The organism is Arthrobacter sp. CJL-S3 (assembly GCF_056711635.1).
The window spans coordinates 1,135,818-1,597,190 of the sequence record NZ_CM160046.1; the positions used below are offsets into that span (position 1 = coordinate 1,135,818).

Genomic DNA, 461,373 nt, shown 5'->3' on the forward strand with positions numbered 1-461,373 from the left:
CACGTGCTGCCCGTGCCGCTGATGAACATCCTCAACGGCGGATCGCACGCCGATTCCGACGTCGACATCCAGGAATTCATGGTTGTCCCGCTGGGTGCCGAGACCTTCTCGGAAGGCCTGCGCTGGGGCGTCGAGGTCTACCACGCGCTCAAGGCGGTCCTGCAGGCCAAGGGCCTGTCCACTGGCCTGGGCGACGAAGGCGGCTTCGCGCCGAACCTGCCGTCCAACCGCGCAGCCCTGGACCTCATCCAGGAAGCCATCCGGAACGCCGGCTACACCCCGGGACAGGACATCGCCCTCGCCCTGGACGTTGCCTCTTCCGAGTTCTTCAAGGACGGCGCCTACCAGTTCGAAGGCAAGTCACTCAGCTCCACCGAGATGAGCGCCTACTACGCCGAGCTCGTTGCCGACTACCCGCTGGTGTCCATCGAGGACCCGCTGGACGAGAACGACTGGGAGGGCTGGAAGACCCTCACCGACGCCATCGGCGACAAGGTCCAGATCGTGGGCGACGATCTCTTCGTCACGAACCCGGAGCGGCTGCAGACCGGCATCGATTCGCGGACCGCCAACTCGCTGTTGGTCAAGGTCAACCAGATCGGTTCCCTGACCGAAACCCTGGACGCCGTCTCCCTCGCCCAGCGCGCGGGTTACACCACCATCACCTCGCACCGCTCCGGCGAAACCGAGGACACCACGATCGCTGACATCGCCGTTGCCACCAACGCCGGCCAGATCAAGACCGGTGCCCCGGCCCGTTCCGAGCGCGTGGCCAAGTACAACCAGCTGCTGCGCATCGAAGAGGAACTCGACGACGCCGCACGCTACGCCGGCCGGAGCGCCTTCCCGCGTTTCAAGGGCTAGTAACCGCACGAACTGCGAACCGGTGGCTATGGTTGAAAGACCATGGCCACCGGTTCCTTTTTGGCACGTCCTTCTTGGGCACGTCCTTTTTGGCACCGTTAGTGGCGCCGCGCCGCCGGCTCCAGGTCGGTGCCCGGTCCAGGCCACGGGATCAGCACTGAACGCAGCAAGCCAGCCGGGGGAGAACCTGGCATTACAGGAGTGACATGGCTACCCGCCGACCCAAGGTTCCCCGGGCCACGCCTGCGGCCCCGAAGTCTCCGGACACCGGCGACGGCGGCGACGTCATCCAGGCGGATTTCGGCGGATCCCGCGGCTCCCAGACCCACCCTGCCGGCAACTCCGCCCCCGGCCCGCGGACTCCCGTCAGGGCAGCCGGCCAGCACGGCGGCACCGCCGGCTCCGCCCGGACTAGCGGTGCTGCGTCCGCCTCCGCTCCGAAGAACGCAGCCACTCCGAACGGCGCCACCGCGAAAAACGCAGCCCAGCCCAACGCCGCAAAGTCAGCCACGGGCACACACGGGACGGCCAAGCACGGGACGGCCAAGCACGGCACGGCCAAACCGTCCAAGGACGGCACCGCGCCGGCGGCAGAGAACCTCGACCCGGTCCCGGCCAAGGCCTTCTCCGGCCGCATGCTGGCGCTGCTCGTCGTCATGATTGCCATCACCATCATGCTGGCGCCCACGGTCAAGATTTTCTTCGAAAAGCGGGCGGAAATCGCCGCGCTCCAGGCGGACATTTCCGCCAAACAGGCCCAGCAAGACGAGCTGAGGCGCCAGGTCTCCCGGTGGCAGGATCCGAACTACGTGAAACAACAGGCCCGGGACCGCATTAACATGGTTATGCCCGGCGAGACGGGCTACTGGGTCTTCGGCAGCGATCTTCCTGCCGGTTCCACCAGTGGCGCGGCCGGGGCAGGATCAGCACAAGACCCGGCCGAGCTGCCCTGGGTTGACTCCCTCTGGGACTCCATCCGGCGCTCGGCAACAGACTAGAAGCGGCGCCCGCCGCAGGATTGTCCGCCGGACAACCAGACAGGGCAGGAAGGTGCCGCCCCCGTGGACCAGAACCAAGTGGACGAGACCCCCACGGCAGTCAACCCGAGCGCGGAAAACCCGGAAACCCCGGAACCGGCCCGCTCCTTGGCGGAATCCCGCCGGCCCTCGCCGCACGACCTGGATGTCCTGAGCCGGCAACTGGGGCGGCCCGTGCGTGACGTCGTGGAAATCCCGGCCCGCTGCGTCTGCGGCAACCCGCTGGTGGCGGCCACCTCCCCGCGGCTGAGCAACGGCACCCCCTTCCCCACCACCTTTTACCTCACGCACCCCGTCATCACCTCCGCGGTGTCCCGGCTCGAAGCGGCCGGCCTGATGAACGAGATGAACGAACGGCTCGGCGGCGACGAGGCCCTGGCGGCGGACTACCGCGCCGCCCACGAGGCCTACCTGGCGTCCCGCGCGGAGATCGGCGCCAGATCCGGGATCGGCGCCGTGCCCGAAATCGACGGCATCTCCGCCGGCGGAATGCCCACCCGCGTCAAGTGCCTGCACGTCCTGGTCGGCCATTCACTGGCCGCCGGACCGGGTGTCAACCCGCTCGGCGACGAAGCCCTCGCCGCCATCGGCGAATGGTGGACCACGGACCGCTGCTACTGCGACGGCGCCTGGGACACCGGCGGCGAGACCCCCTCGCAGGACCTCAGCAGGCACGGGCCGCAGGGACTTCCGGAGATCGTGGGACGGCCGGCCCCGGTCCGGAAGCCGCGCACCGAACCCACAGGTTCCGCCGGCACCGTCGCAGCCGGACCGGACGGACCCGCAAACTCCGCCGGACCCACAGGTTCCGCCGGCATCGACGGGGCCGGCCAGTGACCCGCGTGGCCGCCGTGGACTGCGGCACCAACTCTATCCGCCTGCTCATCGCCGACCTGGACGTGGACGGCGCGGCGCCCCGGCTGAAGGACGTAGTGCGCGAAATGCGCGTCGTCCGGCTCGGCCAGGGCGTGGACGCCACCGGCGAACTCGCCCCGGACGCCCTGGACCGGACCTTTGCCGCCACGGCGGACTACGCGCGGCAGATCCATGACCACGGGGCCACCAAGGTGCGTTTCGTCGCGACCTCCGCAACCCGCGACGCCAACAACCGGCAGATCTTCGTGGACGGCATCCGCGAACTCCTCGGCGTCGAACCCGAGGTCATCACCGGGGACGAGGAAGCCGCCCTGTCCTTCGCCGGCGCCAGCAGCGTCCTGCCATCCCGTGGCGCGGACCCCGTGCTCGTGGTGGACCTCGGCGGCGGCAGCACGGAGTTCGTGCTCGGCAATGCCGCCGGCGTCATTGCCGCCAAATCCGTCGACATCGGCTGCGTCCGGATGACCGAACGGCACCTGCGCAGCGACCCGCCCACGGCGGAGCAGATCGCCGCTGCGGAGGCCGACGTCGACGCCGCCCTCGAAGTGGCGGCCCGGACGGTTCCGCTGGACCGCAGCGCCGCCGTCGTCGGGGTCGCCGGCTCCATCACCACCATCACGGCCCACGCGCTCGCGCTGCCGGAGTACTCCGCCGCGGCCATCCACGGCACTGAACTGCCGCTGGACGCCGTGCGACGCGCCTGCACGGAACTGCTGGAGATGACCCACGCCGAACGGGCCGCCCTGCCCTACATGCACCCGGGCCGGGTGGACGTGATCGGAGCGGGCGCCCTCGTCTGGCGGCGCGTCCTTGAACGGCTGGCCGAGGTGACCGACCACAGGGTCGAATCGGCCGTCACCAGCGAACACGATATTCTTGACGGAATTGCCTTGAGCATCGGCTAGGCCGCAGGCCACCGGACGGTGGGTCCGCCGGACGCCCGGCCGGCGGCGCCCGGTCCGCACATCCCCGCACAATTCCCTCCCGGCGTTTCCCAGCGCCACCACAACCCAGCCGCCACCGCAGCCCAGCCGCCACCGCAGCCCCACCGACACCGAAGCCACAGCGCCACCAGCTGTCCCGCCGATAGGACCCGAATGACCAGAGCAACAGCCCGGCGCCGCCGGACCGCCTCCGCGTTGGTGGCCCTGGCCCTTGCGGGCAGCACGCTGACGGCCGCCCTGACCGCAGCCCCCGCCGCGCACGCCGACGCCTGGCGCGACAAGGAGTACTGGCTCGCCGAATCCGGCATCACCAAGGCCTGGGAGGTTTCCCGGGGCGCCAATGTCAAGGTCGCCGTGATCGACAGCGGCGTGGACGGCAAGCACCCGGACCTGGCCGGCGTCCTGGCCGGCGGCGTCGACGTCTCCGGCGCGGGGAGCCCGGACGGGCAGAAGAGCATCGGTGCGAAGCCCGAGCACGGGACCCTGGTCGCGACCATGCTGGCCGGCCGCGGGCACCAGCCCGCCGACGCCACGGCCTCGCCCAGCCCCAGCGCGGGCCCGTCCGTCGCGCCGGACGGAATTGTCGGGGTGGCCCCCGAAGCGCAGCTGCTGTCCGTCTCCACCTGGCTCGGATCCCCGAACCCCGGCGGCAAGAGCGACCAGGACCAGATACCCCAGGCCGTCCGCTGGGCTGTCGACAACGGAGCCCGCGTCATCAACATCTCGCTGGGCAGCACGTCGCCGGAATGGCCGCAAAGCTGGGATGCGGCCTTCCTGTACGCCGAGCAGAAGGACGTCGTGATCGTCGCCGCCGCGGGCAACCGCGGGGGAGGCAACGTCCAGGTCGGGGCCCCGGCCACCATCCCCGGCGTGCTGACCGTCGCCGGGCTGGACCGCCAGGGAACCGCCAGCATCGATTCCTCCTCCCAAGGCATCAGCATCGGCGTCGCGGCCCCGGCAGAGAACCTGATCGGTGGCCTGCCCGGCGGCGGCTACGCGGAATGGGCCGGCACCTCGGGCGCCACGCCCATCGTGGCCGGTGTGGCGGCCCTGATCCGCTCCAAATGGCCGGAAATGTCGGCCAACCAGGTCATCAACCGGATCGTCAGCACCGCGAAGGACGCCGGCGCCAAGGGGAAGGACCCGCTGTACGGGTTCGGGATCCTCGACGCCGAGGCGGCCCTGAAGGCCGACGTTCCGGAATCCCGGGTCAATCCGCTGGGTTCGATCTCCGACTGGATCCGGGTCCACCGGCGGGGCAACCTGGCCACCGCGTCAGCGGCGCCCTCAGCGGTCCCCTCCAGCGCGGTCCCCACCCTTCCGGAGGCCACCGTCCCGGTCGCGGAGGCCCCGTCACAGCTGGACGGCGCCGTGCCGGCCCTGGTGGTGCTGGGATTCGGCGGGCTGCTCCTCTGCATCGTGGGGGCCGCCGTGTTCCAGCTCCGGCGTGCCGTGCGGCCCGCGCCACGTGGAGGCCCCGGCGGCCCGGCAACGCCGGACACCGGAGCGCTGGATTCCGCGGATTCCAGCGGAAAACCGTAGTTAGTGAAGTTTTTCACAAACTACGGTATTCTTGGGGAATGGCATCCTCCCCTCAGCTCCAGGACCGTCCCAGGGTACTCGTCGTCGGCGGCGGGTACGTCGGCCTGTACGTAGCCCTCAAACTGCAGAAGAAGATCGCGAATGCCGGTGGCATCGTCACCGTCGTTGATCCTCTGCCCTACATGACCTACCAGCCCTTCCTTCCCGAAGTTGCCGGCGGCAACATCGAGGCACGCCACGCCGTCGTCTCGCACCGCCAGCACCTCAAGCAGACCGAGCTCATCCAGGGCCGCGTCACCTCGATCGACCACGCCAACCGCACCGCAGTGGTGGCCCCGGCCGATGGCGGCGAGAACTTCGAGGTCCCGTACTTCGACGTCGTAGTGGCCGCCGGCGCCATCACCCGCACCTTCCCGATCAAGGGCCTCGCGGACAAGGGCATCGGCCTCAAGACCATCGAGGAGGCCGTGGCCCTGCGCAACAAGGTCCTCGACCGGATCGAAGCCGGTTCGCTCATGACGGATCCGGCCGAACGCGCCCGCGCCCTGACCTTCGTTGTGGTCGGCGGCGGCTTCGCCGGCATCGAGTGCATCACCGAAATGGAAGATCTCGCCCGCGCCGCGGTCAAGAACAACCCCCGCGTCAAGCAGGAGGAAGTCCGCTTCGTCCTGGTGGAGGCCATGGGACGCATCATGCCCGAGGTGACCGCCAGCCAGGCCGAGTGGGTCGTCGAGCACCTGCGCAGCCGCGGCATCGAGGTTCTGCTCAACACCTCGCTGGACAGCGCCGAGGGCTCCCTGAAGCTCATCAACCTTCCGGACAAGTCGGCGGCCCAGGAATTCCAGGCCGACACCCTGGTCTGGACTGCCGGTGTGCAGGCGAACCCGATGGTCCGTTCCACCGATTTCCCGCTCGAGCCGCGCGGCCGCGTCCGTGTCCTCGCGGACCTGCGCATCGCCGGCGACGAAGGCATCATCGACAACGCCTGGTCTGCCGGCGACGTTGCGGCAGTTCCGGACCTCACGGGCAGCGGCCTGCCGGACGGCACCTGCGTCCCCAACGCCCAGCACGCGCTGCGCCAGGCGAAGCTCCTCGCCAAGAACCTGTGGGCCTCCCGCTGGGACAAGCCGCTCAAGGACTACAAGCACAAGAATCTGGGTGCCGTGGCCGGCTTCGGTGAGTGGAAGGGTGTGGCGAACATCAACCTTCTGGGCCGCATCGGCCTCAAGGGCCCGCTGGCCTGGCTGGCGCACCGCGGCTACCACGGTATGGCCATGCCGACCGTGGAACGCAAGATCCGGGTCATCTTCGGCTGGATCCTGGCCTTCTTCATGGGCCGCGACACCACCCAGCTGATCGACCTGGACAACCCGCGTGGCGCTTTCGTCGCCGCGGCGGCGCCGGCTCCCAAGCCGGCCGCGGCACCCGCCGCCCCCGCCGCGGAGAAGCCGGCGGCCGCTGCCGGCAAGCCTGCGAACAAGGAAGCTGTTTCGGCCGACTCCAAGTAGCCTGCAGCAGCCTTCGACGGCGGCCGTTCCCTTGCGGGGGAGCGGCCGCCGTCGTCGTTAACCCCGACGCCGTCCCCGGCAGCCTGCCGGGGACGGGCCGGGGCCGCGCCTAGACTGGGCTCCATGACCGCTGAAAAGGACCTTCACACCCTGCTGGCCACCATGCACCCGGAAGTCCGGGACGGCGAGTTCGTCTACGTCCTCTGGCCGCACGGCCGTCCCCTTGCCGGGGCGATCGCGGCCGCCGTGCGTGAAGCGGAGGGCCTGACGGTTGTCCTGCCGCGGGCCGAAGCCGACAGCCTCGGGCTGTCCTACGACTTCGTCGGCGCCTGGATCACCCTCCAGGTGCACTCCTCGCTCGAGGCCATTGGCCTGACCGCCGCCGTCAGCGCCGCCCTGACCGAGGCCAAGATCAGCTGCAACGTCCTGGCCGGCTTCCACCATGACCACCTCCTGGTCCCGGTCGCGGACGCTGACCGGGCGCTTGAGGTGCTGCACGAACTGGTGGAGGCCAGCGGGGAGCACAAGCCCGCCCCGGAGCTGGTGCTGCGCAGTGAGCAGCCCGCGGACCGGCCCGCCATCCTGGCCCTTACCGCCGCTGCCTTTGCGGTCTCCCCGGTCACCGGCCTGCCCGTCGAGGGCGAGCCCGAAGAGGTGCAGCTCCTGGCGGCGCTCTTCGACGGCGAGGAATACCTGCCGGAGTTCAGCATCGTCGCGGAGCTCGACGGCGGGATCGTCGGCCATGTGATCAGCACCCGCGGCTGGGTGGGGGAGCTGGAGCTCCTGGGCCTGGGCCCGATCGGGGTGGTCCCGCGGCTGCAGCGCCACGGAATCGGCACCAAGCTCATGAAGGAAACGATTCTCCGGGCTAACGCGGCAGGGGAGCGGGGCATCGCGCTGCTGGGCGACCCGGAGTACTACTCGCGCTTCGGCTTCGTGGCGTCGACCTCGCTAGGCGTCGATGCCCCCGACCCGGCCTGGGGCGGGCACTTCCAGCTGCTGCCGCTGGCCGTCTGGCCGGGCGGCGTCAGCGGGACTTTCCGCTACGCCAAAGCGTTCGGCATCGCCTAGCCGGGCCCCTTGACGGGATACCATGGACCGGGCGCCCCAGTAGCCCAATTGGCAGAGGCAGCGGACTTAAAATCCGCGTGTTGTGGGTTCGAGTCCCACCTGGGGCACATTTTGTGGCGCGCGCCGATCCGGCCGGCAGATTTCCTCTATGCAACGAGTGTTATAAGGATGTGACCGTAGTCACTTTGGATCGGGCCGGAATTGCACTAGCTTGAAGTAAATCAGGAACACCTGATCATTCGCATCAAAGGCCGTTCGCACCTTTAGATCGAGGAGATTGTAAATGACTTCACTCCCCCAGGTGGCGCCCCGCATCGCTAAGCTCACAGCGCTTAGCATCGGCGTCGCCCTTCTGGCTACGGCCTGTGGTGGCACGTCCACCCCGACGGCGACTGGAACCGGATCCGCTTCCGCCAACGCCGCAGGCATCGCATGCCCGGCTCCCAGCGCTGGAGCTGGAGCCGGCACCTCGGCCGCAACCAATGGCGGCACTGTTCCCGCTTCCACCGGCACCACCGACACCCCCCTGAAGATCGGCTCGCTCCTGCCGACCACCGGGTCGCTGGCCTTCCTCGGCCCGCCCGAAATCGCGGGTGTCAACCTTGGCATCAAGGAAATCAACGATGCCGGCGGCGTGCTGGGCAAGCCTGTAGAGGTTATCCACCGCGACTCCGGTGACACCAAGACGGATATTGCCACGCAGTCCACCACGGCGTTGCTGGGCCAGGGCGTCGGCGCCATCATCGGTGCCGCATCCTCCGGCGTTTCCAAGACCGTGATCAACCAGATCACCGGCGCGGGCGTCATCCAGTTCTCCCCGGCCAACACCTCGCCGGACTTCACCGACTGGGACGACAAGGGCCTCTACTGGCGCACTGCCCCCTCGGACGTGCTCCAGGGCAAGGTCCTCGGCAACTACATGGCCACGTGTGGCGCCCAGACCGTTGGCATGATCGTCCTGAACGACGCTTACGGAACCGGCCTTGCGAAGAACGTGAAGGCCGCGTTTGAGTCCGCAGGCGGCAAGGTTGTTGCAGAGGAACTCTTCAACGAAGGCGATTCCCAGTTCAGCAGCCAGGTCGACAAGGTCATCGCCGCCAAGCCGGATGCCATCGCCCTGATCACCTTCGACCAGGCCAAGAGCATCGTTCCGCTGATGACGGGCAAGGGCATCAAGCCCACCCAGCTCTTCATGGTGGACGGCAACATGTCCGACTACAGCAAGGACTTCCAGGCAGGCACCCTGAAGGGCGCCCAGGGCACCATCCCGGGCACCTTCGCGAAGGAAGACTTCAAGAAGAAGCTCCTCGCCATCGATCCCGCGCTGAAGGACTACAGCTACGCAGGCGAGTCCTACGACGCCGCCAACCTGATCGCACTGGCTTCCGAAGCCGCCAAGAGCACCAAGGGCGTCGACATCGCCGCTCAGCTCAAGGCAGTCTCTGAGGTCGGCGAAAAGTGCAGTGACTTCCCGTCCTGCGTCACCCTGCTCCGCAACGGCAAGGACATCGACTACGACGGCCAGTCCGGCCCCGTAACGTTCTCCGAAGCCGGTGACCCGACGGAAGCCTACGTCGGCATCTACGAGTTCCAGGATGACAACACCTACAAGGCATCCAAGGAAGAGTTCGGCAAGCTGTAAGCTCGCCCTTCCCTAGCCACCAAGAAACCCCCGTCCCTCCGGACGGGGGTTTCTTGCGTGCGGGGCGGGCGGCAGGCCGGGGGTGACGCGTCACGCACGGCAGGCTTTAGGGCGGCGCTGGAGCGCCCGACGGCGGGAATCCGGCCCTGCGCCCCGGCGGCCGGTATGAAACCCTGCGCTGCGTGACGCCGTCGTCCTGCCGGGCCCTGCCGAGAGAGTCGCCAGCCTGGCCGAAGCCGTGCGCCGCGTGGCCGCCGTCGTCGTCCTGCGGGGGACCGGCGGTCGGGGGAGGGCTGCCGACGCGTCACGCGCGGCAGGCTTTAGGGCGGCGCTGGAGTACACGACGGCGGGGATCCGGCCCAGCGCCCCGGCGGCCGGGATGAATCCCTGCGCTGCGTGACGCCGCCGTCGTCCTGCGGGGGACCCGGGCGGGGAGAACCGGGGCTGCTGCACCGCGGGCGCGCAGAAGGGCCGCCACCGGCTGGTGACGGCCCTTCTGCTACTGCGGTGTTGCCGGGGAACTATTCGACGGTGTCGGCGAGGGTGCCCAGGTACAGCTGGATGACCTTGGGGTCCTTCATGAGCTCCCGGCCGGTGCCGGTGTACGCGTCCTTGCCCTGGTCCAGGACGTAGCCGCGGTCACAGATCTGCAGGCAGCGGCGGGCGTTCTGCTCCACCATGATGACCGACACGCCTGCGCGGTTGATCTCGTGGACCCGGAGGAAGGTCTCGTCCTGCTTGACCGGGGAGAGGCCAGCGGAGGGCTCGTCGAGGAGCAGCACGGCCGGGTCCATCATGAGGGCCCGTCCCATCGCCACCATCTGGCGTTCACCGCCGGAGAGCGAGCCCGCGCGCTGGGCGCGGCGCTTGCCGAGTTCCGGGAACAGGCCCGTGACGAAGTCGAAGCGCTCGGCGAAGTCCTTGGGCCGCTGGAACATGCCCATCTGGAGGTTCTCCTCGATGGTCAGCGCCGCGAACACGTTGTTGTTCTGCGGCACAAAGCCGATGCCCTTGCTGACGAGCTTGTTCGCCTTGAGCCCGGTGATGTCCTGGCCGCGGACCACCACAGAACCCGAGTGGACCTTGACCAGACCGAACATCGCCTTCAGCAGCGTCGACTTGCCGGCGCCGTTCGGGCCGATGATGCCGATCAGTTCGCCCTTGCGGGCCTCGATGCTGCAGCCGTTGAGGATGTTGACGCCGGGGATGTAGCCGGCCACCAGATCGGTGACCTTGACGACCGAATCCTCATCATGCACGGGTTTTGCGGCGGGAGCCGCGCTGGTGGCGCTCATTCTGTGTCCTTCGCTGTGCTGGGCGGCTGCTCGCCGCGGGTCGGCTCCTCGGCGCTGCGCCGGCCGCGCACCGGACTGCTGCCCGGGCCCTTCGGCTCATCCGTTTCCGCGGCGACGACGTCGAGCGAGATGATCCCGGCGTTTTCGGTGCCGACAATCGATTCCTCGTCGGCGACCAGTTCGGCGGCCAGCTCTTTGATGCCCTCCGAGTCACCGAGGTCCACGTCGTGGTGGGCGCCCAGGTAGGCGTCGATCACGGCGGGGTTCTTCATGACCTCGGCCGGCGGGCCCTCGGCGACGATCTTGCCCTCGGCCATGACCACCACCCAGTCGGCGATGTGGCGGACCATGTGCATGTCGTGCTCGACGAACAGCACGGTCATGCCCTCGGCCTTGAGGTTCTTGATGTGGTCCAGCAGCGACTGCGTCAGGGCCGGGTTGACGCCGGCCATCGGCTCGTCGAGCATGACCAGCTTGGGCTGGACCATGAGCGAGCGGGCCATTTCCAGCAGCTTCCTCTGGCCGCCCGAGAGGGACGCCGCGTAGTCGTCCTTCTTGGCGTCCAGCTTGAACTTCGCCAGCAGGACGTTGGCTTCCTCGGTGATCTTCTTTTCCTGGCCGCCCCAGATGCCCTTGAAGAGGGCCTTCGAGAGCCGCTCGCCGGACTGGTGGGAGGCGCCAAGACGCATGTTCTCCATCACGGTGAGCTTGCCCATGACCTTGGTCAGCTGGAAGGTGCGGACCATGCCCATCCGGGCCACCTTGTACGAGGACACCCCGGCCAGGCTGTTGCCTTCGAACTGCCACTTGCCCGAGTTCGGCGTGTCAAAGCCCGTGAGCAGGTTGAACAGGGTGGTCTTGCCGGCGCCGTTGGGGCCGATCAGCGCGGTGATCTTGTGCCGCGGGATCTCAAGGTACTCGACGTCGACGGCGTTGATGCCGCCGAAGCTGCGGGTGACGTTTTCCGCCACCACGATCGGATCGCGCTTCTTGCAGCCGGGGGCAATCTCCCCGGCGGCAATCGGACGCGTGTCCGTCATGTAGTCAATTTTTTCAGATGTGCGGGGTTCTTCGCTATGCGTGCTCATGCGAACGCCAGCTCCTTCTTATTGCCGAGGACACCCTGTGGCCTGAAGATCATCAGCAGCATCAGCGCGACACCCACCAGGATGTAACGCAGCTGGCCGGCCTGGACAGTGTTCAGCCAGGTGATGGCGCCGGATTCGATGAGGCCGTAGAGGATGCCTTGTGTGAGGGACAGCACGACCCAGAAGATCATGGCACCGACGACCGGCCCCAGCACCGTGCCCAGACCGCCGAGCAGCAGGCAGGTGTAGAGGAAGAACGTCAGCTCGGTGCCATAGTTCGCAGGCTGGACCGCGCCGCGGGGGAGGGTAAAGATCATGCCCGCCAGTGCGCCGAGCACACCACCGATGATCAGGGCCTGCATCTTGTAGGCGTACACGTTCTTGCCGAGCGAGCGGACGGCGTTTTCGTCCTCGCGGATGCCCTTGAGGACACGCCCCCACGGGCTGCGCATCAGCAGCCACACCAGGGTGCAGAACAGGGCCACGACAGCCCAGGCGACGATCCGGATGAAGAAGTCGCGGTTGTTCATGCCCATGTAGGAACCGGGAGGGAAGGGGTTCATTGCGTAGAAATCACCCTCGAACGCGGCGAGGCCGTTGGCCGAACCGGTGATGGCGGTCAGCTGGTTGGTGGTGACGATGTAGCGCACGATTTCCGCCGCCGCGATCGTGACGATAGCCAGATAGTCGGCCCGCAGCCGGAGGGTGGGGATACCCAGCAGCAACGCAAAGATGGCCGAGCAGACGACGGCGATCAGCAGTCCGACGAAGAACGGAACGCCGAACGTCAGGGTGGAGATGGCGAAGCCGTAGGCCCCCACCGCCATGAAACCGGCCTGGCCGAAGTTCAGCAGGCCGGCGTAGCCGAAGTGAACCGCGAGGCCGAGGGTGGCCAGTGCATAGGCAGCCGTTGTGGGGCTGAACAGTTCACCGGCAGCGCTGGAAAAAATGAATCCGAAGTCCATGTCTGTCTCCTAACCCACGCGCTCGCGCCGGCCCAAGATACCTTGGGGCCGGATCAGAAGGACAATAATCATGATGAACAGTGCTCCCACGTACTTGAGGTCTGCGGCGAGGCCGAACACGGTGGTCAGCTCCACGAAGATACCGACGATGATGGATCCGATCAGAGCGCCCCATACTGTGCCGAGGCCGCCCAGGGTGACGCCGGCGAAGATGAGCAGCAGGATCTGCGAACCCATGTCGAAGGTGACGCCGGGCCGGTAGTACGCCCACAGGATGCCGCCGAGGGAGGCGAGCATGCCGCCGGTGACCCAGACAATCCGGATGACGGAGTCGACGTCGATGCCGGAGGCCGCGGCCAGCGCCGGGTTGTCGGCGACCGCGCGGGTGGCTTTGCCGAGCCGGGTCTTGAGCAGGACGATCCCGAGGATGGCAATGACCACCGCGCTGATCACGAGGGACCAGAGGTTGTTGGGCGAAATGGAGATCAGGCCGAGCTGGATTTCCGAGCTCTGGGCGTACGGCAGCTGCTGCGTGGCGCCGCCGAAGAAGAACTGGATGACGTAGCGGACGGCCAGGGCCAGGCCGATGCTAACGATCATCATTGGCACCAGGCCGGTGCCGCGGCGCCGGAGCGGCTTCCACAAGCCGGCATCCTGGACGTAGCCGAATAGACCGCCGCCGAGCAGTGCGAGCACGATCGCCAGCCAGAACGGGAGGTTCATGGCGTTGAAGGCGAAGACCAGGACGGCGCCGAGGGTGACCATCTCACCGTGGGCGAAGTTCGTCAGCCCGGTGGTGCCGAAGATCAGCGAGAGACCCACGGAGGCGAGGGCCAGCAGAAGACCGAAGCTGAGGCCCGCCACGAGGCGGTTGATCAGGTTCTGGCCGAAATCCTGCTGCTGGACGACGATGCCTTCACCGAAGGCGAAGATCACAGAGAGGTTCGAGGTCTGGCTGAAGGTGACCTCACGGGGGTTTTCCTGGCCCTCGGCGAGTTTGATGCCCTCCGGAAGCGTGGATTCATCCAGCTCGACGACGTAGGTCCCCTGGGTGGGCACCCCGATGGTCCAGGAGCCGTTGGCGCTCGACTTGGCCGTACCGGTGAAGTCGTCCTTCTTGGCCGTGATGGTGACGTCAGCGATCGGCGCGCGGTCGTCGCCGCGCAGGAAGCCGCTGATGCTGTTTTGGAACGTGGTTGCCGACGGGGATGGTGTCGGCGAGGGGCTCGTGGCCTGGGATGCTGGCGCGACGATGAGCAGTAGCGCGGCCACGGCGGCAAAAACAGCCCCCACAACTTTCAGCAGTCTGCCGCGCCGTCTCTGCGACAGGCCTCTCGGTGTGCTTCTCAAAATGAAACCTCCACATGGGGGTGGTGTGGGTTGCGCCGTTGCAACCGCTGCGAACAGTCAGGGTGACGGGGGTGGTGCCTGGTGCGATGCGGTGGAGCAGTAGGGCTTGTGATATCCGTCACCCTATTTGGCCCATGTTACAGCCCGTTCGGGGCAATGAATGCCGTCGCGAGCAGGCTTAACGTCGCGATCGGGTAACAACCGTGAAGCCGTGGCGACTATGCGGTTTACCTGTTCTTAAGTAAACTTTTGTTGATCCTGAGTATGCCTAAACAGTCGGTATCCCTGTTCGGGAAACGAGGTTCCCGAACAGGGCGAGAGGTCACGGTTGGGTTGCGGGAAGGACCTGCCGGGAACTAACAGTGCCCGTCGGCTGTTGGAATTGGTAGCGTGTTGTAACCACGCACTAAAAGTTCACTACCGGATCATCATTCACCCCCTTATTTGGAGGACACCCGCAATGGCACTTGGCGGAAACCCAGTCTTCAACGGAAAGAACTTCCGTGGAGCAACCCAGGCACCGCCTGCCCCGCAGGCTTACGGACAGGGCCCCTACGGCCAGAACGGCTATGGCCAGGCCCAGTACGGCCAGACCCAGACCGGTTGGAACCCTGCCCAGCAGGGCATGACCCAGGGCCAGCTCCAGGACATGTACAACCGGCCCGCTGCCGGCCCCGCCGACACCGGCCGCATGACGTATGACGACGTCATCATGAAGACCGCTGCCTGCCTTGGCGCCGTCCTCGCCGGCGCGGCCGTCACCCTCGTGGTGGCAGAGGGCCTGGCCTACATGCTGATGATCGTCGGTGCGCTGGGCGGTTTCGTCCTCGCCCTCGTCAACACGTTCAAGAAGCAGCCCTCGCCGGCATTGATCCTGGCCTACGCGGCCCTCGAGGGCCTGTTCCTCGGCGGTCTGACGCGGATCCTCGACGGCATCTACCCGGGCGTCGGCCTGCAGGCTGTGATCGGCACGCTCTCCGTATTCGCCGTGACCCTGGTGCTCTTCAAGAACGGCAAGGTCCGGGCGACCCCGAAGGCCATCCGGTTCTTTATGATCGCAACCATCGGCTACGCCGTCTTCGCGCTCGTCAACATGGTCATGATGTGGACCGGCGCCGTCGATTCCCCCTTCGGCCTGCGCACCGAGTTCGAGATCTTCGGCATCCCGCTGGGCGTCTTCATCGGCGTCCTGGCGATCGGCCTCGCAGCCTTCGCCCTGATCATGGACTTCACCAGCATCGAAGCCGGCGTCCGCAGCGGCGCCCCGCAGCGCTTCTCCTGGACCGCGGCCTTCGGCCTGACCGTGACGCTGGTGTGGCTCTACGTGGAGATCATCCGGCTGCTCGCCATCCTTCGCGGCGACGAGTAACAGCGACAATTAACAGCGCCGGCGTCAAGCCGGCAGCGCACGTCCAAGAAGGGGAGTCCCGCCGGATGGCGGGGCTCCCCTTCTTGGTGTGACCTCAGGCGGGGGCCTCAGATGAGCCGCTCCAGCACCACGGCCATGCCCTGGCCGCCGCCCACACACAGTGTCGCCAGCCCCAGTGTCGCGTCCCGTTCCCGGAGGCCGTTGAGCAGGGTGGTGGTCATCCGGGCGCCGGTCATCCCGAAGGGGTGCCCCAGCGCGATGGCGCCGCCGTGGACGTTGAGCTTGTTATGGTCGATCCCGAGTTCCCTGGCGCTGGCGATAACCTGGACCGCGAAGGCCTCGTTGAGCTCCACGAGGTCGATGTCCTCCATCCCCAGCCCGGCCAGGGCCAGCGCCCGCCGGCTCGCCTCGACCGGACCCATGCCCATGAGTTCGGGGGAGAGGGCGCTGACGGCGGTGGAGACCACCCGTGCCAGCGGCTCGAGTCCGAGTTCGCGCGCCCGCGTATCGCTCATCACGACGACGGCGGCCGCGCCGTCGTTCAGCGGGCAGGCATTGCCGGCGGTCACGGTGCCTTCGGCGCGGAAGACCGGCTGCAGGGCGGTGACCGCCTCGAGGGTGACGCCGGCCCGCGGGGAGTCGTCCCGGTCGATCACGGTGCCGTCCCTGCGGGTGTAGGGCGTGATCTCGCGGGCATAGAAGCCGGAGGCGATGGCGGCTTCGGCGCGGTTCTGGCTGAGCACCGCCCAGGCGTCCTGGTCCGCCCGGCCGATGCCGAAGCTGGTCGCGACGTTTTCCGCGGCCTGGCCCATGGCGATATAGATATCCGGCATCCGGCCGCCCATCCGCGGGTCCGTCCACGGAGTGTTGGACGCGGCCCGGGCGGCGGTCCGCTGGCGGGCGGCGTCAAAAAGCGGGTTGTGCGTGCTGGCGTCCGTCTCTCCGGCGCCGGCCCAGTCGCGGTACCGGGACACGGCCTCCACCCCTGCCGAGATGAACGCGTGTCCCTCGCAGGCCTTGATGGCGTGGAAGGCCATCCGGAGGGTCTGCAGGCTCGAGGCGCAGAAGCGGTTGATAGTGGCGCCCGGGACGGTGTCCAGCCCGGCGAGGATGGTGACCACCCTGGCCATATTGGAGCCGGCCTCGCCGCTGGGCTCGGCGCAGCCCAGGTACAGGTCGTCCAGGCCGCGGCCGGCGGTGTCCGCCGCGTCGAAGGACGGAATCCGGGCCAGGGCGGCGGCCACCATGGCCGCCGCGAGGTCGTCGGGCCGTTCGTCCTTCAGCGAGCCTTTAAAGGCGCGTCCGATCGGGCTTCTGGCAGCGGAAACGATGACGGCATCGGGCATGCGCCCAGCCTACGCTCCGGCTATGCCAGGCGCATCGCCCCTGCAGCGGGCCGGACGCCGAAGATTTCCGGTGCCGCGTATCCGGCGCCGGCGAAGGCACGTTCGACGGCGGCGCGCACCTGCTGCTCGGCCGCCACCGGGGTGAGCGCGATCGCCGAGCCGCCGAAGCCGCCCCCGGTCATCCGGGCACCGACCGCGCCGGCAGCACGGGCGGCCCCGACAGCGAGGTCCAGTTCGGGGCAGGAGATCTCGAAGTCGTCCCGCATGGAGGCATGGGACGCATCCAGCAGCGGTCCGATCGCCGCGGGCCCGGCGCTGGCGAGAAGCTCGACCACCTGCAGGACCCGGTCATTCTCGGTGACCACATGCCGCACGCGGCGGAACGTCTCAGGATCCAGCAGGCCGCTGGCTTCCTCCAGGTCATCGAGCCCGACGTCGCGCAGGGCCTTCACGCCGAGCACCTCGGCCCCCAGCTCGCAGGAGGCCCGCCGGGAGGCGTAGCCGCCGCCGGCGTGCGAGTGAGACACCTTCGTGTCAATCACGAGCAGCACCAGTCCGGCGGCTTCGGCGTCGAACGGGACCAACCGGAAGCTCTGGTCGCGGCAGTCCAGGAACAGGGCGTGCCCGGCCGCACCGCGCAGCGACGCGGACTGGTCCATGATGCCGGTGGGCGCGCCGACAAAGTCATTCTCGGCACGCTGGGTGGCCAGGACCATGTCCCGGTCGTCCAGGCCCGCCGCGGTGAGCTCGTTGACGGCGGAGATGACGGCACACTCGATCGCGTGGGATGAGGACAGGCCGGCGCCGCGGGGAACATCGGAGTCCAGCAGCAGGTCCAAGCCGGGCACCGGAAGCCCGTGCTGCTGGAGCGCCCACACGACACCCAGCGGGTACTTGGTCCACCCCTTTGCCGTGCCGCGCTCCAGAGACCCGGCATCCGCCGTCGTCAGTCCCTGGTTGCCGAAGGTGGACAGCAGCCGGATCTCGGAGTCCGGACGCCCGGCGGACCGCCACCCTGGCGGTCCGGTCGATCGCGAACGGCAGCACGAAGCCTTCGTTGTAGTCGGTATGCTCGCCGATCAGGTTGACACGCCCGGGTGCCTGCCACACGCCGTCGGGCGCCGTGCCGAAGACGGCAGCGAAGCGGTCTGCCAGTTGCCGGGCGTCAAGGGGGACGGTCATGCGGTGCTGCCGGCGGGGGCGGTCCTGGAAATGCGGGTCATGGATCCACGGTATACGCCGTGGCCTGCGGCTAGGTACGGTGGTGACCATGAACCTGCCGCGCCCCGCCTCCCCGGATTCCCCTGCCAGCGAGAGACTCAGCGAGGGCCCGGGCCCGGACGCGTCCGCTCGGCGCTATGCCACGGGCCGGCAGTACGAGCTGCGGCGCGGCGATGCCCTGGCCGTCGTGACCGAACTGGCCGCCGGGCTGAGGCTGTACAGCCGCGGCGGCACGCAGCTGACGGAAAGCTACGGTGACGCGGAGATCTCCCCGGGTGCCGCCGGCATCACGCTGGCCCCGTGGGCGAACCGCGTGGAGGACGGTGTCTGGTACCTGAACGGCAAGAAGCAGCAGCTGGACATCACTGAGGTGTCCCGCAACAACGCCAGCCACGGGCTGCTGCGCAACTCCGCTTACGAACTCGTGGACGAATCCGAGTTCTCGGTCACCCTGGAAGCGGCGGTGTTCCCGCAGCACGGCTATCCCTTCCTCCTGCGCCACCGCGTGCGCTACGAACTGGCCGGGGACCTGGGCCTGGTGGTCCGGCAGTCGCTGATCAACGACTCCCAGGAGTCGGCCCCGTTTGTCCTCGGCGCGCACCCGTACCTCCGGCTGGGGGAGGTGCCCAGCGAGGAGCTGACGGTCACCGTGCACGCCGGCACCCGGCTCGTGACGGACGAACGCCTGATCCCGCGCCGGACCGAACCGGTGGGCGGCGACTTCGATCTCCGCGCCGGGCGGACGGTGGGCGACCTGGACCTCGATTCGGCCTACACCGACCTGGAGTTCGACGCCGGCATCGCCCGGCACACGCTGAGCGCCCCGGACGGCCGGAGCGTGAGCCTCTGGCAGGACGAAAACTGCGGCTACGTCCACGTCTTTGTCACTACCCAGTTCCCGGGCCGCACCAAGGCGGTGGCGATCGAGCCGATGACCGGACCGGCCAACGCCTTCAACACCGGAGACGGCCTCCGCTGGCTGGATCCGGGGGAGCGGTTCGCCATGACGTGGGGCATCAGCGCGTTCCTGGGGCGCTGAGCCGGCGAACGGTTTCCTATCCGGTCGGCGCTGGTGAATCATTGGGCTATGACGCCAGTTGACGATGCCGCCCCGCGAGACCACACTGCCGCAGCCCAGCCCGCCGCCAGCGCCTCCGCCGGAGTTCCCGCGCAGGTGCGGACGGTCACGGACCGGGAAATCGACCAGGACATCCCGTACGGCGTGCGGATCGCCGCGTCCTGGTCCTGGCGCCTTGGACTGATCATCCTGATGGCCGGCGCTCTCGTGTGGCTGCTCAGCAGGGTCAGCTTCCTGCTGATTCCCGTAATGGTCGCCGCGCTGCTGGCCGGGCTGCTGACGCCGGTGAAGAACTGGCTCAGGAAGAACCGAACGCCCAACGGGCTCGCCGTCGCCATCACCGTCCTGGGCTTCATCGGCCTGGTTGGCGGGGCCCTGGCCCTCGTGGGCCGGCAGCTCGTGTCCGGCTTCGCCGAGCTGTGGAGCGAGGCGCTGACCGGAATCCAGAAAATCCAGGTCTGGCTCGCGGACGGCCCCCTGCACCTCACCGCGGCCCAGATCGACCAGTACCTGAAAGAGGGCACCGAGGCGCTGCAGAACAACAGCAGCAGCATCCTCAGCGGTGCGCTGTCCTTCGGCAGCACCGCCGGGCACTTCGCCGCCGGCATGATCCTGGCGCTGTTTATCCTCATCTTCTTCCTGCTGGAAGGCGAACGCATCTGGTCCTTCCTCGTGCGGCTGCTGCCCCGGAAGGCCCGCACCGCGGCGGACGGGGCCGGCCGGGTGGGCTGGGCCTCGATGGTGAGCTACGCCCGGGTCCAGATGCTCGTCGCCTTCGTGGACGCGGTCGGCATCGGGGTGGGGGCGGCAATCCTCGGCGTGCCCCTGGCGCTTCCGCTGGCGGTCCTGGTCTTCCTCGGTTCGTTCATCCCGATCGTCGGCGCCCTGGTGACCGGCGCCGTCGCGGTGCTGCTGGCCCTCGTCGCCAACGGCTGGGTGAACGCCCTGATCATGCTGGGGGTGGTGCTGCTGGTCCAGCAACTGGAAAGCCACATCCTCCAGCCGCTGATCATGGGCAAGGCAGTTAAGCTGCACCCGGTCGCCGTCATCCTGGCCGTCGCCGCCGGTTCCTACCTCGCCGGAATCCCCGGGGCCCTGTTCTCCGTGCCCATCCTGGCCGTAGCAAACTCGTCGATTCGCTACATTGCCGGCAGAACGTGGGAACATGAAAGTGCGCTGGAGACCGCGGGGCCGGACGTTCCGGCCGGAGCCGCCGGCCACTCCGGGAGGGCCGCCCGCCTGCCGGGTGCCGGATCCACACCCTGATCCACACCGCGCCGAAGACTGATCCGACAAAGGAGACTCGTTCGTGAACACCCTTGAGAGCCTGCCCGTCACGCTGGACAATGTCCTGGAGGCGCAGAAGCTGCTCGACGGGATTATTACGCGGACGCCGGTTGAATCCTCCCGCGCCCTGGGCAGCATGATCGGCGGCGAGGTCTTCCTCAAGTGCGAGAACCTGCAGCGGGCCGGTTCCTTCAAGGTCCGCGGAGCCTACGTCCGGATGGCCAAGCTGTCCCCCGAGGAGAAGAAACGCGGCGTTGTGGCCGCCTCGGCCGGCAACCACGCCCAGGGCGTGGCCGTCGCGGCCAAGAGCCTGGGCATCAAAGCCCGGATCTACATGCCGCTGGGTGTTGCCCTGCCCAAACTGGCCGCCACCCGCAGCCACGGCGCCGAAGTGGTCCTGCACGGCCACAACGTCGATGAGGCCCTCGCCGAGGCGAAGCGCTACGCGGACGAGAGCGGGGCCGTCTTTGTCCACCCCTTCGACGACGTCGACGTCGTCGCCGGCCAGGGCACCGTCGGACTGGAAATCCTGGAGCAGGTCCCCGACGTCGACACCATCCTGATGGGCGTCGGCGGCGGCGGACTCCTCGCCGGCGTCGCCGTGGCCGTGAAGGCCCGGGCGAAGGAACTGGGCCGGGAGATCAGGATCATCGGCGTCCAGGCCGAAAACGCGGCCGCCTACCCGCCCTCCCTCGCCGCGGATGCCCTCGTGCCGCTCAAGCGCGTCTCCACCATGGCCGACGGCATCGCCGTGGGCCGGCCCGGCCAGCTGCCCTTCAGCATCATCCGGGAGCTCGTCGACGACGTCGTCACCGTCAGCGAGGACGCCCTGGCCCGGGCGCTCATCTTCCTGCTGGAGCGCGCCAAAATGGTCGTCGAGCCCGCCGGCGCGGTCGGCGTCGCGGCGCTGATGGAAGGCAAGATCGAAAACCCCGGCACCGTCGCGGTGGTGCTCTCCGGCGGCAACATCGACCCGATGCTGATGCTCAAGGTCATCCAGCGCGGCCTGTCCGCCGCGGGCCGGTACATGACCGTGCGGATGATGCTGGACGACCGTCCCGGCTCGCTGGCCACGATCGCCCGGATCATCGCCGAGAACGACGCCAACGTGACGGGCCTGGATCACACCCGGGTGGGCGGATCGATCAGCATGGGCGATGTGTCCATCACCGTGAACCTGGAGACCAAGGGCCACGAACACTGCGAGCAGGTCCTCGCGGCGCTCCGGGCCGAGGGCTTCCAGCCAATCGTTGTGCACTAGGGGACCGTGATGCTTGACTCCACCCGGAACGGCAGGCCGCGCACCGGCGACACCGCGGCGGCACGCGCCCGCAAGGGACTGCTGGTGGTGGGGCTGTTCGTGCTGGTGCTGTACGTCATCGAGGTCATCAACACCCTCATGCTGCGGTCGCTCAACGGCACGTTCGGCCTGCGCCCGCGCACCCCGGACGGGATCCTGGACATCCTGACGTTCCCGCTGCTGCACGCCAACCTGGCGCACCTGTTCTCCAACACGCTGCCGCTGATCATTTTCGGCTTCCTGGTGCTGCTCTCCGGGCGGCGGGTGTTCTTCACCACCCTGGCCCTGAGCTGGCTCGTCTCGGGGGCGGTGGTGTGGCTGATCGGCGGCTTCAACATCACGGTCGGGGCCTCCGGCCTGGTCTTTGGCCTCTTCGCGTTCCTGCTGGTGCGCGGCTTCTTCAACCGCAACTGGTGGCAGATCCTGCTCTCGGTGGTGCTGTTCCTGACGTACGGGGGGATTCTGTTCGGCATCCTGCCCACGGTCGCAGGCTACGTGTCCTGGCAGGCGCACCTCGGCGGGGCCATCGGCGGAGTGATCGCAGCCCTGCTGCTCAGCGCGCCGCGGGCCGGAACGCTGCGCAGCAGGCAGTAACACACGGCGACGCCGGCAGGCAGCAAAACGACGCCGGCCCTCCCGCTGGGGAGGGCCGGCGTCGTGCCTTGCGTTGCGTTGGGCCGGGTGTTAGCCGACGTACGGCTTCGCGGACAGGATCTCCACCTGGATGTCCTTGCCGTTCGGGGCGGTGTAGCTGAGCTTGTCGCCTGCCTTGTGGCCGACGATGGCGGCGCCCAGCGGTGACTTCTCGCTGAAGACGTCCAGATCCGAGTCTCCGGCAATTTCCCGGGAGCCGAGCAGGAAGGTTTCCTCATCGCCGGCGATCTTGGCGACGACGATCATGCCGGGCTCGACAATTCCGTCGTCGGCCGGGGACTCGCCCACGTGGGCGTCCCGGAGCAGGGCGGTCAGCTGGCGGATGCGGGCCTCGATCTTGCCCTGCTCCTCTTTGGCCGCGTGGTAGCCGCCGTTCTCCTTGAGGTCGCCTTCCTGGCGCGCCGCCTCGATCTTCTGGACGATTTCCGCCCGGCCGGGGCCGGAGAGGTGGTCCAGCTCTGCCTTCAGGCGGTCAAAAGCTTCCTGGGTAAGCCAAGCTGCAGTTGCGCTGTTGGTGGTAGACACGGACTTCTCCTTTGTGGTCAAACAAGCAAAGACCCCGCCACGGTGGCCACTTTTAGGACTCAGCAACCAGCTCAGCGGGGGAAAGGTATTGATCCATTGTAGTCAATCCTGTGGATATACCAAAGAAGGCTGCGGCGTGGATCACACCGTGGTGCCGGGGGTGCTATTTGCCGGCGTCGGGAATCCAGCAGCTGTCGACGACGCCGGACACGGCCGCGGACTCGGTGCGCACGGTCGCCCGGTGGGCAGTGGTGCGCCCGCCGTCCGAGCCGGCGTCGGCGGCGTTGGGCGCGATGTCCACGACCTTCCAGCCGACGACGGCGAACTTGGAATCAAGCGCCTTGACAGAGCATTTGACGGCGGTGGCCGGTTCCTTGGTGACCTGGAAATCGATCTCGGCCAGGGTGGCGTCCGGGGTGCTGTAGCCGATGTCCTTGAAGGTGACGCTTTCCGTCGCGTTCGACGTTGAGATCCAGGCCATAAAGCCCATCCCGGCCACGAGGGCAAGGACTAGGATGGTGCGTTTGGCTTTGCCGCTGAGCGTCCGCTTTTGACCGCCGTAACGATTGGCTAGGCTGGGAGCTGCAGGCGCGGGCGCGGCAGGCTGATCCTTGGAAGTCACCAGTCCAGTTTAGTGTGGATCGGGACGGGTATGTGCCGCGCCGCCGATCCGGCCGCTGCGCCTGCCAAGAGTTTTGTACCTGTAGATGAAATCTGTACCTGTAGATGAAAGAGGAGCCGTCCCACGATGACAGCGTCCACCAGCCCGTCAGCGCCGCTTCGGCTGTTGGCTGTCCATGCTCATCCCGACGATGAATCCAGCAAGGGCGCCGCCACGATGGCCATGTACGCCGCGTCCGGCGTCGACGTCCTCGTGGCCACCTGCACCGACGGGTCCCGCGGGGACATCCAGAACCCCGCCGTGGAGGGCGAGCCGCACCCCAAACGCGACATGGCCGGCGCGCGCCGGCTGGAGATGGAGCACGCCGCCAAGGTCCTGGGCGTCCGCCAGCGCTGGCTGGGCTTCGTCGATTCGGGGCTGCCCGAAGGCGATCCGCTGCCGCCGCTGCCGGCAGGTTCCTTCGCCACGCTGCCCCTGGAACGGGCCGCCGCCCCGCTGGTCCGGCTGGTCCGCGAGTTCAAGCCCCAGGTCATCCTGAGCTACGACGAGAACGGCGGGTATCCGCACCCGGACCACATCATGGCGCACCGCGTCGCCGTCGAGGCCTTCGATGCCGCCGGGGACCCGGACCGCTACCCCGGAACCGGCGAGGCCTGGGCGCCGGACAAGCTCTACTACGACCGCGCCTTCAGCCCCGAACGGTTCCGTGCCCTGCACTTCGCGCTGGAGGAATCGGGTCTCCGCTCGCCGTATGCCGAACGCCTCGCGGCCTGGCTGGAAGCCGACGCCGAGGGCCACACACCGCCCGCGCCGACCCACCCGACCACCACCCAGATCGAGTGCGGGGACTTCTTCGAAGCACGCGATGACGCACTGCGGGCACACCGCACCCAGGTGGACCCGGAAGGCTTCTTCTTCGCCGTCTCCCCGGCGATGCAACGCCGCGTCTGGCCCTGGGAGGACTACTCGCTGATCCAGGCCAGGGTCCCGGTCGAACTGCCTGAAAAGGACTTCTTCGCCGGGCTAAGATAGACCCAACAGGCCATTTCTATGACGCGTAGAAGACGTTGTGGAATCAGTTCGACGCAGCTCTGCGGCTAGCCCCCGCCGGGCCGCCATCCAGCCCCATAGAAGGTTCCAAACCGTGCATTCCTTGCTCCTCGCCCTGGCAACCACCCCGGCGCCCACCCCCACGCCGTCGCTGCGCCCCGGACTGTCCCAGGACCAGGTGACGCCCGGCCTGCTGGGTTTCCTCCTGACCGCCTTCATCGTGGTGCTGACGGCGCTACTGATTGTGGACATGGTCCGGCGCATCCGCCGCGTCCGGTACCGCGCCCAGGTGGAGGAGGAGCGCGCGGCCGCCGCCGAGGCAGCCTCCCTCGAGGGTGATTCCGGGACCGCCGGGACCGGGACGGGGACCGCCCGGGCCCAGGACCCCGCCGGTCAGCCCGCCACCCGCCCGGAAGCCAACGGTGATGCAGGACCCGGAAGCCGCTGACCGCGGCACCCACCAGTCCTTCCCCGAGGCCGCCAACGCCCTCGGCGGAGAACCCTCTGCCTACCTCCGGCAGCACGCCGGAAACCCCGTGCACTGGCGGCCGTTCGGTGACGAGGCCTTTGCCTTCGCGGCCGCCCGCGACGTGCCGGTCTTCCTCTCGATCGGCTATGCGGCCTGCCACTGGTGCCACGTCATGGCCCGGGAATCGTTTGAGGACCGGGACACCGCGGACTTCCTGAACGCCAACTTCGTGGCCGTGAAGGTGGACCGCGAGGAGCGCCCCGACGTCGACTCCGTCTACATGGCCGCGACCCAGGCGATCAGCGGTGAAGGCGGCTGGCCCATGTCCGTCTTCCTGCTCCCCGACGGGCGGGCCTTCCATGCCGGGACCTACTATCCGCCCCGGCCGCTGCCCGGCAGGCCCTCCTTCCGCCAAGTGCTGGAGGCCGTGGCCGACGCCTGGCGGGAGCGGCGCGAGGCCGTGGAACAGAACGCCGAGACCCTGGCCCGCGGCCTTGGCGCCTCGCAGCTCAGCGCCGCCGTGCGGCTCGGCGGTGCGCCGGAGCCGCTCGACCCGTCCCTGCCAGCGCAGGCCGTCCAGGCGCTGGCGGCCGACGAAGACCCCACCGGCGGCGGCTTCGGCACCGCGCCGAAGTTCCCGCCCTCGGCGGTCCTGGAATTCCTGATCCGGCACGCCGCCGTCCCCGCACCGGCCGCCGCACCTGCCTCCGCACCGGACGCGGGGGCGCAGGACGCGGCGCTGGACGCGGCGTCGCAGGACGCCGGAGCCGACACCGCGGCGCTGGCCCGCGGCCTGGCGGGCCGGACGCTCGCCGCGATGTCCCGCTCGGCCCTGTTTGACCAGCTCGACGGCGGCTTCGCCCGCTACTCCGTGACGCGCGACTGGTCCGTGCCGCACTTCGAAAAGATGCTCTACGACAACGCCCAGCTGCTGCGCGTCTACGTCCACTGGGTCCGGCTCGGCGGCTCGCCCGAATACCCCGCCGCGGAAGCAGCCGACGTCGCCGGACGCACGGCCGGCTGGCTGCTCGCCTCGCTGGGGCTCGGCTCGGACGAAACCGGCCACACGACCCCTACCGGAGCGGTGCACGGGCAGCTTCCCGAGGCGCTGGCATCGTCCCTCGACGCCGACACCGTCGTGGACGGCGTCCACGCCGAGGGCGCCAGCTACCTGTGGACCCCCGCAGCGCTGGAGGCCGCCCTGGGACCGGGCGACGGCGCCGCCGTCGCCCGGCTCATGAACATCCGGGCCCGCGGCACCGTCTCCGCGGACGGATCCCCGCTGCACCCCGGCCGGGCACCCGGCGCCGGCGAGGCGGACCTGTGGCAGCGGGTGAGGCCGGTGCTGCTCACCGAGCGTTCCCGCCGCCCCCAGCCGGCCCGGGACGACAAGGTGGTGGCGGGCTGGAACGGGCTGGCCGTCGCAGCCCTGGCCGAGGCCGGCGCGGTACTCGAGCAGCCCCGGCTGGTGGCCGCTGCAGGGCGGATCGCCGCGTACCTCGAACGGGTGCACTGGCGGCCGGGTGCCGCCGGTGAACCCGGCACCCTCCTCCGGGTTTCCCATGCCGGCACCGCACGGGGGATCGGCGGGCTGCTGGAGGATTACGCTTTCTGCGTCGAGGGCCTGATCGCCCTCTATGCCGTCACCGGCCGGACACACTGGTACCGGCTGGCGGAGGGTATCCTGGCCGCAGCCCGTGCACAGTTCACCACCGACGGCGCGCTCCGGGACACCGCGGGGGAGTCGGACCAAGTCGCCAACGCCCAGGGCGGACGCGCGCCGCTGGAGCTGTTCGACGGTGCCACGCCGAGCGGGGCGGCCGCCTTCGCCGGCGTGCTGCTGTCCTGCTCTGCGCTCTCCGGCTCCCAGGAATACCGCGCCCTCGCTGGCAACATCCTGTCGCTGCTGCCGCCGCTGGCCTCCCGCGCGCCGCGGGTGGCCGGCTGGCTGCTCGCCACGGCGCAGGCGGCGCTGGCCGGCCCGGTGGAGGCCGCCGTCGTCGGGCCGGACACCCCGGAGCGAGCGGCACTGCACCGCGAGCTGCTGCTCTCGCCGAGCCCCGGGCTGGTGATCGCCCTGCAGGAGGCCGGGGACAACGCCGTGCCGGACCACCCGGTGCCTGCCCTCGACGGGGTCGACGACGCCGTGGTGCCCCTGCTGCGCGGGCGCGCGGCTGCCCCCGACGGCGCGCCCCTGGTCTACCTGTGCCGCGGCATGGTCTGCGGGCTTCCGGTGCGTTCTCCCGGCGAGCTGCGGGAGCGCCTGGCTAGCATGGCGGAATGACTTCTCACGGTTTCGAGCTTGTGGTTTTCGACTGCGACGGCGTCCTGGCCGAGTCGAGGCCGGACGGCACTGACAGGCGGGCCCTGACGCCGGAAATTCCCCACCTTTGAAGTCGGCGTCCGGTGTGTCGGGCAGAAGTGCTGGTGAGTCGCGGCGACGCTGTCCCAAAGGTGGGGAGAATCGGCGCAGGAAGGCAGGAAGGCAGCTGGTCCCGGCGGAAATTCAGCTCAGGACGGCGATGGCAATCGCGATGTAGTGCGCGGCGAAGGCAAAGACCGTGAGCGCGTGGAACAGCTCATGGAAGCCGAAGTGTGAGTAGCTGATGTTCGGCTTCTTCAACGCGTAGAACACGGCGCCGGTGATGTAGAGGGCACCTCCCACGCAGATCAGGACGGCGGAGGCGACATTCGCGGCAAAGAATTCCGGCAGATAGAACAGCGCGCCGCAGCCCAGGGCGATGTAGATCGGCACGTACAGCCAGCGCGGGGCGTCGGTCCACAGCAGCCGGAACAGCACGCCGAGGATGGCCCCGGACCAGATCACCCACAGCAGCAGTTCGGCCTTGTCCCGGTCCAGGAGGGCCCAGGCCAGGGGCGTGTAGCTTCCGGCGATCACCAGCATGATGTTCGTGTGGTCCAGCCGCTTCAGCACGATCTTCACTCCCGGGGACCAGTTGCCCCGGTGGTAGATGGCGCTGATGCCGAAGAGCAGGACCCCGGTGAAGGCGTAAATGGCGCAGGCGATCTTCAGGTCCGGCGTCGGGGCCAGGATCACCAGCACCAGCCCGGCGGCCAGCGCCAGTGGAGCCGTCACCGTGTGGATCCAGCCGCGCCATTTCGGCTTGATCATCAGGAGCTCCGCCAGCCGGATAGCGGCGTCGTCCATCGGGCCGGTCCTACGGTCCGCAGGCTGCTCCGGCCGGGGCTCGTGGGTGTTGCTTTCCATGCCGCCATAATATCCTACGGTCCAGTAAGTTACCTGCGGGTAACATGGCTGGCGGGCGAAATCGCAACGTCCCTGCGCCCCGGCCGGGGCTCCGGCGGGTAGCCTAGGATGTGCACTGCAGTCGTACAAGGAAGCCAGGTGAATCTCCGGATGGAAATGCCCGGGTTCCTCTATGGCTTCTACGAGCGCAAACTCCAGCGGTCCCTGGACCCGGAACGCATTCCCCGGCACATCGGCGTGATGGTGGACGGCAACCGCCGCTGGGCGCGGCAGTTCAACGCCCCGACCAGCCAGGGGCACCAGGCCGGGGCCGACAAGATCCACGAATTCCTCGGCTGGTGCCAGGAACTCGGCGTCAAAGTCGTCACCCTCTACATGCTCTCCACGGACAACATGAACCGCTCGGGCGAGGAACTCGACCTGCTCATGGGGATCATCGCCAACACGCTGGACCGGCTGGACGAGGACGCCGAAATCTCGGTCCACGCCATGGGCGCCCCGGAACTGCTGCCTGACTACCTCGCCGCCCGGCTCAACCGGCTCACGGCCCGCACCCCGGCGCGCGAGAAACTCCACGTCAACGTCGCCGTCGGCTACGGCGGACGCCGCGAAATCGTCGACGCCGTCCGCGAACTGCTGCACGACGCCGTCACCCGCGGCACGGACATCGGGAAACTGGCCGACGAGCTGAGCGTCGATGACATCTCGCGCTTCCTCTACACCCGCGGCCAGCCCGACCCGGATCTCGTGATCCGCACCTCCGGGGAGCAGCGGCTCTCCGGTTTCCTGATGTGGCAGAGCGCCTACAGCGAGTTCTATTTCTGCGAGGCCCTGTGGCCTGCCTTCCGGAAAGTGGACTTCCTCCGGGCCCTACGCGACTACGCCGGCAGGCAGCGCCGCTACGGCTCCTGACGCGACATCCGGTGTTCACACGATGGCAACAAGAATCGCCGAAAAATTGGCGCTGAAACGTCGCACCCCGGACGTACGTTAATCCCATCAGCAGGCAAACCGCCGGCTGATCGGGGAGGCCAGTACATGGAGCGGAAGTTCGCACCGGGTGTATGGGAGGCCGCGTCCGGCCTCCAGGCCGAGCCGCCTCACCAATAACAATTCCGGGCATGCGCCCCGGGGCTGGAGTCGATGTGGCTATTTCTGAACAACTGCCCGACGTCGTGACCGACCAGGGACAGAAAGCTACCTCTCGCGCCAAGCGAGCCACCTCAAAGACCGGTGCAGCGGAGATTGACGCTGCAGCCGGTTTTGCTGTTTCCGGGGAAGGGACAGCAAACAGGGAACCGGCCCGGAGCTTCGTGATCGACACCTCGGTGCTGCTCTCGGACCCGCGGGCCCTGCTGCGCTTCGCGGAGCACGAGGTGATCCTGCCGATCGTCGTCATCACCGAACTCGAAGGCAAGCGGCACGATCCCGAGCTCGGCTATTTCGCCCGCAAGGCGCTCAGGCTCCTCGATGACCTGAGGGTGGAGCACAACGGGCTCGACCGCCCCATCCCGCTCGGGCACGACGGCGGCACCCTCATGGTGGAGCTGAACCACATCTCCGCCGACGTGCTCCCCGCCGGCTTCCGCGGCGGGGACAACGACAGCCGCATCCTCGCCGTCGCCAAGAACCTCGCCAACGCGGGCCGCGACGTCACGGTGGTGTCCAAGGACCTGCCGATGCGCGTCAAGGCCTCGGCCATGGGGCTGCAGGCCGACGAGTACCGCAATGAACTCGTCAAGGACTCGGGCTGGACCGGCGTCGCGGAGATCGACGCGAGCGAGGAGGAAGTCTCAACCCTCTACGGCCACGAGCCGGTCTTCATCCCGGAGGCGGCCGAGATGCCGACAAACACCGGCCTGGTGATCCTCTCCCAGCGGGGATCCGCCCTAGGCCGGGTGGGCGCCGACAAGCAGGTCCGGCTCGTCAAAGGCGACCGGGACGTGTTCGGGCTGCACGGGCGGTCGGCCGAGCAGCGGCTGGCGATCGACCTGCTGATGGACCCCTCCGTGGGGATCGTGTCCCTCGGCGGGCGGGCCGGCACGGGCAAGTCCGCGCTGGCCCTGTGCGCCGGCCTGGAGGCCGTGCTGGAGCGGCGGGAGCACCGCAAGGTGATTGTCTTCCGGCCGCTCTACGCCGTGGGCGGGCAGGAGCTCGGCTACCTCCCCGGTTCCGAGGCGGAGAAAATGAACCCGTGGGCGCAGGCCGTCTTCGACACGCTCGGGGCCCTGGTCAGCCAGGAGGTCGTGGAGGAGGTGATGGACCGCGGCATGCTCGAGGTGATGCCGCTGACGCACATCCGGGGTCGCTCCCTGCATGACGCGTTCGTGATCGTGGACGAGGCCCAGTCGCTGGAGAAGAACGTGCTGCTCACCGTGATGAGCCGGATCGGGCAGAACTCCAAGATCGTCCTGACCCACGACGTTGCCCAGCGCGACAACCTCCGGGTCGGCCGGCACGACGGCGTTGCCGCCGTCGTCGAGACCCTCAAGGGACATCCGCTCTTCGGCCACGTCACCCTCACGCGTTCGGAGCGCTCGCCGATCGCTGCGCTTGTTACGGAGTTGCTGGAGGGGGCAGAGATTTAGGTCTTCTGTCTTTGGCTCGCCTGTGCGGGGGCCGTGGCTGGGTTCGCCGGGCCGCGGCCCTTCGCCGTCGCTTAGACACGGCGCAGCCGGCCCGCTTCGGTCGCTGGGCGACCTACGGGGCCCGCTGCGCCGCGATGCGCTCCTTTGCGAAGGGCCCCGTCGCGGCGGGTGCGCTGGTCACGTTCCTGAAGGTCCGCGTCGCGGCGGGTGGGTACGTCACCTCGTCCGGTTACTTTCCCAGGACGGTGCCGTGAATTGCTGCGGCGGGGATGGGGCCGAAGTCCCGGGAGTCTATGGAGTTCTCGCGGTTGTCGCCGAGGACGAAGAGGTGGCCGGGCGGGACGGTCACGGTGCCGAAGTAGACGCCGTCGATGGTGCGTCGGTTGACGTAGGCTTCCCTGGCTTCGGTCCCGTCCACAATGAGGACCCCGTCCCGGATGGCGACGGTCTGCCCTCCGGTGGCGACGACGCGTTTGAGCAGCACGGCCTGGTTGGGCATCTCGTCGTCGTCCGGACCGGTGAACACGACCAGCTGGCCGGTCCGGACGCCGGCGAGGCGGGGTCCCGCCTTGTCCAGCCAGACGATACTGCCGGCCGCTACGGTCGGCTCCATGCTGTCCGAGCTGACCGTGATCGGCTCCACCACCCAGAGCCGGAGCGCCAGCAGGCCGCCCAGGCAGAGGGCGGCGCCGGCCGCCGTCCGCCACTGCACCGGGCTCAGCCCCGGACGGGATCCCAGACGGCCGGGGCCGCCTTGATCGGATCGTTCGGGTCCGCCTCGTCCGCGCCCAGCCCCACCCGGAACTGCAGCATCATGGCATGATCCTCGTGGGTCAGGTTGTGGCAATGGAGCATGTAGCGTCCCCGGTGCGGCCCGAAGTGGACGAGCACGCGCACCGTTTCCCGCTCGCCGACGTAGACCACGTCCTTGGGGCCCTTTTCGTACGCGAACGGGGGCTGGCCGTTCCGGCTGAGGACCTGGAAGTCGACAAGGTGCATGTGCATGGGATGGAACCAGCCGTCCGAGCTGTTTTCGAACTCCCAGATTTCCACGGCGTCCAGGGCGGGATCGGCCATCACCCGCTTGAAGCCGCTCGCGATGACTTCCTCCCAGGTCAGGTCGTCGATGGTCCAGATATTGGTGACATCGTCATGTTTGATCCTGACCCTGCGGGTTTTCGTGGAACTGGCTGCCGTCAGGTCCATGGGGTGGCTGGACACCAGCGTCGTGGGGATGGCATTCCAAGTGGGGTCGGCGGTGTTGACGGCGGTGCCGACGACGTCGAAGGCCATGATCTTCCCGGTGTTGTCAAAGTCGCGGTTGTTGTCGTTCGACGAATTGCGCAGCTCGACCCGGGCGCCGGTGGCGTACTTGCGGAAATCGATCAGGATTTCGTAGCGCTCGGCACTGCCGTGCCGCCAGGATCCGACCGTCTGGGCCACCGGCATCAGGCCCGCATCGGTGGCCACGACGGTGACCGGGTCCCCGGTGCTGAGCTTGAAGTTGTAGGACCGGGACACCGAAGCGTTGAGGATCCGGAAACGGTACACGCGCTTCTGTACCTGCATGACCGGCCAGGGCTTCCCGTTGACCAGGATGACGTCGCCCCACAGGCCCGAGTGCTCACGGTCGTCGAAGCCCAGCGCGCCGTTGGCGGCGAACATGGCGTCGCTGATGGTGAGCGGGACGTCGAAGCTGCCCTGCGGGAGCAGGCCCTTCTCGACCGGGTCGCTGATCAGGTACTGGCCGGCCAGCCCCGAATACACGTTCTGCGCCGTGAAGTGCACCGCATGGTCGTGGTACCAGAGCGACCTCGCCGGCTGGTTGTTCGGAAAGTGGTAGTCCTTGTAGAAACCGGGCAGGGTGAGGTCGTTGGCGTAGCCGTCATATTGCGGCAGGGACGCGGAGCCGTGCAGATGCGTCGAGGTGGGCAGGGCATATCCGAGCGTCGGGTGTTTGGCCGGCAGCTGGTTCCGGACGCGCACCACGGACCGGGTTCCCTTGGTGATCCGGATGGTGGGGCCGGGAAAGATCCCGTTGTAGCCCAGGATCGGAGTGCTCAGCCGGGACAGGATCTTGGCGCTGGCCAGCCGCTGGGTCAGGGTGTAATGGCGGGTCGTGACGCCGTCGGCCCCGACGGTTGTCTGGTACGCCAGCGGCGGGGGAATGGTGAGCGCTGTCCGGTAGGGACGCGGCATGTCACTGTCGCTGAGCTTGCTGGCGGATTTCGCATTGACGCCGGAGATCGGGACTGTCACGATGCCCGCCCCGACCACTCCGACGCCGCCGAGGATGAGCGCCTGCCTCCGCGTAAGGGACATGTTGACCAGCTTCCTTTCACCATCGGTGCTTTTTCCGTCAGGGTGGGCCAAGGAGCTTGGAAAAACCTGCGGATCGGCCTCCCGGCGGGGGCGGCCCACGGGGCGGCCCCCGGGGCTGCGCCGGGGCCGGAGCCGGCCGGGCGGGTTAGCCGGTGTGGTGCGACAGCCCCAGGGACAACCGGGAGTTGCCCGGGCCGTCGAGGACCAGGGCGACCGCCCTGTCCGGAACCTCAAAGACCAGCGTCGCCCCGATGGACTGTCCTTGCTCCAGCTCCGCGACCGACGGCGATTCCCAGACCGGCCGAAAGCGTTGGCTGCCGAGACCGGAGATGCTGAAATCCCCGGCATCCAGCCGCATCCCGCCCGGTTCCAGTGCCGTGATCCGGACCAGGAGCCGCACCCGGTGGCTGCCTGCCGCGGGGGCGCCGTCCAGGGCGTCGTCGTTGTCCTCCGGTTCCCATCCGTCGTCTTCAACCGGCATGATCTCGGAGATGCTGGCCATGCCGCCCGGAATGGAGGCCGACGCGCCCAGCGGAACGCTCGGTTCGGGTCGCCCCGTCAGGAACAGGTAGGCCAGGGCCAGCCCGATGATGCCCAGCAGGGCGGAAGGAATCAGCATCAGCCGGCGGCGGCTGGCGCCGTGTGCAGGATTGCCTGCAAGCTCGGTCGCGGACATGCGGCCATTCAAGCCGTCCGCGCTTGGGAAAAACCGGTGCCGGTGCCTAGACGTCGATCCCCAGGTACCGCGCCGTGGCTTCGTGGCCTTCCACGTTAAGTTGCCAGTCGGGGCGGTTGAAGGTGGCGGGGGTGAGCCGGACTCGTTGGGCTTCGTGGAGCTTGCCGCCCCAGTTGACGCGGGTGATGCCGTTGAGCTGGTAGCCGAGGGAACGGGAGACGCCGAGGGACCGCTGGTTCCAGGCGGCCGCCTCGGATTCCGCGACCTCCGCGCCGAGCCAGTCGAAGGCGTAGAGGGCGACGGCGGCGCGCATCTCCGTGCCGAGTCCCCGGCCGTGCACGCTTTGCCTGAGCCAGGAGCCCGTGCTGACCGTCTTCAGCGTGGCAAAGTCCTTCGCCTCGATGTCCTGGCAGCCGATGAACTCGCCCTCGTGCCAGATGCCGAGCAGCAGTGTCCATTCCTGCGGCGACATGGTCCCACGGCACCGCCAGTACCACTGCGCCATGTTCGGGCCGAGCTCCGCGGCCGGTGCCTCCGCCCACGGCCTGCTGAAAGGGCTGCGGCCGGGTTCGTGGATGCCGCTCAGGGCCGCCTCCGCCGCCGCGGGGATCTCCTCGTCGCGGATCGGCCGCAGCACCAGGCGGGGCGTGGTCAGGGTCAGGCCAAAGGGCGGCCAGAGGCGGGCGAGCTCAGTCATCCGGGAAGCCTAGCGGCGCGGGCCGCGCCCGGCCAGTTCCACGCGCCGTCAGCCGGCCGGGAGTTCCCAGCTGATGTGCCGGCGGACGTCCGTGAGGTTCATGGATTCGGCGAGGAACAGGTCATCGAGCATGTACTCGTCCACGCCCAGGATCCGGAGCCAGTGCCCGTATTCTTCCGGCCCGGAACCGTCCCTTGCATCCCCTTCCCCCGCGGGGACTGCGTGGCCACCCTCAAGCCAGCGGCTGGACACGCACACTCCCGTGCCGGCGTCGACCCTCACCAGCGTGCGGCCCGGGCGGCACAGCGGCGCGCCCGGGTGGCTGGGGCGGTAGCCGGGGTTCGGGGTGACGGTGGCCTCCAGGGCCGGGCGGCCCTCGTGCATCACTTCGGTGATGCCGTCCAGTTCCACGGCATTGGCGTTGGGGAATTCGAGCGGCACGGGGGCGCTGCCGGCTAGTTCCACCGGGTCCAGCGCGGCGGCGAAGCGGCCGTTGCCGAAACCGGGCTCGCCGTAGGCCGCTTCGGGGCGGCGCCGGACCAGGCCGCGGTCGTCATAGACCGGGGTGACGAGGTGGGGCGGCAGCAGCCAGGTCTTCCTGGTGGAGCGGACATAAAACACGTCTCGGGAATCATTGATGCCGGTGGTGCTCTGCAGGACCAGCCCGTCCGCGGTCTCCAGCCGCAGGGCGCCGGGGCGGCGCAGCCACGCGCGGACCAGATCCGGAGGCGGCGCTGTTTCAGTGCCGCCGGGATCAGCGGCGAGGGGCCGGTCCAGATATTCAAAGCGCAGCGACTGCCACTTCCACGGCGAGGAACGGCACAGGTGCCGGAAAGCGGCCGCCTGTTCCGCGGCGCCCCCGGGCGTGCCCGGCCCGCGCGGGTTCGAGCGCGGATTCGAGGTGTCCCATGCGGCCATATCCACAGTTTACGCGCGGGCCCGGCCCTGGCCGCCGGAAATTCCAGTAGCATCCGAGGGTGATCCAACGACTCGGCGGACTGGGCGAAGTGACCCCGCTGGCCTACTGGCTGGTGCTTCTGGCATGCGCGTACCTGGCGGTTGCGGCCGTCCGGCTCACGGTCATCGATGTCCGGCACCATCTGCTGCCGGACCGGATCGTCTTTCCGGCCTACGCCGTCGCCGGGGTGCTGCTGCTCGGTGCGGTGGCGGTCCACGCGGTGTCGGGAGCCCCGGCCGCGGCGGCGGTGCCCGACGGCGGGGCCGGGCTTTTCGGGGTGCCCGGACTCCGTGTGGTGGCCGGGGGAGCGGCCCTGTGGCTGTTCTACTTCCTGCTGCGGGCGGTCTATCCGCCGGGAATGGGCTTCGGCGACGTCAAGCTGGCCGGGGTGCTCGGCATGTACCTGGGGTTCCTCGGCTGGCCGCACGTGTTCGCCGGGACCTTCGCGGCTTTCCTCTTTGGCGGATTGTGGAGCCTGGCCCTGCTGGTGTCGCGGCAGGGCACTCTGACCTCGAGCATCCCCTTCGGGCCGTTCATGCTGGCCGGCACGGCCGCGGCCATGGTGCTCCTGCCGGCCTGACGGGCCCTTGCGCGCCGTTGCCTGGGACCCCGAACACGTCCGCCGACGCGGCCTGCGCGCTTTTTGTCGGTGCCCCGCCGTAGCCTGCTCCTGTCCAGCCAGCCGCTGGGAAGGTTGGTCCGGGTGCGCCCGGACCGGAAATGGGGAAACATGACGGATTCAGCTCTGACGCACGTGTACGTCCTCCTGGACCGCTCCGGATCCATGAGTGCCATTGCCGACGACACCGTGGGCGGATTTGCCGCGTTTGTCCGGGAGCAGCAGTCGGTGCCGGGCCGCTGCCGGTTGTCCCTGGCGCAGTTCGACGACGTCTACGACCGGGTCTACGCCGCCGTGGACATCCGGGATGTACCGCCGCTGGACCTGCAGCCGCGCGGCTCCACCGCCCTGCACGACGCCATGATCCGGCTGATCGGGGAGGCCGGGGAAGAACTGGCCGCCCTCCCGGAAGAGCAGCGCCCGGGCACGGTGCTGGTGGCAGTGCTGACCGACGGGCACGAGAACGCCTCGAGGGAGGCGACCGGCCCCATGGTGAAAGCCCTGGTGGAGCAGCAGCAGAGTCAGTGGGGCTGGCAGTTCACCTACCTGGGCGCCAACCAGGACGCCGTGCTGACGGCGGAAGGGCTCGGCATCCGGGCCGAGGACGCGCTGACGTACGCCGCCGGCAATGTGGACGCGGCCTTTTCCGGGCAGTCAGCCAAGACCCGCAGGCTGCGGGAGGCCCGGATGGCCGGTGCCAGCATGGCGGACGCCGCCGCCGCGGCGGCCTACACCGCCGACGAGCGGCGGGCCGCCGGGGGAGGCGTTCCACTGCGGTAGGCCGGTCCGGGCGGCAGACACAACGGCGGCCGGCGCCTTTCGCTGGAAAGGTGCCGGCCGCCGTCGGACGCCGCCGCGGCCCGGGGGCGCGGCGGCTGGACCGGGGTGTTAGGCCTTGTGCGGCGGACGGGTCATGGACATAACGTCCAGGGCCGTGTCCAGCTGCTCCTCGGTCAGTTCGCCGCGTTCGAGGAAGCCCATCGCTACGACGGTTTCGCGGATGGTGAGGCCCTCGGCCACGGCCTTCTTGGCGATCTTGGCGGCGTTCTCGTAGCCGATGAACTTGTTCAGCGGCGTGACGATCGACGGGGAAGCCTCGGCCAGGTAGCGGGCGCGCTCGACGTTGGCGGTGATGCCGTCGATCATCTTGTCGGCCATGACGCGGCTGGTGTTGGCCAGCAGGCGCACGGATTCGAGCAGGTTGGCGGCCATCACGGGGATGCCGACGTTGAGCTCGAAGGCGCCGTTCGTGCCGGACCAGGCGATGGCGGTGTCGTTGCCGATGACCTGGGCGCAGACCATGATGGACGCCTCGCAGATCACCGGGTTGACCTTGCCGGGCATGATGGAGGAGCCCGGCTGCAGGTCCGGGATCGCGATCTCGCCGAGGCCGGTGTTGGGGCCGGAGCCCATCCAGCGCAGGTCGTTGTTGATCTTCATGAAGGAGATCGCGATGTTGCGGAGCTGGCTCGAGGCCTCGATCAGGCCGTCGCGGTTGGCCTGGGCCTCGAAGTGGTCGCGGGCCTCGGTCAGCGGCAGCCCGGTGTCGGCGGCGAGCAGTTCGATGACGCGTTCCGGGAAGCCGGCGGGGGTGTTGATGCCGGTGCCGACGGCGGTGCCGCCGAGCGGAACCTCAGCGACACGGGGAAGGGAGGCGTTGATGCGCTCGACGCCGTAGCGGACCTGCGCGGCGTAGCCGCCGAACTCCTGGCCCAGCGTCACCGGGGTGGCATCCATGAGGTGGGTGCGGCCGGACTTCACGACGTCCTTGAACTCGACGGCCTTGCGCTCCAGGGACTCCGCGAGGTAGCCCAGCGCCGGGATCAGGTCGTTGATCAGCGCGGACGTGGCGGCCACGTGGACCGAGGTGGGAAAAACGTCGTTGGAGGACTGCGAGGCGTTGACGTGGTCATTGGGGTGGACCACCTTGTCGCTGCCGGCGGCCTTGAGCGCGCGGGTTGCCAGTTCGGCGAGGACCTCGTTGGTGTTCATGTTGGACGAGGTGCCCGAGCCGGTCTGGAAAACGTCGATCGGGAAGTCGCCGTCGTACTTGCCCGTGGCGACCTCATCGGCAGCATCCGCGATCGCCTGGGCGAGCTCGCCGTCGAGCACTCCCAGTTCCGCGTTGGCCTGCGCGGCGGCCTTCTTGACCCGGGCGAGGGCTTCGATGTGGGCGCGCTCCAGGGTTTTGCCGGAGATCGGGAAGTTTTCGACGGCACGCTGCGTCTGGGCGCGGTACAGGGCGTTCACGGGGACCCGGACCTCGCCCATCGTGTCGTGTTCAATGCGGAACTCTTCGGTGTTCAACTCTTCTGTGGAAGTCATGGGGCTAGCTTATTGGGCGGAGGCGTCCCATCGAAAACCGTGAAGTGCGTGCTACCGGGCTGCGGCAGGAACCTAGAGCTCGCCGATTCCGGAAACAAGGTCCGCCCTGCCGTCGGCGAGGCTGTAGGCGAGGCCGATCACGGCCGCCCGGCCGCCCTCGACGGCATCGGAAATCACCCGCGAGCTGTCCACCAGCCGCTGCGACGTCTGTTTGACGTTCTCCACGACCATGTCGTTGACGTCGTTCTGGTTGTTGCGCAGCGAGGTCAATACCGAGGGGGTGATGCGCTCGACGAGGCTGCGCATGAAGCCCACGGGCATCTGTCCGGTCTCCACGGCCTTTTTGGTCGCGGTGACCGCGCCGCAGCTATCGTGCCCGAGGACCACGATCAGCGGCACGCCCAGGACGCTGACGCTGTATTCGAGCGAGCCGAGGACGGCGTCGTCGATCACCTGGCCGGCGGTGCGGACCACAAAGGCGTCGCCGAGGCCCAGATCGAAGATGATCTCAGCGGCCAGCCGGGAATCCGAGCAGCCGAAGATCACCGCGAAGGGGTGCTGGTTCTCCACGAGGGAGGAGCGGCGGGACGCGTCCTGGTTGGGATGGGACGATTTGCCGGAAACGAAGCGCTCGTTGCCTTCGCGGAGACGGCGCCAGGCAAGGGCGGGGGTGAGATAGGTGGCCACGGGAGTACCTTACGGCGAAGGGGCGGGGGAGGGCGAAACTGTTGCGCCCGGGGTGCTCCCCGGTGACACAGTGCCGGACTTGCTTTCGAGGTCCTTGACCACCGCTGCGGCCAGCACCGTGAATTCGTCCAGCTGGGCGGATCCGGTCAGGATCACGGTGGTGCCGCCGGCGTCGGCTAGCACCATGCTTTTCTCGCCCTTGCCGGTGTCTCGGAGCTCCCAGTCGCGTCCGCCGGCGCTGCGTGTGCCGGTCACGGGCGCGCTCTTCACCTGCTGCAGCAGCCAGGTGGGATTGGACTGCCGCGCCTGCACCAGGCCGATGAAGGATTCCTTGGGGGTGAGGTAGCCGACCTCCCACGTCGGGACGCCGCTGCCGGCTCCGGATTCCCAGCGGGCGTAATTTGCGCGGAATGTGTCGCCCGTATCGGGGGCGGCCGGTGTGAATCCCGCCACATCGGCGGCGTTCTGCGCCACCGCGCTGACGTTGATGTTTGGCCGGTAGCCGTCGGTCTTGGGCGAGGGGTTCATCAGGACGATGGGCAGGAAGGCGGCGATGCTCAGGACCAGCGCAATGACCATGCCGATCACCGAGGCGTTCGCACGCTTCGCCGCTCCGGCGCTCAATACGGGCTTGACGGGCGGCTGGCCGGCGGCGCCGGGTGCTTCCCGGCCGGCGGTGCCGGCGGGGGAAGCTGGGGCTGCGGGGGGCGTTTCCTGCAATTCACTCACCCCTCTATAGTCGCCCATTCCGGGCCGATCTCACATTCGGCGGTGCCGGGCGGGCCGGGGGCGGGCCGTTCACGGAATGGTCAATCCAAGACGCGGGTTTGCTCCCCGACTATGATCAGTATCAGACGAGATCACAAACTAAGAATCACCGCGACGGATCGATCCTGTCCGCACGGTTTCAATGATCGCCACTCGAAGAAGAGGTTAACGTGACACCACCGCCAATGACCCAGAAGTACTCCACACTTTCCCCGTCTCTCGCCGTGGGAATTGACGAGCCGGACCGCAACCTTGCTCTGGAACTGGTCCGCGTCACCGAAGCCGCCGCCATCGCCGGCGGCCACTGGGTTGGGTTCGGGGACAAGAACAAGGCCGACGGCGCCGCCGTCGACGCCATGCGTTCCTTCCTCCAGACCGTCCACTTCAACGGTGTTGTTGTGATCGGCGAAGGCGAAAAAGACGAAGCCCCGATGCTCTTCAACGGCGAGAATGTTGGTGACGGCACCGGCCCCGAGTGCGATGTCGCCGTCGACCCGATCGACGGAACCCGCCTCGCTGCCCTCGGCATCAACAACGCCCTCGCGGTCCTCGCCGTCGCGGAACGCGGTTCCATGTTCGACCCCTCCGCAGTGTTCTACATGGAGAAGCTCGTCACCGGTCCGGAAGCCGCCGACATGGTTGACCTCCGCCTGCCCGTCAAGCAGAACCTGCACCTGATCGCCAAGGCCAAGGGCGTCAAGGTCAACCAGCTCAACGTGATGATCCTGGACCGGGACCGCCACCGCGGGCTCGTTGAAGAGATCCGCGAGGCGGGTGCGCGGACCAAGTTCATCATGGACGGTGACGTCGCCGGCGCCATCGCCGCGGCCCGCGCGGGCACCGGCGTCGACGCCCTGATGGGCATCGGCGGAACGCCGGAAGGCATCGTCACGGCCTGCGCCATCAAGTCCCTCGGCGGTGTCATCCAGGGCCGCCTGTGGCCCACCAGCGACGACGAGAAGCAGAAGGCCATCGACGCCGGCCACGACCTGGACCGGGTGCTGTCGACCAACGACCTCGTCTCCAGCGACAACTGCTATTTCGCCGCCACGGGCATCACCGACGGCGACCTGCTCAAGGGTGTGCGGTACTCCAAGGACAAGGTCCTTACCCAGTCCATCGTGATGCGTTCCAAGTCCGGGACCATCCGCTTTGTGGACGGCGAGCACCAGGCCAGCAAGTGGGAAGGCTACGCCCGCAAGGGTTAGCAGCTGCCCAAACCAGGACACCCGGATCCCGGGGCGCGTTTCGCGCCCCGGGATCCGCCGTTTCCAAGCGGTTGGGCCTGCGCGGCATTGGGTAGGGTGGAACCATGACATGGCTCGTAACAGGTGGCGCAGGATATATCGGCTCTCACGTGGTTTCCGCTTTGCGCGGCGCCGGGATGCAGGCGGTGGTGGTTGATTCACTCTCCAGCGGGCACCGCGAGTTCGTCCCGGACGACGTGCCGTTCGTGCACGGCACCATCCTCGACTCGGAACTCGTGGCCCGCACCATGCTCGACCACGGCGTGACGGGCGTGATCCACCTCGCCGGCTTCAAGTACGCCGGCGTTTCGGTCCAGGAGCCGCTGCTCACGTACGAGCAGAACGTCACCGGCACGGCAGAACTGCTCAAGGCCATGGAACTCGCAGAGGTCGACAAGCTGGTCTTCTCCTCCTCCGCCGCGACGTACGGCACGCCCACCGGGGACATCGTCACGGAAGAAACCCCGACCCAGCCGGAATCCCCCTACGGCGAGAGCAAACTGATCGGCGAATGGCTGATCCGCGACCAGGGCCGGGCGCGGGGCCTGAAGCACACCTCGCTGCGCTACTTCAACGTCGTCGGCTCCGGCTCGCCCGAACTCTACGACACGAGCCCGCACAACCTCTTCCCGATCGTGCTCCGCGCACTGACCGCAGGGAAGACCCCCCGCATCAACGGCACCGACTACAACACCGCCGACGGTACCTGTGTGCGCGACTACGTGCATGTGGCCGATCTGGCGACCTCCCACGTCGCGGCCGCCCGGGCCCTCGCCGCCGGCACGCCGCTGGAACGCGTCTACAACCTCGGGTCCGGCGACGGGCTCTCCGTCCGACAGATCATGACGGCTATGGCCACGGTCACCGGCATCGACTTCGAACCGGAGATCGGGCCCCGCCGGGCGGGAGATCCGGACCGGATCGTGGCCGACGGGTCCCTGGCCGCACGTGACCTGGACTGGAAGATGCGGCACTCCGTCGAGGACATGGTCGCCAGCGCGTACGAGGCCCAGAAGAAAGCCGCCGCCGCCGGGCACTAGCCCCCCGAGGGACATGCCCAGCGTTGAGGCCCAGGAATGGACACAGTGGGCCTATGTCCACGCGCCGAGGCTGACGCGGAGAATGTCCAGCGGTGTGGCATGGGGTTGCGCTGACACCGCGTAGCATGTCCAGTGCCCGGGCCCAGGAGCGGACATAGTGGGTCTATGTCCACTCGCCGGGGCTGACGTGGGGCATGTCCCGTGGTGGTGATGCATGGGGCTGCGCTGCCACCGCGGAGCATGTCCAGTGCCCGGGCCCAGGAACGGACATAGTGGGTCTATGTCCACCCGCCGGGGCTGACGTGGGGCATGTCCCGTGGTGGTGATGCATGCGGCTGCGCTGCCACCGCGGAGCATGTCCAGTGCCCACGCCCAGGAACGGACATAGTGGGTCCATGTCCACCCGCCGGGGCTGGCGTGGGGCATGTCCGGTGGGGGAGAGGGCTAACGGCGGAGCGCGCCGCGCAGCCGGACGGGCAGCGTCCGGGCCGCCGTAAGGCCGCGGCGGGCGGCCTGCGCGCCCTTCCTGGCCAGCTGGTATCCGTTGTAGCGCACCGTCCGGACCGGCAGGTCCCAGGTCCCGGGATACGCGACCTCGCGCCCGCCGAAGGACTTTTTGAAGGACGTGAACCCGGCCCACTTGTGGTCGGGGTCGTCCGCGGGGGCCACGCCCCAGAGATCCACGTGCTTCAGGCCCTTGTCCTTGGCGTCGGCCATCAGGGTGACCAGCAGCGGAATCCCGGCGCTGAGCTTGCGGTGCGCGTCATCCAGCGCGGCGTGGGCATAGGTGCGGGTGTCCGCCGAGTCGTACGCGAGGGCGGCGGCAATCGGCTCGCCCTCAAGTTCGGCGATGAAGAGTGTCGCGGCACCGGACGGCATCAGGGAGCGGGCGACCTGGGCGAGATAGTCGTCGCTCTGCGGCTTGAATCCGCTGCGCGCCGCCGTCAGGTGCAGGAATCCGAGCAGGACCGAGATCTCCTCCGGATCCTGGCTGGAACGGAACGTCACGCCCTTCTTGTGGATGTTCCGGTACAGGTTGCGGTTCACTGGCTTCATCTCCGCCAGGACGTCCTTGAAATCCCGGTCCAGGTCCACGACCCAGGTGAGTTCCGGCTGTTGGTTCGCCGGGGCGGGCCGGAGGCCGCGCGTGCGCAGGACAGCACCGGCGTCGGCGGCCGCGAAGCCGGCGTCGACCGGTTCAATACGGACAAACACGGCACCGCAGCTGCGGGCCAGCTCCGTCAGGGCCGCCAGGGCGGCGTCGAACGCGGCCAGGGAAGCGGCCACCGGTCCGTAGGGTGCGTAGAGCAGTTTCCCCGCCGGGTTGCTTTCCTCGATGGCCAGGAAGCTCCAGCCGGGGCCTGAGCGCTCATGCACGGTCCGCCCTAGGGCGCGTTGGAAGCCTGCCCACGCGGGGCTCTGCAGGAAGTGGTCCACGGTCTCAGGCTTTCAGGGCGGTGGTGACGGCAAAGGCGAGGGCGGTCCCGGTGGCGTCGGCGGCGGCGTGGGCGTTGACCGGCGCCTCGGCCGCGGGCAGGAAGGCGCTCGCGCCGCGTTCCAGCCGCAGTTCACCCTTGGGGGAATCCAGGAGGACGGAACCGGAGACCACAAGGATGACCGCCGCCCCCGACTGCGCCAGCGGAACGGGTCCCGCGCCGGGTTGAAGTTCGACGCGCTGCAGCTGGAACTCCCGGAACGGCGGACGGAAGACCTCCTGCCCCAGCATCGTCGTCTCGGGGCCGAGCATCGGCACGCCGACAGCCTCGAAGGAAACGGTGCGGAGCAGTTCCGGCACGTCCACGAACTTCGGGGTCAGCCCGCCGCGCAGCACGTTGTCCGAGGAGGCCATGACCTCAACGCCCAGGCCGTGCAGGTAGGCGTGGACATTGCCGGCCGGCAGGTAGACAGCCTCGCCCGGCGCCAGCGAGATCCGGTTGAGCAGCAGTGAAATCAGCACGCCCGGATCGCCCGGGTACTGCGCGTTGAGCGTGACGACGGTGGACAGCTCCGCCTGGTAGGGGGCCGTCGGGGCGCCGGAGATGAGGGCCGCCACAATCGCGGCCGTCGCCTCCGCGACCTCCTCGCCGCCGGAGATCAGCCGTTTGAAGGCCGAGCGGAGGGCCGCGGGCTCATCCTGCTGCGCCAGGTCCTCGAGCAGCAGCGGGACGAGGGGCGGCAGTTCCAGGCCGGCGAGCTCGAAATCGGCCACCAGCACCTGGAAAACGGCACGGGACTCCGCCGCCGGCCGGAAGCCGCACAGCGCCTCGAACGGTGTCAGCGCGAGGATCATCTCTGGCTTGTGGTTGTCATCCTTATAGCTGCGTTCCGCAGCCGCGCGGTCGACTCCGGCGGCCTCCTCGCGGGCGAACCCGGCCCGGGCCTGCTCGAGGGTCGGGTGCACTTGGAGGGAGAGGGGGCTCTCGGCGGCCAGGACCTTGAGCAGGAAAGGAAGCCGGGGGCCGAATTCGGCCACGCTGTCGCTGCCCAGATGGTGCTCCGGATCCTCCGCGATCAGCGCATCCAGGGCACGCCGGCCGCCGTCGTCCGCCACCGCGGCGTGAGCGCCCGTGGATCCGGCGCCGGCCGGACTGAGTGCCACCGAGGGGGAGTCCGGGTGCGCGCCGATCCACAGCTCCGCCTCCGGCCCGCCGGACGCCGCCCGGCCAAGGAGCCCGGCGATGGCTGTGGTGGAACCCCAGGCATACGGCCGGAGGACATTCTCGAGTTCGTACACTGCCGGGTGTCCCTATCTGTTACGGAAGGCTGCTGGAAAGTCTGGTCGGAAGGAACTACAGCGGCGCGCACTGGCCGTTCGTGGCCACCAGGTTCCGGATCGACTGTTCGTCGCCGTTGCGCTTGAACTGGTTGAGCATCTCCACGGTGATCGGCTCGCCGTCCGGCGTCGTGGTCACCGGGGTGAAGTCCGACGGCGACGGCGCGGGCTGGGTGCCGGGCCGTGCGCGGGGCAGCGCACCGGCAGCGGACAGCGGTCCGGGTGCTGCGTCCTCCGGGAGGATGCCGTCCTCGGCGGCGCCCGCCTCAGGGGCGGGGCCGAGGAGGGCATCGACCTTCTGGTGGATCTGGTCGAAGTCCGGAACCGTTGAGAAGGACGCGTCGAAGTCGGGCGGTCCGATGGTCAGCCGGCTCATTTCCTGGCCCTTGGCCTTCATCGCGAGGTCCACGAAGCTGCCGAGCTGGCCGGCGGAGACGTTGGAGTCCACGACCTTGGTCCCGGCGCTGGCGATGTCCTCGAACTTGGAAAGCAGGGTGGCCGGATCCAGCTGCTTCAGCATGGCCTGCTGGACACACTGCTGACGCTGGATGCGGGCGTAGTCGTCGACGAACTCGCGCGAGCGGCCGTACCAGAGGGCGTGGTAGCCGTCGAGCGTCTGTTCGCCGGCGCGGATCCAGCCGAGCGGCATGCCGTGGATGCCGTTGGCCTCGTCCACCATGTTGCCGCTGAGCGGGACCCAGCCGCCGGCCTTGATCCGGATGCCGCCCATGGCATCAATGAGTTTGGCGAAGCCCTCCATGTCCACCAGCACATAGGCCTGGACCTTGATGCCCAGGGTGCCGGACACGGCCTCCATCGTGGCCTGCGCGCCCGGGTCGGCAACGCCGGGGTAGAGGTCCTGGTGTTCGTTGGTGACCTCGGTGTTGATGGCGTTGATGAGGCACTCATTGCCGCAGTCGTAGCCGTCAGGGTAAAGCCCGCGCATCGGGGAGTCCTCGCTGAACTGCGCGTTCTGCAGGTTGCGGGGCACCGAGATGATCGCGGTTTTGCCGGTCTTGGCATCGACGCTGATGACCGAAAGGCTGTCCGGCCGTCGGCCGGTACGGTCCGCCCCGGCGTCGCCGCCCATCATCAGGAAGTTGTACCGGCCCTCCGAGGGCTCCATCGTCGGCCCGTTGGAGAAGATGTTGCCGATGGCGTCGCGGCTGACGTTGAGCAGGTAGGCGGCGTAGCCCAGCGAGCCGCTGCTGAGGATCATTGCCAGCACGAGGGCCACCACGACGGCGGGGCGCACGCCGGGCGCCAGCAGCACCGGACGGATCAGCCGCAGGGTGTTGATGAAGAGCGCCGCCCAGCCGATCGCCAGTGCCGCCATGCCCAGGACCAGGAGCAGTGAGGTGACCGGGTTGGTGATCAGGTTGATCAGCGTCGACCGGGATACCAGGAGGAGTACTGCGGCGAGGATGACCAGCGCCCAGACGGTCAGGGTGGCACGCAGCGCCATCCGTCCCAGCCGCCGGTCGCCGGCGACAATCTGGGCGCTGCCGGGGACCAGCAGGGTCATCAGGACCAGCAGGAAGGCGCGCTTGGTCAGCACCGGCGCGGCTGCCCCCGAGGGGTAGCGGACAGGATCCGTGCGGGACGGCGGAGCCGTTTGGCTCCGCGGCGACGGCTGGCGGGACGGGGCGTAACTGTTGGTCATCTGGCGATCCTTAACGGCTGCCCCGGGTGACGACGTTCGCGTCCGCAAAGACTTCGCTCACCTTGCGCCGCAGGTTTGCGCCCTTCCGGGTGGCGACGTCATTGAGTTCCTGGGCGAAGTCGACCAGTTCGGCGCGGAGCCGGGCGGCCAGCGGGTCCGTGCCGGAGGCCAGCATGCGCACGGCCAGCAGACCGGCGTTCCGGGCACCGCCGATGGACACGGTCGCGACCGGAACCCCGGCGGGCATCTGGACGATGGAGAGCAGGGAATCCATGCCGTCGAGGGTCTTGAGCGGCACCGGGACGCCGATGACCGGCAGCGGCGTGACCGAGGCGAGCATGCCCGGCAGGTGGGCGGCGCCGCCGGCGCCGGCGATGAGGACACGCAGCCCGCGCTCATGGGCCGTCTGGCCGTAACGGATCATTTCCAGGGGCATACGGTGGGCCGAGACAACATCGGCCTCAAAGGGGATGCCGAATTCGGCGAGGGCCTCGGCGGCAGCCTCCATCACGGGCCAGTCGGAGTCCGAGCCCATAACGAGCCCGACGATCGGGGCATCGGCCCCGGCGTCCGCGGCAGCCGGGAACCGGGCGTCGGCGGACTGGGCGGTGCTGCCGCTAGTGCTGCTGCTCATGCGTTCTCCTCGTGTGCTCCCGCTGCGGTTCGGGACTGGGCCCGCCCGTTCCGGATGATGTTGGCGACCGTGGTGGCGCGTTCGCGCACCGAGTCGACGTCGGCCACCGAGCCGCCGACGAGGTTGACGTGGCCGATCTTGCGGCCCGGCCGGACGGCCTTGCCGTAGCAGTGGACCTTCGCCGCGGGTTCGCTGCCAAGGGCTGCGGGATAGGCGGAGAACAGATTCTGGTTCTCGCCGCCCAGGAAGTTTTTCATCACGACGACGGGTCCCAGCAGGTCCGTGGCGCCCAGCGGCAGATTGAGGATGGCCCGGAGGTGCTGTTCGAACTGGCTGGTCACCGAGCCGTCCTGGGTCCAGTGGCCGGTGTTGTGCGGACGCATGGCGAGCTCGTTGATCAGGAAGCCTGCTCCGACGCCGGGGGTTTCGAACAGCTCGACGGCCATTACGCCGGTGACGCCGAGTTCGCTGGCGATGCGGAGGGCGGCGTTTTCGGCCGCCGCAGCAACCTCCAGCGGGACGTCCAGCGCCGGGGCGATGACTTCGTCGCAGACGCCGTCGACCTGGATGGTGTGCACCACGGGCCAGGCCCTCGACTCACCGTCCGGTGTCCGTGCCACCAGGGCCGAGAGCTCGCGGCTGAATTCCACCTTGGCCTCCGCGAGCAGCGGCGACATCGCCGCGAACCAGTCCGCGGTGTCCTCGGCATCGGCCGCGGAGTCCACGATCCGCACGCCCTTGCCGTCGTAGCCCCCGCGCGGGGTCTTGAGGACGACCGGCCAGCCAATGTCCTCGCCGAATGCGACCAGCCCGGCGACGTCGTCGACCGCGGCCCAGCGCGGATTGGGCAGTTCGAGCCGGTCGATGGCCGCCCGCATCACCAGCTTGTCCTGGGCGTTGACCAGCGCGTCCGGTCCGGGATGGACGTTCACGCCGGCCCGCTGCAGCGAACGGAGGTGTTCGGTGGGGACGTGCTCGTGGTCGAACGTCAGGACGTCCAGGCCGCGGGAAAACTCAAGGAGGTGGTCCAGATCGGTGTAATCACCGACCGGGGCATTGGCCACGGCTGAGACGGCTGAGACGTCCTCACCTTCGGCAAGGACGCGGAGCTCGAAGCCCAGGGCGGTGGCCGCGGGGGCCATCATTCGGGCGAGCTGGCCGCCGCCAACTACACCGATCACAGGAAAAGTCACAAGTCCCAGCCTACCGAAAACCTCGCGATATCCCGGCTTTTGGACGTCCCGGTGCGGGTTCCGGGCGGCCACGGACCCCTGTCCGGCGGGGTTGGCGCGGGCCGATCCCGGCATTTTGGCCGGCGGCGGGGCGGCTTCCGGGCGGGCGCCGTTGGGGCCGGCGGACCGGCCTCCGGGGCGAGCCCCGGGCAATCGGCGCTAAAATGGGCCCTTGGCCCAATGGCCGACAGTTCAAGACGGCCACGGAGGGTCATGATTACTACACTCAGCGAGCGCTTACGCGGGCTCGCCTCGCTCTTCTGGCGCGAAGTGGCCAAATTCGGTGCGGTGGGCGGAGTCGCGTTCATCATTGACAACGGACTCACGTACTACCTGATGCACGGCCCGATGACCGACAGCGAGGCCAAGGCCCGCTTTGTCGGCGCCAGCATCGCCACGATCTTCTCCTGGATTGCGAACCGGTTCTGGACCTTCCGCCACCGCCGCCAGGACAACGTGCTCCGCGAGTTCGGGATGTTCATCCTGATCAACGGCATCGGCATCGGCATCTCCACCGGTTTCACCGCCCTCGCCAAGTACGCCTTCGGGGTCACGGACAAGAACATGCTCTTCGCCGCCGGGATCGTTGGCATCCTGGTCGCCACGGTGGTGCGCTTCTTCGCCTACCGCTTCCTGGTGTTCAACAAGGAACTCGACGAAGAGCCGGAGTTCTCGCACGACCACGAAATCATCGAGCGGCACCCGCACCCGCACCCGCACCCGCACCCCAGCGCCGCCGTCGAGAACGGCCCTGCCGTCCAGGGCCGTGCCGTCAAGGACCCCGCCGTCACGACCCGTGCCGTCAAGGACCCGGAGCTGCCGGGCCCGCCGGCCTAGTGTGAGCCGGCAGGTTCCCCGCCCGACGCATCCGGACCCGGCTCAGCTGCCGTTGATGCGCTCGTCTGCGAGCAGCTTCTCCGTCACCGTGACGTCGGGGTGCACCAGCACCACCGACCCGTCGCTCTTCCAGGCGCCCAGGCACTGGGCCAGGGCAGGCTCCAGGCCGTCACCGGCGGTCACCAGCAGCCGGACGCCCTCGTCGTGCGCTGCCGCGAAGCCGTCCAGCAGACCACCGTGGGTGTGTTCCGCCCCCGCGGCGGCCACAACGGCCCGCCGCGACGCTTCCGGATCCACGTGCGGCATAAAGACGTCGCCGTGGGAGCGCACCTCGGCGGCGTAGTCCACGACGCCGGTGGGCAGCTCGCCCTGCCACCGCATCGCCAGCGCCGGGAGCGCCACTGCCAGGACGGCGTCGAATGCCCCCTGCGCCGCACCGGGTCCCGGATCGCCGGTGGCCAGCAGTTCGGCCTCGGCATCGTCGAACACGACCTCCATGCCAAGCTGCCAGGCGGCCAGGGCGAGGATCACGGACTTCCAGTGGGCCGGCAGGTCCAGCCGCAGCCGCGTCCCGGGCTCGGCGTCGAGTTCGTCCTGCAGGAGATTGCTGGTCTTCGCCACCCAGTTGTCCAGCACCCGTCCGGAGAGCTCCACCCGCTCGGATTCGGGCCCGTACCAGGTGAGCCGGGGGGAGGTGGACTGGCCGGAACGCAGGGCTGTCATCAGGTCGATTGCCGGGATAGTCATGGTTTCATCTTGCCACGGCGGCCGCGGGTGTGATCTCCGTCATAGGCCTCCCGGTGCCCGCCGGCCGGCGTCCGGTGCCGCGCCGGGAAGTTCCCTGTAAATTCAGGAAAAATTTCTCCGAAGTGCTCAGCACCCTGATTATTCCGCGCATTCTCCGGGGTGTGGCGCAAAAATCCCGGGCGTGGCGTGCCCCCGCTTTGAGCCCCGGGTTGATTATTATCTCCGCCGTGGCTTGACGGAAGATACTTACACACGTGTAATTAGGTATCGAAGGCCGATGTGCGGAAACCGGAACTCAACCGAGTGTCACCGGGTCAGGCAAAGGCCGCAAAATCAGAGAGGAAACGCCAATGGGGCTAGCAGAGCGTATCCATGAAGAGGCCGTCGTTGCTGGGCAGGCCACGGCCAAATACCGTTCACGCGGAGTGCCGAGCGACTGGTACGTCGATCCGGCAGATCCGGACGCGGCAGACCGCTTCAACGAGCACACCAACGACAAGCTGCAGGACCAGGCGACCGCCTTCCTCGCGGCGCACGACGAACTTCTGTCCGGTCCGGACCAGGACAACGATCTTCACGATCCGCCGATGGAGCTCCAGACCCTCCACGCGGGCACCACCACGCAGCCGGTGTGGATCGGGCTGCCTTCCCAGCAGGACTTCGACGATGAAGGCGAACTGGGCTGGCAGACGGACGCGCTCTGCGCGCAGACCGACCCGGAGGCATTCTTCCCCGAGAAGGGTGGCTCCACCCGCGACGCCAAGAAGGTCTGCGGGGCGTGCAACGTCCGCTCGCAGTGCCTGGAATACGCCCTGTCCAACGATGAGCGTTTCGGCATCTGGGGCGGCCTCTCCGAGCGCGAGCGGCGCCGGCTTAGGAAGCGAGCGATCTAATTCTTCAAGAAGTACGAGTCACCGCCGTCGTGGTTTCCCACGACGGCGGTGACTTTCTCCCCAGGACCCTCGCGGCGCTGGCGGCTCAGAGCCGGCCCGCGAACACCTGCATCGGGGTTGATACCGGTTCCCGCGACCATTCGGCGGCCCTCCTCGCGGAGGCATTCGGCGCCGCCAACGTCACCGTCTTCGAGCAGGCCCGCAGCGGCATGGGCGCAGCCGTGCAGGCGGGCCTCAGCGCCCTCGCGGCCCGGGCCGACGCCGGCACGTCCGGCACCGGGACACCCGGCCGCCCCGCGGCCGAATGGATCTGGCTGCTGCACGACGACGCAGCCCCCGCGCCCGAGGCCCTCGCCGAACTGCTCCGTGCCGTCGAACGCGCGCCCTCGGTCACGGTGGCGGGCTGCAAGCAGCTGGACTGGCACTCCGAACGCCGGCTGATCGACGTCGGGCTCTCCACCAGCCGCTGGGCCGAGCGGCTGACCCTCATCGAAGCCGACGAGCTGGACCAGGGGCAGTACGACGCACGCAGCGACACCTTCGCGGTCAACTCCGCCGGCATGCTGATCCGCCGCGACGTCTGGGAGGACCTGAACGGCTTCGACCCGGCACTGCCGGGCAGCGGCGACGACGTCGACTTCTGCTGGCGGAACCGGCTGGCCGGACACCGTGTGGTGGTGGTCCCCAGCGCAAGAATGTTCCACGTCTCGCACCGCCCGCACGCCCTGGGCAACGCGGCCGCGGCCCGCAAGGCCCAGGTGCATTTGCGGCTCAAACACGCCCCGGCCTGGAAAGTGCCGCTGCACGCGGCCGGAGCCCTGCTGGGCAGCATCTTCAAGCTGGTCCTGAGCATCGCGGTCAAAGACCCGGGACACGGTTTCTCACAGCTCCTGGCCACCTTCGGCGCACTGTCACGGCCCGCGGCCGTGGCCCGGGGCCGGCGCAACGCCGCCCGGACCCGCCGCATCCGGCGTTCGGTCATCAAGGGGCTGCAGACCCCGCGGCGTGAAGTCTGGGCGCACCGCCGATCGCTCATGGAAGCCCTCGGGGCGGACGACTCCGGGGACAACCCCGGCGGAAACGACCCGCTGGCCGAACAGCCCACCGGCGACTCCGAGGACGACTTCGCCGCCCTGACCACCTCCGAGCGGGGCTGGGTGGGCAACGGCGCGCTGCTCGCCGTCCTGCTCACCACCGCGGCGTCCCTGATCGGACTGCTGAGCCTGTTCCGGGCCGAAGCCGTCGCCGGCGGCGCGAGCATTCCGCTCCCGCTGCGGTTGGGCGAGATCTGGGACCACGCCTCCGGCTGGTGGATCACGCTCGGGGCGGGACTTCCCGGCCACGGCGACCCCTTCGGCTACGTGCTGTGGGCCCTGGGCGCGGTCGGCGGCGGCAACGCCAACACCGCCCTCGCCGGGCTGCTCATCCTGGCCATGCCGCTCTCCGCCCTCGGCGCCTGGTTCGCCGCCGGCGCGCTGACGCAGCGCCGCCGGCTCCGGCTGGCCGCCGCCCTCCTCTGGGCCGCTGCGCCGGCCCTGCAGGTGGCGCTCAACCAGGGCCGCGCCGGCGCCCTCGTCGCCCACGTCATGATGCCGCTGCTGGTGCTGGCCCTGCTGCGGGCCACCGGCACCGCCGCCGGACGCGGCCGCTACGCCGTGCCGGCCCCCGGGGAGCGGCGCTTCACCGAGGCGCCCCCGGTGAAACCCGGCATCAACGGCACCCCCTCCTGGACCGCCGCCGCCGCGGCCGGACTGGCCCTGGCCGTCGTGACCGCGGCCGCCCCCTCGCTGCTGCTGCCCGGCGTCGTGCTCGTGGCCCTGTGCGGCACGCTCCTTGGCCGTCGCGGCCGCACCGTGTGGTGGGCGCTGCTGCCCACCCTGGCGCTGTTCGTGCCATTCCTGGCCTCCACCATTGACCGTCCCCGCGCCCTGCTCGCGGACCCCGGCCTGCCGCTGGGCTTTGACGCCGCACCGCTGTGGCAGCAAGCCCTGGGCCAGCCGCTGCGCTTCGCGGCCGGCGGCGGCCTCACCGGCCTTCCGGTGTTCGGCGCCGACTCCGCCGTGCCGTGGGCGCTCCTGCTCGCCCTGCTGATCGGACTGCCCGTCCTGCTCCTGGCCGTGGCTGCCCTGTTCCTGCCGGGCCGGCCGCCGCGGACTGCCCGCGCCCTCTGGACCGCGGCCCTGCTGCTGCTGGCCGGCGGCTGGCTCAGCGGCCAGGTCGCCACCGGAGTCAGCGCCGACGTGCTGGTCACTCCCTTCACCGGACCGGCCGTGTCGGCCGCGGCCTTTGCCCTTCTCGGGGCGTCCCTGATCGGGGCGACCGGCCTGCTGGACTCCGCCGACCGGGCCGCCGCCGCAACCACGGGCCGCAAGATCCTGACCCGCGGCACGGCGGTCACCGCCATGATCCTGCTGCTGGCCGGCCCGGTGGCCGGCCTGACGGTGTGGGCGGCGCAAAACGTCCTGCCGCCGGCCACGCCGGCTGCCGGAGCGGCCGGCGCCGGTTCCCTGGGCGCCACGAGGCTGGTGCAGCCGGCCGAACCCAGGACGCTCCCCGCCACGGCCATCGACCGCGGCGAAGGACCCGAACAGTCCCGCACCCTCATCATCTCCACCGGGGAAAACGGAACCTTCGACGCCGCGCTCATGCGCGGCGCCGGCACCACACTCGACTCGCTGTCCACGATTGCCGCCGCCCGCCCGATCATGGGCGAGCCTGGCCAGGAGACCGTCCGTGACGACGACGCCGTCGTCGCTTCGCTGCGCAACGTCGTGGCCACGATCGTGGCCGGCCAGGGCGTCGATCCCCGCGCCGAGCTGGAGCAGCTCGGCGTCGGCTTCGTGGTCCTGCGGTCCGCGGACACCGCGGCGCAGCTGACCGCCAGCCGGATGGACGCCGTCCCCGGCCTCGTCGCCGTCGGCAAGACCGACGTCGGCTGGCTCTGGCGGATCAGCCCCCTGAACCAGCCCGTCATCGCGGCGGCCGACATCGCCCACCGCGTACGGATCGTCGACGGCGCGGGCGCCACCGTCGGGCTGGTCCCGTCCCGGACGGTGTCCGCCGACGCCGCGGTGCCGGCCGGGCCGGAAGGACGGCTCGTGGTGCTGGCCGAACGCGCCGATCCGGGCTGGAGCGCCTGGCTCGACGGCCGACGCCTGACCGCCACCACCTCCGGCTGGGCGCAGGCCTTCACCCTGCCCGCCGAGGGCGGGCAATTCAGTCTCCGCTACGAAGCACCCTGGGCCATCTGGACCGGCGCTGCGCAGGCCGTCATCATTGGCCTGACCGTCCTGCTGGCCATCCCCATGCCTGCCCGCCGGCCGAACACCGGCCTCTCCAGGGACGAAGGCTCCCTGCGTAAGGAACATCAACATGCCTAGGGACGACATCCACGACATCCCCGACATCCCCGACAAATCCGACACCAACGACACCGCCGACACCGGGGTCGACGCCACGGAGCCTACGGAGCCCGCGGCGCCAGCGGCGCGTCCGCGCGCCCGCCGGCTGGGCGGCGTCCTCGCCGCCGTCGTCCTCGTCGCTGCCGGCGGCGGACTTGTTTCCGCCACGGCGCTGACGCCGCAGGGTCCCGGCAGCAGCCGGCCCGTCGCGGCACCGCTGGCGGCGGTCCCTGCCGGCAGCAGTGTGGGCGTCTGCCCCGGACCGGCCCGGCTACTGGAAGGTGCCACCGTGGGCATCGACCCGCAGTTCAGCCCGGAGTCCGCCACCGCCCGGAGCAACGTCAACGCCGTGGTGCTGGGCTCCGGTTCCGGTGTCCTGCCCGGCAGCAGGCTCGCCTCGCTGACCGGCAGCACCCTGGTGGAAGTGGCCAAGGCCGCACCGGTGTCCGAAGGTCCGTCCGCGACCCGGCCCGCGGCCGCCGCGCCGCTGGCTGGCGTCGTGGCCCAGCAGGGGGTCGACGACGTGACCGTCCTGAGTGCCGACGCCCAGGCCGACCGCCAGCCCTCCGCCGGAGCCGTCATGCGCTACACCGCAGAGGACGGCGACCTCCGCGGTTCGGCGGCCGCAGCCTGCCAGCAGCCCGGCAACGACCTCTGGCTGGTCGGGGCGAACACCGCGCTCGGCCGGACCGCCGTGCTGAAGCTCAGCAACGCCTCCAGCAGTCCCGCCACCGTCAGCCTCGAACTTTTCGGCGCCGAAGGCCTCATCCAGGCCCCGGGCAGCCGGGGACTGCTCGTCGCGCCGGGCACCACCCGCTCCGTGATCCTGGCCGGGCTCGCCCCGGGGCAGGAGCGGCTCAGCGTGCGGGTGCGCAGCGCCGGCGGGCCTGTGGCCGCTCACATCCAGCAAAGCGTGCTGCGGGGACTGACGCCCGGCGGCGTCGAGTTCATCGCTCCGGCCGCTGCGCCGGCCCTCCGCCAGGTCATCACCGGTGTCGACATCCAGGACCCCGCCGGTCTGGCGGGGCTAACGAGCCGGTCCGGCTTCGCGGATGCCGGACCGGCCCTGCAGCTGGCGGTGCCGGGTTCCGCTGACGCCGTCATCGCGATCAAGGTCTTCGGACGGGACGGCCAGAAGGCGCTGCCCGGCGGCGGAGTGGTGACGGCGAAGGCCGGATCCGTCACCGGGGTCTCCCTCGCCGGCGTGCCGGCCGGGCCCTACACGGTGTCCGTCAGCTCGGACGTTTCCTTCACCGCGGCGGCGCGCGCCACCAGGGGACTGACGGCCGAGGATGCCTCCGACTTCGCATGGTCACCGGCCTCGGCGAGGCTGGGAAGCCAACACATTGTTCCGGTCCCCGGCCCGGGAGAGCGGTTTCTGATCTTCGGCGCTCCCGAAGGCCGGGCCACCATTTCCTATACCCCGGTCACGGCGGACGGCAAGGTCCACGCGGCCGCGGCCGCCGACATCGCCGGGGGCACCACCGCGTCCATCCAGGTCCCGGCCGACGTCGATGGCTCGCAGCTCGTGGGCTACCTCGTGTCCTCCGCGGGGGATCCCGCCTACGGCGCGGTCCTGCTGCAGCAGGACGGCAGGCAGGACATCTCAACGATCGCCGTTGCCCCCGGGGCGGCGGGCCAGGAGCAGGTGCCGGTCACACTCGGCTACTGACCGGCCCTAGTAGCGGCGGCGGTAGACCGGATCGAGGGACTCCGGCGGCACGCCCAGCATCTCGGCGGTGTACTCCACCACGACGTCATGGACCAGGTCCTGCAGTTCCTCGCGGCTGCCGCAGGCCTGCTCGACCACCCGGCGGTACAGGGTGATCACCGGTCCCTCCTCCGCCGTGGCGGGGGAGTAGGAGCCCATCGGGGCGACGGCGCGGTCCGCCACGAGCTGTTCGAGCCCCGGCGGAATTTCGTCGACGGCGAACCGGACCCCGTCCAGCGGTTTGCCCCAGATGTCGTGGAGCCGCTCAGCCGAGTCCAGGACAAAGTCGTCGAAACGGTCCGAGCGGGTGCGGTAACCGGGCAGCGTGGGCAGCATCAGCTCGCCGCGGAGCCCGCGGCCGTGCCGGTTCCTGCGCCGCTGGCGGAAGCCCCTCGGCGCCGTGGCCCGGCCGGAACCGCCCGCGGCGGAGGCGCCGTCGAGACGGCCGGCGTCGGTTTCAGCCAAGCGGACCGTAAAACCCGGATCTTGGTGCGATGACTGCATATCTCGACTCTAAACCCGGCGGATGGTTTACGCGATACGGGCCGTCCGACCCGCCGTCAGCGTGCCGCCCGGCGTCCGGCGGCCCGGGGGAGTAGTCTGTGATGTCGTGGGTGCCATTCGTCTTTGTTCCAGGTCAGCCTGCCGCAACTCGGCGGTGGCCACTTTGACGTACGTCTATGCCGACTCCACCGCCGTTCTGGGGCCGCTGGCAACCTACGCCGAGCCGCACTGCTATGACCTGTGCGAACAGCACGCCGGGTCCCTGACCGTCCCGCGCGGCTGGGAGGTGCTGCGGCTGGCCATGCCGGCTACCCCCGCGGGTCCCGGCCCCGATGACCTCCTCGCCCTGGCCAATGCCGTCCGGGAGGCGGCCTCACGGCCCGCCGCGCCGGAAGCCGGCCAGGGCCAGCGCAGCGCCCACCCCGCCCTGGAAGCCCCGGCCGCAACCGAGGGCGCCCGCCGGGGGCATCTGCGCGTCCTGCGCGAACCTTCGTAAGCCGCAACTGGCGGTAGGCTGGGAACTGCAAAATCCGTAAGCCACCGGCGCCTGCAGCGGCGTCCACCAGGGAGCGTTCACCATGCCGAAGATCAGTCCCGAACTCTTGTCTGTCCTCAGATGCCCCGTGACCGGGTCCCCGTTGGTGCAGGACGGCGAGGAACTCGTCACCACCGCGGCCGGCCCCGCCGGCGTGAAACTGCGGTACTCGATCGAGGACGGCATCCCCCTGCTGCTTCCGCCGGAACTGCTCCCCGCCGCCGCAGCGGCCCCCGCCTCCCAGCACGACGCCGGCCAGCCCGGCCAGCCCGGCCAGCCCGACGCCGGCCAGCCGAGCCAGCCGGATTCGGGCCAGCCCGACGCCGCTTCCCGGCACACCGCCGGCTAGTCAGCCGGCCCATCGCTGCGCCGTTCGGCTCCGAAGTACTCTCCAGCCACTGATCAGCCCCTCTACGTTCGTCACAGGCAGCCAGGTCACGGACCTGCCCGCCGGCCCACAGCAAAGGATTCATATGACTCTCGATTACAAGATTGCGGACATCTCCCTGGCCGAAGCAGGCCGGCACCAGATCCGCCTCGCCGAGCATGAAATGCCCGGGCTGATGTCCCTGCGCGAGGAGTTTGGCGCCAGCCAGCCGCTCAAGGGTGCCCGGATCGCCGGATCCCTGCACATGACGGTGCAGACCGCCGTGCTGATCGAGACGCTGACGGCCCTTGGCGCCGAGGTCCGCTGGGCCTCCTGCAACATCTTCTCCACCCAGGATGAAGCCGCCGCGGCCGTGGTGGTCGGCAGCGGAACGGTCGACAACCCCCAGGGCGTCCCGGTCTTCGCCTGGAAGGGCGAGACGCTGGAGGAATACTGGTGGACCGCGGAGCAGATCCTGACCTGGCCCGGGGCGGACAGCAACCCGGACCTCGGCCCGAACATGATCCTCGACGACGGCGGCGACGCCACCATGCTCGTCCACAAGGGCGTCGACTTCGAGGCCCTCGGTGCCGTCCCGGCCACCGCCGACGACGAGTCCGAGGAAGGACGGGTCTTCCTTGACGTGCTGCGCGCCTCGCTGCAGGCGGACCCGCAGAAGTGGACCCGGATCGGCTCCCGCCTGCTGGGCGTCACCGAGGAAACCACCACCGGCGTGCACCGCCTCTACCAGCTCGCGGAGCAGGGCAAGCTGCTGTTCCCGGCCATCAACGTCAACGACTCCGTGACCAAGAGCAAGTTCGACAACAAGTACGGCATCCGCCACTCCCTGCCAGACGGCATTAACCGCGCCACCGACGTCCTGATGGGCGGCAAGGTCGCCGTCGTCTGCGGCTACGGCGACGTCGGCAAGGGCGCAGCGGAGGCCTTCCGCGGGCAGGGCTCACGCGTCATCGTCACCGAAATCGATCCCATCTGCGCCCTCCAGGCCGCGATGGACGGCTACCAGGTCGCGAAGCTGGAATCCGTCCTCAGCGAGGGCCACATCTTCATCACCACGACCGGCAACAAGGACGTCATCATGGCCGAGCACATGGCCGGGATGCGTGACAAGGCGATCGTGGGCAACATCGGCCACTTCGACAACGAGATCGACATGGCCGGGCTGGCGCGGATTCCCGGCATCACGAAGGTCGAAATCAAGCCCCAGGTGCATGAGTGGGTCTTCGCAGAAGATCCCGCCACGGGAGAGGGCAGCCGCTCCATCATCGTGCTGTCCGAGGGCCGCCTGCTGAACCTCGGCAACGCCACCGGCCACCCGTCCTTCGTGATGAGCAACTCCTTCGCCAACCAGACGATCGCGCAGATCGAGCTGTTCACCAAGCGTGACCAGCCGGAAGGGGAGCGGGAGTATGACAAGCAGGTCTACGTGCTGCCGAAGATCCTGGACGAGAAGGTTGCCCGTCTGCACCTTGACGCCCTCGGCGTCGAACTGACCGAGCTGTCCAAGGAGCAGGCCGATTACCTGGACCTGGAGGTATCCGGCCCGTACAAGCCGGACCACTACCGCTACTAGGAAGCTTCGGGGCAGCGGCCCAGGCTGCCCGAAGTTCCCGCAATTCCCGCAGCTCAGGGGCCCCGGACCAGGCGTCCGGGGCCCCGTTTGTGACCTGATCGTGGCGCTGCCGTGGCCGGCGCGGCGGGCCGCTTCGCTTATGCTGGCATCAGGAGATCGTGCGCCCAGAGGTGGGCTCGAAGGCAAACGCAGTGGGGGAACACAGAAAGTGGCCATGACTGAAGAGAGCGGGCGTCGACGTCGGCAGCCGGGACGCCGTCCCCGCAACACCGGGAAAATGCTGGCCGTCCTCGCCATCTGCGCAGCTGTCGGGGCGGGTGGCATTGGCGTCGCCACGTCACCGGGCTGGGCCCATGCCGACATGCCCTCCGAAGCCTCGGCGCCGATGCGGAGCGTGTCTGGCCTCGCCGCCCCCGTCGTGAAGCTCGTGGAGCTCGGAGTGACCCCGACCGACGGCGCCAAGGGCGTCAACCCCGCCGCCGCCCCCTCAGTCAAGGCAGTCAACGGCGTCGTGAAGGATGTCGTGCTGGTCCCGGCCGCCGGCGGAGAGCCCGTGCCCGGCACCACCAGCCCGGACGGCTCCACCTGGACCGCGGCGGATCCGCTGGAGTTCGACACGAAGTACAAGTACGGCTTCACCATCGTCGACCAGGCCGGACGTGAGACAAAGAAGGCCCAGACCTTCGCCACCGTGGCCACAGCCAACGAGGCGGACGCCGCCGTCTATCCGGTCAACGGCACCACGGTCGGGGCCGGACAGCCCATCGAAATCGTCTTCAGCGAACCCGTCCTGAACAAGGAGGCCATGGAGAAGGCCGTCACCGTCACGGCGTCCTCCGGCCAGGCCGTGGCGTGGCGCTGGTATTCGGACCGGCGGGTCCGGATCCGCCCCGAAGCGTTCTGGGCCTCCAACAGCGAAATCACCGTGGACCTGAAACTCTTCGGCGTCGACTTCGGCAACAAGATGATCGGCAACTCCGACACCAAGATCTCCTTCAAGGTCGGACCGCAGCGCCTGGCCGTAGTTGATGACATCACCAAGACCATGAACGTCTACTTCGACGGCCAACTCGTCAAGACCGCTCCGGTCACGCTGGGCGACGCTGACTGGCTCTCCCCGACCGGCTACGCCGTCATCATGGAGCAGGAACGCCACTCCGACTTCAACGCCGGCAGCATCGGGCTCAAGCCCGGCGACAAGGGCTACTACCCGCCCCTGACCGTGGAGTACGCCAACCGCCTGACCAGCTCCGGCGTGTACGTCCACCAGGCCCTCGAATCGGCATGGCGTGCGGTGGGCAGGTCCAACGTCTCGCACGGCTGCGTCGGCCTGCTCCCGGCGGACGCGGCCTGGTTCTTCAACAACATGAAGACCGGCGACGTCGTCCAGACCCTCAACACCGGGGCCCCGGCCGTGGAACCGCTCGAAGGTTTCGGCGACTGGAACATCCCCTGGGCGCAGTACGCCAAGCGCTGACCCCAGCCGGCGGCCGGCGGCACCGAAGACTGCGCCGGCTCCGCCTGAGTCACCGCCGGTGAACCCGCGTCCTGAATCTCCTTCCCTGCGGGGTGGCATCTCGCCCACGCCGAGGCTCTGGCGGTAGGCTCGGAGGCAGATATGTAGCGTTGCCGGGCCCCGGCCGGCGGCGCGGACACCTACGGAAGCGAAGCTGCAGTGACTGACTCAAGTCCCACCCCACCGAACCGGCAGGATCCGCAGCTGGATCCGGCCGGTGACGCTGACGAGCCCGCATTCGACTGGATGAAGCCGAAATCCCCGGAGCAGCGTTCCGCCGCCTCCGACAGCACCGCCTCCGACAGCACCGCCTCCGGCGGCACCGCCCCGGGCAGCACAGAGCGGGGCAGTACAGCCCCGGGCAGCACCGCCTCCGGCCACGAATCCTCGGACCGCACGGCGTCCGACCACAAAGCCTCACGCAGCACAGCCGCACCGGCAGCCGGCGGCACTCCGGAGCCCCTGTCGCGCGCCGACCGCAAGGCGGCCGAAGCCGCCGTCGAACCGGCGCCCCGGCACAACGGCACCCACTTCACCGAGCCGCTTCCCACCGCCGCCTTGCAGGTCCGGCCCCCGGAGGAGGAAGTGCAGCGCCGCTACGCGGAACGTGAACACGCCCTGAACGCCAAACCGGTGGCCCCGCGCGTGATGCAGGTTCTGCTCGCCGTGTGCTTCCCGGTGATCCTGCTGGTGCTGGCCGTCCGGGCCGTCGCCAGCCCGCTGTTCCTCTGGGTGGAGTACAACCGGCCCGGCTTCCCGGGCGACGGCTACGGATTCAGCACCGACGACCGCATGACTTACGGCTCCTACGCCGTGGACTACCTCAGCAACTGGGCGGGACCGCGGTATCTGGGTGAACTGGTCGACCGCAGCGGCGACCGGCTGTTCGAGGGCGGTGAAGTCAGCCATATGGCCGACGTCAAACTCGTTATCCTCTCCGCCTTCGGTGCCGGAGTCCTGCTCATCCTGCTGAGCCTGATCGCCGTGCTCTACCTGCGGCGCCGCAGCCCCGGGGGAGTGCGGCGCGGCCTGTTCGCCGGGTCGATCATCACCCTCGTTATCATCATCAGCCTCGGCGTGCTGGCGGTGCTGGGCTGGGAGCAGTTCTTCGCCCAGTTCCACAGCGTCTTCTTCGCCAGCGGCACCTGGACCTTCTCCCTGCAGGACACCCTGATCCGGCTCTTCCCGGCCCAGTTCTGGGTCGACGGCGGGATTGTGATCGCCGGCCTGGTGCTGCTCGCCTCAGTTGTCACGCTGATCCTCACCTGGCCGACGCGCAAGCGCCGCGGACTGCCGAAGCGCGGCGCAGCGGTCCAGGACCCGGCCGGGGACAAGGCCGCCGACGCTCACCCCGCCGAAACTGGCCCCGGCCAGGCTGCACCCACGGAAGCTGCCCCCGAGGAGGCTGCCCCCACCGAGGATGCCCCCGCGAAGCGGTCGCTGTTCCGGCGGGGCAGGTCCGGCAAAGCCAGCGAGGCAACTGCCGCGGCGGCATCGGCCACGGCCGCGACTGCCGCAGCCGATCCAGCCGGCGGACGCTCGGCCAGCGGGCCCGCGGGCGCCGGCGCCGGAGGAGCAAACACCGGCGACACGGGGACAAACGATACTCCCGCGCGGGGACACTCCAGCGCCGTCTAGAGTCGCTGAACCCGGCGGACGACAGACACGCAGAAGCGGCCGGCACCATGGTGCCGGCCGCTTCTGCGTGTTCCCTGCGACGCCGCGGCGTCAGCCGTAGATCCGGTTGATCTGCGCCTCGAAGTCACGCACGACGGCGGCGCGCTTGAGCTTGAGCGACGGCGTCAGGTGCCCGGATTCCACCGTGAAGTCGGCGTCCAGCACCACGAAGCTGCGGATCGACTCGGCCTGGGACACGAGGGCGTTCGCATCGTCCACCGCGCGCTGCAGGGCTGCGCGGACCTGGTCGTTACCGCGGGCCTCGGCCGGACTCATGGCGGGAACCTTGTGGACGGCGCACCAGTTCTCCAGACCCTCCGGGTCCAGGTTGATCAGGGCGGACACGAACGGCTTGCCGTCCCCGACCACCACGGCCTGCAGGACCAGTTCGTGCTCGCGGATCTTCTCCTCCAGCGGTCCGGGGGCGACGTTCTTGCCGCCGGCAGTGACCAGCAGGTCCTTCTTGCGGCCGGTGATCGTCAGGAAGCCCTCCGCGTCGAGGGACCCGAGGTCGCCGGTGCGGAAGAACCCGTCGACGAACGCCTCCGCGTTCGCCGCCGCGTTGTTGTGGTACCCCTTGAAGACGCCGATGCCCTTGACCAGGATCTCCCCGTCCTCGGCGACGCGGACGGTGGTGCCGGGCACCGGGATGCCGACCGTCCCCACCTTGGTCCGCGTCGGGGTGTTGGCCGTGCACGGGGCCGTGGTTTCGGTGAGGCCGTAGCCTTCGAGGACGGGGATCCCCGCGCCGCGGAAAAAGTGCGCGTCGTGGGAGCTGAGCGGGCTGGCCCCCGAAACGGCGTAGCCCAGCTGGCCGCCGAAGGCCTGCCGCAGCTTGGGGTACAGCACCCGGTCGAAGAGGGCGTGCTGGGCGCGGGTGACCCATCCGGGGCCGGGACCGGTGCCCCGGGCTGCGGCGTCGAGGGCCCTGGAGTAGTCGATGGCGACGGCGGCGGCCGACTCGAACAGGCGTTCCTTCCCGGCGAGGGCAGCCTTGTGGGCGGCGCCGGCGTAGACCTTCTCGAAGATCCGGGGCACCACCAGCAGGAAGGTGGGTTTGAAGCTGGCCAGGTCCTCCAGCAGCTCCTTGGCGCCGGCGGTGTGGCCCAGGGTGGTTCCGGCGCTGAGGCAGATCACCTGGACGGCACGGGCGAGGACATGGGCCAGCGGGAGGAACATCAGCGTCCGGGTCCGGGGCTGCCTGAGGATCTCAGGCAGGAACAGCACGATGTTCCTGGCGACCAGGGCGAAGTTCCCGTGCGTGATCTCGCAGCCCTTGGGCCTGCCGGTGGTGCCGGAGGTGTAGACGAGGGAGGCAACGTCCGCGAGCCCGGCCGCGGACCGGTGCCGCTCCAGTTCGGCGTCGCCGACTCCGGTCCCCGCCGCGGCCAGGCTGGCGAGGTTGGGTGCGGCGCCGTCGTAGTCCATCCGCACCACCGGGAGCACGGTGCCGCCGAGCAGGCCGGAGCTGTCCAGGACCTGGCGGACCAGCCCCGCCTTGGCCTCGTCCTCCGCGAAGATGCGCCGGGCCCCGGAGTCATGCAGGATCCATTCGATCTGGCTGGCGGAGGACGTCTCATAGACGGGAACGGGGACGCCGCCGGCGAACCAGATGGCAAAGTCCACGACGGTCCACTCGTAGCGGGTGCCGGACATCACCGCCACCGTTTCCCCGGGCGTGATGCCGCCGGCGATCAGGCCCTTGGCCAGCGCCCGGACCTGGTCCAGGAACTGCTGTGCGGAGACGTCGGCCCAGCCGGCCGGTCCCTTGCGGGAGTACAGCGCATGTACGGGATCCTTGGCGTGCTGCTCCAGCAGAAGGTCCGTCACGTTGCTGCCCGGATCGAGCTCGACGAGCAGTCCGGTGCTTGCTTCTCTCACAGCCGTTTCTCCGTTCCGGGTCCGCCTGGTGCCGGTGGACGTCCCCTGCAATCCTGCCCTAGATCCAGGACGGCATCCACATCCGGAACCGCCAATCCTGGTAGGTGATGGTCTCGGCGGTCCAGACCGGATAGAAGAAGGCCGAGACGACGACGGCGGTGACCACAAAGAGCGTCACGAGGTAGAGCCCGGAGCGCCGCCGCCACGGCGGATCCGTGCGCTGGCCCAGGACGAGGCCCAGGCAGTACACCAGGGCCAGCACCAGGAAGGGTTCGAAGGAGACGGCGTAGAAGAAGAACATGGTCCGTTCGGGGTACAGGAACCAGGGGAGGTACCCGGCCGCCACGGCCGCGAGGATGGCCCCGGCACGCCAGTCGCGCCGCCCGGCCCACCAGAAGAGCAGCACGCCCAGGCACACGGCGGCGCCCCACCAGATCAGCGGGTTGCCCACGGAGAGGATCGCCGTGGTGCAGCTGGCGGTGTCGCACCCCGGGCTGCCCTGCTTGGGGGACTCATAGAAAAAGGACGTGGGCCGGCCGAGCACCAGCCAGCTCCAGGCGCTGGCCTCGTACGGATGTTCCGCGCTCAGCCCCTGGTGGAACTTGTAGGCCTCCAGATGGTAGTGCGCCAGGGACCGGACGGGGTCCGGCAGCCAGCCCCACTCCGCCGAGGGGACGGTCCCGGCCCAGTTCCGGAAGTACGCGTCCGTGGACCGGAACCAGCCGGTCCAGGAGGCGGCGTAGACGAGGGCGGCCACCGGGACGATGCTGAGGAACGCGGGAATGCCGTCCTTGAGGATCCCGCCGCTGATCCAGCCGTGGATTCCGGCGATCCGGCGCGCGCTCAGGTCCCAGAAGACCGTCAGCAGCCCGAAGCCGGCCAGGAAGAACAGGGCGGACCACTTCGTGCCGACCGCCAGGCCCAGGCACACCCCGGCGGCGAGCCGCCACCAGCGGATTCCGAGCCAGGGCCCGGACGCCAGCTGGAGCAGGCTGGGACGCCCGTCCGGGGCGGCGGCGGCCTGCCGGCCGAGCCGCCGGGCGAGCCGGCGGCGGCCGTCGTCGCGGTCCATCAGCAGCGCCCCGAATGCGGCGAGGATCCAGAACATCAGGAAGATATCCAGCAGGGAGGTCCGGGACATCACCAGATGGTGTCCGTCCACCGCCAGCAGCACACCGGCCACGGCCCCGAGGGTCAGCGAGCGGAAGAGCTTCTGGGCGATGAGGGCCAGCAGGAAAATGGACAGCGTGCCCGTCAGGGCCGCCCCGAACCGCCAGCCGAAGGCATTGTCCGGGCCGAAGAGCCACATTCCGCCGGCGATCATCCACTTCCCGACCGGCGGGTGGACGACATATTCGGGGCTGTCCAGCAGCACCCCGGGGTTGCCGGCGATGAACGCATCATTGGCCTTGTCCGGCCACGCCCGTTCGTAGCCGCTGACCAGGAAGGAATAGCCGTCCTTGACGTAGTAGGTCTCGTCAAAGACGAGGGTCCGGGGTGTATCCAGCCGGACGAAGCGCAGGACGCCGCCCAGGGCCGCGGTGATGGCCGGGATGAGCCAGAACCATAGCCGGAGCGAGGGCGGGTAGTCCCGCCAGCTCCGGATGCTGCCGATCAGGCGGTCCGTGAGGGCGTCAGGGGTGAACGCCTCCGCCGGGCGGCTGACCCACCGGTGCCCCTCGAGGTTGCGTCCGCGGCGGGGGGCTGGGGGCGCCGATCCGGGGGAACCGGCTTCGGCGGGCCGCGTGGGGGTCTGCGTCACGATGCCCATGCTACCTTTTGCGGCTGTGGTCCCCGGCCTTGCGCGCCGGTCCCGCCCCCGGCAGGGCCCGGCCAGGTCCCGGCAGGGCCCGGCCCGGTCCGTCGGTCCGAGCCCCCAGCAGTAGGCTGGTCCTGTGGACCCTAAACTCAGCACCTCCCCGAATCTTGCCGGCGACGAGACGGACCTGGCGGAGGGCCTCGAGGACGGCACCCGTCCCGGACCCGGCGGCACCCCCGACACGGAGCCGGAGACGGCACCTGTGCCCGAAAGCGGCGGACCCGGCCGGATCGTGCTGGCGGCCACCCCGATCGGCAACGCCGGAGACGCCACCTACCGGCTCGTCGAACTGCTGACGACGGCGGACATCGTCGCCGCCGAGGACACGCGGCGGCTGCACCGGCTGGTCCAGAACCTGGGCGTCACCGTCGCCGGCCGGATCATCAGCTACCACGAGCACAATGAGGCCGCCAAGACCGGCGAGCTCCTGGACCAGGTCCGGTCCGGGAAGACCCTCGTGATGGTGACCGACGCCGGCATGCCGTCCGTCTCGGACCCCGGCTTCCGCCTGGTCGAGGGGGCCGTGGCCGCCGGCCTGACCGTCACCGCCGCCCCCGGACCGTCCGCGGTGCTGACCGCACTCGCGCTCTCCGGCCTGCCCACCGACCGTTTCTGCTTCGAGGGGTTCCTGCCCCGCAAGGCCGGGGAACGCGCCTCCCGCCTCGCGGACCTCGACGCCGAGCGGCGCACCATGATCTTCTTCGAGGCCCCGCACCGGCTGGAACCGATGCTCCGTGCGCTGCGTGAGCGGTTCGGCGCGGACCGCCGCGCCGCCGTCTGCCGGGAGCTGACGAAGACGTATGAGGAAGTCATCCGGGGCACCCTGCGCGAACTGCTGGAATGGGCCGAGACCAACGAGGTGCGCGGGGAGATCGCCGTCGTCGTCGGCGGCGCCCCGGAGCGGGCGCCCGGGACGCCGGAGGACCACGTGGCCGCCGTCAACGCGCTCATCGCGCAGGGAATCCGGCTCAAGGAGGCCGTCGCGGCCGTGGCGGAGGATGCCAGGATCAGCAAGCGGGAACTGTATTCCGCGGTACTCGCAGCCCGTTAGGCCGGGTGGTCTCCAAGGCTGGCCCGTCGCTGTGCAGGTGCACAGCGAACCCCGCTTGACGTAGTGCGGACATGCGTAGACAGTGCCAGAGCGCGGCAGTACCGTGGCAGTAAATCCAGTGCGGTCCCAACGTCTGTGGAACCGCGCTGAACCCGATCCAATCCACCCCGAATCGCTGACGAGGGAGTCAACCGTGACTGTAACTGCCCAGCCCATTGTTACCGCGGAGCGCGAGAGCGCCCTGCTGGCCTCTGTTCCCACCGGTCTGCTAATCGGTGGCCAGTGGCGCCCGGCCGCGTCCGGGAAGACCTTTGACGTGGAGGACCCCTCGACCGGCAAGGTCCTGCTGAGCATCGCCGACGCCGGGCCCGAGGACGGGGCGGCCGCCCTGGACGCGGCGGCTGCCGCGCAGGAGTCCTGGGCGAAGGTCCCGGCCCGTGAGCGCGGGGAGATCCTGCGCCGGGCCTTCGAGCTGGTCACGGCCCGCGCGGACGACTTCGCGCTGCTGATGACCCTGGAGATGGGCAAGCCGCTGGCCGAGGCCCGCGGCGAGGTCACCTACGGTGCTGAGTTCCTGCGCTGGTTCTCCGAGGAGGCCGTGCGGGCCTTCGGGCGCTACTCGGTCTCCCCGGACGGGAAGTCCCGGCTGCTGGTGACGAAGAAGCCGGTGGGCCCGTGCCTGCTGATCACGCCGTGGAACTTCCCGCTGGCCATGGCGACCCGCAAGGTCGCCCCCGCCGTCGCCGCGGGCTGCACCATGGTGCTGAAGTCCGCGAACCTGACGCCGCTGACCTCCCAGCTGTTCGCCGCCGTGATGATGGAGGCCGGGCTGCCGGCCGGGGTGCTGAACGTCATCCCGACGTCCACGGCCGGTGCCACGACGGGGCCGCTGATCAAGGACTCGCGGCTGCGCAAGCTCTCCTTCACCGGGTCCACCGAGGTCGGCCGCCGGCTGCTCGCGGACGCGTCCGAGAACGTGCTGCGGACCTCGATGGAGCTCGGCGGGAACGCCCCGTTCGTGGTCTTCGAGGACGCCGACGTCGACGCCGCCGTCGCCGGGGCCATGCTGGCGAAGCTGCGGAACATGGGCGAGGCCTGCACGGCCGCGAACCGGTTCATCGTGCACGAGTCCGTCGCGGACGAGTTCGCGGAGAAATTCGCCGCGAAGATGAAGGACATGACCACGGCCCGCGGCACCGAGGCCGAGTCCAAGGTCGGCCCGCTGATCGATGCGAAGAGCCGGGACAAGGTCCACGAACTGGTCTCCGATGCGGTGTCCGCCGGCGCGGTCGCGGTGATCGGCGGGGCCGCCGTCGAGGGCCCGGGCTATTTCTACCAGCCCACCATCCTCAAGGGCGTCACCGAGGGCACCCGGATCCTGTCCGAGGAAATCTTCGGGCCCGTCGCGCCCATCATCACCTTCGACACCGAGGACGAGGCCATCCGGCTGGCGAACAACACCGAGTACGGCCTGGTCGCGTATGTCTTCACCCGGGACTTGAACCGGGGCATCCGGATGGGCGAACGCCTGGAGACCGGCATGCTGGGCCTGAACGCCGGCGTGGTCTCCAACGCCGCCGCGCCGTTCGGCGGGGTCAAGCAGTCCGGCCTGGGCCGTGAAGGCGGCCTCGAGGGCATCGAGGAATACCTCTACACCCAGTACATCGGCATCGCCGACCCGTACGCCGGCTAGAACCACCCCGGCCGCGCCGGAGCTGACTCAGCTCCGGCGCAGCCGCCGCTCCCGGCGCACCCGCCGCAGCGCCCCGCGGACCCTTGACCGGGCACCGGCGAGGCCGTGCCGGGTGCGCTGTGCTGTGCGGCGTGCGGCGCGGAACGGCGCCGCGGCCGCCCGCCGCCAGCCGGCCAGGGTCGACGGCGGCAGCCACTCCGCGCGGAACCGCACGAGCGGCCCGGCATGGGCGCGCAGCGAACTGCGGACCGCCGCGATCAGGGGCCCGGCCGACGCTTCGGTGCTGCCGTCTCCCGCGGCACTCCCGGCACTCACGGCACTCCCCGTACTCACGGCGGACGTGCCGGAGCCGGGCCGGGCGCCGGACGGGACGCCGTCGACCCCGGGCACGGACGGAGGCCGGCCGTACTGCCGGCGCTCGAAGTCCGCGGTCAGGGACCTGACAGCCCGGTGGCCGTCCGCGTCCAGCCCCTGCGGCTCCCCGAGGGCGCCCGCATGGCGGAGCCGTTCGGAGAAGTGGCGCGGCGTCTCACTGGTCCGCGGCGCAACGCCGTAATCCGTGGCGAGGTCGCGCAGTTCCGCCCAGGCCTGCGACGCCGCCGCGCTGCCGGCCCCGGAACCGCCCAGCCGGCGGCGGCGGAGCGCACCGCGGGCCAGATGCGGTGACGCCACCAGCAGCCCGAGGAACAGCACCGCACCGGCCCCGTACAGCACGGGCCGCAGGACGCTGACCCCAGCCGGCTCGGCGGCGGCGCCCGGGAGCGGCAGCGGCGCCACGCTGGGCGTCGGCGTGGGGACCGCGGCGTTGCTCGGAATGAGCCCGTCGTTGTTTTCGTTCGTGCTGGCGCCGCTGGGAGCCTGGCCCTCGGTGGCATAGGAGGGAACCACGCCGCGGGAGGGGGTTGGCTCGAACGGCACCCAGCCCAGGCCCTGGAAGTACAGCTCCGGCCAGGCGTGGGCGTCCCGGGCATCGACCTCAAATTCCGGCAGGGCCCCCTGGCCGCCGATCGAGACCGTCGCGCCGGTGGCCCGGCCCGGGGCGTAGCCGACGGCAATGCGGCTGGGGATTCCTTCCAGCCGCGCCATCACTGCCATGGCCGAGGCGAAATGGATGCAGTAGCCGCTCTTCTGGTTCAGGAAGTCGGCCAGGACGGACAGGCCGTTGCCGTCGTAGCCTCCCTGCACCGGGGACTGCAGCGAGTAGGTGAATTCGACGGAGCGCAGGTACCGCTGGATGGCCATGGCCCGTGCGTAGGGGGTGGTGCTTCCCTCGGTCACGGCCCGGGCGGTGCTGCGCACGATCTCGGGGACGTTGTCCGGTGTCCGGATGAACTGGTCGGGGACATCCTGCACCGGCCCGGCGGCCTGGGCCAGCACCTCCGGGGTGAGTTGGGGGGCGGCCGAGAGCACCACGTACTGCTGGTTGCGGGAATTGGCGTCGACCCCCTTGATGCTCAGCGTGGCAGGGTCCCAGCTCCAGCGGCCGGTGAGGCCGTTGACGGCCTCCGGCGCGTAGGGCACCGGCAGGTAGGGGCTGGTGAACTGGCCGGTGTTGATGGCGGTGACCACACGGACTTCGGGGGCGGCGGACTCGAAGCCCGGATCCATCCTCCCGGTGCCCAGCCGGCGGGTGCCGTCGCGGTCATCCGGCGCCCAGTTGTCCCCGTTAAAACTGTCCACGGTGACGGAACGAAGGTAGGGGGTGCTGGTTGCGTTGGTGGCGAAGGTGATCCGGCCGTCACCGGTGGGGCTCCGCAGGCTGTTGCCGAGGCTGATCATCGGGTTGAGCCCCGAGGCCGAGCCGAACGGATTCAGCCGGGAGCCCTGCGGGAACGTTCCCTGCTCGAAGCCCGGGACCACGAGCTGGAGCAGCAGGGTGAGGGTCAGCGCCACGGCCCCGGTCAGGGCCCCGCGCCGGAACTGGCCCGGGTTGCGTGCGGTGTCCGCCCCGGTCCGCGGGTCCGGCGCGAACCAGTGGCTGCAGCCGAGGATCAGGAGGTAGCCCGCGGTGGCCGCCGCGAAGCCCAGCACGCCGACGCTCTGCGGCTTGATCATGGCGGGGACGATGAGGATGGCGAGGATCCCGAGCCCGCTCGTCGCCGGCAGGGCCAGGGGATAGGCGAGGGCATCGACCAGGATCACCAGCAGCCCCAGGGCGGCGCAGACCAGCAGCACGATGCCGGCGTTGGGGGCCACGGGGGCGCTTTCGGCGAGGACCGTCTCACTGGCCCGGCGCAGGTACCGGCCCAACTGCGTCATGGTGGCCCCGGAAGGAATGAAGCCCAGGATGCTGTTCGGGCGGAAAAAAGTGAACGTCAGGATCAGCACGAGCGCTGCCAGCGCACCGGCCGTGACGAAGACGCTGCGCCACCGCAGCGCGCGAAGTCCTGCCATGGTGAAGGCCACGGTGAGGACCGTCGAGAGGACGGGGGAGTACCACGCCCATCCCCGCAGCACACCGTTGAGGCTCAGGGCCGCACCGGCGACGGCGACTGCCACCGCGAGGGCCATCAGCCACGGCTGGGCGCCGGTCTTTTTCCGGGCCTTCGGCGTCCCCGGGGATTCCGGGCCGCGGGGGCCCGGCCCGGACTCCCCGGCAGCGCCGGACCGTCCGGCGCGCGTGCCGGCGCTTCGCTGCGGTGCCAGTGTCATCGCCGGACCCCCGCTCCGCGCCGCACATCGTCGGCGGCCGCCAGCGGCGCGGCCACGCCGTCGTCGAAGGCCGTCCACGCTGCGGGCAGCGGCGTCGACGGGGAGGCGGCGACGGCCCGCCAGCCGCCGAGCCGGAGGGCTGTGAGCACCTCATCGGCGTCCCCAGTCCGCTCCGTGACAACGAGGGCAAACGCGTTTGCCGCAAAGCCGGCGGCCGGGGACAGCGCCCGCGCCTCGGCCCGCGTGAGGTTTCCCAGGATGGCCAGCACGGGGCCCCGCATCCGGTGGGCGGCCAGCTTGTCCATCAGCCGGTCGTCGAACGGCTGCGGTCCGGACTCCGCGCCTGAGGGGTGCCGCCGGCCATGTGTCCCGGCGGTGACCGGCTCCCTGGTGTCCCAGCGGTTGTGGTGGTGCCCGGTGAGCTGGATCGCGGCCAGGCTCTCGGCGACGGACTGCAGCCCGGACGCCCCGATGTACTCGTCGGCCTCCGGCTCGGGGGCGGACGGCGAATGCCGGAACGCGGGCTCGCCGGAGGCGTCGAGGAAGCGCAGCGCGTAGTTGCGCTCGGCGAGGTGCGCACCGATGGACATCGCGGCCGTGACCGCCCATTCGAAGGTGTCGCTGGTCAGGAGTTCGTGGCCGTCCGCAACGGGGGCGCCGCGGTGGTCGGTTCCGGTGCCGAAGGGGCGCCGGGCGGGCGACGCGGAGCCGGCAGAAAAGGCGCCGCGCGTGAAGGCCGGGAACCGCTGGTCCAGGATGATGGTCGCCTCCGGAGTGGTGACGGACTCCTCCTGGCGGACCATCAGTTCCCCGTGCCGCGCCGTCGCCGCCCAGTGCACGCGGCGCATCGGATCACCGTGGCGGTATTCCCGTGTCATGACGTCGTCGTCGCTGGGGTTGGCCCGGATGCGCGTGGCGGTGACGCCGTCGTGCCCCCGGGCGCCGGCCAGGCCGGTGGCGGGAAGTTCGACGGCGGCGGGCGTCACGGTGAGGACGTCGCCGCCGTCGATGGCGTGGCGGTGCAGGGACAGCCCGAAGGGATCGCTGAACTCGGCCGTGACCGGGCCGATCAGGAACTGGCCGCGTTTTCCGGAACGCAGATGGTATTCGTAGCGGCTGGTCCCGCCCACGGCCGAGCGCGACGGGAAGCGGAAGACGGGGGATTCCCCGAACCGGGACGGCAGACGCTCCTCCATCAGCGCGTGGCCGGAGCCGGTACCGGTGCGGGCGACCCCCAGCCGGACCGTCGTCGTCGCCCCCGTTTCGACGCTGGCCGGGCTGAACTCCCGGTAGACGCTGAAGTTCGGCTTGAGCACACGGGTCCCGGCCAGCGAGAGCAGCGGCAGGACAACCAGCAGCAGGGCCAGCGCCAGCAGGTCCCGGCGCCCCATCACCTGAGCTGCCAGCAGGAACGCCGCTCCCGCGGCCAGCAGGCCCCAGCCGCGGGTCGTGAAGATGTGCCTCGGGAACCGATCGGTCAGCGCCACGCCCGGGCCACCCCTAGCGGCGATTCGGCAGTGCGGCCGCCGGGGCGGCCGCCAGGTCCGGGCTGACCGGGATCTTCGCCAGGACGGCGCGGACCACACTCTGGGCGGTCTCGCCCGCGCTCGCGGCTTTGCGGTCCAGGATGATCCGGTGGGCCAAGACGGACTCGGCCACACTGACGACGTCGTCCGGGAGCACAAAGTCCCGGCCGTCCAGGGCCGCTGTGGCCTTGGCCGCGCGCAGCAGCTGGAGCATCGACCGGGGGCTCGCCCCGAGCCGGAGCATCCCGCTTTCCCGCGTGGCGCGGCCCAGCGACACGGTGTATTCCTTGATCGACTGGGAGACGTAGACCTGGCGCACCGTGGCGATCATGGACGCGACCTCCCCGGCGGTGACGACGGGGGTGACCTTTGCCAGCGGGGACGTGGCCTGATGGGTTTCCAGCATTTCCATCTCGGCCTCCTTGTCCGGGTAGCCCATGGAGATCCGCGCCATAAAACGGTCCCGCTGCGCCTCCGGCAGGGGATAGGTCCCCTCCATTTCGATCGGGTTCTGCGTGGCCACCACCATAAACGGCTCGTCGAGCCGGTAGGACGTGCCGTCCACCGTGACCTGGTGCTCCTCCATGCATTCCAGCAGGGCCGACTGGGTCTTGGCCGACGCGCGGTTGATTTCATCGCCGATGACGATGTTGGCGAACACCGCACCGGGCCGGAACTCGAAGGACCTCGACGCCTGGTTGTAAATGGACACTCCGGTGACATCGGAGGGGAGCAAGTCGGGTGTGAACTGAATGCGGCTCACCGAACAGTCGATGGTGCGGGCCAGGGTCTTCGCCAGCAGCGTCTTGCCGACCCCGGGGACGTCCTCGAGGAGCAGGTGGCCCTGGGCCAGGAGCACGGTCAGGGCCAGCTTCGCCGCCTCGGCTTTGCCGTCGATCACCGTGTTGATGGCGGTCAGGATGCGCTCGCTGGCGGACCGGAACGCCTCCGCGTCCATGGCCGCGGGCGGCTGGGCCGGACGGCGGGTCAGCGGGAGCCCGGCCACGGCGGAATCTTCCCTGCGGTCCTGCCCCTCGGGAAGGGACTCGTCTAGGGAGATGCGGTGGTAGTCCATCGGTAGCCTTTCAGCCCTGGTGGTTGCCCGGGACGGATCGGCAGGGAGCCTGCCGGGCCACTCGTCGGGTGGATGCCTGTATTCCTGACCGTTTATTCCTAGCCGTCTGTTGCTGGCCGTCTGTTTCTGGCCGGTGGTGATTTCCTTGTCCTAAAGCCAGTCTTTACAACAGAGTACTAACACAACTGCCGGGCCTGACAGAGAGTTCCGGGGAAATCTCGGGCGCTCTTGCGGACCGGAGCCCGCCGCTCTTGCGGACCGGAGATAGCGCGGTCATGTTAACTCGCGGGCCGGGCCGGTTCCTGCGGCCGCGGCGGCGCCGATAAGGTTGGAAGATGATCACCCCCCTGACGCCCCTCCCGTTCCGCGCGCCCGGCAGTGATGGCACCGGCAGGCAGGGATATCCGCCGGCTCCGGAACCCCTTCCGGTGCCGGTCATGGACAACCACACCCACCTTGATTTTCCCAACGCGGACGTTACGGTCAGTGTCGCCGAGGCACTGGATGCCGCCGAAGCCGTGGGGGTCCAGGGGGCCGTGCAGGTGGGGTGCGACCTGGCATCGTCCCGGTTCACCGTGCAGGCGGTCGAGCTGGATAAGCGGCTGCTGGGCGCCGTCGCCCTCCACCCCAATGACGCGCCTGCCTACGCCGCCCGCGGCGAACTGGAGGCGGCGCTGGCCGAGATCGAGGCCCTCGCGGCGCACCCGCGGATCCGTGCCATCGGCGAGACCGGCCTGGATTTCTTCCGCACCGAGGGCGAGGGCCTGGCCCATCAGCGCTATTCCTTCCGGCGCCACATCGATATCGCCAAACGCCTCGGGCTGACACTGCAGATCCACGACCGTGACGCCCACGACGACGTCGTGCAGGTGCTGCGGGAGGAAGGCGCCCCCGATCGGGTGGTGTTCCATTGCTTCTCCGGCGGGGAGGAGCTGGCCCGGATCTGCAACAGCGAGGGCTGGTACATGTCCTTCGCCGGGACGCTGACGTTCAAGAACGCCGCCAATCTGCGGGCCGCCCTCGCCATCGCGGAGCCGGAGCGGATCCTGGTTGAAACCGACGCCCCGTTCCTCACCCCGCACCCGCACCGCGGCCGCCCCAACGCGAGCTACATGGTCCCCTACACCGTCCGGGCCATGGCCGAATTGACTGGATGGGAGCTCTCGGAAATGTGCTCCCGGATCGCCGGAAATACCGTGCAGGCATACGGATCCTGGGACTAAAGACCCCAAAATACGCCCGCCGCGATAGCTACCCGGTATGCACAATTTGTTGGCTGCTTTATAACGCTCCGGTTACAGTGGACAACTATTAGCCGGGGTCGGGGAAGGCCTTCGGAAAATTTCACTCCTGCAGGGCGCGCATCGTGGCGAACGAACCATATGCGCGCTCTCGTTTGTGACTATGGCAGTGCACACAGCTTCCGCTGACAAAACGCACCCCTGCGGTGCGGCCTTCGGGGTGTCCGCGGCGGGTGGAGCTGTGCACTTTTCCCCGTGCCCGGATGGTCCAAAAGATATGGGCAATCGTGGTCAAGTTCTTTACATCGGATGGCAAGTTCAGCTTCGTCAAGGTCGGCACGCAACTCGTGGTGCTCGTGGCCCTGGTGCTGGGGCTCGTCGCCTTCGTCGGCAACAACAAGACAGTCACCCTCAACGTCGACGGCAAAGTGAGTTCAGTCCAGACCTTCGGCGGCACTGTCGGCCAGGTCGTGAAGGGCGCCAACCTTGAACTCCAGTCCTCCGACCGGATCACGCCGGCTGCTGATTCCCACGTCCGGGACGGTTCCGTCATCAACGTCAATCTCGCGAAGGCCGTCAAGGTCAGCCTGGACGGCGCGGAGCGGACCATCAGCACCACCTCGCCCACGGTGGAGGGACTCGTGACCGAGCTCGGCGTCGCCAGCGCCTCCGAGCTGTCCGTTCCGAAGGACGCGCAGCTCGCCGTCTCCGGTTCCTTCGTGTCCATCTCGACGCCGAAGTCCGTGAGCATCGTCGCTGACGGCAAAGCCGACAAGACCACCACGACAGCCGCCAACGTCGGCCAGCTGCTCGCCGACGCCGGCATCACGCTGGGGGCCAGCGACCGACTCTCGCAGCCGGGCAACGCCCCGGTCGTCAACGACATGGTGATCAAGGTGTCCCGCGTGGACGTCAGCCAGACGGCAGAAGCCGCCGAAGCCGTGCCCTTCGAAACCCTCACCACGGAGGACGCCGAACTGACCACGGGCGAAAAGAAGGTCACCCAGGCAGGAGTGGCCGGCACCATCAACAAGAGCTTCAAGCTCGTCCTCGTCGACGGCCGCGAAGCCTCCCGCACGCTGGTGTCCCAGTCCGTCAGCGCGCAGCCGGTCACCGAAAAGATCACCGTCGGCACCAAGCCGAAGCCGAAGCCGGCAGCCCAGGCCGGCGCCAACACCGGCGCCGGAGCCCCCGCCATGATGAACGAAGCCATGTGGGACAAAATCGCGCAGTGCGAGTCCACCGGCAACTGGTCCGTCAACAACGGCAACGGCTACTACGGCGGACTGCAGTTCGACATCCGCACCTGGCTCGGCGCCGGCGGCGGCACGTACGCCCCGAACGCCAGCCTGGCCACCAAGGCCCAGCAGATCGACATCGCCAACCGCGTCTACGCCCAGCGCGGCCTGCAGCCCTGGGGCTGCGGCTGGGCCGCCTCAAGCTAGGGGAGCTACCAGCGAGGGGAGCTACCAGCTAAGGGAGCCACCCCGGCCGAGGGTGATGTGACGAGGATATGAAATCGTAGGGTTTCCGCAGCGGCTGACCACGGCAGCGGATGCCCGGCCAGGGCCGGGTCCGGTTTTCGGACCCGGCCTTCGCCATGCCCGGGCTGGCCAGCGGGATAGGATACCTAGGTGACTGAACCGACCCCCTCCGCGCCAGGCAGTGCCCCCAGCAGTCCGCCGGCCAGCGCGCCCCCGCCCCTGATGGGGGCCTCCGACATCCGCAGGCTCGCCGAGGAGATCGGCGTCCGTCCCACGAAGACCCTCGGCCAGAACTTCGTCATCGACGGCAACACCATCCGCCGGATAGTCGCCGCCGCGGACATCCACCCGGACGAGACGGTCCTGGAGGTCGGGCCCGGGCTGGGGTCCCTGACCCTGGGCCTGCTCGACGCCGCCCGCTCGGTCGTCGCCGTCGAAATCGATCCGGTGCTCGCCGGCAAACTTCCCGCCACCGTCGCCGAATGGCGCCCGGACGCCGTCGAAAACTTCCACCTGGTCCTCGCCGACGCCATGCGCGTCACCGAACTCCCCGTCGAGCCGACCGCGCTCGTGGCGAATCTTCCGTACAACGTCGCCGTGCCGGTGGTCCTGCACCTGCTGCAGCGCTTCCCGAGCCTCCGCCACGGCCTGGTCATGGTCCAGGACGAAGTGGCCGACCGGCTCGCCGCCGGGCCGGGGTCCAAGACCTACGGCGTCCCCTCGGTCAAGGCCGCCTGGTATAGCAGCATGCGCAAGGCCGGAGTCATCGGCATGAACGTGTTCTGGCCCGCGCCCAAGATCCACTCCGGCCTCGTCGCGTTCACCCGCCGGGAACCGCCCGTCACCACGGCCAGCCGCGAACAGGTTTTCGCCGTCATCGATGCGGCCTTCGCGCAGCGCCGCAAGACCCTTCGCGCCGCCCTGGCCGGCTGGGCCGGGAGCGCTGCGGAGGCAGAACGGTGCCTGCGGGCCGCCGGCATCGATCCCACCGCCCGCGGCGAGGTCATCGACATCGCGGCGTTTTCCCGGATCGCCGAAGCCCACGCGCGGCCGGCTCCCTGACACTGGCGGCAGCCGCGAAACGGTGAGGCCGGTCCGGTGCCGTGCTTGGAGCCTGACCCCGCCATGCCATAGCGTGGAGCCATGAACGCAGTGAGAGGGCGCTTTGCCGCGAGGACTGTCCGGGTCAAGGCCCCCGGCAAGGTTAACGTCTCACTCGATGTCGGGCCCCTGCGCGCCGACGGCTACCATTCGGTCGCCAGCGTCTACCTCGCGGTGTCCCTCTACGAAGAAGTCGCCGCCACCAGCACGGACACCGGGGACATAACCGTCAGCATCAGCCCGGCGAGCACCCTCGACCTCGACGGCATCGACATTCCCCTGGATGAACGCAACCTGGCCTACAAAGCCGCCGCGATCATGGCTGATGTCTCGGAACACTCCACCGGCGTCCACCTCGAAATCACGAAACGCGTGCCCGTGGCCGGAGGGATGGGCGGCGGCTCGGCGGACGCAGCAGCGACCCTGCTGGCCTGCGACGCGCTGTGGAACAGCGGGCTGTCACGCGAGGAGCTCGCGCACCTGGCCGCGGAACTTGGCGCCGACGTGCCGTTCTCCCTGCTGGGCGGCACCGCCGTCGGGCTCGGTCTCGGCGACGAACTCTCGCCAGCCCTCGTCAAGGCCCAGACCGACTGGGTCCTGGTGGCCGCGGACTTCGGCCTGCCCACCCCCGATGTCTACCGGACCCTGGACCGGCTCCGCGCCGCAGAGGAAGCGGTGATCGAGGAACCCACGGCGGTGGACCCGATGGTCCTGCAGGCCCTGCGGGCGGGCGACGCCGATGCCTTGAGCCGGGTGCTGGTCAACGACCTCCAGCGCGCCTCGATAGAACTCGCACCGAGCCTCCGGGACACTCTCGGCCTCGGTGAGTCCCTGGGGGCGATCGCCGGGATCGTGTCCGGTTCCGGACCCACGGTCGCGCTGCTGGCGCACAGCCCGGCGGCCGCCGAGGGACTGGCCGAGGACCTCCGGCACCATGGCCTGGATGCCATGGCGGTGCACGGCCCGGTTCACGGGGCGCGCATCATCTCCGATACGCTCCTTTAATAGGATTGTCGTGATCAGCACGACGTCAGCGGGCTTGGGCCGATCAAGCCTGGGCACATTTGCACGTCATAATTTTTTTCTCTAGGAAAGCAGTTCCCAGTGGCACACCTGCTCGGCGGCGAGAACCTCACGGTCTCGTATGCAACCCGTACCGTCCTTAACGGCGTCACCGTTGGGCTCGAAGAAGGCGACCGGATCGGCATGGTCGGCCGCAACGGCGACGGCAAGTCGACGCTGATGCGCCTGCTGGCAATGCGCGCCACCCCGGACTCCGGCCGGGTGACCAAGCGCAGCGAGGTCAACATCGGCTACCTGGACCAGAGCGACGTGCTCGACGGCGACCTTACCGTCGGCGCCGCGATCGTCGGTGACCAGGCCGACTACGAATGGGCCCGGAATCCCCAGATCCGCGAAGTGATGGGCGGACTCGTGTCCGACGTCGACTGGCACGCCAACGTCCACGCCCTCTCCGGCGGGCAGAAGCGGCGCGTGGCGCTGGCCAAGCTGCTGATCGAGGACCACGACGTCATCATGCTCGACGAGCCCACCAACCACCTCGACGTCGAAGGCGTCGCGTGGCTGTCCCGGCACCTGAAGACCCGGTGGCGGGCCAACCAGGGCGCCTTCCTCGTCGTCACTCACGACCGTTGGTTCCTCGACGAGGTCTGTACCAAGACCTGGGAAATCCACGACGGCATCATGGACCCGTTCGACGGCGGTTACGCCGCCTATGTGCTGGCCCGCGCCGAACGTGACCGCTCCGCGTCCGTGGTGGAAAGCAAGCGCCAGATGCTCGTGAAGAAGGAGCTCGCCTGGCTCCGGCGCGGCGCCCCCGCCCGTACCGCCAAGCCCAAGTTCCGGATCGAGGCGGCTAACGCGCTGATCGCGGATGTCCCGGAGCCGCGCGACTCGACGGCCTTGAGCAAGATGGCCACCGCCCGCCTCGGCAAGGACGTGCTGGACCTGGAGAACGTCTCCCTCGACTTCCTCGGCGGCGAGCCCGGGCAGAAACTCTTTGACAACATCACCCTGCGGCTCGCCCCCGGTGAACGGCTGGGCCTGGTCGGCGTCAACGGCGCCGGCAAAACCACGCTGCTGAAGCTCCTCAACGGCGAGATCCAGCCCAGCTCCGGGAAGGTCAAGCGCGGCAAGACGGTTGTCACCGCGGTCCTCTCCCAGGAGGTCAAGGAACTCGATGACGTCTCGGACCTGCGCGTGATCGAAGTGATCGAGCGCGAAAAGCGCTCCTTCAACGTCGGCGGCAAGGAATTCACCGCGGGCCAGCTCGTCGAGCAGCTGGGCTTCACCAACGAGAAGCAGTGGACACCGGTCAGGGACCTCTCCGGTGGTGAACGCCGGCGCCTGCAGCTCCTGCGCCTGCTGGTGGGGGAGCCCAACGTGCTGATGCTCGATGAGCCCACCAACGACCTCGACACCGACACCCTGGCCGCCGTCGAGGACGTGCTGGACGGCTGGCCGGGCACGCTCGTCGTCGTCAGCCACGACCGCTACCTGCTGGAACGCGTCACGGACCACCAGATGGCGCTCCTGGGCGACGGCAAGATCCGTGCCCTGCCGCGCGGTGTGGACCAGTACCTGGAACTGCGCGAAGCGGCGCTGGCCGGGTCCACCATCACCGGCGGCGGCAACCCGGTCACGGCCGCCAGCGGCCCGTCCGCTCCCGCCGCGGCCGGAGCGTCGGAAGCCGAGAAGCGGGACGCCCGCAAGGCCAAAAACCGGATCGACCGCCAGCTGGGCAAGCTCAAGCAGCAGGAGGACAAGATCCACGCCCAGATGACCGCGGCGGCCGCCGACCCGTCCGCCGTCGGCGACCTCGCCGGGCTCAACAAGAAGCTCAAGGACCTCGCCGTCGAACGCGAAGCCCTCGAACTCGAATGGCTGGGAGCCCTCGAAGTCCTCGGCGAGTAGCAGCCGCGTCCGCCCGGGCCTGCCCGGGGGGACATGCCCAGCGTGTTGCGGCACGGCTGGACATGTCCCCCGGGCGACTCATATCCCTCAGGACATGTCCCTTGGCGCGCGCGACGGTTGGACATAGGGGTGTTATGTCCAGTCCTTGGGACCAGGGGAGGGCATGTCCCGCGGGGCGCCCAGTTACTTATCCGCCGGGCGGGGCTCGTCATGTTTCCAGGGTCCGAGCATGGACGGACATGTCCCCCGGGCGACTCATATCCCGCAGGACATGTCCCCCGGGCGACTCATATCCCGCAGGACATGTCCCTTGGGGCGCGCGGTGGTTGGACATAGGGGGTTATGTCCAGTCCTTGGGACCAGGGGAGGGCATGTCCCGCGGGGGCCGCCCGACGGGGGTACTAGTCGTCGCTGCGGAGTTCGGGGTCCTTTTGGAGGCCGGTGAGGCCGTTCCAGGCGAGGTTGACCAGGTGGGCGGCGACTTCGCGCTTGTCCGGGCTCCGGCTGTCCTGCCACCACTGGCCCGTCATCGCCACCATTCCCACCAGCATCTGCGCGTACATGGCGCCGTCGGCCGAGGTGAAGCCGCGGCGGGCGAACTCGTCGGCCAGGATGTACTCCACACGGGCCGTGACATGGGAGAGCAGGGTGGAGAGGGCGCCTTCGGGCTGCGTCGGCGGGGCGTCACGCATGAGGATGCGGAAGCCCTCGGCGCGGTCCTCGATGTAACTCAGCAGGGCCAGCGCCGCCCGCTCGACCAGGACGCGCGGCTTCGCCTCCTCGGACAGCGCGTCGCTGATCGAGCCCAGCAGGATCCGGAACTCGCAGTCCACGACCTGCGTGTACAGGCCCTCCTTGGAGCCGAAGTGCTCGTAGATCACCGGTTTGGACACGCCTGCGGCGGCGGCGATCTCCTCGATCGTGGTCCCGTCCAGCCCGCGGAGGGCGAAGAGCCCCCGGCCGATGCCGATGAGCTGGTTGCGGCGCTGGGGCCCCGTCATCCGGACCCGGGGTACATAGCCGGCGGACCGTAACGGCCTGCCGCGGCTGCTCTCCGCCCCTCCGGGCGCCCCTGTGCTGTTGCTCACAGCTCCATCATGCCCCACATCATCCGCCGGGAGGCCTGCCGCCGGGCCCTGTCCGCGGCGCCAGCACGGGGCGGCAACGCAGTGTGGCAGAATTGACTCTCGTGCCACAGGCTCAGCGCCTTGGCATGGTCCGCCCTGGTGTAATGGCAGCACCCCGGCCTTTGGAGCCGTGGAGTATAGGTTCGAGTCCTATGGGCGGAACTGCCGTGCGTCGCGGAGGCCGGGAAACGGCACCCGCCGGGCGCGGCCCGGTGTGAGTCCAGTAGGATGAGTCCGGTGCCGTGACCGAAGTCCGGCCCGCCCAAACCGTGCGGATCCGGCAACCGAGGTGCACCAGCTTGCCTCAGCCGCCGGCCACCCAGATCCACCAAGCAGTCGCATGCGTTAAGCCACTGAGCAAGGAGAGCCCGTACGTGAGCCCCGAGAAGACCGGCCCAGCCGCCGTCATCGTCCTAGCTGCAGGTGCCGGTACCCGGATGAAGTCCCGTACCCCCAAAATCCTCCACGAGATCGGCGGTCGGTCCCTCGTCGGCCACGCGCTGCACGCCGCCCGCACCATCCGGCCGCAGGAGCTGGCCCTCGTCGTCCGGCATGAGCGCGACCTCGTTGCCGCCCACATCGCCGCCATCGACCCGGCCGCCCTGATCGTCGACCAGGACGAGGTGCCCGGCACCGGCCGTGCCGTCGAGGCCGCCCTCGAGGCCCTGGACGCGCTGCACCCCCAGCGGAAGCTCAGCGGAACCGTCGTCGTCACCTACGGTGACGTCCCGCTGCTCACCGGCGGGCTGCTCGCCGAGCTCGTCGCCAGCCACGAAGCCGGGCACAACGCCGTCACGGTCCTGACCGCCGTCCTGTCCGACGCCACCGGCTACGGCCGCATCCTGCGCGCTGCGGACGGAACGGTCACCGGCATCCGGGAACACAAGGACGCCACCGACGCCGAACGCGACATCCGGGAGGTCAACTCCGGCATCTATGCCTTCGACGCCGCCGTGCTCCGCGATTCGCTGGCCCACGTCACCACCGACAACGCCCAGGGCGAGAAGTACCTCACGGATGTGCTGGCCCTGGCCCGTGCCGCCGGAGGCCGCGTCGCCGCCGTCGTGACCGAAGACCGCTGGCAGGTCGAGGGCGCCAACGACCGGGTCCAGCTCTCGGCCCTCGGCGCGGAACTGAACCGGCGCACCGTCGAGGCCTGGATGCGGGCCGGTGTCACCGTCGTCGACCCGGCCACCACCTGGATCGACGCCACCGTCACCCTCGACGAGGACGTCCGGCTGCTGCCCAACACCCAGCTCCACGGCGCCACCACGGTGGCGCGCGACGCCGTCGTCGGCCCCGACACCACGCTCACCGACGTCCAGGTGGGGGAGGGCGCGAAGGTGATCCGCACGCACGGTTCCGGCTCCACGATCGGCGCCAAGGCGAGCGTCGGCCCGTTCACCTACCTGCGCCCCGGCACCGTCCTCGGCGAGACCGGCAAGATCGGCGCCTTCTACGAGACCAAGAACGTCACCATCGGCCGCGGCTCCAAACTGTCCCATCTCGGCTACGCCGGAGACGCCGAGATCGGTGAGGACACGAACATCGGCTGCGGCAACATCACCGCGAACTACGACGGCGAGAAGAAGCACCGCACGGTCATCGGCTCCGGCGTCCGCACCGGATCCAACACCGTGTTCGTTGCTCCCGTCCAGGTCGGTGACGGCGCCTACAGCGGCGCCGGCGCGGTGATCCGCCGCGACGTGCCGCCCGGCGCCCTCGTTCTTTCCCTGGCCCAGCAGCAGAACACCGAAGGCTGGGTCCTGGCGAACCGCCCGGATTCGATTTCCGCGTCCCTGGCCGCGGCCGCCGGCGCCACCACGACTTCCTCCAGTACTCCGGCATCTACAGAAGAGGGCTAGCAACAATGAGCGAAATTACGGCACGCGGCGAGAAGAAGCTGGTGCTTGCCGCTGGGCGCGCGCATCCTGAGCTGGCGAGGGAAATCGCCAAGGAGCTTGGCACCGAGCTGCTGCCCCTGGATGCCTACGACTTCGCCAACGGCGAGATCTACGTCCGGGCCGGGGAGAGCGTCCGCGGCACCGATGCCTTCGTCATCCAGGCGCACCCCGCCCCGCTGAACAACTGGCTGATGGAACAGCTCATCATGATCGATTCGCTCAAGCGGGCCTCCGCCAAGCGCATCACCGTCGTGTCGCCGTTCTACCCGTACGCCCGGCAGGATAAGAAGGGCCGCGGCCGCGAGCCGATTTCCGCCCGACTGATCGCCGATCTGTACAAGACCGCCGGCGCCGACCGCATCATGAGCGTGGACCTGCACACCTCGCAGATCCAGGGCTTCTTCGACGGCCCCGTCGACCACCTCATGGCCATCCCGCTGCTGGCGGACTACATCCGCACCCGCGTCGGCGCGGACGACATCACGGTGGTCTCCCCGGACACCGGCCGCGTCCGCGTTGCCGAGCAGTGGGCCGAGCGCCTCGGCGGCGCGCCGCTGGCGTTCGTGCACAAGAGCCGCGACCTGACCGTCCCGAACCAGGCCGTGTCCAAGACGGTCGTGGGCCAGATCGAGGGCCGCACCTGCGTGCTGATCGACGACATGATCGACACCGGAGGCACCATTTCCGGAGCGGTCCAGGTGCTCAAGAACGCCGGGGCCAAGGACGTCATCATCGCGGCCACGCACGCCGTCTTCTCCGATCCCGCGGCCCAGCGGCTGTCCGAGTCCGGCGCCCGCGAGGTCGTCGTCACCAACACCCTCCCGATTGACGCCAGCAAGCGCTTCCCGCAGCTCACCGTGCTCTCCATCGCGCCGCTGATCGCCCGCGCCATCCGCGAAGTGTTCGACGACGGCTCCGTCACCAGCCTGTTCGACGGCAACGCCTGACCCCCGCCGGGCCCTGCCCGGCCGGCCGCCCGTGCGGGCACGTTTTCCTGAAACCGTGCCCGCGCTGGTAGCCTTGTACCGAAACCTTGGCGAGGGAGAGCGCCGGTAAGCCGTGATCACGGCTCACCGGACTGCTGGTCTCCGTTATCGACTGGGTCTGAATCTCCCTTCGGAAGGGCGGCCTCACGGCCACCCGGCGTTGAAGGTCGCAAACAGACCTCCGCCCTTGCTAACCACCGCTAGTCCATTAGGAGATGCCCATGGCTGAGCAGAAGCTCGCAGCAGAAGTACGCACCGAATTCGGCAAGGGCTTCGCCCGCCGCGCCCGCATGGAGGGCCTGATCCCGGCCGTCATCTACGGCCACGGCGCAGAGCCCATCCACATCACCCTGCCGTCGAAGTCCACCACCCTGGCCGTCCGCCGTGCCAACGCACTGCTGACCCTGGACATCAACGGTGAAAAGCACCTGGCCCTGGTCAAGGACATCCAGCGCGACCCGATCAAGCAGATCATCGAGCACCTTGACCTCCTGACCGTCCGTACCGGCGAAAAGGTCACCGTCGACGTTCCCGTCCACGTCAGCGGCGAGCTGGCTCCGGGCAACGTGTACAACCAGGAAATGAACACCGTCTCCCTCGAGGCCGAGGCAACCCACCTGCCGACCGCCGTCGAGGTCAGCATTGAGGGCCGCACGGCCGGCGAGCACATCCACGCTTCCGACCTGGTCCTGCCGAAGGGCTCCGTCCTGCTGGCCGACGCCGAGGCCCTCGTCGTGCACATCTCCGAAGCCACCGAGGTCTCCGAGGAAGAAGCCTCCGCCGACACCACCGAAGGTTCTTCGGTCGCAGAAGCAGCCGAGTAGTTCCGGCGATTTCCGGTGGCCGGGTCCCTTTGGGGCCCGGCCGCCGTCGTCTGCGCCGCCTGACCGCCTGCCGCCCCGCCCGGACTGCCCCACCAAAGGACTGATCCATGACTGACACCTGGCTGATCGTAGGCCTCGGGAACCCCGGAGCCGAGTATGCCCACAACCGGCACAACGTCGGACAGATGGTCCTCGACGAACTCGCTTCCCGGATCGGGAGCGGCTTCAAGTCGCACAAGTCCCGGGCCCAGGTCCTGGAAGGCCGCCTTGGCATCGGCGGCCCGCGTGTCGTGCTGGCCAAGCCGCTGAGCTACATGAATGTCTCCGGCGGCCCGGTCTCGGCGCTTTGCAAGTTCTACGACATCGAGCCCGGCCACGTCATCGCCGTGCACGACGAAATCGACATTCCCTTTAATACGGTCAAGCTGAAGCTGGGGGGCGGCGAAGGGGGCCACAACGGGCTGCGCGACATCTCCAAGGCCCTCGCCACCAAGGACTACCTGCGGGTCCGGGTCGGCGTGGGACGCCCGCCGGGCAGGATGGACACCGCAGACTATGTGCTGAGGGACTTTTCCGGCTCCGAGAAGAAGGAACTGCCGTTCCTGATCGAGACCGCGGCGGACGCCGCGGAAGCCCTGGTCCGCGAGGGCCTGCTGGCGGCGCAGCAGCAGTTCCACCCGGCGAAGACGCCGTAGCCGGACAAACCCCGGGAGCTCTCACCGCGGCGGACCGCGTCACGCCCCGCCGCAGACCCTCGAATTTCTTCCAAGCTTCCGGAAATGCCGATATGATCGCTCTACTCTCATGTCGGGGGATAGGGATACGCTACTTCTAAGCGGACGGTCTCAGGTTTGCTGTCCGCAAAGCGGTACGAAGGAAACAAGATGTCGAGGGATTCACTGGGCTGGGGGAATGTTTCCACTACATTGGCACCCGCCGAAGAAGGCACTGTAGCCGGTCCGCTGGACCGGCACAGATGGTCAGGCCTCGCGCGCAGCGCCGACGCCGACCGGGTTCGCAGTGCCCTGCTCGCGGAGGACCGCGTGGGTGTGGTCATCACCGGTGACCGCGGGGTCGGTAAAACCCAGGTGGGACGTGCCGCCGTCGCGGGCTTCGGACCCGACGTCTATACCCTCCAGCTCCGCAGTTCCGGGCCGGGCTCGGCCACGCCCTATGGGTGCCTGGCCTTCACGCTCGCCCGACTGCCGCAAAGCTCGCTGGGCTCGCCGACAGCCATCCTGCACGGCATCACGTCCCTGATCCGCGACGACGCCGCCGGACGCAAGTGCGTCATTCTGCTGGACAACGCCGGAGCCCTGGACGAGCTGAGTACCGGAGTGCTGCTCAACCTGGTGCAGACCCGGACCGCGAGGCTCGTTGCCACCGTCCAGCGCACCACGGATCTCCCGCCGGACTTCTACTGGCTCATCACCTCCGGACAGCTGGCCGAGGTCCGACTCGCCAACCTCACGGAAGTCGAAACCCTCGAGGTGCTCCAGGCCGCGCTGGGGCACAGGGTCTCCAGTGCCCTGGCCAGCCAGCTGCACAATCTGGTGGGCGGCAGCCCCACCCTGCTGCAGGCTGTGGTCTCGGAGCAGATAGAACGGGGCAACCTCGTGCTCTCAGGATCCGTCTGGACCCTGGTGGATGAGGTGGTCCTCGACGGGCGCACCGCACTGGAAGACATCGTCCGGGCCCGGTACGCCCGCGAAACACCGGTGGCGCGGGAACTCATCGAGGTCCTGTCCTGTGCCCGCACCCTGCCGCTGGCTCGGCTCGCCCGGATGTACAGCCCCGGCGTCATCGCCGACATGGAGGATGCCGGTCAGATCGTTGTCGACCGGACGGGCCGGCACCTCGTTTCGCTCGGGGACCGCTACCTGGGCGACATCGTCCGCAACTGGCTCAGCGTGGAGCGCAGGCTGGAGCTGCGGGACAAGGTGCCGGGGCACCAGCAGGACGAGCTCAACGAGCTGACCGTGGAGGACCTGCTGGCCTACGCCGCCTGGACCCACGACTGCGATGCGCCCCTTGCGCCCGCCCACGCCGTGGCCGCCGCCGGAGCCGCCGTCAAACTCTTTGACCCGAAGTTCGCGCTCAAATGCGCCGGAAGCCTGAGTCCGAAGGATCCGGAATGGACCGAGGGCCAGCTGCAGAAGTCCGCAGCCTACCTCCAGCTGGGGCTTCCCCTGCAGGCCATGGCGGCCCTGGACGACGTGTCCGAGGCGCAGCTCGGCGCCCTCGGCGCCGAGGCCTACGCGGAACTGATCGCCGCGAAGGCGGACTGCATGGCCTGGCTCCAGGACCGGACCGGTGAGGTCCCCGAGCTGCTCCGGCAGGCCCGGTTGCGGCTCGAGCTCGCGGGGGAGCTGCCGGCGGAGTCACCGCAAGGGCTGACCCGGGCCCGGCTGTGCCTGGACCTCTGCGAATTCAACTACCTTTCCTTCGTCGGCGACTACGCGCCCATGATGGACCGGCTCAGTGCCGCGGCCACCTCGGACATGGACGACGTCGATCCGGTGCACCGGCTGAGGTCCGGCATCATCCTGATGGAAGCCCTCTGCATGACGGGCAAGGAGGTCGACGCCCGCAGGCTGATGCGCGAAATCGGCGGACAGCTGGGGGAATGGTCCAACGTCCCGCGGATCCGGGAAAATTACGCATGGCGGTCCTTCAACGTGCTGCTCCTGTCCGGATACTGGCGCCAGAGCATCGACATGCTCAAGGACGCCAGCGGCCGGGCCGGCCACGGGCTGCATTCCGGCAGCGCGCCCACCGATCTGGCGGTCGGTCTCGCCTATGTGTACGCGGGCCGCGGCTACATGGCCCTGGACCCGCTCCTGGCCGCGATCGCGCAGCTCGAAGTGCGGGCCAGCCTGCACTCGCTGCGGCAGGCCTACGCAGCCACCGCCTTTGCCTACGCCCAGACCGGGAACTCCGTGCAGGCCACGGTCTACCTGGACCGGGCCCGGTCAGCGGACGGCCCCGCGCGCTTCGCGGTCCGAAGCTCCGCGGACTTCTGCATGGACATGGCCTCGCGCTGGCTGGGCGATCCGGAGGCGAAGGACCGGCTGGTGCACGCGGCCGAGGAACATTACCGGGCGGGCCGGTACACCCTGGCCGGCATCTTCATGCTCGGCGCGACGGTCAACGGCACCACCAAGGACTTCCAGTTCCTGGAGGACATCGCGGCGTTGCGGCAGGGGCCCCTCGCGGAGCTGTCACGGACCATCGCCGTGGGCAGCCGCAAGAAGGACGCCACCGTGATGCTTGAGGCCGCCAGCCAGGCCGCGGCGATGGAACTCGACGCCGTCCAGGCCAGATGCGCCGCCCTGGCCTTCGACTTCGCCAAGGCCGCGGGGCTGAGCGGGAAGGCCAGCGCCGCCCACGCCATCCTCGAGGGCCTCGCGGATTCGCTGCCGGCGCTGCCGATCATCCCCCGGAACAAGGGGCCGCTGCTGACGGACAGGGAGCGGCAGATCGCCACCCTCGCCGGCAACGGGGTGTCCAACAAGGACATTGCCCTGGCCATCGGCATCTCGGTGCGGACGGTGGAAGGCCACCTGTACCAGGTGTTCACCAAGCTGGGAGTTTCTTCGCGAAGTGATCTGCTTGGACTCATCTAGGAACCGCGCGGCCGCCCCCGAGCCGGCGGAGGCACCCAAGGCGCTGACCGGGCGGGCGGAGGACCTGCGGTCGGCCGTGGAGGCGATCCAGGGGAGTACCCACGTTGCCGTCCTGCTGCTCGGCGACAGCGGGATCGGCAAATCGACCCTCCTGGACGCTGTGGTGGCCGAACTGCAGTCGGCCGTGACGCCCGTCCGAATCCACGGCAGCCCTTCGCTGGCGAATGTGCCCTACGGCGTGCTGGGTCCCTTTATTGTCGGGCTGCCCGTGCAGGAGGCCACCTCGCAACTGGCGGTGCTCAGGACTTTCTGGTCGCGGCTCGAGGAGGAGCGCCGCGCTTCCCAGAAGCCACTGCTGCTGGTCGTCGACGACGCCCATGACCTTGACGAGTCGACCGCCGGAATCCTGGTGGAACTCGCCGCTGCCGGCTGGGCGAAACTGCTCGTTGCCTCGGCCACCAGGCCGGGGTTGCCGGAACCGCTGCTACAGCTGTGGTTTGAGGGGATAGCGGAACGCCTTGACCTCCGTCCCCTGACCCAGCAGCAGACCTACGACATCCTCGAGCACACACTGGGATCCCAGATCCTGCCGAGTGTTGCCGAAATCCTCTGGGAGGCTTCCGAGGGCAACCCGCTGCTGCTCAGCGGCCTCATTGACGACGCGAAGAGCGACGGCACGCTGCTGCAACGCAACGGAGTATGGCTGCTCGCCCGTCCGCTCAACAGCCACGGCGACCGCTTGACCGACGTCGTGCGCCGGCAGCTGCTCCGGCGTTCCCCGAAGGAGCGCCAGGCACTGAACCTGATTGCCCTGGCGGAGCCGGTGTCCCGCGACTTGATTGAGGCCACGGTGGGCGAAGACCCGGTGGCGGCCCTCATCGAACACGAGATGATCCGGGTGACACCGGCACCGCACCCGCAACTGAGGCTCTGGCACTCCATCTACGGCGACACGCTGCGCAACCTGATTTCACCGGCCCGCAGCCTCCAGCTCCGGCAGAGCCTCCTGAAGCTCATGGACAACGAACCGACGTCGGCAGAAGGCCTCTTGCGCCAGGTGAGCTGGTCGATTGAATGCGGCGCGGAGGTTGAGGACCGGCAGCTGCTGCGGGCGGCCGTCCTGGCCAGCCGGCTCCACGAGGATGAACTGGCACGCAAAGCCGCCGCCCTGGTCAAGGACCCCGAATTGCAGGTGGCTGCGCGGGCCGTGATAGCACGGACTTACTTCAACACCTCCGACTACGCGTCCGCCCGGGACATCCTCGACGCCGACTTCGGCAAGGGCCTCAGCGTTGCTGTCCTCCTCACGGGAACGATGATGTGGGCCGCGGTGCAGGCTGCCCTCGGCCAGGCGCCTGCCGACATCATGGACCGTGCCGGGGTCCTCCTGGAAGCAGGGGAGCAGCTGGCCCGGGATAACCCGGAAGATGCCGAGGGAATCCTCGCCGCAACCCGGGAACGCTATGCGACCATTCACGCCATGGTGTTCGCGCTGGCGGGGGAATACCCGGCCAGTGCCGGCACGGAAGCCGAAACGGAATCCGGGGCACAGCCGCCTCCCGGCAACTCCCTGGAGGCCGCGTTCCGGCTGGCGCTGACCTCGGAGCGGCTGCTCGTGCAGGGCAAAGCGGTCCAGTCGTTCGCTGCGGTGTCCGAGGCTCTGGAAAGCGCGGGCGCCGGCTACGACGAACTGTATTACCTCGCCGAATTCCTCGTAGCGAGGGCGGCAGCGGCCGTGATCCACGGCGGCGACTGGGAAGCCGCCGAAAACCTCCTGGCCGGTGTGGCCGCCGGACCGGGACCCAACCTCATCTCGTTCGGCGGCGGAGTCCACGCCGCGCACGGCATCATCCTGCTGTACCAGGGCAGGGCCGCCCAGGCCGTGAACACCCTCAGCGCGGCCTTGGAGTCGCTGCGGCTCGCGGATCCCCAGCAGCTCTTCGCCTTCACCTCATCGATGGCCTTCGCAGCCGCCGCCGAAGTGGGCGACAAGGACAAGGCTGCGGCATTCCTCTCCGACTACGAGGCCGCTCCGCGCGCCGTGTCACGGTACCTGCGCATCCTCTCGCAGATGGCAGTCACGTACGGCAAGGCCCGCCTGGGCAACTATCCGGGCGCCGTCGATGAGTTGCGGGCGCTGGGTCGGCCCAATGGCGACGATTCCACGGCAGGCCTGGAGTTCGACTCGCTTGCCTTCTGCCTGGCGCTGGGAGACCGGGACGCGGCCACCCGCCTGCTGGAACTGCAACCGGAACTGGAAGGCCGCAGGGCCGCCGCGATCTGCCACTATGCGGCGGCGGTCAGCACCGACCTGCCCGCCGACTATCTGGAGGCCGGCAAGAGCTGCGAAGACGCGGAGCTGTGGGGCTTCGCGGCACTCGCCTATGACGCCGCTGCGATCGGTTACCGGGCAGCCGGCGACACCCTGCGCGAACGCATGGCGATGTCCCAGCGGAAGCGGTGCCTGGACAGGGCAGACAGCATCGCCGGCCAGGAACAGGAAGCCGAAGCCGACGCCCTTGGCCTGCTGACGCGCCGGGAACGCGACATCGTGGCGCTGGCAGTTCGCGGCCTGAGCGACCGCCAGATTGCCGCGGAGCTACAGGTATCCATCCGAACAGTCGAAGGCCACCTGTACCGCAGCTACGCCAAGCTCAATGTCAAAGGCAGGGACCAGCTCCCGGGAGTATCCTCCTCCTAGCCAGCTGGCTAGCTGGCTAGGAGAGCAGTCTCCGGCCCGGCCGTTTTCCGGGTCCCCGCCCTGCTGCCCGCAACGGCCCGGCAGGGTCAACAGCCACCAGTTCCTATCCTTTCCGCCGTGCGTAGCTCCGGGGCGACGGCAAGTAGGTATCGGACTGCCCGGGTATGGTGACCGCGTAGCCGGACTGCACAAGCGCCGCGAGCCGGCCGCCGTGGCAAGTACCCTCGACCACCGGTCCGAACCGAACCCGCCGCGAATTCGAGTACGGACTACCGGTGCGCGGTTGGCGTCCGGTTCGCTAGATTGTATTCAGGCACCAGGAACCACCCAAAAAACCACCCGACAAAGGACTTGAACGTGGAGCCATCAACGCGGAAGTGGCCCGGGCAGATCGATGAAGCTGCCAGGACCGCCGGCGTGGGGAACGATGGTCCGCACTGGTGCAACAGACACAACAAACGCTCCGAATAGGTCTCCCGAATGGTTCCCGCCACGTGCGTGAACCCCTTTGACGGAGCCGACGGCGTCGGAACCTTCTGAGACCGAGGTTCCTCCCCCCAGCCGCCGTCGGCTCCCTAAGTTTTCAGTGCCCCAGTCCTGGCTCGGCCGCCCGCAGGCCGGGCGGCCGTGCCAGAGCTGTGACGGGACGAACAGGCGCCGTGGCGCGGCAGCCCTCCCACGGCCCGCCGCGACGCTTAGACCTCCGCGGCAGGGCCCCGCATGACGCGGCTGCGGGCCGGATCCGACTACTTGGTTTGGAGCACTTTCCGGCGCGCACCTCCTGAGTACATCCACGTAGTCCAGGTTCCGCCCCCGCGTCGGTAATCGAGTAGCACATACGCATCCGCAAATTTCCCGCTGTCAATAAGTTGGACTTATCGGTAGTCATAACTTTGATTGCGAAGGTCTCTCTCATGTTTCAGCAAGAAGCCGGCCTGCCTGCGGGCATCGGCAGAACAGATGTGATGTCAGCCGCCCAACGTCCGGGGAAGGGGCGGCCCGAGAAGCACTACACACGGCACAAAACAGTGGAAGACGTGGTGGCGGCGCTGACATCGGGGTCGGGCTGCGGGGCTGTCATCGTGGGGGAACACGGGGCTGGAAAGTCCTTTATTGCCCAGCGGGCCCTCGAACTGCTGGGGGATGACTACCTGGTCGTCCAGGTCCGGGGCAGTTCCATTTCGTCCAAACTCCCTTACGGTGCCTTGAGCGTCCTGCTCAACGAGCTCGATGCCTCCCACCTGGAACACCCGCTGATGGTGTTGCGGGGTTTGACGCAGCTGCTTCATACCCGGGCCCAGGGCCGCAGCGTCGTCCTCTTTGTCGATAACGCCCATGACCTGGATGAGCTCTCCACCATGATGGTCGCCCAGCTCTGCGCCGGCGGACACGTCCTGCTGCTTGCAGCGTGCGTTGACCTGCCCAACCTGGGCAGCGACATCATGGGACTCTGGAAGGACGATCTGCTGCGCAGGGTGGACCTTGGCCCCTTCGATTTCCGCGAAACGGCCGACAGCCTTTCCCAGGAGTACGGCGGGCACTTCTCCCACACCGCGGCACGTGCCCTCTGGAACGCCAGCGGCGGCAACCCGCTCTTCCTGCACTCCCTGGCACGGGAGCAGATTAAGCTCGGAATAATCGTCCGCCACGAGGATTCCTGGGTCTTGGGGGACAAGCCGGTGGCTCTGGCCGGTGAGATCCGGGATGTGCTCAAGGCCCGTCTGAACCGGCTCAGCCCCGGCCAGCGCGATGTGTTTGAGCTCTTGTCGCTCGCCGGAGCGTTGCCCCTGCAGACCCTGATGAGCGTGTCCCGGGCGCAGGACATTGACACGCTGCAGGAGCGGGCGCTGATCCGCGTCAGCCATGAGCACCCGCCCATGGTGAGCATCGCCAATCCGGTCACGGCCGGAATCGTGGCCAGCGTGGTGCCGCCCGGCCGCAGCGCCGAGCTTCGGCGCCGGCTGGGAGCTGTACTTCAGGATCAGGATCTCGACGCATTCACGGGCTCCACGGCGGTCGCGTGGGCACTGGACTGCGGGGAAGAGGTTGACCCCAGACTGGCGCTGGCGGCGGCCCGCGCCGCGAATAAGACATCCGACCCGCAGTCGGCCCTGAGGTTCGCCCGCGAAATCGCGGGCGGGGAGAAACTGGCGGAAGTGGCCGTCGAATCCGCCCGGGCGTTCATCTCCCTGCACAATGACGACGCCGCCCGCCGCATCCTGGCCGAGGTTGAACAGCGGGCCGGTGAGGGGCTGCCGCTGGATGAGTGGGCCTCGCTGCAGCTGCTGTGGGCTGAACTGGACAGGCGCAGCCCAGCAGCGCCGGCCAGTGCACTGGCACGGCTGCAGGAGATTGAACTGCGGCTTACGGTGTCCGGGGACGACGGGGCTGCGCCGGGACCGCTGGCCGAGCGTGTGCGCCTGGCCTATGCCGAGCTGGCCGCCTTCGAAGGCCGGTACGGCGATGTTCTGCAAATGTTCGAGGACGCGGGTTCCACCGACCTCGGCAGTGAGGCGAAGATCATCGCCGCGAGCCTGCTGTGTGAGGCTAAGGCTGTCACCGGCGACGTCCTGGGAGCGGTGGGGCTCGGCAGGCAAGTCATTCTCGCCGCGGGCGCCCTCGACCTGTCCGACACATCGATGCGGGAAATCCGCGGGCGGTTCCTGCTGCTCCTGCTGTTGTCCGCGAAGTTCCGTGAGGCGGCAGACTTCCTCGCCGACACTTCCGAATCGTGGGACCAGCAAGCCCGGCTGGGCGGCATGTTCGAAATCGGCCAGGGGATCGTGGATCTCCATCGTGGCCATCTCACCGGTGCTGTCCAGCGGCTGCAGTCCGGGGTCTGGCAGCTCAGCGTGCACGATCCGGACGCTGTTGCCGGGCTCGCAACCGCAGCCTGTGCGTACGCCTTCGCGCTTCAGGGCGATGAGGACAAAGCCGGCGCCCTGCTGGTGGATGTCGAGGAGCAGCAGCCCCGGGCAACGTGGCTCGTGAACCGCATCACCCGGTACTTTGAGCTGTCCGCGAAGGCGGAAATCGGCCAGAAGACCGAGGCCCTCCGCGCGCTGAAGCTGGAAGCTGACATTGACACGGACGCGTCGGCGCTGGCTACCGGCCTGCAGTTCCTCTCGGCAGTGGCCCGGCTGGGAGACCGCCAGGCCAGCCAGAAACTCAGCGACCTTGCGGACCAGGTCACCGGGCACTTCGCCGGTCTGTGCTCGCGGCTTGCGGAAGGCCTGGCGGATGCCGATAGCGAGGAGTTGCTGGCGACGTCCAAGGACGCCGACGCTGCAGGCCACGCGGTCTTCGCCAGGGACGTGACCCGGAAGGCGGTCAGCTGTGCCAACGACGCCGGGAACCGCATCTCCCTCCGGATGGCCCAGCGCACGCAGCAGTCCCTGGAAGACCGGTTCGGGAACCCCCGGAACGGCGTGCTCTCATTGCTGACCTCCACGTTGACGGCCCGGGAATCTGAGGTGGCGGTCAGGGCGGCCGCGGGTACGTCCAACCGGAAGATCGCCGACGAGATGCACGTCTCGGTCCGCACCGTTGAGGGGCACCTCTACCAGGTGTATGCGAAACTCCACGTTGCGAGCAGGTCGGAACTCAAAGATGTCATCTCCGGACCAGTGGAACACGCCCGCCTGGGCTGACCGACCCGGCGCCCCCACGTCCGGGCGGTCCGGGCGGGCCCGGCGCCCACGACTCCGGTCGGTCCGGAAGCCCACGCGCGACCGCAGGGGGGCAACGGGTGGAGAGCCTGACTGAGTCCGCCACCCTGGTGGGCCGGGCCGGCGTCGTCAAGGACATCGTCAGATGCCTGCGCGACGGCGGGACCTCCGGTGCGCTCATCGTCGGCAACCCGGGCACCGGGAAGACCGCAGTGTCCCGGGCCGTCATCCGGGAACTCCGGCCCCACACCGCCGTCATCCGGCTCGCAGCAACGTCGGCGCTGTCTGCCGTGCCCTTCGGCGCGCTTTCGCCCTACCTCGGCGAACTGCCCGCCCACGATCTGGATTCCTTTGCCGCCGTCGTCAAGGCCGTGACGGACAGCATCAAGTCCCAGCCCAGCAAGCCGCTCTTCGTGATCGATGACGCCCAGTGCCTGGACCGCGGGACGACGCAGCTTGTTGCGCAGGCGGTCGCGACCGGTGCTGCCAGCATGCTGGCAACGTGCCGGCCGGGTTTGCTGATTCCGGAGGAATTCCTGGCCCTCTGGGATGACGGCATCGTCGCGAAGTTTGACCTCGAGCCGCTCACCCGGACCGAAGTGCACCAGCTCTGCGAGCAGGTGCTCCGCGCCGACGTCTCGCCGTGGGCCAGCGCGCTGTTCGCCGATGCTTCCGCGGGAAACCCGTTCATGCTCCTGTCCCTGATCGAACACGCCCGGGACACCGGGGCCCTGGAACTGCGCCACGGCATCTGGTTCCTCATCTCTACCCCCGGCCTGGCCGATATTCCCGTAGCTGACCTGATCGGCCACGAACTCCGGTCGATGTCACCCGAGGAAAGGACAGCCGCCGCGATAGTGGCCCTGGCGGGACCGCTGCCGCTGGGCCAGTTATTGGGCTTTGGCGGCCCGAAGGCTGTCGACGCGCTGGAACGGGCCGGGATCATCAGCGTCTCACGAGGCGCCGACCGGACGGTCCGTCCCGCCAGTCCGCTGATCGGAGAGATCATTCGCCGCTGGGTTCCGGCCGGGAAAAGCGCCGGACTGCGTGCCAGCTTCGTCTCGCTCCCTCCGGGAGGGCCGGTGCCCCCGGACGCCTTCCTGAACCGGGTTCGGTGGGCGCTGGACTGCGGAGCCGTTGTGCCGCCGGACGAGCTCCTCAAAGCGGCGTGCACCGCCAACGCCGCCCTCGACGCCCGGGCCGCGATGCGGACCGCGGAGGCCATTTCCGATGATGCGAAGCTGCCCGAGGCCCGGTTGCAGATGGCCTACGCGCGATACCTGCTGGGCGACCGCCAGCAGTCCGCAAAATTTCTGCAGCTCGCGGAGCCCATGCCGAACGGCAACGCCCGCTATCTGGCCGCCCTGCTCTCGGCCCGGCTGACGGGGCGGACGACGCCGGGGACCGGCGCGGCACCCGAGCGGAGCGGTATTCCCGCCGGAACAGGCCCTGCCGGAGCAGAGCCCGCCGCAACACCCGCCGGACCGGCAGGCTCCGGGCGTCCGAGCAACGGCCAATGGGTCTTCCGCAGCGACGCCGGGGCGGGGCCGTCGTGGCTGGATCTGGCCGCGATCGCCGTGGCGGCGGGGACAGCCCCGGGCAGCCAGCCCGCCGCGGGCCAACCTGGCGGCGGCCAGGAGGACCGGGAGGGCGGGCTGAACCGGCTGGTGGTGGCCGCCGGGGACCGGCAGGAGATCAAGATCCCGGCTGAGTCGCTGCTCGCCGAATTGCTCTGCGCCAAGGGCCGGGTCGTGGACGGCCTGGGGCTGGCCCGCGAGGCCTGGCAGGAGGCGCGAAGCGCCAGCGCGGCGCTGCCCCTCGTGTATGAAGACCTTCTGGTGCGCTACAGCCTGAGCCTGAATTGGGCCGGGGAATGGGAAGCTCTCGCCGCGGCCCTCGATGAGTACGAGGCCGACTATCCCTCGCGGCTGCTGCTCAGCGGAGGCATCCTGCACCTGATGCGGGGCCTCGCCCGCGTCCGCCAGGGGCGCATGCCGGAGGGAATTGCCGAACTCGTTCTCGGCGTCGAGGATCTTACGATTGCCGATCCCTGGGAATTGCTGCCCTTCGCCCATTCGGTCGCAGCGTACGCCGCCTCCGTGGTGGGCCACACGCGGGACGCCGAGGAGCACGCGGCCGCTTTCCGGCTGTCCCGGTACCGCGGGCCGGGGGCACTGCCGTTGCTCGCGGAGGCGTACTCGACCGCGGCCGGCGGAGCACCGGGCGGTGTTGCCGAGGTCAGCAAGAGGCTCGGCGGACTGGCCGAGGAGGCCAGGCGGCAGGGTCTGCGGGGGATTGAGACGGACATCAGGCGACTGGCCGTGCGCCGCGGGGACACTGCGGCCGCGGACGGTCTCGCCCGGAGCAGCCTCGCGGTTGAGGGGCGGGAGGCCGGCATGCTGCACGACTACGCGCTCGCGGTGCAACATGCTGACGACGCCGAACTCGTCAGGATCAGTGACAAGGCGCTGCGTGCCGGCTATGTGCTCCTGGCACTCGAAGCGGCGCAACAGGCGGAACGATGCCTCGCCGAAAGCACCGACAAACGGAAACTGCTCGCTGTCCAGCGCAAGATCCAGAACCGGATGACTGCTGCCGGCATGGCCGCCCACATTGACCTGGTCCGTCCTGAACAGGATGCCGAACTCACCGCCCGGGAAACCGAAATCCTGGACCTCGTGTCCGGCGGAGCGAGCAACGCGGAGATAGCCCGGCGGCTCTGCGTGTCCCAGCGGACCGTGGAAGGACACCTCTACCGGGTGTTCGCCAAACTGGGCGTCAGCCGGCGGGTCGACCTCATCGACACCGGCGGCGACTCACACCGGCCCTGAGGCCTCCCGGGGACAACGCTGAGGGACAACCCTGGACAACACGGGGCACGCCAGAACCACGGCAGAATCGGGGGCACCGTTCCGTGGGATGATGGAAAGTAGTCCATTTAACCCGATCCGAGGAGGCCAGCGTGGCTTTTGTGCCGACGTCAGAGTCCCGGGCCCTGCTCTCGCCTGCCCTGACTGACGACGAGGTGTTGCGGATCCGCAATGACTTCCCCATCCTCTCCCGGCCCATGGGCGGCCACCCCCTGATCTACCTCGACTCCGGGGCGACCTCGCAGAACCCCATCAGCGTCATCGAGGCCGAGCAGGAGTTCTATGAGCAGCGGAACGCCGCCGTTCACCGCGGCGCGCACCTGCTCGCCGTGGAAGCCACGGAGTCCTTCGAGGACGCCCGCGAGACCCTGGCCGCCTTTGTGGGCGCCGGCGCCGACGAGATCATCTGGACCTCCAACGCCACCGAGGGACTGAACCTCCTCAGCTACGCGTTCCTGAACTCGTCTCTGCCGGGGGCCGCCGGGCCGGCGGCACGCTTCGCCCTGGGAGCCGGCGACGAGATTGTCGTCACCGAGATGGAGCACCACGCGAACCTCATCCCGTGGCAGCAGCTCGCGGAGCGGACCGGTGCGACCCTTCGCTTCATCCCGGTCAACGATGCCGGGGCGCTGGACCTCGACGCCGCCGCCGGCATTGTCGGCCCGGCCACCAGGGTCCTGGCCTTCAGCCACGCCTCGAATGTCCTGGGCACCATCAACCCGGTCAAGACCCTGGTGGCGATGGCCCGCCGGGTCGGTGCCCTGACCGTGCTGGATGCCTGCCAGTCCGCGCCGCACCTGCCCCTGGACGTCAAGGACCTGGGCGTGGACTTCGCGGTCCTCTCGGGCCACAAGATGCTGGGGCCCACCGGCATCGGCGTGCTGTACGGCCGGTCCGAACTGCTGAACGCGCTGCCGCCGTTCCTCACCGGCGGATCGATGATCACTACGGTGACGATGGAGCGCGCCGCCTTCCTGCCCGCCCCGCAGCGCTTCGAAGCAGGGACCCAGAAGGTTTCCCAGGCCATCGCGCTCGCCGCTGCGGCGAACTACCTCACCGAGACAGGCATGGACCGCGTCCACGCCTGGGAATCCCTGCTCGGGCAGCGCCTCGTCGAAGGCCTCTCATCCATTCCCGGCATCCGCGTCCTCGGACCGGCCCCCGGAGAGGAGCGGATCGGCCTCGCTTCCTTCGACGTCGCCGGTGTGCACGCGCACGACGTCGGTCAGTTCCTGGACAGCAAGGGAATTGCCGTCCGGGTGGGCCACCACTGCGCGCAGCCGCTTCACCGGCGCCTGGGCCTGACGGCCAGCACGAGGGCCAGCACCTACCTGTACAACACAACGTCTGACGTGGACGCCTTCCTCGCGGCTGTCGCCGGGGTCCGAGCCTACTTTGGAGCCTAAGGACTTTTCCGCATGAGCCTTGAACAGCTGTACCAGCAGATCATCCTGGAACACGCGAAACTGCGTGCCGGCAGCGGGCTGGCGGAGACGCCGGTTCCCGCAGGGGCGTCGTCCGGGCAGTCCCACCAGCTCAATCCTGTCTGCGGGGATGAGATCACCGTCCGCGTGGCGGTGTCCGACGGGAAGGTCGCCCAGCTGCGCTGGGACGGCGAGGGCTGTTCGATCTCCATGGCCTCGGCCTCGGTGCTCGCCGAGCTTGCCGAAGGGATGGACGTCGGCAGCTTCACAGCGGTGATCGGCAACTTCCGGGACGTCCTGCGGTCCCGCGGGAAACTCGCCGCCGATCCCGAAATCCTCGGCGACGCTTCAGCCTTTGAAGGTGTTTCGAAATACGCCGCCCGGGTGAAGTGCGCCATGATCTCCTGGGTTGCAGCCGAAGACGCCCTGGCCCAGGCGATGACGTCCAGCACCGCGGCACCGTAGACCTGTCGGGTAGAACCTGGCCGGTGCCTGCGGCCCGGGCCGGGCGGCGTGGCCGCGCCCTTAGCTGAGCAGGCCGGCAATCCCGATGGCCGCCGTCGCCGCCCCGAGCAGCATGGAGATGCTGACCAGGACGATGTGGACCGTGAGGAAGCGGGTGGCTTTGCCGTTCGCGTCGCGGGACCTCGGATCCTTCATGACCCGGCGCAGGAACTGCGGCCAGACAACAAGGGACCAGACGCCGGCCACGATCAGGACGACGGCCAGAATTGCCGGCAGCTCCATATGCTAGTGGCTTTCGAGCCAGGCCTGGGCCTGGGTGGACTGGATGTTCAGGGCCTTGCCCACCATCGGCTCGGCCGCTTCGGCAATCTTGCCGCCCAGGAACGGCACCGAGGACGTCACGGTGCCCTCGAGCTCGATCCGGGTGCTGCCGCCGTCGGAGACGAGGCGCTGGACGGCGTTGACGTCCAGCGGCGCGCCGGAGACTTTCAGGGTGATGTTGCTCAGCCGCGAGCCGTCGGCAGCGGGCGCGTCCCAGCTCTCGAGCTGCGTCACCTTCAGGCTTTCGCCGACGAACTTCCTCGCAATGTCCGGCATCCGGTTGGTCGGGATGGTCCGCACGGTCGTGGTGCTGAAGGCGCCGGCCGTGTCGCCGTCGACGGAGAAGGATTCGAGGGTGCCGCCGACGAGTTCGCTCGTGTGGCGCAGGAAGTCCTCATTGACGAATACGGCGGTGACGCGGTCAACGTGGTGCGGAAGGTTGGTGGATGCACTCAATGCCATGGGGGTCCTCCGTGGGGGTGGAACTGGTCGTTTCGGGCTCCAAACATCCTACGCGGTGTGCCCGGCCGGCTCCGATTCCTCGTCCTGGAGGGCCTTCGCCGCGGCCGTGATGTTCCGCGACATGGCCGGGAAGATCAGGCTGTGGAACGGCAGCACCGCCAGCCAGTACAGGCGCCCGCTGAGACCCTTCGGGAAGAAGATGGCCCGCTGGCGGTAACGGCTGCCCGTTCCCTCCGGCTCCACCGACAGCTCCAGCCAGGCCCGGCCCGGCGCCCGCATTTCGGCGCGCAGCCGCAGCAGCCGGCCGCGTTCGATCCGTTCCGCCCGCCACCAGTCCACCACTTCGCCTTCGGCCAGCAGGTGCGGGTGCCGGCGGCCGCGCAGCAGCCCGGCCCCGCCGGTGAGCTTGTCCAGCAGACCGCGGATGCGCCAGGCCAGCGGCATGGAGTACCAGCCGTTCTGCCCCCCGATCCCTTCGATGATGGTCCAGACGTGCTTGGGATCGACGTCGCTGGAGTAGCTGCGCTCATCCAGGTAGACAAGGTGCCCGGCCCACTCGGGGTCGGAGGGGAGCGGGTCCGCGTCGGCGCCGGCGCTGGCCCACGTGGTCTGCACCTGGCCGTCGCGCTCCTTGCCCAGGGCGAGGGCCACGGCCCGGCGGTACGGGGTGAGTCCGCCTTCCGGCGGGGGGATGTACGCGTCGATGTCATGTTCCCGGGAGACGGCGTCGTGCTGGAGGGACTCCACGAGGGGCAGGGACATCGAGAGCGGGATCGGCGTGGTCAGCGCGACCCACACGCCGGCCAGCTTCGGCGCGGGAATGGGGAGCGCCAGGACCACGCGGTGCGGGAGCCCGGCCTCCGCGGCGTATTCCTGCATCATGCCCGCGTAGCTGAGGACCTGGCGGCAGCCGATGTCGAAGGTGCGGTTGATCGGGCCGTCCAGCGCCGCGGCGCCGACGAGGTAGTGCAGGACATCGCGCACGGCGATTGCCTCGATCTTGTTGCGCACCCAGCTGGGGGCGGGCATCAGGGGCAGCGTCTCGGACAGGTGGCGGATCATTTCGAACGACGCCGAACCGGAGCCGATCACGACGCCTGCCTGGAAAACGATGGCGTCGACGGGACTGTCGAGGAAGACCTTGCCCACGGCTTCGCGGGACCGCATGTGGGTGGAGAGTTCGGCGTCGGCGGGGTGCAGGCCGCCCAGGTAGACGATCCGGTCCACGCCGGCGTCCGCCGCGGCCCGCGCCGCGGTCTCGGCCATCGCCTTTTCCTTGGCTTCGAAGCCCGATCCGGCCGCCATCGAATGGACCAGGTAGTAGAGCACATCGACGCCGTCCAGGGCCGCGCGCAGGGCATCGCCGTCGTCGAGGCTGCTCTGGACGACCTCGACGTCGGCTAGCCACGGCACGCCGGCGATCTTGGCCGGCGTCCGGACCAGGACCTTCACGGTGTGCCCGGCTTCGAGCAGGCGGGGGACCAGCCGGCCGCCGATGTAGCCGGTGGCGCCGGTGACGAGCACCGTTCGTGGTTTGCCGTTCTTTGCGGGCGGGGTGTGTGCGGATTCGGGGGTGCCGGTCATGGTGACTCCTTGTCGTCTATGAAGCATTCGGAGCGCCAGGCCGTTCGGACGGCCCTGTCTCCTGCCAGCCTAGTCCGGCCGCCGCGTGGGCCGGCAGGTCCGTGACCCGTCGGCAGCACCTTCCTGACCCTCCTGCTCCTCCTGCATCTTCCGGCCCAGCAGTCCCAAGAATTTTCCAAGGCCCCACGAGGAGACTGACGCCATCCAGTGAACCGAGCGACCACGTTGAGGGGGGAGCCGGTGCGACTCGATGGAGGAACAATCATGGCGAAACATCGCAAGACCCGGGGGAGGGACGGCGGCCCCCTGGCTCGAGGGAAGTCACCAGGCGTTACGCGCAAAGTTGCGGCCGGTGCGCTCGCTCTCCTGCTCAGTGCCGGGGTCGTCCCGTCCGTGCTGGCGCCGGCGGTTTCCGCGGCGCCGACCGGTCAGGGATTCACGCTCAACGCAGGCGACATGCGGTTCATTCTGAAGCAGATCAAGATCGCCGAAAACCACGCCACCAAGGAGGACGCCCAGGGCAACGATGTTCCGGGCCAGCCGCTCATGGGCCTCGGCCCCAACCAGATCGCCAACCCGCTGCTGCCCTACGGTCTCCGCACGGTGGACGGCACGGAAAACAACCTGGTGGAAGGCCAGAACGATTTCGGGTCCGCCAGCCGGGTGTTCCCGCGCCTCTCGGATCCTGAATGGCGTACCTCGACCGGCGGACAGAGCTACCAGTCGGTGAATTCCAACGTCACTGACAGCAATCCGCGCTTCGTCAGCAACGTGATCGTGGACCAGACCGCCAGCAACCCGGCGGCCGTGGCCGCCGCGGGGCAGGCACACCGGACGGTCAATGACAGCCCGACCGCGGTGCCCTGCGATGGCGCGGGGCTGCCGGAAAACTGCGTGCCCGAGGGCGCCACCCTGGACATCCCGAACGTCACGACCGACTTCGGGCTCTCCCCGCCGTACAACGGCATGTTCGCGTTGTTCGGACAGTTCTTCGATCACGGCGTGGATTTCACCAAGAAGACGAAGAACGTCGTGATGATGCCGCTCGCGGAGGACGATCCGCTGTACGTTCCGGGCGGGCGCACCAATTTCATGCTGCTCAGCCGGGCGGAGAACCAGGCCGGCCCCGACGGCGAACTCGGCACCGATGACGATATCCAGGACGCCACCAACACCGATTCGCCCTGGGTGGACCAGAGCCAGACGTACGCGTCCCATCCCGCGCACCAGGTGTTCCTGCGCGAATACACGCTGAACGAGAACGGCGATCCCGTTGCCAGCGGCGAGCTGATCGAGGGCGAACCGGGCGGCATGGCCACGTGGGCGCACGTCAAGGAGCAGGCCCGGGACCTTCTTGGCCTGGAACTGTCGGACTATGACGTCGCCGACATCCCGAAGATCGCAACCGACCAGTACGGCCGTTTCCTGCGCGGGCCCAACGGACTCCCGCAGTACGAGACCGAAACCGGCCGGGTTGAAGGCAACCTGGCCGACCCGGTCGCGCCGCCGGCCGACGTCGAGCGCATCGGCATCGCCTTCCTGGACGACATCGCGCACAACGCGGCGCCGTTCAGCTCCCAGACCGGGCTGGCGCTGAACGCCGACGGCGACGGCGACCTCAACCCGGTCACCCAGCCCCTCGCAACGCCTGGAACCTACGACGACGAACAGCTCGCCGCGCACTTCGTCGCCGGCGACGGACGGGTCAACGAAAACATCGGCCTGACGGCCATCCACCAGGTGTTCCACTCGGAGCACAACCGGCTGGTCGGCTACATGCAGGGCCTTGTCACGGAGCAGAACATCGACCTGAACGAATGGAAGCTCCCGAACGGCCAGTGGAACGGTGAACGCCTGTTCCAGGCCGCACGGTACGTCACGGAGATGGAATACCAGCACATCGTCTTCGAGGACTTTGCCCGCAAGATCCAGCCCGGTATCAACGGCTTCAACGTGTTCACGCAGTCGGACACCGGCATCGACCCCGCGATCAAGGCGGAGTTCGCCCACGCCACCTACCGGTTCGGGCACTCCATGCTGACCGAGACGATTGACCGGAAGACCAACAACGGCACCGACATCGGCATGCCGCTGCTGGACGCCTTCCTCAATCCCACGGCCTACTACGAAAGCACGGCGGGCACCCTGAACCCGAAGCAGGCCGCCGGTGCCATCGCCATGGGCATGACGGACCAGGTCGGATCCGAACTCGACGAGTTCGTCACCGACACCCTGCGGAACAACGTCCTGGGCCTGCCCCTGGACCTGGCCTCGCTGAACCTGGCCCGCGGCCGGGACACCGGTGTCCCGTCGCTGAACAACTTCCGCTCCCAGCTCTACAACAGCACCGGCGAGTCCTCGCTGAAGCCGTACACCAGCTGGGTGGATTTTGGCCAGAACCTCAAGCACCCGGATTCCGTGGTGAACTTCATGGCTGCCTACGGCACACACCCGACCATCACGGCCGCCACGTCGATCCTTGACAAGCGGGCGGCCGCCCAGCGGCTGTTCGACATGGACACCGCGGATGCGCTGACTCCGACGGACTCCTTCGAGTTCGTCAACAGCACGGGCACCTGGGCGGATGGGGCCACCGGCCTCGGCAACATCGACCTGTGGGTGGGCGGCCTGGCCGAGTACCAGAACCTCTTCGGCGGCCTGCTCGGCTCGACGTTCAACTACATCTTTGAACGGCAGATGACGGACCTGCAGGACGGGGACCGCCTCTACTACCTCTCCCGCACCTCGGGCCTGAACCTGCGGACCCAGCTGGAAGGCAACTCCCTGTCCGAGCTCATCATGCGCAACACCGACGCCGCGGCCCTCAAGGCTGACGTGTTCGGCGTCGCAGACTGCGAGTTCGAGATGAAGAACATTGTCGCCACCACCGGCAACTCGGTTGCCGATGATCCGGCCTCGTCCTGCGACGAAGCTGCACTCCTCATGCGGATGGCGGACGGCACCATCCGGTACCGCGTCAGCAACACCGTCGACCGTCCCGGGCTCAACGCCCAGTCCACGTTCAACGGCCTGGACAACGCGAACCCCGACCTCGCAGTCGACAGGATCTGGGGCGGCATCGACAACGACACCATCTGGGGCAACAACGGCGACGACATTGTCGAAGGCAATGATGGCGCCGACGTCGTCCTCGGCGGCGACGGAAACGATCGCGTCACTGATTCACACGGTGACGACGTCATCAAGGGCGGACCCGGCAACGACGCGATCGACGCCGGACCTGGCCTGGACATCATCATGTCCGGTGAGGGCGACGACTTCTCCAACGGCGGCCTCAACGGCAACGAAACGTTCGCGGGCGAAGGCAACGACCTGGTCCTCTCCGGCGACGGCCCGGACGCCGTGTTCGGCGGCGGCGGCGATGACTGGCAGGAGGGCGGAAACTCCAACGACCTGCTGCAGGGTGACAGCGGCGCACCGTTCTTCGACGACATCAACGCTCCGGGCCATGACGTCCTGATCGGCGACTCGGGCGAAGACGACTATGACGCGGAAGGCGGCGACGACGTGATGGTCGCCGGCCCCGGCATCGAGCGCAACCACGGTGTCTTCGGCTTCGACTGGGTCACCCACGCCCGCTCGATCGAACCGGGCGATTCCGACATGCGCCAGATCATCGTCGACGGGCCCAATGCCCTCAAGGACCGCTTCCTCCTGGTTGAGGCCCTCTCCGGCTGGGACAAGGACGACGTGCTCCGCGGCGACGACGAGGTGCCGTCGGTGCCCAACACCGAAGTCAACGTCGAAGGGCTCACCAACGAGCTCGACGCGGCCGGCATCGCACGGATCAGCGGCCTCGCGGCCCTGCTGCCGGACGGTGCCACCACCTTCGGTGCCGGCAACATCATCATCGGCGGCTCCGGCAGCGACGAGATCTGGGGCAACGGCGCCGATGACATCATCGACGGCGACAAGTGGCTCAACGTCCGGCTCAGCGTGGTCAACGGCCAGGGTGAGGAAACCCGGACCGCCACGACCCTGACGGAACTCCAGGCCGACATCATGGCCGGCAACATCGATCCGGGGAACGTGAAAATCGTCCGGGAGATCCTCTCCACTCCGGGCGGGGCTGACATCGACACAGCTGCCTTCTCCGGGAACCTGGACGAATACGACATCAGCACCGTCGACGGAGTCACCACCGTGACCCACGTCGGCGGCCGGGCAGAAGACGGCACGGACCGGATCACCAACGTCGAACGGCTGCGGTTCTTGGACCAGACCATCAATGTTGTCCCGGACGCTATCGTGGCGCCCGCTGCCCCGGCTGCCCCCACGGCCGTTGGAGGCAATACGACAGCGACCGTGAGCTTCGAAGCACCCGAGGGTGCCGACACGCTCAACCTCGTGGTCCGCACCGGCGGCACCGACTTCAACATCATCGAAGGCATCGCCGCTACGGAGACAAGCCTCGTGGTGGTCGGGCTGACCAACGGCACCGCCTACAACTTCCAGGTTGAGGCAGTCAACGCCGGAGGCACCAGCCCGCGGTCCGCGGCATCGAACGAGGTGACTCCCGCGGTTCCGGCGTCGTCGATGAGGTTGAACGACTTCAACGGTGACGGCTTCACGGACGTTATCTCCCGCGACGCCTCCGGGGAGCTGTGGCTGTACCCCGGCACGGGGACCGGTGACTGGTTCACCCGGCAGAGTCTCGGCGGAGGCTGGAACGTGATGTCGTCGATCGTCAGCGCCGGAGATTTCAACGGCGACGGCGACGCGGACGTGATCGCCCGGGACACCAACGGTGAGCTGTGGCTCTACCGGGGCGACGGGGCCGGCGACTGGCTCCAGCGCCAGAACCTGGGCGGCGGCTGGAACGTGATGACCTCCATCGTGGCCCCGGGGGATTTCAACGGCGACAACCGGCCGGACCTGATCGCCCGGGACAGCAGCGGCGAGCTGTGGCTGTACCCGAACGACGGGGCCGGCGACTGGTCCACCCGCGTTGACCTGGGCGGCGGGTGGAACATCATGAGCTCCATCGTCGCTCCCGGTGACTTCAACGCCGACGGCAAAGTGGACCTGATTGCCCGCGACAGCAGCGGTGAACTGTGGCTCTACCCGGGCAACGGGCAGAACGAATGGTTCACACGTGAGAGTCTCGGGTCGGGCTGGAACACGTTGAACGCGATCACTGCTCCCGGGGATATGAACTCCGACGGCAGGCCTGACGTGATCGCCCGTGACCTTGCGGGCCGGCTCTGGCTCTACCCGAACGACGGTGCCGGTGACTGGCTCACCCGCGTCGACCTGGGCGGGGGCTGGAGCACCATGTCGGCGATCCTGTAACGGTCAGCTCCGCAAGGAAGGTCCTCCGCGTCCCGTCAGGGAGGCGGGGGACCTTCCGTGTGCCCGCCGGGTCCTGCGGGGACCCTGCGGACCCGCCTCCGGGCTGCGCGGTAGGCTTGGGGTACCCGGGATTCTCACGAATTTCGGCTATTCGTGTTGCCTGCATTCCCGTGATCCCTTCAGGAGCAACAGCTATGAGCCTCAACGGCCCCTCTCTCACCGGTCTGCGCCGTGTCCTCGCCGAAGACCGGAACTACGCCCGCGTCCGGGCCGAAGCCGCCCGCGGTTTCGCTGCCCGCAGCGAGGACTACCAGATCAGCGCCCCCGCCGGGCTGCGCTCGGCGCTGCTCGCGGAAATGGCTGACGGGCTAGCTGCGCTAGCGGACAACACAGCGGACGCGACGGCGACGGCGGGCGGCAGCAGCCTCGCTCCGGTCGTCCTGGCCATCACCGCCACCGGCCGTGAGGCCGAAGACCTCACCGAGGCGCTGCGCGCCTTCCTGCCGGCCGACGCCGTCGCAGAGTTCCCCAGCTGGGAAACGCTCCCGCACGAACGGCTCTCCCCGCGCTCGGACACCGTGGGCCGGCGACTGTCGGTGCTGCGCCGGCTCGCGCACCCCGAAACCTCCGCGAGCGGCGCGTTGCGCATTGTCGTGGCCCCGGTGCGCGCCGTCGTGCAGCCGATCGTGGCGGGACTGGGCGAACTGGTCCCGGTCACCCTGACGGTGGGCCAGGACGCACCGTTCAGCGATGTTGTCCGGAGCCTCGCCGACGCCGCCTACGCCCGGGTGGACATGGTGACCCGGCGCGGCGAGTTCGCCGTCCGCGGCGGCATGCTGGATGTCTTCCCGCCCACCGAGGACCACCCCATCCGGGTGGAGTTCTTCGGCGACGAAGTGGACCAGATGCGCTGGTTCGCCGTCGCCGACCAGCGCTCGCTGTCCGCGCCCGGGGTGCACCACCCCACCGAACTGCACGCCCCGCCGTGCCGCGAGATCCTGATCACGCCCTCCGTCATGTCCCGCGCCGCGACGCTGAAATCCCAGCTGCCCGCCGCCGCGGACATGCTGGAGAAGATCGCCGGGGGCATCGCCGTGGAAGGCATGGAATCCCTGGCCCCGGTGCTGGTGGACGCCATGGTGCCGTTCCTGGACCAGTTCCCGGCCGGTTCGATGGCGGTGGTGATCGAACCCGAGAAGGTCCGGACCCGCGCCCATGACCTCGCCGCCACCAACGAGGAATTCCTCGAGGCGGCCTGGTCGACGGCGTCCGACGGGGGCACCGCGCCTCTTGATTTGACCTCCGCGGCCTCGGAGGCCCTCCATTCGGCCAGCTTCCGCTCCCTCACCGAAACCCGCTCCGCGGCCCTCGCGCACGAGGTGTCCTGGTGGTCGATTACCTCCCTGGCCACCGACGAGGAGCTGCTGCCCGACGTCGACGTCCTGAACCTGCACGCCCGCGAACCCCGCGGCTACCAGGGTGACGTCGCCGAAATGATGGCCTTCATCGGCTCGCACGTGCGCGAACAGTGGCGCATCGTCGTCGTCACCGAGGGCCCCGGCCCGGCCCAGCGGCTCGCCGAACTCTTCCACGACAACGACATCCCCTGCGCCCGGGTCGACTCCCTCGACGAGGACCCGCAGGCCGGGCTGATTGAGGTGACGACGGCCGCCGTCGGACGCGGTTTTGTCCTGGAGCCGCTCAAGCTCGCCCTGCTGACCGAGGCTGACCTGCTGGGACGGACCTCCGCCGGCTCCACGAAGGACATGCGCCGGATGCCGTCAAAGCGGCGGAACGCCGTGGACCCGCTGCAGCTCGTGGCCGGCGACTCCGTGGTGCACGAACAGCACGGCATCGGCCGGTTCGTGGAACTGATCCAGCGCCGCGTCGCGGGTGGCGGGGACGGGGTGCGCGAATACCTTGTGCTGGAGTACGCGCCGTCCAAGCGCGGCGCCCCGGGCGACCGGCTCTTTGTCCCGACGGACCAGCTGGACCAGGTCACCCGCTATGTCGGCGGGGACACCCCCGCGCTGAGCAAGATGGGCGGCGCGGACTGGGCCAGCACCAAGTCCCGGGCCCGCAAGGCCGTCAAGGAAATCGCCGGCGAGCTGATCCGGCTCTACTCGGCCCGGATGGCCTCCCGCGGCTACGCCTTCGGCCCCGACACGCCGTGGCAGCGCGAACTCGAGGAAGCCTTCCCGTATGTGGAAACCCCGGACCAGCTGACCACCATCAACGAGGTCAAGGCGGACATGGAGCGGGAGATCCCGATGGACCGGCTGATCTCCGGCGACGTCGGCTACGGCAAGACCGAGATCGCGGTCCGGGCTGCGTTCAAAGCCGTCCAGGACGGCAAGCAGGTCGCCGTGCTGGTGCCCACCACGCTGCTCGCGCAGCAGCACTACGAGACCTTCACCGAACGGTTCTCCGGCTTCCCGCTCGTGGTCAAGCCGCTGTCCCGTTTCCAGGGCGGCAAGGAGGCCAAGGAGACCGCCGAAGGAGTCAAGGCCGGTTCCGTGGACGTCGTGATCGGCACCCACCGGCTGCTGTCCAAGGACTTCGCGTTCAAGGACCTCGGCCTCGTGATCGTGGACGAGGAACAGCGCTTCGGCGTCGAGCACAAGGAGGCGCTCAAGAAGATGCGCACCAACGTGGACGTCCTGGCGATGAGCGCCACCCCGATTCCCCGGACCCTGGAAATGTCACTCACCGGCATCCGCGAGACCTCCACCCTGGCCACCCCGCCGGAGGAACGCCACCCGGTGCTGACCTACGTGGGCCCGTACACGGACAAGCAGACCTCCGCGGCGATCCGCCGCGAACTCATGCGCGAGGGCCAGGTCTTCTTCGTGCACAACCGGGTGTCCACGATCGACCGCACCGCGGCCAAGATCCGCGAACTGGTCCCGGAGGCCCGGGTGGAGGTGGCGCACGGGCAGATGTCCGAGAGCCGGCTGGAGCAGATCATCGTGGACTTCTGGGAGAAGCGCTTCGACGTGCTGGTCTGCACCACCATCATTGAGACCGGCCTGGACATCTCCAACGCCAACACGCTGATCGTGGACGGGGCGGACAAGTACGGCCTGTCCCAGCTGCACCAGCTGCGCGGCCGCGTGGGCCGCGGCCGCGAACGAGCCTACGCGTACTTCCTCTACCCCTCGGAAAAGCCGCTGGGCGAGGTGGCGCTGGAACGGCTCAAAGCCGTCGCCACCCACAACGAGCTCGGCGCCGGCATGCAGCTGGCCATGAAGGACCTCGAGATCCGCGGCGCCGGCAACCTGCTCGGCGGGGAACAGTCCGGCCACATCCAGGGCGTCGGCTTCGACCTCTACATCCGCCTGGTCGGCGAGGCCGTCGCGGAGTACCGGGGCGAGGCCGAGGAGAAGGCCGCGGAGATGAAGATCGAGCTGCCGGTCAACGCGCACCTGCCGCACGACTACGTGCCGGGCGAACGGCTGCGCCTCGAGGCGTACCGCAAGCTCGCCTCGGCCATCACCTACGAGGCGATCGACGAGGTGCTCGCGGAGCTCGTGGACCGCTACGGGGAACTGCCGCTGCCCGCGAAGAACCTGATCGACGTCGCCCGCTTCCGGGTGGGTGCCCGCGAAGCCGGGCTCAGCGACGTCGCCCTGCAGGGGAACTTCATCAAGTTCTCCCCGGCGCAGCTGCCGGAGTCCAAGCTCATGCGGCTCACCCGGATGTACCCCGGTGCGCAGTCGAAGCCGGCCCTGGACGCGGTGCTCATCCCCAAGCCCAAGACCGCCCGGATCGGCGGCCGGGACCTGCAGGATGCCGAGATCCTCGAGTGGGCCAACGGTGTCATCCGCAACATCTTCTCCGACTCGCCTGTATCCGCTGCACCGGCGGTGAAATAAAGCGTGATGGGCGGACACCACGCCGCCTCGGGGGCCGCGGCGTGGGTGGCTATTGCCTCGACGGGGCCGTACGCGCTGGGCTGGTATCCGCTGGACGCAACGGGGATTGTGATCGGCGGGATGGCGACGGCGGGCACCGCCTTGGTCTGCGACTGGGACCACCGCTCCAGCACGGTGGCGCATTCGCTGCCGCCGCTGTCGAACGTGATCGCCGTCGGCATCGAAAACGTCTCCGGCGGGCACCGGCAGGGCACCCATTCCCTGCTCGGCGCGGCGTTCTTTGTGCTGCTCGCGGCGCTGGCCGGACAGTTCCAGCTGCAGACGGACTGGGGGCTGCTGTCGGTGGGCGCCGGTCTGCTGTGCATGTTTATGATCAACATCGCCGCCAAAGCGCTCAAACTCTTCCCGAAGTACGGCTGGATCAGCAACTGGGTCTTCGCCCTCACCATGGCCGGGCTGGTGACCTGGTTCGCGCCGCACCAGTGGACCTGGCTGCCGGTGTCGATGCTGACCGGGGTGCTGGTCCACATCGTCGGGGACATGATCACCACCGGGGGAGTGCCGCTGCTCTGGCCGATCGTGATCAAGCCGCCGAAGCTCCTGCGGAAACTGCCGCTGCTCAGGAACGTCTGGAGGTCCAACGGGGCGTTCTCCATCCCCCTGCTGGGCCGTGCCGGGTCGCGGCGGGAATGGTTCGTGCTGATTCCGGTCAGCGCCTACGCCATGATCGGCCTGTTCGGGGCCGTCCTGGCCCTCGCCCGGCTGCACTGGCCGGACGCCGTCGCGCTGGGGACCGGGCTGATCCAGAGCCTCGTCGGGGTGCTCGCGTCCGCGTAGGATCACCGCTTAAACGGCTGAAGATCCTTAAACGACTGAAGCCCCGGAAATCCGGGGCTTCAGTTATTTAAGAACAGGGGTCCTTAGAATTCGCCCGCGGAATCCGAGCGGCCGGTGACCGTCTGCGGAATCCAGAAGGCCAGGGCGAACAGGATGAGGCAAGCGGCCATCGGCCACGGGTTGCCCAGCGTCAGGAAGCTCAGCGAGTACAGGGACGCGAAGAAGAGGACCATCATCACGGCGAACAGGATGATACTGGAGCCGAGGCTGTTCTCGTTCTGGGGCGTCGTCCTGGCCGTCTCGTTCTGCGACGTCGTGGCTGTAGTGGTCTTGCTGGACATTCGTTCCTCCTCGGCCCCGTGGGGCTCAATACTGTGGCGGCTTCGGTTGTTATCGGATAGCAGTCAGTACGCGGAGGAACCCTGTTCACCCTTGACGATCGCGATGCCGGAGCTGGCGCCAATACGTGTTGCACCTGCAGCAATCATAGCCTGCGCGTCGGCGAGCGAACGCACCCCGCCGGAGGCCTTGACGCCCAGATCCGGGCCCACTGTGCGGCGCATCAGCGCGACGTCCTCGGCGGTGGCCCCGCCTCCGTTGAATCCGGTGGACGTCTTCACGAAGTCGGCGCCCGCCGCGACGGCCGCCTCGCAGGCCAGCACCTTCTGGGCGTCGTCCAGCAGCGCCGTTTCGATGATGACCTTCAGGATGGCGCCGCCGTCGTGCACGGCCTCGGCGACGGCCGTGATGTCATCGACCAGGGCGCCCTTGTCGTTGGCCCGGGCCGCGGCAATGTTGATCACCATGTCGACTTCTTCGGCGCCGTCCAGCACCGCGCCGCGGGCTTCGAAGGCCTTGACGTCGCTGGGCGTGGCGCCCAGCGGGAAACCGACGACAGAACACGTCAGCACGCCGGAGCCCTTCAGCGCCTTCTTGACCGTCTTGACCCACACCGGGTTGACGCACACGGACTTGAACCGGTACTCGGCGGCCTCGGCACAGACCTTGAGGATCTCGGCCTCGCTTGCCTCCGGCTTGAGCAGGGTGTGGTCAATGTAGGAGGCAATGTTAGCGGAGGTGGTGCTTCCGGCGGTCGCGGCGGCTTCGTTGCTCATGGGGTCCCTTCGTGGCTTCTCAGGTGTCCATCTTGCCACAACGGGACGCCCTCCGGAGGGCGTCCCGTTGTGGCCAGGCAGCAGTTCAGGCGGCAGTTCAGGCGGCGCTGGCGAATGGCTCGGCCAGGCCTGCGCGGAGCAGCTGGGAGGCGCAGACCGAGGCGGCGGAGGAGGCGGCCACGAGCAGTCCCAGCCGGACGCCGTCGAACACGGCGGCATCCCCGATGGCCCAGATCCCCGGGACGGAGGTACGGAAATCACGGCCGATGACAATCCCGCCCTGGCGCGCCGTCTTCAGGCCGGCGCTGACCGCGAGGGCGTCGCGGGCAATCGGTTCCTCGGCCAGGACCACCAGGTCCCCGGCCATGCTGGAGCCGTCCTCGAACACAATCCCGGCGGCAGCGAGCGTCGAACCGGCCAGGGTGGGAACGACGGAGGCCGGCCGCTGCGTGGTGCGGATCGGGCTGACGCCGCGGGCGCGCAGCACGGCCTCGGCCTGGCCCGCGGCCGTTCCGGTGCCGACGAGGATGCCCAGCGGCCGGCGGCCCAGGACGCGGGTGACGTCCTTGACGGCCTCGCCCAGCCGGGCGGCGTCATCGATGGTGGAGTAGTTCAGGCACCGGCCTTCCCCTGCCAGCGGCGCGCCGGCGGGGGAGGAACCGGTCGCGATGACCAGCTGGTCGTAGTTGAATTCCAGGCCGTCCGACGTGGTGACGTAGCGGCTGTCCGGGTCGATGTAGCTCGCAGGCTGGCCGAAGCGGACAGAGACCTGGGGGAGGGCGGCGAGTTCCAGCAGCTCCTCGGGGGCGTCATCCCGGTTGCTGAGCACCGTGATCCCGCCGGCGAACGGGGTCCGGGTGAGCTCGCGGACGAGGGCCTGCGCGGCAGGGCCGGCCCCGGCGACGACGATCCGGGGCCGGGTCTGGGAATCGGCGGAAACGGTGGGGGTGGCGGACATGGTGAGGCCCTTTCGCTGGTGGCCCGTGGTGTGGCCTGACTGCTTGATGAACCCAGCGTAGGCGGGTGATCTTTCCGGCGTGTTTCCCCGGTGTTGCAGGATTTTCGCCGCCCGTTCGCCAATGTTTACCGGCCAGTAATGCCGTGGGTCACACCCGGATCCGGTAACCGCGCTTCACCACGGTCTCCACCAGCCGGCCGTCCGGCAGGGCGGAGCGCAGCCGGCTCACCGTCATGTCCAGGGCATGGACCGAACCGCGGAGTTCCAGCAGTTCGGACAGCGACTCACGGGACAGCACCGCGCCGCTGGCGCCCAGGAGCGCCCGCAGCAGCAGGAGCGGGGCGGGAGCCAGCTCCACGGCCTCGCCGTCGATCCGCAGCGACCGGCCGCGGAGCTCCACGCGGCCCGAGACGGTGTCCAGGCGGCGGACGTGGTTGAGGGCAAGATGCTCCACGACGAGCCTGATCAGGGCGCCCATCCGGAAGCGGTCCGGGACCAGCGGCTGCAGTCCGGCATCGATGAGCGGCTGCGCCGTGACCGGGCCGACGACGGCGGTCGCCACGGTGGTCTTCAGGCTCTCGACGAGCTGCTTGTACAGGCCCATCTCGTGCGCGGTGCTCCACATGGCATCCACTGCCGGGGCGCTGGTGAAGGTCAGCACGTCCAGGTTGCCGCTGCACGCGGCCTCGATCAGCCGCGGCAGCCGGTCCGCGCCGTCGGGCTTGACCCAGCGGTACGGGGTCACGGTGAGGACGGTTGCGCCGGACATCCGGAGGCGTTCGAGCTGGCGGACATCCGTGTAGCCGTGCAGCTGCACCGCGACGGTCTTGCCGCGGACCCCCTCGGCAAGGAGCATGTCCACCAGTGTGGCCGTGGTTTCGTCGCTGCTGATCCCGACGTCGGCCAGGCCGGCCGCGCGGACCGCGCCGCGGGCTTTGGGTCCGCGGACGAACATCCGGGTGGCGCCGAGGGTTTCCAGCAGCTGCTCGCCGATCCCGAAGGTGTCCGCGGCCTCGCACCAGCGCCGCATGCCGTAGGCGGTGGTGGCGATGCAGAGTTCGGGGCGTGCGGCGATGATGGCCCGGGTGTCCTCGATCAGGTTCACGTCTTCCTGTACCGGGGCGATCTTCAGCGCCGGCGCATGCAGCACCTCGGCGCCGCGCCGCTCCAGGGCCTCGATCAGGTCCTGGGACCGGCGGTGCGAGGTCACGCCGATCCGGAAGCCCTCCAGCGGCAGCTCCACGGTTTCCGCGACAGTCCCCGGTGCTGCCTCCGCCACGGCGGCCGGCGCAGTGCCGGGGCCGGCCCGGGCGGGGCGATGGCGTTGAGCGCGCTCACGGTCCTCACGCTCCCATCAGGGACGCGGCGAGGCGGTCCAGGTCGGCTTCGGCTTCCGCGCAGCCCCGGTTGGCTTCGGCCACCCGGACGACGTCGCCGATCACCAGCACGGCGGGGTTGCTGCATTCCGCAGCCGCCGTCGTGATGGTGCCCAGCTCGGCGATGGTGGTCCGCTGTCCGGGGCGGTAGCCGCGCTCGACGACGGCCATCGGCATGTCCGCGCGCATCCCCGCCCGGCGCAGCCCGGCGGCGAGCTGGTGCAGGGTCCCGATGCCCATCAGCACCACGATGGTCCCGCCGAGTCCGGCGAGGTGCATGTGCTCCTTCTCGGTCAGCGGGGCGTGGCCGGAAACCACGGTGAACATGTGGCTGACCTCGCGGTGCGTGACCGGGATCCCGGCCGCGGCCGGGACCGAAATGGCGCTCGTCACGCCGGAGATCACCCGGACGGGCACCCCGGCCTTCACGCAGGAGGCCACTTCCTCGCCGCCGCGGCCGAACACGTACGGGTCCCCGCCCTTGAGCCGCACGACGTTCTTCCCGGCCAGGGCGGCCTCCACCATGAGGTCCTCGATGTCGGACTGGCTGACCTTGTGGTGGCCGGGGCGCTTGCCCACGTCCACCAGCTCGGCCGTGCTCAGCGCGGGCAGTTCCTGGTACGGGGCGAGCCGGTCGTAGAAGACAACGTCGGCGTCCCGCAGGGCCTTGACCGCGGCGACGGTCAGCAGCTCGGTGGTGCCGGGTCCGCCGCCCACCAGGGTGACGTGGCCGGCGGGGCCGGCGGCCGGCTCCGCCGCGACCGGGATGCCGTTTTCGCGGCAGCGGTCCAGCAGCGCCTCCCAGCCGGGCTGGCCGTCGTCGACCGCGGCGACCAGGAAAGGACGCTCCGGCAGCGGGCCGTCGTGGCGGGCACCGCCCGGGCTGCTCAGCCGGGAGACGACGGCGCCGGCCGCCCGGTAGCGGCGGACGGCCTGGCGTGCGGCGGTGTCCGAGCCGGTGACAAGGACTTCGCGTCCGCTGAGATCGATGCTGAGCTGCATGGTTATACCTCGTTCTTGTCGCTGGCACGTACCGGGATGGAAGCACCGATCACTACCGGTTGCTGGGCGGCGAGGGCTTTTTCCTCCGCTGTGGCGGGGCGCATCTGGCCGCGCTCGTCGGAGACGAAGGTGATGGAATCGTCCTTCTGGTCCGGGGCGTTGACGAAGGAGCGGAAGCGGCGGAGGCGCTCGGGATCCTTCAGCGTGTCGGCCCACTCGTCCACGTAGGTGTCGACGTGCCTGGCCATGGCGGCCTCGAGGTCCGCAGCGATGCCCAGGGTGTCATGGACCACCACGTCCTCGACGTGCTTGATGCCGCCGGCGAGCTCCTCCTGCCACCGCGCCGTGCGCTGCAGGCGGTCGGCGGTGCGGATGTAGTACATGAAGTAGCGGTCGATGTACTTCAGCAGGGTTTCGTCGTCGAGGTCCTTGGCCAGGAGCTGGGCGTGCGCCGGGGTGGCGCCGCCGTTGCCGCCGACGTAAAGGTTCCAGCCGTCCGCGGTGGCGATGACGCCGACGTCCTTGCCGCGGGCCTCGGCGCATTCCCGGGCGCAGCCGGAGACACCCATTTTCAGCTTGTGCGGGCTGCGGAGGCCGCGGTAGCGCAGCTCCAGCTGGATGGCCATGGCCACCGAGTCCTGGACCCCGAAGCGGCACCAGGTGGAACCGACGCAGGACTTCACCGTGCGCAGGCTCTTGCCGTACGCCTGGCCGGACTCGAACCCGGCGTCGACCAGTTCCTTCCAGATTTCCGGGAGCTGCTCGAGCCGGGCGCCGAACATGTCGATCCGCTGGCCGCCGGTGATCTTGGTGTAGAGGTTGTACTTCTCGGCCACGGCGGCGATGACGCCGAGCTTCTTCGGGGTGATCTCGCCGCCGGCGATGCGCGGCACCACCGAGTAGGTGCCGTCCTTCTGCATGTTTGCCAGGGCGCGGTCGTTGGTGTCCTGCAGGGTGCCGCGGCCCGCGTCCAGGACGTAGGCGCTGTTCTGGCTGGCCAGGATGTTGGCGATGGTCGGCTTGCAGATGTCGCAGCCGTCGCCGGTGCCGTACTTGGCCATAACCTCCTCGAAGGAGGTCAGCTCCAGGACCCGGATGGTCTCGAAGAGTTCCTGGCGGGACAGCTCGATGTGCTCGCAGAGGGCCTTGGAGACCTCGACGCCGGACTTGGTCAGTTCGGTTTCGAGCAGCTTCTTGAGCATCGGCACACAGGAACCGCAGCTGGTCCCGGCGCGGGTGCAGCCCTTGAGCTCGCCGAGCTCCTGGACGGGGGCGTTGCCGTCGCAGGCGCCGCAGCCGTTGACGGTGTCGCGGATGGTTCCGGCGGACACGTTGTTGCAGGAACACAGGATGGCGTCGTCCGGGAGTTCCGTTTCAGGGGCGTCGCCGCCGCCGGCCGCGGTGAGGTAGGCGCCGGGTTCGGCGGCCAGTTCGCGGCCCAGCATGGGGCGCAGGGACGTGTACGGGGTGGCGTCCCCGACGAAGATGCCGCCCAGCAGGGTCTTGGCATCGTCGGTGGTGACGATCTTTTGGTAGACGCCGCGGGCCGGGTCGGCGTAGACGATTTCCAGCGCGTGCTCGGTCCGGGCGAAGGCGTCGCCGAAGCTCGCGACGTCGACGCCGGAGAGCTTGAGCTTGGTGGCGGTGTCGAAGCCCGGGAACGTCGCGTCGCCGCCGTGCAGCCGGTCCGCGACGATCTCCGCCATGGTGTTGGCCGGAGCCACCAGGCCCAGGCACATGCCGCCGAAGTTTGCGACCTCGCCGATCGCCCAGATGCCGGGGACCTGCGTTTCGCAGCTGTCGGAGATCACGACGCCGCCGCGCGGGCCGAGGTCGAACAGCGGCGCGGTGCCCTCGCCTTCTGTGCCTGCTGCCGCTGTTCCTGCGGCCGCCGGGCCGTTGGCGTTACGGAACAGCTCGTCGCGGGGTTTGACGCCGATCGCGACGATCACGAGGTCGGCGTCGATGATGCGGCCGTCGGCCATCAGCACGCCGGTGACCTGGCCGTCGTCGTCGGACAGGACCTCGGAGGGGAACACGCCGCCGTGGACGGTGAAGCCCTTGGCTTCGATCAGGCGGCCCAGGGCCTGCCCGGCGCCCTGGTCCAGCTGGGTGTTCATCAGCCAGGGGGAGCCGTTGATGACGATCGGGATGGCGCCGAGCTGCTCGGTGCCGGCGGCGGATTCCAGGCCCAGCAGCCCGCCGCCGATGGTGACAGCGGTGACCTGGCGGCCCAGCTTCTCCGTCAGTTCCGCGATGGCCTTGTTGATGGCCCAGACATCTTCCAGCGTGCGGTAGACGTGGGTGAGTTCGGATCCCGGGATCGGCAGGCGGGCGGCGTCGGAGCCGGTCGCGACGACCAGTTCGTCGTACGGGTACACGGTGCCGGCCGCGGTGGTCACGGTCTTGCCCGCGGTGTCGATGCCGGTCACGCGCTCGCCGGTCTGCAGCGTCAGGGCCTCGTGGTCCCACATCGCGGCGCTGCCCAGGGTGAGGTCGACGTCGGCGTCGGTGAGGGCCTTGCTCAGCGCGACGCGGTCATAGGGGAGGTGGGCTTCCTCGGTGAGGACGGTGACATTCCAGCCGTCCAGGCCCCGGGCGTGCATGGCGTCGGCGAAACGGTGGGCGGCAGGGCCGCCGCCGGCAACCACAACGCGGCGCGGTGCTGTGGCGCGCTCTGCGCCCTGGTTCTGGGGGCTTGAAGTCTGTCCGGTCACGGTGGGCCTTTCGCATGGGCCGCAGTCGGTGCATTGCGGCCTTCTCAATCGAGGTGTCCATCCAGACTAGGCAACCGCAGTTTCGCTTCAGTTTCCCTTATGTTTCGTGATCTTAACTTCTGCATCACGGACACGTTTCCGGCAGGGTGAGGTCTCTTTTACCCGCCGGACACATTCACTGCATTCAGCCGAAACACCCGGGACCTAGCTTGGGTATGTGGCCGCAGGAGCGGCTGAGCCCGCGAGAGATGTATCAGAGAGGGGCCGAAATGACTGCCGTACTTGAGAGCGCAGCACAAAGCTTTGTCCAACACCCCAGCTACGGGACCGGCTGGCACCGGGTGTGCGCCGTGGAGGACCTGGAGCCCGCCTGGGGCGAGGCCGCCCTGATCGCGGGGCGCCAGGTGGCGTTGTTCCGCACCGTGTCCGGTGAGGTTTACGCCGTCGGCCAGGAGGATCCGGCCACCGGCGCGTACGTCATGGCCCGCGGCATCACGGGCTCCCGCGGCGCGCGCCCGACCGTCGCCTCGCCGCTGCACAAGGAGGTCTACGACCTCCGCACGGGGGAGTGCCTGGGCACGCCGGAACTGCGGCTCCCGACCTTCGGTACCCGGATTGTGGGCGGGTACATTGAGGTCGAGCTATAGCGGCTGACCCCGGGCGTTAGAGCCCCAGCGCCTCGCGGACGTCCGCCAGGACGGCGTCGAGCGCCACGCGTGCCTCGTGCCGCGCCTCCGGCAGTTCGGCGGCCGAGTCGACGTTGCGGATGACCTCCAGGTAGCACTTGAGCTTGGGCTCGGTCCCGCTGGGGCGGATGATGATGCGGCTGAGATCCTTCGTCAGGTACAGCAGGCCGTCGGTGGGCGGCAGGTGGGCGCTGCCCTCGGCGAGGTCCGTGACGGTTTCGACGGCGGAGCCGCCGAAGGACGCCGGCGGGCTGACGCGCAGCCGGTTCATCATGGCGTCCAGGAGGCCCAGGTCCGCTACCCGGATGCTGAGCTGGTCGCTCGCATGCAGCCCGTGCACCAGGTACAGCTCGTCAAGCGTATCGAAGATGGACTTGCCGTCGGCCTTCGCCGCCGCGGCGAATTCCGCGATCAGCACGGCCGCGGAGATCCCGTCCTTGTCCCGGACCAGGGAAGGCGCGACGCAGTAACCCAGCGCCTCCTCGTAGCCGTACAGCAGCCCGGGGACACGGGCAATCCACTTGAAGCCGGTGAGGGTTTCCTCATGCGCGTAGCCAGCCGCGGCGGCAATCCGCGCGAGCAGCCGCGAGGACACAATCGAATTCGCGAACACCCCCGCCGGGGTTTCGCCGCTGCCCCTGCCGGCGGCCAGCCGCGCCACGATGTGCGCGCCGAGCAGGGCGCCGACCTCGTCGCCGCGCAGCATCCGCCAGGCGCCGGTGTCCGGATCCTTCGCGGCCACCGCGGCGCGGTCCGCGTCGGGGTCGTTGGCGATCACGAGGTCCGCGTCCACCCGGGCCGCGGTTTCGAGGGCCAGGTCCAGGGCGCCGGGTTCTTCGGGGTTGGGGAAGTTCACGGTGGGGAAGTCGGGGTCCGGTTTGGCCTGCTCGCTGACCAGGGTGACGTCGGTGAAACCGGCCGTGTGCAGCACCGCCACGGCGGTTGCGCCGCCCACACCGTGCATCGGCGTCAGGACGATCTTGAGCTCGCGGGCCGGGAAGTGCTCCGGCCTGGCCAGCGCGGCGACGGCGGCCTCGTAGTCGGCGGCGACGGACGGATCCAGCACGGTCCAGCCCTCCGTGGCCAGGGCGACGCCGGAGAGCTCACCGACGGCGTTGATTTCCGCCGCGATCAGGGCATCGTAGGGCGCCACGATCTGCGCCCCGCGTCCGCTCTCCTCAACGGCGTGGCGGCCCAGGTACACCTTGTAGCCGTTGTCCTGCGGCGGGTTGTGGCTGGCGGTGACCATCACGCCGCCGTCGCACTCCAGGGCCCGCACCGCATAGGCGAGCAGCGGAGTGGGCAGCGGGGAAGGCATTAGGAAGGTCTCGACGCCCGCGGCGGTGAGGACCGCCGCGGTCTCTTCCGCGAAGATGTCCGAGTTGTGCCGGGCGTCGTAGCCGACGACGGCGCGCGGCCGGGTGCCGGGGGCGGCCTGGGCGACGGCGCCGGTTAGGAAGGCGGTGAATCCCGCGGCGGCGCGGCGCACCACAACGCGGTTCATCCGGTTCGGGCCGGGGCCCAGGGCTGCCCGCAGCCCTGCGGTGCCGAACTGCAGGGTGCCGCTGAAACTGTCGGCGAGCTCCTGACGGGCCGCCGCGGCACCGTCGTCGGCGAGCCGGACCAGTTCGGTCAGGGCGGCGGCGGTGGCGGGATCCGGGTCCTGGGCGGCCCAGGTCCGGGCGTCGCCCAACAGGCGGGTGAGTTCGGCATCAGAAGACGTCATAGGAACCAAACTAGCGTCATTCGCCGCGGATGCCTCCCCGACAAGCGAGAGTCCGCCCGACAGATCAATCACAGCAGTCCTGGTCCCCAGCCCTTGACAGCCAATTTTCCGGACACGTAGCGTCTGGAATATGAAGATGGGCCGAGGGGTGGAGTGGGCCATACACAGTTGCGTCAACATGGCGTGGACACCGGCCGGTGAGGCGGTTAACAGCGCCCGGCTGGCGGAGTATTACAAGCTCCCGGGCGCCTATCTGAACAAACAGCTCCAGGCGCTGGTCCGCGCCGGGATCCTCGGCTCCGTCTCGGGCCCGCGCGGCGGTTTCCACCTGGCCCGCCGGCCCGAGAACGTCACCATCCTGGACATCGTCCTGGCCCTGGAAGGCCCCGATCCGGTGTTCCGCTGCGAAGGCATCCTGGCCAACGTCCCGGACGCCGACTCGGAGCAGAACTACGTCCGGACCTGCCTGATCTCCCAGACCATGCGCCAGGCCGAACTCGCTTGGCGCCAGGCGCTGGCGCGGCAGACGATCGCCGGGATCGCGGACTCAATGGAACGGCGGTTCCCGCAGGACAAGGCAAAGGCGCTCCTCTACCTGTCCCCGGGGGGCTAGGACATCACAGCTTCGCGATGATCTCCGCCAGCAGTTTGGAGATGCGCGGGCCCGCGGCGTGGCCGGCTTCGAGGACTTCCTCGTGGCTCAGCGGCACCGGGCTGATGCCGGCGGCGAGGTTGGTCACGAGCGAAATGCCGAAGACCTCCATGCCCGCGTGGCGGCCGGCGATGGCCTCCAGCGCGGTGGACATGCCCACCAGGTTCGCGCCGATCCGCTTGGCGTACTGCACCTCGGCCGGGGTTTCGTAGTGCGGGCCGGTGAACTGCGCGTAGATGCCTTCGTCCAGGCTGGGATCGACCTCGCGGGCCAGGCCGCGGATCCGTGCGGAGTACAGGTCGGTGAGGTCCACGAAAGTGGCGCCTTCCAGCGGTGACGTCGCGGTGAGGTTAATGTGGTCGCTGATCAGCACGGGCGTCCCGGGCGTCCAGTCCTCGTTGAGGCCGCCGCACCCGTTGGTCAGGACGAGGGTCTTGCAGCCGGCCGCGGCCGCGGTGCGGACCCCGTGGACGACGGCGCGGACGCCTTTGCCCTCGTAGTAGTGGGTGCGGGCGCCCAGCACCAAGGCGCGCTTGCCCTCTTTGGTCAGCACGGAGCGGATGGTGCCGACGTGGCCCACCACCGAGGGGGAGGAGAAGCCCGGGACCTCGTCCGCGGAGAGGGTGGCGGTGGTCTCGCCGATCAGTTCGGCCGCGTCCCCCCAGCCCGAGCCGAGCACCAGGGCGACGTCGTGCGCGTCGATCCCCGTCTCCTCGGCGATGTAGTCGGCGGCGGCGCGGGCGGCGTCGAAGGGGTCCGTGTTCAGGAATTCTGTTGTACTCACCGGTACAAGTTATCCTGCCGGCGGCGTGCTGCCCAGCAACCCGTCCCGGCCCCGATTCTTGGTGGTGCCGGTCCGGATGGTGGACAATGGCTGATTGTGACTACGCATCCCGATTTCAGCTCACCCCGCATCGCAATCCTGGGCGGAGGGCCCGGCGGCTACGAAGCTGCCATGGTCGCCGCCTCCCTGGGCGCGAAGGTCACCATCATCGAACGGGCGGGGCTCGGCGGCTCCGCGGTGCTGACCGACGTCGTGCCGTCCAAGACCCTGATCGCGACGGCGGACCTGATGACCCGGGTCGGCGAGGCCGGCGAGCTCGGCGTCAAGTTCGACCTCGACGGCGGCGACTGCACCCCGACGATGCGCGCGGACCTCAAGCACATCAACGACCGCCTGCTCCGGCTGGCCCGGCAGCAGTCCACGGACATCCAGAAGGGCCTCGAGAACCAGGAAGTCCGGATCATGCTCGGCTCCGGCAAAATGCTGGACAGCCACACCATTGAGGTCCTCACCGCCGACGGCACCGAAATCATCGAGGCGGACGCGATCCTGCTGGCCGTCGGTGCCCACCCGCGCGAGCTGCCCACCGCCCGCCCGGACGGCGTCCGGATCCTCAACTGGGCGCAGATCTACAACATGGACGAACTCCCCGAGGACCTGATCGTGGTCGGCTCCGGTGTGACCGGCGCCGAGTTCGCCTCCGCCTACAACGGCCTCGGATCCAGGGTCACCCTGATTTCCAGCCGCGACCGCGTGCTGCCCGGCTCGGACGCCGACGCCGCCGAGGTCCTCGAGGGCGTCTTCGAACGCCGCGGCGTCAAGGTGCTCTCCCGCGCCCGTGCCGAGACCGTGGAACGTACCGAGGACGGGGTCATCGTCACCCTCGGCGACGGCTCCAAGGTCACCGGCAGCCACTGCCTGGTCGCAGTCGGCTCCATCCCGAACACCGCCGGGATCGGCCTCGAGGAGGCCGGCGTGGCGCTCACCGAGAGCGGCCACATCAAGGTCGACGGCGTCTCCCGCACCACCGTGCCGAACATCTACGCCGCGGGCGACTGCACCGGCGTGCTGGCCCTTGCGTCCGTGGCCGCCATGCAGGGCCGGATCGCGATCGCGCACTTCCTGGGCGACAGCGTGACCCCGCTCAAACTGCACCAGGTCGCGTCCAACATCTTCACCTCGCCCGAGATCGCGAACGTGGGCGTCTCCGAGGCCGAGATCGAATCCGGCAAATACCAGGCCGACGTCGTGAAGCTCTCGCTGCGCAGCAACGCCCGGGCCAAGATGCGCAACCACAAGGACGGCTTCATCAAGATCTTCGCCCGCAAGGGCTCGGGCACCGTGATCGGCGGTGTGGTGGTGGGTCCGAACGCGTCCGAGCTGATCTTCGCGATCTCCCTCGCGGTGACCCAGAAGCTGCACGTCGACGACGTCGCAAGCACCTTCACCGTGTACCCCTCGCTGAGCGGGTCCATCTCCGAAGCGGCCCGGCGCCTGCACGTCCACATGTAGCAACATCCGCAGCACAACGGAGGCCGGATCCATGCAGAGTCCCCGCACCATGGTTGAGTCCGTGGAACGCGACCCCGTGCTGCCCGCCGGCCCGGAAGAACGCTTTGCCGGCTACGGCGTGATGGGCGTACCGTTCAGCTCCGGCTACATCCTGGCCCTGCGGCATTTTCCCGCCTCCTCCGTCGGCCCGGGCTACAACTCGGTCTGGATCCGCGATCCTGCCGGCGTCTGGACGATGCACAGCACCGCCGCCCCCGGGTCCTCCTGTCCCCGCTACTTCGGCAGCGCCCTCGGATCGGCGTCGACAGGCGGGATCTCCATCCGGTGGCGTGACGACTACTCCTTCAGCGTGGAGGTCGGCGACGGGGTGGACCTGAGCTGGGACGTGACGCTGGCCGCAACCCCGATCACCCGGCTCATGTCGGCGGTGGCAGGGTCGGTCCCGGAGCGGCTGTGGCGCAACCGGACGTTCCTGCGCGCCATGGGCGCTGTCGCAGGCCCGGTGCTGGGAGCAGGACACATCGGGCTGACGGGCAGGGTGCCCAACGGCCAGACCTTTGGCGCGCGCCCCCGGCAGCTGTGGCTTGTCCGCGGGAGCACGGCGCACCTGCAGGGGCACAATCTGGGACGGGCGTCGGCGCTGCCCGTCCAGGACAGGCTCGGGGACTTCTGGATCCCGCAGCGCGGCATCTTTATGATCGGCTCGTCAGTGTTCGAGCCCTACGACCCCGCCACCCATCGCGCCGCGGAGCACTGAACCGCACAAGGAAGGACCCGGCGGCAGCCGCCGCCGGGTCCTTCCTTGCTGTTTCCGGTGAGGCCGGGACCTAGAACGGGTACGGGGCGATGTCCGGCCGGACCGTGAGCCACTGGATTTCGGTGAAGGACTCCATGTTGGCGTGGTGTCCGCCGATCCGGGAGCCGTTGCCCGAGTTCTTCATCCCGCCGAACGGGGAGTTCGCCTCGTCGGAGACCGTCTGCTCGTTGATGTGCACCTTGCCCGAGTCCAGCTGGTCCGCAATGGTCATCGCCAGGCCCACATCGCCCAGGATGCCGATCGAGAGCCCGTATTCGTTGCCGTTGGCCAGGGCCACCGCTTCCTCCACGGTGGAGAACTTCATCACCGGGGCCACAGGGCCGAAGATCTCGTCCTTCCACGCCGGGCTGGCGACGTCGAGGTCGGCGAGGACGGTGGGCCGGTAGAACCTGCCGTCGTGCGTGCCGCCGGCGGCCAGCCGGGCGCCGCCCTGCACCGCGTCCTGGACGATCGTGTCGATCCGGTGCAGCTGTTTGTCGTCGATGATCGGGCCCAGGGCCACGGTCCCGCTCGTCGGGTCCCCGACGGGAAGATGGCCGGCCTTCTCCGCGAGGGCGCTGACGTAGTCGTCGTAGATGTCCTCGTGGACGATGTGGCGCCCGGCGGCCATGCAGATCTGCCCCTGGTGCATAAACGAGCCGAACGCCGCGGCGGAGGCGGCCTTGGGCAGGTCCGCGCCCGGCAGCACGATCAGCGCGTTGTTGCCGCCGAGTTCCAGGTGCGCGCGCTTGAGCAGCCGCCCGGCGGTCTCGCCGATCTTCCGCCCGGCCGCCGTCGAGCCGGTAAAGGCGATGACGCTGACCTCGGGAGCCTCGACGACGGCGGCGCCGATCTCGGCCCCGCCGTGCAGCAGCGCCAGGAGCCCGGGCGGCAGCCCGGCCTCCTCGAAGATCCGCATCAGCGTGACCCCGCCGCAGACCGCCGTGCGGGGGTCGGGCTTGAGCAGCACGGCGTTGCCGAGGGCCAGCGCGGGGGCGACCGCGCGGATGGAGAGGATCAGCGGGAAGTTGAACGGCGCAATCACGGACACGACGCCGACCGGACGCCGGCGCGCGAAGGACCAGCGGTTCTCGTTCGAGGTCAGCACATCCCCGGCGGGGAGGGAGGGCAGCGCCGAGGCGTCGTAGCATTCGTTGGCCGCGATGTGCGTTTCCAGGCCGGCCTTGGGCGGGATGCCGCCGGACTCGCGCACGATCCAGCCCTGGATCTCGGCGGCGTGCTCCTCCCAGAGCATGCCCGCGCGGCGCAGCACGGCGGCGCGGTCCTCGGGGTTGAGTTTCGCCCAGTCCTTCTGGGCGGCCGCCGCCGTTGTGGCGGCTTCACGGACATCGTCCGCGGAGGCGAGGCCATAGCTGCCGAGCGTCGCGCCGGTGGCCGGCTCGACGGCGTCGGCTGTCCCGCCGCCTCCCGGGCGCCAGCCGTTGAGGTAGATCTTGCCCTCCCAGTGGGAGGCGTCGAGCAGGGACATGTCCTGTCCTTTCGTGGGGGATACGTCGTACCGCACCGGCCGGCCGGCCGTGGACCGGACCGGAGCCTTTGTACATCACATGCCGCGGGGCGGCCGCCGTCAAGGGTGCGGTGCGCTTTCGAGACGACGGTGACGTTCGGCCCTACTTCTTCGCCGCGGTGCGCGGGCACAGTGGAGCATGGCCAACATCTATGTCCCCTACGGGAGCGTTGAAGGACAGACAGCCCAGATCGCCGAGTACATCGTAGAGCTGATCCGGGCCCACGGGCACCAGGCTGAGGCGGCGGACCTCAAGCACGCCGGGGACACCCTCCCGGGCGGCTACGACGCCGTCATCGTGGCGGCGTCGGTGCATATGGGCAAACACGAGGGGTTCGTGACCGACTTCGTGAAGAAGAACCGCTCAGAGCTCGAAAGCCTGCCGTCAGCCCTGGTTTCGGTCAGCCTGGCCGCCCACGGAGACGAGCAGAGCGCGGAGGGCTACGTGGAGAAGTTCGAGGAGGAAACTGGGTGGCGGCCCGCGCACGTCGGGTTGTTCGCCGGCGCCCTGCTCTACACCCACTACAACTTCCTCAAGAAGCACATCATGAAGAAGATCGCCTCCGACAAGGGGTCCCCGGACCTGGACACCACCCGCGACTACGTCTACACCGAATGGGACGGCGTCCAGCGGTTCACCGAGGACTTCCTGGCCGGTCTGGCTTCAACGCCACGTTAGCAGCGGGCAGGTCTTGGGGTCGGACCCAGGGCTCAGGAGCAGGCGTACGGCGGAATCCTGTCCCAGGCGTTGTAGGGCTTGAACCAGTGCTCGAAGCCCAGCCGGTCGGCGTCGTCCTCAAGAACGTCGAGGCTGTCCGAGAACAGCGCTTCGCTGTCCGCGTCCTCCAGCAGGACCTCCTCCACCTGCGCCCGCCAGTCCTCCGGGAGGTCGAGTTCGTAGATGTCCTCGGTGATTTCCGCCTGATCGAGCAGGCAGCGGACGGCGAGTTCGGCGGCGAGGCAACCGGGAGCGGTCCAGCCGCGGACCAGGGACGCCGTAACGTCGGCGGCGACCACGATGAACTTCTGGGTGAATTTCGCGTCGTAGCTGGCGGCGAACTGCGGCGGCAGCGAGGACAGCACCGACGTTCCGGCGATGTCCGCTGGGGTGCCGGTGTCGAGTTTGCTGAGGGTGCCCAGATCGCGGAAGAGCTGGTCGATGAGAATGCTCGACGAGTTCCACAGCAGGCCCGCCAACAGGCGCGTCCGGCGCACGGAATCCTGACGGTCCTCCGCCGGGACGGCCGCCATTTCCTCCAGATCCTCCGGGTCGAACAGGAGCCGCTGCTCCGGCGTCATGTCATCCGGATGCGGGTCTAGCCCCAGGAGCTCGAGGCTCAGCCCCGTCAGCCTGTCGGCTTCGGTCAGGAGTTCTTCGGTGATGTCGTCGTCGTCGGCGCTCATGGCCCCGATGCTACCCGCCATCCGTTCCCCACCCGATTCCTGTTACGCGGCGGAGTGGGGCCCTCGTCAGGCGGCAGCTGCGCGTGGAGTGCCCGACGTCTGGCTGCCACTCGCCATCCTGACGGATACGAGATAGACGATCCCGCAGATCAGGGGAACCACGCTCGCAGCCGTCAGCGACGCGACCGGGCCCGACCTGCCGATGATTGTAATCAGCAGCGGCAGCACGCCCAGGGCGACGAGCAGCCAGCCGGCCAGCGCGGTCCGTTTCAGGCCGAGCACGGCGGCCGGGAACGACAGGGCGACGACGCTGACGGCGATCACCGGCCCGTTTTCGCTGATGAATGCACGCAGGGCGGCGGGGTCGAAGGCGAGCCACACACACGCCGCGATGAAGGAGGACGCAAGCGCGAGCAACAGGGGAGCGGTCGGGGCCGGCCAGAACCAGGCTCCGACGGCGAGGATCAGCATCGGCAGCACCCAGGCGAGCGTGATCAGCAGCCCGGTATTGCCGCCGGGATCCTGCATGGCGTAGCCGCCGATGAAGATCCCCGCGAGGACTGTGAACACCGCCATGACCGCCGCGCCGGTGCGTTGCAGTGCCGTGGCCCGCCGCTGCGGATCCTTTTCTCGTGCGAAGACAATGCCCAGCACGACGGCGACCACCACGATCGCGCCGAGGGCCAGGATGATGGGGACGTCCATGGGGTGCCTCCTGCGGATGAACCGAACCTAGCTTCAGTACACGCCGGCGGGGCGGGCTGGCCAAGGGGAAAAAGGCCCGCTTCGGGGCGGGGCATGCGTTGATTGCACCCATGTCCGGGCTACCTGGTAAGTAGACAATTTTGGGGCGTGAACCGCAGCCGGAACGGGGCTGGAAAGTGCCTCCGCACTAGGGGCCTATCGGATTGGTGCTGTTAATGGTGCAGTTCAAATATGTCACCAGGAGCCCGACGTGTCTGGGGTCAGTCCTCAACACCAGTCTCCGAAGAAGTGCAGCGGAGATTCAGCCACCTCACTCGCTACATGATGGTCTTCACGCCGGTCATGGTGATCCTGACCCTTCTGCCGATAGATACCGAACCGTGGGTGTGGATCAAAGTGGCCATCCTCGCTACTGGAACCATCATTCTGACCGTGTGGGCAACTCGGTTTTCGTTGTGGCAACGGGACGAATACTGGAGGGAACGCGGCAAGGACCCCAAGCATCCCGAGCGCCTGCCGAACCATCCCGCTGACTGAATTGGAGCAGTGCTGCCGCCGACAAGGCCGCTGCCGATAAGGCCGCAGCTGAGAAGGCGTCCCGGTACGTGCCACCCGCTCCCGTCGCGCCGGCAGTTCCCGCGGCTCCGGCTGCTGCGCCTTTTGCGAACTGCACCGCCGCTAGAGCCGCGGGTGCTGCTCCCGTCTACCGGGGCACGCCCGGGTACGGTACTCACCTCGACCGCGACAAGGACGGCATCGGCTGCGATAAGTAAGTGCTGAAGAGAGGGGCCGCCTGCTGGGTGGCCCCTCTGTTGTGTTCGGGAGCCCAGGTCCCGCCAGGAACCCAAGGAAAACCAAAGCAGGCTGGACGAGAATGCGAGCCACGGCCTGCGCATGGCCCTGAGGTGATACGAGGTACGGGAAGAGAGGGCAACGTGAAAAGCATCAGAATCACAATGACTCTTCTGGCTTTGGCATTCGGCAAGGTGCCAAGGCCGTCCGCCGCGTCGCCGTGGCGATCACAGAAGAACCTTTCCGGGGACGACTATCCAGAGCGTGGAGAGGCGAAGACGTGGGTGATCATCGCACTGGTTTCGGCGGCTTTGATCGCGGTACTTTTGGCGGTCTCCGGCCCGACACTGGCGCTCCTGTGGAGTCAGGTATTGGACCGATTCGGGTAGGGGAAAAAGACCCTATCTCCGGGCAGGTCGCATATGCCATCGTGTCGCCATGTGGATCGTCGTGCTGCTCGCCATCGGGGTAGTGGTCGCACTCTGGCAGGTCATTCTGGCCGGGCTCGTCCTTTGGGCGCTTGTGGCCTGCATCAGGTGGTGGATGGCGGCCTTCGCTGTAGCGGGGCCGAGGCCGAGCCACCCCCGAAAGCCTGTCCAGTCCAGGCCTGTGGCCAGACCAATTCAGACCCGTCCGGTGGCCAAGCCTATCCAGACCCGGACTGAGCCCAAGCCCAGGAAGCCCGAGCCCGTCCGTGAGCCGCCCTCGCCCGACTACCTGCCCAGGTGGACTGCCAGCCGGCGGCTGGATACCGGCCTTGAGCATGCCCAGTGGCAGAAGAGCTTCGACGACGCGGGGCAGTAAGACCGCACGCCGTGTTCGAAAGGGACCCGGGCTGATGGTTATGAACGCACGAGCGCCCGCGGCAACTGCCGCGGGCGCCCCTGCGTTTGTCGGAAGTTACGGGGCCAGCAACGCGCAGACGTCCGTCACGGTTCCCTTGCCGGAGAACAATTCCTTTTCCGATCCGTCGGAGTTGAGCTTCCAGGACATGGTGCCCCTCGTGAAGAACAGCCCGGCGGAGTGCCCTTCCACGACGTCAGTGGTGGCGGGATCGTCGGGAACGTAGGGAACGATGATGATGTTCGACCCCGTTGCGGTGACATCAAAGCTGCCGTCGGAAAGGGTTGTTACGTGCGTCGCCCCGGTGATGACGTAGCTAACGGTCTTCCCTGAGGGACCCGTCAGAGTAACCCTCAGGTTCGGACCGGTAAAGACCGTGCGGTCTCCCGGCAACCGGAGTTCCCCTGTCTTGCCCGAAAGCTGGACCTCGGCGTCGAAGTCTTGGCAATCTAAGTAGAAGGGCTCTTCGTTGACCGGTACGGGGACGGCCAGGTTGTCGGTGGGCGCGGCGACGGCCGGGCCGACGCTTGCGCCTGCTGCCAGTCCGGCAGCGAGTGCGAGAGTGAGTGGGGCGAGCCAGCTTTTCATGAAGATCCTCCTGGATAGCTTGCGAAAGTCCCCCCGGACAAAACGGGACGAGTCCCTAACGGCAAAGCCCTTGCATGCTAACCCCGTCCACGCGGCCCGCCTGCGAGTGTTCACTACTCGCATCTGGAGTGCCCACTACCTGCGAAGCTCCCCGTTCCCGTTTCACGCCTTCGCGAGGGCGCTGGTGCGCAGGCAGGTCGTTGCCCGGAAGGCGATGGAAGCAATGGCGGCCGGGGCTAAGACAGCGGCGGTCCGGTGTCAGGCCACGGCCCCCTGAAAGTGCTTTTCGATGAGTCCCTTGATGTCGTCATGGCAGCCGCCGCACCCTGTCCCGGCGCGGGTGGCGCCCGAGACTTCGGCTACCGTCCCGCAGCCGCCGGTCACCGCAGCGGCGATCTTGGTCCCGCTGACCCCGGCGCACCGGCACACGGTGCGCTCCGGGTCGGCAGCGCCGGCAGCGGCCGCCTGGTCCGGCCCGTCGAGGCGCAGCAGCAGCGACCGGTCCGCCGGGAGCTCGGCGCCGCGTTCGAAGAGCTGCACCAGCTCGGCCCCGGTGCGGGGCATACCCACTGCCACCAGGCCCTCGAGGACACCGGCGCGCGTGGTCATCTTCACGTAGCGGCCGTGCTCGGGATCCGCCCACTGCGCGATCTGCAGCCTGGCCCGGCCGTTCACGGCACCGGCCGTCAGAGCTTCCTCGTCCCACGGGTCGGCGGACACATCCCCGGCCACCGCCATGTTCATGCCCCGAGCCTTGAGCACCACCACACCCGGCAGCTCCGGCGGAAGCGCCGGCAGCTTCTCGGCGTCGGCAGCCCCGGACGCCAGCAGCGTTAGGTACTGGGCGAGCCATTCGGCCTGGCGCCAGCCCGGGCCCACCAGCCCGGACGGGCCGCGGGCCGTCCGGCATTCCGTGCAGTCGGGCTCGGGGCAGCGGACCTCGGCGCAGTCTCCGATCGCAAATATGTGCGGCTCGTGGTGTGCCCGGAGCTTGTGGTCCACCAGGATCCCTGCGCCGGTGGAGAGCCCGCAGCCTTCGGCGAGTTCAGTCCGCGGGCGCACGCCGCAGGAGAGAACCAGCAGGTCGCCGTCGATCGCGGACCCGTCGTCGAGCAGCAGCGCCGAAAAGCCGCCGTCGGGAGCGTTGTGTTCCACTCCGGTGGACCGGGCGTTGCCGGCCACCCGCACGCCGCAGTTCCGCAGCGAAGCCGCGAGCACGGCGCCGCCGCCGCGGTCGATGTTGCGGCCCAGCGGATGCGGGCCGTTGTGCACCACGGTCACCGTGGCGCCTTCCTCGGCTGCGGCGAGGGCCGTCTCCAGGCCCAGCACGCCGCCGCCCAGCACCACCACGCGCTTGCCGCCGGCCACCGCCGCCTGCAGCACCGAAGCGTCGCGCAGGTCCCGCAGCGCGGTGACGCCGGCCGGCAGGACCGGCGCGGCCGGGTCCGGGTTGAGCCCGGTGAGGTTGGGGATCACCGGGCGGGAGCCGGTGGCGAAGACCAACCGGTCGTAACCGGGGGATGTGCCGTCGCTGAGGACCAGCTGCTGCCGGGCGCGGTCCACGCGGCGGACCCGGACACCCAGCCGGACGTCGACGCCGTCGGCAATCAGCGCAGCGGCGTCGGAGAGCGCCAGGGCCGACGCCGTGGTCCGCCCGACGCCGAGATCCGCCACGAGCACGCGGTTGTACGCGGCCTCTGCCTCCTCGCCGATCACCGTCAGGTGCGCGAGTCCGCTTTGGACCGCCGGGAGCAGCTCGTCGACCAGCCGCGCGGCCACCGGCCCGAAGCCCACAACAACAATGCGCTCAGTCATGACGCACCTTCCTTCTGCAGTTCATTCGCGCGGAGATTGGCGGCGCCGGGCCTGACCCAGACGTGGCTGTTCTTGAACTCCGGCATTCCGGAGATCGGATCCGTGGCCGCCTCCGTGAGGCGGTTGGCGCTCTCCAGTTCCGGAAAGTGGAACGGCAGGAACACCGTTTCTGGCCGGATGTCCGTGCTCAGCTCGGCGCGGCAGGCCACCTCGCCGCGCCCGTTGGAAATCGAAACGACGTCGCCCTCGGCGATGCCCTGAGCGGCGGCGGCCGACGGATGGATCTGCAGCCGCGCTTCCGGTTGGGCCGCGGCCAGCGCGGCCACCCGCCGGGTCTGCGCGCCGGACTGGTAATGCTCCATCAGCCGCCCGGTGATCAGCGTCATCGGCTTGCCCACCTGAAAACTGCCGGCCCGGTCCGCGGCGTCGGCAGCATCCGAAGCCGAAGCCGCACGACGGCGGGGCGTCACCGGAGTGAACACGGCCCGCCCGTCCGCGTGGGCAAAGGAGTCCAGGAACAGCCGCGGGGTGCCGTTGCTGCCGGCGGGGTAGGGCCAGTAGGCGGCCTCGCCGCGGTCCAGCATGGCGTAGTCGATCCCGGAGTAATCGGCCAGGCCGCCGGAGGACGCGAGCCGGAGTTCCTCAAAGACGGTTTCCGGATCCTCGCTGAACATCGACGGGGCGTCCAGGGCCTCGGCCAGCCGGGTCATGATCCACAGCTCGCTGCGCACCCCGGGCGGGGGAGCGAGGGCCCGGCGGCGGCGGAGCACCCGGCCCTCAAGGTTGGTCAGGGTGCCTTCCTCCTCGGCCCACTGGGTGACCGGAAGGATCAGGTCCGCCTCCGCGGCGGTCTCGGAGAGGAAGAAATCGCAGACCACCAGGAAGTCCAGGCTCCGCAGTCCGGCGATCACGGCGTTGACGTCCGGGGCGGACACCGCCACGTTGGCGCCGTGCACGAAGAGGCAGCGGACGCCGTCGGGCTGTCCGAGGGACTTCAGGAGCTGCACGGCGGGCAGGCCGGGGCCGGGAATGAGCCCTTCCGGCACGCCCCAGACCTCGGCCATGTGGGCGCGGGCGGCGGGGTCGGTGATCTTGCGGTAGCCGGGGAGCTGGTCCGCCTTCTGGCCGTGTTCGCGGCCGCCCTGGCCGTTGCCCTGGCCGGTGAGTGTGCCGTAGCCGCTGCGCGTGGAGCCGGGCAGGCCCAGCAGCAGGGAGAGGTTGATGGCCGCGGTGGCGGTGTCCGTGCCGTCGACGTGCTGTTCCACGCCGCGGCCGGTGAGGATGTAGCTGCCGCCGCGGCGCGAGCCGTCGGCGAGCCGGCGGGCGGTGTCGCGGATCAGCCCCGCCGGGACGCCTGTGAGGGACTGCACGCGCTCGGGCCAGTAGGAGGCGACACTGCGGACGACGGCGTCGTACCCGGCGGTGCGGGCCGCGATGTAGCCGGCGTCGGCCAGGCCCTCGTGGATCACGACGTGGGCAAGGCCCAGCAGCAGGGCGAGGTCGGTGCCGGGCAGCGGCTGCAGGTGCAGGCCGCCGCCGTCGGAGGTGAACGCCGCGGTGGCGGAACGTCGGGGGTCCACCACGATCAGGCCGCCGGCGTCGCGGGCGCCCTGCAGGTGCTGCACGAACGGGGGCATGGTCTCGGCGACGTTGGAGCCGAGCATCAGGATGGTGCTGGCGGCATCGAGGTCCTCCAGCGGGAAGGGCAGGCCGCGGTCAAGGCCGAAGGCGCGCATCCCGGCCGCGGCGGCGGAGGACATGCAGAACCGGCCGTTGTAGTCGATCCGTGAGGTGCCCAGGGCCAGCCGGGCGAACTTGCCCAGCTGGTAGGCCTTCTCGTTGGTGAGCCCACCGCCGCCGAAGACGCCGACGGCGTCCGCCCCGTGGCGGGCGCGGGTGGACTTCACCGCAGCGGTGATGCGCTCCAGCGCCTCGTCCCAGCCGATCGGGCGGTGGACGCCGTCGGCGCCCTTAAGCAGCGGTTCGGTGACACGGCCGGGGTGGTTCAGCAGCGACGCCGAGGTCCAGCCCTTGCGGCACAGCCCGCCCCGGTTCGTGGGGAAATCCCGTCCGGCCACGTCCAGGAGGGCGGCGGCGGGCTGCTCCGGCACGGGGACTGACCCCGGCTGGGAGGCCGGGGTCAGCGCCGCTGGTGTGGTGAGCGTCATGGCGCACTGCAGAGCGCAGTAGGGGCAGTGCGTGTCGGCGCCGTTGGTCATGTTAGACGTGTCCCATCGCGTTTCGGTTGGCGTTGCGGATGTAGCAGAACCAGCAGACGACCAGCATCAGGACATAGGCCCCGACGAAGCCGTAGAACGCGGGGGTGTAGGAGCCGCTGGCGCTGTTGGAGGCGTTGAGCACCTGCGGGATGACGAAGCCGCCGTAGGCGCCGATGGCCGAGATCAGGCCAAGGGCCGAGGAGGCGAGGCGCTGGGTGGTGACCGTGCTGGCGCCGGCCTTGGCTGCCCGGCTGGAGGTGGCGAAGATGATCGGGATCATCCGGTACGTTGCGCCGTTGCCGAAGCCGCTGGCGGTGAAGAGCAGCAGGAACAGGCCCAGGAAGAGCCAGAAGTTCTTCAGCGGCAGGGTCCAGATCATGGTCAGGGTGATGACGGCCATCGCGGCGAACGCTGCGACGGTCATCCGGGCGCCGCCCATGCGGTCCGCCATGCGTCCGCCGTAGGGGCGGGCCAGCGAGCCGACCAGCGGGCCCAGGAAGGCGAGGGACAGGGCAACAGTGCCGACTCCGATGGAGGAGAATGCCGGGAAGTAGTCCTTGATGAGCTTGGGGAACACACCGGCGAAGCCGATGAAGGAGCCGAAGGTGCCGATGTACAGCAGCGCCATGATCCACAGGTGCGGTTCCTTGAGCGCGGCGAGCGAACCCGCGACGTCGCCCTTGGCGCTGGTGAGGTTGTCCATGTACTTCCAGGCGCCGAACGCGGCGATCAGGATGAAGGGGACCCACATCCAGCCGGCCATGGGCAGGTTCACGGTGCCGGCGGCCAGCAGGGTGATCGCAATCGGGACGGCAAGCTGTGCGACGGCGGCACCGAGGTTTCCGCCGGCGGCGTTCAGGCCCAGCGCCCAGCCCTTCTCGCGGGCCGGGTAGAAGAAGGTGATGTTCGCCATCGAGCTGGCGAAGTTGCCGCCGCCGAAGCCGGCGAGGGCGGCCACGAACAGCATGGTGCCGAACGGGGTCTCCGGGTTGGAGACGCACAGGGCCAGGCCGATCGAGGGGATCAGCAGCAGCAGGGCCGAGACGATGGTCCAGTTGCGGCCCCCGAAGCGGGGGACCATAAAGGTGTAGGGGATCCGGAGGGTGGCGCCGACCAGGCTCGGCATCGAGATGAGCCAGAAGATTTCCGAGGTGGTGAAGGTGAAGCCGGCGGCGGGCAGCTGGACCACCACGATCGACCAGAGCTGCCAGACGACGAAGCCGAGGAACTCGGCGAAGATGGACCAGTTCAGATTGCGGCGGGCAATGGTGCGTCCCTGGGACTCCCACTGTTCCTTGTTCTCGGCATCCCAGTTGGCAATCCAGCGGCCGGGGCGGTATTCAAGGGCGGGACCGCCGAGGGTGGTGCCGGTGTTAAGAGTGGGGGAAATGCCGGTTGGGGCATCTGCAGTGCGTTCAGCAGTCACGGGGACCTCCTTGGGGGATGTTGTCCTTCCAAGGTAGGTAATCCGCGTTTCCGGGAGCCTCGCCGTTTGTTAACGTGCTGTGACGTTTGCCTATCGGCGCGTTTGTGGCGGGGTGAGGGTCTCCGTTAGGCGTAGTGTGATGACCACCACGTGAGACAAATCCCGGCGTCCAAATAGTGGAACATTTGTCCATTGACTGGACGCCGGAAACTATTATGTAAGCATACGTATCCTCTTCCGGGCGGCCTCCTGCAGGCCCAGCCCGGTCTTCACGAAAGCGCTACTACATGTCATCCACTGCCACCTCCGCGGAGCATGGGTCCGCCCAACCGGTGAACTCGCGCGGCCGCGTTATCGTCGCCAGCCTGGTTGGCACCACCGTTGAGTTCTACGACTTCTACGTGTACGCCACCGCCGCTGTGCTCGTTTTCCCGCGGCTGTTCTTCCCCGGCCAGAACGAGACCACCCAGCTGCTGAGCTCGTTCGCCGTGTTCGGCGTCGCGTTCATCGCCCGTCCGCTCGGGTCCATCATTTTCGGGCACTTCGGTGACAAGTTCGGCCGCAAGGGCACCCTCGTGGCGTCGCTGCTGACCATGGGTATTGCCACCTTCCTCATCGGCTGCCTCCCGACGGCGCTTGTTCCGGGCTGGGAGTTCTGGGCGCCGGCACTGCTCGTCGTCATGCGCTTCGCCCAGGGCCTTGCCCTCGGCGGCGAATGGAGCGGGGCCGCCCTGCTGGCCACCGAGAACGCCCCGGCGAACAAGCGTGCCATCTACGGCACGTTCCCGCAGCTGGGTGCGCCCATCGGCTTCATCATCGCCAACGTGATCTTCCTGGTCTTCAGCTACGCCCTGTCACCCGAGGCCTTCATGGCATGGGGCTGGCGTGTGCCGTTCCTGCTCAGTGCCGTCATGGTCATCATCGGGCTCTACGTCCGGCTCAAGCTGATCGAGACCCCGGCCTTCACCAAGGTTCTGGAGTCCAATGAGGTCGCCAAGCTGCCGCTGGCCCGGGTCTTCAACACCAGCTGGCGCAAGCTGATCCTGGGCACGTTCATCATGCTCGCCACCTACGTGCTGTTCTACCTGATGACCACGTTCACGCTGACCTATGGCACCCGCGCCTCCAGCCTGGACGCCGCGAAGGCCGCAGCGGAGAAAGCCGGCAAGCCGATGACCGAGGCCGCGGCCGCTGCGTTCGTCCCCGGCCTGGGCTACACCCGCAACGACTTCCTCTGGATGCTGATTGCCGGCGTCGTGTTCTTCGGTATCTTCACCCTGGTCTCCGGCCCGCTGGCCGAGAAGTACGGCCGCCGCAAGATGCTGATCGCCGTGACCCTCGGCATCATCGCGTTCGGCCTGCTCTTCGTTCCGCTGTTCAGCGCCGGTTTCGTCGGCACGATGGCCCTGCTGATCATCGGATTCTCCCTGATGGGGCTGACCTTCGGGCCCATGGGTGCGCTGCTCCCGGAGCTGTTCCCGACAAACGTCCGCTATACCGGCTCCGCCATCAGCTACAACTTCTCCAGCATCCTCGGTGCGGCCGTGGCGCCGTTCATCGCCGTCTGGCTCTGGGAAGTGGGCAAGGGCAGCCCGATGCTGGTCGGCGTCTACCTCGCCTCCATGGCGGTGCTGACGCTGATCGCCCTGTTCGTCAGCAAGGAAACCCGCGACCTGGAATACACCAACAACGTCGCCTGACCCCGGTTCCCGGGCTGGGGCTGACGCTCCCGCCCGGTTACCGACAGAAATGCCCGGCGTGTTCACTGAACACGCCGGGCATTTCCGTGTCGGCGGGAGGGGCCGGGGAAAGTAACAGGGCAGGAACGCCCGGAACGCGGACCGGAAGACTGGGCAGGAACGCCGGACAGCGGACCGGAAGACCGTGCCTAGCGCGCGTAGAGTTCCACGAAGTTCCGCAGGATCTTCATGGGTTCCGTGGCCGTGAACCGCCGGGCATCCTCCATCAGCATTTCGGCCGATTCCGGCGGGAAATAACCGGCATGGCGGTAGATGTCGATCCTGGTGACCAAGCCCTGCGCATCGAGTTCGGGGTGGAACTGTGTGGCGTACAGGTTGGTTTTGATCCTGAACATGTGCACCGGGCAGGCGGCGGAGCTGGCCAGCAGCACGGCGTGGGAGGGGAGCAGGGTGCAGGCTTCCTTATGGCCGGTGAAGGCCGTGAAGCTGTCCGGCAGCCCGCGCAGCAGGGGGTCCGCCAGCCCTTCTTCCGTCAGCTTGATGGTCACACCGCCGAGGCCCTCGCCGTAGGTCCGATCGATCACGGCGCCCTGGTGCCGGCCCAGCGTGCCGACCCCGTAGCAGGCGCCCAGGAAGGGGAAGTCCTCGGGCACGATCCGGTCCAGCAGGGCCGCGAGCTCATGCTCCACCCGGTGCTGGACGTCGCTCTTTTCCTCGGCGGGGTCGCTGGAGGTGAAGGGACTGCCGCCCACGATCACCCCGGAGTACTCGGAGAGATCCAGCCGGGGCAGCGGCGCGGCTTCCAGCCGGATCCGCCGCAGCTGCGAGGGTTCGAGCCCTCCGTAGCGCAGGTAGGCTTCGTATTCGTCCTCGGCGGCGGCGTCCTCGGCCCGGGAGGCCAGGAGCAGAAATGGTTTCACAGACCAAGTCTGCACGGGCGGGACGCGGGGGCGCCAGAGGCGCGCCTGCGTCCCGCCGTCTGACGGCTACTCGGCGGCGTCGTCCTCGATCAGCGCGATGATGGCGCCAGCCGAGACGGTCTCGCCGGCCGTGGCGGACAGCCCGATCACGATTCCGGCGCGGTGCGCGGTGAGCGGCTGCTCCATCTTCATGGCCTCGAGCACCACCACCAGGTCGCCCTCGGCAACGAGGGCGCCCTCGACGACGGCCACCTTGACGATGGTGCCCTGCATCGGTGAGGTCAGGGCGTTGCCGCTGGCGGCCGCGACGGCGCCGCCGGTGCGGGACCGCTTCTTGGCCTTGGCCGGCTTGACGGCCCCTGAGCCGCCTCCGGTGCCCAGCGACGCCGGGAGGACGACCTCAAGGCGCTTGCCGCCGACCTCGACGACGACGCGCTGGCGTTCGCCGGCGTCGGGCGTTTCAGCCTCGGTGCCGGTTGGCGTCCAGGCGGGGATGTCGTTGACGAAGGCCGTTTCGATCCAGCGGGTGTGGATCTTGAACGGGCCCTCGGCGGGGGCGAAATCGGGGTTGGTGACGACGGCGAGGTCGAACGGGATGACGGTGGGGATGCCCTCCACCACCATCTCCTCGAGGGCGCGGCGGGCTCGCTGCAGGGCCTGCGGGCGGGTGGCGCCGGTGACGATCAGCTTGGAGAGCATCGAGTCGAAATTGCCGCTGATGATGTCGCCCTGCTCCACGCCGGAGTCGATCCGGACGCCGGGCCCGGTCGGGTTCTTGAGCAGGGTGATGGTGCCGGGGGCGGGCATGAAGTTCCGGCCCGGGTCCTCGCCGGTGATGCGGAATTCGATGGAGTGGCCGCGGACTTCCGGGTCCCCGTAGCCGAGTTCCTCGCCGCGGGCCAGCCGGAACTGCTCGCGGACGAGGTCGATTCCGGTGACCTCCTCGGAGACGCAGTGCTCCACCTGGAGGCGGGTGTTGACCTCGAGGAAGGAGATGGTGCCGTCCTGGCCCACGAGGAACTCGCAGGTGCCGGCGCCGAGGTAGCCGGCTTCCTTCAGGATGGCCTTGGAGGATTCGTAGAGCCGGCGGTTCTGCTCCTCGGTGAGGAACGGGGCCGGTGCTTCCTCGACGAGCTTCTGGTTGCGGCGCTGCAGCGAGCAGTCGCGCGTGGAGACCACCACGACGTTGCCGTAGGCGTCGGCGAGGCACTGGGTCTCGACGTGGCGCGGGGCGTCCAGGAAGCGCTCGATGAAGCACTCGCCGCGGCCGAAGGCGGCGACGGCTTCACGGACGGCGGATTCGAACAGTTCGGGGATTTCCTCGCGGGTGCGGGCCACCTTGATGCCGCGGCCGCCGCCGCCGAAGGCTGCCTTGATGGCGACCGGCAGGCCGAACTTGTCGACGAACTCGAGGATTTCCTCGGCGGATTCGACCGGGTCGGCGGTGCCGGGAACCTGGGGGGCGCCGACCTTTTCGGCGATGTGGCGAGCCTGGACTTTGTCGCCCAGGGCGGAGATCGCGGCGGGGGAGGGGCCGATCCAGGTGATGCCGGCGTCGATCACTTTGGCGGCGAACTCGGCGTTCTCGGCCAGGAAGCCGTAGCCGGGGTGGATGGCGTCGGCACCGGAGCGGTGGGCCACCTCAATCAGCTTGTCCATCACGAGGTAGGACTCGGCGGCGGTGTTGCCGCCCAGGGCGTAGGCCTCGTCGGCGAGCTTGACGTGCAGCGCGTCGCGGTCCGGGTCCGCGTAGACCGCCACGGAGGCGATGCCCTCATCGCGGGCGGCGCGGATGATGCGCACGGCGATTTCGCCGCGGTTGGCGATCAGCACCTTGCTCAGCGGATGGGTGGCTGCGGCGGTGCCTTCTGGGGCTGATCGCTGCACGGGGGTTGCGGACTGCTCCGAATTTGCTGACAAGGCGTCTCCTTCTTTCCTTCAGGGAGCCTAGCGCGGTTTTGTGGGTTCCGCCGATATTACTTGCGGATTCCGCGGTCAAAGGGCCCCACCTTTGTAGGGTTGCTACAAAGCTCTGCGAATTAGCTCACTCGGCCCGGAGCAGTGCGGGATCCGCGGCGCCGGTGGTCCACAGTTCCGTGATGCCCACCTGCGCCTGGTTCAGCAGTCCGCGGAGGGTGGAAATGGACAGCCCGACGACGGCGTGCGGGTCGCCGTCGACCTTGCGGATGAAGGCTCCGCCGTAGCCGTCGATCGTAAAGCTGCCGGCACACTGCAGGGGCTCACCGGTGGCGATGTACGCGTCGATTTCCTCGACGCTCATCTCCATGAAGTGGACCTCGGCGGAGGTGACGTGCCCGAGGGTTGCGCCGGAGCCGGCAGCCCCGGATTCATCGGTCTCCTCGGTGTCGCGGCAGTCGACGAGCCAGTGTCCGGTGTGCAGCACGCCCTTGCTGCCGCTCATCCGGAGCATCCGCTCCCTGGCGACCTCGGCCGTGTAGGGCTTGCCGTGCGCCTCGCCGTCGAACTCGAAGACCGAATCGCAGCCGATCACCAGGGCGCCGTCGGCCTCGGGCAGGGAGGCCACGGCTTCGGCTTTGGCCCGGGCCAGCAGCAGGGCGGTGTCGTGCGGGTCGGTGACGCCGTAGCGGGCCTGGACGGCGTCCTCGTCGACATCCGAAACGAGGATCTCGTGCCGGATGCCGGCGTCGGTGAGCAGCTTGGTGCGGGCGGGGGACTGGGAGGCAAGAATAAGGCGGGTCACCGCTCCAGCCTAGTTCCTAGGGCTCGTCGTCGCCGTGCCCTTTTTTGTCAGAGGTCGATGAGAGCGTTGGTTCATGGACGGGAACCACGGACCGCAAGACGAACTCCTCAGCGCGATAGCGATGTGCGGCCGCGCGTTTGAAGAGGTTACTTTGCCTAAGAGCAATGCAGGACGGATTGAATTGTGGCGGCGGTTGGAGGAGCTGAGCTCCGCGATGGCCACGGTCAGGACGCGCCTTGAAGTGGCACTGGTCCTAAGCCGTGTGCCGATAGCGTCCGGTGTGGGGACCTCCCCAATGGCCTCCGAAGCGGTTGACCGGCTTCTGTTGGCCGTCAATAATGTCATAGCTTTCCGGGACACTTGAGCCATGGACGGTACTCAGTCAGCCGCGGGGGCTCTGGCAGCAGAGGGGTGCAGCTGCGCCTGTAGTTGCGGGAACAGGCCGGCAACCGAAGATGCAGGCACAGCGCTGTGCGGCGGTGTGCCTGGGCTGGACGGTGAGCGTTTGATTGCTGAAATCCGGGCCCTGGAAGACGAAAAGTCTGCCCTGGCTGCCCGCCAGGCCCGGCTGTCCGTCGCCTTCGACCTGCTCCAGCGCCGCGAACAGCGGGACCGTGGGATACCGGCCGCGGAGCTGGGCTCCGGGGTCGGCGCGCAGATCGCCCTGGCCCGGCGGGAATCCCCGGCCCGCGGCGGCCGGCTCCTAGGCCTGGCGAAAGCCCTCGTCACCGAAATGCCCCACACCCTCGCGGCCCTGGAGACCGGGCAGCTCAACGAATGGCGCGCCACCCTGCTCGTGCGTGAAACCGCGTGCCTGTCCGCGGAGGAACGGGCCGCCGTCGACGAGGAGCTCGCGGCCGACGCCGGGACCTTCGACGGCGCCGGGGACCGGGGAATCATCGCCGCAGCCCGCACCGCGGCCTACCGGCGGGACCCGCGCTCGGTCACCCAGCGCGCCAGCCACGCCAGCACCGAACGGCACGTCAGCCTCCGCCCGGCCCCGGACACCATGTGCTACCTCACCGCCCTGCTCCCCGTCGCCGCCGGGGTCGCCGTCTACGCCGGCCTCACCCGGCACGCCGACACCCTCCGTTCCGCCGGGGACCCCCGCACCCGCGGGCAGCTCATGGCCGACACCCTCATCGAACGCACCACCGGAACGGCCGGCGGGATCAGCGGGATCGAAATCCAGCTCGTCATGACCGACCGCACCCTCTTCCAGGGCGACAGCGAACCCGCCCGCCTCCCCGGCTACGGCATCGTCCCCGCCGGCTGGGCCCGCGACCTCCTCACCAACGCCGGGGACGCCGGAACCGGTACCCGGACCCGGGACTCCGCCTCGGACAGCCGCGGAGACAGCAGCGGAGACAAGGCCATGAACGTCTGGCTCCGCCGGCTCTACACCGCACCCGGCACCGGCGAGCTCACCGCCCTCGACTCCCGCGCCCGGCTCTTCCCGCCAGGACTCCGCCGCTTCCTCACCGCCCGCGACGACACCTGCCGCACCCCCTTCTGCGACGCCCCCATCAGACACTTCGACCACATCATCCCCTGGCACCGTGACGGCACCACCACCCAGGACAACGGCGCCGGGCTCTGCGAGGCCTGCAACCACACCAAAGAAACCCCCGGCTGGTCCTCCAGACCACGCCCCGGACCCCGACACACCCTCGACGTCACCACCCCCACCGGCCACACCTACCACTCCACCGCACCGCCCCTCCCGGGAACCCCTCTCCGCCACGCCGAACCGAACGCGGACCTGGCCGTGGCACGGAGCCCGGACCACCGCCGCCAACGCCACCAAAGGGCCAACGACCTGCACCGCACCCGCAGGCAAAGCCAAATCGCAGCCTGAATGAACAACAGTGGAGCGCCGCAGCCTGAACAAACAACCGGCATCCTGAACAAACAACCGGCTGCCTGCAAAAGCAGCCTGCACCGCGGCCGGCCTGCCTGGATGGTGCCGCCGTCGGACGCCGCCCAGCCGGCGGCGGTGCCGTCGGCGTCGTCGTCGTCGTCGGACGCCAGTCTCGCCGAACGCGGCGACAACAAAGCCGCCCGCCGATCGCAATGATCGGCGGGCGGCTCGTGGAACCTACAAGGCGGCCGGATGCAGCCAGAGGGCTACCGGACGGAGGCCTCTTCAGGTTCAGTAACGGGACCCGGGACGGCAGCCGCGGGCTTGCGCAGCTTGGCGCCTTCGACGTCCACGTCCGGCAGGATGCGGTCCAGCCAGCGCGGCAGCCACCAGGCCTTTTCGCCGAGCAGGTACATCACGGCGGGGACGATCGTCATCCGGACCACAAAGGCGTCAATCAGCACGCCGAAGGCCATGGCGAAGCCGAGCGGCCGGACCATGTTCAGGTGGGAGAAAATGAAGCCCGAGAACACGCTGACCATGATGATCGCGGCCGCGGTGACCACGGCAGCGGCGTGGCTGAACCCCGAGCGGACCGCGTGTTTGGCCGATTCACCGTGCATGTACGACTCGCGCATGCCGGAGGCAATGAACACCTGATAATCCATGGCCAGGCCGAACAGCACGCCAATGAGGATGATCGGCAGGAAGCTCAGCACGGCGCCCGGATTCTCGACGCCGAAGATGGGCCCAAGCCAGCCCCACTGGTAGACGGCGACGACGGCACCGAAGGCGGCAGCGAGCGAGAGCAGGAATCCGCCGGTGGCAAGCAGCGGGACCCAGATGGAGCGGAAGACCAGCAGCAGCAGGATCAGCGAGAGGCCGACCACGATCGCCAGGTACGGCGGCAGGGCGTCGCCGAGTTTCGTGGACACGTCGACGTTGCCGGCGGTCTGTCCGGTGAGCCCGATGCTGACGCCGGTGGTGTCCTTGATCTGGCCCTTTTCGGCGCGGAGTTCGGATACTACCTGAACGGTGCTGGCGCTGGCCGGGCCCTCGTTCGGGATGACCTGAAACACCGCGGTGCGGCGGTCCTCGCTCAGAGCCAGCGGCACGGCGGCGCTGACATTCTCGGTCTCGCGCAGGATGTCCGCGACGTCGAACTGGGTGGCCTGCGCCTCGGCTTCGCTGAGTCCCTCGGGGAGATCGCCCACCACGATGATTGGGCCGGTCATGCCCTCGCCGAAGCTCCGCTTGGTGACGTCGTAGGCCTGGAAGGCTTGCGAGGCGACCGGCTCGGAGCTGGCGTCCGGCAGTGCGAGCCGCAGCTGGGCTGCGGGCAGTGCCACAACACCGAGCAGGACCACACCGGCCAGCAGGGCCAGCCACGGGTGGTTAGTGACAATGCCGCCCCAGCCGTGGCTGCTGCGGTATTCGTCCTTGGCGCGGTCCTCGGTTTCGTGGCCGGGCGCGGCGTTGTGCCGGTCCGCCTTGGCCCAGGCGCGCTTGGAGATCAGTTTCCGACCAATGAGGGAAAGCACAGCCGGCGTCAGGGTCAGGGCCACAACGACGGCGACGGCGACCGTTGCGGCGGCGGAGAGGCCCATGACGGCCAGGAACGGAAGGCCCGGGACAACCAGGGCCGCGAGGGCGATGATGACGGTCAGGCCGGCGAAGAGCACCGCGTTGCCGGACGTGCCGGTGGCGAGCGCCACGGACTCCTCGGGGTCCATGCCGGAGAGTAGCTGGCCGCGGTGCCGGTTCACGATGAACAGCGAGTAGTCGATCCCGACGGCGAGGCCGAGCATCAGCGCCAGCATCGGGGAGATGGAGCTCATGTCCGTGGCGCCGCTGAGGGCGAACGTGCCGCCCACACCGACGGCCACGCCGACGACTGCCATCAGCAGCGGAAGCCCGGCGGCGATAAGGGTCCCGAGCATGATGATCAGGACAAGGGCCGCAACCGCGATGCCGATGATTTCGGCGGCGCCAAAGAGCTCGGAGATGTCCTCGCTGATTTCCTTGCTGGGCAGGGCCGTGACGTTGGCGGCGGACACCTCCTTGACGATGTCCTGGACTTCCTGCCGGACCTCCGGGTTGAGGCCGTTGATGGAAGTCTTGAACTGGACCTGCGCGATCGCTGCCTTGCCGTCCTCGGAGACGAAGCGGAGGCCCTTCGAGGCCTCCAGCTGCCGGGCGCCAAGGGCCAGCTTGGCCTCGCCGGCTTCCAGTTGCTGCGTGCCGGCGTCGAGCTTTGACTGACCTTCGGCGAGGGCAGCCTTCTGCTGGCCGAGCCGTGCCTCAATTGCAGCGGCCGGCATTCCGGCAGCCGCCATCTGCTGTTCGGCAGCGTCCAGCTGGGCCTTGCCGGCGGCGAGCTCGGCAGCGGCCGTCTCAAGCTGGGCCTTGCCGGCAGCGGACTGCTCCTTGCCGGCGGCCAGATCGGTGACGGCCGTCTCCAGTTGCGCCTGGGTGGCGAACGGGTCGACCGTGCCCTGAACGTCCGGGAGGGTCTCGAGCTTGGTCAGCGCGGCCGTGACGGCGTCCTTGCCCGCCTGGCTGAACTCGGCGTCGTTGGCTTCGAACACCACGCTGGCGGAGCCGCCGGAGGACGAGGGCAGCTCGGTCTTGAGCTTGTCGGCCATCTGCTGGGTCTCGGTGCCGGGGATCTGGAAGTTGTTGGACAAGGTGCCGTGGAAGGCGGCTGCCGCTCCACCGACGGCCACCATAACGGCGAGCCACAGGGAGATGACGAGCCAGCGGTGGCGGTAGGAGAATTTGCCGAGGCGGTAGAGCATCAGGGCCATGTCAGTGCCGATCTGGGGAAGGGGTGGCGGTGGAGTTGGGCGCCGGGTTGGCTGCCTGGGTAGTTGAAGGCGCGGCGTCGGGGCGGGCGAATCCGGAGCCCAGCAGGCCCATGGAATCGATCAGGAGCTGCCGCAGGGTGGACAGGGATTCCGGGGTGAGGGATCCGCCGCACCGCAGGAACCAGACGTCCATGGCGGCTTTGCCGCAGGAGATGACCGAGCCGGCCAGGGCGCGGAGGTACAGCTCGTCCAGCTCGGCGCCTTCGCTGACCCGCTCGCGGGCCGCGGTAATGATCTCCACGGTGCAGTGGTCCCAGGCTTCGAGCTCGGACCGGCTGAGCTGCGGATTGGCCTGGCCCAAGCTGTACAGCTCGGCCAGTGGGGCGACCGTCATCGGGTCCGCGAGCTCCACGAGGGCTGCCCGGGCCGATTCCAGGAAGGGTTCCCCTGCCGGGCGCAGGCGGAACTGTTGGAGTGCCTTGTCCAGGAATCCGAAGGTGACGGCGGCAATTGCCGCCTCGGTGCTGCTGAAGTAGTTAAAGAAGGTGCGGCGGGAGATACCGGCGGCGTCGGCGATGTCCTCGACCGTGAAATTGCCGGGGCCGTTGGACCGGAGCAAAGCCAGCGCGGCGTCGGTAATGGCCTGGCGCGTGGCCGCTTTGTTCAGCTCGCGGCGCGACGGTCCGTCAGCCGGCGAGTGGGACGCCGACGGGACGTCTGCGGTGGGGGGCGGGGTAACGGGCACACGGTTACACTACGTGCATGTTTGCACTCCGGGCAACTTTTTTCGGCGCAGGGGAACGGCTGTGGGAATTTGGTGCCGGGGGACCCGCTGCGGGGGAGTCGGCCCGCATCCCGAGCCCCCAAATCTCCGCCAGATGACCGTCGCCAACCTTCACAGGAAGATGAAAGGTTCCGAACAGCTCCCGCTGAAGGGTCCGGCGGAGACTGGAACTACGTCTTGGAAAAGACAACCACAACCGCAGCCGTCACCAGCTGCAGACCAGGAGACAGCACATGTCACGTACCAAGAGAATGACGCTCGCCATCTCGGCCGGGGCACTGGCCCTGGGCGCCGGCCTCGGAGTTACCGGGATGGCATCGGCAGCCACGACGCCGACCCCCACCCCCAGTTCCAGCGCGTCGGCAGAGGCAACGCCCGGGACCACCGACGGTCAGGGTATGCGCGGCGGCCACGGCAAGGGCGGAGAGCGCGGTGCCGCCCAGGCTGCCGAACTGGCTGCCAAGCTCGGCGTCGATGAGGCCAAGGTGACCGAGGCCCTGCAGGCCTTCCGCGAAGCCAACAAGCCGACCACCCCGCCGGCTGAGGGCACGAAGCCGGACCGCGCAACCAGGGAAGCGGCCCTGGCGAAGTCGCTGGCGGAGTCGTTGGGCATGGAGGAATCCAAGGTCACCGCGGCCCTGGAGGAGCTGCGGACCGCGGCCCAGGCTGACCGTGCCGCGGCGCTGAAGACCAAGCTGGATACGGCGGTCACCGACGGCACGCTGACCCAGGCCGAGGCCGACGCCGTCGCCAAGGCGGTCGAGAAGGGCGTGATTGGCGGAGGCCGGGGCGGACACTAGGCGTCACCGCACAATCGTCGATTGACGCGGCTCAGTCGCGGCTCAGTCGCGCCTTAACAGGGGAAGTCCCCGGGAGTATTCCCGGGGACTTCCCCTGTTAAGGCTGGCGCCGTTCAATGCCGGTGCAGTCGGTTACGCCCTGGTGCCGGCCAACGCGCGGCCTTCCGGCGGCGCCGCGGGAGCGGCTGCAGCCGGGTCGACGGCGGCGTTGGCTGTGCCGGTTGCGGTGTCGACTTCGTCGCTGAACGGGTCACCGGTGCGCGGTGCGTTGTACAGCGACTCGTCGAGGATGCCCTGGCGTTTGGCCACGATCGTGGGGATCAGGGCCTGCCCGGCCACGTTGACCGCGGTGCGGCCCATGTCCAGGATCGGGTCGATCGCGAGCAGCAGCCCGACGCCGGCCAGCGGCAGTCCCAGCGTGGAGAGCGTCAGGGTTAGCATCACGACGGCGCCGGTGGTCCCGGCGGTCGCGGCGGAGCCGAGCACGGAGACGAGGGCAATCAGCAGGTACTGGGTGAAGTCGAGCTGTATGCCGAAGAACTGGGCCACGAAGATCGCCGAGATGGCGGGGTAGATCGCGGCGCAGCCGTCCATCTTGGTCGTGGCGCCCAGCGGTACGGCGAAGGAGGCGTAGGCGCGGGGGACACCCAGGCTGCGTTCGGTCACGCGCTGGGTCAGCGGCAGGGTGCCCACCGAGGAGCGGGACACGAAGGCCAGCTGGACGGCCGGCCAGACGCCGGAGAAGTACTGCTTGATCGACAGGCCGTGGGCGCGGACCAGGGCCGGGTAGACAACGAACAGCACAAGGGCCAGGCCCACGTAGATGGCGAAGGTGAACTTGCCCAGGGAGCCGATGGTGTCCCAGCCGTAGATTGCCACAGCGTTGCCGATCAGGCCGACGGTGCCGATCGGGGCGATCCGGATGATCCACCAGAGGACCTTCTGGATCACGGCGAGGGCGGAGGCGTTGAGGTTCAGGAACGGCTCGGCCGCCTTGCCCACCTTGAGCGCTGCGATGCCGACGGCGACCGCGATCACCAGGATCTGCAGGACGTTGAAGCTCACCGCGGTGGTGGCGACGCCCTCGGTGACGGTGGTGCTGGCGCCGAGGCCCAGGAAGTTCTTCGGGAACAGCCCGGTCAGGAACGCCCACCAGTCACCGGACTTGCCGGCGTACTTGGCTTCCTGGGTGATGCCGGTGTTGGCGCCGGGCTGCAGGAACACACCCAGGCCGATGCCTATCAGAACGGAGATCAGCGCCGTGATGGCGAACCAGAGCAGCGTGTTCCAGGCCAGCCGGGCGGCGTTGGAGACGGCGCGCAGGTTGGAGATGGAGCTGACGACGGCGGTGAAGACGAGGGGCACAACGGCAGTCTGCAGCAGCGAGACGTAGCTCGAGCCGATGGTCTGCAGGGTGGCGCCGAGGGCGTTGGGGTTCGCCTTGGTGCTGCCCGTGTACTTGGCCAGCAGGCCAAGTCCCAGGCCCACGATCAGGGCGGCGATGATCTGGAAGCCGAACGAGCCGGCCCACTTGGGCAACTGGAAGCCGGTCTTTCCGGCGGGTGCGGGGGTGTTTGTCTGAGTGCTCACCGGATCACGCTAGGTCCGGCGCAACTATCACGGCGAACGGATGTTGAGAAATATGACGCTGCAGATTTCCGGCCCCGCACGCAAAATCCCCGGAAACACGCCGGGGGACACCCCGATTGTGAAGTTATTCCCGGGCCGGTTGTGGCGATTGTCTCCCGTGCGGCCCGGGATTTACGCCGAGGTGACAGTTCGCGCCCATGGGCTGCCCCACCATGGGCGCGAACTGTCACTTCGGCGGTGTTGCGCCGGCAGTGCCCGCTTGCCGGCGGAGTTGCACCGGCGGCGCGCCTCTCGGCGGTGCTACGCCAAGAGTGCGCGCTTGAGGGTGTCGAGCCCGACCGAGCCGATGTTGAGGGCCTTGGTGTGGAACGCCCGCAGCTCGAAGCCGGGACGGGATTCGAGCTCGGCGCGGATCTGTTCCCAGAGCCGCTGGCCCACCTTGTACGACGGCGCCTGGCCCGGCCAGCCGAGGTAGCGGGTGAACTCGAAGTTCAGCTGGCCTTCGCTGATCGCGAGGTTCTCCTTGAGGAACCCGTACCCCTTGTCCGGGGTCCAAGTGCCAGACCCCCATCGCTCGGGCATCTCCAGCTCCAGGTGGACGCCGATGTCGAACACCACGCGGGCGGCCCGCATGCGCTGCATGTCCAGCATGCCCATGTGGTCACCGGGATCCTTGAGGTAGCCCAGTTCCTGCATCAGGTTCTCGGCGTAGAGCGCCCAGCCCTCGCCGTGCCCGGAGGTCCAGCAGACGTTCCGGCGCCACTTGTTGAGGAGCTCGCGGCGGTAGGTGGCGGTCGCGATCTGCAGGTGGTGGCCCGGGACGCCCTCGTGGTAGACCGTGGTGGTCTCGGCCCAGGTGGTGAAGGTGTCCTCGCCCGGCGGCACGGACCACCACATGCGGCCCGGCCGGCTGAAGTCGTCCGAGGGTCCGGTGTAGTAGATGCCGCCCTCGTCCGTCGGGGCGATCTTGCACTCCAGGGTCTTCATGACGTCGGGGATGTCGAAGTGCACGCCGGCGAGGTCGGCCACGGCCCGGTCGGAGAGCTCCTGCATCCACACCCGGAGCGCCTCGGTGCCCTTGAGCTGCCGGGCGGGATCGTTGTCCAGGACTTCCTTGGCTTCCTCGATCGTGGCGCCGGGGCGGATTTCCTCGGCCACCCGCTCCTGTTCGGCGATCAGGCGGTCGAGTTCCTGCACACCCCAGGCGTAGGTTTCCTCCAGGTCCACGGCGGCGCCGAGGAACCCGCGGGAGGCCAGCGCGTAGCGCTCGCGGCCCACGGCGTCCTTCTCCGGCGCGACGGGCAGCAGCTCGGACTCCAGGAAGCCGGCCAGCCGGGAGTAGGCCACCCGTGCGGCGGCGGCGCCGGCGTCGAGTGCGGACTGCACGTCCCCGGGCAGCGGGCCGTCCGCGGTTTTGGCGTTGGCCGCCAGCTTTGCGAAGAAGCCGTCCTCCGCGGCGTGCTTGGTGGTCTGTTCAATCACGATCTTCACCTGCCGCGCGGCGGCAACCTTGCCGGCCTCCAGAGCGGTGCGCAGCGACACGATGTAACCGTCCAGCGCGGCGGGGACGTTGTGCGCACGGCCCGCGATGTGCTCCCACTGCGCCGCGGTGTCCGTCGGCATCAGGTCGAAGATCGCCCGGATCTCCTGCGGCGCGGAGGCGATGTTGTTCAGCTCGGCCAGGTCCCAGCCGGATGCGTGGAGTTCCAGCTGCAGGCCCAGGCGCTCGCGCATGGCATCCAGGGTGACGGCGTCGACGTCGTCCGCCGGCTCCAGGCCCTCCAGCGCCGCCAGCGTCTCGCGCGCGGCGGCCGCGAACTCCTCAATCCCGGCCGGGGAGAAGTCCTGGTATTCGGTCTCGTGCCCGGGGATTCCGAGCTCGGTGGCGAAACTCGGGTTAAGCCGGATCAGCGTGTCCGTGAAGGCATCGGCGACGGCGTCGATAGCGGTGTGCGGGCGCGCCGGAACGGTGCTGTTGGCGGCAGTGTTGTCAGTGGGTTCGGTAGTCACCCGAAAAACATTAGCCGGGCCGGGGTCGTTATGAAAGGGTTGCTGCACTTTTTCCGGGGCCCGGGCGGGTGGAGTGGCCCGGAGGCGTTAGCCGCGGCTGCGCTTCCAGGAACCGGGTCCCGGCTTCGGTGCCAGCTGCAGCTGCTGCCGGCGGATCCAGTGCCGGGCGCTCGGCTGCTGCGGCTCGGCCGGTTCGCCGCTGCCCACGGACAGCACGACGGCGGCCAGCGCCGCGAGCTCCTCCGGAGTGGGCTCGCCCTTGACGACGGCGAACAGCGGCTGCTCGGCCGCCGGCATCTCCCCGGACCCGACCGCGGACTCGTCCCCGGGCTCAACCGCGGAGTGGCTGACCGTCACAGCGGGATGTTCCCGTGCTTCTTGGCGGGCAGGCTGGCGCGCTTGTCCCGCAGGGCACGCAGGCCCTTGATGATCTGCAGCCGGGTCTCGGACGGGGCGATGACCGCGTCCACGTACCCGAGCTGGGCCGCCTGGTAGGGGTTAAGCAGCTCCTCCTCGTACTGCCGGATGACCTCGGCGCGCTTGGCCTCGACGTCGCCGCCGTCCGCCGCGACCGCGGCGAGTTCGCGGCGGTACAGGATGTTAACGGCGCCCTGGGCACCCATCACGCCGATCTGCGCGGTGGGCCAGGCCAGGTTGAGGTCCGCGCCGAGCTTCTTGGAGCCCATCACGATGTACGCCCCGCCGTAGGCCTTGCGCGTGATGACGGTCAGCTTCGGCACGGTGGCCTCGGCGTAGGCGTAGAGCAGCTTCGCGCCGCGGCGGATGATGCCCTGGAACTCCTGGTCCTTGCCCGGCAGGAAGCCCGGCACGTCCACGAGCGTGATGATGGGGATATTGAAGGCGTCGCAGTGCCGGACGAAGCGGGCGGCCTTCTCGGAGGCGGCGATGTCCAGGGTGCCGGCGAACTGCATCGGCTGGTTGGCCACAATGCCCACGGTGTGGCCCTCGACCCGGCCGTAGCCGATCATCACGTTCGGTGCGTAGAGGGACTGCATCTCCAGGAAGTGCGCGTCGTCCACGATCTGATCGATGACCTTGCGCATGTCGTACGGCTGGTTGGCCGAATCCGGGATCAGCGTGTCCAGGGCGAGGTCGTCGTCGTCGAGCTCCAGCTCCTGGGTGTGCTCCAGCACCGGGGCCTCGGCGAGGTTGTTGGAGGGCAGGAAGTCCAGGAGCTCGCGGACGAACTCGATGGCGTCGGCCTCGTCGGAGGCGAGGTAGGTGGAGGTGCCGGTGTTGGCGTTGTGCTGCCGGGCGCCGCCGAGGGTCTCCATGTCCACGTCCTCGCCCGTGACGGTCTTGATCACGTCCGGGCCGGTGATGAACATGTGCGAGGTCTTGTCCACCATGACCACATAGTCGGTCAGGGCCGGGGAGTAGGCCGCGCCGCCGGCGGAGGGGCCCATGATGAGGGAGATCTGCGGGACCACGCCGGAGGCATGGACGTTGTTGCGGAAGATGTCCGCGAACATCGCAAGCGAGGCGACGCCTTCCTGGATGCGGGCGCCGCCGCCGTCGAGGATGCCGACCACGGGGCAGCCGTTGCGCAGCGCGAATTCCTGGACCTTGACGATCTTCTCGCCGTTGACCTGGCTCAGCGAGCCGCCGTAGACGGAAAAGTCCTGGCTGTAGACGGCCACGGGGCGGCCGTCCACGGTGCCGTAGCCGGAGACCAGGCCGTCGCCCAGCGGCTTCTTCTTCTCCATGCCGAAGGCGGTGGAGCGGTGCACGGCGAGCGCGTCGAACTCGACGAAGGAGCCGGCGTCCAGCAGCAGGTCGATGCGCTCGCGGGCCGTGTTCTTGCCGCGGGCGTGCTGCTTCTCGATCGCTTCCGGGCCGGAGGGCTGCTCAGCACGGGCCTGGCGGTCGCGGAAATCGGCAATCTTTCCCGCGGTCGTGGTCAGATCGTGGCTCATCAAGTGTCTCCGGCTCTGTCGCTGATGTTCTGCTGAATCGTGTGGTGCTGGCGGTGCTGTGGTGCGCCGGCCCTGTCCCGCGTGGCGCTTTAGCTGGTATCCACAAAAGCCGGGCCTTGATGGCAAGTCTAGTGACGCCATTGGCCCACGCCGCTGTAGAAAACCTACAAGATTCACCGCCACTCTCACCGGAAGCACCACGCGGGCCCGGGCGGCGGTTGACCGGACGGGCGCCGCGCACCTATGTTACTCATCAGTAACATGGGCTAGAGTGTCCTCATGACTTTGAGCAACGACGCTTCGGGCACCGCCCCGCAGTCCCAGCAGCCAGGGCCCTACCAGGCCGCCGGGTCCCTCCAGGGCCGCACGATCCTCATTTCCGGGGGAAGCCGCGGCATCGGCCTGGCCATCGCCACCCGCGCCGCGCGCGACGGCGCCAACATCGTGCTGATGGCCAAAACCGGCCAGCCGCACGCCAAGCTCGAAGGCACGGTCTACTCCGCCGCCGAACAGATCGAGGAAGCCGGCGGCCAGGCCCTGCCGCTGGTCGGGGATGTGCGCAACGACGCCGACGTCGCCGGCGCGGTGGCCGCCGCCGTCGAACGCTTCGGCGGGATCGACATCGTCATCAACAACGCCTCCGCGATCGACCTGTCCAAAACCGACGACGTCGACATGAAGCGCTACGACCTGATGCAGGACATCAACGTCCGCGGCACCTTCCTGCTCTCCAAGCTCGCCCTGCCCGCGCTGCGCGAATCCGACGCCGGCCAGATCCTGACGCTCTCCCCGCCGCTGAACCTGGACCCCAAATGGGCCGGCATGCACCTGGCCTACACCATGGCGAAGTACGGCATGAGCCTGACCACCCTGGGCCTGGCCGAGGAACTGAAGGTCGACGGGATCAGCGTGAACTCGCTGTGGCCCTGCACGCTGATCAACACCGCCGCCATCCGCAACATGCCGGGCGGCGAAAAAATCGTCCGGGGCGCCCGCGGCCCCGAAATCATGGCAGATGCGGCCCACGCCGTCCTGACCAGCAGCAACGCGATCCCGGAATCGGGCAGCTGGAGCGGGAACTTCTACACCGACGAGCAGGTCCTCGCGGCCGCCGGCGTCACAGACTTCACCCCCTACAGCCTGGGCGCCCCGGAAGAGAAGCTGATTCCCGACATCTTCCTCTGAGTTTCCTGCGGCGTCCGGTGTTCCAGTGAACGGCCGGCGGCGCCGAAATTCCCCACTATTGCGGGTTCGAGGCCGGAAATCCGCGGCGTTTCGGCCCAACACGCCGTTGGGGGCACTCAAAAGTGGGGACGTGCCCCCGGGTCGGTGTCGGAGCCGACGGCGGCGTAACTCGGTAGGATTCAAAGCATGGAAGCCGCGCAGGAATCCCCGGACCGTCCGCCCCTTGATGTGAACGCCCTCAGTGATGAGGTGTTCCTCTCCGCCAACGGCATTCCGCGGCTGACGGTGGTGGACTCCACCGGCTCCACGAACGCGGACCTGTTGCGCGGTGTCACCGAGGATCCCGCCGCGTACCCGGATCTCACCGTGCTCACCGCCGAATACCAGAGCGCCGCCCGCGGCCGCCTGGACCGCCGCTGGGAGTCGCCGGCCAAGAGCTCGGTCTCGGTCTCGCTGGTGCTGCGCCCGGTCAACGCCGAGGGGCGGCCGCTGCCGACCCAGAGCTACTCCTGGCTCTCGCTGCTGGCGGCCCTGGCGCTGCGCGAGGCGCTGCTGGAGACCGCCGGCATCCCGGCGGAGCTCAAGTGGCCCAACGACGTCCTGGTGCGGGGCCGGAAGATCGCCGGCATCCTGGCCCAGCTGGGCCCGATGGCCGGCGGCGCCGTGCCGCCCGTCGTGCTGGGGACCGGGCTGAACGTCACCCTCACCGAGGCCGAACTCCCGGTGCCCACCGCCACGTCCGTCCTGCTGGAACAGCCGACGACGGTGGACCGGACCGAGCTGCTCAAGAGCTACCTGTCCCGGTTCGCCACGCTCTACCGCAGCTTCTGCAACGCCGACGGCGATCCCGCCGCCGGGATGGCCGGCGGCCCCTCGCTGCACAAGCGGGTCGAGCACCTGCTGACCACGCTGGGCAAGCAGGTCCGCGCCCAGCTTCCCGGCGACCACGAACTTATTGGCCACGCCACCCGCCTGGATGACTACGGCTCACTCATGGTGGTTGACTCCGGGGGACACGAGCACGTGGTGACGGCCGGCGATGTGGTGCACCTGCGGCCCTGGACTCCTCCCGGCCAGAATTCGGGTCACGAAAGCGGTTATGCGTAAAGAGCTCTTCCCGGGCGAGCAGGTGATTGTGGTGACCCGGCCGCAGCCCAGGGCCCTGATTGTCCCGGCGCTGCTGTTCATCCTGGTTCCGGCGCTGGCCGCCTACGCCAGCGCTTGGATTGTGAAGGGCGGACCCGCCCGGCTGGCCCCGCTGATCAAGGAGTCCACCAGGGAGTGGACGCCGTGGCTGATCGGGGCGTGCATTACGCTGGCAGCCTGGGTGCTGCTGGGGTATTGCCTGCCGAGAGTCATGAGCTGGCAAGCCACCAAATACATCCTGACGAGCCAGCGGCTGGTGATCCGGTACGGCATGCTGCGGCGGCGCGACCTGCAGGTCTCCCTGGCCACCATTCGTAATGTGGTCATCCATCAGTCGTTGCTCCAACGCGTATTGCGGTCCGGGAATATATCCTTGGATACCGGGTACCCCTCCAGCACGGTGGTCCCCGATGTTCCGGAAGCCGCAACGTTCCGCAACTTCGTCCTCGACGCCATTGACGACCTGCCGCAGGGCGGGGTCCTGGGCGCCGGGGGAGGGCCGTACAACGCCGACGGGGCCTGGCCTGACGAGACGAGAGAAGGTGGAAGAGATGAGCGCTGAGAACGTACGCCGCGAAGCAGGACTGCTGGCAGAGGAGCCGTCACACGTTTCTGATGCCTTCGTCGAGACCGCCAGCCTCGAAGCAGCCGTCCTCGATTCCATCGCCGAAGGCACGGAGTACCCCGCGGAGTCCGCCGCCGGTGAGCAGACCGGCGCGGAACCGGCTGAACCCGACGACCCCGATTCCGTGGACACCGACTCGGACCCGGCCGACGCCGAGTTCGAGACGGAAACCAGTACCGCTGCCGACGCCGGCCCCGCAAGCACCGCAGGGACGGCTGCCGCAGCGCCGCCCACCGGAACCATGTCCGCCGAACGCATTGCCCTGAAAGCCCTCGAGCAGCGGCTGCTCGGCGGCGAACGCAAGCTCCGCCGCCGCGAAGTCGCGTCCGGCGCCGGACTCTCCCTGCTCTCCGCCCGGAAACTGTGGCGGGCCCTGGGCTTCCCCAACATCGGGGACGAGGACGTTGCCTTCACCGAACGCGACCAGTCCGCGCTGAACACCATCGTGGACCTGGTCCGCGCCGGCAAACTCACCGAGGAAGCCGCCATCTCCGTGACCCGCGCCATCGGCCAGATGACGGACCGCATGGTGGTCTGGCAGGTCGAGGCCCTCGTCGAGGACATGGTCCAGAACCAGGGCGTCACCGACGCCGTGGCCCGCAAGCGGCTGGTCGGCGAACTGCCGTCCCTCGTGGACGCGCTCGAGGAAATGCTGCTCTACTCCTGGCGCCGCCAGCTCAACGCCGGCGTCCAGCGCCTGGCCGTGCGCGCCGAGGCCGGGCTGGCGTCCAGCGAGGAAGGCCGCGAAGGCGACGAGGATGACGCCCCGCTGCCGCTGGCACGGGCCGTCGGCTTCGCGGACCTGGTCTCCTACACGAGCCTGTCCCGCCGGATGAACGAAAAGACCCTCGCCCAGCTGGTGCAGCGCTTTGAGAACAAGTGTGCCGAGATCATCTCGGTCGGCGGCGGGCGGCTGGTGAAGACGGTCGGCGACGAGGTCCTGTACATTGCCGAGACCCCCGCGGCCGGCGCCGAAATCTCCCTCGCCCTCTGCCAGGCCTTCACCGACGACGAAATCCTGCCGCAGGCCCGGGTGGCCATGGTGTGGGGCCGCATCCTCTCCCGGCTGGGTGACATCTACGGCCCGACGGTGAACCTGGCGGCGCGGCTCACCGCGCTGGCGGATCCGGGCACGGTCCTGGTGGACTCGATGACCGCGGCCGCGCTGGAACAGGACGACCGCTTCGTCCTGCATCCGCGGCCGGCAGAGGACGTCCGGGGCTTCGGCGAGATCCACCCGGTGCAGCTGCAGCGCGGCAGCGGCCGCGGCCTCGTTCTGGACTAGCGGGCCCCTGAGCTGCGCCGATGCCGTTCCCCTCGACGCGACGCGCCCGGGGTTTCTCTAATCGATAGCTAATATGCGATAGTCAAAGCTATCCGACACCAGCCAAGGCCGATGCCCCATGCTTGGATGCCGTGACTCTGGGGGACACCGCACACATGAAGACCTTGCTGTCAGCACTGCGGCCAAAAACCCGCCGACCGGGTGCGGCACGCCCACTCACCGCCCGCCGCAAACGCTTCCTGGCCGGAACCGGCCTTGCTGCCGCGTCCGCCGTCCTCATCACCGGCGCCGTCATTTATCCGGGGTTTAAGACCACTGAGGTGGAGTTGAACGATGGTGGGGTGTGGGTGGTGTCGAAGTCCAAGAATGCGGTGGGGCGGTTGAATTATCCGTCGCGGGTGCTGGATGGGGCGGTGACGCCGGCGAGTACGACGTTTGATGTGTTGCAGGATGCCGGGACGGTGTTTGTGGATGACAGTGCTGGTTCGACGTTGAACCAGGTGTCGGCGGCGAACATGCGTTTGGGTGGGGATAAGAAGTTGCCGGGGTCCGCGGCGGTGAGTTTCGGGTCGCAGGTCATGTCGGTGACGGATGCGGCGAAGGGCACGGTGTGGGCGCTCTCGCCCTCGACGGTGAATGGGTTTGATGCGGAGAGTTCGGAGCCGGTGGTGACGGGGTCGGCCGGGACGGTGTCGGCAGTGGGGGCGGATGACCGGATTTACAGTGCGGATCCGAAGTCCGGGCAGGTCACGGTGACGGCTGTGGATGCCGGGGGTGCGGTCACGGATTCGGCGGTGAGTTCGTGGGACGGGCTCAAGGGTGCCGGGGATCTGCAGCTGGCGGTGGTGGGGGACCAGCCGGTGGTGCTGGATGCGGGGCGGGGGAAGTTGTTCCTGCCGGGCGGGCGTGAGCTGGCGTTGGCGGAGGCGCGGGATGCGAAGCTGCAGCTCTCGGGTCCGGCGGCGGACGCGGTGGCGGTCGCGACGCCGAAGGCGCTGCTGCGCCAGCCGCTGGATGGTTCGACGGCGAAGACGGTGACGTTCGGCGGGCAGGGTGTGCCGGCGGCGCCGGTGCAGCTGGCCGGGTGCGTGCATGCGGCGTGGTCGGGGGCGAACAAGTATGTCCGTGAGTGCGTCAATGATGCCGATGACAAGACGGTGGATGTGCCCAAGGCCAGCGCCTCGCCAAATTATGCGTTCCGGGTGAACCGGGACCTGGTGGTCCTCAATGACGTGAATTCCGGCAATGTCTGGCTGGTGAACCAGAACATGCAGCTGGTCAACAACTGGGACGACGTCATCCCGCCCAAACAGACCTCCGACGACGCGGACAAAGACTCCGCCGACGAGGTCCAGCAAACCGTCCTGCCGGACCGCACCAAACCCAACAGCGCCCCCGAGGCCAAGCCGGACAGCTTCGGCGTCCGCGCCGGCAAGACCACCATCCTCCCTGTGCTCGACAACGACACCGACCCCGACGGCGACATCCTCACCGTCCGCGCCCCCGACCCGGTCAAATCCGGACTCCTGGCCCCGATCTACGGCTCCACCGGCTTCCAGGTCAGCGTCCCCGCGGACCGGACCGGCGCCGAGACCTTCAAATATTCGGCGGACGACGGCCGCGGGCTCTCCGCCTCCGCCGACATCACGCTCACCGTCATCCCCGCGGGGGAGAACTCCGCGCCGCGGCAGAAACCCAACCGGAACACCTCCCTCGTAGTGCAGTCCGGCAAGCTCGTCACCCAGAACATCCTCCCGGACTGGATCGACCCCGACGGCGACGACCTCTACGTCGTCTCGGCCACCAGCAGCGACCCCCGGGACCAGGTCAAGGCCCGTCCCGACGGACTGCTCAGCTTCCAGGATGCCGGCGCCGAGCCCGGCCGCAAGATCGTCACCGTCACGGTCTCCGACGGCCAGTCCAGCACCGAAGGCAAGATCACCGTCGATGTCCGGGCCCCCGGCGCCCTGCCGCCGATCGCCAACGCGGACCACCTCGTCGCCGTCGCCGGGGTGGACACCGTCATCGCCCCGCTCAAGAACGACTCGGATCCCCAGGGCGGAGCGCTGCGCCTCGCCCAGGTCACCCCGGACGGCAACTCCACCGCCACGATGGGCGCGGACCAGCAGACCTTCACGTTCAACTCCACCGCCCAGGGCGCCCACTACGTCACCTACCTGGTGACCAACGGCCCGGCCAGCGCCCAGCAGCTGGTCCGGGTCGACGTCGTGCCCGGCAACGGCGACGGCGCCCCGGTGGCCGTGCGGGACACCGCCCTGCTCCCCAGCGGCGGCAGCGTCCTGGTGGATGTCCTGGGCAACGACTCCGACCCCTCCGGCGGCGTGCTGGTGGTCCAGTCCGTCACCGCCGAGGACGGGCTGCCCGTGAGCGTCTCCGTCCTGGACCACTCGGTGGTCCGGATCACCGACATCCGCGCGCGGGGCCAGCTGAATGTCACCTACACCATCTCCAACGGCAAGTCCTCGGCCAGCGGCGAGATCGCCGTCCTCGTGGTCCCGGCCCCCGCCAAACTGCAGGCCCCGCAGGCCAAACCGGACGAAGCGACCGTGCGGGCCGGCGACGTCGTCACCATCCCGGTCCTCGAGAACGACACCGACCCCAACGGCGGGAAGCTGACCCTCGAACCCGTCCTCGCGCAGCAGCCCGACGCCGCCGACGGCCGCATCTTCCCCGCCGGCAACACCCTGCGCTTCATCGCCGGCGAAGCGCCCAAAACCGTGTACGCGATCTACAAGGTCACCAACGACTCCGGACAGTCGGACTCCCAGCAGCTCACGATCCGGATCCAGGCCCGCGACGACGAGCGGAACACCCGCCCGGAACCGAAAAACCTGACCGCCCGCGTCGTGGCCGGCATGGTGGTCCGCATCCCCGTGCCCCTGGACGGCATTGACTCCGACGGCGACTCCGTCCAGCTGATCGGCGTCGACAAGGCCCCCGCCATGGGAACGGCCGTGGTCAAGGACGGCTACCTCGAATTCACCGCCACCGGCAACGCCGCCGGCACGGACACCTTCAGCTACCGCGTCCGGGACCGGATCGGCGCCGAAAACACCGGAACCGTCATTGTCGGCATCGCCCCGCCGGAAGCCAACAACCAGAAACCCATCGCGATCGACGACGCCGTCGACGTCCGCCCCGGGCGCAAGATCGCCGTCGACGCCCTCAGCAACGACTCGGACCCCGACGGGGACCCGATCAGCCTGGTCTCCAACGCCTTTGAGGCCCGCCCCGAGCTGCAGGTGGAGGCAGCCGACGGCGGCAAGGTGCTCCTCACGGCCCCCGGCACCGCCGGCAACGAGAGCGTCAGCTACAAGATCCAGGACGACAAAAAAGCCCAGGGCAGCGCCGTGATCCGCGTCCGGATCAGCCCGGACGCAGCCCTCAAGCTCCCGGTCGCCAAGGACGACGTGGTCACGCCCGCGGAGACGCTGGGCAAGTCCGCCGTCGACGTCCCGGTCCTGAAGAACGACTCGGACCCCGACGGCGTCGCCTCCGAACTCAAGGTCTCCCTGCCGGACGGCACCCCGAACGCCCGCGTCGGAGGTGACGGCAACGTCGTCGTGGCCCTGGTCCCGAAGGACCAGCTGGTCCCGTACACCGTCACCGATGTGGACGGCCAAAGCGCGACGGCGGTCATCTGGGTTCCCGGGCAGGGCGAGCAACACCCCAGCCTGGCGCGCACCGACGTCGTTGAAGTCATGGCCGGCCAGGAGATCACCCTCGACCTGAACGAGTACGTCCGGGTCCGGGACGGGCGCACCCCGCGCATCACGCAGGTGGACAAGGTCCGGGTGCAGGGGGCCGCGACGGAGAACGTCGTGGCCGGGAACGGCTCCGCGCTGCGCTACGCCGCGCTCAAGGACTACGTCGGCCCCGGCTCCGTGACCTTCGAAGTCACCGACGGTACCGGCCCGGACGATCCGCAGGGCCTCACTTCGACCCTGAGCATCATCACCAAGGTTCTTCCCGACCCGAACGCGAACCACCAGCCCACCTTCAGCGGCACCGATCTCGAGGTGCCGAAGGCCGAATCCGTCAGCCTGGAGCTCGGCAACCTCGCCAAGGACGTGGACTCCGGGGACCAGGAGAAGCTCAAGTTCGAACTCGACGGCACCCTGCCGGACGGGTTCCGCGCCACGATCGAAGGCCAGACCCTCAAGGTCACCGCGGAAGCCACCATCACCGCGGGACGCCAGGGGACCATCCCGCTGAAGGTCACTGACGGCCGCTCCGAACCGGTGACGGCCACGGTGGCTGCCACCGTCGTCGCCTCCAACCGGCCCCTCCCGACAGCCAACGAGGACGTCATCGAGGGTGCCAACGCGGGCAGGACCGAGACCATCAACGTCCTGGCCAACGACTTCAACCCCTTCAGCGAGACTCCGCTGAAGATCATCTCGGCGACGGTCGAAACCGGCTCCGCCGCCGGCGCCCCGGCCGTGAACGGGGACTCAATCACGGTCACTCCCGCCGAGGGCTCCAAGGGCGTGATGGTGATCCGTTACACCGTGCTGGACAAAACCGAGGACCCCACGAGGCAGGCCAGCGGCAGGGTGCGCATCACGGTCCGGGACAAACCGGATGCCCCCTCTGCCCCGTCCGCGACGGACGTCCGCAGCCGCACCGCCGTGCTCAAGTGGGCCCCGCCCTCGGACAACGGCGCTGCCATCAGCAAATACACCGTCAGTTCCAGCGGCTTCAGCCAGGACTGTGCCACCACCACGTGCACGCTCAGCGGCCTGACCAACGACGTCAAGTACGTTTTCACCGTCACCGCCACCAACGAGGTGGGGGAGTCGGCGCCCTCGGCGGCGTCCAACGAAATCCGGCCCGATGAGAAGCCGTCCCCGCCGGAGGCCCCGACGGTCAAGGCCGGCGACAAGAACATGGTGATCAACTGGGCCCCGGCCAAGACCGAGGGCTCGGCCGTCAAGAGCTACAACCTGGAGATCTCCCCGCCGCCGGCCACGGGGATCGGCGTGAAGAACGGCGTCACCGGCCTGAACTACACCTGGCCGGGGCTGACCAACGGCGTGCGGTACAAGGTGCGTGCCCAGGCCGTCAACGAGCTTGGCCCGTCCGAGTGGGGGATCTACTCGGCCGAGGACAACCCCGCCGGGGTCCCGGCAGCCCCGGCGGCACCAACGACGGCGGTGGCCTCCGCCGTGGGCACCTCAAACCAGCTCAAGGTGAACTGGGCCGAACCGAACACCAACGGCGACGCGATCAGGAACTACCACGTCACCATGAGCGGCGGCGGCGGGGCCACCCAGACCCAGCTGGTGGCCGGGACGGTCCGGACCGCGAACTTTACTGCGAACAACTCCGAGGCGTCCTACACGTTCACCGTCCAGGCCGAGAACAAGGCCGGCAAGGGCGCCGTCAGCGCAGAGTCGGCACCGCGCCGCGCCACCGGCAAGCTCTCGGCGGTCTCCGGCGTGAGCGCCACCGAGGCCAGCACCGGCGGTGCGGGCCGGGCCGTGACGATCGACTTCCGGGAACTCACCAACGCGGAGCGCAACGGCTCGGCGGCCAATGAGGTCAGCTACACGTACCGGGCGAGCACCGGCCAGTCCGGCCCGATCAGGCCCGGGCAGACCGTGGGCGGGTTCACGAACGGGGCCGCCACGACCATCACGGTGACCGCCAACTCCACCGTGGCGCCAAGCTCGGACGCCAGCACCGGGGCCGGCGCCACGCCGTACGGCGCGCCCGGGACCCCTTCGGCGTCCGGCCAGAACGGCGCGGAGAACCAGAAGAGCCTGAGCTTCAGCTGGAGCTCGCCGTCGACCTCGACCAACGACGTCGCCTACACCCAGATCAAGATCGACGGCGGGGGCTGGGAACGGGTCGCGGCGTCCGGAAGCCGGACGGTCAACACCGCCGGCTTCGATGAACGGCACACCATCCAGGTCCAGACCGTCAACTCCCTCGGGACCGGCGGCCCGGCTGCCTCAGCCTCCGCCCAGTCCGGACCGCCGCAGCGCATCTGGACCACCCGGGTCAAGACCTCGGATCCGGACTTCGTGCGCACCTGCACCTACACGCAGGGCGGCTCGAACTACCGTCCCACTCCCTACTTCGACTGCGACGGCGTCAACAACGGCGACTCGCCCCCGTGGTTCTACAAGAACAGCGGGGAGACCATCGTGGTCAAGTGCTACATCGTGCAGAACGACAACTGGACCAACTCCCCGGACACCGAGTGGTACCGGGTGGAATCAGGCTCCAACCGGAACGTTGGCCGGTACATCATCGCGGGGCACACGCAGCTTGGTGCGCCGTACAGTCTCGGGATTCCCCGATGCTGAGCGCCGGAGGGAAGTCCTGCCCATCGCACGCCCCCGGCATGTTGGGTAGGCTGTCGCGGGAAGTGAGGGCCTGGTCTCGGGTCCGCCACGGGAATCACAACGCCGTTCTGAAGGAAATCTGAAGCTGTGACACGTCTTTTCGCCACGCTGGGGTCCAGGAAGCCGGGCTCTGCTCATCCGGTGTCACACAAGCGGCGCAACAAGTTCATCGCCGTCACCGCCTCCATCTCCGCTGCCGCGGTGCTGGTCACGGCTGCCGTCATTTATCCGGGGTTTAAGACCACTGAGGTGGAGTTGAACGATGGTGGGGTGTGGGTGGTGTCGAAGTCCAAGAATGCGGTGGGGCGGTTGAATTATCCGTCGCGGGTTTTGGATGGGGCGGTGACGCCGGCGAGTACGACGTTTGATGTGTTGCAGGATGCCGGGACGGTGTTTGTGGATGACAGTGCGGGTTCGACGTTGAACCAGGTGTCGGCGGCGAACATGCGTTTGGGTGGGGATAAGAAGTTGCCGGGGTCCGCGGCGGTGAGTTTCGGGTCAAAGGTCATGTCGGTGACGGATGCGGCGAAGGGCACGGTGTGGGCGCTCTCGCCCTCGACGGTGAATGGGTTTGATGCGGAGAGTTCGGAGCCGGTCTTGACGGGCTCGGCCGGGACGGTGTCGGCGGTCGGGGCCGATGACCGGATTTACAGTGCGGATCCGAAGTCCGGGCAGGTCACGGTGACGGCTGTGGATGCCGGGGGTGCGGTCACGGATTCGACGGTGAGTTCGTGGGACGGGCTCAGGGGTGCCGGGGATCTGCAGCTGGCGGTGGTGGGGGACCAGCCGGTGGTGCTGGATGCGGGGCGGGGGAAGTTGTTCCTGCCGGGCGGGCGTGAGCTGGCGTTGGCGGAGGCGCGGGATGCGAAGCTGCAGCTCTCGGGTCCGGCGGCGGACGCGGTGGCGGTCGCGACGCCGAAGGCGCTGCTGCATCAGCCGCTGGATGGTTCGACGGCGAAGACGGTGACGTTCGGCGGGCAGGGTGTGCCGGCGGCGCCGGTGCAGTTGGCCGGGTGTGTGCATGCGGCGTGGTCGGGGGCGAACAAGTATGTCCGTGAGTGTGTCAATGATGCCGATGACAAGACGGTGGATGTGCCCAAGGCCAGCGCCTCGCCAAGTTATGCGTTCCGGGTGAACCGGGACCTGGTGGTCCTCAATGATGTGAATTCCGGCAATGTCTGGCTGGTGAACCAGAACATGCAGCTGGTCAACAACTGGGACGACGTCATCCCGCCCAAGAACCAGTCCGATGACCAGGACCAGGAGTCGGCGGACACCAATACCGTCAACGTCCTGCCGGACCGCACCAAACCCAACAGCGCCCCCGAGGCCAAGCCGGACAGCTTCGGCGTCCGCCCGGGCCGCACCACCATCCTGTCCGTGCTGGACAACGATTCGGACCCCGACGGCGACGTCCTCACCGCCTCCGTGGGCGACAACGGCCCGGCATCCGGCAGCCTGGAGAACATCTACGGCGGCACCGCCTTCCAGATCACCGTCCCGGCCGACGCGAAGCCGGGCACCGAAACCTTTGGCTACAACGCCGCCGACGGCCGCGGCCTCTCCGCCGCCGGAAGTGTCACGCTGAACGTCGTCGGCCCCGACGAGAACACACCTCCCCTGTTCAAACGCGGCGAGCCCACCACCATGCTGGTGGAGCAGGGCAAAACCGTCAGCCAGAACATCCTCACCGACTGGACCGACCCCGACGGCGACGACCTCGTGCTGATGGAGGCCAAGGCCGACAACGACCAGGACCAGGTCAAGGTCCGCCGCGACGGCCTGCTCACCTACCAGGACTCCGGCGCCGCGCCGGGGAAGAAGTCCGTCACCGTGACCGTCTGGGACGGCCGCGCCACCAGCACCGGCAAGGTGACCGTGAACGTCCAGCCTCCGGGAGCCCTGCAGCCGGTGGTCAACGCCGACCACGTCACCGCCGTCGTCGGCCAGGACCTCGTGATCGCGCCGCTCAAGAACGACGTCGACCCCAACGGCGGCGCGCTGCGCCTGGCCCAGGTCGAAGCCGCCGGCACCGCCGAACTGGGTCCCGTGACCGACGGCGGAACCTTCACCTTCCGCAGCAGCACGCCCGGCCCCATCTACCTGACGTACATCGCCAGCAACGGCCCGCAAAGCAGCCAGGGCCTGATCCGGGTGGACGTCGAATCCGGCAAGGACGCCGGCAACCCCGTGGCCGTCCACGACGTCGCCCTGATGCCCGTCGGCGGCAGCGTGCTCCTGGATCCGCTGGCCAACGACTCGGACCCGTCCGGCGGCGTGCTGGTGCTGCAGTCCGTCCAGCTGCCCGAGAACGCGACCGCCTCGGTCAGCGTGATCGACCACAGCGTCCTGCGGATCACCGACGTCATCGGCACCAAGGACCCGTTCACCTTCCGCTACACCATGTCCAACGGCACCAAATCGGCCACCGGCAGCGTCTCCGTCGTTCCAGTCCCGGCTCCCGCCGTCGTCGAGGCCCCGCAGCCCAAACCGGACGAGGTGAACGTGCGGGTCAACGACGTCGTCACCATCCCGGTGCTGGCCAACGATACCCACCCCCAGGGCGAGAAGCTCAGCGTGGATCCCGTCCTGCCGCAACCCGTCCCCGAAACGGACGGGAAGAGCTTCGTCTCCGAAAACACCCTCCGCTTCATCGCCGGGGCGGAACCCAGGACCGTTCGGGCGATCTACAACGCCGTCGACCCGCAGGGCCAGAAGAGCGCCGCGGCCGTCACCATCCACATCCTGCCGCTGGAGGGGGCGGAAAACTCCCGCCCGCAGCCGAAGAACCTCACCGCCCGTGTTGTCGCGGCCGGGTCCGTGCGGATTCCGGTGGAGCTCGACGGGATCGACCCCGACGGTGACTCCGTCCAGCTGACCGGGATCGACAGCACCCCGGCGATGGGCACCGCCACCGTGGGCAGCAACTTCATCGACTTCACGGCAGCCGGCGACGGCGCCGGCACGGACACGTTCCGCTACAAGGTCGTCGACCGGCAGGGCGCCGTCAACACTGGCACCGTGACTGTGGGCATCGCCCCGCGCGGGGACACGAACCAGTTGCCCACCCCGGTGGACGACGAGGTCAAGGTCCGCCCCGGACGGCAGATCGCCGTGGACGCCACCGGCAACGACACCGACCCCGACGGCGACCCGATCCGGCTCCTCAGCGACGGAATCGAAGCAGCCCCGGAACTGCAGGCCACCGTCAGCAAGCAGTCTTCCCGCATCATCCTGCTGGCCCCGGGCGAGGAAGGCACCGTCAACGTGCGCTACTCCGTGGCGGATGACCGCGGCGCCACGGCGCAGGCCGCCATCGCCGTCAAGGTGCAGCAGGACGTGCCGTTGCAGGCCCCGATCGCACGCGATGACCGGGTGACCTCCGCCCAGACCCTCGGCAAGACCGCCGTCGACGTCCCCGTCCTGAAAAACGACGAGGACCCCGACGGCGTGGGCGAGAACCTCAAGATCGCCACCGACGCCAAAACCGCCCGGCCCGGCGCCGAGGGCACCATGATCGTGGAACTGACCGAACAGCCGCAGCTCATCCCGTACACGGTCGAGGACCTCGACGGCCAGAAATCCACCGCCATCATCTGGGTTCCGGGTGTCGGCCAGCAGGTCCCCACCCTGGCCAAGGACGAGGTGATTGAACTCGTCGCCGGGCAGTCCGTCACCGTGGATCTCAAGGAATGGGTCAAGGTCCGCGAGGGACGCTCGCCGCGCCTGACCCAGACCGACCGGATCAAACTGATCGGCGCCGACGGGTCAGACCCCGTCGCCGGCAACGGCACCGCCCTGAAATACACCGCCGGCCAGGACTATGTGGGCCCCGGCTCGCTCAGCTTCGAAGTCACCGACGGCTCCGGCCCGGACGACCCGGCCGGACTGAAGTCAACCCTCAGCATCCGCACCAAGGTGCTCCCGGACCCCAACCGGAACAACCCGCCGGTGCTGCTGGGCAGCCCGGTGGAGGTCCCCAAGGCGGACTCCACCACCACCGACCTCGCCAGACTGACCACCGACCCGGACGACGGCGACGTGGACCGGATGAAGTACGAATTGGCGGGCGGCGTCCCGGCAGGATTCGACGCCAGCATCGACGGCACGTCCCTGAAGTCCTCCGCCAAGGACGGCACCGCCGCCGGAGCCACGGGAGCGGTCCAGGTCAAGGCCACGGACCCCCGCGGGCTCGAAGCCACCGCGACCTACCAGCTGACCGTCACCGCCTCCAACCGGCCCAAGCCCGTGGCCAACGACGACGCCGAAGCCAACGCCGCCGCCGGCAAACCCGTCACCGTGCGCGTGCTGGACAACGACGCCAACCCGTTCCCCGAGACGGCGCTGAAGATCGTCTCGGCCTCGACCGAAACCGGCCAGGGCTCCGCCGCCGTCACCGGGGACACCGTGACCGTGACACCGGCCGACGGGTTCTCCGGAACCATGATCGTGGCCTACACCGTGGCGGACAAGACCGGGGAAGCGTCCCGCTACGCGACGGCCCGGATCCGGCTGACGGTCAAGGACAAGCCGCTGGCGCCGACCACGCCGCAGGCCGGGAGCGTGGGGGACAGCACCGCCCTGCTGAACTGGGCGGCCTCTGCCGACCGCGGTTCGGCCATCACCCGGTACACGGTCTACGGCGAGGGCGGCTACCGCCAGGACTGCCCGGCCAACTCCTGCACCCTCACCGGGCTGGCCAACAACTCCAAGTACCACTTCCAGGTCACGGCCACCAACGCCCTGGGCGAATCCGAGCGGTCCCCGGCCTCGGCCGAGGTGCGCCCGGACGTCAAGCCGGACACCCCGGCCGCGCCGGCCGTGAAGTTCGGCGACACCCAGCTGACGGTCACGTGGGCGGCCCCGGCGTCCAAGGGCTCGCCCGTCAAGTCCTACGACCTGGAAATCTCCCCGGCACCGGCCGGGCAGAACGCCCAGATCCAGAACCTGAGCTCGGTGAGCTACGTCTGGAAGGGCCTCAAGAACGGCGTGGCCTACAAGGTGCGCGTCCTGGCCCGCAATGACGCCAAGGAACCCTCCGAATGGAGCGCCTACTCGGCGGCGGAAATCCCCGCCGGGGTGCCCGCCACCCCGGCGGCACCGAACGCGACGGCGGCGGGCTCGGTGGGCAGCCAGAGCCAGCTCAAGGTGAACTGGACGGCCCCGAACAGCAACGGCGACGCCATCTCCAGCTACACGCTCACCACCCTGCGCGGCGGGGCCGCCGTGGCAACCCAGAAGGTATCCGGCACCACCCAGAACGTGACCGTGGACAACTCGGAGGCGGGCTACACCTTCACCGTGTCCGGCACGAACAAGGCCGGCACCTCCGGAACAAGCGCCCAGTCCGCCGCCGTGCGCGCCGTGGGCAAACCGGCGATGGTCAGCCAGCCGTCGGCGACCCTGGTGGATACCGGCGGCGACGGCGGCAAGATCGACGTCCGCTTCACCGCCCTCACCGCCGAGCAGCGCAACGGCTCCAGCGCCGGTGAAATCACCTACAAATACAAGCTCACCTCCGGCGCCGGCAGCGGCAACATCCCGGCCGGCGGCGGGGTGGTGGCCGCCCCCAACGGGACCGCCACCGCCGTGGTGGTCTGGGCGGTCTCCTCGCGCAGCTCCAGCACCGGCGACGCCAGCCCCGCCTCAGCGTCGGTGAATCCCTACGGACTCGCCTTCGCGCCGGCCGTGACCGGAGCGAGCAAGCCCCAGGGCGACAAGTCCGTCTCCTGGACCTGGACCCAGCCCAACGGCAACGGGCGTCCCGTCACCGGCTACCAGTACAGCCTCGACGGCGGCGGCTGGGTCACCACCGACCAGCGCTCCTTCTCCACCGGTGCCGGCTACAGCGAGACCAAGACGCTGCGCGTCCGTGCCGTCAGCGGCGGCCAGCCCGGACGGATCGGCAGCGACACCTCCCGCAGCGGTGCGGAGCCGCCGCCGCCGGTTCCGACGTCCCAGATCCAGGCGCACAACAGCACGTGCCCCGGCAAACCCGGCGAACCGGACACCTACAATCCGAGCGGGCCGTCGTGCGGCGTCGGCTGGGTCGAACGGTCCGAAGGCAGGCTCACCATCAACTGCACCAAGGACATCTACGGCAACGGAACCCCCTGGTTCCGTGTCACCGAAGGCAGCCACCCGGGCTGGTTCGTCAAGTCCACCACCGTGGATCTTTATGGCACCCGGCCGGGCGGCTGCTGATGCGGGCACCGAGACTGACTCCCGGAGACAGCGGGCCCCCCCGCCGGCGGCACACCCAGCAAGTTCACCCAGAACAGATTCACCCAGTACAGATTCATCCAGCACAGAATCACCCAGACCAGAAGAGGACCACCCCATGACCATGACCACCGAACAGGCCGAATGGTTTTCCGGCACCTTCGAGAAGCTCGTCGCCAACGTGGGCCAGGCCGTCCTGGGCAAGACCCACGTCATCCGGCTGACCTTCACCGCGATGCTCGCCGAGGGGCATGTCCTCTTTGAGGACGCCCCGGGCACTGGCAAGACCATGCTGGCGCGGGCCCTCGCGGCCACCGTCCAGGGCTCCAACAACCGCATCCAGTTCACCCCGGACCTGCTGCCCTCGGACGTCACCGGTGTGACCATCTACGACCAGAAGACGCAGAAGTTCGAGTTCCACAAGGGGCCGATTTTCAACAACATCGTCCTCGCCGACGAAATCAACCGCGCCTCGCCGAAGACCCAGTCGGCACTGCTGGAGGTCATGGAGGAATCCCGCGTCACGGTGGACGGCACCACCTACGAGGCCGGCCGGCCGTTCATGGTGATGGCGACCCAGAATCCGATCGAGCAGGCCGGCACCTACCGGCTGCCCGAGGCCCAGCTGGACCGCTTCCTGATCAAGACCTCCATCGGCTACCCGGACCACGCCTCCACGGTGCAGCTGCTCGGCGGCGCCAACCTCAAGGACCGTTCCAAGGTCCTCACACCGGTCATCACCACCCAGGCGATCGCGGACATGGCCGACCTCGCCGCCACGACGCATGTGGACACCGCCGTGCTCGAATACATCGCCCGGCTGTGCGAGGAGACCCGCAACGCCCCGGAAACCCGCCTCGGCGTCTCCGTCCGTGGCGCCCTCGCCATGGTCCGCGCCGCCAAGGTCTGGGCCGCCAGCCAGGGACGCAACTTCGTGCTGCCGGACGATGTCAAGGACCTGGCCGCCGTCGTCTGGACCCACCGCTTCGTGATGGACCCGGAAGCCGAATTCTCCGGTGCCACCCCCGAGGCGGTGCTGACGCGCGTCCTCGCCGCGGTCGCCGCGCCGCAGCAGCGTGCCGCCCTTGTCTCCTAGCACCTTGTCTCCCAGCACCGGGTCTCCTGGCACCGGCTAGCAGGCCGCCCGGCAGCACCGCCCGGCAGCACCGCCTGCCACACCGGCACCCCGAACACCCAGCACGAACAAAGGCACCCATATGTCCTCCAGCACTCCGCTGACCCGGCTTGCTGAACGCCTGCAACGGCCCTTCCACCGGGACGGCAGGCCTACCCGGCTGCATCCCGGCTCCCTCTGGACCGAGGCGGGAAGCACGGCAGGCCTGGCCCTCGCCCCGGCCTGGCGCGCCGTCCGCGCGCTGTGGCTGCGCTACGTGTGGCCGGTCCTGTCCGTGGTGAGCCTGCTGGGCTGGTTCGTGCTGGCCGCCTCGATCCTGCTCTGGACCGTCGGCCAGGCGTTCGGCTGGCAGGAGGCCAAGGCGGCAGCGATCGCCGCGTTCGTCCTGTTCGTGCTCGCCGTCGGCTTCATCCTGGGCCGCTCCTCCTACGGTGTCGTCCTGGATCTGGCGCGGACGCGGGTGGCGGTGGGGGACAGCGCCGTCGGCAGTCTTGCGGTCTCCAACACCTCCGCCCGTCCACTGCTGGCCGCGGACCTGGAACTCCCGGTCGGGGCCGCCACGGCGGTGTTCCACCTGCCCCGGATGAAACCCGGGCAGGTCCACGAGGACCTGTTCACCATCCCCACCGCGCGCCGCGCCGTGATTGTGGTCGGTCCGGTCCGTTCGGTCCGCGCCGACCCGCTGCACCTGCTGCGCCGCCAAGTGCTCTGGACCGAACCCGAGGACCTGTTCGTGCACCCCAAAACCACGGCGCTGGCCGGCTCGGCCGCCGGATTCATCCGCGACCTCGAGGGCATGCCCACCACGGACCTGTCCAGCGCCGACGTGTCCTTCCACGCGTTGCGCGACTACGTGCCCGGCGACGACCGGCGGCACATCCACTGGAAGACCACGGCCCGCACCAACAAGCTCATGGTCCGCCAGTTCGAGGAAACCCGCCGCGCGCACCTCGCCATTTCGCTGTCCATCCACACGGACGAATACGCCTCCGAAGAGGAGTTCGAACTAGCCATCTCCGCCGCCGCCTCGATCGGGCGGCAGGCCATCCGCGAACAGCGTAACCTCGATGTGCTCACCCAGAAGGGCCCGCTGCGCTGCGAAACCGGCCGCAACATGCTCGATGACATGACACGGATCGTCGGCGCGCCGCAGCGCAAGACCGCCGTCGACCTCGCCCGGAGCCTTGCGGACACCGTGCCCAACGCCTCCGTGGTCTTCCTGATCGTGGGCAGCAACGTCACCGCCACCCAGCTGCGCTCCGCCTCGGCCGCGGTGCCCCTGGGCGTGCGCACCCTCGCCGTCCGGCTCCAGTCCGGTGCCGCCCCGGCCCGGGCCGCCATCGGGGACCTGACCGTGCTGACCCTCGGCGACCTCTCGGACCTGGCCATCGTGCTGAGGAAGGCGGCAGCATGAGCACCGCAACCCCGCTCCGCTCCCGCAACCGGGCGGCAGCTGCGAAGCGTTCCGGCTTCACCGGCGGCCAGCCGCTCTGGCACCTCGGGCTCGACGCCGGTGCCCTCACCGTGTTGCTCGGCCTGGGCGTGCTCGGCTTCAGCCTCAGCTTCGGCGGCGACCCCTACTACCTGGTCGCTGGTTTCGGCGGCATCCTGCTGGGCCTGGCCCTGGCGGCGGCCGCGGTGCACTTCCGGCTCGGACTCCTGATCACCGCTGCCCTGACCCTTGGCGTGTACCTCGTCTTCGGCACCGCCCTGGCCGTCCCGGAGGCCTCTTTCGCCGCGGTGCTGCCCACCGTCGATTCGCTGCGCACCCTGCTGCTCGGCGTGGTGTTCGCCTGGAAGGACATGCTCACCGTCGGGGTGCCGGTCGGCACCGCCGGCGGCACCCTGATTGTGCCGTTCCTGAGCTCGCTCCTCACCGCACTGGCCGCCGGGCTGCTGATCTGGCGGCTCAAGAGCCCGTACTGGCCGCTGCTGCCGGTGCTGGTCCTGTTCGTCACCGGCATCGCCTTCAGCACAAACGCCGGGTTCCTTACGGTGGAACGCGGCATCTCACTCACCGTCGTCGCGATCGCCTGGGCCACGTTCCGCCGCGACGCGCTCCGCCGCAGCGACACCCGCAAGGTCTCCGTCAACCGGCTGGAGACGGACGAGGCCACCGCCCGGGCGGCCACGCTCCGCCGGCTGGGCACCGCCGCCGCGGTGATCGCCGTCGCCGTGGCGGTCACCGCCGTCGCGTCCCCGCTGGTCACCGCCAGCGACGACCGCCGCGTGCTGCGCAACACGATCGTCCCGCCGTTCGACCCCAAGGACTACGTGACGCCGCTGGCGAGCTTCCGCAACTTCGTCAAGGACAAAAAGGACGACAACCTCTTCGTCGTCAAGGGCCTGCCCAGGGATGCCCGGGTGCGCCTGGCCGCGCTCGACTCCTTCAACGGCACCAACTACAACATGGATCCGAACGGCTCCGGCAGCTTCAGCAAGGTGGGCGACGCGAAATCCCTCAACACCCTGGCCGACTCCACCGGGATTGTGCCCAGCAACAACTACACCCTGGACATCACGATCGAGGACTACCAGGGCTACTTCCTGCCCGGCGGCCGCAAGACCACCGGCATCAGCTTCGCCCGCGACGGCTCCGGCGCCGCGTCCGGCCTGTATTTCAACGCCGGCACGGACACGGCCGTGACCACCAAGGGCCTGGCGAAGGGCGATGCCTACCGCGTCCAGGTGGCCGATCCCGCCACCCTGGAGCACGGTCAGCTGACGCAGTACGGCTTCGCGCCGATGTCCCTCCCGGACCCCGCCGAGGTGCCTCCCGTCGTCGGGTCCCAGGCGAACGACCTCGCCGCCGATGCCCCCACCGCCATTGACCGGGTGCGCCAGATCGAGGCGCACTTCCAGAAAAAGGGCGCCTTCAGCAACGGCCTGATCGCCGACGGCCAGCTGCCCAGCGTGTCCGGCCATGGCGCCAACCGCGTCCGGAGCCTGCTCACCGCCAAACAGATGCTGGGCGACGACGAGCAGTACGCCGTGGCGATGTCGCTCATGCTGCGCCACCTCGGCATCCCCTCCCGCGTGGTGATGGGTTTCTACCCGGATCCCAAGAGCCCGGAAAACGGCGCCGGCGAGGTCAAGATCACCGGCAAGGACGTTCACGCCTGGGTCGAGGTCGCCTTCGACCGCGTGGGCTGGGTGTCCTTCGATCCCACGCCGCCGAAGGACAATGTGCCGATCCCGCCGGATCCGGAGAACAAGTCCAAGCCCAAGCCGCAGGTGCTGCAACCGCCGCCGCCGCCGCAGGAGCCCGCGGACCTTCCGCCCGACTCCTCACCGGATGCACTCGATGCCGACGAGAAGAAGAACAACCCTTGGCTCTTCTGGGGCCCCCTCCTCACGGCTGTCGGCCTGGCGCTCATCCCGATCGCGATCCTGGCGCTGCCGCTGCTGCTGATCGCCCTGCTCAAGTCCCGGCGCCGGAAGGCCCGCTTCAGCGAGGGCCCGCCGGCGCAGCGCGTCGGCGGCGGCTGGAACGAAGTCGTCAGCCTCGCGACGGACCTCGGCGCCGGGGTGGACAGCCGCGCCACCCGGCGCGAGTCCGCCGTCGTGCTCGCCGGTGCGTTCCCGGCCGCCGGCGGAACCACCACGCTGCTCGCCCACCGGGCCGATGCGGCGATCTTCGGCGCCGGCCAGCCGAGCGAGGACCAGGTGCGGCAGTACTGGGAGACCGTGGACGGCTCGCTCAAGGAAATGACCGGAACGCTTGGCTTCTGGGGCCGGCAGCGGGCCCGGTTCTCGCCGCGCTCCCTGCTGGCCGACGGCCGGGCCGCGCTCACACTGCGGGGCCTCCAGCCGGGCCGGACCGGACATCCCGGCCGGAAGCGCGCGGCGCCTGCCGGTCCGGAAAACCCTGCCGGTACAGTGGAGTCCGGTCCGCCGCCGGCGGCCCGCCTTGATGCTGCCGGCACCCCGGCCGACGCTAGCCAGACCGCCAGGAAGAACCGCACCAAGCCATGACCGACCACGCCGAGCTCTGCCCGCGCTGCCAGCAGCCGCTCCGCCGCGGGGCCGCTTTCTGCACCTCCTGCGGGACGCCACTGAGCAACCGTTCCGCGCGGAACGTCCGCAACGTGCGGGAGCTTCCCGCGGCCCGGGACCCGCAGGAGATCCACCCGCCGGGTCCCGGCGCCGCGGACGCCCGGAACCCCGCCGCCGGGCACCCCGGCCTGATCCCCGGTAGTATCCCGGTAACGCAGGGCCCAGCCACGGGCCGCGGACCAGGGGGAGGACCGGCCATGCCGAACAAGCTTGAACTGGTTCCTGCCGCTGCCGGAAAGCGGCTGGGGGCCGCCGTGCTGGACTGGCTGCCGCCGGTCACCATCCTGGCCATCCTGCTGGCGATCGGTTTCGCCGGAGTCACCAGGAGGCAAAGCGGGGGCTTCATCGTCTACGACACCTCGTCCCTGGTGCTGTTCGGCGGTGTCGGCGCGGGCCTCGCCCTGGTCTACACGGCCGTTGCCGCCACACTCGAGGCCCGTTCCGGCGCGACCCCCGGCAACCGGCTGATGGGCATCCGCAGCACGGATGCCGACGGCTTCGCCCCGGGCGGGGGAGCGGTGTTCCTCCGCGGCCTCATCACCGGCGCCGGCGTGCTGCTCGCCGTGGCCGCTGCCGCCGCGGTTGTGATCTTCCAGTGGTTCGGCGTCGCCCTCCTGGTGCTGGGACCGCTCCTGTTCCTGGGTGCGGCCTGGGCTGTCCTGGTGGTGCTCTCCAACACGTGGGACCGCAACGGCCGCCTCCGCGGCTGGCACGACACCGCCGCCAAGACCCTCGTCTTCGACGTCAAAGCCGGACGCAATCCGATCACCACCGGCGGCATCCAGGGCCCCTACAGCTTCGCGCCGATGGACCTCCCCCCGGTGCAGCAGGTCCTGTCGCCGCTGGCGGCGGGATCGGCCGCCGCAGCCGCCGCCCCTGCCGCCGCCGCTGCCGCCGCCACGGTTGCGCCGGTTGCGCAGGTTGCGCCGGCGGCTCCGGCGGTGCACGATCCCAACCAGTGGCAGCCGCCCGCGGCGCCCGCGCCCGCCGTCGAACACCGGCCCGGACAGCCGCCGGTTCCCCACGCCGCCTCGTTCGCGCCGCCCGCCGCGGCCTTTCAGCCGGGCACACACCCCGACGACGACCACGACCGCACCCAGGTCCGGGGCGACACCCACGCCCCGGTCACCGTGGCGATGCTCCGGATCCGGCTGGACGACGGCCGCGACATCGAGCTGGACCGCACCGTGCTGATCGGCCGGAACCCCGCCGGACACCCCGGGGAGGACACCGCGCAGTTGGTCCCGGTCGCCGATCCAGGCCGTTCCATTTCCAAGACCCACCTGCACCTGCTCGCCGGAAGCGGGGGGATCTGGGTCACCGACCGCGACTCCACCAACGGCAGCTCCGTCACCACCCCGGACGGTATCCGTACCGCCCTCGCGGCGGGGGAGCCCACCCACGTCCGCCCCGGGTCCACCGTGCACTTCGGTGACCGCTCCTTCTACCTAGGACAGGCATGATTCCCCAGCCGGCCGCCGTTCCCACCCCAGCCAATTCCGACGCTGCCCCCGGGCCGGCACCGGACAGCCCCCCGGGCCTGCGGCTGAACGCCGGCTACGGCACGGACCGCGGCCTGCGCCGCGAGATGAACGAGGATTCCTTCATTGCCGCCGATCCCGTCTTCGCTGTCGCGGACGGCATGGGCGGGCACGAGGCAGGGGAGATTGCCAGCGGCATCTGCGTCCGCACACTCGCCCGGATCCCGCAGCTGGCCAGCGGAGGGCGGGACGCGACCGCCGGCGTCGTGCAGGAGTACCTGCTGATGGCCGACGAAAGCATCCGCGAGGCAACGGGCGCCCGCGCCGGGACCACGCTGTCCGGCGTTGTGGTGGTGGAGCAGATGGGGGTCCCGTACTGGCTCGTCCTCAACATCGGCGACTCCCGGACCTACCGGCTCAGCCAGGGAAAGCTCAAGCAGGTCAGCGTGGACCACTCCGAGGTCCAGGAACTCGTGGACGCCGGACAGATCAGCCAGGCGCAGGCCGCCGTGCACCCGCGCCGCCACGTGGTGACCCGGGCCCTGGGCACCGGCGACGAGATCGAGGCCGACTACTGGCTGCTGCCCATCGAGGAGGGGGACAGGATCCTGGTCTGCTCCGACGGGCTCAACGGCGAACTCGACGACGAGCACATCTCCAATATCCTGCGCTCCCGGACGGACCCGCAGGCGGCCGTGGATGAACTCATCCAGGCGGCCCTGCGCAGCGGCGGCCGGGACAATGTCACCTGCATCGTCGTGGACGCCACCAATGTCAATAACGACGACGGCGCCGCCCGGACCGCGCCGCGCAGCGCCGCCGCGGCGGAGGACGAGGACACCCTGCCAAGGACCGACGCCCTGGACCTGACGCCCGCCGGGGAACCGGTGTCCGAAGGACAGGATTCGGCAGGACAGGTTTCTGAAGGACAGGGCAAGGACCCGAATGATGGCAAGTAAGCCCGCCGCTGCCGCGCGTTACACTCCCGGCAGCTGGCTCGGTCTGGTGCGCTCCGGAACCGTGGTGCTGCTGCGCCCGGACACCGCTCCGGCCCTGGTGGACTCACTGTGGGAGCTGCTGGCCACCGGCCCCGAGGCACACGAGGTGCTCGACGCGGTCTCCTCGGCCTCGGGCGGTTCGCTCGCCCGGCTGCCGTGGTTCGCGATCGTGGCACGCCGCGGCCCCGTCCAGGTGTTCCTGCGCGGCGAGATCGACCTCACCGTGGACCTGCCCTCCGGCCCGGTGGACCTGAGCGGCCGGGAGGTCACCACCTGGGCGGAACGGCGCTTCGCGGCGGCCAACGGATTCAGCCTGACCATCCCCGCTGCCGACGCCTCAGGCAATTCCGGCGCCGCACGGACCTCCGGCGCCGCGGCGGACCTGCCGCTGGCTGACGGGGTGGTCCTGCTCCAAGGCCTGCGGGTGGACTTCACCGGTGCCGCCGTGCCGGCGGTCCCTTCGATCCCTGCCGCGGCGGCCGCTGCCGTTGTGGCCGATCCGGCTGCGGCGGACGCCGGGGCAGCGGCCGAAGCAGCAGCGACAGACGATGCTGCGGTGGACGACGAAGTCCTCGCGGCCGCCGAAGCAGACATCGCCGCCGAGCTCAGCGAGCACGGCGCCTCCGCGGAGACCGTGCTGGAGTTCCCCGATGAGGACCTCGAGCTGGACGGAACCCTGCACGGTGAACCGGAACCAGTCCCCGAACCGGAACCCGAACCCGAACCCGAACTCGAACCCGAACCCGCACCGGCGCACGACGCCGAACCCGCAACGGCCGTGAGGGAACCAGCACCGTCCGCGGAGCAGCCGGCCGCGGCACCGGAACCTGCCGAACAGGAGCCCACCGGCAGCTACGACCACCTCTGGGAGCAGACGGTGATGCGGAACATCGAAGACGCCGCCGTCCGCGAGGACCCCGACGCCGAACCCGCCGTCGAGTCCGCCGCGGACCCCATCAGCACCGGCTCCGCAAGCACCGCGTCCGCCGGCGCGGAGCCTGAGCCGGCCGACGCGCAGGAGGCCGCAGAACCCGAAGCCGCCCTTGCCCCCGCGCCGGAACTGTCAGCGCCGCCGCGCCCGGCGCTGCCCACCGGGCTGATCGACTCCGTCCCCTGGAACACCGGCGGCGACCGACGGTCCCAGGGGCCCGAGGCGTCCCAGGCGCCCGAGGCGTCCCAGGCGCCCCCGCCCGCGTTGGCCCCTGCGCCCGCGCCTTCCGCGGCGCTGCAGCCGTCGGCCCCGCTGCCGCCTGTCCTGCAACTTCCTGTTCGGCAACCGCCTGCCCCGCAGCCCGAAGCGGATGCGGACCATGACGGCCAGACGATCATGAAGAGCGAGCTCGCAGGGGCAGGCCCGCGGCCGGCCGGCGCCCAGCGCCCGTCCGCCGGACCGGCGACCGAACCGGCCACCGGACCCATGGTGCTGGCCCGTGTCTGTCCGCAGGGCCACGCCAATCCCTCCACCAAGTCCCAGTGCGGCCGCTGCGGCCAGCCGCTGCCCGGTGACGGCGTCCAGGTCCGGCGGCCCCGCCTGGGCCGGATGCGCCTGTCCACCGGCGAGCTGATCGACCTTAACCAGTCGCTCATCGTGGGCCGCCAGCCCTCGGTCTCGCGCGTCCAGGGCGCCGTGATGCCCAAACTGATCCAGGTGGCGAGCCCGAGCGGGGACATTTCCCGCTCGCATGTGGAGGTCCGGCTCGAAGGCTGGCACGTTATGCTGTGCGACCTCAAGGCCACCAACGGCACCGTGCTCGTCCGCGAGGGCCAGTCCCCGCGCCGGCTGGCCCAGGGTGAGATGGCGATCCTGCTCGACGGCGACATCGCGGAAGTCGGCGACGGCATTTCGCTGCGCTTTGAGGAGATCCCGTGAGCTCAAAACGGCCCGTAGCCCCGCCGCCAGTCATCCCGGGCTTCACCTATATCAGCCTGCTCGGCTCCGGCGGCTTCTCCGATGTGTATCTCTACGAACAGGACCGGCCGCGCCGCAAGGTGGCCGTCAAGGTGCTGCTCTCGGACCTGAAAACCGAGGGCGCCCGCCGCCGCTTCGAATCCGAAGCCAACCTCATGGCGCAGCTGTCCTCGCACCCGTACATTGTGACGATCTTCGAAGCGGAGATCACCGACTCCGGGCATTCCTACCTCGCCATGGAGTACTGCTCCCGGCCCAGCCTGGACGTCCGCTACCGGCGGCAGCGTTTCAGCGTGGACGAGGTCCTGGCCATCGGCATCCAGGTGGCGTCCGCCGTCGAGACCGCCCACCGGGCCGGGATCGCCCACCGGGACATCAAGCCCGCCAACATCCTGGTCACGGACTACAACCGGCCCGCCCTGACGGACTTCGGCATCTCGGGCACCCTGGCCGGGGACACGGACGAGGACGCGGGCATGTCCATCCCCTGGTCCCCGCCGGAGCAGTTCACCGGCGACCATGTCGACGGCGTCCTGGTGGACGTCTGGGCGCTCGGCGCCACGCTGTACACCCTGCTGGCCGGACGGTCCCCGTTTGTGCTGCCGGGGGCGGACAACTCCCAGCGTGAGCTGATCTCACGGATCACCAACCTGCCGGTGCCGAAACTGGGCCGCGCCGACGTGCCGGAATCCCTGGAACTCGCGCTCTCGACGGCGATGGCCAAGTTCGCGTCCTCCCGCTACTCCTCGGCGCACGCCTTCGCGCTTGCCCTGCAGCGGGTCCAGGCCGAACTGAACCTCTCCGTGACGTCGTTCGAAGTCCTGGAGGAGCCGCGCCCCGAGGAAAACCAGCCGGACGACGGCTTCGAGGAAACCAGGGTCCGCAGCGTCGCCGCGATCGACCCGGACGCCACCGGCAACGCTCCCACCTTCCCGGCCAGGTTTCCCGGCACGGACACGGGTTCCGCTCCCGACAACGCCACGACCTTCAACAACGCCGCCGCTTTCCACAACGCAACCGCCCCCAACAAGGCAACCGCCTACAACGATTCGACCGTCCAGCGCCCGGCGCTGCCCGGCTTCGCTGCCCCCGGCGCCGCTGGGACCGCAGGCGCCCCGTCCGGCGGCCGGACCGGCGAACGGACTTCCGCACCCGAGGACGACCTGGCGGCCACGGTCAACCGTTCCAGCGCGGCGGCTCCCGCCGGCGACGGCGACGAGGATGCGGGGGAGCAGCCCGCCGGCCATGGCCGACGCAAGCTGCTGCTCTCCATCGTCGGCGGCACCGTCCTGGTCGCCGCCGTCGCCCTCGGGGTCGTGGCCGGCACCACCCGGCCCGAGCCGGCGCCGAAAGCCACGGATCAGATCAGCAAACCGCCCGCGGACGCCCTGGACAACGGCACCGTGCCGGACGTCACCGGGCTGGCCGGGGCGGCCGGTCCGGCCGGGAAGGTCAGCTTCACCTGGACCAACCCGCAGCCGAAAACCGGCGACAGCTACAAATGGCGGGTCCACACGCTCAAGGGCGGAGGGGAGTACCAGTCGTCCGCCGGGCCCGCCGCGGAGATCGCGGCGAACCCGGCCGAACCCAGCTGCATCCAGGTCATGATCGTCCGCAGCGACGGGGCTTCCTCGCCGCTGGGCCCGGATTCCATCGCCTGCGTCCCGAATTAGCAGCACCAACGACTTTCCAGGAAGGCACGGATTATGGGGGATCTGGCAATAGATTTCTGCGGCGAGTGGCATGAGCCCTCGGACGAGGACATCTTCAGCATCGGCCGCGAAGGCGACCTCGAGGTGGACGACAACCCGTACCTGCACCGGCAGTTCCTGCAGATCGCCCGCTATGACGGCATCTGGTGGCTGAGCAACGTCGGCAGCATGCTCTCCGCGACCATCGCCGATGCCTCCGGCGGGATGCAGGCGTGGCTCTCTCCGGGCGCCCGGATTCCGCTGGTCTTCAGCCACACCAACGTCATCTTCACCGCGGGCCCCACCACCTACGAGTTCGCCGCCCACCTGCGGACCCCCGCCTTCCGGCAACAAGCCCGCGACGAGGACAGCGGCGGTGACACCACGATCGGCCCCGTGCTCTTCACCACCTCGCAGAAGGCCCTGATCGTGGCCCTCGCCGAACCCATGCTGCGCCGGGAAGGGACCGGCTTCAGCGCCATCCCGTCCTCGGCCGACGCCGCCAAAACCCTGGGCTGGGCCCTGACCCGGTTCAACAGAAAGCTGGACAACGTGTGCGACAAGCTCGACAAGGTGGGGGTCGCCGGCCTGCGGGGCGGCGGCGGGAAACTCGCCACCAACCGCCGCGCGCGGCTCGTGGAACACGCCGTCACCTCACACCTGGTGACCCCCGCGGACCTGTACCTGCTTGAAAAGCACGACACCGCAGAGCAGACCGCCGAAGAGCAGACAGCTGTAAAGCACACCGAAGAACTGACTGGAGCCGACAAAGCGTGAGAATCCGACTGACGCTGCGCCGCGACCCGGCCGAGGCCAAAGACCTCGCCGTCACCGTTGACGGGCTCGCCACCGTGGCGGACATCGCCACCCAGCTCTGGGCGGCCGATCCGGCACGGCGGGGGACCCCGCCGCCGTCGAACCTGTCCCTTCGCATCGAGGAGGCCTTCGCCGCCGGCGGCATGAAGGGCAGCATCCTGGACCGCAAGGACAACCTGCTCGAATCCGGGCTGCGGCCGGGCTCCATCGTCTCCCTGACCCAGCTCAGTGAGCAGTTCGCGACGCCCGGCGCCACCCGGGGACCGGCGGCGGCGACGCTGCGCGTGCTGTCCGGGCCCGACGTCGGACGCGAATTCTCGCTGCCGTCGGGCACCAGCTACATCGGCCGGGACCGCGACGTCGACATCCGGCTCACGGACCCGCTGACCTCCAAGCGGCACGCCCGCATCACGGTCGGCGAGACGGTCGAGATCGTGGACACGAATTCGGCCAACGGGCTGCTGATGGACGGACTGCCGGTCACCCGCGCCACACTGAACTCCTCGGACACAGTGGCCCTGGGCGACACCACCGTCTCGGTGGTCTCGCTCGGCACCGGGCACAGTTCCGCCCCGAGCTCGCCGCTGATCGATTTCAACCGCTCGCCGCGCGTGGTGCCCCGGTTCGAGCTGCAGAAACGGATGCTCCCGGCCGGGCCCAAACGACAGGAGCACCACGCGTTCCCGTACATCATGCTGCTCGCGCCGCTGATGATGGGCGGCATCCTGTTCGCCGTCACGCAGAACGTGCTCTCGGTCGTGTTCATGCTGATGATGCCGCTGTTCATCGTGGGCCATTACGTGGACCAGAAGCTGCAGGCCAAGCGGGAGAAAAAGGAACAGCTCAAGCAGTTCCGCGAGTCCATGGCCGCCTTCCGGACGGACATCACCCGGCTGCAGAACGTGGAACGCTCCGTCCGGCTGCAGGAAGCACCCTCGGTCAGCGACACCGTCGACTCGATCTACAAGCTCGGCCCGCTGCTCTGGACCCACCGGCCCGAGCACACCGGCTTCCTGGGCCTGCGCTTCGGCCTGGGCACGTCGCCCTCGCGGATACAGTTCGAGGAGCCCAACAGCAACGACACCGAGGCCGAATACATGGCCGAAATCCAGGAGTGCATGGCGCAGTTCCGGGACATCGAAGGCGTGCCGGTCGTCTCGCAGCTGCGCTCCGCCGGGTCCTTCGGCCTCGCCGGGACCCGGGGGCTCGTCGACGACGTGGCCCGCGGCATGGTCCTGCAGCTCGTCGGCCTGCACTCGCCCGCGGAAGTGGTCCTGGCCGCCATCACCTCGGCGCAGTCGAAGGAACGCTGGGAATGGCTGCAGTGGCTCCCGCACGTCGGCTCCGGCCACAGCCCGCTCAGCGGCGACCACCTCGCCGCCGGCCCCGCGGGCGGCTCGGCCCTGCTGTCCCGGCTGGAAGACCTGATCGACCAGCGGGAGGCCGCCTCCCAGAGCCCGCGCCCGGCCCTGCGGCCCGGCGTCGACCCGCTCGGCACGGACCTTCCGGAACCGCTGCTGCCCACCGTGCTGGTCGTCGTCGAGGACGACGCCCCGGTGGACCGCGGCCGGCTTACCCGGGTCCTTGAGCGGGGCCCGGACTCGGGCGTGCACGTGATGTGGGTGGCGTCCTCGGTGCAGCAGCTGCCGGCCGCCTGCCGGGACTTCATGGCCGTCGACGGCGACCACGGCACCACCACCGGCCAGGTCCGGCTCGGCCGGCACACCTTCCCGGTGAGCTGCGAAAGCCTGGACGCCGGCCTCGCCGCCCAGCTGGCCCGCATGCTGACCCCCGTCGTCGACGTCGGCAAGCCGCTGGAGGACGACTCCGACCTGCCGCGTGCCGTGTCCTACGCGACCCTGATCGGCAAGGACTTCCTGGACAACCCGGCGGCCGTGGCCGAGCGCTGGACCGAAAACAACTCGGTCCGGGCCTCCGCCGTGCCCAACCGCAAGGACAACGGCACACTCCGGGCCCTGGTCGGCTCCAAGGGCATCGAACCTCTCTACCTCGACCTCAAGAACGAGGGCCCGCACGCCCTCGTCGGCGGCACCACCGGCGCCGGCAAGTCCGAGTTCCTGCAGTCCTGGGTGATGGGCATGGCCGCGGCCTACAGCCCGGACCGCGTGAGCTTCCTCTTCGTCGACTACAAGGGCGGCGCCGCGTTCGCGGACTGCCTGCACCTGCCGCACACCGTGGGCCTGGTCACCGACCTCTCCCCGCACCTGGTCCGCCGCGCGCTGACCTCGCTGCGGGCCGAGCTGCACCACCGGGAACGGCTGCTGAACCGGAAGAAGGCCAAGGACCTGCTGGAACTTCAGCGCGAAGCGGACCCGGACGCGCCGCCGTACCTCATCATCATCGTGGACGAGTTCGCCGCCCTCGCCACCGAGGTGCCGGAGTTCGTCGACGGTGTGGTGGACGTCGCCGCCCGCGGCCGTTCCCTGGGCCTGCACCTGATCCTGGCCACCCAGCGCCCGGCCGGCGTGATCAAGGAAAGCCTGCGCGCCAACACCAACCTGCGCGTGGCGCTGCGGATGGCCGACGTGGATGACGCGATCGACATCCTCGGCGTGCCGACGGCCGCCTACTTCGACCCGTCCATTCCCGGACGCGGCGCCGCGAAGACCGGCCCCGGCAGGATCCAGGGTTTCCAGACCGGATACGCCGGCGGCTGGACCACCGAGAAGCCGCAACGCCCGCAGATCGAGATCGTCGAGATGGCCTTCGGCTCCGGCCCGGCCTGGGCCGCCCCGGCGCCCGAGACCCCGGTGAAGGAAGAGGCGGCGGGCCTGAACGACATCGCCCGGATGACGGCCAACATCATCAGGGCCGCCGACGTGCTCTCCATCGACCCGCCGCGCAAGCCCTGGCTGGACGAACTCGCCACCACCTACGACTTCTCCCGGCTGCCGAACCCGCGCACGGACGAACGGCTCCTCCTCGGGGTCGCGGACGACCCGGCGCACCAGGACCAGCCGACGGTGTTCTACGAGCCGGACCGGGACGGCAACATGGCCATCTACGGCACCGGCGGCTCGGGCAAGTCCGCGGCCCTGCGCGGCATCGCCATCGCCGCGGCGGTCACCCCGCGCGGCGGGCCCGTGAACGTCTACGGCATCGACTGCGGCTCCTCGGGGCTGAAGATGCTCGATGAGCTGCCGCACGTCGGCGAGATCATCAACGGCGACGACGTCGAACGCGTCGGCCGGCTGCTGCGCTGGCTCCGGGACCTCGCCGACGACCGCGCGGCCCGCTATTCGGAAGTCCGGGCGTCGACCATCGTGGAGTACCGGACCCTCGCGGAACGGCCGGAGGAAAAACGGATCTTCGTGCTGGTGGACGGCATGTCCGCGTTCCGCGAGGCCTATGAATACAGCAAGCTCTCCGCGCTGTGGGACATCTTCCTGCAGCTGGCCACCGACGGCCGCCCGCTGGGCATCCACCTCGTGGTCAGCGGGGACCGGCCCAACTCCGTGCCGGCGTCGCTGCTGGCCTCGATCCAGCGCCGGCTCGTGCTGCGCCTCTCCTCCGAGGACGACTACCTGTCGATGGATGTGCCCAAGGACGTCCTGGGCCAGGCCTCGCCCCCGGGCCGCGGCCTGCTGGGCAATCTCGAGGTGCAGCTCGCGGTGCTCGGCGGCAACTCCAACCTGGCCGTGCAGGCCCGCGAGGTGCACAAACTCACCGAGGCCATGCTGCGCCAGGGCGTCGAACGCGCCCCGCAGATCGAGCGCCTTCCGGACCAGATCGACCTCGACATCCTGCCCGCCGGCAGCCCGGACCTGCCGGTGATCGGCGTCGACGACGAGACGCTCCAGCCCGCCGAGATCCTGGCCAAGGGCCCGCTGCTGCTGGCCGGCCCGCCCGGGTCCGGCCGCACCGTGGCCCTGGTGACCCTGGCGTACGCGCTGCGCCGCTCCGACCCCGGCGTTGAACTGCTGTACATCGGCGCCCGCCGCTCCGCCGCGGCGTCACTGAAGCTCTGGGACCGCTCCGTGGTGGGCGCGGACGACGTCGAGGCAGCCATCGATGAGCTGGTGGACTACTCCACCGGCACGCCGGGCAAGCTCGCGATCTTCATCGAGGGGCTGACCGACTTCACCGGCACAGGCGCGGAATCCGGGATCGAACGGCTCGTCACCGCCTCGATCAAGGCCGAACAGTGGGTGGTGGGCGAATCCGAGACCTCCACCTGGTCCTCGGCCTGGTCCCTCGCGCAGCCATTCAAGTCCGGCCGCCGGGGCCTGCTGCTCAACCCGGGCGACATCGAGGGCGACAGCCTGCTCAGCACGTCGCTGGGCCGGGTCAGCACGGACTTCATCCCGGGCCGCGGCTACATCGTCGGCCGCGGCAAGGTCCGCAAGCTCCAGGTCGCTCTGCCGCCCGAAAACCGGAACTAACCCCCCGTTGCCCTATCACTTGTGGTTGCTACTGGGCCCTCAGAAGGACCAAAACTGATAGGGCAACGGGGATGATCCAGCGGGAATGGGCGGGCCGGGCGTGCTGGGGCGCCAGTCTTGTAATGTCTGTGTATGGCCGACGCGACGAATCGGGTAGACGCGACCGATGGCGCGGTCCAGGACAGCGGCAGTGTCCTGGACACCGCGTTTTTCGCGTTCAGCGGGTTGGCCGCCGTCTGGCTCGCCACGATCCTCTTTGACGAGAGCCTCCACTGGGACCACCTCTGGTTCTCGGTTGTCTTCTGGGCTGCCCTGGCGTATCTGGTCCTGCCGCGGCTGCACCGGATCCTGACCCGGATCTACCTGCCCGACTATTTCATCGGCCGGGCCCGAACCAGCGACGGGCTGCTCGGAGACCCCGTCAATGTGGCGCTGCTTGGCTCAGCGGAGCAACTCCATTCGGCCATGCACCAGGCCGGCTGGACCTTGGCGGACGACGTCGATCTGGCCAGCAGCCGACGGATCGTCACCGCCACACTGACACGGCGCAGCTACAACGAGGCCCCGGTCAGCCCGCTGTTCCTTTTCGGCCGGCAGCAGGACTTCGCGTACCAGCAGGAAGTCGACGGGAACCCGGGGAGGCGCCATCACATCCGCTTCTGGCGCTGCCCGCCGGGGTGGGTCCTGCCCGGCGGGGTCAAGGTCGACTGGCTTGCCGCAGGCACCTATGACCGTTCGGTGGGGCTGTCGCTGTTTACACTCCAGATCACGCACAAAATCGAGGAAAACATCGACCAGGAACGGGACTACGTGCTGGCTTCGCTTCAACAGGGCGCACCCGACGTCGAGGTTCGCGTTATCCCGGACTTTTCGACCGGATACCACGCCCGCAACGGCGGCGGGGACAGCATATCGACCGACGGCGACCTGCCCGTCGTCGACCTCACGAGACTCACGCCCCAGCCCGGAACGATCGTGCCGGCGGCGGCGGACCGCCGGCACCACCGGCCGGCACCGACGCTGTTCGGCGGCGTCCTCGTGGTCCTGCGCGGCGTGGCAGCCCTCGCGCTCGCCGCCGGCCTGCTCGCCGGGAGTCCCGCGGTGGTGGCCGAGATCGACGCCGACGGCCTCTTACCGCACGTCGCTGTGGTCCTCGCCGCCTTCGGGATCACCGAAATGCTGCTGGCCTGGTTCATTCTTCGCGGCGGCAACCGGTCCCGGCTGGCGGCCATGTTCCTGAGTGCTGCCGCCATCGTGACCCAATGGATCGCCGTCCTCAACGGCGGCCCGGGAGTCACTTTTGCGACCAACCTGGTGGGACTCTCGCTGGACATCCTCCTGATTATTGCCCTGTCGAGCCAGCGGTCCCGCGACTTTGCGCGCCGGAACGGCCAGCACACCGCCGCGCAGGCGAAGGCCCCCCGCGCGGGCGTCCCGGGCACACGCACCTGACCGGACAATGTCGGCGATCTAGGGCAGGATAGGTCTGTGAGCACAGCTAACACTGCGGCAGAAGCCGGCACATCCACCCCCTCCGAGGCCGTCCGCGAAGAGTACGAGGACCTCGTCGAGGAGGTCCGCAAGCACCGCTTCGCGTACTACCAGGAGGACGCGCCGATCATTTCGGACGCCGAGTTCGACGAGCTCTACCGGCGGCTGGAAACCATCGAGGCCATGCACCCGGAACTGGTGGCCAACGATTCCCCGACCCAGGAGGTGGGCGGCGAGGTCTCCGCCGCCTTTACCGCCGTCGAACACCTGCAGCGGATGTACAGCCTGGAGGACGTCTTCTCCCTCGAGGAGCTGGAGGCGTGGATCGCCAAGGCGGAAGCGAACATCGCCAGGCTCGGCAACGGGACCCCGGCCTGGCTCACCGAACTCAAGATCGACGGGCTCGCCGTCAACCTGCTCTACCGCGACGGCGTGCTGATCCGGGCCGCCACCCGCGGCGACGGCACCACGGGCGAGGACATCACCCACAACGTCCTCACCATCAAGGAAATCCCGCAGCAGCTGCGCGGGGAGGGCTTCCCGGCCGAGATGGAAGTCCGCGGCGAGGTCTTTATCCCGTCGCAGGCCTTCGCGGAATTCAACGAGGCGCTGATCGAGGCCGGCAAGGCACCGCTGGCCAACCCCCGCAACGCCGCCGCCGGCTCGCTGCGCCAGAAGGACCCGGCGGAAACCGCCAAGCGGCCGCTCCGGATGTACGTGCACGGCATCGGCGCCCGCGAGGGACTCGACACGGCCAGCCAGTCGGAGACCTACCGCCGGCTCGCCGAATGGGGTCTGCCCACCAGCCCGTACTTCGAGGTCCTGCCCGGGCTGAAGGACGTGCTGGAATTCATCACCCGCTACGGCGACAAACGCCACAGCCTCACCCACGAGATCGACGGCATCGTGGTCAAGGTCGACGACTTCGCCACCCAGCGCGCGCTCGGCTACACCTCCCGGGTTCCGCGCTGGGCCGTCGCCTACAAGTACCCGCCCGAGGAAGTGCACACCAAGCTGCTGGACATCGCCGTCAACGTGGGCCGCACCGGCCGCGTCACCCCGTACGGGGTGATGGAGCCCGTCAAGGTGGCCGGCTCCACCGTGGAGATGGCCACCCTGCACAACCAGGAAGTCGTCAAGGCCAAGGGCGTCAAAATCGGCGACATTGTGGTGCTGCGCAAGGCCGGGGACGTCATCCCGGAGATCGTCGGACCGGTCCTGGCCCTGCGCGAGCAGCAGGATCCGCCGGTCCGGGACTTCGTTATGCCCACCGAATGCCCCGCCTGCGGCACCCCGCTGGCGCCGGCCAAGGAGGGGGACGTGGACATCCGCTGCCCCAACGCCCGCTCCTGCCCGGCGCAGCTGCGCGAACGCGTGTTCCACCTCGCCGGACGCGGCGCCTTCGACATCGAGGCCCTCGGCTGGGAAGCCGCCATCGCCCTGACCCAGCCGGCCGAGCCGGAAACCCCGCCGCTGACCACCGAGGCGAACCTGTTCCGGCTGACCCCCGCGGACCTCGCCGATGTCCGCATCCGGCGGGAAAAGCGCTCCAAGGGCGTGGCCACCGGAGAGTTCGAGCTGGTGCCGTACTTCTTCAGCAAGGGCACCGCCAAGACCCCGTCCAAGCCGACGGCCACCACGGAGAAGCTGTTCCGCGAGCTGGAGAAGGCCAAGACCCAGCCGCTCTGGCGGGTCCTCGTGGCGCTCTCCATCCGGCACGTCGGCCCGCGGGCCTCCCGCGCCCTCGCGACGGCCTTCGGCAGCATGGACAACATCCGGCAGGCCTCCGAGGAGGAGCTCGCCCACGTCGACGGCGTCGGGCCGGTGATCGCCGCGGCCCTGACCGAATGGTTCACCGAGGACTGGCACCGCGAGATCGTCGACACCTGGGCGGCCGACGGCGTCCGGATGGAGGACGATCGCGACGAGTCCACGCCCCGGACCCTGGAGGGACTGACCATCGTGGTGACCGGCAGCCTGGAGGGCTTCAGCCGGGACGAGGCGAAGGAAGCCATCCTGACCCGCGGCGGCAAGGCCTCCGGCTCGGTTTCGAAGAAGACGGACTACGTCGTGGCCGGCGAGAACGCGGGCACCAAGCTGGACAAGGCCGAACAGCTCGGCGTGCCGGTCCTGGACGAGGACGGCTTTCGGGCGCTGCTGGCCAACGGCCCGGCGGACGGCGCCGCCGGTCCCGCGGGAAGTCCCGCGGAACCCGTAGCCGCCGTGGACCGGGACGACGCCGGCGACGGAGCCATCGAGGACGCCGAAGAGGACCACCAGGAAGTCGTGGCCGAATGAGCGCCGGCACCGCCGAACCGTCCGCCGGTTCCCTGCCGGCCGCGCTGCTGGAACTCGCACAACGGGCGGCGGCGGCCGGGGCTGCAGTGCTGGCCGGCCGGAAGACGGCAGGGCTGGAGGTCACCAACAAGGGCGACTCCGGGGACTGGGTGACCGCGTTCGACCTGGCCGCGGAAACCGCCGTCCGCGACGTCATCACCGCGGCGAGGCCGTTCGACACCATCACCGGCGAGGAAGGCGGCACCGTCCTTCCGGCGTCGCCCAGCGGCTACCGCTGGTCCATCGACCCGCTCGACGGGACCACCAACTTCATCCGCAACATCGTCTACTACGGCACCTCCGTCGCCGTGGCGGACCCCGACGGCGTCTGGCTGGCCGGCGTCGTGCACGCCCCGGCGCTGGGCCGGAGGTACTACGCGCTCCGCGGGCAGGGCGCCTGGCTCGAGGAAGACGGCCGGCTGACGCAGCTGTTCGGGCCGGTTGCGGGGCGCGCCGGGCAGATCCTGGCCACCGGGTTCAGCTACGACCCGGACGTGCGTGCAGAACAGGCGGCCGGTCTGGGCAGCATCATGGACGGCTTCGCCGACGTCCGCCGGCTCGGCTCCGCCGCCCTGGACCTCTGCCTCGTGGCGGACGGCACCCACGACGCCTACGGTGAACGGGGCCTGAACGAACACGACTTCGCCGCCGGCGCCCTCATCGCCGAGGAGGCCGGCTGCTGGGTGCGCCGTCCGCGGCTGACCAGCCCGCTGGACGGCGGCCCCTCCGACGACGAGCGCCTCGCGGCCTGGACCTGCGCAGGGACGCTGGAACTCTCCGGCAAGTTCCCGCTTTGACCCGGCCCCTAGTGTCTGACCCGGCCCTTAGTGACAGCGCCTGGGATCCGGCCCTGGCGGGCGGCGCGTCGGACCCGGCCCTTGGGCAGCGCCGTTCTGATAGTTCAGTCACGGAAACCGCTGTTCCGTGATCCGGCGCGGGAGCCCGCCCGTACCATGGACAGGTGCATCCTCAGATCCTCATCCGCCCCGCAGTTCCGGCCGACTACGACGCCATCGCGCGCATCACCCGGGACGCCTATCTGGCCGCAGGCTACTTCGAGAGCGCCGACCACCCGTACATGCGGCAGATCCAGGACGTGGCCCGGCGGGCCGCGAAGGCCACCATCTGGGTGGCGGAACGCGCGGGAAGCGTCATCGGCTCCGTGACCCTCGCCGTCGCCGGGGAACCCTACGCTGACATCGCCGAGGCCGACGAGCTGGAATTCCGGATGCTCGTCGTGGACCCGGCCGTGCAGCGCAGCGGTGCCGGCAAAGCCATGGTCCACGCCATCCTGGACCATGCCCGGTCGCTGCCCGGAATCAACGCCGTGGCGCTGACCACGGGCCTGACCTGGGAAAGCGCCCACGGGCTCTACCAGAAGACCGGCTTCCAGCGGGCGCCCGAGCGTGACTGGATCGTGCCGGACACCGACATCCGGCTGCTGGTCTACCGCCAGGAGCTGTAGGTCCGCCGGAGGCCCCGGACGGCCCCCGGGCGCCAGGAACCCGAGGGCCGCCGCCTCCGTTGGGGTAGGGTTTGGGACAATCGAAACGCTCAACCTGGAGGATCCATGGCACCGCACATCCCCGGCTCAATCGACGAGAAGCTCCTCGGTCTGTACCTCTCGGACCACCTGACCGGAGCCACCGCCGGCGTCTCCCGGATCCAGCGCATGGCCGAGGCCTTCGCCGACACCCCGGTGGCCGCGGAGCTGTCCCGGGTCAGTGCTGAAATCACCCGGGAACGCGACGTGCTCTCCGGCCTGATCCGGGATCTGGGCGTGCGGCGGCGCCCGCACCGCCAGGCGGCCGCGTGGCTTGCCGAGCACGCCGGCCGGCTCAAGCTGAACGGGCGGATTGTGCGGCGGTCCCCGATGACCATGGTGCTGGAGGCCGAGCTGATGCGCGCCGCGATCCTGGGAAAGCTCGGCGGCTGGCAGACCCTGGAAGAGCTGGCCCCCGAGCTCGGACTCGACCCGGCGACCTTCAGGAAATTTGGCGACGATGCCCGGTCCCAGATCGAGGCCCTCAGCCGCGTCCACGAGCACGCCCGCAGCAACGCCTTCCGCAAGAACCGGGACATCACCACCTGACCCGGGACGCCCGGCCGACATATTTGCGCCGGTTTACCGGCAGCGCCGCCCGCCGCCCTAAAGTGGTGCCGACTCCACGGCACACTGCGAAAGGCACCTCCATGCGCAAGACATTCGGCACCGGTTCCGTTTGGGAACAGAAGGTCGGCTACTCCCGGGCCGTCCAGGTGGACAACACCCTTTACATCTCTGCCACGGCCGCTAGCGGCGAGGACGGCGTCGTCGGGGAGGACTTCTACACCCAGACCCGCTACATCCTCGACAAGCTCGGCACCGTCCTGGCCGACGCCGGCTTCGGCTTCGCCGACGTGGTGCAGTCCAAGTTGTACCTGACGGACATCAGCCAGTGGGAGGAAGCCGGACGCGCCCACGGTGAAGTCTTCGGCGAGATCCGCCCCACCCTGGCCCTGGTCCACGTGCTGCCGTTCCTGGATCCCAAGATGCTGGTCGAAATCGAACTCGTCGCCCAGAAAAGCACCCGCTGACTCCGCGTTGCTGTGGGGCCGCGGATCAGGCGCCTGCTGACGGCGGCAGGCCGTACCGGTGCTCGGGCCGGCCGGTGGTGCCGTAACGCAGCTGGATGTCGACGGCGCCGTCGTCGGCCAGCGCTGAGAGGTACCGCTGGGCGGTAGCCCGGGAGACACCCACGCGGGTGGCGACCTCGGCCGCCGAGTACTGCTCGCCCGGCACCAGCGATTCCAGCACGGCGGCTTCCGTGGCGGACCGGGGCTTGGCCGAGGGAATGACGTCCCCGGGGATCAGTGCGCGCTTGGCCCGTTCCACCGTGTCCTGCGTGACGTTCCCCGGCTGGGCAAGGATCCGGCGGTAGCGCGCATAGGAGCGCAGCTGCTGGGACAGCGACTCGGCCGTGAACGGCTTGAGCAGATAGCCCAGCGCCCCGCGCCGGAACGCGAGCCGGAGCGAGGCCGTGTCCGCGGCGGCGCTCAGGATCATCGTGTCCACGTCCAGCTGGTGCAGCAGGTCCAGGCCCGACGCGTCCGGCAGGTAGACGTCCAGCAGCACCAGGTCCGGGCGCAGGCTGTGGATGGCCTGCAGCGCCAGCGACGCCGAGCCGGCCGGGGGCAGCGCGAGGAACCCCGCCACCGAGTCCACATAGGCCGCATGCAGCTTGGCGACGTGGAAATCGTCGTCGACGATCAGCACCCGGAAATCCTCAGACATCGTTGTCCCTTTCGTTGGGCGCCGTCGCATTGCGCGCCGTCTCATTGCGCGCCGTCGCATTGGGCGCCGTCGTCCCCGGCAGGGTCGCCATGAACACCGCGCCGGGTCCGCCGGGGGAGCCGGGGTCCAGCACCTTCACGTCCCCGCCGCGGCGGCGCGCCAGCTGCCGGGCCAGCGCGAGGCCCAGTCCGTGCCCGGCCCCCGCCCGGGCCGGGCGCTCCGACGTCGTGAATCCTTCCGCGAACACCGCGTCCGCACCGGATGTGGCGGCACCGCCGGCCCCGGCGGCCGGCAGTCCGTCGCCGGAATCCCCGACGACGATCAGCAGCGTCCCGCCGCTGCCCCCGGTGCCGGGCTCGTCGAGCACTTCCACCTCGACCCAGCGCGCCGGCGCGGAGCCCGCGACGGCGGCGTTCACCGCGTTGTCGATCAGGTTGCCCAGGACCGTAGTGACTTCCTGCGGCTCGGTGACCTGGCCCCGGACGAGGGTTTCCGGGCCGAGCCGCAGGGTCACGCCGCGTTCGTCCGCTTCCACGCCCTTGGCGCCGAGGAAGGCCTGCAGGTACGGGTCCTGGAGCAGCTCGGCCTGGTCCACGGGGAACTTCAGCGGCCCCGTGGCGGCCAGCCGGGCCAGGTAGTCGCGGGCCTGCTGGTGCTGGCCGATGCTCATGAAGCCGGCGATGGTGTGGAGCTGGTTGGCGAACTCGTGCCGCTGGGCCCGCAGCGCGGTGGACATGGTGCCCACCGCGTCCAGCTGGCGGGTCAGCTGCTGGAGCTCGGTCCGGTCCCGCAGCATCACCACCCAGCCCAGGTCCTCGCGGCCGTGCAGCGCCTTCCGGGCGCTCGCCACCAGCACGCGCCCGCCGGCGACCAGTTCCACCGCGTCGCCTTCGGCGGCGTCGGCCCGGGTCAGGGCGGGCAGCTGGGCGGGCACCGGGGCGTCGGCCCACGGCGTCCCGGTGAGATCGGGCTGACCCAGCAGGCGCTGGGCCGCGGAGTTGAACACGCTGATCCGGCCGTCCGCCGCGACGCCGATCACGCCGTCGTCGACGCCCTGCAGGACCGCGACCTGGTCGTGGACCAGGGTGCTGATTTCCTCCGGCTCCAGGCCCAGGGTCAGCCGCTGGAGCCGGCTCCGGAGCAGGAAGGAGGCGAGCACACCGACCAGCAGGGCGCCGGCCGCGATCAGGGCGATCGGGACGATGTCCCGGGAGAGACTCTGGCTGATGGATTCCGTGGAGTAGCCCACACTGACCTCACCCACGACGGCGTCCGAGCCCGGGGCGAACACCGGAACCTTGGCCCCGGCGGAGGGGCCCAGGGTGCCGGTGTTCCGGGTGGTGACTTCCTTGCCGGCCAGGGCCTCGGTCGGGTCCGTGCTGACCCGTTCGCCGAGCCGCTCCGGATCGGGGTGCGCGAGCCGCAGGCCGGCCTCGTCGGTGATGACCACGAACAGGGCGCCGGTGCGGGCGCGGGCACCCTCGGCGGCGGCCATCAGCGGCCCGGCGAGCAGTTCCGCGGCCGGGGGAGTGCCGGGCCGGGCGCTGATCTGCTGCACCTCGACGCGGACCTCAGGGTCCGAGGCCACGGTCCGGGCCAGCGTCAGGGCCTGGTTTTCGGCCTCGCGCCCCAGCCGGTCGTAGGTGAGCCAGCCGTGGACAGCGCTCGTCAGCAGCACCACCAGCGCCACGACGCCCAGCTGCAGCAGCAGGGTCTGGGTGGAGAACCGCAGGGGAGACCGGCGGGTCAATCGTGGCACGGCGGTCCTCCTTCGGTGTGAGCACAATGCGCAAAATGCGTCCAATAAGCAGTATGCCAATCAAATGAGGCAAAGACCCAGCCGTGACGGACGCCACTCTAACGTCTGTAGTACGCATCACACCGGGGTGGTGCGATTCAATGAAGAAGGAGCCGGCCGTGCTGGTATTACTAGGATTCGCCATGATCGCGGTATTCATGGTGCTGATCATGACAAAGAAGCTGACGCCCGTGCTGGCGCTCATCATCGTCCCCACCGTCTTCGGACTCTTCGCCGGCGCAGGCCTCGGCATCGGCCCGATGGTCATGGACTCGATGAAGTCGATGACGTCCACGGCAGCCCTGCTGATGTTCGCCATCATCTACTTCGGCCTGATGATCGACGTCGGGCTCTTCGACCCGCTGGTCCGGTTGATCCTGCGCAAGCTCGGCAACGACCCCGCCAAGGTGGTCCTCGGCACGGCCATCCTCGCCGCCGCGGTATCGCTCGACGGCGACGGCTCCACCACCTTCATCCTCACCACCGCGGCCATGCTGCCGGTCTATCTGCGCCTCAAGATGAGCCCCGTCGTCCTGACCTGCGTGGCGGGCCTCGCCAACGGCACCATGAACATCCTGCCATGGGGCGGCCCCACCGCCCGTGCCGCAACCGCGCTGAAGCTCGACGTCAACGACGTCTTCGTTCCGATGATCCCCTCGCTGGTCGCCGGCCTCGTGGTCGTGTTCGTCTTCGCCTGGCTCCTGGGCCTGCAGGAGCGCAACCGGCTCCGCGCCGTCGCCCCGGAGATCTGGGACCCGGCTGGTACGTTCGACGGCGGCACGTTCGACGGCGGCACCGCCACCGGCGGCAGCCGCACCGGCCGCTTCGGTTCCGGCGGCAAGGGCTCAGCCCCCGCCGGGGGAGTTTCCACCGTCGGAAGCCCCGCCACCGGAGGATCCTCCGTCGCCGTCCTGGAACGCCCCGAGGACCTCGTCGACGACCGCGATTCGGCCATGGCCGACACCGCGCTGGACCCCAACCGCTCCACCCTGCGGCCCAAGCTGTTCTGGTTCAACCTCGGCCTGACGGTGGCAGTCATGGTGACGCTCGTTGCCAACGTTGTTCCGCTCCCGTACGTCTTTATGGTGGGTTCCGCCATCGCCCTGCTGGTCAACTTCCCGAACGTCAAGGAACAGAGCGCCCAGCTGATCGCCCACGCACCCTCGATCGTCGCCGTCGTCAGCATGGTCATGGCTGCAGCCGTCCTGACCGGCGTCCTGAACGGCACCGGCATGGTCAAGGCCATGTCCGAATGGCTCGTGGCGATCATCCCGGCCGACATGGGCCCGTTCATGGCCATCATCACCGGTGTGCTGAGTATCCCGATGACGTTCTTCATGAGCAACGACGCCTTCTACTTCGGCGTCCTGCCGGTCCTCAGCGAGACCGCGGCACACTACGGCGTCAGCGCCGCGGACATGGCCCGGGCCTCGATCACCGGCCAGCCGTTCCACCTGCAGAGCCCGCTGGTCCCCGCGATCCTGCTCCTCGTGTCCCTCGCCAAGGTGGACCTGGGCGACCACCACAAGAAGGTCCTCTGGCGCACCGCCGTCATCTCCCTGGTCATGCTCGCCGTGGGAGTACTGACCGGAGCCATCGGCATCGGCTAACAAACCCGCGAGGTGACAGTTCGCGCCGGTGTTTTCCCAAAACATCGGCGCGAACTGTCACTTCGGCGTTAACGCCCTTGCCGCAGGGGTCCGCCGGGAAGTAACGGCAGGCGAACCCACGTAGACTGGGACGGAAAATAATCCGAACTTGCAGGGGAGATCCATGGCTGCGATCAACCGCGACGACGTCGCGCATCTCGCGCGTCTCGCGCACATCGAGATGAGTGCTGAAGAGCTCGACAGGATGGCCGGCGAACTCGCCGTCATCGTCGATTCAGTGAAATCCGTCAGTGAAGCCGCCGGTGATGACGTCCCGGCCACGTCCCACCCGATCCCGCTGACGAACGTGTTCCGCGAGGACGTCGTGGGCCACACTTTCACCGCCGAGCAGGCACTCTCCGGCGCCCCGGACGCGTACGAAGGCCGCTTCAAGGTCCCGGCAATCCTGGATGAGGGCTAAGAACATGACTGAGAACAACGAACTGATCCGCTCCTCCGCCGCGACGCTCGCCGGCAAGCTGGCCGCCCGCGAAGTCTCCGCCGTCGAGGTCACCCAGGCGCACCTGGACCGAATCGCCGCCGTCGACGGCAAGGTCCACGCCTTCCTGCACGTCAACACGGACGAGGCGCTCGCCGTCGCCGCCGAGGTCGACGCGATCCGCGCCGCCGGCGGCGCCGCGGCACAGGAACTGCACGCCCTCGCCGGGGTGCCGATCGCCGTCAAGGACCTGATCGTCACCGTCGGCCAGCCCACCACGGCCGGCTCGAAAATCCTCGAAGGCTGGCACAGCCCCTACGACGCCACCGTGGTCAAGCGGCTGCGCGCCGCGAAGATGCCGATCCTGGGCAAGACCAACCTGGACGAATTCGCGATGGGCTCTTCCACCGAGCACTCCGCCTTCGGCCCCACCCACAACCCCTGGGACCTGGACCGGATCCCCGGCGGCTCCGGCGGCGGGTCCGCCGCCGCCGTCGCGGCCTTCGAAGCCCCGCTGGCCCTCGGCACCGACACCGGCGGCTCCATCCGCCAGCCCGGCGCCGTCACCGGCACGGTCGGCGTGAAGCCCACCTACGGCGGCGTATCCCGCTACGGCGCGATCGCGATGGCCTCCTCGCTGGACCAGATCGGCCCCGTCTCGCGCACCGTGCTGGACTCCGCCCTGCTGCACCAGGTCATCGGCGGGCACGACCCGCACGACTCCACCTCGCTGCCGGACCCGCTGGAAGACCTCGTCGCCGCCGCGTCGATCGGCAACGTGCGCGGCATGAAGATCGGCATCATCAAGGAACTCCACGGCGAGGGCTACCAGACCGGCGTCGAGAACCGCTTCAACGAATCCCTCGAGCTGCTCAAGGGTGCCGGCGCCGAAATCGTGGAGGTGTCCTGCCCCAACTTCAAGTACGCCCTGGGCGCCTACTACCTGATCATGCCCTCGGAGGCCTCCTCCAACCTGGCCAAGTTCGACGGCGTCCGGTACGGCCTGCGCGTGCTGCCCGAAGACGGCCCGATGACGATTGAACGCGTCATGGGTGCCACCCGCGCCGCCGGCTTCGGCGACGAGGTCAAACGCCGCATCATCCTCGGCACCTACGCCCTGAGCGCCGGCTACTACGACGCCTACTACGGCTCGGCCCAGAAGGTGCGCACCCTGATCCAGCGCGACTTCGACGCCGCGTTCGCCAAGGCCGACGTGCTCATTTCCCCGACGGCGCCGACCACGGCGTTCAAGCTCGGCGAGAAGCTCAACGACCCACTGGCGATGTACCTCAACGACGTCGCCACCATCCCCGCCAACATGGCCGGTGTCCCCGGGCTCTCCCTGCCCGGCGGGCTGGCCGACGAGGACGGACTGCCGGTCGGCGTCCAGTTGCTGGCCCCGGCCCGCCAGGACGCCCGGCTCTACCGCGTCGGCGCGGTGCTGGAATCCCTGCTCGAGGCCCAGTGGGGCGGCCCGCTGCTGGACAAGGCCCCGTCCCTGACGGACCCGTCCCTGACGGACCCGTCCCTGACAGGCCCCGCCCTTAACGACACCGTCGCGAGCCACGGAGGTTCCCACTAATGTCTGACGCAACCCTCAGCTTCGAAGAGGCGATGGAGAAGTACGATCCCGTCCTGGGCTTCGAGGTCCACGTGGAGCTCAACACCAAGACGAAGATGTTCTCCTCCGCCCCGAACGTGTTCGGCGACGAGCCCAACACCAACGTCAACGAGGTGGACCTGGGCATGCCCGGCGTGCTGCCGGTGGTGAACCGGACCGCGATCGAGTCCTCGATCAAGATCGGCCTGGCGCTCAACTGCAAGATCGCCGAGAAATGCCGCTTCGCCCGGAAGAACTACTTCTACCCGGACACCCCGAAGAACTTCCAGACCTCCCAGTACGACGAGCCCATCGCGTACGACGGCTACCTGGACATCGAGCTCTCCGACGGCACCGTGTTCCGCGTCGAAATTGAGCGCGCGCACATGGAGGAGGACGCCGGCAAGCTGACCCACATGGGCGGCGCCACCGGCCGCATCCAGGGTGCGGACTACTCCCTCGTGGACTACAACCGCTCCGGCGTGCCTCTCGTCGAGATCGTCACCAAGCCGATCGAGGGCGCCGGCAGCCGCGCGCCCGAGCTCGCCAAGGCCTACGTCGCCGCGGTCCGCGAGATCGTCAAGAACCTCGGCGTCTCGGACGCCAAGATGGAACGCGGCAACGTCCGCTGCGACGCCAACGTCTCGCTCCGCCCGCACGGCCGCGAACGCTTCGGCATCCGCTCCGAGACGAAGAACGTCAACTCGCTGCGCGCCGTCGAACACGCCGTCCACTACGAGATCCGGCGGCACGCCGCCGTGCTGGACTCCGGCGAGCCGGTCATTCAGGAGACCCGCCACTGGCACGAGGACACCCGCTCCACGACCTCGGGCCGGCCCAAGTCCGACGCCGACGACTACCGCTACTTCCCGGAACCGGACCTGGTGCCGATCGTCGCCTCCCGCGAATGGGTCGAGGAACTCCGGGCCACGCTGCCCGAGCCGCCGGCCGCCCGCCGGAAGCGGCTGCAGGCCGACTGGGGCTACTCCGACCTGGAATTCCGCGACGTCGTCAACGCCGGCGTCATGGACGAGATCGAGGAAACCATTGCCGCCGGCGCCACCGCCACCGTGGCCCGCAAGTGGTGGATGGGCGAAATCGTCGGACGGGCCAAGATCGCCGACGTCGATCCCGGCCAGCTCGGCGTCGCCCCGGCGACCATCGTGGAACTGAACACGATGGTCGAGGACGGCAAAATCAACAACAAGATGGCCACCGAGGTCCTCGACGGCGTGCTCGCCGGCGAAGGCACCCCGGCGGAAATCGTGGCGAAGCGGGGCCTGGCCGTGGTCTCCGACGACGGACCCCTGCTCGAAGCCATCGACGCGGCCCTCGCGGCGCAGCCCGGCGTCGCGGACAAGATCCGCGGCGGCAAAGTCCAGGCGATCGGCGCGATCGTCGGCGGCGTCATGAAGGCCACCCGCGGGCAGGCCGACGCCGGCCGCGTCCGCGAGCTGATCCTGCAGCGCCTCGGCGTCGAAGGCTAGGTCCCGCCAAGCCCAACTGGCTCGCAGCAGGGTCCGTTCTGAGCGCTCAGAACGGCCCCTGCTGCGAGCTACTTGGGTTAACGGGGGCTATGTTCAGCCGGCCGCTCCGGCCCTATGCTGGTGCCCGAGGTTCCGGTGACAGGCCGGCCCGGGGGAAGGGCGAACCAATGGCGGTTCCACAGCGCACCGGATGGCGAAGTGTTGTACTGACGGGCGGAATCGTCGTCGCCCTCAGCGGGGCAGGGGCGGCGGCAGTCTGGGCCGGCACCGCGCAGTCCGTGACCCCGCTAACCAGCCCCACGACGCCAGCGGCCCAGCCACCCGGTAATCCGCCCGCAGAAGGGCAGGCCCGGAAGAAGGACCGTGCCATGCCACTGCACGGCGAAAGCGTGGTCAAAAAAGGCGACGGCGGATTCGAGACCCGGCTGACCCAGCAGGGCGTCATCGAGGCCGTGAGCAGTACGTCGATCACCGTCAAGAGCGAGGACGGCTTTAGCCAGACCTACGCCATCAACGCCGGAACAAAAATCACGAAACTGCCCGCTCCTGCAACTGACGGGACCATCCCGAGAGACAGCAAGGGCAAACGGCTCAAGCCCGCCGCCGCCACCGCAGCGGACCTCAGGGCCGGGGAACAGGTGCGGATCAAAGGCGTCAAAGACGGGTCCGGCAGCACTGCCGGGCGTATTGCCGCCGGAGCTCCGGACGTTCTGGGGCCGGGCAATGGAATGGGCAGGGGACTGGGCAACGGAGCAGGCAAGCACCCCGGAAACGGACACTGGAAGGACAAGGCCGCGGGGCGGGCCCCCTAGGGCCGGTCCGTGACCAGTTCGGTCATGATGGTCTGCAGCGCTTCGCAGACCATCATGACCGATCTGCGTTTAAGGTTCTCCGGGCGGGCCAGAATGTCGATCCGGCGCCTGGTGCTGATGCCCTCGAGCGGCCGCAGCACAATGCCCGGATTCAGCACCGGCCGCGCCGTATACCGCGGCAGCAGCCCGACCACGTTCCCGGTCGCCACCAGCGCCGCGACCGTGGAGTAGTCGTTGATCCGGTGCACGATGTTCAGTTCCCGGCTGGAGACGGCCGCGACGGCGGAGAGCACGTCCGCGGGGGAGTAGCCGGTGCGGCTGGTCACCCAGGGTTCCCCGACGACGTCGTCCGCCGTCACCGCCCGCTGCCCGGCCAGCCGGTGCCCGGCCGGCAGCGCGACATCCAGCGGCTCGTGCGCGAGCGGAATCACCGCCACCCGCTCCCCGGGCCAGGCCGCGCTGTGGTCCATCCGGTGCGCGAGCACCAGGTCATACCGGGCAGTCAGCGCGGGGAAGTCCTGCTGGGCGACGTCCTCGTCCGAGAGCAGGATCCGCGGCTGCCCCGGCCCGGCCAGCAGCCGGGCGAGCGTGGCGAACAGGGCCTGGCCCGCGCTGTGGAACCCGCTCAGGGTCACCGGCGCCACCGGCGAGCCGTGGTAGGCGCCGATCGCCGTCCGCGCGTCCGCCATGGCGCTGACGACGGCGGCCCCGGCGTCCGCGAGGACCTGCCCGGCCTCGGTCAGGACCAGGTTCCGGCCCTCCTTGCGGGTCAGCGGCACGTCCACGGATTTCTGCAGGGCGGCCAGCTGCTGCGAGACCGCCGAGGGTGTGACGAGCAGGGTTTCGGCGACGGCCTTGACGCTCCCGAGGGCCCCGAGTTCGCGGAGCATCTCCAGCTGGTGGATTTCCATGCCGCCCAGTCTATGCGCAAGGGAGAGCTAAATCGTCGATTGAGAAAAATACGGTTGTGCTAACGCTTTGCAGCGGCTCTAATGGGGTGAGTTGACCCACACGAGCTGCCCCGGGCAGCGGATCTACCCGTGCCTGACGAGGGCACAGTCAGGAAGGCCCATGAAGGCTCTCTACAAGGCCGGCGCCCACGCAGGCTTCGAACTCGTGGACCGTCCCGAACCCGAAACCGGGCCCGGCGACGTCAAGATCCGCGTCATGACCACGGGGATCTGCGGCACCGACCTGCACATCCAGTCGTGGGACGCGTGGGCGCAGGGCATCATCAACGCCCCCCTGATCGCCGGCCACGAGTTCTACGGCGAGGTCGTCGAGACCGGCGAGGACGTCCTGGACGTCAAGACCGGCGACCGCGTCTCCGGCGAGGGCCACATCGTCTGCGGGATCTGCCGCAACTGCCGCGCCGGCCGCAGGCAGATGTGCATCAACACCGTCAGCGTCGGCGTCCAGCGCGACGGCGCCTTCGCCGAGTACGTCGTGATCCCCGAAACCAACGTGTGGGTCCACCAGGACCCGTCCGTGACGCCGGAACTCGGCGCCATCTTCGACCCTTTCGGCAACGCCGTCCACACCGCGCTCAGCTTCCCCCTCGTCGGGGAGGACGTGCTGATCACCGGTGCCGGGCCCATCGGACTGATGGCCATCGCCGTCGCCCGCCACGCCGGCGCCCGCAAGATCGCGATCACCGACGTCTCCGCCCCGCGGCTGGAACTGGCCCGCAGACTCGGCGTCGACCTGGCGATCGACGTCTCGAAGATGCGCGTCAAGGACGCCCAGCGCGAACTGGGCATGCGCGAGGGATTCGACATCGGAATGGAAATGTCGGGACACCCCACGGCGCTGCCTGAGATGATCGACAACATGAACCACGGCGGCCGGATCGCGATGCTGGGACTGCCCAGCCAGTCGATCGACATCGACTGGGGCAAAGTGGTCACGCATATGCTCACCATGAAGGGCATCTACGGCCGCGAAATGTTCGAGACCTGGTACGCGATGAGCGCCATGCTCTCCTCCAACCCGGTCCTGCACGCCAACATCTCCGCCGTCGTGACGGACACCCTTCCCGCCACCGACTGGGAAAAGGGCTTCGAGATCGCCCGCGCCGGCGTGGGCGGCAAAGTGGTCCTCGACTGGACCTGCTTCTAACCCGCCCCCGATTCGGCCCACCGACCCCACCAGCTGAGGAGCACAACCCATGTATTCAGCCATCAAGGACCAGTTGCAGCACGAGCTGGACGAGATCCGCAGCGCCGGCCTGTTCAAGACCGAGCGGCACATCGACTCGCCGCAGGCCAACCACATCAAGGCCGGGCAGATCGGCGAGTCCAGCGCGGACGTGCTGAACTTCTGCGCCAACAACTACCTGGGCCTCGCGGACCACCCGGAGATCATCGCCGCCGCCAAGACCGCGATGGACGACCGCGGCTTCGGCATGGCCAGCGTCCGGTTCATCTGCGGCACCCAGGACCTCCACCTGGCCCTCGAGGCGCGCGTCTCCAAGTTCCTCGGCACCGAGGACACCATCCTGTTCTCCAGCTGCTTCGACGCCAACGGCGGCGTGTTCGAATCGCTCTTCGGCCCGGAAGACGCCGTCATCTCCGACGCGCTGAACCATGCCTCGATCATCGACGGCATCCGGCTCTGCAAGGCCCAGCGCTTCCGCTACGCCAACCAGGACATGGCGGACCTTGAATCGAAGCTGATCGAGGCCACCACCCAGGAGAACCCGGCCCGCCGCAAGATCATCGTCACGGACGGCGTCTTCTCGATGGACGGCTTCCTGGCCCCGCTCGAGGCAATCTGCGACCTCGCGGAAAAGTACGACGCCATGGTCATGGTGGACGACTCGCACGCCGTGGGCTTCATGGGCGCCAGCGGTGCCGGCACCCCGGAACACGCCGGCGTCTCGGACCGCGTGGACATCTACACCGGCACCTTCGGCAAGGCCCTGGGCGGCGCCTCCGGCGGCTACGTCTCCGGCCGCAGCGAAGTCGTCGCGATGCTCCGCCAGAAGGCCCGCCCCTACCTGTTCTCCAACTCGCTGGCCCCGGCCATCGTCGCGGCGACGCTCAAGGCCCTGGACCTCGTGGAGAGCTCCGGCGAACTGCGCAGCAAGCTCTTCGCCAACGCCGCGCTGTTCCGGAACCGGATGTCCGAGGAGGGCTTCGAGCTGCTCCCGGGCGAGCACGCCATTGTCCCCGTCATGTTCGGCGACGCCGTGATGGCCGCTAAGGTGGCCGACGCGATGCTGCACAACGGCGTCTTCGTCACGGCGTTCAGCTACCCCGTGGTTCCCAAGGGCGCGGCCCGGATCCGCGTCCAGCTCTCCGCCGCGCACAGCGCCGAGGACGTGGAGGCCTGCGTGCAGGCCTTCGTGCGCAGCCGCGCCGCCGTCGCCGGCTGAGCGGGGCTTCATAGCCAAAGCGGAACCGGGGTTGCGGCGCCACAAACGGCGCCGCAACCGTTCCGTCTGCAAGGATGGACCCATGTCAGCTAATTACGATGTCGTGATTGTCGGCGGCGGTATCGCCGGCCTGTCCCTTGCCTCAGCCCTTGCCGGAAAGTGCAGCGTCGCGCTGGTGGAAGCCGAGCAGACCCTGGCGTACCACGCCTCCTCGCGCTCGGCCCGGCAGCTGATCCCCAGCTACGGCCCTCCCGTGGTGCAGGAGCTCACCCTCCGCACGCTCGAACTGATCGCCGCCCAGGACGCCCACCGGCCCGAACCGGTGCTCTCGCCGCGCAGCTTCATGCTGATCGGCGACGACGCCACCGTCCGGGAGCAGGCCAGCGGCCACATGCAGCCGATCAGCCACGCCGAGGCCCTGGAACTCTGCCCGGCCCTGGTCCCGGACTCCTTCTCCGCCGCCGGCCTGGACACCGGCTCCTTCGCCTGCAACGCGCCCCTGCTGCTCGAGGACCTCCGCCGGCATGCGGAAGCCAACGGGGTGGACATCATCACCGGCGCCCGCGTCCACTCTGCCCAGCGCCTGGGTTCGGGCTGGGAACTCGGCGCCGGACAGGAGGGCTTCCAGGCCGCCGTTGTGGTCAACGCCGCCGGCGCCTGGGCCGACGAACTCGCCGTCCTCAGCGGCGTCGAGAAGGTCCAGCTGCAGCCGTACCGGCGCACCGCGGCGATCGTCGACGTCGAACACCCCCTCCCGGAAAGCAGCCCCATGGTGGCCGCCGCCGACGACTCCTTCTACTTCCGCCGCGACGGCGACCAGGTCCTGATCTCGCCCTCGGAACACGAACCGAGCGGGCCCGAGGACGCGCAGCCGCACCCGGGGGACATCGAACGGCTCATCGCCCGGCTCAACACCATCACCACCCTGGGCATCCGCGGCGTCCGCCAGGCCTGGACCGGGCTGCGGACGGAAGCGGCCGACGGCGTCCCGGTCGTCGGGTTCGACGCCGAGGCCCCCGGGTTCTTCTGGCTCGCCGGCCAGGGCGGCTACGGCCTCCAGACCTCCTCCGGCATCGCCGAACTCGCCGCCGGGCTGATCCTCGCCGGCCAGGGCGCCGCCTCTGCCGCAGGCGGCAGCACGGCCCCGGGTCCGGCATCCCGGACAGTGGAAGCGCTGGCGGCGACGCGCTGGTCCATCCGGCGCTGAAGAATGGACTCATGAGCACCCTGATCACCAACATCGCCGAGCTGATGACCCAGGACCCGGAGCACCGGGTCCTGAAGAACGCGGCGGTGCTGATCGAGGGCGAACGGATTGCCTGGCTGGGGCAGGCGGCGGACGCACCGGCCGCCGACGAGGCCGTCGACGCCGGCGGCCGTGCCCTGCTGCCGGGCTGGGTCGATTCGCACACCCACCTGATCTTCGCCGGGGACCGGACCGCCGAGTTCGAGGCCCGGATGGCGGGGGAGAGCTACAGCGCCGGCGGGATCGCCGTGACCACCGGCGCCACCCGGGCCACGGGCGACTTCGACCTCACCCGGCTCGCGCTGGGCCGGGTGGCAGAGGCCGTCTCGCAGGGCACCACGTACCTGGAAACCAAGACCGGTTACGGCCTGGACATCGACAATGAGGCCCGCAGCGCCCGGATCGCCTCCACCGTCGTGGACGAGGTCACCTACCTCGGCGCGCACCTGGTGCCCGCCGGGATGGACGCCGAGGAGTACACGGACCTCGTCTGCGGCCCCATGCTCTCCGCCGTCCGGCCGTTCGTGCGCTGGGCCGATGTCTTCTGCGAGCGCGGCGCCTTCGACGAGGACCAGTCCCGGCGCGTGCTCCAGGCCTGCAAGGACGCCGGTCTGGGCCTACGGGTGCACGGCAACCAGCTGGGCGTTGGTCCCGGGGTGCGGCTCGCGGTGGAATTCGGCGCGGCGAGCGTGGACCACGTGAACTACCTGTCCGCCGCCGACGTCGACGCCCTCGCGGCCAGCTGGTCCGGCTGGGACCGGGACGCAGGAACTGGTCGCGGCACGGTGGCGACGTGCCTGCCGGCCTGCGATCTGTCCACCCGCCAGCCGCTGGCGCCGGGCCGGGAACTGCTCGACGCCGGTGTGCAGCTCGCGCTGGCCTCCAACTGCAACCCGGGCACCTCCTATACGAGCTCGATGGCGTTCTGCGTCACCACCGCCGTGCTCCAGATGGGCCTCAGCGTCCACGAGGCGGTGCGTGCCGCGACGTACGGCGGGGCGCTGGCCCTCGGCCGGGAGTCCGGGACCGACGTCGACGGCGGACGCGCCGTCGGCTCGATCGCCGTCGGGCACCGCGCGGACCTGCACCTGCTCAACGCCCCGTCCGCCACCCACCTGGCCTACCGGCCGGGCATGCCGCTCACCCAGGCCGTCTGGCGTGCGGGGGTCCGCGCCCGCTAGGTGACCGCCCGGTTTCCGGAGAGAGCCGCGGCGGCTAGAAGAACATCGGCGGGGCGTCCAGCACCGTCTCATCGACGCGCCGGTCCTCCCACTGGCTGAACGGCTTGTCCAGCTCGTACTTGCCCTCCCCGGTGCGGTACAGGGTGCGGACCTCGGCGTTGTCCGGGTTGTTGAGCGACTCGAAGTACTCCACCGACCAGTGGAACCAGCGCATGCAGAACAGCCGCATGGTGAGCCCGTGGGTGACAAACAGCGCGTTGGGGGCGTAGCTCGGCTTGGACCAGTGCCGGTACAGGGTCTCCATAAAGGAGGAGATCCGGTCATAGACATCCGAGCCGGACTCGCCTTCCCGGAAGCGGTAGAAGAAGTGGCCGTACGCGTTCCGGAGTTCCTTCTGGTCCTCGATCTCCCCGGCGATCTGGAAGTTGGCCCAGTCCTGCTCCCGGAGCCGCGGCTCCTCGATCACCCGCTCCACCAGCGGACCGAGGTTGAGCGCCTCCAGGGTCTGGTAGGCCCGCAGGTACGGGGAGACGTACACGCACACCGGGCGGCCGTCCAGCAGACGCCGGACCTGCTCGCCGGCCGCCCGGGCCTGCTCCACACCGAGCTCGGTCAACGGAATCCGGTAATCGGGCACCCGGTTGTAGATCGAGGTGTCGGCGTTGGCGGCGGACTGGCCGTGCCGGATCATGATGATTTTCCCGGGCGCACTCATAAACCCCAGCATAGGCGGCAACGCAGGGTAAGCCGGGCAAGCCAAGACCGGGCAAGATAGGAACATGCTGGTTCCCTCCCGCCGCCGCCTGCGGCTAGAAGTCTGGATCGTCCTGGGCCTGTCCCTGGGGCAGTCCGCCGTGTACTCGGTGGTCCAGTTGCTGGACAAGATGACGCGGGCGCCGCTGGCGGAGGGCACCTCCACCCTGAACCGGTCGCAAAGCAGCCGCGAGTACTTCGATCTGACCTACCAGCTGCTGGATATCCTCTTCGCCCTGGTGCCGGTGGTCCTGGCGCTCTATTTCCTCACTGACCACCGGACATCCGGCCTGTCCGGAGGCGGCAGCCGCGGCACCACGGCGTTCCAGAAGCTCGGCCTCAATTTCGCGCGCCCCGGCAGGGACCTGCTGCAGGGATTCGGCCTGGCGGCGCTGATCGGCATCCCGTCCCTGGGCCTGTACGCCGCGGGCCGGGCGATGGGCATCACGACGGCGATCATCCCCAGCGCGCTGGATTCCTACTGGTGGACCGTGCCGGTGCTGGTCCTCTCCGCGATCCGGCACGGGATCGTGGAGGAAGTGATCGTCGTGGGCTACCTGCTGGACCGGCTCCCCAAGCTCGGCTGGAGCCTGCCGCTGGCGATCTTTGCCAGTTCGATGCTGCGCGGCAGCTACCACCTCTACCAGGGCTTCGGTCCGTTCATTGGCAACGCCATCATGGGCGTCATCTTCGCGCTGGTCTACACCAAAACCCGGCGCCTGATGCCGCTGGTGATCGCGCACGCCGTGCTGGACGTCGTCGCCTTCGTCGGCTTCAGCCTCTTCGGCAAGTCCATCGGCCTCGGCTGAGCCTGCCTTGCCCTAGAAACGGGGCCCCGGCCCAAGGGCGGGCGTTAAAGTTTCGGCCGCCATCGGTGGGTGACGTCATTGGCACCCGCTGATGGCGGCCGAAGTGTGGGGCGGTGAAGCGTTAGATGGTGACGGCTCCGGAGGCCGTCTCGAACGTAACGGAGAGGATGCCGGGTGTCCCGCGGGGAGCGAGCCAGTTCACGGCCACGTCTTCCAGCGGCTTCTCGACCGGGACACCGAGCCATTCGGTGACACGCTCTGCCGAGCCGGCGATCGTGAGGGCGGACATCTTGACGTTGCTCTCGTAGGCCTTCGACGGGTGGAGGTCTGGATCGCCTTCCCACTTGAGCATGTACGGGACCTGGGGGTCGGCGATGAGCCCCAGGATGCCGATCTGCTTCCAGACCAGTTCGCGGCCGTCCGGGAACTTGCGGTTGCCGTTGACGGCGGCGCGGCCGAGCCGCTCCTCGAACGGGGCGAGGTCGTCAACTTCGACGCACCAGCCCATCCAGCCGCCGCCTGCTTCGGACCGGGCACGGACGGCCTGGCCGAAGGGGGCCTTGTCGGAGGCGGGGTGGTTCAGGACCTCCACGACCTCGACATATTTGTGTCCCGCTAGCGGGATGATCATGTTGCGGGTCCCGAATCTGGGATGTACTCCGCCCTTCACGGCTTCGACGCCGAGGGCAGACGCAATTCGTTCGGTGGTGGCAGCGAGGCCATCTTGTTCACAGGCGTAAGAGACGTGATCCATGCGCATGCCCTCATCTTGACACTTTGTGATGCCCCTCTCAGCTTAGGCTCTCCTAACCGTGGTGGGATGTCATTTTTGGGGGGTCTCCGCGGGGCACTATCCCCTATCACCGGGCGGAACGGAAGGGCCATCCGGACCCCTCCTGGAGCGCAACTTCATCTTCGTCACAAAGCTATCCAGAGCCCGGAACCGGTTCCTAGACTGGGCTCAGGTCATGAGTGCCAGCACTACAGCCCCGGCTTGCTGGCCGGCAACCCTCGTCACGCGGTGGGGTGCCCCGGGTGAAGACCTGGCCGTCCGGCACCCGCCGGAAGGCAAGCGCGGCTCCAGTGTTGACCCGGGCCCAGGGGCTCCGGTGCAGCCTGTGCCCGGTCCCCTAAGGAGTGTCCCGATGTCCAGTGCCTGGTCCTTCGAAACCCGCCAGATCCACGCCGGCCAGGAGCCGGACAGCGCCACCGGCGCCCGGTCGCTGCCGATCTACCAGACGACGTCGTTTGTCTTCCCCAGTGCCGAAAGCGCCGCCAACCGCTTCGCCCTCGCCGAACTCGCCCCCATCTACACCCGGATCGGCAATCCCACCCAGGATGCCGTGGAACAGCGGGTGGCCAGCCTGGAGGGCGGACTCGCTGCGCTGCTGCTGAGCTCCGGGCAGGCCGCTGAGACCTTCGCGATCCTGAACGTCGCCGAGGCCGGCGACCACGTGGTGGCCAGCCCCAGCCTGTACGGCGGCACATACAACCTGCTGGCGCACACCCTGAAGAAGTTCGGCATCTCCGTGACGTTCGTCGAGGACCCGGACAACCTGGCCCAGTGGCGCGACGCCGTGCAGCCCAACACCAAGCTGTTCTTCGGCGAAGTGGTCTCCAACCCACGCCAGGACGTGCTGGACATCGAGGGCATCTCGCAGGTGGCTCACGAGGCCGGCGTCCCGCTGATCGTGGACAACACGCTCTCCACCCCGTACCTGATCCGGCCGATCGAATGGGGGGCGGACATTGTCGTGCACTCCGCCACCAAGTACCTCGGCGGCCACGGGACCGCGATCGCGGGCGTGATCGTGGATTCCGGCAACTTCGACTTCGGCCGGGACCCGGAGCGCTTCCCCGGCTTCAACACCCCGGATCCCACCTACAACGGCCTGGTCTACGCCCGGGACCTCGGCAAGGACGGCGCCCTCGGCGCCAACCTCTCCTACATCCTCAAGGCGCGCGTCCAGCTGCTGCGCGACCTCGGCTCGGCAGTCTCCCCGTTCAACGCCTTCCTCATCGCCCAGGGCCTCGAGACCCTGAGCCTGCGCGTGGAGCGGCACGTCGCCAACGCCAGCAAGGTGGCGGAATGGCTCGAGGCCCGGGACGACGTCGAATCGGTCGCCTACGCGGGGCTGCCGTCCAGCCCCTGGTACGAGCGCGGGCGCAAGTACGGCCCGAAGGGGACCGGCGCCGTCGTCGCCTTCAACATCGCCGGGGGAGCGGAGGCGGGCAAGCGCTTCGTCGACGCCCTCGAGCTGCACTCGCACGTGGCCAACATCGGCGACGTGCGCTCGCTGGTCATCCACCCGGCGTCGACCACCCACAGCCAGCTGTCCCCGGAACAGCAGACCGTCGCCGGGGTAAACCCCGGCCTCGTCCGGCTCTCCGTGGGCCTGGAGCACATCGATGACATCCTCGCCGACCTCGACGCCGGATTCCGCGCGGCCAAAACCGCCTGAGCACCCCCGGCCCCCGGCGTCCGGCCCCCGGCGTCCGGCCCCCGGCGTCCGGGCGCCGGGGCCCGGATAAACGCGGAAAAGAACGCGGCGAGTCATAAGTTCGTCACAATCTTCGCCACCGGGCCGCCGCATTTCGTAGACTCAGTGCAGGTCATGAGTGCCAGCGACAGCCCCGGCTTGCTGGCCGGCAACCCTCCTTTTGCGGCGGGGTGCCCCGGGTGAAGACCTGGCCTGCCGGTCAGCTGACGGCGGGCAAGCGCGAAGTTAGGTCCTCACATGACGATTGCCGTCACCCGCCAGGGTGTACCTGTAAGCAAGACCTCCCACCCGGATGCCCCGGGGGACACGGCGCCAGACGGGGTTGTCCCGGTCGGAATGGTCCCGGACGGGGCTGCCCCGGACGGAACCGTCCGGTATCTCCGGATCGGCGACCTCGAGCTCGAGTCCGGTGCCCGGCTGCCGGACGTCACCCTCGGCTACGAGACCTGGGGGACCCTCAACGCGGACCGCTCCAATGCCGTGCTGATCGAGCACGCGCTGACGGGGGACACCCACGTCACGCGCGGCGCCAGCGAGGAGCCGGGGTGGTGGGAGCAGCTCGCCGGCCCCGGTGCCCCGGTGGACACGGACAGGTACTTCGTCGTCTCGATCAACATCCTCGGCGGCTGCTACGGCTCCACGGGACCCTCGACGCCGGCACCCGACGGAAAGCCCTGGGGCTCGCGGTTCCCGCTCGTCACGCTGCGGGACACGACCGAGGCCGAAGCCAGGCTCGCCGACGCCCTGGGCATCCGGAGCTGGTACGCCGTGCTCGGCGGTTCCCTGGGCGGGGCGCGCGCGCTGGAATGGGCCGTCAGTTACCCGGACCGGGTCCGGCGCTGCGCCGTGATTTCGGTCGGCGCCAGCAGCACCGCCGAACAGATTGCTTTCGCCCAGGCGCAGACCCTCGCCATCCGGCAGGACCCCCACTTCAACGGCGGGGACTACTACGGAGGGCCGGAGCCGGAAGCGGGCCTGGCCCTGGCCCGGCGGATTGCGCACATCACCTACCGCTCGGCCGCGGAGCTGGACGGACGCTTCGGCCGGAACGCCCAGGACGCCGAGGCGCCGCTGGAAGCCGGATCCCTCGCCGGGCGCGGCCGTTACCAGGTGGAGAGCTACCTCGACCACCAGGGCAACAAACTTGTCCGCCGCTTCGATGCGAACAGTTACATCGCCATCACCGAAGCGCTCATGAGCCATGACATCAGCCGGGGCCGCGGCGCCCTCGCCGAGGCCCTGGCTCCGGCCACGGCGGAGTTCCTGCTGGCGGCCGTCGACTCGGACCGGCTGTATTTCCCGGCCCAGTCCCACGCGCTCGCCGCTGCCCTGCCGGGCGACGTCGCCGTCCACACCATCGAGGCGCCGATCGGGCACGACGGTTTCCTGACCGAGATCGGCCAGCTCAACAGCCAGCTTCGGCGGCACTTCTTCGGCTAGGTCCTTCGGCCTGTCTTTCTGCGCGGCACGACGGCCGTGCCGATCTCCTGCGCGAATCCGTGGACGAAAGCGCGGGAAGAAGAGACCAACTGTGCAATTTTGCAGATACGCTCTGCACTAATGGCCGTTGAGGCTCAGGGCGGGAGCGCCCATACTCATTGAGAATGATGCCGCGTGTCACAAATCACGCCGCGTCCATTGCCCAGAGGTCCATAGGGTGTCGACGGAGACACCGAAGGAGTCGAAATGAGTACACAAAACGCCGCCAGGCGCCCGGAAGAGGAAGACGTCAAGTCGTCCGGACTGAAGAAGGTAGTAACGGCCTCCATGGCCGGCACCGTTGTCGAATGGTATGAGTTCTTCCTCTACGCCTCGGCCGCCACCCTTGTGTTCGGCAAGATCTTTTTCCCCAACTCCGGCACGGAACTGGACGGCATCATCGCCGCCTTCCTGACCTACGCCGTTGGTTTCGTTGCCCGCCCGATCGGCGGCATCGTCTTTGGCCACTTCGGCGACAAGTTCGGCCGCAAGCAGCTGCTCCAGCTCAGCATCATCCTGGTCGGTGTCTCCACCTTCCTGATGGGCTGCCTCCCGACCTTCCAGCAGATCGGGTACTGGGCCCCGGCCCTCCTCGTGTTCCTGCGCTTCGCCCAGGGCTTCGCCGTCGGCGGTGAATGGGGCGGCGCAGTCCTCCTCGTCGCCGAGCACAGCCCGAGCAAGTCCCGCGGCTTCTGGGCCTCGTGGCCGCAGTCCGCCGTTCCGCTGGGCAACCTGCTCGCCACCGGCGTGCTGTTCACGCTGTCCTCCACGCTGTCCTCCGCCGACTTCCTCAGCTGGGGCTGGCGCGTGGCCTTCTGGCTCTCCGCCGTGATCGTCCTGGTCGGCTACTACATCCGGACCAAGGTCACGGATGCCCCGATCTTCCTGGAGGCACAGAAGGAAGTCGCCGTCGAGAACAAGGGCTACGGCGTCGCCGAAGTGTTCCGTCGCTACCCGCGCGGCGTCTTCACCGCCATGGGCCTGCGGTTCGCGGAGAATATTCTCTACTACCTCGTGGTCACCTTCTCCATCACGTACCTGAAGGTCATCGTCCAGACGGACACGTCCCGGATCCTGCTGCTCCTGCTCGTGGCGCACGCAATCCACTTCGCCGTGGTGCCGATGGTCGGCCGCATGTCGGACCACTTCGGCCGCAGGCCGGTCTACATGGCCGGCGCCATCCTCGGCGGCACCTGGGGCTTCTTCGCCTTCCCGATGATGGACACCAAGAACGACCTCATCATCCTCGCAGCCATCACGATCGGCCTCCTCTTCCACGCCCTGATGTACGCCGGCCAGCCGGCCATCATGGCTGAGATGTTCCCGACCCGGATGCGCTACTCCGGCGTCTCCCTGGGCTACCAGGTCACCTCGATCGTGGCCGGTTCGATGGCCCCGATCATCGCCGCGGCGCTGCTGGGCCAGTTCAAGTCCTCCACCCCGGTAGCCATCTACCTGCTCGGCGCCTGCATGGTCACCCTGGTGGCGGTGTTCTTCCTCAAGGAGACCCGCGGCGTCTCCCTGCACGACATCGACGCCGCCGATGCCCAGGGCACCGCGGACCTCTTGGCTGCCAGCAAGAAGTAACGGCAAAGTATCCGCTAGAAAAGTTATGAAAATCAGCAACAGCCCGGTCCCCGCAACGGGGGGGCCGGGCTGTTGCCGTTGGCACGCCTCAGCCTGCCAGGACCTCTCAGCCTGCCAGGACCTCCTGGCGGTCGGAAATTTCGGTCCGGACGGCTGCGAGCACGGCCTGCACCGGGGCCGACCGCAGCGATTCCGCGCGGGCCACCGCCCAGATCGGCAGCTGCCGCTGAAAGTCGTCCGGCAGTACCGGCAGGAAATCGGGGTGGCCGACCGCCAGGAAGTTGGGCAGCAGTCCGATCCCGGCGCCCCGCCGGACAGCCTCCAGCTGGGCGAAGATGCTGGTGGCCTGGAAGCTGGAGCGCGGCACGGGAAGCTGGGTGGAGCGGTGGCCCAGTTCGGCGACCTGCAGCGCCGACTCCACATAGGAGACGAAGCCGTGCTGCCGGACGTCGTCGAGCGTCGCCGGCAGGCCGTGTTCGCGGGCGTACTGCGGGCTGGCGTAGAGCCGGAGGAAGTAGTTGGACAGGAAGATGGTCTGCGCATTGCTGACGTCCAGGTTGCCCACCACCACCTCAAGATCCACCCCGGACCGGTTCTGGCTGACCTTGCGGGTGGCGCTGAGCATTTCGACGTTGAGCTGCGGATGGCCCTGCTGCAGCCGGACGAGCGCCGGTGCGACAAATTCGGCGCCGAAGCCGTCCGGGGTGCTGATCCGGACCAGTCCGGAGAGCACGTCCTCGGAGTGCGCGATCCGGTTCGTGAGCGCACCGAGCGTGCCCTCGATGGCCTCGGCGGCCGCCACGGCGTCCTGGCCCAGGTCCGTCAGCTCCCAGCCGTGCGGGCTCCGCTCCAGGGTGCGCCCGCCGAGCTGTTTGTCCAGTGCCAGGATCCGGCGGGAGATGGTGGTGTGCGTGGTGCCGAGGGTCTCCGCCACCGCATTGAACCTGCCCAGCCGTGCCACGGTCAGCAGGATCAGCAGGTCGTCCGGACTCGGAAGCCGCCGCAAGTCCACAAGAACTCCTCTGGATTCAGGTATGTGCATCCATGCACATACCATCTGTAGTTTTTTCCCTTGATTGCACTGTAACAGGGTGTGATGCTTGACACTGAACGTCCGGCGATTGGCCGGATCATGTGCACGACGCAAAGCAAAGGAGCTTATGCCATGGCTGTAATCGCTTGGATCGGACTGGGGAACATGGGCGGGTCCATGTCAGTAAACCTCGTCAAGGCCGGCCACGACGTCCGCGGGTTCGACCTGAACGCCGAGGCCGTTGCCGCCGCGGTCGCCGGCGGCGTCAAGCCCGCCGGAAGCATCGCCGAAGCGGTCGACGGCGCCGACGTCGTCTTCTCGATGCTCCCCAAGGGCGAGCACGCCCGCGCCGTTTACCTCGGCGAGGACGGCGTCCTGGCCCACGCGGACACACGCACCCTGCTGGTGGATTCCTCCACGATCGACATCGCCTCCGCCCAGGCCCTGCACGACGCCGCCGCTGCCGCCGGCTTCCGCTTCGTCGACGCCCCGGTCTCCGGCGGAATGAGCGGCGCGAAGGCCGCCACGCTGACCTTCATGATCGGCGGCGAGGCAGGTGCCGTGGCCGAGGCCACGGAATACATCAAGCCGATGGCGGCGAACATCATTCCCACCGGCGGCGCCACCACCGGCCAGGCCGCGAAGATCTGCAACAACCTCATGCTCTTCATCAACCTGGCCTCGACCGCGGAAGGCGCAGTGCTGGCCGACCGGCTCGGACTGGACAAGCAGGTCTTCTGGGACATCGCCTCCGTGTCCTCCGGCGACAGCTGGGCCCTGCGCACCTGGTACCCGGTCGCCGGTGTGGTCCCCACCGCGGCCTCCAACAACGATTTTGCCCCGACCTTCACCACCGAGCTGGCCAACAAGGACATCGGACTGGCGATCAGCGCGGCACGGGACACCGGCACCCCGCTGGAAATCGGCGAGCACGTCCAGCAGCTCTTCCAGCGCCTCATCGACTCCGGCAAGGCCGGCATGGACTGCTCCGCCATCGTCAAGCTGGTCGACGGCACCCTCGACACCTCCAAGTAGCCCTGCCCCGCAGCCGGCCGCACCCCCTGAACCTGCACCACACGAAAGAGACCACCCCATGGAACGCATTCCGCACTTCATCAACGGCGCCCTGATTTCCGACGCCGAGCGCTACGGCCCCGTCTTCAACCCGGCCACCGGCGAGCAGGAGAAAGAGGTCGCCCTGGCCTCCGCCGCCCGCGTCGAGGAGGCCATCCAGGCCGCTCGCGCCGCCCTGCCCGGCTGGCGTGCCACCAGCCTGGGCAAGCGCACCAACATCTTCTTCAAGGTCCGCGAACTGCTGATGCAGCGTCGGCCCGAACTCGCCGCCCTGCTGACCAGCGAACACGGCAAGGTCCTCTCCGACGCCGAGGGCGAGATCACCCGCGGCCTGGAGAACATCGAGTTCGCCACCGGGCTGTCCCACGCCCTCAAGGGCGAGCGCTCCGAGCAGGTGGCCAGCGGCGTCGACGTCCACTCCGTGCGCCAGCCGGTCGGCGTGGTCGCCTGCATCACCCCGTTCAACTTCCCGGCCATGGTGCCGCTGTGGATGATCGGCAGTGCCCTGGCCTGCGGCAACACCGTGCTGCTCAAGCCCAGCGAAAAGGACCCGTCCTCGGCCATCTTCATCGCGCAGGTCTTCGCCGAGGCAGGCCTGCCCGCCGGCGTCCTCAACGTCGTGCACGGCGACAAGGAGGCCGTGGACGTGCTGCTCGAACACCCGGACGTCAAGGCCATCAGCTTCGTCGGCTCGACGCCGATCGCCCAGTCCATCTACAAGCGCGCCGCCGACCACGGCAAGCGCGTGCAGGCCCTGGGCGGGGCCAAGAACCACATGGTGGTCCTGCCGGACGCGGACCTGAACATGGCCGCCGACGCCGCCGTGTCCGCCGCGTACGGCTCCGCCGGCGAGCGCTGCATGGCCGTCAGCGTCCTGGTCGCCGTCGGGAACATCGCCGACGAACTGGTCGGGGCCATCACCACCCGGATGGGCACCCTGAAGATCGGCCCCGGGACCGATCCGGCGTCGCAGATGGGCCCGCTGATCACCGCCGAGCACCGCGCCAAGGTCGCCTCCTACGTCGCCGGCGCGGCCCAGGAAGGCGCCACCGTGGTGGTGGACGGCCGGGAGCAGAAGTTCGACTCCAACGGCTTCTTCATCGGCGTCAGCCTCATTGACCATGTCAAGCCCGGCATGAAGGTCTACGACGACGAGATCTTCGGCCCGGTCCTGTCCGTGGTCCGCGTCGAGACCTACGCCGACGCCGTCAAGCTGGTCAACGACAACGAGTTCGGCAACGGCGTGGCGATCTTCACCCGCGACGGCGGCGCCGCGCGGCAGTTCGAGTTCGACGTCGAGGCGGGCATGGTGGGCGTCAACGTCCCGATCCCGGTGCCGGTGGGAACCTTCTCCTTCGGCGGCTGGAAGAACTCGCTCTTCGGCGACACCCACATGTACGGCCCGGAGAGCATCCGCTTCTACACCCGCGGCAAGGTCGTCACCACGCGCTGGCCGGACCCGTCCACCTCGGTGATCGACCTCGGATTCCCGCAGGTCGACTAGACCAGCCAGGCCGGCCCGGGGTCAGTCTGTCCTGCCCGCCGGTCCCGGCCCGCCTTAAACAGAACAACGCGGGGTCACTCCGCGCCCGTCCGGTACCGGATCCTGGGCGCAGGGTGACCCCGCGTTGCTGTGTGGCGGGGGTCAGCCCTTCATGATCTCCGTGCGCTGGGCCATGTAGTCCTCCATGGACAGCTCGCCCTCGCTGTACCGCTGGTCCAGTTCCGCGAGCTTGCGCGCCCGGAAGCCCTGCGGGGCCGACGGCGGCGGGGGCACCGCGGGGCCCGACGGCTGCTGGCTGTCGGGCTGCCAGGTGTTGGCCTGCGGGGTGTTGGACTGCGAGGCGTTGAACTGCTGCGCGTCCCGCTGCGGGAAGGGCTGGGGCTGGTTGCCGGGGTAATCCGGGCTGTCCTCATAGGGGACGGGGGGCTGGTAGCCCTGCTGGCCGGGGTAGGGCTGGCCGGGGTACTGCTGATTGGGGTAGGGCTGGCCGGGGTACTGCTGGTTGGCCGGCGGCGCGGGCTGCTGCGGAGCGCCGAGCTGGCCGAAGGCGCCGTAGTAGTCACGCTGGGTAAAACCGTCCCGGGGCTGCTTGTTCTGCTGCCCCGGGTACTGGCCGGGAGCGTCGCCGGGGAACTGCCCGAACTGGTCCGGGCCGCCGGGCATGCCCTGGTTCTGGTTCCGGCCGCGCATCGACTTCTTGTAATAGCGCATCGCCATCGGGATCAGGAATGACAAAATGATGATCCATAAGAACAGATTGTTCACGGTACCGGGCCTCTCAGGAAGTGTTCTTCCAGCTTAACGCCCACACCCGGACCGTGGTGCCCGGGACGCGTGCCCGGCCGCCGGGCCGCCCGCTCCCGGGCGGCCCGGCGGGGGCCCGGTCAGGAGCGCACGGGCTCTTCGGCGCCGGGCGGCCCCTCGCCCGAGCCGAGCGGCATTCCGGGGCCGAAGACCGGGCCCGGGAGCGGCCGCTTGGCCGTGACGCCGTCGCCGGAGGAACGGTGCCGGAGCCGGCGGACCACCCAGGGCACGAAGTATTCGCGCGCCCAGACCAGATCCCCGGAGCGCGCCTGCCGCCAGCTGCGTTGCGGCAGGGGCTTGGGGGAGAGCGGTTCCAGGGTGTGTTCGACGTTGAGGGAATCCAGGACCATGGCCGCGATGGTGTGATGGCCCAGCGGCGAGAAGTGGAGCCGGTCCGCGTCCCACATTTGCGGATCGTTCAGCTGCCGCAGGGACCACATGTCCGCGATGACGGCGTCGTGCCGGGCCGCGATGGTGCGGAGGTTCTCGTTGTAGATGGCCACTTTGCTGCGCACCCGGCCCAGCACGGACGAACCGATGTCGGGACCGTTGAACAGGACCACCGTGGCGCCGGCCAGGCTGAGGATCTGGACCACCGAGTCCAGCTTCTCGGCCAGGGCATCCGGATCCCCGCCGGGGCGGATCAGATCGTTCCCGCCGGCGGACAGCGTCACCAGGTCGGGCCGGAGGGACAGGCAGTGGGCCAGCTGCTGGTCCACGATCTGCTGCAGGAGCCGGCCCCGGACGGCGAGGTTGGCATAGGCAAAGCCCTCATGCCCGCGGCTCAGTTCCTCGGCCACCCGGTCCGCCCAGCCGCGGTAACCCCCGGGACTCGCCGGTTCGGGATCGCCGATGCCTTCCGTGAAGGAGTCTCCCATGGCCACATAGCGGGTCCAGGGGTGGGTCACGGCGTTGTCTGGAGAGTTCTCCATGGCTTCGGTTTCGCTCACCTTCTTATCGTGCACTCTTCCTGCAAAGCTACGCCACCGTAAGTTGTTACCTGCGGGTAACTGTAAGAATGGAGCCATGACTCAAGCCGCTGCCTTCCCCGCCCCTGTTGTCCTATGGTCCAAGCCCGAGGAGGAGCGTGCGGGAAAGCCGCTCCTGCTCCTGCTGCACGGCTACGGGGCCAACGAGGAGGATCTCCTGGGCCTGGCGGACATGCTGCCGCAGGAATTTGCGGTGGCCTCGGTGCGCGCTCCGATGGTGTCCGGTGCAGGATTCACCTGGTTCCCGCTGACCGCATCGGTGGAGTATTCCCTGGACGCGGTCAAGGAGGCCGCCTCGTACGTGGAGGACTGGCTGGATTCGGTCCGGCCGAACCACCCGTCCGTGACGCTGCTGGGCTTCTCGATGGGCATGGCGCTGGCCACCACCCTGCTGCGGCGGCGGCCCGCGGACTATGCCGCCGTCGTCGGGCTGTCAGGTTTTGCCGTCGACGCCGGAAGTGACCCCAGCTTCCACGACGCCGAACTGGACGGGACGGTGCCGATGTTCTGGGGCCGCGACCAGCAGGATCCGGTGATCACGCCGGACAAGATCGACTTCACCATGGGCTGGGTACGCAAGCACGTGAAGCTCACCAAGGTGCTTTACACCGGGATGTGGCACGGCATCAACCAGCAGGAAATCGGGCACGTCTCCGAGTTCCTCACCCACGGGGTGCTGAACAAATAAACGCACGACGCCGGGCGGCCGGCCGTCCGGCGTCCAGCCGCCCGGCGTCAGTCTACGGTGTCGGGCGACGGCGTCAGGCCCCGGCGGGCGTGCTGATCCGGACGGTCCGGTTGTTCACGGTGACGGTGTCGCCGTGGTGGAGCTGGCGGCCGCGGCGCTCGTCGATCTCACCGTTGACCTTCACGAGCCCGCTCTTGATCAGTTCCGCAGCCTCCACCCCGTCCTCGACCAGGCTGGCCAGCTTCAGCAGCTGGCCGAGCCGGATCATGTCGTCGCGGATGGGGATCTCTTCAATTTCCGGGTTGCTCATACAAGCAATGATGCCTGACAGAAAGTGGCAGCAATGACGCACCAGCCCCGGCTTCCGTTCCTCGCCGGGTTGCCCCTCGCCGTGGCCGCGGGGCTGCTCATGCCCGTGCAGGGCAGGATCAACGGCGCGCTCGGCGTGGCGCTCGCGGACGGAATCGCCGCCGCGGTGGTGAGCTTCACCACCGGGCTGGTGCTGATGATCGTGGTGTCGCTGGCGCTGCCGCGCGGCCGCGCCGGGCTGCGGTCGGTCCTGCCGGCGGTCCGGGAGCGTAAGTTCCCGCCCTACTACATCCTGGCCGGCTGCATCGGCGGGTTCTTCGTTTTCGCGCAGTCCTTCACGGTGGGTCTGCTGGGCGTTGCCTTGTTCACCGTCGCCACCGTGACCGGGCAGACCCTCAGCGGGCTCCTCGTGGACCGGATGGGCATCGGCCCGGCCGGCAGGAGATCCATCACCGGCATCCGGGTGATCGGCAGCATCCTGACCGTCGCTGCCGTCGCCTGGGCGGTATCACCGCGCTTCTCCGGCGCCGGCCCAGAGGCGGCGGAGCTGCTGGTTCCGGTGCTCCTGCCCGTGATTGCCGGCTTCCTGATGAGCTTCCAGCAGGCCATGAACGGCACCGCCGCCGTGCATTACGGCACGCCCATCGCCGCGACCCTAATGAACTTCGTCGCCGGCGCGGTCATGCTTTGGGCCGCCTGGCTGGTCAAGATCGCCGTCGCGGGACCGGGCAACCCGCTGCCGGGGGAGTGGTGGTTGTACCTGGGCGGGGCCATGGGCTGTGTCTTTATCGGCGTCGGAGCCGTGCTGGTCCGCAGCCTGGGCGTGCTGGTGACCGGACTCGGCATGATCGCGGGCCAGCTGCTGGGCTCGCTGGGGCTGGACTTGGCGTTCCCGGCGCCCGGCACCGTGGTGGCGCTGCCCACCGTGCTCGGGACCCTGCTGACCCTTGCCGCGATTGTGCTCGCCAGCCTGCCCTGGCCCCGGGGTGCCCTGGTACGGCGGCGCCGGGAGCCGACAGGCCGGTAGGCTAGGAGGCGCAGCTTCCTGCACCGCCAACAGTCAGCACCCGTCCCGGGATGTGGGCTTGGTGCGTGTGCAGGGTTCGTGCCTAAAATTTGCGTTTTGTAGTGCCCCGTCCGGCAACCAGCCGGGATTCCGGGGCTGAAACCGCGGACCGCACCCAGCGGCCCTGTAGAAAGTGGAGTTCCCATGGCAGCAAAATCCGTCCTCGACCAGATCATTTCCCTCGCCAAGCGCCGGGGTTTCGTATTCCAGGCCGGTGAAATCTATGGTGGCTCGCGTTCTGCCTGGGACTACGGGCCCCTGGGTGCCGAGCTGAAGGAAAACATCAAGCGCCAGTGGTGGCAGTCCGTGGTCCGCGGCCGCGAAGACGTCGTCGGCCTGGACTCCTCTGTCATCCTGCCGCGCCAGGTCTGGGAAGCGTCCGGCCACGTCGACGTGTTCTCCGACCCGCTGGTCGAGTGCCTCTCCTGCCACAAGCGCTACCGCGCCGACCACCTCGAGGAAGAATTCGAGGAGAAGAAGGGCCGTCCCGCCGAGAACGGCCTCAAGGACATCGCCTGCGCCAACTGCGGCACCCGCGGCGAATGGACCGAACCCCAGGAATTCTCCGGCCTGCTCAAGACCTACCTCGGCCCGGTGGCCAGCGAAGAGGGCCTGCACTACCTGCGCCCCGAAACGGCCCAGGGCATCTTCGTCAACTTTTCCAACGTGCTCACCACCTCGCGCAAAAAGCCCCCGTTCGGGATCGGCCAGATCGGCAAGTCCTTCCGCAACGAGATCACCCCGGGCAACTTCATCTTCCGCACCCGTGAGTTCGAGCAGATGGAAATGGAATTCTTCGTCGAGCCCGGCACCGACGAGCAGTGGCACCAGTACTGGATGAAGGAGCGGATGTCCTGGTACACCGGCCTCGGCATCCGGGAAGAGAACCTGCGCTTCTTCGAACACCCGCTGGAAAAGCTCAGCCACTACTCCAAGGGCACCACGGACATCGAATACCGCTTCGGGTTCCACGGCTCCGAGTGGGGCGAGCTCGAGGGCGTCGCCAACCGCACGGACTTCGACCTGTCCACGCACTCCAAGGCCTCCGGCCAGGACCTGAGCTACTTCAACCAGGCCACCAACGAGCGCTACATCCCCTACGTGATCGAACCCGCCGCCGGCCTCACCCGCTCGTTCATGGCGTTTATGATCGACGCGTACACCGAGGACGAGGCACCCAACGCCAAGGGCGGCGTCGACATCCGCACCGTGCTCAAGCTCGATCCGCGCCTGGCCCCGGTCAAGGCCGCGGTGCTGCCGCTGAGCCGCAACGAGGACCTGTCCCCGAAGGCCAAGGACCTCGCCGCCCAGCTGCGCAAGAGCTGGAACATCGAGTTCGACGACGCCGGCGCCATCGGCCGCCGCTACCGCCGCCAGGACGAGATCGGCACCCCGTTCTGCATCACCGTGGACTTCGAGACCCTGGACGACCAGGCGGTCACGATCCGCGAACGCGACACCATGAGCCAGGACCGCGTGTCCCTGGACAAGGTGGAGGGCTACCTGGCCGCACGGCTGATCGGCGCCTGATCGTGGCGATCGCATACCGGCAATGGCGCGACGGCGATGACCTGGCGCTGCTGGAAATCTGGGGCGGGCCCGAAACCGAGCAGGCCCGGCAGTTCCGCGGCACCCTGGCACCCTCGGACAACAAGCCGTGGCGCCGCTGCATCGTGGCCGAGGACGTCGTCGACGGCGTGGCCATCCCGGTCGCGGCCGGCGTGGTCCACGAGGCCTCGCTGCACCCGGAACGGCTCTGGGCCTACATCGAGGTCGACCGGCAGCACCGCCGCGCCGGCGTCGGCTCCACGCTGCTGACCATGCTCCGGCACGAGGCGGAGCAGTCGCCGTCGGGCGTCTCCCGGCTCCGGACCAAGGTGGAACCGGGCACCCCCGGGGCGGCCTTCGCCGAGGCGGCGGGGCTGGCCCCGATCCAGCGCTCCCGGCTCGTCGTCGTCGACCCCGGCGCCCTCCGCCTGCCGGTCTTCGGCGACGGTTCCGAGGCTGCCGCCTCCGAGCAGGTCGAGGACCTGGCCACCGGTTCGGTGGAACTCAGCGACGTCGTCGGCCGGTACTACACGTCGGTGCACGGCTGGGACAGCCCCGGGGACCTCAGCATCGCCACGGTCCAGCGGCTCTTCCTCGACGAACTCAGCGGCGCCCACGGCGCCATTGTGCTGCGGGCGCCGAAGGCCAGCGCCTTCGGCCAGGGCGTGGCGGCCAGCAGGAAGGGCCGGCTCCAGGCCTTCGCCATCAGCTACGCCGAGCTGGCCCCCGCCGGGGACAACGCGGAGGCAGCTGCCCCGGCAGGCCAGCCCACCGATGTGTTCCTGGGCCACGAGCCGAAGCTCTCCGCGGAGGAGGCCCAGGCCGCCGTCCGGGACCTGCTGGCGCTGATTGCGTTCCAGCACCCCGTGCTGCTGGAACTGGACGACTCGATGGCGGCGCTGCGCGCCGTCGTCGAGCCGCTGCTGGAAAGCGGCAAGGCCCGCGTCCTGGGTGCCGAGACCCTGGTCGTCTCCGACCCGGCGTAGGCCCGCTTAACCCAACTGACCCGCAGCTGCGGCCGTTATGAAGCGTGAAAACGGCCACAGCTGCGGGTCAGTTTGCGTTCGGCGCAGTTAGTCGAACATCGCCGGCTACTTGGGCATCACCGGCGGGACGAAGTCGAACGTCATCCCGAGCAGCCAGACGAGCAGCAGCACCACCGGCAGGTGGAAGACGAACTGCAGGAACGTGAAGCCGACCAGGTCGCGGGCCCGCAGCCGCAGCACCGCCAGCAGCGGCAGCATAAAGAACGGGTTGATCAGGTTCGGCAGGGCCTCGGCAATGTTGTAGATCTGCACGGTCCAGCCGAGGTTCATCTGCACATCGGTCGCGGACTGCATGACGTACGGCGCCTCCACGAGCCACTTGCCGCCGCCGGAGGGGACCAGCAGGCCCAGCAGTGCCGTGTACAGCGCAATCACGACGGCGAAACCGCCGCCGCTGCCGATCTCGGTGAAGAACTCGGCCAGATGCGCGGAGATGGTCATGCCGCCGTGGCCGGTGGCCTTGGTCAGGATCGCGGCCATCGCGGCGTAGAGCGGGAACTGGACCAGGATGCCGGCGGTCGCCGGGACGGCCTTGGTGACGGCCTGCAGGAAGTTCCGCGGGGTTCCGTGCAGCACCAGGCCCAGGATCAGGAAGACCAGCAGGTAGCCGTTGAGGCTGCTCACCACGGTCAGGAAGGGCTTGGTCAGGAACTGCGAGACGAGCCAGCCGAGCGTCAGGATGCCGGCCAGGATCGGCAGGATCATGCTGTATTCGAGCCATTCGCCCGGGCGGGAGCGCGGCTCCGATTCGCTCGGTTCGTCGTCAAGGTCGACGCCGAGGTCCTCCGCAGTGCGGATCGACCCGCCTTCGGGGGCCGAGAAGTGCGCGATCACCGTGGTGAGTGCCATCAGGATGGCCAGGGTGAGCAGCGACTGCCAGGTGAAGATCGTGGTCCCGAAGTCCAGGATGCCGGTGATCTTCAGCAGGGCCGGCGGCAGCGAGGCCGCGGTGGCCTGCAGTTGCGCCGCGGAGGAGGACAGGCCGAGCGCCCAGACCGCGCCCAGGCCCATGAAGGCCGCTGCGCCGAGCGCGCGGTAGTCCACGGTCAGGTCCTTGCGGCGGGCGATGGCGCGGGCCAGCAGGCCGCCGAAGATCAGGCTGAGGCCCCAGTTGAGGAAGGACACCGACATGGACATCAGCGCCACGAAGCTCACGGCGGTGCGGGCGGTGGCAGGGATAAGGGCCAGCCGGTTGATCAGTTTGGCCACGGGCGGGGAGGTGGCCACGACGTAGCCGGTCAGCACCACCATGGCCATCTGCAGGGTGAACGCGGTCAGGTCCCAGAAACCGTTGCCGAAGGAATCGGCGATCGACTGGGGCGAGGCACCGATGGCCAGGGCGGCCACCGCGATGATGATGACGCCGGCCAGCGCGAAGATGTAGGCGTCCGGGAACCACTTCTCGGTCCACGCCGCCATCCGTTGGGCTATGCGGGCGAGACCGCGTTCTTCGCCGATTCCGCTTGTCGTCAGGACTGTGTTTGCCACAGAGGGGTACCTCTCCATTGAGTGCGATTTTGTACCCGGGAGAGTTTAGTCAGGACGGTTGCGGTAACCGGGCTTATCGGCGCCGGCCGCCCGCGCGCCGCGGACCCTCGGCCTCATCCAGGCGCTGCCGTTCCTCGTCGGTGGGTGCTCCGCCGCCGAGGTCCGCCGGCATCCACCACGCGCCCGGGGCCGGGGTGAGGGGGAAGTCGGCGATGCAGGCGTCGATCCCGGCCTGGAGGGCCCCGCGCAGCGCCTCGGTGGCCTGCTGGGCGTCCTGGGCCGGGTCAACGGCCACCGGTTCGCCGACATGGATCCGGACCGGGGCGCGCCAGGCGCGGGCCGGGGAGAAGCCGTGGCGGCGGGTCATCAGCCGGTGGGCGCCCCAGACGGACACGGGGATGATGGGCACTCCGGCCTCGGCGGCCATCCGCACGGCACCGGTCTTGCATTCCCGCACCCGGAAGCTGCGGCTCACGCCCGCCTCCGGCAGGATTGCGATGTACTCGCCCTCGCGGAGCCGGGCGACGGCGTTGTCATAGGCGTGGGACCCCGAGTCGTACCCCACTGCGACGTGCCCGGCGGCGCTGACCGCGGGCCCGGCAAACCAGTGGTCGGCGGCCGCCTGGGTGACCAGGAAGCGCATCTGGGCCCTCGCGTGCCACCAGAGCAGCAGCTCGGCGAACACGAAGTCGAGGTACCCGAAGTGCGTGATGGCGACGACGGCGCCCCGGCCGGGGACGACGGGGCGGGACGAGCCGCGCGGGGCAGCGTCGAGGGGCTCCGGTGCCGGGAGGTGCTCGCGTCCGGTGACGATGACCCGGATCCGGAACAGCCGTATTAGCGCCAGCCCGGTGCGGACGATGACGCGGTAGAAACGGTCGCTGGGCCGGGGCCGCCACGGCATCCTAGCGGCCGCCCTGCCGGTGTCGGTCGGGCTGGTGTGCGCCCGGCCGGTGTGCCCCGGGCTGGTGTGCACCGGGCTGGTGTGCGCCGCCGCCTCGCGGCCGGCGGGGCGGCAGGGGCAGGAAACCCGAGGTGGATTCCACGTAGTCCTGGTAGCCCGGGCGGGCGGACATGGCCTTCTCGGTGAGCGGCTTGCCGGATTTGCCGGCGAGCAGCCAGATCATCAGGACCGGGGAGAGGACGGTCAGCACTCCGGGCCAGGAATCAGCGGCGACGAGGAACATCCCGGTCCAGACGGCGGCATCCCCGAAGTAGTTCGGGTGCCGGGTGTAGCGCCAGAGGCCGGTGTCCAGCACGGTGCCGCGCCGGGCCGGATCGGCCTTGAACTGTGCCAGCTGCCGGTCGCCGACCGTCTCGAAGACGAAGCCGACCACCCAGAGCAGCACGCCCAGCCAGGCCAGCCAGCCGAGGCTCCCGGTGCTGAACATCCCCACCTGGACGGTGAGCGAGACGAAGAACAGGATCACGCCCTGCGGCAGGTAGACCTTGTGCAGGGCGTAGACGTTGCGGGACCCGGGGGCCGGGGAGAGCAGGTCCACGTACCGCGGATCCTCGTGACCGCCACGGGCCCGGAGACCGATGTGGAGGGCGAGGCGGATGCCCCACACCGCCACGAGCGCCAGCAGCAGCAGGCGGCGGCCGCCGTCGCCCTGTCCGGCCGAGAGGAACCAGGAGATGGCGGCCACGACGACGAACCCCAGGCCCCAGACGGTGTCGATGACGGAATGGCGGCTCTGGCGGACGGCGACGGCGAAGGTGCCGGCGAGCAGCACCACGAGGCCGGCCGCCACCCAGGGAAGGCTGGCCAGGAAGGCCCCCAACGGGAAGTCCGGCATCACAGCACCACCGGGAGGCCTGCGCCGGAGGGCAGGAGGCTGCGGAACGCCTCGGGGCCGCCCCGGGGGTCGCGGCCTGAACTGGCGGCGAAGGTGTCGAGGATGTAGCCGTTGGCCAGCGAGTTCCACAGGCCCACCCGACGGAACATAAAGTGCCCGGCACCCTTGAGCGCGACGTAGTCCACGGACTTGGCGACGCCGTCGGCCCGGCGGGCGTAGGCGAGCGAGTTCGCGGGGCTGGTCCAGCGGTCCTTGGTGCCATGGACAATCAGGATCCGGCGGCCGGCCACGCGCTCCACCGGGGTCTGGGCATCGAGCCAGGGCGCCAGGGCGACGACGGCTTCCACCTGGGGGTGGTCAGCGACGCAGAGTGCGGTCAGGCCGCCCATTGAGTGGCCGAGGAGGTAAATGGGGACGCCGGGGTGCTCGCGGCTGATGTGGGAGAGCGCCCAGCGGGCGTCCTGGACGGGGGACATGTCCTTCCCGTTCCAGCCGCGGTACCGGTTCCGGAGTGTCCAGACCGCCAGCCCGTCGCGTGCGCCGCCGGTGTGAAGTGCCCGGGCGAAGGGCAGCATCCGGGCGGGACTCAGGTGCCTGCCGCGGACGGATTCGAAGCTTTTGGACCGCCCGCCGTGCAGGACCAGGGCGACTCCCCGGGTTTCCCCGCTGGCCCGGGCAATGCTCAACACGGCCCTGGCGTCCGCCCCGGGACCCGCCGGCACCGGTTCGCGGTCGTCGATCTTGCGTATGGCCACGCCAATCCTCCACATCTTGTCCGTCAATTCCAACCATAGGGCGCGCTGCCCGCAGTTCAAGTTCCGCAGTTCAAAGTCCGCAGCTCCAGGCCCGCAGTTCAAGGTCCGCAGCTCAGCTGCCGGCCGGCGGGGCGCCCCGGGTTCCGGGGGACATGCCCATTGAATATTCGGAGCGGCGGCGCGCAGGGATGGGACCGGCGGGCTGGGCCGCGGGGCTCTTCGGGCGCCGGGGCTCTTCGGGCGCCGGCCGGGAACCTCTTGACGGAGCAGGGCCGGAAGAGTAGGCATGTGCTCGTGAACCTCCGGACTCCTGCCGGCTGGGGGCACGGGCCACCGTCCGGATCGGGTCTCATGACACATTCTCCCGATACAGAAAATGAGACGGTACAGGATGAACGGAAACAGCTTCGATAGCCTGCGCGACCAGGTCCGCGGGCAGGTCATCACCCCAGGCGACGCGGACTACGACGCCGCGCGGGCCGTGCAGAACGGCATGATCGACAAGCAGCCGGCAGCGGTGGTCCGCGTGTCCCAGGTGGCCGACGTGATCGCCAGCGTCAACTTCGCCCGGGACAATGCCCTGGATGTAGCCGTCCGCGGCGGGGGCCACAGCGGACCGGGCTTTGGCACCGCCGATGGTGCGCTGGTCATCGATTTCACCAACACCAGAGGGGTCCGGGTTGATCCGGCCAACAAGACGGCGAGGACTGAGGCGGGTGCAACCTGGGCCGACTTCAACCACGCCACGCACGCCTTCGGGCTGGCGACCACCGGCGGCATCGTCGGGTCAACCGGCGTCTCGGGGCTGACCCTCGGCGGCGGCATTGGCTATCTGGACCGCAAATACGGGCTCAGTTGCGACAACCTGCTCTCGGCTGATGTCGTCACCGCGGACGGCAAGTTCCTCACGGCCAGCGAGAGCGAGAACGACGACCTCTTCTGGGCGCTGCGCGGCGGCGGCGGGAACTTCGGCGTCGTGACCTCGCTGGAGTTCCGCCTGCATCCGGTGGACATGGTCCATGCCGGCATCGTCATCTATCCGGTGGAGCACGCCGAAACCGTCGCCAAGTTCTACCGTGAGCACCTGGCGGCATCCCCCGAAGAGCTGGGCGCGTTCCTCGCCTTCCATCAGGGGCCGCCGGTTCCGTTCCTTCCGGAGGAGTGGCACGGGAAACCGGTGTGCGTTGTGGTCGGCATGTGGACTGGTGACCCGGCCGAAGGTCCGGCCCGCTGGCAGCCATTCCTCGACGCCGCGCCGGTGGTGGGTTCCATGGTCGGGCCGATGCCGTATCCGGCCCTGAACTCGGCCTTCGACGGGTTGTATCCGAAGGGACTGTTGGCCTACTGGAAGGCGGCCTTCCTGACGGAACTCAACGATGGGGCCATCAACGCCCACCTTGAGTACGGCAGCAGGGTGCCCAGCGTGCAGACCGCCGTCCATATCTATCCGATCGACGGCGCCGTGCACCGCGTGGGCGCCACGGACACGGCCTTCCCCAACCGCAACGCCAGGTTCTCCCCGGTCATCGCCTGCCATTGGGAGGATCCCGCGGATACTGAGGCGAACATCGCCTGGGTGCGGGATTACGCCAAGGCGCTGCAGCCCTACTCAGAGAATGCGGGCTACATCAATTTCATGGACGGCGACGATATGACGAAGGTTGCGGAGAATTACGGGCCGAACTACCAGCGCCTGCGGCAGGTCAAAGCCAAGTACGATCCGCAGAACCTCTTCCACGTCAACCAGAACATCACCCCAGCCTGACCGGACCGGGCGCGGCCGGGGCCGGCACAGGGGGACACCGGGACCGGGCCCGGCGTCGTGTCACCTTAACGGCGCCGGGCCCGACGCCGTGCGTCATAACGGCGCCCGGCACGTCCGCCGCGTCAGGTCGGGACCGGGAAACGCCGTAAAGTCTTCCGCATGAGGTTGAACTGCTGATGGGCGCCGGACATTCACACACCCCGCAAGGACACGCGGATCCGACGCCCCAGGCGCTCGTTGCACGGAAGAAGGCCAACCTCATCCTGGCCGCCATCCTGATACCGCTGACACTGCTGACACTCGTGGCGATGGCGCTGCTGTGGCCCTCGGGTAGCAAAGAGGGGATCACGCTCGCGAGCCCCTACGCGGCCGCGCCGGGCGTCACGTTCGACACCGGCAAGATCCAGCGCGTTGTCACCGGCAGCTGCATGGACGCCCTCCCGCCGGAACAGGCCGGGACGGACACGGCCCCGCAGCAGGGATCGGAATGCACTTTTGCGTTCACCGACCCGGACAAGGGCGGCAACCCCGTCAAGGTCGTCATCAACCCCGACGTCGCCAAATCACACGGCGTGAAAGCCGGCGACAACATCCGCTACCTAAACCTCTCCAAGGTCCAGGGCGCCGAAGCCCAAGGCACACCGGCCTACGTCTTCGTTGACTTTGTCCGGACCCTGCCGATCATATTCCTCGCGGTGCTCTACGCCGCCGTCGTGATCGCCGTGGCGCGCTGGCGCGGGCTGCGCGCGCTGATCGGGCTCGTCGGCGCCTACGGTGTGCTGGTGTCCTTTATGCTCCCGGGGCTGGTCGAGGGCAAACCGCCGCTGCTGCTGGCGCTGGTGGGGTCCACGGTGATCATGATCGGGGTGCTCTACTTCGCCCACGGCTTCTCCGCCCGGACCTCCACGGCGCTGCTGGGCACCATGTTCGGCCTGGCGATTACCGCGCTGCTGGCGGCCTGGGCCACCGACGCCGCCAACCTCGCCGGCGTCGGCAGCCACGATTCCGCCACCCTCGCGAACATCTCGGGCAATATCTCCATCTCCGGCATCATCCTCTGCGGGCTCATCATCTCCGGCCTGGGTGTCCTCAACGACGTCACCATCACACAGTCCTCGGCGGTCTGGGAACTGTGGGAACTGGCCCCGGAAACCTCCGCCCGCCAGCTCTTCACCTCCGCAATGCGGATCGGCCGGGACCACATCGCCTCGACCGTCTACACCATCGCGTTCGCCTACGCAGGCGCGGCCCTGCCGGTGCTGATCCTGGTGATGCTCTACGAACGGCCGCTCGGCGACGCCCTCACCAGCGCCGAGCTCTCCGAGGAAGTGATCCGCACCCTGGTCGGCTCCGTCGGACTGGTCCTGGCGATCCCCGTCACCACGCTGATCGCGGTCCTCGTGGTGAAGGCAACCGGGATCAAAGCCCTGGGCGGGGCTTCGGGTGCGGGCCGCGGCGCCGGCGGCAGCACCGCCGTCGCGCCTGACATCGACCCCGACATCGACCCCGACGGCGGCTCCGACGATGCCTTCGCAGCGGCGCCGGCAGGGCGCCGCGGGCGGCGCGCCGCCGCACGCGACTGACCCCGGGTTTCCACATAGCAGGCGCGGATCGGGCCGATTTGCCCGGATTTGAGACAATGAACAGGTGACTGTTGTAGCTACCCCTCCCGCCGCCAAGCTGGAACTCCCGCCCCTGAAGCTGGGTCCCATCACGGTGGACACCCCCGTGATCCTGGCCCCCATGGCGGGCATCACCAACTCCGCGTTCCGCCGGCTCTGCCGTGAATACGGCGGCGGCCTCTACGTCGCGGAGATGGTCACGTCCCGCGCCCTCGTGGAGCGCACGCCGGAATCCCTGCGCATCATCGCCCACGACGACGACGAGAAGGTCCGGTCCGTCCAGCTCTACGGCGTGGACCCGGTCACGGTCGGCCAGGCTGTCCGGATGCTCGTCGAGGAGGACCGCGCGGACCACATCGACCTTAACTTCGGCTGCCCCGTGCCCAAAGTGACGCGGCGGGGCGGCGGCTCGGCCCTGCCCTGGAAGATCGATCTGTTCACCTCGATCGTGCAGACCGCGGTCAAGGAAGCCTCCCGGGGCAACGTCCCGCTGACCATCAAGATGCGCAAGGGCATTGACGAGGACCACCTGACCTACCTCGACGCCGGCCGGATCGCCCGCGATTCCGGTGTCGCCGCCGTCGCGCTCCACGGCCGCACCGCCGCGCAGTTCTACTCCGGCCAGGCCGACTGGTCCGCAATTGCCCGGCTGCGTGAGGCGCTGCCGGACATCCCGGTGCTCGGCAACGGCGACATCTGGTCCGCCGAGGACGCCATCCGCATGGTCCGCGAGACCGGCGTCGACGGTGTTGTGGTGGGCCGCGGCTGCCAGGGCCGCCCGTGGCTGTTCGGGGACCTCGTGGCGGCCTTCGAAGGCAGCGACGCACGCCACAAACCGGCCCTGCGGCAGGTGGCGGAAGGCGTGTACCGCCACGCGCAGCTGATGGTCGAGACGTTCGGCAACGATGAAGGCAAGGCGCTCCGGGAGATCCGCAAGCACATGGCCTGGTACTTCAAGGGCTACGTCGTCGGCAGTGAACTGCGGACCAAACTGGCCATGGTGACCAGCCTCGAGGTCCTGCGCGACACCCTGGACCAGCTGGACCTGGACTCGCCGTACCCCGGCGTGGACGCCGAAGGCCCCCGCGGCCGCGCCGGCTCGCCGAAGAAGCCCGCCCTGCCCAAGGACTGGCTGCTGGACCGCAACATGGACGCCGACCAGTCGCGTGAGATCAGCCACGCGGAACTGGACGTGTCCGGTGGCTGAAACCAGGACCACCGCCCCCGTGCTCGACGGATACGTCGGACGGGACACCGCCCGCTGGGTCGAGGAACCGCCCAAGTCCACGTACCGCTCCGACTTCGAACGCGACCGCGCCCGGGTGCTGCACTCCTCGGCCCTGCGCCGGCTCGGAGCCAAAACCCAGGTCGTGGCCCCCGACACCGACGACTTTGTCCGGACCCGCCTGACCCACAGCCTCGAAGTGGCCCAGGTGGGCCGCGAACTGGGCCGTGCCCTCGGCTGCGACCCCGACGTCGTGGACACCGCCTGCCTCAGCCACGACCTCGGCCACCCGCCGTTCGGCCATAACGGCGAATCGGCGCTGAACGAGGTCGCCCACGCCGTCGGCGGATTCGAGGGCAACGCCCAGACGCTGCGTCTGCTGACCCGGCTGGAGCCCAAGGTCCTCACCGCCGACGGGAGCCCCGCCGGGCTTAACCTCACCCGCGCCAGCCTCGACGCCGCGGCGAAGTACCCGTGGTCGGCGGCGAACGCGCCCGTCATCCACGGCGAGCGGACCAGCAAGTTCGGCGCCTACGAGGACGACCTGCCGATCTTCGACTGGATCCGCGAGGACGCCCCGGAGCGGCGCTCCTGCCTCGAAGCGCAGGTCATGGACCTCGCCGACGACATCTCCTACTCCGTGCATGACGTCGAGGACGCTATCGTCGCCGGGCACTTCCAGCTGCGCTGGATGGACAATCCGGACCACCGTGCCCGGGTGGTCGGCTACGCCAAGCAGTGGTACCTGCCGCAGAACGACCCCGCCGCGATTGATGCGGCCCTGGCCCGGCTGGAAGCCACCAGCGTCTGGGTCCGCGAGGCCGACGGCAGCCGCAAGGCGATGGCGGCGCTCAAGGACATGACCAGCCAGCTGATCGGCCGGTTCTGCCAGAGTGCGCTGGCGTCCACCCGCGCTGTCTACGGCCCGGAGAACCTGACCCGCTACAACGCGGAGCTGATCGTTCCGGACGAGACCGTGATGGAAATCGCCGTGATGAAGGGCCTGGCCACCACTTTCGTGATGACCACCGAACACCGGCGGCCCATCTACGAACGCCAGCGCGAGGTCCTGCACGCCCTCGTGACGGCCCTGAGCGCCACCGGGGACCGCCATCTGGAGCCGATGTTCGCCGCCGACTGGCGCGACGCGGAGGACGACGGCGCGCGGCTGCGTGTCGTGATCGACCAGGTGGCGTCGTTGACCGACGGTTCCGCGCTGGCCATGTACGAGCGGCTCGTCGGCAGCCTGCCGTCACTGTGGTGACGGTCCTGGTGACGTTGCCCGCAGTGCACTGCTATGCACCGTTCCTGTCGGGGCGCGGTACTAGGATGGCACTGTGGCCGGCCTGATCAAACGTGAAGATATCGACGAAGTACGCCAGCGCACGGACATCAAGGAAGTTGTCGACGGCTACGTGACCCTCAAAGGGGCGGGGCTGGGCTCCTTCAAAGGCCTGTGCCCCTTCCATGACGAGCGTTCTCCCTCGTTCACCGTCCGCCCCCAGGTGGGCAGGTACCACTGCTTCGGCTGCGGCGAGGACGGCGATGTCATCTCCTTCGTGCAGAAGCTGGACCACACCTCCTTCCACGAGGCCGTCGAAAAGCTGGCCGCCCGCATCGGCTTCGAGCTCCGGTACGAGGACGGCGGTTCCGGACCGAACCGCGAGGACGTCGGCCGCCGGCAGCGGCTGATCGATGCCCACAAGATCGCTGACGAGTTTTTCCGCGCCCAGCTGCTGACCCCCGGAGCGACCGAGGGCCGCACCTTCCTGCATGACCGCGGCTTCGACCGCGCCGCAGCCGACCAGTTCGGCGTCGGGTACGCCCCGCAGGGCTGGGACTCGCTGCTCAAGCACCTTCGCGGCCGGGGCTTCACGGATCCCGAGCTCAAACTCACGGGGATGTTCTCCGAAGGCGGGCGGGGGATCTACGACCGTTTCCGTGGCCGGCTGATCTGGCCCATCCGCGACATCGCGGGGGACACCATCGGCTTCGGCGCCCGCAAGCTCTACGAGGACGACCAGGGCCCCAAATACCTCAACACCCCCGAAACCGCGCTCTACAAGAAGTCGCAGGTGCTCTACGGGATCGACCTCGCCAAGCGCAGCATCGCCAAGGACCGGCAGCTCGTTGTGGTGGAGGGCTACACCGACGTGATGGCCTGCCACCTCGCCGGGATCACGACCGCGGTGGCCACCTGCGGCACGGCCTTCGGCACCGAACACATCAAGATTGCCCGCCGCCTGCTCTCCGACGACGGCAGCGGCGGCGAAGTCATCTTCACCTTCGACGGCGACGCCGCCGGCCAGAAGGCGGCCCTGCGGGCCTTCGAGGAGGACCAGCGGTTCGTGGCGCAGACCTACGTGGCCGTGGAGCCCAACGGCGCGGACCCCTGTGAGCTGCGCCAGTCCAAGGGCGACGCCGCCGTCCGGGACCTGATTGCCACCCGCCGCCCCTTGTTTGAATTTGCCATCCGGGCCGCCCTGAAGCGGCACAACCTGGACACGGTCGAGGGCCGGATCGCCGCCCTGCGGGAATCCGCCCCGGTCGTCGCGCAGATCCGCGACGCCGGCATCCGTCCCGCCTACGCCCGGGAACTGTCCGGCTGGCTGGGCATGCCGGTGGAGGAAGTCAGCCGGGCCGTGGGCGCTGCCGCCAAGCGTGCCGCCCAGGCGCCGCCGGGCGGAGCCGGGTCCGGCACGCACCGGGGCCGCGGCCAGGGCTCCGGGTTCGTTACGGTGACCGGCGGGGGAACCGCCCCGGGCGTGGCTCCCTTCTCGGCGTCGGCCGCGCTGCCGTCCTTCAACCGTCCCGACCCGCGCGACCCCGTGGCGGCGATGGAACGGCAGGCTCTGGAGGTTGCCCTCCAGCAGCCCGGGATGCTGGAAGGCGAGACCTGGCTGCGTTTCACCGACGCGAGGTTCTCGACGCCGGCGTACCTGGCCATCCACGAGGCCATCCGGGCCACCGGCCTGGCGTTCGCGGGCGACCCGGTGCGCTGGGTGGAACAGCTGCTCCAGGAGGTTCCCGAGCCGCTGCGCCCGCTCGTGTCCGAGCTGGCGGTCGTCCCGCTGCCGGCCAGCACCGCCGACGGCGTCCTGCGCTACTGCAAGGACATCCTGGCGCGCTTGTTCGAGCTGCAGATCACCCGGGTCAAGGCCGACAAAATGGGACAGCTGCAGCGACTGGACGCGACAGCCGACCCGGAGGAGTTCCAGCGGCTGAACCGGGAGCTCATGCAGCTGGAGATGCAGCGGCGGTCCCTGCGCGCGGAGGCCTGATCCTAGAGCCCGGCCGCCGAGGCTTGGCCGTGCCGCCGTGTTGTCCCGCAGGGGGCAATTTCACTTCCCGGCCGGGTGTTTGCTAGGCTTATATCCGCTTCATTCCTCCTTAGCTCAATTGGCAGAGCATTCGACTGTTAATCGAAGGGTTGCTGGTTCAAGTCCAGCAGGAGGAGCGCGCAGTCCCCGTCCCGGGTCACCGGGACGGGGACTTTTTTATACCCGGAGGGGGTATTGGCGGGCAACGACGGGGAGGGCGGCGGGCCGATTTCCTAAGCGGCAAAACCTTTGCTAATGTCGTACCTGCTTCATTCCTCCTTAGCTCAATTGGCAGAGCATTCGACTGTTAATCGAAGGGTTGCTGGTTCAAGTCCAGCAGGAGGAGCGGACAGGTCCCGCGGCCGGTGAATAACCGGCTGCGGGACCTTTTTTGTGCCCTCTTACGGCGGCCTACTGTGTGCTCAGACGAAATACATCTCCACCTGGAGGAACCGCTCCGCCTCCGCCACGGCTGCACGGAAGGCTTCGAGTTCGGTGGGGGACTTACGGGGTTCCCGGGGGTGCCATTCGTGCGGTGCGGAGTGCACCTGGGTGAAGCCGCCGCCGGGCGGGGCATAGAAGATCCCGAAGCGCTGCACGGGCCACTCCGGGGACGTCTCGGGTGCGACCAGGAGGGCTGAATCGAAGGCCGGGTTGTACCACTGGGCGATCGGGCGCCGGCGGTCCTCGGTGAACAGGCCGGCCGCGAAGAGGGCCGCCGACTGCTGGCTGGTCTGGCTGCACAGGCGATCCCACCACAGAGGCAGGATTCCGGTGTCGCACCGCTGCCACGTGGCCGGCTTGGGCGGAGGATCCTGCCAGTGGGGCACATCACAACTTTATCGCCCGCCGTGGAGCGGCAACAGGGCCCGCGGACAACTGCGCGGCCCCGCCCGGGGGGACATGCCCACCGTGTGCACCGAACCCCCGGGGGACATGCCCACCGTGTGCACCGAACCCCCGGGGGGACATGCCCAGCGTGTGCACCGAACCCCCGGGGGGACATGCCCAGCGTGTGCACCGAACCCCCGGGGGACATGCCCAGCGCTGGGGTGTGTGCATGGACATAGTGCCCATATGCCCACACGTGGCTGCGAAGGCTGAGCATGTCCTCCCGCAAGAGAGCAGGCCGCACCATGTCGCCCGGGGGACATGCCCCGCGCTGGGGGGGTGTGCGTGGACATAGTGCCCATATGCCCACTCCTGCGCGCCAAAAATGGGCATGTCCCACGGGGGTGGTGGGGCGGCGCGCGGGGTGGCTACTGGATGGGCGGGACCGTGCTGGGCCTGACGACCAGCCAGAGGGCGGCCGCGGCGAGGAAGATGCACGCGGCCTGGACGGCGCCCATCGGGGTGGATGATGTGACGCCGAGCCAGCCCACCACCGGCGAGATGAGGCCGGCCATCAGGAACGTGGCGGCACCGAGCAGGGAGGCGGCGGTCCCGGCCTGGGCGCCGTGCTTGGCGAGCGCCAGCACCTGGACACAGGGGAATGTGAAGCCGGCGCCAAGGATGTAGAACCACAGCGGCACCATCACGCCCCACAGACCGAAGCCCAGCTGGTCGAAGAGCACGATCAACAAAGCCATCAGGAACATCCACGCCGTGGAGCACGCCAGGATCCACTGCGGCGGAACCTTGCGGATGAGCCTCGAGCTGGTCTGCACGCCCGCAACGATGCCCAGGGAATTCACGCCGAAGAGCAGGCCGTACTGCTGCGGGCTGAAGCCGTAGACGTCCTGGAACAGGAACGGCGACGCGGACAGGTACGTGAAAAGCCCGGCGAAGTTCATGCCGCCCACCAGCAACAGCCCCACAAAGATTCGGTCCCTGAACAGCACACCGTAGCGCTGCCGGGCGGTCATGCCGGTTTTTCCGCGGAGTTCCCGGGGCAGCGTCTCGCGCACCACGAAGATCGCGGCGATGAGGACGCACATGCCGTAGCCGGCCAGGAAGAAGAAGATGCCCGGCCACGGCATGAACAGCAGCAGCTGAGAGCCGATCACCGGAGCGAGGATCGGCGCCAGGCCGTTCACGAGGGCCATCCGGGAGAACATCCGCACCATGGCGAAACCGCTGAACAGGTCCCGCACCATCGCCATGGCGACCACGCCGCCGCCCGCGGCGCCGATGCCCATCAGCACGCGGAAGAAGCCCAGCGTCGTGATGTCGGTCGACAGGGCCGCCCCCAGGGAGGCCACAATGTGCACCGCCGTCGCAAGGATCAGCGGCATCCGCCGGCCGAATTTGTCGCTCAGCGGCCCCACCACCAACTGGCCGAGCGCAAAGCCGAGCGTGGTGCCGGTCAGCGTCAGCTGCACGGCCGCCTCCGAGACGGCCAGGCTCTCTTCCAGAGCCGGGAAGGCCGGAAGGTACAGGTCCACGGTGAAGGGACCCAGAGCGGTCAGGGCGCCGAGCATCAGAATGTAGAGGAGCTTGCGGCGGCGGCTCAGGGAATCGCCGGGATTGGTGGGTGTAGTCACAGAGGTCAATCCTAGGGGCGCACGGCCACCGGCCAGGTCTGCGGCGCAGGGCGCGCCACAGCCCGCGCCCGCGCGGCGGCAGGGAGCCTGAATGGTAGTTTTGACACCGGGGTGTGCGTGAAGCTGCGCAGACCGGCAAGCCCGCGGAAGCGGAATCACAGACGTAACCAGTTAGGCGGGACCGATGAGCGGACGTCACAGCGGCGGGACAAACGGGGGGCTGCGCATCTCCGCGCTCCCGAAGACCCTGAAACTGATCTTCAAACTGGCTCCGCGGCAGCTCAACGACGAGATTGCCCTCGCCAAGGTCGAGCTCAAGCGCAAGGGCATCCAGGTCGGCGTCGCCTCCGCCTTCCTCGTCGTCGCGCTGATCTTCGTCGCTTTCCTGGTCACCGGCCTCATCGTCGCCGCCATCATGGGACTCGCGACGATCATGCCCGCCTGGCTCGCGGCCCTGCTCGTCTGCGGCGTCTTCCTCATCATCGCCCTGATCGCCGGCCTGGTCGGCGTCGGCAAGTTCAAGAAGGCCCTGCCGCTGGTCCCCGAAGACACCATCCGGGGCCTGAAGTACGACCTCGGCATCGCCAAGGAGGGCTCCGCTTTCGATCCTGCCGTGCTGGATCCGGAATCCGAGCAGTACAAGGCCGCCAAGGCCGCCAAGGCCGAAGCCGCCGCCAAGGCCCAGGCCGAGAAGGAAGCCAAGAAGGCCGCCGAGCCGGACTTCGGTCCGCCGCCCACCGAAGCGGAACTGCGACGCCGGCTGGACGAGCGCCGCAGCCACCTCACCGGAGTCCGCGACGAACTGAACAAGGAACTGGACGTCAAGACCCAGGCGCAGGCACTCCTGGCCGTGGCCCAGGTGAAGCTGCAGGACGGCAAGGAACAGCTCAGCGAGAAAGTTGCCGAGGTCCGCTCCGCGGCCAGCCGCCGCGCGAAGCGGCCAGCGGCGTCCGGCGGGGCCGGTACCGACGGCGCCGGCGTGGCAAGCCAGCTGAGCGAGCGGTGGAAGCCGCTCGTCGCACTCACCGCCTCAGCCGCAGCCCTCGTGTTCCTTCTGCGCAAACTGATCAAGGGCTAGGCAGCCCGCTGAACTGCAACGCCCGATCGTTGCCGGCCACGGAAAGGGGGACTGGATGAAGTTCATCGGCGCTGGTTCCCGGCCTGGTCAGCCCCAGATCCACCACGACCGGGTTTTTACCATCCCCAACGTGTTGACCGTCGTGCGGTTCCTCGGCGTCCCGCTCTTCATCTGGCTCGTGCTCGGGGTGCAGGAATACGGCTATGCCGCCCTGGTCCTGGCCATCATGGGCAGCACCGACTGGGTGGACGGCTACGTCGCCCGCCGGTACGACCAGATGTCCAACCTCGGGCGGGTCATGGACCCCATCGCGGACCGGCTGTCGCTGATCGCGGTTGCCGTCACGCTGGTGATCGCCGGCGTCGTCGAGTGGTGGTACCTCGCGGCGCTGCTGATCCCGGACGCCATCCTGCTCGCCCTGTCGCTCTACTACTTCCACGGCCACCCCGACCTGCCCGTGAGCCGGATCGGCAAGATCCGGACTGCGCTCCTGCTGGTCGGCACACCGCTGCTCGTGCTCTCGAAACTCCCCATCCCCGGCACCGAGGTCTACCTCACCGCCGCCTGGATCTTCCTGGGGCTGGGGCTCGTGGGGCACTGGATCGCCGGCTACAACTATTTCTGGGCCATCATCCGAAAGGGCAAAAAGCTTAAGAGCCACGAGCCCGACGTCGACGGCGGCACCCGCTGATGGTGTGGTTCGCTGTCCTGCTTGCGGTGCTGGGCGCGTTCTGCCTCGCAATCGGCGCCCAGCGCCAGGGCAGTGCGGTCAAGGCGGACACCGGGGGACTGGCGCTCAGCAACCATGGCATGGTCCGGCTGCTCCGCAACCCGCGCTGGGTGTTCGGTCTCCTGCTGCTGTGTGCGGGCATGGCGTTGAACTCCGTCGCCCTGGTGCTGGCGCCACTGACGGTGGTGCAGCCGATCGGGGCGATTGCCCTCGTGATCACCACGATCGTCAACGCCAAGGACCAGGGGCTGACCATCAACCGGGCCACGGTGGTGGCCATCTCCGCCTGCGTCACCGGCTCGGCCCTGTTTGTGATCCTGGCGGTCACCGTGACCCAGGAAACCCACGCAGTCAGCTCCTCCGACGAGCTGACAGTTGTGCTGCTGCTGGCCCTGGTTGTCGGACTTTTCGGGACGCTCGCCCTGGTGTTCCGGCAACGGATGAGCGCCTTCATCTATATCCTTGGCGCGGGAATCCTGTTCGGCTTCGTCGCCGTCCTCACCCGCATCATCGGCAAGCACCTGCTGGATCCCAACGGCCTGGGCATCCAGAATGTGCCGTGGTACTCGGTGGTCGCAATCGTCGCCGCCGGCGTCCTTGGCTCGTGGTTCGTCCAAAACGCCTACTCCGGCGGCCCGCCGGATCTCGTGATCGCCGGACTGACGGTGATCGACCCGATTGTCGGCATCGCAATCGGCATCACGATCCTCGGCGAGCTGCGCCCGGATGTCCAAGCCGTGACGGCAATTGCGATGGGGGCGGCCGGTTCGCTTGCTATCGTGGGAGTGATCGCTTTGTCCAGACACCATCCCGAAGTCACCAAGCGCAAGAAGGACGCGCGGAAGGCCGCGGGACGGGTGTCGTAGGACCTCAACAGACCTCAGCAGCAGGCCCGGCACGCCTGCGCCGGCAGCCAGCCGGCCACCACAAGTCCCCGCTGCCCGCATCGTGACCACCAGGAGCCCTCCACGTGACCATGCCTGACAACCAGCACCCGCTGACCATTTTGATTGCCGCGGACACGTACCCGCCCCACGTCAACGGCGCGGCCATGTTCGGCTACCGCCTGGCCCGAGGCATGAAAGCGCGCGGACACGATGTTCACGTGCTGGCCTGCCGACCGGACAAAGGCAAGAGCTACACGGAGTTCAGCGACGAAGGCACGGTCCACCGGATCCGCTCGCACTCAGTTCCCACGCACGAATACTTCCGGATCACCTTTCCCTGGGAAATCAAGAAGGAAATCAGCCTGCTGTTCGACCGGATCCAGCCCGACGTGGTGCACATCCAGAGCCACTACATGATCGGCGAGCACGTGCTCTACGAGGCCGTCAAGCGCGGTATCCGGATCGTGGCGACCAACCACTTTATGCCCGAGAACCTGAACCCGTTCCTGCCGTTCCCGCAGTGGTTCAAGGATATTGTGGGACGCATTTCCTGGAAGGACATGGGCAAGGTCATGGGACAGGCCGACGTCGTCACCACCCCGACGCCGCTGGCGGCCAAGGCGATGCACCAGCACGCCTTCCTCCGCAAGGTCCTACCACTGTCCAACGGCATCGACTCCGCGGCCTACGAACTCAAGCCGGGGGAGGAGCTGGAGCGCCACCCGAGCCCCACCGTGCTGTTCGTTGGCCGGCTCGCCGAGGAAAAGCACATCGATGTCCTGGTTGACGCTGTCGCCAAGACGCCCCGGGAGCTGGACGTCCACCTCGAGATCGTCGGCGGCGGCGAAGTGCGCCCGGCCTTGGAGGACCAGGTTGCCAGGCTCGGGCTGCAGGACCGGGTCACGTTCCTGGGACTGGCCAGCGATGCCGATCTCCGCCAGGCCTACCTGGCCGCTGACCTGTTCTGCATGCCCGGCACGGCGGAACTGCAGTCGCTCGTGACCCTGGAAGCCATGTCGGCGTCCACGCCGGTGCTGCTGGCGGACGCCATGGCGCTCCCTCATCTGGTGCACGACGGCGAAAACGGCTACCTGTTCACACCCAATGACAGCGATGACCTCGCAGCCAAGATTGTCCGGGTGCTGTCGCTCCCCGCCGATGAGCTGGCGGCGATGGGCAAGGCGAGCCGGGGCCTGGTGGAGAACCACAGTCTCGAGCACACCCTGCAGGCCTTTGAGGATCTGTACCGGGGCGCCAGCTACGACGACCTCGTTGTCTGAACCGGGGCACTACTATTGTTAGAGTGATTTTCGCCCGGAAACCGTCCGGCCCCGCGCGGGCAGGGAACGATTTCCGGGCGCAAGGGGCTATAGCTCAGCTGGTTAGAGCGCGGGACTCATAATCCTAAGGTCCTCGGTTCAAGTCCGAGTAGCCCTACATTTCCGCGGAACCCCATGAGGGAACCGCCTCCACGGGAGCCGTGGCCGGCGTTCGACGCCGGCCCGGCTCCTTTTGATTTATCCGGCTGCTTGATTCATCCGGCCGCGCGATGTCCCGACCCGGCGCCGGTCCTCATAGCCCCGCGGGGGATTCCGTCCTGTTCTTGCCGTCCGCATGTCCTCCGTCACTTGCGATGCCCTTCCCACCTGCTGTAAGTTACTGGTGAGTAACATTCTGCCGGCGCAACGCCCGCGTTCTCCTGGTCGCTGCTGATCTCCCGTGAAGGAACACCATGTCCAAAGCTGACATCGACATCAACAACCTCCCGTACGCCGATGGCGACTTTTTTTCGTTCGAGCAGCTGCTCAGCGGCAAGGAGCAGGACCGGCTCGCGGAGGTCCGCGACTTCCTGGCCCGGGAGGTCAAGCCGATCGCCGTTGACTGCTGGAACCGCGCCGAGTTCCCGATGGACCTGATTCCGAAGCTGGCCGAGATCGACCTCGTCAGCCCGGTCCGGCGGCAGGGTTACTCCAACCTCTTCGCGGGCATCATGCACGCCGAGGCAACCCGCGCCGACACCTCCATTGCCACCTTCATCGGCGTCCACGACGGACTCTTCACCGGCTCCATCGAGGCTCTGGCCTCCCAGGAGCAGCAGGAAGCGTGGCTGCCGGACATCTACTCGCTCAAGAAAATCGGCGCGTTCGGCCTCACCGAGCCCCTCGGCGGGTCCGACGTCGCCGGCGGCACCCGCACCACCGCCCGCAAGGAGGGGGACAGCTGGATTCTGAACGGAGCAAAGCGCTGGATCGGCAACGCCACGTTCTCCGACTGGGTCGTCATCTACGCCCGGGACCTCGCCGACAACCAGGTCAAGGGGTTCCTCGTCGACACCAAGACCGAGGGCTACAGCGCCACCAAGATCGAAAACAAGATCTCGCTGCGCACCGTGCAGAACGCCGACATCACCCTCAACAACGTCGTGGTCCCCGAGTTCTTCAAGCTCGCCCACGCCAACAGCTTCCGCGACACGAACAAGGTCCTCAAGGTCACCCGCCTTTCCGTCGCGTGGCAGGCCGTCGGCCAGCAGCTCGCCGCGTTTGACGTTGCCCGCCGCTACGCCGTCGAGCGCAGCCAGTTCGGACGCCCGATTGCCTCCTTCCAGCTGGTGCAGCACCAGCTCGTGCAGATCCTCGGCAACGCCGTCAGCTCGATGGGCATGATGGTGCGGCTCTCCCAGCTGGAGGACCTCGGCCAGGCCAAGGACGAGCAGTCGGCGCTGGCCAAGGCCTTCACCACGGCGCGCATGCGCGAGAGTGTTGCCCTGGGCCGCGGCATCCTTGGCGGCAACGGGATCGTCACGGACTACGAGATGGCCAAGGTCTTCTCGGATGCCGAGGCCATTTACTCCTACGAGGGCACCCACGAGATCAACACCCTCGTCACAGGCCGGGCGATCACGGGCATCTCCGCGATCGTCTAGGAAACGGCCCCAAGGCGCGCGGCGGCCCCAAGACGCCCGGCGCCCGGCGGCCGGCACCACCGCCCGCGGCCCTTAGTCCTGATCCGCCCTCCCACCCCTACCCGGGTGCGGGATCGAGGGGAGGAAGCAGGACGGAGGGCCGCAGGTCTGTCACGAAGGCCAGCGGATTGAGATAGTCCGGGCCGCGGCGAATGCCCCAGTGGACGCAGGGCGCCGGCGTGCAGTGGCCGGGCTGGATCCAGCCCAGGACATCCCCCTGGGCGACGGCGTCGCCCGCCCTGAGATTGCTGCGAACCGCTTCGAAGCTGCTCCGTAATCCGCTGCCGTGGTCGACAGTGATGACACCACGGTCCACCACAATGCCGGCAAAGCTCACGGTGCCGGACGCCGGCGAGGTGACCGGGGCGCCGTCGTGTGACGCCCGCAGATCCACGCCGCGGTGCCCGCTCAGCCAGGGTTTTGCCGGCGGTTCAAAGGCGCGCAGCACACCCGGCCGGGGATTCAGCGGCCAGCTCCACCCGGCAGTCACCGTGCCGGCGCTGGCCGAGGGGTCCGTCGGCGGACCGGGAACCGGACCGGCGGATGCCGTCACGGGGGAGAGCACCAAAAGCAGTGCGGCAGCCAGGATGGCAGCATACGCCGGAGTCTTCATGAACCCAGCCTGCTGTTGCCACCTCGTCGGCGGAAGCACCCCGCCGGCGTATGTGGACAACGCCGAGGCCCCTCCGCAGGCCCCGGGAACCGTGCAGTCCTGCACCGCCCCTGTAGTACACTTGGTGGAGCAGTTTGCTGTGCCCTCACGCTTGATCAAGCCGGCACGCCTCATTCAGGGGTGCGGGGGAGCAGCAGCTGACTACGCGTATCCAGCCCTCCTCATTCGAAGCTTGAACTCTTCAGGGTGCGGAGGACTGTGCTTCTTTCGGTCCGGGCCTATGGTCCGGTGGAGAAGCGCAGTGGATGCCAGGAGCACCGCCCGCCTGGGCGTTGCTATATAACCGTCAACTATTGGCAGGGTAAGACAGCCCATGGGCTCTCTCATGAATGACCTGCCGGAAGGAGCGCCGGCATGCCCGTCGTAACTATGCGCCAGCTGCTTGACAGCGGCGTCCACTTTGGACACCAGACCCGCCGTTGGAACCCGAAGATGAAGCGATTCATCTTCACGGAGCGCAACGGCATCTACATCATCGACCTGCAGCAGTCGCTGTCCTACATCGACCGCGCCTACGAGTTCGTGAAGGCCACCGTTGCACACGGCGGCACCGTCCTCTTCGTCGGCACCAAGAAGCAGGCACAGGAATCCATCGCCGAGCAGGCCACCCGCGTTGGCCAGCCGTACGTCAACCAGCGTTGGCTCGGCGGTATGCTGACCAACTTCCAGACGGTCTCCAAGCGCATCCAGCGCATGAAGGAACTCGAAGAGATCGACTTCGACGACGTCGCCGGTTCCGCGTACACGAAGAAGGAACTGCTCCTTCTTCGCCGCGAACTCACGAAGCTGGAAACCAACCTCGGTGGTATCCGCAACCTGACGAAGGCGCCTTCCGCGCTGTGGATCGTTGACACCAAGAAGGAACACCTTGCTGTCGACGAAGCCAAGAAGCTGAACATCCCGGTTGTTGCCATCCTGGACACCAACTGCGATCCCGACGAAGTCGATTTCCCGATCCCGGGCAACGACGACGCCATCCGCTCCGTCAACCTGCTGACCCGCGTTGTTGCTGACGCCGTTGCTGAGGGCCTCATCGCCCGCAACCAGCGCGCCACCGGCACCACGGAAGCTCCGGAAGAGCCGCTGGCCGAGTGGGAGCGCGAGCTCCTCGAAGGCAGCAAGACCGAAGAGGCTGCTGCCGCTCCGGCCGCCGAAGAGGCACCCGCCGCAGAAGCCGCTCCGGCAGCTGAAGAGGCACCCGCCGCTGCCGAGGCCGCTCCGGTTGCCGACGACGCCGCCGGCGAAGCCAAGTAGTCAGACAGGCTGCTTTTCTCAGCTGACAAATAAATCCGGATCTCCCCGCACGCCCTGCGCGTAAGGGGAACTGACAGGATGGCCGCTCACCGTGTGAGCTGCCGTCCTGTCAGTCCGTACACCACATTAAAATTTCTAGACAGAGGGGTTCACATGGCGAACTACACTGCCGCTGATATCAAGGCTCTGCGCGAGCGCACGGGCGCCGGCATGATGGATGTCAAGAAGGCTCTTGACGAGGCCAACGGTGACGCCGAGAAGGCCATCGAAATCATCCGCATCAAGGGCCTCAAGGGCGCTACCAAGCGCGAGGGCCGCTCCACCGCGGAAGGCCTGGTGGCCGCCAAGGTCGCCGGCGGCGTTGGCGTGATGATTGAAGTCAACTGCGAGACCGACTTCGTTGCGAAGGCTGACAAGTTCATCCAGCTCGCCGACAAGGTCCTGGCCGTCGCCGTCGAGTCCGGTGCTGCCGATCTCGAGACCCTGCTCGCCACCGAGGTCGACGGCAAGCCGCTGTCCGAGGTCGTCGTCGAAGAGGGCGCCGTTTTGGGCGAAAAGGTTGTTGTCCGCCGCATCGCCCGCCTCGAAGCCGCCACGGTCGACGCTTACCTGCACAAGACCTCCAAGGATCTCCCGGCCCAGGTCGGCGTCCTGTTCGCTGTTGACGGCGAAGGCGAAGCAGCTGCCACCGCAGCCCACGACGTCGCCGTTCACATCGCTGCGATGTCCCCGAACTACCTCTCCCGCGAGGACGTTCCGGCCGATCTCGTCGAGTCCGAGCGTCGCATCGCCGAGGAGACTGCCAAGGCTGAAGGCAAGCCCGAAGCTGCCATGACCAAGATTGTGGAAGGCCGTGTCACTGGCTTCTACAAGGGCGAGGTTCTCCTCGACCAGGCATTCGCCAAGGATGCCAAGAAGTCCGTCGCGCAGGTCCTCGAAGAGGCCGGCGTCAAGGGCACCGGATTCGCGCGTTTCCGCGTCGGTTCCTAGCCAGACACCAGTCAGGCACGTCGTCAGACACTAGTCAGACACGCTGAGGGGGTGGTCACTGCGGTGGCCGCCCCTTTTGCATGCACACAGGGTGTGCGCACAGGGTATGCCTGCAAGGCAGGCCTGCAGCATCATGGACCGGGAGGCCATCCCGGGGCAGCACCGGGTCCGGGCGGAATGACGCCTTTGGGCCCCGGCACGATACCCTTTTTCAGAGTTCACCAACGGGAAGGCACCATGGAAACCGTCACTACTTCAGTCCAGCCAAAGAAGAGCCGGCGCCGAGTCCTGTTGAAGCTATCGGGCGAGGTCTTCGGCGGCGGGAAGCTCGGCGTTGATCCTGACACCGTCCGCGGCGTGGCCAAGCAGATCGCCGCAGCAGTCCCCGACGTCGAGGTTGCGATCGTCGTCGGCGGCGGGAACTTCTTCCGCGGCGCCGAACTGTCCCAGAGCGGCATGGACCGTTCCCGCGCCGACTACATGGGCATGCTCGGCACGGTCATGAACTGCCTGGCCCTCCAGGACTTCCTGGAACAGGCCGGCGTCGAAACCCGTGTCCAGAGCGCCATCACCATGGGCCAGGTCGCCGAGGCGTACATCCCGCGCCGCGCCATCCGCCACATGGAAAAGGGCCGTGTCGTCATCTTCGGCGCCGGCGCCGGGCTGCCCTACTTCTCCACCGACACCGTGGCCGCCCAGCGTGCCATGGAGGTCCACGCCGACGTCGTCCTGATGGCCAAGAGCGGCGTCGACGGCGTCTACACCGCGGACCCCAAGAAGGACCCCACGGCCGAGAAACTGCACCACCTCAGCTACGACGACGCCCTGCGCCGGGACATCCGCGTGATGGACCAGACCGCCATGACCATGTGCAAGGACAACAACCTCACCATGGTCGTGTTCGGCATGGAAGGCGAAGGCAACGTCACCCGCGCCATTCTGGGCGAGGAACTGGGCACCGTCGTCACCCCCTAGCAACGGCTAGGATGTTTTCAGGACAGTTCCGCTCCCCGGACCCGGGGTAGGCCTACGGAACACAACCCAAGACCGTGCAGCATCCCGCCAGCGGCGGGTGCACCAATTTCTGAGGAGAGACCGTGATCGAAGAAACCTTGCTCGAAGCCGGGGAAAAGATGGACAAGGCGGTTGAAGTAGCCAAGGAAGACTTCGCCTCGATCCGGACCGGCCGCGCCACCCCGGGCCTCTACAACAAGGTCCTCGTGGACTACTACGGCTCCCCGACACCGCTGCAGCAGCTGGCCTCCTTCGCCGTGCCGGACGCCCGCACCATCCTCATCACGCCCTTCGACAAGACCGCCCTGCGCGACATCGAGCGCGCACTGAGCGATTCCGAGGTCGGCGCCAACCCGTCGAACGACGGCAACGTCATCCGGATCACCATCCCGGACCTGACCCAGGAACGCCGCAAGGAATACGTCAAGATCGTCAAGTCCAAGGGCGAGGACGCCAAGGTGTCCATCCGCAACATCCGCCGCAAGGCCAAGGAAACCCTGGACAAGCTGGTCAAGGACGGCGAGGCCGGCGAGGACGAGGGCAGCCGCGGCGAAAAGGAACTGGATGCCATGACCAAGGCTCACGTCGACGGGATCGATGAGCTGCTCAAGCGCAAGGAAGCCGAGCTGCTAGAGGTCTGATGGCGCAGGAACAGGGGGAACCCGGACCGGACGTCCGGGTGCGGGGGAAGCAGCGGAGGAATCCGACGCCCAAGGCCGGAAGGAACCTGCCCGCCGCCACGGCGGTGGGCGTTGGCATGCTCGTGATTGTCCTCGGCGGACTGCTGTTCTTCCCGCTGGGGTTCGTGCTCATTGTCACCGCCTTCGCGGTCTTCGGTGTCTGGGAAGTCTTCCGGGCCCTGGAAACCACCGGCACCCGGCTGCCGATTGCTCCGGTGATGACGGGCACCGTTGCGATGCCGGCCGCCGCTTACTTCGGCGGCACCGAAAGCCTCCTGTTCGCGATGCTGCTCAGCAGCATCGCGGCGCTGATCTGGCGGTCCCTGGAGGGCGCCGCCGGTTCCGCGCGCAGCATCTTCGCCGGTGTCTTCACCCTGGCCTGGATCCCTTTCCTGATCAGTTTCGCCGTGCTGCCGCTGCACACCTTTGTGGGGGAGACCCCGGTAGGGCTGTGGCCCGACGGCGTGGCGCCCCCCGGGGCGTGGCAGATCGCCACCCTCCTGCTGCTGGTGGTCGCCAACGACACCTTCGGTTACCTCGTCGGGGCCTCCCTCGGCAAGCACCCGATGGCGCCGAAGATCAGTCCCAAGAAGAGCTGGGAAGGCTTCGCCGGCTCCATTGGCGGCGCCACGGTCGTCGGAGTGCTCGCCGCCGTCTTCCTGCTGGACATGCCCTGGTGGGTCGGTGTCGTCCTCGCCGTGGGCATGGTGGCCGCGGCCACTGCCGGAGACCTCTCCGAATCCATGGTGAAGCGCGAACTCGGGATCAAGGACATGAGCAGCATCCTGCCGGGCCACGGCGGGGTCATGGACCGGCTGGACTCGATTGTCTTCGCGTGCCCGGTGGCCTTCATCCTCTATTCCGTTTTCGCCGGCGCGTAAGACAGCGCCTCTTCCACCTTCCGGCCCCTACAATGGTGCCGGGCAAACCAGTCGAACGGCATTGAAGGAAACAACAGTACATTGGACATTCAACGGCAGATCCCTGCGTCCTTTGACCGCGTGCAGCGGAACGAGTACGGCTACAACGCCAAGCAGGTCGACGAGTTCATGCGGCGCGCACGGGTGTCATTTGAGGCGCCCCCGTCCGCCGCCCGGCCGGTCAAGAGCGGGGACGTCAGGGCGGTCTCCTTCGACCCCATCAAAGGCGGCTATGCAGCGGCCGGCGTGGACGCGGCCCTGGACCGGCTGGAGGATGCCCTTGCCCTGCGGGAACGCGACGAACTCGTGGCCGAACGCGGCGAGGAAGCCTGGCTCCGCGAGATCGGCCGGCTCGCCGGCGTGCTCCGCGGGCGTCTGCACCGCCCCGACGGGCAGCGTTTCCGGCGCCCCGCCAAGGCCAAGGCCCGCAGCTACAACACCACGGACGTGGATGACCTCTGCCACGACCTGATCGGATACCTCGAAGAGGACAAGCCGCTGAGCGTGGACAATATCCGCCGCGCCGTCTTCCGTCCCGCCGTCGGCAGGGACGGCTACGAGGAAAACCAGGTGGACGCCTTCATGGACCGCGTGGTCGAGCTCATGGCCGCGATCGACTGAGCATGCTCAGCGTTCGGTGACCAGCGGCCGTTCCGGGGTGTGCAGCCGCGTCATAAGCCGGGTGATGCCGCGCGGCACGCGGGTCCTGGTGGCCCGCGATACCAGGACCATCACCGCAAACGCGGCCGGCACCGTCCACGCGGCGGGCTGCGCCAGCCACGACGGCGTTCCGCCGGCACCCAGCATGGCCCCTGCGACCATGGCCCCGCCGCACAGCACCGCCCCGGTCGCCATGCCGGCAATCGCCCCGGTGTCGGTCAGACCGCGCCACCAGATGCCCAGCAGCAGCACCGGGCAGAGTGTGGATGCGGTAAACGCGAACACCATCCCCACGCTGCCTGCCAGTGCGAGCGAACCCGTCATGGACGCCAGGGCCAGCGGGACCAGCGCCGAGATTACGGCCGCCCGGCGGAAGCCCTTCACACTGCCGCCGAACAGGTCCTGGCTGATCACCCCGGCGAGCGAGACCACCAGCCCGGACGTGGTGGACAGAAACGCGGCGAAAGCCCCGGCCACCACCAGGGCGGACAGCAGGTCGCCCGCCATCCCGCCCACCAGCTCCCCGGGGAGCAGCAGCACCAGCGCATCGGACTGCCCGCTCTGCGCCAGCTGGGGGGCGAACATCCGGCCGACCAGCCCGTACGCCGTCGGGAACAGGTAGAAGACCGACAGCAGGCCCAGCACGATCAGGGTGGTCCGGCGGGCCGACTGCCCGTCCGGGTTCGTGTAGAAGCGCACCAGCACGTGCGGCAGCCCCAGCGTCCCGAACAGCAGCGCCACCAGCAGGGAAATGTTCTGGTACATCCCCGCCGGAGCCGCGCCCGTCGGGTTCGCGGACGCTTCCGCCACCGGGGGCGTTCCGGAGTCCGCCAGCACTAAGACGATAAAGAGGATCGGCACCGCCAGCGCCGTCAGCTTCAGCCAGTACTGGAACGCCTGGACAAAGGTGATGGAGCGCATGCCGCCCGCCACCACCGTGACGCAGACGACGGCGACGACGGCCACCATCCCCACCCACGCCGGCAGCCCGGTGGTGATCCGGATCGCCAGCGCCGCGCCGTGGAGCTGCGGGACGATGTACAGCCAGCCGACCATGACAACGACGACGCTCGTGACGCGTCGGACCACCCGGGAGTCCAGCCGCGCTTCGGTGAAGTCCGGAATCGTGTAGGCGCCGGAGCGGCGGAGCGGGGCGGCGACGAAGAGCAGCAGCATCAGGTAGCCGGCGGTGTACCCCACCGGGAACCACAGGGCGTCCGTGCCGGAGAGCAGGATCAGCCCGGCGACGCCGAGGAAGCTCGCCGCCGAGAGGTATTCGCCGCCGATCGCGGAGGCATTCCACCAGGGCCGGACCGTCCGTGACGCCACGTAGAAGTCCCCGGTGGTGCGCGAGATCCGCAGCCCGTAAAAACCGATGACGGCGGTGGCCAGCGAGACGGCGGCGAACGCCGCGACGCCGACGACCGGGTTCACGGTCGCCTCACTTGTCCCCGACGAGATCCCGGTACCGGGCCTCGTTCCGGGCCGCCGTCCGGATGTACAGCCAGGCGCTGAGCCCGATCACCGGATAGATCCCGGCGCCCAGCAGCACCCAGTCGAAGGGCAGACCCACAATGGTTGACTCCGCGAGGCCCGGGACCAGTCCCAGCATGAGCGGGAACGCGACCAGGATGAGCAGGAATCCCGCGGCCACGACTACGGCAAGCCGCAGCTGGGAGCGGATCAGCGAGCGGACAAACACCTGGCCGGCGTCGGATTCCTCGGCGGCGTCGCGCGAATCGGCGGCCGAGCGCGCGGCCGGCAGCGCCCCGCTTCCCGGAAGAATCGTGCGGGGGGCGGTGACGCGGACGCGGGTCATGCCTGCGGCCGGATCCGGGTGGCCTCGAGCTTTTCCCGCACGGCGGGCAGGTGGCGCCGGCTGATGGGCAGTTCCGCCCCCGCCACGGTGACGCTGGGCCGGGCGGCGGCAAGCTTCATGTGGCTGACATGGTTCAGCGCGATGAGGTAGGAGCGGTGGATCCGCAGGAACCCGGCTTCGGCCCACTGCTGTTCCAGATCGGCCAGCGGGACCCGGATGAGGTAGCTGGCGTCCGCGGTGTGCAGCCGGGCGTAGTCGCCCTGGGCCTGGACGTAGGTGACGTCTTCGCGGCGGATCATTTTGGTGGTGCCGCCGAGGTCCACGGTGATCATTTCCGGCCGCGGGGCGCCGTCCTTGAGTAGCTCGCTGATCCTGCCGATCGACTTCGCCAGCCGCTCGGCCCGGACCGGCTTCAGCAGGTAGTCCACGGCGGCCAGGTCGAACGCTTCCAGGGCGCAGTCCTCATCGGCGGTGACGAAGACGACGGCGGGCGGCTTGCTGCTGCGCGCGATGACGCGGGCGATGTCCAGGCCGGAGAGCGCGGGCATGTGGATGTCGAGGAACACGGCGTCGACCTCCTCGGCCTCGAGGGCCCGCAGGGCCTCGGCCCCGGAGGACGCGCGGTGGATGGTGCCGATCCGGTCGTCCCGGCCGAGCAGGAAGGCCAGTTCCTCCACGGCGGGCAGCTCGTCGTCGGCGACGAGGACGTTAATCATGGTCCAAGACTAACGCCGGAGGCGTTGGGCCCCTATCAGGCATCGTGGCGCGGCTGGGACTTGGGGACGCGCATCGTGATCAGGGTGCCTTCGCCGGGCGCCGTCTCGATCACCAGGCCGTGCTCGTCGCCGTAGACCTGCCGCAGCCGGGCATCGACGTTGCGCAGCCCGACATGCTCGCCGTCGCCGTGCCCGGCAAGGACAGCCTGCAGCTGTTCCGGATCCATGCCCACGCCGTCGTCCTCGATGGTCACCTCGGCGAAGGCGCCGGCATCGTTGGCCGTGATGGAGATGTGGCCGGGGCCCTCCTTGGCCTCGAGGCCGTGCCGGACCGCGTTTTCCACCAGCGGCTGCAGGCTCAGGAAGGGGATCACGGTGCTCAGCACCTCGGGGGCGATCCGCAGGCTCACCTGCACACGGTCGCCGAACCGGGCCCGCTCCAGCAGCAGGTAGCGGTCGATGCAGCGCAGCTCCTCGGCGAGGGTGGTGAAATCCCCGTGCCGGCGGAAGGAGTAGCGGGTGAAGTCGGCGAACTCCACCACCAGCTCCCGGGCCCGGACCGGATCGGTGTTGATGAAGGACGCGATCGCGTTCAGGGAGTTGTAGATGAAGTGCGGGCTGATCTGGGCCCGGAGCGCACGCACCTCGGCCTCCATCAGCAGCGTGCGGGACGCGTCGAGCTCGGCCAGTTCCACCTGCGTTGCCACCCAGTCGGCCACCTCGCTGGTGGCCCGGACCAGCCCCGCACCGGCCGCCGGGGCGAAGGCCGCCACGACGCCGACCACCCGGGTCCCGGCCTTGATCGGGGCGATCACCGCGGCGCGTTCCACGTCCGTGCGGGTCGCCACCGCGCCGTGGCCCTGGGCGAGTTCCTGCACTTCGCCGGCCGGAATGACGGCGGTATGGCCGCCGTCGAGCACTCCGGCCGCGAGCTCCATCAGCAGCGGCTTGAGCTCCTCCCCGGCACCGTCCCAGGCCAGCACGCCGTTGGTGTCCGTGATCGCCAGCGCGTCGCAGCCCAGCAGGCTGCGCAGCTGCCGGCTGGCCTTGGCGGCACCGGCAGGATTCAGGCCGGTCCGCAGGTGCTGGCCAGCGCGCGACGCCGCGTGCAGCGTCTTGTACGTGGCCCGTTCGGCGTCCGTGCCAAGCTCCCGGAAGGAGCGGAGCACCTTGAGTCCAACGGCGACGACGACGGCGATCGCGGCCGCGATCACGGCGATGGCGGCGGCGGTGAACAGGGGAGAGTCGGGCATGGGCCCAGCGTATCGTGGCACCGCCGGGCAGGGGCCGCAGGGGCGCCGAACCGTGCCGGAGGCACCGCTGACCGCAGCATCCCGACCGCTGAGCGACGCAGGGCCGGGCGGACATGGATGTTGGCCGCGTCACGGGAGACAGTGATTGTAGTCACATTGGCCGGAGGGCTGTTCGGAGCAGGCCAAGGCAGCCGGTGTGGACGCAAAAGTCTCAATGAGGAGGAACGATGGGTCACGAAGCCCAAGAAACGGACGCCACGGCGGCCGTGGACTTCAAGGAAGTCCAGTCGACGCCGCGGTTCCAGGAACTGCGCAAGCGTCACCGCAGCTTTGTCTTTCCGATGGCCATTGCATTCCTGCTCTGGTACTTCGCTTACGTCCTGCTGGCCGACTACGCGGTGGGATTCATGTCCACCAAGGTCTGGGGCAACATCAACGTCGGCCTGATTATGGGCCTGCTTCAGTTCGTGACCACGTTCGCCATCACCGGCTGGTACGTCAGCTACTCGAACCGGAAGCTTGACCCGATCGCAGCGGAAATCCGCCACGAAATCGAGGGCCACGAATTCGACAAAGACGGCAACCAGATCACCGGGGTTAAAAAATGACGACGTTTATGGTTCCCGCAGTAAACGTTGCGGATCTCAAGGAAACCACCCTGCTGAACATGGCCATCTTCGGCCTGTTCGTGGCGATCACGATGATCATCGTGGTCAAGGCAAGCAAAAACAACAAGACGGCTGCAGACTACTACGCCGCAGGACGGTCCTTCACCGGATCTCAGAACGGCACCGCCATCGCGGGCGACTACCTCTCGGCGGCCTCGTTCCTGGGCATCACCGGCGCCATCGCCATCAACGGCTACGACGGCTTTATGTACTCCATCGGCTTCCTGGTCGCCTGGCTCGTCGCCCTGCTGCTCGTGGCCGAACTGCTGCGCAACACCGGCAAGTTCACCATGGCCGATGTCCTCTCCTTCCGGCTCAAGCAGCGCCCCGTGCGCATCGCGGCGGCCATCTCCACCCTCGTGGTCTGCTTCTTCTACCTCCTGGCCCAGATGGCCGGAGCCGGCACCCTGATCTCCCTGCTCCTTGGCATCAGCGACTGGGGCGGACAGGCGCTGGTCATCATCGTCGTCGGCGCCCTGATGATCATGTATGTACTGATCGGCGGCATGAAGGGCACCACCTGGGTCCAGATCATCAAGGCCGTGCTCCTGATTGCGGGAGCAGCCGTGATGACCCTCTGGGTCCTCGCCATCTACGGCTTCAACCTCTCCTCCCTGCTGGGCGGCGCGGTGGAAGCCTCCGGCAACCAGAACCTCCTTAACCCGGGCCTGCAGTACGGCAAGACTGAAACTTCCAAGATCGACTTCATGTCCCTGGCCCTGGCCCTCGTGCTTGGCACCGCGGCCCTGCCCCACGTCCTGATGCGCTTCTACACGGTTCCGACCGCCAAGGAAGCCCGCAAGTCCGTGGTCTGGTCCATCTGGCTGATCGGCCTGTTCTACCTGTTCACCCTGGTCCTGGGCTTCGGCGCTGCGGCCTTGGTTGGCGCTGACACGATCAAGAGTGCCCCGGGCGGCGTCAACTCCGCCGCACCGCTGCTGGCGTTCCACCTCGGCGGGCCGCTGTTGCTCGGCTTCATCTCGGCGGTGGCGTTCGCCACCATCCTGGCCGTCGTCGCCGGCCTCACGATCACCGCGGCGGCCTCGTTCGCCCACGACATCTACGCCAGCGTCATTGCCAAGGGCAAGGCCGACGCCGCCACCGAGGTCAAGGTGGCTCGGCGCACCGTGGTCGTTATCGGCCTGCTGGCCATCATCGGCGGCATTTTCGCCAACGGACAGAACGTGGCGTTCCTGGTGGCCCTCGCCTTCGCGGTGGCGGCCTCGGCCAACCTGCCCACCATCGTGTACTCGCTATACTGGCGCAAGTTCACCACCCAGGGCGCCATCTGGAGCATGTACGGCGGCCTCGGCTCCGCGATCCTGCTGATCGCGCTGTCCCCGGTGGTCTCGGGTGCCAAGACGTCCATGATACCGGGCGCCAACTTCGCGATCTTCCCGCTCAGCAACCCCGGCATCGTCTCCATCCCGCTCGCGTTCTTCCTGGGCTGGCTTGGTTCGGTGCTGGATAAGAACGTGGAAGACATCACCAAGCAGGCCGAAATGGAAGTCCGCTCCCTCACGGGTGTGGGCGCCGAAAAGGCCACCGACCACTAAGCATCAACCGCTGGTGAACCACACCGGCTGACAAACGGCAGGAGCCCCCGTGCAACCGCACGGGGGCTCCTGCCGTTCTGGTGTCCGGGGCTTCGCGCGCCGCGACCCGCGGCTGAACCGCGGCGGGGGACTCCTAACCCTCGGCGGAGCCGCGTTCCAGCAGCGGCTGGATCCGGAACGGGATCAGCTCACCCATGGCCAGGGCGGTATCCGTCCGGTCCACGCCGTCGCACGCCAGGATCTTGCCGTTGATCCGGAACAGATCCTCGGCGTCGAGCGCCACCACCCGGAGCAGCAGGTCGGCCGATCCGGTCAGCCCGTAGCCCTCCAGGATCTCCGGAATATCGGCCAGTTCCCCCGCCAGCGTGCCAAGCTTCTGCTGCTGGACGTGCACCGAGATGAAGGCCATCAGCGGGTAGCCCAGCGAGGCCGGATTGATGCGCCGCTCAAAGGACAGGAAGACGTGTTTTTTCTCCAGCTGGGCCATCCGGGCCTGCACGGTATTCCGTGACAGGCCCAGCTTCTGGGCCAGCGCCACCACGGTCCGGCGGGGGTCCCGGGCCATGGCCGAAAGTAGGCGGGTGTCGGTGCCATCCAAGGGTTGCATAATGCGCAAGATTAGCACGGTGCCAAGGCGCCAGACAGTGCAGAATGCTCAATTTATCCGCAGGTGGTTGTACCCAATGGGCATTGTGAGTAGGGTCACAGATATCCGGGGCAACGGCGCCCGGGCGGTCGGCGCGCACCGGGATCACGAGTCCCGCGGGCACCGGTCAGACGACGTCAGAAGGTGCGTACTACTGTGTTTACCGACGACGCGGGCAAGGGCGGCATTTCCGCCGGGGGCCCCGGGAACAGTGCAGAATCAAACAGGCGGACGGGCGGGGATCTCGTCCAGCTCATCACCCCCGGGGGTGAACGCGTAAGCCATCCCGAGTTCGATCCCTGGGTCCGGGACGTCAGCGACGAACAGCTTGGCGCGCTCTACGAAGACATGGTGGTCATCCGCCGGATCGATGCCGAGGCCACCGCCCTGCAGCGCCAGGGTGAACTGGCCCTCTGGCCGCCGCTGCTGGGCCAGGAGGCCTCGCAGATCGGTTCGGCCCGGGCCCTGCGTGACGACGACTTCGTCTTCCCCAGCTACCGCGACAACGGTGTGGCCTACTGCCGCGGGGTGAACCCCGAGGACATCGTCAAAGCCTGGCGGGGCAATGCCCTGGCCGGCTGGGACCCCTACACGGTCAACGTCGCAACCCAGCAGATCATCATCGGCGCCCAGACCCTGCACGCCACCGGCTATGCCATGGGCATCCAGAACGACGGCGCCGACTCGGTCGCCGTGGCCTATTTCGGCGACGGCGCCACGAGCGAGGGCGACGTCAACGAGGCCCTGGTGTTCGCCGCCAGCTTCCAGTCCCCGGTCGTGTTCTTTTGCCAGAACAACCACTGGGCCATCTCCGAGCCCGTCCGGCTGCAGTCGCACATCCAGATCGCGGACCGTGCGGCAGGCTTCGGCATCCCCAGCATGCGGGTCGATGGCAACGACGTCCTGGCCGTCATGGCGGCAACCCGGATCGCCATCGACCGCGCACGCCACGGCGGCGGACCCACCTTCATCGAGTCCGTCACCTACCGGATGGGCCCGCACACCACGGCGGATGACCCCACCCGCTACCGCGACGCGAACGAACTCGAGGACTGGGCCGCGAAGGACCCGATCTCCCGGCTGAAGTCGCTGCTGGACCGCAAGGGACTGCTCACCGAGGAACTCGAAACAGCTGTCGCCGCCAAAGCGGACGCCGTCGCCAAGGCACTGCGGGCCGGCACCATCAACATGCCCGAGCCGCAGCCGATGGACATCTTCAAGCACGTTTACAGCACGCCGCATTCCCCGCTGGACCGCCAGCGGGACCACTATTCCCGTTACCTGGCTTCCTTCGGCGATCCCGCAGAAGCCGCTTCTGAAGAAGGTGCACGCTGATGACGAAGATGACCTTTGCCCGAGCCATCAATTCGGGCCTGCGCAAGTCCCTCGAAAACGATCCCAAGGTGATCCTCATGGGCGAGGACATCGGCGCCCTCGGCGGTGTCTTCCGCGTCACGGACGGCCTGCAGAAGGACTTCGGCAAGCACCGCGTTGTGGACACCCCGCTGGCGGAGTCCGGCATTATGGGCACCGCCGTGGGCCTGGCCTACCGCGGATACCGCCCGGTGGTGGAGATCCAGTTCGACGGCTTCATCTACCCGGCGTTCGACCAGATCGTCAGCCAGGTCGCCAAGATGCACTACCGCACCCAGGGCGCGGTCAAGATGCCCATCACCATCCGCGTGCCCTTCGGCGGCGGCATCGGATCCCCCGAGCACCACTCCGAGTCACCGGAGGCCTACTTCACGCACACCTCGGGCCTGCGCGTGATCAGCGTCTCCAACCCGCAGGACGCCTTCACCATGATCCAGCAGGCCATCGCCTCCGATGATCCAGTGCTCTACTTCGAACCCAAGCGCCGCTACCACGACAAGGGCGAGGTCGACGAGACCCTGGACCTCAGCGCCGCCCTGTCGATGGAGAAGGCCCGCGTCGTCACCGAAGGCACCGACGTAACGCTCGTGGCCTACGGCCCGCTCGTCAAGACGGCCATGGACGCCGCGCTCGCCGCCGCCGACGAAGGCGTGTCCATCGAGGTCATCGACCTGCGCTCGCTCGCCCCGCTGGACTTCGCGACCCTGGAGGCTTCGGTCCGGAAGACCGGCCGGCTGGTCATCACGCACGAAGCCTCGCAGACCGGCGGCATCGGCGCCGAGGTGGCCGCGAGCATCACCGAACGCTGTTTCTACCACCTCGAGGCTGCCCCGGTCAGGGTCACCGGCTTCGACGTTCCGTACCCGTACTCAAAGCTTGAAATGCACCACCTCCCGGGCCTGGACCGCATCCTGGACGGCGTCGACCGCGCCCTGGGCCGCCCCAACTCCCTGAGCGGGCTGGAAGGATGAGCGCCACCATGATCAAGGAATTCAGGCTGCCGGACCTCGGTGAAGGTCTGACCGAATCGGAAATCGTCGCCTGGAAGGTCGCGGTGGGGGATACCGTCACGCTCAACCAGATCATCGCCGAAGTCGAAACGGCCAAGGCCGTCGTCGAACTGCCCTCACCGTTCGCCGGAGTGGTCGCGGCCCTGCACGAACAGCCCGGCACCGTGGTGGAGGTCGGCAAGCCGATCGTCTCCTTCGAGGTGGAGGGCGACGACGGCGGTCCCGACGGCGGCTCCGGAACCGCCGGCGGCGGGGGAGCAGACGCGCCCGCCAAACGCGAGCCGAACCTTGTCGGCTACGGCGCCGTCCTCGAGAACTCCGGCCGCCCGGCCCGCCGCGCCCGCAGTTTCGCGGCCCCAATCGCCGCGACGGCTCCGGCAGCAACGGCCGCGACGGCTGTGACGGCGACCCCGCCTGCACCGGCACCCGTGGCTGAGCGCGTCGAAGCGGCCCCGGTGCTTCCGGCGGCCCGACCCGTCGTCGCTCCCTCGGTTCCGGAGGCCGGGCCGGTTGAGGCCCTGACTGGGTCCGAATCCGCGGAACGCCCGCGGTCCACGCCGCCGGTGCGCAAGCTCGCCAAAGATCTCGGCGTCGACCTCGCCTTGGTCACCGGCACCGGGGAGTTCGGACTCATCACCCGGGACGACGTCCGCAATTTCGTCGGCGGGGGAGACCTCCCGGTCGCACCCCGGGACCTGGCCGGCGTGCCTGCACAGGCGCCCGCCGCGGCGCTGGCCGAGCGGGAAACCCGGACGCCGATCAAGGGCGTGCGCAAGTTCACCGCCGCCGCGATGGTCTCCAGCGCCTTCACCGCTCCGCACGTCACCGAGTTCCTGACCATTGACGTGACCCCGACCATGGAGCTGCTGGCGAAGCTCAAGGCCAGCCGCGCGTTTGCCGGCTACAAGCTCACGCCGCTGACCCTGGTGTCCAAGGCGGTGCTCATCGCGCTGAAGAACCACCCCACGCTCAACACCCGCTGGGATGAAGCCCGGCAGGAGATCGTCCAGTACAACTACGTCAACCTGGGCATTGCGGCCGCCACCCCGCGCGGCCTGACCGTACCGAACATCAAGGACGCCGACCGGAAGTCCCTGCTGGAGCTCTCCACGGCGCTGACCGAACTGACGGACACGGCGCGTGCGGGCAAGACCGCTCCGGCCGATCTGTCCGGGGGCACCATCTCCATCACGAACATCGGTGTCTTCGGCATCGATGCCGGCACTCCCATCCTCAACCCGGGCGAGGCCGCCATCCTGGCCCTCGGTGCCGTGCGGAAGATGCCCTGGGAATACCAGGACGAGGTGGCGCTGCGCCAGGTCATGACGCTCAGCCTGTCCTTCGACCACCGCCTGGTCGACGGCGAGCAGGGCTCACGGTTCCTGCAGGATCTTGGCGCCATGCTGTCCGATCCGGGCATGGCCCTCGCCATGGTCTAGCGACCCCGGGCTCACCCCTGCACCCACGGCTGCCGGCTGCACCCTCTCTGGAGGGAGCAGCCGGCAGCTTTGTCTTGCGGCGGGTGACACGGGGGTCCTTCTCCGGGGATTTTTTCGCGCGCGGGTCCGCCGTCCGGGGGCACTTTGGGCGCGATGTTCGACGTCGGCGGCCCACCTGCCGGCGTGTCCGCGCCAAAGTGCCCCCGGAGTCCTGCCCGTGCAAGATGCCCAGGGTACGGCTGGCCTCGGAGTTGCCGCCCGTGGCGGATGCCCAGGGGTACGACCGGCCCGGGGGTGCTCAGTGGGTGCCGCGGGCGGAGCCGTGCGGGAAGCCGTCAGCCGAGCGGTTCGGGGACGGCCGGGGCCATCAGGGCTGCCAGTGCCATGCTCTGCAGCAGCGGCCGGGCCCGCTTGACCGCAATCCGCCGCCCGTGGCTGCGCACCGAGTGCGGGGTGGAGTTGATCAGGCCGAAGGTGGCGTGGGCGCGCATCCGGAGCTCGGTATCCTCGGTTCCCGGGTGCAGCCCGGCCAGGACCTCGACCCAGAGCTCCACGTAGTTCCGCTGCAGCGTGCGGACCTCGGCCTGGTCCTCGTCGGCGAGGTTGCTGAAGTCCTGGTCCTGCACGCGGATGACGTCGGGGTTGCTGAGCGCGAAGTCCACATGGAACTCCACCAGCCGGTGCAGCGCCACGGCGGCGCCGTCGGAACCTGCGATGACACGCCGGCCGCCGTCGAGCAGCTCCTGGCTGACGCTCAGCAGCAGCGCCCCCAATACGGCCTGCTTGCCGGCGAAATGCCGGTAGACCGCTGGTCCGCTGACACCGGCGGCGGCGCCGAGGTCCTCGAGCGAGACACGGTTGAACCCGTCGACGGCGAAGAGCGCGGCCGCCGAGGACAGCAGCGCCTGGCGGCGGTTCTCTTTGGCCTGGCTGCGCAGGGTCGTTGGCGGCGCGCCCTGAGAAGGGAGGGTCGCAGAAGGCAGTGTCGCGGAGGCCACGGTCGCGGGGGTCAGTGCCGCAGGGGCCAGCGGCGCCGGAGGCTGCGTGCCGGTGGTGTTCGTCTCGCTGGTCTCGGTCACCGGCACATCCCTCATTTCAAAAAATCCAGCCGTTTCCGTGGCGCCGTGGTGGACATCACAGTTAATAGAGACTAACCTAAATCTCAGTTATGCGGTACTAACCGAAATGGCTGGAGCGGGCGCATCGCAGGCCCCCAGCATGAAGGCCAGGAACGGAAGCAGTCAATGGAGACAATCGCCAGCCAGGTGGACGCCACGAGCGCCGCCTTCGCCGCGAACCGCGAGGCCCAGCTCGGGCTGGCCCGGGAGCTGAAGGAACGCCTCGCCACGGCCGCCCTGGGCGGGCCGGAGAAGTCCCGGGAACGCCATGTGGCCCGCGGCAAGCTCCTGCCCCGCGAACGCATCGACCGGCTGCTGGATGACGGCAGCCCGTTCCTCGAAATCGCCCCGCTCGCTGCCAATGGCATGTACAACGACGACTCGCCCGGCGCCGGTGTGATTGCCGGGATCGGCCTGGTTCACGGCCGCCAGGTCCTAATCATCTCCAACGACGCGACGGTCAAGGGCGGCACCTATTACCCGCTGACGGTCAAGAAGCACCTCCGGGCCCAGGAAATCGCACTGGAGAACCGGCTGCCCTGCATCTACCTCGTCGACTCGGGCGGGGCGTTCCTGCCCAAACAGGACGAGGTCTTCCCGGACAAGGAACACTTCGGCCGGATCTTCTTCAACCAGGCCAAGATGTCCGCGGCCCGGATCCCGCAGATCGCCTCCGTGATGGGCTCGTGCACCGCCGGCGGCGCCTACGTCCCCGCTATGAGCGACGAGACCGTGATCGTCCGCAACCAGGGCACCATCTTCCTGGGCGGCCCGCCCCTCGTGAAGGCCGCGATCGGCGAGATCGTCACGGCCGAGGAACTCGGCGGCGGCGACGTGCACGCCAAGATCTCCGGGGTCACTGACCACCTCGCCGAGAACGATGAGCATGCCCTCCAGATCGTCCGCGACATCGTCTCGACCCTGCCGCGGCCGGCCGCCCCCGCCTGGGAGATCGACACCGCCGTCGAACCCCTGGCGGATCCGGAGGAGCTGTATGGCGCCGTCCCCACCGACGTCAATGCCCAGTACGACGTCCGTGAGGTCATCGCCCGGCTCGTCGACGGCAGCCGCTTCCACGAATTCAAGAAGAACTACGGCACCACCCTCGTCACCGGCTTCGCGAAGCTGCACGGCCACCCCGTGGGCATCGTCGCGAACAATGGCGTGCTCTTCAGCGAATCCTCGCTCAAGGGCGCCCACTTCATCGAACTCTGCGACCAGCGCGGCATCCCGCTGCTCTTCCTGCAGAACCTCTCCGGCTTTATGGTCGGCAAGGATTACGAGCAGGGCGGCATCGCCAAGAACGGCGCCAAGATGGTCACCGCCGTCGCCACCGCCCGGGTGCCCAAACTGACCGTGGTGATCGGCGGGTCCTTCGGCGCCGGCAACTACTCCATGTGCGGTCGGGCGTACTCGCCGCGTTTCCTGTGGATGTGGCCGGCCAGCCGGATCTCGGTGATGGGCGGCAACCAGGCGTCCGGCGTGCTCGCCACGGTGAAGCGGGACCAGTACGAGGCCCGCGGCGAGGAATGGTCCGCCGCGGATGAGGAAGCGTTCAAGGCCCCGATCAAGCAGCAGTACGAGGACCAGGGCAGCCCCTACTATTCCACCGCCCGCCTCTGGGATGACGGCGTGATCGACCCCGCGGACACCCGCACCGTCCTGGGACTGGCGCTCGACGTCGTCTCCCGCACCCCGCTGCCGGAGACCTCCTTCGGCCTTTTCCGGATGTGAGCCCGCAATGACCATTTCTTCCACGCCCCAGCCGGCGCCCGTGACATCCCGGGCCGCCACACCGCTCTTCGGCACCGTGCTCGTCGCCAACCGCGGCGAGATCGCCTGCCGCGTCATCCGCACCCTGCGCGCGCTGGGCATCCGCTCGGTCGCCGTCTATTCCGACGCCGACGCCGACGCCCGGCACGTGCGCGAGGCCGACCTCGCCGTGCGGATCGGCCCCGCCGCCGCCGCGGAAAGCTACCTCAAGATCGAGGCCATCATCCAGGCCTGCCGCGACACCGGCGCTGAAGCCGTGCACCCCGGCTACGGGTTCCTGAGCGAGAACGTCGACTTCGCCCGGGCGCTGGAAAAAGCCGAGATCACGTTCATCGGCCCCGGCGTCGAGTCCCTCAACGTCATGGGCGACAAGATCCGCTCCAAGAACCACGTGACCGGCTACGGCGTCCCCGTGGTCCCGGGCATCGCCGAACCCGGCATGACGGACGCGCAGCTCATCGAGGCCGCGGCCGGCGTCGGGTTCCCGCTGCTGATCAAGCCCTCCGCCGGCGGCGGCGGCAAGGGTATGCACATCGTCGAACGCCCCGAAGACCTGGCGGACACCCTGGTGACCGCCCGCCGCGTCGCGGCCAGCGCCTTCGGCGACGACACCCTCTTCCTGGAGCGCCTCGTCCTGACCCCGCGGCACATCGAGGTCCAGGTCCTCGCGGACAACCACGGCAACGTCATCCACCTCGGCGAACGAGAATGCTCGCTGCAGCGCCGGCACCAGAAGGTCATCGAGGAAGCCCCGTCCCCGCTCCTGGAGTCCCTGCCCGACGGCGCGGCAGTCCGGGCGCGTCTGGGCGAGGCCGCCTGCAACGCCGCCCGCAGTGTGAACTACAGCGGCGCCGGCACCGTGGAATTCCTCGTCTCCGACAACGCCCCGGACGAGTTCTTCTTCATGGAGATGAACACCCGCCTGCAGGTCGAACACCCCGTCACCGAAATGGTCACCGGCGTCGACCTCGTCGAATGGCAGGTGCGGATCGCCGCCGGCGAGGAACTCACCGTCCGGCAGGACGACGTCGTGCTCACCGGACACTCGGTGGAGGCTCGCGTCTATGCGGAAGTCCCGGAGAAGAATTTCATGCCCTCGGGTGGAGAGGTGCTGCTGCTGGATGAGCGGGGCGAGATATTCACCGCGATGGACGACCTGGACGCCTTCACCCCGGCCTCCGCCGATCCGGACATCCGGATCGATTCCTCGCTCCTGAAGGGCCTGGAAATCTCCAGCGACTACGATCCCATGGTCGCCAAGGTCATCGCCTGGGGCCAGGACCGCACGGCCGCCCTGGACAAGCTCGACACGGCCCTCGCCCGCTACACGGTGCTGGGCATCGACACCAACGTCGAATATCTGCGCCTGCTGATCAACGACGCCGACGTCCGCGCCGGCCGGCTCGACACCGGCCTGATCGAGCGGAAGATGCCGGACTTTTCCTTCCGCCGGATCGGCGACGCCGAGCTCATCGCCGCGGCCCTGCCGTTCTGGGTCCTGGCCGAAGGGACGGCGAAGGTCGGTTCCCCCTGGGACACCACCACCGGCTGGCGCCTGGGCGCCCCGGCGGCCTGGACCATGAGCTTCGATGTTCCCGGCGGGGGACTGGCCACCGTGGCCGTCACCTGGCTGAGCAATCTTGACCTCGGTCACGCCACCGTCCGGGTCGACAACGGCCCGGTGCACCAGTTGAAGGTCCTGGGGCTGTCCAGTGACGACGTCTACTTGGAACTCGACGGTGAGGAACTCCGGTTCGCGCAGGCTCCCGCCTGGCAGGACTTCCCCCCGGCCGGCCGGCCGCAGTTCGTCTACGTCGGCAACGAGGGCTGGTCCTGCCGGCTTGAAGTGCTCACCCGTGAAACCCGGCTGGCCCGGGTCCTCGCGGCGATGGAACGCGAGGAGGGCGCCGCGGACCCGGCCGTGCGCTCGCCGATGCCGGGCACCGTGGTGTCGGTGTCCGTCAGCAACGGCGACATCGTGGCAGCCGGCCAGGTGCTGCTGTCCGTGGAGGCCATGAAGATGGAACACCAGCTCGTGGCGCCCCTGGACGGAACCGTGCACATCAGCATCGCCTCAGGGGACCTCGTGAAGGCGGACCAGGTCGTCGCCACCATCCACCCCGTTCACCCGGCGGAGCCCTCCAAGGCCGAGGACACCATCGAGGAAGCCGTCATCGCCATGGGCGCGGCGGAGTAGCCACCCCGGCGCCGGCCCCAGGCCGGAGCCGCAGTCCTAAGACAAGCACCACAGCCAGCACGACCACACAGCACCACCGACAGCACGACAGACGAAGGAGTCACCATGCCGGATTTTGAACTCAGCGAGGATTACCAGGACCTCAGCAACACCGTCCGCGAATTCGCCGACGAAGTGGTGGCCCCGGTCTCCGCCAAGCACGACGAGGAGCACAGCTTCCCCTACGAGGTCGTCTCCCAGATGGCGGACATGGGCCTGTTCGGCCTGCCGTTCCCGGAAGAGTTCGGCGGCATGGGCGGCGACTACTTCGCCCTGGCCCTCGCCCTGGAACAGCTTGGCCGCGTGGACCAGTCCGTCGCCATCACCCTGGAGGCCGGCGTCTCCCTCGGCGCCATGCCGATCCACCGCTTCGGCAACGCCGCCCAGAAGGAGCAGTGGCTGCCGCTGCTGGCCTCCGGCAAGGCGCTCGCCGGATTCGGCCTGACCGAGCCGGAGGCCGGCTCGGACGCCGGCGGCACCAAGACCACCGCCAAGCGCGGCGGCGGGGAGTGGGTCATCAACGGCAACAAGGAATTCATCACCAACTCCGGCACCGACATCACGCGGCTCGTCACCGTCACCGCGGTGACCGGCCAGCAGGAGCGCCCGGACGGCAGCATCAAGAAGGACATCTCCACCATCCTGGTGCCCACCGACACCCCCGGTTTCAAGGCCGAGAAGGCCTACAACAAGGTCGGCTGGAACGCCTCGGACACCCACCCGCTGACGCTCAACAACGTCCACGTCCCCGAGGAAAACCTGCTCGGCACCGAGGGCCGCGGCTACGCCAACTTCCTCTCCATCCTCGACGAGGGCCGGATCGCGATCGCCGCGCTCGCCGTCGGCGCGGCCCAGGGCTGCGTGGACCAGTCGGTGAAATACGCCAAGGAACGCAGCGCGTTCGGGCAGAACATCGGCAAGTACCAGGCCATCGCCTTCAAGATCGCCCGGATGGAAGCACGGGCCCACACCGCCCGCCTGGCCTACTACGACGCCGCCGCGCGGATGCTCGCCGGGAAGCCGTTCAAGACGCAGGCGGCCATCGCTAAGATGGTCGCAGGCGAGGCAGCCATGGACAACGCGCGGGACGCCACCCAGGTGTTCGGCGGCTATGGCTTCATCAACGAATTCACCGTGGCACGCCACTACCGCGACTCCAAGATCCTTGAAGTCGGTGAGGGCACCACGGAGGTCCAGCTGATGCTGATCGCCCGCGAACTGGGGCTCTAGCAGGCCCGCTGGCCGCACCCGCCGAGAGAAGGATCAACGATGATTAACAAAGTTGTTGCCAGCGCAGCCGAGGCCGTGGGGGACATCCACGACGGCGCCTCGCTCGCCGTCGGCGGGTTCGGGCTCTGCGGCATCCCGGTGGCCCTGATCGAGGCCCTGCACCAAAGCGGCGCCACGAACCTGGAAACCGTGAGCAACAACTGCGGTGTCGACGACTGGGGACTCGGGATCCTCCTGAAGGACGGCCGGATCCGCCGCACCATCAGCTCGTACGTGGGGGAGAACAAGGAGTTCGCCCGGCAGTACCTCGCCGGTGAGCTCGAAGTGGTCCTCACCCCGCAGGGCACGCTGGCCGAGAAGCTGCGCGCCGGCGGCGCCGGCATCCCCGCGTTCTACACGCCGGCCGGCGTCGGCACCCAGGTGTCCGACGGCGGCCTGCCGCAGAAGTACGACGCCGACGGCAACGTCGCGATCGCCTCCGCGGCGAAGGAGGTGCGCGGCTTCCACGGCGCCGACTACGTCCTCGAGGAGTCGCTGACCCCGGACTTCGGCCTCGTGCACGCCTGGAAGGGCGACCGCCACGGCAACCTCGTCTTCCACGCCACCGCGATGAACTTCAACCCGCTCTGCGCGATGGCCGGAAAGATCACCATCGCCGAGGTCGAGGAACTCGTGGAGCCGGGAGAGCTGGACCCCGAACACGTCCACATCCCCGGCATCTTCGTCCAGCGCGTGGTGCTCGCGCCCGGCGTCGAGAAGCGGGTCGAGAAGCGGACGGTGGCCCTGGCTGCTCCGTCCGCGCCCGGCAACGCCGGCGACAATGCAGTCGGCAACGCCGGCGACAATGCAGCCGGCACCGCCGCCACAGCAGCAAACCAGTCAGGAGCCTAGGCCATGGAATCCAACAGCGTGCAGGGGGCCCCGCCCCGTCCCGAGGCTGTCCGCCACGAGTACCGGCCGGCCGCCGTCGAACACCCTGCCGGGGTGGAGATCAAGGGCTGGACGCGCAACGAACTGGCCGCCAGGGTGGCGCGGGAACTGCACAACGGGCAGTACGTCAACCTCGGCATCGGCATGCCCACGCTGATTCCCAACTACATCCCCGCCGGCGTCGAGGTGGTCCTGCACTCCGAGAACGGCATCCTCGGCGTCGGGCCGTATCCGGCGGAGGACGCGGTGGATCCGGACCTGATTAATGCCGGAAAGGAAACCGTCACGGTCAACAAGGGCGCCGCCTTCTTCGACTCGGCCACGTCCTTTGGCATGATCCGCGGCGGTCACGTGGATGTTGCCGTGCTCGGAGCGATGGAAGTGGCGCAGAACGGTGACCTGGCCAACTGGATGATCCCGGGCAAGATGGTCAAAGGCATGGGCGGCGCCATGGACCTGGTGTTCGGCGCCAAGAAGGTGATCGTGATGATGGAGCACGTGGACCGGAACGGCAGGCCCAAGATTGTGGAACAGTGCACGCTGCCGCTGACCGGCAAAGGCTGCGTGGACCGCATCATCACCGACCTGGCGGTCATCGACGTCGTGACCGAGGGCAGCACGTCCCGGCTGGTCCTGCGTGAACTCGCCCCCAACGTGACAGTCGAGGACGTGGCCGCGGCCACCGGCGCCGAACTCTTCGAGGAAGATCAGGAACTGACCGTATGACGACCGAACCGCTGCAGGAGCGCGCCACCGAAGCCCGTGTCATAGAACAGCGCGGGCTGTACTTCGACGAGCTCGAGGAGGACGTGGTCTATGCGCACCGGCCCGGCCGGACCGTGACCGAGGCGGACAACGTCATCTTCACCACCATGACCATGAACACCCAGGCCCTGCACCTCGATGCCGCCTGGAGCGCTGAGCAGCCGTTCGGCCAACGCCTGATGAACTCCATGTTTACCCTGGCCACAGTGGTGGGGCAGTCCGTTCCGCAGCTGACCCAGGGCACCATCATCGCCCAGCTTGGGCTCACCGACGTGTCCTTCCCGCACCCGATGTACCACGGCGACACCCTGTACACGGAGACCGTCGTGACCGGGAAGCGGCTGTCCTCCTCCCGCCCGGGCCAGGGGATCGTGACCATGAAACACACCGGCCGGAACCAGCACGGCGAGGTCGTGGCCCTGGCCACCCGCAGCTGCCTGATGTGGACAAGGGACGCGCACACCGCCGCGCAGCAGGCAAATTCAGCCGGGAAAGAACCCGCCGCAAAGGGGAGAATAGACACATGAGCTTTCTGATGGGCCCTGCCCTGCTGTTCTGTCCTGCCGACCGCCCCGAGCGCTACCAGAAGGCCGCCGAGCGCGCCGACGCCGTGATCGTGGACCTGGAGGACGCCGTCGCTCCGGCGGACAAGCAGCGTGCCCGCGGCGCCATCCTCGCCCAGCTCGGCGCCACCGGGGAGGTTCCCGAGCTGAACCCCAGCAGCACCATCATCCGGATCAACCCGGCCGGCACGGAGGAATTCGAGAAGGACCTGCACTGCCTCAAACACACCCCGTACCGGCACATCATGCTCGCGAAGGCCGAAAACGCGGAGCAGCTCAGGGAGCTGAAGGGCTACAGCGTGATCGCGCTCTGCGAGACGGCGCTGGGGGTCGTCAACGCCGCAGCCATCGCGGCCGAACCCAACGTGGTCGGGCTGATGTGGGGTGCCGAGGACCTGATCGCCTCGCTCGGCGGCACATCGAGCAGGACGGACGACGGCGCCTACCGCGCGGTTGCGCTGCACGCCCGCTCCACTGTCCTGCTCGCCGCCCGGGCCTTCGGCAAGGAAGCCGTCGACTCGGTGTACGTCAACATCCCCGACCTTGCCGGGCTCGCCGTCGAAGCCCGGGACGCCGTCGCCTCGGGTTTCGGGTCCAAGGCCTGCATCCACCCGAGCCAGGTGGCCGTGGTGCGCGGGGCCTACGCGCCGTCCGAGTCCGAGGTCACCGCAGCCACCGAACTGCTGGCGGCAGCGGCCGCCTCAGGCTCGGGTGTGTTCCAGCACCAGGGCAAGATGATCGACGGGCCCATCCTCAAGCACGCCGAATCAACTCTGCGGCGCGCGGGGCACTAGCTCCGGGACGTTCCGGCCCTCGGTTTGGCTGAACGTGGCGTGAGGCTGGAGCTGCGCCCGGGTTCCGCGGGTTTGAACCTCATCGATTCGTCACGAATGGCCGCTATGGCGGGTCCTATAGCGGCCATTTGCGTCAGATGGATGCTCGGTGGCAGCCATTTGCGTCAGATGGGTGCACGGTGGCAGCCATTTGCGTCAGACGGGTGCACTCCGATACCGGCCGGAGGGGTTCCACGGGTGTGGACCTCATCGATTCGTCACGAATGGTCGCTATGGCGGGTCCTATAGCGACCATTTGCGTCAGGTGGGTGCACGGTGGCGGCCATTTGCGTCAGATGGATGCCCGGTGGCAGCCATTTGCGTCAGATGGGTGCTCGGTGGCAGCCATCTGCGTCAGATGGGTGACTGATCGTGCGCGGTCCGGCCCTGGCGTCCACCGTGACTCACGGCTACGGACCGGCATGCTCCGCGCTATCCATCAAAGCTGGGCATGCTCCGTGCCGCCCTTGAGGACTGGACATGCTCAGCGCTTCCACAAGTACCGGTTCTCCGGCCGCCCGGCAGCACCGTAGCGGGGCGTAAGCCGGGCGAAGCCGTGGATGACCAGATACTCGAGGTAGCGCCGTGCGCTGACCCGCGAGAGTCCGAGCTGAAGGGCCATCCCGGCCGCCGAGACGTCCTCGGGGCTGGACTTGAGCGCCTCGATGACGGCATCCAGCGTGGGCCGGGACAGCCCCTTGGGCAGCCTTGCCACCTGTTCCACCAGGGGATCCGCGGCTTTGGCCCGGCGCGACGGCGCCACGAGACGGTCGATGCTGTCCTGGTCCAGCGGCCCGGCAACCCCGCCCGCGGCGAGTTCCCGGCGCAGGAGCAGGTACTCGTCGAGCCGTTCGTTCAGGGCCTGGGACGTGAAGGGCTTCACCAGATAGTGCAGCACGCCGCCGGCCATGGCGCCGCGGACGGTGTCCAGCTCCCGGGAGGCCGTGATGACCAGGACGTCCAGGGCCTGCTGGCGGCCGCGGAGTTGCTGGAGGACGTCCAGGCCGGACATGTCCGGGAGGTGGATGTCCAGCAGGACCAGTTCCGGCCGCAGCTCCGCCGCCAGGTCGAGGCCCTGCTGCCCGGTGTGGGCCAGACTGACGACGTCGAAGCCGCCGCGGGCCAGCAGGAATCCGTGGTGGATCCCGGCCACTGCCACGTCATCGTCGATGATGAGGGTGCGTATGGAGCTCATTGCTTTTGTAGTTCCGCCTCTTTTGTTTTCAGGTTTACGGTGAAACAGGCGCCGCCCAGCGCGGAGGACGAGACCGATGCCGCGCCGCCCCGGCGCCGGGCCACGCGCCGGACCAGGGCCAGCCCGAAGCCCCGGCTGTTGATGCCTTCCGCCGCTTTGGTGGTGACGCCGGCCTCGAACACAGCCGCGCGTTCCGGCTCGGGGACGCCGGGCCCGTCGTCCTCGACCGTGATGGTGCGTTCGCCGCCGGGTGTTTCATCCAGCCGGACGGCGACGGTGCTGTCGTAGCCCGCGGCGTCCACCGCGTTGTCGATCAGGTTCCCCAGGACCGTGATGACGTCGCCGGTACCGTCCGGGGTGCACACCGAATCCGGGCTCACCAGGATCTCGACGCCGCGCTCGGCACACACCGTGGACTTGGCAATCAGCAGCGCCCGGACGTCGTGGTCGGTGATTCCTGCCGCGAGCGGGCGGTTGACGAAGGCGGCGTCGCTGTGGCTGCGGCCCAGGTACTCCACGGCCTTGTCCTGCTCGCCGAGCTCCAGGAGACCCGAGATCACGTGCAGCTTGTTGGCGAATTCGTGGGCCTGGGCCCGCAGCGCCTGCGTCACGTCCAGGGCGCCGTCGCGGTCGCGCAGGATCGAGTGGAGCTCGGTACGGTCACGCAGGATGAGGACCTTACCCACCTCGCGGCCGTCCACCGTGGCGGCGTTGACCTTGCCCAGCAGGATCCGTTCCCCGGAGAGCACCAGTTCCTCGGTGGCTGATCCGGCGGCGAGCATCCGGCGGATCCCGGGTTCCAGGCATTCGCCGGCAGGTTTCCCGGTGATCTCCTCGCCCACGCCCAGGAGCCGTCGGGCTTCGTCGTTGACGAGCGCGACCTTCCCCTCGGCGTCGACGGCGACGAGCCCCTCGCCCAGGCCGTGGAGCATCGCGTCGCGGGTCTCCAGCAGTGCCGCGATGTCCTCCGGTTCCAGCTTGTAGATCCGCCGCCACACGAGCTTGGAGATGTACATCGCCCCCAGCGACCCCAGCAGCGCGGCCCCGAGGAGCCAGCCGAACAGCTGGGGCAGGTCCTCGTAGAGGTCCTCCGCCAGGGTGCTTTCCAGCACGCCCACCGAGGCCGAGCCGATCACGGTGCCGGCACCGTCAAAGATGGGAACCTTGACCCGCCAGGATTCACCTAGAGTTCCTGTCTGGGTGCCGACATAGATCTCGCCGGACAGCGGCACTGACGGGTCGGTGGACACGGGCCGGCCGATTTCCGCGGGGTTCGGGTGGGACTGGCGAACGCCGTTGCGGTCCGTCACCACCACATAGGTGACATTCGAGGCCTGCCGGATGACTTCGGCGATGGGCTGGATGGTCTGGGCCGGCTCCGCTGTCCCGAAGGCATTCACCACGGAGGGCAGCCGGGCCACGCTTTCGGCGACGCCGATCAGCCGGCCCTTGTACGCGTCCCTGAGCTGCTGCTCCTGCATCCGGATGGTCACGGCCCCCACCGCCGTCAGGACAGCCAGCACGATGCCGAGCTGCAGCGCGACCAGCTGGAAGCGTAAGGGGATCCTGTGAACCATGTCACAAGTTTCCCATCCCGGCCGCCGCGCACCAGCCAATCCCGGGCCCGGAACCGTGACCAATATGACCACTACTACCTCTACGGCCAAATTCTGGCCCCCGGGCCGGGCGGCTTCTAGTCTCTGGGAAGTGATTCCGATGACGTGCGTCACATTCATACAGGAGAAACCATGAATTCCCACTCCAACTTCACCCGGTCCAGCTTCACCCGCCGGGCTGCGCTCGCTGCCGGGGCGGCCGGCGTCGTCCTGGCCATGTCGGCCTGTGCCGGCGGTGCCACCGGCGCATCGGCAGGCCAGAGCTCCGCCGCGGAGCCGATCAAGAAGCTGAGCATCATCGTTCCGGCGAACCCGGGCGGCGGCTGGGACCAGACGGGCCGGGCCATGCAGCAGGACCTGCAGTCCAACAAACTCGTCACCTCCGCGCAGGTCAGCAACATCGGCGGCGGCGGCGGCACCAACGGCCTTGCCAAGCTCGCCACCGAAAAGGACGTCAACACGCTCATGGTGATGGGCTACGTCATGGTGGGTGCCGTGGAGACCAACGCCGCCAAGACCCGGCTGGAGGACACCACCCCCATTGCGCGCCTGACCGAAGAGCCGCTGGTCCTGGTCGTCCCGGCGTCGTCGAAGTACCAGTCCGTCCAGGACCTCGTGGATGACATCAAGGCCAACGGCAAGGGCGTGGCGATCACCGGCGGCTCGGCCGGCGGCGCGGACCACATCCTGGCGGGCCAGATCCTGAAGTCCCAGGGCGTCGAATCCGACAAGCTGAACTACATCGGCTACTCCGGCGGCGGCGAATCGATCGCCGCCCTGCTCGGGAACAAGGTCCAGGCCGGCATCTCCGGCGTGGGCGAGTACGCCGAGCAGGTCAAGGCCGGCAAGGTCCGGGCGCTCGCCGTCTCCGGCACCTCCGAGGCACCGGCCCTGCCCGGCGTCAAGCCGCTGAAGGACCAGGGCATCGACGTCGTCCTGACCAACTGGCGCGGCGTTGTGGCACCGGGTTCCATCGACGAGGCGCAGAAGGCGAAGCTGACCGAGGTCGTCACCAAACTGCACGCCACCGAGGCCTGGAAGGCCACCCTGGCCAAGAACAACTGGGACGACGCCTTCCTTGCCGGCGACGAGTTCAAGACCTTCCTGACCGAGGACATCACGAAGGTCAAGACCACGCTGACTGAGATCGGCCTGGTCAAGTAACAATGTCCACCCAAGTCAGCACGCCCGCCAAACGGCCCACGGGGGAGATCCTCTTCGCCCTGGTGTTCGTGAGCGTGGGCGCAGCGGGCCTCCTGACGGCGGGGTCCATTCCGATCCCGCCGTCGGAGACCGGCATCGGCCCGCGGGCCTTCCCCTACATCGTGTGCACCATGCTGGTGCTCGTTGGCACCGGCATCGTCGCCCAGGTGTTCCGCGGCAAGGTGGGCCAGGCCGAGGAAAGCGAAGACCTCGACGTTAACGCCAAGACCGACTGGATGGCCCTCGCGAAACTCGCGGGCTTCGTGGTGCTCCACATCTTCCTGATCGAACCGGCCGGCTGGCCCGTTGCCGCGGCCGTGCTGTTCAGCGGTGCGGCCTGGACCCTTGAGGCCAAGCCGCTCTGGAAGGCGGTCATCATTTCCGTGGTGCTGGCGCTCGTGCTGCAGTACGTCTTCGGCGGGCTGCTGGGCGTCTCCCTCCCGCCGGGCCCGTTGCTCGAGGGGGTGCCGTTCTTCAATGGATAGCTTCATGATGCTCCTCGAGGGCTTCTCGACGGCGCTGCAGCCGGTCTACCTGCTGTACGCCCTGGGCGGCGTCTTCGTCGGCACCGCCGTCGGCGTGCTTCCCGGCATCGGTCCGGCGATGACGGTGGCGCTGCTGATGCCCATCACCTACGCACTGGATCCCGCGGCCGCCCTGATCGTGTTCGCCGGCATCTACTACGGCGGCATGTACGGCGGCTCGACCACGTCCATCCTGCTCAACACGCCGGGCGAGTCATCCTCGATCGTCACGGCGCTGGAGGGCAACAAGATGGCCAAGGCCGGCCGCGGCGCGGCGGCCCTGGCGACGGCGGCGATCGGCTCGTTCGTCGCCGGCACCATCGCCACGGTGTTGCTGACCTTCCTGGCGCCGGTCGTCGCGGAACTCGCCGTCGGCCTGGGGCCCGTGGACTACGTGGCACTCATGATCGTGGCGTTCCTCACCGTCGGTGCCCTGCTGGGCGCTTCGGTGCTGCGCGGCCTCGCGTCACTGGGCCTGGGGCTGTTCATCGGGATGATCGGCATCGACGACAGCACCGCGCAACAGCGCTTCACCTTCGACAACCCCACCCTGGTCGACGGCGTCGACATGGTCCTGGTGGCCGTGGGCCTCTTCGCCCTCGGGGAGGCCCTGTATGTGGCCTCGAAGCTGCGGCACGGGCCGGTCGAGGTCATCCCGGTCAGCAAGGGCAAAAACGCCTGGCTGTCCAAGGAGGACTGGAAGCGGTCCTGGAAGCCGTGGCTGCGGGGCACCTTCATCGGCTTCCCCATCGGCACGGTCCCGGCGGGCGGCGCGGACGTGTCCACCTTCCTGTCCTACGCCGCGGAGCGGAAACTGGCCAAGGGCCAGCACAAGGCGCAGTTCGGCAAGGGCGCCATCGAGGGCGTGGCCGGGCCGGAAGCGGCGAACAACGCCGCCGCCGCCGGTGTCCTGGTCCCTTTGCTGACGCTCGGAATTCCGACGACGGCGACCGCGGCCATGATGCTCACCGCGTTCCAGCGCTACCAGATCCAGCCCGGGCCCCTGCTCTTTGAGAACCAGGGCGCGCTGGTGTGGACCCTGATCGCCTCCCTGTACGTCGGGAACCTGATGCTGCTGGTGCTGAACCTGCCGCTGGTCGGCCTCTGGGTGAAGATCCTGCAGATTCCGCGGCCCTACCTCTACGCGGGCATCCTGGTCTTCGCGGCACTGGGCGCCTTCTCGGTGAACTTCGCCGCGGCCGACGTCGGGATCCTCCTGGTGGTGGGCATCCTGGGCTACTTCATGCGCCGCTACGGCTACCCCGTGGCGCCCCTGGTGGTCGCGATGATTCTCGGGCCGATGTTCGAGGTGCAGTTGCGGCGCTCGCTGCAGCTCTCCCAGAACGACCCCACGGCGCTGTTCTCCTCACCGTTCGCGGTGGTCGTGTACGTCTCCATGGCCCTGATCTTCGTGGGCTCCTGGTGGCTTCGCCGCCGTCAGGCCGCGTTGGAGGCCGCTCCGGTGAAGGACGAGCTGTCCGTGTAGGCAGGGTGCTCCACTGATTCGACCCGGATGGCCGGAATGGTGACAACCATTCCGGCCATCCGCGTCCAACGGCTCAAAGCCGTCCGGCTCTCGGTCGTCCGGCTCTCGGTCGTCCGGGCATCAGTCGTCCGGGGGCAGGGACAGCGGCGGAATCGACTCGCCCAGCGGGATCCGGACCCAGCGCTGGCCGGTGGCGCGGAATTCCTTCCGGGTGGCGAAGCGGTACAGGTAGCTGCGTGCCCGCACCCAGCGGGGCCGGGCGCCGTCGAACGGATCATGCCGCAATAGGCGCAGGGTGGGACGGTCGGCCTCCAGGAGCTTGGCCAGGAAGGCGTAGAACCACTGCTCGTGCACGGTGCGCAGCGGCAGGAACCACATCAGCCAGTCGAGGCGCAGGTGGTAGGGCGCCCACTGGCGCGGGATCCGGCGGACGTCTCCGGGCTTTCCGCGGAAGCCGTACTCCCGCCAGTCCGCAGTGTCGTCGGGCTCCGCGGCGAGCGTCCCTTCCACGGCGATTTCGATCCGCTGCTTCGTGACCGTGCCGAACGCGCCATAGGTGTTCCCCAGCTGCCAGCGGTTGAAGGCGGCGTTCATCAGCTGGTAGTGGGAGAACAGGTTCTCGACCGGGCGGTAGCTGAGCACCACGAGCAGTACGGTGGCGAGCAGGACCACCACGAGCCACGCGACCGGCGCCTGGCTGCCGGCCGCGCCAGTCGCCGCGCCGGAGACGCCTCCCGCGGCGGTTTCCGCAGCTGTGCCTGCTGCCGCAGGGTGCCAGTCGAGCGGGATCGCCGGGACCAGGGCATGCGCCACCGGGTCGCTGACGGCGGCGAAGGCGAGCAGGATTGCCATCCAGTTGAGCCAGGCGAAGTTCCCGCTCGCCACCAGCCAGAGCTGCGTGAAGATGATGATGCCCCCGGCCACGCTGGCCAGCGGCTGCGGGGCGAAGAGGAAGAACGGCACCACCAGCTGGGCGAAATGGTTGCCCAGGACCTCCAGCCGGTGCCACGCCTTGGGCAGCAGATGCGCCTGCCGGCTGAGCGGCCCCGGCATCGGCTGGGTCTCGTGGTGGTAGTACAGGGCTGTCAGGTCACGCCACTCCCGGCCGCCGCGGATCTTGATCATGCCCGCACCAAACTCCAGGCGGAACACCAGCCAGGCCAGCAGGATCAGGATGGTCCGCGGCGGGGGAGTCTCGTTGGAGCCCAGGAAGGCCACAATGAACCCGGCCTCAAGCAGCAGCATTTCCCAGCCGAAGCCATAGAACGTTTGCCCCACGTTGACGATCGACATGTACAGCAGCCACAGCGCCAGGAACGCCAGCATGGGAACCCAGGGCGGGCCCAGCTGCGGCAGGCCCAGCACGATCGTGGCGGCAATCGCCAGGCCGCCCCAGCAGACGGCCCGCAGCAGCCGGTCCGAGTAGCGCCAGCTGAACAGGGTGGGCCGGCGCAGGCGGCTGGTGCGTGCCAGGAACTCCGGCACCGGCAACAGCCCGCGCTCGCCGAGGAGGGCCGGAAACTGGTTGAGCGAGGACAGGAAGGCCACAAAGTAGACGGCGGCGATGCCGCGCTGCAGCACCTGCCGGGCGAACTCGTACTCCGGCGCGTCAAACCAGGCCGTCCACTCCACGATCCCCACGTTACGCCCGCGGTCCGCGGCGTCAATGCGCGGCAACATCCGTCACCGGTCCGGCCTCCGTCCGGGGCGGCTTTGAGGCGCCAACGAGGGTTTTCCGGCCATCCGACGGCGTGTCCCGGCGCAATGTGCCCCCGGATGGCCGGGCCGGGCCGCGCGCGGGCAACCCGAGCACCGAACGCGGTGCGGGATACTGGAACCATGCAGCCGCGCAAGATCGTCCTCCTCGGGTCCACCGGTTCCATCGGCACGCAGGCGATTGACGTCGTCGACGGCGCCCCGCACCTTTTCGAGGTCGTGGCGCTCAGCGCGGGCGGCGGCAACCCCGAACTCCTCGCCAAGCAGGCCGTCCACACCCGGGCCGGGGCCATCGGTGTGGCGTCCGGCGACCCGGGCGCCCTCCAGGCGCTGATCGACGACGCCGCCGGCGCGGCCGGGGTGACCGGCTACCGTCCCGAGATCATCACCGGGCCGGACGCGTCCACCCGGATCGCGGAGATCGAGGCCGACGTGGTGCTCAACGGCATCACCGGCTCCATCGGCCTGGCGCCCACCCTGGCCGCGCTCAAATCGGGCGCGACGCTGGCCCTGGCCAACAAGGAATCCCTGATTGTCGGCGGCGCCCTGGTCAAGGCCGCGGCCCGCGAAGGCCAGATCGTCCCGGTCGATTCCGAACACTCCGCCATCGCCCAGTGCCTGCGCTCGGGCACCGCGGCCGAGGTGGACCGGCTGATCCTCACGGCCTCCGGGGGCCCGTTCCGCGGCATGACCCGGGATGAGCTGCACGGAGTGTCCCCGCAGGACGCCCTCGCCCACCCCACCTGGGACATGGGCCTGATGGTCACCACCAACTCCGCCAGCCTGGTCAACAAGGGCCTGGAAGTCATCGAGGCGCACCTGCTCTTCGACATCCCGCTGGAGAAGATCGACGTCGTCGTCCACCCGCAGTCCGTGGTCCACTCGATGGTCCAGTTCATCGACGGCTCCACGATCGCCCAGGCCTCGCCGCCGGACATGCGCCTGCCGATCGCCCTGGGCCTGGGCTGGCCGGACCGCGTCCCCCGCTCGGCCCGGCCGTGCGACTGGACCCAGGCCACCAGCTGGACCTTCGAGCCGCTGGACACCGGGGCGTTCCCCGCCGTCGGACTGGCGAAGCATGCCGCCCGGCAGGGGAGCACCTACCCGGCCGTGTTCAACGCCGCGAATGAGGAGGCCGTGATGGCCTTCCACGCCGGCCGGATCCGGTTCACCGACATCGTCGATACCATCGAAGCAGTGCTCAGCGAACACACAGGATCCTCCGGGCTGACGGTGGAGTCCGTGCTGGATGCTGAAAGATGGGCACGCGCCCGCACGCACGAACGTTTAGCCGTCAGAAGCGTCTAGGAAGCAGCAGATCCCAGCATGAGTCCCGTCCTCCTCTTTATCCTCGGTGTCGTCTTTGTGGCGATCGGCATCGCCGTGTCCATTGCCCTGCACGAGGTGGGCCACCTGTTGCCGGCCAAGCTGTTCAAGGTCCGGGTCACCAAGTACATGATCGGCTTCGGTCCCACGCTCTGGTCCCGCAAGAAGGGCGAGACCGAATACGGGTTCAAGGCCATCCCGCTGGGCGGCTTCGTGTCCATGATCGGCATGTACCCTCCGAACAAGGACGACGGCACCGTGCGCACCTCCAGCACCGGGATGTTCCAGTCCCTCGCCTCGGACGCCCGCTCGCTGGCGCACGAGGAAGTCGGCCCCGCCGACGCGGACCGGGTGTTCTACCGGCTGCCGGTCTGGAAGAAGATCGTGGTGATGCTCGGCGGCCCGGCCATGAACATGCTCATCGGGCTCGGGCTGACGGCCGTGCTGCTGATGGGCTTCGGCACCGCCACCCAGACCACCACCATCGCCGACGTCTCCAAATGCCAGGTCAAGGCCGGCGAAACCGTGGACCCGGACTCCGCCGACTGCCGGCTCACGCCCGCCGCCGCCGCGGGCCTGCTGCCCAACGACGTCATCACCTCCTTCGACGGCAAGGCCGTGACCAGCTGGGATGAACTCACCGGCTGGATCCGCGCCTCCGCGGACCGGCAGGTCAGCATCACGGTGGAGCGCGACGGCGTGCCGGTCACCACCACCGTCACCCCGGTCCTCTCCGCCCGTCCCGTGGTGGGCGACGACGGCCGCCAGGCCAAGAGCGCCGACGGCACCCTCCTCTACCAGGACGTCGGCTTCCTGGGCATCGGGGCGCAGACCGCGCTCGTGCCGCAGCCGGCGTCGACCGTCCTGCCGATGGCGGGCGAGAACATCAAGCAGATCGCCGGCGTCGTTCTGAACCTGCCGGCCCGGGTGGCCGGCGTGGCGGAGGCAGCGTTCAGCGAAGCGCCGCGCGACCCCAACGGGCCCATCAGCGTGGTCGGGGTGGGCCGCGTGGCCGGGGAGGTCGCGGCGATGGAGCAGGTGCCGATGCAGTCCCGGGTGGCCACCCTGGTGGGGCTGCTGGCCGGACTGAACTTCGCGCTGGCCGTCTTCAACCTCATTCCGCTGCTGCCGCTCGACGGCGGCCATGTGGCCGGCGCGCTGTACGAGGGGGCCCGCCGCAGGATCGCCAAGCTCTTCGGCCGCCCGGACCCCGGCGCGTTCGATATCGCCAAACTGCTCCCGGTCACCTACGTGGTGGCGGTGCTACTGATGGGCATGGGCGCCCTGCTGATCTACGCCGACATCGTCAAGCCGGTCAACCTCTTCGGCTGACGCGGCGGCCTGCGGGCCCGCGGAAATGCCCCCTGACGGCCGCCGGGTACCCGGGACGGTCGCGCCCCCGGATGCGCTCAAACCGGATAACGCTGAGTCATCATTATCAGCTTATTTTGGCTTATTTTTAGTAATCAGTTGAAAGTGATTGATTCTGCAGGATCAGCCCTTTAGGGTGGGGCTATGTACGTGATGACCATCGACCAGCGCGGCAGCAGCGCCGACGTCGACCGTGTCCCGGAGCTCCTGGCGGAGCTGGCCGGGCTCTCCACTGCCGGGCGCTTCGAGCGGTCAGTCGGGGACGAGGTCCAGGGAGTCGTGGAACGCCCGGACGAAGTCGTCGACATCGCACTGCACGCCCTGCGCAGCGGACGCTGGTACGTGGGAATCGGGGTCGGGGCGGTGGACCAGCCGCTGCCGGCCAGTCCGCGGGAAGGATCCGGGCCGGCCTTCGTGGCGGCGCGCGCGGCCGTCGAGAAGGCCAAGTCCAGTGCCGCGCACGTGCCCGTCGCTGTCGTCTCCGGCGGCCTGCGCAGGGGAGAGGCTGCTCCCTCGCCCGCCGGATCCGCCGGTGCGCGCGCCTGCGCCAATGCCGAGGCGGTGCTGCGGCTGATCGGACGGCTGGTCCAGGACCGGACGGCCGCCCAGTGGAAGGTCGTGGATGTGCTGCGCTCGGTGCAGCACGGCCATGCCGGCACGCACGGCACCCAGAAGATCGCGGCCAAGGAACTGGGAATCACGGAACAGTCGGTGAGCCGTGCGCTGCTGCGCTCCGGCTGGCAGGAAGAATGGGCCGCGAGGCCTGCGGCGGAAATGCTGCTGGCCTTCGCCCACGGAGTTATCGCCGCCAACGACGACGCCCGCGGGCAACCCGCGGACCGAACCCCGGATCCGGGCGGGCACCAGCACCCGGATACCAGCCCCCGGGACAGCATGGAAGGAGACCGGTGGACGCGCTCTGGATCACACTGACCCTGCTCACCGCCGGTTTCGTCGGATGGCCCGTGACGTCCCTGGTCTTCCGGCTCGCCCGGACCATCGATGACCGGCAGTCTGCAGGTGCCGGAGCCGCCGACCCGGCAAACGACCCCGCGGCGGACGTCACCGTTGATCCCGTTGTCACGACCGGCACCGCATCCGCATCCGCCGCGCCCGGCACGGCCGCCGCGGAGGCGGGTGCTGCAGCCCTTTCGGTCAGCAGCGTCAGGATCCTGCGCGGCGGCGCGATCATCGGAGTGCTGGAGCGTCTGGCGGTCTGCCTCGCGGTCCTCGCCGGCGAACCGGTCGCCATCGCCTACGTCATTGCGATCAAGGGCCTGGGCCGCTTCGCCGAGCTGAAGGAGACGCCGGTCGCCGCGGAGCGGTTCATCATCGGCACCCTGACCTCCCTGCTTTGGGCGGCCGGCGTCGCCGCCCTGGCCAAGGTGTTCTTCCTCGGCTGACGCCGCCGGGCCGCCTCCCGGATGGGCAAGTACGCCGCCCGCCCCGGCCGCCCGGATGGGTACCTGGCCGACGGGGCGATAGTGTATCCGTATGACTGTTTTTGCTGTTGAGTACGTATACGATGCCGAATCCTCCGAAGCCCGCGACGCCACCCGCCCGGCGCACCGCGAATGGACCGCTGGACTGGCCCAGGACGGAACGCTGCTCGCCAGCGGCCCCTACGGTGACGGCGCCGGTGCCCTGCTGATTTTCAAGGCTGCCGACGAGCAGGCCCTGAACGAGGTCCTCAAGCAGGATCCCTTCAACGCCGCCGGTGCCATCTCCGGCACCCGCACGACGGTCTGGGCACCCCTGACCGGCCTCCTGGCCGGCCACGCCGCCTAGCCGTCCCCGCCAGACCTACTTCGATACAAGGAGTCCATGTGACCTCGGTCAGCCTGGGAATGCCGTCAGCACCGCCCCCCGTCCTCGCCCCGCGCCGCAAGACCCGCCAGATCAAGGTGGGTTCGGTCGGCGTCGGCTCCGATTCGCCGATCAGTGTGCAGTCGATGACCACGACGCCCACCACGGACATCAACGCCACCCTGCAGCAGATCGCCGAGCTCACGGCCTCCGGCTGTGACATTGTGCGGGTCGCCTGCCCGTCCGCGGACGACGCCGAGGCCCTCCCGATCATCGCCCGGAAGTCCCAGATCCCCGTGATCGCGGACATCCACTTCCAGCCCAAGTACGTCTTCGCCGCGATCGAGGCCGGCTGTGCGGCAGTCCGGGTGAACCCCGGCAACATCCGCAAGTTCGATGACCAGGTCAAGGAAATCGCCCGCGCCGCCAAGGACCACGGCACCTCCATCCGGATCGGCATCAACGCCGGATCGCTGGAACCCGGAATCCTGAAGAAGTATGGCAAGGCCACCCCGGAGGCCCTCGTGGAGTCCGCGGTCTGGGAAGCGTCGCTGTTCGAGGAGCACGGCTTCAACGACTTCAAGATCTCGGTCAAGCACAATGACCCGGTCATCATGGTCGCCGCCTACGAGATGCTCGCCGAACAGGGCGACTGGCCGCTGCACCTCGGCGTCACCGAGGCCGGCCCCGCCTTCCAGGGCACCATCAAGTCGGCGACGGCCTTCGGCGCCCTGCTGTCCCGCGGCATCGGTGACACCATCCGCGTGTCCCTCTCCGCCCCGCCGGTGGAGGAAATCAAGGTCGGCAACCAGATCCTGCAGTCGCTGAACCTGCGCCCGCGCAAGCTCGAGATCGTCTCCTGCCCGTCCTGCGGCCGCGCCCAGGTGGACGTGTACACCCTGGCCGAGCAGGTCACGGCAGGGCTGGAAGGCATGGAGATCCCGCTGCGCGTTGCCGTGATGGGCTGCGTCGTCAACGGACCGGGCGAAGCCCGCGAGGCCGACCTCGGCGTCGCCTCGGGCAACGGCAAGGGACAGATCTTTGTCAGGGGCGAGGTCATCAAGACTGTGCCCGAGGACCAGATTGTTGAGACACTGATCGAAGAGGCCATGCGTATCGCTGAAGAGATGGGGGAGGCCGATGGCGAAGATGCTGTCAAGGGTAGCCCCGTGGTTAGCGTCTCGTAAGGACGGCGCCGCTCCCGGCGTCGCGGTCCGGACCCTGGGGGGCTCGGACACATCCCAGCTGGTGGACCTGGCACGGCAGGACGACGTCGCGAACGTCTTTATCCTGTCCCATCTGGCCACCGCCGGTTCCGCGGCACCCACCACCGGCGGCGCCAGCATTCTGGGCGTGTTCGACGGCGACACCCTCCTCGGTGCCTGCTGGGCCGGCGCGAACCTGGTCCCGGTGCAGCTGGACCCCGGGCTCGCCGGTGCCGTCGCCGCCGCCGCGCACCGCTCCGGGCGCCGGTACGCCTCGATCTTCGGCCCGGCCGAGACGGTCCTGGCACTGTACTCCGGGCTGGAACAGTTCGGTCAGACGGCCCATGAGATCCGCGACGACCAGCCGCTGATGACGATCTCCGGGCCTCCCGCCGTGGCGCCGAACCCTCAGCTGGGCTTCGGCCAGCTGGCGGACTTCGACAAGATCCTCCCCGCCTGCGCGGCGATGTTCGAAGAGGAAGTGGGCTATTCGCCGTACCTTGGCGGCCGGGAGTACTACAGCCGCCGCGTCAAGGGCCTTATCCGCGAGGGCCACTCCCTGGTCCACCTGAACCCCGCACGCGAGGTGGTCTTCAAGGCCGAGCTCGGTGCGGTCACCCCTGAGGTGACGCAGGTCCAGGGGGTCTGGATGAACCCGGAGTTCCGCGGCCACGGCCTCAGCGCCGGGTACATGGCCGCCGCCGTTGTCCTGGCCCAGACCCTCGCCCCGGTCACGAGCCTTTACGTGAACAATTTCAACACCCGGGCCCGTGCCACCTACGAGCGGGTCGGCTTCCGCCAGGTCGGAACGTTCGCTACAGTGCTCTTCTAGCGGGCGTCTGCCGGCAATCATTCGTTTTGGGGGAAACATGAAGACATCCGCGCTGCGCATTTTTGGGGCCACGGTCCTGCTCGCTTCAACCTTGTCAGCTTGCGGCGGGAGCCCTAACCCGCCCGGCGCCGGCGCTAACGACGCCGGGGGACCCGGCGCGGCGGCGGCGACGACATCCGCCGCGGCGGCGGCGACAACATCCGCCGTGCCGACGCCGACCGCTACGCCGGTACAGACCTACACCCAGGAAGAGCTTGCGGCTTTGCTGGGCCTGCTCAAGGATGCCCAGGGCAACGCGCTGGCTGTGATGCCCGCCATCGACCTGGCAGCCAGCCTCGAGCAGACCAGAACCGCGCTGGCCGCGACGACGGTGGAGCCGGCCGAATGCAGCGATCTGGCACTCGCCGGGGTCGCCCCTTCATCTGCCAACGCCGCCATTGCCGTGGGATCAAGCACCGACGCCGCCAGCGGTGCGTCCACCGCGGTCTCGATGGCGTCAGGTCTTGATGAAGCATTCCTGGCCCAGGTCCAGGACATGGCCGGTCAGCTCAGAAAATGTGCCACGATGTCGATCACCGCGGGGGCCGTCCAGCTCAGCACGGACCTGACCCTGCTCGAGCGCGTCTCGGTTCTACCCACAGCGGTTGCCTTCCGGACCGACACGACAATCTCCGACGGCCGGCAGCAGTCCACGATTACGGTCCAGGCGGTCCAGCGCGGGGTACTGCTCTCTGCCGTGGCCTCGGGCGGCAAGAGTGAACAGGATGCCATTGCCAGGGCCGGCGCGCTGCTGGACTCGGCGGCCGAACTGATCAAGTAGCAAAAGGGGAGCCTCCGGCCAGTCCCCGCCCAGCCGGAAAATATCTGGATGCGGACTCTTGTTTTCGTGGCCCGGGTCACATAGGTTCGAGCTAACCGTGTCGCATGGGCACGTGTTTCCCCGGGAGCAGCAGCCGGGGATGCAGACGCCCTTGAGGGCAACACAACGGAACACACGGCCAATTTCTTTGGCGGTGCTGGGGCCGCAGAGCCACGCCATGACAGGATGACCAGCCGGAGACGGCCAGGGGCTTCCGTCAGTTATGGCGTGGCTCTTCCGTGTCCGGGCTGACGGTAGATTAGTACGTACGCGTTTGCCGGTTTCCCCGGTGCTACTGATTCACAGCTCTATTCACAGCTTTGCTGCTTTGCCCCGCACCTTCCCAGAAACGGATAGATACCCAGTGGTCCTTCGACTCTCCAAGCTGTTCCTGCGCACCCTGCGTGAAGATCCCGCCGACGCCGAGGTGGCCAGCCACCGGCTCCTGGTCCGCGCCGGTTACATCCGCCGTGCGGCCCCGGGCATCTACACCTGGCTTCCGCTGGGGCTGAGTGTGCTGCGCAAGGTGGAGACGGTCATCCGTGAGGAAATGGCCGCCATCGGCGCCCAGGAAGTGCACTTCCCGGCCCTGCTGCCCAAGGAACCCTACGAGGTCACCAACCGCTGGACCGAGTACGGCGAGGGCATCTTCCGGCTCAAGGACCGCAAGGGCAACGACTACCTGCTGGCGCCCACCCACGAGGAAATGTTCACCCTGCTGGTCAAGGACCTGTACTCCTCGTACAAGGACCTGCCGCTGAGCATCTACCAGATCCAGAACAAGTACCGCGACGAGGCACGTCCGCGGGCAGGCCTGCTGCGCGGCCGCGAGTTCATCATGAAGGATTCCTACTCCTTCGACGTCGACGACGCCGGCCTGGACGCCAGCTACGCGGCGCACCGCGGCGCCTACCTGAAGATCTTCGAGCGCCTCGGCCTCGAGGTCATTCCGGTGGCCGCCACGGCCGGGGCCATGGGCGGCTCCAAGAGCGAGGAATTCCTGCACCCCACCGAGATCGGCGAGGACACCTTCGTGCGCTCCGCCGGCGGCTACGCAGCCAACGTCGAGGCGGTCACCACCGTGGTCCCCGCGGACATCGACTTCAGCAACGCCCCGGCCGCCGAGGTCCGGGACACCCCGGACACCCCCACCATCGAGACCCTGGTGGACGCCTCCAACGTCCTGGTGCCCCGCGCCGAGGCCGACGGCGGCGCCTGGACGGCCGCCGACACGCTCAAGAACGTCGTCCTCGCCGTCACCCTGCCGACCGGCGAACGCCAGCTCGTTGTCATCGGCCTGCCGGGCGACCGCGGCGTCGACCTCAAGCGCGTCGAAGCGAACATCGGATCCTTCCTGCCGATCGCCGGCGAAATCACGCTCGAGGCCGCCAACGACGAGGACCTCAAGAAGCAGCCCCTCATCGTCAAGGGCTACCTCGGCCCCGGGCTGTCCCTGGACGCGCCCCTGCTCGGCACCGAGGGCGCCGCCAAGCTCCTCTACCTGGTGGACCCGCGCGTCGTCAGCGGTTCCGCGTGGGTCACCGGCGCCAACGAGGCCGGCAAGCACGTCTTCGGCCTGGTCGCGGGACGCGACTTCGGCTGGGACGGCGTCATCGAGTGCACCGACGTGCGCGCCGGCGACGAGGCCCCCGACGGCTCCGGCCCGCTGGTAACCGCCCGCGGCATCGAAATGGGCCACATCTTCCAGCTCGGCCGCAAATACGCCGAAGCCCTGGAGCTCAAGGTCCTGGACCAGAACGGCAAGCAGGTCGTGGTGACCATGGGGTCCTACGGCGTCGGCGTCACCCGCGCCGTCGCGGCCCTGGCCGAATCCAACCACGACGACAAGGGCCTGGTCTGGCCGCGCGCTGTCGCCCCCGCCGATGTCCACGTGGTGGCTGTCGGCCGCGGCGAGGAGATCTTCGCCGCCGCGGAGAAGCTGGCTTTTGAACTGGAGGCCGCCGGCCTCGAGGTGATCTACGACGACCGTCCCAAGGTGTCCCCGGGCGTGAAGTTCGGCGACGCCGAACTCGTCGGCGTCCCGACCATCCTCGCCGTCGGGCGCGGACTCGTGGACGGTGTCGTCGAGATCAAGGACCGCCGCAGCGGCAACGCCGAAAACATCGCCGTTGAGAAGGCCGTGGACTACGTAGTCGACGCCGTCCGCAACAGCTAACCCGCAGTCCGTCCAGGCGTGGTCTCCGGACTCGAGTCGATCGAGCTCAGCACCCTGATCCTGATCGTGGTCGCCGGCTTCGCCGCGGGCTGGGTCGATGCCGTCGTCGGCGGCGGGGGACTGATCCAGCTCCCGGCGATGCTGCTGGTACCGGGCATCAGCCCGGTGCAGGCGCTGGCGACGAACAAGATGGGGTCGATTTTCGGCACCACGACCAGCGCCGTCACCTATTACGGCAAGGTGCGGCCGGATCTGCGGACCGCGCTGCCCATGGCCGTGATAGCCATGGCCGGCAGCTTCGGCGGGGCGGTACTCGCCGCGAACCTCCCGGCGAGCGTGTTCAAGCCCATCATCGTGGTGGCCCTTGTCGCCGTCGCGCTGTTCACGGCCTTCCGCCCGAACGTGGGGGAGCTGACCCGGCTGCGGCACAACGGCCACCGGCACTATGTGCTGGCGTGCCTGATCGGCGGCGTGATCGGGTTCTACGACGGGCTGATCGGCCCCGGCACCGGGTCCTTCCTGATCATCGCGCTCGTCTCGGCGATGGGGTACGCCTTCCTCGAGGCAAGCGCCAAAGCCAAGATCGTGAACATGGCCACGAACGCCGGGGCCCTGCTGTTCTTTGTGCCGCACGGTGCCGTGCTGTGGGGCCTCGGGCTGGTCCTCGGTGTGGCGAATATGGCCGGCGGGTACCTCGGTGCCCGGACCGCCGTCAAGCAGGGGAACAAGTTCATCCGCATCGTGTTCCTCGCCGTGGTGGGGGCGCTGATCATCAAGCTCGGCTCGGACATCTGGCAGGAGAGCTTCGCCTGACACGCCCCGGCCGCCGGCCGCGGACCCTCGCTGCCCGTCCTGGAAAGGTGCCCTTCCGGGAACGTTGCCCCCTGTGCCCTTTCCGGGAACGCTGCACCCTTTAGGCACTGCCCGTCCTCCGGCCGCGGGCGTAGCATGCAGCTATGTCAGCTCCTGAAGAACGCTACGGCGATGCCCTGGAGGCTGCGGCACGGCACGCCCGCCAGTGGCTGGAGAGCCAGGAAACACGGCGTGTGGGCCCGCGGGTGACCGCGACGGACCTGGCGGCCGATTTCGGCGGTCCGTTGCCCCGGACCGGAACGCCGGCGGCGGAGGTGGTGGACTACCTCGCCGCGAAGGCCGAACCCGGGCTCATGGCAATGCCCTCCGGACGGTTCTTCGGCTGGGTCATCGGCGGCACGCTGCCGGCAGCGCTGGCCGCGGACTGGCTGGTCAGCGCCTGGGACCAGAACGCCGTGCTCCGCTTGGCCACCCCGGCGACGGCGGCCATCGAGGAGGCCGCCGGCCAATGGCTGCTGCAGCTGCTGGACCTCCCCGAAGCGTCCGACGTCGGTTTTACCACCGGCGCGACCATGGCCAACTTCACCGGGCTCGCCGCCGCCCGGTGGCGCCTGATGGCCGACGCCGGCTGGGACCTCGACGGCGACGGCCTCTCCGGCGCCCCGCGGATCCGCTGTTTCGTGGGCCAGGAACGGCACGACTCGATCGACCTCGGCCTGCGGTATCTGGGGCTGGGGCGGCCCAACGTGGTCCCCGCGGACCGGCAGGGCCGGATCAACCCCTGGGAGCTGGACCGGGCCCTGGCCGCCGCCGCTGACCGGGCGTCTGCGGCCGGATCGGGCCCGGCCCCGCTGCTGGTCTGCCTGCAGGCCGGGAACCTGCACTCCGGAGCCTTCGATCCGTTTGTGGAGGCCATCGCCATCGCCAAGGCACGCGGCGCCTGGGTCCATGTGGACGGCGCGTTCGGACTCTGGGCCGCCGCCGTCCCGGAGTTGGCCGCGCTGACCGCCGGGCTGCAGGGCGCTGATTCCTGGGCCACCGACGCGCACAAGACCCTCAACGTGCCCTACGACTGCGGGGTTGCCGTGGTCCGGGATGCCCAGGCGCTGCGGGCGGCCATGGGCCTGCGCACCAGCTACCTGATCCAGGACGCGGACGGCGCGGCGGACCCCTTCGAGTCGGTGCCGGAGCTGTCCCGCCGGGCCCGCGGCGTGCCGGTGTGGGCGGCACTCAAATCACTGGGCCGGGACGGCGTCGTCGCCCAGGTCCGCGGGTTGGTGCTGCGCGCCCGGCAACTGGCGGAGCAGCTCTCGGCGCTGGCCGGCGTCGAGGTGCTCAACGACGTCGACTACACCCAGGTCTCGCTGGCCTTCGGCGACGACGCCACGACCCGTGCGGTGACGGCGCGGATTATTGCCGACGGCCGGGTCTGGATGTCCGGGTCGCGCTGGCGGGACCGCGACGTCCTCAGGATCTCCGTCAGCAACTGGAGCACGGACGACGCCGACGTGGCAGTCGCCGTCGCCGCCGTCCGGGACGCCGTGGCGGCGGTCCGCGGCTGACCGCCCCGGGACGTCCGGCCACTCTTTCCTGCCGGCTCAGGCGTGCACGGCGAGGCGGACGGCCGTCACCTTGTATTCAGGGCAGCCCGTGACCTCATCCGTCTGGGAAGAGGTGAGGCTGTTGACCGTGGCGCCGGGGAAATGGAATCCGGCAAACACCTGCCCGGGTTCCACATCGTCCGTGATCCTGACCCGCAGGACCGCCATCCCGTGCCGGCTGTCCAGCCGGACGTACTCCCCGTCTCTGAGGCCCAGCGCGGCCGCGTCGCCGGGATCGACGTCGACCGTCTCTTCGGTGAGCAGGTGCAGGTTGTCGGTGCGCCGGGTCATGCTCCCGGAGTTGTAATGCTCGCCCCGGCGACCGGTGATCAGCAGGAAAGGGAACTCCGCGTCGCATTGCTCGCCCGGAGGCAGGTAGGGCCGCGCTGCCAGATGCGCCAGGCCGTCCGGGGTGGCAAAACGGTCCTGGTAAAGCCGTGGCGTTCCGGGGGATTCGGCCGACACGCACGGCCAGTGCAGCGGACCGTCCCGGTCCAGGCGGGGATGCGAGATTCCCCCGAACAGCGGCGCGACAGTGGCACATTCCGCCATGGCTTCGGCCGGCGTCGCGCAGCCAAGATCCGCTCCCATGCGGGACGCGACGTCGGCCAGGACGGCAAAGTCGGTGCGGGCCCCGCTCGGGGGAGCCACGGCCTCGCGGACCCGCTGGAAGCGCCGGTCGAAGTTGACGAAAGTGCCGTCCTTCTCGAGCCAGGCGGCCACGGGGAAAACGACGTCGGCGGCGGCGGCCGTGGGGGAGAGGAACAGGTCGTTGCAGATCACCAGCGGGCAGGCCGCCAGCGCGGCCCGGACCGCAGTGCTGTTGGGGTCGGTGGTGAGCACGTCCTCGCCGATCACCCACAGGGCCTGCAGCGACCCGGCCCGGGCGGCCGCGAACATCTGCGGGATCCGGAGTCCCGGCCGCGGCGGCAGGCTGGTCCGCCAGGCAGCGGCGAAGCGGGACCGCGCCTCGGGATCGATGACCTTCTGGTATCCGGGCAGCAGATCGGGCAGGGCGCCCATGTCCGAGGCCCCCTGGACGTTGTTTTGCCCGCGCAGCGGGTTCACCCCTCCGCCGGCGCCGGGTCCGACAGCGCCGCGCAGGAGGGCCAGGTTGGAGAGGGTCCGACGCCGTCCGTGCCGTGCAGGTGTTCGGTTACCCCCAGTCCGTAGAAGATCGCCGGAGCCAGCGACTGCCCGTACATCAACGCCGCGCGCACCAGGTCCTCCGCCGGGACGCCGGAGATTTCAGCCACGCGTTCCGGCGGATAGTCGCCGAGCAACCCGAGCAGGTCGCCGTAGCCGCTGGTGCGGGCGTTGAGGAAATCCTCGTCCACCAGCCCCTCCCGGACCAGCACGTGCGCGAGGCCGTTGAACACGGCCACGTTGGTTCCCGGCTGCGGCCGGAGGTGGACGTCGGCGTGCCGGGCCAGCGAGGTGCGCCGGGGATCCACCACCACCAGGCGGGCGCCCTCCATGACCCGCTGGAAGATCCGGGAGCCGACAACCGGGTGGGCCGCCGTCGGGTTGGCGCCGACCAGGAGGACCGCGTCGCACCGGTCAAGATCATCGAACGGGTTCGTCCCGCCGCCCAGACCAAAGGTGGCGGCCAGCCCTGCAGCGGAGGGCGCGTGGCAGAGCCGGGCACAGTTGTCCACGTTGTTCGTGCCCATCACGGCCCGGGCGAATTTCTGGGCCAGATAGTTCTCCTCGTTCGTGGCCCGGGCCGACGAAATGAGGGCGAACCCGTCCGGGTCTGTGTCCCGGACTTCCCCCAGCCTGGCGGCCACGTAAGAGGTGGCCTCCTCCCACGACGCGGGCGTCAGTGTTCCGCCCCTGCGGATCAGCGGCCCGGTCAGACGGTCCGGGGAACCCAGGAACCCGTGGGCGAACCGCCCTTTGACGCACGCGTGGCCGCGGTTCACCGAGAGGTCGGTGGCAGGCCGGACGGTCATGATCGCGTTGTCACGGGTGGAGACCTCCAGGCTGCAGCCGACCCCGCAGTACCCGCACGTGGTGCGGGTCTGCCGTTCGATCGGCAGCAGATTGAGCAGCCCGGGCTCGGACAGCGCGCCGGTGGGACACGTGTCCACGCACGCCCCGCACGAGACGCAGTCGGACTCCGCCCAGGGACCGCCGGTTCCCGGCGCCACCACAGTGGCGGCCCCGCGGCCCACCAGGGTCAGGGCGAACGTGCCTTGGATCTCGGCGCAGGCACGGACGCAGCGCCCGCAGGCAATGCAGAGATCGCGGTCCAGCTTCACGTACGGGTGGGAGTGGTCAACTCCGCGCTCCGGTGGCGTGACGGAACCCGCCGGGGCGGTCACCCCATAGTCGGAGCACTGCCGGACCAGTTCGCTGCGGTCGGCAGGGACCTCCAGCGCCCTGGGCGGCAGCCCTGCGACGATGGCCTGCAAGGCGTCCCGCCGCAGCTCCCGGGACCCCTCGACGGCGATGTGCGCTCCGTCCTCCGCCGGTGTGCTGCAGGCGGCGGCCGGATCCCGTCCGGCGACGCCGACCAGGCAGGTCCTGCACGACGCCACCGTCGTGAGCCGGTCATCGTGGCAGAGCGTGGGGAGTGCCAGGCCGGCCGCCCGCACGGCGTCCAGGAGCGTGGCGCCCGCGGGGACCTCGACCTGGCGGCCGTCGACAAAGACTCTCACGATTGCCATCCGTCCAGGCCGTAGACGCGGGCGAGGCTTCGCACCGCGGCCGGCACCCGGCGGCCGAAGGCACACAGGCTGCCCGCCGCCATCGTGCGCAGCACCTCACTGCGGTCGCGGCGGATGTCCGGATCATCAGGCCGCTCCGACAGGGCACGGCCGCGCCACGTCCCCACCCGGCAGGGCGAACATTGGCCGCAGCTTTCCGCCGCCGCAAAGTCCCACAGGTTCCGCAGCACCTGTTCGCCGGACAGCCGGTCATCGAAGGCGACGATCCCTGCATGGCCGAGCGCCGCGCCACGTCCGGAGAGGGCAGCATTGCTCAGCGGGACGTCGAGGTCATCGGGGCCGACGAAACCGCCCAGCGGTCCGCCGATCTGGAGGGATCTCAGGGTTGCACCGTCGCGAAGTCCGCCGCCGAGTTCCTCCACGATCCGTCTCAGCGGTGTGCCGATCTCCACCTCGTACGCTCCGGGCTGGCGGAAGCGTTCGGACAGGCAGACGAGCACGGTGCCGGCTTCGTCCGCGGTCCCCAGCACGGCGTAGGCGGCGCCCCCGTGCTGGACGATCCACGGGAGCGCGCTGAGCGTTTCCACGTTGTTGACCACCGTGGGCCGGCCGTGCAGTCCGCGACCGGTGGGAAACGGCGGACGCGGCCGCACGACGCCGCGCAGCCCTTCGAGCCCGTTCAGCAGTGCGGTCTCCTCGCCGGAGACATAGGACCCTGCGCCGTCCACCACCTGGATCTCCAGGCTGAAGCCGTTGCCCCCTGCGTCCGGTCCGAGGAATCCGGCGGTGTATGCCTCGAGCAGCGCCTCCCGCAGCCGGGCGGCGGCGCGGGGGTACTCCGAGCGGACGAACACGATGCCGGTGGCCGCACGGACAGCGAAGCAGGCCAGGGCGAGTCCCTCGAGCACCCGGTGCGGGTCCTGTTCCATCAGCAGGCGGTCCGCATAGGACCCGGGGTCACCCTCGTCGCCGTTGGCCACCACCACGCGGGGTGCGGGGTGCTCCAGGGCGGCCCGCCATTTGGCGGCAGCGCTGAACCCGGCGCCGCCACGCCCCCGCAAACGCGCTGACTCCACCTGGCCGAGGATGTCCGCGGGAGCGGCCGTACCGGCAACGCCGGGCCACACCGACCACGGCCGCGCCGTTCCCAGCAGTCCGGCTGTCAGCACCGGGACCGGACTGTCGTTGTGAACCGGGACGGGGGGTGCTTTGGGTGCGTATTCCCCCCGCAATTGTGCTGCCAGATCGGCCCCGGTGCAGGCCTGGTCGCCGTCGAGGGCTGCGGGACCGGTGAAGCAGTAGCCAAGGCAGCGCACGGCCTGAATCGAAACGGAGCCGTCCGCCGTCCGTCTCCCCGTCTCTACCCCGAGTGCCGCCTCCACCTCGGCAACGTGAGCTCCGGCACTTGCCGCGAAGCACGCGGCTGCGGTGCAGACGCGGACATGCCGGGCTCCGCGCGGCGCGGAGAAATCGCTGAAGAACGACGCCGGTCCCTGGACCGCCGCCGCGGGTAAACCAAGGGCCCGGGCAACCGCGGTGGGTTCAGCGCCCGGGCGGCGGAGCATGTTCCTGGCGTCCCCGATCGGCCGGTCGAACCGGGCCGCATACCGGAGAAACGGGTCGTCATTAACCCGCTCCGCAGGCCCTTCGGACACGGAGTTTGAGCGCCCCTCCCAGGGTTCGTGCATGCGTTCCACCTTCGTCCGGGGCCAGGGGAGGGGCTAGTGCCGAAGGTCCCGGGACACCGTACACGGACACGCGACGCCGGAGACCCGACACCGGACACCGGACACGCGACGCCGGAAACCCGACACGGGACACCGGGACCCCGGCGGGCCACCTCACTCACGGCCGGACCTGGCTCCGATCCACTACCTGCTGGGCCGTGTCCCCGCCCGGCGCCGGCAGCGCGTGGGCCGCGGGGAGTTCAGGGAGCGTGCGGCCGGCGAGGGTGCTGGCCACCCAGAGCGACCGGGCGAGGTCGCCGTCGTGGCCGGGCGTCGACGCATACCAGAGCGCGTTCTCGACCTCGCGAGCCAGGCTCCATTGCCGGGCCACCTCGGCGTCGAGCCCGGCGGCCAGGCTGAAGTCGCCGCACCGCTCCCGCAGGCCCTGTTCCGGATCCGCCCGCGACAGCTCACGGATCCGGTTCCACAGCAGCGGTGCCACCGTGAATTCTGCCTCGCCGATCATGGGCTGCGGATCGATTGCGGCCCAGCCGCCAGCCGGTTCACCGCCGCCGCCGTCCGGTTTCTCACCACTGCGCCGGGCCAGGATGTTCAGATAGTGCAGGTCGGTATGGACCAGCACGTCCCGCCCGGAGCGGCGGCCGACGGCCCCTCGGGTCTGGCAGACCTCGAGCGCGGCTTCCAGCAGCCAGCGCGGGAAGGGACGTCCCAGCCGTTCCCAGCTCTCCGGCAACTCATCGCTCCACTGCTCGGCCCGGGCCGCCACGTGGTCGAACTCCCGCCATTCCGGCCGCGCGTCCGGAACCAGGCTCAGCCGGCTGACCAAGGCGCCCCACACCGGGACCGCCTCGTCCAGGGGCACGTCCTGAAGGGAGCGGGCGGCGTCGAGGCGCTCCAGCAGCAGCGCACCGGAACCCGCGTCGCCGGCCAGCAGCCGGACCGCCCCGTGCCCGTTCCAGAGGGTGAGGGCCTGCGGTTCCACGAGCGCTTCGTCGTGCGGATAGGCGATCTTCAGGACAGCTGCCTGGCGTGCAGCACCCAAAGGTGCTTCGTCGAACTCGGTGCTGGTGCCGGTCTCCGCAGTTTCGGCGCCGGCCCCTCCGCTGCTGTTGGTGCCGGTGCCGGTGCCGGCCCCGCCGGGGCTGTTGGTGCGGGCGCGAAGCCGCACCGGGACCACGATGGCCCCGTGGCCATTCCATGGCAGCGCGCCGGGGGCGAGGTCCAGTTCGAGCTCCCACTGGTCCAGGCAGTGCCGGACCAGCCGGGGCAGGGAGGCAAGCCAGTCGCGGCCGGCTGAACTGCGGCCGTAGCGGCGGCTGATGTCGGGCGGGATCGGGATGTCTGCTGGCTGACTCATCAGATCCAGCGTAGTTGCTGGGGGCGGCCTGGCACCGCCGGGTGCGGCGGGCCACAGGTCGGCGGGCGGGCGCGTGGAAGGCTGCGGCGCAGGTTTGCTGCCAAGCGGTCGTGTGGACGGCCATATCGCCGGTCCTGCCGGGGGTGGCTCCACCTTGTCAGCCGGGCGGCATCCTGCCGGCGAAGCAGACTTGTCAGACGGTGATGCCGCTGGCTCCGAGCCAGCTGCCGATCAGGAAGGTCGCGATGAGCGCCGCGGCGCCGCCTATTACGACGCGCACGGCGGCCTTCATCTTTGATCCGCCGCCGATCCAGGCGCCAACGGCCCCGGTCAGGGCCAGGGCGACCAGCACGGCCACGAAGGTCAGGGGAACACGGATGTTCTCCGGCGGCAGCAGGATGGCAAGCATCGGAAGGATCGCGCCGACCAGGAACGCCGCGGCCGAGGCGAACGCGGCGTGCCACGGACTGACAATGTCCGTCTCGTCGATGTGCAGCTCCGCGGACAGGTGGGCTCCGAGGGCATCGTGGGCGGTGAGTTCCTTGGCAACGGTCCGGGCGGTGTCCGCGCTGAGACCCTTGCCCTGGTAGATCGCGGCGAGTTCCTCGAGCTCCTCTTCGGGCTGTTCCTCCAGTTCCCGGCGTTCCTTCTCGATCAGGGCCCGCTGGCTGTCCTTCTGGCTGCTTACCGAGACGTATTCGCCCAGCGCCATCGAGATTGCGCCGCCAACCACGCCGGCGGTACCGGCGATGAGGATGGGGCCGGACTCGGTGGTGACGCCGGCGACGCCGACCACAATCGCGGCGACGGAGACGATGCCGTCGTTGGCGCCCAGCACACCCGCACGAAGCCAGTTGAGGCGGTGCGCGATGTCGTTGCGGTGCGGCTCGTTGTCGTGCTGGATGGGGGCGGCTTGACTGTCCATGACTACAGCAAAGCACCGGGGCCCACAGCCGGCCAGTATGACGAGCCTAAGTAAGCGCCTCCTCGCCGCCGCGGTTCCTGGTTTCCGGTCCTCCCGCGGCGGCGCAGCGGGGGCACTTTGACGCGGATTCGCCGCAGTTTGAGCAGGATTGCTGGCTTCTTAACCTCAAAGTCGCCCCGCACCGCTGACACCCCCGCCGCCGCCCCACGCGGCCGGCACCCATGCCGCCGCCCCGCACGGCCGCAAGCCGGCTATGAGCCCGAGGCTGGCTACGGGCTCGGGGCAGGCAGTTCGGGGAAGTCAGCCGGGTCTGCCGCAAGGCCGGGGAGGGCTCCTGTCTCCGCACCCCAGGCGGCGGACCGGCGTGCGGCACCGACGAGGCCGGCGATCGCCCATTGACGGGTCTGGCCCTCGCTCAGGGCCACCAGGTCGCCATAGACCGGCAGCGCCGAGGCCTCCAACCCGCCGAGACCGGCGGCAGGCTCGGCCAGGAAGTCCGGCGCCATGGTGTAACCGGCTTCGCGCTGCGGCACGGGGGCACAATGCACCCGGCTCAGGGCTTCCGCGCCGGCGGCGAGGGCCTCATGCCGGGCGAGCTGTTCTGACGCCCGGGCGGCGGCTGCGCCACCCAGCCGGGTCAGCGCCACTTGGTAGCCGTACACGGTCTCCAGCTCGGTCCTGACGGTCGCCGCCAGCGCCCCGGGCAGGGTCGCGGCATTGGCGTCAGCTCCCGCCGAAGTCGCCGCGCCCGCCGAAGCCGCCGGGGCCGCCGGAGCCGCCGAGGCGGCCGAAGTCGCCGGAGCGGCGGAATTGGTCGACGCACCGGCAGGGGACGACGCCGACGCCACAGCGCTCGGGCACGCGCCGGAGAGCTGGGGTACGGCAGGGTCGGGCACCGCCGGGGCCGGCGCACCGGCAGCCGCGGCGAGGGAGGATGCCTGCAGCAGCTGCGAGGTCCCGACGGCGGCGAGCAGGCGGGCCATCCCGCCGTCGGCCACGGCAGCGTCGGCGAGCCGCTGGGCGGCGCTGTCCGCCAGCGCGGTCGCCAGCGCGGCCGCCGAAACGGGCGGCGTGACTGCAGATTCAGCACCGGTCGCAGCTCCAGACGGGGCTGCAGACCGGGCGCCAGACGGACCGGCGGACGGAGCAGCAGACGGGCCGTCCGACCGGGCAGCCGGCCCCGCCGGGAGGGCAGAGTCCGGTTCATCCTGGCCCGGCAGCAGGAGGGCCCGGGCCTGGCTTGTCAGCAAACTCACAGTCCGCGCCACGGCGGGAGTCGCATCGCCGGACGTGGACCCGCCCAGTTCCTCGCCGGCGGCCCGCAGCCGCATGGTCTCAGCCAGCGCGGCGGACCTCGCCTGCTCGGAAAACGGCGGCTCGGCGGGCGCCTCGGGACGTCCGGGACTCAAAGCGATCCCGAGGCTCACGACCACGAGGGCGAGGCAGGCCAGAAGCGCGATGCGGGGAATGAGCTTCCGCCGCTGCTTTTCCCCGCTGTCGTCTTTCACAACAGACCATGTTGTCATGCCGGCCGGGAACTGAAGTGCACCACGGCGTCCGGAAAATCGCTAGGCTAGTACACACAACATCATCTAACGGGAGGCGGCCGGCATCATGACCAACGCAGAAGCCACGACTTCAGCAGTCCGGACCGGGACGGGTAAGGCTGACGCCGCACCCGCTCACAACTTCGAGGCCGAGCGGCTGCATGCCCTCCTCGAACCCGAAGTCCTGGCCAACCGGCTGTACCTGGAGGACGTTTCCATTCACGTCGCCGGAGCCAACCGCGTCGTCCACGTTGTGGTGGACCTGCCGCAGGAGGAAACCGGCGGCGTCGGTCTCGACGTCATCGCGGAGATCTCCAAGACCCTCTCCGACATCCTGGACAACGACCCCAGCACCGACGCGCGCCCTTACGAGCTTGAGGTTTCCTCGCCCGGCGTCGGCCGTCCCCTCACCGAAGAGCGGCACTGGCACCGTGCCCGCGGCCGGATGGTCAAGGTCAACGTCCTGCAGGGCGAGAACGTCACCGGCCGGGTTCAGTCCGTCGACGACGACGGCGTCACCCTGGTCCCCGAAATCGCCGTGAAGAAGGGCATGAAGCCCAAACAGGGCGAGCCCATCAAGCTTCCTTTCGACAAGATCCGCAGCGGAAAAGTCGAAATAGAGTTCAGCCACCTCGAAGAGGCAGGCCTGGAGAACGCAAACAATGGACCTTCTGAGGAGGCCTAATGGATATTGACATGAGCGCACTGAGACTCCTGGAGCGTGAGCGTGAAATCCCGCTGGATCTCCTGATTCCCACGATCGAGCAGGCACTGCTGGTGGCCTACCACAAGACGCCGGGAGCCTTCGAGAAGGCCCGGGCCGAACTGGACCGCAAGAGCGGGCACGTGACCATCTGGGCTACGGAGATCGATGACGACGGCGCCCCCATCGGCGAATTCGAAGACACCCCGGCCGGCTTCGGCCGCATCGCCGCCAGCACCGCACGGCAGATCATCCTGCAGCGCCTGCGCGATGTCGAGGACGACAACGTCCTCGGCGAGTTCAAGGGCCGCGAGGGCGAGCTGGTGGCCGGCACGATCCAGCAGGGCAACAACCCGCACATGATCCAGGTCAACCTGGGCTCGGTGGAGGCGCTGCTGCCGCCGCCCGAGCAGGTGCCGGGGGAGAAGTACATCCACGGCAACCGGCTCCGCGCCTTCGTGATCGACGTGCACCGCGGCACCAAGGGACCCTCCATCACGCTGTCCCGGTCACACCCGGGCCTCGTGCGGAAGCTCTTCGAAATGGAAGTTCCGGAAATCGCGGACCGCTCCGTGGAAATCGTCGCCCTCGCCCGTGAAGCCGGGCACCGCACCAAGATGGCGGTCAAGGCCAACAATCCCGGCATCAACGCCAAGGGCGCCTGCATCGGCGAAATGGGTTCGCGCGTCCGTGCGGTCATGAACGAACTGAACGACGAAAAAATCGACATTGTCGATTACAGCGACGACCCGGCGACCTTCATTGCCAGCGCGCTCTCCCCGTCACGGGTGAACTCGGTCACCATCACGGACGAGGCAACCCGTTCGGCCCGTGTCGTGGTCCCGGATTACCAGCTCTCCCTCGCCATCGGTAAGGAAGGCCAGAACGCCCGCCTCGCCGCCAAGCTCACCGGCTGGCGGATCGACATCGTCTCGGACGCCGCGGTCAACCGCGACAAATAGCCTTCAAATCGGTGGCCCCCGTCTAGAGGGCCACAACATCAGGGCCGTAGTTACGGCCCGCCCGTCAGCGTCCGTGTCCCCGCAAGTTCGGGGCCCGGGCGATTGAGGGGCTAGAATAGACATGACCGCGCCTAACGGCCGGTATCCGCGTGTCCCTTACGCGTCCGGGTTTTGCGTCCGGCGAAGGTGTTGAAGACAACCCTTGGCCAGACCGGCTCCGGAGGTCCGGGACCGGCAGATATGTACTGGCAGGAAGATACTCGTAAGTGGCACACGTGCAACACCTCGAGAATCAGCCGCAGCGTACCTGCATCGGATGCCGGAAAAAGGGGTCGCGGTCGGAGCTACTCCGGCTCGTCGCCGACGGCAGCGGTTCATCCGCCGTCGTAGTGGATGAACGACGCCGGATGGCTGGCCGGGGTGCATGGCTGCACCCCAGCGAAAAGTGCCTGGCACTGGCGGTCAAACGTCGAGCGTTCGGACGCGCCCTCAACGGCGCTACCGGAACAGCCGACGTCGAACGCCGGATCCTGGCGGGCACGCAAGCCGTGGACACCCCGGTGGCCGCAGCAACAACCGTCCAACCTGAAAGCGGGTCAGAAAACTGATGGAAACCCGATGAGTTCCCAGCGATGAGTGCGCAACGATGACAACTTTGTTGCGCTCTGCAATGGACCTTTCAGCTGCACTCGCGGCGGAGGTCCGCAGTAAGAAGTAGACGGTTCGTGCCTGGCTCGGTGCGGACCGAGACAGGAGAAATGTGGCCAAGGTCCGCGTACATGAGCTTGCTAAAGAGCTCGGTATTACTTCCAAAGATGCAGTAACCAAACTGCAGGAACTGGGCGAATTCGTTCGCTCTGCCTCTTCCACCATTGAGGCCCCCGTTGTGAGGAAACTCCGCAACGCGTTCCCCGACGCAGCAGCAGCTTCGAAGTCCGAAGCGCCTGCGTCCGCCCCCAAGGCACCCGCCAGCCCCTCGGCAAACCGTCCGGCGCCCGCGCCGGCTCCGGCTGCACCCACAGCGCCGGCGGCTGCAGAAACCAAGACTGAAGCTCCGGCTCCGGCAGCAGCTGCTCCGGCAGCCAGTGCCGCCCCGGTAGCTGCCCCGGCAGCACCAGCCGCTCCGGCGGCTCCCGCCGCCCAGGCTCCGGCTGCGCCCTCGACGGGCGCCAAGCCCGGCGCGCGTCCGGCCCCCAAGGCTGAAGCCCCGGCTGCTCCGGCACGCCAGGGTGGCTCGGCACCCCGCCCGGGCGGTCCCCGTCCCGGCAACAACCCGTTCGCTACGTCCCAGGGCATGCCCCGGGGCCGCGGCGGCGACAACGAACGTCCTTCGCGTCCGGGTAACAACCCGTTCGCTCCTTCCCAGGGCATGCCGCGTCCGGGCGGAAGCCGCACCGAGGGCGAACGCCCCGGCGGCCCCCGTCCCGCGGCAGGCGCTGGTGGTCCCCGTCCGGGTGCTCCCCGCACCGGCGGCGCTCCGGGTGCACGTCCGGGCGCACCGCGTCCGGCCGGTGCAGCCGGCGCTGGCCGTCCGGCAGGGGCCGGCGGAAACCGTCCGACTCCCGGCATGATGCCGAACCGCACGGAACGTCCCGCACCCGCTGGTGCAGGCCGTCCCGGCGGCGGAGCCCGTGGTCCGGGCCGTCCGGGTGGCGCTCCAGGTACCGGTGCTCCCGGCGCCGGTGGCGGCGCTCCGGCCGGCGGTGGCTTCGGCAAGGGTGGCCGCGGTCGCGGTGGCACCCAGGGTGCCTTCGGCAAGGGCGGCGCAGGCCGTGGCAAGCAGCGCAAGTCGAAGCGTGCCAAGCGCCAGGAACTCGAGCAGATGAGTGCTCCGTCGCTGGGTGGCGTCAGTGTGCCCCGCGGCGACGGCAACACCGTAGTCCGGCTTCGCCGTGGCTCGTCCATCACGGACTTTGCCGACAAGATCGAGGCGAACCCCGCAGCACTGGTGACCGTGCTCTTCCACCTCGGCGAAATGGCTACCGCCACGCAGTCGCTGGATGAAGAGACCTTCGCCCTGCTCGGTGAGGAGCTTGGCTACAAGCTCCAGGTCGTGTCCCCGGAGGACGAGGAGCGCGAGCTGCTCTCCGGTTTCGACATCGACTTCGACGCCGAGCTGGAAGCGGAAGGCGATGAGGAACTCGAGGCACGTCCTCCGGTTGTCACCGTCATGGGTCACGTTGACCACGGTAAGACGCGCCTGCTTGATGCCATCCGCAAGTCCGACGTTATGGCGGGCGAGCACGGAGGTATCACGCAGCACATCGGTGCTTACCAGGTCACCCACGCCCACGAAGGCATCGATCGCAAGATCACCTTCATCGATACTCCGGGCCACGAGGCGTTCACCGCCATGCGTGCCCGTGGTGCGAAGGTCACCGACATCGCCATCCTCGTGGTCGCAGCGGACGACGGCGTTATGCCGCAGACCGTTGAAGCCCTCAACCACGCTCAGGCGGCCAACGTGCCGATCGTCGTGGCCGTGAACAAGATCGACAAGGAAGGCGCCAACCCGGAGAAGGTCCGCGGCCAGCTGACCGAGTACGGACTGGTTCCGGAAGAGTACGGTGGCGACACCATGTTCGTGGAGGTCTCTGCCCGCCAGAACCTGAACATCGACGAGCTGCTCGAGGCCGTTCTGCTCACCGCAGACGCTGCCCTGGACATGCGCGCCAACCCGAACAAGGACGCCCGCGGTATCGCGATTGAAGCCAACCTGGACAAGGGCCGCGGTGCGGTTGCTACCGTCCTGGTTCAGTCCGGCACCCTGCACGTCGGCGACACCATCGTGGCAGGCACGGCCCACGGCCGTGTCCGTGCGATGTTCGACGACGACGGCAGCGCCCTGACCGAGGCCGGCCCGTCCCGCCCCGTGCAGGTACTGGGTCTGTCCAACGTCCCGCGCGCCGGCGACACGTTCTTCGTGACCGCCGACGAGCGCACCGCCCGCCAGATCGCTGAGAAGCGTGAAGCTGCGGACCGCAACGCCGCACTGGCCAAGCGCCGCAAGCGCATCAGCCTGGAAGACTTCGACCAGGCCGTCGCCGATGGCAAGATCGACACCCTCAACCTCATCCTCAAGGGTGACGTGTCCGGTGCCGTGGAAGCCCTCGAAGACGCGCTGCTCAAGATCGACGTCGGCGAGGGTGTCCAGCTCCGCGTTATCCACCGCGGTGTCGGTGCAATCACGCAGAACGACGTCAACCTGGCCACGGTCGACAGCGCCGTCATCATCGGCTTCAACGTCAAGCCCGCCGAGCGTGTTGCCGAACTGGCAGACCGCGAAGGCGTGGACATGCGCTTCTACTCCGTCATCTACGCAGCAATTGATGACATTGAGGCAGCCCTCAAGGGCATGCTCAAGCCGGAGTACGAAGAGGTCCAGCTTGGCACCGCCGAGGTCCGCGAAGTGTTCCGTTCCTCCAAGTTCGGCAACATTGCAGGCTCGATCGTTCGCTCGGGTGTTATCCGACGTAACGCGAAGGCCCGTGTCAGCCGCGACGGCAAGGTCATCGGTGACAACCTCACGGTTGAGACGCTCAAGCGCTTCAAGGACGACGCCACCGAGGTCCGCACGGACTTCGAGTGTGGTATCGGTCTTGGCTCGTTCAACGACATCAACGAGGGTGACACCATCGAGACCTTCGAGATGCGCGAAAAGCCGCGCGTCTAAAGTGTCCTAGCGTGACAAGGTGCGGGGTCGTTGGATTTTTTCCGGCGGCCCCGCCCCTTCGCTGGGCGGCAAAGGATCTGCGATCCTTTGCCGCCCAGCTTCGGCAGGCCCGATGCCACTCCCAGGCCGCCGGAAAAAACCCAACGGGTCCGTCGTAGACTCGCTTTAGGCGCGTGGCAACTAACCAAACGTGTGTACGTGAGCCGTTAACGCGCCGTCGTACATCCAAATTTTTAGGAGTGGAAATGGCTGATCCCGCACGGGCTGCCAAGTTGGCGCAGCGGATTAAGGTTGTTGTTGCTGAGGCCCTGGGCCGGAGGGTCAAGGATCCCCGGCTTGAGGGCGTCACTGTTACCGATGCGCGTGTGACCAATGATCTGCAGCACGCCACGGTTTACTACACCGTGTTCGGTGACCAGTTGGTCCAGGCCGAGGCCGCCAAGGGGCTTGAGAAAGCCAAGGGCGTGCTCCGGCAGGAAGTCGGGCGCAACGTCACCGTCCGGCTGACCCCGACCCTGGAGTTCGTGGCGGACCAGATCCCGGTCAACGCGTCCAATCTGGAGGAGCTGCTCCGGGCTGCAAAGAAGCGCGACGCCGAGGTGGCCGCACTGGCCGCCAGCGCCAAGCACGCCGGCGACGCCGACCCGTACAAGAGCGACACTCCGCAGGACGTGGAGCTCGACGAGGACGACTTCGACGAAGAGGACCAGGACCTCACCAACGAAGATGACGTCGACGAGGACAGCAACAAGTAACAGCGGCACACAGCAAGCGACAGCGCAGTCCTGAAGTTCTGCGCGGAAACGGCCGGCCCCGGTAAGGGGCCGGCCGTTTCCGCGTGGCAACTGTCCTGTCAGGAGTCAGTCGCCGTCATGGTGCCCGTCCCGGAGTTCCAGGACCATCACCTGGCCGTTTGGCTCACCGTCGGGTCCTGGCAGGGCGTTGACCGTGGCGTACAGGGTGTCACCGCGGACGTCGACGTCGGCGGCGAATCCGGCCTCGAGCACCGCCGTCTGGTCGCCCGAGTCAGGGTCGATCCGGAACACACCGTCGCCGAACAGCGAGGCGGCATAGAGCTCGCCGTCCTCGCCCAGGGCGAGTCCGGTGGGCGTCATGATGTCATCGGCCACGAGCTCCAGCTCGTCGTCGTCGGGGTCGACCTTGAAGACCGCCCCGCGGGCTCCCAGCGCCGGATCCTCCGGGCCGCCGGGGAGCGACGTGACGTACAGCCAGCCGTCCGGCCCGACGGCGACATCGGTCGGGACGGACTCGAAGTCATACGTCGTTCCCACGACGCAGTCGGGCAGCCCGTTGGAGGCCGCAGCTTCCGGGGAGATCTTGTAGGGCCGCGGCGGCAGCACAGCGACGGTCTCGGTCTTGCCGCTCCGGATATCAACCGAGACCACACTGTTCGCCCCGGCATCGGCGACGTAGATGGTCCGGTCGGTAACGGCAATACCGTACGGGTGTGAATCAACCTCACCCATGTAACTGGCCGGCATGTTGGCCGGCAGCTCGGCTTCGCAGCCCTCCGGCAGGTCACGGAAGCCGTACCGGGTCTCCCCGTCGGAGTTCTCCTCCGTTTCCAGGGCGGCGAAATCGCCCAGGGTCCGCTGGCTCCCGTCGTCGTCGATGATGCGGACATGGCCGGCCAGCTCGGCCGGATGGGGTCCGGCGCCCTGGCTCTCCAGGAAATACGTCCGATCATCCCGCCGGTCGTTGCCCGCAACGCTCCAGTCAGGGGATTCGTAGAGGACGTGGCGGTTCCCGTCGGAGTCGACCCTGGTCAGCCGGCCGGCAAAGGATTCGCTCACCGTGACGGAGCCGTCGCGAGCGGCGTCGACATGCAGCGGACCCACCAGCCCGCCGATGAGCAGGACAGCGTCCCCGGTGTCCCCTCCGGACGGGCCGTCCGGGGCCGCGCCGGCAGTTGACCCGGTCGCGAGGAACACGGCGGCGGTGGCGGCCGTGGCGAGCAATGACAATTTCTTTCTCATGGTTGGCTCCCGGGGCGAGTGATGGGGAATCCACATCGTTGAGACCCTTGAGACCGGTGTGAAGGTAGCTGGCGTATTCACGGCCCCCAAGCGGATATTAAGCCTTCGGCGACGCAAAGTCGATGCCTGCGCGGCGGCCACGGATCTGCCCCTGCAGAAGCAGTTGCTGGCTATGATCGGACCATGGTCACGGCACCCTCAGCTTCCGACATCACTCGCTTCCTGGATCAGGCCATCCGGCTCGCCGCCGCCAATGTGGCCGCCGGCGGCGGACCGTTCGGGGCGCTGGTGGTGACTCCCGACGGGCGGGTCCACGGGGGCGTCAACCAGGTCACGCGCGACAACGATCCCACAGCCCACGCCGAGGTGGTGGCCATCCGCACGGCCGCCGCCGCGTCCGCCACTTTCGACCTCAGCGGCGCCGTGCTCTATGCCAGCTGCGAACCGTGCCCGCTGTGCCTCGCCGCCGCACTCTGGGCCCGCGTTGACCAGGTCCACTTCGCCGCGGACCGCCACGCGGCCGCAGCCGCCGGCTTCGACGATGCGCTGTTCTATGAGTACTTCGACGGCACCCGGCCGGACCTGATGCCGGTCCGGCAAACGGCCGTTCCGGCGTCGGACGTTCCCTTCCAGGCCTGGCACGACAACCCGGACCGCGTTGAATACTGACGACGGCGGCCCCGGCCGGGATCCACGGCCGGGCCGGGGACTTTGGACTCTATGCCCGCTCCGCGCGGGGGCGTCCCATGGAACCATGACTGCGGGGACTCGGGAAGGCGGCGTTCCGTGGGCTCCAGCCTGATCGCATGCCCCCAGTGCGGGAAGACCAACCGGACACCGACGGCGGCAGCCGGCCATCCGCGCTGCGGCAACTGCCGCGCCGACCTGCCCTGGATTGTCGAGGCCGGCGACGCGGACTTCGCTGTCATCGCCGAACAGTCCTCCACACCCGCCCTGATCGATTTCTGGGCAGCCTGGTGCGGGCCCTGCCGCATGGTCAGCCCCGTGCTGGACAAGCTGGCCCACGAGCGGGCCGGCCGGGTCAAGCTCGTCAAGGTCGACGTCGACAAGTCACCGGCGCTCTCACGGCGCTTCGACATCCAGGCCATTCCGACCATGCTGCTCATCCGGGACGGCAAGGTGGTCGCCCGGCAGGCGGGCGCTCCGCCGGCGGCGGCCCTGCGCCAATGGCTCGACGGTGCCCTCGCGGCGGGCAAACCGTGACCGTCCCGCGGGCGAAAGGGAGGAAGCAATGACCGAGATACTGCGCTACGAAGTGGGCTCCGGGACGGTGCTGGTCGAAGTCGCCGATGACAGCTTCGGCGTCGAGCGCCCTGCCCGGAACGAGCAGGGAATCACCGACGCCGGGCGGCGGCTGGAAGATGCCCTCGCCGCCATCCGGCCGGCGGCCAACGCGGCGGCGGAGGTCTTGAAGGAAGTCGGAGCGGAGCACCTGGAACTCCAGTTCGGCGTGAAGCTGGCCGGTGAGGCGGGGGCCATCATCGCGCAGAACTGCTCCGAGGCCCACTTCATCGTCAAGCTGTCGTTCGCCCACAGGCCCCCGGCGCAGTTGTCGCCGGAGGAAGAAATCATGCTGTGAGGCCGTCCGGCACGCCTCAGCGGCGCCGGCTTCGCGCGCCTTGGGCGCCCAGGCCGCCCAGGAAGGGCGAGCCGACCCCCAGCAGGAAGCCGAAGTCGTACCAGTTTCCGGCGCGGGCCGAGTTGTAGAACGGGAATTCACTCCACTGGCCGAAGACGTGGGCGATCAGCACAATCCATGCCGTGAGCCCGTTCCAGATGCCCCATAACAAGTCCTGCCACCACATGTGAACCTCCCTGACGGAACCCCGACACACCAGTCCCGGAACGGCACGCCCCGTGACGCACGCGAAGACCGCGCGTTGCGCTCAGGTTAGGCGTTGCAGTGCCACGGCGGTAGGGGACAGGGACCCTGTGCCCGGGCTGTCAGCCCTCGGCCGCGACCCGCGCCGGGAGCCGGCCGAGGCCTTCGACGAGGTCAGCCTGGCTGCTGCAGAGGGCAATCCGGATCCAGCCCTCGCCGATCGAGCCGAACGCGGTGCCGGGGGCGAAGGACACCCCGGAATCGGCCAGAAAGCGCCGGACCCAGGACCGCACATCCCCGCCGCTGGCGTGGGACACATCCGCCCAGAGGTAGAAGGCCCCCTGCGCGGTGAGGAACGGGATCCCCTTGGCGGCCAGGACGGCGGAGGCGGCGTCGCGGTTGGCCCGGTAGTGCGCGTGGGCGTGGCTGACGTAGTCCTGCGGGCCGGTCAGCGCGGCCAGCGCCGCGTACTGCGAGGGTGCGGCGACACAGGAGACGATGGCCTCCATCACGTTGTTCATCTTCTGTTCCAGGCCGGGCGGGCAGATCAGCGCGCCGATCCGCAGCCCGGTCAGGCCGTAGGTCTTGGAGAGCGTGAGCGAGGTGAACACGCGCGCTTCGCCCGGGACGTCGCTGTCGAAGCGGGCGGGGCTCACATGCGGGACGTCGTACGTGAACGCCTCGTAGCACTCATCGGAGATGATCCACAGATCGTGCCGGACGGCCAGGGCCACGAGGCTGCGGGTGAGCTCCTCGCCCAGGACGGCGCCGAGCGGATTGGACGGCGAATTGAGGATCAGCACCTTGGTCCGCGGCGTGATGAGCTCCTCGATGTCCGCGATCCGGGGCTGGAAGTCATGCTCGGGATACAGCGGGTACCGCACCGGGACGGCGTGCAGCAGGCTGCTGGTCATGGCGAACGTCGGGTAGCCCGGATTGGGGATCAGGATTTCATCCCCGGGGGAGAGCAGCAGGCTCATCGCGAAGTGCAGGCCCTGCTGGGCGCCGTCGACGACGTAGACGCGGTCCGCGCCGACCGGCGTCGCGTTGTGCTCCCGGAACCTGGCCGCGAAGGCCTCGCGCAGGGCCGGAATGCCGGCATTGGGGGTGTAGTTCGTCTCGTCGCGGTCCAGGCAGGCCATCCCGGCTTCGAGGATATGGCGCGGGACGGCAAAGCCCGGTTCGCCGATGCTCAGCACGATCGCACCGGGGGTGCCCCAGGCGGCTTCGGTGATTTCGCGGATCTGGTTGATGGGAACGTCGCGGACGTGGGGGGCAAGCTCGGGCATGTCTGCCATCCTAACTGGCGCAGATATACTGGGGAGCGTGCTTTCTGGACTGGTAATAGTGGACAAGCCGCAAGGCTGGACCAGCCACGATGTGGTTGGACGGATGCGGCGGCTCGCCGGTACCCGAAAAGTGGGCCACGCCGGAACGCTGGATCCGATGGCCACGGGCGTTCTGGTGGTCGGCATCAACAAGGCCACCCGGCTGCTCACCTACATTGTGGGCACCTCCAAGACGTATACCGCCACCATCCGCCTGGGCGAATCAACGGTCACCGACGACGCCGAAGGCGAGGTCACCGCGACGCACAGCGCCGCCGCGGTCACCGAGGAAGCCGTCCGGGCCGGCGTCGCCGCGCTGACCGGTGAGATCCAGCAGATTCCCAGCAGCGTCAGCGCCATCAAGGTCAACGGCGAGCGCGCCTACGCCCGGGTCCGCTCCGGCGAAGAGGTCAAGCTGGCCGCACGGCCGGTCACCATCCACCGCTTCGAGGTCCACGGCTTCCGTCCGGTGCGCGACGGCGAGGCCCTGGACGTGGACGTCACCGTGGAATGCTCCTCCGGCACCTACATCCGGGCCCTGGCCCGCGATCTCGGCGACGCGCTCGGCGTCGGCGGTCACCTGACGGCGCTGCGCCGCACCCAGGTGGGCCCGTACACACTGGACCAGGCCCACACCCTGGAGCAGCTCGCCGAAGAGCTGGACGTGCTGGAAATGTCCCAGGCCGCCCGGGCACTTATGCCCAACCGCGAACTCAGCGACGAGGAAACCACCGAGATCTCCTTCGGCCGCAGGATCGCCGCCGGGGCGGCCGCCGGTACCCCGGGCGCAGCGACGCCGGAGAACCCGGCCGCAGGCTTCGCCCCGGACGGCACTCTCGTGGCCCTGCTCGCGGACAAGGGCAGCTACGCCAAACCGGTGCTGGTGTTCGCGCCGGACAACGAGAAGCGCCCGCCCAAGCAGCCGACGGCGGAACAGCAGGCCGGACAGTAGTGGACGCGTATTTCTACATCATCCTGGTCGTCGGGCTGGTCTCCACCGTCATCTGCCTGGGCGCCGGCATCCTCAAGAAGGCCCCGAACGACACGACAATCCTCTCCGTGGCCGCCGTCGAACTGTCCCTGCTGGTGTACCTGATCGGGTCGATCGTCCGGGTCGCGGGCGGGGAGCAGATGGCGGGGGAGCCGTGGGAGTTCTGGGGTTACCTGCTGACGGCCCTCCTGCTTCCGGTCGGCGCGGTGTACTGGGCCATCCTGGAACGCACCCGCTGGAGCAACTTCGTGCTGGCCGCCGTCGGCGTCACCGCCCTGGTGATGGCGGCCCGAATGAATCAGATTTGGTACTGACGTGGAAGAGGCAGAAAACGTGACGGCGAAACCTTCGCACGAGGACATCGGAACGACGGCGGCCCCGGCGGCGGCTGCGCGTGTGGCTCCTGTGGACGCGGCTGCGGCCGCTCCTGTCGACGCGGCACCGGCAAAAGACACCCGCAACACCGGCCCCGGCCGGCTGCTGATCGCCGTTTACGCGGTGTTCGCGATTTCCGCAACGGCCCGGGCGGGATTCCAGATCCTCACCAAGTTCTCCGAAGCCCCGCTGGCGTACCTGCTGTCGGCCTTCGCCGCCGTCGTCTATTTGGTGGCGACAGTGTCGCTCGCCAAGTCGGGCCGCACCTGGTTCAAGGTCTCGGTGGCGGCCGTGCTGGTGGAACTGGTGGGCGTGCTGGTGGTCGGGGCGCTCAGCCTGTTCGACTCGGTCAACTTCCCGCATGAGACGGTCTGGTCCCTGTTTGGCCGCGGTTACGCGTTCATCCCGCTGCTGCTGCCGATCCTGGGCCTCATCTGGCTGTACCGCCGCCGTCCCGCCCCGAAGCAGGCCTGAGCGCCCTAGCCAGCCGGCCGGTCCAGTTCCTGGAACAGTGTGATTTGGAGCCCGTCCGGGCCATTGAGCCGTGAGTTCACGGAGCGCCACGGCGTTTCCCGTGGTTCCGCGATGAGCGTGCCGCCGGCCTTCACGAGGTCGCGCGTGGCTTCTTCCGTATCGTCAACCTCGAAGGCGACACGGATCCTGGCGCTTGGCTGCCCGTCGGCTTCCACCTGGTCGATGTACTTGACCTGCGCCGGGTTGGACAGCTCCAGGGTGGCGCGGCCAGCTTCGAGGATTGTGATGCGCGCGTCGCCCTCGCTGGGAACCACTTCACGTTCCACGAGTCCCAGCACGTCCCGGTAGAAGGTCAGGGCGGCGTCGTAGTCCTCCGTCTCGACGACGAGGCGCAGTTGCCGGACAGGGGGCGGGGTGTGATTTTCGGTCGTCATAACCGAACCTTAGGACGGACGGTTCCAGAGCGGAATGCCGCTGCTGCTGCCGGCCACCGGTGCTGGCTGCCGCTGGGGCTGAAGGCAACTGATGCTGACCACTGATGGTGCTGACTGCCGCCCGGGCCGACGTCGGGAGCTCAGTCCCTTCCGGCGTCGAGCCCCAACAGCCTGCCGCGCAGGACCGGCCAGGCCGACCCGAAGCCGGGATGCAGTTCCTTGTCGCCGACCAGCTCAACCGGCACCCATTGCAGCTCCAGGCTTTCCGGGTCGCTGATCTCCGGCTCAAACGCGGCCACGACCTCGACAGCCACCGTCGTGTAGGTCCAGTAGCCGACGTCGAAGACCGAGGTGAACAGGACGCGGACGTTTTCCGGCGGAACGGCAGCTTCTTCCTTTGCCTCGCGCAGAGCGCCGTGGACTGCCTCTTCGCCCTGGTGCAGGGCTCCGCCCGGGAGTCCCCAGGTGCCGCCCTGATCGCTCCACAGAGCCCGGTGCTGGAGCAGGATGCCCTTGGCGGCGTCGTGGACGAGGAGTCCCGCCGAGCCAAAGCGCCCCCAGAACCGGCCGCGGTCGCCTTCAACCCAGGCGTCACCGGGATCACGGGGACCGTGGGGCCGGCGCAGCTCGATAGGGGGCTCGGTTTGTGCGGCGGGGGCCTGCGGGTCGCCGGGCCGCGCCTTGTGGGGGAGTGCCGGGCTGGAGGTCGGGGCAACAGGGCTGTCCATGCCCCCAGTTTCCCACGGCACTGCCCGTGCCGGCCGGAGTGTGACTCCGCGGGGCCAGCCGGGACCCGAAGCCGGGTCCCGCCCGCAACCGGGTCGAACAGCTCCAGCCCGTTACTGTCACACCCAAGAAGTAGCGTTGAGTCATGGAAGCCATTGGAGATTTCCTCCCGGTACAGGCCACCTGGCCTGATGCCGGAATGCTCCTCGGAATTCACCGGATTGCGCCCGTTACTGTCACACCTCAAAAGTAGTGTTGAGTCATGGAAGCCATTGGAGATTTCATCCCGGTACAGGCCAGACAGCCTGACGCCGGAATCCTCCCTGGCATTCCCCGGCTCACGCCCGTTCCTCCCGAGGCGGAGGACATCGACTGCGCTCTGGATGCGGCGCTTGCCCTGCTCCGCTCCTGCAACGGGACGGCTGTGCCTGATGCAGCGCTGTTCGGAGTGGCCGAGGCCTCCGACTTTGCCGGCCGCGTGGAGGAACTGTCCCGCGTGGTCGACTACTGGCAGCTTGTGGCCGCGGGGGCGGTCGACCGGACCCGAAGCCAGGCAGCGGCTGGAGACAGGACTGCCGCAGCAAAGTTTGGTGCCAACGCGCCCGCCGGCTGGTTGACTGGCTGGAATACGGAGACGAGTGCGCCGAAAAGTACTCCGTCCGACCCCATCTGGAATGAACCGGAAGGCGCTGCTCCTTCCCCGGGATGGGTGGACGACGGGTACCGGAACACCGCGGAATTCCTGCGGGCGCGGTTGCGGATCAGTGCCCCGGAAGCCCGACGCCGGCTGGCCCTCGTCGCGGACGTCCTGCCGTGCGCGGGCCTGTCGGGCCAGCCGCTGCCGGCCGCGAAAGAAGAACTCGCGGCTGTGGTCGCCTCGGGGGAAATCAGCTCTCGGGCGGCGACCATCATCAGCCTTTCCCTGGACCGGGTCCGGCACGTGTCCGCACCCGAAGATGCCGCGCGGATGGAGCACGCCCTCACCCGGACAGCGGTCGAGAACGACCCGGACTTCCTGACCAGGATCGCCAAACGCTGGACGGACGCCTTGGACCAGGACGGCGAGGAACCCGGCGAGCAGGAACTGCGCCACCGCCAGGGCGCGTTCATACGCCGGGCGCACCGCGGACTGCAGCACCTGGAAATCTTCGCCACGACCGACCAGTTCGAACACCTGCTCACGGTCATGAACACCGCCACCAACCCACGGACCGGCTTCGCCTCCGGGCCCGACGCCGGCAAGGATTCCGCCCTCCAAGCCGGGCCCGGGGCTGGTTCCGCCGTCGGCGGCGATGCGGACGACGCGGCTGCGGCGGAGCGCCTGGATCAGCGCACCCTGCCGCAGCGGCTCCTCGACGGCCTCGTCGGTGGCTGCAAGGCCGCCCTCGCCGCCGGGGACCTGCCCGCCGCGGGAGGGCTCCGCCCGCAGGTGATGGTCACCGTGGACTACCGTGACCTGCTGGAACGGCTCGGCGGCGCCGACGCGGAGACCCGCGCCCCGGGATCCAACACCGGGACACTGATGTTCACCGGACCCATCACGGCCTCGACAGTGCGCAAGATCGCCTGCGACGCCGACATCATCCCGGTTGTGCTGGGCGGACAAGGCCGGATCCTGGACATCGGACGCACCTCGCGGGTCTTCCCGCCGCACATCCGCAAGGCCATCACGGCGCGGGATCAGGGCTGCGCCTTTCCCCAGTGCACTATCCCGGCGCCCTGGTGCGAGGCCCACCACATCAACTACTGGTCCCGCGGCGGAAGCACCGGGGCAGGCAACGGAACGCTGCTCTGCTCGCATCACCATCACGTAGTCCACAAGGAACTGTGGACCATTCAACTGCGAAGCGGCGTCCCGTGGTTCATCCCGCCTCCTCACGTCGATCCGCGCCAGGTGCCACGGCGAAACCGCTACTTCCGGCTGGAGTGAGGCTGAAGCCTCCGGGCGGAGTCAGCCCCTCGGGGCAGCGACTCTGAAGGGGAGCGCGGTGCCGGCGTCGAACGGCACCGCACCTCGCGCCGGTCTCTTATGGGGGCTATCCAGGACTAGCGGAACTGCGCAAAGACGCGCACGGGTTGAGGACGGATATCCGCGCCCTCGGTAAAGCCCAGGGCCTCGTAGAAGGCACGCTGCCCGGGTTCGTTGTCGGTGATCAGCACCAGCTGACGGACGTGCTGATAGCGCATCTGCACAGCTTCCAGCAGCGCGCGGCCGGCACCGGATTTCTGGAAAGCCGGGTCCACGAGGATGTCCTGCAGGTAGCAGATGGTCGCGTCGTCGAAGATCGCCCGGGCCATCCCAACCAGCACCCCGCCGCTATTCCGCGCCGTGACAACGAAGGACGAGCCGCGGACGGCCGCGGCCAGGAGCCCGGGTGCCCGGGTATACGCACCCCAACCCACAGACTCGTACAGCGCCAGCACCTCGGGATCAAGAAAGGGGCCGCCGGCAAGGACTGTGAACTCTGACATCGGATCAGTGTCGCACAGCGGCCTACCCCGCGGCCCGGGCATGAGGTGCTACCGTGGCGCCGACGCGCACCAGGGGCCGAACCTGGATGGAGCCGTATCGAGGGGACGATCCATGAAGTCAAGGGACACGGCCGACATGTACCGGAAGCCATCCGCCACCCCGGGGGCGGTTGGGGACCCTGCATCGCCCAAACCCACTCCGGCCGCCCCCTCCCGGGTCCTCTTCTACGGGGTCACCGGCAGCGGCAAGTCGGCCGCCGCCCGGGCCTACGCTCAAGCCACCGGGCTGCCCGAGTTTTCGGCGGACGATGACATTGGCTGGCTGCCCGGGTGGCAGCAGCGTACCGTCGAGGAGCAGCGGGACCTCGCTGCCGCGATTGCGGCCCAGGACCGCTGGGTCCTGGACAGTGCGTATGGGGTGTGGCGGGACGTAGTCCTGCCGCGGGCGGAACTCGTCGTCGGCCTGGACTATCCGCGCTGGCTTTCGCTGGCAAGGCTCGTCCGCCGCACGCTGCGGCGGGCCGTGACCCGGGAACCGGTCTGCAACGGCAACCAGGAAACCCTTGCCCGGCTCTTCATCCAGGACTCGATCATCCGGTGGCATTTCCGGTCGTTCACACGGAAACGGCAGGTGATGCGCGGTCTCCACTCGGATCCTGCGATGCCGCCCGCGATCCTGTTCCGACATCCCCGCCAGCTCGACGCCTGGCTCGCGCGGTTGACCGCCGGGGGAGCTGGGACCGGGCGGGCCGAAAGCCTCTGACCGGACGACGGCGGACGGCGGCTACGCTGGTCGCATGGCAGCACTCAAGGCCCCAGGGGAGCTAGCGGAGGCCGAACGTGCGTCCCTGCTCAGGGCCGTGAAAGCATTCCACACCTTCGCCTGGTTCACGATCGAGGCCTGCATGGTCTACGTGCTGTATGCCGGTGCCCGCGGCCGCACGGACCGGAGGGTGGGCCTGGCCGCGGGCGTCGTCACCGCCGAAACTCTGATCTTCGCCGCCAACGGCTTCCACTGCCCGCTCACTGCCGTGGCCAGGGACCTGGGTGACAAGACGGGCTCCGTCACCGACATTTACCTGCCACAGTGGTTTGCGCGGAATCTCCCGGGTATCCACGTTCCACTCATCCTGGCCGCCGTGCTGCTGCACTGGCGGAACCACCGCGCCGCGAGCGATACCACAGTGCGGCGCTAGCGCAGCGGGTCGCCGTTGAGGTCAACACGGAAGTGCTCGATCACCCTGTTGGTAGCTGTGTCGACGATGACCACCGAGTCCGCCGGCCAGGACGGATCGGGAACGACCACATAGGGAACATCCGTGATGAGGGTGGGCCGCCCGGCGCCGTTGATCCTCCGGTCGAACGCGTCGACCACCACGTTGGTCCTGGTATTGATCGCCACCGTTTCCTGGGGGAGCCCCGCGGCGCTTCCGCTGGCCGGTGTCGCGTTCCACCAGCCCTCGTAGCCGCCCACCGGGGCGACCGCCGGCGTCGACCGGGACATCGGCGCCCTCCCGGTGTCGCCGGCTGCTTCGGCCGCGCCGCCGCAGGCGCTCAACGACACTCCCGCGGCGAGCAGCAAACCAACAGCGGCAAGGTGTGGCGCCCTGGCAGTCAAACCCATGATTTTGTCCCCCAACATCGTCATTGTCCCGGTCTACTTCTTCCCGAACAGGCCGCCCAGGATCCCGCCGGACCCGCCGTCGTCATTTTTCCGCTCCAGCGGCTGGCTCTCCGGGAGATCGACGTCGATCACCTCGCCGGGGCGCGGCCCGCCGCCGGTTGGCCGGCCCTGCGGGCGGGTCTTCGGATCCAGCGTTGCGTCCCGCTCCTCCGGAACCGCAGCAGGAACCGCTGCCGGCGACGACGGCTGGCCGCCGCCGAGCAGTCCACCCAGCAGATCACCAAGTCCGCCCATCCCGCCAGCACCACCGCCGGCTGCACCGCCACCGGCGCCGCCCAGGATCCCGCCGAGAATTGCGCCGAGGTCAATGCCCCCGGCCTGGCCGGCCCCGCCCGCGCCGCCGGCCCCGGACGACTGCCCGCGGCCCCCAAGGACCTTGTTCGCAAGGTAGGACATCACGATCGGGGCCAGGATCGGCAGCAGCTTCTTGATCAGGTCCCCGCCCACGCCGCCGAGTTGGGACGCTCCGGCCAGCTGGCTGGCGACCTGGTCCTGCTGCCCGCCGAAGACGTGGCTCACGATCTTTTCGCCGTCCGCGGTGTCCACCTGCGAGACATCGACCCCGCCCTCCAGCAGTCCGTCCTGGTGCTGGCCGAGCGCTGACTCCAGGGAGGCGGCGCCGTCGGAGGCCTGTGCATTGTTCTGCATGCCGGCCAGCAGCGTGGGCACGGCAGCTTCCACTGCGGCCTGGGCGGTCTGCCGGTCGGTGCCGAGCATGCCGGCAATCTGCTCTACCGGGATCTGCCGCAGGATGTCGTGGAGCTCGGTCATGGGGGTCTCCTTCAGCCGCAGCTCAGTGCGGGCCTCGCTGGAAGCGGCGCCCGCGCGGGCGCCGCCGGACGGGTTGCCCTTGCATCGTAGTCCGGGTGCCCGGGACGCGAAAGGACCCTGCCCGGGGCCGGGCGGCGCAGGTCGGAGCCGGACCGCGTTTGCGGGTAATCTAGGAGAGTTCCGGAGCCGGCAGGATTCTCCGGAGGTGCACACGGCAGGCAGCAAAAGGCGAGGTTGATGGTCCACATCTGGAACGATCCGTCCGAAGTCCCGGCGGACTTCGGTCCTTCCGTCGTTACCTTCGGCAACTTCGACGGTGTGCACCGCGGCCACCAGCAGGTGCTCTCGCAGCTCATCCGCATCGCCCGCCTGAACCACGCCCGGGCCGTCGCCATCACCTTCGACCCGCATCCGGCGCAGGTCCACCGCCCCGAATCCGCCCCGGAACTCATCATGGGCCTGGAAGACAAGCTGGTCGCGCTCGGCGAACTCGGCCTCGACGCCGTGCTCGTCATGAAGTACTCCCTCGAACTGGCCAGCCTCACCCCCGAAGAATTCGTCGCCGACGTCCTGGTCGGTGCCCTCAGAGCCAGCCACGTCGTGATCGGCCACGACGCCCGGTTCGGCCGGGGCAACTCCGGGGACCTGAACACCATGCAGGAACTCGGCCGGAAGCTCGGCTTCGAGGTCCTGGTCATCAGTGAGTTCGGCTCCGAAGGCTTCCCGCTGCACGGCGATGCGCACGACGACGGCGGCACCGACCGCCGCTGTTCCTCCACCTGGGTGCGCGAGGCGCTGCGTGAGGGCGACGTCGCCACGGCGGCCGCCGTCCTGGGCAGGTCGCACCGGATGCGCGGCGAAGTGGTCCACGGCGCCGCGCGGGGCCGCGACCTCGGCTTTCCGACCGCCAACCTCGCCCCCAACGCGAGTGGCTACATCCCGGCCGACGGCATTTACGCCGGCTGGCTTGTCGACCAGGCCGGTACGCGCTGGCCGGCGGCCATCTCCGTGGGCTCCAACCCGACCTTCGACGGCGTCAGCCGCCAGGTGGAGGCGCACGTGATCGACCGCCCGGAAGAGGCTGTCGAGGACTTCGATCTGTACGGCCAGACAGTAGTCGTGGAATTCGTCGCCCGGCTGCGGGGGATGGTGGCGTACCGTGGCCCTGAAGCGTTGGTGGACCAGATGCGCCTGGACGTGGTCCAGGCCCACAACATTCTGTTCGCGCGCTGAACCGCAAGGTTTAAGCGCTGCGCCGAACCGCCGCGCTGAACCGCGCGGCTGATCCGCGGTCCGTGCGGGCGGTTTCGCCGGCGGCTCCGCGCACTGATGCACCGCCATTGGGCAAGGAAGGCAAGAAAACGTGACGATTGAGAAGAACACCAGGGAGCTGGACAAGGATATTGTCCGGGACTTCAGCTCAAAGATGAGCTACGCGTCCTACCTGCAGCTGCCGACGCTCCTGAGCGCCCAGCAGCCGGTCAGCGCCCCGGAGCACCACGATGAGATGCTGTTTATCATCCAGCACCAGACCACGGAACTGTGGCTGAAGCTGGTCCTGCACGAGCTCCGCAGCGCCGCCGCCTGGCTCCGCTCCGACGATCTCGGCTCGGCCCTGAAAGCCATCGCCCGGGTCAAGCACATCCAGAAGACCCTCACCGAGCAGTGGTCGGTGCTGGCCACCCTCACCCCGACCGAGTACTCGCAGTTCCGCGGCTTCCTGGGCAACTCCTCCGGATTCCAGTCCAGCCAGTACCGCGCGGTCGAATTCCTGCTCGGCAACAAGAACCGCAAGATGCTGCCGGTCTTCGAATCCGATCCCGAGGCCCACGCGATGCTGCTGGAGCTCCTCGAAGCCCCGAGCATCTACGACGACTTCCTCGCCTACCTCAAGCGCCAGGGCTTCGACGTGCCCGCCTCGCTGCTGGAGCGGGACGTCACCCAGGCGCACGAGTTCTGCGCCGAGCTGGTCCCGGTCTTCAAGTACATCTACGAGAACGCCGCGGACAACTGGGGCGCCTACGAGGCCTGCGAGGAGCTCGTGGACCTCGAGGACAACTTCCAGCTCTGGCGCTTCCGGCACCTGCGCACGGTGCAGCGCACCATCGGCATGAAGTCCGGCACCGGCGGCTCCAGCGGCGCCGCGTTCCTGCAGAAGGCGCTGGAACTGACCTTCTTCCCGGAGCTCTTCGCCGTCCGGACGGAGATCGGCCAGTGAGCGCCCTTCAGCCGGAAACGGCGGGGCCCGCGGCGCAGGCCGCCGCCGGCAACGACACAGCCGTGCTGCAGCGCGCCCGCGATCTCGACGCCGCCGACCCGCTGGCCGCCTACCGCGATCACTTCGTCGGCGCCGACACCGCGCTGTCGTACCTGGACGGCAACTCCCTGGGCCGCCCGCTCAAGCGCACCGTCACGGACATCAGCAGCTTCATCCAGGACAGCTGGGGCGGGCGGCTGATCCGCGGCTGGGACGAGGAATGGCTGGAACTGCCGCAGGCCATCGGCGACCAGCTCGGCAGGGCCGTTCTCGGCGCCGCTGCGGGGCAGACCATCATCGCCGACTCCACCACGGTGGTCCTGTACAAGCTGATCCGGGCCGCGCTGGCCGCCGTCACGGACCCGACACGCACGGAAATCGTCCTGGACACGGACAATTTCCCCACCGACCGGTACCTCGTCGAGGGCATCGCCCGCGAAGAAGGCCTCACGCTGCGCTGGATCGACGCCGATCCCTCCTCCGGCGTGACCGTCGAGCAGGTGCGGGCCGCCACCGGCCCGGCCACCGCCGTCGTGGTCCTGAGCCAGATCGCCTACCGCTCCGGGTTCCTCGCGGACCTGCCCGGCATCACCGCGGCCGTGCACGACGCCGGCGCGCTGGTCGTGTGGGACCTGTGCCATTCCGCCGGGTCGGTCGAGATCGCCCTGGACGCCGCCGACGTCGACTTCGCCGCCGGCTGCACCTACAAGTACCTCAACGGGGGACCGGGCTCGCCCGCGTTCGCCTACGTCAACGCCCGGCACCTGCCGGGACTGCAGCAGCCGATCTGGGGCTGGATGGGCCGCAAGGACGCCTTCGAAATGGGGCCCGGCTATGAGGCCGCGGCGGGAATCCGCGGTTTCCTCAGCGGCACCCCCGCGATCTTCGGGATGCTCGCCATGCGCGGCACCCTGGACCTGCTGGAGGAGGTGGGCATGGCCGCTGTGCGGGAGAAGTCCCGGCTGCTGACCGCGTTCGCCGTCGAACTCCACGACGCCTGGCTCGCCCCGGCGGGTGTGGAACTCTCGACGCCGCGGGACCCGGAACTGCGCGGCAGCCACATCACGGTCGACCACCCGGCGTTCCGGGAGATGACCGCGGCGCTGTGGGAGCAGGACGTCATTCCGGATTTCCGCGCACCGCACGGCATCCGGATCGGGCTGTCCCCGCTGAGCACATCCTTCGCGGAGCTGTACCGCGGCATGGAAGCCATCCGCGAACGGCTGTCGCAGGGTCCTTCCGGGCAGTAGGACCGGCCGTTTCGACAAGATTAGCGGCGTGCCGGTAAACTAAACGTTGGATCCGGCTGCAGTCCGTGGCGGCTGGCTCTTGTTGTGTACGGGCAACCTCCTCTTCGGAGGAGGAATCTCCGGCGCGGCACCCCCGGCAGTGAGTTACTGATTCGGGCCTCACGGCACATCTCTAGGAGTTATCGTGGCACTTGAAGCCGCTGTAAAGCAGTCCATCATCAAGGATTTCGCAACGTCCGAGGGCGACACCGGTTCGCCGGAGGTCCAGGTTGCAGTCCTGACTCAGCGGATCAAGGATCTCACTGAGCACATGAAGGTGCACAAGCACGATTACCACACCCAGCGCGGTCTGCTGGCCATGGTCGGTCGTCGCAAGCGCATGCTGACCTACCTCAAGAACACTGACATCACCCGCTACCGTGCGCTCATCGAGCGTCTCGGCCTGCGCCGCTAGTCAGCTTTAAGGGGCGGCCCCTTCCGTGACGGAAAGGGCCGCCTTCTTCACACAAAAACTCAACAGGAGGATCAACCGCATCACGCATTCGCGGTCTTCGGTAGTGATCTCCGGGAACGGCTTCAAGGATTGAAGCCTGAGCCCGTGGGTCTCGATCGATGACCGGGTGCAGTGCAGGCCAGCCGACAGATGCTGGACTGGGTTGATGCGGCTGGACTCCGTGAACCATGAAACGGAGGTGACTCTCTATGGAGGGTCCCGAAATCCAGTTCTCAGAAGCAGTCATTGACAATGGACGCTTCGGCAAGCGTGTTATCCGCTTTGAAACCGGCCGCCTTGCCAAGCAGGCAGCCGGCGCAGCGATGGTCTACATCGACGAAGAGACCGCGCTGCTGTCCGCCACCACCGCCGGCAAGCACCCGCGTGAAGGTTTCGACTTCTTCCCGCTGACCGTCGACGTCGAAGAGCGTATGTACGCCGCCGGCCGCATCCCGGGCTCGTTCTTCCGCCGCGAGGGCCGCCCCTCCACGGAAGCCATCCTGGCCTGCCGCCTGATGGACCGCCCGCTGCGCCCCGCCTTCGTCAAGGGCCTGCGCAACGAGGTCCAGATCGTCGTCACCGTGCTGTCCATCAACCCGGACGAGCTCTACGACGTGGTCGCGATCAACGCTTCCTCGATGTCCACCCAGCTCTCCGGCCTGCCCTTCTCCGGCCCGATCGGCGGCGTCCGCGTTGCCCTCGTCCAGGACGAGCACGGCCCGCAGTGGGTTGCGTTCCCGAAGCACTCCCAGCTTGAGAACGCCGTCTTCAACATGGTCGTTGCCGGCCGCGTCAAGAACGACGACGTCGCCATCATGATGGTTGAAGCCGAAGCCACCGACAACTCCTGGAACCTCATCAAGGAACAGGGCGCCACCGCCCCGACCGAAGAGGTCGTCTCCGAAGGCCTCGAGGCTGCCAAGCCGTTCATCAAGGCCCTTTGCGAAGCGCAGTCCGACCTGGCAGCCCGCGCCGCCAAGCCGACCGTCGAGTTCCCGGTCTTCCTGGACTACCAGGACGACGTCTACGCCGCTGTTGAGTCCGCTGCCGCCGAAAAGCTGGCCGCTGTCTTCCAGATCGCCGACAAGCAGGAGCGCGACACCGCCTCCGACGAGCTCAAGGACGAGGTCACCTCTTCCCTGGCCGGCCAGTTCGAAGGCCGCGAGAAGGAGCTGTCCGCAGCCTTCCGCTCCGTCACCAAGCACGTTGTGCGCCAGCGCATCCTCACGGAGCAGATCCGCATCGACGGCCGCGGCCTGACGGACATCCGCCAGCTCACCGCCGAAGTTGAGGTTCTGCCCCGCGTCCACGGCTCGGCCATCTTCGAGCGCGGCGAAACCCAGATCATGGGTGTCACCACGCTGAACATGCTCAAGATGGAACAGCAGATCGACTCGCTGTCTCCCGTGACGCGCAAGCGCTACATGCACAACTACAACTTCCCGCCGTACTCCACCGGCGAGACCGGCCGCGTCGGTTCCCCGAAGCGCCGCGAAATCGGCCACGGCGCCCTCGCCGAGCGCGCCATCATGCCGGTGCTGCCGTCCCGCGAGGAATTCCCCTACGCCATCCGCCAGGTGTCTGAGGCTCTCAGCTCCAACGGTTCGACGTCGATGGGTTCCGTCTGCGCCTCCACGCTGTCCCTGCTCAACGCAGGTGTGCCGCTGAAGGCCGCCGTTGCCGGTATCGCCATGGGCCTGGTCTCCGACCAGGTCGACGGCCAGACCCGTTACGCCGCCCTGACCGATATCCTCGGCGCCGAAGATGCCTTCGGTGACATGGACTTCAAGGTCGCCGGTACCGCTGAGTTCGTCACGGCCATTCAGCTGGACACGAAGCTCGACGGCATCCCGGCCTCCGTCCTGGCAGCCGCCCTGAAGCAGGCCCGCGAAGCCCGGCTGCACATCCTGGACGTCCTGAACTCCGCGATCGACACCCCGGACGAGCTCTCCGAGTTCGCGCCGCGCGTCATCGCGGTCAAGATCCCGGTAGACAAGATCGGCGAGGTCATCGGCCCGAAGGGCAAGATGATCAACCAGATCCAGGAAGACACCGGAGCCGACATCTCGATCGAGGACGACGGAACTGTCTACATTGGCGCCACGAACGGCCCGTCTGCCGACGCAGCACGGTCCGCGATCAACGCCATCGCCAACCCGCAGATCCCGGAAATCGGCGAGCGCTACCTGGGCACGGTCGTCAAGACCACGACCTTCGGCGCCTTCGTTTCCCTGACTCCGGGCAAGGACGGTCTGCTGCACATCTCCGAGCTGCGCAAGATCGCCGGCGGCAAGCGCGTGGACAACGTCGATGACGTCGTCTCCGTCGGCCAGAAGATCCAGGTGGAAATCACCAAGATCGATGACCGCGGCAAGCTCTCCCTGTCACCCGTTGTGGCTGACGAGGCCGGCGCAGAGAACGCTGATGACGCTGAGGTTTCCCTGGAGACCGCAGAGTAGTCTGAGCTGAATTAAGGGGCGGGGCCGGTGGATCATCCACCGGCCCCGCCGCCGTTAACGGCGGCGGCGATGCCGGCCGCCGTCGTCAGTGGCTCCCCGGTGCCGCGGCCCGACGAGTGGGGCGGTATGCCGCTGGTACGATTGCAGGCAGATTTGGCACGTGTTTACTGAAAGGCCTTGATGACTGTCGTCCCCCTGCCGCTTGAGCAGAACCAGCACGCTGACACCCTGATCCACGGCGCCGACGGCGGTTCCGAGGTGCGCCGTTCGGTCCTGCCCGGCGGCGTCCGTGTGCTCACTGAGGCGATGCCGGGCCAGCGCTCGGCCACCATCGGTTTCTGGGTCGGCGTCGGCTCGCGCGACGAGGCCCCCGGGCAGCACGGCTCCACCCACTTCCTGGAGCACCTGCTGTTCAAAGGCACCAAGCGGCGTACCGCCCTCGAGATCGCCTCGGCCTTCGACGAAGTCGGCGGCGAGTCCAACGCCGCCACGGCGAAGGAGAGCACCTGCTACTTCGCCCGCGTGCTGGACACCGATCTCCCCATGGCCATCGACGTCATCGCGGATATGATCACCGGCGCCGTGCTGGACCCGCAGGAGATGGAGCAGGAACGCGACGTCATCCTCGAGGAGATCGCGATGGACAGCGACGACCCCACCGACGTCGCCCACGAACACTTCGTTGCCGCAGTGCTGGGCACCCACCCGCTGGGCCGGCCGATCGGCGGAACCCCGGACGCCATCCGGGCCGTCGCCCGCGACTCCGTCTGGGACCACTACCGCCGCTACTACCGTCCGGACGAGCTCGTCATCACCGCCGCCGGGGGACTGGACCACGACGTCGTCTGCGGCCTCGTCGTCGACGCCCTGCACTCCGCCGGCTGGAGCCTTGAACCCGATGCAGCCCCCGTGCAGCGCCGCTCCACCGACCGCGCGGCCATCACCGGCACCGCAGGCCTGCACGTCGTCAAGCGCCCGGTGGAGCAGGCCAACATCATCATGGGCTGCCCCACCATCGTCGCCACCGACGACCGCCGCTTCGTCATGAGCGTGCTCAACGCCGTGCTCGGCGGCGGCATGTCCTCCCGGCTGTTCCAGGAGGTCCGCGAGAAGCGTGGACTGGTGTACTCGACCTATTCCTTCGCCTCTTCCTACGCCGACGCCGGCTACTTCGGCATGTACGCCGGCTGCACGCCGTCGAAGGTCCGGCAGGTCCTTGAACTGCTCGGCGCCGAACTGGACAAGCTGGCCGGGGGCGGCATCTCCGAGGAGGAACTCCGGAAGGCCGTCGGGCAGCTCTGCGGCGGAATCGTGCTGGCCCTGGAGGACACCGGCTCCCGGATGTCCCGGCTGGGCCGGGCCGAACTCGTCTCCGGTGAATACCAGGACATCGACGAGACCCTGCGTCAGATCAAGGCCGTCACTGCCGCCGAAGTCCAGGAGCTCGCCCGCGAACTCGCTGCCGCCCCGCGGACCGTCACGGTGGTGGGTCCCTTCGAGGAAACCGAGACCTTCGGCCTCTGAGGACCGGCCCCGCCTGACGCTGTGCTGGGTCTGCAGGCCGCTGAACTGGGCCTGCACCGGCCCGGGTGGCCTGCGCGGACCTAGACAGGGCAGGCGGCGCCGCGTGATGATGGGGACGGGTCACTCGGGAGGACCCCATCTGGAAGGAACCCCGGGAAGGAAGTCATGGACCGGCCGCTGCCAGGCAGTGCACACGAGGCGCTTGAGGCGTTCCTCGGGCATTGGACCGGCACCACGCGATGGGAGGCCACGCCGTGGGGGCCGGCGCGTGCCGCCGCCATCGAACTGACGTTCGCCCGCGCCGCCGCCGGACTGGCCGTCACGCACAGCTACCGGCACACGGAAGCCGACGGCACCCGTTTTGAGGGCCACGGGGTGTTCACCATGGACCCGGACCGCCCGGACACCCTCTGGTACCACGTCAACAGCATGGGTCTGCCCCCGGAAGCGCCGGCGCGCGCCAACTGGCAGGAGGGCACCCTCACCATGGAACGGCGCAGCGAGCGCGGCACGTCCCGGCATACCTTCCGGGTCGACGACGGCGTGCTGACGCACACGGCCGGACTCCGGCTGGGTTCCGCGAGCGAATTCACGCCTTTTATGACCACGGTCTGCCGGCGCGTTACCCAGGACACCGCCGTCCCCGCCTGACGCTCCCGCACTGGATCCGACGCAGCGCCGGACGCTCCCGCACTTGATCCCGCCGACCGCCGGACGCTCCCGCACTTGATCCGACGTGGCGGCACAGCCATGGACTGCCATGCGTCGCGCCCCAAACCGTTGCCATAACGTTGCAAAGCCGCTCTTGAAATCCGTTGACACGCTGTGAGCCGCATCATAGATTTGCCGTAATCTGAATCACCTTTCAGGTTCAGTACAATTCCAGCCAGCTCTCCTGCTCAGATCTCCTGCTCAGATCTCCTGCTCAGATTCCGCGGATTCTCAACGAAAGGCATCCCGTGAAGGATACAAAGAAGTTCCTGATGGCCGCCGTTATGGCCACCGGGCTCGCCCTCAGCGCCTGTGCCCCCACGGCCGGCACCGCAGCGCCGGCCGAGTCTGGCAGCACGAAGGCCGCCGAGCCGGTCGACGTCGGCATCATCTACTCCAAGACCGGACCGCTGGCGGCCTACGGCGCCACCTACTACGAGGGCCTGCAGGCCGGCATCGACCACGCGACCGGCGGGACCGGCGCCGTGAACGGCGCCAAGATCAACCTCACCTACGCCGACGACGGCGGGGATCCGGACAAGGCCGTGACGGCCGCCAAGGACATGATCGGCAAGGGCTACAAGATCATCGGCGGCACGGTCAGCTCCGGCATCGCGCTCAAGCTGGCGGAACAGGCGGCGCAGAACAAGGTCCTGTACATCTCCGGGCCGGCGGCCACCGACGCGATCCAGGGCATCAACAAGTACACGTTCCGTTCGGGCCGCCAGAGCCTGCAGGACGTCGCCACGGCCGGTTCATTCATCGACACCAACGGCAAGAAGGTCGTCGTCTTCGCGCAGGACAACGCCTTCGGCCAGGGCAACGTCGCCGCCGTCAAGGCCGTCCTCGGAGCCAAGGGCGCCACCGTGGAAGCCGTCCTGGTGCCGGACGGACAGGAGCTCACCCCCTTCGCCCGCCAGCTCATCGACGCGAAGCCGGACATGGTCTTCGTCGCATGGGCCGGGGCCACATCCGGCACCATGTGGCAGACCCTGAGCCAGCAGGGCGCCTTTGACGCCGCCCCGGTCGTTACCGGGCTCGGCGACGCCGCCACCTTCGGCGCCTACGGTGAGGCGACCTCCAAGATCAGCTTCCTGAACCACTACTTCCCGGGCGCCGCGGGCACCGAGGTGGAGAAGAAGATGATCGCCGCAGTCGAGAAGGCCGGCCAGAAAGCGGACCTCTTCACCCCCGACGGCTTCGTGGCCGGCCAGATGATCGTCCAGGCCATCAAGGAAGGCGGCTCCGACGCCGACGCCATGGTCAAGGCGCTCGAGGGCTTCAGCTTCGACGGCCCCAAGGGCAAGGAGACGGTCCGCGCTTCGGACCACGCCCTGGTCCAGGACATGTACCAGGTCAAGCTCGTCCAGACGGGCGGCAGCTGGGCCCCCGAGCTCATCAAGGTGGTTGCGGGCGACACCGTCGCCCCGCCGGAAAAGAAGTAGCCCGGCGCGGCGCTGTGCCGGGCAGGCCCGGAAAACACCGGATATCTTCCGCACAACACAGCACAGCGCCGCGCACCACCCCCACGGCCCCAGCGAGAGACAAAAGGATCCGAATGAATTCCCCAGCCCTGCCCGCCCTTGCGGTGGACGGCCTCGGTCTGCAGATCGGCGGCGCCCGCATCCTCCAGGATGTGAGCTTCGCGGTCGGCACCGGCGAAATGGTCGGCGTTATCGGCCCCAACGGGGCCGGCAAGACCACGTTGTTCAACCTGATTTCCGGCGTGATGCGGCCCACCACGGGCAGCATCACGCTGAACGGCAGGGAGATCACGTCCGCGCCGGTCCACCGCAGGGCCAAGGCAGGGCTGGGACGGACCTTCCAGACCTCCAACCTGTTTCCCCGGCTCAGCGTGCTGGAAAATGTCCGGCTCGCCGCCCAGGCGAAACTCGGCGGCAGCTTCAGCATCCTGCGATTCCCCTCCGCCTCCGACGAGGCCACCCGGATTGCCCGCGGCACGATAGCGGAGGTCGGGCTCACCGGCCAGCTCACGACGGCGGCGGGGGACCTCTCGCACGGCGAGAAGCGCAAGGTGGAGATCGCCGTCCTACTGGCGACGGATCCCGCTGTCGTCCTCCTGGACGAGCCCATGGCCGGGGTGGCGTCGGGGGACGTCCCGTCCCTCACCGCGATCATCCGGGGAATGCACCGGGACCGCGGCTGCACCGTGATGATGGTCGAGCACCACATGGACGTGGTCCTGGGCCTCGTGGATCGGGTGGCCGTGATGCACCACGGCAGCCTGCTTGCCCTGGACAGCCCGGAAGCCGTGATGTCGGACCCGACCGTACAGAGTGCCTACCTTGGAGAGCCCGTATGACCGCCGCAGCGGACGCCCGACCCATCCTCAGGATTGAGGGACTCAACGCCCATATCGCCGGTCAGCAGGTCGTGGAGGACGTGTCCTTCACCGTCCCGGCCACCGGCATCACCGCGCTCCTGGGCCGCAACGGCGTCGGAAAGACCAGCACCATCAAGGCCATCATTGGCCTGATCGACCGCACCGGAGCCGTGGAGCTCGGCGGCGTGCGGATCGAGAAGGAGCCGACGTTCAAGATCATCCGCAGCGGGGTGGGCTACGTGCCCGAGGACCGCGAGGTGTTTTCCAAGCTCACCGTGGCGGAGAATCTCCGGCTCGCCGAACGCGACGACGCGCCCCGGCGCCAGCTCGTCGAGGAGCTCTTCCCGGACCTGCTGGCCCGGTCCGCCCAGATGGCCGGGACCCTTTCCGGCGGCCAGCAGCAGATGGTCTCGCTGGCCCGCGCGCTGCTGAACACGAACAAGATCCTGCTCGTCGACGAACCCACCAAGGGCCTGGCCCCGAAAATCGTCGCCGAGGTCGCCGAGACCCTCGCCGAAGCAGCGAAGACCGTCCCCATCCTCCTGGTCGAGCAGAACCTGCACGTTGTGCGCCAGCTCGCCGCAGGCGCAGTCGTCCTCTCCGGCGGCCGCGTGGTCCACACGGGCAGCGCGCTGGAATTCCTCGATGACGCCGAGCTGACCCAGCGGCTGCTGGGTGTCTCCGCCGAAAGCCCCTCCGGGGAAAACACAGCCCGGGAAACCCCCGTACGGGAAAACACCGCCCGGGAGGACACAGCCCGGGAAAACACAGCCCGGGAAACCTCAGGGAAAGGCGCCGCCCTGTGAGTACCGTCGTCCTGCTCCTCTTCACCGGCCTGGGCCTTGGCGCCCTGTATTTCCTCGTCGCCGCCGGGCTGTCCCTGATCTACGGCCTGATGGGTGTGCTGAACTTCGCGCACGGCGCGTTCCTGACCCTCGGGGCCTTCGCCGGCTGGGAAGTCGCCCGCCGTGCCGGCTCGGACGACTGGTGGACGTTCCTGCTCTCCCTGCTGGTCGGGGCCGCGGCCGGCGCCGCCTTTGCCGCCTTCACCGAGTTCGTGCTGATCCGCCGGCTGTACCAGCGGCACATCGAGCAGCTCCTCATCACTCTGGGCCTCTCGCTCGCCGCGGTCGCCCTCTTCGACGGCATCTGGGGCACCGACCCGGTGTTCATCCAGGGACCTGCCTGGTTCAAGGACACCACCGAGATCCTGGGCGCCCGTGTACCCAACGACCGGTTTGTCTGCATCATCGCGGCCGTCCTGGTGCTGCTCGCCATGGTGTTCTTTCTGAAGAACACCCGCTACGGCATGATCATCCGGGCCGGCGTCGAGAACCGGTCCATGGTGACGGCCCTCGGCATCGACGTCCGGAAGGCCTTCACCCTCGTCTTCACAATCGGCGGTGCCGCCGCGGGCCTCGGCGGGGTCCTGGCCTCGCACTACTTCGGCTACGTTTCGCCGATGCTGGGCGGTTCGCTGCTGATCTTCGCCTTCATCGTCACCGTGATCGGCGGACTGGGCTCGCTGACCGGCGCGGCCATTGCCGCCGTCGCCGTCGCCGTGCTGCAGCAGTTCGCCAACTTCTACCTCGGCGGCACCGGCGACTTCGTCGTCGTGCTGGCCCTGGCGCTCGTACTGCTGTTCCGTCCCTCCGGCCTGCTCGGGAGAACCTCATGACCACCGATACCGACGCCGCCGACACTAACGGCACCGCCGCCACCGGCACAGACAGCAACAGCACAGCCGGCAGCACCGCAGCCGGCAGCACCACAGCCGCCAGCACCACAGCCGCCGACGGCGCGTCCGGGAACCCCGCGGGGTCCCGCCGGACGGCGGCTGCCGCCGGCTCCACACCGCCGGCCCGTCCACGCCTGACCCGCCGGACGGCCGCCGGCGCCGCCGCCGGGCTCGCCGGAATCGTGCTCCTGATCCTGCTGCCGCTGCTCAACCTGTCCCTGCCCGGGGTGCTTCCCGGGCCCACCTACACCCCGGGATCCCTGCAGCTGCTGGCAATGTGCATGCTGATGGCCGCCGCGGCCCTGACCTACCACCTGCTGCTCGGCGTCGCCGGACTGCTCTCCTTCGGCCATGCCCTCTACTTCGGCGCCGGCGTCTACGGGCTGGCGATCATCCTGCAGAACCTGGACATCCCGCTGCTGCCCGCGATGGGCCTGACCCTGCTGGTCGTGATTGTGCTGGCCCACGTGGTGGGCAGCATCAGCCTGCGGGTCAGCGGCATCCCTTTCGCCATGGTCACGCTCGCGTTCGCCCAGGCCGGCTCGGTGATCGTGGGGCGCAACCCGGACGGCACCACCGGCGGAGACGAAGGCCTGACGCTGCGCACGGAGAACCTGCCCGACTTCCTCGTCGGCGTGGTCAATACCCGGAACCTTTACTGGCTGGCGCTGGCGGTGCTGGTGGTGGTCTTCATCGTGGTCACCTGGGTGGAGTCCTCCCGCGCAGGACACCTCGCCGCCGCGGTCCGCGAGAACGAACTCCGCGTCCGTGTCCTGGGCCTGCAGCCGTACCTCGTGAAGCTGCTGATCTTCGTGGTCTCCGCCGTTCTGGTCAGCATCATCGGCATGGTGTTCCTCCTCCTGCAGAGCGGCGCCGTCCCGCGGGCCATCTCCGCCGACCTGACCATCACCCTGCTCGTTATGGTGGTCCTGGGCGGCGTCGGCTCCCGCTGGGGCGCCGTGATCGGCGGCGTCTTCTACACCATCCTGGACCAGCGCCTCACGACCCTCGCGAACTCCGATGCCATCGATGCGCTGCCGGACATCCTGCGGATACCGTTGTCGGAGCCCTTGTTCATCCTGGGCACCCTGTTCATCCTCGTGGTGCTCTTCCTGCCGGGCGGCCTGACGGGCGCCGCGCAGCGGCTCGCCCAGCGCCGCAACCGGCGCGGCCGGTCCACCGGACACGACCACACCGGTAATGACGGCACCGGCAATGACAGGACCGGTCCTGACAGGACCGGGCATGACAGCACCGCGACGTCCCGCGAGATCCTGGAGGAATCGGCATGACCCCCGCTGACGGACTGCACACCCTGGGCCGCTGGACCACCGACCGCAGCCTCGCCACCCCGCATCGGATCGCCGTCGATGACCGCGGCTGCACGCTGACCTACGGCGAACTGGAACGCCGGGCGGCCGGCCTCGCCGCCGGCCTGGCGGCTGCCGGCTACATGACGGGGGACCGGATCGCGACCCTGACCGGCAACAGCTCGGACCACGTCGTGGTGTTCTTCGCCTGCGCCAAGGCGGGGCTGGTCCTCGTCCCGCTGTCCTGGCGGCTCTCACCCCGGGAACTCGCCGCGCAGCTTGAGCTCGCCGATCCCCAGCTGCTGCTTGTGGAGGACGAGCTGGAGTCCCTCGCCGCGGGCGCCTGCACCCTGCTGGCGCACCGGCCCCGGACCGCCGCGCTGGGCCCGGGCGGCATCGAAAAGTCCGTGCCCCCGCCGTCCCGCGTGCTGCCCGCCGCGGTGCCCCCCGCGGGCACCGCGGCGGTGGACGCCAGCGGGCTCGAACTACGCGGGCCTGGGGTGCGCCGGCTCGAAGCGCCGCGGGAAGTGCGCGACGACGACCCCCTGCTGATGATCTTCACCTCCGGCACCGAGGGCGCCAGCAAGGCCGCCGTGCTGACCCACGCCAACTGCTTCTGGACCAACCTCTCGCTGTCCCGGACGATGGATCTGGGCAGCACCGACGTTGTGCTGGCCGTGCTGCCGCAGTTCCACGTCGGCGGCTGGAACATCCAGCCGCTGCTGGCCTGGTGGACCGGCGCCACCGTCGTGCTGGAACGCGGCTTCGAGCCGGGCCGGGTGCTGCAGCTGATCGCGGAGCGCCGGGTCACCATGCTGATGGGCGTCCCCACCCAGTACCTGATGCTCGCCGAACACCCGGACTTCGCCACCGCAAAGCTCGGCAGCCTCCGCCACGCCGTGGTGGGAGGGGCACCGATGCCGGCGCCCCTGCTGCGGATCTGGCACCGCAGGGGAGTGGCGCTGAGCCAGGGCTACGGGCTGACCGAGGCGTCCCCCAATGTGCTCTGCCTGGCCAACGAGGACGCCGCCCGGATGGTGGGGTACTCGGGCAAACCGTACCCGCATGTGGCCGTCGCGGTCGCCGACCCGGTGACCGGGGAGATCCTGGACGGTGCCGCCGCCGGGGAACTGCTGGTGGGCGGCCCGGGGGTCTTCGCCGGCTACTTCCGCGACCCCGTCGCGACGGCCGCCGTCCTGGCCGGGGACTGGCTGCGCACCGGCGACCTGGTGGAGCGCGACGCCGAGGGCTACATCAAAGTCGTGGACCGGCTCAAGGACATCTTCATCTCCGGCGGCGAAAACGTCGCCCCCGCCGAGGTCGAGGCGGCGCTGCTGGCCCACCCGGCGGTGGCGCAGGCCGCCGTCGTCGGGGTGGAGGACGAGCGCTGGGGCGAAACCGGCGTGGCCTTCGTGGTGATCCGGCCCGGCATGGCCACCGATGAACAGGAACTCTTGGAGCACTGCGCGGCCCGGCTGGCGCGGTTCAAGGTTCCCGGACGGATCGAGACCGTGGGGGCCCTGCCGCGCACGGCGCTGAACAAAGTGCTGCGCGGGCAGCTGCGGCAGCAACTGGACGAGCGCGCGCGGGCGGGACGACCCGACGGCAAGGCCGCGTCCCTGCCCGCGGACGGGGCCGGCGGTGAGCGCCGCGCCGCGCACCGCGCGGGGCACCCGGACCCGGGCCAAGCTGCTGCAGGCAGCCGAGACCGTGTTCGCCTCGGTGGGCTACCACGAGGCCTCGATCGTGAAAATCACCGAGGAGGCCGGCGTCGGCCTCGGCACCTTCTACCTCTACTTCGAGGGCAAACAGGCCATCTTCGATGAGGTGGTCGAGGACCTGAACCGGCGCGTCCGTCACGCCATGGCGGAAGCCGCCGGCTCTGCAGGCACCCGGCTCGAGGCCGAACGTGCCGGCTTCCGGGCTTTCTTCAGGTTCACCGCGGAACACCCCGCGCTGTACCGGATCATCCGGCAGGCCGAGTTCGTCTCGCCCGGGGCCCTGCGGCTGCACTACACCCGGATCGTCAACGGCTACATCGAGGGGCTCAAAGCCGCGCAGCTCAGCGGGGAGGTCCGGGACATGGATCCCACCGTCGCGGCCTGGGCCCTGATGGGCATCGGCGAGCTGATCGGCATGCGTTGGGTGCTGTGGGATGAGGAGGGCGCCGTCCCCGCTCAGGGTGCCCGGCCGGACGTCCCGGAGGAAGTCTTTGAGGAAATGATGCAGTTCATCGAACGCGCGCTCGCCCCCGCGCCGGGCGCCGCCCTCGGACCCGCCGCCACCCCGACCCTGGAAGGGAAAGCCCCATGAACAATCCAGCCAGCACCTCCGGTTACCGGACCACCGAGGTCCAGGTCCGTGGCGGAACCCTGCACACCGCCCTCTGGGGTCCCGAGGACCCGGCGGCGCCGACCATCCTCGCCGTGCACGGGGTGACGGCGTCGCACAAGGCCTGGCCGGCGCTGGCAGAGGCCCTGCCGGAGGTCCGGATCATCGCCCCGGACCTGCGGGGCCGGGGCCGCAGCAACGCCCTGCCCGCCCCGTACGGGATGCCCTCGCACGCCGAGGACCTCGCGGCCGTACTGGACGCGCTCAGCAGCGGGCCGGTGGTCGTGGTGGGCCATTCGATGGGCGCCTTCGCCTCCGTGGTGCTCGCGAACCTGTTCCCGGAGCGCGTGCGGTCCCTCGTGCTGGTCGACGGCGGACTGCCGTTGCAGGTGCCGGCCGAACTCAGTGACGAGCAGGTCATCGCCACCGTGCTGGGGCCGGCGGCCGAGCGGCTGAACGCCACCTTCCCCAGCCGGGAGGCCTACCGCAGCTACTGGAAGCAGCATCCGGCCTTCAGCGCGGACTGGGGTCCGCTGGTGGAGGACTACGTCGACTACGACCTCACCGGCGAGGAACCCGTGCTCCGGCCGGCCACCCGGTACGAGGCGATGGCGGACGACACCGCGGAACTGCACCGCGGCCCCTCCCTCCTGAAAGCCCTGGATGAGCTCGCGGTGGAGACCCTGGTGCTGCGGGCCCCCCGCGGCCTGCTGGACGAACCCGGCGGCCTGTACGGGCCGGGCTATCTGGATGCCTGGGCGGAGAAGCTGCCTGCCCTGACCGTCCGCGAGATACCGGACGTCAACCACTACACGATCATCATGGGCGCTGCCGGCGCTGCCGCCGTCGCGGACACCGTGCGGGAGGCGCTGGCGGTCGCGTAGCGGCAATGCAGCCGCCGCTGGCCGCCCGCCGGTGTGTCAGGCGGCGGACTCCAGGATCCGGGTCTTCGGGGCGCCCCGGAGCGCGGGGGCGGCGGCGGAATTCCAGACATTCGCGTGCAGGTTTGCCAGGAGCGCTTCCGCCTCGGCGCGGCGCTCGAAATCGAGTTCGACCACGACGTAGCGCGGATCGTCCACCGGGCGGCTGATCCGGTGCGCGGTGACCCCCGACGCCGCGCGGTTCACCGGATCGCGGTCGAACGCTGACTTCCACAGGTCAAAATCCGTGATTTCGTGTTCTATCTGCAGGGTGTACATCGCACTCAGTCCTTCCGTTTCCTGTGAGCTGCCGTCTCACTGCCGGCTCCCTGTCTGCAGGGATACTCCACGTTAGGGCGGCCGGGCAGCGGGCGGTATCCCAGAAATCTGGCGGGGGGCATACTGAATTCATGACCACCAGCTGGGCGCTGAGCCGGAGTCTGGAACGCATCGGGCAACTCTGCCGGGACGTGCCCGACGACAGGGAACTGCGTCGGGGAGTGCTGGCCGAGCTGGGCCGGATGGTGCCGTTCAGCGCCTTCGCCTGGCCGTTGGCGGACCCCGGATCGGCCACGGGCACCTCCCCGATGGCCCGGATTCCCTGCCCGGAAGAGCTGCCGGAGCTGATCCGGCTCAAGTATCTGACGCCCGAGGGCCGCTGGACGGCCCTGATGGGACAGGTCCGGCCGGCCACGACCCTGCTCATGGCCACCGGCGGCCGTCCGGAGCGCAGTCCGCTGTGGAACGGGTTGCTGGTCCGCTACGGGGTGACGGACGTGCTCTCCACAGTGTTCGCTGACAAACATGGCTGCTGGGGGTGGCTGGACCTGTGGCGGGCAGCGGAGGACGGCACCTTCTCTGAGCCGGAGACTGACTATCTCGCCACCGCGGCGCCGCTGCTGGCGGCCGGCCTCCGCCGGAGCCGGGCCGCACAGTGCCGGCGGGAGGCGGAAGGGAGCGGTCCCGCGTGGCAGGCCGTGCGGAAGCCACTGCCGCCCCAGGCGGTGCTGACCCTGGACGAGGGGCTGGCCGTTGTGGGACAGACGGCCTCGGCGAGCGACTGGCTGGGCCTGCTGCAGCGCGGGCCCCGGCCGTACGAGGGTATTCCGGCGGAGGTGCTCAATGTCGCCGCTCAGCTGCTGGCACGGGAAGCCGGGGTGGACTCCCACCCGGCCATGTCGCGTGTCCCCGTCGGCCTCGGCGCCTGGGCGCTGCTGCGCTCCACCCGGATGGACACCGGGCGGCCGGGGGCATCCCCTCCGCTCGCGGTGACCATCCAGGAATGCCCGGCGGCGGACCGGCTGGAGGTGTTCGCCCGCTGCTTTGCCCTGACCCCGCAGCAGCACCGGCTTCTGGGCCTCGCCGCTGCCGGACTCAACACGGCGGAACTCGCGGCGGCCCTGCGGATCCGCCCCTACACCGTGCAGGACCAGTTCAAACTCATCTTCGCCGCCTCCGGGGTCCGGAGCCGGGGTGCGCTGCTGGGCCTGGCCCTTGGCACCGCGGCAGTGCCGGCTGATACCGCCTAGCCGCCGGCGAACGGCGGCAGCACGTCAACGACGTCGTCCGGCTTCAGCGCCGCCGCACGGTTCCGCACGGCCACCTCGTTGAGCAGGAAACTGCTCCGGGACAGCAGGCGCGCCAGTGGCGGCGTTCCGGCCGGGGGTTCCGGGCGTTCGACGGCGAGGATCGCCTCGAGCAGCGAGGCGACGGTGGCTCCCGCGGGGAGCTCAAAGCGTTCCTCGTCGACGCCGGCGGCAGCGCGCGCGGCAGCGAAATAACGTACGTTCACGGGTGGTTCAGCCTCCGATGGCGCTCATGCTGCGGTCCGGCTGGACGAAGTCCGGGGCGTCCAGTCCGACGTGGTCCATGCCGTGGGCCTTGGGCTTGATCCACATGGCGTCCTGCCAGCGCTCGGCGAGTTGTTCGTCGCTGGCGCCGTCGCGGAGCAGCCCCAGCAGGTCCACTTCCTCGCGGGAGAACAGGCAGCTCATGATCTTGCCCTCGGCCGTGATGCGGGTGCGGCGGCAATCGGAGCAGAACGGTTCGGTCACGGAGGCGATGATCCCCACGGTTCCCAGCACGGGTCCGGTGGCTTCGGCCGTGCCGGGCACGCGGGCCCGGACCTCGAAGCGTTCGGCGGGGGCGCCGTCGCGGTCCCGCGGGTCGGCGCTCAGCACGTAGTCGACCGAGAGCAGCTCACGGATCTCCGCGGCGGTGATCATGTTCCGGCGGGTCCAGCCGTGGTCGGCGTCGAGCGGCATCTGCTCGATAAACCGCAGCTCGTAACCGCGGTCCAGCGCCCAGGCCAGCAGGGCGGGGGACTCGGCGTCGTTGATGCCGCGCATCAGCACGGCGTTGAGTTTTACGGGGCCCAGCCCGGCGGCCCAGGCGGCGTCGACACCGGCCAGGACCTTGTTCAGGAACGGGCGGCGGGTCAGCTGGGTGAACGTTTCCTCGTGGAGGGAGTCCAGCGAGACGTTGATCCGGGACAGTCCGGCGGCCTTGAGTCCGGCGGCCTTCTTGTCCAGCCCGACGGCGTTGGTGGTCATGGAGATCGGAAGGTCGGGGTGGGCCTGGCGGAGCGCTGAAATGATATCCAGCAGGTCGGCCCGGACCAGCGGTTCACCGCCGGTGAGCCGCAGCTCGCGCACGCCCAGCATGTCAACGCCGATCCGGACGATCCGCACAATTTCCGCCGCGGACATCACCGCCTGCTTGGACAGCCACTCCAGGCCCTCGGCGGGCATGCAGTAGGTGCAGCGCAGATTGCATTTGTCCGTCAGGGACAGCCGCATGTCCGTGGCACGGCGGCCGTAGCGGTCGACCAGGCCGGCGGGCATTCCGGCCGGGCGACCGGACGGCTGCGGGCCGGAGGTGCCCGCGCCGGAACTGTCCTCCGCGCGGGGCTGGGGCATACCAAGCTGAACACTCATAAAGTCAGGCTACGCCACCTCGGCGCCAGCATCACTCCTGTCGGCCCCGGGATTGCGTCGTGGGGGTTCCGCCGTGTTCCTGCTGCGCTCCCGGTGCCGTTGGCCACGCCCTGGTCATCCGGGCGGGACGGCGCGAACCTGTGCTGGCGAACCTATGCTGGAGGAGTGAACACCTCCCAGCACGGGCAGCCGGGCACACTAACAGGCCCCGGCCCGCAAACCCCTGTGCCGCGGATGACGGACCGGCAAGCAACCGGGTGGGCGGCCGCCGCCGGTGTCGTGGCCGTCGGGACGGGACTTGCCCTGGGGGAACTCGCGGCAGGACTGCTGAGCCCCTCGCTCTCCCCGGTGACCGCAGTCGGCGGCGCCGTGATCGATGTGGTCCCGCCGGGCGTGAAGGACTGGGCCATTTCACTGTTCGGCACGGCGGATAAGGCCGCGCTGCTGGTTGGCATGGGGCTTCTCATCGCCGCGCTGGCTGCCCTGTCCGGGATCCTGGAGCTGCGGCGCCGCTTCGCCGGGGTGGCCGTCATTGCCGTCTTTGGCGCGGCCGGACTGGCGGCCGTCCTGGGCCGGTCCGAACTCACCGGGAGCGCGATCCCGGCCCCGCTGCTCGCCGCCGCCGTGGGCATGATCCTTTTGCACTGGCTGATCGGCCGGCTGGGGGAGTGGCAGACCGACGCCGGGCCCGACGCCGGACCTGAAGCCGGACCCGACGCCGGACCTGAAGCCGGGCCCGCAACCGGACCTGAAGCCGGGCCCGACGCCGGACGTGAGTCAGGACTTGACGCCGGACCGCCGCCCGGCGGCCCCGCCGGACCTGACGCCGCGGCGCAGCCTCCATCCCGCCGCCGTTTCCTGCAGGCGCTCGGCGGGACGGCCGCCGTCGCCGCGGCCGCCGGTGTGCTTGCCGCGACGTTCCGGGGAGCCGCCGCCGTCGTGAATGAAGTGCGCAGCAAACTCGTGCTCCCCGTCCCGGCGTCGCCGGCCCCGCCGATCCCGGCCGGAGCCGAGGTCCGGCTGGACGGGGTGGGCCCGCTGGTGACCCCCAACAAGTACTTTTACCGGATCGACACCGCCCTGCGCGTCCCGGTGGTGGACCCGGGCCAGTGGACCCTGAAGGTCACCGGCCTCGTGGAGCGCGAGATCTCCCTGGACTTCGCCGCGCTGCTGGCCAAACCCCTGGTCGAACGGCACATCACCATCGCCTGCGTCTCCAACGAGGTGGGCGGGGACCTGATCGGCAACGCCCGCTGGCTCGGCTGGCCCGTCCGGGACCTGCTGGCCCTCGCCGGCCCAAAGGACGGCGCGGACATGGTCCTGTCCCGCAGCGCGGACGGCTGGACCGCCGGCACCCCGCTCGAGGTGCTGACGGACAACCGGGACGCGCTCCTGGCTGTCGGGATGAACGGCGAACCGCTGCCGCTGGAGCACGGCTTCCCGGCCCGGCTGATCGTTCCCGGCCTCTACGGCTACGTCTCGGCGACCAAGTGGGTCACCGAGCTCAAGGTGACGCGCTTCGCGGACGACGTCGGCTACTGGACGCCCCGCGGCTGGAGCGAGCGGGGACCGATCAAGACCTCCTCCCGGATCGATGTGCCCCGGGGCGGCCGCCCCGTGAACGCCGGGACGGTGGCTTTCGGCGGGGTCGCCTGGGCCCAGCACACCGGGATCGGCCGGGTGGAGCTCCGGGTCAACCGCGGCGCGTGGCAGGAGGCCCAGCTGGCCCCCGGGATCTCCCGGGACACCTGGTACCAGTGGAAACTGGAGCTGCCGCTGACACCCGGCCAGTACGAGGTCCAGGTCCGCGCCACGGACCTCAACGGTGCCGTGCAGGTGGAGGAACGCGCCCCGGTGGTGCCCAACGGCGCCACCGGCTTTCACACGGTTAGAGTTGACGTGAAGTCCTAACCGGCCGGCCGCCACGCCGGGCCGGGGAGCCGGGCCGGCGTGCCACGCCAATGGCTCACGACGAGGGGTCACCAACGCATGCACCGCACCCAGACACGGCACGTCACCGTGGAAGCGCACCGCGAGTCCGTCCGCCAGCTGCTGGCCCCGCTCCGGAGCCCGGACCGGATTGAAGTGCTCCCGCTCCTCGCGGCACTGGGCCGGGGACTCGCCGCGGACGTCGTGGCGCCGTTGGACCTGCCCCCGTTCGCGAATTCGCAGATGGACGGCTTCGCCATCCGCAGCGCCGACGTGCCCGACGGCGGCACCGAACTGCGCGTGGTCGCCCCCGTGCCGGCCGGTGCCGCACCCCCTGAACTGACCCCCGGGACAGCCGCCCCGATCATGACCGGCGCCATGCTGCCGCCCGGGGCGGACGCCGTCGTACCGATTGAAGAGGCCCTGCCCGCGGTCTTCCCCGCGCCCGGCGTGCCGGCCACGGTCCGGCTGCCCGCCGTCCCGGCCAGGAACTTCATCCGCGACGCGGGCAGCGACATCCGCACCGGGGAACTTGCCCTGGCCGCCGGAACCCACCTGGGACCCGGACAGCTGGGACTGCTGGCCGCCCTGGGCTTCACCGAGGCCCCCGTCTACCGGGTGCTGCGGATCCTGCTGGCAACCACCGGCGACGAGGTCGTGGAACCGGGCAGCCCCCTGGGGCCGGGCAAGATCTACGATTCCAACGCCACGCTGCTGGAATCCTCCATGCGCCAGGCCGGTCTCCACGTCACCCGGACCGGGATCTCCACCGACCGCCCGGAGGAACTCGCGCGCCTGCTGCGCCGGCACGCGGCGGACGTGGACCTCATCGTGACCACCGGCGGCGTCAGCAAGGGCGCGTACGAGGTGGTCCGGCAGGCGATGGAGGGCCACAACGTCGACTTCTTCGGCGTCGCGATGCAGCCCGGCGGCCCGCAGGGGATCGGAACCTTCGACGGCGTCCCGGTCCTCGGCTTCCCGGGGAACCCCGTCAGCTGCTTTGTCTCCTTCGAGATGTTCCTCCGGCCCGCGCTCGGCAGCCTCTTCGGCTCGCCGGCGCCCCGCCCGGTGGTCCGGGCACGGCTGGCCGAGGCGCTGACGTCCCCGGCGGGCAAGCACCAGGTCCGGCGCGGCACTGTCCTTCCCGACGGCACGGTCCGGCTGGAAGGCGGCGCCGGCTCGCACCTTGTCAGCGCCCTGGCACACTCCAACGCCCTGATCCAGGTCCCGGAAGGAATTGCCGCGCTCGCCGAGGGCGCCGAGGTGGAAGTATGGATGCTGTGAACGAAGAACACCCCGCAACGGGAACCCCAGGCCTGACCCACCTCCGGCAGGACGGCACCGCCCAGATGGTGGACGTGACCAACAAGGCGGAGAGCACCCGCGAGGCCACCGCCACCGCCACGGTCCGCAGCACCGCCGAGGTCCTGTCCCTGCTCGGCACGGGCGACCTGCCCAAGGGCGATGCCCTCGCCGTCGCCCGCGTCGCCGGCATCATGGCGGCCAAGAAGACCGCGGAGCTGATCCCGCTGTGCCACCCGCTGCCGATCGCGAAGGTCACGATCGACTTCGAGCTCGACACCGACACGGTCACCGTCTTCGCCACGGTCAAGACCCGCGGGGTCACCGGCGTCGAGATGGAAGCGCTGACCGCGGCCTCGGTGGCCGCCCTCAGCGTGTACGACATGATTAAGGCCGTGGACAAACACGCGGTGCTGACGGACATCAAGGTGCTGGCCAAAAGCGGCGGCAAGAGCGGGGACTGGACACTATGAGCATGCCCGAACCACACCGGCACGGCGAAGCCACCGGTCGCAAGGCCGGCGTCGTGATTGCCTCCACCCGGGCCGCGGCCGGCATCTATGAGGACCTGACCGGACCGGTCATCATCGACTGGCTCACCGAGCACGGCTTCGAGACCTACCCGGCCCTCGTCGTTCCGGACGGCGAGGCCGTGGGCGCCGCCCTGCGCGCGCTCCTGACCCAGGCGCCGGCTGTCATCATCACCAGCGGCGGCACCGGGCTCAGCCCCACCGACGCCACCCCGGAACAGACCCTGCCCCTGCTGGACCGGGAGATCCCGGGCATCATGGAAGGCATCCGCGGGGCCGGGACCGCCAAGACCCCGCTCGCGATGCTCAGCCGCGGCCACGCCGGCGCCGCCGGCCAGACCTTCATCGTCAATCTCCCCGGATCCCCGAAGGGTGTGATGGACGGCCTCAGCGTGCTGGATCCCATCCTCGGACACGTGTGCGACCAGCTGGAGGGCAGCCATGGCCACTGACTCGACCTTTGACGTGGTGAACGCGGTGCTCAGCGCCGACCCCATCTCCGTGGACCAGGCCATCGCCGCGGTCGAATCCGACACCGCGGGCGCCGTGGTCAGCTTCAGCGGCGTGGTCCGGAACCACGACGGCGGCAAACCGGTCCAGCGGCTCAGCTACAGTGCGCACCCGACGGCGCACCAGGTGATGGCCGACGTCGTCGCGCAGCTCGTCGCCGAACAGGCCGCCGCAGGATCCGGCGGGACTGCCGGGGAAACCGGCAGCGCGCCGGCCCAGCCGGTGCGGATCTGGGTGGCCCACCGGATCGGGATGCTGGAGATCGGTGACCCCGCCCTGGTCTGCGCCGTCTCCGCCGCGCACCGGGGCCAGGCCTTCGCGGTCTGTTCGGAACTTGTGGACCGGGTCAAGGCCCAGGTTCCGATCTGGAAGGAACAGTTCTTCACCGACGGCACGGTCGAGTGGGTCGGCGCGGGCGCCTGATCCGGCCCCACAACCCCGGGCCCTAAACACGGGGATCAGCGCCCCCCGGGGGGCCTGTAACGCGGGGCCGCCGGTTCCGGCCGGCACCCGCCCCGGCGGTAGGGTTGATGGCATGACCGAACAACTCGCAGTCGCCGTGCTGGGCGCGAACGGGCGCATGGGCGCCGAAGCGGTGGCCGCCGTCGAGGCCGCCGCGGACCTGAAACTTGTCGCCGCGCTGGGCCGGAACGACTCCCTGGACACCCTCGTCGACGCCGGAGCCCGGATCGTGGTGGACCTGACGGTCCCCGAGAGCACCGAGGCGAACGTCCGCTTCGCCGTCGAACACGGCATGCACGCCGTCGTCGGGACCACCGGCTGGGACGCCGACAAGCTGGCCCGGCTCGAGGAGCTCCTCGCCGGCCAGGCCGGCGTCGGAGTCCTGATCGCACCGAACTTCGCCCTCGGCTCCGTGCTGGCCTCCGCGTTCGCGGCCAAGGCCTCGCGCTATTTCGAATCGGTGGAAATCATCGAACTGCACCACCCGGAGAAGGTGGACGCCCCGTCCGGAACGGCCGTGCGCACCGCGCAGCTGATCGCCGCCGAACGTGCCGCCGCCGGCCTCCCTGCCAGCCCCGACGCCACCACAAGCGAGCTCGCCGGCGCCCGCGGCTGCGAGGTCGACGGCGTCCGGGTCCACAGCGTCCGGCTCCGCGGCCTCGTGGCCCACCAGGAAGTCCTGCTGGGCGGTCCGGGGGAGCAGCTGACCCTCCGGCACGACTCCTTCGACCGCGCCTCGTTTATGCCCGGCGTGCTGCTGGGCGTGCGCAACATCGCCTCCCGGCCGGGCCTCACGGTGGGCCTGGACGGCTACCTGGACCTGGGGCTCTGAGCGCCGTGGCCAACGTCCTGACTGCGTTCAAAGCCAACCGCACCAAGATCTGGGTCGGCGCCGTCACGCTGCTGCTGGTCTTCTATCTCGTGGTGTCCTTCCAGCGCGCGGTGCTGCTGATAACGGACGCCAACCCGGTGGCCCAGGCCCTCGGCGTGGCGTACCTGCTGCTGCCGGTGATCGGAGCGTGGGCCCTGGTCCGCGAGCTGCTCTTCGGCGCCCGCACCGAGAAGCTGGCGAAAATCCTCGAAGCCGAGGGCGGCCTGCCGGTGGACAACCTGCCGCGCACCCCCGCCGGAAGGATCATCCGCGAGGCCGCGGACCTGGAATTCGAGAAGTACCGGGCCGAGACGGAAGCCGCGCCGGAGGACTGGCGCTCCTGGTTCCGGCTCAGCTGCGCCTATGACGCCGCGGGCGACCGCAAGCGGGCGCGCGCCTCGATGCGTGACGCCGTCCGGCTGTACCGCACGGGATCCCGCCAGGCCTGAACCGCGGATAGCGGGCTGCCGGATGCGCCGGCTGAACTACCGGATGCGCGCCGGCTGGTAGCGGCCGAGCTGGTTGGCGGCATGCGCCACCCACTCCAGCGGCCCCCGCCACGCCAGTGCCGCAAATATTCCGCCCAGGACCAGGATCGCCACGGCCTGCGCCCAGTAGATGCCCTCGACCGTCCACCCGGACGGCAGCGGCTGGCCGTACAGTGAGGCCATCACGCACAGGTGGGCCGTGTAGAAGCTCAGGGTCATGGCACCGGCGCCGCGCAGCGGGAGCAGCACGTCCAGCCCGATCCGCTGGACCAGCCGGCCCAGCAGCAGGAAGACGCCGACGACGGCGGCCGCCACCCCGGAGGTGTGCAGCAGATCCAGCGTGGTGCCCGAATGCGGGGCACTGGAGGCGAGCCACCAGGCGGAGCCGGTCTGGTCCACACCGGCCAGGTTGACCTGCAGGAGGCTCTCCAGCGGATACGAGGGATCGAGCAGGGTCTCCTGCAGCGCCGCCCGGCCGCCCCAGTCCTCCATCATCACCACGCTGAACCACTTGGCCAGGACTGCCGCCGCGGCTCCCACCGCAATCAGCAGGACCGGGACAGCGGCGGTGTTGAGGGCCAGCCGGCCGATCGCGAGGCCGATCAGCAAATAGGTGATCCACTGGAGGATCGGGTAGTAGCCGGTCAGGAACAGGTCCCCGAGGAGCACTGCCGGCGTGGACAGATCCTCCCACTTGGGGTTGTGGCCCAGCTGCAGCGGCGGTTGGGCCACGAGGAGCCAGGGCCGCAGCAGGAAGGCGAGCGCGGGGCTCACGAGCACCCAGCCGGCGGCCAGCACCAGCAGGTGTTTGACGTCCAGGCCGAGGAACGGCAGCACGCACAGGAACAACACGGCGTAGTGGACCAGGATGATGGCGATGTTCACTTCGAGCCCGCCCAGGGAGAGGCCGACGGCGCCGATCACCAGCGCCCGGAGCGCGATGCCCCGGCGGGCCGCCCACAGCTGCGGACCCTGCAGCGGCTGCTGCTTGCCGGTGGACAGTGCCAGCCCGATTCCCGCGAGAACGGCGAACAAAGCCGAGGCGCGTCCGGAAAACACGAGCCCCACCCAGGTGGGGGAGAGCTGGGCATTGGACTCGAAGGTGGGAAAGATGTGCGTGGCCATCATGCCCAGCAGGGCCAGCCCTCGGGCGGCGTCGATGCCCGACAGCCGCGCTCCGGGGCTGCCGGTTTTGCCGGCTCCGGTCTTGCTCCCGGCCCGGCCCCGGGCGGTCCTGGCTGAGGAGGCTGTTCCGCGCGGGGTCATGTCTCGATCGTCTCATATCCGCCTGTGCGGCAGCCTGCCTTAAGCTGTGGGGCCGCGGCCCTCTTGTATTCGAATATATGTTCGAATACCATGGGCCCATGAACAACACACCAGAGCCCGTCTTCCCCGCATCCGGGACGCGCCGCTCCCTCCGCCAGGAGCAGCGCGTCCCGGACGCGGGGTCCGGTGTCCTCAAGGCGCTGAGCCCCGGCGTCGTGGATTTCCTCTTCCGGCAGTTGGTGGCCGGCGAAGCCGCCGAGGACGTCCAGTGGCAGCGCGAAGGCACCGTCCTGTCCGCGCAGGCCCCGGGGGCCGAACTTGCCCGCCGGCTCGCCGAGACCGACCTCGAATCCCTGACCCCCACCGAGCTGTTCCATTACGTGCGGGCCGCGCAGCGCCTCGCGGCCTGGGCCGAGTCCCTGCGCGAAACCGCGGTGGGCCGCTACTGCACCGCCCCGCCGGGCAATGATGCCCCGCCGGGCGGTGATGCCCCGGCGGCCTGACGCAGCGGCTGCGGCCTGTCCTCCTCCTCCTTCTCCTTCTCCTCCTCCCGGGCGGCCTGCCGCTGGCGGGGCGCGGTGCCTAGGATGGCAGGGTGACCACCGCGCTGACGCTCTCCGCCATCCAGTACACGGCCCTCGACGGCGGCATTCCCGCCAACGTTGCCGAACATATCCGGCTTATCGAAGACGCGGATGACCACGGCGCCCGGCTCGTGGTGTTCCCCGAGCTGTCCCTGACCGGCTATGACCTCACGCGGCTGGCGGACCCGGCGCGGTGGGTGACCGCCGCGGACCCGCGGCTGAACGGACTGCGGGAAATCTGCCGCCGCACCGGGATCACCGCAGTCGTCGGCGCCCCGTTCCGGGAAGCGGACGGCACGCCCCGGCTGGCCTCGCTCGCGCTGCATCCCAACGGCGGGCTGGACACCGGCTTCAAGGTGTCGCTCCACGGCCCGGAGCAGCAGGCCTTCCGCGCCGGAGACCAGACAGTCATCCTGGACCTGGACGGCTGGAAGATCGCGCTTGCCATCTGCCTGGACGCCGCCCGCCCGGTTCACGCGGCGGCAGCCGGTGCCGACATCTATGCCGTCTCGGCCCTCTACACCGCCGGCGAGGACCACCGGCTGGCCCTGCACCTGGGGGCGCGCGCCATGGACAACCGGATGTTCAGCGTGCTGGCCAACCTCGGCGGCACCACCGAATCCGGTCCTTCGGCGGGCGGCAGCGGCTTCTGGGGACCGGACGGACGTCTCATCCGGCAGGCGGCCGGCACGGGGACCGAAGTGCTGACCGCGACCCTGCACTACAGCGCCCTGGACCGCTATGCCCGGGAACGCCCGGCCCGGAATCGCCCTGCCCCGGCCTCCCGCGGGCCGGCCGCCGGGTGAGGCAGCGGGGCCGGGTTTGATCTTCATCACGTTGCCGCCATTGTCGGATCACGCCGGGGACAGGGTAACGTTTTTCATATGGCTGACTCTGATACCCGCTCTTACACGTTCGGAACCCTCGTGACCGCCATGGTCACGCCTTTCACTTCCGACGGTGAGGTCGACTACCAGCAGAACGCCGAGCTGGCCAACAAGCTCGTCGACGACGGCAACGACGCCCTCGTCATTTCCGGCACCACGGGGGAGACCTCCACGCTGGAAGACGACGAAAAGGAAAAGCTCTTCCGCGTCATCGTGGAGGCCGTCGGGGACCGGGCCAAGGTCATCGCCGGAACCGGCACCAACCACACGTCCCACTCGATCGAAATGGCCAAGCGCGCCGCCAAAGCCGGAGCGCATGGCCAGCTGATCGTCACCCCGTACTACAACAAGCCGAGCCAGGCGGGCATCCAGGCGCACATCGAAGCCGTCGCCGACGCCGCCGATCTTCCCGTGATGGTCTACGACATCCCGGGCCGTTCCTGCGTGCCGATCCTGCCCGAAACCATGATCCGGCTCGCGGACCACCCGAACATCGTGGCGCTCAAGGACGCCAAGGCCGACTTCGCCGCCGTGACCCGGGTCCTCGCGAACACGGACCTGGACGTGTACTCCGGCGACGACGGGCTGACCCTGCCGTGGATGGCAGCGGGCGCCGTCGGGCTTGTCAGCGTCTCCGCGCACGTCGCGTCGCGGCAGTTCCGCGCCATGATCGATGCCGCACTTGCGGGCGACTTCGCCACCGCCCGCACCATACATTTCGAACTGGACCCTCTGGTCCGTGCAGTGATGACCCACATTCAGGGTGCTGTTGCTGCTAAGCAAGTTCTTAAGTGGCAGGGAGTCCTGCCCAACTCGGTTGTCCGATTGCCCCTCGTGGAGCCGGACGAAGCTGAGATCGAAACCATCCGCGAGGACTTGGCGGAAGCTGGAATGGTCTTTTCCTGATCAGGTGTTCTTTCTGATGAGTAGAGACCAGGCCGGTCACCGCCTGGAAAGTAGTGCATTATGACCCAAACCGCCCTTCCCGGCCTTGTCACGCCGCCGAAACTGCTCAAGGACACCCTGCGGATCGTTCCGCTTGGCGGCCTGGGGGAGATCGGCCGCAACATGACCGTTTTCGAAATCGACGGCAAGCTGCTCATTGTTGACTGCGGCGTCCTCTTCCCGGAGGAAACCCAGCCCGGCGTGGACCTGATCCTGCCCGATTTCTCCTACATCCAGAACCGCCTCGATGACATCGTCGCCGTCGTTCTGACCCACGGCCACGAGGACCACATCGGCGCCGTCCCGTACCTGCTGCGCCTGCGCGCCGACATTCCCCTGGTGGGCTCCCGGCTGACGCTGGCCCTCATCGAGGCGAAGCTGCTGGAACACCGGATCAAGCCGGTCACCCAGACCGTCACCGAGGGACAGGTCCAGAAGTTCGGTCCGTTCGAATGCGAATTCGTCGCCGTCAACCACTCGATCCCCGACGCCCTCGCCGTGTTCCTCCGCACCTCCGGCGGAACCGTGCTGCACACCGGTGACTTCAAGATGGACCAGCTGCCGCTGGACGGCCGGATCACCGACCTCCGCCACTTCGCCAAGCTGGGCGAAGAAGGCGTGGACCTGTTCATGTCGGACTCCACCAACGCCGACGTGCCGGGCTTCACCACCGCCGAGAAGGAAATCGGACCCACCCTGGACCGGCTCTTCGGCCAGGCCTCCAAGCGGCTGATCGTCGCGTCCTTCTCCTCGCACGTCCACCGCGTCCAGCAGGTCCTCGACGCCGCGGCCAACCACAACCGCAAGGTGGCCTTCGTCGGCCGCTCGATGGTCCGCAACATGGCCATCGCCGAGAAGCTCGGCTACCTTGAGGTTCCCCCGGGCATCCTGGTCGACATCAAGAACATCGACAACCTGCCGGACAACCGCGTGGTGCTGATGTCCACCGGTTCGCAGGGCGAGCCGATGGCGGCCCTGTCCCGCATGGCCAACGGTGACCACCGCGTCGTCGTCGGCCAGGGCGACACTGTCATCCTCGCCTCCAGCCTCATCCCGGGCAACGAGAACGCCGTGTTCCGCATCATCAACGGCCTGCTCAAGCTCGGCGCCGACGTGATCCACAAGGGCAACGCCAAGGTGCACGTCTCCGGCCACGCCGCCGCCGGCGAGCTGCTGTACTGCTACAACATCCTGGAGCCGCTCAACGCGATGCCGGTGCACGGCGAAACCCGCCACCTGATCGCCAACGGCAAGATCGCCCTGGACTCCGGCGTCCCCGAGGAAAGCATCCTCCTCGCGGACAACGGCACCGTCATCGACCTCCGGGACCACCAGGCCGACATCGTCGGCCAGGTCGAGGTCGGTTTCGTCTACGTCGACGGCTCCAGCGTTGGCGAAGTCACGGAAGCGGACCTGAAGGACCGCCAGACGCTCGGCGATGAAGGCTTCATCTCCATCATCACGGTGATCCACCGCGCCACCGGCAAGGTCGTCTCGGGCCCCGAGATCCACGCCCGCGGCGTGGCCGAGGACGACTCCGTCTTCGACGAGATCATCCCCAAGATCAACGCCGCCCTGGAAGAAGCCGTGCTCAACCGCTCGGACCACACCACGCACCAGCTGCAGCAGGTTGTCCGCCGCGTGGTCGGCACCTGGGTCAACCGCAAGCTCCGCCGCAAGCCCCTGATCATCCCGGTGGTCCTGGAGGCCTAAGCCCCGGAGGTCCAAGCTAGGCGGGCCTCAGCAACGTGCTTCACCATAACGGCCTTCCCGGCCTGCCGCAGGCTACCGCTTGCGGCGGACCGGGAGGGCCGTTTTTGCGTGCCCGGCCGGCAACATGGTCCCGGCGGAGGCCCGGAAATCCGCGGTTTTCGGCCCGGAGTCAGGTACCGTAGCGGGTATGGCGACACGTACTTCCTCCGCGCCTAGAGGAAACCCCAGCGGTAAATCAGGCAGCTCTTCGGCTCGGGGCTCCGGCCCGGCTGCGTCCAAAACCAGCAAGCCCTCCGGAACAACGGGGACCGCGCGCACCCGCCAGCTGGCCGCCGTCGAACCCAAACAGCCCTGGCTGGTCCGGGTTGTGGCCGGTGCCTGGCTGGGCGTAGCCCACGTCGTCGGGGCGGGAATCCGCCGGATCGGCTACGACGTCAGCGACCTCGCCCCCGAGGACCGCCGCGACGGCGCAGCCCTGTTCAACCTCGCGCTGGGGGTCTTCGTCGCCACCTTCGCCTGGTGGGGCTTTCAGGGCTGGTTCCCGGACATGGTCTACGGAATCGTCAACGGCACGTTCGGCTGGATGTCGCTGCTGCTGCCGCTCATGCTGATTGTCTGCGCCTTCCGGCTGTTCCGCCAGCCCGTCGACGGCCGCGGCAACAACCGGATCGGGATCGGCTTCCTGATCATGACCTTCGCCGGCACCGGCCTGGCCCACGTCATCGGCGGGGAACCGAGCGTCGCCGAGGGATTCGACGGGCTGCGCCAGGCCGGCGGCATGCTCGGCTACCTCGCCGCCGCCCCGCTGGCCGCCATCCACCCGGCCGTCCCGCTGGCCGTGTACGGCCTGCTCGCCTTCACCTCACTGCTGATCGTCACCGCCACGCCGTTTGGCGCCATCCCGGGCCGGCTGCGCGGTGCCTACGAGCACCTTATGGGCATCGACCTGCAGGACCAGGACGCCAGGGCCGACGGCCACGACCGCAGCTACCTCTACGAAAACGACACCCCGGCCCCGGCCAAAAAGAAGCGCCGCCGCCTCTTCGGCAAGGACCAGGACGAGGACACCGGGCTCGAAGGCTACGTCGGCGACGAGGCCTTCGAACGGGCACTCATCGCCGACGAGGAAGCCGAAGCGGCCCGCGCCGCCGGTGGTGCCAAGACAGCCTCCAGGTCCGTCGCACCGGGAGTGCGCCGCCCCACCCAGGCCGAGCTCGCCGTCGAGAAGATCAAGGCCGCCCAGGGGTTGGGCAGCGCCGCCGCGGCCGGGGACAACGCCACCGAGGCGATCCCGCTCGTCACCCCGGGCATGGTCGCCGCCGGCTCGCTGAACCCGGCAGCCCCCGCACCCGGCGCTGCCGCGGTGGCGGCCGCCGCGCAGGTCCCCTCCAAACCCGTCGTTCCGGTGCCGCTGCCCACCCCCATTCCGCAGCGCACCGAACAGCTCTCGCTCGCCGGCGACGTGACGTATACGCTGCCGGCCTCGGACGTGCTGACACCGGGCTCCATCCCCAAGGAACGCACCGAAGCCAACGACGCCATTGTCGCCTCACTGACCGAAACGCTGAACCAGTTCAACGTCGAGGCACAGGTCACCGGCTTCAGCCGCGGCCCCACCGTGACCCGCTACGAGATCGAACTTTCCCCGGGCACCAAGGTGGAACGTGTCACCGCGCTGTCCAAGAACATCTCCTACGCCGTCGCCAGCTCGGACGTCCGCATCCTGAGCCCCATCCCCGGCCGGTCCGCGATCGGCATCGAGATCCCCAACACGGACCGCGAGACCGTGTCCCTGGGCGATGTGCTCCGCAGCCAGAACGCGCGGCGGACCGAGCACCCCATGGTGATCGGCGTCGGCAAGGACGTCGAGGGCGGCTACGTCGTCGCGAACCTCGCCAAGATGCCGCACCTCCTGGTGGCGGGTGCCACCGGTGCCGGCAAGTCGGCGTTCGTGAACGCCATGATCACCTCCATCCTGATGCGCGCCACCCCCGACGAGGTCCGCATGGTCATGGTGGACCCCAAGCGCGTGGAACTCACCGCCTACGAGGGCGTCCCGCACCTGATCACTCCGATCATCACCAACCCCAAAAAGGCCGCCGAGGCCCTGCAGTGGGTGGTCCGCGAGATGGACGCCCGCTACGACGACCTCGCCAACTACGGCTTCAAGCACATCGACGACTTCAACAAGGCCGTCCGCGCCGGCAAGGTCCACCCGCCCGAGGGGTCCAAACGGGTCATCCGGCCGTACCCCTACCTCCTGGTGATCGTCGACGAGCTCGCGGACCTGATGATGGTCGCCCCGCGCGACGTCGAGGACTCGATCGTCCGCATCACGCAGCTGGCCCGTGCCGCCGGCATCCACCTGGTGCTCGCCACCCAGCGGCCCTCGGTCGACGTCGTCACCGGCCTGATCAAGGCCAACGTGCCGTCGAGGATGGCGTTCGCGACCTCCTCGGTCACCGACTCCCGCGTGGTCCTGGACCAGCCCGGCGCCGAGAAACTGATCGGCCAGGGCGACGCGCTCTTCCTGCCCATGGGCGCCTCGAAGGCCATGCGTGTCCAGGGCGCCTGGGTCACCGAATCCGAAATCCACAAGGTCGTCGAGCACGTCAAGGGCCAGCTCAAGGCCGAGTACCGCGACGACGTCGCCCCCGAGGCGCCGAAGAAGCAGATCGACGACGACATCGGCGACGACCTCGAGGTCCTGCTGCAGGCCACCGAACTCGTGGTCACGACCCAGTTCGGATCCACCTCGATGCTGCAGCGCAAGCTGCGGGTCGGCTTCGCGAAGGCCGGACGGCTCATGGACCTGCTCGAATCCCGCGGCGTGGTGGGCCCCTCCGAGGGCTCCAAGGCCCGCGACGTGCTGGTCAAACCCGATGACCTGGCGACCGTTCTCGCGGCCATGAAGGGCATGGAGGTGCCCGCGATCGCCGATTCCCAGACCGCGGCGCTGAGCGAGAACGCCAACGCCAACGTCGCCCAGGGCGGCTACGCGGAGGACCTCGTCGCCGCGGACCTGGACCGTCGCGGCCAGAACACGGAATACTTCGACGGCGCCGACGGGGCCAACGGCGGCTCCGGCGGCCCGGACGACGACGACGGGGGCTCCGAGGACGCCTGGTCGCTCACCGGACGGTAGCCTAGGAAGGTGACTAGCGCCGAAGCAAACAGCACCGGATCCGCGTCCCGGATCTGGAACCTGCCCAACATCCTGACGATGCTGCGGATTGTGATGGTGCCGTTCTTCGTCTGGTTCCTCCTGCTGGACGCACCGGGGCTGGTCGCCCAGAACGGCGTCTGGCGCTGGATCGCCGCGGCGACCTTCGCCGTCGCCATCTACACGGACAAGCTCGACGGCGACATCGCCCGCAGCCGCGGCCTCGTCACCGACTTCGGCAAGATCGCCGACCCCATCGCGGACAAACTCCTGATCGGTTCCGCCCTCGTGATGCTCTCGCTGCTGGGGGAGCTGCCCTGGTGGGTCACCATCCTGATCCTCGTCCGTGAGTGGGGTGTCACCGCCCTGCGCTTCTTCGTCATCCGCTACGGCGTGATCCCGGCGTCGCGCGGCGGGAAACTCAAGACCGTCATCCAGACCGTGGCCATCTTCCTGTACATCCTCCCGCTGGCCTCGATTGCGCCGTGGCTCGGCGTCGTGGCCTTCGCGGTCATGATGGTGGCCCTGGCCATCACGGTCTGGACCGGCGGCGAATACGTCATCGAGGCCCTCAAGCTGCGCGCCAGCGGCAAACGGGCACAGCAACAGAAGATCCAGGAGGGCAAGTCATGACCGTTCCCCACCGTCCGATCAACCTGCATCACCTGGCCGAACAGGCCGTCACCGGGGCGGTCAGCCGCGGCCTGACCGTTGCCACGGCCGAATCCCTCACCGCGGGCATGGTCGCCGCGATGCTCGCCGACACCCCCGGCGCATCCGGGATGCTCCAGGGCGGGGTGGTGTCCTACCAGAACTCGGTCAAGGCCGACGTTCTTGGAGTGCCCCGGGAGCTGCTGGACACCGTCGGTGCCGTCGACGGCAAGGTCGCCGAGGCCATGGCCGAGGGCGCCCGCAGGATCTGCGGCGCCGACATCGGCGTCGCCACCACCGGCGTCGCCGGCCCGGAGCCGCACGGCGGCAAGGACGTGGGCTCCGTCTACATCGGCGTCGCCACCGCGGACGGCTCGACGTCGTTCGGGTACAGCTTCGAGGGGAACCGGCCGGAGATCCGCGGACAGGCCTGCGCCGCCGCCCTGGAACGCCTGCTGGAGGCTCTGGCGTCCGGAAGCTACCGGGCGTAAAGTTGCCGGGAACAAAACTTGATTCCTAATAGTTGTTACATTGTGTCGCTTCCGAATAAGGGAGGCGCCTAGGATGAAAGCATCATCAGTGTCCGCTTTGACCAGCGGGCTCGACATAAAGAGGGAGCAAGGCGATACAGATGGTAAAGCAGCCCGTATCCGTTAACGGCGTTGTCCGCTGGAAGGATGTGGGCCTCGCCGATCAGGCTAAGAGCGAACAGAAGGAGCGCAAGATGGTTGTACTTCGTCACGAAATCGGTGATGTGCTCCGCGATGTCCGCCAACGCCAAGGCCGTACCCTCCGCGAAGTCTCGCACAGTGCCCGCGTTTCCCTGGGCTACCTGAGTGAAGTGGAACGCGGCCAGAAGGAAGCCTCCTCGGAGCTGCTCTCCTCGATCTGCTCGGCCCTCGATGTTCCGCTCTCCAGCATGCTCCGCGAAGTCAGCGACCGAGTCGCCGTCGCCGAGGGAGTTGCGGTTCCGGACACCGTCCCGCAGGAGTTTGCCCAGCGCTACGGCCGTGACTTGGACCGTGAGCTCAACTCCGACCTGAACGAGGAATTGGCCAAGGGCCTCCTCTCCGGGGCACGCTAGCCCCGCCACCCACTACTCGACAAAAGACCCCGGCGGTGTGCCGGGGTCTTTTGCGTGCCCTATATTCGCCTGCCTCTGACGCCTGCCCGGCGGGTGCCAGCCGGCGGCTGCTGCCCGGCAGCCCGCGGGTGGCCGGCCTCGGCGGAACTGCAGGGCTACTGCGGTTCGTCCCGGGGGAAGCCGTCACGCTCATAGGTGGCGTTGAGTTTGGCGATGTAGCGGGAGAGGGTCTGCAGTTCCTCCAGCGGCCACTCGCCCAGCCGTTCGCGGAAGACTTCGCGCCGCGCGTCCTGCACCTCGTGCATCCGCTCTTCGCCCGTGGGCGTCAGCCGGATGATCTGCGCCCGCCCGTCGAGCGGGTCGGCTTCCTTGGAGACCAGGCCGAGGCGCTCCAGGAAAGCGATCTGACGGCTGACCGAGGGCTTCCCGACGCCGATGCTGGAGGCCAGCTCGGTCAGCCGCATCGGCCCCTGTTTGCGGATCACGGAAAGCAGCCCATAGGCCGCTGGTTCCATGTCCGGGTGAACCTGGCGGGAGAGATGGTGCGAGATCGAACGTGCGCGCCGCCAGAGCAGGCTCAGCTGGTGCTCGACGGCGGTCAGTGCTGTTTCGGTGGAATCGTCAGCGCCGCCGGGGATCCCAGGGCCAACGGCTGAGTTGCTCATGGCAACCATTCTAGAGTCCTCCCGTGCCGTGAGAGACTCGAAGGGTGCGAATCAGTGACTTTTGGCGGCTCATGGACGACGAATTCGGGGCAGGGTATTCCCGGGTCCTCAGCAGCTCCCTGGTCCTTGCGGGGGTCGGCGGCCGGACAGCCGACCAGGCCCTGAGTGCGGGGGTGCCGCCCCGGCAGGTGTGGCTCGCGGTGTGCGAGGTCCAGGATGTCCCGCCCGAGCGGCGGCTAGGCCGTGACGTCAAACCCCGCTGACCCCGGCCCCGGCCCCAGCTCCGGCAGGCGGCGTTCCAGCGCCGTGCCGGCAGCCGGCGCCTGACACGCCGCGCTGATTGTTCGAATATCTGTTCGGGTAGGACTATGCTTTTTTTAGTGCTTTTTCCACATACGCGGGGCATGCAGGCAACTCTGTCGGTGGGTGCCAGTAGCTTCAGTAATGACAGAAAAACCGATCACGAACACTGATCACAACAACCGATCACGACACAGGGCCGGAACGGCCACTCCACAGCGAGAAAGTATTAGAGGTGTGAACCATGGCCGCAGCCCCGGATCGCCAGAAAGCGCTTGACGCAGCGCTGGCCCAGATTGACAAGCAGTTCGGCAAAGGCTCCGTCATGCGCCTTGGCGATGAGGTCCGTGCACCCATCGAGGTCATTCCGACCGGTTCCATCGCACTGGACATCGCCCTGGGAATTGGCGGCCTGCCCCGCGGCCGCGTCGTGGAAATCTACGGACCGGAATCCTCCGGTAAGACCACGGTGGCCCTGCACGCGGTCGCCAGTGCCCAGCGCCTGGGCGGCATCGCTGCCTTCATCGACGCCGAGCACGCCCTCGATCCTGAGTACGCCGCCCGGCTCGGCGTCGACACCGACGCCCTGCTGGTCTCCCAGCCGGACACCGGCGAGCAGGCCCTGGAGATCATGGACATGCTGATCGGCTCCGGTTCCCTGGACGTCATTGTCATTGACTCCGTTGCCGCCCTCGTTCCCCGCGCGGAAATCGAAGGCGACATGGGCGACAGCCACGTCGGCCTGCAGGCCCGCCTGATGAGCCAGGCCCTCCGTAAGATCACCGGCCGCCTGAGCCAGACCAAGACCACGGCCATTTTCATCAACCAGCTGCGCGAGAAGATCGGCGTCTTCTTCGGCTCCCCGGAAACCACCACCGGTGGCAAGGCCCTGAAGTTCTACGCCTCGATCCGCATCGACGTCCGCCGGATCCAGACCCTCAAGGAGGGCGCTGACTCCGTCGGAAACCGCACCAAGGCAAAAATCGTCAAGAACAAGATGGCACCGCCCTTCAAGATCGCCGAATTCGACATCATCTACGGCCAGGGCATCTCCCGCGAAGGCGGCATCATCGACATGGGTGTCGAGCACGGCATCATCAAGAAGTCCGGCTCCTGGTTCACCTACGACGGTGACCAGCTGGGCCAGGGCATGGAGAACTCCCGCCGCTTCCTGCGCGACAACCCCGAACTGGCTGCTGAGCTGGAGCGGCTCATCAAGGAAAAGCTCGGCGTCGGCGTCAAGGCCCCCGCCGAAACCGAAGCAGAACCGAAGCTGAAGGCCGTTGACGGCTTCTAACGGCCGACGGCGCAAAGGGGCAGGATTCCCGTCAAGGAATCCTGCCCCCGGCGTTGACGATGCAGACCGGCCCGGGGACGGCGCCCGCCGGGCGGGTCCTGCCGCCGAACTGGACCGGGATGCGGACCCCGCCGCTGTCGCGCGGGCCATTGTCCTGCGGCAGCTGACAAACTCGCCCAAAAGCCGCCTGCAGCTCGCCCGCAAACTGGCCGAGCGCAACGTCCCGGACGACGTCGCCGAAGCCGTGCTGGACCGCTTCGAGGAAGTAAAGCTCATCGACGACGCCGACTTCGCCGAGATGTGGGTGCGGTCCCGTGCGCAGAGCCGCAAACTCGCCAAGGGTGCGCTCCGGCGGGAACTCGCCGAAAAGGGCATCGGCACGGAAGCCGCCGCCATCGCCCTGGCACAACTCAGCGACGAGGACGAGGAATCCGCAGCCCGCGAACTCGTCCAGCGCAAACTCCGGGGCGTGACCGGGTTCGAGGACCGCGCCGAGCGGGACAAAACCACGCGCCGGCTCGCGTCCATGCTCGCCCGCAAGGGCTACCAGCCGTCCCAGGCCTTCCGGATCGTAGGCGAAGTCCTCGACGACGCCGTGGCCGGTTCGGATGCCGGGTCCCCGGCTGATTTCTGAGGACGCCCCGGCGCCGTGCCGACCCGGTACCCTTAACAGGTGAGTTTGACCATTCCTTCCCCAGCAGCCGGCACCACCCCTTCCACGGACGCCACGTCCACCCCGGGGCCCGGGGCGCAGCCCTCCGCCCCGCAGCAGCCCCGCACCTACCAGGTGCGGACCTTCGGCTGCCAGATGAACGTGCACGACTCCGAGCGCATGTCCGGGATGCTCGAAGCCGCCGGCTACGTCCCCGCCGCCGGGGAACTGGCCGACGTCGTGGTCTTCAACACGTGCGCGGTGCGGGAAAACGCCGACAACAAGCTTTACGGCAACCTCGGCATGCTGGCGCCGGCCAAGGCCGCCAACCCCGGAATGCAGATCGCCGTCGGCGGCTGCCTGGCACAGAAGGACCGCGACACCATCCTGAAGAAGGCCCCGTGGGTGGACGCCGTCTTCGGCACCCACAACGTCGGCGCCCTGCCGGCCCTGCTGGAACGGGCCCGCCACAACAAGGAAGCCCAGCTCGAAATCCTCGAGTCCCTCGACGTCTTCCCCTCCACCCTGCCGACCAAGCGGGACTCGGTCTATTCCGGCTGGGTGTCAATCTCCGTCGGCTGCAACAACACCTGCACCTTCTGCATCGTCCCAGCCCTGCGCGGCAAGGAAAAGGACCGACGTCCCGGCGACATCCTGGCCGAGATCCAGGCCCTCGTCGCCGACGGCGCCATCGAAGTAACACTGCTGGGCCAGAACGTGAACTCCTACGGCGTCGAATTCGGCGACCGGCAGGCCTTCTCCAAGCTGCTCCGCGCCTGCGGGGACATCCCGGGCCTGGAACGCGTCCGGTTCACGAGCCCGCACCCCGCCGCCTTCACCGACGATGTCATCGACGCCATGGCCGAGACCCCCAATGTCATGCCGCAGCTGCACATGCCCCTGCAGTCCGGTTCGGACAAGGTCCTTAAGGACATGAAGCGGTCCTACCGCTCGACCAAGTTCCTGGGCATCCTGGACAAGGTCCGCGAGAAGATCCCGCACGCCGCCATCTCCACGGACATCATCGTCGGGTTCCCCGGTGAAACCGAGGAGGACTTCCAGGCCACGCTCGACGTCGTGGAGAAGTCCCGCTTCGCCACCGCCTTCACCTTCCAGTACTCCAAGCGGCCGGGTACCCCCGCCGCCGAGCTCCCGGACCAGCTCCCCAAGGCCGTCGTGCAGGAACGCTTCGAACGCCTCACGGCGCTGCAGGACAGGATCGCCGCCGAGGAGAACGCCCGCCAGCTCGGCCGGCGCGTGGAGGTCATGGTCACGGCCCAGTCCGGGCGCAAAGCCGGGGAAACCCACCGGCTCTCCGGACGGTCCCAGGACCAGCGCCTGGTCCACTTCTCCGTCCCGGCCGGCGCTGCGACGCCCCGCCCCGGCGACCTGGTCACCGTGACCATCACCGAGGCCGCCGCGTTCCACCTCGTCGCCGACCCGGCGTCGGCGGACGACTACAGCCTTCGCCGCTCCCGGGCCGGCGATGCCTGGGACAGGTCCCAGGCCGACTCCTGCGGGGCACCCGTTCCGGGATCCGCGTCCGGCACCACGGGAGTGTCCCTGGGCATGCCCACCCTTCCCGTCCGCGGCCGCTAACCCGTGACGGACCCGCAGGACGCCCCGGCGGCCACAGCGCAGGTCCCGGAGGCTGGCCCGGCCCAGGACCGCCCGGCCCAGGACAGTGCGGTACCGGCGCTGCCGGTCATCGCCGTCGTCGGGCCGACCGGCTCCGGCAAGTCCGACCTCGCCGTCGCGCTGGCACTGGAGCTCGGCGGCGAGGTCATCAACGCCGACTCCATGCAGTTCTACCGCGGCATGGACATTGGTACCGCCAAGATCACCGAGGCCGAGCGCAGGGGAGTGCCGCACCACCTCCTGGACATCCTGGACGTGACCGAGGAAGCGAGCGTCTCGGACTTCCAGCAGCAGGCCCGTGCGCTCATCGCCGACATCCACGCCCGGGGGAAACGCGCCATCCTGGCCGGAGGCTCCGGGCTCTATGTCCGCGCCGCCCTGGACGTGCTGGAATTCCCGGGCACGGACCCGGCCATCCGGCACCGGCTCGAGGCGGAACTGGAAACCGGCGGGGCGGCGCCGCTGCGCGCCCGGCTGGAATCCGTGGACCCGGTCTCCGCCGGCCGGCTCGGCGACGCGCGCCGGATCATCCGCGCGCTTGAGGTGTTCGAGCTGACCGGAAGGCCCTTCAGCTCCTTCATGCCCACCCGCGAGTACGTCCAGCCCGCGGTGCAGATCGGGCTTGAGGTGGACCGCGGGGAGCTCCGGGAACGGCTCGCCCGCCGGGTCCACGCCATGGTGGAACGCGGGCTGCTCGAGGAAGTCCGGACCCTCGACGCCGCCGGGCTCCGGCTCGGCCGGACGGCCCCGCGCGCGCTCGGCTACGCCCAGTTCCTCAGGGTCCTCGACGGCGAATCCGACGTGGCGCAGGCTGCGGAGGAAACCATCGTCGCGACCCGGCAGTTCGCCCGCCGGCAGCTGACCTGGTTCCGTGCCGACCCCCGGATCCACTGGCTCGACTGGCAGGACCCGGACCTCGTGGCCAGGGCCGCCGCCCTCTGCCTCGCCGGCTGAAAGACCCCCACAGGCGGACGGCTGGCCGCCCGGCTTGCCGGGGCGGTCAGCCGGCGGCCCGGCCCGGAACGGTAACCTTGGAGCATGGATGAAACCCTGGCCCTGGCCGCTGACCGCAACTCCACCGGTGACACTGCAGCCCTGAGCGGACTCAAGTTTTCCAAAGGCCACGGCACCGGGAACGACTTCGTGCTCCTGGCGGACCCCAACGGCACCCTGGCAGTGACACCCGAACAGGTCGCTGCACTCTGTGACCGGCACCGCGGCATCGGTGGCGACGGACTGATCCGCGCCGTCCCGTCCCGGCTGCTCCCGGAGGGCCAGGAGCTGCTGACGGAACACCCGGACGCCGCATGGTTCATGGACTACCGCAACGGCGACGGCTCGCTCTCCGAAATGTGCGGCAACGGCGTGCGCGTCTTTGTGCACTTCCTGATCGCCGAAGGCCTGGTCGAGCTGCCCGCCGGCGAATCGCTGACCATCGGCACCCGGGGCGGGGCCAAAACGATCGTCCGCACCGCCGCCGGCTACGCTGTCGACATGGGCCCCTGGGAGTTCATCTTCCCCGGCGAGGCCACCGCACGGGCCATGGATTCGCTGGTCAGCGCAAGGGGCCTGGAGGTCGCACGCCCCGCCCTGTCCGTCAGCATGGGGAACCCGCATACCGTCGTGGCGCTGGCCGAACTGGCCGAGTTGGAAGCCACCCAGCTGTTCACCCCACCCCACGTGGACCCCGCGCCGCCCCGCGGGACCAACGTCGAGTTCGTCGTCCCGTCCGAGCCGCTGGTCCACGACGGCGTCGGAACCATCACCATGCGCGTACACGAGCGGGGAGTGGGGGAGACCCAGTCCTGCGGCACCGGCGCCTGCGCGGCCGCCGTCGCGATCCGCCACTGGGCCGGCCAGGGCGCCCCGGACGTTTGGAACGTCCACGTCCCGGGCGGCGTCGTCGGAGTGAAATTCTTCCTCGGGGCGGAGGGCCACGAGCACGTCGAGCTCAGCGGCCCTGCGGTGATCGTCGCTACTGGGACGCTTTCCTGACCCGAAGGATACGGAAAGACTTCGAGGTGCTCTCGCGCGTCACCGTGAAGCTGCTGTCCAGTTCCGCGGCAAGCCAGCGCTGCAGGGAATCCGACCCCAGGTTCTTCTGCACCACCAGCCAAGCGGAGCCGCCGGGCGCCAGCCGCGGCAGCCACAGCAAGAGCAGGGCATGCAGCTCGTCCTTGCCGATCCGGATGGGCGGGTTGGACCAGATCGTGTCGAACCGGATCCCGGGGTCGACGGCGTCGGGTGTGCTGGCCGTGACATTGCCCAGCCCCAACAGCGCGGCGTTCTCGTTGGTCAGGGTCACGCACCGTTCGTTGACATCCACGGCGTAGACCCGGGCGTGCGGAGCCCGGAGGGCCAGGGTCAGGGCGATCGGACCCCAGCCGCAGCCGATATCCAGCAGCGTTCCCTGCGGGGCCGGGGCGGGCGCCTCGGCAAGCAGCACGGCCGTGCCCTTGTCGATGCCGTCCGGGCTGAAGATGCCCGAGGACGTCTGCAGGTGCCGGGTCTCACCGGCAAGCTCCACGGTCAGAGGCTTGCGGGTGAACGGCCCGGCCGGCTGGGCGCTGAAATAGTGTGCAGACTCCATAACTGCCCAGATTAGTTGGACCCCGGGCCGTAGGCGAAACCGCGGCGTCGGGCCGTAGGCCGATGGACCGTCTGGCAGCAGGGCCGTCTGCTAGTGTTAAATACATGTTCTTGAACTTCAAGTAGCCGGCACGGGTTAAATCCCGTCCCCGCAGCGACGCAGGTAGTCACCTTCCGCTCAGTGCGCCACCCCGCGACGATCCTGAAAAGGACCCGGCCGCTGGCGCCCGATCCACTTGGAGTCTGGCAGTGCTCATGGAGCCCGGCCGGGCGGAAAGTTTCTCCCTCCTCAAGGCCTCACCACGCCTGTTCCCTCCCTTTCTCACTGCTCCCTCGCGGAGCCCGCCCTGCCCCGGCACCGCTGCCGCGGGCATTCCAGGAGCCCCCATTTGACGAATAGTCGTCAGCCCAGCGCGAATACCGCCCCAGACAACACCGATCGGCACTATTCTAAAACTGCCGAACCTCTAAAGGAGACCATGACCAGTCAGCCCAACACCGGACCCGATTCAGCAGCCCAGGACATGAGTCCTGCGGAAATCCAAGCTGTCATCGACCGGATCCTCTCCAAGGACACCCCTGCCCGGAAGGCAGTCCCCGCTGCCGGCGAGTCCACGTCGGTGCTCGGCAAGGCGCAGGCGATCTCCCGGCAGGGCGAGGAACACAGCAACTATGACGGCGACCAGCAGGACCTCGAGGAACGGCACGCCCTGCGCCGTACCGCCGGGCTGTCCACGGAACTGGAAGACGTCACCGAAGTCGAATACCGGCAGCTGCGCCTCGAGCGTGTCGTGCTGGCAGGCCTCTGGACCGAAGGCACCCTCGCCGACGCCGAGAACTCGCTCCGCGAACTCGCTGCTCTCGCCGAGACCGCCGGCTCGGAGGTACTCGACGGAATCGTGCAGCGCCGCGCCAAGCCCGACCCCGGAACCTTCCTCGGCTCCGGCAAGGCCCAGGAACTCAAGGACATCGTGATGTCCACCGGCGCCGACACCGTCGTCGTCGATGCCGAACTGGCACCGTCCCAGCGCCGCAGCCTGGAAGACATCGTCAAGGTCAAGGTCATCGACCGCACGGCCCTGATCCTGGACATCTTCGCCCAGCACGCCAAGAGCCGCGAGGGCAAGGCCCAGGTGGAACTGGCCCAGCTCGAATACCTGCTCCCGCGCCTGCGCGGCTGGGGTGACTCGATGTCCCGCCAGGCCGGTGGCCAGGTGGGCGGCGCCGGTGCCGGCATGGGCTCGCGCGGTCCCGGTGAAACCAAGATCGAACTGGACCGCCGCCGGATCCGCACCCGGATGGCCAAGCTGCGGCGTGAAATCGCCGCGATGAAGCCTGCCCGGGAGACCAAACGCGCCAACCGCCGTCGTAATGCCGTGCCGTCCGTGGCGATCGCCGGGTACACCAACGCCGGCAAGTCCTCGCTGCTGAACCGGCTGACCGACGCCGGGGTGCTGGTGGAGAACGCTTTGTTCGCCACACTGGATCCGACGGTCCGCAAGGCCGAGACCTCGGACGGGCTGGGCTACACCCTGGCCGATACCGTGGGCTTCGTCCGGTCACTCCCCACCCAGCTCGTGGAGGCATTCCGCTCCACCCTGGAGGAAGTCGCGGACGCGGACCTGATCCTGCACGTCGTGGACGTCTCCCACCCGGATCCGGAAGGCCAGATCGCCGCCGTCCGCAAGGTGTTCAGCGAGGTCGACGCCCGCAAGGTCCCGGAAATCATCGTCCTGAACAAGGCCGACGCCGCGGATCCCTTCGTGATCGAACGGCTGAAGCAGCGCGAACCGCGCCACGTGGTGGTGTCGGCACGTACCGGCGAGGGCATCCCGGAACTGCTCAAGGCCATCAGCGAAGGCATCCCGCGGCCCAGCGTGAAGCTCGAACTGATGATCCCGTACAACCGCGGGGACCTGCTCAGCAAGCTGCACGAGACCGACGCCGAGATCCTCAGCCTCGACCACGAGGAAGCGGGCACCCGCGCCGTCGTGATGGTGCGCGAAGGATTCGCCGCTGAACTGGATTCGTTCATCAGCAATGACTGAAACCGCGGGGACCGAACCCGGCGAAGAACCTTCGGCGGGACCACGCAGCCCGGCCGGCGGGGAGTTCGTCATCGAACTGCTCGACCGCGCCGTGTCCGGCATGGGCGGACAGAGCCGCGACGGCCAGCACGAGATGGCCCGGCAGGTGGCGCACGCGATTGACAGCGGCGACCACCTGCTGGTCCAGGCCGGGACCGGAACCGGCAAGTCCCTCGCCTACCTGATCCCGCTGATCGCCCATTCGCTCGTCAGCGACAAGCCCACCCTGGTCTCCACGGCCACGCTGGCCCTCCAGACCCAGATCGTCGGCCGGGACCTGCCGCGGCTGCTGAAGACCATTACCCCGGCGCTGGAACGGCCCGTCAAGGTCGCCCTCGTCAAGGGCCGTTCCAACTATGTGTGCCGCCACAAGCTCGAAGGCGGCTTCCCCTCCGAGGAGCCCTCCGAGGGCCAGCTCTTCTCGCTCGGCGAGGACACCTCCGTCCCGCATTTCGCCGCGGCGATGGGCGGCCCGTCGTCCCAGCTCGGCAAGGAGGTCGTCCGGCTGCGCGAATGGGCCGAGGACACCGTGACGGGGGACCGGGATGAACTCCTGCCCGGGGTCACGGACCGTGCCTGGCGGCAGGTCTCCGTCACCTCCATGGAGTGTCTGGGCGCGCAGAAGTGCCCCCTCGCGGCCGAATGCTTTTCCGAACTGGCCCGGCAGAACGCCGCGGACGCCGACGTCGTCGTCACCAACCACGCCATGCTGGCCGTCAGCGCCTTCGAGGGCCTCGCGGTCCTGCCGGAGTACGACGTTGTGGTGGTCGATGAAGCCCACGAGCTGCAGGACCGGGTGACGGGCGCCGTGTCCGGCCAGCTCTCCGTCGCGATGGTGCACGTTGCCGCGTCCGGGGCCCGGAAGAACACGGGCATCACCGTGGACGCCCTGAACAACGCCGCGTCCAACCTCGAACTTGCCATTGAAGGGGTCCCCAGCGGCCTCATGCCCAACGGCCTGAACAGCGAACAGCTGGACTGCGTGGACCAGTTGCGGGACGCCTGCCGCGCGGCGCTCTCGGACTCCAAGGGGGACAGCGCCAACACCGCCGACGGCGGCCGCCAGCTCGCGCGCTCCCGCCTTATGGTGATCCTGGAGCTCTGCGAACGGCTGCTCGCCGCCCGCGAAAACCGCGAAGTGGTCTGGTTCTCCCGCAACAGCACCTTCGACCCGCAGCAGGGTTACTCCCAGCCCGACGAGTCCGCGCCGGCCCTGATCAACATCGCCCCGCTCAGCGTCGCCGGGCGGCTCCGCGAGGGCCTGTTCGCGGACCACACCGTGATCCTGACCTCGGCGACCCTGGCGATCGGGTCCGCGTTCGAACCGGCCGCCGCCGGCCTGGGCCTGGTCGGACCGGGTGCCCCGAGCTGGACCGGGGTCGACGTCGGCTCGCCCTTCGAGTACCCGAAACAGGGCATCCTCTATGTGGCCAAGCACCTGCCCAAACCCGGCCGTGGCACGTCCCCGGAGGCCCTCGACGAGCTCGAGAAGCTGATCCGGGCCTCCGGCGGCGGGGCCCTGTGCCTGTTCTCGTCCCGGCGCGCTGCCGAGGACGCCGCCGAGGCGCTGCGGCCGCGGCTGGACATGAGCATCCTCTGCCAGGGGGATTCGACCATGACCGCGCTGGTGAAACAGTTCGCCGACGAACCGGACACCTGCCTCTTCGGCACCATGTCGCTGTGGCAGGGTGTCGACGTGCCGGGGACCTCATGCCGTCTCGTCGTGATTGACCGGATCCCGTTCCCGCGGCCCGACGATCCGCTGATGACGGCCCGGTCCCGTGCGGTGGCCCAGGCCGGCGGCAACGGCTTCATGAGCGTGTCCGCGACCCACGCCGCCATCCGGCTGGCCCAGGGCGCCGGGCGCCTGATCCGCACCACAACGGACCGGGGAGTGGTGGCAGTGCTCGACTCACGGCTCACCACCGAGCGGTACGGGGGATTCCTCCGCGCCGCCCTGCCGCCGTTCTGGCCCACCACCGACCCCGCGATCGCCCTCGCGGCCCTGGAGCGGCTCGCAAAGGAATCCAGGCAGCCCGCCACGTAGCCCGGCGGGAACGCCAAGGGCCCCGTCCGGTGCGGGCGGGGCCCTTCGCAGCTGTCGGCGTGCCGGCTGACCGGTCCTAGAGGGAGCGCAGAACCGAGACGACTTTGCCCATGATGACGGCGTGATCGCCGAGGATGGGCTCGTACTGGGTGTTCTGCGGCAGCAGCCAGGTATGGCCGTCGCGCTGGCGGAACGTCTTGACTGTCGCTTCGTCGTCCAGCAGCGCGGCGACGATGTCACCGTTGACGGCGTCGCCCTGCTGGCGCACGACCACCCAGTCACCGTCGCAGATGGCGGCGTCGATCATCGAATCCCCCGCAACCTTGAGCATAAAGAGCTCGCCGTGGCCCACGAGCTGGCGGGGCAGCGGCATCACGTCCTCGACGACCTGGTCGGCCAGGATCGGGCCGCCGGCGGCGATGCGGCCCACCAGCGGCACCATGGCGGTGTCGGTGGCGCTGGCCAGTTCGGACACGGACAATCCGCCGACCGTGCGCAGGCCGCCCGACTTCTCAGCCCCGGACATCTTCGTCGTTCCCTCGTCGAGGGTCAGCGGCATCAGCACTTCCATGGCACGGGGGCGCTTGGGGTCGCGCCGCAGGTAGCCGAGTTTTTCCAGCTGTGAGAGCTGGTGGGTGACGCTGGAGAGGCTTGCCAGGCCGACGGTGTCGCCGATCTCGCGCATCGAGGGCGGATAGCCGTTGTCCGTGACCGAGCGCTGGATCGTTTCCAGGATCTTCTTTTGCCGGACGGTGAGGCTTTTGGGTGGCCGGGCCGCCTGCGGGCCCCGCTGGGTGGCCCTGCCGCCAGTGGCTTGTGCTGCCATGTTCGCCAACGCCTTTCCGTTCCGCCCGGCTGCCGTGGCTGCGGCTGCCGGGAACTTCCGGTCTGAAATGTCAGACCCTGCTGATCAACTACAGAAGTGGTTGTTCTTTGACTCAAACGTAGGCCAGCCGCAGGGCTTTTTCAAACATTTGTTCTAGCGAGTCTCGACATTGTTCGTTAATAAGTGCTAAAACAGAACAAGCAAGGTTCGAATATGTGTTCTAGTCATTCTCTGTTTTGAGGGTGGGGCACTGTTCGGGCACAGCATGACGTTCGGTTCTTTGTTCGAAGGTTAGGCCGGTTGGCGGCAAGTACGTGGAGTACGCCGGGCGGCACAGTATGGTCCAGGAGGGCTCAGTTCATGTCAGCATCAAGCGCGTTTCACGACACTTTCGGCCGCGACGCATTCGGCGAGTACGGCCGGCCCGACGGCGGTGCGTCCGCCGGCCGGCAGGGCACGGCCAGCAAGCGGGGCGCCGTTGGCAAGCAGCGGGCCAAGCAGGCGCCGCTGCGGCTCACCCGGCGGGGGCGCTTTGTCTTCATCGGGGTGCCGCTGATCCTGCTGGCCGCGCTCATCCTTACCCTCAGCGGCTTCCTCAACGCCCCGGCCAAGGCGGCGGAGTCCGCAGCCGGGCTGTCGCTGACCCCCACGGTGACAGTGACGGTGCAGCCCGGTGAGTCGTTGTGGGCGATCGCCGCATCCGTGGCACCGGAACGGGACCCCCGCGACGTTGTCACCGATATCATCCAGCTGAACAACCTCGAAGCCGCCCGCGTCGTTCCCGGCCAGGCGCTCTTCATCCCGTCCAAGTAAGCCGTTCAACCCGTCACAGTTTCAGGGCCCGCCGCGGTCTCACTTAAACTGGTGCAGTGACTGACCAGCTAGAGCGCCTGAACCGACTTCCCCTCCGGACCAATCTGCGCGGACTGACGCCGTACGGCGCGCCGCAGCTGGACGTCCCCATCCTGCTCAATGTCAACGAGAACACTCATGGTGTTCCCGCCGACGTGCGCGCCGCCATCTCGGAGGCCGTCACGATCGCCGCGGCCGGCTTGAACCGTTACCCGGACCGCGAGTTCACGGAACTGCGCGAAGCCCTCGCGGAATACCTCGGGCACGGACTCGGGGCGGACAACATCTGGGCAGCAAACGGCTCCAACGAGGTTCTCCAGCAGATCCTCCAGGCGTTCGGCGGCCCGGGGCGCACCGCCCTCGGATTCCCTCCCACGTACTCCATGTACCCGCTGCTGGCCTCCGGCACGGACACCGGGTACATCGTCGGGGTCCGCGCCGACGACTACGGACTCAGTGCCGCCTCGGCCGCCCGCCAGGTCCGCGAACTCCAGCCGAACATCGTTTTCCTGTGCTCCCCGAACAACCCCACCGGCACCGGGCTGGGCCTGGACGTCGTGGAGGCCGTCTACGAGGCCGGGGAAGCCAGCCAGACCATCGTGATCGTCGACGAGGCGTACCACGAGTTCGCCCACGACGGCACGCCCAGCGCCCTCACGCTGCTGCCCGGCCGGGAACGGCTGATCGTCTCGCGGACCATGAGCAAGGCCTTCGCCCTCGCCGGCGCCCGGGTTGGCTACATGGCCGCGGCGCCGGAGGTGACCGACGCCCTGCGCCTGGTCCGGCTCCCGTACCACCTCTCGGCCATCACCCAGGCGACAGCCCTGGCCGCCCTGCACCACCGGGTCGCGCTGATGGCCGACGTCGAGGACATCAAGCGCCAGCGGGACAGGATCGTGTCCGAATTGCAGCGGATGGGCCTCAAGCCGGCTGCCTCCGACTCGAACTACGTCTTCTTCGGCGGTCTGGACAACCCGCACGAGGTCTGGCAGGGCCTGCTCGACGCCGGTGTGCTGGTCCGGGACGTGGGCATTCCGGGGCACCTGCGTGTCACCGCCGGGACTGAGACGGAAACCACAGCCTTCCTCGAAGCCCTCGAACGGATCCTGGCCGGCCGCGCCGTGCAGCCCGCCTAGACTTAACCCAGGACATCCACCCTGCCCTGTTCGCCGGGCACCGTCGTCATCCAAAGGACACCCACATGAGCAACACCGGATCAACCGCTGCCGAGGGCCGGACCGCACGCATGGAACGGACCACCAGCGAGTCATCCGTGCTGGTCGAGATCAACCTGGACGGCACCGGCGTCTCGGACATCAGCACCTCGGTGCCGTTCTACGACCACATGCTGACGGCGCTGAGCAAGCACTCCCTGATCGACATGACGGTCAAGGCCACCGGCGACACGCACATTGACGTCCACCACACGGTCGAGGATGTGGCCATCACCTTCGGCGAGGTCCTGCGCACCGCGCTCGGAAACAAGGCCGGGATCCGCCGCTTCGGCGAAGCCACCGTTCCCCTCGACGAGGCCCTCGCGCACGCCGTCGTCGATGTCTCCGGCCGCCCGTACCTCGTGCACGGCGGCGAGCCTGCCGGCCAGGAATACCACCTGATCGGCGGACACTTCACCGGTTCCCTGACCCGCCACGTCTTCGAGGCGATCACCCTGCACGCCGGAATCTGCCTGCACATGAACGTCACCGCCGGCCGGGACCCGCACCACATCGTCGAGGCCCAGTTCAAGGCCTTCGCCCGCGCCCTGCGCGCCGCCGTCGAGCCGGATCCCCGCGTCGAGGGCATCCCGTCGACCAAGGGTGCCCTGTGACCGGGAAGATCCTGAAGGACGGCGCCATCATCGACCCGGACGCCGGCCGGAAGCCGGCCTCGCCGGACGGCAAGCCCACCGTCACGGTCCTGGACTACGGCTCCGGCAACGTCCGGTCCGCCGTGCGCGCCCTCGAACGCGCCGGCGCCGAGGTCATCCTCAGCTCCCGGCCGGAGGACGTCCTCAACGCCGATGGCCTCGTGGTCCCCGGGGTCGGGGCGTTCGAAACCGTGATGCGCGAGCTCAAAGCCGTTGATGCCATCCGCATGATCGGGCGCCGCGTCGCTGGCGGCCGCCCCGTGCTGGCCATCTGCGTGGGCCTCCAGGTCCTCTTCGAGGCCGGCGTCGAGCACGGCACCGTCGCGGAAGGCATGGGGGAGTGGCCCGGAAAGGTCGAGCTCCTTCCCGCCGACGTCGTCCCGCACATGGGCTGGAACACCGTGTCCGTCCCGGCGGGGTCCAAGCTGTTCGCCGGTGTCGAGGACGAACGCTTCTACTTCGTGCACTCCTACGGGGTCCAGCAGTGGGACTTCGACGTCATCCAGCCGCGCATGACGGCGCCGCTTGTCACTTGGTCGGAGCATGGTGCCCCGTTCATCGCCGCCGTGGAAAACGGCCCGCTGTGCGCCACGCAGTTCCACCCGGAGAAGTCCGGCGACGCCGGCGCGCGCCTGCTGCGCAACTGGGTGGAAGGCCTGCGGGAGCGCTCCGGCACCCCCGCCGCCCCGGAAGCCGGGACCGCCTAGATGTGGTCCATCGTCCTGATGGGCCTCGCCGGCCTGCTGGTCGGCGGAGCGCTGTCCTTCCGCCAGCAGAAGAGCCCGCGCTGGGTCCAGGTCGTGTTCTACGTCCTGGCTGGAATGGCGCTGCTCGCCGCCTACCTCCTGACACTGCCCGCCGCCTGACCCCCCGCGGCGCCCCCGACCACCTGCCGACCCTGAAAACTGAGGATCCACGATGACCACCGAAACCCCGCTGCCCGTGCTGGAGCTGCTGCCCGCCGTCGACGTCGTCAACGGCCAGGCGGTCCGCCTCGTCCAGGGCGAGGCCGGCAGCGAAACGAGTTACGGCACCCCGCTGGAAGCCGCGCTCAACTGGCAGCAGCAGGGGGCTGAGTGGGTCCACCTCGTTGACCTCGACGCCGCGTTCGGCCGGGGCTCCAACGCCGACCTGCTCCGCGAAGTGGTCGGCCGGCTCGACATCAAGGTGGAGCTCTCCGGCGGCCTGCGCGACGACGAGTCGCTCGAGAAGGCCCTCGACCTTGGGGTCGCCCGCGTGAACCTCGGCACCGCGGCCCTGGAAAACCCGGAGTGGACGGCCCGGGTGATCGAGCGCTTCGGCGACCGGATCGCCGTCGGGCTCGATGTCCGCGGCACCACGCTGGCCGGCCGCGGCTGGACCAAGGAGGGCGGCGACCTCTGGGACGTCCTCGGACGCCTCGAAGAGGCCGGCTGCGCCCGTTACGTCGTCACCGACGTCACCAAGGACGGCACCCTCCAGGGACCCAACGTCGAACTGCTGCGCCAGATGGTGGAGAAGACCGGCAAACCCGTGATCGCCTCCGGCGGGATCTCCAGCCTGGACGACCTCAAGGTCCTGCGCTCCCTCGTGCCGCTCGGCGTCGAGGGCGCCATCGTCGGGAAGGCCCTCTACAACGGCAACTTCACGCTGCCCGAGGCCCTCGACGTCGCCGGCCGGCGCTAGCTAAGTCCGCAGCATGGAGCACCGTCCCGCGGGCGAGCACGCCGCCGACCATCCCGCCACGTCACGCCCGTTGCCCGGACACATCGCGGCGGCCCTGGCCGGCGCGGGCGGGGCCGCGGACTCGGCGGGCCAGCCCTGGGCCGGACGCAGCCTGTCCGGCGACAGCGCCCACATCCACAATTTCGAGGACGACGACGGCGCGGCCGACGCCGGATACCTCGCGGCGCTGGCGGCCCTCGCGTCCGGCGACGGCGACGAGGCCGCGGTGGTGGCCGCGCTGGCGACGGCACGGGTCTTCGTCCCGATCCTGGCCACCCTCGCCGAAGAAGGCGACGGTGCCGGCGGCCTGCAGGCCGACAAACAGGCGGACATGGCCCTCGTGACGCTCAAGGCCCCGGACGGGCGGACGGCGATGCCCGTGTTTACCTCGGCCGCTTCGCTCCAGGCCTGGCACCCGGAAGCACGCCCGGTGGCCGTCTACGCTGCCCGCGCGGCACTCTCCGCGGTCGCCGAGAACGCCGAACTGCTCGTGCTGGACCCGGGCTCGGCAGTGACCTTCGTCGTGCGCCGGCCCGCCGTGTGGGCCCTGGCCCAGCAGCGGGACTGGACCCCGTCGTACGCTGATCCCGAGCTCGCCCGGAGCCTCGGCGAAGCCGCGGTTGGCTTTCCCGCGGTCCGCCGTGTTGAAATTCATCCAGGCGGTGGAGTTGCCTCGCGTGCGGCCGACGGGACCCCGTTGCAGGGCGGGGGCCCAGGCCCGGAACTCCGCGTCATGCTCTACCTTGAAGACGGGCTCGACGCCGCCGGCGTCCAGTCCATCGTGTCCGGCCTCAACAGTGCCTGGGCGCGGAATGAAGTATTTGCTGAGCGGGTTGACTCCATCGAGGTCAAATTGCAGCGCGCAGCACAGTAGCTGACGGCCAGCGGGGGAGATCCCGGTGCTGCCGGGGGCAGTACCGGAAGGATGAAAGCTACGTGAACTTCGCGCTGTACCGGGAGCTGCTGGCCGTTCGGCCGATCAGGCGGCTCCTGCTGGTGGGGATGGTGGCCCGCATACCGCACTCCGCGGCCGGGGTCCTGCTGACCCTGCACATCGTCCTCACCCTCGGGCAGGGTTACGCCGCGGCCGGGGCCGCGGCTGCCGTGATGACCATCGGCATTGCGGTCGGAGCACCCTGGCGCGGCCGGCGCGTCGATACCGTGGGCCTGCGGCGGGCCCTTATTCCGTCGGTCATTTGCGAGGCTGTCATCTGGTCGGTGGTGCCGCACGTGTCCTACGAGCTGCTGCTGCCGCTGGTGTTCGTCGGCGGCCTGCTGACCCTGCCGATCTTCAGCGTCGTCCGCCAGTCCCTCGGCGTCCTGGCCACGGGGGAGCAACGGCGCACGGCTTTTGCCCTCGACGCCATCTCCACCGAACTGGTCTTTATGATCGGCCCCGCGGCGGGGGCCCTCGTCGCCACCGCCGGACTCTCGGTCCTGGGGCTGACCATTGTTGGTGTCGCCACCTCGGTGTCCGGGCTCTTCCTGATGTGGTTCAACCCGCCGACCCGCAGCGCCGAACCCGGCCCTGGGGCCGAAGCCGCGTCCGGTGCCGGGTACGAGTCCGATGCCGCGTTCGAGGCAAGCCAGCAGGAAGCAGCCGAGGTTGCGGTGGTCGCTGCCGCCCCGGCCCGCCTGCAGGAGGCTGCCGCTGAGTTCGCCCCGCTGGCCGCCGCCGGGGACCGGCGACTGGAACGTGCCGGGCTGCGCCACAAGGTCATCCATAATTTCGTCTGGTTCACCCCCGCCGTGGCCGCCGTCTTTGCCGTCGCCGCCGGGGCCGGCATGGTCCTCAGCGGCACCGACGTCGGGATCGTTGCCGCCCTCGAAACCGGCGGCCACCAGGCCGAGATCGGATTGGTCTTCCTCTTCTGGTGCGGGGCTTCGGTGGTCGGCGGCGTGATCTATGGCGCCATGCACCGGCCCATCTCGCCGATCCTGCTGCTGATGGGGATGTCCGCGCTGAGCATTCCCATGGCCTTCGCGCAGGACACCTGGACCCTCAGCCTGCTCGCGCTCCTGCCGGGACTGCTCTGCGCCCCGGTGCTGTCGGCAGCCTCGGAGAAGGTCGCCGAACTCGTCGACGAGCGCCGCCGCGGCGAGGCCATGGGCTGGTACGGCTCGGCCCTCACCGGCGGCGTCGCGCTCGGCGCGCCGCTCGCCGGCGTGTTCATCGACGGCGTCGGCCCCTCCTCCGGATTCGTCGCCGTGGGGGTGGGCGGCGTCGCGCTGTGCCTGCTGGGGCTGGTGCTGCAGCACCGCCGCCGGCGGCGCCTCGCCGCAGCCTGAGCGCCCCGGGACCGGCACGGCCCTAGGCCGCGGGCCTTAACCGATGGCGGCGGGCGGACCGGTGTGGTCCGCCCGCCGCCGCGGTGCCGCTGGCAATGCTTAGTTGACCGGTAGCTTCGTGGTCCGGGTGATTAGTTGACCGGGCCGGTGTATTTCTCGCCCGGCCCCTTGCCCGGTGCGTCCGGGATGATGGATTCCTCGCGGAAGGCCAGCTGCAGGGAGCGCAGCCCGTCGCGCAACGGTCCGGCGTGCTGGGAGCCAATCTCCGGAGCGGCCGCGGTGACCAGGCCTGCGAGGGCCGTGATCAGCTTGCGGGCCTCGTCCAGGTCCTTGAGTTCTTCGGCGTTTTCCTCGGCGGCGAGGCCAAGCTTCACTGCGGCGGCGCTCATAAGGTGCACGGCGGCGGTGGTGATGACCTCGATCGCGGGCACCTCGGAGATGTCGCGGATCTGCTGTGAGACGTCGCCCTGGGCGCCGGCGGGCTCGTAAACATGTGAATTACTGTCTGAAGTGCTCATGCTGGTAAGCTTGTCACAGACCGACTGATTGTCGTTATTTCGCTCCGGTAGCTACTGTCCTACAGTAATACTGCGGCGGTCTGACAGCCGGAACCCGTCCGCAACCGACATGCCCGTCATGCAGGTGCGCCGGACGGGATTTCTTCTGTAGAATCGACTTTCAGTTTGCAAGCGGAGTTCTCTCCCACCCGCGTCAACCGCTCTCCTTCGGGAAGCTTCGCAAGAAGCAAGGTTGCCGGGTACCTGGTCGGGCATTTTTCCCGGGCGTCAGCCCTGGCAGGATGCATGCCGCCTCACACGAGGCAGGCAGTTCCGATCTTCGAGGCCTTCGATTGCTCCGGCAATTGGGGGCCTTCTCTTTTTGCCGGTGGAATACCCCTCACGAACACAGGAGCTTTAACATTAGCGAGCCAAGAATCAATGAGCGTATCCGCGTCCCCGAGGTGCGGCTGGTCGGCCCTGCAGGCGAGCAAGTAGGCGTTGTCCGTATTGAGGATGCCCTGCGTTTGGCTGCCGAGTCCGATCTTGATCTCGTTGAAGTTGCACCGCAGGCCAAGCCTCCGGTGTGCAAGCTGATGGACTTCGGCAAGTACAAGTACGAAGCCGCGGTCAAGGCACGCGAAGCCCGGAAGAACCAGACCAACACGGTCCTGAAGGAAATCCGCTTCCGCCTGAAGATCGACACCCACGACTACGAGACGAAGCGCGGCCACGCGCTCCGCTTCCTCGGCGCCGGTGACAAGGTCAAGGCCATGATCCAGTTCCGCGGCCGTGAGCAGCAGCGCCCCGAGATGGGCATCCGCCTGCTCCAGCGCTTCGCGGACGACGTCGCCGAAGTCGGCGTCGTGGAGTCCAGCCCGCGTATCGATGGCCGCAACATGGTCATGGTCGTCGGTCCCCTGAAGAACAAGGCAGAAGCCAAGGCAGAGGCCCGCCGCGCATCGCAGCGTGCGGAAGCCAAGGCCGAAAACGAGGCCAAGGCCTCCGGTGACTTCCGCGTTGACACGTCCGGCCCCGAAGCACCCCTGACGCAGTCGCTCGCCGATCTGCTGCCGGAGGGCTACCAGGTCCGGACCGAGGCGCCCGAGGCTGAGGCAACCGCAACGGAAGCCCCCGCCGAGGAAGCCGCTCCCGCCGTCGAGGCTCCGGCTGAAAAGGCTGAGGCCGAAGCCGCGAAGGCCCCGGCCGCCGAGGCCAAGGTTGAGGAAGCCCCGGCAGCGAAGGCTCCCGTCCAGGAAGCGCCGAAGCAGGAGGCTCCCAAGGCCGCTCCGAAGCGCGAGGCTCCCAAGGCTGAGGCCCCGAAGGCTGAGGCTCCGAAGGCCGCAGTCAAGCCGGCAGTAGCCAAGGCGCCCGCAGCGCCCAAGGCCGCTGCCAAGGCTCCGGAAGCCGCGACGGCTCCCGAGGCTGAAAAGGCCGCTCCGGCGGCAGCGCCGAAGCCGGTTGCTGCACCGAAGCCGGTGCCGCGTCCCGCGGCGCCGAAGCCTGCTGCACGGCCGGCTGCCCCGAAGGCCGCCGCCAAGCCGGGCACCAAGAAGACCAACTAGCTCAGGGCTGCCGGACAGCAATGTCCGGCAGCAAGAAACCAGCACGCCGCCCGCAGGGGCGGCTGCACGAAAGACTGCAGACCCTGTCTGCGGATACGTAAGGAGATCGGTTCCCATGCCGAAGATGAAGACCCACAGTGGTGCTAAGAAGCGCTTCAAGCTGACCGGCAGCGGCAAGCTGCGCCGCCAGCAGGCCAACCGCCGCCACTACCTCGAGCACAAGTCCTCCAGGCTGACCCGCCGCCTCGCCGGCGACAAGATCGTCTTCAAGGGCGACGCCAAGGTCATCCGGAAGATGCTCGGCATCTAAGTTCCAAGTTCTCTGACTGTTCGCCACCTGGCAGCAGTCAACTACCAAAAAGGCTTCTCAGGCCAGCCGGTTGTTCCGGCAGTAGACGCTTGGGATCAGAATTCTGAAGGAGTACGCACGTGGCACGTGTGAAGAGGGCGGTCAACGCCCACAAGAAGCGCCGGGTTATCCTTGAGCGCGCCAAGGGCTACCGTGGACAGCGTTCACGCCTGTACCGCAAGGCCAAAGAGCAGCTGCTGCACTCGTTTGTGTACAGCTACGGCGACCGCAAGAAGAAGAAGGGCGACTTCCGTCGCCTGTGGATCCAGCGTATCAACGCTGCATCCCGCGCCAACGGCCTGACCTACAACCGTCTGATCCAGGGCCTCAAGGCCGCTGAGGTCGAGGTTGACCGCCGTATGCTGGCAGAGCTGGCCGTCTCCGACGCCAACGCTTTCTCCGCGCTGGTCAAGATCGCCAAGGACTCCCTGCCCGCCGACACGTCCGCTCCGGCCGTTCAGGCTGAGGCTGCACCGGTTGCCAAGAAGCCGGCCGCCAAGAAGGTCGCCGCCAAGAAGCCGGCTGCCAAGAAGGCCGCCGACAAGGCTGCCGAGTAGTACCTGTAGTCGTTCGATAACGTCGTCGTTCAGGAACCGGCTGGAAAGCTACTAAGGTTCTTGTATGAACGAAACCGGGCGCCCGCAAGATGTTTTACTTTCCAACCCCCGAGCTGATCGGGTGAGGAAGGTGGCTCAGCTTGCCGGGCGCCCGGCCCGTTTAAAGCGCAGCGAGTTCCTCGCGGAGGGCCCCCAGGCTGTCCGGGAGGCCCTGACCCTGCACCAGAAGAGGATTGCCGCGGGGGAGCCCGGCGTCGTCTATGAGGTCTACGCGAGCGAGGCCTGCCTCGACCGGCACCCGGACCTGGAGACACTCGCGGAAGGGGTCACGGCGTTCCTCGCCACTGACGAAGTGCTCGCCGCGATGGCGGACACGGTCACCCCGCAGGGCATCCTCGCGGTCTGCGGTTTCCTGGACGTGAGCCTTGAGCAGGTGCTCGACGCCGGCCCGCAGCTGGTAGCCGTGCTGTGCCAGGTCCGCGATCCCGGCAACGCCGGCACCGTGCTCCGGGCAGCGGACGCGGCCGGCGCGGACGCCGTCATCCTGACCGCATCCAGCGTGGACATCTACAACCCCAAGGCGGTGCGCTCGACGGCGGGATCTCTCTTCCACCTGCCTGTTGTGCTCGGCGCCGAAGTCGAGGAGACCGTGGCCCGCTGCAAGGAACGCGGCATCGGGGTCCTCGCCGCCGACGGCAACGGGGAACTGAACCTGGACCGGCTGCAGGACCAGAACGCGGCCCGCCGGCTGGGCGCGCCGCCGCGCGAGTCCGGGTACGCGCTGGAGAACCCGACCGCCTGGCTCTTTGGCAACGAGGCCCAGGGCCTCGCCGAGGAAGAACTCGCCCTGGCAGACCACCGGGTGGCCGTGCCCGTGTACGGGGCCGCTGAAAGCCTCAACCTCGGCACCGCAGCGACGGTCTGCCTCTACGCCAGCGCCCGCTCACAGCAGGACGGCGCGACAAACCCGGCCGGCTGATTTCCGCGCCGGTACGCGGCAGCCGCCCGGCAACAGGCAAAAAAGTACGGCGGGGGTCCACCAAAAGGTGGGCCCCCGCCGTCGTACCTGTGCAGTTAACTGGTCTTTTTGCGTCCTGTGATGGCGCCGTAGACAAGGGCGACCAGCAGGCCGCCGACAATGGCCAGGAGCCAGGAACCGAGATTCCAGAATTCCATCTTGCCGCCGCCAAACAGGAGATCGCCGATCCAGCCGCCGACAACTGCGCCGACAACGCCGAGCACGAGGCTGGTGACCCAGCCGCCGCCGACCCTGCCAGGCATAACTGCCTTGACGATTGCACCTACTATGAGTCCGAGAATGATCCAGCCAAGAAAGCCCATTACTCCTCCTACATATCGTCGGCATCCAAATGGTGAATCCCGATTATGGCTTCAAGCTAACATAGGCCAGTTTGCTTGTCAGCAGGATCACACCCAATCGTTATCTGCCCGGTGACCTGCGCTGTTGCGGGCTAATCGGGCCGCCTCACCCAGTCGGAGCGGTGCCGGGTGCGGTGCTCCGGCGGGCCGACAACGGGGACGGTATTTCTTGTGGGCGGCAAGCGCGCCAAGCGGGCGGCGAGCCCGGGGCATCCGTTCGGCTACGGACGTGAGCGTTACATCTACGCCTTCATCGCCGAGTCCTTCTCGTTCCGGACCGCGATCATCGAATCCAACCACGTCCGCGGCAAGCAGAGCTGGGTCACGTTCATCCGCAGTGCCAAGCAGCCGGAGCTGCCGGTCATTCTCCTGGAAGACCTCGGCGCGCTGGTCGGCCTGGTTTTCGCGCTCTTCGGTGTGAGCACGACGCATCCACCTCAAGACCCTGCACCTTGGCCCGGAGGAACTGCTGGTCGCCGCCAAAATCAGCATCGGTTTGTGAGGGGCCGCCGGACGGTAGCCGCATCGCGGGCTACCGGGCCAGCGGCCTCCTGCGTTCCACCAGTCCGCTGACGAGCGCGACGCCCAGGCCCAGGACGGCCAGCACGGCACCCACGAGGGCCGGTGCCACGTAGCCCCAGCCCCAGGCGATCACCAGGCCGCCGAGGAACGCCCCCAAAGCGTTGGCGACGTTGAGGGCCGCATGGTTCAGCGAGGAGGCCAGCGAGGGGGCGTCAGGTGAAGCATCCAGCAGCCGGGTCTGCAGCGCCGGGACCAGCAGCGAACCGGCGGCGCCGACGACGAAGACCATCACGTAGGCGGACCACGGCCAGTGCACGGCGACGGCGTAGACCACAAGGGCCACGGCGATGCCGGGCAGCACCCAGTAGATCGTCCCCATCACGGACCTGTCCGCGATCCGGCCGCCGACGATGTTGCCGGCCACCATGCCCAGCCCATAGAGCGCGACAACCAGCGGGAGCCAGGCCGCGGGAATGCCCGCCACGGAGGTCATGGTGTGGGCGATGTACGTATAGGTGGCGAAGAAGCCGCCGAACCCCACGATGCCGATCAGGATCGCCAGCCAGACCTGGAGCCGTTTGAGGGCGCCCAGTTCGCGGCGGAAGCTCGCATCCGCGTGCGGCTTCTGGTACGGCAGGAACTTCCAGAGCATCACCAGGGTGAGGATGCCGATCAGGCCCACCAGCAAGAACAGCAGCCGCCAGCCGTACGCCTGGCCCAGCCAGGTGCCAAAGGGTACGCCGATGACGTTGGAGACGGTCAGGCCGGCCATGACCATCGAAATGGCCCAACCACGTTTGGTCGGTGCGACCAGTGACGCCGCGATCACGGCCGCGACGCCGAAGAAGGCCCCGTGGGGCAGCCCGGCGGCGAAGCGCGACACCAGCATGGTGCCGTAGTCGGGGGCGATGAAGGACGTCAGGTTCGCGATGCTGAAGAAGAGCATGAGTCCCAGGGCCAGGTACTTCCGCGGCATCTTCGCACCGAAGGCGGCCAGCAGCGGGGCCCCGATCACGACGCCGAGGGCATAGGCCGAGATCAGGTGGCCCGCCTCCGGTGTGCTGATGTTGAGCCCTTGCTCCACCTCCTTGAGCAGGCCCATCATGGTGAATTCCGTGGTGCCGATGCCGAATCCGCCCATAGCAAGGGAAACGATGGCAAGGGCAACATGGCGGGTTCCGGGTTTGGGCGTCGCCGGGGCGTGTGTGGTGATAGTCATTCGTCTGCTTTTCGGTGACGTTCCCGGCTGAAGCCAGGAGAATGCGGCAAAATAAAATCTGATGTGTGGTCTCAGGTGGGTAACGGGGCGGGCGCGCTCGGTATTCCGGGTACTCAGGAAGGCCGCCCCCATCCATTCTCCCCTACGCCGGCAGCGCCGCTGAATTTGTGCCGGTGGTTCCGGATGGGCCCGGCCGAATTCCCGCCGTTGAGGAAGCGCGCCCGCCGCCGCATGAGCGGGTGCTCATCCGCAGCACTGGGTGAGCGCACGCGGAGTCCCGTTTTGCCACCACAGATCACCTGCCCCGGATGAGGTCCGCGCCCCGGGGCGGCCCGACAATGGTCGTACGTGCCAGTGGCAGGGCTGTCTGCCGCACCCCATCTCGGAAAGGGGCCTCCCATGTCGAGACCACGCCCAATCCTTGCAGGATCGATCGCACTCGGGTTCGCCGTCGCAATGCTGGCGGGCTGCAGCACTTCCAGCCCCGGGGCCAGCGTCAGCAGCGCCAGAGCGGAGGAAAACGTCTCGCAGGCGTGTGCTGCTGCCAGTGCCTATGCCGCAGCCCTGACAAATTTCAAGCAGACACTTCAGCCCGGTGCCACGGTGGGACAGCTCGATTCGGCACGGGATCAGGTCGCGAAGACCTTCGACGATCTGATCCAGGCAAGCCAGGACGTGGCGAAGGACGAGGTGGACGCCGTTAAGACGGCTGAAGAAAACTTCGAGCGAGCCGTCAAAGCTGTTCCTGACGATGCCACCCTGACCCAGGCGGTCGCCTCCCTGCGGGACGAAGCAGCTAACGTCCAGGCCGCTGTCAGCGACCTCCAGACTGCGGCCAAGTGCTAAGGCCCGGAATTTTCCGCGTGAGGCGCCGCTGGCCGCATGCTCCGCATCCCGCTGTATCAGCGTGCCGCCCCCGCTGGAAGCAGCGAAGTCAAGAATGTGTTTCGGGGAAAACTCACGGGATACCGGCCTGAGAACGCCATGAAATCCTTTGAGGCCGAGACCGTGATCCACGCCCGGAACTCGACGGTATGGGACATCATCACGGACGGCAGCAACTACACCGTCTGGGACTCCGGCATTACCCGCATCGACGGCCAACTGCGCAACGGCGGCCCGATAAGAGTCCGGACCCGCACCGGCGGGAACCGCACCTTCAGGCTGCGCGTCCAGCAGATACCGGGCGAGGTGATGATCTGGACCGGGGGCCTGCCCTGGGGCCTGTTCAAGAGCGTGTGCACGTTCACCCTGACTCCCCATGGTGGCATGACACACTTGCGCGTCCGGGAGGAATTCACCGGCCCACTGTTGGGTCCGATGTGGAGCACCGTCCCCGATCTGGAACGGGCCTTCGCCGATTATGTCAGCGCAGTCAAGGAACGCGCCGAACTCCTCGGCAGACACGAAGCCAGGGTCCCCGCTTCGCCGGGCCGGCCATGGCCGAAAGCGGGCGACGGATCAGGCCGGCGGAGTGCGCGCGAAACGTCGCCGTGGTGGCGGCCGCTCCTTCCCTGACCAGCCCCGCAGTGATCCCTCTAGCGAACGCCGGCTTCGTGCGGGGGCAATATACAGCTGCCATATACACGCATTCACTCCGCGCGTATGCTCTTCCCCCCAAGCAGTCTTATGCTTCCGGGAGGCCCCAGTGACAAATTCGGACGCCGACAACGAACAACGCTGCGACGCTGAGCAAAGGAACTTTCCTGCGAGCCACTTTGGCGTGGGTCCGGACGGGCAGTTTATTCACATCAAGGTCAGGCCCAACTGGAACAACCCTGGCCAGGGGCACACGATGAGCGGGCAGGACGTGTGGTTTGAGGGTCGCGCGGTTGATTTCCAGCAGGAATGGAACCTCATTAAAATCTGGCCCCGGCTATGATTCGGGCATTCAGGACCGATCCCCATCGCTGATTTCATCTCCGGTCATCGGATGCGCCCCACAGAGCACCTCGTTGGAGCAACCGGCAGATACCCGGACCTGACGCCTCGGCCCCGCGACATGTCTAGACTTGAGGGCGTGACTGGACTTATCAGCGTCGTTGGCGGCGCCGTACTGGATTCCCTGGCCCAACCCGGCCGGCTGCTCGTGGCACGGCGGACGGCGCCCCCGCACTTCGCGGGCATGTGGGAGTTTCCCGGCGGCAAGGTCGAGTCCGGCGAGACGGGCGAGCAGGCCCTGCACCGGGAGCTCCTGGAAGAACTTGGCGTGACCATCCGGCTAGGTGCCGAACTGGAGAGCGGATCCGACGGCGGCTGGCCGCTCAACGAGCGCGCGGCGATGCGTGTGTGGTTCGCGGAACTGCTCGACGGCGTTCCCCACCCCCTCCAGGACCACGATGAGCTGCGCTGGATCAACCTCCGGGACCGCGACGAGGTGCTGGGCCTGCCATGGATCCCCGCTGACCTGCCGATCGTCGAGTCACTGTTGGACAGGCTGCCGGTAGCGGAGTCTCCGGCCGTTTCCGCAAACTGATCTGAGCTTTCGGGCCGCCGGGGCCCCACCTCTCGCCAAAGCGCGAACCATGTGACTACGCTGAAGCGAATCGAGAGGAGCAACCCGTGCAGGTCGGTGTCAGACGGGAGCAACGTGCAGGGGAGCGCCGGGTTGCCGCCACACCCGAGACGGTGCAGCAACTCAGGGCCCTCGGCCTGGACGTGGCAGTGGAAAGCGGGGCGGGCGACGAGGCCGGGTACGGGGACGCCGCCTTCTCCACGGCCGGAGCGTCGATCGTTCCGGAGCTGACCGCCGAGTCACTGGATGTCCTGCTGCACGTGCGGCCGCTCGAGCCGGAGACCGCCGGGCGGCTCCGGCCCGGCACCATCACCATAGGGTTCGCCTCGCCGGGCTCGGAACTGCCCGGTGTGGGAGCCCTCGCCGCCGCCGGTGTCACCTCCTTCGCGCTGGAGCTGGTGCCGCGCATCTCCCGGGCCCAGTCGATGGACGCGCTTAGTTCCCAGTCGCTGGTCTCCGGCTACCGCGCCGTCCTCGAGGCGGCCCTGCGCTACCCGCGGTTCTTCCCGCTGTACATGACGGCCGCCGGAACGATCCCGCCCGCTCGGGTGCTCGTCCTGGGGGCCGGCGTCGCCGGACTGCAGGCGATCGGCACCGCGAAACGCCTGGGGGCGCGGGTCTCGGCCAACGACATCCGGGCGGCTTCCGCCGACGAGGTCGCCTCGATGGGTGGCACGTTCATCCATCTGGATCTCGACGCTCGAACCGCGGACACGTCCGCTGAGGGCAGCGGCGGCTACGCCCGGGAGCTTGGCGAGGACCGGGCCAAACGCCAGCGTGCCCTGCTGGCCCCCCATGTCGCGGCGGCGGATGTCCTCATCACCACGGCGGCCATTCCCGGCCGGGCGGCACCCCTGCTCGTGACGACGGACATGGTGGCGGGCATGCGCGCCGGTTCGGTCGTCGTCGACCTCGCCGCGGAATCCGGCGGAAACGTCGAAGGAGTCATCGCGGGCCGGGATCTCCAGGTCCCCGTGGTCGGCGGATCCGTGACCCTGGTGGGCCTGCAGGACGCCGCCTCCGCGATGCCGTCCGACGCTTCCCGGCTTTTCGCCAAGAACGTCGCAAACCTGCTGGCCCTGATGACCGCCGACGGCAAGGTGGTCCCGGACTTTGACGACGAAGTCGTCGCCGGCGCCTGCCTGACCCACGGCGGCTCCGTGCGGCATGCCGCCACCGCCGAAGCACTGGAGGCCCTCAAATGATGGATCCGATCACACTGCTGACCGTGGTGGTGCTCGCCGTTTTCGTAGGATTCGAAGTCGTCTCCAAGGTGACCAGCAAGCTGCACACCCCGTTGATGTCCGGTGCCAACGCCATCCACGGCATCATCCTGGTGGGCGCCATCATCGTGACCGGGCAGGCCAGTGACCCGTGGCTGCTGACGGTCGCCCTCATCGCCGTGGTGCTGGCAACAGTTAACCTGGTCGGCGGATTCGTCGTCACGGACCGGATGCTGGAGATGTTCGGCAGCCGGAAGCCGGCCCGGCCCCGTGCCGGCGCCGGGGAGGACGGCGCATGAGCGTCCTCGGCCCGGGGTGGACCGCCCTGTTCTACCTGGCGGCCGCGGTCTGCTTCATCCTCGCGCTGAAGGGCCTGAGCTCTCCCCGGACCGCCCGGCGGGGCAACGCCATCGGAGCGGCCGGCGCCCTCGTGGCCGTGGTCACGGTGTTCCTCTCCGCGAAACTGGAGAACATCCCGCTGATCATCGCCGCGATCGCCGTCGGATCCGCCGTGGCCGTCCCGGTGGCGCGGCGTGTGCAGATGACCCAGATGCCGCAACTGGTCGCCCTGTTCAACGGGGTCGGCGGCGGCGCCGCAGCACTTGTGGCGGTGCTGGAACTCGGCCACAGCGAGGACCCCTGGGTGCGGCTGGCCGTGGTGTTCACGATGCTGGTGGGCGCGGTGTCCTTTGCCGGTTCGGCAGTGACGGTCGGCAAGCTGCAGGAGCTGATCAGCACCCGCCCCCTGCTTTTCCCCGGAATGCCGGTGCTGATGGGCGCCGTCGTGCTCGGGGCCGTCGCCGCCGGAGGCTTTGTTGTGGCCACGGGGTCGATCGGCTGGGCTGTGGCGCTGCTGGTACTGGGCCTCGTGGCAGGGCTCCTGCTGGTATTGCCCGTCGGCGGGGCCGACGTGCCGATCGTGATCTCCCTGCTCAACGCCTTCACCGGCCTTGCGGTCGCGGCGTCCGGCATTGTGCTGGGCAACGTGCTCCTCCTGGTGGCCGGCACGCTCGTCGGGGCCAGCGGTACGATCCTGACCAAGGTAATGGCGGCAGCCATGGGCCGCGGCGTCACGGGGATCATGTTCGGCGCCTTCCGGGGCGGGTCGACGGCGGGATCCACCCTGCAGAGTGACCGGCCGGTGCGCTCCTCCTCGCCCGAGGACGTCGCCGTCCAGCTCGGTTATGCCCAGCGGGTCGTGATCGTCCCCGGCTACGGACTCGCCGTGGCCCAGGGCCAGCACACCATTGCCGAGCTCGCCACCGCCCTGGCGGCCCGCGGCGTCGAGGTGGTCTTTGCCATCCATCCGGTGGCCGGGCGGATGCCGGGCCACATGAACGTCCTCCTCGCGGAAGCCAACGTTCCCTATGAGGCGCTGAAGGAGCTCGAGGAAGCCAACCCGGAGTTCCCGAACACCGACGTGGCGCTCATCGTGGGCGCCAACGACGTGGTCAATCCTGCCGCCAAGTCCACGCCCGGCGCCCCGATCTACGGGATGCCGATCCTGGAGGTGGCCCAGGCGGGCCAGGTGGTCTTCCTCAAGCGCTCCATGCGGCCGGGCTTCGCCGGGATCGAGAACGAGCTGCTGTTTGATCCGAAGACCACACTCCTGTTTGGCGACGCCAAGGATTCCCTCACCCGGGTCCTGGGCGCCGTGAAAGCCCTCTAGACAGCCCCCTCCAGCCTTCCGGACAGCCCCCTCCAGCCTTCCGGACAGCCCTTCGGAACCCCCTTCTAGAACAGCGTGGGTTGCGCGGCGTCGCTTGCCGGCCGCTCGCCGCCGCGGAGTGCGGCCGCCTCGGGGATGCTGCCGGCCGGGTACTGCGCCTCCTCATCCCGCGGATCGCTGCTGCCGGGATCGTCGTTGAGGTCGCGGTGGCTGAAGCCCTGCGATCCGGAGAAGCCATGGCGGGCCTTGAAGTAGCGGATGCGTCCGGACAGCCAGGCCCGATACTCCGGGGAGGCGTACGAGCCGGTGCCGTACAGCCGCCGGTACTTGCCGGCGAGCTGGGGATGTTCCCGGGCGATCCACTGCATGAACCATTCCCGGGTTCCGGGCTTGAGATAGAGGGCCCCCGCCGTGACGCCGGTGGCGCCCGCCGCAGCCAGGGAGCCGAACAGGGAATCCAGGGCCTCGTCGCTGTCCGAGAGCCACGGAAGGATGGGCATAGCCATCACCCCGCACGGCAGTCCCGCTTCCCGGAGCCTGGTGATCAGCCTGAGGCGTGCACGCGGACCCGGTGTGCCGGGCTCCACGGCTTCGGAGAGGCGCTCGTCCGTCATCGCCAGCGAGATGCCGACACCGACGGGCACCTGGGCGGCGGCGTGCTTCAGGAGCGGGATGTCCCGGGCCAGCAGCGTGCCCTTGGTCAGGATCGACAGGGGAGTGCCGGAATCGGCCAGGGCGCCGATGATGCCGGGCATGAGCTGGTAGCGGCCCTCGGCCCGCTGGTAGGGGTCCGTGTTCGTGCCGAGTGCCACATGCTGCCGCGCCCATGAGGGCTTGGCCAGTTCCCGGCGCAGGACCTCGGCGGCGTTGATCTTCACCACCACCTGGCTGTCAAAGTCCAGCCCGGCGTCGAAGTCGAGGTAGGTGTGGCTCTTCCGGGCGAAGCAATAGACACACGCGTGGCTGCAGCCGCGGTAGGGGTTGATGGTCCATTCGAACGGCATCCGCGAACCGGCGACCACTTTGTTGAGCACCGATTTGGCGGTGACCTCATGGAAAGTGACGCCGGCAAACTCGGGGGTGGTCACGGAACGCACCAGCCCGATCAGGGGCAGCAGGGGATCGGTGGCGGGGGAGGGGCTGCGCCCGGTCGTGCCTCCGGGTGCCCCGCCACCCGGGGACACGGTTCCGGGGGCCCTGTCCTCGGGCGCCGGTTTGAGTGCTTGTGCGTCCCATCTCATGGCTCCATTCGAATGTATGTTCGAGTTTAAGTCAAGGACCCCCGCCGGACACCTTGTTAGGCTGGGGCGATGATTCTCCTGACAGGGTTCGAACCGTTCGGCGGCGAAAGCACCAACCCGTCGTGGTCGGCAGCGCGGGAGGCCGCGGCCCGGCTCCGGGCCGGGGGGCTGGAGGTGCAGGCCGTGGAGCTGCCTTGCGTCTTTGGGGACGCGGTCCGCGTGCTGGAAGCGGCGCTGGAGCAGTACCACCCGGATCTGGTGATCTGCGCGGGCCAGGCCGGCGGGCGGGCGCGGGTGTCGCTGGAACGGATCGCGATCAACTGCGACGATGCGCGTATCCCGGACAATGCCGGCAACGCGCCCGTGGACCAGCCGGTGGTCACCGGCGGACCCGCGGCGTACTTCAGCACGCTTCCGGTGAAGGCGGCGCTCGCTGACCTCCTCGCGGCGGGGATCCCCGCCGAGGTCTCCCAGACCGCAGGAACCTACGTCTGCAACCACGTCTTCTACGGGCTGATGCACGCCCTGCGGCTGCGGCCCGGGACCCGGGGAGGCTTCGTCCATGTTCCCTACGAGCGGGCCCAGCTGCCCCCGGGCAGCACGGACCCGGCGCTGCCCCTGGAACAGCTCGTGGAGGCGCTCGCCGTCGTCGTCCGCACCACTCTGGCGACGACCGTGGACCTCAGGATCGCCGCCGGCGCCACCCACTAGCCGCCCGGACCCTGTCGGCCCCACGGGGCCTCAGCCGAGCAGCTCCCACGTGACGTTGACGGTAGAGCTGATGCTGGATTCTCCGGCCTCCACGGTGAGCGATTCCACCGCGGCGGCCCGCTGCATTTTCGCCACCGGGATCGGCGCCGGGTAACCGGTCTGCTGGGTAAGGGATAAGACCTTGCCCAGCGAGGCCCCGGCGAGGGACGCGAAGTGCCCGGCCGTGTTGAGGGCGTCCTGCCAGGCAGCCTCGCGGGCCCGGGCGGTGACAGCGGCGGGATCAGCGAAGCCGAGCTCCAGCCCGTTGAGCCGGACATCGTTGCCGCCGGCCGCCACCGCGGCGGCGATGACCTCAGACGATGCCCCTAGATCCCTGAGCCGGACACTCAGTACGCTGGAGGCCAGGTAGCCCGAGATGACCTGGCCCCGGCCCTCCTGCCAGTTCACCTCGGCGCGGACGTTCAGCCCCGACGTCGTGATGTCCGGGTCCGCGACACCGTACCCGCGGAGTGCCGCGGTGACGGCCGCCGAGACCCGGCCCGCTTCGCCGTAGGCCGCGCCGACCTCCTCCCGGCGGCACTCGACGCCGATCGAGAGGGTCAGCAGGTCCGGTGCGGCTTCGGCGCTGCCCGATCCGGTGACGGAGATGGTCCTTGGGTTGTCGCTCATGTTATGCCTCGTTCCGTTCGAGGGCCGCCGGGCCTGTCCTGCCGGTATGCCTGGATGCCTTGGTGGTGGATCCGGTGTGGTTGTAGCCGGTGTGGTTGTGCCCGCTGTTCAGCTCCGGGTAGCCGCCGGCCTGCAGCCCGGCGTGCCGTTCAAAGAGGTTGCGTGAGCCGGGGTTGCCGGTCCGGGCCAGGGACCAGCCTGCGGCGAGGAAGTAAAGCGGCAGGAACGGAAGGCCCAGACACCAGGCGTACTGGGTGCAGTGTCGCTCCTCGTGCCCCAGCAGCACCGGGTTGGCCAGGGCTTCGGCGGGCCCGGCACGGAAAATCACCACATTGCCGACCGTGAAGGCGCCTGCGAAAGGCAGCCTCCAGCGGTACCCGGTGGCAATCAGCAGTCCCCGGGGCCCGCGGCGGACAGGGGCGCGGGCACAGCCGGCCAGCAACAACCCCAGCGGAGTTGTTGCATTGAGTACATTGGCCAGCTGCCGCAGCCGTTGTCCCGGCGTCATGAGGCCATGCTAGCCGGGGACCCGCCCGCCGGATACGAAGTCAGCGGGACGGAGACAGCGGCGGTCGGAGGGGATGGGCAGAAGGGCTGGGCAGGGAGCACGGCGGTGGCATGCGGTGGCCCGGCGGGTGCACGGCGGGTGGCCCGGCGGAAGGGGTGGACGGAGGGACCGGCAGAGGGTCGCTCCAGAGCCGGCCGCACCCCCGGGAGCACCGTCACGTTCGGGCACCTGAGCCCGTTCAACTAGACTGGTGGGGAGTGCCCGCCGGAGCAATTTTGGTGAGCCCTGCCCTTTGCCCGCGCGCCGGTCCCTGCTCCTGTTGAGGGTCCTGTGCGCTGGCATGAACCGACTCGTAGCTAAGAACAGTAGATGACTGAAACTTTGCCGGGCGCCGGCGTCCCGAATCCCCTGGATGAAGCCGCCATCACCGCCGCCGTAGACCAGGCCGTTGCCGCCATTGCCGCCGCCTCCACGCTCGATGAACTCAAGGCCGTGCGCCTCGCGCACACCGGTGAGAAGTCCGCGCTGAGCCTCGCCAACCGCGAAATCGGCGGGCTGCCGAAGGACCAGAAGGCCGCCGCCGGCAAGCTCATGGGCTCCTCCCGCGGACGCGTCAACAAGGCGCTCGCGGACCGCACGGCCGAGCTCGAAGCCGAGAACGACGCGCGTATCCTGGTCGAGGAGACCGTCGACGTCACGGCCGCACCGCGCCGCCGTCGTGCCGGTGCACGCCACCCGCTGTCCACCCTGCAGGAACGCGTCGCGGACATCTTCGTCGGCATGGGCTGGGAGATCGCCGAAGGCCCCGAGGTCGAGTCCGAATGGTTCAACTTCGACGCGCTTAACTTCAAGCCGGACCACCCCGCCCGCGAAATGCAGGACACCTTCTTCGTGGAGCCGCCCGAGGCCCACCTGCTGATGCGCACGCACACCTCCCCGGTGCAGGTCCGCTCCATGCTGGAGCGCGAAGTGCCCATCTACGTGCTGTGCCCCGGCAAGGTCTTCCGCACCGATGAGCTCGACGCCACCCACACCCCGGTGTTCCACCAGTTCGAGGGCCTGGCCATCGACAAGAAGCTCAGCATGGCGGACCTCCGCGGCACCCTGGAGCACTTCGCGCGGCAGATGTTCGGCGACGAGGCCCAGATCCGGCTGCGCCCCAACTACTTCCCGTTCACCGAGCCGTCCGCCGAGCTGGACATCTGGCACCCGGGCGCCAAGGGCGGTCCGAGTTGGATCGAATGGGGCGGCTGCGGCATGGTCAACTCCAACGTGCTCCGCGCCGCGGGCATCGATCCGGACATCTATTCAGGTTTTGCCTTCGGCATGGGCATCGAGCGGACCCTCATGTTCCGCAACGAGGTCGGCGACATGCGCGACATGATCGAAGGCGACGTACGTTTCAGCGAGCACTTCGGGATGGAGATCTAACAGTGCGTATCCCACTTTCCTGGCTGCGTGAATTCGCGCAGGTACCGGCCGGAGCAACGGCCGAAGACGTGATGGCCGAACTGGTCAAGGTCGGCTTTGAAGAAGAAGCCGTCCACCGTCCCACGGACACCCTCCAGGGCCCCATCGTGGTCGGCCAGGTCCTGAGCATCGTCAAGGAACCCCAGACCAACGGCAAAACCATCAACTGGTGCCAGGTCCGGGTGGTTCCCGAAGGGCAGCAGCAGAGCCTCACCGGCGCGGGCATCGACCCCTCCGGTGTCCAGGGCATCATCTGCGGCGCCCACAACTTCGTGGAGGGCGACAAGGTGGTGGTCACCCTCCCCGGTGCCGTGCTGCCCGGCGACTTCCACATCTCCGCGCGGAAGACCTACGGGCACCTCTCCGCCGGCATGATCGCCTCCGTGCGCGAGCTCGGCATCGGCGAGGACCACGACGGCATCCTGGTGCTGTCCCGGATCGGGCTGGACCCGGAAATCGGCACCGACGCCATGGAGCTGCTCGGTCTCTACGACCAGGCCGCCGAAATCAACGTCACCCCGGACCGCGGGTATGCGTTCTCCATCCGCGGCGTCGCCCGTGAATACGCGCACGCCACCGGCACGTCCTTCACCGACCCGGCGTCAAAGGTCCAGGCACCCGCGGAACTGGCCGGCGGCCACGGCGTCAAACTCAACGACGACGCCCCGATCTACGGCAAGCCCGGCTGTGACCGCTTTGTGGCCCGCACCGTCCGCGGCGTCGACGCCACGAAGCCGACACCCCCGTGGATGACCTCCCGGCTGCGGCTCGCCGGGCATCCGCTCGATCTCCCTGCCTGTCGACATCTCGAACTACGTCATGCTCGAACTCGGCCAGCCCACCCACTGCTACGACCTGGACACGCTGTCCGGTGACATCGTGGTCCGCCGTGCCGTGGCCGGGGAAAAGATCACCACCCTGGACGCCAAGGAACGCGCGCTCGACGTCGAGGACCTCCTCATCACCGACGGGTCCGGTGCGATCGGCATCGCCGGCGTGATGGGCGGCGCCGCCACCGAGGTGTCCGGCTCCACCACGAACGTCCTCGTTGAGGCTGCGCACTTCGACGAAGTGTCCATCGCGCGTTCCCGCCGCCGCCACAAGCTCCCGTCCGAGGCGTCCAAGCGCTTCGAACGCGGCGTCGACTGGCAGGTCGCCGGCGTGGCCGCCCAGCGGGTCGTGGACCTCCTGGTCGAGCTCGCCGGTGGCACCGCCGCGGTCGAGGGGACCGACGTCGGCACCGCGCCGGACGCCGTCACCGTCGAACTGCCTGCGGCCTTCGCCGCGGAACGGATCGGCATCGACTTCACCGAGGAGCAGATCCTCACCTCGCTCGAGGACCTGGGTGCCGTCGTCGCGAAGAACGACGGCGGGTACCTCGTGACCGCCCCGAGCTGGCGGAACGACCTCGAAACCAAGGAAGACCTCACCGAGGAGATCGCCCGGCTGGTCGGCTACGACCAGATCCCGGCGTCCCTGCCGGTCGCGCCGCCGGGCCGCGGGCTGACCCGTGTCCAGCAGCAGCGCCGGCGCCTGGTCCAGGCCCTCGCGGCTTCCGGCCTCACCGAGGTCCTCGCGTACCCGTTCGTCTCCAAAGCCGCCAATGACACCTTCGGCGTGTCCACGGAAGGATCGCCGCGCAAGGCCCTCAAACTCGCCAACCCGATCAGCGAGGAGCAGGGCTACCTGCGCACCTCGATCCTGCCGGGCCTGATCGAGGTCGCCAAGCGCAACCACTCGCGCGGTTTCCGCGACCTGGCACTGTTCGAGGCCGGCCTCGTGTTCCTGCCGGGCGACACCCTCGGCACCGCCTCGATCCCGCCGCTGGGCATCCGGCCCAGCGAAGAGGTGCTGGACGGCCTGTACGACGGCGTCCCGGACCAGCCGCTGTACCTCGCCGCCGTCCTTACCGGACACGATTCGCCGGCCGCCGCCGGCCACGCGCCCCGGGCGTGGGACTGGGCGGATGCCCTGGACATCGCCCGGATCGCCGGCGACGTGCTCGGCGTCGAGATTGTCATCAGCCAGGGCCGGCACCAGGCCTTCCACCCGGGACGGACCGCGCAGCTGGCGCTCCGCACCGGCGAGGTCCTGGGTCATGCCGGCGAGCTGCACCCGAAGCTGCTGGCCGCCCACGATATGCCCGCACGGTCCGTGGCGCTCGAATTCAACGCGGACGCCCTCTTTGCGGCCGCCGCCGACGTGATCGTCGCCCGGCACATCTCCACGTACCCGGTGGCCACCCAGGACGTCGCCCTGGTGGTGCCGCAGGAGGTGCCGGCGGATGAGGTGCTCAACGCGCTGCGCGAAGGCGCCGGGGAGCTGCTCGAGGACGTTGCCCTCTTCGATGTGTACGCGGGCAAGGGCATCGAGGACGGCAAGAAGTCGCTGGCCTTCAGCCTGCGCTTCCGGGCCGATGACCGTACGCTGACCGCCGACGAGGCGTCCGCTGCCCGCGAGGGCGCCGTGGCGGTCGCCCATGAGCGCTTCGGGGCAGTCCAACGCTAAAACCTAGGGGGCACAGAGGGACCCTCGCCGTCGCCGGAGTCACCGTCCGGTCCGTTCGTCTTGCCGACGTCGGGCCGGACGGCGAGGCCTTCCTCGATCCCGCAGAACGCGCGCGTGCCGCGGGCATCACGGACCCGGCAGCCCGGCGGGACTTCCTGGCCGGCCGGATCGCGCTGCGCGAGTTCGCCGCCGGGATCCTCGCAGTGCGCCCAGCGGACCTGAGCACCGACTATTCCTGCCCGGACCACGGAACGGGACCGGAGCTCGACCACGGCCGGCCCGGCTACCGCCTCGGCCAGGTCCCCGCCGGCCTGGGCCTGAGCCTGTCCCGCAGCCACGGCTGGGCCCTGCTGGCCGCCGGTCCCGTCGGTCCTGCTGGCGCAGCCGGTGTGGCGATCGGCGTCGACCTGGAACACAGCTCCGGCGTGCTCTTCCCCGGGTTCGACGACGTCGCCCTCACCCCAGCGGAACGCCAGCTGCTCGCGGCGCTGACGCCGGAGCAGGCCACGCTCTGGCGGACAGCGGCCTGGGCCCGCAAGGAAGCCCTGCTGAAGGCCCGCGGCACCGGACTGCGGATCGAGCCGTCCTCCGTCGAGGCCTATGCGGAGCCCGGGAACGGCACGATACTCGTCGACCTGGACACCGATGCACTGGACCTGCCCCCGGGCTTTGCCGGCGCGCTGGCCGTCGTTGGCGTGGCATAGCAGCTCAGACGGTATCGGATTTTTGTCGTAGCCGCTCGATAACCTACGGGTATGGAACGCACGGTTTGGAGTGTGGAGAGCAAGGTGGCGCTGGCGGCCGTCGCGGCGTCCGTCGCTGAGCTGGCTGCAATCAGCGCCGCCGGGGATGACTGTGCTGATCTGTCCGGCGGCGCCGGGGATGACTGTGCTGATCTGTTCGGCGTTGATCCGTTCCGGGACGATGCCGGTCCGTCGCGGGAGGCCGGGCCTGATCCTTGGGCTGATCCGTTGCGGGAGGTGGCGGAGGCGTGCCTGGACGGGCTCGCGGCATTGGCCCGGAAGGACGCCCGGTCCGCGGCGCTGAAGGTGCGCCTGACTGCGGAGTACGCGGCGGCGATAAGGGCGATGGCGTCCCCGACGACGTCCGCGCAGGACCGCTCCGTCGAGGAGATGGCGATGATCGCCGAGCTCGCGTGTGTCCTGACGGTGAGCGAAATCGCCGCCGGCGCCCTGCTGGGTCAGAGCCAGGCCCTGACAACGCAGCTGCCGCTGACCCTGGACGCGTTGCAGGCCGGGACGATCTCCTGGGCCCACGCCCGGATCATGGTCGACGAAACCGCCGACCTGGGCCCGGAAGGGGCGGCGGCGCTGGAGGCGCACTTCCTGGACCCCGACGCGCCGAACCCGGCCCGCGGGTGCCCGGCCGGGGAGCTCGTCCCGGGACGCTTCCGCACCAAATCCCGCACCTGGCGCGAACGCCACCACCCGGACAGCATCGAAAAACGCCACGCCAAGTCCGCCGCCGACCGGCGGGTTGAGTTCGCTCCGGACCGGGACGGGATGGCCTGGTTCTCCGCGTATTTGCCGGCGGTGACGGCCGCGGGGATCTGGGAACGGACCACCGCCGCCGCCCGCGCGCTCCAGGGCCCGGGCGAGACCCGGACGCTGACCCAGCTGCGCGCCGACGTCGCCGCGACCCTGCTTCTGGGCCCCGGTCCCGGCGCCGACGGCCTTGCCGGGGAGGTGCCGGTCCCGCGGGCGCAGGTCCTCGTCACCGTGCCCGTGCTCTCGCTCCTCGGCGCCGGGGACGAACCGGCGATGCTGGACGGGTACGGGCCGATCCCGCCGTCCATGGCCCGCCGCCTGGTCGCCGACGGCGCGGACTCGTTCTACCGGGTCCTGGTCAACCCCCGCGACGGGGCCCCGCTGGAAATCGGCCGGACGAACTACCGCCTCACGAAGGCCATGCGGCAGTGGCTCCGGCTCCGCGACGGCCGGTGCCCCTTCCCGGGCTGCAACAACTCGTCCCTGGACAACGAGGCCGACCACCTCCTGGCCTGGGCCGACGGCGGCACCACCGGGATCACCAACCTCGGCCAGCCATGCCGCAAGCACCACGGCCTGAAACACGCCTCCGGATGGACACCCTCCGGGGCCAGCAAAGACAAACCGCCGGGCTGGACCTCGCCCTCCGGCCGGTACTATCCCAGCGAACAGCAGGACTGGGAACCACCCCACTGGCCACCCGGCATCCCGGCCACGGAGACGCTCCCGGACGCACTCGAGGATTCAGGTCTGCCCGCGTGTCCAGGCTGGGATCCCGACCTGGACCTGCCCCCTGACCCCGGCCGGGATCCAAACCTGGAACTTCCCCCGGACCCCTTCGCGGACTGGCACGAATTACTGTCCGGGCACTCATGGCCCGCAGCAGACACGGACCGTCGGGGCTGGCCAGCGCCTCCCGAGGAACCATACCCGGAAGACGTCCTGATCCAATGAGCCTGAACGGCACGCTGCACGGCAGGCATCAATTCCGTGACACGCCCTAGCTGAGCGGCAGCGGCGGCAGGGCCTCCTGGTACAGCCACGGGTGCAGCAGGGTTTCGGTGTCGAGGCCGGTCGCGTGGTCCGCGGTGAGGATGAACTGCGGCGTCGAGACGGAGCCATGCCGGTTCTGGCTGGCCCATTCATGCAGCAGCGAGAAGAAGGCCAGGTCGCCGCAGCGCAGGCGCAGGGCGTGCAGCGCCAGGGCGCCGCGCTTGTAGACCCGGTCATCGAACATAAGCTCCGGCCCGGGGTCGCCCACGAGCAGGTCCTGCTTGCCGGCGCTGAGTTTCCGCCACGCGCTGGCGGCCCGGCGCGCCACGGTCATGACGCCGGCCTCTTCGGACCAGATCCATTCCGCGTAGCAGGCAAATCCCTCGTGCAGCCAGATGTCCTTCCACGAGGCCGCCGTCAGGGAGTTGCCAAACCACTGGTGGGACAACTCATGGGCGATGAGCCGCTGGGAGTCCCAGTCCTGCTCCAGGTGGTTGGGGCCAAAGATGGACAGGCTCTGCGCCTCCAGCGGGATTTCCAGCTCGTCGCCTGCCACCACGACCGTGTACTCGGCGAAAGGGTACGGGCCGAAACAGTCGATGAAGGTGCGCATCATCTCGGGCTGCCTCGCCAGTCCCGCCCGGGCCGCGTCGGCCAGCGCAGACGGAACAGCCGCGTGCTGGGGAACCTCCGACGCCGCAGTGACGGGATTGAGGGCCAGCAGCTCGTAGCGGCCGATCTGGACCGTGGCAAGGTAGGTGGACATGGGCTCGGACTGCTCGTAGACCCAGGTCTCGCGGCTGGACCGGCTGGTGCGGGCGATCAGGATCCCGTTGCACACCGCCCGGTAGTTCGCGTCCGTGGTCACCGAGATCCGGTAACTGGCCTTGTCCAACGGGTGGTCGTTGCAGGGGAACCAGGACGGGGCGCCGTTGGGCTGGCCCGCCACGAGGACGCCGTCGGTCAGTTCCTCCCAGCCAACTTCGCCCCATAGCCCGCGGCGGGGTGTGGGGTTGCCCTCGTACCGGATGTCCAGGGTGAATTCCTCACCCGGGAGCAGGCCGGCGTCGGGGATGACGACGAGCTGGTCGGCGCGCTGGCTGAACTTCCGCACCCTCCGCCCGCTGAGCTGGATCTTGGTGGCCCGGAGCCCGGTCAGGTCCAGCACAATGGCCGAGGTGGGGCGCTGCGTCACGGCGTGCACCAGCGCGCGTCCGACCAGGCGGTTGCTGCTGAGCTTGTAGTCCAGCTCGAGTTCATAGCGGGTCACCCGGTAGGCATCCGTGCCATGGCCCGGCAGGTAGGGGTCGGGGAGCCGGCCGCATCGTCGGCGGGCAGGCCGCCGCCGGTGCCCGCCGGGGCAGCGGGACTGAGGGGACTGGGACTCATCAAACCGGCTTTCGGAATTGCAGGTGCAGGACGAACAGCGCGGGGCTACTTCGGCTTGGGAGCCGGCACCGCCGGCCCGCCCCACGGGCTCACCGGATTCCCCATCCAGTAGCTCGCGGCGGGCACCGTCTCACCCCGCATCACCAGGGATGCCGGGCCCACAGTGCCGCCCTTGCCAATCCGGGCCTGCGGGAGGATGACTCCGTGCGGTCCCATCGTTGCCCCGTCATCGAGCGTAACAGTGTCGATGCTCATGACGCGGTCGTGGAAGAGATGGGTCTGGACCACGCAGCCGCGGTTGACCGTCGAGTTCCGCCCCAGGGTCACGAGGTCCGCTTCGGGAAGCCAGTAGCTCTCGCACCAGGTTCCGGCACCGATCCGTGCGCCGAGGGCCCGCAGCCACCAGACCAGGGCCGGGGTCCCGGCAGCCGAGCGCGCGAACCAGGGTGCGCTGACCATTTCGATGAAGGTGTCCACGACCTCGTTGCGCCAGATGAAGGAGCTCCACAGCGGATGCTCGCCGGGGCGGATGCGCCCCACCAGCAGCCATTTCGCCACGACGGCGCTGCCGGCTGCCGCGGCGCCGGCGAGCAGGATCACGACTCCGCCCAGGAGCGCCGCGATGCCGTAATTGAAGACCGTGGCGAGCCAGTCGAAGGCGAGGAGGACCCCGGCGGCGATTCCGACGGTCGCCACAACGGGGACAAAGCGGCACAGCTCCCACAGCGCCCGGGCGACCTTCAGCCTCAGCGGCGGCTGGTACGTCCTCGTGTCGTCGGAGGCGATGGCGGTGCGCCGGAGCCGGACCGGCGGGCTGCCCAGCCAGGATGTCCCTGACTTCGCCTTGGCGGGGGTGGCCGAGAGCACCGCCACGAGGGAGTTCTTGGGTACGCTGCGGCCGGCCGCGGTCATCCCGGAGTTGCCCAGGAACGAGCGTTTGCCGATCTTGGCGGGGGCGATCCGCAGCCAGCCGCCGTCGAGCTCATAGGAGGCCACCATCGTGTCGTCGGCCAGGAAGGCGCCTTCGCCCACGGTGGTCATCTTGGGGATCAGCAGGACCGTGGAGGCCTCCACGTTCTTGCCGATCCTGGCGCCCAGCAGGCGCAGCCAGACGGGCGTGAAGAGGCTGGCGTAGATGGGGAAGAGCAGGTCGCGGGCCAGGTCCAGGACCCGTTCAGTGGCCCAGACCTGCCAGCCGATTCTGCTGCGCACCCGGTAGTAGCCTTCGGCCAGTCCCAGCCCCAGGAGCCGGGTGGTGAGGAGGATCAGCACGAGGTTGGACAGGAACCAGACCAGGGCCGCCGCCGGCAGGGACAGCAGAAGCTGCGGCAGGGCGGCGGTCAGCGAGGCGCTGCCCCGGATGAAGCCGAAGACCACGAGGGCCGCGGCGGCGGCGGACAGGTAGGGAATCAGGGCCAGGACGGCCGAGGCGGTGGCGAAGCCGGCAAACCAGAGCCGGCCGATCAGCCGGTGCTCCGGGGGAGTCTCCGGCCAGGAATGTTTGGCCTTGCCGCGCCGCTCGGCCGGGGATCCGGCGACGAGCTGCCCGGACTTCACCTTGCCCAGCACGGCCGAGCCGGGTTCCACCCGGGCCCCGGCGCCGATCGTGGCGCCGGGCATCAGGGTACTGCGGGCACCGACCGTCGCGCCGGGCCCGATCCGGATGGCGCCGATATGGACGATGTCGCCGTCGATCCACCAGCCGGACAGATCGACCTCGGGCTCGACGTTGCAGCCGCTGCCGAGCGAGAGCAGGCCGGTGACGGGCGGCAACGAGTGGAGCTGGACGTCGTCGCCGATCTTCGCCCCGAGGGCACGGGCGTAATACGGCACCCAGGGGGCGCTGGCCAGGCTCACCGCGCCGGCCAGGTCCTGGATCTGCTCGGCCAGCCAGAGGCGCAGGTGCACCCGGCCGGACCGCGGGTATGTTCCCGGCACCACCTTGCGCAGCAGCAGCCGCGCGGCGGCGATGGAGACCAGCATCCGGCCCGCCGGGCTGACGAAAACGAGCCAAGAGGCGCCCACCCACCACCAGGACACCGTGGGCGCCGCCGAGAAGCCGGCGAGGGAGGAGAGCAGGTTGTTCGCCGCCATCAGGTACGTCAGCCAGCGCATGCCGACCAGGATGTGCAGCGGAACGCCCATCAGGGTCTGGAAGACCTGCGACTTGCGGGCCGTGCGCCGGACCGTGCGTTCCGGGGCCGGGCCCGCCCCGCCCTCGGGCAGCGACTGGCGGGCGGCGTCGATGAGCGCCCCGACCCGGGGAGTGGCGTAGATGTCGGCCACCGTGATCGTGGGGTAGCGCACGCGCAGGGCGGAGACGAGCTGCGCGGCGGCGAGGGACCCGCCCCCGTAGGCGAAGAAGTCGGCGTCCAGGTCGGACACGGCGCTGCCGAGCACCGCACTCCACTGCTGCACGATCCAGGCCGCATCGTCCGGGAGGTTGAGCGGTGCCGCTGCGGCGTCGGCGGCGCCGGCGCCGGCCAGCGGCCACGGCAGCGCGTGCCGGTCGACTTTGCCGCTGGTCTTCGTGGGCAGCGAATCGACGACGGTCAGGAGCGGGATCAGGGGAGCCGGCAGGCTTTCGCCGAGAAGCTCCCGGGCGGCCGCGAGATCGAGCTCCCGGCCGCCGGCGGGGGACAGGTAACCGACGAGAATCTGGTTTCCGGCCGCCGTCATCTGTACGGTCGCGGCCGCGCCGGCCACGTCCGGGAGTGCCTGCAGGGCGGCGTCGATCTCGCCCAACTCGATCCGGCGCCCGCCCAGCTTGACCTGTTCGTCGGCGCGGCCCTGGAAGATCAGCCCTGCGGCCTCGTAGCGGACAAGGTCGCCGGAGCGGTAGGCGCGCGTCCAGCCGAGCGACGGCATGGGGGCATATTTCTCGGCGTCCTTGGCCGGGTCCAGGTACCGGGCCAGGCCGACGCCGCCGATGATCAGCTCGCCGATTTCCCCTTCCGCGACAGGCAGGGAGTCGGCGTCGACGACGGCGAGGTCCCAGCCGTCCAGCGGCAGGCCGATCCGGACCGGTCCGGGACCGCCCAACGGCGCGGCGCAGGCGACGACAGTGGCTTCGGTGGGGCCGTAGGTGTTCCAGACCTCGCGGCCTTCGACGGCGAGCCGTTCGGCGAGGTCCGGCGGGCACGCCTCGCCGCCGAAAATCAGCAGCCGGACGCTCTCGAGGGACTCCACCGGCCAGAGCGCGGCGAGGGTGGGAACGGTGGAGACAACGGTGATGCCGTGGCTGATCAGCCAGGGGCCGAGGTCCATGCCGGTCCGGACCAGGGCCCGCGGCGCCGGGACCAGGCAGGCGCCGTGCCGCCAGGCCAGCCACATCTCCTCGCAGGAGGCGTCGAAGGCCACGGACAGCCCGGCCAGGACGCGGTCCTGCGGACCCACGGGGTCGTCCTGGAGGAAGAGCCGGGCCTCGGCGTCGACGAAGGCCGCCGAGGAGCGGTGCTGTACCGCGACGCCCTTCGGGGTGCCGGTGGAGCCGGACGTGAAGATGACCCAGGCGTCGTCGTCCGGGCCGGGCAGCCGCGGGTCCGGGAACGGGCGGGGACGCGTGCCATCGGTCACAATCTCCCCGGCGCCGCGCACCATCCCGGCGACCCGGGCTTCGCCGAACACCAGCCGGGCGCGCTCTTCCGGGTCGTCCGCGTCCACCGGGACATACGCCGCCCCGATGAGGAGCACGGCCAGGATGGAGATGTAGAGCTGGTTGGTGCCGGAGGGAACCCGGACGCCGATCTTGTCCCCGGCCCCCAGACCGGACCGGTGCAGCTCCCGCGCCTTGGCCCGGACCGCCGACAGCAGCTGGGCATAACTGAGCGACTCGTGGCCGTCGTCGAGCGCGGAGGCATCCGGGAAGCGCCGGGCGGTGTCATGCAGGATGTCGACCAGCGTCCGCTCCGGCGGTGCGGCCAGCGACCCCGGAAGCTGCGCCTGGAACACCGGGCTGACGGTGGCGACCGCCCGTGGAAGATCGCTGCGTGGGGGTTGCTGTTGTTGCTCAGTCACAGGGGGATCGTCTCCGGCCTAGGTGAACGGAAGGTGTCCGGCTTCGCTTTGTGTTAATACTCCGCCTCCGGCCGGTCGATCGCACGCTCTTTTCCCGACGTGTGCCCCTGCCGCCGGGTGACAGGAGCTACGGAACCAGGATGACCTTGCCGGTGGTGCGCCGCTGTTCCAAGTCATCGTGGGCCTGGGCGGCTTCCGCCAGGTCGTAGCGGGCGCCGATCCGGACCTTGAGGCTTCCGTCGGCCACCGCCGCGAAGAGCTCGTCCGAGCGCCAGCGGCGTTCCTGGGCGTTGCGCAGGAAATGGCCAATCGTCGGCCGGGTCAGGTACAGCGAGCCCCCGGCGTTGAGCCGCTGCGGGTCGAACGGCGGCACCGGCCCGGAGGCGGCACCGAAGAGCACCAGCGTGCCGCGGACGCGCAGGGCCGCGAGGGAACCGTCGAAGGTGTCCTTCCCGACGCCGTCGTACACCACGTCCGCGCCCGCCCCGTCGGTCAGTTCCCGCACCCTGGCGGCGAAGCCGTCATAGCGCAGCACATGGTCCGCGCCGGCCTCGCGGGCCAGCTGCTCCTTGTCCTCGGTGGAGACGGTGGTGATGACGCGCGCGCCCCTGGCCTTGAGCAGCTGGATCAGCAGGAGTCCGACGCCGCCGGCTCCGGCGTGCAGCAGCACGGTGTGTCCGGGCTCGACCTTGAAGGAGGAATTGATCAGGTAGTGCGCGGTGATGCCCTGCAGCGGCAGCGCGGCGGCCGTGAAGTCGTCCACGTCGTGGGGGACCGGCAGCGCCTTGTCCTCATCGATCAGGGCGTAGCCGGCATAGCAGTTGACGCCCTCGGCCGTGGCGACGCGGTCGCCCGGGGAGAAACCGGTCACGCCGTGGCCGAGTTCCTCCACGGTGCCCGAGGCCTCCGAGCCGGGGGTGAAGGGGTAGCCCACCTTGTAGCTGCCGCTGCGCTTGTAGGTGTCGATGAAGTTCACCCCGACGGCGGCGACCTTCACCAGCAGCTGGCCCGGACCCGGGACCGGGCGCTCCACCGGGGCGAGCGTGAGGACCTCGGGGCCCCCGGCCTCGCGGGCGACGATTGCATGCATCCTGTGTCTCCTTGCCTGGGCAGGAAGATCCGCAATGAACTTCCTGGCTGAATGTCCGGCCGAATCTTCCGGATTGAGTACTTCCGGGCCCGGAGTTCCCGGCCCTGTCCTGCACCCATCCTAAGGACCCCGGCGCCAACGACGAAGTGACGGCCGGTAACCGGCCGTCACTTCGGGTCAAACAGGAAAATCATGGCCCGGGCAGGAGGCCTCCGCGGAACAGTGCTGCAGCTCAGTGCCGCAGCTCAGCGCCGCCGCTCAGTAGCGGCGGGTGACGGTCGCCATCGGGCATTCGAAGTGGCGTCCGGCGGAGAGACCGACGTCGTTGAGGTAGCGGACAATGATGCCGTACGACTGCATCAGCGTCGTTTCGGTGTAGGGGACCTGGTGCTTTGCGCAGAACTCGCGGACGATCACGGCGGCCTTGTCGAGCTGCGGGCGGGCCATGTCCGGGAAGAGGTGGTGCTCGGCCTGGCGGTTGAGGCCGCCGAGTAGGATGTCCATGAAGCGGCCGCCGGAGATGTTCCGGGAGGTCAGGACCTGGCGGCTGAAGAAGTCCACGCGGCTGTCGGCCGGCAGGACCGGCATGCCCTTGTGGTTCGGGGCGAAGGAGGCCCCCATGTAGAAACCGAAGACGGCGAGCTGGACCGCGATGAACGCGAGCGCCATGCCCCACGGCAGGAAGGTGAAGGCGAGCACCGGGAGCAGGCTCAGGCGGACCACGAGGATCGGGATCTCAACCCAGCGGTGCGTGACGTTGGCGCGCTGGAAGATGAACTTGATCGAGTCGATCTGCAGGCCCAGGCCCACCAGGAACAGCAGCGGGAAGAAGAGCCAGCCCTGCTTGCGGGTGAGGAAGGAGAACCGTCCCTGCCGGGTGGCGGCGGCTTCCGGGAAGAAGGCGATGGCGCCGGTGGCGATATCGGGGTCCTTCGAAATCACGTTGGGGTGGTTGTGGTGCGCGCCGTGCTTCTGCTCCCACCAGGAGTAGCTGATCCCGGCGACCGAGGTGGCCAGCAGCCGGGCGGCCCAGTCATTGGCGCGGCGGGAGGCGAAAATCTGGCGGTGTCCGGCCTCGTGCGCCAGGAAGCTCAGCTGGGTGCAGAGGATGCCGAGGGCCGCGGCGATGAGCAGCTGGAACCAGCTGTCGCCGATCAGGGCGAATCCGAACCAGGTGGCGGTCATCAGGAGGACCAGAACGGAGAACACCGTGATGTAGAAGCCGACGCGGCGTTCCAGCAGGCCTGCGGCCTTGACGGTTTTCAGGAGTTCCGAGTAGCTCAGGACGACGGCGTTCGGCTGCCGGATACGGGATTTGGGTCGCTCCGGCGTGGCGGTGGTGAGGGTCATGTACTGCGTGCCTCGAAACTGTAACGGGCAACGCTGCGCCCGACACTCGGACTGCAAAATTGGGGGTCACCCTATACCAAGCATACGCCCCCGGACTGCATCGCCCTTCCGAATCGGGACGACCTGCCCAGGGCAAAGGGCGGCGCGGACGGGGCGCGGAGGGGGCGCGGAGCGTGGGCGGCGGGCCCGCCGGGGCCTCCCGGGCCCGGTCCGGACATGGAGCATCGGATGCATAAATATCGGCATCTATGCATACTCTTGCTGTATAGTCGGTGTTATGACTATTTCTGTTGCCGTCTCCGGCGCGAGCGGTTATGCCGGCGGCGAGGTGCTGCGGCTCCTCGCCGGCCACCCCGACGTGACGATCGGCGCCATCACGGCCCACAGCAACGCAGGTTCCAGACTAGGGGAATTGCAGCCCCATCTCCACGGTCTGGCGAGCCGAATCCTCGAGGACACGACGGTGGCGAACCTGTCCGGACACGACGTCGTGTTCCTGGCCCTGCCGCACGGCGCCTCTGCGGAGATCGCGGCGCAGCTGCCGGCCGGCACGCTCGTCATCGACGCCGGCGCCGACCACCGGCTGTCCGATGCGGCCGCCTGGGAGAAGTTCTACGGCACGCCGCACGCCGGAGCCTGGCCCTACGGGCTGCCCGAGCTGCCCGGCCAGCGTGAGGAGCTCCGCGGCGCCAAACGGATCGCCGTGCCGGGCTGCTACCCGACGTCGGCCCTGCTGGCCCTCACCCCGGGCTTCAGCAACCACCTGCTGCAGGCCGACGACGTCGTCATTGTTTCCGCGTCCGGCACCTCCGGGGCCGGCAAGGCCGCCAAGGTTAACCTGATCGGCGCCGAGGTCATGGGCTCGATGAGCCCGTACGGCGTCGGCGGCGGCCACCGGCACACCCCGGAGATCGAGCAGGGGCTCTCCCGGGCCCTGAACGCGCCGGTCACGGTGTCCTTCACCCCCACGCTGGCCCCCATGAGCCGGGGCATCCTCACCACCGCGACGGCGAAGGTCCGGCCCGGCGTCACCGCCGAGGAACTCCGCCACGCCTGGAGCGAGGCCTACGACGACGAGCCGTTTGTCCACCTGCTCCCGGAGGGCCGCTGGCCCTCCACCAAGTCGGTGCAGGGCTCCAACCACGCCGTGATGCAGCTGGCACTTGACGGGCACACCGGCCGCGTCATCGTCACCTGCGCCATCGACAACCTGACCAAGGGGACCGCCGGCGGGGCCGTGCAGTCCATGAACATCGCCCTCGGCCTGGCGGAAACCGCGGGCCTCGATCTGCAGGGAGTCGCACCATGAGCATCACCGTCCCCCAGGGATTCCGCGCCGCCGGCGTCACGGCCGGCCTGAAGGCCTCCGGCAACCCGGATCTGGCCCTCGTGGTCAACGACGGCCCGGCCAAGGCCGCCGCCGCCGTGTTCACCTCCAACCGGGTGGCCGCCGCCCCCGTGCACTGGTCCCGCGAGGTCGTCAAGGACGGCCGTGTGGACGCCGTGATCCTGAACTCCGGCGGAGCCAATGCCTGCACCGGCCCGCAGGGTTTCCAGAACACGCACACCACCGCCGAGAAGACCGCCGAGGCGCTCGGCGTCTCCGCCACCGACATCTTCGTCTGCTCCACCGGCCTGATCGGCGAGCAGCTCCCGATGGACAAGATCCTCGCCGGGATCGGCGCCGCCACGGCAGCGCTCAGCACCGACGGCGGACCCGACGCCGCCACCGCGATCATGACCACGGACTCCGTGCCCAAGCAGGCGCTCTTCATCGGCGCCGATGCCGACGGCAAGGAATTCACCATCGGCGGGATGGCCAAGGGCGCCGGCATGCTCGCCCCCGGGCTCGCCACCATGCTGGTGGTCCTCACCACGGACGCCGACGTCCAGCCGGACATGCTCGACGTCGTGCTCCGGGACGCGACCCGGGTCACCTTTGACCGGGCGGACTCGGACGGCTGCATGTCCACCAACGACACCGTGGTGCTGCTCGCCTCCGCGGCCTCCGGCGCCGTGCCGTCCGCCGTCGACTTCGGCAAGGGCCTGACCCAGGTCTGCGCGGAACTGGCCCGCAAGCTGATCGGCGACGCCGAAGGCGCCAGCCATGACATTGCGATCCGGACGTTCAACGCCGCCAGCGAAAAGGACGCCGAAGTGGTCAGCCGCGCCGTCGCCCGCTCCAACCTCTTCAAGGCCGCGATCTTCGGCAAGGACCCCAACTGGGGCCGGGTGCTCTCCGCCGTCGGAACCACCGATGCCGTCTTCGAGCCCGACCAGCTCAACGTGTCCATGAACGGCGTGCAGATCTGCCGCAACGGCAGCATCGGCGATGACCGCGGCCTTGTGGACCTGGAACCCCGCGAGGTCCGGGTCGACATCGACCTCCAGTCCGGCGGGGCCGAGGCCACGATCTGGACCAATGACCTCACCCACGAGTACGTCCACGAAAACAGCGCCTACTCCAGCTAGGCCGTTCCCGGAGGGACGATCAATATGAACACCGAGACCCGCGAGACCACCTCCATGTCCGATGCCCAGAGCAAGGCCGGCACCCTGATCGAGGCACTGCCCTGGATCCAGCGCTTTGCCGGCACCACCATGGTGATCAAGTACGGCGGCAACGCCATGGTCAACGACGAGCTCCGCCGCGCCTTCGCCGAGGACGTCGTTTTCCTGCACCACGTCGGGATCCACCCGGTGGTGGTGCATGGCGGCGGCCCGCAGATCAACGCCATGCTCAGCCGGCTCGGCATCGAATCGGAGTTCAAGGGCGGGCTGCGGGTCACCACACCGGAGGCCATGGACGTGGTCCGCATGGTCCTGACCGGCCAGGTCGGCCGGGAACTCGTCGGCCTGATCAACTCCCACGGCCCCTACGCCGTCGGGATGTCCGGCGAGGACGGCGGCCTGCTCCGCGCGGTCCGGACCGGCACCGTCGTCGACGGCGAGGAGGTGGACCTGGGCCTGGTCGGCGAAGTGATCGGCGTGAACCCCGAGGGAATCCTGGACATCATCGCGGCCGGACGCATCCCCGTGATCTCCACGGTCGCGCCGGAAATCTTCGAGGACGGCAGCGGAGACCCGGGCGCCAAGCAGGCACAGACCACCGGCCAGGTGCTGAACGTCAACGCGGACACCGCCGCGGCGGCCCTGGCCGAAGCGCTCGGTGCCTCGAAGCTGGTCATCCTCACCGACGTCGAGGGGCTCTTCGCCAACTGGCCGGACCGCTCCTCGCTGATTTCCTCGCTCACCGCGTCGGAACTGCGTGAACTGCTGCCGCGGCTGGAGTCGGGGATGATCCCGAAAATGGAAGCCTGCCTCAAGGCCGTTGAGGGCGGCGTCGAACGCGCGCACATCGTCGACGGCAGGCTGCCGCACTCGATGCTCCTGGAAACCTTCACGACGGCGGGCATCGGCACCCAGGTCGTCCCGGACGAGGACAACAAATGAACCCGACCGAAACAGCACCGGCCACGGATCTGGAGCACTCCCCGGTGGGCGAGCTGGTCCACTCCCACGCCACCGGCGCGCAGTGGCTGTCCCGCTACAACTCCTCGCTGCTGGGCGTCTTCGGCACCCCGCAGCGGGTCCTGGTCCGCGGCGCCGGCTGCCTGGTTTGGGACGCCGACGGCAAGGAATACCTGGACCTGCTCGGCGGGATCGCGGTCAACGCCCTGGGCCACGCGCATCCCTTTGTCACCTCGGTGATCTCCAGCCAGCTGGCCACCCTGGGCCACGTCTCCAATTTCTTCACGAGCCCCACCCAGATCGCGCTGGCCGAGAAGCTGCTGGAGATCACCAAGGCACCCGCCGGGTCCAAGGTGTTTTTCGCCAACTCCGGCACCGAAGCCGTCGAGGCGGCCTTCAAGCTGGCGCGGCGCAACACCGGTACGGAGGCGAAGCCGCGGACCCGGATCATCGCCCTCGAAGGCGCCTTCCACGGCCGCACGATGGGCGCCTTGGCGCTGACCGCGAAGGAAGCCTACCGGGCGCCGTTCGCCCCGCTGCCCGGCGGCGTCGAACACGTTCCCTTCGGCGACATCGATGCCCTCCGCGCGGCGGTGGACGACACCGTCGCCGCGGTCTTCCTCGAACCGATTCAGGGCGAGGCCGGGGTCCGTCCGCTGCCCGCCGGCTATCTGCGGGCGGCCCGGGAGGCCACCAGCGCCGCCGGTGCCCTGCTGATCCTGGACGAGGTCCAGACCGGCATCGGCCGCACGGGCAAGTGGCTGGCGAGCGAGGACGCCGGGATCATGCCCGACGCCGTGACCCTCGCCAAGGGCCTCGGCGGCGGCTTCCCGATCGGCGCCCTCGTCACCTACGGCCCCGAAACGTCCGCCCTGCTGACCGCCGGCCAGCACGGGACCACCTTCGGCGGCAACCCGGTCGCCACCGCCGCTGCACTGGCCACCCTGCACGTGCTGGAAAACCAGCAGGTCCTGGGCCACGTCCGGGAGGTGGGGGAGCACCTGCGTGCCGGACTCGCCGCGGTCGACGGCGTTACGGAGGTCCGCGGCGAAGGGCTCCTGATCGGCTTCGATCTGGACGCCGACGTCGCCCCGGCCGTCGTGACCGCCGGCCTCGAGGCGGGCTTTATCGTCAACAGCCCCGGCCCGCACACCATCCGCCTCGCGCCGCCGCTGATCCTCACCACCGGACAGGCCGACCGCTTCCTCGCGGCACTGCCCGCCCTCCTCCAGACCGCAAAGGACGCCCAGTGACGCCGACTGACATTTCGACCGTGACTTCTACCGTGACTTCCAAAAGCCGGACCCGCCACTTCCTCAAGGACACGGACCTCACCCCGGCCGAGCAGGCCGAGGTCCTGGACCTCGCCGTCCGGATGAAGGCCGCCCCCTACAGCGTGCAGCCCTTCGCCGCGGAGGGCAGCGGGCGCCGGACCGTCGCCGTGATCTTCGACAAGACCTCCACCCGGACACGGGTGTCCTTCGCCGCCGGCGTCGCCGACATGGGCGGCAACGCGCTGATCATCAACCCGGGCGAGGCGCAGATCGGCCACAAGGAATCCGTCGAGGACACCGCGAAGGTCCTCGAGCGCATGGTCTCCACCATCGTCTGGCGCACCGGCGCCCACTCCGGGCTCGTGGCCATGGCCGCGAACTCCCGGGTACCGGTCATCAACGCCCTGTGCGACGACTACCACCCCTGCCAGCTCCTCGCGGACCTCCTGACCGTCAAGGAACACAAGGGCGACCTGGCGGGCCTGACCATGAGCTACCTCGGCGACTCCGCCAACAACATGGCCAACTCCTACCTGCTGGCCGGCGTCACCGCCGGCATGCATGTCCGCATCGCCGGCCCGGACGGCTACCTGCCGTCCCCGGCCATCATCGCCGCGGCCGAAGACCGTGCGGCGGAGACCGGCGGCTCGGTGCTCGTCACCGTGGACGCCGCCGAGGCGCTGCTCGGTGCCGACGTCGTCGCCACCGACACCTGGGTGTCGATGGGCCAGGAGGACGAGAAGGAGGCCCGGCTGCAGCTGTTCCGCGGCTACGCCGTGGACGAGGCGGCGATGAAGCTCGCGGCGCCGGACGCCGTCGTGCTCCACTGCCTGCCCGCCTACCGCGGCTACGAGATCGCCGCGGCCGTGATCGACGGCCCGCAGTCCGTCGTCTGGGACGAGGCCGAGAACCGGCTGCACGCCCAGAAGGCACTGATGGCGTGGCTGATGCACCGCTCCGGCCTGGCCGTGGTCGAGGGGCTGGCGCCGAACCGGACGCAGACACCGAAGGTTCTCGGATAGTGTCCGTCCAGCCCGCCTCGCCGGGGGCCAGCCCGGCCACCAAGACGGCCCGGCAGGCGCGGATCACCGCGATCCTCACCGGTGAGTCGGTCCGCTCGCAGGCCGAACTGGCGGCGCTGCTCGCCGACGACGGCGTCCAGGTCACCCAGGCCACCCTGTCCCGGGACCTGGTGGAGCTCGGCGCGGTGCGGGTGCGTGGCAAGGACGGCGTGCTCGTCTACGCGGTGCCCGGGGAGGGCGGTGAACGCGCGGCCAAGAGCGGCGTCACCCAGGAGATCCTCGACGCGCGGCTGGCCCGGCTCTGCGCCGAGCTGCTGGTCACCGCCGAAGCGTCCGCGAACATCGTGGTGCTCCGGACGCCGCCGGGCGCGGCCAACTTCCTGGCCCTCGCGATCGACCACTCCGTGATGCCCTCGATCCTGGGCACCATCGCGGGCGACGACACCGTGCTGCTGGTCACCCGGGACCCGCTCGGCGGCGCCGACGTGGCCGCCCGGTTCCTGCAGCTCGCCGAGGAAGCCGGCACCGGCTGACCGCACCCGGCCTGCAGATTGGGCCTGCCACAGGGATGTGACAGGCTTTCAGTAGACAAGCTTTTCCCCCGACATTTTCCCCAAACAACTAAGGAGCATTTCAAGTGACTGAGCGTATTGTGCTGGCCTACTCCGGTGGCCTGGATACTTCCGTAGCCATCGGCTGGATCGGTGAAGCGACCGGCGCCGAGGTTATCGCCGTGGCGGTCGACGTCGGACAGGGCGGCGAGTCGCTGGAGACGATCCGCCAGCGTGCCCTGGGCTGCGGCGCCGTCGAGGCCTACGTGGCCGACGCGAGCGACGAGTTCGCCAACGAGTACTGCATGCCCGCGCTGAAGGCCAACGCCCTCTACCAGGGCCACTACCCGCTGGTCTCCGCGATCTCGCGGCCGGTGATCGTCAAGCACCTCGTCAAGGCCGCCCGCGAATTCGGCGCCACCACGGTGGCCCACGGCTGCACCGGCAAGGGCAACGACCAGGTCCGCTTCGAAGTCGGCATCCAGACCCTCGGGCCGGACCTGAAGTGCATCGCCCCCGTCCGCGACCTCGCCCTGACCCGCGACAAGGCCATCGCCTTCGCCGAGGAAAAGGGACTGCCGATCGAGACCACCAAGAAGAACCCGTACTCGATCGACCAGAACGTCTGGGGCCGCGCCGTCGAAACCGGCTACCTCGAGGACATCTGGAACGCCCCCACCAAGGACATCTACGACTACACCGCCACCCCGGAATTCCCGCCGGCACCCGATGAGGTCATCATCTCCTTCGAGGCCGGCATCCCGGTCGCGATCGACGGCGTCAAGGTCACCCCGCTGCAGGCCATCAAGGAACTCAACCGCCGCGCCGGCGCCCAGGGCGTCGGCCGGATCGACGTCGTCGAGGACCGCCTCGTCGGCATCAAGTCCCGCGAAATCTACGAGGCCCCGGGCGCGATGGCGCTGATCACCGCGCACAAGCACCTCGAGGACATCACGGTCGAGCGCGAGCAGGCCCGCTTCAAGGCCACCGTCGGCCAGCGCTGGTCCGAGCTGGTCTACGACGGCCAGTGGTTCTCGCCGCTCAAGCGCTCCCTCGACGCCTTCATCGAGGACACCCAGCGCTACGTCACCGGCGACATCCGGATGACCCTGCACGGCGGCCAGGCGATCGTCAATGGACGCCGCTCCGGGACCTCGCTCTACGACTTCGACCTCGCCACCTACGACACCGGTGACACCTTCGACCAGTCGATGGCGCGCGGCTTCATCGAGCTGTGGGGCATGTCCGCCAAGGTGGCCTCCAGCCGTGACCTCCGCGTCGCAGGGCAGTAGCCCCCGTGGCTGAGTCGGAGACCACCAAGTCTGAAGCGACCAACACCGGTGCGCTGTGGGGCGGCCGGTTCGCTGGCGGCCCCGCGGACGCCCTCGCCGCGCTGAGCAAGTCCACGCACTTTGACTGGCGGCTGGCCCGCTACGACATCGCCGGGTCCAAGGCGCACGCCCGCGTGCTGCACAAGGCCGGCCTGCTCGACGACGCCGAGCTCGAGGGCATGCTGGACGCCCTCGGCCGGCTGGACGAGGACGTCGCCTCCGGCGCCTACCTGCCGGCGGAGTCCGATGAGGACGTGCACGGCTCGCTGGAGCGCGGACTGATCGAGCGCGCCGGCACCCAGCTCGGCGGCAAGCTCCGCGCGGGCCGGTCCCGCAACGACCAGGTGGCCACGCTGGGGAGGATGTTCCTGCGCGACCACGCACGGATCATCGCCCGCGGCGTGCTCGCCACGATCGATGCCCTGGTGGAGCAGGCCAAGGCGCACCGGGGCGTGGCCATGCCCGGGCGCACCCACCTGCAGCACGCCCAGCCGGTGCTGCTCAGCCACCACCTGCTGGCCCACGCCTGGGCGCTGCTGCGCGATGTGCAGCGGCTCGCGGACTGGGACAAGCGCGCCGGCGTCTCGCCCTACGGCTCCGGCGCCCTCGCGGGTTCCTCCCTGGGCCTGGACCCGGAGGCCGTGGCCGCGGACCTGGGCTTCTTCTCCGCCACGCACAACTCGATCGACGGCACCGCCTCCCGCGACGTCTTCGCCGAGTTCGCGTGGATCACGGCCATGATCGGCGTGGACCTCTCCCGCGTGTCGGAGGAAGTCATCCTGTGGGCCACCAAGGAGTTCTCCTTCGTCACCCTGCACGATTCCTACTCCACCGGCTCCTCGATCATGCCGCAGAAGAAGAACCCGGACGTGGCGGAACTGGCCCGCGGCAAGGCCGGCCGGCTGATCGGCAACCTGACCGGGCTGTTGGCCACCCTGAAGGGACTGCCGCTCGCGTACAACCGCGACCTGCAGGAGGACAAGGAACCGGTCTTCGACGCCGCCGACACGCTGGAGGTCCTGCTCCCGGCAGTCTCCGGCATGATCGCGACCCTGACGTTCAACACCGAACGGATGGAGGCACTGGCGCCGCAGGGCTTCGCGCTGGCCACGGACATCGCCGAATGGCTGGTCCGCCAGGGCGTTCCGTTCCGCGAGGCGCACGAGCTCTCCGGCTCCGCGGTCAAGCAGGCCGAAAGCCGCGGCGTCGAACTCTGGGACCTCACGGACGAGGAATACGCCGCCATCTCCGAGCACCTGACGCCGGAGGTCCGCACGGTCCTCAGCACCGAAGGCTCGCTGAACAGCCGGAACTCCCAGGGCGGCACCGCACCGGCCGCCGTCGAGCGCCAGCTGCTCGCCCTCGAGGACGAGCTCGCCGCCGTCCGCGGCTACGCGGGGTAGCCACCACAGACCCTCCCGCAGTTACTGCAGGGTTTAGGCCGACGCTCCCTCACTTTCGCCAAGAAAGTGAGGGAGCGTTGCCGATTTTCACGCAATAACTGAGGGGGCGTTCTGCGTTTGCCGCTGGAACCTCCCCGCTAGCATTGCGACATGAGCGAAACGTTCCGCCAGCTGCTGCGCGCCCTGCCCGATTTCCCCGAGCTGCTTCCGGACTTCGACCCGGACGCCGCCCCCGCTGACCCTGCCGAACTCTTCCGGCTCTGGCTCGAGGAGGCACTGGCCGCCGGTGTCCCGCAGCCCAACGCCTGCAGCCTGGCCACGGCGGATGAGCTCGGGCGGCCGTCCTCCCGGATGCTGATCCTCAAGGACATCGACGCCGACGGCTGGCACTTCGCGACCTCCCGGGCATCGCGCAAAGGGCACGAACTCGCGGCCAACCCGCACGCCGCCCTGAACTTCTTCTGGCAGCGGCAGGGCCGGCAGGTCCGCGTGGCCGGGGACGTCGTGGAGCTGTCCGCCGAGGCTTCGGCTGCGGACTGGCACGCGCGGCCCGGCGCGGACGGCAGCGACAACCCGGACTGGCAGCTGTACGCCCTGAGGCCCCGGGAAATCGAGTTCTGGCAGGCGCGGCACGACCGCCGGCACCTGCGCCACCGCTTTGGTCCGGAGTCTTTCAGTTAATCGGCATTTATCCGGTGTTGAAATGACTTCGTATTAGGATGATCGCCATGACCACCATCACCCCGGAAAAACTCCTGGACGAACTCCGCCGCGCCGCCGGAGTCGTGGCTGGAATCACCGCCACCTTCTCCGACGAGGACGTCAAGGCCCCCTCGGAACTGCCGGGCTGGACGCGCGGCCACGTGCTGGCCCACATCTGCGGGATCGCCAATGCGATGGCCCGCCAGCTGGAATACGCCGCCCGGGGCGACAGCATCGAACTCTACGACGGCGGCTACGAGGGCCGGACCCGCGCCATCGAAATGGCTGCCGGACACACGATCGCCGAACACCGGGCCGATGTGGACGCCGCCCTGGACCGGTCACTGCAGGCCTTTGGCGCGCTGGACGACGACGGCTGGCAGGCGCCCATCAGCTTCCGCGGGGGAGTCGTATTCGACGGCGGACTGGCGCTCTGGCGCGAGCTCGTCATCCATGCCACCGACCTCGGCACGGGCCGCGGGCCGGAAACCTGGAGCCGGCCGTTCTGCGAACATCTCTTCGATTTCCTTGGCGCACGGGTGCCGGAAGGACAGCGGTTCGTGCTCCAGCCGCTCGGCCTGCCGGCCGTGTCGATCGGTACCCCCGGCGGCCGCTCGACCGCCATCAACGGGATGCTCACCGATATCGCGGCCTGGCTCGCGGGACGGACCCCGACCCTCGGCAGCCTGCGCGCCACCGCGGCGGCCGACGGCGTCGACCTCCCCGCGCTGCTGCCCTGGCCGGCCGGAGTGCCCGTCACCCCGTAGCACCCGCCCCGGGTCTTGCCTCCTGCCACTCACGCCGAGGTGACATTTGACGCCCATGATCCGCCGCGACATGGGCGCAAGGTCTCACCTCGGCGGTGTGCGGCTGGTGCTATGCCACGGCGGCGGCCTGCCGGCGTTCCCGGTCCAGCAGGCTTTCCTTGATGACCAGCCCCCAGCGGAAGCCGCCCAGGCTCCCGTCGGTGCGGATCACACGGTGGCAGGGGACGAACAGCGCTGCCGCGTTGAAGGCGCAGGCACTGGCCGCGGCGCGCACGGCTTTGACGTTGCCGGACAGCTCCGCGTACTCGGTGTAGGTCAGGGGGTGACCCGGCGCGACCGTCCGGAGGACATCCCACGCGTGGCCCCGGAACGGACCGGACTTCTGCAGCACCGGAACCGCCATGGCTGGTCCGGGGTTCCCGGCATAGAAATCCTCCACCGCCGCCGAGATGCCGCCGAGACCCGTGACCGTCTCGTACTCCGCGGGGAGCAGCGCCGGATGGATCTGGCCGGTCAGCTCGCCGGGAACGGCAGTCCACCCCGAGGCCAGCACGGTCCCCTCGCGGGCAATGATGGTGAACGGACCGTCCGGGGTGGACATGGTCAACAACTGGGCTTTCATTGGATCGCTTCCTTCGAAGTCTGCGGTGAAACCTGCACTGGAGTGTTTATTGGAGCCTTTGGTGGTGTGTGGGGCGCAGCCGGGGACGGCCTGCGCGCCGCGGCCTGGGCTGCCGCTGCAGCGCGCCAGAGGTGCATCGTGGCGTACGAGCGCCAGGGGCTGAGCTCACGGAAATCAGGACTCAGGGGTCCCTCGGGGCTCGCCGGCGCGCCGACCGTCGCCCGGGCGAGTGAGCGGATGCCATTGCGCACCGCTGCGTCGTTGGCCAGGAAGACATCCGGGGCGCCGATCACGCGCATCGCCACATAACCGACCGTCCACGGACCCACACCGGCGAGCGGGAGCAGTTTGGATTCCAGCCCGGGCAGGTCGTCGCCGTAGCCGAAGTCGAGCCCGCCCGAGGCCATCGCCGCAGCGGCGGCGCGGACGGAATCGATGCGGCGCTGCGGCCCGCGGAGCAGTTCGAAACCGTGCCCCGCGATCTGCTCCGCCGTCGGGAACAGCCGGTGCAGGCCGTCCGCCGGGACCAGGCTCTCGCTGCCGGCCGCGGACAGTTGGGTGAGGGCGGTACGGGCTGCGGCGACGGTGATCTGCTGGCCGATCATGGCCCGGACCAACAGCTCCTGCGGGTCGACGGCGCCCGGCATCCGTATCCCGGGCGTCGCGGCGACGCTGGCTGAGAGCCGCGGGTCGGACCCCAGCGCACCGTCGATGGCGACCGGGTCGGCGTCGAGGTCCAGCAGCCGGCGGACCCTGCTGAGCAGGGGCGGCAGGTCCCGCAGGTCGACGGCGCCGATGGTCAGCACGAGCGGGCGGCCCGGCGAGCCGGCGTCGTAGTCCACCCGGAAGCGGGCGTCGCCGTGGGCCAGGCGCAGGGTTCGGGCGTAGGACGTGGACGAACCTTCCTCGACGCCGGGGATGGACCGGACCGCGAGGAAGTCGAAGACGCCCGGGTCGAACGGCTCGCGGTACGGCAGATTCAGCGTCAGGGCCGTCGTCGACTGGGCGGCCGGACCCGACGGACGGTGGTGCCGGGCCGTGGCCCGCAGCGCCGAGGGTGTCATGGCGAAGACCTCGCCGATGGTCTCGTTGAACTGCCGCACGCTGCTGAAGCCGGCGGCGAAGGCAATGTCGGCGACTTTCATGGACGTGGAGACGAGCAGCGTGCGGGCGGTCTGGGCCCGGCCGGCCCGGGCCAGCGACAGCGGTCCCGCGCCGAGTTCGTGGCTCAGGATCCGGTTGAGCTGCCGCGAGGAGTAGCCCAGCCGGGCGGCCAGCCCCTCCACGCCGTCGCGGTTGATCACACCGTCGTTGATGAGCCGCATCGCGCGTCCCGCAATGTCGGAGCTCACGTTCCAGGCCGGCGTGCCGGGGACTGCCTCGGGCAGGCAGCGCTTGCAGGCCCGGTACCCGGCGTCGTGCGCGGCGGCGGACGTTTCGTAGAACGTGACATTCCCCGCCTTGGGGGTCCGGGCCGGGCAGGAGGGCCGGCAGTAGATGCCCGTGGTGCGGACAGCGGTGTAGAACTGCCCGTCGAACCGGGTGTCCCGGGCATCGATTGCCCGGTAGCGCTGCCAGAAGTCCATGGGTTCATCCTGCCAGCTTCCGGGAACAGCTGCTAGCGGAAATCGGACACGGCTGTGGAGGGTGGTGGGTGCCGTTTGTTAAAGTCGGAGCATGACGTTGACGCCTCCACTCCGTGCGCCGGGCCGAGGACTCCGTGCCGGCGGGCCGCCCGCCGACGCACTCCGGGAGCTCCTGTCCCAGGACGCCCGGCAGGTGGCGCCCCTGCTGCTCGGCGCGGTGCTGACGCATGAGGGGAACGACGGCCCGGTGTCCGTGCGGATCACGGAGGTGGAGGCCTATCTGGGCCCGCATGACTCGCCGCATCCTGACCCCGGCTCGCACACCTTCCGCGGCGCGACCGCGCGCAACGCCCCGATGTTCGGCCCGGCCGGCCACCTGTACGTCTACTTCACCTACGGCATGCATCACTGCGCCAACATCGTGTGCGGGCCGGCCGGCGTCGCCTCCGCCGTGCTGCTGCGGGCCGGTGAGATTGTCGCCGGCGAGCAGCTCGCCCTCAGCCGGCGGCCGGCGTCGAAATCCCCCAAGGACCTGGCGAGCGGCCCGGCCCGGCTCGCCACGTCGCTCGGAATCACGACGGCGGACAGCGGCAGGGACGCCCTCCAGGCCCCGTTCGGACTGGAACTCCCCGCCCTGCAGGCTGTGGACGTCAGCGCCGGACCGCGCGTCGGCGTCTCCGGCGCCGGCGGCACCCACGACTACCCCTGGCGCTTCTGGCTGAGCGGGGATCCGACCGTCTCCCGCTATAAGGCGGCGAAGGTGCGGACGGCCTAGCCGGGCGGACGTGGTGGTTCTGGTGGTTTGGTGGTTCTGAGGTTTACCTGGGATCGGCGGCGGGGGAGGACGGCTTCGGATGGGCGAGGGCAAGCGCGGGAAACCGCACAGCGAGCTCGAGCGGCTCGAGATCTTTGTGCAGCTGGCCGCCGACTATTTCCGGATGGTCGAGCTGTTCAGGCCCGCTGACGGGCCGGTGCCGGCGGATTCCCCCGAGGCGGAGCGGCGGCAGTGGGTGGAGCTCTTCCGGGCGGCCCTGCTGCGGAAGTTCATCGTGCGGGATGAACACGTGTCCCTCAAGCTGGTGGTGAGGGCGCTCCGCCTGTGCAATTACACGGAAGACCGCAGGCTCGAGGAGGGGACGGAGGCGGTGGCGGAACTGTTCACCGCCGAGATGGTCCAGGGCCGGCAGCATGAGGTGCCCGGACCGGCCCGGGACGACGGTCGTGAGCTTTTCGAGGACGTTCTCTACGGACGGCTCCTGCACGGCGACGCTGACCGGTTCCGCCGTTCCGAGTGGGCGAAGGACCGCGACCGCCTGGGAGCGGCGGCGGCCCGGCGGTTCGACGCGGAGCATGCGCTCAGCAAGGCGCTCGACGTCGTCAGCTACGGACTCGCGCACGGGCTCCTGCGGTCACCGGCCAAGCCGGCTGGCGACGAAGCTCCAACCGGAGACGCGGGCGATGAAGCTCCGGCAAGCGACGCAAGCCCGGCCAGCGCCGCGGGCCCGGCCAGCGCCGCGGCACCAGCCAGTAAGGTTGATGGGTGAATCAAAGCGAGCACCACCAGACCACGATGACCCGGAATGAGACCACCGCACCGGTGGATGAGCTGATCAGCAGCCTGTGCGCAACGATCCCGGACTACCCCAAGCCCGGAATCATCTTCAAGGACCTGACCCCGGTCTTCGCCGACGGTGCCGCGCTGAAGGCTGTCGTGAACGCCCTGGTGGAGCCGTTCGAGGGCCAGTTCGACGCCGTCGCCGGGGTGGAAGCCCGCGGTTTCCTGCTGGCTGCCGCGGCGGCCTACGCCACCGGCACCGGCGTCATCACCGTCCGCAAGGCCGGCAAGCTGCCGCGCGAGGTGGTCTCCGAGGACTATGCGCTCGAATACGGCAACGCCACCCTGGAACTGCACACCACGGACCTCGCGCCCGGCAGCCGCGTCCTGATCCTCGACGACGTCCTCGCCACGGGCGGCACGCTCGGCGCCGCCGTGCGGCTGTTCGAACGCTGCGGCATCGAGGTGGCGGGCGTGGGCGTGGTCATGGAACTCGGCGAACTCGGCGGGCGCTCGGCCCTGGACGGCCACCGGGTCAGCTCCCTGCTGCGCCTGTAGCCCCCCGCCAGCCCCGGCCCGCCCCGCCAGCCCCGGCCCGCCCCGCCCGCCCCGGGCCGCCGGCGAATCACCGCCGGGAAGAGTGGACGATTCCGCGCGCCTCGGTAGACTTCCTGCACAAAACGGACATGTGCCGGTGGGGAGACCGAAATGGTTGTAGAATGGTTGGTCTGTCTTTTTCGATAGGGGAACGTTCGATGCACGACGCTGATTTGGCCCATGAACGCGACTACGTGGCCGGACTTTACGCCCGGCTGGATGAGCTGCGGGCGGAAAAGCGCGCCCAGCTGGCGCAGGTACGGCGTGCCGGTGCGGTGGGCACCATGCAGAATGTCTCCGAGCGGGACGCGTTCGCCGCGCTGTACGAGGACCGCCTGGCGCAGCTCGACGCCGTCGACGACCGGCTCGTGTTCGGCCGCCTCGACCTCGACTCCGGCGAGGCCCAGTACATCGGACGTATCGGCCTGACCACCGATGACCTCCAGCGCCTCATGCTGGACTGGCGCGCGCCCGAGGCCGGGCACTTCTACCAGGCCACCGCGTTCGACCGGCAGGGTGTGCGCCGCCGCCGCCACCTGATCCTGCAGGGCCGCGAGGTCAAAGCGATCGAGGATGACGTCCTCGACGCCGACCTGCTGGCCGACAACGAGTCCCTCCAGGGCGAGGGCGCCCTGCTCGCGGCCCTGAACTCCAAACGGACCGGACGGATGTCGGACATCGTCGGGACGATCCAGTCCGAGCAGGACCGGATCATCCGTTCGTCGATTTCCGGCGCCCTTGTGGTCCAGGGCGGACCCGGGACCGGCAAGACCGCCGTCGCGCTGCACCGCGCCGCCTACCTGCTCTACACCCACCGTGACCGGCTCAAGACTGCCGGCGTCCTGCTGGTGGGCCCGTCGTCGTCGTTCATGAAGTACATCGAGCGCGTCCTGCCGTCGCTGGGCGAGACCGGCGTCGTGATGGCGAGCGTAGGGCGCCTGATGCCGGGCATCCACGCCATCGCCGAACCCGATTCCGCGGTTGCGGCGATCAAGGGCCGGCTCGACATGGCCGAGGTCGTGGCGAACGCCGTGGCCAACCGGCAGCGGATCCCTGCGGAGAACCGCGTCCTCGAAGTCGACGGGCGCAAACTTCTGCTCACTCCCCGGCAGGTCCGCCGGGCCAGGGACCGGGCCCGGTCGACCGGCAAGCCGCACAACGAGGCCCGCGTCTCGTTCGTCAAGATCCTGCTGCGCGAACTGACCGAGCAGATGACGGAACTCGTGGAAGCCGGCAGCATCGGCAACAACGCCGACCGCTCCTATCTGGCCGAGGACGTCCGCTCCGCGCGGGACGTCCGCATCGCCCTGAACCTGTGCTGGATGCCGATGACGCCGGAGAAGCTCATCGGTGAACTCCTGAGTAAGCCGGCGATCCTGGCCGCCTGCACCCCGCACCTCACCCCGGCCGAGCGTGAACTGCTGCTCCGGCCCGCCGACGCTCCGTGGACCGAGGCGGACGTGCCGCTGCTGGACGAGGCCGCCGAACTCCTCGGCGAACTCGACGCGGCCGCGGGCCGGGGACTGGCCCAGCAGGAACACGACCGTGCCCGCGACCTGGCCAATGCCAAGCAGACGCTGGTCAACATGGAAACAGCCGGCGTGGACGTCCTGATCTCCGCGGAAGAGCTCGTGGACCAGAACCAGGAACGCGAAGCCCGGCTGACCGCCGCGGAGCGCGCGACGACGGACCGCAGCTGGGCGTTCGGGCACATTGTGGTGGACGAGGCGCAGGAGCTCTCGCCGATGCAGTGGCGCCTGCTGGTCCGCCGCTGCCCGCTGAAGTCCTTCACCATCGTGGGCGATATTGCCCAGACGAGCTCCGTGGCCGGCGCCAATTCCTGGCACAGCGCCCTCGCGCCCATGTTCGGTGACCGCTGGCAGCTGGAGGAACTGACGGTCAACTACCGCACGCCCTCGCAGATCGCGGAAGCGGCGGCCCGGATGGCCAACGCGGCGGGGCTGGTGGTGTCCGCACCGAAGGCGGTCCGCGAGGGCCGCTGGGCGCCGGTGATCGACCGCGTCGAGCGCGGCGGGATCATCAGCAAGCTCGTGGAGGTCCTGCCGGAGGAGCTCGGCGCGCTCGAGGGCGGCCTGCTGGCCGTCATTGCCGACGGCGAGCTCCTTCCGCAGGCGACCGCCGCGCTGCGGGCCGTCTACGGACGCCGGGTCGGCACGGACGCCGGCAGCTATGTGCAGGACATCGTGGTGATCAGCCCCCGTGAGGCCAAGGGCCTGGAGTTCGACGGCGTCGTGGTGCTGGAGCCATCTGCCATGCTCAACCATGAGCACGGCCGGGTCGGCGACCTGTATGTGGCCATGACCCGGCCCACCCAGCGGCTGCGGCTCATCGCCTCAGCCGGGGTGCCGGCGGGCATCGAGGACTGAGACCCGCCGTCGGGCGCCCGGCCGCCCGACGGTCACAGGCACTGACGGTGCCCGGATCCTGCTAACTTAGATTCCGTGTCCCAGCTAAATGATCTACGTTCCCAGCAGAATGACCCCAGCTTCGCCAACGTGTGGCAGGAGCTGAAATGGCGAGGCCTGGTCCACGTCTCAACGGATGAGGCGGAGCTGGAGAAGCTCCTCGCCGGCGATCCCGCAACCTACTACTGCGGCTTCGATCCCACCGCGCCCAGCCTGCACCTGGGCAACCTGGTCCAGCTGCTGCTGATGCGCCGGATCCAGCTGGCCGGCCACAAGCCCCTCGGGCTGGTCGGCGGCTCCACCGGCCTGATCGGGGATCCCCGGCAGACCGCCGAACGCGTGCTCAACACCCCCGAGACGGTCGCCGAATGGGTTGGAAAGCTGCAGGCACAGGTCCAGCGCTTCCTCAGCTTCGAGGGTGACAACGCGGCCAGAATGGTCAACAACCTGGACTGGACCGCGCCGCTGAGCGCCATCGACTTCCTTCGCGGGATCGGCAAGCACTTCCGGGTCGGCACCATGATCAAAAAGGACATTGTTGCCAACCGCCTGAATTCCGACGAGGGAATCAGCTACACGGAGTTCAGCTACCAGATCCTTCAGGGTATGGACTACCTGCAGCTCTTCCGCGACTACGGCTGTGTGCTGCAGACCGGCGGGTCGGACCAGTGGGGCAATCTCACCAGTGGCACCGATCTCATCCGCAAGGTCGAGGGCAAGCACGTCCATGCGCTGGGTACCCCCCTCATCACGAACTCCGACGGCACGAAGTTCGGCAAGAGCGAGGGCAACGCCATCTGGCTTGATCCGGAGATGTGCAGCCCGTACGCCTTCTACCAGTTCTGGCTCAACACGGCGGACAGCGATGTGGCGGCACGCCTGAAGGTGTTTACCTTCCTGAGCCGTGCCGAGATCGAGGCCCTGGAAGCCGCGGTTGCCGAGCGACCCTTCGCCCGCGAAGGACAGCGGAAACTCGCCTACGAGGTGACCTCCCTCGTCCACGGTGTGGAAGCCACGGAGAAAGTCATCGCCGCCTCTGCCGCCCTGTTCGGCAATGGCGACCTGAGCGCCCTGGACGAGGCAACGCTCAAGGCGGCCACGTCCGAACTCCCGTCAGCCACCATTGATGCCCGGCAGCCTGGGCATTATCGAGCTGCTTGTCGCCACGGGCCTGTCGGAGAGCAAGTCGGCCGCCCGCCGCACCGTGGGGGAGGGCGGGGCGTACGTCAACAACGCCAAGGTCGCGGATCCGGACGCCGTGATTGAGCCCGGCCAGCTGCTGCACGGACGCTACCTGCTGCTGCGCCGGGGCAAGAAGAACCTCGCGACCGTGGAAGTTTCCGCCGCCTAGAACAGCACCGCAGGCCGCCTGCACCCTCCTGCACCCTCCTGCCCGACCCAGTTGCAAGGTCGGGCCGGAGGGTGTATTGTTTTCTGAGTCGCCACCGCAGAGTGGTGACCAACCCCAACAAAAATAGAGAAGCAATTCTTCTAGCGCTTTCGGCTCCCCTGGAGCACGCGGCGCAAGAATGAAAAATTGCTTCACATTTTGGTGGGCGCAATTGCTCCACCGAGTGGAATTTAGATGAAAATCTGGATTTGCAAAGTGGATATGAATGAAATAAGCTTCAAATATCGCAGCGAAGAAAAAGCGAAACAAATGAATTAAATTGCATTGAATTGTTTCGAATAGTACTTCGAATGTGTCTGTTGTTTGAGAACTCAATAGTGTGCCAAGTTTGTTGATACCAATTTATTGTATTGAATTGGTTGAATTGACCAGGCCTGCCACCCCGTGGTGTGGTCTGGTTTTTACAGCTGGTTTCAAATTTTGTGCATTGTGTGCATCCCGTTTTCCCGGGGGCGCATGGTGTGTCTGTTTTACTTCAACGGAGAGTTTGATCCTGGCTCAGGATGAACGCTGGCGGCGTGCTTAACACATGCAAGTCGAACGATGATCCCAGCTTGCTGGGGGATTAGTGGCGAACGGGTGAGTAACACGTGAGTAACCTGCCCTTAACTCTGGGATAAGCCTGGGAAACTGGGTCTAATACCGGATATGACTCCTCATCGCATGGTGGGGGGTGGAAAGCTTTATTGTGGTTTTGGATGGACTCGCGGCCTATCAGCTTGTTGGTGAGGTAATGGCTCACCAAGGCGACGACGGGTAGCCGGCCTGAGAGGGTGACCGGCCACACTGGGACTGAGACACGGCCCAGACTCCTACGGGAGGCAGCAGTGGGGAATATTGCACAATGGGCGAAAGCCTGATGCAGCGACGCCGCGTGAGGGATGACGGCCTTCGGGTTGTAAACCTCTTTCAGTAGGGAAGAAGCGAAAGTGACGGTACCTGCAGAAGAAGCGCCGGCTAACTACGTGCCAGCAGCCGCGGTAATACGTAGGGCGCAAGCGTTATCCGGAATTATTGGGCGTAAAGAGCTCGTAGGCGGTTTGTCGCGTCTGCCGTGAAAGTCCGGGGCTCAACTCCGGATCTGCGGTGGGTACGGGCAGACTAGAGTGATGTAGGGGAGACTGGAATTCCTGGTGTAGCGGTGAAATGCGCAGATATCAGGAGGAACACCGATGGCGAAGGCAGGTCTCTGGGCATTAACTGACGCTGAGGAGCGAAAGCATGGGGAGCGAACAGGATTAGATACCCTGGTAGTCCATGCCGTAAACGTTGGGCACTAGGTGTGGGGGACATTCCACGTTTTCCGCGCCGTAGCTAACGCATTAAGTGCCCCGCCTGGGGAGTACGGCCGCAAGGCTAAAACTCAAAGGAATTGACGGGGGCCCGCACAAGCGGCGGAGCATGCGGATTAATTCGATGCAACGCGAAGAACCTTACCAAGGCTTGACATGAACCGGAAACACCTGGAAACAGGTGCCCCGCTTGCGGTCGGTTTACAGGTGGTGCATGGTTGTCGTCAGCTCGTGTCGTGAGATGTTGGGTTAAGTCCCGCAACGAGCGCAACCCTCGTTCTATGTTGCCAGCGCGTTATGGCGGGGACTCATAGGAGACTGCCGGGGTCAACTCGGAGGAAGGTGGGGACGACGTCAAATCATCATGCCCCTTATGTCTTGGGCTTCACGCATGCTACAATGGCCGGTACAAAGGGTTGCGATACTGTGAGGTGGAGCTAATCCCAAAAAGCCGGTCTCAGTTCGGATTGGGGTCTGCAACTCGACCCCATGAAGTCGGAGTCGCTAGTAATCGCAGATCAGCAACGCTGCGGTGAATACGTTCCCGGGCCTTGTACACACCGCCCGTCAAGTCACGAAAGTTGGTAACACCCGAAGCCGGTGGCCTAACCCCTTGTGGGAGGGAGCTGTCGAAGGTGGGACTGGCGATTGGGACTAAGTCGTAACAAGGTAGCCGTACCGGAAGGTGCGGCTGGATCACCTCCTTTCTAAGGAGCACCTACAACCATCTTGCCCCGTGTATGCGGGTGTGGAGGGGTTGTCAGGAGTACGCCCGTTGCGCAGACGCTAGTTCTGCGGCGGGTGCTCACGGGTGGAATATCAGCAAATAGCGGCCGCCGGTTTTTCCCCGGCACCCAGTACGGATACACGCCCCTTTGGGGTGGTGGTCCTGGAACGGTGCCTGGGAGGGTAACGGGCGGTTTAGTGTTTGGCACACTGTTGGGTCCTGAGGCAACAGGACCACGGCACGCAGCTCTGCGCGGGTTCCCTTACGGGGGAGTCCGGCGCGGGGGCGGCGTGGTGTGGGACTTGTGTTTCTGGTTTCCTGGCTGCACCGAGCACACACGAATGCGTGTGTGGGGTGTGTGGTACGGGGTTGTTGTTTGAGAACTACATAGTGGACGCGAGCATCTTTTATAAGAAGCAATTTCCAAGATATATGAACCTGGATCTGTTGTCTCATCCTTAGGGGTGGGGTGATGGTTTCTGTGGTTCTCTCGAAAGAATAGCGTTTTATTGATCTTTTGTGGTCAAGTTTTTAAGAGCACACGGTGGATGCCTTGGCATTAGGAGCCGAAGAAGGACGTAGGAATCTGCGATAAGCCTGGGGGAGTCGATAACCGGACTGTGATCCCAGGGTGTCCGAATGGGGAAACCCCGCCAGGGGCGCGAGCTGCCTGGTGACCCGCATCTGAACACATAGGGTGCGTGGAGGGAACGCGGGGAAGTGAAACATCTCAGTACCCGCAGGAAGAGAAAACAATAGTGATTCCGTCAGTAGTGGCGAGCGAACGCGGATCAGGCTAAACCGTTCCATGTGTGATAGCCGGCGGGCGTTGCATGGTCGGGGTTGTGGGACTTCCCATTCTGTCTCTGCCGGGACAGTGGGGTGTGTAGTACAGGCATAGGTGAACGGTCTTGAAAGGCCGGCCAGAGAGGGTGTGAGCCCCGTAACCGAAATGTTGTGTACCGCCCGGGGAGTATCCCAAGTAGCACGGGGCCCGAGAAATCCCGTGTGAATCTGTCAGGACCACCTGATAAGCCTAAATACTCCCTAATGACCGATAGCGGACCAGTACCGTGAGGGAAAGGTGAAAAGTACCCCGGGAGGGGAGTGAAACAGTACCTGAAACCGTGTGCTTACAATCCGTCGGAGCCAGTCTGATTCTGGTGACGGCGTGCCTTTTGAAGAATGAGCCTGCGAGTTAGTGTTACGTCGCGAGGTTAACCCGTGTGGGGAAGCCGTAGCGAAAGCGAGTCTGAATAGGGCGTTGCAGTGGCGTGATCTAGACCCGAAGCGAAGTGATCTACCCATGGCCAGGTTGAAGCGACGGTAAGACGTCGTGGAGGACCGAACCCACTTCAGTTGAAAATGGAGGGGATGAGCTGTGGGTAGGGGTGAAAGGCCAATCAAACTTCGTGATAGCTGGTTCTCCCCGAAATGCATTTAGGTGCAGCGTTGCGTGTTTCTTACCGGAGGTAGAGCTACTGGATGGCTAATGGGCCCTACAAGGTTACTGACGTCAGCCAAACTCCGAATGCCGGTAAGTGAGAGCGCAGCAGTGAGACTGTGGGGGATAAGCTTCATAGTCGAGAGGGAAACAGCCCAGACCACCAACTAAGGCCCCTAAGCGTGTGCTAAGTGGGAAAGGATGTGGAGTTGCGAAGACAACCAGGAGGTTGGCTTAGAAGCAGCCATCCTTAAAAGAGTGCGTAATAGCTCACTGGTCAAGTGATTCCGCGCCGACAATGTAGCGGGGCTCAAGTACACCGCCGAAGTTGTGGATTTCAGATATTAGCTAAGCCGCCCCTTGTGGGTTGGTTCAGGCGTCTGGAGTGGTAGGGGAGCGTCGTGTGGGCAGTGAAGTCGCGGTGTAAACCAGCGGTGGAGCCTACACGAGTGAGAATGCAGGCATGAGTAGCGAAAGACGGGTGAGAAACCCGTCCGCCGAATGATCAAGGGTTCCAGGGTCAAGCTAATCTGCCCTGGGTAAGTCGGGACCTAAGGCGAGGCCGACAGGCGTAGTCGATGGACAACGGGTTGATATTCCCGTACCGGCGAAAAACCGCCCATGCTGAACAGGGGATACTAACCGCCCGAAACCTGCCCGGCCGCCCTTGTGGCGACCCGGGTTTTGGTGGAGCGCGGGACCTGATCCTGGGAGGCAAGCGCATTAACAGGTGTGACGCAGGAAGGTAGCCGAGCCGGGCGATGGTTGTCCCGGTCTAAGGATGTAGGGCGAACGGTAGGCAAATCCGCCGTTCATGATGCCTGAGACCCGATGGGACTCCCGTAAGGGGGGATTCGGTGATCCTATGCTGCCTAGAAAAGCATCGACGCGAGGTTTTAGCCGCCCGTACCCCAAACCGACACAGGTGATCAGGTAGAGAATACTAAGGCGATCGAGAGAATTATGGTTAAGGAACTCGGCAAAATGCCCCCGTAACTTCGGGAGAAGGGGGGCCCCCATCGTGATGGACACAAGCTGTCCGGAGCGTGCAGGGGCCGCAGAGACCAGGGGAAGCGACTGTTTACTAAAAACACAGGTCCGTGCGAAGTCGCAAGACGATGTATACGGACTGACTCCTGCCCGGTGCTGGAAGGTTAAAGAGGACCGGTTAGCCGCAAGGCGAAGCTGAGAATTCAAGCCCCAGTAAACGGCGGTGGTAACTATAACCATCCTAAGGTAGCGAAATTCCTTGTCGGGTAAGTTCCGACCTGCACGAATGGAGTAACGACTTCCCCGCTGTCTCAACCATAAACTCGGCGAAATTGCAGTACGAGTAAAGATGCTCGTTACGCGCAGCAGGACGGAAAGACCCCGAGACCTTTACTATAGTTTGGTATTGGTGTTCGGAGTGGCTTGTGTAGGATAGGTGGGAGACGTTGAAGCCCGGACGCCAGTTCGGGTGGAGTCATCGTTGAAATACCACTCTGGTCACTTTGGACATCTAACTTCGGCCCGTAATCCGGGTCAGGGACAGTGCCTGATGGGTAGTTTAACTGGGGCGGTTGCCTCCTAAAAAGTAACGGAGGCGCCCAAAGGTTCCCTCAGCCTGGTTGGCAATCAGGTGTCGAGTGTAAGTGCACAAGGGAGCTTGACTGTGAGAGAGACATCTCGAGCAGGGACGAAAGTCGGGACTAGTGATCCGGCGGTACATTGTGGAATGGCCGTCGCTCAACGGATAAAAGGTACCTCGGGGATAACAGGCTGATCTTGCCCAAGAGTCCATATCGACGGCATGGTTTGGCACCTCGATGTCGGCTCGTCGCATCCTGGGGCTGGAGTAGGTCCCAAGGGTTGGGCTGTTCGCCCATTAAAGCGGTACGCGAGCTGGGTTTAGAACGTCGTGAGACAGTTCGGTCCCTATCCGCTGCGCGCGCAGGAAATTTGAGAAGGGCTGTCCTTAGTACGAGAGGACCGGGACGGACGAACCTCTGGTGTGTCAGTTGTACTGCCAAGTGCACCGCTGATTAGCTACGTTCGGATGGGATAACCGCTGAAAGCATCTAAGCGGGAAGCTCGCTTCGAGATGAGATTTCCATACACCTTGTGTGTGAGAGGCCCCCAGCCAGACCACTGGGTTGATAGGCCGGATGTGGAAGCGAGGACTAACGACTCGTGAAGCTGACCGGTACTAATAGGCCGATAACTTACACCACACACTCCCTTCGTGAACGGATTCAAAAGACGTTCACACCATGAAGAGAGTACAAAGATAACAAGACTGCTTGCGTCCACTATGTGGTTCCCAAACAACAAACCCGCCACCGCGGCCACGTTGCTCCAGGGAACAAAACCACAACAAAATAAACAACACCACAGTTGTAACACCACAGTTTTCCCACCCGCCACACCCCCAGGGGCCGTGAAGGGAACGGGAGCAAGGGTTACGGCGGTCATAGCGTGGGGGAAACGCCCGGTCCCATTCCGAACCCGGAAGCTAAGACCCACAGCGCCGATGGTACTGCACCCGGGAGGGTGTGGGAGAGTAGGTCACCGCCGGAACATCATTAAACGGTCGAGAGCCCCAACCACACGGTTGGGGCTCTCCCGCATTTAACCCCAAAACAGCACCGCGCGCGTCACAAAAGAAGAATGCAGCGGCTGCATTGCGTGATTTCCGCGGCAGAGCCCGGTGTGCCCTTGCCCTCGGGATACCTGCCCCCGTTACTATTTGGTGGGGCTTGCTCAAGGCGGCCCGGGTGGAACCACAGCTTCCACTATTCGAATTGGGGGAGTGGTTTAGTGAAATTTCCAAAAGTGATTGCCTTGGTGGCAATCCTGGTGGCCGCTGCGGCGACGTCCATCGTTCCGGCTCATGCTGAGGATTCAGCTGCCGTCACCCCCACCATCGCCACCAGCCTCCAGCCGTCGCCTGGAGCGGACCCCACACTTTCGCCCACCCCTTCGGCCACCTCTGCACCGTCGACTTCCGTGCCGACAGCAACCTCCGCACCCACCACGGCTGTGCCGGCTGCCACACCGTCTGCCACACCGACACCGCCGGCTGAACCCAGCCCGACCAGCACGGCCACCGCCGAAGACCTGCCCTCGGGCGTGGCTGCGGTCGGCGCCGGCGAGTCGGCCATCGAGGCCCACTGGGTGTCCCTGGGAGGCGCGACCGGCTGGCTCGGTCCCGTCGCTTCCACCGTTTTTTGTGAATTGCGGAACAGCGGCTGCGTTCAGCGTTTCGAAGGCGGCGCCATTCACTGGTCCACGGCGACCGGAGCGCACGCCACGACGGCGGCCATTGCCGCAAAGTGGGCTGGCCTGAACTGGGAATCCGGGCGACTGGGCTATCCCGTCAGCGAGCAGGTCTGCACACTCAAGAACGCCGGTTGTGTCCAGCGTTTCGAAGGCGGGGCCGTTCACTGGTCCAAAGCGACCGGAGCCTATGCAACATGGGCGGCCATTGCCAGCAAATGGGCGGCGCTGAACTGGGAATCCGGACGACTCGGCTACCCCATCAGTGACGAGATCTGCGGATTGAAAAACGGCGGCTGTGTCCAGCGTTTCGAAGGCGGGGCCGTTCACTGGTCCAGCGGAACCGGAGCCCACGCTACGTGGGCGGCAATTGCTGCCCGGTGGGCGACCTTGAACTGGGAGTCGGGGCGTCTGGGCTACGCCATCAGCGATGAGACGTGCGGCCTGAGGAATGACGGCTGCGTCCAGCGCTTCGAAGGCGGCGTCGTGTACTGGTCACCCTTTGGAGGCGCCCAGCCGATGTGGGGAGCCATCCTCGCCAGCTACGGGGCCAGGTCCTGGGAGGCCGGATCTTTGGGCTATCCGGTCACCGCCGAGTCCTGCTCAAGCTCCAGCACTTGTTCACAGGAGTTCCAGTACGGCAGGTTCACCTGGAAGGCGGGCCTGGGAGTCAAGTATCACCTCCGGTCGGCCGGCTACTGCGAGTCGTTGAATCGCAACGCGGTACGCTACCTGGGCGCAGGCCCGGCGCGGGTGTCCTTCGCCATTGCGGAGACCTACCCAGCAACACCTGTCACGTTCACCACCTGCGTCCGGGTCAACGGTGCCTACCAGGTGGATTGGACGGTCGCCGGCTATGCGGGCGAAAGCGGATTTGCCCGGCCGGGCGTCGCCTCCGGTCCCACTATCAACAAGTTTTCGCCCACGGGCTCGTTTTCGGTGACCGAGGCCTTTGGCCTCGGAAACCCCGGCACGGCGCTCTCCTACCTCCAACTCAACCCCTACTCACGGTGGGGCGGCCGGTTGAACTCGAACTACAACAAGTACTTCGAGTCCAGTGCTGACATCTTCCCGGACGAAAACATGTGGTACTACGCAACCCGGCCGTCCCACGACTATCGTCAAGGCGTTGTGATCAACTACAACCGTCCGCCGGATTCAACAATCCAAATGAACGCCGGATTTGCGATCTTCCTTCACGCCAACCGCGTTCCCACCTGGGGTTGCATTTCCCTCAACGAGGCAGACGTCGTGAGGTTCCAGCGGGGCGCCGTTCCCGGAGACCGGATCATCATGGGAGTCGTGGATGATGTTTTCAACTAAGACCACCGGGCTTGCGAGTCTCGGATTGATCCTCGTGTTCGGACTGTCAGCCTGCAGCGGGTCAGCCCCGGCGCCGAGCGCAGGGGCGTCGACGTCCACTGGATCCACAGCCGTTGCGAGCCCCAGCACGTCTGTTCCCCCTACTGCCCGTGACGGATCTTCACTGATTCCCACCACCGAAGTCGGGGCCTGCTCCCTTCTTAGCGCGGAAGAGATCAAGGCGGCTCTCGGCGACGCGGCGCGGGAGATCCAGGCCGGTGAAGTTGCCGGGACAGTCAGTCCTGCCGGCGTCAGGCACGAAAACTGCATCTACCCACTCGACACCTCCGGCACGACGACGCACGCGGTTGTCCTGGAGACAGTCACCTATCCGGACGAGGCGAGCCGCGCGAGTGCAGACCCGTGGGAGGCCATGATGTCCCCCACGGAAGTGACGGGCCTGTGGGGAGAAGCACGCTACGCCACCAACCGGCTCAGCCAATCAACGGAGCACGTTCTGGCCGTGGCCGAGGGAACACGGGTCTGGAGATTCGTCGTCTCCCAGCCGAAGGACATTTCATCCTGGGATGCGCAGCAAGGACAGGCGGTGCTGAGGAAGTTGGCGGAGACGGCCAAAATCTAGCCCGCCGGACTCGACTACAATGGAGGCTGGCCTCGAGGCGTTCCGTTCACCACGGATTCACCCTCAACAGGCAAGAAGCAACTAGAGTAGTACGGCTGCCAGCGTGCCAGTCGGGGGCTCGCAACAGGAGGAATCCAGCATGGCTGAGCACAACGACGGTAATCGCGGCGGCAACGACCGCGGCAACTTTGGCGGCGGACGCAATTCAGGTGGCGGTGGATTCCGCGGCACCAACAACTCCGGCGGCGATCCGCGTGGCTACCGTGCTCGCGATGACCGGGGCGCCCAGCCGGAGCGTCCTTCCTCCAGCGATCGGGACCGAAAGCCTTTCGGGGACCGCCCTGCGCGTGAAGGTGACCGTAAGCCGTACAGCGGTGGCGGTGACCGTAAGCCGTACAGCGGTGGCGGTGACCGGAAGCCCTATGGTGATCGGGCTCCGCGTGAGGGCGGCGGGGAGCGTCGCAGCTTTGGTGCCGGTGGCGGTGCCGACCGGAAGCCGCCGTACAGCGGTGGTGGTGACCGTGACCGGAAGCCCTATGGTGATCGTGCCCCGCGTGAAGGCGGCGGGGAGCGTCGCAGCTTTGGTGCCGGTGGCGGTGCCGACCGGAAGCCGCCGTACAGCGGTGGCGGTGACCGTGACCGGAAGCCCTATGGTGATCGTGCCCCGCGCGAAGGCGGCGGGGAGCGTCGCAGCTTTGGTGCCGGTGGCGGTGCCGACCGGAAGCCGCCGTACAGCGGTGGCGGTGACCGTGACCGGAAGCCCTTTGGTGATCGTGCCCCGCGCGAAGGCGGCGGGGAGCGTCGCAGCTTTGGTGCCGGTGGCGGTGCCGACCGGAAGCCGCCGTACAGCGGTGGCGGTGACCGTGACCGGAAGCCCTTTGGTGATCGTGCCCCGCGCGAAGGCGGCGGCGAACGCCGCAGCTTCGGCGCCGGTGCCGACCGCAAGCCCTACAGCGGCGGCGACAACCGCAAGCCCTTCGGCAGCCGTGATGACCGGCCTGGCCGCAGCTTTGACCGTGATGACCGGCCCGCCCGCAGCTTTGACCGCGGCGACTCCGGTCCCCGCCAGTTCGGCCGCGACCGGACAGAAGACCGCCCGGTCCGCGTCCCGAACGCCCGGGACCTCCGCAGCGCCAACCGCCCCGACCGCGAGCGTTCACCGCAGATCGACGATGACGTTACGGGCAAGGAACTGGACCGCGCCACGCAGCACCAGATCAGGACCCTCGAGGAAAACAGCGCCGAGTGGGTGGCCCGCCACCTCGTGATGGCCGGCCGCCTCATCGACGACGAGCCGGAGCTGGCCTTTCAGCACGCCCTGGCAGCCAGCCGGCGCGGAGGCCGCCTCGCGGCCGTCCGCGAAGCCGTGGGCCTGACCGCCTACGCCGCCGGCCACTACGGCGAAGCCCTGCGCGAGTTCCGCACCTACCGGAGGATCAGCGGCTCCAACATGCACCTGCCCGTCATGGCCGACTGCGAACGTGGACTCGGCCGCCCCGACCGCGCCCTGGAAATGGCACGCTCCGAGGAGGCCAAGGACCTCGATGCCCCCGGCAAGGCGGAACTGGCCATCGTTGCCGCCGGTGCCCGCACCGATCTGGGCCAGCTCGATGCTGCCGTCTCCGAACTGGAAATCGCCCAGCTGGACATCAACCGGGCGTTCTCCTACAGCCCGCGACTGTTCCGCGCCTACGCAGAAGCCCTGGCCGCGGTCGGCCGCACGGCCGAGGCGGAGAAGTGGCAGCGCCAGGCCACCGTCGCCGAGAACGCCCTCGGCCTCGACGTCTCGGAAGACCCGGACATCATCGATCTCGGCTGGGACGAGGAAGAGGAAGCCCGCGAGGAACAGCAGCAGCGCCGGCTCCTCGCGGAACAGGCCGCCCAGCGGTCCGCCGCGGCTGCCCCGGAGGAGGAGTCGCCGCGTGCCGCCAGCGCCGAGGCCGTCGCAGGCCTGCCGGAAACGGCGGCGGCAGCCAACGCCCTCGACGAAGGATCCGACGACGCCGAATCCGACTTCTGGGAGTCCGACGACGCCGAGTCCGATGACGACTCCGTGGAAAAAGACGCGCTGGACCGCTCCGAGGTCCTCACCGGCAACGATTCCGGCGAGGCCGGACACGACGATTCCGGCGAGGCCGGACACGACGATTCCGGACACGGTGACTTCGGACATAACGACTCCGACGACTCCGGACACGGCGAGTCTGACGACGCCGGCTCGCGCGAGCCGGAACGCTCCGAAGGCTGATCCGGAATGGCCGCACCGGAGCTGATCTCCGCCTTCGACGCCCTGCTCGCCGACCTCGACGGCGTCGTCTACGCCGGGCCGCACGCCATCCCGGGCGCCGTGGAATCCCTGCGCCGGCTCGCCGGGATCGGCGTCGGCCTCGGCTACGTCACGAACAACGCCTCCCGGACGCCGGCGCAGGTGGCGCAGCACCTGCGCGATCTGGGTGCCCCGGCGGAGGACCACCAGGTGGTCAGCTCCTCGCAGGCCGCGGGCGAGCTGCTCGCTTCGCTGCTGCCGGCGGGTGCCCGGGTGCTGGTCACCGGCGGGGACTCGCTGGCCCAGGAGATTGAACTCGTCGGACTGGTGCCGGTCCGCAGTGAAGCCGAGCAGCCCGTCGCCGTCGTGCAGGGGTTCCATCCGGACCTCGGGTGGAAGGACCTCGCGGAAGCCGCCTATGTCATTGCGGGCGGCGCCCTGTGGGTGGCCACGAACACGGACATGTCCATTCCCCAGGCCCGGGGCATGGCACCGGGAAACGGGACGCTGGTCGGGGCCGTGGCCGCGGCCACCGGACAGCGGCCCCTCGTTGCCGGCAAACCGGAAGCGCCGCTGTTCCACGCCGCCGCGAAACGCCTGGCCGCAGACCGGCCGCTGGTCGTCGGCGACCGCCTGGACACCGACATCCTCGGCGGGAACAGGGCCGGCTTCGCCACCGCTGCCGTGCTGACCGGCGTCGACACCCGCGAAACGATCCTCGCCGCCCGGACGCTGGAACGGCCCGGCTACCTCATCAACGACCTCACGGACCTGTACCGTCCCTACCCGGCCATTGAGTCCGACGCCGGGCAGCACCGCTGCGGCGCGGCCACCGCCGTGGTGCACGGGCAGACGGTCCGGGTCAGCGGCGATCCCGGTGACCTCGACGCCTGGAGGGCAGCCTGCTCGGCCTGGTGGTCCGCCAATCCCGAGACCCTCACGGCCCTGGCGCCGGTCCTCGAATGGCTGGATCACTAGACTGGGGACCATGACCGAGCCCAACAACATCACCGGGACGGACCCCGCAGGGGAGGACGCCCAGGTCTCCTGGCCGGCGCTTCCGGCGGAGCCCGGCGGTGCCGGCGGTGCCAGCGCTGCCGGCGCTGCCGCAGGGCATGATCCGTCCCTGGACCCCGCCGTCGGCGCTCTGCTTCGCCGTCTCGGTGACCTGCCGGACCTCCCCGTGGCCCGCCACGAGGAGGTCTATGCCCTCCTGCACGATGAACTGCTCGCGGCCCTCAACGAGTCCATCGCAGCACCACCAACCACAGGCCCGGCCGCGGCCGGACCGACCACGTCACCAGGGGATGCCACGAAATGAGCAGGCTTGACCAGGCCCTCGTCAGCCGCGGGCTGGCGAGGTCCCGCACCCATGCCGCTCGCCTCATCGCCGAAGGCAAGGTCAGCTCCGACGGTGAAGTGCTGGCCAAGGCCTCGCTTCAGGTCCAGGACGACACGGCCCTCGACGTCGCAGCCGCCGATGAGGACAACTACGTCAGCCGTGCCGGGCACAAGCTGGCCGGTGCGCTGGACGCGTTTCCCGCCGTCGAGGTCGAGGGCAAGCGGTGCCTGGACGCCGGGGCCTCCACCGGCGGATTCACCGAGGTGCTGCTGCGCCGCGGTGCGGCCCACGTCGTGGCCGTCGACGTCGGTCACGACCAGCTGGTCCCCGTGATCCGGCATGACCCGCGTGTTTCCGTCCACGAAGGCCTCAACGTCCGTTACATGACCCCTGAGGAGATCGGCGGACCGGTGGCGCTGACGGTGGCGGATCTGTCCTTCATCTCCCTCACGCTCGTGCTGGCACCCCTGGCGGCGTGCACCGAACCGGGCGGCGACCTCGTCCTGATGGTCAAACCACAGTTCGAGATCGGCAAGGACCGGCTGGGCCGCACCGGCGTCGTCACCTCGGAGCGGGAGCGCCGCCTCGCCGTGGCCAAAGTCGCCGCGGAGGCCATGGACACCGGGCTGGAACTGAAGGGCCTCGCCAGCAGCCCGCTGCCCGGCCAGGACGGAAACGTCGAGTACTTCCTGTGGATAAAGCGCGGGATTCGAACAGACCTGCCTAAGATCGAAGAGCGGGACGCAGCCGTTGCTGCGTTACTCGGAACAATCTGGCCCAAGTACTAGAAGCACCAGAAGGCGGAACCCGATGAGCAGGCGTGTCCTCATCCTTGCCCACACAGGCCGTGAGGAGTCCCTCAAGGCTGCCTGGGAAGCGTGCGCCCAGCTCCACGACTTCGGCATCATTCCCGTGATGCTCAAATCCGAGCTCGGCGACATGGTCCGCTTCTTCGGCCGCCTCGACCAGCCCGTCGAGATCCTCCACGACCACGTGATGCTGCCCGACGTCGAACTCGTGATGGTGCTCGGCGGGGACGGGACCATCCTCCGCGCGGCGGAACTGGTGCGCGAGGTTGACGTGCCGCTGCTCGGCGTCAACCTCGGCCACGTGGGATTCCTGGCCGAGAGCGAGCGGGCGGACCTGGCCCAGACCGTCGAATGGGTCGCGAGCCGCCAGTACACCGTGGAAGAGCGGATGACCATCGACGTCCAGGTCTGGGTCCGCGGGCAGAAAATCTGGCACACCTGGGCCCTCAACGAGGCCGCGATCGAAAAAGGCAACCGGGAACGGATGCTCGAGGTCGTCACGGAGGTCGACGAACGCCCGCTGACCTCCTTCGGCTGCGACGGCGTGGTCCTGGCCACCCCCACGGGCTCCACCGCCTACGCCTTCTCCGCCGGCGGCCCGGTGGTGTGGCCCGAGGTCGAGGCCCTGCTGATTGTGCCGATCAGCGCCCACGCGCTCTTCGCCAAGCCGCTGGTGGTCTCACCCCGGTCCCGGCTCGCCGTCGAGATCCTGAACCGCACCGATGCGCAGGGCGTGCTCTGGTGCGACGGCCGGCGCTCCGTGGACCTCCCGCCCGGCGCGCGCGTGGAAGTGACCCGCTCCGCCACGCCCGTCCGTCTCGCCCGCACCCACCAGACGCCCTTCTCCGGCCGCTTGGTCCGCAAATTCGAACTGCCCATCCAGGGCTGGCGCGGACCGATGCCGCAAGCCGCCACCGTCCATACCGGGCCGGTGCCGGTGATCCGCACGCCCCGGCCGATGCCCCCGCTCCCGACGCCGCCGCAGGCAGGACCGCCGCACGCAGGGCCGGACGAGACTCCTGATCCATCGACTGCGAAGTGAACCATGCTTGAAGAACTGAGAATCCGCGACCTCGGTGTCATCACCGACGCCACGCTGCCCCTCGGCCCGGGCCTGAGCGTCGTGACCGGTGAAACCGGTGCCGGCAAGACCATGGTGGTGACCGCCGTCGGGCTGCTGCTCGGCGCACGGTCCGACGCCGGCGCCGTGCGCAGCGGCGCGAAGAGCGCCTCCGCGGAGGCGACAGTGAAGCTCGACGCCGGGCACCCGGCCGTGGCGCGGGCCCGGGAGGCCGGCGCCGAGGTGGAGGAGTTCGACGGCGGCGCGGAGCTGCTGCTCGCCCGCAGTGTGGGCGCGGACGGCCGCAGCCGCGCCTACCTCGGAGGCCGCGCCGCCCCCGTGGGGGTGCTCGGGGAGATCGGCGGAACCCTCGTGGTGGTCCACGGCCAGTCCGGGCAGATCCGGCTCAAGAGCCCGGTCGCGCAGCGCGAGGCTCTGGACAAATTCGCGGGGGAGAGCCTCGCCACGGCGCTCGGCAGCTACCAGGAGCTGTACGCCCACTGGAAGTCCAGCCAGGCCGAACTGGACGAGCTCCGCAGCGCCGCCCGGGAACGCCTCCGCGAGGCCGAATCCCTCGAGGTTGCCCTGGCCGAGATCGACGCCGTCGACCCTCAGCCGGGGGAGGACGAATCGCTCAAGGCGGAGGCAGTCAAGCTCGCCAACGTCGAGGAACTCCGGATCGCGGCCACCACGGCGCACCAGGCACTCATCGCCGAGGACTTCGGTGACGGCAATGACGCCACCGCCTTGGTGGATGCCGCCAAACGCACCCTCGAGCACGTCGCCGAACACGACGAGGAACTCGGCTCCGCGGCCGCCCGGCTCGCCGAGGTCGGCTTCCTGCTCAACGACATCGCCACCGAACTCGCCAGCTACCAGTCCGCCCTCGACACCGAGGGCCCGGAACGGCTGGCCGAAATCGAGGACCGCCGGGGAGCCCTGGCGAAGCTGGTGCGCAAGTACGCCCCGAGCATCGACGAGGTGCTGGTGTGGGCCGAGCAGTCCCGGGCGCGGTTCCTGGAGCTGCAGGACGACTCCACCCGGATCGAGGCGCTGGAGGCCGGCGTGGCCCGCGACGGGGCCGAGCTGGCCCGGCAGGCCGCCGGGATCAGCAAGCTCCGCAAAAAGGCCGCCAAGGACCTCTCCGCCCGCGTCAGCGCGGAACTCAAGGCCCTGGCGATGGCGGATGCCACCCTGGTCATCACCGTCGAATCCGGCGGGAACCCGGGACCGCACGGCGCGGACGAGATCTCCTTCCTGCTCCAGCCGCACTCCGGCGCCCCCGCCCGCCCGCTGGGCAAGGGCGCCTCGGGCGGCGAACTGTCCCGCGTGATGCTCGCCATCGAAGTGGTGCTGGCCGCCGTCGACCCGGTGCCCACCTTCGTCTTCGACGAGGTCGACGCCGGCGTGGGCGGCCGTGCCGCCGTCGAGATCGGACGGCGGCTGGCGATGCTGGCCCGGCACGTCCAGGTGCTCGTGGTGACCCACCTGCCCCAGGTGGCGGCGTTCGCCGACCAGCACATCCGGGTCACCAAGACCTCCGTGCGCGGCGCCGACGGCGCCACTGCCACCGGCTTCACCTCCAGTGACGTCCGACTCCTCGACGAGGCCGAACGCGTCCGGGAACTGGCCCGCATGCTCGCCGGCCAGGAGGACTCCGAATCCGCCCAGGCCCACGCCCAGGAGCTGCTCGACGACGCCCGGCTCCTGCCGCAGCAGGCCTGACCACCCCCGTGCGGCGCCCCGGAACCGGGAGGACAACCACAGCGGCTTGCCGCGAACAGACCCCTGGAGGCCGAATTGATGATAGGCTCGAACCCCGTGGTGCAGCGATCAAATTCCCGTGTAAATTCCCGGTTTCCGGGCTCGTCCAAGACGACCAAACACATCTTCGTTACCGGTGGTGTGGCGTCCTCGCTCGGTAAGGGACTGACGGCTTCGAGCCTCGGTCACCTCCTGCGGGCACGCGGCTTGTCTGTAACAATGCAAAAGCTCGATCCCTATCTGAATGTGGATCCGGGCACGATGAACCCCTTCCAGCACGGCGAAGTCTTCGTCACCGACGACGGCGCCGAAACGGACCTCGACATCGGCCACTACGAGCGCTTCCTCGATGAAAACCTCGAGGGCTCGGCCAACGTCACGACCGGCCAGGTCTACTCCACGGTCATCGCCAAGGAACGCCGCGGCGAATACCTCGGCGACACCGTCCAGGTCATCCCGCACATCACCGATGAGATCAAGCGGCGCATGCGGCTTCCCGCCGAGGGCAAGCACGCCCCCGACGTGATCATCACCGAAATCGGCGGCACCGTGGGCGACATCGAGTCGCAGCCGTTCCTCGAATCCGCCCGCCAGGTCCGCCAGGACATCGGCCGCGGCAACGTGTTCTTCCTGCACGTCTCCCTCGTGCCCTACATCGGCCCGTCGCAGGAACTGAAAACCAAGCCCACGCAGCACTCCGTTGCCGCGCTGCGCTCCATCGGCATCCAGCCCGAGGCGATCGTGATCCGCTCGGACCGCGAAGTCCCGCAGCCCATGCGCGACAAGATCGGCCGCATGTGCGACGTCGACATCGACGCCGTCATCGGCTGCCCGGATGCCCCGAGCATCTATGACATCCCGAAGACCCTGCACTCCCAGGGCCTGGATTCCTACATCGTCCGTGCGCTCGACCTTCCCTTCAAGGACGTCGACTGGACCAGCTGGGACCGGCTCCTCGACGCGGTCCACAACCCCAAGCACGAGGTTGAAATCGCCCTGGTCGGCAAGTACATCGACCTGCCGGACGCCTACCTGTCCGTGACCGAGGCGCTGCGCGCCGGCGGTTTCGCCAACGACACCAAGGTCAAGATCCGCTGGGTCCCCTCGGACGAATGCGAAACCCACGAAGGTGCGGTCAAGTCCCTGGACGGCGTCGACGCGATCTGCGTCCCCGGCGGCTTCGGCATCCGCGGACTCGAAGGCAAACTCGGCGCGCTGAAATACGCCCGCGAGACCAAGCTCCCGGTCCTGGGCCTCTGCCTGGGCCTGCAGTGCATGGTGATCGAGTACGCCCGCAACGTGGTCGGCCTCGAGGGCGCGTCCTCGTCCGAGTTCGAGCCGGATTCGAAGTACCCGGTGATTGCCACGATGGAAGAGCAGCTGGACATCGTCGACGGCAAGGGAGACCTGGGCGGCACCATGCGCCTGGGCCTGTACGAGGCCAGGTTGGACGAGGGGTCCGTGGTCGCCGAGACCTACGGCACCACCAAGGTCAGCGAACGGCACCGCCACCGCTACGAGGTCAACAACAAGTACCGCGAGCAGATCGCCGCCAAGGGACTGGTGTTCTCCGGAACGTCGCCCGACGGCAAGCTCGTGGAGTACGTGGAGCTTCCCCGCGAAGTCCACCCGTACTACGTGGCCACGCAGGCGCACCCGGAGCTCAGCTCACGCCCGACCCGGCCGCACGCCCTGTTCTCCGGATTGGTGAAGGCCGCCCTGGAGCACCAGAAGGGCGACGGCAGCAAGGTCTCCAAGGCAGAGGCAGGCACGGCGGACGCAGCCAAGGCCGCCCCTGCCGCGGCCAAGCCGTCCGCGGCAGTGTCGAAGTAACCCCCAACTAAATCAAAGGACGGCGCGATGCCCGGTATCCCTGAAACCCCCCATGCTGCACGGCAGGTTTCGGACGAACCGAGCCCGCGCCGTCTTTTGTCGTCCCGGACGGTCTACGAAGGCCGAATCTGGGACGTGGTCAGCGACAGTTTTCAGCTCCACGACGACGGCGACCCGCTCGTCCGCGACTACATCGAGCACCCCGGGGCCGTGGCGGTCCTCCCGATGAACGACGCCGGCGAAGTGCTGCTGATCAAGCAGTACCGGCACCCCGTCGGCATGGACCTGTGGGAAATCCCGGCAGGGCTCCTCGATGTCGAAGGCGAGGACTTCGTGGCCGGCGCGGCCCGGGAACTCGCCGAGGAGGCCGACCTCATCGCCGGCCAGTGGAACGTGCTGGCCGACTTCTTAATTCCCCCGGGTCCTCCAGCGAGGCCATCCGCATCTACCTCGCCCGGGACCTGAGTGATGTGCCCGGCCACGAACTCCACGTCCGCACCGACGAGGAAGCCGAGATCGAGCTGCATTGGATCCCGCTGGACGCGGCCGTTGAGGCCGTGCTGGAGGGGCGCCTGCACAACCCGTCCGCCGTCGTCGGAGTGCTCGCCGCCGCGGCCGCCCGAGCCGACGGCTTCCAGAAGCTCCGCCCGGGGAACGCCCCGTGGCCCGCGCATCCCAGCCAGCGCTGATGTTGGAACCGTTGATGGGGGAACCGCTGACAGCAGACCCCCCGGCGCCCGAGCAGCCCCCGGCCCGGCCGCTGACGGCGATAGACCGCGCCATGACGGACTACCTGCAGCACATGGGCGTGGAACGGGGACTCGCGGCCAACACCCTCTCCGCCTACCGGCGGGACCTCGCCCGCTACGCCAGGCATCTGGCCGGCACGGGCCGCCAGCGTCCCGCCGAGATCACCCGGCACGACGTCACCGGCTTCGTCCAGGCGCTCTCCGAGGGGTCCGACGGCGGCTCGGCCCTGGGCATCCGGTCGGCAGCCCGGACCGTCGTGGCCGTGCGCGGGCTGCACAAGTTCTGGGCCCTGGAGGGTGTTACTCCCACCGACCCGGCCAGCGACGTCCATCCGCCCATGCCCGGCAAGCGCCTGCCCAAGGCCATCAGCGTCGACGAGGTCACCAGGATCCTGGAGGCAGTCGGAACGGACACCGCCACCGGGCTGCGCGACCGGGCCCTGCTGGAGTTCCTGTATTCCACCGGCGCCCGGATCAGCGAAGCCGTGGGCCTCGACGTCGACGACATCTCCCTGCACACGGACGGGGAAGCCGGGCCCGCGATTGTCCGGCTCTTCGGCAAGGGATCCAAGGAACGGCTCGTTCCGCTGGGATCCTTCGGCGCCCGCGCCCTGGACGCCTACCTCGTCCGCGGCCGGCCGCTGCTGTCCGCCAAGGGCAAGGGCACCCCGGCGCTGTTCCTGAACGCCCGCGGCGGACGGATCAGCCGGCAGAGCGCCTGGACCATCCTCAAGACCGCCGCGGAAAAGGCGAACATCACCAAGGACGTCTCACCGCACACCCTGCGGCACTCCTTCGCCACGCACCTGCTCGAAGGCGGCGCCGACGTCCGGGTGGTCCAGGAACTGCTGGGCCACGCCTCCGTCACCACCACGCAGGTCTACACCCTGGTCACGGCAGACACCCTGCGGGAGATCTACGCCGCCGCGCATCCCCGCGCGCTGGGCTGAGCCGCAGGGGCGCAGCGCGCCATTAGGCTTGGCTTTATGGCCTCCACTCCCGTCACCTTATGCTTCCTGCTCCGCGAAACAGACTCCCGCACCGAAGTGCTGCTGGGGCTGAAGCGGACCGGGTTCGGCACGGGCAAGATCGTGGGCATTGGCGGCCACGTTGAGCCGGGGGAGAGCGACGCCGAAGCCGTCGTGCGTGAAGTCTGGGAAGAAGCCGGAGTCCTCGTCCGGCAGGAGGACCTGGCCGACGCCGGCGTCATCGAGTTCCTCTTCCCGACCCGCCCCGAGTGGAATATGTACTGCCGGCTCTTCACCACGCGGCGCTGGGAAGGCGAGCCGGCGGAGAGCCCCGAGATAACGCCCGAGTGGTTCGATACCGGGGCGCTGCCGCTGCATCTGATGTGGCAGGACGCGGAGCACTGGCTGCCTGCCGCCCTGGCCGGCGAGGTGCACGACGTCGTGGTGGTCCTGAACGAGGACAACGAGAGTGTGGCATCGGTCGAAAGACTTTCCGGGGAAATGTAACCCCGGCGCACCGGCCGGAAACAACACAGGTAGCCTGCAGCTCAGGACACTACTTTTCAGGGGGACATCGTGCTTTCCGAGCGCGAACTGGCGTTCATCGCCATTCACAAAGACAGCTATCCGCGGGTCTACCGCTTTGTGCGACGGCGGGTGGAATCGGCCGAGATGGCGGAGGAACTGGCCGCGGACGTCTTCCGGGTGGTGTGGCAGAAGTGGGGCGAGGAGCCGCGGTCGGACATGGCCTGGCTGCTGACCGTGGCCCGCAACCTGGTGGGCAACGCCTACCGGAGCCGGGACCGCCAGCAGGCGCTGCAGGACAAGCTCAGGGCCGCCGCCGTGGTCAGGGGCGGCGAGGACTCCGACAACGTCGCCGTCCAGGATGCCATGGCGCAATTGCGGGACAAGGACCGGGACATCCTCCAGCTCGCGTACTGGGACGAACTCAGCATCGCGGAAATCGCTGGTGTCCTGCAATGCAGTGAATCCGCAGCCAAGGTCCGCCTGCACCGGGCACGGGCTGCCTTCCGAAAGCACATGCCGCTCGGTGCCGAATCGATGATGGCTGAAGCGACCACACAGAAGATGGGTGCCTGAAATGGATCCGATCAAGAACAGAATTTCCGCCGCCGACCCCATGCGCAACGATCCGCCTGTGCCCGACGGCGCTGCGGCCCTGCACCGGATGCTCACCGAACCGGCCGCCTTCAGCGATACAGGCCTGGCCGGTGTCGCTTCCCTGGATGAAGTCCGCCGACGCCGGCGTGCCCGGATCGCCGGGGCCATGACCATCGCGGTGGCAGCCGTGGCCGCGGGCGTCCTGGTTGCCACCAACCTCGGTGCGCTCACCACGGCGCCGGAACCGGCGAGCAGCGTCGTGGCGACGGAGTCCCTGGCCCCCGCCGGTCCTTCGCCGACGCCGACCGCCACGCCGAGCGCCACGCCCGTGCCCGCGCCGGCCGTCTGGACCACGTTTACCGACTCCAGCGGACAGGCCACGTTCGAACACCCTGCGGACTGGAGGGTAGCTGAGTCCGTGCTGGCGGCCGGGACGGGACTGGGCTACTGGGCCAGTGACATCACCGTCACGAATGCCGCCGGAAAACAGGTCGCCAGGCTGCGCACTGTCCCGCAGGCATCCGGAACGGGGGCGCCGGCGGTGCCTTACCAGACCCTCGACGCCGTGACCCTGGACATCCCGCAGGCGCCCTCCGGCGGCGCCCGGACGGGCCTGACCCAGTTCAAGTTCCGCATCCTCGAAGGAGCGGCGGTGTACGGTGCGCTGACGATCGACTCCAGCGGCGCGCCGGCGTCGGGGAACGCGGGCCAGTTGCTGTCCTCGGTCCGGACCCCTGAGGGGGTGCCGGCCATCACCTTCGGGACGGGCCAGGTCCTGGCCGCTGACGGCCGCGACGCCCTGACGTTCGGGTCCGTGGCCGAGGCGAAAGCCTATATGGCCTCGCAGGAGTACCGGGACGTGAAGCGCATGCTCATTTCGCTGGCACTCCGTCCCGTGCAGAAGCAGCCCGTTCAGACGCAGCCCGTCCAGAAGCAGCCAGTCTGGCAGAACTACACCAGCGCCAACGGGCTGGGCAGCTTTGACTACCCGGACAACTGGCAGGTGGCCAGCCGCGAAGACGGCCGCTACACCGACGTGACCGACGAGAACGGCCGCGTGCTGCTGACCCTGGGTTTCAACCAGACCCGCAACCGCCCGAACCTCATTTCCCCGTGCACGGCCTTCACCGTGCTGGACAGCGCGGCCATGACCTTCCCGTCCAGCAGGCAGGGCGAGCGGGCCATCAATCCCCAGTTCATCTTCCGGGTGTGGGACGTCAGCCAGCTCGGACAGCCGGCGGTCCCGTTCGTCGGGAACCTGGGCATTGCGGATGAGAGCTGGGGAGTGGACGGAACCACCTGCGATCCGCAGAACGTCGTCAGCGGCCTGCCCTCCGGTGAGTACTTCTTCGCCCAGAACTACAACACCGGCGCCGCGTCGGACCTGAAGTTCCAGTCCCTCGAAGAGGCGCGCCGCTACATGGAAACGGCAGAGTTCGCAACGCTCAAGCGCATTGTGATGTCACTGAAGATCAACGGCTAAACGGCAACCGACACATAGGGGATATGACATGGATACAACCAGGGACATCACCCCGGGGACGGCAACATTCAGCGACGACGGCACAACGGGGGATTCCGCCGCCCGGGCGGCCACACGACGCCGCCGGCGGTGGGCCGGGGCGATCGTGGTGATCGCGGCGGCCGCGATCACCACGGGAGTGCTCGTGGGCAGCAACCTCGCCTCCGCGCCCGACCAGGCCGGGACTGCCGGCGGGGTGGTGGCACCGGCTGCCACCGCGACGCCCGGCATCACGCCAAGCACCACGCCGGGCACAGCCACCCCGGGCACCGCCACGCCCGGCGCCGGCACGCCGGCAGCCCCGCCGGCCACGGCCGGTGCCGTTCCGCCGGCCGACCCCTCGTCCACTCCCGTGCCGCCCGCCGAACAGTGGAAGACCTTCACGAGCGGCACCGGAAAAGTCAGCTTCGACTACCCGGCGCGGTGGACCGTCACGACGCCGCCGGGCGCCGCCGCGGCGGTGGACGTTGACGTCGCCGACGAAGCCGGCCTGGTGGTGGCGTCCCTGCACTACGGGCCGTCAGGCGGGATCGGCGGCGCGTGCCAGGGCCCGGTTCCCTACCAGGTGCTGGACTCGGTGGAACTCGCCCTGCCCTACAACCAGGCCGCCGCGGACACCATCACCCCGCGGTTCACCTTCAGGGCCCTGCTGGAAACCGGCCGCGTCACCGCGTCCTACGGCATCACGAGCAGCGCCGCCGGCAAAGACGGGACCGCGTGCATGTTCTACAACGTGGTCAGCGGCCCGCCCGAGTCGCCGCTGTACTCCTTCGCCGACGCGTTCCAGGTCAACGCCGGCGGCTCGGCGGAAGTCGGTGGCCGGAAGGGCGCCAAGACCTTCCCCTCGCTGGAAGCTGCCCGGGCCTACATGGCGACCGCCGAATACCGCGACGCCAAACGCATGATCACCTCGCTGAAGATCAACGCGGGATAGCACAACGACAAGCGGGCCGGCCACCTACCAGAGGTGACCGGCCCGCCGTCGTGCGTGCTGCAGGAACCGGGGCTAGGCCAGGTGCCGTTCCTCGACGCCGTTGTATTCGCTCAGCGGGCGGATCAGGGAATTCGAGTCCAGCTGCTCCATGATGTGCGCGGTCCAGCCGGTGATGCGGCTGGCGACGAACAGCGGAGTGAAGGTCGGGGTGTCGAAACCCATCAGGTGGTACGTGGGACCGGCCGGATAGTCGAGGTTGGGCTTGATGGCCTTGGCCTCGTCCATCGCCGACTCCAGCCCGTTGTACAGCCCCAGCAGTTCCGGCCGGCCGTAGTACGCGATCATCTTGTCCAGGGCCGCCTTCATCGTGGGCACCCGGGAGTCGCCGTGCTTGTACACGCGGTGCCCGAAGCCCATGACCTTCTTCTTGTGCGCCAGGGCGTCCTCCATCCACACCTTGGCCCGGGTGTGGGCATCCTCCAGGGACTCCTCCGGACGGATGCCGATCTCGTCGAAGGTGTGCATGACAGCCTCGTTGGCGCCGCCGTGCAGGGGGCCCTTCAGCGCGCCGATCGCTCCCGTCACGGCCGAATGCAGGTCCGAGAGCGTCGAGGTGATCACCCGGGCGGTGAACGTGGAGGCGTTGAAGGAGTGCTCGGCGTACAGGATCATCGAGACGTTGAACGCCTCGACGACCTCCTGGACCGGCTCCTCGCCGAAGGCCATCCAGAGGAAGTTGGCGGAGTAGCCCAGGTCGTCGCGGGGCTCCACGGCCTCCTGGCCGTGCCGGCGGCGCTGGTCGTAGGACACCACCGCCGGCATCGCGGCAAACAGGTCCACGGCCTTGGCCATGTTCGCCTCGCGCGAGGAGTCCTCGGCGAGCGGGTGCCGGGCACCCATCACGGAGGCCGCCGTGCGGCAGACGTCCATCGGATGCGAGGTGGTCGGCAGCGCGTCAATGACCTGCTTGACCACGGGGTCCAGTGCGCGGCCGGCGCGTTCCCGGGCCGTGAACTCCGCCAGCTGTTCCGGGTCCGGCAGTTCGCCGTTCCAGAGCAGGTAGGCGACTTCCTCGAAGCTGCACTTGGCGGCCAGCTCCTGCACGGGGTAGCCGCGGTACAGCAGTGAATTGGTGTCCGGGTTCACCTTGGACACCGCGGTGTAATCCACCACGACGCCGGCGAGGCCCTTTTTGATCTCTTGTTCAGCCATGCTGAAACTCCTTTGTTCCTGTCGCCTGTTGACCCGGCCGGAGCCGGAAGTTCGATGCGGGGGCTTACTGACCCGGGATCTGGAAATTGAAGACCCCGGTATCGAAGCTGTTGTACGCCTCGTAGTCCACGAGGTCATACAAACGCGCCCGGGTCAGCATGTTCCCGACCTGGGCCTCCTGGGTACCGTCAGCCTTGATCGATTCCAGCGTACGCTCCGCAGCGCCCATGGCACTACGGAGCAGGGTCACCGGATAGATGATCATGTTGACGCCGACGCCGGCGAGCTGCTCCACCGTGAACAGGGCGCTCTGGCCGAACTCGGTCATGTTGGCCAGGATCGGCACGTCGACGGCGTCACGGATCGCCTGGAACTCGCTGAGGTCCTTCATGGCCTCCGGGAAGATGGCGTCCGCCCCGGCCTCCACGAGCGCCCTGGCGCGGTCCTGCGTTGCCTCCAGGCCGTCCGTGGCACGGATATCGGTCCGCGCCATGATCAGGAAGTTCGGGTCACGCCGGGCATCGGCCGCCGCGCGGATACGCTTGGTGGCCGTGTCCAGGTCCACCACGTTCTTGCCGTCGAGGTGGCCGCAGCGCTTCGGGTTGAACTGGTCCTCGATATGCAGGCCGGCGAGGCCGGCGTTCTCGAGCTCCTGGACCGAGCGGGCCACGTTCATCGGCTCGCCGAAACCGGTGTCGGCGTCGACGATTGCCGGCAGGTCCGTCATCCGGGCGATCTGCCCGGCGCGGGTGGCCACCTCGGTGAGCGTGGTCAGCCCGATGTCGGGCAGGCCCAGGTCATTGGCCAGGACGGCGCCGGAGATGTAAACCCCGGCGAAGCCCTTTTCCTCGATCAGCCGGGCCGAGAGCGGGTTGAACGCGCCCGGGAACTGCTGGATCGTCCCGGAGGCCAGGAGCTCCCGGAAGCGGACCCGCTTCTGCTCCGGGGTGACCTTCGAATACAGCATTTAGAAGAGTCCCTTCGGTGCGGCGGCCAGGTCGATCACGCCGTCGGCGGCCTGGATGTTGAGCTGGTCCAGCTCGCCGGCAGCCAGCTCGGGCAGGCGGGCGGCGGCGGCCAGGAAACGCTCGATTTCCGCTTCGGCGACGAGGCCGGCGGCGAGGGTGCGGAACTTGTTCACGTACTGCTCCCGGGCGAACGGCCGGGCGCCCAGCGGGTGGGCGTCGGCGACGGCGATCTCGTCGGTGATGACCGTGCCGTCCTTGAGCGTGATGACCACGGTCCCGCCGAAGGCCTTCTCCGCGATGTCCAGGGAGTGGTAGCGGCGGGTCCATTCCGGGTCCTCGACGGTGGTGACCTTGTGCCACAGTTCCACGGTGTCCGGGCGCTGGGCGCGCTCCGGGGCGTAGGAATCAACGTGGTGCCAGGCGCCGTCCTGGAGGGCGACCGTGAAGATGTACGGGATGGAGTGGTCCAGTGTTTCGCGGCTGGCCGTGGGGCTGTACTTCTGCGGATCGTTGGCGCCGGAGCCGATCACGTAGTGCGTGTGGTGGCTGGTCTTGATCAGCACGGACTCCACATTGGCCGGGTCCGTGACCTCCGGGTGCCCGCCGTGGAGCTTCCGCGCCAGGTCGATCCACGCCTGGGCCTGGTACTCGGCCGAGTGCTCCTTGGTGTAGGTGTCCATGATGGCGCGCTTGGTTTCGCCCGGGGTCGGCAGCGGCACGGTGTAGGAGGCGTCAGGACCGTCCAGCATCCAGGCGATGACGCCGTCCTCGCCTTCGTAAATCGGCACCGGGGAGGTCTGGCCGCGCATGGCCCGGTCCGCGGACTCGACGGCCATCTTGCCGGCAAACGCGGGGGCGTGCGCCTTCCAGGTGGAGATCTCGCCCTTGCGGGACTGCCGGGTGGCGGTGGTGGTGTGCAGGGCCTGGCCGATGGACTGGAAGATGGTCTCGACGTCGAGGCCCAGGAGGGTGCCGATGCCGGCGGCGGCGGAGGGGCCGAGGTGCGCGACATGGTCGATCTTGTGCTTGTGCAGGCAGATGGCCTTGACCAGGTTGACCTGGATCTCGTAGCCGGTGGCGATGCCGCGGATCAGGTCCTGGCCGCTGGAGCCCACGTGCTGGGCGACGGCGAGGATCGGCGGAATGTTGTCGCCCGGGTGGGAGTAGTCCGCGGCGAGGAAGGTGTCGTGGTAGTCGAGCTCACGGACGGCCACGCCGTTGGCCCAGGCGGCCCACTCGGGGGCCACCCGCTCTTCGATGCCGAAGACCTTCGAGCCCTTGCCTCCGGTGGTGGGGCCGTGGGTCAGGGCCTGCGCGCGGGCCGCAACGATCGGGGCGCGGTTCAGCGAGGCGATGGCCACCGAGGCGTTGTCGATCACCCGGTTGATCACCATGTCGGTGACCTCGGCGGAGACGGCGACGGGATCGGCGGCCACCTGGGCGATCTTGAACGCGAGCTGGTCCTCGCGGGGCAGGTTTTCCTCGCTCTTGTAAACGCGGACGTGGTGTTCCTTGACCATGATGCTCCTTTTAGTGCGGTGGATTTAGTGCGGTGGGTGCGTGCTATTGAGGTGTATGCGTGGCTTTGACGTGGGAAAGGCTGCGGTGCAGGTGGAGCGTGGTGGCGGCCTCCGCCAGCCGGGGGTTGCCGGCGGCGATCGCCTCGGCGATGGCGGCATGTTCGGCGGCAGCGGCGGTGAGCCGTTCGGCGTCGTCGGCCGCCAGCCGGCGGACCCGGACCAGGTGGACGCGCAGGCTGCGCATCGCCTGGGCGAGGTACGAGTTGTGGATCGCGGCGTCGATGGCCGAGTCCAGCCGTCCGACCAGGCCGTAGTAGTCGTGCCGGGCCGGATCCCCGGCGCTGATCAGCGAGGGGGCCTGGGAAAGTTCGTTGCGGAGCTGTTCGAAGGTGGCGGCATCGCCGCGTTCGGCGGCCAGCGCCGCCGCCTTGCCCTCGAGGGTTTCGCGCAGCTCGAAGAGTTCGTCGATGTCCTCCAGCGAGATGTCGGTGACGACGACGCCGCGGCCGCCCGCCGTCGTCGTCAGGCCCTCCGCGGTGAGCCGGCTCAGGGCCTCCCGCAGCGGGGTGCGGGAGATGCCGAGCCGCTCGGACTGCTCCACTTCGGCGAGCACCGTTCCCGGCGCCAGGCGCCACTCGATGATGTCGTCGCGCAGGGCGGCATAGGCCTTGTCGCTGGCGCGCATCCTGCCTCCTTCGTTGGCTGACGATGTCCAGTGTATACACGGATGTTCCTTTTGCCCAGCATTTGGCGCAAATTTGGTTCACCGGCGGCACCTTTGTATACACAAGCCTTGTGCCGTGCGCCCGGACGGGGCTACCATGAGCACCATCACATCGTCGTGGACGGGACTCATTTCATGGTTAGCAAGAATTACCGGGACAGCTACGCACGCAGCCTGGATATGCCCGAAGCATTCTGGCTGGAAGCCGCAGCAAAGATCTCGTGGACCACTCCACCGCAGCGCGCCCTCGATTCCGGCCGGAAGCCGCTGTACGACTGGTTCCCCGATGGCGTGCTCAACACGTCCTACAACGCGCTGGACCGCCACGTGGAGGAGGGGAGGGGCGGGCAGGACGCCCTGATCTACGACTCCGCCATGCTCGGCACGCAGCAGCGCTTCAGCTATGCGGAGCTCACGGACCTCGTCGCCCGGTTCGCCGGGGTCCTGCGCAGCCACGGCGTGGGCAAGGGCGACCGGGTCGTGATCTACATGCCGATGATCCCCGAGGCCGCCATCGCAATGCTCGCCACCGCCCGGCTCGGCGCCGTGCACTCCGTTGTCTTCGGCGGCTTCGCCCCCAAGGAACTCGCCGCCCGCATCCGCGACGCCGCCCCCGCCGCGGTGGTCACCGCCTCCGGCGGCATCGAACCCTCGCGCCGGATCGAGTACCTCCCCGCCGTCGGGGAAGCCCTCGGCCTGGCCGGCGTGCCGGACACCCCCGTCCTGGTGAAGGCGCGCGACGGCTTCGCCTCCTCGGTCGCCGACCACGCCGGCTGGCTGGACTGGGACACCGAGATGGCCTCCGCCGCGCCCGCCGCGCCGGTGGACGTCAAGGCCACCGATCCGCTCTACATCCTCTACACCTCCGGAACCACCGGCGCCCCCAAGGGCGTCGTGCGGGACAACGGCGGCCACGCCGTGGCGCTCAGCTGGACCCTGGAGAACATCTACGACATCGGACCCGGCGACGTGATGTGGACGGCGTCCGACGTCGGCTGGGTGGTGGGGCATTCCTACATCGTCTACGGCCCGCTGCTGGCCGGCGCCACGACCGTCCTCTACGAAGGCAAGCCCGTCGGCACTCCCGACGCCGGGGCATTCTGGCGCGTCATCCAGGACCACAAGGTCAACGTGCTGTTCACCGCGCCCACCGCCCTGCGCGCCATCCGGAAGGCCGACCCCGAGGCCAGCCTGCTCGGCGGATACGACATTTCCAGCCTGCGCACCCTGTTTGCCGCCGGTGAACGGCTCGACACCGACACCTTCCACTGGGCCTCCCGGATCCTGGGCGTCCCGGTCGTGGACCACTGGTGGCAGACCGAGACCGGCTGGGCCATCTGCGCCAACCCGCGCGGGCTCGACGGCCTGCCGATCAAGGCAGGCTCGCCCAGTGTGCCGATGCCGGGCTTCAAGCTGAACATCGTCGACGGAGCGGGGACGGACGTCGAGGCGGGGACGGAGGGCAACATCGTCCTGGCGCTTCCGCTGCCGCCGGGCACACTGACGACGCTCTGGGGCAACGACGAACGCTACATCTCCTCGTACCTGCAGGCGTTCGAGGGCTACTACGCCACCGGCGACTCCGGCTACCGGGATGAGGACGGCTACCTCTTTGTGATGGGCCGCACCGACGACATCATCAACGTCGCCGGCCACCGCCTGTCCACCGGCGCCATGGAGCAGGTCATCGGCCAGCACCCGGCCGTTGCCGAATGCGCCGTGATCGGACTCGCGGACCCGTTGAAGGGCCAGCGCCCCAGCGGCTATGTGGTGCTCAAATCAGGGGTCGACGTGCCCAAGGAGATCCTGGTCAAGGACCTCATCGCGCTGGTCCGGCGCGACATCGGCGCCGTTGCCGACTTCAAGCACGTCACCGTGGTGGAAGCCCTGCCCAAGACCCGTTCCGGCAAGATCCTGCGCAAGACCATGCGCCAGATCGCCGACGGCGAGGACTACGTGGTGCCCTCGACGATCGAGGACGCCGGCGTGATCGACCAGCTCATCGGAACGCTCCGGCCCGCCGCCACGGGGGAGTAGCTGCGGAGGAGCGGTGTTACGTGTCACGCTGAGCAGGCTTTTGGATCCCCCTTTGGCTCCGACGGCGTGATTCCGCTGTCGGGGCCGGGCGTCAGCGGCGAAAGTCTGCAATGAGTGACGGGTTATCTTCCGGCTGTCGCAGTTCTCCCCGGCCCCCGGTAGGGGCAGTGTCAGTTTCCGAAGTCCGTATGGGGAACCCGTTCGGGAACAGTCAGCAGGATTTCATCCGATATCAAGATGCCGCTACTGACGAACAAATATGGCAGGCCCCGATCATCTGCTCTTGGGTTCCCAGTCCATCCGGAGGCGGCCGGCGTTGAATTCACGCAGCACCATCTTGGCTTCGAAGGACCCGACGCCGCCCGACTCAGTCCGAGCTGGGCACGCTGCATCCGATCGACATGCGTGTTCCATCGTCTCGCACGCGCGTCGCTTGCCAACGAGATCGAGTCCATGGCCACCAACTCGACCAGGTACGCGTCGGTCCACTTGCTGAGGTCGTCAGGATTCACGCCGTAACCTTCTCACATAGAACAGCCCTTCAATCGGCGCGGCCGACTACTCCGGGCCCATGAATTTTCGCACCGGACATGCCAATCGCCGATCCATTGCCGGGCTGCGGCCTTAGGTGAGGGAGTCAACAAGTTCGGGGGCAGTCCCAACCTGCCCGTTTTCGCTGCGGACAATCCCTGTTCCTGCTGTGCACAAGAGCCATGCGACGTCCCAAAGGCTGGGCACCTATCACCCGAACTTCTTCCATCGTCCTTCGGAAACCACCTCGACGGAGCCGTCGGCGACCTTGATAGCTGTCTGTTCGTCGATGGCGTAGGCAGGGACGCCTATATCGGCGGCCCACCGCTCTGCGTGGGCCAGAGTGTTGCCCGGAAAAGCGTCCAGGTGCGGGAAGATCGAAAAGTCCACCACCCCCAGGGTGCGATCGTCCGGAGCGGACGGCCACTCGACGAAGTATTCCCCGATCCGGGGCGTCATCACCATGCTTCCGGCACTCACTCCCACCCACACCGTGTCGGGAAGTGACGGCAGCAGCTCGGCCAGCCCGGACTCCCGCATCCAATGGGACAGGTACGTCGCGTCGCCGCCGTCGACTAGGAGCACGTCGGCTTCCCGAAGCCAGGGGACCCATCGCTCTGCGCCGATGGTGGGCAGCGCGGTGAGCTCGAGAACGCCGAGCGACGCCCAGCCCAGGCCCGACAAATGACGGGAGTCGTGCTCGGCGGCAAGTAGGCCCCGCACCGATGCCGGTCCGCACATGGGGTGACCCCACTGCGCTGTCGGGACGACCAGGGCGTGGCACTGGGCGATCGGCTTGTTGAGAAGCTGCATGAGCGCTGAGTGGATGCTCGGGTTCGTCACGCCGCCTGACGTAAGCAAGAGTTTCAAACGTGCTCCCAAAATTCGCGCGCGGATGGTGGATGTGCCTGAAACGCGGGACCGGGCTGGAATTCACCGACAGATCCGGTAAGCACGCCCGTCTGGTGCTCGACCCTTCAATAGGTACACACCCAGTAAAAATTTGTCCACACTTCGGCACGGATGCAGACCTCCATCCATGAGAGAAATACAGCCCGGCGCTGGCCGTCCCTGCTGACCGTCCCGGTAAGGGATCCCCACGTGGACGGTGCCGCAGAGGGTTATCGTCCGGAGTTCGCCCCCGCGGCTGTGAAGTGCCTGTCAAAGGCCGTCCGAAGCGTTGGAGTTCTCTGCAGGCTGACTCCATCTCAAGGGCAACCATATGTGTGAGGCAAAGAATGCCAGGACGATCCAGCCTGCTGTGAGCAGGGGCCAGTCAGGGACACGCACCGAGTATGGAGAACCGTCGAGCACTCCTGACTCTGTGAAGCCAGCCAGATAGGCGACGCCGAGCAGGGCTAGCCCCAGAAGTACCCCGGCTGCTGCAATAGCGCTGTGAGAGATCCACCAACTGAGCAGCTTCGGACTAAGCCGGATAACAAGACCGGGCAACGATACGGCGACTAGGGTGACTGCGGGCATTATCAGCGAGAGCATCAGCGAGAGTAGGAGCGCTATCGGGGCCGCAATGAACGTGGAAACCCCATCGTAGGTGTTGCCGGCTCCGAAGCTTTGCTGGATCAACGCGCTGATGACAAACAGGGCAGCGTAGGCACTCCAGAACTGTGCGGTCACCGTTCGGGCCCGAGGAGACTGTTCTCGCCTTAAATTCGATGCAGCCGGCACCCATGCGGGCGCCACTTTGTTCCAGTCTCCGGGAGTAGAAGGGTGACGCGGGGGCCCGCCAAATTCGCTGGACATGATCGGTTCCCTTCCCCAACGGCTGGCCTGTTTAGCCACGTCCCTCCCGGAAGTCTAAGGGACAGATCAAGGGCCCAGCGCGCCGACCTAATGAGGAAGACGCTTATGGACCCCAGCCCGCAATGATGCAGTTCAGCGGTGTAGGTAGCCGTTGGGGGACCGTCTAACGGGCGCTGTTGAAATCGTTTTCAGTTACGGTCCGCGACGCGTTACTCGGAGGGACCTCCGAGAACGCCGCCCCCTGTGCGCGCTGAGTGCGTGACGCTTGAGAATTCAGGTCGGTGCACCATGCGGGATAGACGCGGAAACCGCGCTTGCCGGGATGCAGGTCGGAGCTGACGTATCCGAGCGAGATCAGGTGCGCCGTGGTGAATTTGAAGACCCCGAACCGTTCCTGTTCCTCTACGAAGACGAGCAGCCCAGACATCGACTCGTCAGCCGTGAAAGGCCTGGTCGATCCGCCTTCGCCCCGCTTCCAGACCGCAACGAAGGCGCCGGGCTTCGTCGGTGTGATCCGGGCGGTGCGGATTCGCCACTGCTCCTTCCCGATGCGTGCGACCCCAGACTCGTAGTCGGTGTTCTGTTCTTCAACGTGGATGACAGGCTGCGCAGCGGCAAAAGCAGGCGCAAGGTCGATGAAGCGCTTGAATGCCTGGAAATTCACTCTCAAACTCTATGCGCTCAAGAATCCGGCCTACCCTGTCCAGTTGACGATCGGCTTCCGGGCCCTTATGCCATCCCCTCATGTTCGTTGGTGGCAGACTAGCGTGATGGGTGTCGCTGAGAAGTACGCATCAAAGATGCGGAGTTTTGCCGTCGCCGATGTCGACTTAGAAGTTGACGCTCGTTTTGTCGACATGCTCGTCCCACGCCGAGCACATGTACTCGACCTTGGATGCGGAATTGGCTCCGCCGTCAATGCGCTGAGACACCGCGGACATGAAGCCTATGGTATCGATCCATCGGAGCCTGTACTTCAGGTCGCCGCGGACCTATTCGATTCAAGTTGGTACCGGCAACTGAGGGCGGAAGATCTCTCCGATTCTTCTTTAGAGAAACTGCGCCTGCCTCTTAGCTACGAGTGCATCCTGATGGCAGGAAACGTCCCAGCCTTCCTCACTCCCATTGAGTTGCAGGCGGCCTTTAGCAATGCTGCAAGAATCCTCGCCCCTGCCGGTTTTCTAGTTACCGGGACTTCGGCTGAGGCTCGTGGCGGTCCTCGCGATCAAGACAACGTTGCAGACGCATCGGGTCTAACGCTTCAGGGCCGGTATTCGAACTGGCACCTAGGTCCATTCAATAACGACCCCTGGTGCGTCAGCGTCTACAAGGCCCCTGGTGCGTCAGCGACACCTGACGGGCCGGACGGCATGTTCATCCTCTCCTCCCTGGACACCCAAAGACCGTCCCTCTGAGGGTTGCCCTTACGGCGCGGAAGGGCTAATGGCCACCAAGGTGTCTCGATCGTAGAAGTTCTGTTTCCATGGATGCATGGAACCAGCGCAGAATCCGACTGCAACCCCTCGCCGTGTGAGTAGAACGGTCTTGCTGGCACTTATCGTCCTTTTGTCGACCTGGTTCCTGCTCTGGAGAATCCAGAGCATTCCGATGTTCTGCGCTCTTGCCTATCCCTGCCCTAGGCCTGGGGCGAGGCTCGTGCCAACGCTCCTATATGGCGGCCTGATGATCATTCCGTTCGTTTTCATCGTGTGGGTGCAGAACGGTCGTCTGAGGAAGTACCGAAATGCGATCCTTTGAACGGCGTTCGCTTGCCTAATCTTGCTGGCTCTCGTGGGCATTGCCGCGGCCCTGTTCGCCGGCGGGTTCGCCCTCGGCCTCTAACCTTCCGAAAACGTCCCGTAAAGGGATCCTCTATCGGGACGCAGGGATTGCCAGCTTCGATTAGCCGTGAAAGATGGTGAGCATGACACATGACCCGTGGGAGTGCACTGAATTGTCGGAAGCTCCTCAGGATTGGATACTTGCCACCCAGAACGGCTGGGGCGCCCTAGTCCTCTGGGCTGCCGGCCCAGGCAATTTTGCGAGGGTACGGCCAGCAGCGCGTGACCGTTTCGGTTCGTTTGTCCGTCGACTACCAGGGGGCGGAGAGCAAAGACAACCATTCATGCTGACTGAAGCCGACATGTCATCCATCGACGACGACATTGATGTTTACCTGGCCGAGGCGGACATCCCGCCGAGACCCCGCGGATTCGATTGGTACATCCGTCGCCCATTTAATTACGACTTGGACGACGAGGCGTTCTGGGGTGTCGTTTGGGCAGCCACGACCGAAAGACTTCCTGACGATGGACTGCGTCCGTCGACGATGGCAGGTCGCGCGAAAGAGGCCATGGCTAGCTTTTACAGCGATTGAGCGTCTCTCAGCCATCCCTATCGAGAAATTCGTCCCGTTTAGGGTTCCCCGAAAGGGCGAATGGGGCGGCGTTGCCCACCGGTTAGCGGGACGTATACGGGCCACCCCTCGTCCTGGTCAATCTGAAAGCTCTTACGATGCATTGGCCCGGGTTCAGCTCATGGGAAACACTTTGAAGGCATCCATATTTCGCTTCACGCCCCAAAGACATACAGACCCGTCCCGTCTCTTGACGGCTATCGACCGTCGCACTTTCAAGACGTCCACGTCTTGTGGGTATTCCTCCTGGGTATGCGCGGCAAACTCTTCTGCGAATCGGTGATTGATAAGGGGTGCAAGCTCTCGCTGCTTCCGCCATCCATAGATGGAAAAACCTAAGAACAGTGCGAACGGTATTAGCGCAATAGTGAACCAAGGCAGGTCCGGAACACTTGGTGCCCCGAATAGGTCGACACCCCACAGGATCCAGAACATCAAGAAAAAAACCGCGGCCAGAGTGCTGGCCGTTCTCGTTTTCCTCGCCTCGGGAAATGCGACTGTGAAGGCTGCACTACTGTCATCCATGAGGCACTCCGATGTCCCAACGAGTCTCCTGCCTCAGACTAATCCCATTGAGGTCGGAAAGCAGTAGGTCGCCCGCCCACAAACTGGTGACCGAACCTACCGATTGCCGGGCTAGTGATCGGCCGGATGCCCGCTCAGGGATCGCTTTCCGGCGTGGGCTCAGTATGGAATAGTGCCATCAATAACCTTGGGGGTAGAAGTGATGAAGTGCAGTCGTTTGCTGGAAATCGTTGTCGCGTCTTATCTTGTGGCGGTCCCGCTCACGGGATGCGCAGGGCAGCAGCCAAAACGCGAAGACCTGAAATCTTTTGGCTCCATTGATGAGGCCTACGCTGCCGTCGATGACGTCCTGGGCTGCGATTCAAAACCCGTTGGCGATCCGGTTGTGCCTATGGGCGATGGCGTTCGTCTCACTTCTTCTCAGAGACTCTGCTCGGAAGATGTTCAGATAGACCTCTACCCGAATCAGGACGCTCTTGAGAAGAGCTATCAAACGTGGGCTGACTCAAGCCAGGGCAAAATCCCTCTCGTTCGAGGAAGCAATTGGATGGTTGTTGACCTCAGCCAAATCGCGAGTGGCCAGCCGTCAAGCTCCAGCATCGAACGATTGGCCGAGAAATTGAACGGCGAATACGCCGTTGTCGGCAACTAGTTGGACTTATCCCGAGAGCGTCGCTAGGCGGATACCCTCGAAGGGACGTCATGGTGCCGCGCGCCCGGTCAAGGAACCCTGTGCGGGAAACTTTTCCTGGCGATTGCCTTTTAGGAGCCAAAGAGATCTTCACGCGGCAATGCGAACGTCGGCAAAAGCCGCGAGACTGCGACGCGGGCACCCGCTGTTCCTTTCGCGCCCTTAGCTGTCGAAACTAATACGGCTCCACTCGAAGGAATCACGCCAGTGCGGCTCCGCGAAGGCCCACGATGTGATCAAAGCGTGCGCGGCCCGCACGTCCGCCACGCTCGTGCTGAAGTGCTGATCCGCGCTCCCGTCGCGATACTCGACGACGTAGCTACCATCATCGTTGCGGGCAGACGGAACGGATTCCGTCGCGATCTGTCTCGGGGTCTATTAGAGTGACCGCCATGACTGAGATCGTCGCCCCTTGCTTTGCTGCCGCCGCCGCGACAACCCGTCAGCCTGGCGTGATGAGAGGATGTGCCCGGCTGGTCATCCACGGTGGAGGCTGTTTCGGACAGACGCATGCCTCCTCCACGGGGCCGAGGTCTTGATGGGGCAGAGCAGGGCACTTCCTGGCGAGACAATCCATGAAGGCATGCACGGACCGAATGGTGAGCCGGTGTTCCGTATACATACTTTTCCTGTGCGCCCGGGTCAGCGGCTTCGGGTTGTGTTCGAGGAAGTCAATGCTCCGTGGCGGCAGGGAATGTTTATCGCGACCGAAGGCAGTTTGACCCTCGCTGATGTGACGTCCCGAGCGCTGGTCCTGTGGCAGGACAGCGCTCCTCCGGAAGTCGACATTGATGTTGTTGAATGCAACGGCACAATCACGCTTTACAACGTCTGGGACTCCGGGAGGAAATACGGACGTTTTGAGTCGCTGAAAGCCACATCGGGAATGCTTGTCGAACGTATTGAACCTCATGGCTGGCGCTATCGATGCAATGACATCGGCTTCAACCCAGATTTCAAGAAGCTAGTGGTGCGAGTGGAAGTTGTGGACGAGGCACCTTTCGAAGCCAGCTCCTGACAATCAAGGCAGCAGGCGACTCACGGCCATCCGCCGGCAGAGTGGCCCCCTACCGTGGGTTGGGCGCCACTACCTTGGAAGGCGCGATAGCCCTGACAAAGTGGCCGACCAAACGCGACGCAAACAGGTGGCCGAAAGGTGACATCGACCTTCGGGGCGCGCCCTGGTGACGGATCTGTCCTATAGGGGATCCTTTCCCGGGCACGTCACCCCGGGACTGCCGTTTGGACACCAATCGCGGCGCGGCATACCTTGAACTGAGTACCGCGAGACCGGGGTAGCATGCTGGCTATGCAGCCACTCGCGACCACGTGCATCCGACGGCCGTTTCATTGGGGAATCGTCATCATCGCCGATGCCGAGTCTGGAAGCCAGATTCCGGATGTGGACCCCGGGAAGGCTATTTCGTCGAACGAACACGGCATTGTCGCGCTGATCCGTCATGCACAGGACTTTGACTCGTTCGAGGGAGAATTCGACTGGGCCGAGGCTCAAGTGCTCGTTCGCCTTCTGACCCGGCCGGAGCCGCCCTCGGCCGATAGGCGCGAGGTGTTCCGAGGACGGTTAAAGATAGCTAGTGGCAGAATTTCAGTTGGGGACGCCGACGGTGAAGTAGTTCATCCCGCTCACGAAGGGTGGAACGAGCTGATCGTCACGGTCGCGTCCGATGTCGCTGTCAGCGATTTCTCACCAGAAGAACTCCGGATCGACCTTATTCCCGCCGGTTAGCTCGGGGCCGGAGATGATGGGCTCCACCTCGTGAATCTTCCGTGATCCCATGCCCGTTAGCCGGTGACTGTTGGTTGAGGATGACGGTATATCGCAGCATTAAGTGGCGGTTCTGCGTCCCGTTGGTCGAACCCGCAGCGGGACCCTTCTGAGGGAGGTTCCGGGTCCCCGGCTGCTACTGGCCCCAGGGTTTGTAAGAGTTCATGATGCTCGTTCCACCCGGCGGCGCCGTGACCGGGACTTCAAAGCAACCGTTGTAAGTGTCGAAGTCGGAGTAGCGGTCGACGGCGTCCTCGGGTTCCATATGCCAGGCGGTCGTTTGTTGAAGCGTCCGCGTCGACACCCCGACGCTGGACACGGAGTAGGTCAATTCCTGCCCGGGCTGGAGCGTGACCTGGTATGGCCGGGGCTCCCCGGGGGCGGGTTTCCAGTCCAAATCGGTATCAAGATAGGTCGTCAGCCGGCCATTGACATCGAGGCCCTCAACGGAGGGTGGCGAGCTATAGACGTAAACCGGCGCGGTTGTTCCGTTCCTGATGATGCCTTGGCCGATGACGTCGACCTGCGTTAGGAGACCAGCGACTGTGGTGTATCGCTCATTGGTCACCGTGACATTTGTGAGGCCCGAGGTGACCACTCCGGTCGGGCACCTCGTCTGCGTCTGCTGTTGTGCTGGGCGCGCCGGCTGCTTCGAGGGGGCCGGGGCCTGCAGTGTTTGGATGGCTTCGGGGGCCGCAGTGGCCGGTGCCTCCTGGAACGATTGCGTGGGGGCAGGTGAGGGGGCCGCCTGCCGGGTCTGCTGCGGGGTGGCCGGTGACCGCGTTGGCCGGACTGTCAGGGCTGGCGGCTGCTTGATCGGCAAGGATGCCACCACCGGGGTCTTCTTGCTGGATTCAGCAACTCCAGCGACCACTGCTGCGGCGGCTACGGCGACTGCAATGAAACACAGGGCGACGACCAGCCAGATAGTAGGTTTCCTGGTCCCCCGAATTGTCATAACCGGAGTGTACGTCTCCCCCTAGCTGAAGGACCGCATGTGACTACTACCTTCCTTCCCGCTCGCCTATTGTGCGTGGCCTGCCGGCCAGCTCCGAGGCGGCCTGGGATGTGACTGTTAGCCCGGAATGGCGGTTAACTCGCAGCTTGAAATGGCGGTTTTACCGTTCCGTACGGGGAACCCTTTGCGGCACGATCCGCTGGGCTCCATTATCGGGACGCATAGTGTTCGTGAGTCGTGTTTAGCTGAAAGGCGCACGGCAAACCTGCTTGGGAATTGATCGCATTGGATGGCATCGGTTGCAGTGGTCCTGTAATCTCAGGCTTTCGCGCCCATCAGTTGGCGCAACTTGCATTGAAGATCGGGGACTTCAAGATGGACCATCCTGTCGAACATAGGACGGAAGGCAATGCGCCTGCGATCCTTCGAGCATCAACTTACTTCTGGCTGGCCAGTGCCCTCGTATCCGGAATCATACCGACCATCGTGATGGTCGTGCGGCCGCCAGACCCTATCCTGTTCGCGGTCGGGTTGGGTCTGGTGCTCCTACTGATGGCTCTGCAGTGCTGGGCAGCATTCAGGCTTCTTCGAGGCGAGGGCTGGGCTAGGTTCGTTCTTTCCGCCGTGGCCATCTTGTCCCTTGGTGGCGCCTTCAGTGCCGTACCAACACCTCTGGTTGTTGCCGGTCTGGTCCTGACCCTTGCCGGCGCGGTGCTGATGTGGATGCCGGCATCGGACGCGTACATCCGACGTAGCGGCTCGGCCGTCGGCTAAATCTTCCTGACGAGACTGTCAACTGTCATCAAGTCATCGCGGTTAAATCGCAGCCTGAAATTGCGGGTTGCCTTTCCATTTAGGGATCCCTGAGCGGGCGCTGTTTCCGCACACCGACGGACATGCTGTCCGGATTCCGTAGGGCCGAAAGTCGCCGGTGGCTGGACTAAGCTCCATGCAATGACATTGTGGCGCTGTGTGGTGCCACATCTATTGGGGGTAGAAAAGCGTGAAGCATCAAAGTCTGAGGACTGCCGCGGCGGTGACGGCGGTCCTTTTCCTGGGGGCGGCACCGGCCGTGGCGGCTCCTGCGGAGATTATCGACGTCGGCGGGACACCCCTCGGGGTAGTGGTTGGTGCTGATGGCACGGCGTACGTGGGCGATTACGGCGCGGGCGGGATTCGGGTGATACCGCCGGGAGCGTCCCGGCCTTCGCGCACGCTCAGTACGGGAAGCAATGTTGCCGGGATCGCATTGGCCCCGGACGGCACGTTGTACGTGGCACAGCAGGACAGTGCCTTGGGTGAGGCAGTGGTGGGTGTCATCCCGGCCGGGGCGGCGGGTGTCGTACGGAGCATTCCGGTGTCGGATGGGAACCATCTGATTGCCGCCGGACCTGATGGGACCGTCTTCGTTCCGAACCCTGCCGAGGGCACCGTGTCGGTCATCGCACCCAATGGATCGGCGGTGGACCGCATTGTCACGGTCGGGGCCGGCCCGGTGGAAGTGGCGGTCACGAAGGACGGCACCGCGTTCGTGACGAACCAGTACGGCGGGACGGTCTCGGTGATCCCGGCCGGGGCGAACACCGTCTCGCGGACCATCCAGGTCAGCTCCACGCCCGGGAGGACAGAGAACCCCCACGGGATCGCCGCCGGCCCGGACGGGACGATCTATGTCACGAACATCAGTTCCAATCACGTCGCCGTCATCAAACCAGGC

Annotated in this window: 379 protein-coding genes, 5 tRNA genes, 3 rRNA genes, 6 pseudogenes and 2 riboswitches (2 of these 395 running past the window's edge); of the genes and pseudogenes, 270 read left to right on the plus strand and 123 right to left on the minus strand. The window is 68.6% G+C overall.

Features of this window, described 5'->3' with window-relative positions; translation table 11 throughout:
* From eno to AC06G6_RS05235, 9 genes are all read left to right on the plus strand, one after another.
* Positions 1-864 carry the 3' portion of a phosphopyruvate hydratase gene (gene eno / locus AC06G6_RS05195; protein ID WP_354350998.1) on the plus strand. The gene continues 417 nt to the left of window position 1, outside the view, so the window shows 864 of its 1,281 coding nt (coding positions 418-1,281); its start codon lies beyond the left edge, outside the window; its stop codon occupies positions 862-864.
* 206 nt (positions 865-1,070) lie between these two features.
* Positions 1,071-1,862: an FtsB family cell division protein gene (locus AC06G6_RS05200; protein WP_479827020.1), complete on the plus strand. Its 792-nt coding sequence runs from the start codon at positions 1,071-1,073 to the stop codon at positions 1,860-1,862.
* A gap of 147 nt (positions 1,863-2,009) precedes the next feature.
* Complete coding sequence (locus AC06G6_RS05205) at positions 2,010-2,738, plus strand: DUF501 domain-containing protein (protein WP_479828542.1); 729 nt, start codon at positions 2,010-2,012, stop codon at positions 2,736-2,738.
* Positions 2,735-3,682 carry a Ppx/GppA phosphatase family protein gene (locus tag AC06G6_RS05210; RefSeq protein ID WP_479827022.1) on the plus strand — a complete coding sequence of 316 codons (948 nt, stop codon included), beginning with the start codon at positions 2,735-2,737 and terminating at the stop codon, positions 3,680-3,682. Before AC06G6_RS05205 ends, AC06G6_RS05210 begins: the two co-directional genes overlap by 4 nt.
* A 192-nt stretch (positions 3,683-3,874) precedes the next feature.
* On the plus strand, positions 3,875-5,263 hold the full coding sequence (locus AC06G6_RS05215; protein WP_479827023.1) for a S8 family serine peptidase: 1,389 nt from the start codon (positions 3,875-3,877) through the stop codon (positions 5,261-5,263).
* 38 nt (positions 5,264-5,301) lie between these two features.
* Complete coding sequence (locus tag AC06G6_RS05220) at positions 5,302-6,771, plus strand: NAD(P)/FAD-dependent oxidoreductase (protein ID WP_479827024.1); 1,470 nt, start codon at positions 5,302-5,304, stop codon at positions 6,769-6,771.
* A 123-nt stretch (positions 6,772-6,894) separates the two neighbouring features.
* On the plus strand, positions 6,895-7,842 hold the full coding sequence (locus tag AC06G6_RS05225; RefSeq protein WP_479827026.1) for an N-acetyltransferase: 948 nt from the start codon (positions 6,895-6,897) through the stop codon (positions 7,840-7,842).
* A gap of 33 nt (positions 7,843-7,875) precedes the next feature.
* A tRNA-Leu gene (locus AC06G6_RS05230) sits at positions 7,876-7,949 on the plus strand.
* A 176-nt stretch (positions 7,950-8,125) separates the two neighbouring features.
* A complete protein-coding gene (locus AC06G6_RS05235; RefSeq protein WP_479827028.1) occupies positions 8,126-9,484 on the plus strand; it encodes an ABC transporter substrate-binding protein in 1,359 nt (452 codons plus the stop codon).
* A 521-nt stretch (positions 9,485-10,005) separates the two neighbouring features.
* On the opposite strand, the gene AC06G6_RS05240 is transcribed toward AC06G6_RS05235, so the two are convergent.
* From AC06G6_RS05240 to AC06G6_RS05255, 4 genes are read right to left on the minus strand one after another with little or no spacing between them, the layout of a single operon-like run.
* Positions 10,006-10,779 (minus strand): ABC transporter ATP-binding protein, encoded by a 774-nt coding sequence (locus AC06G6_RS05240; protein ID WP_307459174.1) that lies wholly within the window; start codon positions 10,777-10,779, stop codon positions 10,006-10,008.
* Positions 10,776-11,867: an ABC transporter ATP-binding protein gene (locus AC06G6_RS05245; RefSeq protein ID WP_479827030.1), complete on the minus strand. Its 1,092-nt coding sequence runs from the start codon at positions 11,865-11,867 to the stop codon at positions 10,776-10,778. Before AC06G6_RS05245 ends, AC06G6_RS05240 begins: the two co-directional genes overlap by 4 nt.
* On the minus strand, positions 11,864-12,832 hold the full coding sequence (locus tag AC06G6_RS05250; protein ID WP_307459169.1) for a branched-chain amino acid ABC transporter permease: 969 nt from the start codon (positions 12,830-12,832) through the stop codon (positions 11,864-11,866). Before AC06G6_RS05250 ends, AC06G6_RS05245 begins: the two co-directional genes overlap by 4 nt.
* 9 nt (positions 12,833-12,841) lie before the next feature.
* The gene (locus tag AC06G6_RS05255; protein WP_479827032.1) at positions 12,842-14,125 is read right to left on the minus strand and encodes a branched-chain amino acid ABC transporter permease; all 1,284 of its coding nucleotides are present in this window, start codon (positions 14,123-14,125) and stop codon (positions 12,842-12,844) included.
* Between the two features lie 517 nt (positions 14,126-14,642).
* On the opposite strand from AC06G6_RS05255, the gene AC06G6_RS05260 reads away from it, so the two are divergent.
* Positions 14,643-15,551, plus strand: coding sequence for a Bax inhibitor-1/YccA family protein (locus tag AC06G6_RS05260; protein WP_479827034.1), 909 nt, complete (start codon positions 14,643-14,645; stop codon positions 15,549-15,551).
* A gap of 107 nt (positions 15,552-15,658) precedes the next feature.
* Here AC06G6_RS05260 and AC06G6_RS05265 read toward each other — a convergent pair whose 3' ends face one another.
* Together AC06G6_RS05265 and galK are read right to left on the minus strand one after the other, a co-directional pair.
* Entirely contained in the window at positions 15,659-16,897 is a 1,239-nt protein-coding gene (locus AC06G6_RS05265; RefSeq protein ID WP_479827036.1) for an acetyl-CoA C-acetyltransferase, read from the minus strand.
* Between the two features lie 20 nt (positions 16,898-16,917).
* Positions 16,918-18,079 (minus strand): annotated as a pseudogene (gene galK, locus AC06G6_RS05270) (galactokinase).
* Between the two features lie 88 nt (positions 18,080-18,167).
* Between galK and AC06G6_RS05275 the strand changes: the two are divergent.
* From AC06G6_RS05275 to AC06G6_RS05290, 4 genes are read left to right on the plus strand one after another with little or no spacing between them, the layout of a single operon-like run.
* On the plus strand, positions 18,168-19,157 hold the full coding sequence (locus AC06G6_RS05275; protein WP_479827038.1) for an aldose 1-epimerase family protein: 990 nt from the start codon (positions 18,168-18,170) through the stop codon (positions 19,155-19,157).
* Positions 19,158-19,205: 48 nt separating this feature from the next.
* Positions 19,206-20,462: an AI-2E family transporter gene (locus AC06G6_RS05280; protein ID WP_479827040.1), complete on the plus strand. Its 1,257-nt coding sequence runs from the start codon at positions 19,206-19,208 to the stop codon at positions 20,460-20,462.
* A gap of 43 nt (positions 20,463-20,505) precedes the next feature.
* Positions 20,506-21,744: a threonine ammonia-lyase gene (gene ilvA, locus AC06G6_RS05285; protein WP_479827042.1), complete on the plus strand. Its 1,239-nt coding sequence runs from the start codon at positions 20,506-20,508 to the stop codon at positions 21,742-21,744.
* A gap of 9 nt (positions 21,745-21,753) precedes the next feature.
* Positions 21,754-22,377 carry a rhomboid family intramembrane serine protease gene (locus tag AC06G6_RS05290; RefSeq protein WP_479827044.1) on the plus strand — a complete coding sequence of 208 codons (624 nt, stop codon included), beginning with the start codon at positions 21,754-21,756 and terminating at the stop codon, positions 22,375-22,377.
* Between the two features lie 90 nt (positions 22,378-22,467).
* Here AC06G6_RS05290 and greA read toward each other — a convergent pair whose 3' ends face one another.
* Together greA and AC06G6_RS05300 are read right to left on the minus strand one after the other, a co-directional pair.
* Entirely contained in the window at positions 22,468-22,962 is a 495-nt protein-coding gene (greA, locus tag AC06G6_RS05295; RefSeq protein WP_479827046.1) for a transcription elongation factor GreA, read from the minus strand.
* A 163-nt stretch (positions 22,963-23,125) separates the two neighbouring features.
* Positions 23,126-23,584, minus strand: coding sequence for a DUF4307 domain-containing protein (locus AC06G6_RS05300; protein WP_479827048.1), 459 nt, complete (start codon positions 23,582-23,584; stop codon positions 23,126-23,128).
* 126 nt (positions 23,585-23,710) lie between these two features.
* Between AC06G6_RS05300 and mca the strand changes: the two genes are divergently transcribed.
* The 3 genes from mca (at position 23,711) to AC06G6_RS05315 (ending at position 27,387) form a co-directional block, all read left to right on the plus strand.
* Entirely contained in the window at positions 23,711-24,616 is a 906-nt protein-coding gene (gene mca / locus AC06G6_RS05305) for a mycothiol conjugate amidase Mca (RefSeq protein WP_479827050.1), read from the plus strand.
* A gap of 112 nt (positions 24,617-24,728) precedes the next feature.
* On the plus strand, positions 24,729-25,082 hold the full coding sequence (locus AC06G6_RS05310; protein ID WP_479827052.1) for a hypothetical protein: 354 nt from the start codon (positions 24,729-24,731) through the stop codon (positions 25,080-25,082).
* Positions 25,060-27,387: a thioredoxin domain-containing protein gene (locus tag AC06G6_RS05315; protein ID WP_479827054.1), complete on the plus strand. Its 2,328-nt coding sequence runs from the start codon at positions 25,060-25,062 to the stop codon at positions 27,385-27,387. Before AC06G6_RS05310 ends, AC06G6_RS05315 begins: the two co-directional genes overlap by 23 nt.
* Before the next feature lie 222 nt (positions 27,388-27,609).
* Here AC06G6_RS05315 and trhA read toward each other — a convergent pair whose 3' ends face one another.
* Positions 27,610-28,272 (minus strand): PAQR family membrane homeostasis protein TrhA, encoded by a 663-nt coding sequence (gene trhA / locus AC06G6_RS05320; protein WP_307459422.1) that lies wholly within the window; start codon positions 28,270-28,272, stop codon positions 27,610-27,612.
* 210 nt (positions 28,273-28,482) lie between these two features.
* Here trhA and AC06G6_RS05325 point away from each other — a divergent pair, with 210 nt between their 5' ends.
* Together AC06G6_RS05325 and AC06G6_RS05330 are read left to right on the plus strand one after the other, a co-directional pair.
* Positions 28,483-29,244, plus strand: a complete 762-nt coding sequence (locus AC06G6_RS05325; RefSeq protein ID WP_479828543.1) for an isoprenyl transferase — start codon at positions 28,483-28,485, stop codon at positions 29,242-29,244.
* A 233-nt stretch (positions 29,245-29,477) separates the two neighbouring features.
* Entirely contained in the window at positions 29,478-30,920 is a 1,443-nt protein-coding gene (locus AC06G6_RS05330; protein ID WP_479827056.1) for a PhoH family protein, read from the plus strand.
* A gap of 229 nt (positions 30,921-31,149) precedes the next feature.
* On the opposite strand, the gene lepB is transcribed toward AC06G6_RS05330, so the two are convergent.
* From lepB to AC06G6_RS05355, 5 genes are all read right to left on the minus strand, one after another.
* Positions 31,150-31,632, minus strand: a complete 483-nt coding sequence (lepB, locus tag AC06G6_RS05335; RefSeq protein WP_479827058.1) for a signal peptidase I — start codon at positions 31,630-31,632, stop codon at positions 31,150-31,152.
* A gap of 5 nt (positions 31,633-31,637) precedes the next feature.
* Positions 31,638-33,242 carry a multicopper oxidase family protein gene (locus AC06G6_RS05340; RefSeq protein WP_479827060.1) on the minus strand — a complete coding sequence of 535 codons (1,605 nt, stop codon included), beginning with the start codon at positions 33,240-33,242 and terminating at the stop codon, positions 31,638-31,640.
* Positions 33,243-33,387: 145 nt separating this feature from the next.
* Entirely contained in the window at positions 33,388-33,918 is a 531-nt protein-coding gene (locus AC06G6_RS05345; RefSeq protein ID WP_479827062.1) for a hypothetical protein, read from the minus strand.
* A gap of 46 nt (positions 33,919-33,964) precedes the next feature.
* Positions 33,965-34,615: a GNAT family N-acetyltransferase gene (locus tag AC06G6_RS05350; protein ID WP_479827064.1), complete on the minus strand. Its 651-nt coding sequence runs from the start codon at positions 34,613-34,615 to the stop codon at positions 33,965-33,967.
* A 48-nt stretch (positions 34,616-34,663) separates the two neighbouring features.
* The gene (locus tag AC06G6_RS05355) at positions 34,664-35,533 is read right to left on the minus strand and encodes a hypothetical protein (RefSeq protein WP_479827066.1); all 870 of its coding nucleotides are present in this window, start codon (positions 35,531-35,533) and stop codon (positions 34,664-34,666) included.
* Positions 35,534-35,592: 59 nt separating this feature from the next.
* Here AC06G6_RS05355 and AC06G6_RS05360 point away from each other — a divergent pair, with 59 nt between their 5' ends.
* Both AC06G6_RS05360 and AC06G6_RS05365 read left to right on the plus strand, forming a co-directional pair.
* Complete coding sequence (locus tag AC06G6_RS05360; protein WP_479827068.1) at positions 35,593-36,153, plus strand: prepilin peptidase; 561 nt, start codon at positions 35,593-35,595, stop codon at positions 36,151-36,153.
* Between the two features lie 150 nt (positions 36,154-36,303).
* Positions 36,304-36,972, plus strand: a complete 669-nt coding sequence (locus tag AC06G6_RS05365; RefSeq protein WP_479827070.1) for a VWA domain-containing protein — start codon at positions 36,304-36,306, stop codon at positions 36,970-36,972.
* 108 nt (positions 36,973-37,080) lie between these two features.
* Here the strand turns inward: AC06G6_RS05365 and AC06G6_RS05370 are convergent, their stop codons facing one another.
* From AC06G6_RS05370 to AC06G6_RS05380, 3 genes are all read right to left on the minus strand, one after another.
* Entirely contained in the window at positions 37,081-38,517 is a 1,437-nt protein-coding gene (locus AC06G6_RS05370) for a class II fumarate hydratase (RefSeq protein ID WP_307459110.1), read from the minus strand.
* A gap of 72 nt (positions 38,518-38,589) precedes the next feature.
* Positions 38,590-39,204, minus strand: coding sequence for a carbonic anhydrase (locus tag AC06G6_RS05375; RefSeq protein WP_307459105.1), 615 nt, complete (start codon positions 39,202-39,204; stop codon positions 38,590-38,592).
* A gap of 9 nt (positions 39,205-39,213) precedes the next feature.
* On the minus strand, positions 39,214-39,951 hold the full coding sequence (locus tag AC06G6_RS05380) for a DUF4245 domain-containing protein (protein WP_479827072.1): 738 nt from the start codon (positions 39,949-39,951) through the stop codon (positions 39,214-39,216).
* 206 nt (positions 39,952-40,157) lie between these two features.
* On the opposite strand from AC06G6_RS05380, the gene glpX reads away from it, so the two are divergent.
* Entirely contained in the window at positions 40,158-41,180 is a 1,023-nt protein-coding gene (gene glpX, locus AC06G6_RS05385; protein WP_479828544.1) for a class II fructose-bisphosphatase, read from the plus strand.
* A 104-nt stretch (positions 41,181-41,284) separates the two neighbouring features.
* Positions 41,285-42,259, plus strand: a complete 975-nt coding sequence (gene galE, locus AC06G6_RS05390) for a UDP-glucose 4-epimerase GalE (protein ID WP_479827074.1) — start codon at positions 41,285-41,287, stop codon at positions 42,257-42,259.
* A gap of 444 nt (positions 42,260-42,703) precedes the next feature.
* Here galE and AC06G6_RS05395 read toward each other — a convergent pair whose 3' ends face one another.
* The 5 genes from AC06G6_RS05395 to AC06G6_RS05415 form a co-directional block, all read right to left on the minus strand.
* The gene (locus tag AC06G6_RS05395; RefSeq protein WP_479827076.1) at positions 42,704-43,696 is read right to left on the minus strand and encodes a lipid II:glycine glycyltransferase FemX; all 993 of its coding nucleotides are present in this window, start codon (positions 43,694-43,696) and stop codon (positions 42,704-42,706) included.
* Positions 43,697-43,700: 4 nt separating this feature from the next.
* Positions 43,701-44,993: a mannose-6-phosphate isomerase, class I gene (gene manA / locus AC06G6_RS05400; RefSeq protein WP_479827078.1), complete on the minus strand. Its 1,293-nt coding sequence runs from the start codon at positions 44,991-44,993 to the stop codon at positions 43,701-43,703.
* A 55-nt stretch (positions 44,994-45,048) separates the two neighbouring features.
* The gene (locus tag AC06G6_RS05405) at positions 45,049-46,695 is read right to left on the minus strand and encodes an LCP family protein (protein ID WP_479827080.1); all 1,647 of its coding nucleotides are present in this window, start codon (positions 46,693-46,695) and stop codon (positions 45,049-45,051) included.
* A gap of 10 nt (positions 46,696-46,705) precedes the next feature.
* Positions 46,706-47,230 carry a 5-(carboxyamino)imidazole ribonucleotide mutase gene (gene purE / locus AC06G6_RS05410; RefSeq protein WP_479828545.1) on the minus strand — a complete coding sequence of 175 codons (525 nt, stop codon included), beginning with the start codon at positions 47,228-47,230 and terminating at the stop codon, positions 46,706-46,708.
* 95 nt (positions 47,231-47,325) lie between these two features.
* A complete protein-coding gene (locus AC06G6_RS05415) occupies positions 47,326-48,474 on the minus strand; it encodes a 5-(carboxyamino)imidazole ribonucleotide synthase (RefSeq protein WP_479828546.1) in 1,149 nt (382 codons plus the stop codon).
* A 300-nt stretch (positions 48,475-48,774) separates the two neighbouring features.
* On the opposite strand from AC06G6_RS05415, the gene AC06G6_RS05420 reads away from it, so the two are divergent.
* Complete coding sequence (locus AC06G6_RS05420; RefSeq protein WP_479827082.1) at positions 48,775-49,398, plus strand: GtrA family protein; 624 nt, start codon at positions 48,775-48,777, stop codon at positions 49,396-49,398.
* A 42-nt stretch (positions 49,399-49,440) separates the two neighbouring features.
* Here AC06G6_RS05420 and AC06G6_RS05425 read toward each other — a convergent pair whose 3' ends face one another.
* Positions 49,441-50,145 (minus strand): TIGR03089 family protein, encoded by a 705-nt coding sequence (locus tag AC06G6_RS05425; RefSeq protein WP_479827084.1) that lies wholly within the window; start codon positions 50,143-50,145, stop codon positions 49,441-49,443.
* Between the two features lie 350 nt (positions 50,146-50,495).
* On the opposite strand from AC06G6_RS05425, the gene AC06G6_RS05430 reads away from it, so the two are divergent.
* Genes AC06G6_RS05430 through AC06G6_RS05440 form a run of 3 tightly spaced genes read left to right on the plus strand, consistent with a single transcriptional unit; the run spans position 50,496 to position 56,111 of the window.
* Positions 50,496-51,038: a WhiB family transcriptional regulator gene (locus tag AC06G6_RS05430; protein WP_307459083.1), complete on the plus strand. Its 543-nt coding sequence runs from the start codon at positions 50,496-50,498 to the stop codon at positions 51,036-51,038.
* A 29-nt stretch (positions 51,039-51,067) separates the two neighbouring features.
* Positions 51,068-54,418, plus strand: coding sequence for a glycosyltransferase (locus tag AC06G6_RS05435; protein ID WP_479827086.1), 3,351 nt, complete (start codon positions 51,068-51,070; stop codon positions 54,416-54,418).
* Positions 54,411-56,111, plus strand: a complete 1,701-nt coding sequence (locus tag AC06G6_RS05440; protein WP_479827088.1) for a DUF5719 family protein — start codon at positions 54,411-54,413, stop codon at positions 56,109-56,111. The genes AC06G6_RS05435 and AC06G6_RS05440 overlap by 8 nt, the downstream gene beginning before the upstream one ends.
* A gap of 6 nt (positions 56,112-56,117) precedes the next feature.
* Here the strand turns inward: AC06G6_RS05440 and AC06G6_RS05445 are convergent, their stop codons facing one another.
* Positions 56,118-56,654: a metallopeptidase family protein gene (locus AC06G6_RS05445; protein ID WP_479827090.1), complete on the minus strand. Its 537-nt coding sequence runs from the start codon at positions 56,652-56,654 to the stop codon at positions 56,118-56,120.
* A gap of 106 nt (positions 56,655-56,760) precedes the next feature.
* Between AC06G6_RS05445 and AC06G6_RS05450 the strand changes: the two genes are divergently transcribed.
* The 5 genes and pseudogenes from AC06G6_RS05450 to AC06G6_RS05470 form a co-directional block, all read left to right on the plus strand.
* Positions 56,761-57,150 carry a DUF3499 domain-containing protein gene (locus tag AC06G6_RS05450; RefSeq protein WP_479827092.1) on the plus strand — a complete coding sequence of 130 codons (390 nt, stop codon included), beginning with the start codon at positions 56,761-56,763 and terminating at the stop codon, positions 57,148-57,150.
* A gap of 82 nt (positions 57,151-57,232) precedes the next feature.
* On the plus strand, positions 57,233-57,538 hold the full coding sequence (locus AC06G6_RS05455; RefSeq protein WP_479827094.1) for a Trm112 family protein: 306 nt from the start codon (positions 57,233-57,235) through the stop codon (positions 57,536-57,538).
* A gap of 124 nt (positions 57,539-57,662) precedes the next feature.
* Positions 57,663-59,150, plus strand: a complete 1,488-nt coding sequence (gene ahcY / locus AC06G6_RS05460) for an adenosylhomocysteinase (protein ID WP_479827096.1) — start codon at positions 57,663-57,665, stop codon at positions 59,148-59,150.
* A 214-nt stretch (positions 59,151-59,364) separates the two neighbouring features.
* The gene (locus AC06G6_RS05465; protein ID WP_479827098.1) at positions 59,365-60,627 is read left to right on the plus strand and encodes a L,D-transpeptidase; all 1,263 of its coding nucleotides are present in this window, start codon (positions 59,365-59,367) and stop codon (positions 60,625-60,627) included.
* A gap of 198 nt (positions 60,628-60,825) precedes the next feature.
* Positions 60,826-61,992 (plus strand): annotated as a pseudogene (locus AC06G6_RS05470) (TIGR01906 family membrane protein); the annotation flags it as partial.
* 402 nt (positions 61,993-62,394) lie between these two features.
* Here the strand turns inward: AC06G6_RS05470 and AC06G6_RS05475 are convergent.
* A complete protein-coding gene (locus AC06G6_RS05475; RefSeq protein WP_479827100.1) occupies positions 62,395-64,224 on the minus strand; it encodes an AMP-dependent synthetase/ligase in 1,830 nt (609 codons plus the stop codon).
* Between the two features lie 58 nt (positions 64,225-64,282).
* The gene (locus AC06G6_RS05480; RefSeq protein ID WP_479827102.1) at positions 64,283-65,995 is read right to left on the minus strand and encodes a dolichyl-phosphate-mannose--protein mannosyltransferase; all 1,713 of its coding nucleotides are present in this window, start codon (positions 65,993-65,995) and stop codon (positions 64,283-64,285) included.
* 250 nt (positions 65,996-66,245) lie between these two features.
* Here AC06G6_RS05480 and rsmI point away from each other — a divergent pair, with 250 nt between their 5' ends.
* Both rsmI and AC06G6_RS05490 read left to right on the plus strand, forming a co-directional pair.
* The gene (gene rsmI, locus AC06G6_RS05485) at positions 66,246-67,094 is read left to right on the plus strand and encodes a 16S rRNA (cytidine(1402)-2'-O)-methyltransferase (protein ID WP_479828547.1); all 849 of its coding nucleotides are present in this window, start codon (positions 66,246-66,248) and stop codon (positions 67,092-67,094) included.
* A gap of 193 nt (positions 67,095-67,287) precedes the next feature.
* Positions 67,288-68,787, plus strand: a complete 1,500-nt coding sequence (locus AC06G6_RS05490; RefSeq protein ID WP_479827104.1) for an NAD-dependent succinate-semialdehyde dehydrogenase — start codon at positions 67,288-67,290, stop codon at positions 68,785-68,787.
* A gap of 27 nt (positions 68,788-68,814) precedes the next feature.
* On the opposite strand, the gene AC06G6_RS05495 is transcribed toward AC06G6_RS05490, so the two are convergent.
* Genes AC06G6_RS05495 through AC06G6_RS05505 form a run of 3 tightly spaced genes read right to left on the minus strand, consistent with a single transcriptional unit; the run spans position 68,815 to position 74,040 of the window.
* On the minus strand, positions 68,815-71,439 hold the full coding sequence (locus AC06G6_RS05495) for a transglutaminase TgpA family protein (RefSeq protein WP_479827106.1): 2,625 nt from the start codon (positions 71,437-71,439) through the stop codon (positions 68,815-68,817).
* Positions 71,436-72,926, minus strand: a complete 1,491-nt coding sequence (locus AC06G6_RS05500) for a DUF58 domain-containing protein (protein ID WP_479827108.1) — start codon at positions 72,924-72,926, stop codon at positions 71,436-71,438. The genes AC06G6_RS05495 and AC06G6_RS05500 overlap by 4 nt, the downstream gene beginning before the upstream one ends.
* Before the next feature lie 13 nt (positions 72,927-72,939).
* The gene (locus tag AC06G6_RS05505; protein WP_479827110.1) at positions 72,940-74,040 is read right to left on the minus strand and encodes an AAA family ATPase; all 1,101 of its coding nucleotides are present in this window, start codon (positions 74,038-74,040) and stop codon (positions 72,940-72,942) included.
* 335 nt (positions 74,041-74,375) lie between these two features.
* Between AC06G6_RS05505 and AC06G6_RS05510 the strand changes: the two genes are divergently transcribed.
* The 5 genes from AC06G6_RS05510 to AC06G6_RS05530 all read left to right on the plus strand — a co-directional run bounded on the left by AC06G6_RS05510 (position 74,376) and on the right by AC06G6_RS05530 (position 80,800).
* Entirely contained in the window at positions 74,376-75,263 is an 888-nt protein-coding gene (locus AC06G6_RS05510; protein ID WP_479827112.1) for a TatD family hydrolase, read from the plus strand.
* Between the two features lie 305 nt (positions 75,264-75,568).
* The gene (locus tag AC06G6_RS05515; protein ID WP_479827114.1) at positions 75,569-76,726 is read left to right on the plus strand and encodes a ubiquitin-like domain-containing protein; all 1,158 of its coding nucleotides are present in this window, start codon (positions 75,569-75,571) and stop codon (positions 76,724-76,726) included.
* Between the two features lie 189 nt (positions 76,727-76,915).
* Positions 76,916-77,827 carry a 16S rRNA (adenine(1518)-N(6)/adenine(1519)-N(6))-dimethyltransferase RsmA gene (gene rsmA / locus AC06G6_RS05520; RefSeq protein ID WP_479827116.1) on the plus strand — a complete coding sequence of 304 codons (912 nt, stop codon included), beginning with the start codon at positions 76,916-76,918 and terminating at the stop codon, positions 77,825-77,827.
* A gap of 81 nt (positions 77,828-77,908) precedes the next feature.
* Entirely contained in the window at positions 77,909-78,871 is a 963-nt protein-coding gene (locus AC06G6_RS05525; RefSeq protein ID WP_479827118.1) for a 4-(cytidine 5'-diphospho)-2-C-methyl-D-erythritol kinase, read from the plus strand.
* Between the two features lie 99 nt (positions 78,872-78,970).
* A complete protein-coding gene (locus AC06G6_RS05530) occupies positions 78,971-80,800 on the plus strand; it encodes an ABC-F family ATP-binding cassette domain-containing protein (protein WP_479827119.1) in 1,830 nt (609 codons plus the stop codon).
* A gap of 401 nt (positions 80,801-81,201) precedes the next feature.
* Here AC06G6_RS05530 and AC06G6_RS05535 read toward each other — a convergent pair whose 3' ends face one another.
* Positions 81,202-81,801 (minus strand): TetR/AcrR family transcriptional regulator, encoded by a 600-nt coding sequence (locus AC06G6_RS05535; protein ID WP_479828548.1) that lies wholly within the window; start codon positions 81,799-81,801, stop codon positions 81,202-81,204.
* Between the two features lie 216 nt (positions 81,802-82,017).
* Here AC06G6_RS05535 and AC06G6_RS05540 point away from each other — a divergent pair.
* From AC06G6_RS05540 to sufU, 11 genes are all read left to right on the plus strand, one after another.
* Positions 82,018-82,089: transfer RNA gene (locus AC06G6_RS05540), tRNA-Gln, on the plus strand.
* 212 nt (positions 82,090-82,301) lie between these two features.
* Positions 82,302-83,792 carry a bifunctional UDP-N-acetylglucosamine diphosphorylase/glucosamine-1-phosphate N-acetyltransferase GlmU gene (gene glmU, locus AC06G6_RS05545; RefSeq protein WP_479827121.1) on the plus strand — a complete coding sequence of 497 codons (1,491 nt, stop codon included), beginning with the start codon at positions 82,302-82,304 and terminating at the stop codon, positions 83,790-83,792.
* A 5-nt stretch (positions 83,793-83,797) separates the two neighbouring features.
* The gene (locus AC06G6_RS05550) at positions 83,798-84,778 is read left to right on the plus strand and encodes a ribose-phosphate diphosphokinase (RefSeq protein WP_479827123.1); all 981 of its coding nucleotides are present in this window, start codon (positions 83,798-83,800) and stop codon (positions 84,776-84,778) included.
* 260 nt (positions 84,779-85,038) lie between these two features.
* Complete coding sequence (locus AC06G6_RS05555; RefSeq protein WP_479827125.1) at positions 85,039-85,641, plus strand: 50S ribosomal protein L25/general stress protein Ctc; 603 nt, start codon at positions 85,039-85,041, stop codon at positions 85,639-85,641.
* Between the two features lie 107 nt (positions 85,642-85,748).
* A complete protein-coding gene (gene pth, locus AC06G6_RS05560; protein WP_479827127.1) occupies positions 85,749-86,336 on the plus strand; it encodes an aminoacyl-tRNA hydrolase in 588 nt (195 codons plus the stop codon).
* 189 nt (positions 86,337-86,525) lie between these two features.
* Complete coding sequence (locus tag AC06G6_RS05565; protein ID WP_479827129.1) at positions 86,526-89,267, plus strand: helix-turn-helix transcriptional regulator; 2,742 nt, start codon at positions 86,526-86,528, stop codon at positions 89,265-89,267.
* The gene (locus AC06G6_RS05570; protein ID WP_479827131.1) at positions 89,254-91,968 is read left to right on the plus strand and encodes a LuxR C-terminal-related transcriptional regulator; all 2,715 of its coding nucleotides are present in this window, start codon (positions 89,254-89,256) and stop codon (positions 91,966-91,968) included. Before AC06G6_RS05565 ends, AC06G6_RS05570 begins: the two co-directional genes overlap by 14 nt.
* 914 nt (positions 91,969-92,882) lie before the next feature.
* Entirely contained in the window at positions 92,883-95,618 is a 2,736-nt protein-coding gene (locus tag AC06G6_RS05575; protein ID WP_479827133.1) for a helix-turn-helix transcriptional regulator, read from the plus strand.
* A gap of 98 nt (positions 95,619-95,716) precedes the next feature.
* Positions 95,717-98,467 carry a helix-turn-helix transcriptional regulator gene (locus AC06G6_RS05580; protein WP_479827134.1) on the plus strand — a complete coding sequence of 917 codons (2,751 nt, stop codon included), beginning with the start codon at positions 95,717-95,719 and terminating at the stop codon, positions 98,465-98,467.
* A gap of 236 nt (positions 98,468-98,703) precedes the next feature.
* Positions 98,704-99,912, plus strand: coding sequence for an aminotransferase class V-fold PLP-dependent enzyme (locus tag AC06G6_RS05585; RefSeq protein ID WP_479828549.1), 1,209 nt, complete (start codon positions 98,704-98,706; stop codon positions 99,910-99,912).
* Between the two features lie 12 nt (positions 99,913-99,924).
* Positions 99,925-100,395 carry a Fe-S cluster assembly sulfur transfer protein SufU gene (gene sufU / locus AC06G6_RS05590; protein ID WP_479827136.1) on the plus strand — a complete coding sequence of 157 codons (471 nt, stop codon included), beginning with the start codon at positions 99,925-99,927 and terminating at the stop codon, positions 100,393-100,395.
* 60 nt (positions 100,396-100,455) lie between these two features.
* On the opposite strand, the gene AC06G6_RS05595 is transcribed toward sufU, so the two are convergent.
* Genes AC06G6_RS05595 through AC06G6_RS05605 form a run of 3 tightly spaced genes read right to left on the minus strand, consistent with a single transcriptional unit; the run spans position 100,456 to position 102,762 of the window.
* Positions 100,456-100,677, minus strand: coding sequence for an SCO4848 family membrane protein (locus AC06G6_RS05595; RefSeq protein ID WP_479827138.1), 222 nt, complete (start codon positions 100,675-100,677; stop codon positions 100,456-100,458).
* Between the two features lie 3 nt (positions 100,678-100,680).
* Positions 100,681-101,178, minus strand: coding sequence for a DUF2505 domain-containing protein (locus tag AC06G6_RS05600; RefSeq protein ID WP_307459001.1), 498 nt, complete (start codon positions 101,176-101,178; stop codon positions 100,681-100,683).
* A gap of 48 nt (positions 101,179-101,226) precedes the next feature.
* Positions 101,227-102,762: an SDR family oxidoreductase gene (locus AC06G6_RS05605; protein WP_479827140.1), complete on the minus strand. Its 1,536-nt coding sequence runs from the start codon at positions 102,760-102,762 to the stop codon at positions 101,227-101,229.
* A 264-nt stretch (positions 102,763-103,026) separates the two neighbouring features.
* On the opposite strand from AC06G6_RS05605, the gene AC06G6_RS05610 reads away from it, so the two are divergent.
* The 3 genes from AC06G6_RS05610 to AC06G6_RS05620 all read left to right on the plus strand — a co-directional run bounded on the left by AC06G6_RS05610 (position 103,027) and on the right by AC06G6_RS05620 (position 112,787).
* Entirely contained in the window at positions 103,027-108,075 is a 5,049-nt protein-coding gene (locus AC06G6_RS05610) for a peroxidase family protein (protein ID WP_479827142.1), read from the plus strand.
* A 194-nt stretch (positions 108,076-108,269) separates the two neighbouring features.
* Positions 108,270-111,950 (plus strand): transcription-repair coupling factor, encoded by a 3,681-nt coding sequence (mfd, locus tag AC06G6_RS05615; protein WP_479827144.1) that lies wholly within the window; start codon positions 108,270-108,272, stop codon positions 111,948-111,950.
* A gap of 6 nt (positions 111,951-111,956) precedes the next feature.
* On the plus strand, positions 111,957-112,787 hold the full coding sequence (locus AC06G6_RS05620) for a metal-dependent hydrolase (protein WP_479827146.1): 831 nt from the start codon (positions 111,957-111,959) through the stop codon (positions 112,785-112,787).
* Between the two features lie 83 nt (positions 112,788-112,870).
* Here AC06G6_RS05620 and AC06G6_RS05625 read toward each other — a convergent pair whose 3' ends face one another.
* The 6 genes from AC06G6_RS05625 to nirB form a co-directional block, all read right to left on the minus strand.
* Positions 112,871-113,128 carry a hypothetical protein gene (locus AC06G6_RS05625; protein ID WP_479827148.1) on the minus strand — a complete coding sequence of 86 codons (258 nt, stop codon included), beginning with the start codon at positions 113,126-113,128 and terminating at the stop codon, positions 112,871-112,873.
* Positions 113,129-113,191: 63 nt separating this feature from the next.
* Positions 113,192-113,902, minus strand: a complete 711-nt coding sequence (gene deoC, locus AC06G6_RS05630) for a deoxyribose-phosphate aldolase (RefSeq protein ID WP_479827150.1) — start codon at positions 113,900-113,902, stop codon at positions 113,192-113,194.
* Between the two features lie 97 nt (positions 113,903-113,999).
* On the minus strand, positions 114,000-114,860 hold the full coding sequence (locus AC06G6_RS05635) for an FAD-dependent oxidoreductase (protein WP_479827152.1): 861 nt from the start codon (positions 114,858-114,860) through the stop codon (positions 114,000-114,002).
* A 148-nt stretch (positions 114,861-115,008) separates the two neighbouring features.
* Complete coding sequence (locus AC06G6_RS05640; protein ID WP_479827154.1) at positions 115,009-116,139, minus strand: uroporphyrinogen-III synthase; 1,131 nt, start codon at positions 116,137-116,139, stop codon at positions 115,009-115,011.
* A gap of 64 nt (positions 116,140-116,203) precedes the next feature.
* Positions 116,204-117,238 carry a uroporphyrinogen-III C-methyltransferase gene (cobA, locus tag AC06G6_RS05645; RefSeq protein ID WP_479827156.1) on the minus strand — a complete coding sequence of 345 codons (1,035 nt, stop codon included), beginning with the start codon at positions 117,236-117,238 and terminating at the stop codon, positions 116,204-116,206.
* A 2-nt stretch (positions 117,239-117,240) separates the two neighbouring features.
* Complete coding sequence (gene nirB / locus AC06G6_RS05650) at positions 117,241-119,955, minus strand: nitrite reductase large subunit NirB (RefSeq protein WP_479827158.1); 2,715 nt, start codon at positions 119,953-119,955, stop codon at positions 117,241-117,243.
* Positions 119,956-120,224: 269 nt separating this feature from the next.
* On the opposite strand from nirB, the gene nirD reads away from it, so the two are divergent.
* The gene (nirD, locus tag AC06G6_RS05655) at positions 120,225-120,602 is read left to right on the plus strand and encodes a nitrite reductase small subunit NirD (RefSeq protein ID WP_479827160.1); all 378 of its coding nucleotides are present in this window, start codon (positions 120,225-120,227) and stop codon (positions 120,600-120,602) included.
* Between the two features lie 16 nt (positions 120,603-120,618).
* Here nirD and AC06G6_RS05660 read toward each other — a convergent pair whose 3' ends face one another.
* The gene (locus AC06G6_RS05660) at positions 120,619-122,367 is read right to left on the minus strand and encodes a phospho-sugar mutase (protein ID WP_479827162.1); all 1,749 of its coding nucleotides are present in this window, start codon (positions 122,365-122,367) and stop codon (positions 120,619-120,621) included.
* A 178-nt stretch (positions 122,368-122,545) separates the two neighbouring features.
* Between AC06G6_RS05660 and AC06G6_RS05665 the strand changes: the two genes are divergently transcribed.
* Positions 122,546-122,980 carry an RrF2 family transcriptional regulator gene (locus AC06G6_RS05665; RefSeq protein ID WP_479827165.1) on the plus strand — a complete coding sequence of 145 codons (435 nt, stop codon included), beginning with the start codon at positions 122,546-122,548 and terminating at the stop codon, positions 122,978-122,980.
* 4 nt (positions 122,981-122,984) lie between these two features.
* On the opposite strand, the gene AC06G6_RS05670 is transcribed toward AC06G6_RS05665, so the two are convergent.
* The gene (locus AC06G6_RS05670) at positions 122,985-123,803 is read right to left on the minus strand and encodes a purine-nucleoside phosphorylase (RefSeq protein WP_479827168.1); all 819 of its coding nucleotides are present in this window, start codon (positions 123,801-123,803) and stop codon (positions 122,985-122,987) included.
* A gap of 96 nt (positions 123,804-123,899) precedes the next feature.
* Here AC06G6_RS05670 and AC06G6_RS05675 point away from each other — a divergent pair, with 96 nt between their 5' ends.
* Both AC06G6_RS05675 and AC06G6_RS05680 read left to right on the plus strand, forming a co-directional pair.
* Positions 123,900-125,315, plus strand: a complete 1,416-nt coding sequence (locus AC06G6_RS05675; RefSeq protein WP_479827170.1) for an NAD(P)H-quinone dehydrogenase — start codon at positions 123,900-123,902, stop codon at positions 125,313-125,315.
* A gap of 31 nt (positions 125,316-125,346) precedes the next feature.
* Complete coding sequence (locus tag AC06G6_RS05680) at positions 125,347-126,072, plus strand: hypothetical protein (protein ID WP_479827172.1); 726 nt, start codon at positions 125,347-125,349, stop codon at positions 126,070-126,072.
* A gap of 70 nt (positions 126,073-126,142) precedes the next feature.
* On the opposite strand, the gene AC06G6_RS05685 is transcribed toward AC06G6_RS05680, so the two are convergent.
* Positions 126,143-127,600, minus strand: a complete 1,458-nt coding sequence (locus AC06G6_RS05685) for a benzaldehyde dehydrogenase (RefSeq protein ID WP_479827174.1) — start codon at positions 127,598-127,600, stop codon at positions 126,143-126,145.
* A gap of 178 nt (positions 127,601-127,778) precedes the next feature.
* On the opposite strand from AC06G6_RS05685, the gene AC06G6_RS05690 reads away from it, so the two are divergent.
* Positions 127,779-128,318, plus strand: coding sequence for a flavodoxin domain-containing protein (locus tag AC06G6_RS05690; protein ID WP_479827176.1), 540 nt, complete (start codon positions 127,779-127,781; stop codon positions 128,316-128,318).
* 32 nt (positions 128,319-128,350) lie between these two features.
* Here the strand turns inward: AC06G6_RS05690 and AC06G6_RS05695 are convergent, their stop codons facing one another.
* Both AC06G6_RS05695 and AC06G6_RS05700 read right to left on the minus strand, forming a co-directional pair.
* Positions 128,351-129,043: a hypothetical protein gene (locus tag AC06G6_RS05695; RefSeq protein ID WP_479827178.1), complete on the minus strand. Its 693-nt coding sequence runs from the start codon at positions 129,041-129,043 to the stop codon at positions 128,351-128,353.
* A gap of 66 nt (positions 129,044-129,109) precedes the next feature.
* Positions 129,110-129,748 (minus strand): hypothetical protein, encoded by a 639-nt coding sequence (locus tag AC06G6_RS05700; RefSeq protein ID WP_479827180.1) that lies wholly within the window; start codon positions 129,746-129,748, stop codon positions 129,110-129,112.
* A 321-nt stretch (positions 129,749-130,069) separates the two neighbouring features.
* On the opposite strand from AC06G6_RS05700, the gene AC06G6_RS05705 reads away from it, so the two are divergent.
* The 4 genes from AC06G6_RS05705 (at position 130,070) to AC06G6_RS05720 (ending at position 131,344) form a co-directional block, all read left to right on the plus strand.
* Entirely contained in the window at positions 130,070-130,285 is a 216-nt protein-coding gene (locus AC06G6_RS05705; RefSeq protein WP_479827182.1) for a hypothetical protein, read from the plus strand.
* Between the two features lie 68 nt (positions 130,286-130,353).
* Positions 130,354-130,521, plus strand: coding sequence for an excalibur calcium-binding domain-containing protein (locus tag AC06G6_RS05710; RefSeq protein ID WP_479827184.1), 168 nt, complete (start codon positions 130,354-130,356; stop codon positions 130,519-130,521).
* Positions 130,522-130,683: 162 nt separating this feature from the next.
* The gene (locus AC06G6_RS05715; RefSeq protein WP_479827186.1) at positions 130,684-130,929 is read left to right on the plus strand and encodes a hypothetical protein; all 246 of its coding nucleotides are present in this window, start codon (positions 130,684-130,686) and stop codon (positions 130,927-130,929) included.
* A 247-nt stretch (positions 130,930-131,176) separates the two neighbouring features.
* Positions 131,177-131,344, plus strand: coding sequence for a hypothetical protein (locus AC06G6_RS05720; protein ID WP_479827188.1), 168 nt, complete (start codon positions 131,177-131,179; stop codon positions 131,342-131,344).
* Positions 131,345-131,440: 96 nt separating this feature from the next.
* Here AC06G6_RS05720 and AC06G6_RS05725 read toward each other — a convergent pair whose 3' ends face one another.
* The 4 genes from AC06G6_RS05725 to AC06G6_RS05740 all read right to left on the minus strand — a co-directional run bounded on the left by AC06G6_RS05725 (position 131,441) and on the right by AC06G6_RS05740 (position 137,431).
* A complete protein-coding gene (locus tag AC06G6_RS05725; RefSeq protein WP_479827190.1) occupies positions 131,441-131,971 on the minus strand; it encodes a hypothetical protein in 531 nt (176 codons plus the stop codon).
* Positions 131,972-132,229: 258 nt separating this feature from the next.
* Positions 132,230-133,786: an FAD-dependent oxidoreductase gene (locus AC06G6_RS05730; protein WP_479827192.1), complete on the minus strand. Its 1,557-nt coding sequence runs from the start codon at positions 133,784-133,786 to the stop codon at positions 132,230-132,232.
* The gene (locus AC06G6_RS05735) at positions 133,783-136,005 is read right to left on the minus strand and encodes a molybdopterin oxidoreductase family protein (protein ID WP_479827194.1); all 2,223 of its coding nucleotides are present in this window, start codon (positions 136,003-136,005) and stop codon (positions 133,783-133,785) included. Before AC06G6_RS05735 ends, AC06G6_RS05730 begins: the two co-directional genes overlap by 4 nt.
* A gap of 1 nt (position 136,006) precedes the next feature.
* Positions 136,007-137,431: an MFS transporter gene (locus tag AC06G6_RS05740; RefSeq protein ID WP_479827196.1), complete on the minus strand. Its 1,425-nt coding sequence runs from the start codon at positions 137,429-137,431 to the stop codon at positions 136,007-136,009.
* A gap of 287 nt (positions 137,432-137,718) precedes the next feature.
* On the opposite strand from AC06G6_RS05740, the gene AC06G6_RS05745 reads away from it, so the two are divergent.
* Positions 137,719-139,131 carry an MFS transporter gene (locus AC06G6_RS05745; RefSeq protein WP_479827198.1) on the plus strand — a complete coding sequence of 471 codons (1,413 nt, stop codon included), beginning with the start codon at positions 137,719-137,721 and terminating at the stop codon, positions 139,129-139,131.
* 188 nt (positions 139,132-139,319) lie between these two features.
* Here the strand turns inward: AC06G6_RS05745 and AC06G6_RS05750 are convergent, their stop codons facing one another.
* The 3 genes from AC06G6_RS05750 to AC06G6_RS05760 all read right to left on the minus strand — a co-directional run bounded on the left by AC06G6_RS05750 (position 139,320) and on the right by AC06G6_RS05760 (position 142,773).
* Positions 139,320-140,051: a glutamine amidotransferase gene (locus tag AC06G6_RS05750; RefSeq protein ID WP_479827202.1), complete on the minus strand. Its 732-nt coding sequence runs from the start codon at positions 140,049-140,051 to the stop codon at positions 139,320-139,322.
* 66 nt (positions 140,052-140,117) lie between these two features.
* Entirely contained in the window at positions 140,118-141,938 is a 1,821-nt protein-coding gene (locus AC06G6_RS05755) for an acetyl/propionyl/methylcrotonyl-CoA carboxylase subunit alpha (protein WP_479828550.1), read from the minus strand.
* 157 nt (positions 141,939-142,095) lie between these two features.
* Entirely contained in the window at positions 142,096-142,773 is a 678-nt protein-coding gene (locus AC06G6_RS05760) for a Maf family protein (protein WP_479827204.1), read from the minus strand.
* A gap of 367 nt (positions 142,774-143,140) precedes the next feature.
* On the opposite strand from AC06G6_RS05760, the gene AC06G6_RS05765 reads away from it, so the two are divergent.
* The gene (locus tag AC06G6_RS05765; protein WP_479827206.1) at positions 143,141-144,631 is read left to right on the plus strand and encodes an HNH endonuclease; all 1,491 of its coding nucleotides are present in this window, start codon (positions 143,141-143,143) and stop codon (positions 144,629-144,631) included.
* A complete protein-coding gene (locus AC06G6_RS05770; RefSeq protein ID WP_479827208.1) occupies positions 144,632-144,850 on the plus strand; it encodes a hypothetical protein in 219 nt (72 codons plus the stop codon).
* A 50-nt stretch (positions 144,851-144,900) separates the two neighbouring features.
* On the opposite strand, the gene AC06G6_RS05775 is transcribed toward AC06G6_RS05770, so the two are convergent.
* Positions 144,901-147,441 carry an MMPL family transporter gene (locus AC06G6_RS05775; RefSeq protein WP_479827210.1) on the minus strand — a complete coding sequence of 847 codons (2,541 nt, stop codon included), beginning with the start codon at positions 147,439-147,441 and terminating at the stop codon, positions 144,901-144,903.
* A gap of 1 nt (position 147,442) precedes the next feature.
* Positions 147,443-148,186, minus strand: coding sequence for a TetR/AcrR family transcriptional regulator (locus AC06G6_RS05780; RefSeq protein WP_479827212.1), 744 nt, complete (start codon positions 148,184-148,186; stop codon positions 147,443-147,445).
* Positions 148,187-148,458: 272 nt separating this feature from the next.
* On the opposite strand from AC06G6_RS05780, the gene AC06G6_RS05785 reads away from it, so the two are divergent.
* Positions 148,459-149,025 (plus strand): hypothetical protein, encoded by a 567-nt coding sequence (locus AC06G6_RS05785; RefSeq protein ID WP_479827214.1) that lies wholly within the window; start codon positions 148,459-148,461, stop codon positions 149,023-149,025.
* Between the two features lie 132 nt (positions 149,026-149,157).
* Here AC06G6_RS05785 and AC06G6_RS05790 read toward each other — a convergent pair whose 3' ends face one another.
* The 4 genes from AC06G6_RS05790 to AC06G6_RS05805 form a co-directional block, all read right to left on the minus strand.
* The gene (locus tag AC06G6_RS05790) at positions 149,158-150,615 is read right to left on the minus strand and encodes a dicarboxylate/amino acid:cation symporter (RefSeq protein WP_479827216.1); all 1,458 of its coding nucleotides are present in this window, start codon (positions 150,613-150,615) and stop codon (positions 149,158-149,160) included.
* A 300-nt stretch (positions 150,616-150,915) separates the two neighbouring features.
* Positions 150,916-152,625 (minus strand): DUF885 domain-containing protein, encoded by a 1,710-nt coding sequence (locus tag AC06G6_RS05795; RefSeq protein WP_479827217.1) that lies wholly within the window; start codon positions 152,623-152,625, stop codon positions 150,916-150,918.
* Between the two features lie 87 nt (positions 152,626-152,712).
* Entirely contained in the window at positions 152,713-152,922 is a 210-nt protein-coding gene (locus AC06G6_RS05800; RefSeq protein WP_479828551.1) for an acyl-CoA carboxylase subunit epsilon, read from the minus strand.
* Between the two features lie 56 nt (positions 152,923-152,978).
* Positions 152,979-154,562: an acyl-CoA carboxylase subunit beta gene (locus tag AC06G6_RS05805; RefSeq protein ID WP_479827219.1), complete on the minus strand. Its 1,584-nt coding sequence runs from the start codon at positions 154,560-154,562 to the stop codon at positions 152,979-152,981.
* Positions 154,563-154,841: 279 nt separating this feature from the next.
* On the opposite strand from AC06G6_RS05805, the gene AC06G6_RS05810 reads away from it, so the two are divergent.
* The 21 genes from AC06G6_RS05810 (at position 154,842) to AC06G6_RS05910 (ending at position 194,293) form a co-directional block, all read left to right on the plus strand.
* Positions 154,842-155,747 carry an SDR family oxidoreductase gene (locus AC06G6_RS05810; protein ID WP_307458898.1) on the plus strand — a complete coding sequence of 302 codons (906 nt, stop codon included), beginning with the start codon at positions 154,842-154,844 and terminating at the stop codon, positions 155,745-155,747.
* A 186-nt stretch (positions 155,748-155,933) separates the two neighbouring features.
* Entirely contained in the window at positions 155,934-156,854 is a 921-nt protein-coding gene (locus AC06G6_RS05815; RefSeq protein WP_479827221.1) for a biotin--[acetyl-CoA-carboxylase] ligase, read from the plus strand.
* Complete coding sequence (locus AC06G6_RS05820; RefSeq protein ID WP_479827223.1) at positions 156,847-157,455, plus strand: PH domain-containing protein; 609 nt, start codon at positions 156,847-156,849, stop codon at positions 157,453-157,455. The genes AC06G6_RS05815 and AC06G6_RS05820 overlap by 8 nt, the downstream gene beginning before the upstream one ends.
* The gene (locus AC06G6_RS05825; protein ID WP_479827225.1) at positions 157,445-158,803 is read left to right on the plus strand and encodes an adenylate/guanylate cyclase domain-containing protein; all 1,359 of its coding nucleotides are present in this window, start codon (positions 157,445-157,447) and stop codon (positions 158,801-158,803) included. The genes AC06G6_RS05820 and AC06G6_RS05825 overlap by 11 nt, the downstream gene beginning before the upstream one ends.
* Positions 158,804-158,958: 155 nt before the next feature.
* Positions 158,959-165,138: an Ig-like domain-containing protein gene (locus AC06G6_RS05830; RefSeq protein ID WP_479827228.1), complete on the plus strand. Its 6,180-nt coding sequence runs from the start codon at positions 158,959-158,961 to the stop codon at positions 165,136-165,138.
* A gap of 180 nt (positions 165,139-165,318) precedes the next feature.
* Positions 165,319-171,381 carry an Ig-like domain-containing protein gene (locus AC06G6_RS05835; protein ID WP_479828552.1) on the plus strand — a complete coding sequence of 2,021 codons (6,063 nt, stop codon included), beginning with the start codon at positions 165,319-165,321 and terminating at the stop codon, positions 171,379-171,381.
* A gap of 136 nt (positions 171,382-171,517) precedes the next feature.
* Entirely contained in the window at positions 171,518-172,495 is a 978-nt protein-coding gene (locus AC06G6_RS05840; protein WP_307458886.1) for an AAA family ATPase, read from the plus strand.
* A 121-nt stretch (positions 172,496-172,616) separates the two neighbouring features.
* Positions 172,617-173,948 carry a DUF58 domain-containing protein gene (locus tag AC06G6_RS05845; RefSeq protein ID WP_479827230.1) on the plus strand — a complete coding sequence of 444 codons (1,332 nt, stop codon included), beginning with the start codon at positions 172,617-172,619 and terminating at the stop codon, positions 173,946-173,948.
* Entirely contained in the window at positions 173,945-176,509 is a 2,565-nt protein-coding gene (locus tag AC06G6_RS05850) for a transglutaminase-like domain-containing protein (RefSeq protein ID WP_479827232.1), read from the plus strand. The genes AC06G6_RS05845 and AC06G6_RS05850 overlap by 4 nt, the downstream gene beginning before the upstream one ends.
* The gene (locus tag AC06G6_RS05855) at positions 176,506-178,053 is read left to right on the plus strand and encodes an RDD family protein (protein WP_479827234.1); all 1,548 of its coding nucleotides are present in this window, start codon (positions 176,506-176,508) and stop codon (positions 178,051-178,053) included. The genes AC06G6_RS05850 and AC06G6_RS05855 overlap by 4 nt, the downstream gene beginning before the upstream one ends.
* Positions 178,050-179,030, plus strand: coding sequence for a PP2C family protein-serine/threonine phosphatase (locus tag AC06G6_RS05860; RefSeq protein ID WP_479827236.1), 981 nt, complete (start codon positions 178,050-178,052; stop codon positions 179,028-179,030). The genes AC06G6_RS05855 and AC06G6_RS05860 overlap by 4 nt, the downstream gene beginning before the upstream one ends.
* Entirely contained in the window at positions 179,017-180,939 is a 1,923-nt protein-coding gene (locus AC06G6_RS05865) for an FHA domain-containing protein (protein WP_479827238.1), read from the plus strand. Before AC06G6_RS05860 ends, AC06G6_RS05865 begins: the two co-directional genes overlap by 14 nt.
* Positions 180,936-182,651 (plus strand): serine/threonine-protein kinase, encoded by a 1,716-nt coding sequence (locus tag AC06G6_RS05870; protein ID WP_479827240.1) that lies wholly within the window; start codon positions 180,936-180,938, stop codon positions 182,649-182,651. Before AC06G6_RS05865 ends, AC06G6_RS05870 begins: the two co-directional genes overlap by 4 nt.
* A 33-nt stretch (positions 182,652-182,684) precedes the next feature.
* On the plus strand, positions 182,685-183,446 hold the full coding sequence (locus AC06G6_RS05875) for a hypothetical protein (RefSeq protein WP_479827242.1): 762 nt from the start codon (positions 182,685-182,687) through the stop codon (positions 183,444-183,446).
* A complete protein-coding gene (locus AC06G6_RS05880; protein WP_479827245.1) occupies positions 183,443-187,888 on the plus strand; it encodes an FtsK/SpoIIIE domain-containing protein in 4,446 nt (1,481 codons plus the stop codon). The genes AC06G6_RS05875 and AC06G6_RS05880 overlap by 4 nt, the downstream gene beginning before the upstream one ends.
* Positions 187,889-188,020: 132 nt before the next feature.
* Positions 188,021-189,340 carry an LssY C-terminal domain-containing protein gene (locus AC06G6_RS05885; RefSeq protein ID WP_479827247.1) on the plus strand — a complete coding sequence of 440 codons (1,320 nt, stop codon included), beginning with the start codon at positions 188,021-188,023 and terminating at the stop codon, positions 189,338-189,340.
* A gap of 36 nt (positions 189,341-189,376) precedes the next feature.
* Positions 189,377-191,677: an NAD-dependent DNA ligase LigA gene (ligA, locus tag AC06G6_RS05890; protein ID WP_479827249.1), complete on the plus strand. Its 2,301-nt coding sequence runs from the start codon at positions 189,377-189,379 to the stop codon at positions 191,675-191,677.
* On the plus strand, positions 191,674-192,513 hold the full coding sequence (locus AC06G6_RS05895; RefSeq protein ID WP_479827251.1) for an inositol monophosphatase family protein: 840 nt from the start codon (positions 191,674-191,676) through the stop codon (positions 192,511-192,513). Before ligA ends, AC06G6_RS05895 begins: the two co-directional genes overlap by 4 nt.
* A gap of 164 nt (positions 192,514-192,677) precedes the next feature.
* Positions 192,678-193,181: a GNAT family N-acetyltransferase gene (locus AC06G6_RS05900; RefSeq protein ID WP_479827253.1), complete on the plus strand. Its 504-nt coding sequence runs from the start codon at positions 192,678-192,680 to the stop codon at positions 193,179-193,181.
* A 105-nt stretch (positions 193,182-193,286) separates the two neighbouring features.
* A complete protein-coding gene (locus tag AC06G6_RS05905) occupies positions 193,287-193,808 on the plus strand; it encodes a hypothetical protein (protein WP_479827255.1) in 522 nt (173 codons plus the stop codon).
* Positions 193,809-193,909: 101 nt separating this feature from the next.
* Positions 193,910-194,293, plus strand: a complete 384-nt coding sequence (locus AC06G6_RS05910; protein ID WP_479827257.1) for a RidA family protein — start codon at positions 193,910-193,912, stop codon at positions 194,291-194,293.
* 25 nt (positions 194,294-194,318) lie between these two features.
* Here AC06G6_RS05910 and AC06G6_RS05915 read toward each other — a convergent pair whose 3' ends face one another.
* Both AC06G6_RS05915 and AC06G6_RS05920 read right to left on the minus strand, forming a co-directional pair.
* On the minus strand, positions 194,319-194,990 hold the full coding sequence (locus AC06G6_RS05915; RefSeq protein WP_479827259.1) for a response regulator: 672 nt from the start codon (positions 194,988-194,990) through the stop codon (positions 194,319-194,321).
* Positions 194,983-196,749 carry a sensor histidine kinase gene (locus tag AC06G6_RS05920; RefSeq protein ID WP_479827261.1) on the minus strand — a complete coding sequence of 589 codons (1,767 nt, stop codon included), beginning with the start codon at positions 196,747-196,749 and terminating at the stop codon, positions 194,983-194,985. The genes AC06G6_RS05915 and AC06G6_RS05920 overlap by 8 nt, the downstream gene beginning before the upstream one ends.
* Positions 196,750-196,907: 158 nt before the next feature.
* On the opposite strand from AC06G6_RS05920, the gene AC06G6_RS05925 reads away from it, so the two are divergent.
* The 5 genes from AC06G6_RS05925 to AC06G6_RS05945 all read left to right on the plus strand — a co-directional run bounded on the left by AC06G6_RS05925 (position 196,908) and on the right by AC06G6_RS05945 (position 202,775).
* On the plus strand, positions 196,908-198,398 hold the full coding sequence (locus AC06G6_RS05925; RefSeq protein WP_479828553.1) for a CitMHS family transporter: 1,491 nt from the start codon (positions 196,908-196,910) through the stop codon (positions 198,396-198,398).
* Positions 198,399-198,561: 163 nt separating this feature from the next.
* Entirely contained in the window at positions 198,562-198,858 is a 297-nt protein-coding gene (gene gatC, locus AC06G6_RS05930; protein WP_056432749.1) for an Asp-tRNA(Asn)/Glu-tRNA(Gln) amidotransferase subunit GatC, read from the plus strand.
* A 4-nt stretch (positions 198,859-198,862) separates the two neighbouring features.
* A complete protein-coding gene (gatA, locus tag AC06G6_RS05935) occupies positions 198,863-200,458 on the plus strand; it encodes an Asp-tRNA(Asn)/Glu-tRNA(Gln) amidotransferase subunit GatA (protein WP_479827264.1) in 1,596 nt (531 codons plus the stop codon).
* On the plus strand, positions 200,458-201,963 hold the full coding sequence (gene gatB / locus AC06G6_RS05940; protein WP_479827266.1) for an Asp-tRNA(Asn)/Glu-tRNA(Gln) amidotransferase subunit GatB: 1,506 nt from the start codon (positions 200,458-200,460) through the stop codon (positions 201,961-201,963). Before gatA ends, gatB begins: the two co-directional genes overlap by 1 nt.
* A gap of 368 nt (positions 201,964-202,331) precedes the next feature.
* Positions 202,332-202,775, plus strand: coding sequence for a hypothetical protein (locus tag AC06G6_RS05945; protein WP_479827268.1), 444 nt, complete (start codon positions 202,332-202,334; stop codon positions 202,773-202,775).
* On the opposite strand, the gene AC06G6_RS05950 is transcribed toward AC06G6_RS05945, so the two are convergent.
* Entirely contained in the window at positions 202,772-203,686 is a 915-nt protein-coding gene (locus AC06G6_RS05950; protein WP_479827270.1) for a LysR family transcriptional regulator, read from the minus strand. The genes AC06G6_RS05945 and AC06G6_RS05950 overlap by 4 nt on opposite strands.
* A gap of 160 nt (positions 203,687-203,846) precedes the next feature.
* On the opposite strand from AC06G6_RS05950, the gene tdh reads away from it, so the two are divergent.
* From tdh to AC06G6_RS05970, 4 genes are all read left to right on the plus strand, one after another.
* Positions 203,847-204,893: an L-threonine 3-dehydrogenase gene (tdh, locus tag AC06G6_RS05955; protein WP_479827272.1), complete on the plus strand. Its 1,047-nt coding sequence runs from the start codon at positions 203,847-203,849 to the stop codon at positions 204,891-204,893.
* Positions 204,894-204,942: 49 nt separating this feature from the next.
* Positions 204,943-206,151, plus strand: coding sequence for a glycine C-acetyltransferase (locus AC06G6_RS05960; RefSeq protein WP_479827274.1), 1,209 nt, complete (start codon positions 204,943-204,945; stop codon positions 206,149-206,151).
* An 82-nt stretch (positions 206,152-206,233) separates the two neighbouring features.
* Entirely contained in the window at positions 206,234-207,358 is a 1,125-nt protein-coding gene (locus tag AC06G6_RS05965; protein WP_479827275.1) for an NAD(P)/FAD-dependent oxidoreductase, read from the plus strand.
* An 11-nt stretch (positions 207,359-207,369) separates the two neighbouring features.
* Positions 207,370-208,578: an amidohydrolase family protein gene (locus tag AC06G6_RS05970; protein ID WP_479827277.1), complete on the plus strand. Its 1,209-nt coding sequence runs from the start codon at positions 207,370-207,372 to the stop codon at positions 208,576-208,578.
* Between the two features lie 34 nt (positions 208,579-208,612).
* Here AC06G6_RS05970 and AC06G6_RS05975 read toward each other — a convergent pair whose 3' ends face one another.
* Positions 208,613-209,293: a histidine phosphatase family protein gene (locus tag AC06G6_RS05975; RefSeq protein ID WP_479827279.1), complete on the minus strand. Its 681-nt coding sequence runs from the start codon at positions 209,291-209,293 to the stop codon at positions 208,613-208,615.
* Between the two features lie 64 nt (positions 209,294-209,357).
* On the opposite strand from AC06G6_RS05975, the gene AC06G6_RS05980 reads away from it, so the two are divergent.
* The gene (locus tag AC06G6_RS05980; RefSeq protein WP_479827281.1) at positions 209,358-210,140 is read left to right on the plus strand and encodes a CPBP family intramembrane glutamic endopeptidase; all 783 of its coding nucleotides are present in this window, start codon (positions 209,358-209,360) and stop codon (positions 210,138-210,140) included.
* Between the two features lie 121 nt (positions 210,141-210,261).
* On the opposite strand, the gene AC06G6_RS05985 is transcribed toward AC06G6_RS05980, so the two are convergent.
* The gene (locus AC06G6_RS05985; protein ID WP_307458797.1) at positions 210,262-210,900 is read right to left on the minus strand and encodes a VOC family protein; all 639 of its coding nucleotides are present in this window, start codon (positions 210,898-210,900) and stop codon (positions 210,262-210,264) included.
* Positions 210,901-211,104: 204 nt separating this feature from the next.
* A riboswitch (SAM riboswitch) is annotated at positions 211,105-211,221 on the plus strand.
* A 64-nt stretch (positions 211,222-211,285) separates the two neighbouring features.
* Here AC06G6_RS05985 and AC06G6_RS05990 point away from each other — a divergent pair.
* From AC06G6_RS05990 to AC06G6_RS06000, 3 genes are all read left to right on the plus strand, one after another.
* Complete coding sequence (locus AC06G6_RS05990) at positions 211,286-212,602, plus strand: bifunctional o-acetylhomoserine/o-acetylserine sulfhydrylase (protein WP_479827284.1); 1,317 nt, start codon at positions 211,286-211,288, stop codon at positions 212,600-212,602.
* Positions 212,603-212,751: 149 nt separating this feature from the next.
* A riboswitch (SAM riboswitch) is annotated at positions 212,752-212,867 on the plus strand.
* A gap of 110 nt (positions 212,868-212,977) precedes the next feature.
* Entirely contained in the window at positions 212,978-214,081 is a 1,104-nt protein-coding gene (metX, locus tag AC06G6_RS05995; RefSeq protein WP_479828554.1) for a homoserine O-acetyltransferase MetX, read from the plus strand.
* 246 nt (positions 214,082-214,327) lie between these two features.
* The gene (locus AC06G6_RS06000) at positions 214,328-215,707 is read left to right on the plus strand and encodes an MFS transporter (RefSeq protein WP_479827286.1); all 1,380 of its coding nucleotides are present in this window, start codon (positions 214,328-214,330) and stop codon (positions 215,705-215,707) included.
* A gap of 106 nt (positions 215,708-215,813) precedes the next feature.
* Here the strand turns inward: AC06G6_RS06000 and AC06G6_RS06005 are convergent, their stop codons facing one another.
* A complete protein-coding gene (locus tag AC06G6_RS06005; RefSeq protein WP_479828555.1) occupies positions 215,814-216,713 on the minus strand; it encodes a LysR family transcriptional regulator in 900 nt (299 codons plus the stop codon).
* Between the two features lie 159 nt (positions 216,714-216,872).
* On the opposite strand from AC06G6_RS06005, the gene mmsB reads away from it, so the two are divergent.
* Together mmsB and AC06G6_RS06015 are read left to right on the plus strand one after the other, a co-directional pair.
* A complete protein-coding gene (gene mmsB, locus AC06G6_RS06010; protein ID WP_479827288.1) occupies positions 216,873-217,775 on the plus strand; it encodes a 3-hydroxyisobutyrate dehydrogenase in 903 nt (300 codons plus the stop codon).
* A 58-nt stretch (positions 217,776-217,833) separates the two neighbouring features.
* The gene (locus tag AC06G6_RS06015; RefSeq protein WP_479827290.1) at positions 217,834-219,318 is read left to right on the plus strand and encodes a CoA-acylating methylmalonate-semialdehyde dehydrogenase; all 1,485 of its coding nucleotides are present in this window, start codon (positions 217,834-217,836) and stop codon (positions 219,316-219,318) included.
* 141 nt (positions 219,319-219,459) lie between these two features.
* Here AC06G6_RS06015 and AC06G6_RS06020 read toward each other — a convergent pair whose 3' ends face one another.
* Complete coding sequence (locus AC06G6_RS06020) at positions 219,460-220,053, minus strand: hypothetical protein (protein ID WP_479827292.1); 594 nt, start codon at positions 220,051-220,053, stop codon at positions 219,460-219,462.
* 149 nt (positions 220,054-220,202) lie between these two features.
* Positions 220,203-221,054 (minus strand): SGNH/GDSL hydrolase family protein, encoded by an 852-nt coding sequence (locus tag AC06G6_RS06025; protein ID WP_479828556.1) that lies wholly within the window; start codon positions 221,052-221,054, stop codon positions 220,203-220,205.
* Between the two features lie 94 nt (positions 221,055-221,148).
* Here AC06G6_RS06025 and AC06G6_RS06030 point away from each other — a divergent pair, with 94 nt between their 5' ends.
* Positions 221,149-221,799: an alpha/beta hydrolase gene (locus tag AC06G6_RS06030; RefSeq protein ID WP_479827294.1), complete on the plus strand. Its 651-nt coding sequence runs from the start codon at positions 221,149-221,151 to the stop codon at positions 221,797-221,799.
* Positions 221,800-221,872: 73 nt separating this feature from the next.
* Here AC06G6_RS06030 and AC06G6_RS06035 read toward each other — a convergent pair whose 3' ends face one another.
* Positions 221,873-222,109: an RNA-binding S4 domain-containing protein gene (locus AC06G6_RS06035; protein ID WP_282380741.1), complete on the minus strand. Its 237-nt coding sequence runs from the start codon at positions 222,107-222,109 to the stop codon at positions 221,873-221,875.
* 33 nt (positions 222,110-222,142) lie between these two features.
* Here AC06G6_RS06035 and AC06G6_RS06040 point away from each other — a divergent pair, with 33 nt between their 5' ends.
* The 3 genes from AC06G6_RS06040 (at position 222,143) to AC06G6_RS06050 (ending at position 225,708) form a co-directional block, all read left to right on the plus strand.
* Positions 222,143-223,135 (plus strand): DMT family transporter, encoded by a 993-nt coding sequence (locus tag AC06G6_RS06040; RefSeq protein ID WP_479827296.1) that lies wholly within the window; start codon positions 222,143-222,145, stop codon positions 223,133-223,135.
* Between the two features lie 183 nt (positions 223,136-223,318).
* A complete protein-coding gene (locus AC06G6_RS06045; RefSeq protein ID WP_479827298.1) occupies positions 223,319-224,704 on the plus strand; it encodes a glycine--tRNA ligase in 1,386 nt (461 codons plus the stop codon).
* 2 nt (positions 224,705-224,706) lie between these two features.
* Positions 224,707-225,708 (plus strand): GNAT family N-acetyltransferase, encoded by a 1,002-nt coding sequence (locus tag AC06G6_RS06050; protein WP_479827300.1) that lies wholly within the window; start codon positions 224,707-224,709, stop codon positions 225,706-225,708.
* Positions 225,709-225,813: 105 nt separating this feature from the next.
* Here the strand turns inward: AC06G6_RS06050 and AC06G6_RS06055 are convergent, their stop codons facing one another.
* The 4 genes from AC06G6_RS06055 to AC06G6_RS06070 all read right to left on the minus strand — a co-directional run bounded on the left by AC06G6_RS06055 (position 225,814) and on the right by AC06G6_RS06070 (position 229,804).
* Positions 225,814-227,256, minus strand: a complete 1,443-nt coding sequence (locus AC06G6_RS06055) for a short-chain fatty acid transporter (protein WP_479827303.1) — start codon at positions 227,254-227,256, stop codon at positions 225,814-225,816.
* A 73-nt stretch (positions 227,257-227,329) separates the two neighbouring features.
* Positions 227,330-228,160: a lysophospholipid acyltransferase family protein gene (locus tag AC06G6_RS06060; RefSeq protein WP_479827305.1), complete on the minus strand. Its 831-nt coding sequence runs from the start codon at positions 228,158-228,160 to the stop codon at positions 227,330-227,332.
* A gap of 1 nt (position 228,161) precedes the next feature.
* On the minus strand, positions 228,162-229,055 hold the full coding sequence (locus tag AC06G6_RS06065) for a DUF1295 domain-containing protein (RefSeq protein ID WP_479827307.1): 894 nt from the start codon (positions 229,053-229,055) through the stop codon (positions 228,162-228,164).
* On the minus strand, positions 229,055-229,804 hold the full coding sequence (locus tag AC06G6_RS06070; protein WP_479828557.1) for an alpha/beta hydrolase: 750 nt from the start codon (positions 229,802-229,804) through the stop codon (positions 229,055-229,057). The genes AC06G6_RS06065 and AC06G6_RS06070 overlap by 1 nt, the downstream gene beginning before the upstream one ends.
* Positions 229,805-230,201: 397 nt before the next feature.
* Here AC06G6_RS06070 and AC06G6_RS06075 point away from each other — a divergent pair, with 397 nt between their 5' ends.
* The 7 genes from AC06G6_RS06075 to AC06G6_RS06105 all read left to right on the plus strand — a co-directional run bounded on the left by AC06G6_RS06075 (position 230,202) and on the right by AC06G6_RS06105 (position 238,088).
* Complete coding sequence (locus AC06G6_RS06075; RefSeq protein ID WP_479827309.1) at positions 230,202-231,575, plus strand: FAD-binding oxidoreductase; 1,374 nt, start codon at positions 230,202-230,204, stop codon at positions 231,573-231,575.
* A gap of 176 nt (positions 231,576-231,751) precedes the next feature.
* Positions 231,752-233,158 carry a YibE/F family protein gene (locus AC06G6_RS06080; protein ID WP_479827311.1) on the plus strand — a complete coding sequence of 469 codons (1,407 nt, stop codon included), beginning with the start codon at positions 231,752-231,754 and terminating at the stop codon, positions 233,156-233,158.
* A 64-nt stretch (positions 233,159-233,222) separates the two neighbouring features.
* Positions 233,223-234,404: a tRNA dihydrouridine synthase DusB gene (dusB, locus tag AC06G6_RS06085; RefSeq protein ID WP_479827313.1), complete on the plus strand. Its 1,182-nt coding sequence runs from the start codon at positions 233,223-233,225 to the stop codon at positions 234,402-234,404.
* Positions 234,397-235,686, plus strand: a complete 1,290-nt coding sequence (locus AC06G6_RS06090) for a deoxyguanosinetriphosphate triphosphohydrolase (RefSeq protein WP_479827315.1) — start codon at positions 234,397-234,399, stop codon at positions 235,684-235,686. Before dusB ends, AC06G6_RS06090 begins: the two co-directional genes overlap by 8 nt.
* A gap of 73 nt (positions 235,687-235,759) precedes the next feature.
* The gene (dnaG, locus tag AC06G6_RS06095) at positions 235,760-237,703 is read left to right on the plus strand and encodes a DNA primase (protein WP_479827319.1); all 1,944 of its coding nucleotides are present in this window, start codon (positions 235,760-235,762) and stop codon (positions 237,701-237,703) included.
* A 103-nt stretch (positions 237,704-237,806) separates the two neighbouring features.
* A tRNA-Asn gene (locus tag AC06G6_RS06100) sits at positions 237,807-237,879 on the plus strand.
* Positions 237,880-238,015: 136 nt separating this feature from the next.
* Positions 238,016-238,088, plus strand: a tRNA-Asn gene (locus AC06G6_RS06105).
* 76 nt (positions 238,089-238,164) lie between these two features.
* On the opposite strand, the gene AC06G6_RS06110 is transcribed toward AC06G6_RS06105, so the two are convergent.
* Complete coding sequence (locus tag AC06G6_RS06110) at positions 238,165-238,572, minus strand: hypothetical protein (protein WP_307458732.1); 408 nt, start codon at positions 238,570-238,572, stop codon at positions 238,165-238,167.
* A gap of 429 nt (positions 238,573-239,001) precedes the next feature.
* Complete coding sequence (locus AC06G6_RS06115) at positions 239,002-240,225, minus strand: multidrug effflux MFS transporter (protein WP_479827321.1); 1,224 nt, start codon at positions 240,223-240,225, stop codon at positions 239,002-239,004.
* A gap of 184 nt (positions 240,226-240,409) precedes the next feature.
* Here AC06G6_RS06115 and AC06G6_RS06120 point away from each other — a divergent pair, with 184 nt between their 5' ends.
* The 6 genes from AC06G6_RS06120 (at position 240,410) to AC06G6_RS06145 (ending at position 245,843) form a co-directional block, all read left to right on the plus strand.
* Positions 240,410-241,303, plus strand: coding sequence for a phage holin family protein (locus AC06G6_RS06120; protein WP_479827323.1), 894 nt, complete (start codon positions 240,410-240,412; stop codon positions 241,301-241,303).
* A 55-nt stretch (positions 241,304-241,358) separates the two neighbouring features.
* A complete protein-coding gene (locus AC06G6_RS06125; RefSeq protein ID WP_479827325.1) occupies positions 241,359-241,994 on the plus strand; it encodes a CDP-alcohol phosphatidyltransferase family protein in 636 nt (211 codons plus the stop codon).
* Positions 241,994-242,899 carry a DMT family transporter gene (locus AC06G6_RS06130; protein ID WP_479827327.1) on the plus strand — a complete coding sequence of 302 codons (906 nt, stop codon included), beginning with the start codon at positions 241,994-241,996 and terminating at the stop codon, positions 242,897-242,899. Before AC06G6_RS06125 ends, AC06G6_RS06130 begins: the two co-directional genes overlap by 1 nt.
* 104 nt (positions 242,900-243,003) lie before the next feature.
* Complete coding sequence (locus AC06G6_RS06135; protein WP_479827329.1) at positions 243,004-244,200, plus strand: glycosyltransferase; 1,197 nt, start codon at positions 243,004-243,006, stop codon at positions 244,198-244,200.
* Positions 244,201-244,283: 83 nt separating this feature from the next.
* Positions 244,284-244,357, plus strand: a tRNA-Ile gene (locus AC06G6_RS06140).
* Positions 244,358-244,652: 295 nt separating this feature from the next.
* On the plus strand, positions 244,653-245,843 hold the full coding sequence (locus AC06G6_RS06145; RefSeq protein ID WP_479827331.1) for an acyl-CoA dehydrogenase family protein: 1,191 nt from the start codon (positions 244,653-244,655) through the stop codon (positions 245,841-245,843).
* A 97-nt stretch (positions 245,844-245,940) separates the two neighbouring features.
* Here the strand turns inward: AC06G6_RS06145 and AC06G6_RS06150 are convergent, their stop codons facing one another.
* A complete protein-coding gene (locus AC06G6_RS06150; RefSeq protein ID WP_479827333.1) occupies positions 245,941-246,495 on the minus strand; it encodes a M23 family metallopeptidase in 555 nt (184 codons plus the stop codon).
* 414 nt (positions 246,496-246,909) lie between these two features.
* Between AC06G6_RS06150 and rpsB the strand changes: the two genes are divergently transcribed.
* The 6 genes from rpsB (at position 246,910) to AC06G6_RS06180 (ending at position 252,034) form a co-directional block, all read left to right on the plus strand.
* Complete coding sequence (rpsB, locus tag AC06G6_RS06155; RefSeq protein WP_479827335.1) at positions 246,910-247,809, plus strand: 30S ribosomal protein S2; 900 nt, start codon at positions 246,910-246,912, stop codon at positions 247,807-247,809.
* A 153-nt stretch (positions 247,810-247,962) separates the two neighbouring features.
* The gene (gene tsf, locus AC06G6_RS06160; RefSeq protein WP_307458708.1) at positions 247,963-248,799 is read left to right on the plus strand and encodes a translation elongation factor Ts; all 837 of its coding nucleotides are present in this window, start codon (positions 247,963-247,965) and stop codon (positions 248,797-248,799) included.
* Positions 248,800-249,036: 237 nt separating this feature from the next.
* On the plus strand, positions 249,037-249,774 hold the full coding sequence (gene pyrH, locus AC06G6_RS06165) for a UMP kinase (protein WP_307458704.1): 738 nt from the start codon (positions 249,037-249,039) through the stop codon (positions 249,772-249,774).
* Positions 249,775-249,896: 122 nt separating this feature from the next.
* Positions 249,897-250,454, plus strand: coding sequence for a ribosome recycling factor (frr, locus tag AC06G6_RS06170; protein ID WP_282380703.1), 558 nt, complete (start codon positions 249,897-249,899; stop codon positions 250,452-250,454).
* Complete coding sequence (locus AC06G6_RS06175) at positions 250,454-251,374, plus strand: phosphatidate cytidylyltransferase (protein WP_479827338.1); 921 nt, start codon at positions 250,454-250,456, stop codon at positions 251,372-251,374. Before frr ends, AC06G6_RS06175 begins: the two co-directional genes overlap by 1 nt.
* An 81-nt stretch (positions 251,375-251,455) precedes the next feature.
* Positions 251,456-252,034, plus strand: a complete 579-nt coding sequence (locus AC06G6_RS06180) for a DivIVA domain-containing protein (protein WP_479827339.1) — start codon at positions 251,456-251,458, stop codon at positions 252,032-252,034.
* Positions 252,035-252,040: 6 nt separating this feature from the next.
* Here AC06G6_RS06180 and AC06G6_RS06185 read toward each other — a convergent pair whose 3' ends face one another.
* From AC06G6_RS06185 to AC06G6_RS06200, 4 genes are read right to left on the minus strand one after another with little or no spacing between them, the layout of a single operon-like run.
* Entirely contained in the window at positions 252,041-253,507 is a 1,467-nt protein-coding gene (locus AC06G6_RS06185) for a sodium/solute symporter (protein ID WP_479827341.1), read from the minus strand.
* Positions 253,508-253,514: 7 nt separating this feature from the next.
* Positions 253,515-253,892, minus strand: coding sequence for a DUF485 domain-containing protein (locus AC06G6_RS06190; RefSeq protein WP_479827343.1), 378 nt, complete (start codon positions 253,890-253,892; stop codon positions 253,515-253,517).
* A complete protein-coding gene (locus AC06G6_RS06195; RefSeq protein ID WP_479827345.1) occupies positions 253,889-254,608 on the minus strand; it encodes a LytR/AlgR family response regulator transcription factor in 720 nt (239 codons plus the stop codon). Before AC06G6_RS06195 ends, AC06G6_RS06190 begins: the two co-directional genes overlap by 4 nt.
* Positions 254,609-254,643: 35 nt before the next feature.
* Positions 254,644-255,861, minus strand: coding sequence for a sensor histidine kinase (locus AC06G6_RS06200; protein WP_479827347.1), 1,218 nt, complete (start codon positions 255,859-255,861; stop codon positions 254,644-254,646).
* Positions 255,862-256,088: 227 nt separating this feature from the next.
* Here AC06G6_RS06200 and AC06G6_RS06205 point away from each other — a divergent pair, with 227 nt between their 5' ends.
* Together AC06G6_RS06205 and AC06G6_RS06210 are read left to right on the plus strand one after the other, a co-directional pair.
* The gene (locus tag AC06G6_RS06205) at positions 256,089-256,469 is read left to right on the plus strand and encodes a DUF485 domain-containing protein (protein WP_307458687.1); all 381 of its coding nucleotides are present in this window, start codon (positions 256,089-256,091) and stop codon (positions 256,467-256,469) included.
* A gap of 8 nt (positions 256,470-256,477) precedes the next feature.
* The gene (locus AC06G6_RS06210) at positions 256,478-258,085 is read left to right on the plus strand and encodes a solute symporter family protein (protein WP_479827349.1); all 1,608 of its coding nucleotides are present in this window, start codon (positions 256,478-256,480) and stop codon (positions 258,083-258,085) included.
* Positions 258,086-258,218: 133 nt separating this feature from the next.
* Here AC06G6_RS06210 and AC06G6_RS06215 read toward each other — a convergent pair whose 3' ends face one another.
* Entirely contained in the window at positions 258,219-258,692 is a 474-nt protein-coding gene (locus AC06G6_RS06215; RefSeq protein ID WP_479827351.1) for an Lrp/AsnC family transcriptional regulator, read from the minus strand.
* A gap of 195 nt (positions 258,693-258,887) precedes the next feature.
* On the opposite strand from AC06G6_RS06215, the gene pdhA reads away from it, so the two are divergent.
* Genes pdhA through AC06G6_RS06230 form a run of 3 tightly spaced genes read left to right on the plus strand, consistent with a single transcriptional unit; the run spans position 258,888 to position 262,554 of the window.
* Entirely contained in the window at positions 258,888-260,066 is a 1,179-nt protein-coding gene (gene pdhA / locus AC06G6_RS06220; RefSeq protein ID WP_479827353.1) for a pyruvate dehydrogenase (acetyl-transferring) E1 component subunit alpha, read from the plus strand.
* Entirely contained in the window at positions 260,066-261,076 is a 1,011-nt protein-coding gene (locus AC06G6_RS06225; RefSeq protein ID WP_479827355.1) for an alpha-ketoacid dehydrogenase subunit beta, read from the plus strand. Before pdhA ends, AC06G6_RS06225 begins: the two co-directional genes overlap by 1 nt.
* The gene (locus tag AC06G6_RS06230; protein ID WP_479827357.1) at positions 261,073-262,554 is read left to right on the plus strand and encodes a dihydrolipoamide acetyltransferase family protein; all 1,482 of its coding nucleotides are present in this window, start codon (positions 261,073-261,075) and stop codon (positions 262,552-262,554) included. Before AC06G6_RS06225 ends, AC06G6_RS06230 begins: the two co-directional genes overlap by 4 nt.
* Positions 262,555-262,889: 335 nt before the next feature.
* On the opposite strand, the gene AC06G6_RS06235 is transcribed toward AC06G6_RS06230, so the two are convergent.
* Positions 262,890-263,552, minus strand: a complete 663-nt coding sequence (locus AC06G6_RS06235; protein ID WP_479828558.1) for an SACE_7040 family transcriptional regulator — start codon at positions 263,550-263,552, stop codon at positions 262,890-262,892.
* A gap of 246 nt (positions 263,553-263,798) precedes the next feature.
* Here AC06G6_RS06235 and AC06G6_RS06240 point away from each other — a divergent pair, with 246 nt between their 5' ends.
* The 7 genes from AC06G6_RS06240 to AC06G6_RS06270 all read left to right on the plus strand — a co-directional run bounded on the left by AC06G6_RS06240 (position 263,799) and on the right by AC06G6_RS06270 (position 271,963).
* Positions 263,799-265,406, plus strand: coding sequence for a carboxyl transferase domain-containing protein (locus AC06G6_RS06240; protein WP_479827359.1), 1,608 nt, complete (start codon positions 263,799-263,801; stop codon positions 265,404-265,406).
* A 7-nt stretch (positions 265,407-265,413) separates the two neighbouring features.
* Positions 265,414-267,642: an acetyl/propionyl/methylcrotonyl-CoA carboxylase subunit alpha gene (locus tag AC06G6_RS06245; protein ID WP_479827361.1), complete on the plus strand. Its 2,229-nt coding sequence runs from the start codon at positions 265,414-265,416 to the stop codon at positions 267,640-267,642.
* Between the two features lie 105 nt (positions 267,643-267,747).
* Positions 267,748-268,911 carry an acyl-CoA dehydrogenase family protein gene (locus AC06G6_RS06250; protein ID WP_479827363.1) on the plus strand — a complete coding sequence of 388 codons (1,164 nt, stop codon included), beginning with the start codon at positions 267,748-267,750 and terminating at the stop codon, positions 268,909-268,911.
* A gap of 39 nt (positions 268,912-268,950) precedes the next feature.
* Entirely contained in the window at positions 268,951-269,802 is an 852-nt protein-coding gene (locus AC06G6_RS06255; protein ID WP_479827365.1) for a CoA transferase subunit A, read from the plus strand.
* Positions 269,803-269,805: 3 nt separating this feature from the next.
* Positions 269,806-270,567, plus strand: coding sequence for a CoA transferase subunit B (locus AC06G6_RS06260; protein ID WP_479827367.1), 762 nt, complete (start codon positions 269,806-269,808; stop codon positions 270,565-270,567).
* Positions 270,564-271,133 (plus strand): MaoC family dehydratase, encoded by a 570-nt coding sequence (locus AC06G6_RS06265; RefSeq protein ID WP_479827370.1) that lies wholly within the window; start codon positions 270,564-270,566, stop codon positions 271,131-271,133. The genes AC06G6_RS06260 and AC06G6_RS06265 overlap by 4 nt, the downstream gene beginning before the upstream one ends.
* On the plus strand, positions 271,130-271,963 hold the full coding sequence (locus AC06G6_RS06270; protein WP_479827372.1) for an HpcH/HpaI aldolase/citrate lyase family protein: 834 nt from the start codon (positions 271,130-271,132) through the stop codon (positions 271,961-271,963). The genes AC06G6_RS06265 and AC06G6_RS06270 overlap by 4 nt, the downstream gene beginning before the upstream one ends.
* A 523-nt stretch (positions 271,964-272,486) precedes the next feature.
* Here AC06G6_RS06270 and AC06G6_RS06275 read toward each other — a convergent pair.
* Both AC06G6_RS06275 and AC06G6_RS06280 read right to left on the minus strand, forming a co-directional pair.
* Positions 272,487-273,197, minus strand: a complete 711-nt coding sequence (locus AC06G6_RS06275) for a response regulator (RefSeq protein WP_479827374.1) — start codon at positions 273,195-273,197, stop codon at positions 272,487-272,489.
* Positions 273,194-274,774 carry an ATP-binding protein gene (locus AC06G6_RS06280; protein ID WP_479827376.1) on the minus strand — a complete coding sequence of 527 codons (1,581 nt, stop codon included), beginning with the start codon at positions 274,772-274,774 and terminating at the stop codon, positions 273,194-273,196. The genes AC06G6_RS06275 and AC06G6_RS06280 overlap by 4 nt, the downstream gene beginning before the upstream one ends.
* A 171-nt stretch (positions 274,775-274,945) precedes the next feature.
* Here AC06G6_RS06280 and AC06G6_RS06285 point away from each other — a divergent pair, with 171 nt between their 5' ends.
* Genes AC06G6_RS06285 through AC06G6_RS06295 form a run of 3 tightly spaced genes read left to right on the plus strand, consistent with a single transcriptional unit; the run spans position 274,946 to position 278,026 of the window.
* The gene (locus AC06G6_RS06285) at positions 274,946-275,977 is read left to right on the plus strand and encodes a Bug family tripartite tricarboxylate transporter substrate binding protein (protein WP_479827378.1); all 1,032 of its coding nucleotides are present in this window, start codon (positions 274,946-274,948) and stop codon (positions 275,975-275,977) included.
* 2 nt (positions 275,978-275,979) lie between these two features.
* Positions 275,980-276,501: a tripartite tricarboxylate transporter TctB family protein gene (locus tag AC06G6_RS06290; protein ID WP_479827381.1), complete on the plus strand. Its 522-nt coding sequence runs from the start codon at positions 275,980-275,982 to the stop codon at positions 276,499-276,501.
* Positions 276,494-278,026, plus strand: coding sequence for a tripartite tricarboxylate transporter permease (locus AC06G6_RS06295; RefSeq protein ID WP_479827383.1), 1,533 nt, complete (start codon positions 276,494-276,496; stop codon positions 278,024-278,026). The genes AC06G6_RS06290 and AC06G6_RS06295 overlap by 8 nt, the downstream gene beginning before the upstream one ends.
* 120 nt (positions 278,027-278,146) lie before the next feature.
* Here AC06G6_RS06295 and AC06G6_RS06300 read toward each other — a convergent pair whose 3' ends face one another.
* On the minus strand, positions 278,147-279,658 hold the full coding sequence (locus AC06G6_RS06300; protein WP_479828559.1) for a lipase maturation factor family protein: 1,512 nt from the start codon (positions 279,656-279,658) through the stop codon (positions 278,147-278,149).
* Positions 279,659-279,865: 207 nt separating this feature from the next.
* Between AC06G6_RS06300 and dxr the strand changes: the two genes are divergently transcribed.
* From dxr to AC06G6_RS06355, 11 genes are all read left to right on the plus strand, one after another.
* Positions 279,866-281,050: a 1-deoxy-D-xylulose-5-phosphate reductoisomerase gene (gene dxr / locus AC06G6_RS06305; protein WP_479827385.1), complete on the plus strand. Its 1,185-nt coding sequence runs from the start codon at positions 279,866-279,868 to the stop codon at positions 281,048-281,050.
* A gap of 18 nt (positions 281,051-281,068) precedes the next feature.
* Positions 281,069-282,400: a M50 family metallopeptidase gene (locus AC06G6_RS06310; protein WP_479827388.1), complete on the plus strand. Its 1,332-nt coding sequence runs from the start codon at positions 281,069-281,071 to the stop codon at positions 282,398-282,400.
* Positions 282,401-282,583: 183 nt separating this feature from the next.
* Positions 282,584-283,372, plus strand: coding sequence for a MarR family transcriptional regulator (locus AC06G6_RS06315; RefSeq protein WP_479827390.1), 789 nt, complete (start codon positions 282,584-282,586; stop codon positions 283,370-283,372).
* Positions 283,348-283,842: a hypothetical protein gene (locus AC06G6_RS06320; protein ID WP_479827393.1), complete on the plus strand. Its 495-nt coding sequence runs from the start codon at positions 283,348-283,350 to the stop codon at positions 283,840-283,842. The genes AC06G6_RS06315 and AC06G6_RS06320 overlap by 25 nt, the downstream gene beginning before the upstream one ends.
* A 91-nt stretch (positions 283,843-283,933) precedes the next feature.
* The gene (locus AC06G6_RS06325) at positions 283,934-284,227 is read left to right on the plus strand and encodes a YciI family protein (RefSeq protein WP_479827395.1); all 294 of its coding nucleotides are present in this window, start codon (positions 283,934-283,936) and stop codon (positions 284,225-284,227) included.
* A 38-nt stretch (positions 284,228-284,265) separates the two neighbouring features.
* Positions 284,266-285,432 carry a flavodoxin-dependent (E)-4-hydroxy-3-methylbut-2-enyl-diphosphate synthase gene (gene ispG, locus AC06G6_RS06330; RefSeq protein WP_069951145.1) on the plus strand — a complete coding sequence of 389 codons (1,167 nt, stop codon included), beginning with the start codon at positions 284,266-284,268 and terminating at the stop codon, positions 285,430-285,432.
* The gene (locus tag AC06G6_RS06335; RefSeq protein WP_479828560.1) at positions 285,395-286,282 is read left to right on the plus strand and encodes a GNAT family N-acetyltransferase; all 888 of its coding nucleotides are present in this window, start codon (positions 285,395-285,397) and stop codon (positions 286,280-286,282) included. The genes ispG and AC06G6_RS06335 overlap by 38 nt, the downstream gene beginning before the upstream one ends.
* A 37-nt stretch (positions 286,283-286,319) precedes the next feature.
* The gene (locus tag AC06G6_RS06340; RefSeq protein WP_479827398.1) at positions 286,320-287,102 is read left to right on the plus strand and encodes a hypothetical protein; all 783 of its coding nucleotides are present in this window, start codon (positions 286,320-286,322) and stop codon (positions 287,100-287,102) included.
* 403 nt (positions 287,103-287,505) lie between these two features.
* Positions 287,506-289,317 carry a proline--tRNA ligase gene (locus tag AC06G6_RS06345; protein ID WP_479827400.1) on the plus strand — a complete coding sequence of 604 codons (1,812 nt, stop codon included), beginning with the start codon at positions 287,506-287,508 and terminating at the stop codon, positions 289,315-289,317.
* Positions 289,318-289,335: 18 nt separating this feature from the next.
* A complete protein-coding gene (locus tag AC06G6_RS06350) occupies positions 289,336-290,130 on the plus strand; it encodes a sulfite exporter TauE/SafE family protein (protein ID WP_479827402.1) in 795 nt (264 codons plus the stop codon).
* Between the two features lie 143 nt (positions 290,131-290,273).
* Positions 290,274-291,692, plus strand: a complete 1,419-nt coding sequence (locus AC06G6_RS06355) for a pyridoxal phosphate-dependent decarboxylase family protein (RefSeq protein ID WP_479827404.1) — start codon at positions 290,274-290,276, stop codon at positions 291,690-291,692.
* 36 nt (positions 291,693-291,728) lie between these two features.
* Here the strand turns inward: AC06G6_RS06355 and AC06G6_RS06360 are convergent, their stop codons facing one another.
* The 6 genes from AC06G6_RS06360 to AC06G6_RS06385 all read right to left on the minus strand — a co-directional run bounded on the left by AC06G6_RS06360 (position 291,729) and on the right by AC06G6_RS06385 (position 299,881).
* Complete coding sequence (locus tag AC06G6_RS06360; RefSeq protein WP_479828561.1) at positions 291,729-292,844, minus strand: molybdopterin oxidoreductase family protein; 1,116 nt, start codon at positions 292,842-292,844, stop codon at positions 291,729-291,731.
* The gene (locus AC06G6_RS06365; protein WP_479827406.1) at positions 292,796-294,394 is read right to left on the minus strand and encodes a molybdopterin-dependent oxidoreductase; all 1,599 of its coding nucleotides are present in this window, start codon (positions 294,392-294,394) and stop codon (positions 292,796-292,798) included. Before AC06G6_RS06365 ends, AC06G6_RS06360 begins: the two co-directional genes overlap by 49 nt.
* Positions 294,391-296,091 carry an NAD(P)H-dependent oxidoreductase subunit E gene (locus tag AC06G6_RS06370; protein ID WP_479827408.1) on the minus strand — a complete coding sequence of 567 codons (1,701 nt, stop codon included), beginning with the start codon at positions 296,089-296,091 and terminating at the stop codon, positions 294,391-294,393. Before AC06G6_RS06370 ends, AC06G6_RS06365 begins: the two co-directional genes overlap by 4 nt.
* A gap of 157 nt (positions 296,092-296,248) precedes the next feature.
* On the minus strand, positions 296,249-297,448 hold the full coding sequence (locus AC06G6_RS06375) for an aminoglycoside phosphotransferase family protein (RefSeq protein ID WP_479827410.1): 1,200 nt from the start codon (positions 297,446-297,448) through the stop codon (positions 296,249-296,251).
* 193 nt (positions 297,449-297,641) lie between these two features.
* Positions 297,642-298,373 (minus strand): VIT1/CCC1 transporter family protein, encoded by a 732-nt coding sequence (locus tag AC06G6_RS06380; RefSeq protein ID WP_479827412.1) that lies wholly within the window; start codon positions 298,371-298,373, stop codon positions 297,642-297,644.
* A gap of 269 nt (positions 298,374-298,642) precedes the next feature.
* Positions 298,643-299,881 carry a DUF4439 domain-containing protein gene (locus tag AC06G6_RS06385; protein WP_479827414.1) on the minus strand — a complete coding sequence of 413 codons (1,239 nt, stop codon included), beginning with the start codon at positions 299,879-299,881 and terminating at the stop codon, positions 298,643-298,645.
* 106 nt (positions 299,882-299,987) lie between these two features.
* On the opposite strand from AC06G6_RS06385, the gene rimP reads away from it, so the two are divergent.
* The 5 genes from rimP to rbfA all read left to right on the plus strand — a co-directional run bounded on the left by rimP (position 299,988) and on the right by rbfA (position 306,013).
* A complete protein-coding gene (gene rimP / locus AC06G6_RS06390; protein WP_479827416.1) occupies positions 299,988-300,605 on the plus strand; it encodes a ribosome maturation factor RimP in 618 nt (205 codons plus the stop codon).
* Complete coding sequence (gene nusA, locus AC06G6_RS06395) at positions 300,605-301,585, plus strand: transcription termination factor NusA (RefSeq protein ID WP_479827418.1); 981 nt, start codon at positions 300,605-300,607, stop codon at positions 301,583-301,585. The genes rimP and nusA overlap by 1 nt, the downstream gene beginning before the upstream one ends.
* Positions 301,586-301,860: 275 nt before the next feature.
* On the plus strand, positions 301,861-302,193 hold the full coding sequence (locus AC06G6_RS06400; RefSeq protein WP_479827420.1) for a YlxR family protein: 333 nt from the start codon (positions 301,861-301,863) through the stop codon (positions 302,191-302,193).
* A gap of 152 nt (positions 302,194-302,345) precedes the next feature.
* Positions 302,346-305,258, plus strand: coding sequence for a translation initiation factor IF-2 (gene infB, locus AC06G6_RS06405; protein WP_479827422.1), 2,913 nt, complete (start codon positions 302,346-302,348; stop codon positions 305,256-305,258).
* Between the two features lie 245 nt (positions 305,259-305,503).
* The gene (gene rbfA / locus AC06G6_RS06410) at positions 305,504-306,013 is read left to right on the plus strand and encodes a 30S ribosome-binding factor RbfA (RefSeq protein ID WP_307458597.1); all 510 of its coding nucleotides are present in this window, start codon (positions 305,504-305,506) and stop codon (positions 306,011-306,013) included.
* Positions 306,014-306,118: 105 nt separating this feature from the next.
* Here the strand turns inward: rbfA and AC06G6_RS06415 are convergent, their stop codons facing one another.
* Complete coding sequence (locus tag AC06G6_RS06415) at positions 306,119-307,255, minus strand: ScyD/ScyE family protein (protein ID WP_479827425.1); 1,137 nt, start codon at positions 307,253-307,255, stop codon at positions 306,119-306,121.
* Between the two features lie 183 nt (positions 307,256-307,438).
* Here AC06G6_RS06415 and AC06G6_RS06420 point away from each other — a divergent pair, with 183 nt between their 5' ends.
* The 3 genes from AC06G6_RS06420 to AC06G6_RS06430 all read left to right on the plus strand — a co-directional run bounded on the left by AC06G6_RS06420 (position 307,439) and on the right by AC06G6_RS06430 (position 308,855).
* On the plus strand, positions 307,439-307,924 hold the full coding sequence (locus AC06G6_RS06420) for a nucleoside deaminase (RefSeq protein WP_479827427.1): 486 nt from the start codon (positions 307,439-307,441) through the stop codon (positions 307,922-307,924).
* A 117-nt stretch (positions 307,925-308,041) separates the two neighbouring features.
* Positions 308,042-308,479 carry a thioredoxin gene (gene trxA, locus AC06G6_RS06425; RefSeq protein WP_479827429.1) on the plus strand — a complete coding sequence of 146 codons (438 nt, stop codon included), beginning with the start codon at positions 308,042-308,044 and terminating at the stop codon, positions 308,477-308,479.
* A 28-nt stretch (positions 308,480-308,507) separates the two neighbouring features.
* Positions 308,508-308,855, plus strand: a complete 348-nt coding sequence (locus AC06G6_RS06430) for a CU044_2847 family protein (RefSeq protein WP_479827431.1) — start codon at positions 308,508-308,510, stop codon at positions 308,853-308,855.
* 16 nt (positions 308,856-308,871) lie between these two features.
* Here the strand turns inward: AC06G6_RS06430 and AC06G6_RS06435 are convergent, their stop codons facing one another.
* A complete protein-coding gene (locus tag AC06G6_RS06435) occupies positions 308,872-309,081 on the minus strand; it encodes a hypothetical protein (RefSeq protein WP_479827433.1) in 210 nt (69 codons plus the stop codon).
* A 139-nt stretch (positions 309,082-309,220) separates the two neighbouring features.
* The gene (locus AC06G6_RS06440; protein WP_282380627.1) at positions 309,221-310,387 is read right to left on the minus strand and encodes a pyridoxal phosphate-dependent aminotransferase; all 1,167 of its coding nucleotides are present in this window, start codon (positions 310,385-310,387) and stop codon (positions 309,221-309,223) included.
* Positions 310,388-310,424: 37 nt separating this feature from the next.
* Here AC06G6_RS06440 and truB point away from each other — a divergent pair, with 37 nt between their 5' ends.
* The 3 genes from truB to AC06G6_RS06455 all read left to right on the plus strand — a co-directional run bounded on the left by truB (position 310,425) and on the right by AC06G6_RS06455 (position 312,266).
* The gene (gene truB / locus AC06G6_RS06445) at positions 310,425-311,378 is read left to right on the plus strand and encodes a tRNA pseudouridine(55) synthase TruB (RefSeq protein WP_307458584.1); all 954 of its coding nucleotides are present in this window, start codon (positions 310,425-310,427) and stop codon (positions 311,376-311,378) included.
* Positions 311,378-311,731 carry a hypothetical protein gene (locus AC06G6_RS06450; RefSeq protein WP_479827436.1) on the plus strand — a complete coding sequence of 118 codons (354 nt, stop codon included), beginning with the start codon at positions 311,378-311,380 and terminating at the stop codon, positions 311,729-311,731. The genes truB and AC06G6_RS06450 overlap by 1 nt, the downstream gene beginning before the upstream one ends.
* Before the next feature lie 91 nt (positions 311,732-311,822).
* Positions 311,823-312,266 carry a hypothetical protein gene (locus AC06G6_RS06455; protein ID WP_479828562.1) on the plus strand — a complete coding sequence of 148 codons (444 nt, stop codon included), beginning with the start codon at positions 311,823-311,825 and terminating at the stop codon, positions 312,264-312,266.
* 5 nt (positions 312,267-312,271) lie between these two features.
* Here AC06G6_RS06455 and AC06G6_RS06460 read toward each other — a convergent pair whose 3' ends face one another.
* Positions 312,272-312,700 carry a VOC family protein gene (locus tag AC06G6_RS06460; protein ID WP_479827440.1) on the minus strand — a complete coding sequence of 143 codons (429 nt, stop codon included), beginning with the start codon at positions 312,698-312,700 and terminating at the stop codon, positions 312,272-312,274.
* A 140-nt stretch (positions 312,701-312,840) separates the two neighbouring features.
* A complete protein-coding gene (locus AC06G6_RS06465; protein WP_479827442.1) occupies positions 312,841-313,428 on the minus strand; it encodes an NUDIX domain-containing protein in 588 nt (195 codons plus the stop codon).
* Positions 313,429-313,688: 260 nt separating this feature from the next.
* Here AC06G6_RS06465 and AC06G6_RS06470 point away from each other — a divergent pair, with 260 nt between their 5' ends.
* Positions 313,689-315,356, plus strand: a complete 1,668-nt coding sequence (locus tag AC06G6_RS06470) for an HNH endonuclease signature motif containing protein (RefSeq protein WP_479827444.1) — start codon at positions 313,689-313,691, stop codon at positions 315,354-315,356.
* Positions 315,357-315,472: 116 nt separating this feature from the next.
* Here the strand turns inward: AC06G6_RS06470 and AC06G6_RS06475 are convergent, their stop codons facing one another.
* Positions 315,473-315,898: a GNAT family N-acetyltransferase gene (locus AC06G6_RS06475; protein ID WP_479827446.1), complete on the minus strand. Its 426-nt coding sequence runs from the start codon at positions 315,896-315,898 to the stop codon at positions 315,473-315,475.
* A gap of 112 nt (positions 315,899-316,010) precedes the next feature.
* Between AC06G6_RS06475 and AC06G6_RS06480 the strand changes: the two genes are divergently transcribed.
* Positions 316,011-316,661, plus strand: a complete 651-nt coding sequence (locus AC06G6_RS06480; protein ID WP_479827448.1) for a P-loop NTPase family protein — start codon at positions 316,011-316,013, stop codon at positions 316,659-316,661.
* Between the two features lie 34 nt (positions 316,662-316,695).
* Positions 316,696-317,094, plus strand: a complete 399-nt coding sequence (locus AC06G6_RS06485) for a hypothetical protein (RefSeq protein ID WP_479827450.1) — start codon at positions 316,696-316,698, stop codon at positions 317,092-317,094.
* Here AC06G6_RS06485 and AC06G6_RS06490 read toward each other — a convergent pair.
* Entirely contained in the window at positions 317,091-317,546 is a 456-nt protein-coding gene (locus tag AC06G6_RS06490) for a hypothetical protein (protein ID WP_479827452.1), read from the minus strand. The two genes, AC06G6_RS06485 and AC06G6_RS06490, sit on opposite strands and share 4 nt — an antisense overlap.
* Positions 317,547-317,555: 9 nt before the next feature.
* The gene (locus tag AC06G6_RS06495; protein WP_479827454.1) at positions 317,556-318,353 is read right to left on the minus strand and encodes a DUF937 domain-containing protein; all 798 of its coding nucleotides are present in this window, start codon (positions 318,351-318,353) and stop codon (positions 317,556-317,558) included.
* A gap of 237 nt (positions 318,354-318,590) precedes the next feature.
* On the opposite strand from AC06G6_RS06495, the gene AC06G6_RS06500 reads away from it, so the two are divergent.
* From AC06G6_RS06500 to AC06G6_RS06570, 15 genes are all read left to right on the plus strand, one after another.
* Positions 318,591-319,586, plus strand: a complete 996-nt coding sequence (locus AC06G6_RS06500) for a bifunctional riboflavin kinase/FAD synthetase (RefSeq protein ID WP_479827456.1) — start codon at positions 318,591-318,593, stop codon at positions 319,584-319,586.
* Positions 319,587-319,716: 130 nt separating this feature from the next.
* Positions 319,717-320,571, plus strand: a complete 855-nt coding sequence (gene kynA / locus AC06G6_RS06505; RefSeq protein WP_307458559.1) for a tryptophan 2,3-dioxygenase — start codon at positions 319,717-319,719, stop codon at positions 320,569-320,571.
* 62 nt (positions 320,572-320,633) lie between these two features.
* Entirely contained in the window at positions 320,634-321,860 is a 1,227-nt protein-coding gene (kynU, locus tag AC06G6_RS06510) for a kynureninase (protein ID WP_479828563.1), read from the plus strand.
* Positions 321,861-322,044: 184 nt separating this feature from the next.
* Positions 322,045-322,314 (plus strand): 30S ribosomal protein S15, encoded by a 270-nt coding sequence (gene rpsO / locus AC06G6_RS06515; protein ID WP_226760651.1) that lies wholly within the window; start codon positions 322,045-322,047, stop codon positions 322,312-322,314.
* 248 nt (positions 322,315-322,562) lie between these two features.
* Positions 322,563-324,812, plus strand: coding sequence for a polyribonucleotide nucleotidyltransferase (locus tag AC06G6_RS06520; RefSeq protein ID WP_479827458.1), 2,250 nt, complete (start codon positions 322,563-322,565; stop codon positions 324,810-324,812).
* A 180-nt stretch (positions 324,813-324,992) separates the two neighbouring features.
* Complete coding sequence (locus AC06G6_RS06525) at positions 324,993-326,336, plus strand: M16 family metallopeptidase (RefSeq protein WP_463874142.1); 1,344 nt, start codon at positions 324,993-324,995, stop codon at positions 326,334-326,336.
* Positions 326,337-326,501: 165 nt separating this feature from the next.
* Positions 326,502-326,987 carry a DUF1579 family protein gene (locus AC06G6_RS06530; RefSeq protein WP_479827460.1) on the plus strand — a complete coding sequence of 162 codons (486 nt, stop codon included), beginning with the start codon at positions 326,502-326,504 and terminating at the stop codon, positions 326,985-326,987.
* Between the two features lie 308 nt (positions 326,988-327,295).
* Entirely contained in the window at positions 327,296-328,492 is a 1,197-nt protein-coding gene (locus AC06G6_RS06535; protein ID WP_479827462.1) for a substrate-binding domain-containing protein, read from the plus strand.
* Between the two features lie 113 nt (positions 328,493-328,605).
* Positions 328,606-329,370 (plus strand): ABC transporter ATP-binding protein, encoded by a 765-nt coding sequence (locus AC06G6_RS06540; protein WP_479827464.1) that lies wholly within the window; start codon positions 328,606-328,608, stop codon positions 329,368-329,370.
* Positions 329,367-330,197 carry an ABC transporter ATP-binding protein gene (locus AC06G6_RS06545; RefSeq protein ID WP_479827466.1) on the plus strand — a complete coding sequence of 277 codons (831 nt, stop codon included), beginning with the start codon at positions 329,367-329,369 and terminating at the stop codon, positions 330,195-330,197. The genes AC06G6_RS06540 and AC06G6_RS06545 overlap by 4 nt, the downstream gene beginning before the upstream one ends.
* Complete coding sequence (locus AC06G6_RS06550; RefSeq protein WP_307458536.1) at positions 330,194-331,069, plus strand: branched-chain amino acid ABC transporter permease; 876 nt, start codon at positions 330,194-330,196, stop codon at positions 331,067-331,069. Before AC06G6_RS06545 ends, AC06G6_RS06550 begins: the two co-directional genes overlap by 4 nt.
* Complete coding sequence (locus AC06G6_RS06555) at positions 331,066-332,421, plus strand: branched-chain amino acid ABC transporter permease (RefSeq protein ID WP_479827469.1); 1,356 nt, start codon at positions 331,066-331,068, stop codon at positions 332,419-332,421. Before AC06G6_RS06550 ends, AC06G6_RS06555 begins: the two co-directional genes overlap by 4 nt.
* Positions 332,418-334,265, plus strand: coding sequence for a class I adenylate-forming enzyme family protein (locus AC06G6_RS06560; RefSeq protein WP_479827473.1), 1,848 nt, complete (start codon positions 332,418-332,420; stop codon positions 334,263-334,265). The genes AC06G6_RS06555 and AC06G6_RS06560 overlap by 4 nt, the downstream gene beginning before the upstream one ends.
* Positions 334,150-334,752 (plus strand): TetR/AcrR family transcriptional regulator, encoded by a 603-nt coding sequence (locus tag AC06G6_RS06565; protein WP_479827475.1) that lies wholly within the window; start codon positions 334,150-334,152, stop codon positions 334,750-334,752. Before AC06G6_RS06560 ends, AC06G6_RS06565 begins: the two co-directional genes overlap by 116 nt.
* Positions 334,749-335,654, plus strand: coding sequence for an alpha/beta hydrolase (locus AC06G6_RS06570; protein ID WP_479827477.1), 906 nt, complete (start codon positions 334,749-334,751; stop codon positions 335,652-335,654). The genes AC06G6_RS06565 and AC06G6_RS06570 overlap by 4 nt, the downstream gene beginning before the upstream one ends.
* 36 nt (positions 335,655-335,690) lie before the next feature.
* Here the strand turns inward: AC06G6_RS06570 and AC06G6_RS06575 are convergent, their stop codons facing one another.
* Complete coding sequence (locus AC06G6_RS06575; RefSeq protein WP_479827479.1) at positions 335,691-335,969, minus strand: hypothetical protein; 279 nt, start codon at positions 335,967-335,969, stop codon at positions 335,691-335,693.
* Between the two features lie 131 nt (positions 335,970-336,100).
* Between AC06G6_RS06575 and AC06G6_RS06580 the strand changes: the two genes are divergently transcribed.
* Positions 336,101-337,219 carry a helix-turn-helix transcriptional regulator gene (locus tag AC06G6_RS06580; RefSeq protein ID WP_479827481.1) on the plus strand — a complete coding sequence of 373 codons (1,119 nt, stop codon included), beginning with the start codon at positions 336,101-336,103 and terminating at the stop codon, positions 337,217-337,219.
* On the opposite strand, the gene AC06G6_RS06585 is transcribed toward AC06G6_RS06580, so the two are convergent.
* Both AC06G6_RS06585 and moaA read right to left on the minus strand, forming a co-directional pair.
* The gene (locus AC06G6_RS06585) at positions 337,216-337,482 is read right to left on the minus strand and encodes a MoaD/ThiS family protein (RefSeq protein WP_479827483.1); all 267 of its coding nucleotides are present in this window, start codon (positions 337,480-337,482) and stop codon (positions 337,216-337,218) included. The two genes, AC06G6_RS06580 and AC06G6_RS06585, sit on opposite strands and share 4 nt — an antisense overlap.
* A gap of 7 nt (positions 337,483-337,489) precedes the next feature.
* A complete protein-coding gene (gene moaA / locus AC06G6_RS06590; protein ID WP_479827485.1) occupies positions 337,490-338,626 on the minus strand; it encodes a GTP 3',8-cyclase MoaA in 1,137 nt (378 codons plus the stop codon).
* 234 nt (positions 338,627-338,860) lie between these two features.
* Here moaA and AC06G6_RS06595 point away from each other — a divergent pair, with 234 nt between their 5' ends.
* The 7 genes from AC06G6_RS06595 (at position 338,861) to AC06G6_RS06625 (ending at position 344,679) form a co-directional block, all read left to right on the plus strand.
* Positions 338,861-340,537, plus strand: a complete 1,677-nt coding sequence (locus AC06G6_RS06595; RefSeq protein WP_479828564.1) for a molybdopterin-dependent oxidoreductase — start codon at positions 338,861-338,863, stop codon at positions 340,535-340,537.
* 78 nt (positions 340,538-340,615) lie between these two features.
* Positions 340,616-341,839: a molybdopterin molybdotransferase MoeA gene (locus AC06G6_RS06600; RefSeq protein WP_479827487.1), complete on the plus strand. Its 1,224-nt coding sequence runs from the start codon at positions 340,616-340,618 to the stop codon at positions 341,837-341,839.
* Entirely contained in the window at positions 341,827-342,330 is a 504-nt protein-coding gene (moaC, locus tag AC06G6_RS06605) for a cyclic pyranopterin monophosphate synthase MoaC (RefSeq protein WP_479827489.1), read from the plus strand. Before AC06G6_RS06600 ends, moaC begins: the two co-directional genes overlap by 13 nt.
* Positions 342,327-342,839, plus strand: a complete 513-nt coding sequence (locus tag AC06G6_RS06610) for a MogA/MoaB family molybdenum cofactor biosynthesis protein (RefSeq protein ID WP_479827491.1) — start codon at positions 342,327-342,329, stop codon at positions 342,837-342,839. The genes moaC and AC06G6_RS06610 overlap by 4 nt, the downstream gene beginning before the upstream one ends.
* Positions 342,829-343,320 (plus strand): molybdenum cofactor biosynthesis protein MoaE, encoded by a 492-nt coding sequence (locus AC06G6_RS06615; protein WP_479827493.1) that lies wholly within the window; start codon positions 342,829-342,831, stop codon positions 343,318-343,320. The genes AC06G6_RS06610 and AC06G6_RS06615 overlap by 11 nt, the downstream gene beginning before the upstream one ends.
* Positions 343,321-343,432: 112 nt before the next feature.
* Complete coding sequence (dapB, locus tag AC06G6_RS06620; protein WP_479827495.1) at positions 343,433-344,191, plus strand: 4-hydroxy-tetrahydrodipicolinate reductase; 759 nt, start codon at positions 343,433-343,435, stop codon at positions 344,189-344,191.
* Positions 344,192-344,196: 5 nt separating this feature from the next.
* Positions 344,197-344,679: a hypothetical protein gene (locus AC06G6_RS06625; protein WP_479827497.1), complete on the plus strand. Its 483-nt coding sequence runs from the start codon at positions 344,197-344,199 to the stop codon at positions 344,677-344,679.
* A 36-nt stretch (positions 344,680-344,715) separates the two neighbouring features.
* Here the strand turns inward: AC06G6_RS06625 and AC06G6_RS06630 are convergent, their stop codons facing one another.
* Positions 344,716-345,984 (minus strand): heparan-alpha-glucosaminide N-acetyltransferase domain-containing protein, encoded by a 1,269-nt coding sequence (locus AC06G6_RS06630; protein ID WP_479827499.1) that lies wholly within the window; start codon positions 345,982-345,984, stop codon positions 344,716-344,718.
* Positions 345,985-346,082: 98 nt separating this feature from the next.
* On the opposite strand from AC06G6_RS06630, the gene AC06G6_RS06635 reads away from it, so the two are divergent.
* The 8 genes from AC06G6_RS06635 (at position 346,083) to AC06G6_RS06670 (ending at position 355,011) form a co-directional block, all read left to right on the plus strand.
* On the plus strand, positions 346,083-346,487 hold the full coding sequence (locus tag AC06G6_RS06635; RefSeq protein WP_479827501.1) for a hypothetical protein: 405 nt from the start codon (positions 346,083-346,085) through the stop codon (positions 346,485-346,487).
* A gap of 92 nt (positions 346,488-346,579) precedes the next feature.
* A complete protein-coding gene (locus AC06G6_RS06640; protein ID WP_479827503.1) occupies positions 346,580-347,374 on the plus strand; it encodes a carbon-nitrogen hydrolase family protein in 795 nt (264 codons plus the stop codon).
* A 78-nt stretch (positions 347,375-347,452) separates the two neighbouring features.
* A complete protein-coding gene (dapA, locus tag AC06G6_RS06645) occupies positions 347,453-348,361 on the plus strand; it encodes a 4-hydroxy-tetrahydrodipicolinate synthase (protein ID WP_307458493.1) in 909 nt (302 codons plus the stop codon).
* 60 nt (positions 348,362-348,421) lie between these two features.
* Positions 348,422-350,113, plus strand: coding sequence for a ribonuclease J (locus tag AC06G6_RS06650; RefSeq protein ID WP_307458489.1), 1,692 nt, complete (start codon positions 348,422-348,424; stop codon positions 350,111-350,113).
* Positions 350,114-350,300: 187 nt separating this feature from the next.
* Positions 350,301-353,258 carry an FtsK/SpoIIIE family DNA translocase gene (locus tag AC06G6_RS06655; protein ID WP_479827506.1) on the plus strand — a complete coding sequence of 986 codons (2,958 nt, stop codon included), beginning with the start codon at positions 350,301-350,303 and terminating at the stop codon, positions 353,256-353,258.
* A gap of 9 nt (positions 353,259-353,267) precedes the next feature.
* The gene (gene pgsA / locus AC06G6_RS06660) at positions 353,268-353,909 is read left to right on the plus strand and encodes a CDP-diacylglycerol--glycerol-3-phosphate 3-phosphatidyltransferase (RefSeq protein ID WP_307458483.1); all 642 of its coding nucleotides are present in this window, start codon (positions 353,268-353,270) and stop codon (positions 353,907-353,909) included.
* A complete protein-coding gene (locus tag AC06G6_RS06665) occupies positions 353,906-354,418 on the plus strand; it encodes a CinA family protein (RefSeq protein ID WP_479827508.1) in 513 nt (170 codons plus the stop codon). Before pgsA ends, AC06G6_RS06665 begins: the two co-directional genes overlap by 4 nt.
* Positions 354,419-354,558: 140 nt before the next feature.
* Complete coding sequence (locus AC06G6_RS06670) at positions 354,559-355,011, plus strand: helix-turn-helix domain-containing protein (protein WP_354188493.1); 453 nt, start codon at positions 354,559-354,561, stop codon at positions 355,009-355,011.
* A gap of 155 nt (positions 355,012-355,166) precedes the next feature.
* Here the strand turns inward: AC06G6_RS06670 and AC06G6_RS06675 are convergent, their stop codons facing one another.
* Complete coding sequence (locus AC06G6_RS06675; RefSeq protein ID WP_479827510.1) at positions 355,167-355,676, minus strand: MarR family winged helix-turn-helix transcriptional regulator; 510 nt, start codon at positions 355,674-355,676, stop codon at positions 355,167-355,169.
* Between the two features lie 44 nt (positions 355,677-355,720).
* Between AC06G6_RS06675 and AC06G6_RS06680 the strand changes: the two genes are divergently transcribed.
* The 6 genes from AC06G6_RS06680 to dapF all read left to right on the plus strand — a co-directional run bounded on the left by AC06G6_RS06680 (position 355,721) and on the right by dapF (position 361,558).
* Complete coding sequence (locus AC06G6_RS06680) at positions 355,721-355,939, plus strand: DUF3046 domain-containing protein (protein ID WP_479827512.1); 219 nt, start codon at positions 355,721-355,723, stop codon at positions 355,937-355,939.
* Between the two features lie 281 nt (positions 355,940-356,220).
* On the plus strand, positions 356,221-357,273 hold the full coding sequence (gene recA / locus AC06G6_RS06685; protein ID WP_307458471.1) for a recombinase RecA: 1,053 nt from the start codon (positions 356,221-356,223) through the stop codon (positions 357,271-357,273).
* 109 nt (positions 357,274-357,382) lie between these two features.
* Positions 357,383-357,907, plus strand: coding sequence for a regulatory protein RecX (locus tag AC06G6_RS06690; RefSeq protein WP_479828565.1), 525 nt, complete (start codon positions 357,383-357,385; stop codon positions 357,905-357,907).
* Positions 357,908-357,946: 39 nt separating this feature from the next.
* On the plus strand, positions 357,947-359,524 hold the full coding sequence (gene miaB / locus AC06G6_RS06695; RefSeq protein WP_479827514.1) for a tRNA (N6-isopentenyl adenosine(37)-C2)-methylthiotransferase MiaB: 1,578 nt from the start codon (positions 357,947-357,949) through the stop codon (positions 359,522-359,524).
* A 99-nt stretch (positions 359,525-359,623) separates the two neighbouring features.
* Positions 359,624-360,517, plus strand: coding sequence for a tRNA (adenosine(37)-N6)-dimethylallyltransferase MiaA (gene miaA / locus AC06G6_RS06700; RefSeq protein WP_479828566.1), 894 nt, complete (start codon positions 359,624-359,626; stop codon positions 360,515-360,517).
* An 84-nt stretch (positions 360,518-360,601) separates the two neighbouring features.
* The gene (dapF, locus tag AC06G6_RS06705) at positions 360,602-361,558 is read left to right on the plus strand and encodes a diaminopimelate epimerase (RefSeq protein WP_479827516.1); all 957 of its coding nucleotides are present in this window, start codon (positions 360,602-360,604) and stop codon (positions 361,556-361,558) included.
* Here the strand turns inward: dapF and AC06G6_RS06710 are convergent.
* Positions 361,539-362,153, minus strand: a complete 615-nt coding sequence (locus tag AC06G6_RS06710) for a class I SAM-dependent methyltransferase (RefSeq protein ID WP_479827518.1) — start codon at positions 362,151-362,153, stop codon at positions 361,539-361,541. The two genes, dapF and AC06G6_RS06710, sit on opposite strands and share 20 nt — an antisense overlap.
* Positions 362,154-362,631: 478 nt before the next feature.
* Between AC06G6_RS06710 and hflX the strand changes: the two genes are divergently transcribed.
* The gene (gene hflX, locus AC06G6_RS06715) at positions 362,632-364,200 is read left to right on the plus strand and encodes a GTPase HflX (protein WP_479827520.1); all 1,569 of its coding nucleotides are present in this window, start codon (positions 362,632-362,634) and stop codon (positions 364,198-364,200) included.
* Entirely contained in the window at positions 364,193-366,286 is a 2,094-nt protein-coding gene (locus AC06G6_RS06720; protein WP_479827522.1) for an ATP-dependent DNA helicase, read from the plus strand. The genes hflX and AC06G6_RS06720 overlap by 8 nt, the downstream gene beginning before the upstream one ends.
* 76 nt (positions 366,287-366,362) lie before the next feature.
* On the opposite strand, the gene lexA is transcribed toward AC06G6_RS06720, so the two are convergent.
* On the minus strand, positions 366,363-367,112 hold the full coding sequence (lexA, locus tag AC06G6_RS06725) for a transcriptional repressor LexA (protein ID WP_479827524.1): 750 nt from the start codon (positions 367,110-367,112) through the stop codon (positions 366,363-366,365).
* A 360-nt stretch (positions 367,113-367,472) separates the two neighbouring features.
* Between lexA and AC06G6_RS06730 the strand changes: the two genes are divergently transcribed.
* The 8 genes from AC06G6_RS06730 (at position 367,473) to AC06G6_RS06765 (ending at position 373,824) form a co-directional block, all read left to right on the plus strand.
* Positions 367,473-367,925 carry a LysM peptidoglycan-binding domain-containing protein gene (locus AC06G6_RS06730; RefSeq protein WP_479827526.1) on the plus strand — a complete coding sequence of 151 codons (453 nt, stop codon included), beginning with the start codon at positions 367,473-367,475 and terminating at the stop codon, positions 367,923-367,925.
* 56 nt (positions 367,926-367,981) lie between these two features.
* The gene (locus AC06G6_RS06735) at positions 367,982-369,100 is read left to right on the plus strand and encodes a histidinol-phosphate transaminase (RefSeq protein WP_479827528.1); all 1,119 of its coding nucleotides are present in this window, start codon (positions 367,982-367,984) and stop codon (positions 369,098-369,100) included.
* Between the two features lie 65 nt (positions 369,101-369,165).
* Entirely contained in the window at positions 369,166-369,792 is a 627-nt protein-coding gene (gene hisB, locus AC06G6_RS06740; RefSeq protein ID WP_307458445.1) for an imidazoleglycerol-phosphate dehydratase HisB, read from the plus strand.
* Entirely contained in the window at positions 369,789-370,538 is a 750-nt protein-coding gene (gene hisH / locus AC06G6_RS06745) for an imidazole glycerol phosphate synthase subunit HisH (RefSeq protein ID WP_479827530.1), read from the plus strand. The genes hisB and hisH overlap by 4 nt, the downstream gene beginning before the upstream one ends.
* Positions 370,539-370,697, plus strand: coding sequence for a hypothetical protein (locus AC06G6_RS06750; protein WP_307458438.1), 159 nt, complete (start codon positions 370,539-370,541; stop codon positions 370,695-370,697).
* 52 nt (positions 370,698-370,749) lie between these two features.
* On the plus strand, positions 370,750-371,496 hold the full coding sequence (priA, locus tag AC06G6_RS06755; RefSeq protein ID WP_479827532.1) for a bifunctional 1-(5-phosphoribosyl)-5-((5-phosphoribosylamino)methylideneamino)imidazole-4-carboxamide isomerase/phosphoribosylanthranilate isomerase PriA: 747 nt from the start codon (positions 370,750-370,752) through the stop codon (positions 371,494-371,496).
* A gap of 13 nt (positions 371,497-371,509) precedes the next feature.
* Positions 371,510-372,409, plus strand: coding sequence for an SseB family protein (locus tag AC06G6_RS06760; protein WP_479827534.1), 900 nt, complete (start codon positions 371,510-371,512; stop codon positions 372,407-372,409).
* 62 nt (positions 372,410-372,471) lie between these two features.
* Positions 372,472-373,824, plus strand: coding sequence for an MFS transporter (locus AC06G6_RS06765; RefSeq protein WP_479827536.1), 1,353 nt, complete (start codon positions 372,472-372,474; stop codon positions 373,822-373,824).
* Between the two features lie 131 nt (positions 373,825-373,955).
* On the opposite strand, the gene AC06G6_RS06770 is transcribed toward AC06G6_RS06765, so the two are convergent.
* Positions 373,956-374,342 carry a DUF1844 domain-containing protein gene (locus tag AC06G6_RS06770; RefSeq protein WP_056432358.1) on the minus strand — a complete coding sequence of 129 codons (387 nt, stop codon included), beginning with the start codon at positions 374,340-374,342 and terminating at the stop codon, positions 373,956-373,958.
* A 443-nt stretch (positions 374,343-374,785) separates the two neighbouring features.
* Between AC06G6_RS06770 and infC the strand changes: the two genes are divergently transcribed.
* The 4 genes from infC (at position 374,786) to AC06G6_RS06790 (ending at position 377,771) form a co-directional block, all read left to right on the plus strand.
* A complete protein-coding gene (gene infC / locus AC06G6_RS06775; protein WP_479827538.1) occupies positions 374,786-375,886 on the plus strand; it encodes a translation initiation factor IF-3 in 1,101 nt (366 codons plus the stop codon).
* Between the two features lie 115 nt (positions 375,887-376,001).
* Complete coding sequence (rpmI, locus tag AC06G6_RS06780; RefSeq protein ID WP_009358635.1) at positions 376,002-376,196, plus strand: 50S ribosomal protein L35; 195 nt, start codon at positions 376,002-376,004, stop codon at positions 376,194-376,196.
* Positions 376,197-376,315: 119 nt separating this feature from the next.
* A complete protein-coding gene (rplT, locus tag AC06G6_RS06785) occupies positions 376,316-376,792 on the plus strand; it encodes a 50S ribosomal protein L20 (protein WP_479827540.1) in 477 nt (158 codons plus the stop codon).
* Positions 376,793-376,856: 64 nt separating this feature from the next.
* Positions 376,857-377,771 (plus strand): TrmH family RNA methyltransferase, encoded by a 915-nt coding sequence (locus AC06G6_RS06790; protein ID WP_479827542.1) that lies wholly within the window; start codon positions 376,857-376,859, stop codon positions 377,769-377,771.
* A gap of 95 nt (positions 377,772-377,866) precedes the next feature.
* Here the strand turns inward: AC06G6_RS06790 and AC06G6_RS06795 are convergent, their stop codons facing one another.
* Positions 377,867-378,133: a GlsB/YeaQ/YmgE family stress response membrane protein gene (locus tag AC06G6_RS06795; protein ID WP_307458416.1), complete on the minus strand. Its 267-nt coding sequence runs from the start codon at positions 378,131-378,133 to the stop codon at positions 377,867-377,869.
* A gap of 201 nt (positions 378,134-378,334) precedes the next feature.
* Here AC06G6_RS06795 and AC06G6_RS06800 point away from each other — a divergent pair.
* Positions 378,335-378,668, plus strand: a pseudogene (locus tag AC06G6_RS06800) (cation diffusion facilitator family transporter); the annotation flags it as partial.
* A 36-nt stretch (positions 378,669-378,704) separates the two neighbouring features.
* Here AC06G6_RS06800 and AC06G6_RS06805 read toward each other — a convergent pair.
* Positions 378,705-379,913 carry an MFS transporter gene (locus tag AC06G6_RS06805; RefSeq protein ID WP_479827544.1) on the minus strand — a complete coding sequence of 403 codons (1,209 nt, stop codon included), beginning with the start codon at positions 379,911-379,913 and terminating at the stop codon, positions 378,705-378,707.
* Between the two features lie 399 nt (positions 379,914-380,312).
* Between AC06G6_RS06805 and AC06G6_RS06810 the strand changes: the two genes are divergently transcribed.
* From AC06G6_RS06810 to AC06G6_RS06840, 7 genes are all read left to right on the plus strand, one after another.
* Complete coding sequence (locus tag AC06G6_RS06810; RefSeq protein ID WP_479827546.1) at positions 380,313-380,759, plus strand: hypothetical protein; 447 nt, start codon at positions 380,313-380,315, stop codon at positions 380,757-380,759.
* A gap of 138 nt (positions 380,760-380,897) precedes the next feature.
* On the plus strand, positions 380,898-381,431 hold the full coding sequence (locus tag AC06G6_RS06815; RefSeq protein ID WP_479827548.1) for an SRPBCC family protein: 534 nt from the start codon (positions 380,898-380,900) through the stop codon (positions 381,429-381,431).
* A 130-nt stretch (positions 381,432-381,561) separates the two neighbouring features.
* Positions 381,562-381,795 carry a hypothetical protein gene (locus tag AC06G6_RS06820; protein WP_479827550.1) on the plus strand — a complete coding sequence of 78 codons (234 nt, stop codon included), beginning with the start codon at positions 381,562-381,564 and terminating at the stop codon, positions 381,793-381,795.
* A 138-nt stretch (positions 381,796-381,933) separates the two neighbouring features.
* Positions 381,934-382,389, plus strand: coding sequence for a (deoxy)nucleoside triphosphate pyrophosphohydrolase (locus AC06G6_RS06825; RefSeq protein WP_479827552.1), 456 nt, complete (start codon positions 381,934-381,936; stop codon positions 382,387-382,389).
* An 86-nt stretch (positions 382,390-382,475) separates the two neighbouring features.
* Positions 382,476-383,633, plus strand: coding sequence for a Re/Si-specific NAD(P)(+) transhydrogenase subunit alpha (locus AC06G6_RS06830; RefSeq protein WP_479827554.1), 1,158 nt, complete (start codon positions 382,476-382,478; stop codon positions 383,631-383,633).
* Complete coding sequence (locus tag AC06G6_RS06835; protein ID WP_479828567.1) at positions 383,633-383,950, plus strand: NAD(P) transhydrogenase subunit alpha part 2; 318 nt, start codon at positions 383,633-383,635, stop codon at positions 383,948-383,950. The genes AC06G6_RS06830 and AC06G6_RS06835 overlap by 1 nt, the downstream gene beginning before the upstream one ends.
* Positions 383,947-385,320: an NAD(P)(+) transhydrogenase (Re/Si-specific) subunit beta gene (locus AC06G6_RS06840; protein ID WP_479827556.1), complete on the plus strand. Its 1,374-nt coding sequence runs from the start codon at positions 383,947-383,949 to the stop codon at positions 385,318-385,320. The genes AC06G6_RS06835 and AC06G6_RS06840 overlap by 4 nt, the downstream gene beginning before the upstream one ends.
* Before the next feature lie 65 nt (positions 385,321-385,385).
* On the opposite strand, the gene AC06G6_RS06845 is transcribed toward AC06G6_RS06840, so the two are convergent.
* Positions 385,386-386,561 carry an Rv2578c family radical SAM protein gene (locus AC06G6_RS06845; RefSeq protein WP_479827558.1) on the minus strand — a complete coding sequence of 392 codons (1,176 nt, stop codon included), beginning with the start codon at positions 386,559-386,561 and terminating at the stop codon, positions 385,386-385,388.
* Between the two features lie 69 nt (positions 386,562-386,630).
* Between AC06G6_RS06845 and pcp the strand changes: the two genes are divergently transcribed.
* The gene (pcp, locus tag AC06G6_RS06850) at positions 386,631-387,272 is read left to right on the plus strand and encodes a pyroglutamyl-peptidase I (protein ID WP_479827560.1); all 642 of its coding nucleotides are present in this window, start codon (positions 386,631-386,633) and stop codon (positions 387,270-387,272) included.
* Between the two features lie 30 nt (positions 387,273-387,302).
* Here the strand turns inward: pcp and AC06G6_RS06855 are convergent, their stop codons facing one another.
* Both AC06G6_RS06855 and AC06G6_RS06860 read right to left on the minus strand, forming a co-directional pair.
* A complete protein-coding gene (locus AC06G6_RS06855) occupies positions 387,303-387,941 on the minus strand; it encodes an SIMPL domain-containing protein (RefSeq protein WP_479827562.1) in 639 nt (212 codons plus the stop codon).
* A gap of 1 nt (position 387,942) precedes the next feature.
* Entirely contained in the window at positions 387,943-388,449 is a 507-nt protein-coding gene (locus tag AC06G6_RS06860) for a hypothetical protein (protein ID WP_479827564.1), read from the minus strand.
* A 369-nt stretch (positions 388,450-388,818) separates the two neighbouring features.
* Between AC06G6_RS06860 and pheS the strand changes: the two genes are divergently transcribed.
* From pheS to AC06G6_RS06880, 4 genes and pseudogenes are all read left to right on the plus strand, one after another.
* Positions 388,819-389,880, plus strand: coding sequence for a phenylalanine--tRNA ligase subunit alpha (pheS, locus tag AC06G6_RS06865; protein ID WP_479827566.1), 1,062 nt, complete (start codon positions 388,819-388,821; stop codon positions 389,878-389,880).
* 2 nt (positions 389,881-389,882) lie between these two features.
* Positions 389,883-392,427, plus strand: a pseudogene (gene pheT / locus AC06G6_RS06870) (phenylalanine--tRNA ligase subunit beta).
* Between the two features lie 203 nt (positions 392,428-392,630).
* The gene (locus AC06G6_RS06875) at positions 392,631-393,131 is read left to right on the plus strand and encodes a 4'-phosphopantetheinyl transferase family protein (RefSeq protein ID WP_479827568.1); all 501 of its coding nucleotides are present in this window, start codon (positions 392,631-392,633) and stop codon (positions 393,129-393,131) included.
* 51 nt (positions 393,132-393,182) lie between these two features.
* Positions 393,183-394,889 (plus strand): HNH endonuclease signature motif containing protein, encoded by a 1,707-nt coding sequence (locus tag AC06G6_RS06880; protein WP_479827571.1) that lies wholly within the window; start codon positions 393,183-393,185, stop codon positions 394,887-394,889.
* Positions 394,890-394,935: 46 nt separating this feature from the next.
* On the opposite strand, the gene AC06G6_RS06885 is transcribed toward AC06G6_RS06880, so the two are convergent.
* The 4 genes from AC06G6_RS06885 to AC06G6_RS06900 form a co-directional block, all read right to left on the minus strand.
* Positions 394,936-396,228: a M1 family metallopeptidase gene (locus AC06G6_RS06885; RefSeq protein WP_479828568.1), complete on the minus strand. Its 1,293-nt coding sequence runs from the start codon at positions 396,226-396,228 to the stop codon at positions 394,936-394,938.
* A 134-nt stretch (positions 396,229-396,362) separates the two neighbouring features.
* On the minus strand, positions 396,363-400,268 hold the full coding sequence (locus tag AC06G6_RS06890; RefSeq protein ID WP_479828569.1) for a Pls/PosA family non-ribosomal peptide synthetase: 3,906 nt from the start codon (positions 400,266-400,268) through the stop codon (positions 396,363-396,365).
* A gap of 193 nt (positions 400,269-400,461) precedes the next feature.
* Positions 400,462-401,424, minus strand: a complete 963-nt coding sequence (locus AC06G6_RS06895) for a quinone oxidoreductase family protein (protein ID WP_479827573.1) — start codon at positions 401,422-401,424, stop codon at positions 400,462-400,464.
* Positions 401,425-401,682: 258 nt separating this feature from the next.
* On the minus strand, positions 401,683-402,774 hold the full coding sequence (locus AC06G6_RS06900) for a fatty acid desaturase family protein (protein WP_479827575.1): 1,092 nt from the start codon (positions 402,772-402,774) through the stop codon (positions 401,683-401,685).
* Between the two features lie 277 nt (positions 402,775-403,051).
* Here AC06G6_RS06900 and argC point away from each other — a divergent pair, with 277 nt between their 5' ends.
* The 10 genes from argC (at position 403,052) to AC06G6_RS06950 (ending at position 413,295) form a co-directional block, all read left to right on the plus strand.
* Entirely contained in the window at positions 403,052-404,083 is a 1,032-nt protein-coding gene (gene argC, locus AC06G6_RS06905; protein ID WP_479827577.1) for an N-acetyl-gamma-glutamyl-phosphate reductase, read from the plus strand.
* Positions 404,080-405,246 (plus strand): bifunctional glutamate N-acetyltransferase/amino-acid acetyltransferase ArgJ, encoded by a 1,167-nt coding sequence (gene argJ, locus AC06G6_RS06910; RefSeq protein WP_479827579.1) that lies wholly within the window; start codon positions 404,080-404,082, stop codon positions 405,244-405,246. The genes argC and argJ overlap by 4 nt, the downstream gene beginning before the upstream one ends.
* A 24-nt stretch (positions 405,247-405,270) precedes the next feature.
* Positions 405,271-406,227 (plus strand): acetylglutamate kinase, encoded by a 957-nt coding sequence (argB, locus tag AC06G6_RS06915; RefSeq protein WP_479827581.1) that lies wholly within the window; start codon positions 405,271-405,273, stop codon positions 406,225-406,227.
* Positions 406,224-407,498 (plus strand): acetylornithine transaminase, encoded by a 1,275-nt coding sequence (locus tag AC06G6_RS06920; RefSeq protein WP_479827583.1) that lies wholly within the window; start codon positions 406,224-406,226, stop codon positions 407,496-407,498. The genes argB and AC06G6_RS06920 overlap by 4 nt, the downstream gene beginning before the upstream one ends.
* Before the next feature lie 32 nt (positions 407,499-407,530).
* Positions 407,531-408,541, plus strand: a complete 1,011-nt coding sequence (gene argF, locus AC06G6_RS06925) for an ornithine carbamoyltransferase (RefSeq protein WP_479827585.1) — start codon at positions 407,531-407,533, stop codon at positions 408,539-408,541.
* A complete protein-coding gene (locus tag AC06G6_RS06930) occupies positions 408,541-409,074 on the plus strand; it encodes an arginine repressor (RefSeq protein WP_479827587.1) in 534 nt (177 codons plus the stop codon). The genes argF and AC06G6_RS06930 overlap by 1 nt, the downstream gene beginning before the upstream one ends.
* Before the next feature lie 104 nt (positions 409,075-409,178).
* Complete coding sequence (locus AC06G6_RS06935; RefSeq protein ID WP_479827589.1) at positions 409,179-410,384, plus strand: argininosuccinate synthase; 1,206 nt, start codon at positions 409,179-409,181, stop codon at positions 410,382-410,384.
* 5 nt (positions 410,385-410,389) lie between these two features.
* On the plus strand, positions 410,390-411,826 hold the full coding sequence (gene argH, locus AC06G6_RS06940) for an argininosuccinate lyase (RefSeq protein WP_479827591.1): 1,437 nt from the start codon (positions 410,390-410,392) through the stop codon (positions 411,824-411,826).
* A gap of 150 nt (positions 411,827-411,976) precedes the next feature.
* Positions 411,977-412,507 carry a pyridoxine/pyridoxamine 5'-phosphate oxidase gene (locus AC06G6_RS06945; RefSeq protein ID WP_479827593.1) on the plus strand — a complete coding sequence of 177 codons (531 nt, stop codon included), beginning with the start codon at positions 411,977-411,979 and terminating at the stop codon, positions 412,505-412,507.
* A 47-nt stretch (positions 412,508-412,554) separates the two neighbouring features.
* Positions 412,555-413,295, plus strand: a complete 741-nt coding sequence (locus tag AC06G6_RS06950) for a maleylpyruvate isomerase family mycothiol-dependent enzyme (RefSeq protein WP_479827595.1) — start codon at positions 412,555-412,557, stop codon at positions 413,293-413,295.
* 109 nt (positions 413,296-413,404) lie between these two features.
* Here the strand turns inward: AC06G6_RS06950 and AC06G6_RS06955 are convergent, their stop codons facing one another.
* Both AC06G6_RS06955 and AC06G6_RS06960 read right to left on the minus strand, forming a co-directional pair.
* A complete protein-coding gene (locus tag AC06G6_RS06955) occupies positions 413,405-413,917 on the minus strand; it encodes a methylated-DNA--[protein]-cysteine S-methyltransferase (protein ID WP_479827597.1) in 513 nt (170 codons plus the stop codon).
* Positions 413,914-415,503: an AlkA N-terminal domain-containing protein gene (locus AC06G6_RS06960; protein ID WP_479827599.1), complete on the minus strand. Its 1,590-nt coding sequence runs from the start codon at positions 415,501-415,503 to the stop codon at positions 413,914-413,916. The genes AC06G6_RS06955 and AC06G6_RS06960 overlap by 4 nt, the downstream gene beginning before the upstream one ends.
* Positions 415,504-415,594: 91 nt before the next feature.
* Here AC06G6_RS06960 and AC06G6_RS06965 point away from each other — a divergent pair, with 91 nt between their 5' ends.
* The 23 genes and pseudogenes from AC06G6_RS06965 (at position 415,595) to AC06G6_RS07075 (ending at position 444,527) form a co-directional block, all read left to right on the plus strand.
* A complete protein-coding gene (locus tag AC06G6_RS06965) occupies positions 415,595-416,278 on the plus strand; it encodes a DNA-3-methyladenine glycosylase (RefSeq protein ID WP_479827601.1) in 684 nt (227 codons plus the stop codon).
* Between the two features lie 79 nt (positions 416,279-416,357).
* Positions 416,358-417,047, plus strand: coding sequence for a hypothetical protein (locus AC06G6_RS06970; RefSeq protein WP_479827603.1), 690 nt, complete (start codon positions 416,358-416,360; stop codon positions 417,045-417,047).
* Between the two features lie 26 nt (positions 417,048-417,073).
* Positions 417,074-417,616 (plus strand): adenine phosphoribosyltransferase, encoded by a 543-nt coding sequence (locus AC06G6_RS06975; RefSeq protein ID WP_479828570.1) that lies wholly within the window; start codon positions 417,074-417,076, stop codon positions 417,614-417,616.
* 197 nt (positions 417,617-417,813) lie between these two features.
* Entirely contained in the window at positions 417,814-420,042 is a 2,229-nt protein-coding gene (locus AC06G6_RS06980; RefSeq protein WP_479827605.1) for a HelD family protein, read from the plus strand.
* A 75-nt stretch (positions 420,043-420,117) separates the two neighbouring features.
* Positions 420,118-421,432, plus strand: a pseudogene (gene tyrS / locus AC06G6_RS06985) (tyrosine--tRNA ligase).
* A 535-nt stretch (positions 421,433-421,967) separates the two neighbouring features.
* A 16S ribosomal RNA gene (locus AC06G6_RS06990) occupies positions 421,968-423,491 on the plus strand.
* Between the two features lie 541 nt (positions 423,492-424,032).
* Positions 424,033-427,168 (plus strand): 23S ribosomal RNA (locus AC06G6_RS06995).
* A gap of 229 nt (positions 427,169-427,397) precedes the next feature.
* Positions 427,398-427,514: ribosomal RNA gene (gene rrf, locus AC06G6_RS07000) — 5S ribosomal RNA — on the plus strand.
* Together the 16S, 23S and 5S rRNA genes form the textbook arrangement of a ribosomal RNA operon.
* A 240-nt stretch (positions 427,515-427,754) precedes the next feature.
* A complete protein-coding gene (locus AC06G6_RS07005) occupies positions 427,755-429,536 on the plus strand; it encodes a hypothetical protein (protein ID WP_479827607.1) in 1,782 nt (593 codons plus the stop codon).
* Positions 429,520-430,158: a hypothetical protein gene (locus AC06G6_RS07010; RefSeq protein ID WP_479827609.1), complete on the plus strand. Its 639-nt coding sequence runs from the start codon at positions 429,520-429,522 to the stop codon at positions 430,156-430,158. Before AC06G6_RS07005 ends, AC06G6_RS07010 begins: the two co-directional genes overlap by 17 nt.
* A gap of 139 nt (positions 430,159-430,297) precedes the next feature.
* On the plus strand, positions 430,298-432,406 hold the full coding sequence (locus tag AC06G6_RS07015) for a hypothetical protein (protein ID WP_479827611.1): 2,109 nt from the start codon (positions 430,298-430,300) through the stop codon (positions 432,404-432,406).
* A 6-nt stretch (positions 432,407-432,412) separates the two neighbouring features.
* Positions 432,413-433,402, plus strand: a complete 990-nt coding sequence (locus AC06G6_RS07020) for an HAD-IIA family hydrolase (RefSeq protein ID WP_479827613.1) — start codon at positions 432,413-432,415, stop codon at positions 433,400-433,402.
* 10 nt (positions 433,403-433,412) lie between these two features.
* Positions 433,413-433,745, plus strand: a complete 333-nt coding sequence (locus AC06G6_RS07025) for a hypothetical protein (RefSeq protein WP_479827615.1) — start codon at positions 433,413-433,415, stop codon at positions 433,743-433,745.
* Positions 433,742-434,554, plus strand: coding sequence for a TlyA family RNA methyltransferase (locus AC06G6_RS07030; protein ID WP_479827617.1), 813 nt, complete (start codon positions 433,742-433,744; stop codon positions 434,552-434,554). Before AC06G6_RS07025 ends, AC06G6_RS07030 begins: the two co-directional genes overlap by 4 nt.
* A 22-nt stretch (positions 434,555-434,576) precedes the next feature.
* Positions 434,577-435,617, plus strand: coding sequence for an NAD kinase (locus AC06G6_RS07035; RefSeq protein ID WP_307463377.1), 1,041 nt, complete (start codon positions 434,577-434,579; stop codon positions 435,615-435,617).
* A 3-nt stretch (positions 435,618-435,620) separates the two neighbouring features.
* Positions 435,621-437,360: a DNA repair protein RecN gene (recN, locus tag AC06G6_RS07040; protein ID WP_479827619.1), complete on the plus strand. Its 1,740-nt coding sequence runs from the start codon at positions 435,621-435,623 to the stop codon at positions 437,358-437,360.
* 78 nt (positions 437,361-437,438) lie between these two features.
* Complete coding sequence (locus AC06G6_RS07045) at positions 437,439-439,232, plus strand: CTP synthase (protein ID WP_479828571.1); 1,794 nt, start codon at positions 437,439-437,441, stop codon at positions 439,230-439,232.
* A 27-nt stretch (positions 439,233-439,259) separates the two neighbouring features.
* Positions 439,260-439,921, plus strand: a pseudogene (locus AC06G6_RS07050) (NUDIX domain-containing protein).
* A 14-nt stretch (positions 439,922-439,935) separates the two neighbouring features.
* Positions 439,936-440,931 (plus strand): site-specific tyrosine recombinase XerD, encoded by a 996-nt coding sequence (gene xerD / locus AC06G6_RS07055; RefSeq protein ID WP_479828572.1) that lies wholly within the window; start codon positions 439,936-439,938, stop codon positions 440,929-440,931.
* Positions 440,932-440,967: 36 nt separating this feature from the next.
* On the plus strand, positions 440,968-441,456 hold the full coding sequence (locus tag AC06G6_RS07060; protein ID WP_479827621.1) for an 8-oxo-dGTP diphosphatase: 489 nt from the start codon (positions 440,968-440,970) through the stop codon (positions 441,454-441,456).
* Positions 441,457-441,525: 69 nt separating this feature from the next.
* Positions 441,526-442,050 carry an RNA polymerase sigma factor gene (locus AC06G6_RS07065; RefSeq protein WP_479827623.1) on the plus strand — a complete coding sequence of 175 codons (525 nt, stop codon included), beginning with the start codon at positions 441,526-441,528 and terminating at the stop codon, positions 442,048-442,050.
* A gap of 1 nt (position 442,051) precedes the next feature.
* Entirely contained in the window at positions 442,052-443,554 is a 1,503-nt protein-coding gene (locus AC06G6_RS07070) for a hypothetical protein (RefSeq protein WP_479827625.1), read from the plus strand.
* Positions 443,555-443,582: 28 nt separating this feature from the next.
* Complete coding sequence (locus tag AC06G6_RS07075) at positions 443,583-444,527, plus strand: hypothetical protein (protein ID WP_479827628.1); 945 nt, start codon at positions 443,583-443,585, stop codon at positions 444,525-444,527.
* A 72-nt stretch (positions 444,528-444,599) separates the two neighbouring features.
* On the opposite strand, the gene AC06G6_RS07080 is transcribed toward AC06G6_RS07075, so the two are convergent.
* The 4 genes from AC06G6_RS07080 to AC06G6_RS07095 form a co-directional block, all read right to left on the minus strand.
* Positions 444,600-445,739 (minus strand): bifunctional 2-methylcitrate synthase/citrate synthase, encoded by a 1,140-nt coding sequence (locus AC06G6_RS07080; protein ID WP_307463362.1) that lies wholly within the window; start codon positions 445,737-445,739, stop codon positions 444,600-444,602.
* 64 nt (positions 445,740-445,803) lie between these two features.
* Positions 445,804-446,706: a methylisocitrate lyase gene (prpB, locus tag AC06G6_RS07085; RefSeq protein WP_479827631.1), complete on the minus strand. Its 903-nt coding sequence runs from the start codon at positions 446,704-446,706 to the stop codon at positions 445,804-445,806.
* Complete coding sequence (locus AC06G6_RS07090) at positions 446,707-448,227, minus strand: MmgE/PrpD family protein (RefSeq protein WP_479827633.1); 1,521 nt, start codon at positions 448,225-448,227, stop codon at positions 446,707-446,709.
* A 43-nt stretch (positions 448,228-448,270) separates the two neighbouring features.
* Entirely contained in the window at positions 448,271-448,912 is a 642-nt protein-coding gene (locus tag AC06G6_RS07095; protein ID WP_479827635.1) for a GntR family transcriptional regulator, read from the minus strand.
* Between the two features lie 174 nt (positions 448,913-449,086).
* On the opposite strand from AC06G6_RS07095, the gene AC06G6_RS07100 reads away from it, so the two are divergent.
* Entirely contained in the window at positions 449,087-450,988 is a 1,902-nt protein-coding gene (locus AC06G6_RS07100; RefSeq protein WP_479827637.1) for a propionyl-CoA synthetase, read from the plus strand.
* A gap of 741 nt (positions 450,989-451,729) precedes the next feature.
* Here AC06G6_RS07100 and AC06G6_RS07105 read toward each other — a convergent pair.
* From AC06G6_RS07105 to AC06G6_RS07115, 3 genes are all read right to left on the minus strand, one after another.
* Positions 451,730-452,389 (minus strand): Type 1 glutamine amidotransferase-like domain-containing protein, encoded by a 660-nt coding sequence (locus tag AC06G6_RS07105; RefSeq protein WP_479827639.1) that lies wholly within the window; start codon positions 452,387-452,389, stop codon positions 451,730-451,732.
* A gap of 291 nt (positions 452,390-452,680) precedes the next feature.
* The gene (locus AC06G6_RS07110) at positions 452,681-453,154 is read right to left on the minus strand and encodes a hypothetical protein (protein WP_479827640.1); all 474 of its coding nucleotides are present in this window, start codon (positions 453,152-453,154) and stop codon (positions 452,681-452,683) included.
* 289 nt (positions 453,155-453,443) lie between these two features.
* Positions 453,444-453,944 (minus strand): MepB family protein, encoded by a 501-nt coding sequence (locus AC06G6_RS07115; RefSeq protein ID WP_479827642.1) that lies wholly within the window; start codon positions 453,942-453,944, stop codon positions 453,444-453,446.
* A 106-nt stretch (positions 453,945-454,050) separates the two neighbouring features.
* On the opposite strand from AC06G6_RS07115, the gene AC06G6_RS07120 reads away from it, so the two are divergent.
* The 5 genes from AC06G6_RS07120 (at position 454,051) to AC06G6_RS07140 (ending at position 458,659) form a co-directional block, all read left to right on the plus strand.
* Positions 454,051-454,695, plus strand: a complete 645-nt coding sequence (locus AC06G6_RS07120; protein ID WP_479827644.1) for a methyltransferase domain-containing protein — start codon at positions 454,051-454,053, stop codon at positions 454,693-454,695.
* A 509-nt stretch (positions 454,696-455,204) separates the two neighbouring features.
* On the plus strand, positions 455,205-455,657 hold the full coding sequence (locus AC06G6_RS07125) for a DUF5956 family protein (protein ID WP_479827646.1): 453 nt from the start codon (positions 455,205-455,207) through the stop codon (positions 455,655-455,657).
* Positions 455,658-456,393: 736 nt separating this feature from the next.
* Complete coding sequence (locus AC06G6_RS07130) at positions 456,394-456,873, plus strand: hypothetical protein (RefSeq protein ID WP_479827649.1); 480 nt, start codon at positions 456,394-456,396, stop codon at positions 456,871-456,873.
* Between the two features lie 697 nt (positions 456,874-457,570).
* Positions 457,571-457,930 (plus strand): hypothetical protein, encoded by a 360-nt coding sequence (locus tag AC06G6_RS07135; RefSeq protein WP_479827651.1) that lies wholly within the window; start codon positions 457,571-457,573, stop codon positions 457,928-457,930.
* 291 nt (positions 457,931-458,221) lie between these two features.
* Complete coding sequence (locus tag AC06G6_RS07140) at positions 458,222-458,659, plus strand: hypothetical protein (protein WP_479827653.1); 438 nt, start codon at positions 458,222-458,224, stop codon at positions 458,657-458,659.
* 175 nt (positions 458,660-458,834) lie between these two features.
* On the opposite strand, the gene AC06G6_RS07145 is transcribed toward AC06G6_RS07140, so the two are convergent.
* Entirely contained in the window at positions 458,835-459,266 is a 432-nt protein-coding gene (locus tag AC06G6_RS07145; RefSeq protein WP_479827655.1) for a hypothetical protein, read from the minus strand.
* Positions 459,267-459,932: 666 nt separating this feature from the next.
* Here AC06G6_RS07145 and AC06G6_RS07150 point away from each other — a divergent pair.
* Together AC06G6_RS07150 and AC06G6_RS07155 are read left to right on the plus strand one after the other, a co-directional pair.
* Entirely contained in the window at positions 459,933-460,430 is a 498-nt protein-coding gene (locus tag AC06G6_RS07150; protein ID WP_479827657.1) for a hypothetical protein, read from the plus strand.
* A 262-nt stretch (positions 460,431-460,692) separates the two neighbouring features.
* Positions 460,693-461,373, plus strand: partial view of a virginiamycin B lyase family protein gene (locus AC06G6_RS07155; protein WP_479827661.1) — the 5' portion only. 534 nt of this gene lie beyond the right edge of the window; 681 of the gene's 1,215 nt are visible here — the first part of the coding sequence; it begins with the start codon at positions 460,693-460,695; its stop codon lies beyond the right edge, outside the window.

Excerpts from the sequence above, each read along its gene's own strand:
- AC06G6_RS06520 (WP_479827458.1), top strand. The coding sequence starts at position 322,563 with ATGGAGGGTCCCGAAATCCAGTTCTCAGAAGCAGTCATTGACAATGGA.
- AC06G6_RS05200 (WP_479827020.1), top strand. The coding sequence starts at position 1,071 with ATGGCTACCCGCCGACCCAAGGTTCCCCGGGCCACGCCTGCGGCCCCG.
- AC06G6_RS05985 (WP_307458797.1), bottom strand. The coding sequence starts at position 210,900 with ATGCGCATGGATCACGTCTCTTACGCCTGTGAACAAGATGGCCTCGCT.
- AC06G6_RS06525 (WP_463874142.1), top strand. The coding sequence starts at position 324,993 with ATGACTGTCGTCCCCCTGCCGCTTGAGCAGAACCAGCACGCTGACACC.
- AC06G6_RS07020 (WP_479827613.1), top strand. The coding sequence starts at position 432,413 with ATGGCCGCACCGGAGCTGATCTCCGCCTTCGACGCCCTGCTCGCCGAC.
- AC06G6_RS06465 (WP_479827442.1), bottom strand. The coding sequence starts at position 313,428 with ATGGACAGCCCTGTTGCCCCGACCTCCAGCCCGGCACTCCCCCACAAG.
- AC06G6_RS06415 (WP_479827425.1), bottom strand. The coding sequence starts at position 307,255 with ATGAGAAAGAAATTGTCATTGCTCGCCACGGCCGCCACCGCCGCCGTG.
- AC06G6_RS05625 (WP_479827148.1), bottom strand. The coding sequence starts at position 113,128 with ATGTCCAGCAAGACCACTACAGCCACGACGTCGCAGAACGAGACGGCC.
- AC06G6_RS06760 (WP_479827534.1), top strand. The coding sequence starts at position 371,510 with ATGGAGCACCGTCCCGCGGGCGAGCACGCCGCCGACCATCCCGCCACG.
- AC06G6_RS05380 (WP_479827072.1), bottom strand. The coding sequence starts at position 39,951 with ATGGGCGACTATAGAGGGGTGAGTGAATTGCAGGAAACGCCCCCCGCA.
- AC06G6_RS05725 (WP_479827190.1), bottom strand. The coding sequence starts at position 131,971 with ATGAAAAGCTGGCTCGCCCCACTCACTCTCGCACTCGCTGCCGGACTG.
- AC06G6_RS05765 (WP_479827206.1), top strand. The coding sequence starts at position 143,141 with ATGGACGGTACTCAGTCAGCCGCGGGGGCTCTGGCAGCAGAGGGGTGC.
- AC06G6_RS05895 (WP_479827251.1), top strand. The coding sequence starts at position 191,674 with ATGAGCGCCGGCACCGCCGAACCGTCCGCCGGTTCCCTGCCGGCCGCG.
- AC06G6_RS06790 (WP_479827542.1), top strand. The coding sequence starts at position 376,857 with ATGAACGAAACCGGGCGCCCGCAAGATGTTTTACTTTCCAACCCCCGA.
- AC06G6_RS07030 (WP_479827617.1), top strand. The coding sequence starts at position 433,742 with ATGAGCAGGCTTGACCAGGCCCTCGTCAGCCGCGGGCTGGCGAGGTCC.
- AC06G6_RS06260 (WP_479827367.1), top strand. The coding sequence starts at position 269,806 with ATGGAATCCAACAGCGTGCAGGGGGCCCCGCCCCGTCCCGAGGCTGTC.
- trhA (WP_307459422.1), bottom strand. The coding sequence starts at position 28,272 with ATGGACGACGCCGCTATCCGGCTGGCGGAGCTCCTGATGATCAAGCCG.
- AC06G6_RS06580 (WP_479827481.1), top strand. The coding sequence starts at position 336,101 with ATGACCACCAGCTGGGCGCTGAGCCGGAGTCTGGAACGCATCGGGCAA.
- AC06G6_RS06530 (WP_479827460.1), top strand. The coding sequence starts at position 326,502 with ATGGACCGGCCGCTGCCAGGCAGTGCACACGAGGCGCTTGAGGCGTTC.
- AC06G6_RS05340 (WP_479827060.1), bottom strand. The coding sequence starts at position 33,242 with ATGTCCCTTACGCGGAGGCAGGCGCTCATCCTCGGCGGCGTCGGAGTG.
- AC06G6_RS05735 (WP_479827194.1), bottom strand. The coding sequence starts at position 136,005 with ATGACCAACGGCGCCGACACGCACTGCCCCTACTGCGCTCTGCAGTGC.
- AC06G6_RS06030 (WP_479827294.1), top strand. The coding sequence starts at position 221,149 with ATGACTCAAGCCGCTGCCTTCCCCGCCCCTGTTGTCCTATGGTCCAAG.
- AC06G6_RS06440 (WP_282380627.1), bottom strand. The coding sequence starts at position 310,387 with ATGCCCGAGCTTGCCCCCCACGTCCGCGACGTTCCCATCAACCAGATC.
- nusA (WP_479827418.1), top strand. The coding sequence starts at position 300,605 with ATGGATATTGACATGAGCGCACTGAGACTCCTGGAGCGTGAGCGTGAA.
- AC06G6_RS05680 (WP_479827172.1), top strand. The coding sequence starts at position 125,347 with ATGCAGAGTCCCCGCACCATGGTTGAGTCCGTGGAACGCGACCCCGTG.
- AC06G6_RS06480 (WP_479827448.1), top strand. The coding sequence starts at position 316,011 with ATGAAGTCAAGGGACACGGCCGACATGTACCGGAAGCCATCCGCCACC.
- AC06G6_RS05660 (WP_479827162.1), bottom strand. The coding sequence starts at position 122,367 with ATGACGTCTTCTGATGCCGAACTCACCCGCCTGTTGGGCGACGCCCGG.
- AC06G6_RS06125 (WP_479827325.1), top strand. The coding sequence starts at position 241,359 with ATGAAGTTCATCGGCGCTGGTTCCCGGCCTGGTCAGCCCCAGATCCAC.
- AC06G6_RS05990 (WP_479827284.1), top strand. The coding sequence starts at position 211,286 with ATGTCCAGTGCCTGGTCCTTCGAAACCCGCCAGATCCACGCCGGCCAG.
- AC06G6_RS07080 (WP_307463362.1), bottom strand. The coding sequence starts at position 445,739 with ATGGCTGAACAAGAGATCAAAAAGGGCCTCGCCGGCGTCGTGGTGGAT.
- AC06G6_RS06375 (WP_479827410.1), bottom strand. The coding sequence starts at position 297,448 with ATGAGTCAGCCAGCAGACATCCCGATCCCGCCCGACATCAGCCGCCGC.
- AC06G6_RS05855 (WP_479827234.1), top strand. The coding sequence starts at position 176,506 with ATGACCGACCACGCCGAGCTCTGCCCGCGCTGCCAGCAGCCGCTCCGC.
- recA (WP_307458471.1), top strand. The coding sequence starts at position 356,221 with ATGGCCGCAGCCCCGGATCGCCAGAAAGCGCTTGACGCAGCGCTGGCC.
- AC06G6_RS05420 (WP_479827082.1), top strand. The coding sequence starts at position 48,775 with ATGATTACTACACTCAGCGAGCGCTTACGCGGGCTCGCCTCGCTCTTC.
- AC06G6_RS05730 (WP_479827192.1), bottom strand. The coding sequence starts at position 133,786 with ATGACTGAGCGCATTGTTGTTGTGGGCTTCGGGCCGGTGGCCGCGCGG.
- gatB (WP_479827266.1), top strand. The coding sequence starts at position 200,458 with ATGTCTGACGCAACCCTCAGCTTCGAAGAGGCGATGGAGAAGTACGAT.
- AC06G6_RS05315 (WP_479827054.1), top strand. The coding sequence starts at position 25,060 with ATGCAGGACCCGGAAGCCGCTGACCGCGGCACCCACCAGTCCTTCCCC.
- AC06G6_RS05695 (WP_479827178.1), bottom strand. The coding sequence starts at position 129,043 with ATGAGCGCCGACGACGACGACATCACCGAAGAACTCCTGACCGAAGCC.
- AC06G6_RS05970 (WP_479827277.1), top strand. The coding sequence starts at position 207,370 with ATGAGCACCCTGATCACCAACATCGCCGAGCTGATGACCCAGGACCCG.
- AC06G6_RS06280 (WP_479827376.1), bottom strand. The coding sequence starts at position 274,774 with ATGGTTCACAGGATCCCCTTACGCTTCCAGCTGGTCGCGCTGCAGCTC.
- AC06G6_RS06900 (WP_479827575.1), bottom strand. The coding sequence starts at position 402,774 with ATGACCCTCACCACCGCCACGCCGGAGCGACCCAAATCCCGTATCCGG.
- AC06G6_RS05525 (WP_479827118.1), top strand. The coding sequence starts at position 77,909 with ATGAACGCAGTGAGAGGGCGCTTTGCCGCGAGGACTGTCCGGGTCAAG.
- AC06G6_RS05770 (WP_479827208.1), top strand. The coding sequence starts at position 144,632 with ATGAACAACAGTGGAGCGCCGCAGCCTGAACAAACAACCGGCATCCTG.
- AC06G6_RS06500 (WP_479827456.1), top strand. The coding sequence starts at position 318,591 with ATGGTCCACATCTGGAACGATCCGTCCGAAGTCCCGGCGGACTTCGGT.
- AC06G6_RS06610 (WP_479827491.1), top strand. The coding sequence starts at position 342,327 with ATGAGCATGCCCGAACCACACCGGCACGGCGAAGCCACCGGTCGCAAG.
- AC06G6_RS05875 (WP_479827242.1), top strand. The coding sequence starts at position 182,685 with ATGGGGGATCTGGCAATAGATTTCTGCGGCGAGTGGCATGAGCCCTCG.
- prpB (WP_479827631.1), bottom strand. The coding sequence starts at position 446,706 with ATGCTGTATTCGAAGGTCACCCCGGAGCAGAAGCGGGTCCGCTTCCGG.
- pcp (WP_479827560.1), top strand. The coding sequence starts at position 386,631 with ATGATTCTCCTGACAGGGTTCGAACCGTTCGGCGGCGAAAGCACCAAC.
- rpmI (WP_009358635.1), top strand. The coding sequence starts at position 376,002 with ATGCCGAAGATGAAGACCCACAGTGGTGCTAAGAAGCGCTTCAAGCTG.
- AC06G6_RS05430 (WP_307459083.1), top strand. The coding sequence starts at position 50,496 with ATGGGGCTAGCAGAGCGTATCCATGAAGAGGCCGTCGTTGCTGGGCAG.
- AC06G6_RS06845 (WP_479827558.1), bottom strand. The coding sequence starts at position 386,561 with ATGAGATGGGACGCACAAGCACTCAAACCGGCGCCCGAGGACAGGGCC.
- AC06G6_RS05805 (WP_479827219.1), bottom strand. The coding sequence starts at position 154,562 with ATGAGCCACGATCTGACCACGACCGCGGGAAAGATTGCCGATTTCCGC.
- lexA (WP_479827524.1), bottom strand. The coding sequence starts at position 367,112 with ATGGCAGCACAAGCCACTGGCGGCAGGGCCACCCAGCGGGGCCCGCAG.
- AC06G6_RS06895 (WP_479827573.1), bottom strand. The coding sequence starts at position 401,424 with ATGCATGCAATCGTCGCCCGCGAGGCCGGGGGCCCCGAGGTCCTCACG.
- AC06G6_RS06635 (WP_479827501.1), top strand. The coding sequence starts at position 346,083 with ATGAACAACACACCAGAGCCCGTCTTCCCCGCATCCGGGACGCGCCGC.
- AC06G6_RS05845 (WP_479827230.1), top strand. The coding sequence starts at position 172,617 with ATGTCCTCCAGCACTCCGCTGACCCGGCTTGCTGAACGCCTGCAACGG.
- AC06G6_RS06855 (WP_479827562.1), bottom strand. The coding sequence starts at position 387,941 with ATGAGCGACAACCCAAGGACCATCTCCGTCACCGGATCGGGCAGCGCC.
- AC06G6_RS06805 (WP_479827544.1), bottom strand. The coding sequence starts at position 379,913 with ATGACTATCACCACACACGCCCCGGCGACGCCCAAACCCGGAACCCGC.
- AC06G6_RS06655 (WP_479827506.1), top strand. The coding sequence starts at position 350,301 with ATGGCGACACGTACTTCCTCCGCGCCTAGAGGAAACCCCAGCGGTAAA.
- AC06G6_RS05965 (WP_479827275.1), top strand. The coding sequence starts at position 206,234 with ATGTCAGCTAATTACGATGTCGTGATTGTCGGCGGCGGTATCGCCGGC.
- AC06G6_RS06980 (WP_479827605.1), top strand. The coding sequence starts at position 417,814 with ATGCACGACGCTGATTTGGCCCATGAACGCGACTACGTGGCCGGACTT.
- AC06G6_RS06490 (WP_479827452.1), bottom strand. The coding sequence starts at position 317,546 with ATGACGATGTTGGGGGACAAAATCATGGGTTTGACTGCCAGGGCGCCA.
- AC06G6_RS06230 (WP_479827357.1), top strand. The coding sequence starts at position 261,073 with ATGAGCGCCACCATGATCAAGGAATTCAGGCTGCCGGACCTCGGTGAA.
- gatA (WP_479827264.1), top strand. The coding sequence starts at position 198,863 with ATGACTGAGAACAACGAACTGATCCGCTCCTCCGCCGCGACGCTCGCC.
- AC06G6_RS05425 (WP_479827084.1), bottom strand. The coding sequence starts at position 50,145 with ATGACTATCCCGGCAATCGACCTGATGACAGCCCTGCGTTCCGGCCAG.
- AC06G6_RS05585 (WP_479828549.1), top strand. The coding sequence starts at position 98,704 with ATGGGCGGCCACCCCCTGATCTACCTCGACTCCGGGGCGACCTCGCAG.
- AC06G6_RS06200 (WP_479827347.1), bottom strand. The coding sequence starts at position 255,861 with ATGCCCGACTCTCCCCTGTTCACCGCCGCCGCCATCGCCGTGATCGCG.
- AC06G6_RS06470 (WP_479827444.1), top strand. The coding sequence starts at position 313,689 with ATGGAAGCCATTGGAGATTTCATCCCGGTACAGGCCAGACAGCCTGAC.
- AC06G6_RS06665 (WP_479827508.1), top strand. The coding sequence starts at position 353,906 with ATGACCGTTCCCCACCGTCCGATCAACCTGCATCACCTGGCCGAACAG.
- AC06G6_RS06380 (WP_479827412.1), bottom strand. The coding sequence starts at position 298,373 with ATGGACAGTCAAGCCGCCCCCATCCAGCACGACAACGAGCCGCACCGC.
- AC06G6_RS05605 (WP_479827140.1), bottom strand. The coding sequence starts at position 102,762 with ATGACCGGCACCCCCGAATCCGCACACACCCCGCCCGCAAAGAACGGC.
- AC06G6_RS06750 (WP_307458438.1), top strand. The coding sequence starts at position 370,539 with ATGTGGTCCATCGTCCTGATGGGCCTCGCCGGCCTGCTGGTCGGCGGA.
- gatC (WP_056432749.1), top strand. The coding sequence starts at position 198,562 with ATGGCTGCGATCAACCGCGACGACGTCGCGCATCTCGCGCGTCTCGCG.
- pth (WP_479827127.1), top strand. The coding sequence starts at position 85,749 with ATGACTGACACCTGGCTGATCGTAGGCCTCGGGAACCCCGGAGCCGAG.
- AC06G6_RS05345 (WP_479827062.1), bottom strand. The coding sequence starts at position 33,918 with ATGTCCGCGACCGAGCTTGCAGGCAATCCTGCACACGGCGCCAGCCGC.
- AC06G6_RS05830 (WP_479827228.1), top strand. The coding sequence starts at position 158,959 with ATGAAGACCTTGCTGTCAGCACTGCGGCCAAAAACCCGCCGACCGGGT.
- AC06G6_RS06460 (WP_479827440.1), bottom strand. The coding sequence starts at position 312,700 with ATGACGACCGAAAATCACACCCCGCCCCCTGTCCGGCAACTGCGCCTC.
- AC06G6_RS05575 (WP_479827133.1), top strand. The coding sequence starts at position 92,883 with ATGTTTCAGCAAGAAGCCGGCCTGCCTGCGGGCATCGGCAGAACAGAT.
- AC06G6_RS07125 (WP_479827646.1), top strand. The coding sequence starts at position 455,205 with ATGACACATGACCCGTGGGAGTGCACTGAATTGTCGGAAGCTCCTCAG.
- AC06G6_RS05495 (WP_479827106.1), bottom strand. The coding sequence starts at position 71,439 with ATGACACTGGCACCGCAGCGAAGCGCCGGCACGCGCGCCGGACGGTCC.
- AC06G6_RS05250 (WP_307459169.1), bottom strand. The coding sequence starts at position 12,832 with ATGGACTTCGGATTCATTTTTTCCAGCGCTGCCGGTGAACTGTTCAGC.
- AC06G6_RS07140 (WP_479827653.1), top strand. The coding sequence starts at position 458,222 with ATGCAGCCACTCGCGACCACGTGCATCCGACGGCCGTTTCATTGGGGA.
- AC06G6_RS06210 (WP_479827349.1), top strand. The coding sequence starts at position 256,478 with ATGGTTCCCGCAGTAAACGTTGCGGATCTCAAGGAAACCACCCTGCTG.
- AC06G6_RS05945 (WP_479827268.1), top strand. The coding sequence starts at position 202,332 with ATGCCACTGCACGGCGAAAGCGTGGTCAAAAAAGGCGACGGCGGATTC.
- AC06G6_RS05825 (WP_479827225.1), top strand. The coding sequence starts at position 157,445 with ATGAGCGCTGAGAACGTACGCCGCGAAGCAGGACTGCTGGCAGAGGAG.
- AC06G6_RS05915 (WP_479827259.1), bottom strand. The coding sequence starts at position 194,990 with ATGTCTGAGGATTTCCGGGTGCTGATCGTCGACGACGATTTCCACGTC.
- AC06G6_RS06970 (WP_479827603.1), top strand. The coding sequence starts at position 416,358 with ATGGGCGAGGGCAAGCGCGGGAAACCGCACAGCGAGCTCGAGCGGCTC.
- AC06G6_RS05280 (WP_479827040.1), top strand. The coding sequence starts at position 19,206 with ATGACGCCAGTTGACGATGCCGCCCCGCGAGACCACACTGCCGCAGCC.
- AC06G6_RS05690 (WP_479827176.1), top strand. The coding sequence starts at position 127,779 with ATGGCCAACATCTATGTCCCCTACGGGAGCGTTGAAGGACAGACAGCC.
- AC06G6_RS06000 (WP_479827286.1), top strand. The coding sequence starts at position 214,328 with ATGAGTACACAAAACGCCGCCAGGCGCCCGGAAGAGGAAGACGTCAAG.
- mmsB (WP_479827288.1), top strand. The coding sequence starts at position 216,873 with ATGGCTGTAATCGCTTGGATCGGACTGGGGAACATGGGCGGGTCCATG.
- AC06G6_RS06190 (WP_479827343.1), bottom strand. The coding sequence starts at position 253,892 with ATGACCCGCGTCCGCGTCACCGCCCCCCGCACGATTCTTCCGGGAAGC.
- AC06G6_RS06540 (WP_479827464.1), top strand. The coding sequence starts at position 328,606 with ATGAATTCCCCAGCCCTGCCCGCCCTTGCGGTGGACGGCCTCGGTCTG.
- AC06G6_RS05220 (WP_479827024.1), top strand. The coding sequence starts at position 5,302 with ATGGCATCCTCCCCTCAGCTCCAGGACCGTCCCAGGGTACTCGTCGTC.
- AC06G6_RS06035 (WP_282380741.1), bottom strand. The coding sequence starts at position 222,109 with ATGAGCAACCCGGAAATTGAAGAGATCCCCATCCGCGACGACATGATC.
- mca (WP_479827050.1), top strand. The coding sequence starts at position 23,711 with ATGACAGCGTCCACCAGCCCGTCAGCGCCGCTTCGGCTGTTGGCTGTC.
- AC06G6_RS07075 (WP_479827628.1), top strand. The coding sequence starts at position 443,583 with ATGGATACAACCAGGGACATCACCCCGGGGACGGCAACATTCAGCGAC.
- AC06G6_RS06795 (WP_307458416.1), bottom strand. The coding sequence starts at position 378,133 with ATGGGCTTTCTTGGCTGGATCATTCTCGGACTCATAGTAGGTGCAATC.
- AC06G6_RS05565 (WP_479827129.1), top strand. The coding sequence starts at position 86,526 with ATGTCGAGGGATTCACTGGGCTGGGGGAATGTTTCCACTACATTGGCA.
- AC06G6_RS05850 (WP_479827232.1), top strand. The coding sequence starts at position 173,945 with ATGAGCACCGCAACCCCGCTCCGCTCCCGCAACCGGGCGGCAGCTGCG.
- rpsB (WP_479827335.1), top strand. The coding sequence starts at position 246,910 with ATGCCCGTCGTAACTATGCGCCAGCTGCTTGACAGCGGCGTCCACTTT.
- AC06G6_RS06340 (WP_479827398.1), top strand. The coding sequence starts at position 286,320 with ATGAAGACATCCGCGCTGCGCATTTTTGGGGCCACGGTCCTGCTCGCT.
- AC06G6_RS06960 (WP_479827599.1), bottom strand. The coding sequence starts at position 415,503 with ATGGACTTCTGGCAGCGCTACCGGGCAATCGATGCCCGGGACACCCGG.
- AC06G6_RS06355 (WP_479827404.1), top strand. The coding sequence starts at position 290,274 with ATGTCAGCTCCTGAAGAACGCTACGGCGATGCCCTGGAGGCTGCGGCA.
- AC06G6_RS07090 (WP_479827633.1), bottom strand. The coding sequence starts at position 448,227 with ATGGTCAAGGAACACCACGTCCGCGTTTACAAGAGCGAGGAAAACCTG.
- AC06G6_RS06810 (WP_479827546.1), top strand. The coding sequence starts at position 380,313 with ATGTCGAGACCACGCCCAATCCTTGCAGGATCGATCGCACTCGGGTTC.
- rimP (WP_479827416.1), top strand. The coding sequence starts at position 299,988 with ATGACCAACGCAGAAGCCACGACTTCAGCAGTCCGGACCGGGACGGGT.
- AC06G6_RS05290 (WP_479827044.1), top strand. The coding sequence starts at position 21,754 with ATGCTTGACTCCACCCGGAACGGCAGGCCGCGCACCGGCGACACCGCG.
- AC06G6_RS06570 (WP_479827477.1), top strand. The coding sequence starts at position 334,749 with ATGAACAATCCAGCCAGCACCTCCGGTTACCGGACCACCGAGGTCCAG.
- AC06G6_RS07045 (WP_479828571.1), top strand. The coding sequence starts at position 437,439 with ATGATAGGCTCGAACCCCGTGGTGCAGCGATCAAATTCCCGTGTAAAT.
- pyrH (WP_307458704.1), top strand. The coding sequence starts at position 249,037 with ATGGAAACCGTCACTACTTCAGTCCAGCCAAAGAAGAGCCGGCGCCGA.
- AC06G6_RS05600 (WP_307459001.1), bottom strand. The coding sequence starts at position 101,178 with ATGGCATTGAGTGCATCCACCAACCTTCCGCACCACGTTGACCGCGTC.
- AC06G6_RS05745 (WP_479827198.1), top strand. The coding sequence starts at position 137,719 with ATGTCATCCACTGCCACCTCCGCGGAGCATGGGTCCGCCCAACCGGTG.
- xerD (WP_479828572.1), top strand. The coding sequence starts at position 439,936 with ATGGGGGAACCGCTGACAGCAGACCCCCCGGCGCCCGAGCAGCCCCCG.
- AC06G6_RS05685 (WP_479827174.1), bottom strand. The coding sequence starts at position 127,600 with ATGTCCCTGCTCGACGCCTCCCACTGGGAGGGCAAGATCTACCTCAAC.
- moaC (WP_479827489.1), top strand. The coding sequence starts at position 341,827 with ATGGATGCTGTGAACGAAGAACACCCCGCAACGGGAACCCCAGGCCTG.
- AC06G6_RS05480 (WP_479827102.1), bottom strand. The coding sequence starts at position 65,995 with ATGGGCATCGTGACGCAGACCCCCACGCGGCCCGCCGAAGCCGGTTCC.
- AC06G6_RS06295 (WP_479827383.1), top strand. The coding sequence starts at position 276,494 with ATGGATAGCTTCATGATGCTCCTCGAGGGCTTCTCGACGGCGCTGCAG.
- sufU (WP_479827136.1), top strand. The coding sequence starts at position 99,925 with ATGAGCCTTGAACAGCTGTACCAGCAGATCATCCTGGAACACGCGAAA.
- AC06G6_RS06255 (WP_479827365.1), top strand. The coding sequence starts at position 268,951 with ATGATTAACAAAGTTGTTGCCAGCGCAGCCGAGGCCGTGGGGGACATC.
- AC06G6_RS05635 (WP_479827152.1), bottom strand. The coding sequence starts at position 114,860 with ATGTCCGCCACCCCCACCGTTTCCGCCGATTCCCAGACCCGGCCCCGG.
- AC06G6_RS05785 (WP_479827214.1), top strand. The coding sequence starts at position 148,459 with ATGTCACGTACCAAGAGAATGACGCTCGCCATCTCGGCCGGGGCACTG.
- purE (WP_479828545.1), bottom strand. The coding sequence starts at position 47,230 with ATGGGCTCGGACTCCGACTGGCCCGTGATGGAGGCTGCCGCCGAGGCC.
- AC06G6_RS05555 (WP_479827125.1), top strand. The coding sequence starts at position 85,039 with ATGGCTGAGCAGAAGCTCGCAGCAGAAGTACGCACCGAATTCGGCAAG.
- AC06G6_RS07015 (WP_479827611.1), top strand. The coding sequence starts at position 430,298 with ATGGCTGAGCACAACGACGGTAATCGCGGCGGCAACGACCGCGGCAAC.
- AC06G6_RS06975 (WP_479828570.1), top strand. The coding sequence starts at position 417,074 with ATGACCCGGAATGAGACCACCGCACCGGTGGATGAGCTGATCAGCAGC.
- AC06G6_RS06145 (WP_479827331.1), top strand. The coding sequence starts at position 244,653 with ATGTCCAAAGCTGACATCGACATCAACAACCTCCCGTACGCCGATGGC.
- AC06G6_RS06815 (WP_479827548.1), top strand. The coding sequence starts at position 380,898 with ATGAAATCCTTTGAGGCCGAGACCGTGATCCACGCCCGGAACTCGACG.
- dapB (WP_479827495.1), top strand. The coding sequence starts at position 343,433 with ATGACCGAACAACTCGCAGTCGCCGTGCTGGGCGCGAACGGGCGCATG.
- AC06G6_RS05350 (WP_479827064.1), bottom strand. The coding sequence starts at position 34,615 with ATGACTGAGCTCGCCCGCCTCTGGCCGCCCTTTGGCCTGACCCTGACC.
- AC06G6_RS06250 (WP_479827363.1), top strand. The coding sequence starts at position 267,748 with ATGCCGGATTTTGAACTCAGCGAGGATTACCAGGACCTCAGCAACACC.
- AC06G6_RS06730 (WP_479827526.1), top strand. The coding sequence starts at position 367,473 with ATGTCAGCATCAAGCGCGTTTCACGACACTTTCGGCCGCGACGCATTC.
- AC06G6_RS05365 (WP_479827070.1), top strand. The coding sequence starts at position 36,304 with ATGACGGATTCAGCTCTGACGCACGTGTACGTCCTCCTGGACCGCTCC.
- AC06G6_RS06880 (WP_479827571.1), top strand. The coding sequence starts at position 393,183 with ATGGAACGCACGGTTTGGAGTGTGGAGAGCAAGGTGGCGCTGGCGGCC.
- AC06G6_RS06040 (WP_479827296.1), top strand. The coding sequence starts at position 222,143 with ATGACGCACCAGCCCCGGCTTCCGTTCCTCGCCGGGTTGCCCCTCGCC.
- AC06G6_RS06650 (WP_307458489.1), top strand. The coding sequence starts at position 348,422 with ATGACCCAAACCGCCCTTCCCGGCCTTGTCACGCCGCCGAAACTGCTC.
- AC06G6_RS06965 (WP_479827601.1), top strand. The coding sequence starts at position 415,595 with ATGACGTTGACGCCTCCACTCCGTGCGCCGGGCCGAGGACTCCGTGCC.
- AC06G6_RS05595 (WP_479827138.1), bottom strand. The coding sequence starts at position 100,677 with ATGGAGCTGCCGGCAATTCTGGCCGTCGTCCTGATCGTGGCCGGCGTC.
- AC06G6_RS06670 (WP_354188493.1), top strand. The coding sequence starts at position 354,559 with ATGGTAAAGCAGCCCGTATCCGTTAACGGCGTTGTCCGCTGGAAGGAT.
- AC06G6_RS07095 (WP_479827635.1), bottom strand. The coding sequence starts at position 448,912 with ATGCGCGCCAGCGACAAGGCCTATGCCGCCCTGCGCGACGACATCATC.
- AC06G6_RS05860 (WP_479827236.1), top strand. The coding sequence starts at position 178,050 with ATGATTCCCCAGCCGGCCGCCGTTCCCACCCCAGCCAATTCCGACGCT.
- AC06G6_RS05535 (WP_479828548.1), bottom strand. The coding sequence starts at position 81,801 with ATGACGGGGCCCCAGCGCCGCAACCAGCTCATCGGCATCGGCCGGGGG.
- argB (WP_479827581.1), top strand. The coding sequence starts at position 405,271 with ATGAACACCGAGACCCGCGAGACCACCTCCATGTCCGATGCCCAGAGC.
- AC06G6_RS06265 (WP_479827370.1), top strand. The coding sequence starts at position 270,564 with ATGACGACCGAACCGCTGCAGGAGCGCGCCACCGAAGCCCGTGTCATA.
- AC06G6_RS07120 (WP_479827644.1), top strand. The coding sequence starts at position 454,051 with ATGGGTGTCGCTGAGAAGTACGCATCAAAGATGCGGAGTTTTGCCGTC.
- AC06G6_RS05950 (WP_479827270.1), bottom strand. The coding sequence starts at position 203,686 with ATGGAAATCCACCAGCTGGAGATGCTCCGCGAACTCGGGGCCCTCGGG.
- AC06G6_RS06315 (WP_479827390.1), top strand. The coding sequence starts at position 282,584 with ATGTACGTGATGACCATCGACCAGCGCGGCAGCAGCGCCGACGTCGAC.
- tsf (WP_307458708.1), top strand. The coding sequence starts at position 247,963 with ATGGCGAACTACACTGCCGCTGATATCAAGGCTCTGCGCGAGCGCACG.
- AC06G6_RS06710 (WP_479827518.1), bottom strand. The coding sequence starts at position 362,153 with ATGGAGTCTGCACACTATTTCAGCGCCCAGCCGGCCGGGCCGTTCACC.
- AC06G6_RS05215 (WP_479827023.1), top strand. The coding sequence starts at position 3,875 with ATGACCAGAGCAACAGCCCGGCGCCGCCGGACCGCCTCCGCGTTGGTG.
- AC06G6_RS06485 (WP_479827450.1), top strand. The coding sequence starts at position 316,696 with ATGGCAGCACTCAAGGCCCCAGGGGAGCTAGCGGAGGCCGAACGTGCG.
- galE (WP_479827074.1), top strand. The coding sequence starts at position 41,285 with ATGACATGGCTCGTAACAGGTGGCGCAGGATATATCGGCTCTCACGTG.
- nirD (WP_479827160.1), top strand. The coding sequence starts at position 120,225 with ATGACTGCCGTACTTGAGAGCGCAGCACAAAGCTTTGTCCAACACCCC.
- dxr (WP_479827385.1), top strand. The coding sequence starts at position 279,866 with ATGCAGCCGCGCAAGATCGTCCTCCTCGGGTCCACCGGTTCCATCGGC.
- AC06G6_RS06720 (WP_479827522.1), top strand. The coding sequence starts at position 364,193 with ATGACTGAAACCGCGGGGACCGAACCCGGCGAAGAACCTTCGGCGGGA.
- AC06G6_RS06860 (WP_479827564.1), bottom strand. The coding sequence starts at position 388,449 with ATGACGCCGGGACAACGGCTGCGGCAGCTGGCCAATGTACTCAATGCA.
- AC06G6_RS05405 (WP_479827080.1), bottom strand. The coding sequence starts at position 46,695 with ATGACCAACAGTTACGCCCCGTCCCGCCAGCCGTCGCCGCGGAGCCAA.
- hflX (WP_479827520.1), top strand. The coding sequence starts at position 362,632 with ATGACCAGTCAGCCCAACACCGGACCCGATTCAGCAGCCCAGGACATG.
- AC06G6_RS06025 (WP_479828556.1), bottom strand. The coding sequence starts at position 221,054 with ATGGAGAACTCTCCAGACAACGCCGTGACCCACCCCTGGACCCGCTAT.
- AC06G6_RS05840 (WP_307458886.1), top strand. The coding sequence starts at position 171,518 with ATGACCATGACCACCGAACAGGCCGAATGGTTTTCCGGCACCTTCGAG.
- AC06G6_RS06120 (WP_479827323.1), top strand. The coding sequence starts at position 240,410 with ATGAGCGGACGTCACAGCGGCGGGACAAACGGGGGGCTGCGCATCTCC.
- AC06G6_RS05465 (WP_479827098.1), top strand. The coding sequence starts at position 59,365 with ATGACTGAAGAGAGCGGGCGTCGACGTCGGCAGCCGGGACGCCGTCCC.
- AC06G6_RS05910 (WP_479827257.1), top strand. The coding sequence starts at position 193,910 with ATGCGCAAGACATTCGGCACCGGTTCCGTTTGGGAACAGAAGGTCGGC.
- AC06G6_RS05415 (WP_479828546.1), bottom strand. The coding sequence starts at position 48,474 with ATGATGGCCCCCGCGGCCACCGCCCTGGGCTTCGAGCTCCGCGTCCTT.
- AC06G6_RS06205 (WP_307458687.1), top strand. The coding sequence starts at position 256,089 with ATGGGTCACGAAGCCCAAGAAACGGACGCCACGGCGGCCGTGGACTTC.
- AC06G6_RS06245 (WP_479827361.1), top strand. The coding sequence starts at position 265,414 with ATGACCATTTCTTCCACGCCCCAGCCGGCGCCCGTGACATCCCGGGCC.
- AC06G6_RS06770 (WP_056432358.1), bottom strand. The coding sequence starts at position 374,342 with ATGAGCACTTCAGACAGTAATTCACATGTTTACGAGCCCGCCGGCGCC.
- AC06G6_RS06075 (WP_479827309.1), top strand. The coding sequence starts at position 230,202 with ATGAACGGAAACAGCTTCGATAGCCTGCGCGACCAGGTCCGCGGGCAG.
- deoC (WP_479827150.1), bottom strand. The coding sequence starts at position 113,902 with ATGAGCAACGAAGCCGCCGCGACCGCCGGAAGCACCACCTCCGCTAAC.
- metX (WP_479828554.1), top strand. The coding sequence starts at position 212,978 with ATGGTCCCGGACGGGGCTGCCCCGGACGGAACCGTCCGGTATCTCCGG.
- AC06G6_RS06835 (WP_479828567.1), top strand. The coding sequence starts at position 383,633 with ATGGATCCGATCACACTGCTGACCGTGGTGGTGCTCGCCGTTTTCGTA.
- cobA (WP_479827156.1), bottom strand. The coding sequence starts at position 117,238 with ATGCAGCTCAGCATCGATCTCAGCGGACGCGAAGTCCTTGTCACCGGC.
- AC06G6_RS06240 (WP_479827359.1), top strand. The coding sequence starts at position 263,799 with ATGGAGACAATCGCCAGCCAGGTGGACGCCACGAGCGCCGCCTTCGCC.
- AC06G6_RS06600 (WP_479827487.1), top strand. The coding sequence starts at position 340,616 with ATGCACCGCACCCAGACACGGCACGTCACCGTGGAAGCGCACCGCGAG.
- AC06G6_RS06215 (WP_479827351.1), bottom strand. The coding sequence starts at position 258,692 with ATGCAACCCTTGGATGGCACCGACACCCGCCTACTTTCGGCCATGGCC.
- AC06G6_RS05240 (WP_307459174.1), bottom strand. The coding sequence starts at position 10,779 with ATGAGCGCCACCAGCGCGGCTCCCGCCGCAAAACCCGTGCATGATGAG.
- AC06G6_RS05980 (WP_479827281.1), top strand. The coding sequence starts at position 209,358 with ATGCTGGTTCCCTCCCGCCGCCGCCTGCGGCTAGAAGTCTGGATCGTC.
- dapA (WP_307458493.1), top strand. The coding sequence starts at position 347,453 with ATGGCTGACTCTGATACCCGCTCTTACACGTTCGGAACCCTCGTGACC.
- AC06G6_RS05260 (WP_479827034.1), top strand. The coding sequence starts at position 14,643 with ATGGCACTTGGCGGAAACCCAGTCTTCAACGGAAAGAACTTCCGTGGA.
- AC06G6_RS06630 (WP_479827499.1), bottom strand. The coding sequence starts at position 345,984 with ATGACCCCGCGCGGAACAGCCTCCTCAGCCAGGACCGCCCGGGGCCGG.
- AC06G6_RS06495 (WP_479827454.1), bottom strand. The coding sequence starts at position 318,353 with ATGACCGAGCTCCACGACATCCTGCGGCAGATCCCGGTAGAGCAGATT.
- AC06G6_RS06950 (WP_479827595.1), top strand. The coding sequence starts at position 412,555 with ATGACCACCATCACCCCGGAAAAACTCCTGGACGAACTCCGCCGCGCC.
- AC06G6_RS07035 (WP_307463377.1), top strand. The coding sequence starts at position 434,577 with ATGAGCAGGCGTGTCCTCATCCTTGCCCACACAGGCCGTGAGGAGTCC.
- AC06G6_RS06555 (WP_479827469.1), top strand. The coding sequence starts at position 331,066 with ATGACCACCGATACCGACGCCGCCGACACTAACGGCACCGCCGCCACC.
- AC06G6_RS06310 (WP_479827388.1), top strand. The coding sequence starts at position 281,069 with ATGAGTCCCGTCCTCCTCTTTATCCTCGGTGTCGTCTTTGTGGCGATC.
- AC06G6_RS06335 (WP_479828560.1), top strand. The coding sequence starts at position 285,395 with ATGCTGTCAAGGGTAGCCCCGTGGTTAGCGTCTCGTAAGGACGGCGCC.
- AC06G6_RS07060 (WP_479827621.1), top strand. The coding sequence starts at position 440,968 with ATGGCCTCCACTCCCGTCACCTTATGCTTCCTGCTCCGCGAAACAGAC.
- AC06G6_RS06615 (WP_479827493.1), top strand. The coding sequence starts at position 342,829 with ATGGCCACTGACTCGACCTTTGACGTGGTGAACGCGGTGCTCAGCGCC.
- AC06G6_RS07070 (WP_479827625.1), top strand. The coding sequence starts at position 442,052 with ATGGATCCGATCAAGAACAGAATTTCCGCCGCCGACCCCATGCGCAAC.
- recN (WP_479827619.1), top strand. The coding sequence starts at position 435,621 with ATGCTTGAAGAACTGAGAATCCGCGACCTCGGTGTCATCACCGACGCC.
- AC06G6_RS06325 (WP_479827395.1), top strand. The coding sequence starts at position 283,934 with ATGACTGTTTTTGCTGTTGAGTACGTATACGATGCCGAATCCTCCGAA.
- AC06G6_RS06065 (WP_479827307.1), bottom strand. The coding sequence starts at position 229,055 with ATGCCGGACTTCCCGTTGGGGGCCTTCCTGGCCAGCCTTCCCTGGGTG.
- AC06G6_RS05510 (WP_479827112.1), top strand. The coding sequence starts at position 74,376 with ATGATCACCCCCCTGACGCCCCTCCCGTTCCGCGCGCCCGGCAGTGAT.
- AC06G6_RS07025 (WP_479827615.1), top strand. The coding sequence starts at position 433,413 with ATGACCGAGCCCAACAACATCACCGGGACGGACCCCGCAGGGGAGGAC.
- AC06G6_RS06435 (WP_479827433.1), bottom strand. The coding sequence starts at position 309,081 with ATGTGGTGGCAGGACTTGTTATGGGGCATCTGGAACGGGCTCACGGCA.
- AC06G6_RS05505 (WP_479827110.1), bottom strand. The coding sequence starts at position 74,040 with ATGGACTACCACCGCATCTCCCTAGACGAGTCCCTTCCCGAGGGGCAG.
- AC06G6_RS05550 (WP_479827123.1), top strand. The coding sequence starts at position 83,798 with ATGAGCGAAATTACGGCACGCGGCGAGAAGAAGCTGGTGCTTGCCGCT.
- AC06G6_RS05235 (WP_479827028.1), top strand. The coding sequence starts at position 8,126 with ATGACTTCACTCCCCCAGGTGGCGCCCCGCATCGCTAAGCTCACAGCG.
- AC06G6_RS06130 (WP_479827327.1), top strand. The coding sequence starts at position 241,994 with ATGGTGTGGTTCGCTGTCCTGCTTGCGGTGCTGGGCGCGTTCTGCCTC.
- AC06G6_RS05865 (WP_479827238.1), top strand. The coding sequence starts at position 179,017 with ATGATGGCAAGTAAGCCCGCCGCTGCCGCGCGTTACACTCCCGGCAGC.
- AC06G6_RS05800 (WP_479828551.1), bottom strand. The coding sequence starts at position 152,922 with ATGCCGGCGGCCGAGCAGCCGCTGTTCGCCGTCGTCAAGGGCGAGCCC.
- AC06G6_RS06060 (WP_479827305.1), bottom strand. The coding sequence starts at position 228,160 with ATGCCGTGGCGGCCCCGGCCCAGCGACCGTTTCTACCGCGTCATCGTC.
- AC06G6_RS05440 (WP_479827088.1), top strand. The coding sequence starts at position 54,411 with ATGCCTAGGGACGACATCCACGACATCCCCGACATCCCCGACAAATCC.
- rbfA (WP_307458597.1), top strand. The coding sequence starts at position 305,504 with ATGGCTGATCCCGCACGGGCTGCCAAGTTGGCGCAGCGGATTAAGGTT.
- priA (WP_479827532.1), top strand. The coding sequence starts at position 370,750 with ATGACCACCGAAACCCCGCTGCCCGTGCTGGAGCTGCTGCCCGCCGTC.
- AC06G6_RS06285 (WP_479827378.1), top strand. The coding sequence starts at position 274,946 with ATGAATTCCCACTCCAACTTCACCCGGTCCAGCTTCACCCGCCGGGCT.
- AC06G6_RS06420 (WP_479827427.1), top strand. The coding sequence starts at position 307,439 with ATGGTCACGGCACCCTCAGCTTCCGACATCACTCGCTTCCTGGATCAG.
- AC06G6_RS06575 (WP_479827479.1), bottom strand. The coding sequence starts at position 335,969 with ATGTACACCCTGCAGATAGAACACGAAATCACGGATTTTGACCTGTGG.
- pheS (WP_479827566.1), top strand. The coding sequence starts at position 388,819 with ATGACTGAAACTTTGCCGGGCGCCGGCGTCCCGAATCCCCTGGATGAA.
- AC06G6_RS06945 (WP_479827593.1), top strand. The coding sequence starts at position 411,977 with ATGAGCGAAACGTTCCGCCAGCTGCTGCGCGCCCTGCCCGATTTCCCC.
- AC06G6_RS06045 (WP_479827298.1), top strand. The coding sequence starts at position 223,319 with ATGGCAGCAAAATCCGTCCTCGACCAGATCATTTCCCTCGCCAAGCGC.
- AC06G6_RS06270 (WP_479827372.1), top strand. The coding sequence starts at position 271,130 with ATGAGCTTTCTGATGGGCCCTGCCCTGCTGTTCTGTCCTGCCGACCGC.
- AC06G6_RS06195 (WP_479827345.1), bottom strand. The coding sequence starts at position 254,608 with ATGATTAACGTCCTCGTCGCCGACGACGAGCTGCCCGCCGTGGAGGAA.
- AC06G6_RS05700 (WP_479827180.1), bottom strand. The coding sequence starts at position 129,748 with ATGGACGTCCCCATCATCCTGGCCCTCGGCGCGATCGTGGTGGTCGCC.
- AC06G6_RS07010 (WP_479827609.1), top strand. The coding sequence starts at position 429,520 with ATGATGTTTTCAACTAAGACCACCGGGCTTGCGAGTCTCGGATTGATC.
- AC06G6_RS05245 (WP_479827030.1), bottom strand. The coding sequence starts at position 11,867 with ATGAGCACGCATAGCGAAGAACCCCGCACATCTGAAAAAATTGACTAC.
- AC06G6_RS05265 (WP_479827036.1), bottom strand. The coding sequence starts at position 16,897 with ATGCCCGATGCCGTCATCGTTTCCGCTGCCAGAAGCCCGATCGGACGC.
- ahcY (WP_479827096.1), top strand. The coding sequence starts at position 57,663 with ATGACTCTCGATTACAAGATTGCGGACATCTCCCTGGCCGAAGCAGGC.
- AC06G6_RS06560 (WP_479827473.1), top strand. The coding sequence starts at position 332,418 with ATGACCCCCGCTGACGGACTGCACACCCTGGGCCGCTGGACCACCGAC.
- argC (WP_479827577.1), top strand. The coding sequence starts at position 403,052 with ATGACTATTTCTGTTGCCGTCTCCGGCGCGAGCGGTTATGCCGGCGGC.
- AC06G6_RS05905 (WP_479827255.1), top strand. The coding sequence starts at position 193,287 with ATGGCACCGCACATCCCCGGCTCAATCGACGAGAAGCTCCTCGGTCTG.
- AC06G6_RS05815 (WP_479827221.1), top strand. The coding sequence starts at position 155,934 with ATGGAAGCCGCGCAGGAATCCCCGGACCGTCCGCCCCTTGATGTGAAC.
- AC06G6_RS05370 (WP_307459110.1), bottom strand. The coding sequence starts at position 38,517 with ATGACTTCCACAGAAGAGTTGAACACCGAAGAGTTCCGCATTGAACAC.
- AC06G6_RS05810 (WP_307458898.1), top strand. The coding sequence starts at position 154,842 with ATGACTTTGAGCAACGACGCTTCGGGCACCGCCCCGCAGTCCCAGCAG.
- AC06G6_RS06175 (WP_479827338.1), top strand. The coding sequence starts at position 250,454 with ATGGCGCAGGAACAGGGGGAACCCGGACCGGACGTCCGGGTGCGGGGG.
- AC06G6_RS06015 (WP_479827290.1), top strand. The coding sequence starts at position 217,834 with ATGGAACGCATTCCGCACTTCATCAACGGCGCCCTGATTTCCGACGCC.
- AC06G6_RS06955 (WP_479827597.1), bottom strand. The coding sequence starts at position 413,917 with ATGAAAGCCCAGTTGTTGACCATGTCCACCCCGGACGGTCCGTTCACC.
- AC06G6_RS06275 (WP_479827374.1), bottom strand. The coding sequence starts at position 273,197 with ATGAGCTCCATACGCACCCTCATCATCGACGATGACGTGGCAGTGGCC.
- AC06G6_RS05355 (WP_479827066.1), bottom strand. The coding sequence starts at position 35,533 with ATGGCCGCATGGGACACCTCGAATCCGCGCTCGAACCCGCGCGGGCCG.
- AC06G6_RS05775 (WP_479827210.1), bottom strand. The coding sequence starts at position 147,441 with ATGGCCCTGATGCTCTACCGCCTCGGCAAATTCTCCTACCGCCACCGC.
- AC06G6_RS07100 (WP_479827637.1), top strand. The coding sequence starts at position 449,087 with ATGGTTAGCAAGAATTACCGGGACAGCTACGCACGCAGCCTGGATATG.
- AC06G6_RS05705 (WP_479827182.1), top strand. The coding sequence starts at position 130,070 with ATGATGGTCTTCACGCCGGTCATGGTGATCCTGACCCTTCTGCCGATA.
- AC06G6_RS05885 (WP_479827247.1), top strand. The coding sequence starts at position 188,021 with ATGGCCGACGCGACGAATCGGGTAGACGCGACCGATGGCGCGGTCCAG.
- AC06G6_RS06545 (WP_479827466.1), top strand. The coding sequence starts at position 329,367 with ATGACCGCCGCAGCGGACGCCCGACCCATCCTCAGGATTGAGGGACTC.
- AC06G6_RS06290 (WP_479827381.1), top strand. The coding sequence starts at position 275,980 with ATGTCCACCCAAGTCAGCACGCCCGCCAAACGGCCCACGGGGGAGATC.
- AC06G6_RS05610 (WP_479827142.1), top strand. The coding sequence starts at position 103,027 with ATGGCGAAACATCGCAAGACCCGGGGGAGGGACGGCGGCCCCCTGGCT.
- AC06G6_RS05960 (WP_479827274.1), top strand. The coding sequence starts at position 204,943 with ATGTATTCAGCCATCAAGGACCAGTTGCAGCACGAGCTGGACGAGATC.
- AC06G6_RS05275 (WP_479827038.1), top strand. The coding sequence starts at position 18,168 with ATGAACCTGCCGCGCCCCGCCTCCCCGGATTCCCCTGCCAGCGAGAGA.
- AC06G6_RS06475 (WP_479827446.1), bottom strand. The coding sequence starts at position 315,898 with ATGTCAGAGTTCACAGTCCTTGCCGGCGGCCCCTTTCTTGATCCCGAG.
- glpX (WP_479828544.1), top strand. The coding sequence starts at position 40,158 with ATGACCCAGAAGTACTCCACACTTTCCCCGTCTCTCGCCGTGGGAATT.
- moaA (WP_479827485.1), bottom strand. The coding sequence starts at position 338,626 with ATGAGTGTTCAGCTTGGTATGCCCCAGCCCCGCGCGGAGGACAGTTCC.
- AC06G6_RS05455 (WP_479827094.1), top strand. The coding sequence starts at position 57,233 with ATGCCGAAGATCAGTCCCGAACTCTTGTCTGTCCTCAGATGCCCCGTG.
- AC06G6_RS06920 (WP_479827583.1), top strand. The coding sequence starts at position 406,224 with ATGAACCCGACCGAAACAGCACCGGCCACGGATCTGGAGCACTCCCCG.
- AC06G6_RS05225 (WP_479827026.1), top strand. The coding sequence starts at position 6,895 with ATGACCGCTGAAAAGGACCTTCACACCCTGCTGGCCACCATGCACCCG.
- AC06G6_RS06370 (WP_479827408.1), bottom strand. The coding sequence starts at position 296,091 with ATGCACGAACCCTGGGAGGGGCGCTCAAACTCCGTGTCCGAAGGGCCT.
- AC06G6_RS05620 (WP_479827146.1), top strand. The coding sequence starts at position 111,957 with ATGGGCGGACACCACGCCGCCTCGGGGGCCGCGGCGTGGGTGGCTATT.
- AC06G6_RS06840 (WP_479827556.1), top strand. The coding sequence starts at position 383,947 with ATGAGCGTCCTCGGCCCGGGGTGGACCGCCCTGTTCTACCTGGCGGCC.
- AC06G6_RS05325 (WP_479828543.1), top strand. The coding sequence starts at position 28,483 with ATGGAAATGCCCGGGTTCCTCTATGGCTTCTACGAGCGCAAACTCCAG.
- AC06G6_RS05665 (WP_479827165.1), top strand. The coding sequence starts at position 122,546 with ATGGCGTGGACACCGGCCGGTGAGGCGGTTAACAGCGCCCGGCTGGCG.
- dapF (WP_479827516.1), top strand. The coding sequence starts at position 360,602 with ATGGATGAAACCCTGGCCCTGGCCGCTGACCGCAACTCCACCGGTGAC.
- tdh (WP_479827272.1), top strand. The coding sequence starts at position 203,847 with ATGAAGGCTCTCTACAAGGCCGGCGCCCACGCAGGCTTCGAACTCGTG.
- AC06G6_RS05975 (WP_479827279.1), bottom strand. The coding sequence starts at position 209,293 with ATGAGTGCGCCCGGGAAAATCATCATGATCCGGCACGGCCAGTCCGCC.
- AC06G6_RS06080 (WP_479827311.1), top strand. The coding sequence starts at position 231,752 with ATGGGCGCCGGACATTCACACACCCCGCAAGGACACGCGGATCCGACG.
- AC06G6_RS06150 (WP_479827333.1), bottom strand. The coding sequence starts at position 246,495 with ATGAAGACTCCGGCGTATGCTGCCATCCTGGCTGCCGCACTGCTTTTG.
- AC06G6_RS06430 (WP_479827431.1), top strand. The coding sequence starts at position 308,508 with ATGACCGAGATACTGCGCTACGAAGTGGGCTCCGGGACGGTGCTGGTC.
- AC06G6_RS05445 (WP_479827090.1), bottom strand. The coding sequence starts at position 56,654 with ATGCAGTCATCGCACCAAGATCCGGGTTTTACGGTCCGCTTGGCTGAA.
- AC06G6_RS06595 (WP_479828564.1), top strand. The coding sequence starts at position 338,861 with ATGACGGACCGGCAAGCAACCGGGTGGGCGGCCGCCGCCGGTGTCGTG.
- mfd (WP_479827144.1), top strand. The coding sequence starts at position 108,270 with ATGAGCCTCAACGGCCCCTCTCTCACCGGTCTGCGCCGTGTCCTCGCC.
- AC06G6_RS06225 (WP_479827355.1), top strand. The coding sequence starts at position 260,066 with ATGACGAAGATGACCTTTGCCCGAGCCATCAATTCGGGCCTGCGCAAG.
- AC06G6_RS05820 (WP_479827223.1), top strand. The coding sequence starts at position 156,847 with ATGCGTAAAGAGCTCTTCCCGGGCGAGCAGGTGATTGTGGTGACCCGG.
- AC06G6_RS06675 (WP_479827510.1), bottom strand. The coding sequence starts at position 355,676 with ATGAGCAACTCAGCCGTTGGCCCTGGGATCCCCGGCGGCGCTGACGAT.
- hisB (WP_307458445.1), top strand. The coding sequence starts at position 369,166 with ATGAGCAACACCGGATCAACCGCTGCCGAGGGCCGGACCGCACGCATG.
- argJ (WP_479827579.1), top strand. The coding sequence starts at position 404,080 with ATGAGCATCACCGTCCCCCAGGGATTCCGCGCCGCCGGCGTCACGGCC.